This is a genomic window from Gemmatimonadaceae bacterium (assembly GCA_019637445.1).
Lineage (GTDB): Bacteria > Gemmatimonadota > Gemmatimonadetes > Gemmatimonadales > Gemmatimonadaceae > Pseudogemmatithrix.
This window is the reverse complement of record JAHBVS010000001.1, coordinates 173,014-634,386: the sequence shown is the minus strand read 5'-3', so window position 1 is coordinate 634,386 and position 461,373 is coordinate 173,014. Positions and strand designations below refer to the sequence as shown.

At 68.5% G+C, this 461,373-nt stretch carries 426 protein-coding genes, 16 tRNA genes and 2 pseudogenes (2 of these 444 cut by a window edge); 330 read left to right on the top strand and 114 right to left on the bottom strand.

The window, feature by feature from the left end:
* The 4 genes in view from KF709_03035 to KF709_03020 are tightly spaced (each overlapping or abutting the next) and all read left to right on the top strand, a layout consistent with a single transcriptional unit that may run on beyond the window.
* Positions 1-1,973, top strand: partial view of a 5'-nucleotidase C-terminal domain-containing protein gene (locus KF709_03035; protein ID MBX3173355.1) — the 3' portion only. It extends 1,129 nt beyond the left edge of the window; 1,973 of the gene's 3,102 nt are visible here — the last part of the coding sequence; its start codon lies off the left edge, out of view; it ends in the stop codon at positions 1,971-1,973.
* Entirely contained in the window at positions 1,970-2,203 is a 234-nt protein-coding gene (locus KF709_03030; GenBank protein ID MBX3173354.1) for a hypothetical protein, read from the top strand. The genes KF709_03035 and KF709_03030 overlap by 4 nt, the downstream gene beginning before the upstream one ends.
* On the top strand, positions 2,204-3,247 hold the full coding sequence (gene add / locus KF709_03025; protein ID MBX3173353.1) for an adenosine deaminase: 1,044 nt from the start codon (positions 2,204-2,206) through the stop codon (positions 3,245-3,247). It begins immediately after the preceding gene.
* Complete coding sequence (locus tag KF709_03020; GenBank protein MBX3173352.1) at positions 3,244-4,083, top strand: purine-nucleoside phosphorylase; 840 nt, start codon at positions 3,244-3,246, stop codon at positions 4,081-4,083. Before add ends, KF709_03020 begins: the two co-directional genes overlap by 4 nt.
* Positions 4,084-4,130: 47 nt before the next feature.
* Here the strand turns inward: KF709_03020 and KF709_03015 are convergent, their stop codons facing one another.
* Entirely contained in the window at positions 4,131-4,925 is a 795-nt protein-coding gene (locus KF709_03015) for a M48 family metalloprotease (GenBank protein ID MBX3173351.1), read from the bottom strand.
* Between the two features lie 28 nt (positions 4,926-4,953).
* Here KF709_03015 and KF709_03010 point away from each other — a divergent pair, with 28 nt between their 5' ends.
* The 3 genes from KF709_03010 to KF709_03000 are packed head-to-tail and all read left to right on the top strand — an operon-like array spanning position 4,954 to position 7,850.
* Entirely contained in the window at positions 4,954-5,694 is a 741-nt protein-coding gene (locus KF709_03010) for an RNA methyltransferase (protein MBX3173350.1), read from the top strand.
* A gap of 19 nt (positions 5,695-5,713) precedes the next feature.
* Positions 5,714-6,553, top strand: a complete 840-nt coding sequence (locus KF709_03005; protein MBX3173349.1) for a prepilin peptidase — start codon at positions 5,714-5,716, stop codon at positions 6,551-6,553.
* A 19-nt stretch (positions 6,554-6,572) separates the two neighbouring features.
* Positions 6,573-7,850 carry a hypothetical protein gene (locus tag KF709_03000; protein MBX3173348.1) on the top strand — a complete coding sequence of 426 codons (1,278 nt, stop codon included), beginning with the start codon at positions 6,573-6,575 and terminating at the stop codon, positions 7,848-7,850.
* Positions 7,851-7,876: 26 nt separating this feature from the next.
* On the opposite strand, the gene KF709_02995 is transcribed toward KF709_03000, so the two are convergent.
* Together KF709_02995 and KF709_02990 are read right to left on the bottom strand one after the other, a co-directional pair.
* Positions 7,877-8,986: a DUF445 family protein gene (locus tag KF709_02995; GenBank protein ID MBX3173347.1), complete on the bottom strand. Its 1,110-nt coding sequence runs from the start codon at positions 8,984-8,986 to the stop codon at positions 7,877-7,879.
* 4 nt (positions 8,987-8,990) lie between these two features.
* The gene (locus KF709_02990; protein MBX3173346.1) at positions 8,991-9,548 is read right to left on the bottom strand and encodes an SET domain-containing protein-lysine N-methyltransferase; all 558 of its coding nucleotides are present in this window, start codon (positions 9,546-9,548) and stop codon (positions 8,991-8,993) included.
* Between the two features lie 65 nt (positions 9,549-9,613).
* Between KF709_02990 and KF709_02985 the strand changes: the two genes are divergently transcribed.
* Complete coding sequence (locus KF709_02985; GenBank protein MBX3173345.1) at positions 9,614-10,246, top strand: sigma-70 family RNA polymerase sigma factor; 633 nt, start codon at positions 9,614-9,616, stop codon at positions 10,244-10,246.
* A gap of 217 nt (positions 10,247-10,463) precedes the next feature.
* Here KF709_02985 and lon read toward each other — a convergent pair whose 3' ends face one another.
* On the bottom strand, positions 10,464-12,938 hold the full coding sequence (lon, locus tag KF709_02980; protein MBX3173344.1) for an endopeptidase La: 2,475 nt from the start codon (positions 12,936-12,938) through the stop codon (positions 10,464-10,466).
* A gap of 295 nt (positions 12,939-13,233) precedes the next feature.
* On the opposite strand from lon, the gene KF709_02975 reads away from it, so the two are divergent.
* From KF709_02975 to rimM, 7 genes are all read left to right on the top strand, one after another.
* Positions 13,234-14,469, top strand: coding sequence for a porin (locus KF709_02975; protein ID MBX3173343.1), 1,236 nt, complete (start codon positions 13,234-13,236; stop codon positions 14,467-14,469).
* Between the two features lie 54 nt (positions 14,470-14,523).
* Positions 14,524-14,967, top strand: coding sequence for a hypothetical protein (locus KF709_02970; protein MBX3173342.1), 444 nt, complete (start codon positions 14,524-14,526; stop codon positions 14,965-14,967).
* A gap of 82 nt (positions 14,968-15,049) precedes the next feature.
* A complete protein-coding gene (locus KF709_02965; protein MBX3173341.1) occupies positions 15,050-15,484 on the top strand; it encodes a hypothetical protein in 435 nt (144 codons plus the stop codon).
* A 35-nt stretch (positions 15,485-15,519) separates the two neighbouring features.
* A complete protein-coding gene (locus KF709_02960; protein MBX3173340.1) occupies positions 15,520-15,948 on the top strand; it encodes a hypothetical protein in 429 nt (142 codons plus the stop codon).
* A gap of 52 nt (positions 15,949-16,000) precedes the next feature.
* On the top strand, positions 16,001-17,302 hold the full coding sequence (ffh, locus tag KF709_02955; protein ID MBX3173339.1) for a signal recognition particle protein: 1,302 nt from the start codon (positions 16,001-16,003) through the stop codon (positions 17,300-17,302).
* Between the two features lie 170 nt (positions 17,303-17,472).
* Positions 17,473-17,784 carry a 30S ribosomal protein S16 gene (gene rpsP, locus KF709_02950; GenBank protein ID MBX3173338.1) on the top strand — a complete coding sequence of 104 codons (312 nt, stop codon included), beginning with the start codon at positions 17,473-17,475 and terminating at the stop codon, positions 17,782-17,784.
* 4 nt (positions 17,785-17,788) lie between these two features.
* Positions 17,789-18,340 (top strand): 16S rRNA processing protein RimM, encoded by a 552-nt coding sequence (gene rimM / locus KF709_02945; GenBank protein ID MBX3173337.1) that lies wholly within the window; start codon positions 17,789-17,791, stop codon positions 18,338-18,340.
* 8 nt (positions 18,341-18,348) lie between these two features.
* Here rimM and KF709_02940 read toward each other — a convergent pair whose 3' ends face one another.
* Positions 18,349-19,272, bottom strand: coding sequence for an SDR family NAD(P)-dependent oxidoreductase (locus KF709_02940; protein MBX3173336.1), 924 nt, complete (start codon positions 19,270-19,272; stop codon positions 18,349-18,351).
* A gap of 60 nt (positions 19,273-19,332) precedes the next feature.
* On the opposite strand from KF709_02940, the gene trmD reads away from it, so the two are divergent.
* From trmD to KF709_02890, 10 genes are all read left to right on the top strand, one after another.
* Positions 19,333-20,019, top strand: a complete 687-nt coding sequence (trmD, locus tag KF709_02935; GenBank protein ID MBX3173335.1) for a tRNA (guanosine(37)-N1)-methyltransferase TrmD — start codon at positions 19,333-19,335, stop codon at positions 20,017-20,019.
* A 57-nt stretch (positions 20,020-20,076) separates the two neighbouring features.
* A complete protein-coding gene (gene rplS, locus KF709_02930; protein MBX3173334.1) occupies positions 20,077-20,457 on the top strand; it encodes a 50S ribosomal protein L19 in 381 nt (126 codons plus the stop codon).
* 9 nt (positions 20,458-20,466) lie between these two features.
* On the top strand, positions 20,467-21,093 hold the full coding sequence (locus tag KF709_02925) for a ribonuclease HII (GenBank protein MBX3173333.1): 627 nt from the start codon (positions 20,467-20,469) through the stop codon (positions 21,091-21,093).
* Positions 21,094-21,182: 89 nt separating this feature from the next.
* A complete protein-coding gene (locus KF709_02920; protein ID MBX3173332.1) occupies positions 21,183-22,673 on the top strand; it encodes a hypothetical protein in 1,491 nt (496 codons plus the stop codon).
* 7 nt (positions 22,674-22,680) lie between these two features.
* Positions 22,681-23,529, top strand: coding sequence for an N-formylglutamate amidohydrolase (locus KF709_02915; GenBank protein MBX3173331.1), 849 nt, complete (start codon positions 22,681-22,683; stop codon positions 23,527-23,529).
* Positions 23,526-25,052, top strand: coding sequence for an AbgT family transporter (locus KF709_02910; GenBank protein MBX3173330.1), 1,527 nt, complete (start codon positions 23,526-23,528; stop codon positions 25,050-25,052). Before KF709_02915 ends, KF709_02910 begins: the two co-directional genes overlap by 4 nt.
* A gap of 12 nt (positions 25,053-25,064) precedes the next feature.
* On the top strand, positions 25,065-25,505 hold the full coding sequence (locus tag KF709_02905; GenBank protein MBX3173329.1) for a nuclear transport factor 2 family protein: 441 nt from the start codon (positions 25,065-25,067) through the stop codon (positions 25,503-25,505).
* Between the two features lie 341 nt (positions 25,506-25,846).
* Entirely contained in the window at positions 25,847-26,152 is a 306-nt protein-coding gene (locus tag KF709_02900; protein ID MBX3173328.1) for a type II toxin-antitoxin system RelE/ParE family toxin, read from the top strand.
* A 13-nt stretch (positions 26,153-26,165) separates the two neighbouring features.
* Positions 26,166-27,290 (top strand): helix-turn-helix domain-containing protein, encoded by a 1,125-nt coding sequence (locus KF709_02895; protein ID MBX3173327.1) that lies wholly within the window; start codon positions 26,166-26,168, stop codon positions 27,288-27,290.
* Between the two features lie 18 nt (positions 27,291-27,308).
* On the top strand, positions 27,309-27,872 hold the full coding sequence (locus tag KF709_02890; GenBank protein ID MBX3173326.1) for a hypothetical protein: 564 nt from the start codon (positions 27,309-27,311) through the stop codon (positions 27,870-27,872).
* Here KF709_02890 and KF709_02885 read toward each other — a convergent pair whose 3' ends face one another.
* A complete protein-coding gene (locus KF709_02885) occupies positions 27,873-30,404 on the bottom strand; it encodes an Eco57I restriction-modification methylase domain-containing protein (GenBank protein ID MBX3173325.1) in 2,532 nt (843 codons plus the stop codon).
* A 654-nt stretch (positions 30,405-31,058) separates the two neighbouring features.
* Here KF709_02885 and KF709_02880 point away from each other — a divergent pair.
* The 5 genes from KF709_02880 (at position 31,059) to KF709_02860 (ending at position 35,005) form a co-directional block, all read left to right on the top strand.
* A complete protein-coding gene (locus KF709_02880; protein ID MBX3173324.1) occupies positions 31,059-31,451 on the top strand; it encodes a DUF3631 domain-containing protein in 393 nt (130 codons plus the stop codon).
* Between the two features lie 60 nt (positions 31,452-31,511).
* Positions 31,512-31,584, top strand: a tRNA-Lys gene (locus tag KF709_02875).
* Positions 31,585-31,586: 2 nt separating this feature from the next.
* Entirely contained in the window at positions 31,587-32,561 is a 975-nt protein-coding gene (locus KF709_02870; GenBank protein ID MBX3173323.1) for a hypothetical protein, read from the top strand.
* A 34-nt stretch (positions 32,562-32,595) separates the two neighbouring features.
* Positions 32,596-33,042: a hypothetical protein gene (locus KF709_02865; GenBank protein ID MBX3173322.1), complete on the top strand. Its 447-nt coding sequence runs from the start codon at positions 32,596-32,598 to the stop codon at positions 33,040-33,042.
* Positions 33,043-33,157: 115 nt separating this feature from the next.
* On the top strand, positions 33,158-35,005 hold the full coding sequence (locus KF709_02860) for a hypothetical protein (GenBank protein ID MBX3173321.1): 1,848 nt from the start codon (positions 33,158-33,160) through the stop codon (positions 35,003-35,005).
* Here KF709_02860 and KF709_02855 read toward each other — a convergent pair.
* Positions 35,002-36,117: an asparaginase gene (locus KF709_02855; GenBank protein ID MBX3173320.1), complete on the bottom strand. Its 1,116-nt coding sequence runs from the start codon at positions 36,115-36,117 to the stop codon at positions 35,002-35,004. The two genes, KF709_02860 and KF709_02855, sit on opposite strands and share 4 nt — an antisense overlap.
* A gap of 133 nt (positions 36,118-36,250) precedes the next feature.
* Here KF709_02855 and KF709_02850 point away from each other — a divergent pair, with 133 nt between their 5' ends.
* Both KF709_02850 and KF709_02845 read left to right on the top strand, forming a co-directional pair.
* Entirely contained in the window at positions 36,251-36,910 is a 660-nt protein-coding gene (locus tag KF709_02850) for a response regulator transcription factor (GenBank protein ID MBX3173319.1), read from the top strand.
* A 61-nt stretch (positions 36,911-36,971) separates the two neighbouring features.
* Positions 36,972-38,813 (top strand): PAS domain S-box protein, encoded by a 1,842-nt coding sequence (locus KF709_02845; protein MBX3173318.1) that lies wholly within the window; start codon positions 36,972-36,974, stop codon positions 38,811-38,813.
* Here KF709_02845 and KF709_02840 read toward each other — a convergent pair.
* Positions 38,794-39,954, bottom strand: coding sequence for a glycosyltransferase family 1 protein (locus KF709_02840; protein ID MBX3173317.1), 1,161 nt, complete (start codon positions 39,952-39,954; stop codon positions 38,794-38,796). The genes KF709_02845 and KF709_02840 overlap by 20 nt on opposite strands.
* 203 nt (positions 39,955-40,157) lie before the next feature.
* Between KF709_02840 and KF709_02835 the strand changes: the two genes are divergently transcribed.
* The 4 genes from KF709_02835 (at position 40,158) to KF709_02820 (ending at position 44,403) form a co-directional block, all read left to right on the top strand.
* On the top strand, positions 40,158-41,006 hold the full coding sequence (locus tag KF709_02835; protein MBX3173316.1) for an alkaline phosphatase family protein: 849 nt from the start codon (positions 40,158-40,160) through the stop codon (positions 41,004-41,006).
* Positions 41,007-41,090: 84 nt separating this feature from the next.
* A complete protein-coding gene (locus KF709_02830; GenBank protein ID MBX3173315.1) occupies positions 41,091-41,606 on the top strand; it encodes a phosphatase PAP2 family protein in 516 nt (171 codons plus the stop codon).
* Positions 41,606-42,787 (top strand): glycosyltransferase family 1 protein, encoded by a 1,182-nt coding sequence (locus KF709_02825; GenBank protein MBX3173314.1) that lies wholly within the window; start codon positions 41,606-41,608, stop codon positions 42,785-42,787. The genes KF709_02830 and KF709_02825 overlap by 1 nt, the downstream gene beginning before the upstream one ends.
* A 206-nt stretch (positions 42,788-42,993) precedes the next feature.
* On the top strand, positions 42,994-44,403 hold the full coding sequence (locus KF709_02820; GenBank protein ID MBX3173313.1) for a transglycosylase SLT domain-containing protein: 1,410 nt from the start codon (positions 42,994-42,996) through the stop codon (positions 44,401-44,403).
* Positions 44,404-44,407: 4 nt separating this feature from the next.
* On the opposite strand, the gene moaC is transcribed toward KF709_02820, so the two are convergent.
* Positions 44,408-44,872: a cyclic pyranopterin monophosphate synthase MoaC gene (moaC, locus tag KF709_02815; GenBank protein ID MBX3173312.1), complete on the bottom strand. Its 465-nt coding sequence runs from the start codon at positions 44,870-44,872 to the stop codon at positions 44,408-44,410.
* Complete coding sequence (locus KF709_02810) at positions 44,872-45,930, bottom strand: hypothetical protein (GenBank protein MBX3173311.1); 1,059 nt, start codon at positions 45,928-45,930, stop codon at positions 44,872-44,874. Before KF709_02810 ends, moaC begins: the two co-directional genes overlap by 1 nt.
* Positions 45,931-45,947: 17 nt before the next feature.
* On the opposite strand from KF709_02810, the gene KF709_02805 reads away from it, so the two are divergent.
* Positions 45,948-47,180: a P1 family peptidase gene (locus KF709_02805; GenBank protein ID MBX3173310.1), complete on the top strand. Its 1,233-nt coding sequence runs from the start codon at positions 45,948-45,950 to the stop codon at positions 47,178-47,180.
* A 129-nt stretch (positions 47,181-47,309) separates the two neighbouring features.
* Here KF709_02805 and KF709_02800 read toward each other — a convergent pair whose 3' ends face one another.
* The 3 genes from KF709_02800 to purE form a co-directional block, all read right to left on the bottom strand.
* Positions 47,310-47,762 (bottom strand): pyridoxamine 5'-phosphate oxidase family protein, encoded by a 453-nt coding sequence (locus KF709_02800; GenBank protein MBX3173309.1) that lies wholly within the window; start codon positions 47,760-47,762, stop codon positions 47,310-47,312.
* A 63-nt stretch (positions 47,763-47,825) separates the two neighbouring features.
* Positions 47,826-48,893, bottom strand: coding sequence for a 5-(carboxyamino)imidazole ribonucleotide synthase (gene purK, locus KF709_02795; GenBank protein ID MBX3173308.1), 1,068 nt, complete (start codon positions 48,891-48,893; stop codon positions 47,826-47,828).
* A 71-nt stretch (positions 48,894-48,964) separates the two neighbouring features.
* Positions 48,965-49,459, bottom strand: a complete 495-nt coding sequence (purE, locus tag KF709_02790) for a 5-(carboxyamino)imidazole ribonucleotide mutase (GenBank protein ID MBX3173307.1) — start codon at positions 49,457-49,459, stop codon at positions 48,965-48,967.
* 64 nt (positions 49,460-49,523) lie between these two features.
* Between purE and KF709_02785 the strand changes: the two genes are divergently transcribed.
* Positions 49,524-50,285: a DUF1295 domain-containing protein gene (locus KF709_02785; protein MBX3173306.1), complete on the top strand. Its 762-nt coding sequence runs from the start codon at positions 49,524-49,526 to the stop codon at positions 50,283-50,285.
* A 42-nt stretch (positions 50,286-50,327) separates the two neighbouring features.
* Here the strand turns inward: KF709_02785 and KF709_02780 are convergent, their stop codons facing one another.
* Positions 50,328-50,843 carry a DUF1697 domain-containing protein gene (locus KF709_02780; GenBank protein ID MBX3173305.1) on the bottom strand — a complete coding sequence of 172 codons (516 nt, stop codon included), beginning with the start codon at positions 50,841-50,843 and terminating at the stop codon, positions 50,328-50,330.
* Between the two features lie 297 nt (positions 50,844-51,140).
* On the opposite strand from KF709_02780, the gene KF709_02775 reads away from it, so the two are divergent.
* From KF709_02775 to KF709_02555, 45 genes are all read left to right on the top strand, one after another.
* Positions 51,141-51,530: a hypothetical protein gene (locus KF709_02775; protein MBX3173304.1), complete on the top strand. Its 390-nt coding sequence runs from the start codon at positions 51,141-51,143 to the stop codon at positions 51,528-51,530.
* A complete protein-coding gene (locus tag KF709_02770) occupies positions 51,530-51,778 on the top strand; it encodes a hypothetical protein (protein MBX3173303.1) in 249 nt (82 codons plus the stop codon). The genes KF709_02775 and KF709_02770 overlap by 1 nt, the downstream gene beginning before the upstream one ends.
* Positions 51,775-52,056, top strand: coding sequence for a hypothetical protein (locus KF709_02765; protein ID MBX3173302.1), 282 nt, complete (start codon positions 51,775-51,777; stop codon positions 52,054-52,056). The genes KF709_02770 and KF709_02765 overlap by 4 nt, the downstream gene beginning before the upstream one ends.
* Positions 52,053-52,406: a hypothetical protein gene (locus KF709_02760; protein ID MBX3173301.1), complete on the top strand. Its 354-nt coding sequence runs from the start codon at positions 52,053-52,055 to the stop codon at positions 52,404-52,406. Before KF709_02765 ends, KF709_02760 begins: the two co-directional genes overlap by 4 nt.
* Entirely contained in the window at positions 52,403-52,798 is a 396-nt protein-coding gene (locus KF709_02755; protein MBX3173300.1) for a hypothetical protein, read from the top strand. Before KF709_02760 ends, KF709_02755 begins: the two co-directional genes overlap by 4 nt.
* Before the next feature lie 414 nt (positions 52,799-53,212).
* Positions 53,213-53,737 (top strand): hypothetical protein, encoded by a 525-nt coding sequence (locus KF709_02750; protein ID MBX3173299.1) that lies wholly within the window; start codon positions 53,213-53,215, stop codon positions 53,735-53,737.
* Entirely contained in the window at positions 53,734-53,979 is a 246-nt protein-coding gene (locus KF709_02745; protein ID MBX3173298.1) for a hypothetical protein, read from the top strand. The genes KF709_02750 and KF709_02745 overlap by 4 nt, the downstream gene beginning before the upstream one ends.
* The gene (locus tag KF709_02740) at positions 53,979-54,494 is read left to right on the top strand and encodes a hypothetical protein (GenBank protein ID MBX3173297.1); all 516 of its coding nucleotides are present in this window, start codon (positions 53,979-53,981) and stop codon (positions 54,492-54,494) included. The genes KF709_02745 and KF709_02740 overlap by 1 nt, the downstream gene beginning before the upstream one ends.
* Positions 54,487-55,086: a hypothetical protein gene (locus KF709_02735; protein ID MBX3173296.1), complete on the top strand. Its 600-nt coding sequence runs from the start codon at positions 54,487-54,489 to the stop codon at positions 55,084-55,086. Before KF709_02740 ends, KF709_02735 begins: the two co-directional genes overlap by 8 nt.
* A complete protein-coding gene (locus KF709_02730) occupies positions 55,083-55,322 on the top strand; it encodes a hypothetical protein (protein ID MBX3173295.1) in 240 nt (79 codons plus the stop codon). The genes KF709_02735 and KF709_02730 overlap by 4 nt, the downstream gene beginning before the upstream one ends.
* Positions 55,315-56,112: a hypothetical protein gene (locus KF709_02725; GenBank protein ID MBX3173294.1), complete on the top strand. Its 798-nt coding sequence runs from the start codon at positions 55,315-55,317 to the stop codon at positions 56,110-56,112. Before KF709_02730 ends, KF709_02725 begins: the two co-directional genes overlap by 8 nt.
* The gene (locus tag KF709_02720) at positions 56,109-56,420 is read left to right on the top strand and encodes a hypothetical protein (protein ID MBX3173293.1); all 312 of its coding nucleotides are present in this window, start codon (positions 56,109-56,111) and stop codon (positions 56,418-56,420) included. The genes KF709_02725 and KF709_02720 overlap by 4 nt, the downstream gene beginning before the upstream one ends.
* A complete protein-coding gene (locus KF709_02715; GenBank protein ID MBX3173292.1) occupies positions 56,420-57,565 on the top strand; it encodes a hypothetical protein in 1,146 nt (381 codons plus the stop codon). Before KF709_02720 ends, KF709_02715 begins: the two co-directional genes overlap by 1 nt.
* A 55-nt stretch (positions 57,566-57,620) precedes the next feature.
* Positions 57,621-57,953 (top strand): hypothetical protein, encoded by a 333-nt coding sequence (locus KF709_02710; protein ID MBX3173291.1) that lies wholly within the window; start codon positions 57,621-57,623, stop codon positions 57,951-57,953.
* A complete protein-coding gene (locus tag KF709_02705) occupies positions 57,950-59,398 on the top strand; it encodes a hypothetical protein (GenBank protein MBX3173290.1) in 1,449 nt (482 codons plus the stop codon). Before KF709_02710 ends, KF709_02705 begins: the two co-directional genes overlap by 4 nt.
* A complete protein-coding gene (locus tag KF709_02700; GenBank protein MBX3173289.1) occupies positions 59,395-59,667 on the top strand; it encodes a hypothetical protein in 273 nt (90 codons plus the stop codon). The genes KF709_02705 and KF709_02700 overlap by 4 nt, the downstream gene beginning before the upstream one ends.
* A gap of 340 nt (positions 59,668-60,007) precedes the next feature.
* Positions 60,008-60,466, top strand: coding sequence for a hypothetical protein (locus tag KF709_02695; GenBank protein MBX3173288.1), 459 nt, complete (start codon positions 60,008-60,010; stop codon positions 60,464-60,466).
* Positions 60,466-61,251, top strand: coding sequence for a hypothetical protein (locus KF709_02690; GenBank protein ID MBX3173287.1), 786 nt, complete (start codon positions 60,466-60,468; stop codon positions 61,249-61,251). Before KF709_02695 ends, KF709_02690 begins: the two co-directional genes overlap by 1 nt.
* Before the next feature lie 207 nt (positions 61,252-61,458).
* The gene (locus KF709_02685) at positions 61,459-61,611 is read left to right on the top strand and encodes a hypothetical protein (protein MBX3173286.1); all 153 of its coding nucleotides are present in this window, start codon (positions 61,459-61,461) and stop codon (positions 61,609-61,611) included.
* Positions 61,612-61,768: 157 nt separating this feature from the next.
* Positions 61,769-62,512 (top strand): hypothetical protein, encoded by a 744-nt coding sequence (locus KF709_02680; protein ID MBX3173285.1) that lies wholly within the window; start codon positions 61,769-61,771, stop codon positions 62,510-62,512.
* On the top strand, positions 62,490-64,463 hold the full coding sequence (locus KF709_02675) for a phage terminase large subunit family protein (GenBank protein ID MBX3173284.1): 1,974 nt from the start codon (positions 62,490-62,492) through the stop codon (positions 64,461-64,463). The genes KF709_02680 and KF709_02675 overlap by 23 nt, the downstream gene beginning before the upstream one ends.
* Complete coding sequence (locus tag KF709_02670; protein ID MBX3173283.1) at positions 64,460-64,798, top strand: hypothetical protein; 339 nt, start codon at positions 64,460-64,462, stop codon at positions 64,796-64,798. Before KF709_02675 ends, KF709_02670 begins: the two co-directional genes overlap by 4 nt.
* 154 nt (positions 64,799-64,952) lie before the next feature.
* The gene (locus tag KF709_02665; GenBank protein ID MBX3173282.1) at positions 64,953-65,168 is read left to right on the top strand and encodes a hypothetical protein; all 216 of its coding nucleotides are present in this window, start codon (positions 64,953-64,955) and stop codon (positions 65,166-65,168) included.
* On the top strand, positions 65,165-66,880 hold the full coding sequence (locus KF709_02660) for a phage portal protein (protein MBX3173281.1): 1,716 nt from the start codon (positions 65,165-65,167) through the stop codon (positions 66,878-66,880). The genes KF709_02665 and KF709_02660 overlap by 4 nt, the downstream gene beginning before the upstream one ends.
* The gene (locus tag KF709_02655; protein MBX3173280.1) at positions 66,877-68,454 is read left to right on the top strand and encodes a S49 family peptidase; all 1,578 of its coding nucleotides are present in this window, start codon (positions 66,877-66,879) and stop codon (positions 68,452-68,454) included. The genes KF709_02660 and KF709_02655 overlap by 4 nt, the downstream gene beginning before the upstream one ends.
* A 56-nt stretch (positions 68,455-68,510) precedes the next feature.
* Complete coding sequence (locus KF709_02650; GenBank protein ID MBX3173279.1) at positions 68,511-69,158, top strand: head decoration protein; 648 nt, start codon at positions 68,511-68,513, stop codon at positions 69,156-69,158.
* A gap of 60 nt (positions 69,159-69,218) precedes the next feature.
* The gene (locus tag KF709_02645) at positions 69,219-70,265 is read left to right on the top strand and encodes a major capsid protein (protein MBX3173278.1); all 1,047 of its coding nucleotides are present in this window, start codon (positions 69,219-69,221) and stop codon (positions 70,263-70,265) included.
* Between the two features lie 83 nt (positions 70,266-70,348).
* Positions 70,349-70,726 (top strand): hypothetical protein, encoded by a 378-nt coding sequence (locus KF709_02640; GenBank protein ID MBX3173277.1) that lies wholly within the window; start codon positions 70,349-70,351, stop codon positions 70,724-70,726.
* Complete coding sequence (locus KF709_02635; GenBank protein ID MBX3173276.1) at positions 70,723-71,046, top strand: hypothetical protein; 324 nt, start codon at positions 70,723-70,725, stop codon at positions 71,044-71,046. Before KF709_02640 ends, KF709_02635 begins: the two co-directional genes overlap by 4 nt.
* Positions 71,043-71,627 (top strand): hypothetical protein, encoded by a 585-nt coding sequence (locus KF709_02630; protein MBX3173275.1) that lies wholly within the window; start codon positions 71,043-71,045, stop codon positions 71,625-71,627. Before KF709_02635 ends, KF709_02630 begins: the two co-directional genes overlap by 4 nt.
* A gap of 25 nt (positions 71,628-71,652) precedes the next feature.
* Complete coding sequence (locus KF709_02625) at positions 71,653-71,898, top strand: hypothetical protein (protein MBX3173274.1); 246 nt, start codon at positions 71,653-71,655, stop codon at positions 71,896-71,898.
* Between the two features lie 3 nt (positions 71,899-71,901).
* On the top strand, positions 71,902-73,350 hold the full coding sequence (locus KF709_02620; protein MBX3173273.1) for a hypothetical protein: 1,449 nt from the start codon (positions 71,902-71,904) through the stop codon (positions 73,348-73,350).
* 9 nt (positions 73,351-73,359) lie between these two features.
* Entirely contained in the window at positions 73,360-74,211 is an 852-nt protein-coding gene (locus KF709_02615) for a hypothetical protein (GenBank protein MBX3173272.1), read from the top strand.
* Positions 74,208-77,006, top strand: a complete 2,799-nt coding sequence (locus tag KF709_02610) for a hypothetical protein (GenBank protein MBX3173271.1) — start codon at positions 74,208-74,210, stop codon at positions 77,004-77,006. The genes KF709_02615 and KF709_02610 overlap by 4 nt, the downstream gene beginning before the upstream one ends.
* Positions 77,003-77,860, top strand: coding sequence for a hypothetical protein (locus tag KF709_02605; protein MBX3173270.1), 858 nt, complete (start codon positions 77,003-77,005; stop codon positions 77,858-77,860). The genes KF709_02610 and KF709_02605 overlap by 4 nt, the downstream gene beginning before the upstream one ends.
* Positions 77,857-79,149, top strand: coding sequence for a hypothetical protein (locus KF709_02600; protein MBX3173269.1), 1,293 nt, complete (start codon positions 77,857-77,859; stop codon positions 79,147-79,149). Before KF709_02605 ends, KF709_02600 begins: the two co-directional genes overlap by 4 nt.
* Positions 79,149-82,331 (top strand): hypothetical protein, encoded by a 3,183-nt coding sequence (locus KF709_02595; protein MBX3173268.1) that lies wholly within the window; start codon positions 79,149-79,151, stop codon positions 82,329-82,331. Before KF709_02600 ends, KF709_02595 begins: the two co-directional genes overlap by 1 nt.
* An 11-nt stretch (positions 82,332-82,342) precedes the next feature.
* Positions 82,343-82,747 carry a hypothetical protein gene (locus tag KF709_02590; protein ID MBX3173267.1) on the top strand — a complete coding sequence of 135 codons (405 nt, stop codon included), beginning with the start codon at positions 82,343-82,345 and terminating at the stop codon, positions 82,745-82,747.
* Positions 82,744-83,115: a hypothetical protein gene (locus KF709_02585; GenBank protein MBX3173266.1), complete on the top strand. Its 372-nt coding sequence runs from the start codon at positions 82,744-82,746 to the stop codon at positions 83,113-83,115. Before KF709_02590 ends, KF709_02585 begins: the two co-directional genes overlap by 4 nt.
* Positions 83,112-83,588 carry a CHAP domain-containing protein gene (locus KF709_02580; protein MBX3173265.1) on the top strand — a complete coding sequence of 159 codons (477 nt, stop codon included), beginning with the start codon at positions 83,112-83,114 and terminating at the stop codon, positions 83,586-83,588. The genes KF709_02585 and KF709_02580 overlap by 4 nt, the downstream gene beginning before the upstream one ends.
* Positions 83,585-84,415, top strand: a complete 831-nt coding sequence (locus KF709_02575; GenBank protein ID MBX3173264.1) for a hypothetical protein — start codon at positions 83,585-83,587, stop codon at positions 84,413-84,415. The genes KF709_02580 and KF709_02575 overlap by 4 nt, the downstream gene beginning before the upstream one ends.
* A gap of 3 nt (positions 84,416-84,418) precedes the next feature.
* The gene (locus KF709_02570; protein ID MBX3173263.1) at positions 84,419-85,120 is read left to right on the top strand and encodes a hypothetical protein; all 702 of its coding nucleotides are present in this window, start codon (positions 84,419-84,421) and stop codon (positions 85,118-85,120) included.
* Between the two features lie 2 nt (positions 85,121-85,122).
* Positions 85,123-86,490: a hypothetical protein gene (locus tag KF709_02565; protein ID MBX3173262.1), complete on the top strand. Its 1,368-nt coding sequence runs from the start codon at positions 85,123-85,125 to the stop codon at positions 86,488-86,490.
* A 125-nt stretch (positions 86,491-86,615) separates the two neighbouring features.
* Complete coding sequence (locus KF709_02560; GenBank protein ID MBX3173261.1) at positions 86,616-86,957, top strand: hypothetical protein; 342 nt, start codon at positions 86,616-86,618, stop codon at positions 86,955-86,957.
* Positions 86,954-87,613 (top strand): hypothetical protein, encoded by a 660-nt coding sequence (locus KF709_02555; protein ID MBX3173260.1) that lies wholly within the window; start codon positions 86,954-86,956, stop codon positions 87,611-87,613. Before KF709_02560 ends, KF709_02555 begins: the two co-directional genes overlap by 4 nt.
* Position 87,614: 1 nt before the next feature.
* Here KF709_02555 and KF709_02550 read toward each other — a convergent pair whose 3' ends face one another.
* The 4 genes from KF709_02550 to KF709_02535 form a co-directional block, all read right to left on the bottom strand.
* Complete coding sequence (locus KF709_02550) at positions 87,615-87,965, bottom strand: hypothetical protein (GenBank protein ID MBX3173259.1); 351 nt, start codon at positions 87,963-87,965, stop codon at positions 87,615-87,617.
* Complete coding sequence (locus tag KF709_02545) at positions 87,965-88,258, bottom strand: hypothetical protein (GenBank protein MBX3173258.1); 294 nt, start codon at positions 88,256-88,258, stop codon at positions 87,965-87,967. The genes KF709_02550 and KF709_02545 overlap by 1 nt, the downstream gene beginning before the upstream one ends.
* An 85-nt stretch (positions 88,259-88,343) precedes the next feature.
* Positions 88,344-88,811 (bottom strand): DUF2283 domain-containing protein, encoded by a 468-nt coding sequence (locus KF709_02540; GenBank protein ID MBX3173257.1) that lies wholly within the window; start codon positions 88,809-88,811, stop codon positions 88,344-88,346.
* A 92-nt stretch (positions 88,812-88,903) separates the two neighbouring features.
* The gene (locus KF709_02535; protein MBX3173256.1) at positions 88,904-89,164 is read right to left on the bottom strand and encodes a DUF4258 domain-containing protein; all 261 of its coding nucleotides are present in this window, start codon (positions 89,162-89,164) and stop codon (positions 88,904-88,906) included.
* A gap of 169 nt (positions 89,165-89,333) precedes the next feature.
* Here KF709_02535 and KF709_02530 point away from each other — a divergent pair, with 169 nt between their 5' ends.
* A complete protein-coding gene (locus KF709_02530; GenBank protein MBX3173255.1) occupies positions 89,334-90,080 on the top strand; it encodes a phage Gp37/Gp68 family protein in 747 nt (248 codons plus the stop codon).
* On the opposite strand, the gene tcmP is transcribed toward KF709_02530, so the two are convergent.
* From tcmP to KF709_02505, 5 genes are all read right to left on the bottom strand, one after another.
* Complete coding sequence (gene tcmP, locus KF709_02525) at positions 90,077-91,210, bottom strand: three-Cys-motif partner protein TcmP (GenBank protein ID MBX3173254.1); 1,134 nt, start codon at positions 91,208-91,210, stop codon at positions 90,077-90,079. The genes KF709_02530 and tcmP overlap by 4 nt on opposite strands.
* Entirely contained in the window at positions 91,207-91,425 is a 219-nt protein-coding gene (locus KF709_02520; GenBank protein ID MBX3173253.1) for a hypothetical protein, read from the bottom strand. Before KF709_02520 ends, tcmP begins: the two co-directional genes overlap by 4 nt.
* Complete coding sequence (locus tag KF709_02515; GenBank protein ID MBX3173252.1) at positions 91,422-92,480, bottom strand: 3'-5' exonuclease; 1,059 nt, start codon at positions 92,478-92,480, stop codon at positions 91,422-91,424. Before KF709_02515 ends, KF709_02520 begins: the two co-directional genes overlap by 4 nt.
* 4 nt (positions 92,481-92,484) lie before the next feature.
* Entirely contained in the window at positions 92,485-93,123 is a 639-nt protein-coding gene (locus KF709_02510) for a hypothetical protein (protein MBX3173251.1), read from the bottom strand.
* Between the two features lie 345 nt (positions 93,124-93,468).
* On the bottom strand, positions 93,469-93,942 hold the full coding sequence (locus tag KF709_02505; protein ID MBX3173250.1) for a hypothetical protein: 474 nt from the start codon (positions 93,940-93,942) through the stop codon (positions 93,469-93,471).
* Between the two features lie 100 nt (positions 93,943-94,042).
* Here KF709_02505 and KF709_02500 point away from each other — a divergent pair, with 100 nt between their 5' ends.
* The 12 genes and pseudogenes from KF709_02500 (at position 94,043) to KF709_02445 (ending at position 100,856) form a co-directional block, all read left to right on the top strand.
* A complete protein-coding gene (locus tag KF709_02500; protein MBX3173249.1) occupies positions 94,043-94,246 on the top strand; it encodes a hypothetical protein in 204 nt (67 codons plus the stop codon).
* Between the two features lie 76 nt (positions 94,247-94,322).
* Entirely contained in the window at positions 94,323-94,856 is a 534-nt protein-coding gene (locus KF709_02495) for a hypothetical protein (GenBank protein MBX3173248.1), read from the top strand.
* Positions 94,853-95,191: a hypothetical protein gene (locus KF709_02490; protein MBX3173247.1), complete on the top strand. Its 339-nt coding sequence runs from the start codon at positions 94,853-94,855 to the stop codon at positions 95,189-95,191. Before KF709_02495 ends, KF709_02490 begins: the two co-directional genes overlap by 4 nt.
* Positions 95,188-95,715, top strand: a complete 528-nt coding sequence (locus KF709_02485; protein ID MBX3173246.1) for a hypothetical protein — start codon at positions 95,188-95,190, stop codon at positions 95,713-95,715. Before KF709_02490 ends, KF709_02485 begins: the two co-directional genes overlap by 4 nt.
* Positions 95,705-96,181 carry a hypothetical protein gene (locus KF709_02480; protein ID MBX3173245.1) on the top strand — a complete coding sequence of 159 codons (477 nt, stop codon included), beginning with the start codon at positions 95,705-95,707 and terminating at the stop codon, positions 96,179-96,181. Before KF709_02485 ends, KF709_02480 begins: the two co-directional genes overlap by 11 nt.
* Positions 96,178-96,456: a hypothetical protein gene (locus KF709_02475; GenBank protein ID MBX3173244.1), complete on the top strand. Its 279-nt coding sequence runs from the start codon at positions 96,178-96,180 to the stop codon at positions 96,454-96,456. Before KF709_02480 ends, KF709_02475 begins: the two co-directional genes overlap by 4 nt.
* Positions 96,453-96,998 (top strand): hypothetical protein, encoded by a 546-nt coding sequence (locus tag KF709_02470; protein MBX3173243.1) that lies wholly within the window; start codon positions 96,453-96,455, stop codon positions 96,996-96,998. Before KF709_02475 ends, KF709_02470 begins: the two co-directional genes overlap by 4 nt.
* Complete coding sequence (locus KF709_02465) at positions 96,995-98,848, top strand: ParB/RepB/Spo0J family partition protein (protein ID MBX3173242.1); 1,854 nt, start codon at positions 96,995-96,997, stop codon at positions 98,846-98,848. Before KF709_02470 ends, KF709_02465 begins: the two co-directional genes overlap by 4 nt.
* A 1-nt stretch (position 98,849) precedes the next feature.
* Entirely contained in the window at positions 98,850-99,164 is a 315-nt protein-coding gene (locus KF709_02460; GenBank protein ID MBX3173241.1) for a hypothetical protein, read from the top strand.
* Entirely contained in the window at positions 99,161-99,406 is a 246-nt protein-coding gene (locus KF709_02455; protein MBX3173240.1) for a hypothetical protein, read from the top strand. Before KF709_02460 ends, KF709_02455 begins: the two co-directional genes overlap by 4 nt.
* Entirely contained in the window at positions 99,403-100,536 is a 1,134-nt protein-coding gene (locus tag KF709_02450) for a site-specific integrase (GenBank protein MBX3173239.1), read from the top strand. The genes KF709_02455 and KF709_02450 overlap by 4 nt, the downstream gene beginning before the upstream one ends.
* A gap of 209 nt (positions 100,537-100,745) precedes the next feature.
* Positions 100,746-100,856, top strand: a pseudogene (locus KF709_02445) (HNH endonuclease).
* A gap of 179 nt (positions 100,857-101,035) precedes the next feature.
* Here the strand turns inward: KF709_02445 and KF709_02440 are convergent.
* Positions 101,036-101,108: transfer RNA gene (locus KF709_02440), tRNA-Asn, on the bottom strand.
* 91 nt (positions 101,109-101,199) lie between these two features.
* On the opposite strand from KF709_02440, the gene KF709_02435 reads away from it, so the two are divergent.
* The gene (locus KF709_02435) at positions 101,200-102,420 is read left to right on the top strand and encodes an ABC transporter permease (protein MBX3173238.1); all 1,221 of its coding nucleotides are present in this window, start codon (positions 101,200-101,202) and stop codon (positions 102,418-102,420) included.
* A 13-nt stretch (positions 102,421-102,433) separates the two neighbouring features.
* On the opposite strand, the gene KF709_02430 is transcribed toward KF709_02435, so the two are convergent.
* The gene (locus KF709_02430; GenBank protein ID MBX3173237.1) at positions 102,434-102,724 is read right to left on the bottom strand and encodes a hypothetical protein; all 291 of its coding nucleotides are present in this window, start codon (positions 102,722-102,724) and stop codon (positions 102,434-102,436) included.
* A 56-nt stretch (positions 102,725-102,780) separates the two neighbouring features.
* Entirely contained in the window at positions 102,781-105,591 is a 2,811-nt protein-coding gene (uvrA, locus tag KF709_02425; protein ID MBX3173236.1) for an excinuclease ABC subunit UvrA, read from the bottom strand.
* A 243-nt stretch (positions 105,592-105,834) separates the two neighbouring features.
* Between uvrA and KF709_02420 the strand changes: the two genes are divergently transcribed.
* From KF709_02420 to KF709_02410, 3 genes are read left to right on the top strand one after another with little or no spacing between them, the layout of a single operon-like run.
* The gene (locus KF709_02420) at positions 105,835-107,355 is read left to right on the top strand and encodes an FHA domain-containing protein (GenBank protein ID MBX3173235.1); all 1,521 of its coding nucleotides are present in this window, start codon (positions 105,835-105,837) and stop codon (positions 107,353-107,355) included.
* A gap of 4 nt (positions 107,356-107,359) precedes the next feature.
* Positions 107,360-108,103 (top strand): Stp1/IreP family PP2C-type Ser/Thr phosphatase, encoded by a 744-nt coding sequence (locus KF709_02415; protein MBX3173234.1) that lies wholly within the window; start codon positions 107,360-107,362, stop codon positions 108,101-108,103.
* Complete coding sequence (locus tag KF709_02410) at positions 108,096-108,317, top strand: hypothetical protein (GenBank protein ID MBX3173233.1); 222 nt, start codon at positions 108,096-108,098, stop codon at positions 108,315-108,317. The genes KF709_02415 and KF709_02410 overlap by 8 nt, the downstream gene beginning before the upstream one ends.
* A gap of 144 nt (positions 108,318-108,461) precedes the next feature.
* On the opposite strand, the gene KF709_02405 is transcribed toward KF709_02410, so the two are convergent.
* The 3 genes from KF709_02405 to KF709_02395 all read right to left on the bottom strand — a co-directional run bounded on the left by KF709_02405 (position 108,462) and on the right by KF709_02395 (position 113,741).
* Positions 108,462-109,694: an HD domain-containing protein gene (locus tag KF709_02405; GenBank protein MBX3173232.1), complete on the bottom strand. Its 1,233-nt coding sequence runs from the start codon at positions 109,692-109,694 to the stop codon at positions 108,462-108,464.
* A gap of 153 nt (positions 109,695-109,847) precedes the next feature.
* Positions 109,848-111,461, bottom strand: a complete 1,614-nt coding sequence (pckA, locus tag KF709_02400) for a phosphoenolpyruvate carboxykinase (ATP) (GenBank protein ID MBX3173231.1) — start codon at positions 111,459-111,461, stop codon at positions 109,848-109,850.
* An 18-nt stretch (positions 111,462-111,479) separates the two neighbouring features.
* Positions 111,480-113,741: an NADP-dependent malic enzyme gene (locus KF709_02395; protein MBX3173230.1), complete on the bottom strand. Its 2,262-nt coding sequence runs from the start codon at positions 113,739-113,741 to the stop codon at positions 111,480-111,482.
* A 127-nt stretch (positions 113,742-113,868) separates the two neighbouring features.
* Between KF709_02395 and KF709_02390 the strand changes: the two genes are divergently transcribed.
* From KF709_02390 to KF709_02380, 3 genes are all read left to right on the top strand, one after another.
* Positions 113,869-114,255 (top strand): hypothetical protein, encoded by a 387-nt coding sequence (locus tag KF709_02390; protein ID MBX3173229.1) that lies wholly within the window; start codon positions 113,869-113,871, stop codon positions 114,253-114,255.
* Between the two features lie 87 nt (positions 114,256-114,342).
* Positions 114,343-116,610 (top strand): TonB-dependent receptor, encoded by a 2,268-nt coding sequence (locus tag KF709_02385; GenBank protein MBX3173228.1) that lies wholly within the window; start codon positions 114,343-114,345, stop codon positions 116,608-116,610.
* Between the two features lie 37 nt (positions 116,611-116,647).
* Positions 116,648-117,112: a hypothetical protein gene (locus KF709_02380; GenBank protein MBX3173227.1), complete on the top strand. Its 465-nt coding sequence runs from the start codon at positions 116,648-116,650 to the stop codon at positions 117,110-117,112.
* Here KF709_02380 and KF709_02375 read toward each other — a convergent pair.
* Genes KF709_02375 through KF709_02335 form a run of 9 tightly spaced genes read right to left on the bottom strand, consistent with a single transcriptional unit; the run spans position 117,109 to position 124,773 of the window.
* The gene (locus tag KF709_02375) at positions 117,109-118,368 is read right to left on the bottom strand and encodes a peptidoglycan DD-metalloendopeptidase family protein (protein ID MBX3173226.1); all 1,260 of its coding nucleotides are present in this window, start codon (positions 118,366-118,368) and stop codon (positions 117,109-117,111) included. The genes KF709_02380 and KF709_02375 overlap by 4 nt on opposite strands.
* On the bottom strand, positions 118,368-119,216 hold the full coding sequence (locus KF709_02370; protein MBX3173225.1) for an ABC transporter permease: 849 nt from the start codon (positions 119,214-119,216) through the stop codon (positions 118,368-118,370). Before KF709_02370 ends, KF709_02375 begins: the two co-directional genes overlap by 1 nt.
* On the bottom strand, positions 119,213-119,899 hold the full coding sequence (ftsE, locus tag KF709_02365; GenBank protein ID MBX3173224.1) for a cell division ATP-binding protein FtsE: 687 nt from the start codon (positions 119,897-119,899) through the stop codon (positions 119,213-119,215). Before ftsE ends, KF709_02370 begins: the two co-directional genes overlap by 4 nt.
* Before the next feature lie 4 nt (positions 119,900-119,903).
* Positions 119,904-121,061: a PLP-dependent transferase gene (locus tag KF709_02360; GenBank protein ID MBX3173223.1), complete on the bottom strand. Its 1,158-nt coding sequence runs from the start codon at positions 121,059-121,061 to the stop codon at positions 119,904-119,906.
* Positions 121,062-121,066: 5 nt separating this feature from the next.
* Positions 121,067-121,345, bottom strand: coding sequence for a hypothetical protein (locus tag KF709_02355; GenBank protein MBX3173222.1), 279 nt, complete (start codon positions 121,343-121,345; stop codon positions 121,067-121,069).
* Positions 121,346-121,374: 29 nt separating this feature from the next.
* Positions 121,375-121,929, bottom strand: a complete 555-nt coding sequence (locus KF709_02350; protein MBX3173221.1) for a hypothetical protein — start codon at positions 121,927-121,929, stop codon at positions 121,375-121,377.
* Positions 121,926-122,819 carry an ATP-binding protein gene (locus KF709_02345; GenBank protein ID MBX3173220.1) on the bottom strand — a complete coding sequence of 298 codons (894 nt, stop codon included), beginning with the start codon at positions 122,817-122,819 and terminating at the stop codon, positions 121,926-121,928. Before KF709_02345 ends, KF709_02350 begins: the two co-directional genes overlap by 4 nt.
* On the bottom strand, positions 122,816-123,769 hold the full coding sequence (locus KF709_02340; GenBank protein ID MBX3173219.1) for a carbohydrate kinase family protein: 954 nt from the start codon (positions 123,767-123,769) through the stop codon (positions 122,816-122,818). Before KF709_02340 ends, KF709_02345 begins: the two co-directional genes overlap by 4 nt.
* The gene (locus KF709_02335; protein MBX3173218.1) at positions 123,766-124,773 is read right to left on the bottom strand and encodes an ROK family protein; all 1,008 of its coding nucleotides are present in this window, start codon (positions 124,771-124,773) and stop codon (positions 123,766-123,768) included. The genes KF709_02340 and KF709_02335 overlap by 4 nt, the downstream gene beginning before the upstream one ends.
* Positions 124,774-124,860: 87 nt before the next feature.
* Here KF709_02335 and nhaC point away from each other — a divergent pair, with 87 nt between their 5' ends.
* From nhaC to KF709_02315, 4 genes are read left to right on the top strand one after another with little or no spacing between them, the layout of a single operon-like run.
* Positions 124,861-126,360, top strand: a complete 1,500-nt coding sequence (gene nhaC, locus KF709_02330) for a Na+/H+ antiporter NhaC (GenBank protein ID MBX3173217.1) — start codon at positions 124,861-124,863, stop codon at positions 126,358-126,360.
* Positions 126,357-127,181: a glycosyltransferase gene (locus KF709_02325; protein ID MBX3173216.1), complete on the top strand. Its 825-nt coding sequence runs from the start codon at positions 126,357-126,359 to the stop codon at positions 127,179-127,181. The genes nhaC and KF709_02325 overlap by 4 nt, the downstream gene beginning before the upstream one ends.
* Position 127,182: 1 nt before the next feature.
* On the top strand, positions 127,183-128,052 hold the full coding sequence (locus KF709_02320; protein ID MBX3173215.1) for a DUF4105 domain-containing protein: 870 nt from the start codon (positions 127,183-127,185) through the stop codon (positions 128,050-128,052).
* 49 nt (positions 128,053-128,101) lie between these two features.
* Positions 128,102-129,247 carry a hypothetical protein gene (locus KF709_02315; GenBank protein ID MBX3173214.1) on the top strand — a complete coding sequence of 382 codons (1,146 nt, stop codon included), beginning with the start codon at positions 128,102-128,104 and terminating at the stop codon, positions 129,245-129,247.
* 77 nt (positions 129,248-129,324) lie between these two features.
* On the opposite strand, the gene lepA is transcribed toward KF709_02315, so the two are convergent.
* Positions 129,325-131,124 carry a translation elongation factor 4 gene (lepA, locus tag KF709_02310; GenBank protein MBX3173213.1) on the bottom strand — a complete coding sequence of 600 codons (1,800 nt, stop codon included), beginning with the start codon at positions 131,122-131,124 and terminating at the stop codon, positions 129,325-129,327.
* An 80-nt stretch (positions 131,125-131,204) separates the two neighbouring features.
* Complete coding sequence (locus KF709_02305; GenBank protein ID MBX3173212.1) at positions 131,205-132,425, bottom strand: hypothetical protein; 1,221 nt, start codon at positions 132,423-132,425, stop codon at positions 131,205-131,207.
* A 28-nt stretch (positions 132,426-132,453) separates the two neighbouring features.
* Between KF709_02305 and KF709_02300 the strand changes: the two genes are divergently transcribed.
* Genes KF709_02300 through pdxA form a run of 6 tightly spaced genes read left to right on the top strand, consistent with a single transcriptional unit; the run spans position 132,454 to position 142,205 of the window.
* A complete protein-coding gene (locus tag KF709_02300; protein ID MBX3173211.1) occupies positions 132,454-133,374 on the top strand; it encodes a DUF58 domain-containing protein in 921 nt (306 codons plus the stop codon).
* Positions 133,371-135,176, top strand: a complete 1,806-nt coding sequence (locus KF709_02295; protein ID MBX3173210.1) for a BatA domain-containing protein — start codon at positions 133,371-133,373, stop codon at positions 135,174-135,176. Before KF709_02300 ends, KF709_02295 begins: the two co-directional genes overlap by 4 nt.
* Positions 135,176-138,484: a transcription-repair coupling factor gene (gene mfd / locus KF709_02290; GenBank protein MBX3173209.1), complete on the top strand. Its 3,309-nt coding sequence runs from the start codon at positions 135,176-135,178 to the stop codon at positions 138,482-138,484. Before KF709_02295 ends, mfd begins: the two co-directional genes overlap by 1 nt.
* A 26-nt stretch (positions 138,485-138,510) precedes the next feature.
* Entirely contained in the window at positions 138,511-139,959 is a 1,449-nt protein-coding gene (locus KF709_02285) for a peptidylprolyl isomerase (GenBank protein MBX3173208.1), read from the top strand.
* 3 nt (positions 139,960-139,962) lie between these two features.
* Positions 139,963-141,273: a peptidylprolyl isomerase gene (locus tag KF709_02280; protein ID MBX3173207.1), complete on the top strand. Its 1,311-nt coding sequence runs from the start codon at positions 139,963-139,965 to the stop codon at positions 141,271-141,273.
* Positions 141,270-142,205 carry a 4-hydroxythreonine-4-phosphate dehydrogenase PdxA gene (gene pdxA / locus KF709_02275; GenBank protein ID MBX3173206.1) on the top strand — a complete coding sequence of 312 codons (936 nt, stop codon included), beginning with the start codon at positions 141,270-141,272 and terminating at the stop codon, positions 142,203-142,205. Before KF709_02280 ends, pdxA begins: the two co-directional genes overlap by 4 nt.
* Here pdxA and KF709_02270 read toward each other — a convergent pair.
* Positions 142,171-143,484 (bottom strand): HlyC/CorC family transporter, encoded by a 1,314-nt coding sequence (locus tag KF709_02270; GenBank protein ID MBX3173205.1) that lies wholly within the window; start codon positions 143,482-143,484, stop codon positions 142,171-142,173. The two genes, pdxA and KF709_02270, sit on opposite strands and share 35 nt — an antisense overlap.
* Here KF709_02270 and KF709_02265 point away from each other — a divergent pair.
* The 4 genes from KF709_02265 to KF709_02250 all read left to right on the top strand — a co-directional run bounded on the left by KF709_02265 (position 143,465) and on the right by KF709_02250 (position 148,423).
* Positions 143,465-144,520, top strand: a complete 1,056-nt coding sequence (locus tag KF709_02265; GenBank protein MBX3173204.1) for a cation transporter — start codon at positions 143,465-143,467, stop codon at positions 144,518-144,520. The genes KF709_02270 and KF709_02265 overlap by 20 nt on opposite strands.
* 338 nt (positions 144,521-144,858) lie before the next feature.
* Positions 144,859-146,112 (top strand): type IV pilus twitching motility protein PilT, encoded by a 1,254-nt coding sequence (locus tag KF709_02260; GenBank protein MBX3173203.1) that lies wholly within the window; start codon positions 144,859-144,861, stop codon positions 146,110-146,112.
* A 145-nt stretch (positions 146,113-146,257) separates the two neighbouring features.
* Positions 146,258-148,093, top strand: coding sequence for a translational GTPase TypA (typA, locus tag KF709_02255; GenBank protein MBX3173202.1), 1,836 nt, complete (start codon positions 146,258-146,260; stop codon positions 148,091-148,093).
* 36 nt (positions 148,094-148,129) lie between these two features.
* The gene (locus KF709_02250) at positions 148,130-148,423 is read left to right on the top strand and encodes a hypothetical protein (protein MBX3173201.1); all 294 of its coding nucleotides are present in this window, start codon (positions 148,130-148,132) and stop codon (positions 148,421-148,423) included.
* Positions 148,424-148,487: 64 nt separating this feature from the next.
* Here KF709_02250 and pap read toward each other — a convergent pair whose 3' ends face one another.
* A complete protein-coding gene (gene pap / locus KF709_02245; GenBank protein MBX3173200.1) occupies positions 148,488-149,975 on the bottom strand; it encodes a polyphosphate:AMP phosphotransferase in 1,488 nt (495 codons plus the stop codon).
* A 118-nt stretch (positions 149,976-150,093) separates the two neighbouring features.
* On the opposite strand from pap, the gene KF709_02240 reads away from it, so the two are divergent.
* The 3 genes from KF709_02240 to KF709_02230 all read left to right on the top strand — a co-directional run bounded on the left by KF709_02240 (position 150,094) and on the right by KF709_02230 (position 152,744).
* Positions 150,094-150,167: transfer RNA gene (locus KF709_02240), tRNA-Ile, on the top strand.
* Positions 150,168-150,310: 143 nt separating this feature from the next.
* Positions 150,311-151,141: a sterol desaturase family protein gene (locus KF709_02235; protein ID MBX3173199.1), complete on the top strand. Its 831-nt coding sequence runs from the start codon at positions 150,311-150,313 to the stop codon at positions 151,139-151,141.
* Positions 151,142-151,187: 46 nt separating this feature from the next.
* Positions 151,188-152,744: a hypothetical protein gene (locus KF709_02230; GenBank protein ID MBX3173198.1), complete on the top strand. Its 1,557-nt coding sequence runs from the start codon at positions 151,188-151,190 to the stop codon at positions 152,742-152,744.
* Here the strand turns inward: KF709_02230 and KF709_02225 are convergent.
* Positions 152,695-153,444, bottom strand: a complete 750-nt coding sequence (locus KF709_02225; protein MBX3173197.1) for a TonB family protein — start codon at positions 153,442-153,444, stop codon at positions 152,695-152,697. The genes KF709_02230 and KF709_02225 overlap by 50 nt on opposite strands.
* A 15-nt stretch (positions 153,445-153,459) precedes the next feature.
* The gene (locus KF709_02220; protein ID MBX3173196.1) at positions 153,460-154,155 is read right to left on the bottom strand and encodes a class I SAM-dependent methyltransferase; all 696 of its coding nucleotides are present in this window, start codon (positions 154,153-154,155) and stop codon (positions 153,460-153,462) included.
* 87 nt (positions 154,156-154,242) lie between these two features.
* Between KF709_02220 and KF709_02215 the strand changes: the two genes are divergently transcribed.
* Genes KF709_02215 through KF709_02205 form a run of 3 tightly spaced genes read left to right on the top strand, consistent with a single transcriptional unit; the run spans position 154,243 to position 157,049 of the window.
* Positions 154,243-155,562, top strand: a complete 1,320-nt coding sequence (locus KF709_02215; protein ID MBX3173195.1) for a YfcC family protein — start codon at positions 154,243-154,245, stop codon at positions 155,560-155,562.
* Positions 155,563-155,607: 45 nt separating this feature from the next.
* Positions 155,608-156,783: an NTP transferase domain-containing protein gene (locus KF709_02210; protein ID MBX3173194.1), complete on the top strand. Its 1,176-nt coding sequence runs from the start codon at positions 155,608-155,610 to the stop codon at positions 156,781-156,783.
* Entirely contained in the window at positions 156,780-157,049 is a 270-nt protein-coding gene (locus tag KF709_02205; protein MBX3173193.1) for a hypothetical protein, read from the top strand. Before KF709_02210 ends, KF709_02205 begins: the two co-directional genes overlap by 4 nt.
* Before the next feature lie 39 nt (positions 157,050-157,088).
* Here KF709_02205 and KF709_02200 read toward each other — a convergent pair whose 3' ends face one another.
* Positions 157,089-157,661, bottom strand: coding sequence for a hypothetical protein (locus tag KF709_02200; protein ID MBX3173192.1), 573 nt, complete (start codon positions 157,659-157,661; stop codon positions 157,089-157,091).
* Between the two features lie 178 nt (positions 157,662-157,839).
* Here KF709_02200 and KF709_02195 point away from each other — a divergent pair, with 178 nt between their 5' ends.
* A complete protein-coding gene (locus tag KF709_02195) occupies positions 157,840-160,287 on the top strand; it encodes an Ig-like domain-containing protein (protein MBX3173191.1) in 2,448 nt (815 codons plus the stop codon).
* Positions 160,288-160,291: 4 nt separating this feature from the next.
* Here the strand turns inward: KF709_02195 and KF709_02190 are convergent, their stop codons facing one another.
* Both KF709_02190 and KF709_02185 read right to left on the bottom strand, forming a co-directional pair.
* Positions 160,292-162,844 carry an ABC transporter permease gene (locus tag KF709_02190; protein ID MBX3173190.1) on the bottom strand — a complete coding sequence of 851 codons (2,553 nt, stop codon included), beginning with the start codon at positions 162,842-162,844 and terminating at the stop codon, positions 160,292-160,294.
* Positions 162,841-163,641: an ABC transporter ATP-binding protein gene (locus KF709_02185; protein ID MBX3173189.1), complete on the bottom strand. Its 801-nt coding sequence runs from the start codon at positions 163,639-163,641 to the stop codon at positions 162,841-162,843. The genes KF709_02190 and KF709_02185 overlap by 4 nt, the downstream gene beginning before the upstream one ends.
* Between KF709_02185 and KF709_02180 the strand changes: the two genes are divergently transcribed.
* The 10 genes from KF709_02180 (at position 163,607) to KF709_02135 (ending at position 169,417) form a co-directional block, all read left to right on the top strand.
* Complete coding sequence (locus KF709_02180; GenBank protein ID MBX3173188.1) at positions 163,607-164,314, top strand: arylesterase; 708 nt, start codon at positions 163,607-163,609, stop codon at positions 164,312-164,314. The two genes, KF709_02185 and KF709_02180, sit on opposite strands and share 35 nt — an antisense overlap.
* 4 nt (positions 164,315-164,318) lie before the next feature.
* Positions 164,319-167,603 (top strand): PD40 domain-containing protein, encoded by a 3,285-nt coding sequence (locus tag KF709_02175; GenBank protein MBX3173187.1) that lies wholly within the window; start codon positions 164,319-164,321, stop codon positions 167,601-167,603.
* A gap of 171 nt (positions 167,604-167,774) precedes the next feature.
* Complete coding sequence (gene efp, locus KF709_02170) at positions 167,775-168,341, top strand: elongation factor P (GenBank protein ID MBX3173186.1); 567 nt, start codon at positions 167,775-167,777, stop codon at positions 168,339-168,341.
* Positions 168,342-168,477: 136 nt separating this feature from the next.
* A tRNA-His gene (locus KF709_02165) sits at positions 168,478-168,551 on the top strand.
* Between the two features lie 57 nt (positions 168,552-168,608).
* Positions 168,609-168,681, top strand: a tRNA-Trp gene (locus tag KF709_02160).
* 125 nt (positions 168,682-168,806) lie between these two features.
* Positions 168,807-168,879 (top strand) — tRNA-Glu (locus tag KF709_02155).
* A gap of 14 nt (positions 168,880-168,893) precedes the next feature.
* Positions 168,894-168,965 (top strand) — tRNA-Glu (locus KF709_02150).
* A gap of 98 nt (positions 168,966-169,063) precedes the next feature.
* Positions 169,064-169,138, top strand: a tRNA-Asp gene (locus tag KF709_02145).
* A gap of 91 nt (positions 169,139-169,229) precedes the next feature.
* A tRNA-Leu gene (locus KF709_02140) sits at positions 169,230-169,311 on the top strand.
* 34 nt (positions 169,312-169,345) lie between these two features.
* Positions 169,346-169,417: transfer RNA gene (locus KF709_02135), tRNA-Thr, on the top strand.
* Between the two features lie 125 nt (positions 169,418-169,542).
* On the opposite strand, the gene KF709_02130 is transcribed toward KF709_02135, so the two are convergent.
* From KF709_02130 to KF709_02095, 8 genes are all read right to left on the bottom strand, one after another.
* Positions 169,543-170,892 (bottom strand): TonB family protein, encoded by a 1,350-nt coding sequence (locus KF709_02130; protein ID MBX3173185.1) that lies wholly within the window; start codon positions 170,890-170,892, stop codon positions 169,543-169,545.
* Positions 170,892-171,227: a BlaI/MecI/CopY family transcriptional regulator gene (locus KF709_02125; protein ID MBX3173184.1), complete on the bottom strand. Its 336-nt coding sequence runs from the start codon at positions 171,225-171,227 to the stop codon at positions 170,892-170,894. Before KF709_02125 ends, KF709_02130 begins: the two co-directional genes overlap by 1 nt.
* 127 nt (positions 171,228-171,354) lie before the next feature.
* A complete protein-coding gene (locus tag KF709_02120; GenBank protein MBX3173183.1) occupies positions 171,355-172,467 on the bottom strand; it encodes a hypothetical protein in 1,113 nt (370 codons plus the stop codon).
* Positions 172,464-173,477, bottom strand: a complete 1,014-nt coding sequence (locus tag KF709_02115) for a hypothetical protein (protein MBX3173182.1) — start codon at positions 173,475-173,477, stop codon at positions 172,464-172,466. Before KF709_02115 ends, KF709_02120 begins: the two co-directional genes overlap by 4 nt.
* On the bottom strand, positions 173,470-174,123 hold the full coding sequence (locus tag KF709_02110; protein ID MBX3173181.1) for a hypothetical protein: 654 nt from the start codon (positions 174,121-174,123) through the stop codon (positions 173,470-173,472). Before KF709_02110 ends, KF709_02115 begins: the two co-directional genes overlap by 8 nt.
* Positions 174,120-175,025 carry an ABC transporter ATP-binding protein gene (locus tag KF709_02105; protein MBX3173180.1) on the bottom strand — a complete coding sequence of 302 codons (906 nt, stop codon included), beginning with the start codon at positions 175,023-175,025 and terminating at the stop codon, positions 174,120-174,122. The genes KF709_02110 and KF709_02105 overlap by 4 nt, the downstream gene beginning before the upstream one ends.
* A complete protein-coding gene (locus KF709_02100) occupies positions 175,022-175,399 on the bottom strand; it encodes a GntR family transcriptional regulator (GenBank protein ID MBX3173179.1) in 378 nt (125 codons plus the stop codon). The genes KF709_02105 and KF709_02100 overlap by 4 nt, the downstream gene beginning before the upstream one ends.
* A gap of 87 nt (positions 175,400-175,486) precedes the next feature.
* Positions 175,487-176,593, bottom strand: a complete 1,107-nt coding sequence (locus KF709_02095; protein ID MBX3173178.1) for a protein kinase — start codon at positions 176,591-176,593, stop codon at positions 175,487-175,489.
* A gap of 430 nt (positions 176,594-177,023) precedes the next feature.
* Here KF709_02095 and KF709_02090 point away from each other — a divergent pair, with 430 nt between their 5' ends.
* On the top strand, positions 177,024-178,976 hold the full coding sequence (locus KF709_02090; protein ID MBX3173177.1) for a hypothetical protein: 1,953 nt from the start codon (positions 177,024-177,026) through the stop codon (positions 178,974-178,976).
* A 32-nt stretch (positions 178,977-179,008) separates the two neighbouring features.
* Here the strand turns inward: KF709_02090 and KF709_02085 are convergent, their stop codons facing one another.
* On the bottom strand, positions 179,009-180,295 hold the full coding sequence (locus KF709_02085; protein MBX3173176.1) for an acetyl-CoA hydrolase/transferase family protein: 1,287 nt from the start codon (positions 180,293-180,295) through the stop codon (positions 179,009-179,011).
* Between the two features lie 121 nt (positions 180,296-180,416).
* Here KF709_02085 and KF709_02080 point away from each other — a divergent pair.
* Positions 180,417-180,489, top strand: a tRNA-Gly gene (locus tag KF709_02080).
* A 61-nt stretch (positions 180,490-180,550) separates the two neighbouring features.
* Here the strand turns inward: KF709_02080 and KF709_02075 are convergent.
* The 5 genes from KF709_02075 to KF709_02055 form a co-directional block, all read right to left on the bottom strand.
* The gene (locus KF709_02075; protein ID MBX3173175.1) at positions 180,551-181,144 is read right to left on the bottom strand and encodes a hypothetical protein; all 594 of its coding nucleotides are present in this window, start codon (positions 181,142-181,144) and stop codon (positions 180,551-180,553) included.
* A gap of 139 nt (positions 181,145-181,283) precedes the next feature.
* Positions 181,284-182,042, bottom strand: a complete 759-nt coding sequence (locus KF709_02070) for a DUF4159 domain-containing protein (GenBank protein ID MBX3173174.1) — start codon at positions 182,040-182,042, stop codon at positions 181,284-181,286.
* 137 nt (positions 182,043-182,179) lie between these two features.
* On the bottom strand, positions 182,180-184,720 hold the full coding sequence (locus tag KF709_02065; protein ID MBX3173173.1) for a M56 family metallopeptidase: 2,541 nt from the start codon (positions 184,718-184,720) through the stop codon (positions 182,180-182,182).
* The gene (locus tag KF709_02060) at positions 184,717-185,100 is read right to left on the bottom strand and encodes a BlaI/MecI/CopY family transcriptional regulator (protein MBX3173172.1); all 384 of its coding nucleotides are present in this window, start codon (positions 185,098-185,100) and stop codon (positions 184,717-184,719) included. The genes KF709_02065 and KF709_02060 overlap by 4 nt, the downstream gene beginning before the upstream one ends.
* A gap of 172 nt (positions 185,101-185,272) precedes the next feature.
* A complete protein-coding gene (locus KF709_02055) occupies positions 185,273-186,322 on the bottom strand; it encodes a hypothetical protein (protein ID MBX3173171.1) in 1,050 nt (349 codons plus the stop codon).
* 76 nt (positions 186,323-186,398) lie between these two features.
* Here KF709_02055 and KF709_02050 point away from each other — a divergent pair.
* The 4 genes from KF709_02050 (at position 186,399) to KF709_02035 (ending at position 191,705) form a co-directional block, all read left to right on the top strand.
* Positions 186,399-186,472, top strand: a tRNA-Pro gene (locus tag KF709_02050).
* 184 nt (positions 186,473-186,656) lie between these two features.
* Positions 186,657-188,402 (top strand): M28 family peptidase, encoded by a 1,746-nt coding sequence (locus KF709_02045; GenBank protein MBX3173170.1) that lies wholly within the window; start codon positions 186,657-186,659, stop codon positions 188,400-188,402.
* Positions 188,402-189,439 (top strand): hypothetical protein, encoded by a 1,038-nt coding sequence (locus KF709_02040; protein ID MBX3173169.1) that lies wholly within the window; start codon positions 188,402-188,404, stop codon positions 189,437-189,439. Before KF709_02045 ends, KF709_02040 begins: the two co-directional genes overlap by 1 nt.
* 106 nt (positions 189,440-189,545) lie before the next feature.
* On the top strand, positions 189,546-191,705 hold the full coding sequence (locus tag KF709_02035) for an Ig-like domain-containing protein (protein ID MBX3173168.1): 2,160 nt from the start codon (positions 189,546-189,548) through the stop codon (positions 191,703-191,705).
* Here the strand turns inward: KF709_02035 and KF709_02030 are convergent.
* The 4 genes from KF709_02030 to KF709_02015 all read right to left on the bottom strand — a co-directional run bounded on the left by KF709_02030 (position 191,702) and on the right by KF709_02015 (position 197,021).
* Positions 191,702-193,183 (bottom strand): aminotransferase class V-fold PLP-dependent enzyme, encoded by a 1,482-nt coding sequence (locus KF709_02030; protein ID MBX3173167.1) that lies wholly within the window; start codon positions 193,181-193,183, stop codon positions 191,702-191,704. The genes KF709_02035 and KF709_02030 overlap by 4 nt on opposite strands.
* 70 nt (positions 193,184-193,253) lie before the next feature.
* On the bottom strand, positions 193,254-194,357 hold the full coding sequence (locus KF709_02025) for a hypothetical protein (GenBank protein ID MBX3173166.1): 1,104 nt from the start codon (positions 194,355-194,357) through the stop codon (positions 193,254-193,256).
* Positions 194,354-195,784 (bottom strand): hypothetical protein, encoded by a 1,431-nt coding sequence (locus KF709_02020; protein MBX3173165.1) that lies wholly within the window; start codon positions 195,782-195,784, stop codon positions 194,354-194,356. The genes KF709_02025 and KF709_02020 overlap by 4 nt, the downstream gene beginning before the upstream one ends.
* A 73-nt stretch (positions 195,785-195,857) precedes the next feature.
* The gene (locus KF709_02015; GenBank protein ID MBX3173164.1) at positions 195,858-197,021 is read right to left on the bottom strand and encodes a DUF819 family protein; all 1,164 of its coding nucleotides are present in this window, start codon (positions 197,019-197,021) and stop codon (positions 195,858-195,860) included.
* Positions 197,022-197,133: 112 nt separating this feature from the next.
* Here KF709_02015 and KF709_02010 point away from each other — a divergent pair, with 112 nt between their 5' ends.
* Positions 197,134-198,330 (top strand): isoaspartyl peptidase/L-asparaginase, encoded by a 1,197-nt coding sequence (locus KF709_02010; GenBank protein ID MBX3173163.1) that lies wholly within the window; start codon positions 197,134-197,136, stop codon positions 198,328-198,330.
* A gap of 18 nt (positions 198,331-198,348) precedes the next feature.
* Here the strand turns inward: KF709_02010 and arsB are convergent, their stop codons facing one another.
* The 4 genes from arsB to KF709_01990 all read right to left on the bottom strand — a co-directional run bounded on the left by arsB (position 198,349) and on the right by KF709_01990 (position 201,236).
* Positions 198,349-199,329, bottom strand: coding sequence for an ACR3 family arsenite efflux transporter (arsB, locus tag KF709_02005; GenBank protein ID MBX3173162.1), 981 nt, complete (start codon positions 199,327-199,329; stop codon positions 198,349-198,351).
* Positions 199,330-199,447: 118 nt separating this feature from the next.
* On the bottom strand, positions 199,448-199,975 hold the full coding sequence (locus tag KF709_02000; protein MBX3173161.1) for an arsenate reductase ArsC: 528 nt from the start codon (positions 199,973-199,975) through the stop codon (positions 199,448-199,450).
* A complete protein-coding gene (locus KF709_01995; GenBank protein MBX3173160.1) occupies positions 199,972-200,856 on the bottom strand; it encodes an arsenite methyltransferase in 885 nt (294 codons plus the stop codon). The genes KF709_02000 and KF709_01995 overlap by 4 nt, the downstream gene beginning before the upstream one ends.
* A 47-nt stretch (positions 200,857-200,903) precedes the next feature.
* Positions 200,904-201,236, bottom strand: coding sequence for a metalloregulator ArsR/SmtB family transcription factor (locus KF709_01990; GenBank protein MBX3173159.1), 333 nt, complete (start codon positions 201,234-201,236; stop codon positions 200,904-200,906).
* A 77-nt stretch (positions 201,237-201,313) separates the two neighbouring features.
* Here KF709_01990 and KF709_01985 point away from each other — a divergent pair, with 77 nt between their 5' ends.
* From KF709_01985 to KF709_01970, 4 genes are all read left to right on the top strand, one after another.
* Positions 201,314-202,945, top strand: a complete 1,632-nt coding sequence (locus tag KF709_01985; GenBank protein MBX3173158.1) for a GMC family oxidoreductase — start codon at positions 201,314-201,316, stop codon at positions 202,943-202,945.
* Positions 202,945-203,334 carry a DUF423 domain-containing protein gene (locus KF709_01980; GenBank protein MBX3173157.1) on the top strand — a complete coding sequence of 130 codons (390 nt, stop codon included), beginning with the start codon at positions 202,945-202,947 and terminating at the stop codon, positions 203,332-203,334. Before KF709_01985 ends, KF709_01980 begins: the two co-directional genes overlap by 1 nt.
* A gap of 67 nt (positions 203,335-203,401) precedes the next feature.
* Positions 203,402-203,686, top strand: a complete 285-nt coding sequence (locus tag KF709_01975) for a rhodanese-like domain-containing protein (GenBank protein MBX3173156.1) — start codon at positions 203,402-203,404, stop codon at positions 203,684-203,686.
* Between the two features lie 232 nt (positions 203,687-203,918).
* Complete coding sequence (locus tag KF709_01970; protein MBX3173155.1) at positions 203,919-204,383, top strand: hypothetical protein; 465 nt, start codon at positions 203,919-203,921, stop codon at positions 204,381-204,383.
* 9 nt (positions 204,384-204,392) lie between these two features.
* On the opposite strand, the gene KF709_01965 is transcribed toward KF709_01970, so the two are convergent.
* Positions 204,393-205,361: a hypothetical protein gene (locus KF709_01965; GenBank protein ID MBX3173154.1), complete on the bottom strand. Its 969-nt coding sequence runs from the start codon at positions 205,359-205,361 to the stop codon at positions 204,393-204,395.
* Between the two features lie 43 nt (positions 205,362-205,404).
* A complete protein-coding gene (locus KF709_01960) occupies positions 205,405-207,162 on the bottom strand; it encodes a hypothetical protein (GenBank protein MBX3173153.1) in 1,758 nt (585 codons plus the stop codon).
* A 46-nt stretch (positions 207,163-207,208) separates the two neighbouring features.
* Here KF709_01960 and dut point away from each other — a divergent pair, with 46 nt between their 5' ends.
* The 4 genes from dut to KF709_01940 all read left to right on the top strand — a co-directional run bounded on the left by dut (position 207,209) and on the right by KF709_01940 (position 212,810).
* Positions 207,209-207,712, top strand: a complete 504-nt coding sequence (gene dut / locus KF709_01955; GenBank protein MBX3173152.1) for a dUTP diphosphatase — start codon at positions 207,209-207,211, stop codon at positions 207,710-207,712.
* Positions 207,713-207,729: 17 nt separating this feature from the next.
* The gene (locus KF709_01950) at positions 207,730-209,070 is read left to right on the top strand and encodes an insulinase family protein (protein MBX3173151.1); all 1,341 of its coding nucleotides are present in this window, start codon (positions 207,730-207,732) and stop codon (positions 209,068-209,070) included.
* Position 209,071: 1 nt separating this feature from the next.
* On the top strand, positions 209,072-211,171 hold the full coding sequence (locus KF709_01945; GenBank protein MBX3173150.1) for an insulinase family protein: 2,100 nt from the start codon (positions 209,072-209,074) through the stop codon (positions 211,169-211,171).
* A 130-nt stretch (positions 211,172-211,301) separates the two neighbouring features.
* The gene (locus KF709_01940; GenBank protein ID MBX3173149.1) at positions 211,302-212,810 is read left to right on the top strand and encodes a DUF885 domain-containing protein; all 1,509 of its coding nucleotides are present in this window, start codon (positions 211,302-211,304) and stop codon (positions 212,808-212,810) included.
* Here KF709_01940 and KF709_01935 read toward each other — a convergent pair.
* Complete coding sequence (locus KF709_01935; GenBank protein ID MBX3173148.1) at positions 212,773-214,371, bottom strand: PLP-dependent aminotransferase family protein; 1,599 nt, start codon at positions 214,369-214,371, stop codon at positions 212,773-212,775. The two genes, KF709_01940 and KF709_01935, sit on opposite strands and share 38 nt — an antisense overlap.
* A gap of 29 nt (positions 214,372-214,400) precedes the next feature.
* Here KF709_01935 and KF709_01930 point away from each other — a divergent pair, with 29 nt between their 5' ends.
* The 4 genes from KF709_01930 to KF709_01915 all read left to right on the top strand — a co-directional run bounded on the left by KF709_01930 (position 214,401) and on the right by KF709_01915 (position 218,665).
* Positions 214,401-214,847, top strand: coding sequence for a nuclear transport factor 2 family protein (locus KF709_01930; protein MBX3173147.1), 447 nt, complete (start codon positions 214,401-214,403; stop codon positions 214,845-214,847).
* A 145-nt stretch (positions 214,848-214,992) separates the two neighbouring features.
* Positions 214,993-216,312 (top strand): hypothetical protein, encoded by a 1,320-nt coding sequence (locus tag KF709_01925; GenBank protein MBX3173146.1) that lies wholly within the window; start codon positions 214,993-214,995, stop codon positions 216,310-216,312.
* A 173-nt stretch (positions 216,313-216,485) separates the two neighbouring features.
* The gene (locus tag KF709_01920) at positions 216,486-217,418 is read left to right on the top strand and encodes a sulfurtransferase (GenBank protein ID MBX3173145.1); all 933 of its coding nucleotides are present in this window, start codon (positions 216,486-216,488) and stop codon (positions 217,416-217,418) included.
* Positions 217,415-218,665 (top strand): beta-lactamase family protein, encoded by a 1,251-nt coding sequence (locus KF709_01915; GenBank protein MBX3173144.1) that lies wholly within the window; start codon positions 217,415-217,417, stop codon positions 218,663-218,665. Before KF709_01920 ends, KF709_01915 begins: the two co-directional genes overlap by 4 nt.
* Here the strand turns inward: KF709_01915 and KF709_01910 are convergent.
* Complete coding sequence (locus KF709_01910) at positions 218,651-221,227, bottom strand: zinc-dependent metalloprotease (GenBank protein MBX3173143.1); 2,577 nt, start codon at positions 221,225-221,227, stop codon at positions 218,651-218,653. The two genes, KF709_01915 and KF709_01910, sit on opposite strands and share 15 nt — an antisense overlap.
* A 45-nt stretch (positions 221,228-221,272) precedes the next feature.
* On the bottom strand, positions 221,273-222,502 hold the full coding sequence (locus tag KF709_01905; protein ID MBX3173142.1) for a DNA polymerase IV: 1,230 nt from the start codon (positions 222,500-222,502) through the stop codon (positions 221,273-221,275).
* A gap of 49 nt (positions 222,503-222,551) precedes the next feature.
* Here KF709_01905 and KF709_01900 point away from each other — a divergent pair, with 49 nt between their 5' ends.
* The 3 genes from KF709_01900 (at position 222,552) to KF709_01890 (ending at position 227,123) form a co-directional block, all read left to right on the top strand.
* Complete coding sequence (locus tag KF709_01900; protein MBX3173141.1) at positions 222,552-224,606, top strand: acetoacetate--CoA ligase; 2,055 nt, start codon at positions 222,552-222,554, stop codon at positions 224,604-224,606.
* A gap of 208 nt (positions 224,607-224,814) precedes the next feature.
* Positions 224,815-225,939: a 4-hydroxyphenylpyruvate dioxygenase gene (hppD, locus tag KF709_01895; GenBank protein MBX3173140.1), complete on the top strand. Its 1,125-nt coding sequence runs from the start codon at positions 224,815-224,817 to the stop codon at positions 225,937-225,939.
* Positions 225,939-227,123: a homogentisate 1,2-dioxygenase gene (locus tag KF709_01890; protein MBX3173139.1), complete on the top strand. Its 1,185-nt coding sequence runs from the start codon at positions 225,939-225,941 to the stop codon at positions 227,121-227,123. Before hppD ends, KF709_01890 begins: the two co-directional genes overlap by 1 nt.
* A gap of 10 nt (positions 227,124-227,133) precedes the next feature.
* Here the strand turns inward: KF709_01890 and KF709_01885 are convergent, their stop codons facing one another.
* The gene (locus tag KF709_01885; protein MBX3173138.1) at positions 227,134-227,706 is read right to left on the bottom strand and encodes a hypothetical protein; all 573 of its coding nucleotides are present in this window, start codon (positions 227,704-227,706) and stop codon (positions 227,134-227,136) included.
* Positions 227,707-227,767: 61 nt separating this feature from the next.
* Here KF709_01885 and KF709_01880 point away from each other — a divergent pair, with 61 nt between their 5' ends.
* From KF709_01880 to KF709_01845, 8 genes are all read left to right on the top strand, one after another.
* Positions 227,768-228,391 (top strand): flavin reductase family protein, encoded by a 624-nt coding sequence (locus KF709_01880; GenBank protein ID MBX3173137.1) that lies wholly within the window; start codon positions 227,768-227,770, stop codon positions 228,389-228,391.
* Positions 228,392-228,404: 13 nt separating this feature from the next.
* Positions 228,405-228,785: a hypothetical protein gene (locus KF709_01875; protein ID MBX3173136.1), complete on the top strand. Its 381-nt coding sequence runs from the start codon at positions 228,405-228,407 to the stop codon at positions 228,783-228,785.
* An 18-nt stretch (positions 228,786-228,803) separates the two neighbouring features.
* On the top strand, positions 228,804-230,723 hold the full coding sequence (locus tag KF709_01870) for a tetratricopeptide repeat protein (protein MBX3173135.1): 1,920 nt from the start codon (positions 228,804-228,806) through the stop codon (positions 230,721-230,723).
* Between the two features lie 65 nt (positions 230,724-230,788).
* Positions 230,789-231,742 (top strand): alpha/beta fold hydrolase, encoded by a 954-nt coding sequence (locus KF709_01865; GenBank protein ID MBX3173134.1) that lies wholly within the window; start codon positions 230,789-230,791, stop codon positions 231,740-231,742.
* Between the two features lie 115 nt (positions 231,743-231,857).
* Positions 231,858-235,238, top strand: coding sequence for a hypothetical protein (locus KF709_01860; protein MBX3173133.1), 3,381 nt, complete (start codon positions 231,858-231,860; stop codon positions 235,236-235,238).
* A gap of 51 nt (positions 235,239-235,289) precedes the next feature.
* Complete coding sequence (locus KF709_01855; GenBank protein MBX3173132.1) at positions 235,290-235,805, top strand: hypothetical protein; 516 nt, start codon at positions 235,290-235,292, stop codon at positions 235,803-235,805.
* A gap of 78 nt (positions 235,806-235,883) precedes the next feature.
* Positions 235,884-237,065 carry an aminotransferase class I/II-fold pyridoxal phosphate-dependent enzyme gene (locus tag KF709_01850; GenBank protein ID MBX3173131.1) on the top strand — a complete coding sequence of 394 codons (1,182 nt, stop codon included), beginning with the start codon at positions 235,884-235,886 and terminating at the stop codon, positions 237,063-237,065.
* A 119-nt stretch (positions 237,066-237,184) separates the two neighbouring features.
* Positions 237,185-239,323: a S9 family peptidase gene (locus tag KF709_01845; GenBank protein ID MBX3173130.1), complete on the top strand. Its 2,139-nt coding sequence runs from the start codon at positions 237,185-237,187 to the stop codon at positions 239,321-239,323.
* Positions 239,324-239,441: 118 nt separating this feature from the next.
* Here KF709_01845 and KF709_01840 read toward each other — a convergent pair whose 3' ends face one another.
* The 3 genes from KF709_01840 to KF709_01830 form a co-directional block, all read right to left on the bottom strand.
* Positions 239,442-240,848 carry a sodium:alanine symporter family protein gene (locus KF709_01840; GenBank protein MBX3173129.1) on the bottom strand — a complete coding sequence of 469 codons (1,407 nt, stop codon included), beginning with the start codon at positions 240,846-240,848 and terminating at the stop codon, positions 239,442-239,444.
* Between the two features lie 46 nt (positions 240,849-240,894).
* A complete protein-coding gene (locus tag KF709_01835; GenBank protein MBX3173128.1) occupies positions 240,895-242,265 on the bottom strand; it encodes a sodium-dependent transporter in 1,371 nt (456 codons plus the stop codon).
* 197 nt (positions 242,266-242,462) lie between these two features.
* Positions 242,463-243,035 carry a DUF502 domain-containing protein gene (locus tag KF709_01830; protein MBX3173127.1) on the bottom strand — a complete coding sequence of 191 codons (573 nt, stop codon included), beginning with the start codon at positions 243,033-243,035 and terminating at the stop codon, positions 242,463-242,465.
* 74 nt (positions 243,036-243,109) lie between these two features.
* Between KF709_01830 and KF709_01825 the strand changes: the two genes are divergently transcribed.
* A complete protein-coding gene (locus KF709_01825; protein ID MBX3173126.1) occupies positions 243,110-246,007 on the top strand; it encodes a S9 family peptidase in 2,898 nt (965 codons plus the stop codon).
* A gap of 240 nt (positions 246,008-246,247) precedes the next feature.
* Here KF709_01825 and KF709_01820 read toward each other — a convergent pair whose 3' ends face one another.
* Positions 246,248-247,147 (bottom strand): c-type cytochrome, encoded by a 900-nt coding sequence (locus KF709_01820; protein MBX3173125.1) that lies wholly within the window; start codon positions 247,145-247,147, stop codon positions 246,248-246,250.
* Between the two features lie 138 nt (positions 247,148-247,285).
* Here KF709_01820 and speA point away from each other — a divergent pair, with 138 nt between their 5' ends.
* Both speA and KF709_01810 read left to right on the top strand, forming a co-directional pair.
* Complete coding sequence (gene speA / locus KF709_01815; GenBank protein ID MBX3173124.1) at positions 247,286-249,268, top strand: biosynthetic arginine decarboxylase; 1,983 nt, start codon at positions 247,286-247,288, stop codon at positions 249,266-249,268.
* A 114-nt stretch (positions 249,269-249,382) separates the two neighbouring features.
* The gene (locus KF709_01810) at positions 249,383-250,669 is read left to right on the top strand and encodes a cation:proton antiporter (GenBank protein ID MBX3173123.1); all 1,287 of its coding nucleotides are present in this window, start codon (positions 249,383-249,385) and stop codon (positions 250,667-250,669) included.
* A gap of 146 nt (positions 250,670-250,815) precedes the next feature.
* Here KF709_01810 and KF709_01805 read toward each other — a convergent pair whose 3' ends face one another.
* Both KF709_01805 and KF709_01800 read right to left on the bottom strand, forming a co-directional pair.
* Complete coding sequence (locus KF709_01805) at positions 250,816-251,424, bottom strand: superoxide dismutase (protein MBX3173122.1); 609 nt, start codon at positions 251,422-251,424, stop codon at positions 250,816-250,818.
* Positions 251,424-252,092, bottom strand: coding sequence for a VTT domain-containing protein (locus KF709_01800; protein ID MBX3173121.1), 669 nt, complete (start codon positions 252,090-252,092; stop codon positions 251,424-251,426). The genes KF709_01805 and KF709_01800 overlap by 1 nt, the downstream gene beginning before the upstream one ends.
* A gap of 100 nt (positions 252,093-252,192) precedes the next feature.
* Here KF709_01800 and KF709_01795 point away from each other — a divergent pair, with 100 nt between their 5' ends.
* The 7 genes from KF709_01795 (at position 252,193) to KF709_01765 (ending at position 260,868) form a co-directional block, all read left to right on the top strand.
* Positions 252,193-252,945, top strand: a complete 753-nt coding sequence (locus tag KF709_01795) for a hypothetical protein (GenBank protein ID MBX3173120.1) — start codon at positions 252,193-252,195, stop codon at positions 252,943-252,945.
* 141 nt (positions 252,946-253,086) lie between these two features.
* Positions 253,087-253,809 (top strand): cytochrome c3 family protein, encoded by a 723-nt coding sequence (locus tag KF709_01790; protein ID MBX3173119.1) that lies wholly within the window; start codon positions 253,087-253,089, stop codon positions 253,807-253,809.
* Positions 253,810-253,816: 7 nt separating this feature from the next.
* A complete protein-coding gene (locus tag KF709_01785; GenBank protein MBX3173118.1) occupies positions 253,817-256,879 on the top strand; it encodes a 4Fe-4S dicluster domain-containing protein in 3,063 nt (1,020 codons plus the stop codon).
* Positions 256,880-256,893: 14 nt separating this feature from the next.
* Positions 256,894-258,297, top strand: a complete 1,404-nt coding sequence (gene nrfD / locus KF709_01780) for a polysulfide reductase NrfD (GenBank protein ID MBX3173117.1) — start codon at positions 256,894-256,896, stop codon at positions 258,295-258,297.
* A 1-nt stretch (position 258,298) separates the two neighbouring features.
* Entirely contained in the window at positions 258,299-258,802 is a 504-nt protein-coding gene (locus KF709_01775; GenBank protein ID MBX3173116.1) for a DUF3341 domain-containing protein, read from the top strand.
* Complete coding sequence (locus KF709_01770) at positions 258,792-259,523, top strand: cytochrome c (protein ID MBX3173115.1); 732 nt, start codon at positions 258,792-258,794, stop codon at positions 259,521-259,523. The genes KF709_01775 and KF709_01770 overlap by 11 nt, the downstream gene beginning before the upstream one ends.
* Position 259,524: 1 nt before the next feature.
* A complete protein-coding gene (locus KF709_01765; GenBank protein ID MBX3173114.1) occupies positions 259,525-260,868 on the top strand; it encodes a hypothetical protein in 1,344 nt (447 codons plus the stop codon).
* A 109-nt stretch (positions 260,869-260,977) separates the two neighbouring features.
* Here KF709_01765 and trxA read toward each other — a convergent pair whose 3' ends face one another.
* Positions 260,978-261,430: a thioredoxin gene (gene trxA, locus KF709_01760; protein MBX3173113.1), complete on the bottom strand. Its 453-nt coding sequence runs from the start codon at positions 261,428-261,430 to the stop codon at positions 260,978-260,980.
* A gap of 113 nt (positions 261,431-261,543) precedes the next feature.
* Between trxA and KF709_01755 the strand changes: the two genes are divergently transcribed.
* Positions 261,544-261,616 (top strand) — tRNA-Ala (locus tag KF709_01755).
* 87 nt (positions 261,617-261,703) lie between these two features.
* Positions 261,704-262,180 (top strand): redoxin domain-containing protein, encoded by a 477-nt coding sequence (locus KF709_01750; GenBank protein MBX3173112.1) that lies wholly within the window; start codon positions 261,704-261,706, stop codon positions 262,178-262,180.
* A 142-nt stretch (positions 262,181-262,322) separates the two neighbouring features.
* Here the strand turns inward: KF709_01750 and KF709_01745 are convergent, their stop codons facing one another.
* Positions 262,323-262,751 (bottom strand): Hsp20/alpha crystallin family protein, encoded by a 429-nt coding sequence (locus KF709_01745; protein MBX3173111.1) that lies wholly within the window; start codon positions 262,749-262,751, stop codon positions 262,323-262,325.
* 231 nt (positions 262,752-262,982) lie between these two features.
* Between KF709_01745 and KF709_01740 the strand changes: the two genes are divergently transcribed.
* From KF709_01740 to KF709_01695, 10 genes are all read left to right on the top strand, one after another.
* Positions 262,983-264,536, top strand: coding sequence for a PAS domain-containing protein (locus KF709_01740; GenBank protein MBX3173110.1), 1,554 nt, complete (start codon positions 262,983-262,985; stop codon positions 264,534-264,536).
* Positions 264,533-265,201, top strand: coding sequence for a response regulator transcription factor (locus KF709_01735; GenBank protein MBX3173109.1), 669 nt, complete (start codon positions 264,533-264,535; stop codon positions 265,199-265,201). Before KF709_01740 ends, KF709_01735 begins: the two co-directional genes overlap by 4 nt.
* Positions 265,202-265,207: 6 nt before the next feature.
* The gene (locus KF709_01730; protein ID MBX3173108.1) at positions 265,208-266,656 is read left to right on the top strand and encodes a HAMP domain-containing histidine kinase; all 1,449 of its coding nucleotides are present in this window, start codon (positions 265,208-265,210) and stop codon (positions 266,654-266,656) included.
* A gap of 150 nt (positions 266,657-266,806) precedes the next feature.
* Positions 266,807-267,520, top strand: a complete 714-nt coding sequence (locus KF709_01725; protein ID MBX3173107.1) for a TonB family protein — start codon at positions 266,807-266,809, stop codon at positions 267,518-267,520.
* Positions 267,521-267,560: 40 nt separating this feature from the next.
* Complete coding sequence (locus KF709_01720) at positions 267,561-268,301, top strand: MotA/TolQ/ExbB proton channel family protein (GenBank protein ID MBX3173106.1); 741 nt, start codon at positions 267,561-267,563, stop codon at positions 268,299-268,301.
* 28 nt (positions 268,302-268,329) lie between these two features.
* The gene (locus KF709_01715; protein MBX3173105.1) at positions 268,330-268,800 is read left to right on the top strand and encodes a biopolymer transporter ExbD; all 471 of its coding nucleotides are present in this window, start codon (positions 268,330-268,332) and stop codon (positions 268,798-268,800) included.
* Between the two features lie 18 nt (positions 268,801-268,818).
* The gene (locus KF709_01710; GenBank protein ID MBX3173104.1) at positions 268,819-269,229 is read left to right on the top strand and encodes a biopolymer transporter ExbD; all 411 of its coding nucleotides are present in this window, start codon (positions 268,819-268,821) and stop codon (positions 269,227-269,229) included.
* 220 nt (positions 269,230-269,449) lie between these two features.
* On the top strand, positions 269,450-270,184 hold the full coding sequence (locus KF709_01705; protein MBX3173103.1) for a hypothetical protein: 735 nt from the start codon (positions 269,450-269,452) through the stop codon (positions 270,182-270,184).
* 50 nt (positions 270,185-270,234) lie between these two features.
* On the top strand, positions 270,235-271,677 hold the full coding sequence (locus tag KF709_01700; protein ID MBX3173102.1) for an amino acid permease: 1,443 nt from the start codon (positions 270,235-270,237) through the stop codon (positions 271,675-271,677).
* Positions 271,678-273,006, top strand: coding sequence for a dicarboxylate/amino acid:cation symporter (locus KF709_01695; GenBank protein MBX3173101.1), 1,329 nt, complete (start codon positions 271,678-271,680; stop codon positions 273,004-273,006).
* Between the two features lie 252 nt (positions 273,007-273,258).
* On the opposite strand, the gene KF709_01690 is transcribed toward KF709_01695, so the two are convergent.
* The 4 genes from KF709_01690 to KF709_01675 all read right to left on the bottom strand — a co-directional run bounded on the left by KF709_01690 (position 273,259) and on the right by KF709_01675 (position 279,256).
* A complete protein-coding gene (locus KF709_01690; protein MBX3173100.1) occupies positions 273,259-274,182 on the bottom strand; it encodes a hypothetical protein in 924 nt (307 codons plus the stop codon).
* Between the two features lie 23 nt (positions 274,183-274,205).
* Positions 274,206-275,723, bottom strand: a complete 1,518-nt coding sequence (locus KF709_01685; protein ID MBX3173099.1) for a sodium:solute symporter — start codon at positions 275,721-275,723, stop codon at positions 274,206-274,208.
* A 74-nt stretch (positions 275,724-275,797) separates the two neighbouring features.
* Positions 275,798-276,127: an iron-sulfur cluster assembly accessory protein gene (locus tag KF709_01680; protein ID MBX3173098.1), complete on the bottom strand. Its 330-nt coding sequence runs from the start codon at positions 276,125-276,127 to the stop codon at positions 275,798-275,800.
* Between the two features lie 123 nt (positions 276,128-276,250).
* Positions 276,251-279,256, bottom strand: coding sequence for a serine hydrolase (locus KF709_01675; protein ID MBX3173097.1), 3,006 nt, complete (start codon positions 279,254-279,256; stop codon positions 276,251-276,253).
* Here KF709_01675 and KF709_01670 point away from each other — a divergent pair.
* The 16 genes from KF709_01670 (at position 279,245) to KF709_01595 (ending at position 291,037) form a co-directional block, all read left to right on the top strand.
* A complete protein-coding gene (locus tag KF709_01670) occupies positions 279,245-280,549 on the top strand; it encodes a DUF1343 domain-containing protein (protein ID MBX3173096.1) in 1,305 nt (434 codons plus the stop codon). The two genes, KF709_01675 and KF709_01670, sit on opposite strands and share 12 nt — an antisense overlap.
* A gap of 3 nt (positions 280,550-280,552) precedes the next feature.
* Positions 280,553-281,185, top strand: coding sequence for a CDP-alcohol phosphatidyltransferase family protein (locus tag KF709_01665; protein MBX3173095.1), 633 nt, complete (start codon positions 280,553-280,555; stop codon positions 281,183-281,185).
* Positions 281,186-281,277: 92 nt separating this feature from the next.
* Entirely contained in the window at positions 281,278-281,751 is a 474-nt protein-coding gene (locus tag KF709_01660; protein MBX3173094.1) for a hypothetical protein, read from the top strand.
* Between the two features lie 17 nt (positions 281,752-281,768).
* On the top strand, positions 281,769-282,080 hold the full coding sequence (locus KF709_01655; GenBank protein ID MBX3173093.1) for a hypothetical protein: 312 nt from the start codon (positions 281,769-281,771) through the stop codon (positions 282,078-282,080).
* 2 nt (positions 282,081-282,082) lie between these two features.
* On the top strand, positions 282,083-282,364 hold the full coding sequence (locus KF709_01650; protein MBX3173092.1) for a hypothetical protein: 282 nt from the start codon (positions 282,083-282,085) through the stop codon (positions 282,362-282,364).
* 14 nt (positions 282,365-282,378) lie between these two features.
* Positions 282,379-283,722, top strand: a complete 1,344-nt coding sequence (locus KF709_01645; protein MBX3173091.1) for a 2-oxo acid dehydrogenase subunit E2 — start codon at positions 282,379-282,381, stop codon at positions 283,720-283,722.
* Positions 283,722-283,982, top strand: coding sequence for a hypothetical protein (locus tag KF709_01640; GenBank protein ID MBX3173090.1), 261 nt, complete (start codon positions 283,722-283,724; stop codon positions 283,980-283,982). The genes KF709_01645 and KF709_01640 overlap by 1 nt, the downstream gene beginning before the upstream one ends.
* A complete protein-coding gene (locus tag KF709_01635) occupies positions 283,982-284,248 on the top strand; it encodes a hypothetical protein (protein ID MBX3173089.1) in 267 nt (88 codons plus the stop codon). The genes KF709_01640 and KF709_01635 overlap by 1 nt, the downstream gene beginning before the upstream one ends.
* Positions 284,245-285,105, top strand: coding sequence for a PHP domain-containing protein (locus KF709_01630; GenBank protein ID MBX3173088.1), 861 nt, complete (start codon positions 284,245-284,247; stop codon positions 285,103-285,105). The genes KF709_01635 and KF709_01630 overlap by 4 nt, the downstream gene beginning before the upstream one ends.
* Positions 285,102-285,827: an SDR family oxidoreductase gene (locus KF709_01625; protein ID MBX3173087.1), complete on the top strand. Its 726-nt coding sequence runs from the start codon at positions 285,102-285,104 to the stop codon at positions 285,825-285,827. Before KF709_01630 ends, KF709_01625 begins: the two co-directional genes overlap by 4 nt.
* A 206-nt stretch (positions 285,828-286,033) precedes the next feature.
* Positions 286,034-287,026 carry a thioredoxin-disulfide reductase gene (gene trxB / locus KF709_01620; protein ID MBX3173086.1) on the top strand — a complete coding sequence of 331 codons (993 nt, stop codon included), beginning with the start codon at positions 286,034-286,036 and terminating at the stop codon, positions 287,024-287,026.
* Complete coding sequence (locus KF709_01615; GenBank protein ID MBX3173085.1) at positions 287,023-287,667, top strand: MBL fold metallo-hydrolase; 645 nt, start codon at positions 287,023-287,025, stop codon at positions 287,665-287,667. Before trxB ends, KF709_01615 begins: the two co-directional genes overlap by 4 nt.
* Before the next feature lie 90 nt (positions 287,668-287,757).
* The gene (locus KF709_01610) at positions 287,758-288,558 is read left to right on the top strand and encodes a hypothetical protein (GenBank protein ID MBX3173084.1); all 801 of its coding nucleotides are present in this window, start codon (positions 287,758-287,760) and stop codon (positions 288,556-288,558) included.
* The gene (locus KF709_01605) at positions 288,555-289,964 is read left to right on the top strand and encodes an aspartate ammonia-lyase (GenBank protein MBX3173083.1); all 1,410 of its coding nucleotides are present in this window, start codon (positions 288,555-288,557) and stop codon (positions 289,962-289,964) included. Before KF709_01610 ends, KF709_01605 begins: the two co-directional genes overlap by 4 nt.
* A 45-nt stretch (positions 289,965-290,009) precedes the next feature.
* Entirely contained in the window at positions 290,010-290,465 is a 456-nt protein-coding gene (locus tag KF709_01600) for an Rrf2 family transcriptional regulator (GenBank protein ID MBX3173082.1), read from the top strand.
* Between the two features lie 8 nt (positions 290,466-290,473).
* Positions 290,474-291,037, top strand: a complete 564-nt coding sequence (locus KF709_01595; protein ID MBX3173081.1) for a hypothetical protein — start codon at positions 290,474-290,476, stop codon at positions 291,035-291,037.
* A gap of 75 nt (positions 291,038-291,112) precedes the next feature.
* Here the strand turns inward: KF709_01595 and KF709_01590 are convergent.
* Positions 291,113-291,196 (bottom strand) — tRNA-Leu (locus tag KF709_01590).
* A 62-nt stretch (positions 291,197-291,258) separates the two neighbouring features.
* Between KF709_01590 and smpB the strand changes: the two genes are divergently transcribed.
* The 49 genes and pseudogenes from smpB to KF709_01345 all read left to right on the top strand — a co-directional run bounded on the left by smpB (position 291,259) and on the right by KF709_01345 (position 343,389).
* Positions 291,259-291,735, top strand: coding sequence for an SsrA-binding protein SmpB (gene smpB, locus KF709_01585; GenBank protein ID MBX3173080.1), 477 nt, complete (start codon positions 291,259-291,261; stop codon positions 291,733-291,735).
* Positions 291,732-292,985, top strand: coding sequence for an N-acetylmuramoyl-L-alanine amidase (locus tag KF709_01580; protein MBX3173079.1), 1,254 nt, complete (start codon positions 291,732-291,734; stop codon positions 292,983-292,985). The genes smpB and KF709_01580 overlap by 4 nt, the downstream gene beginning before the upstream one ends.
* Positions 292,985-293,914: a dihydroorotate dehydrogenase gene (locus KF709_01575; protein ID MBX3173078.1), complete on the top strand. Its 930-nt coding sequence runs from the start codon at positions 292,985-292,987 to the stop codon at positions 293,912-293,914. The genes KF709_01580 and KF709_01575 overlap by 1 nt, the downstream gene beginning before the upstream one ends.
* 46 nt (positions 293,915-293,960) lie before the next feature.
* Positions 293,961-294,653 (top strand): orotidine-5'-phosphate decarboxylase, encoded by a 693-nt coding sequence (gene pyrF, locus KF709_01570; GenBank protein ID MBX3173077.1) that lies wholly within the window; start codon positions 293,961-293,963, stop codon positions 294,651-294,653.
* A gap of 269 nt (positions 294,654-294,922) precedes the next feature.
* Positions 294,923-295,039: a 50S ribosomal protein L36 gene (gene rpmJ, locus KF709_01565; protein ID MBX3173076.1), complete on the top strand. Its 117-nt coding sequence runs from the start codon at positions 294,923-294,925 to the stop codon at positions 295,037-295,039.
* A gap of 6 nt (positions 295,040-295,045) precedes the next feature.
* The gene (gene rpsM / locus KF709_01560) at positions 295,046-295,423 is read left to right on the top strand and encodes a 30S ribosomal protein S13 (protein MBX3173075.1); all 378 of its coding nucleotides are present in this window, start codon (positions 295,046-295,048) and stop codon (positions 295,421-295,423) included.
* Positions 295,423-295,800, top strand: coding sequence for a 30S ribosomal protein S11 (rpsK, locus tag KF709_01555; GenBank protein MBX3173074.1), 378 nt, complete (start codon positions 295,423-295,425; stop codon positions 295,798-295,800). The genes rpsM and rpsK overlap by 1 nt, the downstream gene beginning before the upstream one ends.
* Before the next feature lie 3 nt (positions 295,801-295,803).
* A complete protein-coding gene (rpsD, locus tag KF709_01550; GenBank protein ID MBX3173073.1) occupies positions 295,804-296,436 on the top strand; it encodes a 30S ribosomal protein S4 in 633 nt (210 codons plus the stop codon).
* Positions 296,437-296,636: 200 nt separating this feature from the next.
* Entirely contained in the window at positions 296,637-297,710 is a 1,074-nt protein-coding gene (locus tag KF709_01545) for a DNA-directed RNA polymerase subunit alpha (protein MBX3173072.1), read from the top strand.
* 6 nt (positions 297,711-297,716) lie between these two features.
* A complete protein-coding gene (gene rplQ / locus KF709_01540; protein MBX3173071.1) occupies positions 297,717-298,073 on the top strand; it encodes a 50S ribosomal protein L17 in 357 nt (118 codons plus the stop codon).
* A gap of 3 nt (positions 298,074-298,076) precedes the next feature.
* Positions 298,077-298,298 carry a 50S ribosomal protein L28 gene (rpmB, locus tag KF709_01535; protein ID MBX3173070.1) on the top strand — a complete coding sequence of 74 codons (222 nt, stop codon included), beginning with the start codon at positions 298,077-298,079 and terminating at the stop codon, positions 298,296-298,298.
* Between the two features lie 85 nt (positions 298,299-298,383).
* Complete coding sequence (gmd, locus tag KF709_01530) at positions 298,384-299,361, top strand: GDP-mannose 4,6-dehydratase (protein ID MBX3173069.1); 978 nt, start codon at positions 298,384-298,386, stop codon at positions 299,359-299,361.
* Between the two features lies 1 nt (position 299,362).
* The gene (locus KF709_01525) at positions 299,363-300,328 is read left to right on the top strand and encodes a GDP-mannose 4,6-dehydratase (protein ID MBX3173068.1); all 966 of its coding nucleotides are present in this window, start codon (positions 299,363-299,365) and stop codon (positions 300,326-300,328) included.
* Entirely contained in the window at positions 300,315-303,542 is a 3,228-nt protein-coding gene (gene carB / locus KF709_01520; GenBank protein MBX3173067.1) for a carbamoyl-phosphate synthase large subunit, read from the top strand. Before KF709_01525 ends, carB begins: the two co-directional genes overlap by 14 nt.
* A 26-nt stretch (positions 303,543-303,568) precedes the next feature.
* Positions 303,569-304,129 (top strand): annotated as a pseudogene (locus tag KF709_01515) (N-acetyltransferase).
* Positions 304,126-305,166, top strand: coding sequence for a Gfo/Idh/MocA family oxidoreductase (locus KF709_01510; GenBank protein MBX3173066.1), 1,041 nt, complete (start codon positions 304,126-304,128; stop codon positions 305,164-305,166). Before KF709_01515 ends, KF709_01510 begins: the two are co-directional and overlap by 4 nt.
* A gap of 102 nt (positions 305,167-305,268) precedes the next feature.
* A complete protein-coding gene (locus KF709_01505; protein ID MBX3173065.1) occupies positions 305,269-306,381 on the top strand; it encodes a DegT/DnrJ/EryC1/StrS family aminotransferase in 1,113 nt (370 codons plus the stop codon).
* A 21-nt stretch (positions 306,382-306,402) separates the two neighbouring features.
* On the top strand, positions 306,403-307,743 hold the full coding sequence (locus tag KF709_01500) for a nucleotide sugar dehydrogenase (GenBank protein ID MBX3173064.1): 1,341 nt from the start codon (positions 306,403-306,405) through the stop codon (positions 307,741-307,743).
* Positions 307,744-307,758: 15 nt separating this feature from the next.
* Positions 307,759-309,066, top strand: a complete 1,308-nt coding sequence (locus tag KF709_01495; GenBank protein MBX3173063.1) for a UDP-glucose/GDP-mannose dehydrogenase family protein — start codon at positions 307,759-307,761, stop codon at positions 309,064-309,066.
* The gene (locus KF709_01490) at positions 309,063-310,019 is read left to right on the top strand and encodes an SDR family oxidoreductase (GenBank protein ID MBX3173062.1); all 957 of its coding nucleotides are present in this window, start codon (positions 309,063-309,065) and stop codon (positions 310,017-310,019) included. Before KF709_01495 ends, KF709_01490 begins: the two co-directional genes overlap by 4 nt.
* Positions 310,019-310,795, top strand: a complete 777-nt coding sequence (bamD, locus tag KF709_01485; protein ID MBX3173061.1) for an outer membrane protein assembly factor BamD — start codon at positions 310,019-310,021, stop codon at positions 310,793-310,795. Before KF709_01490 ends, bamD begins: the two co-directional genes overlap by 1 nt.
* Before the next feature lie 9 nt (positions 310,796-310,804).
* Complete coding sequence (nadD, locus tag KF709_01480) at positions 310,805-311,389, top strand: nicotinate-nucleotide adenylyltransferase (GenBank protein ID MBX3173060.1); 585 nt, start codon at positions 310,805-310,807, stop codon at positions 311,387-311,389.
* Positions 311,390-311,401: 12 nt separating this feature from the next.
* Positions 311,402-314,629, top strand: a complete 3,228-nt coding sequence (gene secA, locus KF709_01475; protein ID MBX3173059.1) for a preprotein translocase subunit SecA — start codon at positions 311,402-311,404, stop codon at positions 314,627-314,629.
* Positions 314,630-314,755: 126 nt separating this feature from the next.
* Entirely contained in the window at positions 314,756-315,433 is a 678-nt protein-coding gene (gene radC / locus KF709_01470) for a DNA repair protein RadC (GenBank protein MBX3173058.1), read from the top strand.
* A 96-nt stretch (positions 315,434-315,529) separates the two neighbouring features.
* Positions 315,530-317,719, top strand: a complete 2,190-nt coding sequence (locus KF709_01465; GenBank protein ID MBX3173057.1) for a bifunctional (p)ppGpp synthetase/guanosine-3',5'-bis(diphosphate) 3'-pyrophosphohydrolase — start codon at positions 315,530-315,532, stop codon at positions 317,717-317,719.
* Positions 317,720-317,855: 136 nt separating this feature from the next.
* Positions 317,856-318,299 (top strand): hypothetical protein, encoded by a 444-nt coding sequence (locus KF709_01460; protein ID MBX3173056.1) that lies wholly within the window; start codon positions 317,856-317,858, stop codon positions 318,297-318,299.
* A 16-nt stretch (positions 318,300-318,315) separates the two neighbouring features.
* Positions 318,316-320,367, top strand: a complete 2,052-nt coding sequence (gene uvrB, locus KF709_01455) for an excinuclease ABC subunit UvrB (GenBank protein ID MBX3173055.1) — start codon at positions 318,316-318,318, stop codon at positions 320,365-320,367.
* A 17-nt stretch (positions 320,368-320,384) separates the two neighbouring features.
* Entirely contained in the window at positions 320,385-320,804 is a 420-nt protein-coding gene (tsaE, locus tag KF709_01450) for a tRNA (adenosine(37)-N6)-threonylcarbamoyltransferase complex ATPase subunit type 1 TsaE (protein MBX3173054.1), read from the top strand.
* Entirely contained in the window at positions 320,792-321,454 is a 663-nt protein-coding gene (gene tsaB / locus KF709_01445; GenBank protein ID MBX3173053.1) for a tRNA (adenosine(37)-N6)-threonylcarbamoyltransferase complex dimerization subunit type 1 TsaB, read from the top strand. The genes tsaE and tsaB overlap by 13 nt, the downstream gene beginning before the upstream one ends.
* On the top strand, positions 321,451-321,912 hold the full coding sequence (gene rimI, locus KF709_01440; protein ID MBX3173052.1) for a ribosomal protein S18-alanine N-acetyltransferase: 462 nt from the start codon (positions 321,451-321,453) through the stop codon (positions 321,910-321,912). Before tsaB ends, rimI begins: the two co-directional genes overlap by 4 nt.
* Before the next feature lie 115 nt (positions 321,913-322,027).
* On the top strand, positions 322,028-322,501 hold the full coding sequence (locus KF709_01435) for a single-stranded DNA-binding protein (GenBank protein MBX3173051.1): 474 nt from the start codon (positions 322,028-322,030) through the stop codon (positions 322,499-322,501).
* Positions 322,502-322,730: 229 nt separating this feature from the next.
* Entirely contained in the window at positions 322,731-323,852 is a 1,122-nt protein-coding gene (locus KF709_01430) for a LysM peptidoglycan-binding domain-containing protein (GenBank protein ID MBX3173050.1), read from the top strand.
* Positions 323,853-323,892: 40 nt separating this feature from the next.
* A complete protein-coding gene (locus KF709_01425) occupies positions 323,893-324,843 on the top strand; it encodes an NAD-dependent epimerase/dehydratase family protein (GenBank protein MBX3173049.1) in 951 nt (316 codons plus the stop codon).
* Positions 324,840-325,550 (top strand): MotA/TolQ/ExbB proton channel family protein, encoded by a 711-nt coding sequence (locus KF709_01420; protein ID MBX3173048.1) that lies wholly within the window; start codon positions 324,840-324,842, stop codon positions 325,548-325,550. Before KF709_01425 ends, KF709_01420 begins: the two co-directional genes overlap by 4 nt.
* A gap of 1 nt (position 325,551) precedes the next feature.
* Positions 325,552-325,968: a biopolymer transporter ExbD gene (locus KF709_01415; GenBank protein MBX3173047.1), complete on the top strand. Its 417-nt coding sequence runs from the start codon at positions 325,552-325,554 to the stop codon at positions 325,966-325,968.
* Complete coding sequence (locus KF709_01410) at positions 325,965-326,675, top strand: TonB C-terminal domain-containing protein (protein MBX3173046.1); 711 nt, start codon at positions 325,965-325,967, stop codon at positions 326,673-326,675. Before KF709_01415 ends, KF709_01410 begins: the two co-directional genes overlap by 4 nt.
* Entirely contained in the window at positions 326,672-327,964 is a 1,293-nt protein-coding gene (locus KF709_01405) for a PD40 domain-containing protein (GenBank protein MBX3173045.1), read from the top strand. Before KF709_01410 ends, KF709_01405 begins: the two co-directional genes overlap by 4 nt.
* 60 nt (positions 327,965-328,024) lie before the next feature.
* Positions 328,025-328,648: an OmpA family protein gene (locus KF709_01400; GenBank protein MBX3173044.1), complete on the top strand. Its 624-nt coding sequence runs from the start codon at positions 328,025-328,027 to the stop codon at positions 328,646-328,648.
* Positions 328,645-329,469 (top strand): tetratricopeptide repeat protein, encoded by an 825-nt coding sequence (locus KF709_01395; protein ID MBX3173043.1) that lies wholly within the window; start codon positions 328,645-328,647, stop codon positions 329,467-329,469. The genes KF709_01400 and KF709_01395 overlap by 4 nt, the downstream gene beginning before the upstream one ends.
* 35 nt (positions 329,470-329,504) lie before the next feature.
* The gene (tatC, locus tag KF709_01390) at positions 329,505-330,287 is read left to right on the top strand and encodes a twin-arginine translocase subunit TatC (protein ID MBX3173042.1); all 783 of its coding nucleotides are present in this window, start codon (positions 329,505-329,507) and stop codon (positions 330,285-330,287) included.
* Positions 330,284-333,340 carry an LPS-assembly protein LptD gene (locus tag KF709_01385; GenBank protein ID MBX3173041.1) on the top strand — a complete coding sequence of 1,019 codons (3,057 nt, stop codon included), beginning with the start codon at positions 330,284-330,286 and terminating at the stop codon, positions 333,338-333,340. Before tatC ends, KF709_01385 begins: the two co-directional genes overlap by 4 nt.
* A gap of 9 nt (positions 333,341-333,349) precedes the next feature.
* Positions 333,350-334,852 carry a histidine ammonia-lyase gene (hutH, locus tag KF709_01380; protein ID MBX3173040.1) on the top strand — a complete coding sequence of 501 codons (1,503 nt, stop codon included), beginning with the start codon at positions 333,350-333,352 and terminating at the stop codon, positions 334,850-334,852.
* A 101-nt stretch (positions 334,853-334,953) separates the two neighbouring features.
* Entirely contained in the window at positions 334,954-336,633 is a 1,680-nt protein-coding gene (hutU, locus tag KF709_01375; protein ID MBX3173039.1) for a urocanate hydratase, read from the top strand.
* Positions 336,634-336,640: 7 nt separating this feature from the next.
* Positions 336,641-337,615: a radical SAM protein gene (locus KF709_01370; protein MBX3173038.1), complete on the top strand. Its 975-nt coding sequence runs from the start codon at positions 336,641-336,643 to the stop codon at positions 337,613-337,615.
* Positions 337,612-338,892 carry an imidazolonepropionase gene (hutI, locus tag KF709_01365; protein ID MBX3173037.1) on the top strand — a complete coding sequence of 427 codons (1,281 nt, stop codon included), beginning with the start codon at positions 337,612-337,614 and terminating at the stop codon, positions 338,890-338,892. The genes KF709_01370 and hutI overlap by 4 nt, the downstream gene beginning before the upstream one ends.
* 94 nt (positions 338,893-338,986) lie before the next feature.
* The gene (locus KF709_01360; GenBank protein MBX3173036.1) at positions 338,987-341,845 is read left to right on the top strand and encodes a tetratricopeptide repeat protein; all 2,859 of its coding nucleotides are present in this window, start codon (positions 338,987-338,989) and stop codon (positions 341,843-341,845) included.
* A 2-nt stretch (positions 341,846-341,847) separates the two neighbouring features.
* Positions 341,848-342,846, top strand: coding sequence for a polyprenyl synthetase family protein (locus KF709_01355; GenBank protein ID MBX3173035.1), 999 nt, complete (start codon positions 341,848-341,850; stop codon positions 342,844-342,846).
* Positions 342,846-343,127: a DUF4321 domain-containing protein gene (locus KF709_01350; GenBank protein ID MBX3173034.1), complete on the top strand. Its 282-nt coding sequence runs from the start codon at positions 342,846-342,848 to the stop codon at positions 343,125-343,127. Before KF709_01355 ends, KF709_01350 begins: the two co-directional genes overlap by 1 nt.
* 10 nt (positions 343,128-343,137) lie before the next feature.
* The gene (locus KF709_01345) at positions 343,138-343,389 is read left to right on the top strand and encodes a twin-arginine translocase TatA/TatE family subunit (GenBank protein MBX3173033.1); all 252 of its coding nucleotides are present in this window, start codon (positions 343,138-343,140) and stop codon (positions 343,387-343,389) included.
* Positions 343,390-343,533: 144 nt separating this feature from the next.
* Here KF709_01345 and KF709_01340 read toward each other — a convergent pair whose 3' ends face one another.
* Positions 343,534-345,369, bottom strand: a complete 1,836-nt coding sequence (locus KF709_01340) for a SurA N-terminal domain-containing protein (GenBank protein MBX3173032.1) — start codon at positions 345,367-345,369, stop codon at positions 343,534-343,536.
* A gap of 193 nt (positions 345,370-345,562) precedes the next feature.
* Between KF709_01340 and KF709_01335 the strand changes: the two genes are divergently transcribed.
* The 13 genes from KF709_01335 (at position 345,563) to recA (ending at position 361,773) form a co-directional block, all read left to right on the top strand.
* Entirely contained in the window at positions 345,563-348,049 is a 2,487-nt protein-coding gene (locus KF709_01335) for a tetratricopeptide repeat protein (protein ID MBX3173031.1), read from the top strand.
* Positions 348,046-348,495: a 3-dehydroquinate dehydratase gene (locus KF709_01330; GenBank protein MBX3173030.1), complete on the top strand. Its 450-nt coding sequence runs from the start codon at positions 348,046-348,048 to the stop codon at positions 348,493-348,495. Before KF709_01335 ends, KF709_01330 begins: the two co-directional genes overlap by 4 nt.
* 53 nt (positions 348,496-348,548) lie before the next feature.
* Positions 348,549-349,868: a replication-associated recombination protein A gene (locus KF709_01325; protein ID MBX3173029.1), complete on the top strand. Its 1,320-nt coding sequence runs from the start codon at positions 348,549-348,551 to the stop codon at positions 349,866-349,868.
* A 135-nt stretch (positions 349,869-350,003) separates the two neighbouring features.
* Positions 350,004-350,465: an LEA type 2 family protein gene (locus KF709_01320; protein ID MBX3173028.1), complete on the top strand. Its 462-nt coding sequence runs from the start codon at positions 350,004-350,006 to the stop codon at positions 350,463-350,465.
* A 152-nt stretch (positions 350,466-350,617) separates the two neighbouring features.
* The gene (hflX, locus tag KF709_01315; GenBank protein ID MBX3173027.1) at positions 350,618-351,898 is read left to right on the top strand and encodes a GTPase HflX; all 1,281 of its coding nucleotides are present in this window, start codon (positions 350,618-350,620) and stop codon (positions 351,896-351,898) included.
* Positions 351,895-352,992, top strand: coding sequence for an aminopeptidase P family protein (locus KF709_01310; GenBank protein MBX3173026.1), 1,098 nt, complete (start codon positions 351,895-351,897; stop codon positions 352,990-352,992). Before hflX ends, KF709_01310 begins: the two co-directional genes overlap by 4 nt.
* Positions 352,993-353,029: 37 nt before the next feature.
* Positions 353,030-353,521 (top strand): acetyl-CoA carboxylase biotin carboxyl carrier protein, encoded by a 492-nt coding sequence (locus tag KF709_01305; protein MBX3173025.1) that lies wholly within the window; start codon positions 353,030-353,032, stop codon positions 353,519-353,521.
* Positions 353,514-354,701, top strand: coding sequence for a PilT/PilU family type 4a pilus ATPase (locus tag KF709_01300; protein MBX3173024.1), 1,188 nt, complete (start codon positions 353,514-353,516; stop codon positions 354,699-354,701). Before KF709_01305 ends, KF709_01300 begins: the two co-directional genes overlap by 8 nt.
* A complete protein-coding gene (gene accC, locus KF709_01295) occupies positions 354,702-356,051 on the top strand; it encodes an acetyl-CoA carboxylase biotin carboxylase subunit (GenBank protein ID MBX3173023.1) in 1,350 nt (449 codons plus the stop codon).
* A 398-nt stretch (positions 356,052-356,449) separates the two neighbouring features.
* Positions 356,450-359,017, top strand: a complete 2,568-nt coding sequence (locus tag KF709_01290; GenBank protein MBX3173022.1) for a hypothetical protein — start codon at positions 356,450-356,452, stop codon at positions 359,015-359,017.
* 157 nt (positions 359,018-359,174) lie between these two features.
* Complete coding sequence (locus KF709_01285; protein ID MBX3173021.1) at positions 359,175-359,966, top strand: hypothetical protein; 792 nt, start codon at positions 359,175-359,177, stop codon at positions 359,964-359,966.
* Positions 359,967-360,021: 55 nt separating this feature from the next.
* Positions 360,022-360,423 (top strand): YraN family protein, encoded by a 402-nt coding sequence (locus tag KF709_01280; GenBank protein MBX3173020.1) that lies wholly within the window; start codon positions 360,022-360,024, stop codon positions 360,421-360,423.
* Positions 360,424-360,738: 315 nt separating this feature from the next.
* Positions 360,739-361,773: a recombinase RecA gene (recA, locus tag KF709_01275; GenBank protein ID MBX3173019.1), complete on the top strand. Its 1,035-nt coding sequence runs from the start codon at positions 360,739-360,741 to the stop codon at positions 361,771-361,773.
* A gap of 342 nt (positions 361,774-362,115) precedes the next feature.
* On the opposite strand, the gene KF709_01270 is transcribed toward recA, so the two are convergent.
* Complete coding sequence (locus tag KF709_01270) at positions 362,116-363,402, bottom strand: hypothetical protein (GenBank protein MBX3173018.1); 1,287 nt, start codon at positions 363,400-363,402, stop codon at positions 362,116-362,118.
* A 138-nt stretch (positions 363,403-363,540) separates the two neighbouring features.
* Between KF709_01270 and KF709_01265 the strand changes: the two genes are divergently transcribed.
* Positions 363,541-364,191 carry a regulatory protein RecX gene (locus KF709_01265; protein ID MBX3173017.1) on the top strand — a complete coding sequence of 217 codons (651 nt, stop codon included), beginning with the start codon at positions 363,541-363,543 and terminating at the stop codon, positions 364,189-364,191.
* Here the strand turns inward: KF709_01265 and KF709_01260 are convergent.
* Positions 364,188-366,311, bottom strand: coding sequence for a response regulator (locus tag KF709_01260; protein ID MBX3173016.1), 2,124 nt, complete (start codon positions 366,309-366,311; stop codon positions 364,188-364,190). The two genes, KF709_01265 and KF709_01260, sit on opposite strands and share 4 nt — an antisense overlap.
* 139 nt (positions 366,312-366,450) lie before the next feature.
* Here KF709_01260 and KF709_01255 point away from each other — a divergent pair, with 139 nt between their 5' ends.
* From KF709_01255 to KF709_01235, 5 genes are all read left to right on the top strand, one after another.
* On the top strand, positions 366,451-367,221 hold the full coding sequence (locus tag KF709_01255; GenBank protein MBX3173015.1) for an SDR family oxidoreductase: 771 nt from the start codon (positions 366,451-366,453) through the stop codon (positions 367,219-367,221).
* Positions 367,222-367,317: 96 nt separating this feature from the next.
* Positions 367,318-368,700, top strand: a complete 1,383-nt coding sequence (locus KF709_01250; protein MBX3173014.1) for a DUF1800 domain-containing protein — start codon at positions 367,318-367,320, stop codon at positions 368,698-368,700.
* A gap of 7 nt (positions 368,701-368,707) precedes the next feature.
* Positions 368,708-369,946, top strand: a complete 1,239-nt coding sequence (locus KF709_01245) for a DUF1501 domain-containing protein (protein MBX3173013.1) — start codon at positions 368,708-368,710, stop codon at positions 369,944-369,946.
* 65 nt (positions 369,947-370,011) lie between these two features.
* Positions 370,012-370,953 (top strand): NAD-dependent epimerase/dehydratase family protein, encoded by a 942-nt coding sequence (locus tag KF709_01240; GenBank protein ID MBX3173012.1) that lies wholly within the window; start codon positions 370,012-370,014, stop codon positions 370,951-370,953.
* Positions 370,950-371,936, top strand: coding sequence for a hypothetical protein (locus KF709_01235; protein MBX3173011.1), 987 nt, complete (start codon positions 370,950-370,952; stop codon positions 371,934-371,936). Before KF709_01240 ends, KF709_01235 begins: the two co-directional genes overlap by 4 nt.
* On the opposite strand, the gene KF709_01230 is transcribed toward KF709_01235, so the two are convergent.
* Positions 371,893-373,848 (bottom strand): polysaccharide biosynthesis protein, encoded by a 1,956-nt coding sequence (locus tag KF709_01230; protein ID MBX3173010.1) that lies wholly within the window; start codon positions 373,846-373,848, stop codon positions 371,893-371,895. The genes KF709_01235 and KF709_01230 overlap by 44 nt on opposite strands.
* Before the next feature lie 73 nt (positions 373,849-373,921).
* Here KF709_01230 and alaS point away from each other — a divergent pair, with 73 nt between their 5' ends.
* From alaS to KF709_01210, 4 genes are all read left to right on the top strand, one after another.
* Positions 373,922-376,639: an alanine--tRNA ligase gene (gene alaS / locus KF709_01225; GenBank protein ID MBX3173009.1), complete on the top strand. Its 2,718-nt coding sequence runs from the start codon at positions 373,922-373,924 to the stop codon at positions 376,637-376,639.
* Positions 376,636-376,950, top strand: a complete 315-nt coding sequence (locus KF709_01220; protein ID MBX3173008.1) for a hypothetical protein — start codon at positions 376,636-376,638, stop codon at positions 376,948-376,950. The genes alaS and KF709_01220 overlap by 4 nt, the downstream gene beginning before the upstream one ends.
* Positions 376,947-377,555, top strand: coding sequence for an SIS domain-containing protein (locus tag KF709_01215; protein ID MBX3173007.1), 609 nt, complete (start codon positions 376,947-376,949; stop codon positions 377,553-377,555). Before KF709_01220 ends, KF709_01215 begins: the two co-directional genes overlap by 4 nt.
* 198 nt (positions 377,556-377,753) lie before the next feature.
* Entirely contained in the window at positions 377,754-378,950 is a 1,197-nt protein-coding gene (locus KF709_01210) for a DUF839 domain-containing protein (protein MBX3173006.1), read from the top strand.
* Between the two features lie 454 nt (positions 378,951-379,404).
* Here the strand turns inward: KF709_01210 and KF709_01205 are convergent, their stop codons facing one another.
* From KF709_01205 to KF709_01185, 5 genes are all read right to left on the bottom strand, one after another.
* Positions 379,405-380,472: a hypothetical protein gene (locus KF709_01205; protein ID MBX3173005.1), complete on the bottom strand. Its 1,068-nt coding sequence runs from the start codon at positions 380,470-380,472 to the stop codon at positions 379,405-379,407.
* A complete protein-coding gene (locus KF709_01200) occupies positions 380,469-381,059 on the bottom strand; it encodes a hypothetical protein (GenBank protein MBX3173004.1) in 591 nt (196 codons plus the stop codon). The genes KF709_01205 and KF709_01200 overlap by 4 nt, the downstream gene beginning before the upstream one ends.
* Positions 381,056-382,285, bottom strand: coding sequence for a hypothetical protein (locus KF709_01195; protein MBX3173003.1), 1,230 nt, complete (start codon positions 382,283-382,285; stop codon positions 381,056-381,058). The genes KF709_01200 and KF709_01195 overlap by 4 nt, the downstream gene beginning before the upstream one ends.
* Complete coding sequence (locus KF709_01190) at positions 382,282-383,742, bottom strand: hypothetical protein (protein ID MBX3173002.1); 1,461 nt, start codon at positions 383,740-383,742, stop codon at positions 382,282-382,284. Before KF709_01190 ends, KF709_01195 begins: the two co-directional genes overlap by 4 nt.
* A 116-nt stretch (positions 383,743-383,858) precedes the next feature.
* The gene (locus tag KF709_01185; protein MBX3173001.1) at positions 383,859-385,019 is read right to left on the bottom strand and encodes a hypothetical protein; all 1,161 of its coding nucleotides are present in this window, start codon (positions 385,017-385,019) and stop codon (positions 383,859-383,861) included.
* A gap of 155 nt (positions 385,020-385,174) precedes the next feature.
* Between KF709_01185 and KF709_01180 the strand changes: the two genes are divergently transcribed.
* On the top strand, positions 385,175-385,894 hold the full coding sequence (locus KF709_01180) for a WecB/TagA/CpsF family glycosyltransferase (protein MBX3173000.1): 720 nt from the start codon (positions 385,175-385,177) through the stop codon (positions 385,892-385,894).
* A gap of 22 nt (positions 385,895-385,916) precedes the next feature.
* On the opposite strand, the gene KF709_01175 is transcribed toward KF709_01180, so the two are convergent.
* The gene (locus KF709_01175) at positions 385,917-388,361 is read right to left on the bottom strand and encodes an SLBB domain-containing protein (protein ID MBX3172999.1); all 2,445 of its coding nucleotides are present in this window, start codon (positions 388,359-388,361) and stop codon (positions 385,917-385,919) included.
* 139 nt (positions 388,362-388,500) lie between these two features.
* Positions 388,501-389,430, bottom strand: coding sequence for a sugar transferase (locus KF709_01170; GenBank protein MBX3172998.1), 930 nt, complete (start codon positions 389,428-389,430; stop codon positions 388,501-388,503).
* Positions 389,431-389,709: 279 nt separating this feature from the next.
* Here KF709_01170 and KF709_01165 point away from each other — a divergent pair, with 279 nt between their 5' ends.
* From KF709_01165 to KF709_01155, 3 genes are read left to right on the top strand one after another with little or no spacing between them, the layout of a single operon-like run.
* Positions 389,710-390,753: a glycosyltransferase gene (locus KF709_01165; protein ID MBX3172997.1), complete on the top strand. Its 1,044-nt coding sequence runs from the start codon at positions 389,710-389,712 to the stop codon at positions 390,751-390,753.
* On the top strand, positions 390,750-391,916 hold the full coding sequence (locus tag KF709_01160; protein ID MBX3172996.1) for a glycosyltransferase family 4 protein: 1,167 nt from the start codon (positions 390,750-390,752) through the stop codon (positions 391,914-391,916). The genes KF709_01165 and KF709_01160 overlap by 4 nt, the downstream gene beginning before the upstream one ends.
* Before the next feature lie 28 nt (positions 391,917-391,944).
* On the top strand, positions 391,945-392,550 hold the full coding sequence (locus KF709_01155) for a polysaccharide biosynthesis/export family protein (protein ID MBX3172995.1): 606 nt from the start codon (positions 391,945-391,947) through the stop codon (positions 392,548-392,550).
* Positions 392,551-392,559: 9 nt separating this feature from the next.
* Here KF709_01155 and KF709_01150 read toward each other — a convergent pair whose 3' ends face one another.
* Entirely contained in the window at positions 392,560-394,254 is a 1,695-nt protein-coding gene (locus tag KF709_01150) for a hypothetical protein (protein ID MBX3172994.1), read from the bottom strand.
* Between the two features lie 49 nt (positions 394,255-394,303).
* On the opposite strand from KF709_01150, the gene KF709_01145 reads away from it, so the two are divergent.
* A complete protein-coding gene (locus KF709_01145) occupies positions 394,304-395,935 on the top strand; it encodes a hypothetical protein (protein MBX3172993.1) in 1,632 nt (543 codons plus the stop codon).
* Positions 395,932-397,440 (top strand): hypothetical protein, encoded by a 1,509-nt coding sequence (locus KF709_01140; protein MBX3172992.1) that lies wholly within the window; start codon positions 395,932-395,934, stop codon positions 397,438-397,440. The genes KF709_01145 and KF709_01140 overlap by 4 nt, the downstream gene beginning before the upstream one ends.
* Positions 397,441-397,485: 45 nt before the next feature.
* Here KF709_01140 and KF709_01135 read toward each other — a convergent pair whose 3' ends face one another.
* Together KF709_01135 and KF709_01130 are read right to left on the bottom strand one after the other, a co-directional pair.
* On the bottom strand, positions 397,486-398,418 hold the full coding sequence (locus tag KF709_01135; protein MBX3172991.1) for a hypothetical protein: 933 nt from the start codon (positions 398,416-398,418) through the stop codon (positions 397,486-397,488).
* Positions 398,418-399,695, bottom strand: a complete 1,278-nt coding sequence (locus tag KF709_01130) for an O-antigen ligase family protein (GenBank protein MBX3172990.1) — start codon at positions 399,693-399,695, stop codon at positions 398,418-398,420. Before KF709_01130 ends, KF709_01135 begins: the two co-directional genes overlap by 1 nt.
* A gap of 85 nt (positions 399,696-399,780) precedes the next feature.
* Between KF709_01130 and KF709_01125 the strand changes: the two genes are divergently transcribed.
* A complete protein-coding gene (locus tag KF709_01125; protein ID MBX3172989.1) occupies positions 399,781-401,199 on the top strand; it encodes an oligosaccharide flippase family protein in 1,419 nt (472 codons plus the stop codon).
* The gene (locus KF709_01120; protein ID MBX3172988.1) at positions 401,196-402,101 is read left to right on the top strand and encodes a glycosyltransferase family 2 protein; all 906 of its coding nucleotides are present in this window, start codon (positions 401,196-401,198) and stop codon (positions 402,099-402,101) included. Before KF709_01125 ends, KF709_01120 begins: the two co-directional genes overlap by 4 nt.
* Before the next feature lie 37 nt (positions 402,102-402,138).
* On the opposite strand, the gene KF709_01115 is transcribed toward KF709_01120, so the two are convergent.
* Both KF709_01115 and KF709_01110 read right to left on the bottom strand, forming a co-directional pair.
* Positions 402,139-402,212 (bottom strand) — tRNA-Val (locus KF709_01115).
* Positions 402,213-402,356: 144 nt separating this feature from the next.
* A tRNA-Ile gene (locus KF709_01110) sits at positions 402,357-402,429 on the bottom strand.
* A gap of 264 nt (positions 402,430-402,693) precedes the next feature.
* On the opposite strand from KF709_01110, the gene KF709_01105 reads away from it, so the two are divergent.
* From KF709_01105 to KF709_01095, 3 genes are read left to right on the top strand one after another with little or no spacing between them, the layout of a single operon-like run.
* On the top strand, positions 402,694-403,488 hold the full coding sequence (locus tag KF709_01105; GenBank protein ID MBX3172987.1) for a hypothetical protein: 795 nt from the start codon (positions 402,694-402,696) through the stop codon (positions 403,486-403,488).
* Positions 403,489-403,497: 9 nt separating this feature from the next.
* Positions 403,498-404,028 carry a hypothetical protein gene (locus KF709_01100; protein MBX3172986.1) on the top strand — a complete coding sequence of 177 codons (531 nt, stop codon included), beginning with the start codon at positions 403,498-403,500 and terminating at the stop codon, positions 404,026-404,028.
* Complete coding sequence (locus KF709_01095) at positions 404,028-404,573, top strand: hypothetical protein (protein MBX3172985.1); 546 nt, start codon at positions 404,028-404,030, stop codon at positions 404,571-404,573. The genes KF709_01100 and KF709_01095 overlap by 1 nt, the downstream gene beginning before the upstream one ends.
* Before the next feature lie 162 nt (positions 404,574-404,735).
* Here KF709_01095 and KF709_01090 read toward each other — a convergent pair whose 3' ends face one another.
* Positions 404,736-405,326: an outer membrane beta-barrel protein gene (locus tag KF709_01090; protein MBX3172984.1), complete on the bottom strand. Its 591-nt coding sequence runs from the start codon at positions 405,324-405,326 to the stop codon at positions 404,736-404,738.
* Positions 405,316-406,308, bottom strand: a complete 993-nt coding sequence (locus KF709_01085; protein MBX3172983.1) for a D-glycero-beta-D-manno-heptose-7-phosphate kinase — start codon at positions 406,306-406,308, stop codon at positions 405,316-405,318. The genes KF709_01090 and KF709_01085 overlap by 11 nt, the downstream gene beginning before the upstream one ends.
* Before the next feature lie 129 nt (positions 406,309-406,437).
* On the opposite strand from KF709_01085, the gene KF709_01080 reads away from it, so the two are divergent.
* The 26 genes from KF709_01080 (at position 406,438) to rsmA (ending at position 433,184) form a co-directional block, all read left to right on the top strand.
* Positions 406,438-407,334 (top strand): DMT family transporter, encoded by an 897-nt coding sequence (locus KF709_01080; GenBank protein MBX3172982.1) that lies wholly within the window; start codon positions 406,438-406,440, stop codon positions 407,332-407,334.
* A 12-nt stretch (positions 407,335-407,346) separates the two neighbouring features.
* The gene (locus tag KF709_01075) at positions 407,347-408,663 is read left to right on the top strand and encodes a hypothetical protein (protein ID MBX3172981.1); all 1,317 of its coding nucleotides are present in this window, start codon (positions 407,347-407,349) and stop codon (positions 408,661-408,663) included.
* Positions 408,653-409,804, top strand: a complete 1,152-nt coding sequence (locus KF709_01070; GenBank protein ID MBX3172980.1) for a glycosyltransferase family 4 protein — start codon at positions 408,653-408,655, stop codon at positions 409,802-409,804. Before KF709_01075 ends, KF709_01070 begins: the two co-directional genes overlap by 11 nt.
* A gap of 12 nt (positions 409,805-409,816) precedes the next feature.
* Positions 409,817-410,812 (top strand): asparaginase, encoded by a 996-nt coding sequence (locus tag KF709_01065; protein ID MBX3172979.1) that lies wholly within the window; start codon positions 409,817-409,819, stop codon positions 410,810-410,812.
* Positions 410,809-411,447 carry a carboxymuconolactone decarboxylase family protein gene (locus KF709_01060; GenBank protein MBX3172978.1) on the top strand — a complete coding sequence of 213 codons (639 nt, stop codon included), beginning with the start codon at positions 410,809-410,811 and terminating at the stop codon, positions 411,445-411,447. Before KF709_01065 ends, KF709_01060 begins: the two co-directional genes overlap by 4 nt.
* A gap of 59 nt (positions 411,448-411,506) precedes the next feature.
* Positions 411,507-412,514 carry a GTPase ObgE gene (gene obgE, locus KF709_01055; GenBank protein MBX3172977.1) on the top strand — a complete coding sequence of 336 codons (1,008 nt, stop codon included), beginning with the start codon at positions 411,507-411,509 and terminating at the stop codon, positions 412,512-412,514.
* Positions 412,511-413,422: a DNA-processing protein DprA gene (gene dprA / locus KF709_01050; GenBank protein ID MBX3172976.1), complete on the top strand. Its 912-nt coding sequence runs from the start codon at positions 412,511-412,513 to the stop codon at positions 413,420-413,422. The genes obgE and dprA overlap by 4 nt, the downstream gene beginning before the upstream one ends.
* Before the next feature lie 277 nt (positions 413,423-413,699).
* Positions 413,700-414,875, top strand: coding sequence for a radical SAM family heme chaperone HemW (gene hemW, locus KF709_01045; GenBank protein ID MBX3172975.1), 1,176 nt, complete (start codon positions 413,700-413,702; stop codon positions 414,873-414,875).
* Between the two features lie 33 nt (positions 414,876-414,908).
* Complete coding sequence (gene hrcA / locus KF709_01040) at positions 414,909-415,952, top strand: heat-inducible transcription repressor HrcA (GenBank protein MBX3172974.1); 1,044 nt, start codon at positions 414,909-414,911, stop codon at positions 415,950-415,952.
* 368 nt (positions 415,953-416,320) lie between these two features.
* Complete coding sequence (gene dnaJ / locus KF709_01035) at positions 416,321-417,454, top strand: molecular chaperone DnaJ (protein MBX3172973.1); 1,134 nt, start codon at positions 416,321-416,323, stop codon at positions 417,452-417,454.
* Between the two features lie 192 nt (positions 417,455-417,646).
* Positions 417,647-418,462 (top strand): 50S ribosomal protein L11 methyltransferase, encoded by an 816-nt coding sequence (locus tag KF709_01030; protein ID MBX3172972.1) that lies wholly within the window; start codon positions 417,647-417,649, stop codon positions 418,460-418,462.
* A gap of 106 nt (positions 418,463-418,568) precedes the next feature.
* Entirely contained in the window at positions 418,569-419,309 is a 741-nt protein-coding gene (locus KF709_01025; GenBank protein MBX3172971.1) for an RsmE family RNA methyltransferase, read from the top strand.
* Between the two features lie 45 nt (positions 419,310-419,354).
* Positions 419,355-419,693, top strand: a complete 339-nt coding sequence (locus KF709_01020) for a histidine triad nucleotide-binding protein (GenBank protein MBX3172970.1) — start codon at positions 419,355-419,357, stop codon at positions 419,691-419,693.
* Positions 419,678-420,802, top strand: a complete 1,125-nt coding sequence (locus KF709_01015) for a glycosyltransferase (protein ID MBX3172969.1) — start codon at positions 419,678-419,680, stop codon at positions 420,800-420,802. Before KF709_01020 ends, KF709_01015 begins: the two co-directional genes overlap by 16 nt.
* Positions 420,803-421,088: 286 nt before the next feature.
* Entirely contained in the window at positions 421,089-421,277 is a 189-nt protein-coding gene (gene rpsU / locus KF709_01010) for a 30S ribosomal protein S21 (GenBank protein MBX3172968.1), read from the top strand.
* Positions 421,277-421,720, top strand: a complete 444-nt coding sequence (locus tag KF709_01005; GenBank protein ID MBX3172967.1) for a GatB/YqeY domain-containing protein — start codon at positions 421,277-421,279, stop codon at positions 421,718-421,720. Before rpsU ends, KF709_01005 begins: the two co-directional genes overlap by 1 nt.
* Entirely contained in the window at positions 421,717-424,305 is a 2,589-nt protein-coding gene (locus tag KF709_01000) for a Smr/MutS family protein (protein ID MBX3172966.1), read from the top strand. The genes KF709_01005 and KF709_01000 overlap by 4 nt, the downstream gene beginning before the upstream one ends.
* A 61-nt stretch (positions 424,306-424,366) precedes the next feature.
* Positions 424,367-426,286 carry a DNA primase gene (gene dnaG, locus KF709_00995; protein MBX3172965.1) on the top strand — a complete coding sequence of 640 codons (1,920 nt, stop codon included), beginning with the start codon at positions 424,367-424,369 and terminating at the stop codon, positions 426,284-426,286.
* Positions 426,287-426,350: 64 nt separating this feature from the next.
* Entirely contained in the window at positions 426,351-427,052 is a 702-nt protein-coding gene (locus KF709_00990) for a hypothetical protein (GenBank protein ID MBX3172964.1), read from the top strand.
* Complete coding sequence (locus tag KF709_00985) at positions 427,049-428,917, top strand: DHH family phosphoesterase (protein MBX3172963.1); 1,869 nt, start codon at positions 427,049-427,051, stop codon at positions 428,915-428,917. The genes KF709_00990 and KF709_00985 overlap by 4 nt, the downstream gene beginning before the upstream one ends.
* 38 nt (positions 428,918-428,955) lie before the next feature.
* Positions 428,956-429,513 carry a 16S rRNA (guanine(966)-N(2))-methyltransferase RsmD gene (gene rsmD, locus KF709_00980; GenBank protein MBX3172962.1) on the top strand — a complete coding sequence of 186 codons (558 nt, stop codon included), beginning with the start codon at positions 428,956-428,958 and terminating at the stop codon, positions 429,511-429,513.
* A gap of 2 nt (positions 429,514-429,515) precedes the next feature.
* Positions 429,516-430,034: a pantetheine-phosphate adenylyltransferase gene (coaD, locus tag KF709_00975; protein MBX3172961.1), complete on the top strand. Its 519-nt coding sequence runs from the start codon at positions 429,516-429,518 to the stop codon at positions 430,032-430,034.
* Positions 430,031-430,363: an STAS domain-containing protein gene (locus tag KF709_00970; GenBank protein ID MBX3172960.1), complete on the top strand. Its 333-nt coding sequence runs from the start codon at positions 430,031-430,033 to the stop codon at positions 430,361-430,363. Before coaD ends, KF709_00970 begins: the two co-directional genes overlap by 4 nt.
* The gene (locus tag KF709_00965) at positions 430,364-430,795 is read left to right on the top strand and encodes an ATP-binding protein (protein ID MBX3172959.1); all 432 of its coding nucleotides are present in this window, start codon (positions 430,364-430,366) and stop codon (positions 430,793-430,795) included.
* A complete protein-coding gene (locus KF709_00960; GenBank protein ID MBX3172958.1) occupies positions 430,792-432,393 on the top strand; it encodes a SpoIIE family protein phosphatase in 1,602 nt (533 codons plus the stop codon). The genes KF709_00965 and KF709_00960 overlap by 4 nt, the downstream gene beginning before the upstream one ends.
* The gene (gene rsmA / locus KF709_00955) at positions 432,390-433,184 is read left to right on the top strand and encodes a ribosomal RNA small subunit methyltransferase A (protein ID MBX3172957.1); all 795 of its coding nucleotides are present in this window, start codon (positions 432,390-432,392) and stop codon (positions 433,182-433,184) included. Before KF709_00960 ends, rsmA begins: the two co-directional genes overlap by 4 nt.
* Here rsmA and KF709_00950 read toward each other — a convergent pair.
* A complete protein-coding gene (locus KF709_00950; GenBank protein ID MBX3172956.1) occupies positions 433,164-433,799 on the bottom strand; it encodes a redox-sensing transcriptional repressor Rex in 636 nt (211 codons plus the stop codon). The two genes, rsmA and KF709_00950, sit on opposite strands and share 21 nt — an antisense overlap.
* A 179-nt stretch (positions 433,800-433,978) precedes the next feature.
* Between KF709_00950 and KF709_00945 the strand changes: the two genes are divergently transcribed.
* Positions 433,979-434,620: a 3'-5' exonuclease gene (locus tag KF709_00945; GenBank protein ID MBX3172955.1), complete on the top strand. Its 642-nt coding sequence runs from the start codon at positions 433,979-433,981 to the stop codon at positions 434,618-434,620.
* On the opposite strand, the gene KF709_00940 is transcribed toward KF709_00945, so the two are convergent.
* Positions 434,617-436,365, bottom strand: coding sequence for a cation:proton antiporter (locus KF709_00940; GenBank protein ID MBX3172954.1), 1,749 nt, complete (start codon positions 436,363-436,365; stop codon positions 434,617-434,619). The two genes, KF709_00945 and KF709_00940, sit on opposite strands and share 4 nt — an antisense overlap.
* Positions 436,366-436,416: 51 nt before the next feature.
* Between KF709_00940 and KF709_00935 the strand changes: the two genes are divergently transcribed.
* From KF709_00935 to KF709_00900, 8 genes are all read left to right on the top strand, one after another.
* Complete coding sequence (locus KF709_00935) at positions 436,417-437,295, top strand: MBL fold metallo-hydrolase (protein ID MBX3172953.1); 879 nt, start codon at positions 436,417-436,419, stop codon at positions 437,293-437,295.
* A 297-nt stretch (positions 437,296-437,592) separates the two neighbouring features.
* Positions 437,593-438,177 (top strand): translation initiation factor IF-3, encoded by a 585-nt coding sequence (gene infC, locus KF709_00930; protein MBX3172952.1) that lies wholly within the window; start codon positions 437,593-437,595, stop codon positions 438,175-438,177.
* A 13-nt stretch (positions 438,178-438,190) separates the two neighbouring features.
* Complete coding sequence (gene rpmI / locus KF709_00925) at positions 438,191-438,388, top strand: 50S ribosomal protein L35 (protein MBX3172951.1); 198 nt, start codon at positions 438,191-438,193, stop codon at positions 438,386-438,388.
* 12 nt (positions 438,389-438,400) lie between these two features.
* The gene (rplT, locus tag KF709_00920; GenBank protein ID MBX3172950.1) at positions 438,401-438,763 is read left to right on the top strand and encodes a 50S ribosomal protein L20; all 363 of its coding nucleotides are present in this window, start codon (positions 438,401-438,403) and stop codon (positions 438,761-438,763) included.
* 216 nt (positions 438,764-438,979) lie between these two features.
* A complete protein-coding gene (gene pheS / locus KF709_00915; GenBank protein ID MBX3172949.1) occupies positions 438,980-440,014 on the top strand; it encodes a phenylalanine--tRNA ligase subunit alpha in 1,035 nt (344 codons plus the stop codon).
* A 28-nt stretch (positions 440,015-440,042) separates the two neighbouring features.
* Positions 440,043-442,517, top strand: coding sequence for a phenylalanine--tRNA ligase subunit beta (gene pheT / locus KF709_00910; GenBank protein MBX3172948.1), 2,475 nt, complete (start codon positions 440,043-440,045; stop codon positions 442,515-442,517).
* The gene (locus tag KF709_00905; GenBank protein MBX3172947.1) at positions 442,495-442,797 is read left to right on the top strand and encodes a hypothetical protein; all 303 of its coding nucleotides are present in this window, start codon (positions 442,495-442,497) and stop codon (positions 442,795-442,797) included. The genes pheT and KF709_00905 overlap by 23 nt, the downstream gene beginning before the upstream one ends.
* Entirely contained in the window at positions 442,794-443,111 is a 318-nt protein-coding gene (locus KF709_00900) for a cell division protein ZapA (protein ID MBX3172946.1), read from the top strand. The genes KF709_00905 and KF709_00900 overlap by 4 nt, the downstream gene beginning before the upstream one ends.
* On the opposite strand, the gene KF709_00895 is transcribed toward KF709_00900, so the two are convergent.
* The gene (locus KF709_00895) at positions 443,095-443,511 is read right to left on the bottom strand and encodes a response regulator (GenBank protein ID MBX3172945.1); all 417 of its coding nucleotides are present in this window, start codon (positions 443,509-443,511) and stop codon (positions 443,095-443,097) included. The two genes, KF709_00900 and KF709_00895, sit on opposite strands and share 17 nt — an antisense overlap.
* A 435-nt stretch (positions 443,512-443,946) precedes the next feature.
* On the opposite strand from KF709_00895, the gene rny reads away from it, so the two are divergent.
* The 8 genes from rny (at position 443,947) to recN (ending at position 453,424) form a co-directional block, all read left to right on the top strand.
* Entirely contained in the window at positions 443,947-445,536 is a 1,590-nt protein-coding gene (gene rny / locus KF709_00890; protein ID MBX3172944.1) for a ribonuclease Y, read from the top strand.
* On the top strand, positions 445,526-446,425 hold the full coding sequence (gene folD / locus KF709_00885; protein MBX3172943.1) for a bifunctional methylenetetrahydrofolate dehydrogenase/methenyltetrahydrofolate cyclohydrolase FolD: 900 nt from the start codon (positions 445,526-445,528) through the stop codon (positions 446,423-446,425). Before rny ends, folD begins: the two co-directional genes overlap by 11 nt.
* Positions 446,422-447,705, top strand: coding sequence for an exodeoxyribonuclease VII large subunit (gene xseA / locus KF709_00880; protein MBX3172942.1), 1,284 nt, complete (start codon positions 446,422-446,424; stop codon positions 447,703-447,705). Before folD ends, xseA begins: the two co-directional genes overlap by 4 nt.
* The gene (gene xseB / locus KF709_00875; protein MBX3172941.1) at positions 447,702-447,905 is read left to right on the top strand and encodes an exodeoxyribonuclease VII small subunit; all 204 of its coding nucleotides are present in this window, start codon (positions 447,702-447,704) and stop codon (positions 447,903-447,905) included. Before xseA ends, xseB begins: the two co-directional genes overlap by 4 nt.
* Positions 447,902-448,804 carry a polyprenyl synthetase family protein gene (locus KF709_00870; GenBank protein MBX3172940.1) on the top strand — a complete coding sequence of 301 codons (903 nt, stop codon included), beginning with the start codon at positions 447,902-447,904 and terminating at the stop codon, positions 448,802-448,804. Before xseB ends, KF709_00870 begins: the two co-directional genes overlap by 4 nt.
* Positions 448,805-448,892: 88 nt before the next feature.
* Complete coding sequence (gene dxs, locus KF709_00865; GenBank protein ID MBX3172939.1) at positions 448,893-450,785, top strand: 1-deoxy-D-xylulose-5-phosphate synthase; 1,893 nt, start codon at positions 448,893-448,895, stop codon at positions 450,783-450,785.
* Entirely contained in the window at positions 450,782-451,648 is an 867-nt protein-coding gene (locus KF709_00860) for an NAD(+)/NADH kinase (protein ID MBX3172938.1), read from the top strand. The genes dxs and KF709_00860 overlap by 4 nt, the downstream gene beginning before the upstream one ends.
* A 75-nt stretch (positions 451,649-451,723) precedes the next feature.
* A complete protein-coding gene (gene recN, locus KF709_00855) occupies positions 451,724-453,424 on the top strand; it encodes a DNA repair protein RecN (GenBank protein ID MBX3172937.1) in 1,701 nt (566 codons plus the stop codon).
* Here the strand turns inward: recN and KF709_00850 are convergent.
* A complete protein-coding gene (locus tag KF709_00850; GenBank protein MBX3172936.1) occupies positions 453,400-455,067 on the bottom strand; it encodes a hypothetical protein in 1,668 nt (555 codons plus the stop codon). The two genes, recN and KF709_00850, sit on opposite strands and share 25 nt — an antisense overlap.
* Before the next feature lie 43 nt (positions 455,068-455,110).
* On the opposite strand from KF709_00850, the gene KF709_00845 reads away from it, so the two are divergent.
* Entirely contained in the window at positions 455,111-456,919 is a 1,809-nt protein-coding gene (locus KF709_00845) for a hypothetical protein (protein ID MBX3172935.1), read from the top strand.
* Here the strand turns inward: KF709_00845 and KF709_00840 are convergent.
* Together KF709_00840 and crcB are read right to left on the bottom strand one after the other, a co-directional pair.
* A complete protein-coding gene (locus KF709_00840; protein MBX3172934.1) occupies positions 456,909-458,003 on the bottom strand; it encodes an alanine--glyoxylate aminotransferase family protein in 1,095 nt (364 codons plus the stop codon). The two genes, KF709_00845 and KF709_00840, sit on opposite strands and share 11 nt — an antisense overlap.
* Positions 458,000-458,401, bottom strand: coding sequence for a fluoride efflux transporter CrcB (gene crcB, locus KF709_00835; protein MBX3172933.1), 402 nt, complete (start codon positions 458,399-458,401; stop codon positions 458,000-458,002). Before crcB ends, KF709_00840 begins: the two co-directional genes overlap by 4 nt.
* A 53-nt stretch (positions 458,402-458,454) precedes the next feature.
* Here crcB and KF709_00830 point away from each other — a divergent pair, with 53 nt between their 5' ends.
* Positions 458,455-458,766, top strand: coding sequence for a DUF1905 domain-containing protein (locus tag KF709_00830; protein MBX3172932.1), 312 nt, complete (start codon positions 458,455-458,457; stop codon positions 458,764-458,766).
* 8 nt (positions 458,767-458,774) lie between these two features.
* Here the strand turns inward: KF709_00830 and KF709_00825 are convergent, their stop codons facing one another.
* Both KF709_00825 and KF709_00820 read right to left on the bottom strand, forming a co-directional pair.
* Positions 458,775-459,230 carry a hypothetical protein gene (locus tag KF709_00825; protein MBX3172931.1) on the bottom strand — a complete coding sequence of 152 codons (456 nt, stop codon included), beginning with the start codon at positions 459,228-459,230 and terminating at the stop codon, positions 458,775-458,777.
* Positions 459,231-459,299: 69 nt separating this feature from the next.
* Positions 459,300-461,373, bottom strand: the 3' portion of a protein-coding gene (locus tag KF709_00820) for a protein kinase (GenBank protein ID MBX3172930.1). 299 nt of this gene lie beyond the right edge of the window; only the last 2,074 of its 2,373 coding nucleotides appear in the window; its start codon lies beyond the right edge, outside the window; its stop codon occupies positions 459,300-459,302.

The window sequence follows — 461,373 nt, the reverse complement described above, 5'->3', positions numbered from 1 at the left end:
CCTCGGCGTTCTCGCTCGAGGCCGGCTTCGCGCCGGGCCCGATCTCCGTCGAACGCCTCACGGTACTGTATCCGTACGAAAACACCCTGCGGGCACTGCGCCTCAGCGGCGCGCAGATCCGCGCCTTCCTCGAGCATAGTGCGCGCTACTGGACGGTCGGCGCCGACGCCAACGGATTGCGCATCAGGCCGGACCCGCGCATCCCGGGCTACAACTACGACATCCTGCAGGGGCTCGACTACACGATCGACCTCGCGCAGCCGATGGGGCATCGCGTGACGCAGTTGGCGCGGCGCGGCCGGCCCGTTGCCGACTCGGACAGCTTCACGGTCGCCATCAACTCGTACCGTGCGTCCGGAGGCGGCGGCTACGACATGCTGCGCGGGGCGCCGGTGGTCTACGAAGGCGGCCGCGAGATTCGCGAGCTCATCATCGAGTTTCTGAAGACGCGCGGCAGCATCCAACCCTCGGACGTGTACGAGGAGAACTACCGGCTGCTTCCACCGCGTCCGACGTTGCGCGTGATCGCGATGAACGACATGCACGGAGCCTTCCGGCCGCGGCCCGATGGCGCGAACGGCAATCGCGGCGGCTATGCGCAGATCGCCACGATGGTCCGCGAGGCCCGCGCTGAGTGTGCGCCTGCCTGCGCGACGCTGCTGCTCTCCGGCGGCGATCTGTTCACCGGAACGCCGGCGTCCGACCTCACCACCGGTGCGGCGACGCTGCCCGTCTACAACGCGATGGGCTTCACCGCCCACGCGCTCGGCAACCACGAGTTCGACTACGGCCAGGACACGCTGCGCGCCCGGATGCGTGGCCTCGACGCCGCCATCCTCGGCGCCAACGTCACCTACGCCGATGGCAGCGACGTGCCGTGGATCCGCGACGACACGCTGGTGGGCACGGCAGCCGGCCGCGTCGGCATCATCGGCATCGCCGATCCCGCCACGCCACGCACCACGATGCCGCGGCACGTGGCCGATCTGCGCTTCGCGCCGCCGGCGCCCGTCATCACCGCGCGCGCTGCCTCGCTGCGCGAGCGCGGGGCGCAGTGGGTTGTGGTCGTCGCGCACCTCGGCGGGTTCTGCACCATCAACGCGCCGGACGAATGTCGCGGCGAGATCATCGAGCTGGCCCGGACGCTGGCGCCCGGCACGGTCGACGCGATCGTGTCCGGTCACACGCATTCGGAAGTCGCCACCATCGTCAACGGGATCCCGATCGTGCAGGCGCGCTCGAGCACGCGCGCCCTGGGCATCGTGGACCTCGGGCCTGCACCGGGCTCGCCGCCGCAGCGACCCGTGGTGCGCGACGTCGTCTCCGATTCGATCGTGCCCGACCCGGCGGTCGAACGCATCGTGGCAGAGGCAGTGGCGCGAGTCGCCCCTCGCGTCGGCGAGGTCATTGCGACCGCCACCGAGCGCTTCCCGCGTGAAGGCAACCAGTACGCGCTCGGCAACCTGATCGCCGACGCCCAGCGCGCCGCCGGCAACGGCGACGTGGGCGTGATGAACAACGGCGGCATCAGGGCGGAGATTCGCCAAGGCAGGGTGACCTACGGCGACCTGCATGAAGTCTCGCCCTTCGCGAATCGGCTCGTGGCGATCACGGTGCGTGGCGCCGAGCTGCGCCGCTACTTCGAGCGCCTCGTGGGTGGCCGATCCATCAGCGTGCACATCAGCGGCGCCACGCTGCGCTACGATCCCGCGGCACCCAGCGGCAGCCGCCTGCGGCAGGTGACGATGGCCGATGGCCGTCGCCTGAACGACCGCCTCACGTATCGGGTCATCATGTCGGACTTCATGGCCAGCGGCGGCGATGGCGCCGGCCTGGGCGCGGGCAGCGCGCCGGAGGAAATCGGAGTGATCGATCTCGACGCGCTCATCGCGCAGCTGCGGAAGCTGCCCAACGGCACGCTGACCGCGACGCCTGCCCTCACCGCGCCGCGCATCCAGGCGGTGACGCCGTGAGCGAGGCGCTGCGGGTCTTTGTGAACGGCAAGGGCGTCTCGGTGTCGCCCGGCAGCAGCGTGCTCGACGCGGTGGCCGCGTCGGATGCCGCGGCGGCCGATGAGGTGCGCGCCGGCACCCGCGCCATCGTGGACAGCCGCGGACTGCCTGTCGCGGCCGACACGTCGGTGCACGGCGGCTACGTGATGCGCGTTGTCAGCGCGCGCGCCCTCCGCGATACCGAGGCCTGAGTGCCGCCGATCACGAGCGAGCTGCTCCGTCGCTTGCCCAAGGCGGAGTTGCACTGCCATCTCGATGGCTCCCTGCGACCCGCGACGATGCTCGAGTTGGCACGCGAGCAGCGCGTGGAAATGCCGGCCGACGATCCCGAGGCCCTGCGCGACTACATGCGCGTGGATGACGCGCGAAACCTCGAGGACTACCTCGCACGCTTTGGCCACACGCTGAGCGTGATGCAGACGGCGGAGTCGCTGGAGCGTGTGGCCTACGAGCTCGCGGAGGACTGCGCGCGGGAGGGCGTGCGTTACCTCGAGACGCGCTATGCCCCCGTGCTCAACATCGAGCGGGGACTCTCGCTCGCCGAGACGGTGGAGGCGCCGCTGCGCGGGCTTGCGCGGGCGGAACGCGAGTACGGCATCGTCGCGCGGGTCATCGTGTGTGCCATCCGCAGCATGTCGCCCGAGACCTCGCTGGGTCTCGCACGGCTGGCCGTCGACTACAAGGACCGAGGTGTCGTCGGCTTCGATCTCGCAGGCGGCGAGGCGGGGAACCCGGCCGCGCTCCACAGGGCGGCGTTTGCCCATGCCGTGGACAACGGCCTGCCCTGTACCTGCCACGCGGGTGAGGGCGCCGGCGCCGAATCGGTGGCCGAGGCGATGCACCAGTGCCAGGCGCACCGCATCGGACACGGCACGCGGCTGATCGAGGACCCCACCTTGCTCGCTGAGGCGAAGGCGCAGGGCGTCGCCATCGAGTGCTGCCTGACGAGCAACCTGCAGACGCACGCGGTCCGCGCCCTCGACGAGCATCCGCTGCGTCGCTACTTCGAGGCGGGCCTGCAGGTCTCCATCAACACCGACAATCGCCTGATGAGCGGGACGGACCTCGTGACGGAGTACGGCCTCGCGGCCCGGCACCTTGGATTCACGTTCGACGAGTTGCAGCGCGTGGCCCGCACGGGCTTCGTGAACGCGTTCCTGCCGGAGGCGGAGAAGCAGGCACTGCTCGCGCGCATCGACACGGAGTTCGCCACGCTTCGAGGGGTGCACGCGTGAGCACCTGCACATCGAACGAACACGGTGCCGCAGCGGCGCGCGCTGCAGCGGATGCCGTCCGCGAGCGTTTGCAGGTTCGGTCGCCCGCCGCGGCCATCGTGCTCGGCTCAGGCCTCGGCGCCCTCGCCGAGCGTGTTGCCGACGCGCGGCGCGTACCCTACGGCGAGATCCCGGGCTTCCACGCGCCGGGCGTCGAGGGTCACCGCGGCGAACTCATCGCCGGCACGCTGGGCGGGCGCGAGGTGCTGCTGCTCGCCGGCCGCTTCCATATGTACGAGGGGCACAGCGCACAGGTCGCGGCCTTCCCGGTGCGCGTGGTCCACGCCTTGGGCGCGCGTGTGCTCTTCGTGTCCAACGCGGCCGGCGGTATCAACCGCGCCTTCGTGCCGGGCACGTTGATGATGATCACCGACCACCTGAACCTACAGTTCCGCAATCCGCTGGAGGGGCGAGTGGAGCCCGGTGACACGCGCTTTCCCGACATGAGCGCCGCCTACGCGCCGCGCCTACAGGCCTTGCTGGAGTCAGCGGCCAAGGATGGCGGGTTCGCACTCGCGCGCGGCGTGTACGCCGGGCTGCTCGGGCCCACCTACGAGACGCCCGCCGAGGTGCGGATGCTCGCCGCGCTCGGCGCCGACGCGGTGGGGATGAGCACCGTGCCGGAGACCATCGTGGCGAACGCCATCGGCATGGAAGTCGCCGGCGTCTCCTGCATCACGAATCCGGCGGCGGGCATCGGAGCGGCGCCGCTGGATCACGCCGAGGTGATGGAAGAAGGCCGCAGGGCAGCGGACGCCTTCTGCGGCCTTGTGGAGCGCTGGGTCGCGCTGCTCTAGCTGTTTGTTCGCGCCGCGCCGCGCCGACACGGCACGGCGCTCGTGGATCAGCTGCCTGGCGGCGACGGCGGCAACGACTTTAGCCGCCGCTGGAAGGCCTGGAAGTTCGGCGAGTCCTTGGTGAGCCCGCGCAACTGGTCCGCCGAGTAGTTCTGGATCCGCGCGCGCGATGCCGAGATGCGTGACTCCTCCAGCGGGTGCGAACGGAACCAGGTCTCCAGACCCTCGGGCTTGGCCTGCCGTTCGTCGAGCAGGATCTGGAACATCTCGGGGATGCCCGTCGGGTCGATGCCGGCGCGCACCATGTAGCCCACCGCCACGCGGTCGGCGTCGTCCTCGTCCGAGCGGCTGAAGCTGGCCATCGCGACGTTGGCGCCGAGGCCCATCAGCTGGGTGCCGGCCTCGGTGTTGCACATGCTCGTGAAGATGCAGACGCCGAGCAGGCCGATGTTCGTGCCCTGCGCCTTCTGCATCTGCTTGATGGAGTGCCGCTGCGTCACGTGGCCGATCTCGTGACCCAGCACGCCGGCCACCTGCGCCATGTTCGTGGCGCGCTCCAGCAGGCCGCGGTTCATATAGATGAAGCCGCCCGGCACCGCGAAGGCATTCACGTCCGGGCTGTCCACGATGTGGAACTGCCAGTCGAGGTTGCGCGAGTCGGCAATGCGCGCGATGGAGTCCCCGAGTACGTTCAGGTACCGATTGAGCTCGGCGTCCTGCACGATGGGCAGCTGACGATTGATCTCGGCGGCGTAGCTTGCCCCCATCTCGACTTCCTGCTGGGTCGAGACGGCGCAGCCACCGGTGAGGGCCACGAGGGCCAAAACGGCAACGAATCGCATGAGAATCTTGACCCTAGCGAGGGACTTGGTGCGCCGCAAGGCGCGGGAACGCCAGGGAATGTTCGTCGCGGAGGGCGTCCGCACGGTCGAGGAGCTCTTGGCCTCCCCGTTGCCCGTCCGCGGCGTGCTGACCTGCGACCTGATTGACAGGACGCCGCGCGGGGCCGCGCTCGTAGCCCAGTGCCACGCCCGCGATGTCGAGGTCGTGCGAGTCAGCGAGCGCGAGTTCGTCAGCGCCAGCGACACCGACAATCCCCAGGGCATCCTCGCCATCGCCGAGATCCCCACGCGCTCGCTCGAGGCGCTCACGCGCCAGCCGCCCGCACGGCTGCTGGTGCTCGATGGGATCCAGGATCCGGGGAATGTCGGGACCTTGCTGCGCACGGCGTCGGCCTTGGGTTGCGGGGCGACCCTCGTGCTGCCGGGAACGGTGGATCCCTGGAACGCGAAGGTCGTGCGGAGTGCCGTCGGGATGCAGTTCACGCACTCCACCATCTCTTGTACGGAAGAGCAGTTCCAGCAGTTCCTCGGCGACGCGGGCGTCGTGGCCTGGGGGGCGGACGCGTCGGGTGTAATTCTCGGAGCCGAACCGGCGCTGCCGCGCCTTGCCATCGTCGTGGGCAACGAGGGTGCGGGCCTCAAGCCCAGTGTGCGTGACCTTTGCGCGGGGCTCGTCGCCATTCCGATGGCCGTCGGCGCGGAGTCCCTGAACGTCGCCGTCGCCGCGGGCATCCTGCTGCACGCCCTGCGCCCATCTTCCGCTTCCTGACCATCTCGCCAGAGCCTCGATGACAGCCGCTGCTATCGTCGTGTGGATCACCATCTTCTTCCTCGGCGCCAGCCTGGGCTCGTTCCTCAACGTGTGCATCGCGCGTTGGCCGGCCGAGGAGTCGGTGGTCCGGCCGCGCTCGCGCTGCCCGAAGTGCGGGCACGAGATCGCCTGGTACGACAACATCCCGATCATCTCGTGGCTGCTGCTGCGGGCGCGCTGCCGCGGTTGCGGCGCGCCGATCAGCGCGCAGTATCCAGCCATCGAACTTGTGGTCGGCCTGATGTGGGTGGCCGCCGCTTACTGGTTCGGACTCGGCTTCACGGCCGTCCGCGTCGCCATCGCCGCCACGATCCTGCTCGGCGTGGTGATGACCGACCTGAAGCACTACGTGATTCCCGATGGCTTCACGGTCACGGGCTTTCTCATCGCGGTGCTGGCGCCGCTGGTGGCCGCATTCATTGGAGAGCAGGGGCCCTTCGTCGGTCCCTGGGAGGCGGTGATCGGTGCCTGCACGGGTGCCGGCCTTATTGCCATCGTCGGCTGGTTGGGTGAGGTCGCGCTGGGCAAAGAGGCGATGGGCCAGGGCGACGTCACGTTGATGGCGATGATCGGTGCGATGGTCGGACCGGTTGGCAGTTTCCTCACCGTCTTCGTGGCCGCCGGGATCGGCAGCGCCGCGTTCCTTGCCATCGTCGCGCCGATCGGGGCCCTGCGCGCCAAGCGCCGCGGCGAGCCCTTTGAACTTCCCCTCGTGCCATTCGGGGTATTCCTCGCACCGGCCGGGCTCGTGACGCTGCTCTTCGGCGAGCCCATGATCGCGAAGTACCTTGTCTACATCGGCGCCGCGGCGTCCTGATTCGACCACTGCCTTCGTCATGCAAGCAATCACCACTGCACGACTGGGGGGCGCGCTTGCGCTCTCTCTCATCGCCATCACCGGCTGCGTCGGCGACAAGACCGGTTACGAAGGTCCGTTCCGCGCCGAGGTGCGTCGCGCCATCCCGCGCATCGAGGCCTCCTCGGGACTGACTTTCAAGGCCACGCCCAAGCTCGAACTGCGCGACCGCGACCAGGTGCGCGAGTTCCTCGAGCGGGCTTTCCAGGAACAGATCACGCCGCTGGAGCTGGCCGGTGTCGAGCGCGCCTACAAGCTGTTTGGGATGATTCCCGACTCGCTGGAGCTGCGCAGCTTCCTGCTCGACCTGCTCACGGAGCAGGTGGCCGGCTACTACGACCCGTCCACGAAGGTGCTGTACATCGTCGAAGGCGCGTCGCCGGAGATGACAGGCGTCACCATCGACCACGAGTTGGTGCATGCGCTGCAGGACCAGTACTTCCCGCTGGATTCGACGAAGGCGCTCAAGGGCGACAACGACCGACAGGTGGCCGCATCTGCCGTGATCGAAGGCCACGCGACCTACGAGCAGATGTCGCAGGCGCTGGGTGGCTCCGACTTCTCGATGCGCCTGCCGGGCGGCTGGGACGCCGTGCGCGAAATGATTCGCGAGGGCCAGGCCGGCATGCCCAAGTTCGCCGCCGCGCCCGTGCTGCTGCAGGAGACGCTGCTCTTTCCGTATCTCAGCGGCGCCGAGTACGCGCGGCAGTTCAAGCGACTGCGACCGGGCCAGTCACCGTTCGAGCCCCTCGCGCAGTCCACCGAGCAGATCCTGCATCCGGAGAAGTTGCTCGGCGACACGCCGGACCATCCGACGCGTGTCACGCTGGGCGCGCCACGCGGCGGCTCGCTCATTCACGAGGACAACCTCGGCGAGTTCGAGACGCGCCTCTTCCTGTACGAGCATTCCAAGGATGTCGGCGGCTCCGCTGCGGCGGCGGCGGGATGGGACGGCGACCGGTACCAGGTCGTGCAGACGTCGCAGGGGCCTGGCATCGCTTGGCTTTCGGTGTGGGATGACGCTGTCGAAGCCGCGGAGTTCCGCGACCGTATGGAACGGATGGTGGAGCGTCGGTACGGCGCCGCCCCGCGCAGCGGCGGCACAGGTGAGACTCGGCGTTGGCGCGCGCGCGGACGCAGCCTCGCCTTGCAGATGCTCTCGCTCAGCGGCCGCTCGGTGGTCGTGTGGGAGGATGTGCCGTCCGGCGCCGCGACGGGGCTCCTGAACCTTGCGGCTGTCACGCTGCAGGAGCCGTAGCCGCCGCCGCTCGCGGCCCGCGCGAATCAGCCGCCGACGAGGCGACGCCCGAAGAACGACAGCACGCCGATGATCGCGCCGAGCACGTAGCCAAGGTTTACGATCATCGTGAGCTCGCGCTGCGTGACGCCGCGGATGATCTCCTCGATGCGCGCCGTGCTGAAGCCCAACACCTTGCGCTCCACCATCGCCGGGATGTCGAGCTGCTCCACAAACTTCGGCAGTTCGCGTTCGAGCCAGTTCCAGAGCGCCGGGCCGGCGACCGTCCCAAGGCGCGCCGCCGTCTCTGGCGCGAAGAACCGCGCTGGTCGCCCAATCGGTCGGTCGAGCAGGCCGGTGGCGCCACTGGCCGCGCCCTCGGCCACCAACTGCTCGATACGCGGTGAGCGCGCGGAGTCGAGGACCCAGTGCACCACCGCGTCCTCGCCGATCATGTCGAGCACGTCAGACCAGGTGCGCGTGCCGGCGCGGCCCAAGGCCTCGACCACGGCCTGCTCGATGAACGCCTTCGTGCGGGTGTGTCCTGCGATGCGCAGGACGGCATCGCTGAGGCGTGCGGCCGCGGAGCGGTCCTCGGCGTCTCGGCTCTCTTCGATGAGCTGCGTGGCAAGGTTGGCGGCCTGCTGTGCCAGGTCGCGGCGTCGCGCGTCGGTCAGCACTTCGTTCACGGGCCGCGCGCCGAGTTCGCTGCGCAGGCGGGCCAAGGCCTCGCGGACCTTGACCTCGAAGGCTGGGGTGGCCGCCCAGTCCGCGACGCGCGTCCCGACCACGGGGCCGAGGCCCGCGAGCGCGCGCTCCACTTCGGGAAGCACCGCGGCGGGCAGCATCTCGCGCAAGGATCCGCGCTCGACTTCCAGCAGGTGTTGGATGAACTCGGCCAGCCGCGCGTCCAGCGTCTCGCGGAAGCCGGCGCGCTGCAGCTCGTCGATCAGGTCCTTGGGCGTCAGCAACTTCTCGCCCACCGTGCGGCCGATGCTCTTGGCCAGGCGCGCCTTGTTCTTCGGGATCGCCCCGTGGAAGCCGTAACGCCGCTCGTACGGGTGGAAGAGCATCCACACGGCGATGGCATTCGTCACGCCGCCGGCGATGGTGCCGATCGCGATGCTGAGCAGCAGTTCCTGCACGAAGGGCGACACGTGACTATGCCCGCGCGTCGCGTGCCGACGGCCCGTAGCGGCGGATGGCCGCACGGACCAGCGGATGCAGCGGCTGGTACTTGGGCTTCAGGATCGACCCACGGCAGCGGCGCGCGCCGCAGCGGCAGGGGAAGCGCCGCTTGCGTGCGGGCGTGTGCGGTTCGTCGAGCTCGATGGCGTAGTCATACGCCAGCTCCTCGCCGGGGCGGATGTCACGGATGGCCACGATCCACATATGGTCGCCATACGCAATCGGCTCGCAGTTGGGTTCACAGGAATGGTTGATGAACCGCGCGGCGTTGCCGCCCACGTTGGCGTCGATCACCCGCTGCTCGTCGAGGGTGAGCAGGTAGGTGTGCTCCGGCTCCTCCTCGCCACTCGGCAGGGTGGGGTACCGGCGCTCGCCCTCGGCCTCGGAGATCAACTCCCCCGTGTACTCGATGATGCGCGTGCCGGCGGGGATGCGCGCGGTGGCGTAGACGCCGCGGCCGTGGCGGGGGGAGCGACGGACAGCCCAGGGACGTTCTGAAGACGGTCGGCGCTTCTGGGTGGGGGATGGCACGCCGGAATCTACGCGCGGAACCGCGGCTCTTGCGTCCTTCCGTCCGATGCGGCGTCTTCTAGGGCGTGCCCCACGTCCACAGCCTACCTGCCGGCGACCTCGAACTTGCGGCGGACGCCCGCTGGACCGCGTTCGCGGCCGCCGTGCGTGCGTTCGTGCGCCGGCGCACGCCCCACAGCCTAGACCCCGAGGACATCGTCCAGGATGTATTTCTCCGGCTGACGCGACACCGCGACACGCTCCAGCGCGTGCAGGACCTCGAGGCGTGGGTCTTCCGCGCGGCCCGCTCGGCCTTGGCTGATGCCCTGCGCGCGCAGCGCCGTCGCGAAGCCCGCGGCAGCGACGTGGAGCCCGACTCGCTCACCGTTGAGCCGGAGGACGAGCGGCACGCGCTCTCCGAACTTGCTCCCTGCGTCCGCGCGTTTGTCCTCGCGCTGGAGGAGCCCTACGGTTCGGCGCTGCGCTGGACCGCCTTCGACGGCCTCACGCAGGAACAGGCCGCCGAGCGCGCCGGCATTTCGCTTTCCGGGATGAAATCGCGGGTGCAGCGCGCCCGCGCCAAGGTGCGGACGGAGATCGAGCACTGCTGCGGGGTGCATCTCGACAGGCACGGCATTCTCCGTCGGCAGGAGTCCGACGATGGCTCCAGCTGCGCCGCCCCTGCGTCCTTTCACCAGATCCAGCGTCTTCGGAAGTAGCGGCGGAATGGACCGCCGCGAGACCAAGGAGGCAGGATGAAGGACAGGTCAGGGTGTTGCGGTGGCATCGGCTGTGGCTGCGGCGGGAGCTGCGGCAGCGGCTGTTGCTAGGCGGCCGATTCAACGCGGCCGTTGCTTGAGCGGCAGGGCGTGAGCGGCAGGGTCTGAGGAGCTGCCCTACGCCGCCACGGTCGCGCAATGTTCGCGACCGCGACCGCTACTGCGCCGGTCCGGCCCCCGCTTCCGGCGGGCGGTCGGCCGTCGCACGCTCCACATCGTCGAACAGGGGCAAGCCCTCGGCGAAACCATTCGGTCGCGGCGGCAACAGCATCGCCTCCAGCACCTCGTCCATCGTCCCCACGCAGCGAAAGGTGAGCGCCTGTCGCACCTCGTTCGGGATGTCACGCAGATCCTTCTCATTGGCGGCCGGGAGGACGACACTGCGCAACCCGGCGCGGTAGGCCGCGAGCACTTTTTCCTTCACGCCACCGATCTCCAGCACCCTTCCGCGCAGAGTGACCTCACCGGTCACCGCCGCATCGCGGCGCACCGGGCGACGGCTCATCACACTGGCGATCGCCAGCGTCACTGCCACGCCCGCACTGGGCCCGTCCTTCGGCACGGAGCCGGCCGGAAAGTGCACGTGCAGATCGCTCGCGCGGAGCTCGGGGTCCGCGATGCGCAGCGCGTAGCCGCGCGAGCGCACATATGAGCAGGCCGCATCCACCGACTCGCGCATCACGTCGCCGAGTTGGCCGGTGACGGTGAGCTTGCCCGTGCCCGGCATCATCAGCGCTTCGATCGTCATCAACTCGCCGCCGTTGGCCGTCCAGGCGAGGCCCGTCACCGTGCCAACCTCGGGCTCCTGCTCGGCGGCTTCCGGCGCAAAGCGCGGCGGGCCAATCACGTCCTCGATGCGCGCCTGATCGACGATCCACGCGCCCTGCTCGCCCTCGGCCTTCTTGCGCGCGCGGCGCCGCATCAGCGCGGCGATGTGGCGCTCGAAGGCGCGCAGTCCTGCCTCTCGCGCGTAGCGATTGGCGATCAACGACAGCGCCTCGTCCGTGAACTGCAGGTCGAGGTCCGTGATGCCGTGCTCGTCAAAGAGCCGCGGCAGCAGGTAGCGCCAGGCGATCTCGACCTTTTCCTCGACCGTGTAGCCGGCGATGCGGATGACCTCGAGCCGGTCGCGCAGCGCGTGCGGGATGTCGAAGAGGTTGTTCGCCGTGCAGATGAAGAGCACGGACGATAGGTCGTAGGGCAGGTTGAGATAGTGGTCCGTGAATGTCGCGTTCTGCGACGGGTCGAGCACCTCGAGCATCGCCGCCGTGGGATCGCCGCTGGGTCCGCCCGCCGTCATCTTGTCGATCTCGTCAATCATCAGCACCGGGTCGCTGACCTGCACGCGCCGCAAGGACTGCAGCACGAGGCCCGGCAGGGACCCGACGTAGGTGCGCCGATGTCCGCGGATCTCGGCCTCGTCGCGCACGCCGCCCACCGAGATGCGATAGAACGCACGTCCGATGCTCGCGGCGATGGCCTCACCCAGCGAGGTCTTGCCCGTGCCCGGCGGGCCGACGAAGCAGAGGATCGGCCCGTGCGGGTCGCGGCCGCGGTCGCCGCGGAGGCGCCGCACCGCCAGGTACTCGAGGATGCGTTCCTTGGCCTCGTGCAGTCCGTAGTGTCGGTCGTCGAGTGCGGCTTCCACGCGCTCGAGCTCGATGGCGTCAGTCCCCGACCGCTGGCGCCAGGGCAGGGTCAGCGCCCACTCGATCCAGTTGCGCAGCACCTGGTGCTCGCTCGACGCGGCGCTCAAGGCCTTCAGGCGCTCGATCTCGCGCTTGGCCTCCGTGGCCACCTGCGGCGGCAGCCCCCCTTCCTCGACACGGCGCAACAGCTCGGCGGTTTCGCCGTCGGCGGCGTCGACCTCGCCCAGTTCGGCCTTGATGGCCTGCAACTGCTGCCGGAGGAAGAACTCCCGATGGTGGCGGTCCACGCGCCGTTCGGTCTCGTGGCGCACTTCCTCGTGCACGCGCGCGCGCGCCACCTCGCGCTCCCATCGGTCGGCGAGAAACTCCAGGCGCTCGATCGGGTCGAGACGCTGCACCACCGCGTCCTTCTCGGCCGGGCGGAGTTGCCCCTTCGCGGCCGCGAGGTCGGCGAATCGCGACGGGAACTCCGATTCGCGCCGCAGCAGCGCAGGCAACTCGGCTGGGAACCCCGGGTCAAGCTCGGCGCGGGTGTCCGAGGCCAGCGCGATGCGCTGCATCAGCGCGCGGGCAGCCGTCGGGTCCGGCGCGTCCTCCGGCGCCGCCGACGCGCGCACCGTCGGGTAGCCGGCGACCGGATCGCGGATGGCTGCGCCCAGCCTGACGCGGGCGATGCCCTGCAGCGTCACCTGGGCGACGCCGCCGGAGACGGGGCGGCGTCCCGTGAGGCGGGCCAGCACCCCAATGCGGCCGTCAAGCGCCGCGAGCGGTCGCTCGCCGTCCTCGGCGTCCACCACGCAGATCACACGCTCGCCTTCCTCAGGGTGCGCGAGCAGCAGCGCCAGGTTCTCCTCGGAGGAGACCTGCACGGCGATACGGCCGTGCGGGAAGACGATGGTGGACCGCAGCGCGAAGAGCGGCAGGTCTGCCGGGAGGTCCTCCAACGGGCCTCCGGCGAGGGGGCGGGCGGGGCGCTCGGTCACGGCGGGGAATCTATCTGTTTGCCTGCAACCGCGTACCACCGGAACCGCGGATGCCGTGGGTCGTCCCGCGCACTCGCCCGGTTCGACGGCTGTGACCGGGTTGTAGGCAGCCGTGACATTACCGAAGAGTTCGTGACACTGACCGGCCGGTCGTGACTGTGCCGTGATGACGAAGAGACGTCGAGGTGATGTTGTGACGTCGATGATACATCGCCGTTACAAGTGTCACCTACGTTTCGTCGTCCGGTCCCCAAGGTGGGTTGGGTCGGGCGCCTTTAACCGACTCTTACACGCGATGCAACGACTTCATCTCGCGCTTTTCGCGTCACTCTTGGCCGGGTTCACGGCAGCGGCGCCCGTTGCGAGCCAACAGGCAACGGGCGCCGATTCGGCGCGGGCAGGTACAAGCCAGCGGATCCCCGATGCGCCCGCCCCGTGGTACGAGCGGCTGTCCATCCGCGGCTACGCGCAGGTGCGCTACAACCGGCTGCTCGAGAGCAATGCCGACCTCAAGTGCGCGCAGTGCGACAAGTCCATTGGTGACAATGGTGGCTTCTTCCTCCGCCGCGGCCGCATCGTGCTCTTCGGGAACGTGCACCCGCGCGTCTACGTCTACGTGCAGTCGGACTTCGGCAGCGATGCTGCCGGCGGCCTCCACTACTTCCAGCTGCGGGATGCTTACTTCGACCTCTACGTGGACTCGGCGCGCACGCACCGCCTGCGTTTCGGCCAGAGCAAGATCCCGTTCGGCTTCGAGAACCTGCAGTCGTCGCAGAACCGCCTGCCTTTGGACCGCCACGATGGCCTAAACAGCGCCCTGCCCAACGAGCGGGACATCGGTGTGCTGTACTACGCCACCCCCGCCGCGGTCACGCGCCGGTTCCGCACCATCGCCTCGCGCGGCCTGAAGCATTCGGGCGACTACGGCATGTTTGGGTTCGGGCTGTTCAACGGACAGTCGGCGAACCGGCCGGAGGCGAACAACTCGCTGCACGCCGTGGCGCGGCTGACGTATCCGTGGGAACTGCCCAACGGGCAGTTCGTCGAGACGGGCATCCAGGCGTACAGCGGTCGATTCGTGCCGCTGTCGACCAGTGCCGGCGTAACCGCCGATGCGGAGTACCGCGACGAGCGCGCCGCGGCGACGCTGGTAGTGTACCCGCAGCCGTTCGGACTCGTGGCCGAGTACAACATCGGCCGGGGGCCGCAATACGTCCCCGGCAGCAATGCGATCGAGAGTCGGCGGGTCTACGGTGGGTTCGTCCAAGCGATGTACCGCTGGACCTCGGGCACGACCGTGGTGATTCCCTTCGTCCGCTACCACGAGTACTCGGGCGGCAAGAAGGCGGAGACCGATGCGCGGCACTACGACGTGAACGAGGTGGAGCTTGGCGTCGAGTGGAGCCCGTTCCCGGCCTTTGAACTGACGGCAATGTTCACGAACTCCGACCGGCTCTTCGAGGACGCGACCAGCGTCGGCAACCGGCAGAAGGGGCGATTCCTGCGGCTCCAGGCGCAGTTCAACTACTAGGCGAGGCCGGCGCGTCCCGGTGACGCGGCGGCTCGTGTCGGAGTAGGGTTCAGTATGAGACTCCACTTCGGGACGCTTCTAGGGACCGGCCTCGCAGTCCTAGCCACCGCCTGCAGCGCCGAGCCCACGCTGCCGCCGCCGGCGGACCTTGTCGATGGCCCGGCACCGGTCGTGATCACGCTTCCTACCGGAGTCGTTCGGGCCGGTCAGGTGCTGCGCATCACCCAGACGAACACGGGCACCGCCGCGTTGATGTACAACCACTGCAATCGCAAGGTGGACCGCGCCGTGGACACGGGTTGGGATCGGCTGCCGCCGGAACTGCGCCTCTGCACAGCCGACCTCCATACGCTGGCTCCCGGCGCGTCGGCCGAGGTATGGGTGGACGTGCCGGCGGACGCGAAGCCCGGCAACCACCGGTTCGCCCTCCAGTTCTGGCGCGAGTCGACGCGCGAGGTGCTCGAGGCGGTCTCACCAACGTTCCGCGTCGAGGACTGATCCCGCGGCACCGGGGCCCGCGTCTCTTGCGCGGAGCCCTGGTCGGTCTCATCGTGGGGCGTCCCCCCACGAGGGAGGCTTTGTGAAGCGACCCATCTCGGCTGCGATCTTGCTGCTCGGCCTAGTGGCCTGCGGCTCCTACGGCCCGGCGCCGACGGCAGTCCAGGAGTTTGAGTACCTGCCTGGCCTCCGGCCGACCGCCAGCGTGCTGGCCTACGGAGCCTCCGCGGGTGACTCCGTCAACGTGCAGTTCGAGAATCCGGGCGCGGTCCTGTATTCGTTCTCGCCCTGCCTGCGGAGACTCGAGCGGCTCAACGGCGGGATCTGGGTGGACCAGTTCGGCTCGGGCGTCGATTGCGCCCAGCAACTGGTCGTCGTCCCGGCCGGCGGTTCGACCCTTCGGCGCTTCGACATTCCGGCGACGGCGCCAGCGGGCCAGTATCGCTACCGGTTTCCTATGGCGGCCCCGACGGGCGCGGCGCTGAGCGTCGTGACTGGGCAGTTCGAGGTGCAGTAGCGGTGGGGCGCCGGGTGTCGACCTGTGTGGCCGTAATGAGCGTGCTCGCCACGGGCTGCTGGATCGATGAGCCGTTTCCGTCTGGACCACCGCCGTTCGAGCCGCCCGCATCCACGCTGTCCACGCGCGACCTGCGGTTCGAACTGATTGACGCACAGGCTGCCCCTGGCGGGAGCATTCGACTGCGGCAATTCAACGGCGGCACCCTGGCGCTGTATTACAACCACTGCAGCCGCGGCGTCGAGCGCCTGACATCCAGCGGCTGGTGGGAGCCGGGGCCTCCGGAACTACGGCTCTGCCCCCCCACGTCCCTGACCCTCGCGGCGGGGCAGACCGACGAAGTCGCCGTGGACGTTCCCACCGACGCCATGGCCGGCCGGTACCGCTTTGTGCTTCGGTTTTTTGGCCAGGACGGCGCATCGGCAGGGGCCGAACGGAGCCCCGAGTTCGAGGTGAGCCAGTAGCAGCATCGGACCCTTGGAGTCCGCCACCTAAGTGGTTATCCTTCAAGGCTCTATGTTCACTGAACTTTCCGAGAAACTGGAAGCCACGTTCGCGCGACTGCGCGGCCGTGGAGTCCTGACAGACGCCGACATCAAGGAGGGCCTGCGCGAAGTGCGCCGGGTTCTGCTCGAAGCCGACGTCTCGTTCCAGTTGACGGGAGAGTTCCTGGCGCGCGTCGAGAAGCGCGCCACCGGCGTCGCGCAGCTCAAGACCGTGCAGCCGGCGCAGCAGCTCGTGAAGATCGTCTACGACGAACTCACGCTGATGCTCGGCGAGCGCAAGGAGGGCCTCAAGCTCTCCTCCGTGCCGCCCACCATCGTGCTGATGGTCGGCCTGCAGGGCTCCGGCAAGACGACCACCGCCGCCAAGCTCGCCCGCAAGCTGAAGGCCGAGAGCAAGCCCGCGCGCCTCGTGGCCTGCGACGTGTATCGCCCGGCCGCCATCGATCAGTTGGAGACGCTGGGCCGCGACCTCGCCGTGCCTGTGTACGCCGATCGCAGCACCACTGACGTGGTGAAGATCGCCAAGGCCGGCATCGAGCAGGCCAAGCGCGAGCGCGACCGCGTGGTCATCGTGGACACCGCCGGCCGCCTGCAGATTGACGACGAGATGATGCAGGAGCTGCGTCGCCTGAAGGACGCGGTGCAGCCGGACGAAATCCTGCTCGTCGCCGACGGCATGACCGGCCAGGACGCCGTGCGCATCGCGCAGGGCTTCAACGACGCGCTGGGCGTGACGGGTGTGGTGCTCACCAAGATGGACGGCGACGCCCGCGGTGGCGCCGCGCTCTCCATCTACGGCGTCACCAAGAAGCCGATCAAGTTCATCGGTGTCGGCGAGAAGCCCGACGCGCTCGAGGAGTTCCATCCGGACCGCATGGCCGGACGCATCCTGCAGCAGGGTGACGTCCTCACGCTGGTGGAGAAGGCGCAGGCGACCTTCGACGCCGACGAGGCCAAGCGCATGGAGAAGAAGATCCGCAAGGAGGGCATGGACCTCCAGGACTTCCTCTCGGCGATGAAGCAGATGGAAAAGCTGGGCAGCATGCAGAACATCCTGAAGATGCTCCCCGGCGTGAACAGCAAGATGATGAAGCAGGCCAGCCAGGTGGACCCGAAGCGGATGAAGCATCTTGAGGCGATCGTGCTGTCGATGACCGCCGAGGAGCGCAAGAATCCGTCGTTGATAAACGGGTCGCGGCGGGCCCGCGTGGCCAAGGGTGCCGGTAGGCCCGTGAGCGACGTAAATCGCTTGCTGGATCAGTTCCGGGACATGCAGAAAATGATGAAGCGGATGGCAGCTGGAAAACGATGAAGGATGAAGCCGGAAAACGATGAAGGATGAAGGATGAAAGAGGCGAGGCCGTACGGCCTCGCCACCTCCATCTTCCATCTTTCATCCTGCTGGACCCTGGTGCGACCCGGAACCTCCGGTGATCGCGAAGAGCCAGGTGCAGGACAATCACCCGTAGTGAGGATCTCCCCATGGCAGTTCGTATTCGTCTCCGTCGTCAGGGCCGCAAGAAGGCGCCCCAGTACCGTATCGTCGTCGCCGATGGCCGCTCGCCGCGCGACGGCAAGTTCATCGAGATCCTCGGGCAGTATGCCCCGCGGACGGGTGAGCAGGCGCTGCAGCTCAACGTCGAGCGCGCCCTGTACTGGCTGGACAACGGCGCGCAGCCGTCCGACACCGTGCGCTCGCTGCTGCGCAAGGCGGGCGTGCTCAAGGCCCGCCACGAGGCGCGCCTCGCGACCAAGCTCGCGTCCAAGGCCGTGCCGGTGAAGGCCGAGGAGTAAGCGCGTGACGGTTCCCGACTGCGCGTCGGTGGGGCGGATCCGTCGCCCGCACGGCGTGCGCGGGGAACTTGTTGTGGAAGCATTGACCGACGAGCCGGACGCGATCTTCGCGCCCGGCCGTCGTGTTTTCCAGGGCACGCCGGAGGGCGCGCTGTGGCTTGATCCGCGCTCGAAACAGCCGCGCGAACTCGAGATCACAGGGCAGCGGCCGTTCAAGGAAGGCTGGTTGCTCACGCTCGACGCCGTGCAGGACAGGACGGAGGCCGAGAAGTGGAATGGGCGGCACCTGATGGTGCCGGTGCAGGAGCTCTCCGAGCCCGACGAGGGCGAGGTGTTCGCGCACGAGTTGGTCGGGATGCAGCTCGTTCACGCCGATACATCCCAGCCACTCGGCGAAGTCGTGGAGTTCTACGAGTTACCGCAGGGGCTATTGCTCGAGTTCAAGACGGCGCGTGGCCTGGCCAGCCTACCCTTCGTCGACGAGTTCGTCGACGAGGTGGATCGCGACGCGCGCGTCATTCGCGTACGACCACCGTCGGGACTGCTCGAGACCTGAGCTCGCCGCTATGCCGGCGTGACGCCCGCCGCGTCGAATGGGTCGAAGCGTGGAATCCGACGTCCATCGACGTCCGTAAATCCATACTCCGCCGCCAAGTCCGCCACGAAGTGAATGCGGCCCGACTTCTTGATGGCCTGCCTGTCCGCCGCGAGCGCGACCACGGCGCGCCCGATGTACTCCACGGATTCACTCAGGTCGTAGCGGAACTGCCGCTGCACCTCCTGCGAGGTCATCGAGCGCTGCACCCGCTCCGTCCGCATGAAGCCCGGCATCAGCGTCACCACCGCGATCTTCGACTTCTTGGCGTCGGCCGCCATCCCAAGCATGAGGCGGTTGATCGTGGCGTGGCTGAGGTCGTACAGCAGCATGCCACCGTACTCACCGCTCTCCTTGCCGGCCAACACCGCCTCAGGAGTGCCCTCGAGAAATCCGTCGGTGACGCCCACGATCAGCCCGCGCTTGTGCTTGGCCATCAGGCGGCCCGCGTGGAACGCGGTGAGATAGTACGCGTGCGGGCCGCCATCCATCATTCGCCGCCACTCGGTCGGGGATCGTTCCCAGAACGGCGTGCCCCAGCCCGCCAGCGCCTCGTCCGGCGAGGCCGTGCCGTCCGAGGCGCCCCAGACCGCGTTCGCGAGAATATCGAGTCCTGCCTGTTCCCGCTCGACGCGCGCGAATAGCTGCGCGACCTGCGTCTCGTCCGTGCAGTCCGTGCGCACCGGGATTCCTCTACCGCCACGCGCCGTCACCGCCTCGGCGGTGTCTTCGATCGTCCCGGGAGCCCCATCTGTCGGCGCCGGGCCGCCGCGCACCGAACGCCCTGCCACGTACACCGTTGCGCCGGCCTCGCCCAGCGCGAGGGCGATGCCCCGCCCAGCGCCCCGGCTGGCACCGGCCACCACCGCAACCTTTCCCTTGAGCGCCGCCATCTCCCTCTCCGGCTTTGGGTCCGTGGATTCTAACCCTGCGCCGTCGCGATAGCTTTCGGCGTGCTTCCCATCAACATCGTCTCGATCTTTCCCGACTTCTTCGCGGGACCGCTCGGCCTGAGCATTCCCAAGCGGGCCGCCGAGGCGGGGTTGGTGCGCTACAACCTGGTGGACCTGCGCGCCTTCGCGACGGACAAGCACAAGACGGTGGACGATGCCCCCTTTGGCGGCGGGCCAGGCATGGTGATGAAGCCCGCGCCGTTCTTTGATGCCGTGGAGTCACTCAAGGCGAGGGCCCCGATTGTCCTGCTTTCGCCTCGCGGGAAGGTGTTTTCGCACGCCGACGCCGAGCGCTTTGCCGCCGGTACGGAGCTGACCCTCCTCTGCGGCCACTACAAGGATGTGGACCAGCGCGTGGCCGACCACCTGGCCACCGAGGAGATCTCGCTGGGCGATTTCGTCCTGAGCGGCGGGGAGCCGGCGGCCTTGGCCGTGGTGGACGCCGTGGTCCGACTGCTGCCAGGGGCGATGAGCGACATCGAATCCGCCCGGACGGACTCCTTTTTTGACCGGGGACTCTCGGCCCCGAGCTACACCCGACCGGCCGACTACAAGGGCTTCAAGGTCCCCGATGTGCTGCTCTCTGGGAACCACGCCCAGATCGAGCGCTGGAGGCGGGAAGAGGGGGAGCGGCTGACCCAAAACAGGCGGGGGAGCCCCGTTGCACAACCCTCAGAGCCGCAGTAGCTTACAAGGCTCATCTCTGTCACCCCAGCGGGCCGAACACCGCGCCCGGAGTTGCATATGAATCCGTTCACCGAAACCCAGAAGGAATACCTGAAGCAGGTGCCCGCTTTCCGTGCCGGCGACACGCTCCGCGTGAACGTCCGCGTGAAGGAAGGCGACAAGGAGCGCCTCCAGGCGTTCGAAGGCGTCTGCATCGCCCGCAAGGGCGCCGGCGTCTCGGCGACCTTCACGGTGCGCAAGATCTCGAACGGCGTCGGCGTGGAGCGCATCTTCCCGCTGCACTCGCCGATGCTCGCCGAGATCAAGGTCGTGCGTCGTGGCCGCGTGCGTCGCGCCAAGCTCTTCTATCTCCGCAACGTGACCGGCAAGGCCGCGCGTATCGCCGAGAAGAAGGTGCGCGTGCAGGTGCCGGCCTCGGGCGAGGCCACCACGGCGTAAGCGGTTCACGTGGCCGGCGGCTGGAGCGCGATCGAGAAGGCGCGCCGCGCCGCCGGTGCAGTGCACATCGCCGGAGTCGATGAAGTCGGACGGGGCCCCCTGGCGGGCCCCGTTGTCGTTTGCGCCGTGATCATGCCGGCCGACCGGCGCGCCATCGCCGGGGTCACGGACTCCAAGCAGCTCAGCGCGGCCGATCGCGAACGGCTGGCCGAGAAGATCCTTGCCCACGCCTTGGCACTGCGCCTTGCCGCTTCGAGCGTCCGCGACATCGGACGCTACAACATCTACCAGGCGACGGTGCGGGCGATGGCGCGCGCCATCGAGCGACTGCCGTTGCGGCCGGACGCGGTGTTGGTGGACGGCAAGCCGATCCGGACACTGGGTATCGCACACGAGGCGATCGTCGGCGGCGATGCGCGCTGCTACTCGATTGCCTGCGCGAGCATCGTGGCCAAGGTCGTGCGCGACCGGCTGATGCAGCGGCTCGCGCGGCGATACCCGGCGTATGGCTGGGAGTCGAACGCGGGCTACGGCACGCCGGTGCACCTGACCGCGCTGCGAACGCACGGGCTCACGCCGCACCATCGGCTGGCGTTCTGCCGCACGGCGCTTGGGGGGCAGGAATCGCTGCTCTGAAGCACGTTCCCGGCGGGGGGAGCGCGCGGTGATTGGCGGCGCTGTATCTTCCCGCGCCCACCCCCTCCCGCGCCCCGCGCGCAGTCCCAGTGCACGACGCACTCGCCAGCACGTCCGACCCCGTCTCGCAGCTCCTGGTGGCGCTGCTGCTGACGACGGTGTTCGTCGTCCTCGCGCTGGAAGCGGCCCATCGCGTCTTGGTCGTGCTCGTCGCCGTCGCAGCGCTGTGGGGCATCACCTACCTCACGCCTTTCCGCCTGCTCCCGCTGGAGCATGCCGGCGACGCCATCGACCTCAACGTCCTCCTGCTGCTGGCGGGGATGATGGCGCTGGTTGGCGTGCTGAAATCCACCGGCGTGTTCGCCTGGGCGGTGGACCGTCTGCTCGCGCACCGACGGCACGATCCCGCCAGCGCCATCGCTGCGCTCTGGTGGTTCACGGCCATCGCGTCGGCGATCGTCGACAATGTCACCACGGTGATCTTCGTGACGCCGATGGCGCTCGCCGCCGGCCGCCGCATCGGCGCGCCACCGACCTTGGTGCTGCTGCCGCTGGTGATGGCGGCCAACATCGGCGGCACCGCGACGCTGATCGGCGACCCACCGAACATCATGATTGGCTCGGGCGCGGGCTTGAGCTTCCTCGACTTCCTCGGCGCGCTCGCCCTGCCGACGCTGGCCATGATGGGAGGGCTGCACGTCTGGGCGGCCCGGCGACTTCGCGCCGCGCTGGCGGCCCGTACCGCGGCCGAGCGACCGGCCGCCAGCGCCGACTCTGACCTCGCGGAGATCGCCGACCGCGGACTGCTGCGTTGGCTGACGGCCATCGGCGTGGGCGTGCTGGTCGGCTTCGTCTCGCACGGGGCGACGGGGATGCCCACGGCCGTGCCCGCGATTGTCGGCGCGGCCGTCGCGCTGCTGGTGCAGGACCTTCGCTACCTGCGGGCGTCACGACCTACGCACGCGGACCGGCAGCACGGCATCCTGCACGTGATCGAGCGCGAGATCGAGTGGCCGACGCTGACCTTTTTCGCGTTTCTGTTCGTGCTCGTGGGGGCGGCGGAGGCCACCGGGCTCACGACGACCCTCGCGCACTGGCTGCGCGATGGCATCATTGCGGGCCGCGACGCCTTTGCGCTTGACGATGCCGGCACGCTGCTCTTCGCAGCGCTGCTCGTGTGTTGGTGCGCCGCCGCGTTCTCGGCGTTGATGGACAACATTCCGTTTGTGGCGGTGAGCATCCCGGTCATCGCAGCGCTGGTGCCGGAGCTTCCCGGCGATGCGCGCGTGCTCTGGTGGGCGCTCGCCCTCGGCGCCTGCCTCGGCGGCAACGCGACGCCGATTGGCGCATCCGCCAACGTGACAACGTTGGGGCTCGTCGAGCGCGAGGGCGTGCGCATCAGCTTCGCGACGTTTGCGAGGACCGGCGTGCAGGTCACGCTGTTCACGCTGCTGGTGTCGAGTGCCTATCTCGCCGCGTACGTGTCACTCGGCGCGTTCCGCGCCGCGCTGGCGATGGCCGGCGTGGCGGCCGTGGCGATTGCGCCGACGCTATTCCGCTCGAGGCCTACCACGAGTTGATTGGGGGATGCCTTCCACGCCCCCGGTGCTGGTGCTGGCCCCGACGGTTCCACCGATCCCCCTCGTCGTCGACTCGCCGCACTCCGGGATGGAGTGGCCCGAGGACTTCGTGCCCGCCGCGTCACGCGAGGCGATCCACACCACCTGGGATGCCTTCGTCGACGAACTTTGGGGCGATGCACCTGCGGCTGGTGCCACGCTGGTCTGCGCGACCTTTCCGCGTGCCTACCTCGATGCGAACCGCGCCGAGGATGACATCGATCCAGAACTGCTGGCTGAGCCCTGGCCCACACCGCTGACGCCTACTGCTTACACCAAGCGTGGGATGGGACTCATTCGCCGCAACGCGCTGCCGGATGTCCCGATGTACGGGCAGCCGTTGACGGTGCGCGAGATTCAGGCCCGCATCAGCGGCTTCTATCGACCGTACCGCGACGCACTGCGCCGTGCACTCGACACCGCGTACGACAGGTTCGGGCGCGTCTGGCACGTCGACGCGCACTCGATGAAATCCCGCGGCAACCGGATGAACGTGGACAACGGTGCCCTGCGCCCGGACGTCGTGGTCAGCGACCGCCACGGGACCACGGCGGCGCAGGAGCACACGCAGTGGGCCGCCGAGTGGTTTCGGGGGCGTGGACTGCGCGTGCAGGTGAACGAGCCGTATCAGGGCGGGGACCTCGTGCGGAGCTTCGGCGCGCCGGCCGAGCGCCGGCACAGCATCCAAGTGGAGTTCAATCGCGCCCTCTATATGGACGAGGCGCGCTTCGAGCGCGGGCCGGGCTTCGCGGCGCTACGAGAGACCTGCGCGGCCTTCGCCGTGGCGGCTGGCGCACGCGCGCAGGAGCAGGGATGACCGAGGTCCAGTCGCGGTCCCGTCTGCTCCGGGCGCTCGATGCCGTCGAGCGCGTCGGCAACCTGCTGCCGCATCCGGCGTCATTGTTCGTCATCCTGTCGGCGATCGTGGTGCTGCTGTCGTGGCTGTTCAGCACCCTTGGGGTGACCGTGCAGCATCCGACCACGGGTGACGTGATCGGCGCGACGAACCTGGCGACGGTCGCCGGCCTGCAGCGCCTGGTAATGGGCCTGCTGCCGAACTTCATGAACTTCGGGCCCTTTGGCCCCGTGCTGGTCTGCCTGCTCGGGCTTTCGGTGGCCGAGCACAGCGGCTTTCTCGGTGCCGTGGTGCGCGTGATCATCGGCGCGACGCCGCCACGGCTGCTCACGCTGGTCATCGTATTCGTCGGCGCGACGTCGAGCACCGCTGGCGACGTGGGCTACGTGCTGCTGTTGCCGATGGCGGCGGCGCTGTTCCACGCAGTGGGCCGCAATCCGCTGGCCGGGCTGGCGGCGGCCTTCTCCGGCGTGTCCGGCGGCTTTGCCGCGAACCTCCTGCTTTCGCCGACCGACGTGATCCTTGCGGGACTCACGCAGGAAGCGGCGCGCATCATCGAGCCGGGCTACGTGGTCACGCCGATGGCGAGCTACTTCTTCCTCGCCTCGTCGGTCTTCCTGGTGACGATTACCGGCACGGTGATGACCGAGTGGATCGTCGAGCGCCGCTTGGGTGCCTACGGCGGCGCCGTGGTGCCCGAGAAGTCGGAGCCGCTGTCGCGCGCGGAGTGGCGCGGATTGGGATGGGCCTTCGCGAGTCTCGGCGTGCTCACTGCGCTCGTGCTCTGGGGCCTGCTGCCCGACAACGGCTTTCTGCAGGACAGTGAGCGCCCCGGCTTCATCGGCTCGTTCTTCCTCCGCGGACTCGTGTTCTGGATCTTCGTGTTCGGGCTCGTGCCGGGCGTCGTGTACGGGCTCGTGGCCGGCACCATCACCAGCGACAAGGACGTCTACAAGGGGATGGCGAAGAACATGGAGCTGGTGGCGGGCTACATCGTCATCGTGTTCTTCATCGCCCAGTTCGTGAACATCTTCAACTGGTCGAACCTCGGCGTGCTGATGGCGGTGCAGGGCGCGGCCTTCCTGCGCACGCTGGACCTCGGGCCGATCCCGCTGCTCATCATGCTGATCGCGCTCACGGGGACCATCAACATCTTCCTCGGCAGCGCATCGGCGAAGTGGGCGATGCTCGGCACGGTGATGGTGCCCATGCTGATGTTGCTTGGCTACTCGCCGGAGCTCACGCAGACGGCGTACCGGGTGGGCGATTCGCTCACCAACATCATCACGCCGCTGAGCTCGAACTTCCCGCTGGTGCTGATATTCTTCCAGAAGTACGATGCCAAGGCGGGGATCGGTACGCTCTCGGCGACGATGCTGCCGTACTCGGTGGCGAACTTCGTGGCCTGGAGCCTGATGCTGGTGTTGTGGGTGTGGCTGCGGTTGCCGACGGGGCCCGGGGCCCCGCTGTTCCTGACGCACTAGTAGGAGGTGCCGGTGCAAAGAGCTGTCCTGTGGTGCTTGCTGCTGTGTCTGTGTGCGGGGCCGCTGGCGGCGCAGGATGCTGCGCTCATGGCCCGCGACTCGGCGTGGAATCAGTTGCGCTTGAGTGGTGACGCGGCGGGCCTGGAAGCACTGCTGGCCGCAGACTGGGTGCTGACGCATTCCGACGGTCGGCAGCAGGATCGACGTGCGTACCTCGACGAGCTGAGGCGGGGAGCTGGAGGTGGTCGGGTGAATACCGTCATCCGCAATGAGGACGTCGTAGTACGGCAGCACGGGGACGTCGCGGTCATCACGGGTACGTCCGTGCAGGCCGGTACCGGCGCGGATGGGCAGCCGTTCAGCGGCCGATTCCGTTTCACGCGCACGTGGCTGCGCCACGAGGGCGCCTGGGTGATGCTGGCGTCACACTCCTCTCGCATCGCCGTCCCATAGCAGGGAAGTCCGCCAGGCCGGCCCCGAGATGAGGTCTATTATCTTTACCGGATTCCCGAGACCCGGTAGCTCAGCCGGTAGAGCAACGGACTCCTAATCCCCTCTGGCGATTGCGTATTTCCGTGTAAAACGTTGCAAGGTAGTAACTTAAGTCCTCTTGCGGACCTGCGCTGGCGTAGTCCGGGCCCCCGAATTCAATCAGATCCTGACACGACACACGACACTGCAAATCGCGAGCCCAAGCCGCTTTCGAGAAGCCCTTGCGCGCACGAGTCAGAAAGCAGATATTCACCCTAGGGGTGAATCGATGTATATATGACTCTCTTTTCTACGTGCGGTAGATGCTCGAAGTACACCACGACGATCCTGACTTGGCGCGGTTGGAGAAAGAGGCGGCCTTCACCGCCGGATTTGCGGTTCCCGTCGTGAAGGGCTTCCGGAAGGTCATGCAGCGGCTCCGCACCGTGTCGCGGAAGTCGAGTCTGTATCAGTTCGGCGGTCTTGGGCTTGAGCAGCTGAAGGGGCAACGGAAGCATGAGCATTCGATGCGCATCAACAAGAAGTGGCGACTTATCGTCGAGTTCGAAGGTGAAGAGCCGAACGAGCTCGTGAGAATCAAGGGGATTGAGAATCACTATGGGGACTAGAGAGGAGGACCGCGTGGCAACTTTCGTACCTGCGGAAGTGTTTCCTCCCGGCGAGTTCATCAAAGATGAGCTAGAGGCTCGCGGTTGGACGCAAGCAGATCTTGCGGAGGTCATGGAGCGCCCGGTTCAGGTGGTGAGCGAGATCATCCGCGGAAAGAAGCGGGTGACCGAGGAGACTGCTCGCGAGCTCGAAGCGGCCCTCGGGATTGAGGCAGAGTTCTGGACGCGTACTGAGGCGCTCTATCGTCTCAGGCACACGGAGCCCGCCTCGACTTCGATTGCTGAGCGCGCTTCGATCCGGCAACGAGTCCCGCTTCGCCAGATGATCTCCCGGGGTTGGGTGAAGCCATCGACGGACGTGCACGAGCTCCGGGCGAACGTGCTGAACTTTCTTGGCGTCGACAGCCTCCAAGAGCATGCACCGTTCGCGAAGGCGGCAAAGCAGAGAGAGTACGATCAGCCGAGCTCGCTTGTGCAGGAAGTGTGGCTACTGCGCGTTAAGCAGCTCGCGGAGTCGATGATCACTCCAGGCTATTCTCGCGAGAAACTGCTCAGCACGGTTGATCGAATGAAGGCACTACTCCGGGAACCAGAGCTTGTTGCGCAGGTGCCAAAGCTGCTGGACGCGGCTGGAGTTCGTTTTCTCATCGTCGAGCGACTGCCGGGGCTAAAAACTGACGGCGTCTGCTTCTGGGTTAATGAGAACTCTCAGCCTGTCATCGGAATGTCGATGACAGCAGATCGAATCGACAACTTCTGGTTCGTCCTCCGGCACGAAATTGAGCATGTGCTGAACGAGGACGGAAAGTCTGGAGCTATTGTTGACGACGATTTGGACGGGGATGGCGAGTCCGAGTCTCCGATAGAGGCTCGCGCTAACCATGCTGCTGCGGAGTTTTGCTTACCGCAGGCTGCGCTTCAGAGCTTCATCGACCGGAAGGGACCCTTGTTCACGGACCAGAACATTCGCCTGTTTGCACAGGTGCAAGGGCGCCATCCGGGAATCGTTGCTGGCCAACTCCGTAGGCGACTAAAGGCGTGGAACAAGTTCACCAAGCATCTCGCGAAGGTCCGTGAACACGTGACCGCGACGGCAATGGTCGATGGATTCGGAACAGTGGCTGGTGCGGGATCGTAGTTCTCACACGGAGGAGCGATGGCTTCGAGCTACACGAGGAAGCTGCAACAGATTGTCGATGATTATCGGAAAGCCGGAGGGCCATGGCCTGCGAAGAAGACGGAGATCGCGTTGTGGGCGATGGAGCACGGCAGATGGGAGATCCAAGCTGAAGCGAAGCTCAGGGTCTGCGCTGAGGACATCGCCGCAGCCATGCGAGAGTCTTCAATCATCGATGAGAAGGGACGGAGAGTCCGCGTGATGCACCCGGCCACGATCGTGCGAGATGGCGAGCAGGGTACGTTTTGGGATGACTTGCGGACCGCGGAGTTCGGCTTCGTCCGTACGATGGTCGCCCAGAAGCGGAACGCAATCGTTGCTGACTGTCACCAACTGAGCAACATCGTTCGGTACGTTAACGAGCACCGCGAGCAGCAGCTCAATCTCGTGCTCGACTTTACGGAGGATGTCCGGGAGCTCGAAGCGCAGCTAGAGTCCGGTGCTGAGCCGAAGGCTGAGCTCAACGTGGGGCAAGTCGAAGGAATGGCGTCGACACGCGACTTGCCCCTCCGTCGGCGTCGGCGTGAAGCCGCCACCAGGTGACTAGTAGGGACCGAGGAATCTCTCTCCGTTGAAGTGGAGCATGTGGCTGGGAGCTTCCGCGACCCAGACGTCAGTTTCCCACGCGATGTCCCTTAGGTACTTACTCAGGTCCTGTCTCGTCAGAAACGTGCTGACGAATACCAGACCTGCCCGCGATTTTCCGAAGAGTCGCTTCAACTCCTCCTGCCTCTTCGGATTTACGGGGCCGTGGCTCGTAACTGCTTCGATCAAGACGAGCCAGTCTTTGGCCGCAAAATGCACGACAACGTCCGGCATCTTGCCGTGATCGTCGAGAGGCGTGACGCCGAGAGCCCTCAGGCACTCGCGATCGTAGAACAGATCCTTCTGTTCCGTGTCTCCTAGGTAGACAACGTGCCCACCTGGGGTAAAGCGAGGCAGGAATTCGCGAACGATGAGCTTGACTAGCTCGTTCTGGCCCCCCGGCGACAGCGCCAGCTCACCGCCTTGTGGTAGCGTGATCGGAATCTTCTGCATTTCGCGCTCCGCTGCCCAGCGCATCTTGAGTTCGCCCAGCGCCGACTTGTGTGCCTCTAGCGCTTTCAGCCAAGCCTTCGTTCCGAAATGCCTGATGAGTGTGAGGGCTTCGGTTGTTAGCTGATAGCAATACTTTGGCGAGTTGACAGGCCGGTTCGGATCGTCGGGATTTGCCCGCACCAGCCCAGCCTCCACAAATTGATGCAGTGTGAAGCGCCTGAAAGTCTCGCGTGTGTTCGGAGCGTACTGCTTGCCATAGCGGTCGCGAGCGAAGTCCATGATGGGTGTGACGCCTATCATCGGCTGCGACGCAGCGAGCCAATGGCTGTCAGGATGCACATCCGCCAGCGCAAGCAGAGTTAGCGCCGACCGGTCGTTCAGCTGGTCGTTCGGCAATCCGAGCGCGCGAAGTATCTCTGTAGCTTCCAAAATCTTCTCGGCGCCAGCAGATGGCATCTCTGAATCCTGCGGTTTAAAGAGGTGTTCCTCGACGACTGTGTCGAGCTCGGGTTGAGGCAGCGCTGAATTGAGCACCAAGCGGCCAAGCTCCTGCAGCTGGGCCCTGCTTGGGTACGGTAGCGACTTTAGGTCGGAAGCATTGACCTGCGTATGGCCATTAAAGGTACGGAAGTAGTCATCCAACAGCGTCGAGTTCAGGTATGCGGCTAAGCCAAATGCGCATTCCTTGTTAAGAGGTGCACCCTGTGCGTGAAAATAGTTCAGGTGATTCTCGAAGCCGACCTGTTCGCACGCGACAGATGAGGGGTCAAATACAGCGGCAGTGACGCGCCGCCGCTCCTCCTTAGCGGAGAAGCGTTTGACCAACACGTAGTATCCAGCAGGGACCAACAGCGATTCAACATCAGCGTGAATCTGGAGCGCGTTCGGCTTCTTTGCGCCGGTCTTCGGCCATTCAACTCGACCGTTGAGAAAGTGCTGCGGATAGATCAGCGGTACCGTATCCGCGCTGGCATCACTTCTCAGCTGCTCACGGCATCTGAAATCCACGACTTTGCCCGTGGACACGCTGAGCCCAGTCTCCCGCAGCGTGGCCGGTAGCTGGCGGATGAACGACGCGGTGTACTCGCCTTCCTCGTCGGGAAGGTGAATGACTGACTCCCGGTCATCTGAAAGGACGACTCGGCCATACGGTAGCTGCCTTTGGCTCACATCGTGTTCGTGGCCGGCCTCGCTACTGCTGACCGTGACCGTCGAGCGCTGGTCCTCAGCGCGCGTCACCTTGAATATCAGCGTCTCCTGAAGCACTTCGTCGTCGGCGAAAGCAGTGTCTCTGCTCTCATAGACATGAAGCCAATCGAGACTGCTTTGCTCCAGTAGGTATTTCCGGAACGGGCGGAAGTACGGGCCATTGCAGAAGCTGCGCGGCGTAATCGCGACTAGTTCGCCGTCACGTGTGAGATGGCTAACCGCCAGCCAAACGAAAGCAGAGTAGAGGTTGCTCGTTTCGATGCCAGCGCGCCGGAGGGTCTCGCGCGCCTTCGAGTCGGAGCGAATCTTGTGATACGGCGGGTTCAGTATCGCCACGTCATATCGAGGCAGCGTCTGCGCGAACAACTCTGCCACGGCTGAAGCCGAGGCAGACTCGATGAAGTCCTCTCCGCGCACTTCCCAAGAGAGTCCGACTCCGGCGCCTGCCGCGACAGCAGCGGCCTTCGAGAACGTCGCCTCCAGGTACTCAGCAAGCAAAGGTTCGAGTTCGAAGGCCGTGACGTGAATGTGCTCGGGTGGCGATTCCCATTGCGCGGCCTGGGCGATCCAAGCGGCGCTTAGGCTGCCGACTCCGGCGCCCGCGTCAAGGAGTCTGATGCGGCCTCCTCGCGGCGTGAACTGCGAGGCCATGAACCGCGCAGTCTGGGCTGGCGTGAAGTACTGCCCCTTCGCGCCACGCTGCTTTTGGTTGAGCCGCGCCGATGCTGTTAAGCGAGCCTCCTCGACCGCGGCGAGAAGGTCCTCTGCGGCTCGACGGATCAGCCATCCAAGCGGCGGCGCGGCTGGAGGGGATTCGGTCGCGGACATTGAGGAAATATGGGCCGGAGCAGGGTTGCGGGCGAAGTGAATTCTTCCGAGAGTGGCGATTCTGTCCGGAACGGGGCCCGTCTTCAGGTAGAGATTAGAGGCGCGCCGAGTGGCTGTCTCCAAGACATCAATCCAAGAGACGGTTTATGAGTGCGGGGAGAGGAAGGAAGAGCAGCAAGGCAGGCAGATGGCAGGGGGAAGCCGCGGTGCCGCCGTGGGACCGTCCGGTCGACGGTTGGCCCTCCTAGACGACGTCGCGGAGACCGTGACGACTTACTGCTCTGCGGGATGGAGAAGCAACTGCGGTGGCGCTGTGGGTCGTGTCGAGTCACGTACACGATGAGTTCCGAACCTCGGGTATTCTTGCGGCCGTCTCGCCGGAGTAGCGCTGTGGTACGTCAACGTTCTTCTCGGTGCTTTCACAGCTAGTCCCGCGACATCTCCCGACATCGAATGTCACGCCAGCAGTGGTCTTCCGGGCCGATAGTTCGAGTCATCCAGCGCTGCTTTTGGATGAGATGGATACTTACCTCGAAGGGCGCGGGGAACTCGTGGGCATTCTGCCAAGCGGACACACACGTGAAGTGGCCACGGCGTCTCGGAGTAGGCCCACAGCCTCGACCCCAAGCACTTTTCGCTTGGAGCCCGACGATCTTGGCCAGGATTCGTACGCTCCCGCCGACCATTGAAGATCGATCCATCGTAATCTCACTTCGGCGAAAGCTGCCAACGGAAGGTACCGCGAAGCTTACGTCCCACGCAGTATCAGAACCGCGCATCCTCCATCGCAAGGTTGCGCGCTGGGAGGACGACATCAGACCCCGACTGTCCAAGGTGGAGCCCAAAGCGTCGTCAAACGTGATCGACAGGGCCGCCGACAACTGGTGGCCTCTATTTGCCGTTGCTCAGCTGGCGGGTCCTAGGTGGGCGACCGAGGCGCGCAGGTTCGCGGCCGTGAAAATTAACTGCCGAGGCGCCGGAGAAGCCGGGCCGATTCAGACTAGATTAAGTAGCATCTGCCACAGCTTCTGGCACAGATCGACTTAGCTCGGTTCTCAGGTGAAGAGCGCGTGCCGTTTGTTGTCGCTGGACATAAGCTTTTTTTCCGACCCGGTAGCTCAGCCGGTAGAGCAACGGACTTTTAATCCGCAGGTCGTGGGTTCGATCCCCACCCGGGTCACTATGAAGAACCGACTACAGGTCGCGCGGCGCGTCCTCGCCATCTCTATCCTCGTCGCGCCGCACTTGATCAGTGCCCAGCAGCGCGCCGACACGGCCTTCCGGCCCGTCGTTACCCCGCCGGCATACGCGGCCAGCTCCGGCCCGCGCCTCTGCCTCGACGAGGCCCACTACAACTTCCACACGCTCGACGGCCGCTTCCATAGCTTCGGCGCGCTTGCCACCCGCGACGGTTATCGCGTGCGGCCCTCGCGCGCTGCCTTCACCGCGGCTGTGCTCGCCGAGTGCGACCTGCTGGTCATCTCCAACGCGCAGCCAAACGACGAGCCGTGGACGACGTATCCGCAGCCGACGCCGTCGGCGTTCACGGATGCGGAGATCGCCGCGGTGCTGCGCTGGGTGCAGGGTGGCGGATCGCTGCTGCTGATTGCCGATCACATGCCGCTGGCGGGCGCGGCAAAGCGACTGGCCGCCGCGTTTGGAGCGGCGTTCACTGACGGCTTCGCCTACGCGCCCTGGGGCACGGACTCACCGCGCGATGCGCGCGCGCTCGCCGAGCGAAACCCAGCAGTGTTCGTGCGCGAGAATGGATCACTGCGCGGCCACGCAATCACCGACGGCGCCGGACAGCACCGCATCACGCAGGTGCGCACGTTCACGGGGCAGGCCTTCCGCTGGGACCGACCCGGCGTGGCACCGCTGCTCGTGCTGCCGCCCGACTTCGTCTCGCTCGAGCCCCGCATCGCCTGGCAGTTCGAGGACGACACGCCGATACGCCAAGTCGGCGGATGGCTGCAGGGTGCGGTGCGCCAGGAAGGGCGGGGGCGCGTGGCAATGTTCGGCGAGGCTGCCATGTTCAGCGCGCAGCGCGCGGGCCCCGGCGAGGGGCGGCCAATGGGAATGAACGCGCCGATGGCCGAGCAGAACGCGCAGTTTGCCCTGAATCTGCTGGCCTGGCTCGTGGACCGGACACCTTGACGCCAGATACCCTATGGGGGTATAGTCCACCGCTATGAACCGCGCTGTCCGCCGCCTCCGCGTGCGCCGTGCCATTCCTGCCCTGCTGGCCTGGGTGAGTTTGGTGCTGCTCCCGACGCGTGTCCTGGCGGATTGTCCCATGCTGAGCGCGGAGGCGACGCCGGCGCAGGCGCCGGCGCCGGTCGCGGAGTCGCACGATCACGCGGCACACGCGGCACACGCGGCACACGCCGAACAGACGCCAGCCGAGGTCGGCGGAGCCGGCGAGGCTGCAATCCCCAGCGCGCCGGATGGTAGCAGTCACCACGCACCGGTCCACGGCAGCTGTCCCGACATCGCGCACTGCGCCGTTGCCGCGCTTGCCGCGGCACCGCCGCGGCCCCTGAGCCCCGGCCTTGGCCCAATCAGCGACCTCCGCCTCGAGCCGACGGCGCCGGCGGCGCCCGCACTGGCGATCGACACACCGCCTCCGCGCGACTGAAGTCCTCCGGTTGCCGCGACTCGGCGACCTCATTGACAGCCGCGGTCCTGTCTCGCGTTCGCACACGACTGTGCTGGGCGCCCCGCGGTGGGACTTCATCAAAATCGCACAGCCAATGCACAAGTCAGTCATCCCCGCCTTCGCCGTGGCGTTCCTCGCGTCCACGGCATCGGCCCAGTCGGATTTCTACAACACGGACCGCGGCCGCCCGCTTGCGGTCGAGGACGCGGTGGTCGTGGAGCGCCGCGCCATCGAGCTGCAGGCCGTTCCACTGCGCGTCGAGCGCGTACTGCCCGGCTTCACCAGTTGGGGCATCGCGCCGGAGTTGGCCTTCGGCCTGCTGCCGCGGACCCAGTTGGAGATCGCCGTTCCGATGCTCTTCGCGGATGACGCCCTCAGCGGGCGCCGGCTCTCCGGCGCCGCGGGTGTCGAGGTCGAGCTGCTGCACCAGTTGAACACCGAGACGCAGTTCTGGCCATTCCTCGCGGTTGGCGCTGGTGTGCACGTGCCCGCCGGACCGTTTGCGCCGGCGCGCACGCTGACCTCGCTGCGCGCCTTGGCGACACGCACGCTGCCCTGGGGCCGCGTGCATCTCAACGCCAACTACACGCCGGGTGATGCGTTCACGGCGGGCGAGGAAGGCGCCGAGGAGCCGCGCTGGATGGCGGGCCTCGCGATGGACCGCACCTTCCCGCTACACCAGACGTTGATTGGCTTCGACGTGACCGCGCAGGAGTCGTTGCTCGATGACGGTGAGGTTGAATGGCGCGCCGGACTCGGATTGCGTCGGCAGGTGAGCTCTCGGCTCGCGGCGGACATCGGCGTGTTTCGCAGACTCTCCACGGGACTTCCCGGCTGGGGCCTGACCTTCGGTGGCGCCTACGCGTTTGCGCGGCCCATCAAGAGCGCGCCGCGACCTACGGGCGTGCAGGTGCGCCCCACGGGCTCGCAGTGGAGCACCGTCTATGAGCAGTTCTACCTCCAGGCGCCGCACAACTTCTACTTCCGCCGCCAATATCCCGCGGCCGACCGGCTGTTCAACGCCTTTGACTATGGCCACGCGATCCTCTACGAGATGCTGTGGACGCGTCCAGAGCAGGCTGTGCAGCTCCTCGAACAGGCCGAGTACGCGAACCTCACCGAGAAGATCCTGAACCGGCCGCCGCGACTCCCCGCCGTGGAGGACGCCATTGAGCCGATGTACACGCGCTTGGCGCCCGAGGCCAAGGCGATGTTCGAGTGGGCGCACCTGCTGCACCGCCAGGTCTACGACGTGCTCGCCGACGAGCGCCTGAGTCAGGAGGAGAAGGACGCCGAGATGGCACGGCTCGAGGCGTACTACTTCACGCGCCGCGACTTGGCCTACAGCCGGCATCCCAAAACGATGGCGCTGATGCAGGAGCAGCCGTACTCGCTGGCCTTCCGGCAGAACTTCCCGAAGTTCAACGGGCTGATCTGGGCCTACCACTGGCTGCAGGTGGGGCTCTACGAACCGTTGATGACGGGCACGAACGTCACCGAGCGGCAGATGGGCGTGGCGGCGACGGTCGCCCGCTTCCGCCAGATGATGGTGAACGGACCCGAGAACTATCCGCACGTGATGCCGATGACGGCGGCAGTGGCGCCGGAGTTTGCCAAGCGCTATCCGACCCTCGCCGTTGTCTTCGACAACCTGCACTCGATGCACGACGTCATCAGCGACATCCTCGCCAACCCGAACGTGCCGCGCGACGCCAAGCGCGCGGAGATCCTCAAGGCCGCCAGCGCATATCGCGATGACACGACCGAGATCATGAGTGTCGAGGGTTGGTTGCGCATGACCGCGATGATGGGCGTGCACAACATGGGTGGCCCGGCCGTCGGATTCCTACCGGCGCTTCCGACCCCGACCGTGCCGCGCGGCTTCGTGATGCGGCACGACAAGGACGGCAACATGATCGGCGAGCACGACCACCACGACTAGTACTCGCGGTAGTAGCGCTGGATCTCGCGTGGATCCCGCGTGCGGGTGAGCGCGAGCATCAACAGGATGCGGGCTTTCTGCGGCGTGAGGTGCTGGGCGCTCACCATTGGTGGTGCGGCCAGCTCTTCCGCCCGCAGGGAGTCCGCTTCCGTCTTTGCGGCGGCGAAGAGGGAATCGATGTTCATCGTGGTTGGGGCGCGCTGGCGCGTGCCGTTCACGTTGTCGCCGGAGGGGAACACCTCGACCACCACCACGCCGTCGCGGCGCAATCGGCGATAGGCCCGCGACTCGTCACGCGTAAACCCGGTGGTGGTGACCACCACGCCGGCCGGGGTCTGGTCGAAGGCCGGGCCGCGCCCGCCAGGATACGAGAATGTCAGCGCCACATCCGGAAGTGAGTCCATCTGGCGCAGGTCGAACTCGCTGCGCGCGCCGTGCCGACGCACCGGTGCGAAGAAGAACTGTGGTCCGTCTGAGGCGACGACGCCCAGCAGCCCCATATCGCCGCCCTCGAAGCCGCCGACGCGCTGGTAGTGCTTCCGCACCTCGCGAGCGGAGAGAATGCGGTCGTCCATCACGACCATCACGCCCTTGCCCACGGCGGCCGTGTCGGCGGCCGTGCGCACCGCTGCCAGCAGGTTGATCGGACCGTCCGGACTGATGCCCGTCGCCGGTCGCTGAGCGCCTACTACCACGACGGGTCGCTCGCTGCGCACCGACAGGTAGAGGAAGAACGCCGTCTCCTCGAGCCGGTCGGTGCCGTGGGTAACCACCACCCCTGCGAGCCGCGGATCCTCGACGAACGCCGCGTCGATGCGCTTCGACAACGCCACCCACTGTGCGGGCGTGATGAAGGGGCTGGCCACATTGGAGAACTGTTCGTACCGAACCTCGGCAAAGCGCTTCAGCTCGGGCACCGAGGCCACGACCTGTTCGGCCGTCAGCGTTCCCGCGCGGTAGCCGCCCAATGTGCCCGGGGCATCCTGCACGCCGGCAATTGTCCCACCGGTAGCCACCAGCAGCACCCGGGGCAGGGAATCAGACGCTTGCTGCGCCCGAACGGTCGAGAGGGCCAACACCTGTACGGCGAGCAGCCAGCGGAGAGTCTTCACGGGTCACGGCGTCTGATGTGGAGGGCTATCCAGCGCCTCCCAACCTAACCAAAATGGCCTGTAGGGGATTCCCCTAATGAAAATCCGACAGGGCCTTATGGTTGCTGCGGGTCCCCGAGGTGAGACTACGCCCATGAGCGACGACCTCATTCGCGTCATCCTTGCCGACGACCACAGCGTCGTCCGTGCCGGCCTCAAGGCTGTGCTCGGCGCCGCGAAGGACATGCACGTCGTGGGGGAGGCCAGCAGCGGCCCAGAGGCGGTCGCGATGGCAGAGCGCCTGAAGCCTCACGTGGTGATCATGGACCTCTCGATTGGCGAGGTGGACGGCGGGCAGGCCACCAAGATGCTGATCGAGAAGGGCATTCCTTCCAAGGTGCTCATTCTCACGATGCACCCAGAGGAGGAGTACCTGGTGCCGATGCTTGAGGTGGGCGCCAGTGGGTTCCTCCCCAAGACCGCGGCGGACAAGGAGCTCCTGGACGCGGTGCGCACGGTGGCCCGCGGCGAGGTGTACGTGCGCGCGGAGGCGGCGCGCATCCTGGCCAAGGGCTACCAGCGCAAGGACCCGATGCACGAGGACCGCGCGCGCTACGAGCGGCTGACGGAACGCGAGCGCGACGTCCTCCGGATGACCGCGCAGGGCTACAGCGCGCCGGAGATTGGCGAACGGCTGTTCATCTCGCCAAAGACGGTGGACACCTACAAGCAGCGGATCCAGGACAAGCTCGGGCTGAGCCATCGTCACGAGTACGTGCAGTTCGCGCTGCGGCTGGGCTTGCTGCACGCCTAGGCCCCGCGAATCACGGCGCCCGCCTCCCACGGAGGCGGGCGCCGTTTCATATTTTCGCGCGATGCTCTCCTCCGAAGCCAAGCTTCGTTACGTCGTCGGTGCCGGCGTGCTCGCCATCAGTGCCGTAGGCGCAGTGGCGGTACTTGCCACACGCTGGGCATTGGCCGGCCGCAGTGACAGTCCCGCGCTCAACCTCGCGCAGGCCCTCGTCACCATCCTGGTCATCCTCGCGCTGGTGCTCGCTTGGTTCGCGTATGCGAGCCTGCACGATGACCTGGAGCGGCGCGAGCGCGTGGAGGCCGCGCTGCGCGCCTCGGAGGCCAAGTTTGCGGGCATCCTCGAGATCGCGGCGGACGCCATCATCTCAGTGGATGAGCGCCAGCGGATCCTGCACTTCAACTCTGGCGCCGAGCGCATCTTCGGGTGGACGGCCGAGGAGGCCATCGGACGTGAGTTGTCCTTTCTGCTGCCGAAGCGGCACCGCGACAACCACGCGGAGCACGTGGCCGGATTTGGTCGCTCCGGCGACCGCTCGCGGCAGATGGGCGCGCGGCGCGCCATCTCGGGCGTACGACGCGATGGCTCGGAGTTTCCCGCCGAGGCCTCGATCTCCAAGCTCGTCGTAGCCGGCGGCGAGCACATCTACACGGTGTTGCTGCGCGACATCAGTGAGCGCCGCCTGCGCGACGAATCGCAGCGGCAGCTCACGCACGCGCTGGCGGTGCTGGGTGAGACGCTGGACGTCGCCGCCACGGAACGTTCAATCTGTGACCTGCCGCTCGGGTGGCTGGGTGACGGCGCCTTTCTCGACGTCATGACGGGCGGCGACGCGCTTCGCCGGGTTCCGGCGCGCCCCGGCGATCCGGCGCTGGCGGCCGCACTCGGGCGCGTCGCCGAGCGACCGCTGACGCTCGACTCGCCGTCGCGCGTGGTGGACGTGTTGCGCCACGGGCGCTCCGAGCTCGTGGGGAACGTGGACGCTGAATGGATCGAGGCGCATAGCGCGGACGCCGACGAACTCGAGCGGATGCAGGCCTTGGGCGCGCGCGCCCTGCTGATGCTGCCGCTCGTGGCGCGTGAGCACGTGCTGGGTGTGTTGACGATCTTTCGCTCCGTCCATCCGCGCGCCTTCACGGAGCAGGACGTGCTGATTGCCGAGGAACTCGCGTTGCGCGCGGCCTTTGCCCTCGACAACGCACGACTCTACGACACGGCGCAGCAGGCCACCATCGCCCGTGACCACGCGCTGGGCGTGGTCTCGCACGACCTCCGCAATCCCATCTCGGCCATCGGGATGTGCGCACGGGCGCTGCTCGCCAGCACCGATGCCGATGATGCCGAGCGCCGAGAGCTGGTGCGCACGATCATGGACTCCACCGAGCTCACACAGCGGATGATCCGCGATCTACTGGACGTTGCGAGCATCGAGGTCGGGCGACTGGCGGTTGAGCGGCGCCACGTCGCGCCGCGGGCGGTGCTGGACCGCGCCGACGAGATGTTCCGCCGCGATGCCGCCGACCGTGGTGTGGTGCTCGAGTTCTCCGCCGCCTCTGCCCTTCCCCCGATGATCGGGGACGAGGAACGCCTGGTGCAGGTCCTCGCGAACCTCTTGGGCAACGCGCTGAGATTCAGCGAGCGCGGGGGACGCGTGTCCGTGTTGGCGGAGAGGCACGGCGAGGAGATCGAGTTCGCGGTGCACGACAATGGGCCGGGCATTCCCGACGGCGAGCTCGGCCGGATCTTCGAGCGCTACTGGACGGTGCGTCGCAACGCACCCAAGGGCGGCACGGGACTCGGGTTGGCGATCGCCCGCGGCATTGTCGAAGCGCACGGAGGGCGGCTCTGGGCGGAGAGCACGCTCGGGAGCGGGAGCACCTTCCGCTTCACCGTCCCGACCGCGTGAGTACCTCGCGGTAGCTGGCGTCCAGCCGATCGAGTTCCTGTTCCCAGGTCCGGCGCTCGGCCGTGGCCCGTGCGCCTTCGCGCAGCTTCAGTAGCAGGGGCTGGTCTTGCACCAAGCGGCCCATCGCCGCAGCGCAGGCCGCTGCATCCAACGGCGGATAGGCGAGACCGTTCACTTCGTGTCGCAGATGGTCCGCAACGCCCCCAGCCGGTGCGGCGACGACTGGTGTCCCGGCCGCCATCGCCTCCAACACGACAAGGCCGAGCGTTTCCGTGGTGCTCGCAAAGATGAACGCGTCCGCCGAGGCATAGAGCGCCGGCAACTCCCGGTTGCGGTCGAGGTTGCCGAGAAAGGTCACCGACTTTGGCGCGCGCGCCTTGAGCCCCGGCAGGCTTGGCCCCGCACCGGCGACGACGAGACGCACGCGGTCCGAGCCGAGCTCGGCTTCCAGCTTGCCAAAGGCATCCAGTAGGATGTCGACGCCCTTCTCCGGCGCGAGTCGCCCCACGTGCAGGAAGGTGAAGGCGTCGCCGAGGCTGAGGCGCTGGCGAAGGGTGAGGGAGCGCTTCGAGGGATGGAACAGCACGTCATCGACGCCGCGACCCCAGACCTCAACGTCCTTCAGCCCGAGCGCGAGCAGGTCCTCGCGCGCCGGTGCCGAGGGCGTGAAGATGCGCGAAGCGTTGGCGTGGAAGCGTCGGATCCAGGCGGTGACCGGCTTCCGCAGGAATGGCAGGCCGTAGGAGGCCGTGTACTTGGCGAAGTCCGTGTGGTAGGACGTCGTCACGGGAATGCCGTCGCGCATCGCCGCGGACTGTCCGAGTCGGCCGATCATGAACTCCGTCGCCGAGTGGAGCAGGTCGGGCTTGAAGCGGGCGACGACGTCGCGGACCTTGCCGCGCTGCGGGGCCGCCAGCCGGATGTCGGGATACGTCGGCATTGGGACCGAGGCGATTTCCGTCACCGGCGCCTCGTTCATCCCGGACTCGAAGATGCGCGGCGCTTCCTCGGGGTAGCGGGGGGCGATGACTTCCACATTCCAGCCGCGGCGCATCAGGCCCGTGACCGAGAGGGCGGTGACGACGCTCACGCCGTTGACCTGCGGCGGATAGGTGTCGGAGCAAAAAAGGATGCGTGGCACGAGCGAAAGATGCGCGGAGAGGTCACTGAATGGTGACGGGGTGGTCACGAGTCTCCTACGGCGCCGCGCCCCGCGCGCCCTGGCCCGTGACGACACGCGAGTGGGAGCGTGACGCAGGCGGGACGCGGGCGTGATGGTGCCGTCGCCGCGGCGTGGGAGCTTGCTCGTCGAAGAGACGAATGCCTTCCACGTCCGAGGAACCAATGTTGCGAGAGACCCCAGTACGCCGCGTCATCGTGGTCGTCCTCGACGGCCTGCGGCCCGATGCCATCCCCCGCTTTGGCCTGCACCACATCGGCGGCTTGGTCCAGCGCGGTGCGGGCACGATGCTCGGGCGCACGGTGTCACCGAGCGTGACGGCCTGCGCGATGGCCTCGCTGTTCACGGGCGCGGCGCCCGAGCGCCACGGACTGCAGAGTGAGCGCTTTCACCTGCCGCGAGCCACGGGGCAGATCGATCCGCTGCCGCGGCTGCTCGCGGCGCACGGTTTGCCGACGCAGGCCTTCTTGCGTCGGATGCCGCTGCTCTTCGTTGGCATCGCGCATCAGATCGCCAAGCGCCTCGGGGTCACGAAGCCGACGTTCCGCGGCGAGACCTGCCAGGAGATCCTGGATCACGCGACGCCCGCCCTGCGCAGCCAGGCGGCGGGCCTTCTGCTGATGCATTGGCCTGACTGCGATCGCATCGGACACGAGCACGGCTGGATGTCGGAGCCGTACGCGGAGGCCGCGCGGCAGATGGACGCCGCGATGGGACGGCTGCTGGCCGCGCTGGATCTGCAGGACCCGGGCACCCTCTTGATTGCCCTCGCGGACCACGGCGGCGGCGGCGCGGTGAAGGACCACCACAATAGCGAGCACCCGCTGGACCGGACGATTCCCATTGTCCTCGCGGGCGGCGCGGTGCGTCGGGGCGACCTTCCGGCGGGCACCTCGTTGCTCGATGTGCCGGCGACCATTGCCTGGGCCTTGGGGCTGCCGATTCCCGACAGTTTCGCCGGTCGGCCGCTGAGGGCGGCATTGGAGGCCATGCCCCTCGTCGCGGCGGCCTAAAGCGCCGTTACACAAGCGTTTCCATACCGACGGTTCCCCCTTACAGGGCTCCCCGACCTTTCCTCCATGCTAATGCGAGCTCCCTTGCTCACCCGCCTCGACGCCCGAGACCGCGCGCTGTTCCTGCGCTGGGTCATCGGCGAGCAGACGCCCAAGCGCGTGACACGCGCCTGGCGCCTGCTCACGCACGTCGGTGGCGCTCGCATGACGATACTGGCGGTGCTGCTGCCGATGCTCTTCGCGCCGGCGGGGCTGCAACTGGTGGCCATCAAGGCGGCCTGGGCACTGACGCTCTCACACCTGATCGTCCAGGTGATCAAGCGCAACGTGCTGCGCGAGCGGCCTTCGGTGCGGGTGATCGGCAGCACCCACGTGGTGGTGCCGGACAAGTTCTCCTTCCCCAGCGGCCACTCCTGCTCGGTGATGAGCGTGGCCTTCGTGTACGCGGCGGCCTTCCCGGTGCTCTCGTGGCCACTGCTGCTGCTCTCGGCGCTCGTGGGTTGGTCACGCGTGCGGCTCGGCGTGCACTACCCTGGCGATGTGCTGGCGGGCCAGGCGATTGCCATCGCGACTGGCATCGCGGTCTTGCTGCTCTGGTGATGACCGGCGCTGCTGCGGGCCGGGACCTTAGCGGTCTCCGGCTCGCGCTCTTCACCGACACCTTCGCCCCCCAGCTCAACGGCGTCACACGGACGCTGGAGCGGCTGGTGCAGGCCATCGAGGCGCGGGGCGGGGCGGTGCAGGTACACACCGTCGCTGACCCAGGTGCGGTCGAGGAGCCGCAGGTTCGACGCTGGGAGAGCACGTCGTTCTGGGCCTATCCGCAACTGCGCATCGCTTTGCCTTCGCGGCGCCAGGTCTTGCAGGCCGTGGCCGAGTGGGAGCCGACGCTGATCCACGCGACCACGCCGTTTGGTGTGGGACTGGCGGGTCGGCACGCGGCGCGCACGCTGGGTGTCCCGCTCGTGACCTCGTACCACACGTCATTTGCGGACTATCTCCGGCACTACCACCTGCAGGCGCTCGACGCGGTGGCCTGGCCGTACCTGCGATGGTTCCACAACAGCGGGCAGCGCACCTTCGCGCCGTCGGGCGCGGTGGCCGACGAGCTGCGCGCGCATCGCTTCGAGAGCGTCCGCATCTGGGGCCGTGGTTTGGATCCGCTGCGGTTCCATCCGCGTTTCCGCACCGACGTGATGCGTGCGGCGATGGGTGCGGGCACGCGGGATCTCGTGGTCGCGTACGTCGGGCGTCTGGCCCCCGAGAAGGGCGTGCGCGTGGCGATGGCCGCGATGCAGCGGGTGATGCGGGATCGCCCACACGTGCGCTTCGCCGTGGCCGGTGATGGTCCCGATGAACTCACCTGCCGCAAACTCGCGCCGGCCGGGACTTGGTTCGCCGGCGCACTGCACGGTGAGGCACTCTCGAGCTTCTACGCCTCGGCGGACATCCTCGTGTTTCCCTCAACCACCGAGACCTTCGGCAATGTCGTGCTCGAGGCGATGGGCGCCGGCGTCCCGGTGGTCGCGCCGGACGCTGGCGCGACCCTCGAGCTCGCGTCGCGGGAATCCGGCGCGCTCTTCCGCGGTGGCGATTCCGGATCTCTGGCTAGCGCGGTCGAGTCATTGCTCGATGATCCCGCCCGCCGCCGTGCGATGTCCGATGCCGGCCTGCGGATCGCGGCCGCGCGCAGTTGGGACGCCATCTGGGATGGCCTGTTCGGGGAGTATCTCGCCTTGAGTGCATCCGGCGACGGCCGGGCCATGGCCCGCGTGGCGTAACCCAGGTCACCGGCGCCGCCGCCACGCACTGCGGCGCGCGGCGGCGTCCGTTTCGCGGCCACAGTCCCAATCGTCCAGCTTAAGCGCGCGAGTGCAAGCAAAAGGCCTGCACGGGGCTGGCATCGACGTTGCAGCCTTCTGATATTGCGCGTTCCGAATTTCGGCGACCCGTCAGGTCTGGGGCGTCGTGGGCCGACAATTTTCATATGCCGACACCGACTCGCCTTTCGCTGATTGCCGCCGTGCTGGCGCTGACCGCCTGCGGTCGCGCGGGCTTGCTGCCGCGCACCGTGCCGACGCCCGCCGCCATCGGCGACGAGATCGTGGCCGTGTCCGTGCAGGCGGAGGAAGGCCCGTCGCTCGAAGAAGAGTCGGGACCCTCCGACGACGCGCCGATGGAGCCGCCGGCTCCGATCGTCGAGGCGCCGCCGCCGGCCTGGGACATCGAGGTCGAGCCCTACGAATCACACGAGCGCGTCGAGCACTACGTGCAGCGCTTCAGTGGTCCGCTGCGCAGCACCTTTGAGGTCGCACTGGAGCGCCGGTCCCGCTACGCGCCGATGATCCACGCCAAGCTGCGCGCGGGCGGCCTTCCGGAAGACATGATCTACCTGGCGTTGATCGAGAGCTGGTACGACCCGCACGCGTACTCGGCGGCCGCTGCCGTCGGGATGTGGCAGTTCATGACGCGCACGGCGAAGAGCGTCGGCCTGCGCGTGGATTGGTGGGTGGATGAGCGCCGCGATCCCGTCGCGGCCACCGACGCCGCCATCCGCTACCTGAACCAGCTGCACGACAACTTCGGCTCCATCTACCTCGCCTCGGCGGCCTACAACGGCGGGCCGGGCCGTGTGTCGCGGGGCCTGCAGGCCAACGCCGAGGTGCTGGAAGGCGCGGCGGGCGATGACCTCTTCTTCGCGCTCTCGGACAACACCAAGGCCCTGCGGCCGGAGACGCGCGATTACGTGCCGAAGCTCATCGCGGCGGCCTTGGTCGGGAAGGACCCTACGCGCTATGGCGTGGAGGCGCGGGAGGTGCAGCCCTTCGCCTGGGATAGCGTAGCAGTAGCGGCGAATGTGCCGCTGGCAGCGGTGGCCAAGGCCATCGACGTGTCGGTGGACACGCTCAAGGACTACAACCCGCACATCCTGCGCGGGATGACACCGCCGACTGGCGCCGCCACGTGGCTTCGCGTGCCGGTGGGTCGCGCCGAGGGCTTCAGCGCGGCGTTTGAAGCACTGCCGGAGGTCGAGCGTGTCGCAACCAAGCGCGTGGTCACCCGCGAGGGCGACTACATCACGAAGATCGCCAAGGCCAACGGGCTGACGGCGAAGGAACTGAACTGGTACAACCCGCAGGCCACGCGGCTGCCGAACGGCAACCTGCACGCAGGCCAGCGCATCGTGGTGCCGCGGCGTGATGTGGCGGATGCCGCGCGCGACGTGCCGAATCCGTCGATTGAGCGCTATGGGGCGTCGAGCACCTACGTGGTGAAGCGCGGCGACAACCTCAGCGTGATCGCCCGCAAGCACGGCACCACGGTCGCGCAGCTGCGGCAGATCAACCGCCTGCGCGGCGACATCATCCGGCCGGGTCAGCGACTGCGCGTGCGCTGAGCTGTCAGGGCGCGCCCTTCCGCTTCTCCAGCAGTCGCACCGGTCCGATGACCATCCGTGAGTCCACGGCCTTGGCCATATCGTAGACCGTCAGCAGCGCGACCGACACGGCCGTCAGCGCCTCCATTTCCACGCCGGTCTGGCCCACGGTGCGCACTTCGCTCTCGCAGCGCACGCCGGGCAGCGCCTCGTCCATCGTCAGGCGGACCTGCACGTCGTGCAGCAGCAGCGGATGGCAGAGCGGAATCAGATCCGACGTGCGCTTGGCGGCCATCACGCCGGCGATGCGGGCGGTGCCAAGCACGTCGCCCTTGGGCAGCTGTGCATCGCGCACGGCGGCGAAGGCCTCGTCACTCATCGTGATGCTGCCAGCCGCGCGTGCGACGCGCGGCACGGCCGGCTTTTGGCTCACGTCCACCATCGACGCATCGCCGGCAACATTGATGTGCGAGAGTTTGCGATCGGACATCAAGGCACTCCGGCGATGGATTCGAGCAAGGTGGCAGTGACCAGCTGGGGGTTTGCGTTGCCGGCCGCGGCACGTTTGGCATCCTCGATGGCTGGCATCGCGCGTGCGGCGCGGCGCGCCTGGCGTTCATCGCCGCGCTCGGCGGCGTCGCGCAGGCGTTCGTGGACCAGCACACTCAAGGCCTCGAGCGTGTCGCTGAAGGCGCCGCGGGCCTTGGCCGAGCCGGCGGTGAAGGCGGCGCGCCAGCGTTGCTCCGGGCCCTGGTCCACGGCGTCGAGCAGCGCTCGCGCGCGGGTGATGGCGGCCTCGCGCTCTTCGCCGCCGAGCAACGAGCCCGGCGCGCCGCCGGCGAGCCGGAGCACACGTTCGGCGTTGCCCTTGGGCGCGACGTCCGCCACGGCCGGGTGCTCGAGGAACGCGCGGACAGCTGCATCAGGCAGCGGCGCCATTCGTACGCTCACCACGCGCGAGCGCACGGTGGGCAGCAGCGCGCCCGGCTCGCTCGAGGTGAGGATCAGCGTCGTATCCTCGGGCGGCTCTTCGAGCAGCTTGAGGAACGCGTTGGCCGCTTCCTGCGACGACGCCTGCGGCACCATCCGTTCGGCGTCGCCGACGATAAGGACTTTGCGGTGGGCGATTGCCGGCCGCCGCGCGGCGATCTGCACCAGCCAGCGCGTGACGTAGACGAACAAGCCCGCGCTGCCGTCGGGCCGCGGATACAGCCCATTGGCTGTGGCGCGCTCCTGCAGCGCCTCGGCGTACTCGTCGCGCACCTTGTCGAGTGCGATGTCCGACGAATTCGGGATCCGCGCGCGCGGAAACACCCAGTGGATGTCTGGATGCGTGAGGTTGAGCGCGAACTGGCAGGATTGGCACTCGCCGCAGGGCTTGGCGTCGCCGGTGCAGAGCAACCGCTGGGCGAGCCAGAGCGCCGTGCGTTGCTTCCCGATGCCCGCCGGCCCGTGCAGCAGCAGCGAGGCCGGAAGCGCGGCGCGATCCATCTGCGCCGCGAGGCGCTCGCGGACGTTCTCGTGGCCGAACAGCGGGACGATGGGCACGCCTGTAAGATAGTCCCATGCTGAATCGCCGCCGCCGCGCCATCCGCTGGCTTCACGCTGTGGGAGTGCTCGCCCTTCTCGCCTCGGCGACGCCACCTGTGGCCGACGACCTGGCGGCCCAAGCGCCTGCTCGGCCAGCGCCACAGAGAGCGGCCGGTGAAGCGGCAGTGCCCGGCCGCCAACGGGCCCGTGCGCTCGGCGTCGCACCGGGGGTGTTCGAACCCGGCGCGCTCAATGCCATCACGGACGTCGCCGGCGTTCGCGTGGGGCAGGTCACCCTGGTCGAGGGTGACCGCATCCGCACAGGCGTCACGGCCATCCTGCCGCACGGCGGCAACCTATACCGCGACCGCGTCCCCGCCGCGCTGCACGTCGGCAACGGCTTCGGCAAGCTGCTCGGCGCCACGCAACTGCGTGAGCTCGGCGAGCTCGAGACGCCAATCCTGCTGACCTGCACGCTCTGCGTCTGGCGCGCCGCCGATGCGATGGTCGAGTACCTGCTCGAGGCGCCGGACATGCAGCAGGTGCGATCCATCAACGCTGTGGTGGGTGAGACGAACGACGGCGGCCTGAACGACATCCGCTCGCGGCCCGTCACGGCACAGGTGGTGCGCGATGCACTGCGCACCGCGAACACGGGCGCCGTGCAGGAGGGCAGTGTCGGCGCGGGCGCCGGCACGGTCGCGTTCGGATGGAAAGGCGGTATCGGTACCAGCTCACGCGTGCTGCCCGAGCGCTACGGCGGCTACACGCTGGGCGTGCTGGTGCAGTCGAACTTTGGCGGCGTGCTGCAGGTGCTGGGTGCGCCGGTGGGCCGCGAGCTGGGTCAATACGCCTTCCAGCGACCCGGCGGCACGGGTGCGGACGACGGCGATGGTTCGATCATGATCGTGATCGCCACGGACGCGCCGCTCAGCGACCGCAACCTCGAGCGCCTCGCCGCCCGCGCGATGATGGGACTGGCCCGCACCGGAAGCTCGGCGTCAAACGGCAGCGGCGACTATGCGCTGGCATTTTCGACTGCGGAATCCGTGCGCCGAACTTTCGACGCGCCGCGCGTGACGAGCACGGAAGTGGCGAATGAGCAGATGTCCGCGCTGTTCCAAGCCGCGGTCGAGGCGGTGGAGGAGGCGATCTACAACTCGCTGTTCATGGCGACCACCGTGACGGGCAACGGGCGGACGGTCGAGGCGCTGCCGTTGGATCGGCTATCAGAGATCTTGGCGCGGTATGGGGCGGTGCGGCGTTAAGATCGCTGCGCCGAGGACCGCTGCCACAGAGACACAGAGACACAGAGGCCGCTGAGTGCACGCAACCCTCTGTGTCTCTGTGCCTCTGTGGCAATTGCACTGGACCGAGCGTCCACGCAGAAGCCTTCGTTACCGCCCCGAACTCGCCGACCGCCCCGACATCTCATCCACATGGATGCGGAAGAGAATCGCCCGCTCCGGCAACGGGTCCTTCGGCGTGAGCGCCTCGGGCACGATCCGGCGCACCAAGGCCACGCCCTTGTCGTAGATCTCCTGTTCGTGCTCGCTGCCGTCCTTGCGCAGGAGATAGAGGCCGCCCTTCACGACCACCGAGCGCCAGTCGAAGAGGCCGTCGATCTCATCCACCTCGAAGGCCACCCAGCGGTTGTGGCTGGCCACCTCGAGCTTCGTGCCCACCGCCGTGCGGCAGTACAGCCAGCCGTCGTCGTGGATGTAGTGGATCGGGATGATCTCCACGCGATCCTTGTGCGACAGCGCGAGGCGACCCACCACGTGCCGGTCGAGGAGCGCCACGCACTCCTTCGCGTCGAGGTCGCGGAAGCTTGGGGCTGCGGTCGCCATCGTCAGGTCCTCCTCAACGTGTGCCGCCCACTTGCGGCGTGAGCGGTCCAGCCCTTCATCGCCTCACTGTATCGCGGCGTAGGCCTTCAGCACGCGCTCCAGCGCCTGCTCCGGGGTGTCGCCATCGGCGGAGAGGTGTCCCATCTTGCGGCCCGGGCGCGCCTCGTGCTTGCCGTAGAGATGCACGCGGACGCCGGGAACCGCCAGCGCGCGCGTGAAGTCCGGGTCGCCACCGGACCAGAGGTCGCCGAGCAGGTTGTGGATCGCCGCCGGACGCACGATCTCCACGCTGCCCAAGGGCAGGTGGCAGATGGCACGCACCAGCTGCTCGAACTGGCTCGTGGGATGCGCGCGCTCCGAGTGGTGATACGTGTTGTGCGGGCGCGGAGCGAGCTCGTTCACGAGCAGGGTGCCGTCCTGCAGCACGAACATCTCCACCGCCAGCAAGCCAACAATGCCCAGCGCCGTCGCGATGTCGCTGGCCAGCAGCCGCGCTCGCTCGGCGAGGTCGTCGTTCACGCCCGACGGCGTCACCGCCCAGGTCAGCACGCCATCCGTGTGCAGGTTGCGCGATGGCGGATACGCGACGTGCGTGCCGTCCGCGCGACGCGCGACCAACACCGAGATCTCCACGGCGATGTCGAGGAAGGCCTCGACCACGCATACCGGCGCCTTGAGCTGCTCGAACGCAGCCCGGCCTTCGTCGGCGGTCTTCACGCGCAGCTGCCCGCGCCCGTCGTAGCCGCCCATCGCCGACTTCACGATGCTTGGGCCGAGCTTGGCGACGGCTGCTGACGTGGCATCGGCATCGGTGACGACAGCGAAGGCGCCGAGGGGAAAGTTGTGCCGCTCCAGCCACTGCTTTTGCCGCGCGCGCTCCTGCACCGTGTACACGGCCTCCACGCCGGGATGCAGCGGTGCGGTGCGAGCCACGGCCTCCAACGAGGGCCGCGGGATCTGTTCGATCTCCAGCGTCACGGCCGCGCAGCCCTCGGCCAACTCGGCCGCGGCCTTGGCATCGCTCCACGGCGCGGTGATCGTCACCGAGCTCACGCCGCGCGCCGGGCAACGTGCCTCAGGATCCAACACCTTCACGTCGTAACCGAGTGTGCGGGCCGCCATCGCCGTCATCCGACCCAGCTGGCCGCCACCGAGAAAGCCGATGGTCGCGCCCGGGGCGACGGGGCTGTGCGTCACGCCGCTCACGGCAGCGTCTGGCCGCGGACGTCGGCGGCGCGGCTCGCGCGCCAGGCGCGCAGCTTCTCGCGCACTTCCGGACGGTGCGTGCCGACAATCTCCGCCGCTAAGATCGCGGCGTTGGACGCGCCAGGCTTGCCGATCGCCAGCGTCCCCACCGGCACGCCGGCCGGCATCTGCACGATGCTCAGCAACGCGTCGAGCCCATTCAGCTGCGTGATCGGCACCGGCACGCCGAGCACCGGGATCAGTGTCTTCGACGCGACCATTCCAGGCAAGTGTGCCGCGCCACCTGCGCCGGCGATGATCACCATCAGGCCGCGCCGTTCGGCGCTCGCGGCGTAGTCGAACATCTCGTCCGGTGTGCGATGCGCCGAGACGACCTTGGCTTCGTAGGGGATGCCGAAGTGGGCGAGCAGCTCACAGGCTGGCGCGAGGGTCTCGTAGTCGGACTTCGAGCCCATGATCACGCCCACCAGGGGATTCGCGGAGGTGGCCATAGGGGAAATATGGCGGGGCGGGGAGGAGGACGCACCGGTGGCCGGTTGGCCGTAGATTCGCGCTGTGTACCGTGACCCGTCCCCACCCGTTTCATCGGGCGCCGCGCCTTCGTCTGGCACGCGCGACGACCTGGTGGCGCGCCTGTTCCGGCTGACGAACCACCTGAGCATCGACCTGCTCGGCGGGCCTCGGCCGTGGAAGCTGGCCTGGGTGGTGAACGCGCAGAAGGCGCTGATGCTGCCGTTCCTGCTCGCCTTGGCCTGGTGGGCGGGCGACAACTCGGCCCCCGCGTGGACCTACGTGGCGCTGCACGGCGGCTACGGGCTGGTGTGGCTGCTCAAGGATGTGGCGTTCCCGGATGCGCGCTGGCAGGTGCGCGTGACGATCCCCGCGGCCATTGCGACCTGGGCCGCCGTGCTCGGCTGGTACGCGCTGTTTGGCTGGTTGATGTTCGCCCTGCCGCCGCGTCGGTACCCGATTGTCGAGGCGCACTGGCTGGCGCTCTGCGCTGGGCTCTGCATCGTTGGCGTGGCGGTGATGATCGCGTCCGATGCGCAGAAGACGTTCACGCTGCGTGCAAAGCCTGGGCTCATCACCGATGGGATGTTCCGCTATGTGCGCCACCCGAACTACACGGGCGAGATGATGATCTACGCCAGCTTCGCGATGCTCATCCAGCATTGGCTGCCGTGGCTGGTGCTGGCGTGGGTGTGGGGGCTGGTGTTCCTGCCCAGCATGGCGATGAAGGAGCGCAGTCTCTCGCGGCATCCGGGCTGGGAGGCGTATCGGGCGCGAACGCGGTGGGTGCTGCCGGGGCTGCTCTAGCTTGAGGGTGGCAATCGGGTCTCATGCCTCGCTCGTCGCGGACTAGCCGTCCTCGCGCGCCATCGCGATCAGCTTGCGCACTGTGTTCAGGTTGCGACCGGTGCCGCTGTCCATCTGCGGCACGCGGAGCTTGGATTGGCCCATGCCGTTCGGAAAGTGGAGGAAGATCTCGCCGCCGGCGGCTACGACCTCTTCGCCGCCGGGCTTTGCGATGGCGTCGAGCGTTGCCTGCCGAACGCGATGGTCCAGGAATAGCACCAGTACGCGGGACGGCACGGCGTCTGGGAACGGGTTTGCGGCGAGCGTCTTGGCGAGGGCGGCCGCTGAGCGGACGAACACGCCAACCGGTTTCCCGACGAGTTTCTCCACCAGCGCGGCAAGTTCGCGCTGTACGGCAGTTGCCGACTTTGGCGAGTCCGCGAGCAGGTTTCCCGAGGCGATGTACGTACGCACCCGTTCGTAGCCGAGCTTGGACACTCGCCGCCGCAGCTCGTCCATCTTGAGCGTGCCGGTGCCGGTGACGTTCACGGCGCGAAGCAGGGCGATGTGGGTGGGCACGGGGGGAGCATAGCCTTGAGGTCTGCCCTGCGATATCCCAGGCTGGGTGGTCGCCGCGCGCCGCATTCCAAACGAGCAAGCGCCCGCACCGCCAAGGCGGTACGGGCGCTGCGTTGCATCAAGCTCCGGCGACAGGACTCGAACCTGTGACCCGGTGATTAACAGGCGAGTGGGCGCCCCTCGGCGCGCCACTCATCAGAGTCTCAGGGCGTCTCAGCTTGTCCCGAACCGCACCCGAATCGGGACACTCGCCGCTACGGAACTCGCTACGGGTTTCGGTCTCGGTGGAGGTCGCCCATGAACGGCGTCTCGGTTCGCAGCATCCCGCTGCCATGCGCTGAGGGGCCGCTCAAGCCAGCCGTCGACGGGCGCGGCCTCCAGATCCCGGACCAGATCGAGTCGCGCGAAGAGGCGCGGGCTGCCTACGCGCAGCTCGTGAGCACAGAGGCGATGCGCACGGAGTCGGGGCACCAGCTCACGCGCTGGGAGCGCGCCGCACTCAAGGCGCTTCGTCGTTACCGCGACGTGCGCACGCCGACCGCGCCGCACGAGTTCACGGCGATCGCGCGGAACCGGCTGCGCCAGCGCTCGAAGGCGGCGAAGCGCGCCCGCGCCGCGCAGCGCACGGTCGAAGGCCATCGCCGTAGCCTGGCCGCGCTCGCGGCGGTGGCGGGAGGGACGGACTGATGGACGACCTCCTCTGGGAACTCGGGCTCGTGCCGTGGTGGGCGTGGTGGGTGATCGTGGGGCTCGCCGGCAGCCTGTGGTACGCGCTGCAGCTGGTCGATGAGCTGCAGCACGAGCGGCGGTCCGTCACGCTGCTGGTCCGCGTCGCGGTACTCGTGCTCGCCGCGGTGCTCGGCTGGATGCTCCCGTTCTACTTCTGGGCCGTCGAGCGGATGGAGCGCAAGATCATCCACGGAGCGGACTCGTGACGGCCCGCGGCGTGGGGATCCGGCTGGCCATCGCGCTGGTGCTGGCCACGTTCGTGCTGCAGCGGACGCAGGGCGACTACCTCCTGCTCGGCGCCGGCGCATTGGCGGGCCTGCTCGTGCAGGAGCTGCTCAGCGCGGCGGCCGCGTGGCTCGAGGCGCACCAGACGCCAGCGACCAAGCGCGAGCGGCGCATCGCGGCCGATGTGCAGCGCGCGGTGGAGACGCGCCTCGAGGGCGACCGCCAGGCGGCGGCGCACGCGCGAGGGTCCGCGACATGAAGCCGCGCGTCATTCTCCCGAGCACCAAGCCGTGCCCGCGTTGCGGCACATGGCTCTCCATCACGCACGACGCGATCGGGCGGCCGCGCGAGCGGTGCCCGCAGTGCCAGGGCGTGAACCGCGAGCCGGAGGCGGCGGGCACGGTGGGCCATCTCCACCGGCAGACCGCGAAGGGTCCGCACGATCTCGGCTGGGACCGAGCGCTCGCCGTCGTGCCGGCGGCTGATCCTGTCGTCGCGCGGCGCTGCGATCGGTGTGCTGCGCCGTTGCCGGTGCAGATCACGGGCCGGCCGCGACTGCGCTGTGCGGACCGGCACGCATGCGACCAGCGCGCCCGGGGTGCGGCATGAGTTCCCGCTCGCGCGTGCTGAACGGGCCACAAGGCCAGAAGGTGGCGTCGGCGATCGAGCACATGGTCGCGGCGGCGAACCGTGCGACGATCCGGAAGGAGCACGCGCGCGAGTCGGCCACGCGCCGGCGCCCACGCCGCGACCTCGACGCCGCGATCCTCGGCGTCTGCGGCTACGGCCGCGCGGGCGCGCGCACGGTCAAGGGTGTCGTCGTCGCGCTTGGCGGGATGTGGTCGCTCTTCCACGTGCGGAAGACGCTGTGCGACCTCTGGCGCGCCGGCGAGCTCGAGCGCGGGGAGATCCCGCGGGAGCAGGGCGGCGCCGGCGGTCGCCCGAAGCACCTGTACTGGCGGCCGCATCCCGCGGGCGCCTCACCATCGACGGAGGGTTGACGGATGCCACGGGGCGTGAAGGGGAGCGGGAAGGCGAAAGGGAAGGGCACGCGGACACCACGCGCGCACGAGGATGACGTCGACGGCCTGGGCGCACCGGCGGATGCCGCGCGACGGGCGGCTGAGGACCAGGCATCGTGCCGGGTCTGCCGCGGCAAGCTCGGGACCGATGGGCGCTGCCTGTCGTGTGCGAAGCGCGCGGCGCACTTCAAGCCGCTGCTCGAGGCGGAGGCGAAGGCCTCAGCGTGCGAGATCTGCGAGGCGCCAGGCGCGAGCAAGCGAGGGGGGGGGGCACGCGTGTGCCCGCTCTGCCGAAAGCTGCTTAAGCGGGCGGCGCGGGCGAAGGCGGCGCTGCGTTGACGCGGTGCCTGGGACAACTGGACGAATCACACCACCACGGAGTTGGAGGCAGCAATGGCAGGCAGGACGAAGGGGAAGTCGCGCGCAAGGCGGCCCGCGGCGAAGAAGGCGGCGAAGAAGGCGGCGACGGCGACGAAGGCAGTGCCGGCGTCGATCGAGAGCCGGTTCGATGCGGCGCGGCGCGATCTCAAGGCCGCCCAGGTTGCGTTCGCGCGGGTGATGGCCGAGGCCGAGGGGCCCGGCGCCATCGTTGTCGTGTCGGAAGAGGCAGCTCTCCCCGTTGAGGGTCTCCTGCCTACGGATGCGGTTTCGGCGGGTCCTCCTGATGGCCTTACGCACCACGTCGCGCTCAAGAGCGCACCGGAACTGCGCTCGAAGCTCGACGATCCTGAGGTCGCCTGCGAGCTCATCTCGGCGCGCCACTCCGTGGCTCTCGCCTCGAGGAAAGTCTCCGAGGTCAGGGCGCAGCTTGCCGACGCGCTTGCTGGCGAGAACCACCGCGAGCTGCAGGTGCTCGATCGGTTCGGGGCGCTGCTGCAGCAGGCGCTCGACTTCGATCCGCAGGTGCGGGCGCGATGATCGAGGAAGCACGCGCTTCCGCCGACGTCGCCGAGCGTGAGGCGCACCGATTCCTTCGCACGGTCGAGCGGGCGGTCGGCGTGCCATTCGGGACCTGGGCGTCCACGCCGTTGGGCGCCACCGTCGACCTCCTGCGCACGCGGCCGGAGCCAGGACGCGCATACGCAGATCTCGTGGCGGAGCTCGCGCACGCGCCGCTCGGCACGCCGCAGCCGGCGCGCTTGCCTGGAGGAGCCAACTGATGGACGTCCTGCCTCTTCCAGGCAACGAGCACCAGGCGTATGGCGAGTGGATGCGTCAGGTGAATCTCGCGCGCATCGACATCGTCGAGGCCGTCAAGCTCTCGCTGCGACACGACCCGCCGATCGGCACGGGGTTGATGCTCAACAACGCCTGGTGTGCCTACGAGCGCCTCTTCCGCGAGGGTCCGGTGCCTGCGAGCGATGTTCGCCGCATCGCCGACGCGATGTTCGGCGAGAGCACGTGGCTGCCCGGACGCATGCAGACCGTCGACGATCTCGTCGCGTTCATCGCGGAGTGCAAGGCCCAGCGGAGCGCGGCCGCAGCTTCCCTCGCCGAGGCCCGTGCAGAGCTGCGGGCGGCGATCGTGCGGGTGCTAGACAACGTCGAGGACGAGATCGCCGCGTTCGAGGCCCTGGTGGCGCTGAGGCAGTCGCTGTGTCTGTCCGACGACGCCGGATTCGATGAGATCGCAGACGCCCTCGTGTCGAACGCGAAGGAGGCCGCACGTGGCTAGCGCGCCGGCCCTGCCTCCGAAGTGCGCGAGCTGCGGCAAGTCGCAGCTCAAGACGTTCAACCCGCGCAATCCCAGCGAGCAGTGGAGCGGCTGCACGTGCCCGCCGGCGGACTGGCGAGCGAAGTGTGCGCGCCGGCACCCGTGCGAGCAGTACTGCGGCAGCTGCTTGCCGCGCGAGGCGCACGAGTCGCGGTCGTGGCAGGTCGATGCGCTCATTCAGCAGTGGATGAAGGATGCGGTCGGCGCGGAGATCGACGCCGTCGGCAACGCCGCGCTTTGGCTGCGGCGCGCCGACTCGACCGAGGCAATCGACCGCGCGAGCGAGTCGTTGGCGCGCGCGATCTTCACGCTCGCGGAGAAGGCGCATGACGCCGGGCTCAGTCTCTCACAAGCGACTGCGCCCGCAGCGGACGCGCTGCAGGTGACGACGGAAGCCGACTTGCTGCAGGTCGCCGCACGCAGCGCAGACAGAAGGTTGAAGCACATCGGGCGCACCTACACGTCCTTCGAGATCTGCGTCGAAGGCGAGCACGCAACTCTTCCGGAAGCCCTTGCCGCTCTGTCGACGCAGGGGGAGGGCAGCCGAGAGTGAGCGCGCGTCTGACTCCCTGGCGCATGTTCACGGCGTACCTCGCACTGTGGATGCTCAAGGCGCGCATCCTCGACGTGGTGTTGTTCGTCGCCGGTCTTTGGGATGAGCGCCACCAGTGGTACTGGGTGTGGCACGAGCTGCGCGAGGCGTTCGCGCGCCCGTGGCGCTGGGCGCGCGCAATGGCCAGTACGATTCGCGCGGAGCAACTGACGAAGCGGGAGGCCTCCAATGCGTGAGCGCCCTATCCTGTTCTCGGGTCCGATGGTCCGCGCCATCCTCGAGGGCCGCAAGACGCAGACGCGGCGCGCGGTGAAGCTGCCGGCCCACATCCAGCGCGATGGCCTGCTGGCGATGACCTGGGAGGCCCGCGACGCGTCGCTTCGCGCGCAGGGCGTCTCCGACGATGCGCGGCCCTATCTGGTCGGGCCGCGATGGGAAGGCGAGCGGCTGTTTGGCAACCTGCGCGGCGACCTTGGCTTCGGGACCGTCGCGTGCCCCTACGGCGAGCCTGGCGATCGCCTGTGGGTGCGCGAGAAGTGGACGGCGGAGTTCGTGTGGCCGGATGAAGGCGGCGACGTGTTCCGCCCTCGACACGAGATGCCGGCCGCGTTTCGCTCGCCAGCGGCGTGCAAGTCAGTGCTGTATGCCGCCGATCTCGTCGAGTGCCATCCAGCTGTGAACGGGCTGGCCGGCATCCCCTTTGCCGAGCAGCCGAGTGCGGAAGATTGGGCCGACGTGCGCTGGGCGCCGTCGATTCATATGCCCCGCTGGGCCTCGCGGCTCACGCTCGAGTTGACCGGCGTCCGAGTCGAACGCGTGGAGGCGATCAGCCGCTCCGACGCGCTGGCCGAGGGCTTCGCGGGCGAGCCGTCGCACACCCTGGAGGGCGCCTGGCTGGAGACGCCGGAAGCCCAGTTCCTGCGGACGTTCTACGACCTGAACCAGCGTGCGCGCCGAGGGAGCAATCCCTGGGTGTGGGTCATCGAGTTCGCGCGGGTCGACGTGCCAGCGCAGGCGGCGGCATGACCGCCGTCCTCGGACCCGCCATCACGAAGCGCGCGTTGCGCCGGCGCGTGGAGCTCACGCTCCTGCAGCTGCTGGGCAGCACGCGCGAGGGTGCGCGGACGCCGCACGAGCTGGCAGCGCAGACCGATCACGCGTGGACGCCGCGCTACGTGGGCGAGGTCCTGCGGGCATGCTGGCGCCGCGGCGTGCTCGAGCGCGAGAGCGTGCCGCCGGTGCGTGGTGTGCCTGGCCGTCCCTCCTACCGCTACTGGCTGGCCCCTTCCGCACGCTTGGGCCGGCCGTCTTCACCATCGACTGAGACTCCCTGATGTACGCGAAGCTGTCATCGACGATCACCCGCTCGAGCATCTGGCGCGAGCCACCGGCCACCCGTGTGGTCTGGATCGCCCTTCTTGCCCTGGCGAACCGCGACGGGTTCGTGAAGGGCGTGGAGGCCTGGCTTGCGGCCGAGGCGAACGTCTCGCGCGACGAGTGCCGCGAGGCGCTCCGGACGTTCATGGAACCCGACCCGGAGAGTCAGGATCAGGACTACGGCGGGCGCCGCGTGGAAAAGGTTGAGGGTGGGTGGTTGGTGCTCAACTACCCGAAGTACCGCGAGATGCGGACGCACGAGCAGGTCTTGGCTGCGGAGCGTCAGAGCCGGAAGCGTAAGCGTGACAAGGGCTTGGGGGAATCAGCCGACGACAGCAGCGAGCAAGTCACGGACCGTCACGCCGCGTCACGCGGCGTCACGGCAATTGCTTCTGCTACTGCTTCTGCTTCTGAGCGTAGTGGCAGTTCCGCGCGCGCGAGCGACGCGTCCGAAAACGCGGACGCCACTGCCGATCCGGAACCGCAGGCCGATCCGCCACCGCCACCACCGGCCGTTGCACGTCCGCCGGCGTTGGAGCTCGCCGCGGCCGCGAATCGCGGGCTCGACGAGGCACTCGGTCGCGATCGCAACCCGCTGACCTCCGGCACCGCGGCGAACCTCGTCGAGGCGGTGCAGCAGCACGGGATCCCGCTCGCGTGGGCGGCGCAGGCCGTGTACGAGGCCGCGAAGCAATGCCCCAAGGCGCCACGCTCGCTGCACTACTTCACGCCCGGTGTGGTCGAGCGCTGGGAGCGGGAGCAGGCGAGGGCGGCGGCGGACGGCTTCACGCCAGGGCGCTCGCTCGACGCGGTGCCGATCGGCGACGAGAGCTTCGCGCGCCCCGCGCTCTGGGCGCTGCTCGTGCAGGGCGGGTTGACGGCGCCGATGCAGACCCGCGAGGTCCTGGAGGAGCGCTGCCGCGCGGTCGAGGCCGCGGGTGGCGTGCGCAGCGCGGATGCGTTGCTGGCGTTCGTGCTGCTCGCGAAGCCGTGGGAGCTGGCGGAGATCACGTTCGGGAAGGAGCGCGACGCCCGGCTGGCGGAGGCGGCGCGGCAGCATGCGCAGCGCGTATCGGGGTTCGTCACGCAGGGGGCGGCGTGATGCGATCGCGCCCGGAGTTTTGCGTTGCCGTGGAACCTAATGTTGACCGTGAAACATGAGGCAGCGCCGGAACGACGGGACCTGTTCCCGCTGCCAGGGGCCGCGCGATCGCGAGGGCCAGCGCTACTGCCGCGCGTGCCACGCCGCGTACATGCGCGCGAACCGGCCGAAGGACGCTGAGCTCTCCGACGAGGCGCGTCGCCGGGTTCGGGCGCGGCGGCATGCGGGGGTCGCGCTCGCCCGCGGCCAACTCCTGGAGCAGCCGTGCGAGACGCCAGGCTGTGAGCGCACCCCCGAGATGCACCACGACGACTACAACCAGCCGCTGCAGGTCCGCTGGCTCTGCCGGCCCTGCCACCAGGCGTTGCACGAGGCCCTCGACGCATGACCACGCAACCCATCACGTTCGAGATCGCACCCAAGGAGAAGCCCTTCCTCGTCAGCGACGACGCCGAGCGCGCGGTGCTGGCAGCCGTGCTCATGGCCGGCGCCGAGGACAAGCACCGCACGGGTACGGCGATCGCCACGGTACTGCAGCCGCAGATGTTCGGCCGCGGCAGCCATCGGCTCCTGTTCGAGGCGATGGAGCAGCTGCGCCACGCCGGCGTCGTGGTGGATCCACTCACGCTCGCGAACCAGCTGACGGCCAACGGCACGCTCGCCGCGGCCGGCGGCAAGGAGTACATCGGCCCGCTCTACGACGAGCTGCCCACGCACGAGCACGCGATGGCGCACGCCCGGATCGTGCGCGAGTACTACCGCCGGCGCGAGCTGCGGGCCATGGCCGTGCAGATGCAGCGCATGGCGCAGGACGAGACGGTCGCGATCGACGACCTGTTCGCCTGGGCGAGCCGCTCGCTGTCGCCGTTGGCGGCCGGCGAGGGTGAGCAGGGGTTCCGGCGCATCAAGGAGGGCCTCTGGGCGGCCATGGAGCGTGTCGAGCAGCGGCACAACGGCACGGCCGTCGCGTTGGTGGCCACGGGCCTGCCAGAGCTCGACGACAAGCTCAATGGCGGCCTTGAGCGCGGCGAGCTGGTCGTCGTGTCCGGCGTGCCCAGCTGCGGGAAGACCACGCTCGTGTGGAACCTGCTGCGCGACCTCACGCTGTCGGGCCTCGGCGCCGTCGGCTTCGTGTCGGCGGAGATGACCGAGGGGATGCTCCTCGAGAGTGCGCTGGCGGCCGAGGGCGAGGTGGCGCGGGCGCACCTCAAGAGCGGCAAGATCACGGCCGAGGAGATGGGCCGCCTGGCGGCCGCGGCAGGCCGGCTGCTCAACCAGGCGATTTACGTCGACGACACGGTGATGCCGGACATCGAGGACGTGGTGAACCGCTGCCGGCTGCTCAAGGCGCGGGAGCCCGGGCTCATCGCGATCGGCGTCGACTTCCTGCAGCTCCTGCAGTCGCGCGAGGCGGAGCGCGGGGAGCTGGGCGAGGCGAAGCTGCGGCGCATCGCCTACCGGCTCAAGGCGGTGGCGCTCGAGCTCAACGTCGTGGTGATCGCCCTGGCGCAGCCGAACGACAAGCAGATCGAGGACCGGCCGGACAAGCGGCCGCAGCTGCGCGACATCCAGGGCTCGTCGGGCATCCGGCAGGCGGCCGACCACACGTGGCTGCTCTACCGCGACATCATGTACAACCCGAGCGCACCGGACACGATCGAGATCAACCTGGCCAAGCAGAAGTCCGGCGCGGTCGGCACGGTCACGCTGGACTGGGACGGCCCGCGCCTTCGCGTGGTGTCGCCGCGGCTGAGGAAGCTCGCGATCGAGGCACAGCGGGAGCGGGACAAGCAGCCGGAGCTGCTGCCACCACCCAGCGGAGGTGCTGCGTGAGCCCGCGTCGACCGCCCAAGCCTTACCGACCAGTCAACGTAGCGCGCGCGAAAGCGCTTTACGCGGCTGGCTGGTCGACCACGCAGATCGGTGTGCGCCTCGGCAACGACCATTCGAGCATCGTGCGGGCGCTCCGACGGCACGGCGTTGTTCTCAGGGGCCGCGGCGCCAACCCCAGGCCTTCGCGCATCCCGGCTGCCCGCGCCGCCGAGACGCTGCGCGAGTACTGCGTCGAGATCGAGCGGCGGAACCCGCCGGGGGGTGTCTGATGGCGGCCTTTGCGATCTTTCACGCACCGGACCCGCGCGACCCCAGGGCGCGCGTGGAGATCACGTGCTCGGAGTGCGGCGCCAGCGTCGACGAGGACGAGTGCGAACGCTGCGGTGGCGAGGGCGTGGACGGCCACGACTGCGGCGAGGATTCGTGCTGCTGCCTCGACCCCGACGAGAACGTGACGTGCGACTCGTGTGAGGGCTATGGATTCCATCTGCGCTGCTCCGGCGGATGCGGCTACATCTCGCCGAGCCACCTGGTGGAACCGCCGTGTGCGCGTCAGACCGGGCGCCCTGCGCTCGGATTCCGACGCGGACCGCCATCCCGGGAGGCCACGTGACGACCGTCAACGGCATACAGGTCGGCCCGAACTCGCCGGCGATCGGCCTGCGCGGCTGTCGCTCGGAGGACGCCGAAGGGCGGCAGTGCGACGACTTCATCGCGCGCCTCGCCGGCGTCGAGGGCGTCGTTCAGTTCAGCCAGGCGCAGGCGGCGCAGCAGACGCGCGGGATCCCGGACCGCCGCTATCGCCTGCTGGGCTTCACCCTGTGGTACGAGGTAAAGGCGGAGGATGGGAAGCTGACGCCGAGCCAGCACAAGTTCCTGACGGCCGAGCTGCAGCACGGCGAGCTCGCGGCCTGCGGCACGCTCGAGGACCTGCAGGAGCTGGTGCATCTGCTCAACCGGCCGGCGGATGCCGTCATGCGCACGGCGCTGGCGCACTGCACGGCGCTCGTGGGGCGTTGGGCCGAGAAGGGCTACCGGCGGGAGAAACCCATGCGACGGAGGCGGTGATGCAGCTCGACATCCGCACCAACGTACAGGAGCTCATCAAGGACTTCGGCACGATGCAGCAGAAGCAGCTGCCCTATGCCGTGAAGTGGATGCTGCGGGCGCTGGAGAAGGACATCGCCCAGGCTACTGAGAACCGCATCCAGCAGAAGTTCAGTGCGTCGGCGCAGGGGCTGCGCTGGCTGCAGCGCCACGTGAAGATCCTGAACCCCGGATCTCGCCTAGGGCGGGCCACGCTGGGGCAGGGACGCACGGGGCACGAGCATGGCTTCGTGGCCATCATCCCACCGGGAGGCGCCAAGCTGGCGGGCTGGGACCGCTATCGCGGCTCGCTGGTCGCCATGATGGAGCAGGGCGGACCGACGCCGGGCCCGAAGCGCTTTGGTGGACGCGCGAGCGGACCGCTGAGCGACCTCGGGCGCTTTCCTGTCCCGGTGCGCCGGCCCGGCACGCCGTCGCCGTTCCCCAGGCGGCTGTACCCGATCAACCTCGGCCTCTCGGCGCGCACAGGCATCAGCACGCGCGTCGTGGGCGGAGGGCTGAAGGGCAAGCACCGGACCTTCCTCGTGCCCATCACGAACAGCCCGGGGCACTCGATGGTGCTGCAGCGATTCGGTCGGGCCAAGGACGACACGATGCCGCTCTTCTGGGTGCAGCGCGACACGCGGCTGCCGGCGCGACACTTCTTCTTCCCGACGGCGGACCTGGTCGTGCGCACGCGCCTCGTCTTGCACTTCGAGCGCGCGATGCAGCAGGCGCTCTTCGGTCGCGGGGCGTACAAAGCATGACGGCCACACGCGATATTGCCGAGGTCATTGGCTTGCGGCACACGACTCAGAGAGGAGGCGATAATGGGCAGGTCGGTGAAGCTGGTAAGTGTAGGGGACGGCGGGCCGGCAGGTGTCGATCCGTGCTGCGGAAACTGCAGGCACGGCACGGCTGCGTCGTTAGGGCGCATAAGCGACGCTCGAGGGGAGTTGTTCCCGTTGCGCTGCGTGCTCGCCGATCTGGTGGGCGAGTCAGAAGCCGAGAAGAGCCCGGGCGTCCTCGCTGGGCGAATGTGCGTGACCATCGACGGCAGCGACTTCTTCGGCGAGCTGTGGGTGCGGCCGGAGTTCGGCTGCATCAACTGGGAGCCGAAGATCTAGCTCGCTCCGGCCACTGTGCACATCCAACTCGGCAGGTCGTGCCGGTGTTGGGTCCTTTGACAGTGCCCTCGGACGCGGGGTCCGACGACCGCGACTTTCACGTGGGTGCGAAAATTTCTGACGGCCATTTCCGTTTCAGCAATCGGGGCGGAGGCGCGTGGCCCTTGAGCTGAGCGCGGCCGACTTTGCCGCCGCCATCGGCGTGAAGCCCGACGCGCTCCCCGCGCTCGAGCGCGCCGGCCTGCCGTTCGTCTCGAAGAAGAAGAGCCACGTGTACCCGCTGCAGAAGGCGATCACGTGGTTCGTCGAGTACCGCGTCACCACCAACGTGGGCGCGGTGCCGCCGCGGCTCAAGCAAAAGGAGCTGGCCGACTTGGTCGGCTACACGCCGCGGCAGATCTCAAACCTGAGCGACGAGGGCAAGCTCAACACGGTCGTCGAGGGCGGCCGCCGCTACTACGTAATGCCCGACTGCGTGCACCAGGTGATCGCGCACCGCGAGCAGCAGGCGCGACCCAAGAGCGGCGACAAGATGACGGCGCTCGAGGAGGCGACGCTGCGCGAGAAGCTGGCCAAGGCCGAGGCGGCGGAGTTCGACCTGCAGGAGCGCCGCGGCGAGCTGCTCGATCGCGTGCTCGTGGCGCGCGCGATCGCCGACCTGCTGCAGGCGCTGAAGGGCCAGCTCGTGCAATTCGCCCCGCGATACGAGGCCGACCTGGTCGGGCTCGACTCGCGCCTCAAGGTGCGCGAGATCCTGAAGCCGGCGGTCAACGCCGAGATCGTGCGCCTGCAGGCCGCGGCCGCGCAGGTCGCGCGCCGGATCCAGACGATAGAGGCGAGCGAGGATCCCGACGACGCCGAGGGCGAGGAGGAGGGCGATGGCCTTCGTCACGCATCCTGAGGCGCGGCGGAAGTTCGGGCTCGACCTCGAGGGCTCGGCCGCGCGGATCCTGCAGCCACCACCGGAGCTGAAGCTCAGCGAGTGGGCGGAGCAGAACCGGATCCTCGGCCCGAGCACGGGCTCGACGGAACAGGGCCCCTATCGACTCTCGCGCGTGCCGTACCTGCGCGAGATCCTCGAGGAGTTCTCGAATCCAGAGGTCCGCGAGATGGTGATCCTGAAGTCGGCGCGCCTGGGCGTGACCGACGGGCTCATCAACAACGCCGTGGGCTACTGCATCGACCTGGATCCGGGCAACATCCTCGCGCTGTGGCCGACGAAGGAGGACGCGCAGGAGTGGTCGAAGGAGACGCTGCCCGAGCTCTTCGAGCTGACGACGTGCCTCCGCGGGAAGGTCGCCGATACCGAGTCCCGGAACAGCGACAACACGATCCTGCACAAGCGCTTCGCGGGCGGCTGGCTCTCGGCGATCGGCTCCAACAGCCCGCGCGCGCTGCGCCGGCGCACGGCGCGCTACGTCTTCGTCGACGAGTACGACGCGCTCGACGAGAAGCAGTCGACGCAGGAGGGCGACGTCGGGCGGCGTGCGGCGCGCCGCGCCGATACCAACCCAAGCGCGAAGATCATCTTCACTGGCAGCCCGCGCGGCCGGAAGAGCCGGATCATCCGCGACTATCTGAGCTCGGACCAGCGCGAGTACTTCGTCCCCTGTCCGCACTGCCGGCACCTGCAGCCGCTCACGTGGGACCGGGTGCAGTGGGAGAAGGAGAAGGATCCGAAGACCGGCAAGACGGTGCGGCACTTTCCCGAGACCGCGCACTACCTCTGCCGCAGCTGCGAGCAGCCGATCCGCGAGGGCCGCGAGAAGCGCGACATGATCACGGCCGGCGAGTGGGTCGCGAAGAACCCGGGCGCCTCGGTGCGTGGCTGGAAGATCACGACCGTCTACTCGCTCTTCGTCACCTGGGGAGCGCTCGCCGAGCAGCGCATCAAGGCCAAGCGCGCGCTCGAGGGCGGCGACGCACAGCTGATGATCGAGTTCTACCAGCAGGTCCTCGCCGAGTACTACGAGGCCACGCTCGACAAGCCGGACACCGCGGCGCTCTCGGCCCGGCGCGAGACCTACGCGGCACCGGTGCCCGCCGGCGTCGGCGTGCTCACGGCCGCCGTCGACGTGCAGGACGACCGCCTCGAGCTGCTCGTCAAGGGTTGGGGTGTTGGCCAGGAGTCGTGGGACATCGCGCACCACCGCATCTACGGCGATCCCGAGCAGCCCGACGTCTGGAAGCGGCTCGATCTCCTGCTCTTCAAGCCCTTCGCGCATGAGCTCGGTGCCGAGCTGAGGGTGCGCTGCACGTTCGTCGACTCCGGCTTCAAGGCCGAGACCGTCTACGCCTACACGCGCCGGCGCCGCTCGCTCGGTGTGTGGCCGGTCAAGGGCGAGCCGTCGAAGAAGGGGCGCCCGCTGATCGCGATGTCGAAGGCGGCCGCGGTGAAAGAGCGGCTCTGGCTCGTCGACGAGTCACGCCTGAAGGCGACGGTGCTTCGCCGCCTGAAGATCGAGCTGCCGCCAGGCGCGGTCGGCGCGGCCGGCTACGTCCATTTCCCGGGACCGCAGGATGATGGGCTCGATGACGACTATCTCGCGCAGTTCGAGAATGAGGTCGTCGTGCCGAAGGAGCTGCCCAGTGGCACCACGGTGCTGCAGTGGAAGGTGCTCGGGCCCAACGAGGCGATCGACCTGCAGAAGTACGCGCTCGCGGCCCTGCACGCGCTCGGTGATGCCGTGGTCAACAACCTCTCGCACTGGGTGGAGCGCGCCGCGGCCCAGGGGCGCGCGCGCGGCGGCCGCGCCCAGGCGAAGCGCGACGGCGCGCAGCAGGCCACCGACGAGCACTCCACGGCCACGCCACGCCGGCGCAGCCGCGTGCGGCACCGGGGGATCGAGTGACCCTCGGCCATCCGCTGGTGGATGCCGCGATCGCGGACCTGCGGCTCACGCCAGTCGATCTCAATGTTTTCCGTGTGCTGTGGTGCCAGCTGGACTTCGAGCACTTCACCGAGAAAAAAGCCGACGTGCTGGCACTGGAAGTAGGCTGCGACCGCAGCTATGCGAACGCTTCGCTGCGAAAAATGGTCGAGATCGGCTACGTCGAGCTGGGTGAGCGCTCCGCGAAAGGCGTTGGCACGTATCGACTTCCGCGACATGCACCTGCACGTGGGGATACTTTCACACGGTCTGCGATTTCACGCCGAGCGCGGCGTCAAGTTCGCGACTCTCTATAGTGGTGATTGCACCGCTCATCGCCTGAAAACAGGCGGAAAAAATTGCTGGTGGGGATAGATTCACCACATCCGATAACCAGAACCGTAGCGCCCAAACTATCCGCGCTTGCACCCTGCGCCTCGTGAACGAGCCCACCGCTCCACGAGGCGCTTTGTGTCGCTAGAGACCAAGCAGGCACAGCTCGCGTCGGTCCGCTCCGCGATCACCACGATCGAGGGCGGCGCGCAGGCCATCACGGTCCTCGGCCGCAACTACACGCGCGCCACGCTCAAGGACCTCTACGTGCGCGAGCGCGAGCTCGAGCGCGACATCGAGCGCCTGGAACGCGGCGGCTCCCGCATGCGGCTCGGGGTGCCGACCTCGAAATGAGCCGCGTCGCCCGCGTCCCCGGCTTCGAGCCGACCTCATTGGCACCACGTCGCGTGGCGCCGGCGGTCGGCTTCCTACGCGTGGGTGGCGGCTATGACGGCGCGCGCAGCGATCGGCGCGCGCTGCAGGACTGGAACGTCCTCGACGGCGGCCCGAACACGGACTCCCTCGGCGACCTGCCAAACCTCCGCGCGCGCTCGCTCGACCTCGAGCGCAATGCGCCCCTGGCTGCCGGCGCCTTCAACACGCAGCTGCGCGATGTGCTCGGCGACGGCCTGGTGCCGAAGCCGCGGCTCGACCGCGAGTACCTGGACCTCACGGCCGAGGAGGCGACGGCCTGGTCGCGACAGGCGATGCGGATCTGGTGGCAGCACGCCGGCTCCACGCGGCTCGACGTCGCTGGCCGCCTCCACTTCTCGGAGCTGCAGCGCCAGGCGCTGTTCGCGTCGCTTTCGGGCGGCGATGCGTTCGCGCTCTTCCGCTACCGCGTCGACGCCGGCGACCTGCTCGGCACCAAGGTGCAGGTGCTGGAGGCGAACCGCTGCTCGCAGCCCGTCGCGAAGATGGAGACCGAGCTCTTCCGCGAGGGCGTCGAGGTCAACGCCGACGGCGTGGTGCAGCGCTTCTGGATCTCGAACCGCCACCCGAACGAGCAGTGGCTCTCGCCCGGCGGCGTGATCACGTGGGAAGGTCTGCCCGCGCGTGACGCGTCGGGCTTCCCGCTCGTGCTGCAGCTCATCGACCAGAAGCGGCCCGGGCAGCTGCGCGGGATCCCCTATCTCGCGCCCGTCATCGAGACGCTCAAGAACCTCACGCGCTTCAGCGAGGCCGAGCTGATGGCGGCCGTCGTGAGCTCGATGTTCACCGTCTTCGTGAAGGGCGGCTTCGCCCCGGGGCTCGGCGAGCTCGACGACGAGGACCCGTCGCCGAAGGGCCAGATCAAGCTGGGCACCGGCGCGATCATCGACCTCGGCGCCGACGAGGACGTCGAGTTCGCGAACCCGGCGCGGCCGAACGCGCAGTTCGATCCGTTCTTCCTCGCGATGTGCCGGCAGCTCGGCGCCGCGCTGGAGATCCCGTACGAGCAGCTCGTCAACGCCTTCCAGGCCTCCTACTCGGCGAGCCGTGCCGCGCTGCTGAACGCGTGGCGCGCCGTGCGCACGCGCCGCAACTGGTTCGTGAACCAGTTCTGCCAGCCGGTCTACGCGCGCGTGATCCGCGAGGCGGTGGCGCGCGGCCTGCTGCAGGCGCCCGGCTTCTTCGACGACCCGCTCGCGCAGGCCGCCTGGCTGGGCTGCGAGTGGACCGGCCCGTCGATGCCGGAGATCGATCCGGTCAAGGCCGTCGTCGCCGCCTCGATGCGCGTGAAGGAGGGCTTCAGCACGCGCGAGCGCGAGTCGGCCGAGCTCACGAGCACGGACTACGACGAGAACTTCGAGCAGCGCGTCGCCGAGGAGGAGCGCCGCCGCGCCGCCGGGCTCGATGTCGAGGACGTCGCCGAGCGTGTGCGCACCGAGCCCGTCACGCCGGAGGCGCCGGCAAAGGACGGCGACGGCGACGAGGGCGACGAGGAGCTGCCGAAGGCTGGGCGCGCGCGGGTCCGGCGCGCCGCGCGCGACCCGCTGGCCCGCATCCGGGAGCAGGCCGCCGCGCAGGTCGTGGCGCGCGCCGTCGCCGACGCCCCTGACTCTGACCTGGAGACCGTCTCGTGAGCCGACGTCCCGCCCTTCGGGCCCTGCAGCTGCTGACCAGCACGCGCTGGGCGATCACGCGCGAGGCGCTCGAGCGCATGATGGCGATCGCCGAGCGCGACACGGACCAGATCGTCGCGGCGATTGATCGGCAGGCCACGGCGCCGCGCGCCGGCGAGGACGACGGCGAGGGCATCGACCTGTCCGCGCTCGTGCCGGCGCGCCGCTGGGCCCTGCTCGCGACGCCGGCGGCCGCACACCCGCTGAGCGAACGCCTCGGCGTGCGCGACGGCGTGGCGATCGTCAGCGCCGTGGGCCCGCTCTGCCGCTACGCGTCGTTCTTCCAGGAGCTGTGCGGGATGTCTAGCTACCAGCTCCTGGCCGAGGACTTCCGCATCGCCGTCGACGACCCGGGCGTCCGCGCGATCCTCGTGCACCTCGACTCGCCGGGCGGCGAGACGAACGGCTGCGCGGAGCTCGCGGCGCTCATCCATGCGCACCGCGGCACGAAGCCGATCGTCGCGATGGTCTCAGACGGCGCCGCCAGCGCCGCCTATTGGATCGCGGCCGCCTGCGACGAGATCGTCGTCACGCCGTCGGCCTACGTCGGCAGCATCGGCGTCTACTTCGAGATCGTCGACTGGAGCGCCGCCGAGGCCGAGTACGGCATGAAGCGCTGGCGGATCGTGAGCACACAGTCGCCCAACAAGGTGCCGGATCCCGCGGACGCCGCCGGCAAGGCCGTGCTGCAGCGCGAGGTCGACGAGTTCGCCGACGCCTTCCTCGCCGCGGTGGCCACCTACCGCGGCACCACCGCCGAGGAGCTGATCGCCGCCGGCGACGGCGGCGCCGTGTTCATCGGCCGCCACGCCGTCGCGCGTGGCCTGGCCGACCGCATGGGCACCACCGAGGACATCCTGGCCGAGCTCGCGACGCGCGCGGCAACGCCTTCCACCACGACCGCCGCAGCTGCGGCGGCTGCACCCAAGGAGACCGTCATGCCCCCGACACCCCCCAAGGCCGCCGGCACCGCGCGCGCGACCGACGAGAACAAGGACGACGAGGAGGCGCGGAAGCGCGCCGAGGAAGAGGAGAAGGAGAAGCAGCAGCGCGCCGAGGGCGAGCAGCCCGACGAGGACGAGGATGACGCGGAGGCCTCCGAGGAGGAGGACGACGAGATGGCCGAGGAGGACGACGAGGAGCAGGCCCGCAAGGCCGAGCGCGCGTTCGTGACGGCCAACGCCACCATGGTCGCGCGGATCCGTCGCCGGGCCCGCCGCGGCGCGCGCAAGGCGGAACGCGAGCGCGTGAAGGCCGTCATCGCTCTCGCGCCGAAGGCGATCGCGCCGGCGCTGCGCACAGCGCTCGAGTCCGGCCAGGCGGAGGGCGAGGCCGCGAAGGCCTTCCTTGCCGCCAGCCAGCAGACGGGCGCGCAGGCGCTCGCCGCGATGGCCGGCGCCGAGGCGACGATCACCGCGCCCACGCAGGGCGACGGCACGCCGACCGCCGAGAAGGACGGTGCGCCGACGATTGCGCTCCTGCAGGAGCACAGCCCGACGCAGCGCCGCGGCGCTGCCGCCGCGCGCCGCAACTGACCACACGCAGCACCGACTGACCGACCACCCCGCACACCCCTTCAGCGAGACCACCCATGGACACGTCCTTCAGTTCCGCCACCAGTCCGGCGCCCGACCGGCTCCTCGCCGGCGACTCCGAGCGTCCGACCACGCCGATCACCCTCATCGCGACCGAGAACCGGACGCGCGGTGCCGTCCTCGGCTGCGAGACGATCGGTGCCCTCACGCCCGCCGTGGTCACGGGTGACGTGAACGGCGCGCTCGGCGCTTGGACGCCTGGCAGCCGCACGCAGGTGGGCGCGTATCGCCTCGTCTGCATCGCCGAGTCGGCCAACGCCGGCACCTTCGCCGTCTACGCGCCCGACGGCTCGCGCCTGGCGGACCTCACGGTCGCCGTCCCGTACGTGAGCGACCACATCAACGGCACCGTCGGCGACGGCTCCGAGGACGCGGACATCGGTGACGTCATCACCATCACCGTCGCCGCCGGGAGCGGGAAGTACAAGCTCTCCGCCGCCGCGGCCGTCGACGGTTCGCAGGTGCCCGTCGGCATCCTCGCGATCGACACCGACGCGACGAGCGCGGAGCAGAAGACCTCGCTCTACCGCACCGGTGAGTTCAACGAGGCCGCGCTCACGCTCGGCACCGGCCACACCCTCGCCACCATCCGCGCCGCCCTCGAGGCCCGCGGGATCTTCCTCAAGCCCACCATCGCGGCCTAGCCGCCACCACCCCGGGGTGCGGGCAATCCGCCCGCCCCCTTTCCCTCACGGAGCCGACCGATGGACCTCTTCAGTACGAACTATCTCGCGGGGGTGGTGAAGGACCTGCGCACCACGCCCCAGCACTTCCTCGACACGGAGTTCCGGACCGAGCTCCGCGACCCCAGCGAGGAGATCCACTTCGACCTCGACGAGCGCAAGCCGCGGCTGACGCCGTACGTCTCGCCGCTCATCGCCGGCAAGGTCGTCGAGGACCGCGGTTTCGTCACCAAGACGTTCAAGCCGCCCTACCTCAAGGACAAGCGCCGCTTCGACGCGTCGCGCCCCCTGAAGCGCGCCATCGGCGAGCGCATCGGCGGCGAGCTCTCGCCCGACCAGCGCCTGCAGCTGATGGTCGGCATGACGCTCGAGGACCAGGTCGAGATGCTGAAGTACCGCATGGAGGTGCAGGCCGCCGAGGCGCTGCGCCTGGGCCAGGTGACGGTCTCCGGCGAGGGCTTCAAGACGGCCGTCGTGAGCTTCGGCCGCCACACCGACCTGCGCGCCGTGAAGACGGGGACCGCGCGGTGGAGCCAGACGGAGTCCGATCCGCTCTCGCAGATCGAGACCATGGCCAACGCGATGATGGCCCAGGGCGGCGCCGTGCTGCGGCGCGTGACCTTCGCACCCGACGCCTACCAGGCGTTCCGCACACGGCTGCTCGCGCGCGACGAGTGGAAGCTGCTGGTCGACTACCGCCGCGCGTCGACGAGCTCGACCTTCGACCTCGCGCCGGGCAACGGTGAGAAGGCCCGCTACCTCGGGACCATCGGCACCGTGGACTACTACGTCTACGACGACCTCTACATCGACCCCGTCGATGCCACCGAGAAGCACCTGATGCCCTCCGGCGAGGTGGTGCTCACCGCGGACGAGGTCGAGGGCACGCGCTGCTTCGCCGCCATCCGCGACGAGGACGCCGGCTTCCAGGCGGTGCCGTACTTCCCGAAGAGCTGGAAGGAGCCGGATCCGGCGGTGCGCTGGATGCTGATGCAGTCCGCCGCGCTGATGGTGCCCTTCCGGCCCAACGCGTCGGCCTCGATGGAAGTGCTGAACGGCGGCAGCTGATCCGCCGGGACGCACTGAGCCGCTGACCGGTGCTGCCGGCCACACAGGGTGGCCGGCAGCACCACAGCCCCACCGAGGACCCCATGCAGCCGAAGACCACGGAATACCGCGCGCTCTGCCGCATCGACCGCGACGACAAGACGTACCGCACCGGCAGCCTCGTGGCGCTCCCGGCGGACACGGCCGAGCGCCTGCTCGCCATGGATCCGCCGGCGATCGAGCGCGTCGAGGCGCCGGAGCCCGCGAAGGCGAACGCCGCCGAGCGCCTGAACGCGAAGGCCACGATCGAGAAGGTGAAGGCCGCGACGAGCATCGAGCAGCTCCTGCAGATCCAGGAGGAGGAGCAGGCCAACGGCGCGCGCCCCACCGTGCTCGCCGCGATCGACGCCCGCCTCGAGGCACTCACCAAGGGCGACGGCGCTGACGACGAGGAAGACGACGAGGAGGAGTCCGCGTCGTGAGCCTCGCCGCGATGGTGGCCGACATGCTCAGCATCCCCGAGCTCACGCATCCCGTGACGCTCGGGGGTGCGGGCACGCGCGGCATCGTCGACGAGCAGGGCTCGATGATCCCGATCGCCGGCACCGAGGGCCAGCGCATCGGTCGCACGCTGTACGTCCAGAAGGATGCCGTCCCGGGCATCGCCCAGGGTGCAACCGTCGTCGTCGGTGCGCTGGGAGCCGCGAGCGCGGCCGATGGCCGCACCTATCTGCTCGGACCGGTCGAGCCCATCGACGACGGCCTGCTCCTCGCCTGCCAGCTCGGCGGTGGGCGCCCATGATCTACGAAGTCTGCGAGCTCCTCACGACGCACCTGCGCGACCCGCAGTACGGGGTCGCCGCCCTCTCGCCCTCCGTGCCGTTGCCCCCGGGCGACCCGGCCGTGGAAGAGGTGACGGTCGTCTCGGAGTTCGAGATCGACTACCTGCCCGGCATGCCGATCCCGCCGGCGGCCTACGAGAAGGGCCCGCTGGTGCTGGTGCGCCGCGGCGACGATGTCACCGAGTTCAGCGCACCGGGCAACCCCGAGATCGTCACGGCCGACGGCCGTGTGGGGTGCTCGGTGCTCGTGCTCTATCCGCGCCAGGCGATCTACACGCGCCAGATCGAGAACCGGCGGCTGTCTGCCACGCTGCGCGCCGTGCGTGCCTCGGTCGGCCTGTGGCTGGAGCGCATCCCGTACGAGGAGCGCTCGCTGCGCGGCGTGCAGGTCGTGAGCGCCGTCGCCGGGTCCAGCCTGCGCGTGCTGTCCACCGTCTTCGCCCTCAGCGAGGTCGACACCCTCTGCGGCGCCGTGATCCTGGAGCTGCAGGTGACCGACCGCTGGGCCGAGCTCGACCCGCTCGCCATCGCCACGCCCTGACCCATCGCCCTTCCCGGAGCCCCAGATGTCCGACACCGCCGCCACGCCGACGCCCGAGCCGACCGCCACCGTGCGGATGCTCGAGACCGTCGGCCCCACGCTCACCGACAAGCAGGTCTACGACTTCGATTCCGTCTGGAACGTGCCGCTCGTGCGGGCCCAGGAGCTCGAGGACGCCGGGCTCGCCGAGGTCATCAGCATCACCGATCCGCCGGCGCCGCCGGCTCCTGACGCGCCGGTGGTCGAGGCGCCCGACACCGACGAGGAGTAACCGATGCTCGTTCCCTTGCGAAACAAGATCGGCGACTTCGTCGCCAGCGTCATCGCGCTCCGCCCCAAGATCGGCGGCGGAGCGACCACGCTCACCGCGAACGCGGCCGCCGGCGCCGCAGCGTTCACCGTCGCGTCGACCACGGGCCTGAGCTCCTTCGACCCGCTGGCCGTCGGTAGCGAGGAGGACGCCGAGCTCGTCACCCAGGCGGGTTCCCCGGCGGGCTCGACGATCAACCTGCTCACCCCCACCCTCAAGCGCGCCCACGTCACCGGCGAGGCGGTGCGCGAGCTCGAAGCATGGGACCTCGGCAACTGCCTCAACGTGCGGCGCGCCGACAGCGCCGACGTCGCCGACAACGAGACCGACGTCGGTCGCAACCCGGACGGCCGCCGACTCGGCCACCTGATGCCCGCCGGCCAGTTCGACCTGCAGGGCTACAGCCCATGGCACTTCGCGCTGCTGACCGGCATGCCGCTCTCGCGCGTGCTCGGCGCGGCCTCGCAGGCGGATCCCACGCAGGTGCACACGGACGGCACGGACTTCTGCAGCGAGGAGACCTTCATCGTCCTCACGGGCCGCAAGAAGGACGGCACCTTCCTGCAGCACCGCTACGACGCCTGCAGCGCCGACTATACGCAGATCGTCGTGCCCTTCGGCCAGGGCCGCGAGCAGACGCTCGCCGGCCGTTTCGCCGCGGCGAACCACGGCCACGTCATCGAGGCCGTGCCGAACTTCCTGACCGGCTTCACGCAGCAGGTCCGGAACGCCCAGCGCATCGAGGCGCTGATCTCCGCCGGGTACTTCCGCGTGCTCTCGGGCGGGCTGTCGACCACGCTCACCGGGGCCACGGCGCTCGACGCGAACATCTTCGACCTCACGGCCGCCACTGGTGTCGCCGGCGGCAAGTACTACGTGGTGACGGGCGGCGGCCGCTCGCAGATCGTGCTGGCGCAGTCGCTCGCCTCGCTCGCGATGACGGTGCGCACGCGCGCCGCCTACGCCTTCCCTGCGGGCTCGACTGTGGTGGAGCTCGAGTACGTGCCCTTCGCCGGCCTGAAGGAAGGCACCACCGAGTTCCGCGTGGGCGGCTCGGTGCGCCAGCTCAAGTTCGACAACGCGCGCGTTGCCGCCGGCCACCTGGCGGGCTCGGCGCTCTTCACGATGCAGTTCCAGCCCACGGCGCTCACCCTCGAGAACCTGCGCCTCCAGCGCGGTCTCCCGACGGGCGCGATCTTCGGCGACCGGCTGACCGAGAGCGACCTGGCCGGTACGGATGCGCCGATCGGCTGGGGCGTCACGGCGCAGCGCAAGGACACCAAGACCGTGCACTTCATCGGCTCCGGGGTCGACAACGGGCTCGAGACGCTCGAGCTCATGCTCAGCAAGAACGACGTCTCGGGCATCCCGCTCACCTTCCGCAACCAGCTGCTCACGCAGCTGATGTGGTAAGGGGGTCCGGTGACGACGGGGGACGCCCCGGCGACTGGGCCCGCGCCAGGCCTTCCGCTGCCGCAGCTCCGGAACGCGACGGAACTGTTGCAGCGGGAGGTCCTGGCGCTGGGGCGCGCGGGCGAGGAGGAGCTGGAGGACCGGCGCCCGGCTGAGGACGCCGGCGCCGACGCGTGGTTCGCGCACGCGCTCTGGCTGGCCGAACGGAAGGGCAGTGCGCCGAAGGTCGCGGATGACCGCTCGATCGAGCAGCTGCTCCACGAGGCCCTCGCAGACCACGCACTGCCCGTGGAGCTCGCCAGCGGCGACACGGTGCACGTGCACCCGAAGAGCCTCGACACGCTCTTCCTGCTCGACGCGCTCGACCTCGAGCTGCAGCGGGTGCGCCGCGAGATGCACGCCGTGCAGGACCTGCTGGCGGAGGATGGCTCGCCCGAGGCAAGCGCCGTCGGCGTGCACATGGTGGGCGCGCTCCTCTCGGCGCGCTGCGTCCGCCTCTTCGCGTGGATTGTCACGCACCCCGGGCCCGGCACGCCGTTCGCCGAGACCGACGCGGATCCGCAGCCGCCCGAGTGGACGGCGAAGCTGCGGGGTGCCGATCTCGTGGCGTTGGTCGTGGCGCACCTGCAGGTGAACCGCCACGACCTCGACCTGCTCTCGCAGGCCTTCCCGGGCGACGAGCGACCCGGCAGCACGCGCCTGCCGCTGGCCGGCTTCGTCGGCAGCTACTCCAGCGAGAACGGCAAGTCGTCGCGGAAGCTCATGTGCAACGTCACCATTCGCAGCTTCCTCGCCGGCGCGCTGGCCCGCGCGCAGACCGTGCGCGAGGGCATGGCGGCCGCGCGCGGGAGCGACGCGTGAACCAGCAGCTTATCAAGTCCCTGCTCGTCGAGATCGACGCGTCGACGGAGAAGCTCCGGCGCGCGCTGCGCGAGGGTGGGGTGGAGCTGGAGAAGTTCGAGGGGAAGGCGCGCTCGAGCGGGCGGACGGCGGGCAGCGGGGCCGACGTGGTAGCGTCGAAGCAGGCGAACGCGATGCGCGCGATCGCCATGACGTCCGAGACGATGGCGCGCCAGGGCAAGATCAGCGGCGAGACCGCCAAGCAGGTCATCAACAACGTCTCCAGCATGGCCTTCGCCTTCGGCAAGAACGGGGCGATCGTGGGTGCCATCGGGATCTCGACGCTCGCGATCATCCAGATGTTCACGCGGATCCGCGAGGAGGCGGCGCGGACCGCGCGCGAGACCCGGGAAGAGTTCGCGCGCATGGAGCAGCTCGATCTCGCGGGCGCCGCGGACCGGGTCCGGGCTCTCGACACCGGCGACTATCGGCTGCGGCAGCGACTCGGTAGCGCCGATCCAGCCGAGCGGGCGGAGGCGGCCGCCGAGGCGCGCGACGACTTCGCCCGCCTCGGCATGCAGGGCATCGCCCAATACCGGGCGCAGGTGGCACAGCAACTCGTGCCGCTGCAGCAGATGTTCGAAGAGGCGCAGGCACAGGACCGCGCCGCGGTTACCTCGTTCCTCGCGAGTCAGACGGGCGAGATGTACACGCGGATGAAGGAGGACCTGGCTGCGATGGACCGGCTGGCGCCAGAGGTCGAGAAGCGCCGCAACCGTGCGCGGAACGTCTACGACGACCGCATCGCGCAGCAGGCGTTCAAGGCGGAGAACGAGTTGGCGCGTGCGCGCGAGGAGGCGGACGAGAAGGCCGGCAAGAAGGCCTCCGACGCGGCGCAGCGCGAGAAGGAGGAAGCCGACAAGCGGTTGGCCGACATCGACAAGCGCTTCAACGAGGCGATTACGGCGTGGAACGCCAGGCTCGAGCAGGCGCTCACTGAGGGCTTCACTGGCGCGTCCGACGAGATCCGGCGCTCCTTCATGGAGCTTGAGCAGTTCGCGCGTGAATCCGGGCGGGATGCTGACATCCCGCTGCTGCGCAACGCCAGGGACCAGGCACTCGAGCTCAATGATCTGCTGCGAGAGGCCGCCTCGGCCATGTCGTCTGGCGAGTTCGCACAGTTGTGGGACAGCATCGCGTCCACCGAGGAGCAGGGCCTCACGGGCACGCACGCCGGCACGATCGCGAGTCTTCGCGCCGTCCGCGACGAGGCGCTGGCCATCGCCAACGATGAGTCGCGGAGCGAGAAGGACCGCGAGAAGGCACTGGAGATGGCGAAGAAGGCCCATGCGCAGATCCTCGCGCTCCTGAAGGAGCAGGACGACGAGGTCAAGAAGGTCACGCGCTCCTTGTCCGATCAGGCGCGCGAGCTCGGGCAAGTCATCGACGGCGTGCTGCAGATGGCGGGCGCGTGGGGCGGCGTGAAGCGCGAAGTGGTCGACACGCTGCGCGCGGTCGCCCAGATGGGCACGAGCGCGCCCGGCATCCTTGAGGCCCTCGGGAACCTGCGGAAGGCGCGTGACGGCGGCGGCTCCTTCAAGGACGCCGCGGGCAACGTGATCACCACGGCTGCGGCTGGCCTCAGCGTCGGCAAGGCCGCCCTGCCGTTCATAGGCGCCCTTGCCACCATCGGCACCACGCTCTTCGGCGACAACCCTGCGGTGCGCGAGCGCAAGCGGATACAGCGCGAGAACACCGAGGCGATCCGTCGGCTCACCGACCGAATGGGACTCCTCGGGCTCGACGTCAGCGGCACGGGCGTCGGGGCCGCCTCGAGCGACGCGGGGCGCATCGCACGCGAATCCCGGCGGCGCCTCGGCCGCATGGACGTGAGCGGGCTCGACCTCGAGGGCCTCGCCAGCGACCTGGGCATCGACTGGGCCGAGCTCTCGCGCGTGGCGAAGGAGTTCGGGATCACGCTCGAGGGTGGGGGCATCCCCGCGCTCGAGGCCTTCGTGCAGCAACTCGAACAGAGCGGTGACAAGATCACGGAGTTCGGCGACTCGTACGGCGAGCGGCGCACGCTGCAGGACGCGCGCATCGCGGCGAAGGGGATCACGGACCCGATCGAGAAGCTGCTGATGCGCACGCAGCCGGCGCGCGACCTGTCGCCGGCGATCGAGCAACTGATGGCCGGCATCGACCTCTCGACCGAGGAGGGGCGCGAGGCCGTGCGTAAGGAGATCGAGCGGCTGATCGAGCTGATGGAGGCGGGTGGCGATCGCCTCAGCCGCGAACAGATGGGCGGCCTGAAGGGCCAAGAGTTCCTCGACCAGCTGCTGGAGATCCTCGGCGGCCTTGAGGAGATCGGCGGTGCCGTCGCGCGGCCGGGCTCCAGCCTCGGCGGCATCAGCGGATTCCGCGGGCTGACCGAGGCGGCGGGCGAGCGCATGGCCGACTACTTGCGTGCGATCGTGGGTTCGTCGCGCACGGCCGAGCTGCAGCGCCAGCAGATCCACGACACGCTGAAGGCGCAGCTGCTGTACCTGAGCGCACTGGCCGGCACGCCGCTCACGGTGCCAGCGGGCTTCGTGCCGGGCGCCCAGGGCGGCGCGCGCGCCGGCGGCGTCACGATGATCGTGAACTTCGACGCTGGCAGCATCGTGGTGCACGCTCCCGCCGGCGCGGATGCGCGCGAGGTCGGACTGTTCGCAGGGCAGGCCTTCCGCGATGCGGTCTCCGATGTCCTCTTCCAGGACGTCCTCCGCGCCAAGCGCGCCGCGGGCGACGTGTGGGCCACGCCGAGGATCCGGTGAGCCGGCGGCCCTCCTACTACCTGAACGGCGAGAGCCTCGGCGCCCTCGGCTTCCTGCCGGCGCCGGGGAGCTCCGGCCGCCGCAACGGCCTCGCCTTCGAGACGCGCGGCCTGCAGCTGCCGGGCGTGGCGGGCGAACTCGACGCCGGCGCGCCGCGGCAGGCGGCCGTGCGCACGATCGAGATCGTCGGCGAGGTGCGAGGCACCGGCCGCGCCGACGTGCTCGACAAGGTCGAGACCATCCTCGCGCTCTCGGGCCGCGGGCTTGTGGAACTGCGCGCGGTCGATGCAGCGGACCGCATGATCCTCGTGGAGCGCACGGGCGTCACGCAGGTCGACGTCGCGACGCCGTCGCTCGCCGAGCAGGATGGCGCGAGCAAGAGCGTGAGCCTCACGCTCCGATTTCGCGCGGCGGATCCCACCTGGCGCGACCGGGAGCCGCAGCTGCTGGCGATCGGGCAGGGCTCGACGCCGCTGCCGCTCGGCAAGCTGCTCCCGAGCCCCTGGACGCTGGAGATCCTCGGCTCCGAGCTCGGCACGGTGGTGGCGCCGCAGGTCCTGTACGAGGACGCTGGCGGCAACGTGCTCCGCACGCTCACGCTCTCGGCCACGCTGGACTGGTCGACGGACGCGACCGCACGCTACCGGATTTCCACCGAGGGCGTGGCGCCGCGGGTGGAGCGCATGATCGCCGGCGTGTGGACCGGTGCGGATGCCGAGTGCAACGGCGACTTCTTCCCGCTCTCGCCGCTCGACGGCTGGATCCCTGGCGGCGCGTATCCGCGCCTCCGGCTCTATGACGCAGGCGGCCGCGCCACCGGGCAGCTCCGCTATCGCCGACGGTACGAGCTATGACCATCATCCTCCAGGGCCCACGCGCGCGACTCGCCCGGGTGCCGCTGCTTTTCCGGGCGAGCGAGTGCCTTGACGAGTCGGGGCTCTACGCGCTGAGCTACGGCAAGCGCGTGGCCGGCACGTTCACGCGCGCGTCGCAGAAGACGGTTCGCGACCAGCGCGGTCGACTCGTGCGCGTTGCGTCGGGCATGCCCGCCTTCACGGTGCTCGGGGGGCAGGTGGCGCTCCTGCTTGAGCCGGCGCGCACGAATCTCACGCGGCGCAGCGAGGCGATCGACCACGCCGCGTGGAGCAAAAGCGGCTCGCCGACCATCACGGCGGACGCGGTTAGAGCTCCCGACGGCACGCTGACCGGCGACCTCATCACGGCGACACTGGATGCGACGTCGTGCTTCGTGTATCAGGCCGTTGCCTTTACCGGCGACGGCATCAAGATCACTGGCTACTGCGTACGGAAGGGGACTGCAGGTCGCTTCACCATCATGGTGCGCGACACGACGGCGAACGTGACGCGGCATCAGGTGTTGTTCACTTGGACTGGCGGAATCCCGGTCCCGGCGACTGTTACCGGAACCGGGCAGGCCTTCGTCTCAGAGCGCCTCGAGGAGGACTGGTACTTCTGCCACGTCTCCGCTGCCGGCGTGATCGCAGCGAACACGAATGAGACGCGGCTCTATGTCGACGCGCCGACGCTCGCGGACACCGGTGATTCGCTCTATGTCTGGGGCACCTCTGCTGAGGACGCGGCGACGCCCTCCTCGTATATGCGAACCGAGGGTTCCACCGTGACGCGCGCCGCTGACGCGCTCACGATTCCCTACGCCGTTCCGCCTCAGGCGATGTCCCTCTACCTGCGCGGCCGCAATGTGGGTGCCTTTGTCGACACGGGCGCCTCGCGCAACGTCCTGAACGTCGGCTCGGGCAGCCTCGGCGTCGACCCCCGCATCGGTTTCCAGGGTGCCGCGGCCTCCGCGGGTTTCCAGGCGTACTATGACGACGGTGCCACCGCGATCTTCGTCGGATCCGGCGTGCCCGCCTATCGCGACGTGTACGAAGCGCGGGGCGCGCTGTCGGTGGTGGATGCTGCAACGTGGCGTCTCACGCCAGAGCTCTCCATCAATGGCGCGGCGAGTACTCCCGGAACCAGCTCGACAAGTGGACCCGCAACAGCGTGGCCGGCGAACATCGTGCGCTTCACGCCGCAGGAGCCCAACGCCGTCATGCAGCTGTTGGTGGCGCTCGATGCACGAGACATGGACGCCCTGCGATCGCTCGCGGGGGTCGGCTGATGCCGCCGGTCCCATCGCCGGCGCATCGGCTTGAGCTCTGGAGCGCACCCGCGCCGGCGGGCGGCGCGCGCCAGGCGTTCCTGAGCGCCGGCGGCGGGGGCGTGGCGCGCCTCGAGCGCAGCCGCTACCTCGAGTCGGGGCGGTCGTCGCTCATCTTCACGCTGCCGGCGAGCCACCACGCGGCCGCCCTCGTCGTGCCGCAGCAGAGCGTCATCCGGCTCGTGCGCTTCGTGGCCACCGGACCCGATGCCTACGCGACCACGTGGGAGGAGTGGCGCGTGCTGCGGCGCCGGCGGCCGGTGCAGCGGACGGCCGCGGTGCTCGAGTTCGCGTGCGTCCCGATCGAGGACGACCTGCTCGACCAGCACCTGCACCGCGAGGTGAGCGGCGGCGGCCTCGCGCGCTGGGGATACTCCGCCACCGACCGCACGCCGGCGGATGTCCTCGGCGACGTCGCCGCAGGCCTCGCCGCGGCGGGCATCGCCTGGATCGACGTCGGGACCGTCACGCCGACCACGCCGGTGACCTTCGCGCTCGAGGGCGCGGTGGCGCCGCGCGCGATCGCCAGCGCGCTCGTCGACGCGTTGGCCACCGCCGGCGTGGCGTCCGAGTTCGCGCTCGTGCGCGCCGGCGATGACCTGAGCTACGAGCTCACGCTCGTCGAGCGCGTGGCCGGATCCCTGGCTCCGCTCATCGCCACCACCGACGCGGCGGCGATCGACGTCGCGGCGGACGACGACGCCACCGAGCAGGTGAACGTCATCGTGCCCTTCACGCCGGACCGCGTCGACCTGCGGGAGCTGCAGCTCGAGGTCACCGCGGTGGACGGAGGCACCGGCTGGGTGACGCTGGGCGCGATCGGCGGTGCTGCCTCGACGCCGGTGCTGGTCGACGGCCAGTGGACCGGCCGGCGGCTCTTCCGCGAGCTCACGGGCCGCAGCTTCGCGATCACCGACAGCTCGGCAAGCCCGGCGCGCGTGCGGTTGGCCACCACCGACCTGAGCTCCGGCCTCGCCGTCGGCGAGCGTGTGAGCCTGCGGCAGTCGGAGGACTACGCGGGCACGCGCCAGGCGTTCGGCACGCGCGCCGTGTGGTCGCCCTTCCTCGTGACCGGCACCGACACGGGCCCGCCGCGCATCGAGACGGAGGACCTGCAGGGCGGGGGTGCAACGGTCCACGCGACCAACCAGTACCGCGACTGGGAGGTGCAGCGCTCGACGCTGGTCTGCGCGCTGCCGTCGGGCACGTTCGACCACGTCGCCGGCACCTGGACCTTCGCGGGCGCGCCGAGCTCCACGCCGGCGGCGGGCGACTGGATCTGGTGCCCGCACGGCGCGGCCTTCGTGCCCGGCACGATCACCGACTGGAACGGCGGCACGAACGTGGCCACCGTGGTGCCGCGCGTCGGCGGCACGAGCTTCACGGCGAGCGCGAGCGGCATCACCACCGCGCGCTGCTATCGGCCTGCCGGCGATCCGATGTGGATCGTCGCCAGCGCCACGACGGACGGCACGCTCACCGTCGACGCCTTCTCGGGCGGCACGCCCGGCGCCGACGACGTGCTCGAGCCGATCCAGCGCCACCAGGGCGTGCGGCTGGTGGAGGTGCCGCACCCGGTCGCGATCGCGGCCACGCGCCGGCGCGTGAACCCGCTGCAGGTCGCCTGCACGGGCGCGACCAACCGCGTGGTGAACGGCAGCCTTGCCGCATGGGCGGGCGCCTCCGGGGATCCGCCGGACGGCTGGACGATCACGAGCATCGTGGGCACGGTGACGCGCGCGCGCGTGACCGATGCGCTGCTCACGCGCCACGGCGGCAAGGCCTGGCGCCTCGACTTCGCCGCCGGCGCCTCGGCGGAGATCCGCTCGCCGCTCGTGCCGGTGCACGCGGCGCCGGGCCTCATGCAGGTCGCCGCGGCGTTCGCGCTGCTCTTCCCGCTGTTCACGGGCAACGTGCCGATCGACGTGTCGATCGTCGCGGTGCACGCCTCCGGGACACGCACGGTGCTCGGCGAGCCGATCCACGTCTATCCGCCGGATACCACGACGGCGGTCGACGATGCGCAGCGCGCGGCGCTCGACACTTGGTACGATGCCGTCGCCACGAACCTGCCGCTCGAGGGCCTGGCCGACGAGCAGTTGCAGCTCGTGCTCGCCCGGCCCGCCGGCGGCTCGAACCCGGCGTGCAGCGTCGTGCTCGACGCCGTGATGCTGCTGCACCGCGAGGGCCTGCCGGAGGCCTCCGGCGGCGGCGTGCACTACGTGTTCGGCTCCGACGCGCTGCCGATGCTGCAGGCGGCGCAGGAGCTGCTCGCGGACCGCGCCTATCCACTGCTGCGCTTCGACGCGCGCCTGCTCGACCTGTACCGCCTGGACGGCGTGCGCTACGCGCCGTTCGAGCTCGTGCCTGGGCGCGACGTGGACCTGCGCGTGCCGGCGCTGGGCCTGCAGAAGACCGTGCGGCTGATGGGCCTCACGGAGGACGTGCTGGATCCACGCGCGCCGCAGGTGGTGCTGGACCGTGTACGGCCCGATGTCGGGCGGCTGCTCGCCAGTCGGTTCACGGCGCCGGCGTCGGATCCCACGGAGGAGGTCTCGCGGCCGCCCGTGAAGACGATCGCGCCGGTGATGCTGCGCGTGCGCCTCAACCTCACCGAGGACGAGGGCGAGATCTCGTGGTCGATCGGCGCGACCGACAGCGTGGTCATGGCGATCGACGACGGCGGCTTCGCCACGCCGCCCTCGTCGCCCATCACCGTGACGCGCGAGCCGAGCTCGGGCGGCAAGGACAAGAGCTACGTGTTCCGCGCCACCGGGCTCGCGCTCGACGAGAAGGAGGCGACGGTCCTCATCCCGGTGCGGCGGGCGATCGTGGCGGACGAGCCCCGGTTCACCTCCGCGAGCTTCACGGACGGCGACACCCCAGGAGACGGCGGCGGGTCGGTCGAGGTGAGCTGGGCCGTGGCCAACGCTCCGGGCGGCGCCACCTACACGATCGCGCTGGTGCGGACCGCCGGCGCGCCGACCACCGACGAGACTGGTGGCGGCTCCGGCTTCAGCAGCTCGCCGCAGGAGATCGTCATGGCGCTCGGCTCGGGCGCGGCGCTGCAGTGCACGATCACGATGTACGACGGCGCGACGCCCGTCGCGTCCACGACCTTCACCTCGGCCGTGCCGACCTAATGGAGCCCTCGATGACGCTGGCAATCGTGCTGCAGGCGGCCGCCGCGACGGCGCCCGGAATCCACCTCGAGTTCGCGACGATCGTGAAGTGGGCGGCCGGGGGCCTCGCCACCGCGCTCATGGGTGTGGCCAGCTTCTTCCTCCGCGAGCTCGTGACGAGCGTCCGGACGTTCCGCACCAACGTCGCCGCCGAGTTCAAGGCGGTGCGCGAGGACGTCGCCGAGCTCGACGGGAAGGTCGACGGCGTCGGCGAGGAGGTCCGCATCGTGAAGCAGGAGGTGCACGGCGCGGATGGGAAGAACGGGATGAAGGGCGACCTGCGACAGACGAAGGAGCTGCTGATCGACCACGATCGGTTCTTGGAGAGGCTTGCGGAGCGCGAGGGCATGAAGATCGAACGGCGGCGGTCCGAATGAGCCAGTCGCGCGAGACCAAGCGCCAGCAACTGCCGTGGCCGTGGTGGCGGCGGCCCATCCGGGAGTTCGTCTGGTCATTCGACTTGGACGACGGCACCGGCGACGGCTCGCCTTCGCTGACGAAGATCATGGCGCTTTCCTACGCGGTGGTGGGCGTGCTGTCCGTGCCGCTCGGCTGGACCATCACAGGGACGCAGCTCACCCTCGCCGTGATCGCCATCTCGGCCGCCTTCGGGCGCTCGATGTGGCGGCACTACTTGGCCCGCGCGACGTTCGCGCACGCGACCAGCGACACCACGGTACGCACGGCTTCGACGGCTGTCTCCGAGCGTCGCGATGTAGGCGCAGGAATGGAGCCCGCACCATGAGCCGCGGCCTCCAGGTCGACGCCTTGGTGACCGTCGCGCTCGCCAGCGAAGGGGCGACTGAGCACCCGCCGAACAGCAACGCGGGGCCGTACGTCGAGCGAGTGCTGAAGCGCACCGGGCTCGGCAAGGGCTACCCATGGTGTGCGGCCTGGATTGCCGATCTCGGGGCGATCGCCTTCGGTGCCGACTGGCCGCTGCCGCTGACGGCGAGCTGTGCCGAGCTTGGCCGCGCGGCCGAGCAGGCAGAGGTACTCAATGAGAAGCCGGCGCGCGGCGACGTCTTCCTGATCTGGTTCGAGAAGCTCGGGCGGTACGCGCACACCGGGCTCGTGCTCGAGGTGCACGCGGATGGCCGCTGCACGACGCTCGAGGGCAACACCAACGACGGCGGTTCCCGCGAGGGCTGGGGCGTGTTTCGGCGCACGCGCCAGTTCGCCGCCAAGGACCGCTTCATCCGCTGGGGCGCGATGTGAGCATCCACCTGCTGCGGGGCCGCGGGCGCCGCGACCTCGTCGTCCCGCAGTTCACGGCCGTCTTTCAGTCCGACTGGGCGGGGGCGGCCCTCGGCTCGTCGAACGCGTCCAAGAGCGATGGGAACAAGTGGAATGTCGTCGGCGGGAATGACGGCGCGGGGGTCGCCGTCGTCTCGGCGGCCGGCCTCGACATGCCCAGCGGGATGGCGAAGTGCCTGCTGGTCCCGTGGGACAACGGCGTGTTCAACTTCCTGCGGAAGACGGGCATGGCCGTCCCCGGCCTTGGCCAGTCGCGCGCCTACCGACTCTATCAGCGCCTCGTGCTGCCGGACGGGACGAGCGACACCAACACGCACCCGAACCAAGACGGCAACGCGATCAGCGGCAGCAACTGGGCGTGGAATGTCTTCAACGACATCGGCGGCGGGCAGTTCCGCTCCGGCGTCCAGTTCGTCGGCGACTCCTCTCCCAACAACAACTTCATCGGCCCGACGCTCGACAAGGGCGCGACATATCGGCTCGGGTTCCTGCTGACGCGCGATGCGGTGGACGCCGCGGCGTTCAAGTTCTCGGTCCAGATCTTCAACTCGAGCGAGGTGCAGGTCGCCGACGACAGCGACTTCGCGAACAGCTCGGCCGTCTCGCTGGCCACCTACTGCGCCTCGAACAACCTCGTGCTCAACAACGCCGCCAACCTCGACGGGTTCAACGCGGGGGCGAACGATGACGGCCCGGAGCCGGGGAACTGGGGCTACCAGGGCGGTATCGCAATCTGCGACGGCCAAGGGTTCATCGGCCGCTACGGCACCGTTTCCGGGGAGGGGTAACGCATGGCTCGCCCGACTCGCGGGACTCTTGCTTCATTGGCTACCAACGGAGGTGCGACCACCCCGCACCTGCTTTCCGTCACCTGCAGCGGTGCCAACCGTGGCCTGCTCACGTTCGTGCAGTTTCGGAAGACCGGGACTGAAGAAGTCACCGCCATTTCGCGCGACGGGCAGACCCCGACTCTCTTCGCCACGAATGGATCGTTCGACGGCTCCGGGTGGGCAACACGCGTGTACCGCCTCGACAACGCGAACGCTGGTGCCGCGGACCTGTCGGTCGCGCTGAACGCGAACCGGAACACCATCATCATCGCGATCCCGTACTCTGATCTGGACCTCGCGGGAACGCCGTGGGGCACTCCGGTGCGCGAGTCCGACATGTCCACGGAATACGGCGCGAGTGTCACGGCTGATCAGGAGCTGGTCTCCATCGTTGGTGCACTCCTCACCGCGAGCACGACGCAGTCCTTCTCGGCCACGGGCGCCGGGCACACGTTGCTGGCCAACGTCCACGCCTCCTTTCAGGACCAATACGCGGCCGCCGGCTATCAGCACGAACTGGGTGCCGTCACCGCCTCGTGGTCGTTCACGACCACGCCGGACGGGGCCAGCAACTGGCTCGTCGCGGCCAACGGGATTGCGTCCGGTCCGTCCCCCGCCGCGAAGCGGCGCTATCGCAGACTCCATCTCCTCACGGCGGCCTAACCATGCGCATCATCCCGAGCAACTCCAGCACCGCGGCGCTCCGCCGAATCCCCTTCACCCTGGTCGACGCCACCGACCTCGTGACCCCAGAGGACATCACGGTCACAGGCGTGAAGGTCACGCTCTCGGTCGATGGCGGCACCCCGGCCGCGTCGACGAACGACATCGTGAAGGTGAACGGGACGAACGGTGAGTACTACGTCGAGCTCACGCAGGCCGAGGCGAACCAGACCGCCGGCGCCATCGTGCGCGGCTACCTCAAGCCTTCCGGCTGCGCGCTGACGAAGCTCGAGGCGCAGATTGGTCCCGCGGACGTGTTCGCCGCAACGGTCGACGCCAATGTCGTCAGCATGGCCGCGAACGCTGTCACCGCGACCGCCATTGCCGACGGCGCGCTGACCGCCGCGAAGTTCGCCGCAGGTGCCTTCGACGCCGTTTGGTCCGTTGCAACTCGCAGCCTCACGACGGTCGGCACGCTCATCGCCGATATCTGGTCGCACGCCACTCGCGTGCTCACGGCCGGCACGAACATCGTGCTCGCGAAGGGCACGGGCGTCACCGGGTTCACCGACCTCTCCGCGGCGGACGTGCGCGGCGCGGTCGGCCTGGGCGCTGCCAACCTCGACACGCAGCTCGCCGCGATCGGCACGCTCGCCGGTGGCGCGGCGACGCCCGCGCAGGTGAAGAGCCAGGCCGACGCGGCACTCGCCGACATCCACCTCGACCACCTGCTCGCGGCGGACTACGACCCGGCGGCAAAGCCCGGCGTCGGGACCGCGTTGCTCAACGAGCTGGTGGAGAACGACGGCGGTGTCTCCCGGCTCACGGCGAACGCGCTCGAGCAGGCGCCCACCGGCGGATCCGCCCCGAGTGCCGCGGCGATCCGCGCGGAGATCGACGCCAACTCCACGCAGCTCGCGGCGATCCGCGAGGACACCGAGGACCTGCAGGCGCAGGTGGGCGTCGATGGTGCAGGCCTCACCGCGCTCGGTGATACGCGCCTGGCCGCTCTCGATGCCGCGGTCAGCACGCGTGCGACGCCCGGCGACGTGGCCAGCCTCATCACCGCCTACGACGGGGCGACGCCGGCGGACCTCGCGGCGGCGGTGGCCCCGCTCGCGACGGCCGCGGCGGTGGCCGCGCTCCCCACCGCCGTACAGAACGCCGACGCCCTGCTCGCTCGCAATCAGCAGGGTGGCTCCAACGACGCGCCCAGCGTGGCGGACGCGATCGCGGGCGGACTCATGGACCTTCGCATCGTCGACGGCGTGCTCACGGTCTACCACGGCGACGGCGCCACCGTCGCGCTGACCCGGCAGCTGACCCGCGAGAACCTGCAGGCCATCGCCACCTCCCTCCCCACGCCCTGATGCTCACGCTCTGGATGCTCCTCTTCGGTGCCGGCGTCGACGTGACGCCGGCCGAGCCCCTTCCCCTGCCCGCGCAGGCCTCGCTCGTGAAGGATGAGGCGCGGGCCCACCTGGTGAGGTGACCCGTGCCGGATGTCCTCTTTGTCGCTACCGACACGGCCGACCCGATCACGATGCAGCTCGGGACCACGCTCCACCCCCAGAACCTCACGGGGTGGAACTGCAAGATCATCCTCCGGGACATCGCGACGAACACCCGCATCGACGCGGGGGTGACAGTCGTGGAGGATGCGGAGCTCGGCCTCGTGAGTCGCGCGCTGCTCCCCGGCGAGCGCGTCGTCGGCAAGGAGTACTACGTGGAGTGCGAGGTCGACATCCCGGGCCGAGGCAAACGCACCTATCCCGGTGCTGGCCGGCCGCGGCTCACGATCCGGATGGATCCGCCTGCCACCGCGCCGGTGCCGTGAGCTCTCGCCTCGAGCGGCTGCTCTGGATTGTCTGCGCGGTCTTCGTGGCCGCGCTCGTGCTCGGTTGGCTGCTGCCCGATCGGAGCCGGCTGCGCGCGGAGGCGACGGCGGCCGGCGCGCGCGCGGACTCGCTCGAGCTCGTGCTGGCTGACGAGCGTGCCGTCATCCAGCAGCTGCAGGACTCGGCGCAGCGCGGATCCGTCGCACACGAGCAGGCGAAGCTCGCGGCGGATGCAGGCGGACGCGCGCTCGAGGCGGGGATCCAGCGCGCGCGCGCGGCCGCTGCGGATTCCTTGCTCGAGCTGGCCACCGCGCGCGTGGAGCTCGAGCGACTCGCCGCCCTGGCGGAGCGGTACCGTTGGCTCTCGCTTGGTGAACGGCGCGCGGCCGAGCTGCGGATCCTGCCGCTCGAGGCGATTGCCGCGCGGGTGGAGGTGACGTTCACGGCCGTTGAGGACCTCGCGGCCGCACGGCGCGACCAGGTCGAGGCCCTCGAAGGCCTCGACTCCCGGTGGCGCCGGCTACTTGGCGTGGCGTGCTACGGATCCGGCGCCGCCGGCGGCGCGGCTGTAGGGGCACAGCTCGGCGCGATCGGTGGCGCGGCGATTGGCGCGGGCGTCGGCGTGCTCCTCGCAGCCGTGAGCTGCGCGCGATAGCCTAGAGTCCGAGCTTTGGCTTTAGCCAGGGCCAGACGGCGTTCACGAACGTCCAGCTCATCACGAGTACGATGATGCCGCCGACGACCTGAAGTGTGTGCATCCACTTCCCGTGGCCCTTGATCTCGGACTCCACCCGCCCGATGGATCCGTCGAGCTTCTCAAGCGCTCGCTCGATCGCGTCGAGGCGCGCGTCCATCTTGCCCGACGACGACTCGAGACGGTTGACGGCCGTGAGTACCCAGCCGCTCAGGTCGGCGCCGACCGGCGGGGGAGGCGTCTGAGGAAAAGACGTGGGTGCCGTTGGCACCGACTGGGCAGGATGCTCGCCGCTCTTCGGTCGCCGGCCCACTACGCAGTCTCCCAGTGCGCCCTGATCCACTCCCAGAGGTTCGACGACTTCACACCGTAGTAGCCCGAGACGGAGACCACGAGGGCGCTGCCGACCGAGCCCTTGCGGATCACTCCCTCGGCGTTCTTCTCGATGATACCGATGCGCTCGCAGACATGCTGGGAGGTGCCGTCTGAGGACACGAGCCACTGTCCCCGGTCGAGCTCGAGCGAGTCGTCGGGAAACTTGGCGGTGATCGCTTGAGCGAGCTTCTCAGGATGCTCGGCGGCGAGGACAGCGAAGACGCTCTTCATCCGGGGGAAGTGTCGTCTCCGGGCGCCGCCTCCGCAAGCGGCTCTCGAGCCTTCCGCCGAAGCGACGCCGAAGGTGCGGGTCGGTTCAACGCGCCGCAGACTTGAGCGGCCGTCCCGCCGGCTTGAGCTGCTCGATGTAGTTGAGCAGCGCGTGCCGGGGCACGCGCCAGTCGCGGCCGTCCTTCTCGGCGCCGACGATCTTGCCGGCGGCGATCGCCTTGCGGATGGTCTGCGGCTCGCGCCTGGTCTCCGCTGCCGCCTCGAGGATGGTGAGCATGGCCCCCGCCGGTCCCATCGCCTGCAGGACCTGCAACGGCAGGATCGCTGAGGCGTCCAGGATCTCGAACGCGACGAGCTGCTCGCCCACGTAGTCGGCGCGGATGTGGGGCGCGAGCTCGCGCGTGACGGGGCGGCCGTGCGGCTTGGCCACGAAGACAATCGCGGCCGCGTCGACGGCGGGGTCGTAGGACATCCGCGGCGCCTTCGCGGTCTGGGCATTCTTGGGCGCGATGCTGCGCGTGCGCTTCCGCGCGGTCTGCTTGGTGTTGGCCATAGCGGTCGCTCCTGGTGCTGCAGATGGTGATCCTAACGTGAGTGCTGCTGCGACGTGCCTGAACGAGGCGAGCTCCCGGAGGAGCGGGTGACCTATTCGGTCACCCACTCCACCGTGATGATGTCGTACCGCGTGGGCCAGATAACGAAGACGACCTTTGCGGGATGACCTCGAAGGACCAACTGCCGAGCGTGTCGCCTCGGCCCCTTCGGCGGCTGGTACGAACTCACCGCAACGTCGCCGGTGAAGAGGATGCGCCGCACATCCTCGCTGGAGAACCCTCGCTCGACCATCCGCTCGGCTGCGTGCTCCGAGTAGAAGATCTGCTTGGGGTACAGCGGCCTTTCATTCAATGCTCACCTCGTTCAGGGTGTGCATTGATAATAATACCTCTAACGGTAAAATGCAAGGGGCGGGGGTGGCGGGTCGAGAAGCGCGGTGCCGGGGTAGGGAATTGCGGATTCGGCGTCTATTCGTCTACTTGATGGCCGAGCGGCCTTCCCCCGAACGCGAGTACGCGCGATGCCCACTGCCATCGAATGGACCGACGAAGTCTGGAACCCGATGACCGGGTGCACGAAGATTTCGGCGGGGTGCGACAACTGCTACGCCCACGTCGTCGCGCAGCGGCGCACGCGCCATCGTTATCTCGCGCACCCGCCGGTGAAGGACACCGAGGCAAATCGCAACGACCCCTTCGCGCCCCGGTTTTGGGAGGAGCGCCTAGTGGTGCCGTTCAAGTGGCGGGAGCCGCGCCGCGTCTTCGTGAACTCCATGAGCGACGTCTTCCACGCGCACTTCAGCCTTGAACAGATCCGCATGGTGTTCGAGGTCATGAATGCGTGCCCGCAGCACCAGTTCCAGGTGCTGACGAAGCGGCCGGAGCGGGCCGCGCGGCTCGGCGATGAACTCGACTGGACCCCGAACATCTGGATGGGCACGTCGATCGAGGACATGCGGGTCGCGCGGCGCGCGGATGCACTGCGTGATGTTCCGGCCGTCGTGAAGTTCATCAGCGCTGAGCCGCTGCTGGGCTCGCTGGCCGAGCTCGACGTCTCCGGCATCGACTGGGTGATTGGCGGCGGCGAGAGCGGCGCCGGCGCGCGGCCCGTCGATATCGCCTGGGCCCGGGAGCTGCGCGACATGTGCAAGCGCGCAGGTGTCGCCTTCTTCTGGAAGCAGTGGGGCGGCTTCACACCCAAGGCGGGTGGGCGTGAGCTCGACGGCCGCACCTGGGACGAGTATCCGCGCGAGCTCCTGCGGGCCTAGGCCGGCGTGACGGTCTCGCGGTCCTCGGGCTCTGCGCCCTCGAAGGGCCGGGCCTGGTGGCGCGACACGAGATGTCGTAGAGCCTGCACATGGTCCTTCTTCCGGAACTCCGGGCCGAAGACCGACGCGAGCATGGCGCGCAGCTCGATCCATGGGGCGCCGCCGGTGTGCCGGAGCTCCTCGAGCAGCAGCTCCTCGAGCTCGCGCATCGAGACGGTGCGCGGCGCCGGCAGCGGCCCGAAGAGGCTGCCCTGTCCCAGCGCGGCATCGCGCCGCTGCTCCGTGGTCGCATAGAGCTCGTCACGCAGCGCGCTCGCCACGTCGTTGAGGTAGGCGCAGCCATCGGGGCTGTCGGTCGCGTGCAGGATGAAGTAGCGCGGCGCGCCGGTGAACGTCGCCTTGATCGGCACGAGCTGCACCCAGCGGAAGCGCTCGTAGATCGGGACCAGGTAGCGCTCGAGCAAGGCCTGCTGCCGGTCCGCGCCGGTGAACTCGGCGGACTTCAACATCTCCGCGAACGCCGGGTCGACGTTGCACGCCTCCAGGTTGCGGCGGAAGGCGTCGAGCTCGCGCGCGTGGCGCTCGCTGGTCGGTCGCTCCTGCAGGCGCCCCCACCAGCGGCTGAGGATGCCGGGCGGCACCCGCACGATGAGCTCCTTGCGCGCGCTCTGGTTCTCCAGGATCGGTGTGAGGGCGTCGATGCTCACGTCCTTCATCCCGTACGGGTCGATGAAAAACAACGTCGGCCAGCGCTCCGTGACCTGCACGATCGACTCGAGGAAAAGCTGGAACGGGCCGTGAAGCGCATCCGCGAGCTGCGGCGACCGCTGGATCCACGGCCGCAATGCCGTGGCGAGCCGCGCGTAGTTCTCATCGTTCTGCTCGCAGGCGAAGACCATCACCCGCGCGTGATTGCCGCGGTCGGGCGCGTCGTTCAGGCGCGCCGCGATGATTGGGGACCCTGCCGTGTCGTCGTCGTAGTACCCGGACCCGGCGCACGAGTCGACGAAGGCGAGCGTCTTGTGCCGTGACCCGAGCTTGCGCACCCAGATAGTCAGGTACTTGGAGAGGATGCGGTGCTTGTAGTGGCCCCACTCCTTGACACCCTTGAAGAACGGATCGGGACTCACGCGCGCTCTCGCTCCGTCTCCACCACCCGCAGCCAGACCAGGCAGAGGCCGGTGCCGCTGGTGTCGTTGGGATCCCGTGCGAGCTCGTACTCGGCCACGTGGCCAGGGCGGTCCTTCAGCGGCACCCGGATGAGATCCCCCACCCGGGCGTGCCCCTCCACCTCGAGCAGGGATCCCGCGCCCTCGCCCCCGTAGGTCCGGATCCGGCGGATCACGGCGCGGCGGGTGCGCTGTTATCGCCCGGTGCCCAGCCGAGGTCCCGAAGAATGCTGCCAACCTCGGCGATGTTCTTCGACTCCTGGTGCGAGACGAACCCATCCTCGACGCATGTCATCAAGACCGCCGAGTAGAAGTCGGCATGCACCGACCGAATCTCGCCGGGAGTGAGCTCGAGTTCGCGCTGCAGTCGCTCGAGGGAGTGGAACTCTTCCGGCGTCATGATGGCATCCGCGAACGCGTCCACCAGTGCATGGGCATAGCCGCCGATGCGGAGCGCGCGCACGCGCCGGCGCACTCGATTCGAGTGCTCCGCTGCAGCGGCTTCTTGCACCGCTGCGACTGCATCGTGGTCGGGGTACGTGATCGGCGTGACGCGTGGCTTCGAGTGCAGTCGGCTCGCGGGGACCGCGACGTCCCCAAGGGCATCACCACGCAGCGGATCGAACTCCCAGCTCTCCATGAACTTGTAGTGCTTCCGCGCCGCGAGATCGCCGAACGTGCGGATGCCGCGCGCGCGCATGTGCTCTCGATAGACTTGCCACAGCAGTGCGCCGGCGAGCGCGTCGTGTGCGGCGCGATGGTCCGGCGCTGGGATGTCGTGGTGAGAGACGGCGTCGTGCAGCCCGCAGCGCGGCCCAATGCCGATGGCGGGGCGCATATACATCAGGCAGCCGTACGGCACCCGCAGCGGCGACTCCGATCGCTTGAGCGCGAAGGCCAGTTCGGAGTGGAGGAACGCCATGTCGAACGAGGCATTGAATGCGAGCACGACGCACCCGCGGAGCGCGGCTGCCAGCGGCTCGAGGACATCGACGAACGACGGAGCTCCGACAACGTCTTCGTCGAAGATGCCGTGAATGCTGGAGCAGGCAACGGGCCCGCCAGGATCCACCAGCGAGTCGTACACGACGTGGTGGCCACCATTGGGATTCACCCGGACCACCGCCACCTCAACCACTCTACACAGTGACTTGGGCGAGAGGCCCGTGGTTTCGAAGTCGATGATCGCGACGGGAGTCTCGTCGATTACGCGCTCCATGATGCCACTCATCGGATCACTCCTCTGGATGCAATCGGGCGGCGCCGAGTCGGCGCAGGCGCTCGCGCATCGTTCTGTAGGGGATCGTCCGATCGACGGCGGCGAGGTCATCGGCGGCATCGCCGGCATCGGCGAGCAACCCCAGGATGATCACGAAGTCCGCCGGCGACATCTCGACCTTGAAGTCGAGCTCGTCGTCGAAGTCAAAGAAGAACAGCACGACCGTCTCACTGCTGTCGGGCCTCACGTAGCGTGCAGCGCCAAAGGCTCGCTCGTGCACGTCGTCTACCGCGGGCTCACCGAGTCGAATCGGAACAACCCGTCCAGCCTTCGGGGCGCTCGCGACGAGAAAGCTGTCGATTGCGGACTCGAGCCACGGCGCGAAGTCGCCAAGTGGGACCTGCACCTCTACAAGCGTGTCGGCGTAGAGCGCGCGCAGAACGACTTGCGGCCAGCCGCCGCGGGTCCTTGCTCCGGCCGCTTGGAACGCGCGTCCACTCACGGCGTGGTAGCCCGCAATGCGTTCATCCGCGCCTCTACCACTGCTGCGGCCGCCGTTGTCGTAGCGGTCGAGCCACGAGCGCGCGTCCTGGCTCGTCGCCGAGTCGGCAGCCGCCGCTAGCGTGACTAGGAGCGCGATGCCACGGATTCGCATGAGCCCTCGAACAAGTGAAGGGTTTGGTGTGTATCTGCGCCAATGTGCTGCAGGTCACGTGCCGAAACCAGTCGCCCTAGGTCAGGTTGCGAGGCTCCCCACGGCAGCTACATTACCGAACGGATTCCGAAACAGGGGCGACAGGCGAGGATAGGGGCATGGCGGAGACGAGGCTGTGGCTGCGGGCGGTGGATGATGTGCCGGTGCTGAAGATTCGCGCCGAGGATCTCGTGCGCTGGGACCGAATGCCAGGCCATCCGCCGTTCGTGCAGTCGCGTCGACGTGACCTCGACTACGGCGCCATCCTGGTGGCCCTCAACACCGGCGCCCTCGAGCCGCTAGTCCTCACGCCCGCTTCTTCCCCTTCTTCTCAGCGGACTTCTGCAGAGACTGCAGTCGAGCAAGAAGTTCGGCGTCAGCTTCAGCACCTTCGACTTCTCGGCTGAGCTCCTCGTGGGTGCGCTGGCGTGGCCGTCGCTCATCCTCCGGTTCTCCTGAACGGAGTCGGTCCATGAAGGCTCCGATCTCCGCCTGCTGTGAGACGATGTACTGCATCATGCCCATCAGCGCTTCCTGCTTCCCGCGGTAGAAGTTCAGCTGATCAGCCCCGGGCTCGCGCGCGCCGTTGGCCCGCGCCCATGCCAACAGCTTCTCCCTCGACGATCCGTACGGGCTTCGCGTTGAGCCAGCGGCGATGAAGTCGGCCAGCGTCTGGTGCGAGATGCCGATCTCGGACGACACGCGCCGAAGGCTCGAACCGTCCACCGCCCTGCGCGCTGCCTGCCGCGCCTGCTCTACCAACATGTCCTGTGAGGTCAACCGAGCTCCTGGAATCGGGCAGGGCTTGACACCGTAAAGGTCCGGCCATATTCTTGGCCAGAGCTTGACGGTAGGTATTACCTCTGCACTCGTAGGGACAATGTCAGCCAACGTCACCCGTCGCAAGCGCAAGGGACTGGGCGCGATCCTCACCTTCCGCTACCCAGTGGATGAGGTCGAGGACCTCGACGCGGCCGCCAAGGCCAAGGGCCTCACGCGCAGCGCCTTCATGTACGCCGCGATCTCGCGCGACGTCGAGCGATTCAAGCGCAAGCAGAACACTCCCGCACTCCCCGCCGCCTAGCGGCGTGGTGGAGCGCGGGCATCGGATGGGCAGGGCAGGGCACAGGGCATACCGGACGATTGACCAGGAGGCGGGGATGGCGCGAGCAACGGAGGCGGGTGGCTTTGCAGGACGCCGCGCGATGCGCGAGGCGGTGCGGTTCGTGGGGGACTGCGACGCCGTGGTCCGGCGGGCCTACGCCGCGGTGATGAAGCGGGGCGCCGTGCGGCGCGCGCTGCACGCCGGCGGGCGGGACCACCAGCTGGACAAGGCGCACAGCAAGGCCTACGCGGGGCAGTCGGCGCTGGCGGTGGTGATGCACCAGATGGAGCGGCTCCGTCGGTCGGGGGCGAACCTCGCCGAGCTGCTGCGGTTCGCGGAGGTCCTGTACGAGACGGCTTTCGAGCTCGCGGGGGCGGTCCCGCGCTCCCTCGATGCCATCGACCTGGAGGAACAGCGCATGGACGCCGACGAGGACGTGCTGCAGATGCGCCGCCGCGTGAACGGCGCGACCACCGCCGGCCTCTACGAGGAAGCCGATCTCTGCGCACGCGTGGCCGCCACCATGTCTGAGCGGGCACGCGCGCTGCGCCTGCAGGCGATGGCGCTGCCGGTGAGGGCTACCGCATGAGCGCCGCGACGAAGAAGCGCCGCCGGCGCCCGGTCAGCTTCAACGTGAGCGCCGACGACAACGCGGTGATCGCCGCGATTGCGCGCCGAGCCGTCCGTGACGGGATCGTCGACCTAACGGCCGACACCGGGGCCGTGGATCCGCAGACGAGCCTGGAGATGGATCTCGCCGCCGTCATGGCGAACGATGCGCCCCTGGACCTCGAGCGCCTGATCACGCTGCCGGCGTTCGACTTCACGCACGACATCCTCGGCATCCAGAAGCACATCGACCGCACGACGGGCCGACTGCTCCTGCGCTTCGAGCCGCGGTGCGGCCGGAGGGTCTCCGCATGAGCGCGCCCGCGATCGACTACCTGACCAACGGCGCGCCGTCGGTCCTGCACATCGACCTCGCGCAGCTCGCGCTCGAGGCGGACCGCTCCGCGCGCGCGGTGATGCCGCCGATGCCGCACCCGGAAGACGCGATGGAGCGGCAGCTGCTGGACTCCGCGAAGGACTGCGCCGCCGGCAACGTGATTCCGCCGCGGCGCGAGCTCATCGCGGCCGCGCTGCGCGAGGCCGAGCGCCAGCAGTGGTGGCGCGACGTCGCCGAGGCGGAGAAGGCGGCGTTGCTAGAGAAGGTCGAGGCGAAGGAGCGCGCGTTCGCGACGAGCGACCACGAGCTCCGGACCCAGCGGCAGCGGCTGATCGGCGTGATCTCCGAGCTAATCGGGTGGGCTTCGGGTGTCCTCGGTTGTGCCCCGGAGGCCGACGAGGTCCTCAAGCGCGTGCGAGCCCAGGGGAGTGGTCTGCTCAGGCACGAACAGCCGACCGACGATATGCAGCGCGTGCGCCAGGAGATCGCCAATGGCCACTAGCCCCGATCGCGCGCGCCGGCAGCGTGTCGCAAAGGTCCTCGGCACAGGACTGATCCTGCTCGTGCTCGCCGGCATGCTGACGCCTCGCGGTTACATCGCGCCGCTGCCCGTCCAGCTCTACGGCGGCGAGCAGATCCCGTGGACGGACTCCATCCAGGCGGAGTGGCGCGACGTCATGCGCTGCGTCGGTCTCGACGAGAGCCCGGACACCACGCTGCGCCTCTGGCGCGTGCCGCCTGGCACTCCCGGCTGGCTCGAGTCCCACAGCGCGCTGCTCTGGATGGGCTTCTACTTCCGCGACGCGCACATGGTCGTCGTGCGGCCGAGCCTAGACGAGCACGCCGCGTGGCGGCACGAGTTCGTGCACGCGCGCCTGCAGGACGCCGGCAATCGGCATCCGTCCGTCTTCCATACGCACTGGGAGCGCTGCCGCTTCCTGGGCCCGCCGGTGGACGTCGACCTATGACGCCTCCGAATGAGCGGGACATCAGGATCCAAGAGCAGCAGGAGCTCGACGCCGGCGCCGCGTCCACGAAGCTCGCGCTCGCCTTCGATGCGATCGGCGACCAGCTCAACATCGCGATCACCCAGGCGCCGCGCGCGCCGCGCAACCATTCGCTGGAGTCGATCGCGCTCTTCATGGCGGTCCGGAAGCTCCAGCGGGTCGCGAAGATCTGCGAGCTCGGCGACACCGTGGACCATCGATTCGGCGAGCTGCTGCTCGAGCTGGAGGAGAAGTGACGGCACCCGCCACCGTGCGCAGCGAACGCCCCATCGAGCGGACGTTCCGGCTGTCGCTCGACGAGCCACTCGTGCTCGATGTCTCGTACTGCGACCTCGTGCACGCGCACGAGCCCAACGTCGGGCCCTTCGCGCTCCGCTTCCGCGGCACGCGGCAGCCGGATGCCCAGCTCGTGCGCGGCTTCGTGCCGCTGGTCGAGATCGAGGGCGGGCTGCTCACGAGCGGCGCGCTGGCGCGGCCTCTCGACACCTCCGGCCTGCCGCCTGGCGATCGCGGTTTTCTGGCGGTGCCGCTCGTCCACTTCGCGCTCACGCTGACGAAGCGGCGGAAGGGCAACGGCACGTGGATGGTCGAGGTCGGCGTGCGCCGCGGCGTAGCGACCGATCTCCAGCAGTACCTGCAACTGCTTAGCGCCGCGGCGGAGCACGCGGTGCCAGTTCTGACCAAGCACGGGCTCTACGCAGGGTCGGCGGAGGTGATCAGCATCGCGGGCCAGCTGTTCGCGGCCCGCACCAACCGAATGGAGGGCAGGGCAGGATGACGGCAACCATGGAACGACAGGACGCTCCGACCAACCGCGAGGCCTCGATGCGCGCGATGGAGCGCGCGGGCGAGGCGCGCGTCGAGGCGATCGGCCTCTCGCTGATCGACGAGAGCCCGGACAACCCACGCAAGCACTTCCCCGCGGCATGGATCGACGAGCTCGCGGCGTCGATGCTCGCCAGCGGCCAGCTGACGCACGCGCTGGTGCGCCCGAACCCGAAAGCGATCGGCCGCTACGAGCTCGCTGCCGGCGCCACCCGCCTCCGTGCCGCGCGCAAGGCGGGCCTCACGCACCTGCAGTGCGTCGTGCGGCCGCTCGGCGACGCCGAGTTCCTCGAGGCGCTGACGTTCGAGAACCTGAAGCGGCGCGACCTGCAGCCGATGGAGGAGGCGCGCGGCTATGCGCTCCTGCAGAAGCGCCTCGAGGGCTGGACCGTCGAGAAGATCGCCGAGCGCTCGGGCGTCTCGGTCGACTACGTGCGCGACCGCCTGCGGCTGCTGAAGCTCGACGAGAAGGCCGTGAGCCTCCTCGAGGACGGCCGCATCGAGCTGGGCCATGCGCTCGAGCTCGCGAAGATCGGGACCTCGGACCAGAAGCGCGCGATCAAGGAAGGCCTCTTTCAGCCAGAGGGCCACGCGCCGGACGAGCTCAAGCTGCTCGGCCCGGACAACGGCGGCCAGAAGGCGCGCACCGTGCGCGAGCTGAGGGCGTGGATCGACCGCAACGTGCGCGTCGACCTGGCGCACCCGGAGCTGGAGCACCTGCTGCCGGCGACGGCCGCGGCCATCGAGACGGCGACGGCGGCCAAGCGCCGGCAGGTCTTCATCGCGTTCGGGCACGTGGATCCCCGCGTGAAGGGCAGCGAGAAGGTGATCGGGCCCCTCTCCTGGAAGCGGGCGGAGAACGAGCAAGGGCAGCCGACGTGCGACTACGCGGTGCTGGGTATCGTGTTCGCCGGCGACGCCTCGCGCGGGCACGCGCTCCTGGTCTGCACCAACAAGGACCGCTGCAAGCGGCACTGGCCGCAGCACGTGAAGCGGCGCGAGGACCGCGAGAAGGCCCGGCGCGGCGAGCTCACGAGCAAGGCCGGCAAGAAGGTCAGCGAGGCCGAGGTCGCACGGAAGCAGCGTGAGCAGCAGGCCAAGGAGGACGCTGCGCGGAAGGCGCAGGCGGCGGCACTTACAGCCGCGACCCCGGAGCTCCTCGACGCGCTCTTCGCTGCGATCGCCAAAGCCAAGCCGTTGACGCTGCTGCAGGCGATCATCAAGGACTCGAGCGACATCCGGGAGCCGCTTGGGAAGTCTCGGCTAGCCAAGCTTCCCTCGCGCACAGTCGATGACCTGGTGCGCCGTCTCTTCGCGCAGCGCGCGTTCGGTGGCTACTTCCGCCTCGACGACAGCTGGACGTTCGAGCAGCGCCTCAAGCCGATGGCCAAGCAGTTCGGCATCGACGCTGGCGCGATCCTGAAGAAGCACACGCCGAAGGCAGAGGCGCCGAAGGCCGAGCAGCCGACAGCACCGCCGAAGGCCTCCGCGGCACCTAAGGCGGTGAAGGTGACCAAGGCGCCGAAGAAGAAGGTCGCCAAGCGACAGCCAGCCGCGCAGTTCATGCAGCCTGTGACGCCAGACGCCAAGCTCGCCGCCGTCGTCGGCACGAAGCCGATGCCGCGCACCGAGCTCATCAAGAAGCTGTGGGCGTACATCAGGAAGCACGGCCTGCAGGACAAGAAGAACCGCCGCATGATCAAGGCGGATGAGAAGCTGCGCCCGATCTTCGGCGGCAAGGACGCGATCTCGATGTTCGACATGACGAAGGCCGTCACCAAGCACCTGGTGAAGGCCAAGTAGCATGTCTGCGCGCGCGACCTTCGACGCACCGGTGCGCTTCACCGTGACGACGTGCCCAGGCTGTGGCACGCCGTTCGCGGTGGAGCAGCGGCTGTTCGACGTGACCGTCGCGACGCAGGGCACGCTCACGTGCCCCAGTGGACACCGCGCGCCGATCGGCATCGAGTCGCCGACCGAGCAGCTGATCGCGAGTCACCGTCGCGCGCTTGGCGAAGCCACGGAGACGCTCCGGCAACAGCGCGAGGAAATCGGACGCCTGCAGGCGACGATCGTGGACCGCATCGTCGGGCCCGAGACGGCCCAGGGAGAGGCATGAGTCTGGACTCGCTGCTGTCCGAACAGGAGCTGCGTGAGAAGCTCAAGCTCGCGGGCGCCTCGAAGCGTGCGGCATGGTACCGCGTGCGACCATTCTTCGCCTCGGCCGTCGTCACCGTTCCCAACGGGACGGTGCGCGGCCACCGACTCTACGATGCGACGCGCGTCGAGGAACTGCTCGAGGCTCGCTCGAACCGCAACTCCCCGCTCTCGCGCGTGCGCGCGCTCAAGAAGGTCGGATGACACCCTACCGCAAGAAGGACGAGCTCACCTGGACGCTGACGATCCCGACCGGGGATCCGGCGCGCCCGTATGCCCGCGTGAGCTCCGGCACTCGCGACAAGCCGACGGCCGACCAGATGCAGAAGATGCTCGACCTCCTGGGCGGGCGCGGCAAGCGCCTACTGTGGGTACGAGACGCCATCCTCGCGCGCCGGCTCCGCGTCGGTGCGGTCTACGACGCCTGGCTCGGCGGCACGCTCGACGAGCTGCAGGCCACGCTCGAGGACCTCAACCTCGCGGAGGCACTGGAGCCGTGGGTCGCGGCGCTCGAGGCGCGCGTGCGCGACGAGACGTTCTCGCGCGAGACGTTCCGCAAGTACCGCGCGCAGGTGCAGGCGCTCGTCGCCGGCGGGCTCTGGCGCTCGCAGCTGACGACGCCGGCGCTGCGCGCGCGACTCGACGCGTTGCCTGGCAGCGGGACCAACCGCCGCCGGCACGCGGCCGCGTGGATGCACTTCCTCGACTACTGCGTCGAGACGGGTCGGCTGCCGAGCAATCCGTTGCGCACACTCAAGCTGCCGCCGGCGAACCGCACGAAGGACCGCTACGCCGAGTGGCCGCACGTGGTGCGCCTGCTGCACGCGATGCCGGAGGGTGCGCATCGTGCGCTGGCGGCGATCCGGCACGGGGCCGGCCTCGAGATGCAGGCCGCGCTCGCGATGTGCCGGCGCGACGTGGACCTCGCGACGAAGGTCGTGTGGGCGCACGGCCGCAAGAATGCGAACCGCGACCGCCAGGCGATCGTGCTCGACGACGCGTGCTGGGATCTCTTCGCCTCGTACGTGCGGGGCGGGGGCTTCCTGCCCGATGCTCCGCTCTTTCCCGTCGCGCACGGCGCCCATGCGGATGCGCAGGCGGCCGCCTGCGAAGCGCTGCGGGCGCAGGGTGTGCCGATCCGCGAGGGCTACACGCTGCACGGCGCGCGGCACTCGTTCGGCGTGGAGATGGCCCGGCGCGGCTACGAGCTGAAGCTGATCTCGGCGAACCTCGGCCACGCGAACGAAGTGATGGCCATGAAGCTCTATGCGAAGTACCGGCCGCGGGCCGAGGATCTCATGCAGGCGGCGAAGCGTCGCGGAGCGCAGCAGTGACGACGCGCGCGTGCCTCAAGTGCGGGACCACGAAGCTGGCCGGTGGTTGGGTGCTGCCCGACGGCCAGGTCGTCTGCGCACGGCACCGCTTCATCGCCACGCCAGGCGCGTTGCCGGTCCGCGGCTCCCGTCACGTCGATCACCGCGGTTACGTGCGGGTGCCGAGCGGCTCGAGGGCGATCCTCTACGAGCACCGCGTCGTCGCGGAGATGGTGCTCGGCCGGCTACTGCGCGCCGATGAGTGCGTGCACCACCTGAACGACGACAAGCAGGACAACCGCCCCGAGAACCTTGCCGTGATGAAGCGGCGCGACCACATCGCCATGCACAACGCCTTGGAGCCGAAACGCTCTGCTACGGTTTCCGCTACGGGTGAGTGGCGACGCGCCGGCAGAACGCAGCGGGCACTGGTGCTGCGCTACGCACCAGTGCCCGGTAACCCTCAGCCCGCACAGGAGATACGCGCCTTCCGCATGACACTCCTCGCAGACCTTCTCAGCTCCGGCGCTCGGACTCGAACCGAGGACCCGGTGATTAACAGTCACCTGCTCTACCAACTGAGCTACGCCGGAATAGACTCGTAGTATAATCGGGGCAGACCCCTCCATTCAAGCGTCGGCCACCAGCCGCGAAACGCCCAGCGCGCCCCTCCGTAGTCCCGCCATGGCCCGCAATCTCTCCGTCGGTTTCGAAGCTCTCCGCGCCAACCCGCTGCGCACCGTCCTCTCCACCCTCGGCGTGGTGATGGGCGTCGCCGCGATGGTCTCCGTCCTCGCCATGGGCGACGGCGTCGAGAAGTTCGCCCGCGAGCAGATCGAACGCACGACGGACTTCCTCAGCGTCGGCGTCACCCCGGTGACGGGTGTGCGCGTGGACGGCCAGTTCCTGCGTCGCGACTCGATCCCCGTGCTCACGCGCGAGGATGCCCGTACGCTGGCCGCGTTGCTGCCGCAGGCCCAGCACGTGACCCTGCGGGCCGGCGGCGGCGCGTTGGTGGCGACGGAGCCCACGGGGCGCCTGCGCGGCTACATCCTCCAGGCGGTGCAGGCGGAGCCCGTGCCGCAGAACCGGCCAGCGGTGGCGCTCGGCCGTTGGCTGCGAGATGCCGACACGGCCGCCGTCGTGCTCTCCGACGCAGCCGCTGCCGCGCTGCTCGCCGACTCCACGTCCTCGCGCGAACCTGTGCTCGGACGGCGCCTGACGTTCGGTGGCAATCCGCACACCGTCGTCGGCATCGCCGCCCCCGACACCACGCTGCTGGGCCTCGTGGCCTGGATCCCCGTCGAGGACGCCGCACGCGCGCTCGGCCCGCGCGTCACGCCCTCGCTGGCCATCACAGCGCGGCGAATCGAGGACGTGGACACGATTCGCGTGCTCGCCGAGGGTTGGGCGGCGCAGCGATTTGGCGCGAAGTGGAAGGAGGAAGTCGAGGTCGTGAATCGCCGTGCGCGTGCGGAGCAGACCGCGACGGCGATGCGGATCTTCAAGCTGTTGATGGCCTCCATCACCGGCGTGTCGCTGCTGGTGGGCGGCGTGGGCATCATGAACGTACTGCTCGCGTCGGTGGCCGAGCGCACGCGTGAGATCGGCATCCGTAAGGCGACGGGTGCGCGGCGCGGTGACATCCTGGTGCAGTTCCTCGCCGAGTCCGTGGCCATCACCGGGCTCGGGGCCGCGGTGGGCGTCGTGACGGGGCTCGGCATCGCCTTCCTGGCCGCGGCGATCATGCGCGCGCAGACCAACGCGCCGGTGCAGCCCGCGATCACGTTGCCGACGGTGGGCTTCGCCGTCGTGGTAAGCATCGTGATCGGGCTGCTCTTCGGACTCTATCCGGCGCTGCGGGCGGCGCGTCTCTCACCGATCGACGCGATCCGCCACGAGTAGTTGCTGCGAGTCGCTACTTCTTGCGGCGGCGTGCCGCGACGGTAGCAGCGGCAGCAGCGCCGGCAATCGCGACGGCCGCGGCCGCGCGCTGCACGCGCTTGTCCTTCGCAGCCTTCGCGACCTTGGCACCCGCGCGCTTGGCAGCGGCGCGGGCCTTCGTGGCCGCGGCACCCGCCTTCTTCAGGGCCGCCTTGCCAGCCTTCACCGCGGCGCGCGTCTTCTTCGCGACCTTCGTGCGCGTCTTCGAGGCGGCCTTCACCGCGTTGCGCGCCTTCTTGCGCACGGTACGCTTCGTAATCGCCATATGCGTCTCCGGTTGGAGGTTTTCTAGAATCGCCTTAGTCTATGCAATATAATCACTTACGCCTTCAAATGCGACTGCAGGAAGCGGCCAGTATGCGACCCTGATGCCTTCGCGATCTCCTCCGGCGTTCCCATCGCCACGATGCGTCCGCCGCCGTCGCCGCCGTCGGGTCCGAGGTCCACGATCCAGTCGGCGCGCTTGATCACATCGAGGTCGTGCTCGATCACGACGACCGTGTGCCCGTTGTCCACGAGGCGATCCAGCACGCCGCAGAGCACTTCCACGTCGCGCGGATGCAGGCCAGTGGTTGGCTCATCGAGGATGTACAGCTTGCGACCGCCCTTCTTCGCCGCGAACGCCAACTCGCGCGCGACCTTCAAGCGCTGCGACTCGCCACCGGAGAGCGTGGTCGCCGCCTGGCCGAGTCGCAGGTAGCCGAGCCCGACCTGTTGGATCTGCCACAGTGCCTGCCCGAGCTTCTCCTCGCGCGGGAAGAAGCGGATGGCTTCGTCCACCGTCATCTCCAACACGTCGGTAATGCGCTTGCCGAAGTAGGTCACCTCGAGGACCTCTGGCTTGTAGCGCGAGCCGCCGCAGGTCTCGCAGGGCACGAACACGTCGGCCATGAAGACCATCTCCACCTCGAGCGCGCCGGCTCCCTCGCAGGTCTCGCAGCGACCGCCCTTCACATTGAATGAGAACGTGCTCGCCGTGTAGCGCCGCTGCCGCGCCAACGGCGTCTCGGCGAAGATGCGGCGGATCTCGTCAAAAGCCTTCACATAGGTGACGGGGTTCGAGCGCGGTGACTTGCCGATGGGCTCCTGATCCACGAGCACGACTTCGTCGAGCGATTGATAGCCATCGATGGCGTCGAACGCGCCGACGCGTTCGCCCAGGTGCTGCCGCGCCGTATGTTCGCCGGTGAGCTGGCGCTCGAGCGCGCGGAAGAGCACGTCGTGCACCAGCGTGCTCTTGCCGCTGCCGCTCACGCCGGTCACGCAGGTCAGCGTGCGCAGTGGGATCTTCACCGACACATCGCGCAGGTTGTGCTCGCGTGCTCCGCTCAGCGTGAGCCACTGCGGGCCGGCGCGGCGCCGCTTCTCCGGCAGCGCGATCGTACGCGCGCCCGTGAGGAACTGTCCGGTGAGCGGACTCTCGTCGGCCTTCGACGTCGGGCCGGAGAAGACGACCTGGCCGCCCTTTTCGCCGCTGGCGGGGCCGAGTTCCAGCATCCAGTCGCTGATGCGAATGGCCTCGAGGTCGTGCTCCACCATCAGCACCGTGTTGCCGCCGTCGCGCAGGCGCTCGAGCAGCGCGAGCAATCGCGAGATGTCGCGTGGATGCAGGCCAATGCTGGGTTCGTCGAGCACGTAGAGCGTGTCCACCAGCCGCGCGCCCAGCGAGTTGGCGAGGCCGATGCGCTGCGCCTCGCCACCCGAGAGCGAGCGCGTGGCGCGGTCGAGGGAGAGATACGTGAGCCCGACCTCGGCGAGGAACGTGATGCGGTCGCGCGCCTCACGCAGGATGTGCGCCGCAATGGCCGCCTCCTGCTCGGAGAGCTCGAGTGAATCCGCCCAGCTGCGCAGCAGGTCCACCGGCAGCGCCGAGACCTCCGCGATGCTGCGCCCGCCGATCTTGACGTGCAGCGCCTCGGGCTTGAGCCGGGCGCCGCCACAGCTGCCGCAGGTCTGCGCGGTCTGGTACTGACGCAGGAAGACGCGGATGTACTGCTTGTAGCGCTTGGGCTCGAGCGCGCGCAGGAACGGGAAGATGCCGATGTAGCCCTTGGCCTTTCCACGCAGCAGCCGCTCGCGCTGGTCAGGGGAGAGGTCGCGCCACGCCACGTCGGTGGGGATGCCTTCCTTCTTGGCGAACTCCGAGAGCGCGCGCCGCTTGTTTTCGTAGCGCGGCTTGGTCCACGGATCCAGCGCGCCCTCGCGCAGCGAACGTTCGGCGTAGGGGACGATCAACTGCTCGTCGTACTCCAGCGTGGCGCCGAAACCGTTGCAGGTCTCGCAGGCGCCGCGCGGGTTGTTGAACGAGAACAGTTGCGGCGTGGGCGCCGGTGCGACGTGGCCGTCGTCGGGGCAGCGGAAGGCAGTGGTGAAGCGCAGCGCGGCTGCCTCGTCTGGCGCGGCATCGGCGCCGAGCGGAAGAACGAACGCGTCGCCATCGCCCTCGCGGAAGGCGGTCTCGAGTGCGTCGCTGAGCCGTGTGCGCGCCTCCGCAGCCACGGCGAGTCGATCGGCTACAATCGACAGCGACTTCACCTTGGCGAGATTCGGCTTCGTCCCCGTGATCTCGTCGAGATGGAGCACCGCGCCGTCGGCCATCACGCGTACGAAGCCCTTCGCGCGCAGGTGCTCGATGATCCGGGCGTGGGTCAGCTTGCTCGAGCGCGCAAAGGGAAATGCGACGTAGATCCTCGTGCCCACGGCCAGGCGCAGCACCGCATCCGTCGCCGACTCCGCGGAGTCGGGCTTGAGCACGCGCCCGCAGACGGGACACTCGGTACGCCCCACGCGCGCCCACAGCAGCCGCAGGTAGTCGTGGATCTCCGTCGCCGTGCCCACCGTGGACCGCGATGTCCGCGTCGGATTCTTCTGCTCGATCGCCACGCTTGGCGACAGCCCGTCGATGCTGTCCACGTCCGGCTTGGGCATCCGTTCGAGGAACTGCCGCGCGTAGGCCGAGAGCGACTCCACGTAGCGCCGTTGGCCCTCGGCGTAAATGGTGTCGAAGGCCAGCGAGGACTTCCCCGAGCCCGAGGGCCCGGTCACGACGGTGATGGCCCGGCGGGGGAACTCGACCGAGACGTCACGCAGATTGTGCTGGCGCGCGCCGCGGACGACGATGCGGTACTTCATCCCAGGCGCGCGCCCAGGGCGATACACGGGGTCAGGCGGTGGCGTCACGAACGGCGGCTCGGGTCGGGTCGGCGTCGCAAGGAAACTACGGGATGAACCGATAGTTGTGGTATGTGGTTCGCGGCGGCCGCCGGCGCCCTGTACGCGCGCGGTGGTTCGCGCAAGAGGGTCTCCGCACGAATGTCGTGACAGCGTGACAGTCGCCTTGCCGACCCCCCAGACGCCCGGTAGTTTCCCCTCGGAATGCCCTATTTGCAGCTCAACGACCAGCAATTCCCGCTCCCGGATGGGGATGCGACCGTCGGCGCCTTTGAAGGCGCCGACGTGCGCTTACCGGGTGACGGCGGCGCGTCGCGGGCCGTGGTGTCGGTGGGCCCCAAGGGCGTCGTGATCCGGCGCGGCGGCGAGGCGTCCGTGGTGCTGGTCAACGGCGTGCAGCTGGGGAACGAGCCGAGCCCGCTGCTGCACGGTGACCGCGTCGAACTCGACGGCTTCGAACTACGGCTGGCCGACGACCAGAAGGTCGGCAGCACGATGTTCGTGAACGCCGCCGACGTTGCGGCGATGGTCGCGGCCGGCAAGCCGTCCGCGGCGCCCAAGAAGCCGACCACCGCCACCGGTGGGCGGCTTGTGTCGTTGGTGGACGGCCGCGAGTACACCGTGGCCGACGCGGGCATCAGCTTCGGGCGCGAGGTTGGCAACGACATCGTGCTCTCCGGGGGTGAAGTGTCCCGCAAGCACGCGACCCTCGCGCCCGCTGCGAACGGATACGTGCTCACGGATGCCAGCACGAACGGCATCTGGGTGAACGGCGCGCGGGTGCAGGGCAGCCAGCTGCTCGGTCGTGGCGATGTCATCAAGATGGGCAACGAGGAGTTCCGCTTCTACGCGGACGTGGCGAAGGCGGCTCCGAGTGCCGCGCCGGCCGCTGATGCCGCGGCGAGCACGGCGGCGGCCGCTGCTGCTGCCGCAGCGACGGTCGAGGCGGTTCCTGCCCCCGCGAAGCCCGCTCCCCCGTCACCTCCCCCAGTTGCACCGCCCGCGCCCGCCGTCACGCCCGCGGCGGCGACTCCTGCATCGGCGCCGCCCGCGGCTGCCCCGGCTGCGCCACCGGCTCCCGCTGCTGCAGCGCCAGCCCCACCTGCGGCTCCGCCGGCACCTCCGGCGCCGCAGCCCGTCGCCGCCGCCGAGCCGTCCAGCGCTCCCGAGCCCTCGTCAGGACCCTCGCGCGCCCCGCGGCAACCGCTGGCCTCGCTCGAGATCCGCAACGAAGGCCCGCTCAAGGGCGTGAAGTTCGATCTCCACGCCGCGCTCACGAACATCGGCCGCGGCGAGCATAACGACATCGCCATTCGCGACGAGTCCGTCTCTGACTCGCACGCGAAGCTGCAGAAACGCGCCGATGGCTGGTGGGTGGTGGACCAGGGGTCCACCAACGGCACCTACGTCGGTGGACGCCGCGTCACCGGGGAACAGCGCCTCGAGGGCGCCCCCGACCTGCGATTCGGCGGCATCAAGATGACCTTCCGGCCGGCTGCGGTGGATCCCGCAGCGGGCGGTTCGACCCGTGCGATCGCGGCAGTGGACATCGAGTCCCTGCGCCGCAGCCAGCAGCCTGCCAAGACTCCAGCCCTCGCGAAGCAGCCTGCGACGCCAGCGCCGGAACCGAAGAAGTCGGGCTGTGGTGCGGTGATCGCGATCTTCGTTACGCTGGTGGGGAGTGGCGTCGGTCTCCTCGCGCTCCTTCTCACCACCCTCCGGTGAACGAATGCAGATAGCGGTTGGCGCCAGTTCCGACGTCGGGATGATCCGTGCCGGCAACGAGGACAACTTCTTCGCCGAGGCGGACGAGAAGCGCGGCGTGTTCGTGGTGGCCGACGGTATGGGCGGCCACGCCGCCGGCGAGGTCGCCAGCGAGATGGCGGTGCAGATCATCTCGCGGCACCTGCTCGCCCTCAATTGCGTGAAGGATGCCGGCTCTGCCGACCTCGTGCGTAAGGCGATGCAGGACGCGAACCGCGCCATCTTCGAGCGGATGCTGGCCGAGACGGACAAGCAGGGGATGGGCACCACGGCCTCGGTGATGGTCCTCTGCGACCACGGCTACCTCATCGGCCAGATCGGCGACTCGCGCGTGTACCTGCTGCGCGATGGGGCGCTGACCCAGATCACGAAGGACCACTCCTACGTGCAGGAGCAGGTGGATGCCGGCCTGCTGACGCCGGAACAGGCCCGCTACCACCCCTACAGCAACGTGATCACGCGCTGCGTGGGCGCCAGCGAGGAAGTCGAGGCGGACATCTACACGGGCGAGGTCAAGGTCGGCGACGTCTTCCTGCTCGCCTCCGACGGCCTGACGGGCATGGTGGATGACCGCCGCCTGCAGCAGCTGCTGCTCGCGCGGACGGGTCCCGGCCGCATCGTCGACTCGCTGATCGCCGAGGCCAACGGGCGCGGCGGGCTCGACAACATCACGTCGATCGTGATCCAGGTCGTCGAACTCAATGCCTGACGCGGAGCAGCCCCAGGCGGCCGCTGGCGACAGCGCGCAGCCTGAGTCGGTCGCCGGCCTCGCCGAGCTCTACCTCGGCAACATCCTCTACGCCCTGGAACGCTGCGCCCTCTCGATGGCCGAGGAGGGCCGCGGTGCCGACGCAAAGTTCTATCGCGGCATCGGGCGATTGCTGGCCGAGGCGCATGGGAAGTCGAAGCAGGAGTCGCACTGACTCTTGTGTGCTGAGTAACTGCTTTGCCACAGAGGCACAGAGAACGGCGATTAATTGAAAGGGGGCTCTCGGGCAGATTCTTGCACCGAGAGCCCCCTCAATCATTCGGTTGCCGTCCTCTGTGTCTCTGTGCCTCTGTGGCCATCAGTTGCTGTTGATCAGCGCGCCGAGCACGACATCACGGGACAGCTCAATCCGCCGAGCGGTGAACACCCGCAGCCAACGCGCGCTCTGATAGAGCTCCTCGCCGAGGATCGGCAGGTTGATCGTCCCGACGATGCCCTGGTCCGTCAGGTGGCGCACCGAGCCGTCACGGGCCAGCAGCGGGAGGTCCAGGCCCAGCATCCGCTCCTTGCGCGGGAAGTCGAGCAGGAGTTCGCCCGGCGCGAGGCCAGCCGTGCGCGCCAAGGCATCCTCGGCGCGGCGCGTGCGGGCGCGGTCGTCCGAGAGCCAGTCGAGCCGCTCCTGCGCGAGTTCGACCGCCGGCACCTCCAGCGCGCGCTTGTAGAGTCGGCGCTCGCGCATCGCGGCCAACAGCGTGCGCGCCGGGCCGGACTCCAGGGCGTGCAGCAAGCCTTCGTCGGTGAAGCGCGCGAGGGACTCGACGCGCAGGGTGCCCTCGGCGAGCGCGTCCTCGACCATCCGCTTGTACATCGCCGTCGCGCTGCGCACCGCGTGGTGCCAGTACACGTTGCGGTACATCTGGTACTTCGCGAAGAGCAACGACTCGAGGGCCGAGAGCCCCTTCTCACGCATGCCCACGGAGACGCGACCGCTGCTCGGGTCCTCCACCAGCACCAAGGCGTGGCGCAGGCGGTCCACGTCGATTTCGCCGTAGGCGACGCCGCACATCATCGCGTCGCGCTTGAGGTAGTCGATCTTGTCGAGGTCGATACTGCCGGAGATCAGGCCCTGCAGCGGGGAGTCGCTGGCGCCGCGGATCAGCGCATAGACCTGCGCCGGCGCATCCGGCGCGAACTCCTCACGCAGGATCCGCCCGATCTCACCCTCGTGCAACAGCGGCTCGGCCACGGCCTCGTGGTGCGGGATGCCGAGTTCCTCGAGCGCGTGCGAGAACGGGTAGTGCCCGATATCGTGCAGCAGCGCCGCGGCCACGACGATACGGCCCTCGGCGTCGTCAAAGGGGCCGCCGCCAGCGCCGTCGGCGTCCCGCAGCACCCGCACCGTCTCGCGCGCCAGATGATACGCCCCCAGCGCGTGCTCGAACCGCGAATGCGTGGCCCCCGGATACACGAGGTGCGCGAGCCCCAGCTGCCGCACGTAGCGCAGCCGCTGGAACGGCGCCGCGTCGAGCAGCCGCAGGTACGGGCCCTCGATGCGGATGTTGTTCCACAAAGGGTCGCGCAGGGTCGGCATCTTGCTACGGACGGAAGACGGAGGACGGAGGACGGAAGAATACTACGTGCGCGCGTGTGCTTTCGCGCACTCGAATCCACGCCCGCGGCACGAAAAAGGCGAGGCCGTACGGCCTCGCCCCCTTCGTCCTCCGTCCTTCGTCAGAGGTTCAACTCACCCCTGCGGCCCCGCGCCGAGAATATCCGCCGACACCGCCGCCCCGAACTTCTTGATGTTCTCGCGGAACATGCCGGCCAGCTTCTTGGCCTGCTCGTCGTAGGCCTTGGAGTCCTTCCAGGTGTTGCGGGGGTTGAGCACGTCGTTCGGCACGCCGTCGATGTGCACCGGCAGGTGCAGGCCGAAGATGGGATCCGTCACCGTCCCCACGTGGTCGAGCTTGCCCGCCAGCGCCGCGCGCACCATCGCACGCGTGTAGGGCAGCTTCATCCGCGAGCCGACGCCATACGGACCACCGCTCCAGCCGGTGTTCACCAGCCAGACCTGCGAGTTGTGCTTGCGCAGCAGCTCGCCCAGCATCTCGGCGTACTTGGTCGGGTGCCAGACGAGGAATACGGCGCCGAAGCAGGCCGAGAACGTCGCCTGCGGCTCCGTCACGCCGCGCTCGGTGCCGGCCAGCTTGGCCGTGTAGCCCGAGAGGAAGTAGTACATCGCCTGCTCGGCGGTGAGCTTGGCGATCGGCGGCAGCACGCCGAAGGCGTCGGCCGTGAGGAACACCACGTGCTGCGGGTGGTTGCCGCGGCCGCTGGGCACGTGGTTCCGGATGTAGTGCAGCGGGTACGAGGCGCGGGTGTTCTCGGTGATGGCCTGCGAGGCGAAGTCCACCTTCTTGCTGCCCGGCTCCAGCACCACGTTCTCGAGGATGGTGCCGAACATCTCCGTCGTGGCGAAGATGTCGGGCTCCTGCTCGCGCGAGAGGTTGATGACCTTGGCGTAGCAGCCACCCTCGAAGTTGAACACGCCGTGCTCGCTCCAGCCGTGCTCGTCGTCGCCGATCAGCCCGCGCTCGGGGTCCGCGGACAGCGTGGTCTTGCCGGTGCCGGAGAGGCCGAAGAACAGCGCCGTGTCGCCGTCCGTGCCGATATTGGCCGAGCAGTGCATCGATAGCACGCCCTGCTTGGGCAGCAGGTAGTTCATCACCGTGAACATCGACTTCTTGAGCTCGCCGGCGTAGCGCGTGCCGCCGATGAGGATCATCCGCTTGCTCAGCGAGAGCACGATAAACGTGCCGGTGCGCGTGCCGTGCTTGGCGGGGTCCGCCTGGAACTCCGGCGCGTGCAGGATGCTGAAGTTCGGCGCGAAGCTCGCGAGCTCGCTGACGTCCGGGCGGATGAACATGTTCCGCACGAAGTTCGCGTGCCAGGCGTTCGGCGTGACGTAGCGGCAGGAGAGACGGTACGCCGTGTCGGCGCCGCAGTAGAGGTCCTCGATGAACAGGTCGTCGAGTCCGTTCAGGTAGCCACGCACGTCGGCCAGCAGCGCCTCGAAGTGCGCCTCGCTGATCGGCTGGTTCACCTTGCCCCAGTCCACGTCGTTCTCGCAGGCGGGCTCGCGCACCACGAACTTGTCGTTCGGCGAGCGGCCCGTGTGCGGCTTCGTCACGGCGACAAAGGGCCCCATGTGGGCGAGCTCGCCCTCGCGGCGCTGGATCGCGGCCTGCACGAGGTCGGGCGCCTCGAGGTTCCAGTGGAGCGTGCCCTTGGGCGTCAGGCCCTGGGCGTCGAGTCCAGTGCTGCTTTCGCGCACGGGCGCGGCGGTCGTAGAGGACATTGCGGGAATTGGATCGAGTTAGGAGTCTGCGCCGCGCACGCGCGTCTGGGCATCAATGACGGCGACGGCGGCCATGTTCACGATTTCCTGGACGTCGGCGTTCTGCTCCAGGATATGCACGGGGTGCTGCATGCCGACGAGGATGGGGCCGATGGCCGTGGCCCCACCCAGCTGGGTGAGCAACTTGTACGCGATGTTGCCCGAGCTGAGGTTCGGGAAGATCAACACGCTCGCGGCGTCCTTGAGCGCCGAAAACGGATAGCGCGAGGCCAAGACCTCGGGGCTGAACGCCGTATCGGCCTGCATCTCGCCGTCCACCACGATGCTGGGGTCGCGCTCGCGCAGCATCCGCACGGCGTCGGCGACCTTCTGCGCCTCGGCGTGCCGCACGCTGCCGAAGTTCGAGAAGGACAGCATCGCCACGCGCGGCGCGATGCCAAACGTCCGGGCCACGGCCGCCGCCGACCAGCCGATCTGCGCCAGCTGCTCCGCGCTCGGCGTGATGTTCACGGTGGTATCGCCGAAGAACACGATGTGCTTCTCGAACACCAGCATGTAGAGGCCGCTGACCAGGCCGTGGCGACGGTCGGCGCCAATTACCTCGAGCGCCGGCTTGATCGTCTCGGGATAGTGCTTGCCGAGGCCGCCGAGCACCGCGTCGGCATCGCCGAGCGCGACCATCACGCAGCCGAAGGTCGTGGCGCGGGCGATGCGCTGGTTGGCTTCCACCAGGGACATGCCCTTGCGCTGCCGGCGCTGCCAGAGGAACTGCGCATAGCGGTCGCGATGCCCGCTGCTCGCCGGCTCCTCGACCGCGATGTCGTCGAGCGCGATGCCCAGCTCCTCGGCAGTGGCCCGGATGCGGTCGCGGCGGCCGAGCAAGATTGGGTGTGCGATTCCCTCGTCGGCCATCTGCTGCGCGGCGCGGATGATCTTGGGATCCTCACCCTCGGGCAGCACCACGCGCTTGGGCGCGTTGCTGGCCCGCGCGGCCAAGCCACGCATCACGCCGCGGGCGCGGCCGAGCCGCGACTCCAGCTGGTCGCGGTAGGTCTCGAGCTCGATGAACTCGCGCGCCACGCCGCTCGCCACGGCCGCCCAGGCCACCGCCGGCGCCACGCGCAGCAGCACGCGCGGGTCGAAGGGGAAGGGGATCAGGTACTCGGGGCCGAACTTCACGTTTGTGAGGCCGTAGAGCGCGCTCACGCTCTCCGGCACGTCTTCCTTGGCCAGCGACGCCAGCGCCCGCGTGGCCGCCATCTTCATTTCCTCGTTGATCGTCGTCGCGCGGGCGTCCAGCGCGCCGCGGAAGATGAACGGGAAGCCAAGGACGTTGTTGACCTGGTTCGGATAGTCGGAGCGGCCGGTGGCGATGATGGCATCGTCGCGCACGGCCCGGACCTCGTCCGGCAGGATTTCCGGGACCGGGTTCGCCAGCGAGAAGATGATGGGGCGCTCGGCCATCCCGGCGATCATCTCGCCAGAGACGGCACCCGCCACCGACAGGCCCACGAACACGTCGGCGCCCTTCAGCGCCTCGGCGATCGTGCGCTGCTTCGTCTTGTGGGCGAAGCGCTCCTTGTACGGGTCCATGTCGTCCTTGCGGCCGGCATAGATCACGCCGTGGCGGTCGCACATCGTGATGTGCTCGCGCTGGACGCCCAGCCGTACATAGTGCTCGGCCGTGGAGATGGCGGCCGCACCGGCGCCCGAGAAGACCACGCGCACCGCGGCAATGTCCTTGCCCGTGATCTCCAGCGCGTTGAGCAGCGCGGCGCCCGAGATGATGGCCGTGCCGTGCTGGTCGTCGTGGAAGACCGGGATGTTCAGCGTCTTGCGGAGCGTCTCCTCGATGTAGAAGCAGTCCGGCGCCTTGATGTCCTCAAGGTTGATGCCGCCGACACTGGGCTCGAGGAGCTGGCAGAACTTGACGACGTCGTCGGGGACCTCGGAGCCGACCTCAAGGTCGAACACGTCGAGGTCCGCGAACTGCTTGAAGAGGTTGCCCTTGCCTTCCATCACGGGCTTGCCGGCCAGCGCCCCGATATTGCCGAGGCCGAGCACGGCGGTGCCATTCGTCACCACGGCGACAAGGTTGCCCTTGGCCGTGTACTTGTAGGCGTCCTCGGGATTGGCCTTGATCTCAAGGCAGGGCTCGGCCACGCCGGGCGAATAGGCCAACGCGAGGTCGCGTTGGTTGGCCAGCGGCTTGGTGGGTACGACCGCGATCTTGCCTGGGCGGCCGCGGGCGTGGTACTCGAGGGCGTCCTCTCGCTTCATCCCTCGAAATCTAGCGGGTCAGCGGTCCGGATGGGGGCTGGCAGGACCGCCTAAGCCGTTGGCAGGGAACCCGTTGCCTACGGGAGGGGTTGAGGGGCGGGCCGACCCCGCATACATATTCGTTGCCGTGACTCCTACTCGCCGACTGCAGACCGCCCGTTCGCCCCAGCGCGTTTCCCCGCGTACGGGGATTCGTGCGGTCGGTGCCCTGGCCATGCTGCTGCAGCTGTTCGTGCTGGTGGCCGCACCGGTGCTGGATGCGCAGTTGGAGCACGCCTCGGAGGTCGCCCTCCATATCGAGGACGCGCAGGACCCGGGTTGCCCGCAGGCGCACCTGGCCGACGACTGTGGCCTGTGTCAGTTGCAGGCCATCGCACGGCTCCTGGTCGCGAAGGATCTTGGCGCGACGGCACCGGTACTGCGCCGTGCGCAGACGCCGCAGGCACCGGTCGTGGTGGCCGTCGCCGCAACGCGCGCCGCCGAACACGGATCTCGGGCGCCACCTCAGGGCTGATGCCGCCGCGGTTGCGGCGGCCCTGATTGGTCTTGCTCGCGCTCCCTTCTGGAGCGCTCGAGCGCCCGCCATACAACCGTACTGACAATGTCCCGAGCAGTCCTGGCCTCGCGCCTGGCCCTCACGGCCGCGCTGGCCATCGCTTCCATACCACTGCAGGCCCAATCCGTCACCGTCCGCGGGCGCGTCACGGCCGTGGCCACCGGCGAACCCTTGCCTGCGGCAATCGTCCGGCTCGTGGACCTGCATCGCGAGGTTCGAACCCACGAGGACGGCAGCTTCTCCTTCGGCCTCGTCGCGCCGGGTCGCTACCAAGTCACCGTGCAGCGCATTGGCTACGAGTCGCTGACGCGGGAGCTCATCGTCAGCGCCGGGATGGATTCCGTGTCATTGGCGATGCGAGCGTCCCCATTGCAGCTCGCCGCCACCGTCGTGACCGGACAGGTGGCGGAGCGGGGGGCCGCCGACGCCATCAGCAGCAGCAACGTCCTGAGTGACGCCAAGCTGGACGTCCGACTCGACGGCACGCTCGGCTCCACTGTCGCCGGCACCCCGGGCGTGTCGATGGTCTCGATGGGTCCAGCCACCGCGCGGCCGGTCGTTCGCGGGCTCGGCGGCGACCGCGTGCTGATCCTCGAGGACGGCATGCGCAGCGGAGACCTCTCCAATAGCTCGAACGATCACGCGGTGGCCATCGATCCGGTCACGGCGCAGAAGGTCGAGGTCGTGCGCGGGCCGATGTCCCTGTTGTATGGATCGAGCGCGCTGGGCGGCGTGGTGAACGTCATTCGCCAGGAGATCCCCACCGTACGCTTCGAGCACCGGCACGGCGCGCTCAGCACGCAGGCGAGTTCAGTCAACGATGGCGCGTCGATCGGCGCCTTCGCCGAGTTTCCGCTGGCTGGGTTCTCCGTGCGCACTGAAGGCAGCTTGCGCCGCTCTGGTGACCTGCGGACGCCGATTGGCCGGCTGGAGAACACCCAGGTCGGGGCCAGCGGCGCATCCATCGGTGTCTCGAAGGTGAATGGATGGGGGCACACGGGCCTGTCGTATCGCTACTTCGCCAACGACTACGGGCTCCCCGGCGGTTTCGTCGGCGCGCACGACGGCGGCGTGGACATCGCGATGCAGCGGCACATGCTCCGCAGCGAGACTGAGTGGCACCCGGTGGATGGCGCCTTCGAGAACGTGCGGCTCAACCTGTCCTTCTCGGACTACCGGCACCAGGAGCTCGCGAAGTCCGGCGCGGTCGGCACGCGCTTTCAGCAGCTGATGACCGTCGGTGAGCTTGTGGCGCGGCACTCGGGCATCGCGGGGGGCGCGGGTGGTGCCATCGGCCTGCGTGCGCAGTACCGCGACATCACGCCGAGCGGCCCGATCCGGGCCACGCCGACGGTGGACTGGACGCTTGCCGCCTTCGCAATCGAGGAGTTCGGCACGGGTCCGCTGCGTGCGCAGGCGGGGCTGCGCTACGACTTCGCGCGATTCATCCCGTTGGTGCGACGCGAGATCGTGGTCGGCAGCGATACGCTGCCCACGCTTCCGCGCGACTTCGGTGCGGTCTCGGCGTCCGTCGGCGCATTGTACGCGCTCGAGAATGGCGTTCGCGTCGGGGCCAGCCTGAGCCGCTCCTACCGCACGCCGGACTTCAACGAGCTCTACTCCGACGGCCCGCACCTGGCGGCGTACTCATATGACGTAGGCGATCCGCGCAACGACCAGGAGACCGGCTACGGCGTCGACGTCTTCGCGCGCATCGAGCGCCAGCGCGTCCGCGGCGAGGTGGCGGCCTTCGCGAACCGCTTGCAGGGATATCTCTTCCCCCGCAACACCGGCGAGCCCGGCCGCCAGGCGCAGCGCTGGAAGTTCCAGTACACCAACGAGGACGCGACGCTGGTGGGCGCCGAGGGTGACATCGAGATCACGCTGCGGGAACACGTGGTGCTCGAGGCCACGGCGAGCTACGTGCGTGGAGTGATTGCCGGCGACCGCGACACCATTCCCGGCATCGGAGGCGCACCGGACGTGGTCGAGTCCGCCTACCTGCCGCTGATGCCGCCGTTGAACGGGCGCGTGGGCCTACGGCACGAGACGCCGCGTTGGTCATTCGGTGGCCACGTCCGCTGGGCAGCGCGCCAGACCCTGCTCGGGGACTTCGAGACCGAGACGCCGGGCTACGCGACGCTGAACCTGCACGCCGGCTGGCGCTTCGTCTCCGGCGACCGCCTCCACGCGTTCACGCTGCGACTGGACAACCTGTTGGACACGGAGGTGCGGGAGCACCTCTCGCGCACGAAGGACATCATCCCGGACGCGGGGCGCAACGTGACGTTGCTCTACCGCGTGCAGTTCTGACGAACGTCGTACACATCCATCACTGAGGCCACACACGATGACACGCTGCATTGTTCGGTCCCGGCAGTTGCGCACGATGCTCGCCATGACGGCACTGGCCGTCTTCGCCTCGGCGTGCAAGGAGACGGTCGATGACCACCCGGAAGTCGATGCCATGCGGATCACCTTGACGGGCCAGGCGCCGGTCCTGGTCAACTCCTCCGGCGTGGCGTCCGCGTCGTTGGCGCTGACGCAGGGCGTCACGACCGGCCTGACAGTCGAGTTTCTCGACGCGACGCTGCAGGATGCGCTCGTGGGCCACGCCGACGAGTTCCAGGTCAATGTGACGCCCGACGCGGGGATCACGTTCGCGCGGACTGGCCCGTTCGCCGGCACGCTCACCGCCACGGCGACGGGTGACATCGTCGTGAACGTGGCGATGTTCCACATCGAGGACGGCGAGGAGGAGTTCGGGCCGTTCCCGGTGACGATCACGGTGAACCCGCCGCCGACGCTGCGCTAGCGCTGGCGGCGCAGGTAGTCGAGCGGGTCCACGGGCCGCTGGCCCTCGGGCCGGATCTCGAAGTGCAAGCGGGGCGGTATGTCGGGATCGGATTGCCCCACGGTCCCGATGATATCGCCCTTCTTCACTTTCGTGCCGCGTGGCGCGCGGATCTCGGCCAGCGAGCCGTACAGCGAATACGCGCCCGCGCCGTGCTGCACGATCACCATGAAGCCGTAGGTCCCGAGCTGCTCGGCCGTCACCACCTCGCCATCGGCGATGACCTTCACCGGCGTGCCGATCGGTGCGCCGATGCCCATCCCGTTCCAGGTAAAGGACGTGTTGTTCGGATTCCGCACGCGGCCGAAGCGATACACGATGTCGCCCTCGACCGGCCAGTCGAGGCGTCCGAGGTCGGCCGTGGTCAGCCCGCGTCCGGTGGTCGGTGCAGTCGCACCGCGCGCCGACGCCGCGGCCTCCGCGCGCCGCCGCGCCTCTTCCAGCGCGGCGATGACGTTGGTCAGCCGGCTTTCGTCGCGGGCGATCTCGTCCAGCCGCTCGCGCGCCCGCCGCTGCTGCTGCTCCAGTGAGGCCAGCGTGCGCCCGCGTTGCAGTTCCAACCGGCGCAGCCGCGACTCCTCGTCCGCCTTCTCGCGGCGGTTCTGCTCCACGTCGCCCTGCAGCCGCACCAACAGTGCCCGCTGTGCGACAATCTGCGCGTTCAGCGCCTCCACGCGATCCAGGAGCGAATGGTCACGCTTCGCCACGAGGTGCAGGTACTTGTAGCGCGCCACCAGCGAGGCGAAGCTCTCGGCGCTGAGTAGCGCCTCGAGCGTGTACAGCGGTCCGCGCTTGTAGATCTCGTTGACGCGGTGGCGCACCGTGGCGCGCTTCACCGCGAGCTCGTCCTGTGTGCGGACCAAGCCTTCGTTGACGGCGTTGAGCTGCTCGTAGAGAGTGCCGAGTTGCGCGTCGAGAGATCGCACTAGCCGCGCCGTGGCCAGCGCCTGGCGCTCCAGGTTCTGCCGCTCCGCCGCGACGTCGCGGGCGCTGGACTGCAGTTCCTGCATCCGGCGCTCGAGCGTGTTGCGCTCGTTGCGCAGGCGCTCAAGCTCGCGCTGCTCCTGCCGGATGCGCTCCGCGGCCTGCCTCGCGTTCTGGGGGATGTCGCTGCGCTGCGCCGCGATCGGTGCGGGGAGGAGGCAGGCCGCCGCGATCGCCAGCAGGGCGGCCCGCATCGACGCGAGTGCGAGTGAGCGGGGCGCGGGGCGCCGCATCACACCTTCTTCAGGTGGCGCCCAACGGACATCGCGCTGGCCAGCAGGCCAATCAGCGCGCCGGCCGCGACGCCGAGCAGCGCGATCGAGGGCTCGAAGTAGGTCACCTGCATCACGTAGCGCCCGGAGACTTCGAAGGCAATCCAGGTCAGCACCAAGGCGAGCACGCCGCCCATCAGGCCCTTCACCAGGCCTTCGATCAGAAACGGCGCCCGGATGAATCCATCGGTCGCCCCGACCAAGCGCATGATGGCGATCTCTCGCTCTCGGGCAAGCACCGCCATCCGAATTGTCGAGCCGATGATGATCATCGCCACGATGGCGAATGTGGCGCCAAGCGCGAGGCCGGCGCCGGTGGCGATATTGCGCAGCCGATAGAGATTCTCCACCCACTCCTGGCCGTAGCGTACGTCGTCGACGAAATCGTAGAGTTCGAGGCGCCTGGCCACGGCCTCGACGGTGGCCGGGTCACGCATGCCTGGCTTGATCCGTACCTCGACGCTGGCCGGCAGCAGCCCGGCCTCGAATACGTCCTCGAACTCGCGTAGCTCGCGGCGCGCGCGCTCCAGCGCCTGCGCCTCCGTCACGAGCCGGACACTCTCGACTTCGGGGAACAGGGCCACATCGCCGACCAGCGCGGCCGTGGCCTCCGGCGGCGTCCCCGCGGCGACGAAGCCGCGCACCTCGACGCGGTCCTCCACCTGCTGCAGGGCGTTGCGCAGGTTCAGCGCGACCAGCCCAAAGAGCCCGAAGGCGAACAGCGAGAAGGCGATCGTCGTCACCGACAGCGCGCTCAGCACCGGCGCGCGCTGGAAGGCCCGCATGGCCTCACGGATGGCCAGGCTCACTCGCCCTCCTCCGACTCGTCGGACGCGGAATCGAACACCAGCCGCCCCTTGTTCATTTCCAGCGTGCGGTAGCCCGCAGTGCGCACGAGGTCGAGGTCGTGCGTGGCCATCAGCACGGCCGTGCCCGACTGGTTGATCTCGCGCAACAGTTGGAAGATGCCGCGTGAGGCGCGTTCATCGAGATTGCCCGTGGGTTCGTCGGCCAGGAGCACGACGGGATCGTTCACCAGTGCCCGCGCAATCGCCACGCGTTGCTGCTCGCCGCCCGAGAGCTCGTGCGGCATCGCCTGCGCCTTCGATGCCAGGCCCACCTGCGTGAGCGCGCGCGCCACCTTCTGCGGAATCGCGTTCGCTGGCGTGCCCGTCACCTCGAGCGCGAAGGCCACGTTCTGCTCGGCCGTGCGGTCCTCGAGCAGGCGGAAGTTCTGGAAGATCACGCCCAGCCGCCGTCGTAGGCGCGGCACGTCGGCGCGGCTCAGCGCCACGGAGCTGCGGCCATCCACACGCACCTCACCCGAGGTCGGACGCTCCTCGACGAAGACCAGCTTGAGGATCGTGCTCTTGCCGGCACCGCTGGGTCCCGTGAGGAACGCGAACTCACCACGCCGCAGGTGAAAGGACACGTGCTCGAGCGCCGGCCCGCCGCGCTCATATTGCTTGGAGACCTTCGTAAAACGAATCATCGCGCTACTTGAGCGCCTGTTCGAGGTCGGCAATCAGGTCGTCGACCGCCTCGAGGCCAACGCTGACGCGCAGGAAGCCGTCCGGGATGCCCAGCTTGGCCCGTTCTGCCGACGACATCTTGGCGTGCGAGGTGTAGCGCGGCTCGCTGACCAAGGTGTCCACGCCGCCGAGGCTCGGGGCGTGGGTGACCAGCTTCAGCTTGCGCAGGAAGCGGTCGGCCGCCTTGCCGCCGCCCTTGAGCTCCAGCGCCAGCATTCCGCCGAAACCGTCAAGCGTGGACTTGGCCACGGCGTGGTCCGGGTGCGACGCCAAGCCGGGGTAATGCACGGCGGTGATGTCCTTGCGCTTCTCCGCCCACTGCGCGATCGCCATCGCCGACTCGTTGGCGCGCTGCACGCGCACGTCGAGCGTCTTGAGCCCGCGCTCCAGCAGCCACAGCGCGAAGGGATCCGGTGTCTGGCCCCAGAGCATCTCCTTCTGCAGCACTTCCTCGATGTAGGGCTCGGAGCCGCTGACAACACCGGCCAGCACGTCGTGGTGCCCGTTGAGATACTTGGTCGCCGAATGGATCACGACGTCCGCGCCGTGCTCGATGGGTCGGAAGTTCACCGGGCTGGCAAAGGTCGAGTCCACGACCAGCGCCACGCCCGAGTTCCGCGTCACCGTGGAGATCGGCTTGATGTCGAGCACGCGGCAGGTGGGGTTCACCGGCGACTCGACGAAGATCGCGCGCGTCTCCTTGCGCAGATGCCGGCGCCAGACGCGCTGCTCCCAGGGATCCACGAACTGCACCTCGATGCCCATCCGCGCGAACTCCTCGGTGAGCAGGCGATGCGTACCGCCGTAGATGTACTGCGAGCAAAGCAAGTGGTCGCCTGGGCGCAGCAGTGCGAGCAAGGCGCAGGCAGTGGCCGCCATCCCGCTGGAGAGAACCAGCGAGGCCTCGGCGCCATCAAGCAGTGCCAGCCGCTTCTGCAGGCGCTCGGCGTTTGGCGTGTTGCCGTAGCGCGTGTACTTGAGGTTGTCGGTGGTGCCGAAGGCCTGGACGTGATTCACGCTCTGGACCAGCGGCTCGACCACGGGCGTGCCCGGCTGGTGCGACTCGCGGGCGCCGTGGATGGCGAGGGTGGCGACGGAAGGTGACTTGGGCTTCGGCGTCATCGCGCTCAGGCGAGGTTGGTGGTCAGTACGGGTCGGTGATCGACGTCCATCTTCACCAACTTGACGATTTCGGAGACGGCAAGTCCCGCGAGGTCGCGCACCACGACGCCGCCCTTGGGCAGCGAGTCGTCGTAGGCCACGGGGGCGAGCTCGTGGCGGCGCGGGCCGTAGACCCAGACGAGCTCGCCGTCCTCGATGAGCCGGCTGATGGCATCGTCGGGACGCACGCGCACCAGCGGGCCCCGCTCGGCGTCGCTGCGCTTGCTGGCGATGAACCCCACCACCTGGAGGGGCTGAAACGCCCGTCCGCGGATCACGCCGCGGACCCGAGGGGCAGGTAGCGGTGCGCCTCACGCCGGAGCAGCCGGCGACGCGCGAGCCCGTCGAGCATACGCCCGCAGGCCTCACAGGGAATGCCCGTCTCCGCGGCCACGACGTCGGCATCTGCTTCGCCCTGCTGCATCACGAGATCCCAACAGCGGCGCTCTTCGTCCGTCACGGCACCGACCAGCCGCACGGCGCCATCGCCCGCCACCCGCACGACGAGCGCCAGGCTGTGGGCCTCGAGCACGGTCTCGATGATCTCCATATGGAGGTCGTTTACCCCGTGGATCATCACGTAGCCGTCGTGCGCCGGCCGCTCGCCGGTCAGCGAGAGCATCAGCTTGTTCAGGAACTCGTCCGCGCAGCTGCGGTCGAGGAGGCCGATGTGGGAGAAGTCGAGGTACATCACCGTACCGTCGGCGAGGCCAGCCAGCTGCCGCTCGACGGCGATGCGCACCTTCGCCCCCGTGTCGCGGGTGACGAGGTTGCGGAACTCCGACTGGGTGGAGTCGCGCAGCACGGAGCCGAGGTCGACGTGCGTCACGGCGTGGCCACCCGCTCGGGGATGATCATCTGCAGCTGCGAACCGACGAAGGGCGTGAGGCTCTCCTCGCGCGCCGGCGTGCTGTCCCAACTGGGCAGCAGGTTGATGCGCGCCGATCCGCTGCGAATGCTCAGCTTTCCGTCGTGTCGGTGGACGTAGCCCTTGATGCCCTTGAGACCTTGGCCGCGGCCGGCCTCAGGATGCCGGCTGTGTCCCTGCGTAAGCGCCGCCTCCAGGGCCTCGGCGTCATTCCAACGGTCACCGGCGATGGCGCGGGCGCGCGAGGTCTCGAGTGAACGCTTGAAACCCTGGCCCGCGTCGGCCACGGCGATGAGCACCACCCAGCGGCCGACGCGGCGCTTGCCCCAGTCGTAGGCCTGCACGGCCACCCAACCACCGCGTTGTGCGTGCTCGACGATGTTCTGGCAGGCCTCGGACAGCGAGAGCGCGAAGCCCATCGTCGAACGCGCCTCGAGGTGCAGCTTGGTCGTGAGGATGTGCGTGGCGCGGTCCTTCACGCGCTCCACCACGGCGTGCACGTCCTCGCTCTTGGCGATGGGCGTGATCTCCAGCACCGTGTCGCTGTCCTGCTGCACGCGCTGCTTCATCACCGCGCCGCGCATCGTGAACAGCTCCTCGGCGTAGCGAAAGAACGAGGAGCGGGACCAGTACGACTGCACCTTTTCGTCCGTGGGCGGTGCGAAGTCCGGCTTCTCGGCGCGCGACTGCGCGAGGCAGAGCAGGCCGGTGAGGCCGTAGGGGGTGGCGAAGCGGCAGTGACGGGCGTCGACCAGGACCTTGGCGTCGGGGGCGAGCGGGGCCAGCTGCTCGAGCACTTGCTCGAAGCTTTGCTCGTCGAGGGACGCGGGCACGGTGATGACGGCGGTCACAGCGGGTGCAGCTCTCCCCTGAGGTGGTGGGCAAGGCCGGTGGCCCCGCGATGTTCGACGTTCCGTGCGGCGGCATCGCAGGCGCGCCGCGAAGCCTCGGACAATCTATCACCTGCGACGAAGCGCGAGAAATAGGTCGCACCCCACACGTCGCCGCAGCCCGTGGGATCGCCCGGCCCCGACACGCGGGCGACGGTCGCCGGCACCAAGGCGGTGCGCAGCGGTCGCCCCGGGCCGGCGTCCTCGAAATAGACGACGCCACGCTTGCCCAAGGTCACGAACAGGGTGCGTACGCCCGCGTGCAGCGCCGTCGCGGCCAGCGCCATCGGGTCGGCGGCGAGCATCGCGACCTCGTCTTCGTTTACCTGTAGGTAGTCAAAGCAGGCGCACCAGGCGGCGACCTCCGGCAGCGGCCGCCAAGTGCGCAGGCCAGAGGGTTCGAGCCCCAGCGTCAGCGAATGCAGGTCGCAGTAGATGGGGCCCTTGAAGTGCTGCCGGATGAGCTGCGCGGTGGCGAGATCGAGCTCGAAGCCGCTTATGAGATTGATGTACAGCGCGTCGATGTCACGCAGCAGCGGCTGCAATCCGGCCCAGGTCCATCCTGGAACGCCACCGCTGAGCACCTCGCTGCGCCGTTCGTCGCTGTGGTAGCGCAGCTCCACGCGGTTGTTGCGGTACGGCACCTCGATAGGGTGCGCGTCGGGTGCGAGCCGGCGCAGCGTGCGCAGGAATCGCCGAGCCTCGCTCGCCAGGTCCTCGCCCACCTTGACCAGCGGCACCAACTCCCAGTCGTCCGCGAGCGCGGCGTCGGCGGCGCTTAAGGCGTAGGTGATGCCACCCCACTCCTGGATGGGCGACTCTCGCACATCGCGGCCGTGGATGACATCCCACACGAAGGTCCCGATGACGCCAAGGCGCTGGCGCCGCGTGTCGCCGCCCGCGCTGCTCACATCAGGCCTTCGGCCTGGAGAAAGGTCGCCACCGCGCCGACGACGCCGGCGTGGGCCAGTGTGCCGGCCACGATGCGGCAGGGCTCGACGGCCGACTTGAACGCGCGGCGCCGCACTTCCGCGCGCAGCGGCTCGAACAGCGCATCGCCGGCCTGCGTCACGCCGCCGGCGAGCACGACTACCTGAGGATTGAAGATGTTGAGCAGGTTCGCGACGCCGATGCCGAGGAAGCGCGCGGTCTCGCGCACGACCTCACGGGCGACCGCATCGCCCTCACTCGCCGCCTCGAACAGGGTCGCGGCGGTGATGCGCGAGAGCTCGCCTTCGACCATCGCCAACAGCCGGCTGGATTCGCCGCCGGCCAAGGCCTCCCGCGCACGCTCGGCGATGGCCGGTCCGGAGGCGTAGGCCTCCACGCAGCCGTAGTTGCCGCAACCGCAGCGGCGCCCCGTGGAGTCGATGGTCGTGTGGCCGAGCTCGCCCGCGACGTCGCTGGATCCGTGGTACAGGCGGCCGTCGAGAATGAGGCCTCCACCGATGCCGGTCCCCAGGGTGAGCCCGACCACCTGCTGCGCGCCGCGGGCGGCGCCGAGCCACCACTCGCCCAACGTGGCGCAGTTGGCGTCGTTGTCGAGCGTGGCCTTGAGTCCCACGCCCGCGGCAACACGGTCGCGAAGCGGGAAGTCGCGCCAGCCAAGGTTCGGCGTCTCGAGGACCACGCCGGTCTGTCGATTCAACGGCCCGGGCGAGCCGATGCCGACGCCGAGGATTTGGCTGCGACTCGCTCCGGTGGCGGCTAGCACCTCCGCCTCGGCGCGGCGTACTTGCGCCACGATCCGCGCGACGACGGCGTCGCCGCCTTCCTTCGCGGCGGTCGGCACGGACTGCATCCCGAACTCGCGCGACCCGTCGGCCGACATCGCGCCGACGACGAGATTAGTGCCGCCGAGATCGACGCCAATGACGTAGCGGTCGGACGGGGGCGGGGGGGTGGGGGCGGGCATCGGGGGAAATTACCACGCCTCGCAGGTCTTCGCGGCGCACATCCGCTTGCGTGCCGACGGCGGGCGCGAACACCTTTCGCCGCGACAATGCCAGCTACCGACAAGCGCGCGCCGAATCTCGGCCAGGCCCTCATCCCCGTCGTCGTCCTGGTCGCCCTCCTGGCGACCTCCGTATTCCTATACGGAGACGGATCCTCCACTGGCCCGAATCAGATTGCGCTGCTGCTGGCCGCCATGGTCGCCGCGGTGCTCGGCGCGCGCAACGGATACCAGTGGCGCGAGATGCAGGATGGCATCGTCCACGGCATCTCGCTGGCGATGGGGGCCTTGCTGATCCTCCTCGTCGTCGGCGCGCTCATCGGCACCTGGATCCTCGCCGGCACCGTGCCGTCGATGATCTACTACGGATTGGGCATCCTGAGTCCGCGCTGGTTCTATGCGGCCGCGGCCATCATCTGTGCCGTGGTCGCGCTCGCCACCGGCAGCTCGTGGACGACCGCCGGTACGATCGGTGTCGCGCTCATCGGTGTCGCCACGGCGCAGGGCCTGAACCTCGGTCTCGCGGCAGGTGCCATCATCTCCGGCGCGTACTTCGGCGACAAGATGTCGCCGCTCTCGGACACCACGAACCTCGCGCCAGCGATGGCCGGCAGCGACCTGTTCACGCACATCCGGCACATGGTCTGGACGACGGCGCCGAGCATCGTGCTGGCCGTGCTGATCTTCGCGGGCCTCGGCTTGATGGGCGGCCCGGCGGCCGATGCGCCCGAGATCGCAACCATCCGCGCGCAGATCGCGGCGCAGTTCAACGTCGGTCTGCTGCCGCTGCTGCCGCTCGTGTTGGTGATCGGGCTCGTCTTGCGCAAGGTGCCGGCGCTGCCGGCCCTGATGATCGGCGCGCTGACCGGCGGCGCGTTCGCCGTGCTCTTCCAGCAGACGGCGGTGCTGCGCTTTGCGGCAGCCGCCGAGCTGCCGACGGCTGTCGCCCTGCTCAAGGGCGCCTGGACCGCAATGTTCGACGGCTACGTCTCGCAGAGCGGGAACGCGGCACTCGACGAGCTCCTCACGCGCGGTGGGATGTCGTCGATGCTCAACACGATGTGGCTCATCATCACGGCGATGTCCTTTGGCGCCGTAATGGAGACCACGCAGATGCTGCAGCGGATCGCCGCCACGATCCTTGGCGCGGTGCGAGGTACCGGCTCGCTGATCCTCGCCACGCTCGGTACGAGCATCGGGATGAACGTGCTGGCCTCGGACCAGTACATCGCCATCGTGCTGCCGGGCCGGATGTTCCGCGCCGAGTTCCGACGCCGAGGGCTGCGGGCCGAGAATCTCTCGCGTTCGTTGGAGGACGCCGGCACGCTGACCTCACCGCTGGTCCCCTGGAACACCTGTGGCGCCTTCATGGCCACGACCCTTGGTGTGGCGACGATGGCCTATGCGCCCTACGCGTTCTTCAACCTGTTGAACCCGCTGGTGGCCGCTATCTACGGCTTCACGGGCTTCAGCATCCGGCAGATGTCCGAGGCGGAACGCGCCGAGGTGGCCGCCGAGGACGCCGCGGCGGCCAGCGCGACCGCGTGAAGCTCTCCGTCATCTTCAGCACCTACGAGCAGCCGGCGTGGTTGGAGAAGGTGCTGTGGGGGTTCGAGGCGCAGACGTACCGTGACTTCGAGGTCCTGATCGCGGACGACGGATCCTCGGCACCGACGCTGGACGTCATTGAGCGCGTGGCCCGGGCCGTACGGTATCCCATCACACACGTGCAGCAGCCGCACGACGGCTTCGGAAAGTGCCGGATCCTCAACAAGGCCATAGCGAAGGCGACGGGCGAGTACTGCTTCTTCACCGACGGCGATTGCATTCCGCGCTCGGACCTGCTGGCCGTACACGCGGCGAACGCGCGGCGTGGGCACTTCATCTCCGGCGGCTATCTCAAGCTGCCGATGGCGACGAGTCAGGCCATCACCAAGGATGACATCCTGGCGGGCCGCGCCACCGACTACGCCTGGTTGCGGGCCAACGGCACGCCCTGGTCCCGGCGTCTCGCGCGACTGCGCTGGGGGCCGCGGACGGCGGCGGCGCTCGACGCCATCACGCCGACGGGCGCAACCTTCAACGGCCACAACAGTTCGGCCTGGATGGATGATCTCGTCGCCGTGAACGGGTTTGACGAGCGCCTGCAGTGGGGCGGACTCGACCGCGAGATCGGCGAGCGGCTCGAGAATGCCGGGATCAGTGGGCGGCAGTTCAGGCATCGCGCGCTGGTCGTGCACCTCGACCATCCGCGCGGCTACAAGAACGCCGCGGGCATTGCGGCCAACCGCGCCATTCGCGATGAGGTCGCGGCCAAGAAGCTCACGCGTGCTGAGAAGGGACTGGACCAGTACCTGGGAGCGACCTGATATGTCGGACGACCGGCGAGGCAGCGAACGGCGCCTTGGGCGCGTGGCGCTGGTGACGGTGGCCGTGCTCGCCGTGGCCTGGCTCGCGTTGGTGCTGCTCGTCCGTCCGTCCAACGACCGCGACTGGTCCCCGGACATGGTGCGCCTGCCGGCCGCAGAGTTCCACGGCGACAGCGTCACCGTCACCAACGTCCGCAACAACCTCTACCGCAGCGTCGACGACTTCGACGTGCGCTGGGAGGATCGCCGCTACGACCTGCAGCGGCTGGAGAGCGTGTGGTTCGTGGTAGAGCCCTTCTCCGGTGTGCCGGGGCCGGCGCACACCTTCGTCACCTTCGGATTCGGCGATGGCGAGTTCGTGGGAATATCCGTCGAGTTGCGCCGCGAACGCGGCGAGCATTTCTCGCCGATCAAGGGCCTGCTGCGCCAGTACGAGCTGACGTACGTGGTCGCCGACGAGCGCGATCTCATCGGGCTGCGGGCCAACCATCGCCGCGACTCCGTCTACCTGTATCCGGTCCGCACGACGACGGAACGGATGCGCGCGCTGTTCACGGCGATGCTCACCAGGGCCAATGCGCTGGCGGCGCATCCGGAGTTCTACAACACGCTGACCAGTACCTGCACGACCAACATCGTCTCGCACATCAATGACATCGCGCCCCGGCGCGTGCCGCTGAGCTACAAGGTGTTGCTCCCGGCCTTCGCCGATGAACTCGCGTACGACATTGGCCTGCTGGACAGCGAGCTGCCCTTCGAGCAGATGCGCGCCGCGCACCGGATCAACCAGGCGGCAGCGGAGTTCGCGGACCGCCCGGACTTCTCCGTGGGGATCCGGCGCGGGTTGGCCGGCGGCAGCACCGGCGGGTAAGCTTGAGTCCGGGGGCAGCCTGCCCCCACCCCCACTCGGAGGCGTTGGCATGTACCACACGCATCGCAGCGTCCGGCTCGGACGACCGCCGTTCCTCATCGCCGCGCTGGCCGCTATCTGGGCGATGCCGCTCGCGGCCCAGCCCACGAACGCCCGCGCCGTCGAGCTCGGCCGCCGCGCCAGCGGCGTCATCCAGGTCAGCGATCCCCGCTGGGACGACCGCGGTGGCTTCCACTCGTATCGGCTCGAGGTGAAGGCCGGCGGACGCTACGACATCACGATGCGCTCCGACGATTTCGACGCCTACCTCTCGGTGGTGCAGTACGTCGGGGGGATGAGCGAGAAGCTCGTCACGGACGACGACAGCGGTGGCGACACCGACGCCAAGCTGCGCTTCCGCGCGCCGGCGGCCGGCACCTTTTACATCGTCGCGCAGTCGCTGGAGGCGGACGGGCTCGGCTCCTACAGCCTTGAGGTGGCCGAGGCGCCGCCCCCGGTGCCGGTCGTCGCGACGGAGCTGTCGATGGGCAAGGCGGTGGAAGGCAGCATCGGCAGCGGCAGCCCGATGCTCGAGGACGAGAACCCGCCGATTCCCTTTCAACTCTACACGTATCGCGGTTCGGGCGAGCGCGTGCGCATCTCGATGCGCTCGGGCGCCTTCGACACCTTCCTCCGCGTCACCCGCGTGACCGCCGATGGGGAGATCGAACTGGCGACCGACGATGACGGCGGCGGCGGCACGGATGCCTCGCTGGCGGTCGTCGCCGACGGCCGCATCAACATCTACGCGCGCCCCTTGGACGCCTCGGCCTCCGGCACCTTCTCGCTGTCGCTGGTCGACGCGCCGATGGCGAAGGTCATCACGCGCAGCATCACGGTGGGCCAGACGATCACGGGCGCGATCTCGCTCGACGACCCCGAGATGCCCGACGGCACGCACTTCCACGAGTACGCCATCTCCGGGACGGCCGGCCAGCGCATCCGGATCACGCTGCGCTCCGAGGACTTCGACGCCTTCCTGACCGGCTCGCGGCCCGGCACGACCTTCACCGCCGGCGACACGGACGACGATTCCGGCGGCGGCACGGACGCGCAGCTGGACCTCGCGATTCCCGAGAGCGGGACAATCCTCGTTCGCGCGCACACGCTGGGCACGGCGACTGGGAACTACACCTTGCAGGTCGTGGCGCGCTAGGCGCCGCATCTCGGAAGCAAGACGGGCGCGTCGCCACGGATTGTGGCGACGCGCCCGTTCGATTGTACGCTGCAGCGCTACTCGACCTGCAGTACCGCTAGGAAGGCTTCCTGCGGGATCTCCACGCTGCCGACCTGCTTCATCCGCTTCTTGCCTTCCTTCTGCTTCTCCAGGAGCTTGCGCTTGCGGCTAATGTCGCCGCCGTAGCACTTGGAGAGCACGTCCTTGCGCAGGGCCTTCACGGTGGAGCGCGCGATCACCTTCTGCCCGATCGCCGCTTGGATGGCCACCTCGAACAGCTGCCGCGGGATCAGGTCCTTGAGCTTGTCGGCGACCTTGCGGCCCCACTCATACGACTTGTCGCGGTGCACGATGACGCTGAAGGCGTCGATCGGATCGCCATTGATCAGCATGTCCAGCCGCACGAGGTCCGAGCGGCGGTAGCCGAGCATCTCATAGTCCAGCGAGGCGTAACCGCGGCTGATGGACTTGAGCTTGTCGAAGAAGTCGAGGATGATCTCGCCGAGCGGGAACTCCCAGTCGATCTCCACGCGGGTGGTGTCGATGTACGACATGCCCTTGTACTCGCCGCGGCGCTCGGTGCCCAGCGTCATGATCGGGCCGATGTAGTCGGTGGGGACCATGATGCGGGCCTTCACGTAGGGCTCCTCGACCCAGTCGATGACGCTGGGCGAGGGCATCAACGCCGGGTTCTCTACGAGCACCTTCTCGCCGTCCGTCTGGAAGACGTGGTACTCCACGCTCGGGACCGTCGTGACGAGGTCGAGGTCGAACTCGCGCTCGAGGCGTTCCTTGACGATCTCCATGTGCAGGAGGCCGAGGAAGCCGCAGCGGAAACCGAAGCCCAGCGCCGTCGAAGTCTCCGGCAGGTAGTTCAACGAGGCGTCGTTGAGCTGCAGCTTCTCGAGCGCGTCTCGCAGGTCTTCGTACTGCTGCGTGTCGGTCGGGAAAATGCCGGCGAACACGAAGGAGCGGACCGCCTGGTAGCCCGGGAGCGGCTCGCTGGCGGGATTGTCGGCGTCGAAGATCGTGTCGCCGGCACGGGTCTCCTTCACCGACTTCACGCTGGCCACGACGTAGCCGACCTCGCCCGAGGTGAGTTGCTTGGCGGGCACCTGGCGCAGCTGGTTGTAGCCGACCTCCAGCACTTCGTAGGTCTCGTCGGACACGCCGAAGGTGATGTTCATCCCCTTCTTGATGGCGCCATCCACCACGCGCACGGAGGGAATGGCTCCACGGTAGCGGTCGTAGTACGAGTCGTAGATGAGCGCGCGCAGTGGGCCGCTGGCGTTGCCCTTCGGCGGCGGCACCTTTGCTACGACGGCCTCGAGCAGTTCGGGGATGCCCAGGCCTTCCTTGGCGCTCACCAATAGCACGTCCTCGGGATCGCAGCCGATCAGGTCCACCACTTCCTGGCGCCGCCGCTCCGGCTCGGCGCCCGGCAGGTCGATCTTGTTGAGGATCGGGATGATCTCGAGTCCCGCGTCCATCGCCAGGAACAGATTCGAGAGCGTCTGCGCCTGGATGCCCTGTGACGCGTCCACGACGAGGATGGCGCCCTCGCAGGCGGCCAGCGAACGCGAGACTTCATAGGTGAAGTCCACGTGCCCCGGCGTGTCGATCAGGTTGAGCTCGTAGGTGACGCCGTCCTTGGCGTCGTAGGACATGCGGACGGCGTTGAGCTTGATCGTGATGCCGCGCTCGCGCTCGAGGTCCAGCGTGTCGAGCACCTGGGCCTTCATTTCCCGCTTCTGCAGCATGCCCGTGGCCTCGATGAGGCGATCGGCCAGGGTGGATTTCCCGTGGTCGATGTGGGCGACGATGCAGAAGTTGCGGATGAGGGACGGCGCGGTCACGGCGGGTGGAGCGGAGGTGGGGCCAACTGCGGCTAGCCTTGAAAGCTAGCGGAGCAGAGGGGCCGCTCCAACGGGGCGGGTTAGCGCTGCCGGATGGCGAACACCCGGATCAGCGGCCGCCCGTCCTCGTCCTCCAGCCGTACGGCGACGCGGTCGCGGCCCCAGGCGGCCCAGACGCCTTCGTTTGGCCAGTCGCGGCGCGAGAGTCTGACCGTGTCCTGCCAGCGTCCGTCGCGCGAGAACACGTCGAACTGCACGACCGACGTGTCAGCGGTCGGCACCTGCAGCCAGCGCCGGCCCATCTTGTCCACGGCGACGTTGGTATAGGCCGGCTGCTGGTCGGGAATGAGGCTCGCGTCGAAGGCCTTGCGATAGGTGGCCTCGTCGGGTCCGCCCTGCCGCCCATTGGCGAGCTGCCGCGCAATGCGGTCTTCCACGATCCGCTGCTTCTCGTTGCTCGCGACCGGTACTGGCGTGTAGCTACGCCCAAAGATGGCGACCGTGTCCCGGCCGTCCGTCGTCTCGCGCAGGCTGTACTCGCCGCTCCATCCGGTCAGCAGCGTCCCCGTGGGGTCCACCTCGTAGTACGCGCGCGGCTGCAGGGGGATCACCATCATCATCTGCAGGTCGCTCCCGGACCGGATTTCCCAGTACGGCTGCTCGGGCAGGTCCTTGCGCTCATAGGCGAAGACCGTGTCGATGACGTCGCGCGTCACGCCAACGCGAAAGAATCCCTGGCGATGCCGGAACGTCGTGTCCGGGGCCTGCGAGATGCTGCGGACCCAGGCGCGCCCCTCGGCGTCGACGCCAAACGAGGACCAATAGCAGCACCCGGTGCGCACGCTGTTGAGATAGCTGCCGCTGCGCCACAGCACCCGCGAGAGTCGCGCGACCTCAGGATCCTGCACCAGCAGTGTGTCGCCGCGCACGGCAATGAAGGCGACCTCGTACTCATTCGGCCCCTGTCCGCGACGGCCGATGCTGCGCTGAAAGCCACCGGTCGGTCCGAACACCTTGATGTGGCCCGCCCCGGACTCGCTCACCAGCACCGAGCCGTCGTCGGCCACGGCGAGTCCGCGCGGGTTCATCAGCTCGGTGGAGTCATCAACCGGCGGCTGAATGTCCAGCAGGTGCTCGAGCGTGACGCTGCCGGGTGCGGTGGGGGCCGAGCTCATCGTTCGGACCGCCCCGTTGGCCAGGGTGTCCACAGTGACCGCGGCAACCGTCGCATCGCGACCGCCGCAGGCGGCGGCCACCATCAACAGCAGTACGGTGACGAAGTTCGTAGATGCACGTGGCATCCCCCAACCTACTAGTTTTTCCCGACTGATGGCCGCACCACCAACGGACCGCCTCCGGCCCGACCTGATGGATCCCCAGACCCTCGCGGCGCTCGGACGCCTCGAGGTCATTTCCCGTTGGCTGGTCGACGGGATGCTCAACGGCCTGCATCGCTCGCCGCGCAAGGGATTCTCCGTGGAGTTCGCCGAGCATCGCCCCTACCAGCCGGGCGATGACCTGCGCTTCATGGACTGGAAGGTCGCGGCCCGCGCCGATCGCTGGCTGATCAAGCAGTTCGAGGAGGAGACCAACCTCCGCGCCACCATCGTGCTCGACGTCTCGCGCTCGATGGAATGGCGCTCGGCCGACAGCCTGCTCACCAAGCGCAAGTACGCCGAGCAACTCGTGGCGGCGTTCTCGCTGTTGCTGATCCGTCAGCGGGATGCGGTCGGCATCATCCGCTTCGACGACGAGATCCGCTCCGTGGTGAAGCCGGCCTCACGCACGGTCCAGTGGAAGCGCATCCTCGGCGCGATCGCCGAGCCCGGCGCGGGCCTGGGCTCCGACGCCGGTGGTGCGCTGCGGCAGGCGGCCACGCTCGTGAAGCGGCGCGGGATGGTCGTGTTGGTGTCCGACCTGCTAATGGAACCCGAGGAAGTGGATGCCGCCGTGCGTGTCTTGCGCGCGCAGGGGAACGACGTGACCGTGCTGCACATCATCGATCCGGCGGAGCGGCACTTCACGATGCCCGTTGGTGAGGCGCTGTTCGTGGATCCGGAGCAGGGCGCGTCGCTTGCCGCGACGCCGGCCGAGGTCCGGGAGGCCTACGCGGCCACGGTCGTTGAAGCGATGGACGAGTGGCGCGCATTGTTCGCCGCCTCCGGCGCGTTCTACGAACCGATCCAGACGGACCAGCCCTTCGGCGTGCCCTTGCGGCGCGCCTTCGCCAAGCGCCAGCGGCTGCCGTGAGTTTCCTCGCGCCTTGGGCGCTGCTGATGGCCGCCGCGGCGGCCGTGCCGCTGCTGCTGCATCTCCTACGCCGCCGCACGGGAACGCGCGTGGAGTTCCCCGCCGTGCGCTACCTGTTGCGCGCCGAGAAGGAGCACGCGCGCGAGGTGCGGCTTCGCAACTTCCTGCTGATGATGTTGCGCGTCGCCATCGTGCTCGCGGTGGCAATGGCAATGGCGCGACCGATCGGCGTCTTCCCGGGCGTCGGCCATCCGCCCACGGCCGTGGCGCTCGTCGTCGACAACTCGCTGTCGTCGGCGGCAGCGGGCGCCGACGGACCGGCGCTCACGAGGCTCATCGACGCGGCGCGCGCGGTGCTCGCCAGCGCGGGCTCGGCGGACGCGGTCACCTTGGTCACAGCGGACGGCGAGGCCTCCACGGGCGCGCCCGAAGAGTTGCAACGGATGCTCGATGCGCTGCGCCCTCTCGACGGAGCCGGTGATGTCGCCGCAGCCTTGGATCGCGCGCGCACAGTGCTCGCCGCCAGCGAGCAGCCGGAGCGACGGCTCGTGCTGCTGACCGACGCCCAGGCCAGCCAGTGGCGCGACATCCCGCTGGGCGACGCGACGGTGTTTGCGCTTCCCGCCAGCACAACGACGAACCGCGCCATCGCGCGTGTCGAGGTCGAGCCGCCCTTCTGGAATCCGCGCGGCACGGTGCGTGCCACCCTGCGCGGCGACTCCGCATCGTGGCGACTCGTGCTCGACGGCCGCTCGATGGCCCGAGGCACCGCCTCGCCGGCAGCCCCGATCGTCGCCCGCGTGCAGCCGGGTGGTCGTGGCTGGATGGCGGGGGCAATCGAGCTCGAACCCGACGAACTGCGGCTCGATGACGTGCGACACTTCGCCGTGCACGTCGGTGAGCCGCCCGCGCTGACGGTGGACGGCGCCAGCGGCGCTTTCGTGCGCGGCGCAATGGACGCGCTGGTCGATGCCGGTCGCGCGCGCCGCGGCAGCGGCATCTTCGTCGGCAGCGCCGAGCGCGCGCAGCGGCCGGGACTGCTCTTCGCGCCCAGCGACCCCCTGCGGGTCGCGGATGCGAACCGGGCGCTGGAACGCGCCGGAATCCCCTGGCGATTCGGTGCCCGACAGCAGGGCTCCGCCCCGCTGCGCGGCGCTGGCGTGGACGGCGCGTCGGCGCGCACCTGGTACGCATTGCAGCTGGCGACCGGGGCCGCGGCGGCGGAACGCGCCGACACCTTGGCGCGTACATCCGGCGCGGCCTGGGCAGTCGCCGGCAATGGGTACGTCCTGATTGCCTCGCCCGCCGATGATGCCGCCACCGACCTTCCTGTGCGCGCGGCCTTCGTCCCGTGGTTGGACGCGCTGATCGCCGAGCGGCTGTCGTCGGCGGCGGGAATCGTGACCGAGGTAGTGCCCGGACAGCGCGTAACCGTGCCCTCGGGCGTGGATGCACTGGAGGCGCCGGATGGCACGACGCGCGTGCTGCGCGCCGGCGCCTCGATCCGCGCGCCGTGGGCTGCGGGTGTGCACTTCTGGCGCCGGGGTGAGCAGCGTGCCGGCGCGCTGGTCGTGAATCCCGACGCGGCGGAGTCCGATCTCGCGACGCTCACGCCGGACTCGTTGGCGGCGAGTACAGGCGCCGCCCGCATCGTGGAACTGCCGGAGCGGCTCGCACAGGAGACGTTCTCTGCAGGCGGACGGCGCGCCTTGGCCACGCCGCTGCTGTTGCTGGCCCTCGGCCTGCTGGTCGCAGAGTCCTGGATTGCGCGCCGCGCGCGCACGAGCAGCGCGACGGCCTGATGGCGCTGCCGATCCTGATGGAGCGCATTGCGGCGCTCAGTGCATTCACGCGTCTCGCGTCGACGCTCCCCAAGAGCTCGGGCTTCCAAGCCGTCGGTGGCTTGGTCGGCTCCGCCGATGCCGTGTTGGTCGCGGCATTGGCCGAGCGCGAGGAGAACCGCCTGTTCGTGGTGGTGGCGGACCAACTGCCCGAGGCCGAGCGCTGGCACGCGGACCTGCAGTCGGTGTTTGGCAGCGACGGCGTGGCCCTGTATCCGCCGCGCGAAGGCTTCGGCGAGGTCGAACCGCACGCGGAAGTCGCGGGCGAGCGCGTGGAGACCATCGAGGCGTTGGCGAAGGGCAGCGTCCGCATCCTGCTCACCACGGCGCGCGCGGTGCAGGAACGTACGCGGCTGCCGCGTGCGCTGGCCGATGCACGCCTCGAGCTGGCCAAGGGCGACGAGCGACGCCTCGAGGACTTGATGGGCCATCTCGAGGACGTCGGCTTCGAGCGCGTCCCGCTGGTGGAGGATGTGGCGCAGTACTCGGTGCGCGGCGGCATCCTCGATGTGTACGGCTTCGGGATGCGCGAGCCTGTGCGCCTCGAGTTCTGGGGTGACGAGCTCGTCGAACTCCGTGGCTTCGACATCGCCACCCAACGCAGCACGGCGCCGATGGACCGCGCGGTCATCCTGCCCGTGGAAGTGCACGGCGACGACGCCGACGTGAAGTTCGCGCGCGCGACGATCGCCGAGCTGTTTCCGCCGGGCACTCTGGTGGTGCTGCCGCAGGGGACGCAGTTGCGCGAGGAGCTGGACCGCACTTGGAGCGAGGCGCAGCACCATCTCGAGCTGGCGCGCCGACGCGGCGAGGACGCCGCGCCACGGCAGGAGCTGTTCCAGGAACCGGGGACGGCCGAAGGACAACTGCGCGCGCTGCCGCGGCTGGAGATCATCGCCGCCGCGGACGACGATCCGCGCGCCGTCGTGTTCCCGATGCGGAAGCCGGAGCCGGTCGAGCGCGACATGGCGCGACTCGGCAGCATCGTGCGGGACGGCACGCCGACGCTGATTCTCTGCGACAACAGCGGGCAGGCCGAGCGTCTCGAGGAGTTGCTCGAAGGCGCCCGAGGCGGCGGCGACACGCGCGCGCTGCTCACGCTCGCCATCGGCGTGCTTGCCGGCGGCTTCCTACTGCCGCCGCGCGGCCGCGAAGGCCTTCGCGTCCTCACGGACCACGAGATCTTCCGTCGCGAGCGGCGCATCCGTCGCGCACGCCGCTATGCCACCGGTGCAGCCCTCGAACACGTCACCGCGCTCAAGCCCGGCGACTTCGTGGTGCACCTCGAGCATGGCGTCGGCATCTACCGCGGCATGACCACGGTGGAGCACGGCGAAGCCAAGCTCGAGGTCGCGGTCATCGAATACGAGGGCGGTGACCGGCTCAACGTGCCGCTGTACCGACTCGACCAGATCGAGCGCTATCGTGCCGCCGGTGACGAGTCCGACGACAACCCGCCGCCCAAGCTTCACAAGCTCGGTGCCAAGCGCTGGGCTGCCCAGCGCGACAAGACGCGCTCGGCGCTGCGCGAGATGACCGCCGAGCTCCTCGACCTCTACGCGCGCCGCACCATCACCAGCCGCGCCGCGCACCATCCCGACGGCGCCTGGCAGAGACAGTTGGAGAGCTCGTTCCTGTTCGAGGACACGCCCGACCAGCGGACGGCCACGGAGCAGGTGAAGGGCGATATGGAAGGCGCGAAGCCGATGGATCGCGTGCTCGTCGGCGACGTCGGCTACGGCAAGACGGAGATCGCCGTGCGTGCGGCGTTCAAGGCGGTGCAGAGCGGACGACAGGTCGCGGTGCTCGTCCCGACCACGGTGCTCGCCGAACAGCACGCGCGCACGTTCGGCGACCGCTTCGCCGACTTCCCGGTGCGTGTGGCCGTGATGAGCCGCTTCCAGACCGCCAAGGAGCAGGCAGCCGCGCTCAAGGAACTTGCCGAAGGCAAGGTTGATGTCGTGATCGGCACGCACCGGCTGCTCAGCGCGGACGTGGTGTTCAAGCAGCTGGGCCTGATCATCGTGGACGAGGAGCACCGCTTCGGGGTGAAGCACAAGGAGCGCCTCAAGCAGCTGCGGCTGGAAACCGACGTGCTCACGCTCACCGCGACGCCGATCCCTCGCACCTTGCACCAGTCGCTGGCCGGGCTCCGCGACCTCACGCTGATGCAGACGCCGCCGCGCGACCGCTCCCCGGTGCTCACCTTCCTCGAGCCCTGGGACGACGCGCTGATCGACGAGGGCATCAACCGCGAGCTGGACCGCGGCGGGCAGGTGTTCTTCGTGCACAACCGCATCGAGACCATCCTCGCGGTGGCCGACCACATCCAGCGCATCGTGCCGCGCGCCAAGGTGGCCGTGGGCCACGGGCAGATGAAGGAGCGCGAGCTCGAGGATGTGATGCGCCGCTTCGTGGCCGGCGAGATCGATGTGCTGGTCTCGACGCTGATCGTCGAGAGCGGCATCGACGTGCCGAACGCGAACACGATGTTCGTGGACCGCGCGGACCGCCTGGGCCTGGCGCAGCTCTACCAGCTGCGCGGCCGCGTGGGCCGCTCGCACCGTCGCGCCTACTGCTACCTGATGGTCCCCGACCATGTGGACGAGGACGCCGAGCGCCGGCTTCGCGTGCTGGAGCACCACACGGAGCTCGGAGCGGGCTACCGCGTGGCCCTCAAGGACATGGAGATGCGCGGGGCGGGGAACCTGCTCGGCCCTGAACAGTCGGGCTTCGTGCACACGGTGGGCTTCGACCTTTACCTCCGCATGCTGGACGAGACCGTGGCCCGGATGAAGCGGGGCGACGACGCCCCGCCGCCCCCGCCAGCCGACGTCACGCTGGACCAGCCGCACTACCTGCCCGACGACTACATCGAGAGCCAGGCCATCAAACTGGATCTCTACCGTCGCCTGGGCGCCGCCCGGGGCGCCGAGGACGTGGACCAGCTCCGCTCGGAGATCCGCGACCGCTTCGGCCCCCTCCCGGCGCCGGTGGAGGCCTACCTCACCGTGGCCAAGCTCCGGCTCCTCGGGGCCCCACTGGGGGTAGAGGCCATGCTGGTGCGTGGAGAGGAGGCTCGCATTAATTTCCGCGCTGACGCCGTCCCGCGGCTCAAGCCGCTCGCGGCCGCCTTCCGGGACGTGCAGTTCCAGGTGGACGTCCGCCGGGTGCAGCCGCTCTCGCTCAAACTGACGAGGCTCGGCGGGTCCCCATTGCTGGACGGAATCGTCCGGGCACTGCGCAGCATCGTTCCCGAATCCAAGTAGTTGCTTTCTTCCCCCTTCAGGTCCCCATGACTCGCCTTCGTACTTCGCTGCTCGCCACCCTCGTGCTCGCCATCGGGGCGTGCGGCGCCTTCAAGGACGCGATGACCGCGCACGTCGATGTTGTGGCGCGTGCTGGCAACCAGGAACTCTCGGTCTCCGAGCTGGCCCAGCTGATGGCCAACTCCGAGGTGCCGCTGCGCCCGGACGTCGCCCGCACCATCGCCCAGATCTGGACCAACTACCAGTTGCTCGGCCAGGCCGGCGCCGCCGGCGACACGCTGGGCACGGTCGCCCTCGCCGACATGGGTATGTGGTCCGCGATCGCGCAGCTGCGCACGCGCAAGTACTACGAGATGGTCTCCAAGGACTGGCCGCAGCCGGACTCGACCCAGTTCGAAGCGGCCTACAACGCCGGCGACGGACTCCTGGCCGCGGCGCACATCCTGCTCGCCAAGCAGCCGGAGGGCTTCGGTACGACGGCGAACGACTCCATCCGTCGCGAGGCCGAGCGCCTTGCCACGCAGGTGACCAGCGCCAACTTCGCGCGCCTTGCCCAGCAGCGTTCGCAGGACCCGGGCTCCAAGGACCGCGGCGGCGACTACGGCGTGTTCCCGCGCGGCCAGATGGTGCCGGAGTTCGACCAGGGCATCATGTCGGTGCAGCCCGGTGCGATCACCGGCGTCATCGAGACGCAGTACGGCTACCACATCATCCGCCGGCACACCTACGCCGAGGTGAAGGCCGACTTCGACGAGGCCTACGCCGGCAACATGGCGCAGCGCGCCGAGAGCACCTTCTTCGAGACGCTGGAGAAGGACGTGAATGTGCAGGTGCGCGAGAGCGCGCCGAAGCTGGTCAAGGCGATCGCCGAGGACGTGGACACCTACCGCGGCGACAAGAGCGTGGTCGCGACCTCGCGCCGCGGCAACCTGACCGCCGGCCGCGTGGCCCAGTGGATGGCGGCCTTCCCGCCGCAGTCGCAGATGCGTGGCCAGGTGCTCTCTGCCCCGGACACGATCATCCCGATCTTCGTGAAGAACCTGATGCGCAGCGAGCTGCTGCTGAAGGCGGCGGACTCGGTGAACATCACGCTGGACTCGACGGAGGCCGCGGACGTGCGCGCGGCGTTCTGGGGCGGCGTGATGCGCGTGATGACGGGCCTGCAGCTGGCTCCGTCGCAGCTGGCCGAGGCCGGAGAGGACCGCGCCGCGCGCGAGAAGCTTGCCGCCGAGCGCGTGAACACCTACCTCGGCAGCCTGCTGCGCAACGAGGGTGAGTATGTGGAAGTGCCGGAGCAGGTGGCGCTGGTGCTGCGCGACAAGTTTGAGAGCCGCGTGGTGACGGCAGGCCTCGACAAGGCTTTGGCCGAGGCAACGCGTCTGCGGTCGGTCGCGGACTCGACGGCACGCGCCGCCGAGCCCTCCTCGGCCGTTCCGGTGCCGGCACCGGCCGCGCCGCCGGCGGGTAACCCGTAAGTGATGCTGCGCACCCTGGTTGTTGCCGGTCTCCTGGCCGTTCTCGCCGCCCCCGTGGCGGCGCAGGACGGCCTGCGGCTTGTGGACGTGGATCGCGTGGTGGCCGTGGTGGCCAGCAAGCCCATCCTGATGAGCGAGGTGCTCGAGCGCGTGAACCTCGCGCGCGCGCAGGGCCTGCAGGTGCCGCGCGACTCGGCCGGCCAGATGGCGGTGGCGCGCCAGATCCTCGGCCAGTTGGTGGATGAGGAAGTCCTCATCGCCGTGGCGAACGAGTACAAGTTGACCGTGCCCGAGCAGGATGTGTCGGCACAGGTGGACCAGGGCGTGCAGCGCGTGCGGGCGCAGTTCGCGTCCGAGACGGAGTATCGCGAGGCCCTGCGTCGCGAGGGCTTCGGCACCCCCGAGGAGTATCGCCGCCGCAGCATTGAGCAGGCGCAGCGGGACCAGTTGCAGACCAAGGCCTTGGACACGCTGCGCGCGCTGGGGCGACTCGCCCCGGTGAACGTGACCGAGCGAGAGGTGCAAGAAGCCTTTGATCGCTTCAAGTCGCAGCTGGGCACCCGGCCGGCGATGGTGTCGTTCCGCCAGATCGTGACCACGGCGAAGCCCAGCGAGGCGAATCGCGAGCGGGCCCGGCAGTTGGCGGACTCCCTTCGCCAGGCGCTGAATGCCGGTGCGGACTTTGATTCCGTGGCACGCGCGTATTCTGCCGATGGCTCCGCTTCCATTGGAGGCGACCTGGGCTGGAAGCGGCGCGGCGACCTCGTGGTCGAGTTCGAGCAGATGATCTTCGCCCTGGTGCCGGGGCGCATCTCGCCGGTGGTCGAGACCGTGTATGGCTTCCACGTGATCCGCGTGGACCGGGTGCGCCCGGGCGAGGTGCGCTCGCGCCACGTGCTCATCACGCCGAAGATGGAGCCGGCCGACGGCGAAAAGGCCAAGGCCAGGGCCGACACGGTGCTCACGCTCTGGCGCTCGGGAACGCCCTACGACACGCTCGTCGCGCGCTACCACGACATGAACGAGGAGCGGGTGATCCCGGACGGCATCCCGGTCGACTCGTTGCCGGTCGAGTACCGCCTGGCGCTGCGGGACAAGCCGTCGGGGGCCTTCACCGAGGTGTTCGGCCTGCCGGACCCGGGCACGGGCCTGCGCAAGTTCGCGGTGGCGCAGGTGATGGAGGCCAAGCCGGCCGGTGAGTGGACGCTCGATGAGTATCAGGAGCGCGTGCGGCGACAGCTGAAGGAGGAGAAGTCCACGCGCCGCACGCTCGATATCCTGCGCCGCGAGTACTACGTGGACATTCGATTGTGACACGGCCACGGCTCGCGGTCACGCTGGGCGACCCGCGGGGCATCGGGCCGGAGATTGTACGTGCGGCGCTCGCCGACCCCGAGGTCGCGGGCGCCGCTGACTATGTGGTTGTGGGGCCGGGCGGCACGAGCTGCCCGGTGCAGAACGAGATCGGGAGTTGGGATGGCGGCCTGGGTCGAGGCGACCCAGCGGGCGCGGCGGCGGCGGGTGCTCTGGCCGGCAAGGCCATCGAGCGTGCCGTGACACTGGCGCAGCAAGGCGCGGTGCAGGGCATCGTCACCGCGCCGATCGACAAGTCAGCGCTGCACGCGGCTGGCTACGACGATCCCGGCCATACCGAGATGCTGGAGCGGCTGACCGGCTCGCCCACGGCAATGATGCTGGCCTCGCCGCGCCTTCGCGTCGTGCTCGCTACCACGCATCTGCCGCTCCGCGACGTGCCGCAGGCCTTGGACGCGGCGGCCATCACGCGGGCCGCGCAGCTCACTCACGATGGACTGCGCACGTGGTTCGGCATCGCCGCGCCGCGCCTCGCGCTCTGCGCGCTGAATCCGCACGCCGGCGACGGCGGCCGCTTCGGCGACGAGGACGAGCGCCTGCTCGCACCTGCCGCGCGCGCGGCGGGCATTGCCGGTCCGTTCCCCGCCGACACGGTGTTCGTGCGTGCCCTGCGCGGCGAGTTCGACGCAGTGATTGCGCCGTACCACGACGTGGGAATGACGGCCATCAAGGTGGCCAGCTTCGGCGAGGCGGTAAACGTCACGCTGGGGCTGCCGTTCCCGCGCACGTCACCGGATCACGGTACGGCGCTGGACATCGCCGGGACGGGTCGCGCGGACGCCGGCTCGATGCGTCACGCCCTCTTGATGGCCGCAGGCATCGCCCAGCGGCTGGCGCTCAGCCCTCCGACGGCGCCACCGGCTGCACGCTGAGCGCGCGGATGCGCCGGCCGTCCATCTCCAACACCGTGAACTGTGCGCCCGCCCCCGTGGCCTTGTCGCCCGAGACGGGCAGCCGGCCCAACAGCCCGAACACGTAGCCGCCGACGGTCGTGTAGTCCTCGTCGGGAATCGTCAGACCCAGCTCTTCGTTGATCTCGCCGATGTTCGCGTCGCCGCGAATGACGCGCGTGCCGTCAGCGGTCTGCGTCTTGAAGCTCGTCGTGAGCGGGTCGTCGTACTCGTCCAGGATCTCGCCGACGATCTCCTCCAGCAGGTCCTCCATCGTGACCATGCCGGCCGTGCCGCCGAACTCGTCGAGCACGATCGCGAGATGCTCCTTGCGGCGCTTGAAGTCGGAGAGCACTTCCTCGACCTCGCGTGAACCGGGCACCACGTGCACCGTGCGGACGATCTGCTGCAGCGTGAAGTCCGCCGGGGGCTTCCGGAGGATGCGCAGCAGGTCCTTGCTGTGCACCATCCCCACGATGTCGTCGAGCGTTTCGCGGTACACTGGATAGCGCGAGAAGCCCGCTTCGACCACCTCGGCGACGGCCTCGTCCAGCGTGGCCTCGAGCGGAATGGCCACGATCTTGGTCCGGGGCGTCATCACCTCGCGGGCGTTCTTCTCGGAGAACTGAAAGACACCACCCAGAATCTCGGCGTCCGAGACGGGCAGGGCGCCGCCCTCTGAGGCCCGCTCGACCAGCAGGCGGATCTCCTCGGGCGAGTGCGGCGCCTCCTCCTCGGACACCTCGTGCTGCCCGAAGGCGCGTAGCAGGAGGTTCGAGCTGCCGTTGAGCAGCCAGATGAAGGGCCAGGTGACCCAGGTGAACGCGAGGATGGGCGGCGCCAGCCACTTGGCGAAGTGCTCGGGATAGTTGAGCGACAGCGCGCGCGGCGCGAGCTCGCCGAACACCACGTGCAGGTAGGTCACGATGGTGATCGCGACCGCCGCGCCGATGCCGATGCGCACGGCCGGCTCCAGCGGCAGCGGCAGGCCCTCGAACCAACCCTCGAGGAAATGGCCCAGCGCCCCCTCTGCCACCCAGCCTAGGCCCAATGAGGCCAGCGTAATCCCCAACTGGCCAGCGGAGAGGACTCGGGTGAGATTACGACGGGAGGTCGCGGTCAGCGCGAAGCGGGCGAACTGGTCGCCACCGCGGACCATGGCCTCGAGGCGCGACCGCCGCGCCCGGACGAGGGCGAACTCCACCGCCACGAAAAAGGCATTGAGGGCCAGCAGGGCGACGATGGCTAGCAAGCGCGACATCACCGAAAGGTACGACGACTGCCAAATCAGTCGCCAGCCGGAGCCCCCGATTGGGGGCGCCGTCGCGCACGGCCATTCGCACGACCACGCCGAAGGGCCGGGGCACGACCACGCGGGGCACGACGCCCACGGCGGGCACCACGCGCACGTCCACACCCAGTCCACGCGGCGGCTGGCCTGGGCCTGCGGCATCACGGCGGCCTTCGTGGTGGCCGAGGTGGTGGGCGGCTGGATCTCGAACTCGGTGGCCCTGCTGGCCGATGCCGGCCATATGCTCACCGACGTCGGCGCGCTGGCCCTCTCGCTGTTCGTGGCCTGGTTCAGCCGGCAGCCGGCCACGCCGAAGCGCACCTATGGCTACCTCCGCTGGGAGATCCTCGCGGCGCTGATCAACGGCGCGGTGCTGTTGGTGCTCTCCTTCGGAATCCTCTGGGAGGCCTTCCGCCGGTTGGCCAACCCGGAGCCGGTGGAGAGTGGTCTGATGCTGGGCATCGCCGTCGGCGGCCTGCTCGTCAATGCGCTCAGCGCTTGGCTGCTGCACGCCAGCGCCGACGCCAGCCTCAACCTCCGCGGTGCCTATCTGCACGTCCTGTCGGACCTGTTGGGGTCCGTGGCCGTGATCATCGCCGCGCTGGCCGTGCGCTGGTTCGGCTGGCTGCAGGCGGATTCCGTGGCCTCAATCGTCGTGACGGTGTTGATCGTGCGTGGCGCCTGGCGGCTGGTGCGCGAGGCGGTGGACGTGCTGCTCGAGAGCACACCGGCCCACGTGGATGTGGAGGCGCTGCGCGGCGCCCTGCTCGATGTGCGCGGCGTGAAGACCGTGCACGACCTGCACGTGTGGACCCTGACCTCCGGTGTCGTGGCGATGAGTGCGCACGCCATCGCCCCCGACGGCGACCACCAGCGGGTGCTGGAGGAGCTGCACGGGGCCGTGGCCCGATTTGGCATCCAGCACACGACCATCCAGCTTGAAGGGGAGCCGCTCGCCGCCTGCTGCGAACCGCTCGCCAGTTCCCTCACCCCGGTGCACTCCTGATGGCGCAACTCGACCGCCTCCTCTCCGTGATGGTCTCCAACCGCGCCGACGAGCTGATCCTCGCCGAGGGCGCGGCTGCGGTGCTGATGGTCGACTCGCAGGAACGGCCGGTGACCAAGCCGCTCTCGGGCGCGCAGATCGTCGCCTTGCTCAAGGAGATCGCCCCGGCCGCGTCGGCGCAGGCGCTGGACGCCAAGCAGCCGACGAAGTTCCGCTACTCCAGCGAAGACAGCGTCTTCGCGGTGCGCGCGATGCTGCAGGGCGAGAAGCTCTCCGTGAACGTGCAGGTCGACGCGGAGGGTGAGTTCCAGCGCTCGACCGGGATGTTCACCCGCGTGATGGTGCCGGACGAACCGCCGGTGACGGCGGACCAGGTGCCGAACGTGAAGACGGCCGCAGCCGACCCGTCGTCGTCGAAGGAAGCGATGGAGAAGCTGCTGCGCCTGCTGGTGGAGCAGGGGGCCAGCGACCTGCACATGCGGGTGGGCGAGCCGCCGATCCTGCGGCGCAGCGGCGAGATGCAGCGTGTGGAGGGCCAGCCGAAGCTCGACCCTGAGACGATGCAGGCGCTGTTGCACGCCATTATGCCGGAGCGGAACTCGAAGGAGTTTGGCGAGACCAACGACACGGACTTCGCCTACGAGATCAGCGGCCTGGCGCGCTTTCGCGCGAACGTGCTGCGCGATCGCAAGGGCGTGGCGGCGGTCTTCCGTGTCATCCCCAGCACGATCGTCACGGCCGAGCAGCTGGGCATCTCACAGGAAGTGCAGAACCTCTGCTACCTGACCAAGGGATTGGTGCTGGTCACGGGCCCCACGGGCTCGGGCAAGTCCACGACGCTCTGCGGCCTGGTGGACCTCGTAAATCGCTCACGGTCGGACCACGTGATCACGATCGAGGACCCGATCGAGTTCGTGCACGAGAACAAGAACTGCATCATCACGCAGCGGCAGGTGGGGGTGCACACGGGCTCGTTCAAGAGCGCGTTGCGCGCGGCGCTGCGCGAGGACCCAGACATCATCCTGGTCGGTGAGCTGCGCGACTTGGAGACGGTCGCCATCGCCATCGAGACGGCCGAGACGGGACACCTGGTGTTCGGCACGCTGCACACGACCACGGCGGCCAGCACCATCGACCGGTTGATCGACCAGTTCCCGGCCGACCGGCAGGAGCAGGTGCGCACGATGCTCTCGGAGTCGCTCAAGGGTGTGGTCTCGCAGGTGCTCTGCAAGAAGATCGGCGGCGGGCGCGTGGCGGCGCGGGAGATTCTGCTTGTCACGCCGGCGATCTCCAACCTGATCCGCGAAGGCAAGACCTTCCAGATCCCGAGCATGATGCAGACGTCCAAGCGGCTCGGCATGATCACGATGAACGACACGCTGCTGGAGCTGGTGGAGAGCAAGCAGGTGGAGCCGAAGGAGGCCTACATGAAGTCGGTGGACAAGGGCTCCTTCGTGAATCAGCTCAAGGCCAAGGGTTTCGATACCAGCTTCGTGGAGGGGGATCCGACCAATGCGCCGGCGGGAGGTGCGGGAGGGGCGGCTGGGGCGGCCAAGCCCGGGATGGCGAAGCCGGGGGCGGGGCGGAGATAGGACGGAGGACGGAGGACGGAGGACGGCGGAGGGAGGAGGGAGGAGGGAGGAGGGAAGTGGTAAGTCGTGAGTTGTAAGTCATGAGTGAAAAACGGGGGGACCCCCCCCCACTTTGCGGAGCCTTGCTCCGCTATATTGCAGGGCTATGCAGATTCGCAACATCGCCATCATCGCGCACGTGGACCACGGGAAGACGACCCTCGTGGACCAGATGCTCCGGCAAGCCGGGGCCTTTCGCGCCAATCAGGTCGTCGCCGAGCGTGTGATGGACTCCAACCCGCTCGAGCGTGAGCGGGGCATCACGATCCTCGCCAAGAACACGTCCGTCCGCTGGGGCGAGACCAAGCTCAACATCGTCGACACGCCAGGCCACGCCGACTTCGGCGGCGAGGTCGAGCGCATCCTGCGCATGGTGGACGGCGTGCTGCTCGTGGTGGACGCCTTTGACGGGCCGATGCCGCAGACGCGCTTCGTGCTGCGGAAGGCACTAGCCTTGGGCCGCACCGTCATCGTGTGCATCAACAAGATCGACCGCCCCGGCGCCGATCCGATGCGCGTGCACGAGGAAGTGCTGGATCTCTTGATCGAGCTCGAGGCCAACGAGGCGCAGTTGGACGCGCCGGTGGTGTACGCGTCCGGACGCGACGGTACGTCCACCATGTCGATGGACACGCCGGCGGTGGACTTGAAGCCGCTGTTCGAGACCATCGTCAAGCACGTGCCGCAGCCGCCGACGGAAACCGCGGCGCCGTTCCAGATGCTGGTGTCGACCATCGACCACTCCAACTACCTCGGCCGCCTCGCCATCGGGCGCATCGAGCGCGGGACGGTGAACGTCGGTGATACGGTGACCCTGCTACCGGTAGACCACAGCACCAAGGGCGCGCCGGGCCGTGTGACCAAGCTGTTCGGCTACGAGGGACTCGAGAAGGTCGAGGTGCCTTCGGCGTCGGCGGGCGAGATCGTCGCGCTGGCGGGCTTCGAGCACGTCGAGATCGGCCTGACCATCACGGATCCTGAGCACCAGGACCGGCTGGAAGGCATCGCGGTGGAGGAGCCCACCATCTCGGTGGACTTCCTCATCAACAACTCCCCCTTCGCGGGCCAGGACGGCAAGTTCGTCACCTCGCGACAGGTGAAGGAGCGGCTGGAGCGTGAGCTCGAGCGCAATGTGGCGCTGCGCGTGGAGGAGACGGATTCCACGGACACCTGGACCGTCTCCGGTCGCGGCGAACTGCATCTCTCCATCCTGATGGAGACCATGCGCCGCGAGGGCTTCGAGTTCCAGGTCTCGCGGCCGCGCGTGATCACGCACATCGGCGAGAAGGGCGAGAAGCTCGAGCCCTACGAGGAACTGGCCATCGACGTGCCCGAGGAGTTCATGGGCACGGTCATCGAAAAGCTGGGGCCCCGCAAGGCGTCCATGATCGAAATGAAGAACCCTGGACAGGGTCTCGTGCGCCTGGTCTACAAGATTCCGGCGCGCGGATTGTTCGGGTACCGCTCGGAGTTCCTCACCGACACGCGTGGCACGGGCATCCTGCACCACCGGTTCCTGGAGTATGGGCCTTGGGCGGGCACGCTGGGCGGCCGCGACCGCGGCGTGCTGGTGTCGATGGAGCAGGGTACAATCATCGCCTTCGCCTTGGGCAACCTGCAGGAGCGGTCGACACTCTTCGTGAAGCCGGGTGACGAGGTCTACGAGGGCATGATCGTCGGCGAGAATTCACGCCCGGGCGATATGGACGTCAACCCGACGAAGGAAAAGAAGCTCACCAACATGCGCTCCAAGAGTGCGGACGACGCCATCCAGCTCGAGCCGCCGCGCCTGTTGACGTTGGAAGGTGCGCTGGAGTATATCGAGGACGACGAGCTGATCGAGGTCACGCCGTCGGCGATTCGCCTGCGCAAGCGGATGCTCAAGATGAGCGACCGCAAGCGCACGAACCGCGAAGCGAAGAAGGAACGGGCCGGCGTCTAGCCGGCCCGTAGGCATCTCACCGGGAGAATCAGGACAATGCGGGGCAGCGTGATGTCGCCATGGACACTCGAGGCGACGGACGACGAAGAAGACCTCGATGGCTTTGACGGCGACCTCGACGAGGACGACGAGGACGACGATCTGGACGACGACGATGACGACCTCGACGACGGGGACGACAGCGACGACGATTATGACGATGACGACGATTTCGACGACGACGATGACGATGACGACGACGATCTCGACGACGATTTGATCGACCTGGACGACGAGTACGACGACCAGGACGAGGACGACCGCCCGCATCCCGGGCGTTTCGACGAATAGCGCGCCGCGGCAGCCTGCCGCGATCAGCGATGCCATACGAAGGGGGCGCCTCGCGGCGCCCCCTTCAGCGTCTCAGCGCTTCCTCCAACCGTCCGACGATGGTCCGCAGGATGCTGATCCGCGCGTGGCGCTTGTCGTTCGCGGCCACGAGCGTCCACGGCGCCGATGGCGGCGAGCAGCGCGCGAGCATCTCCTCCACGGCTTCCAGGTAGGCCGGATACTTCTCGCGGTTCCGCCAATCCTCGTCCGTGATCTTGTGGCGCTTCCAGGCCACGCGTTGACGTTCGCGGAAGCGGCGCAGCTGTTCCTCGGGACTGACCTGCAGCCAGAACTTGGCCAGTGTCGCGCCGTGGCCGGTGAGCTGTGACTCGAAGTCGTTGATCTCCCCGTAGGAGCGGTCCCACTCGGGGACGGAGGCGAAGCCTTCCACGCGCTCGACCAGCACGCGGCCGTACCACGAGCGATCGAACAAGACCAGCGATCCGTCGCGAGGGACGTGTCGCCAGAAGCGCCAGAGATAGTGCTGCCGCCGCTCCTCGTCCGTCGGCGCGGCGATGCCGACCACGCGGTAGAGGCGCGGGTCCATGGCCTGCGTGACGCGGCGGATGGCGCTGCCCTTTCCTGCGGCGTCCCATCCCTCGAACACGAGCACCGTCGCGTGGCGGGCCTCGCGGGCCTGCCAGGCCAGCGTGCTCAAGCGGCCTTGCAGGTCTGCGAGCTCACGCTCATAGGTCGCCTTGGCCAGTTTGCGGGCGCCGTCCAGCGAGTCGAGTCGCGACGCAGCGGGGGTGTAGTCGCGGGTTGACGCCACCGCGGCCTTTCGCGTCTTCGCCGCCGCGGCCTTGCTGCTGCGCCTCGGACGGGAGGCCTGCAGTGCAGCGAGCAACGCCTTGCCGGCCGTGACCTCCCGGTAGCGTCGGTCGCGGGCGTCGAGCACCGTCCACGGCGCCTCCCGGCTGTGCGTGCGCTGCAGCGCGTGCTCGGAGACCTCGCGGAATCGCTTGTAGAGCTTGAAGTGCTTCCAGTCGTCCGGCCCCAGTCGGTCGGCGGCCTCCAACTCCTCCAGCCGCTTCTTCTGCTCGGCCTTGGCGAGGTGCAACCAGAGCTTCACCAGCCGCGTGCCGCCGTCCGTGAGCATGCGTTCGAAGCGCTGGATGCGCTCGAGCGCGGCCTCGAAGCTGCGGCGCTTGCGCTGCTTGTACACGCGCTCGATGATCGGCCGCGTGTACCAGGAGCCGAAGAGGATGCCCACCCGCCCGCGGCCCGGCATTGCCCGCCAGTAACGCCACATCTCGGGCCTGGCCCGCTCCTCGTCGGTGAGCTCCCAGAAGGCGTGGGTCTCCACGCCACGTGGGTCAAGCCACTCGTTCAGCTGGTGCACGAGGTCGCCCTTGCCGGCACCGTCCACGCCGGAGACGATGACGATCACCGACTCCTTCGACTCCCGGAGTCCGAAGTGCGCCGACAGGAGGGCGGAGCGCAGCGAGGGGACCAGCTCGTCGTAGCGCTCGTCGGGGATGCGGTGCTCGCGGCGTTCCGCGCTGGTGAACATCAGGAGGGGCCTCGGGGCTGTGGGGCTGGCCCGACGATACGACGTGGACCAACATCGGCAAGTCGGAGCCGTCCCGGTTGACCGGGACCCCCAAACCCGATTTATTTCAAGGCTCGCCGGGCCTGTAGCTCAGGTGGTTAGAGCGCACGCCTGATAAGCGTGAGGTCGGAGGTTCAACTCCTCCCAGGCCCACTCCCGGAATCTCTCGACGCCCCGCCGACATCCTCGGCGGGGCGTCGTCGTTTCCCTCGCGGCCGGCAGGCACCGCGGCCACCCGACCGGTTGCCGCCCGAGCGTTCCGCCCAGTACCCTTGGAGGTCCCGCGCCCAGGCCCCGTGACCGCCATCGCCGACTACTTCGCCACGATCCCGTCCTCGCACCGCGCGCTGATCCTCGCGGGCGGCATCGCCTTCTTCTGGATCTGGGAGAGCGCCCTGCCGCTCTTTCGTTTCGAGTACCGGAAGTGGTCGCACGCGCTGGTGAACTTCTTCTTCACCGCCACGACAATCGTCGTGAACTTCGCGCTGGCCTTCCTGCTGCTGAAGGCCTCGGAGTGGACCATCGCCCACGAGTTTGGCCTGCTGTTCTGGCTGCCCGCGATGCCGCTGTTGCTGCAGGCAACGATCGGCTTGCTGGTGCTCGACCTCGTCTCGGCCTGGTTGGCGCACTACGTGTCGCACCACACGCCGCCACTGTGGAAGCTGCACCTCATCCACCACAGCGACGTGCACGTGGACACCACCTCGGCGAATCGCCACCACCCCGGGGAAAGCGTTGTGCGCTTCGCCTTCACCGCGCTGGCTGTCGTGATCGTCGGCGCGCCGCTGTGGATGGTGTTCCTCTACCAGGCGATGAGTGTGGTGCTCAGCCAATTCAACCACGCCAACATCACGCTGCCGCCGGTGGTGGACCGTGCGCTCTCGTGGGTGATCGTCTCGCCGGGCATGCACAAGGTGCACCATCACTTCGAGCTGCCGTACACGGACTCGAACTTTGGCAACATCTTCTCGATCTGGGACCGCCTCTTCGGCACGTTCCAGTCGCGGCCTGAGCGCGACATCGTCTACGGCATTGACACGCATATGGATCCGGCGGAGCACAGCACGGTGGCTGCGCTGCTGACGATGCCGTTCCGGCCGAAGCCCGCCGAGCGCCGGAAGCGCTGAGCCGTAATCGGTGACGCCACCGCCGCGTCGGCGGGTACGGCTCTCGATGCCCCGCGCAACTCGTCTCACGGTCTTCGCGCTCCTTGTGGGCGCCGTCGCCACCGGCGCATTGGCCTGCCGCGATGCCGGCCTCGCGCCCCGCGCGGATGGCGTTCGCTACTGCGGATCACGCCCCATCACGCTCGAGGTCGGGCAGGCGGCGCAACCGTCCAGCGAGACCCAGACGCGCTGTGAGTTCGCCGCGGTCGCTGGGGCGGAGTATGTGGTGGCTTGGCTCGACGTGCGTTCGATCGAGGGCGCGCGCAGTGGGGCGGAGCCGAGCTTTGAGCCGTATCCACTGGGCATCTCCATCGCACCGGAGGCGGACCCCTTCGGGCCGGACGCAGTGGCGGATGCGCAGCTTCGGGCCGGGACCGAGTCGCGACACGCGCAGGACGTGATGCGCCCCGCGCAGGCCGGCGACGGCGTTCTGAACGCCCGCCCGCGCTACCGCGCGACGCCCTGGACACTCGACGAGGAGTTCCTGCTCGAGGACGACGCCAGCGGACTGGCGCGGCCCGCACGCATCGTGCGGCTCTACGACGGTTACGCCGCGGTGGCGCGCTGGACGGACGCTACGGAGGACGACGACGCCTTCCTCGCGCAGCTCGACACGGCCTACGCCCTCGTGGCCTCCGCGATGCCGGCCCTCTGGCAGGCGACCTTCGTGGACGCGCCGCTGCGCTCGAGCCAGGCCGGCCAGTATCTCATCGTCCTGCAACGCGAGACGCCGGTGCAGTTCCGTGGACTCAGCGACATTGGTGGCGACACCGTGTTCTCGTGGATGGAGCTGTACCCCTTCGTTGAGACGAGCGCGCTGCGCCTGGCCGGCATCCTGGCGCACGAGATGACGCACCACCACCAGCGGCAGTACATGCACGCCACGCGGCAGTCGCCGGAGCTGCCGTCGGTGGCTGGCGCCAGCTTCTGGGCGGTCGAAGGCGGCGCGAACCTGATGTCCTACGAGTTCGTCCGTCGGCGGGCGGGCGTTGCCCTCGACGCCAACCACCAGTGGCGCGGTCCGGCCGCGACGCCAGAGATGTCGTCGTTCCAACTGCGCGCGCAGCCGGCCAGCGGGACGCTGACGGCCGGCTTCGACAACGCGATGGGCTTCCTGCGCGATCTCATCCTGCGGCGAATGGGTAGTGGCGAGACTGTGGATGACGCGCTGCGGGCGGTGTCGCGCGGCGCCATCGAAGGCTGGTTCGGGCGCGACGGCATCTCGCAGCGGCGTGGCCTCAGCGCGCGCATGCAGGACGTGTTCGGGGCGCGATGGAACCCGGCGGATGCGGTGCTCGACTGGACCTTCTCACACGCCGGCGACGACCTGACGCCGAACCCGCGCTACCAGGACCGCGCCTCGCTGCGCGTGTGGGACCTCAGCGGACGCAGCTACGGCTGGTTCCCGGACGCCGTGCTCTCACCGTCGAATCAGTCCTACTTCCTCTTCAAGGAACACGGCAGCCCGGGCTGGTATCGCGTCGTGGGCGCCGATGCCGGCTTCACCGCGCAAGTTAGGGCCTACGAGGTCCCTGTGCGGTGGCGGGTACTCCGGATTCGCTGACCTTCGGCGGCGTCGGCTGGATCTGGAACGCGAACAGCTGTTCCGCGAGCTGGCGCACCGGCCGGTCGCCCAGGCGGGCGGGGGTGAAGCGCATGCCGGGCATCGCCGCCTTCACGGCGGCGGCGAACTCCGGATGCGTGGTCTGGAGCACGCGCACCGACGAGAGGTCGACCCGACCCATCGAATCCACCACGAAGCGCATCGCCGCGTAGCCCTCAATGCCGGCCTGCATCAACTCGCGCGGATAGGCCGGCGCAGCGCTCGAAGGATCGCGCTCGGCCGCCGATTCCACCTCGACGCTTGAGAACGCGTTCTCGTACGGATCGTCCGTCGGGACCGCGATCTGCTCGGGGGCGTCATCGGAACTGGCGCTGGCCACGGCGCTCTCGCCTGGGCCGGAACCGCGTACCCGCGCCCCAAGGCCATCGGTGGCGTCCGTGGGATCCGCGGTACCTTCCGCACCACCACCGGACTCAAACGTGATCTGCACTTGGCTGGCCGCCGAGTTCACGTCGGGCGGGGCGATGTAGAGCAGCCCCTGGGGTGTCTCCTCCCAGGTCTCGGCCGCGAGGTTGTCGCGCTGGGCGCGATCGTAGACAAACCCCACCACCAGTGCCGCGTGCACCAGGAGGCTCGTCAGCGTGCCGGGCGCCATCGAGAGCCGTCCGGCCGTCTTTGCCTTCGTGAGGTAGTCGAACATCGATGCTCCTTGCGCCTAGGCCAGGAGACGCCCTATCCCACGATAGAACGCCCACACGCGGCGGTGCAAGTCCAACGGGAGTTTCTGCTCCAGCTCACACCCGTGGCTGCCCAGCCATACCCCGCCAGCCACGCGATTGCCACGAAATGCCCGTCGATCCTGAAAAAGCGCTTGTTGCTTAAACCCCTGTGTGGCGCCGAGATACGCGCTGCGATTGGCATCGTGCAGCACGAGAACGCCCTCCGGACTTAGCAGCGACTTGGCGACCTCGATACAGGCGGCGCGGGCACGGCCATCAACCAGGATGAAGTCGTACGGCGCGCCCTCTTTTGCGGCCGCGAGGTAGCTCGCGAAGCTCGTGGCATCGCCGTCCCCCGTGAACTTGGGAACGTCCGGTGGGACGAATCGCACGGTCACCCCCGGGCGCCGCAACTGCCCGGCGAGGTTGGCCGCCCAGTCCTTGTCGTGCTCCACGCAGGTCCAGGTGGCGTCCGAAGGCAGTAGGTCAGGGAAGTTCAGCGTCGAGTAGCCGCCGCCCCACTCGAGGCAGCGTTTCGGCTGCAGGATGGTCAGGATGTCGAGGATGAGATCCTCCTCGTAGGGGCGCATCCAAGCCCCCGCACGCGGCAGGCCGAGTCGCTTCCGGAGCCGGGTGCGGTTGCGGCGCCAGAGTTGCGAGGCAACGGCGCCGGAGAGTGACGAGTGAGGCATCACGCCAAAACTATAGTGCCGTGGGGCCGGCCGGCGATCGGCTGCTGTGCTTGTCCGTTTCAGGGATGGGATGTACCGTTTCGCCGCGTGAAGCTCCGCCTGCCGCATCCCATGGTCCTCTTGCTGAGCGGCGTCGCGGTGGCGGCAGCGCTCACCTGGATCCTTCCCGCCGGTAGCTACCAGCGCGTCCACGACGCGGCGTCCGGCCTCAACCTGGTCGTGCCCGGCACCTTCGCCGCCGTGCCTTCCGCACCGGTCGGGCTGCTCGCCGCGCTGGTGGCCGTGCCGCGTGGCATCATCGCCGGTGCGGACGTCATCATCACCATTCTCTTCGTCGGCGGGGCGTATGCGCTGCTCGACGCGACCGGCGCGCTGCGCCGCGTCGTCGGCAGCCTCGTCGGCCGCACGCGCTACCCGCGCCTCGTCGTCGTGGCCGTGAGCCTGGTCTTCGCGACCTTCGGGGCGTTGGAGAACATGCACGAGGAGATCATCGCGATGGTCCCCGTGCTCGTGGTGCTGTCCCGAGGGCTCGGCTTCGGGGCCATCACGGCGCTGTCGATGAGCGTCGGCGCCGCCTGCGTCGGTGCGGCGTTCGGGCCCACGAATCCCTTCGCGGCGGGAATTGCCCTGCGCTACGCCGAACTCGGTCCGATGAGTGGCGTTGGCGTTCGGTTGGCCCTCTTGGTGCTCGCCAGCGCCCTGTGGATCGGCTGGACCCTACTCTCGCTCAAGCGGGACGACGTGCGCCCGGACCTCGCGGTGTTCACGGAGGAGCCTCCGAGTGCACGCGACCTGCTGGCCCTGTCGTTCGTGACGCTGCCGATCTTCTTCTATGTGTGGGGCGTGCTTCGACACGATTGGGGCATCAACGTGCTCTCGGCGCTGTTCCTTGTGGCCGGCTTTGCTGTCGGGCTCGTGCAGCGCCGGGGACTGGACGACACGACGCGCGGCTTTCTCGCCGGGATGGACTCGATGCTTTCGGCGGCGCTGTTCGTGGGCGTGGCGCGCGCGATCAGCGTGGTGCTCGAGGACGGTCGCGTGCTGGATACCATCGTCTATGGCCTTGTGTCGCCGCTGCAGCAGGTGCCGGCGGTGGCCGCCGCGGTGCTGATGGTGCCCGTGCAGGCGCTGCTGCACATCCCGGTGCCTTCGAACAGCGGGCAGGCCGTGTTGACGATGCCCATCATGGCGCCGATGGCGGACCTCCTCGGCTTCAGCCGCGACGCGGCCGTGATGGCCTACCAGGCAGGCGCCGCGACGACGGACGCGGTCAACCCGACCAACGGCGCGTTGTTGGCGATGCTGCTCAAGGCCGGCGTCCCCTACGGGCGCTGGCTGCGCTTTGCCGTGCCAGGGATGCTGCTGCTGTTTGCTGTCGGCGTCCTGGGCATCGTGCTCCTGCGCTAGGGCGCCCGTGGCAGGCGGCAGTGGTGCCGCCTAGTTTGCCATCCAATGACGTTTCGCGATCCGTTCCCGTCCAGCGAGCCGCCCTCCGTCTCAGGGGCCGGCACCCTGCCCGAGGAGCAGCCCATCGTCGCCGGCGAGCCGGAAACGGATGTGGCGCTCTGGGCAGTGGTCTTCGCGGGCGGCATCGGGTCGCGCTTCTGGCCGCTGTCCACGCCTGCACGACCGAAGCCGCTGCTCGCCCTGGTCTCCGAACAGACGTTGATCGAGGAAACCGTCGGCCGATTGCAGCCGACGATCCCGCCGGAGCGCGTGCTGATCCTGACCAGTCGCGACATTGCGCCGGCCATCCGTTCCGTCACGAAGGACGTGCCCGACGAGAACGTGTTGGTGGAACCGCGGCCGATCGGCACGGCGGCGGCGCTGGCCTGGGGCGCACAGGAGTTGGCGCGCCGCGCCGGTCCCAGCGCGATGTGCGTCGCCATCCACGCGGACCTCGCGGTCGATTTCCCCGAGGAGTTCCGGCGCACGCTGCGTCGTGCGGCGGGCTTCGCGGCCCGCGAACGGGCGCTGGTCTCGGTGGGCGTCCTGCCCTCGCGGCCAGAGACGGGTTTCGGGTACGTGCTACCCGGCCCGGCGCTTGATGCCGACCAGCCGCTCTCGCGCGGTGGCGTGGCCACGACGCGCGGCTACGTCGAGAAGCCCAGCGAGGCCGTGGCCGAGACGATGATGGAGGACGGCGCACGCTGGCACAGCGGCATCCTGGTCGGTGCCGCCGAGACGATCCTCAAGGAACTGCGTGCCGTCACGCCCGAGGTGCGCGATGGCCTCGACGCGCTCGCGGCCGGCAACATCCCCGGCTACATCGGGATGGTGCGGGCGACGTCGCTGGAGCGCGGCCTGCTCGAGCGCACGCAACGCCTGCTGGTGCTGCAGGGCGAGTTCGGCTGGGATGACGTCGGCACCTGGGCGTCGCTGCGGCGGGCCCGTGACCTCGACGACGACGGCAACGGCGCGATCGGTCAGGTGCACTTCGTGGAAGCCGAGTGCAACGTGGTGCACGCCGAGCGCGGCACGGTCGTTGTGTATGGGCTCTCGCGGATGCTGGTCGTCTCGCTCGACGGGCTCACCTTCGTGACCTCGCTGGACCGCGCCACCGACCTGCGGCCGTTGCTCGACGCGCTGCCGGGATCGATGCGCATCAACCCCACCAATTCCGTATGAAGCGAAGCACGATCATCACCCTGGCGCTGGTGTTTGGGTTTGCCGCGTTGCTGCTCTATTCGACGCTGTCCGCGCAGCGCGTGGAGTGCGAGGCCTGCGTCACCTTCAATGGGCGCACGAACTGCGCGACGGCCTCCGGTGCCGACGAGCGACAGGCCTTGGAGACGGCAGTGAACACCGCCTGTGGGACGATCGCGCAGGGGATGGACGAGACGATCCGCTGCGCCGGGATGCCGCCCGAGCGCCCGCGCTGCGTCACGCGCTAGGCATAGTCAATTCGGGCTGGCTGCTTCAGGCGCGCCGTTTCAGAGCGGCGTGTTTGGCTCGAAATCGCGCGGCGCTGGCTCCGTCTTCATCCACCACAGCAGGCGCAGGGCCAGCAGCGTCGAGGCCAGCGTGACCAGCCAGCCGACGAATCGCGTGAAGCTGGCAAGCCGCAGGTCGTAGCGCAGCCAGCCCGCGTGGCGCAGCAGGTACGCCCAGTCGTGGCCCGAGGCATCGGGAGAGAAGCTCACGAGGTCCAGCTCGCGGGCGCGGGCGTCGGCGATGTACCAGGAGAGGTCGCCCAGCGAGGCGGCGAGGAAGAGTCCGCAGATCGCCACGCCAAACCAGTCGCGGCTACGCGATACGGCGGCGGCCGCGCCGATGGGAATCAGCAGCTGCGTGATGCTGCCGCCGGCAATCGTCCACCATTCGCCGAAAAATGCGAACAACAGGTGGCCGAACTCGTGCGCACCGAAGGTGATGCCCGAGAAAATGTTGGTTCGCCCGTCGAAGTCGCGCAGGGGGCGGGTGGCCTGCACCAGCAGGAGCAGGAGCAACGGCAGCCGCCACTGCCACCATCGGCCGGCGGCCCAGGTCCGCATCGCATCGCGCATTCGGGGAAGGTACGGGTACTCCCGCTCGCCCGCGATTCCCGGCAACGGTATAGTTAGAAAGACGATGCGCCCCACCGCAGTACGTCCATCTCGATGGAGAGGCTGGCTTGGCCTCTCCGTCGCGAGTTGCCTCGGGTTCCTCGCGTGTGATACGCCCACGCCGCCCGTGGAGGGGGAAGTGCGGCACGTCGCGGTGGTCGTGCCCTCGCAGGTGCTGCGGCCGGGCCGCTCGATGATGGCGCTCGCGGCCGTGCTCGATATCAAAGGCACGGTGCTGGACGTTCCCGTCGCGTGGAGCACGAGCACCCCGGACTTGCTGACGGTTTCGGAGGCCGGCGAGGTGGTCGCGCTGCGGCCAGGACGCGGCATCCTGCGCGCGGTGGCCGGCAGCGTCCTCGGGCAGATCGAACTGCGGCTGGAGAATCCACCGGCGGCTGGGATAGAGCTTGATGCCGATACGCTGCGGCTGGCACTGCCGGGTGCGCCTACCCCGGTGCCCGCTCGCGCACTCGACGCGGACGGCGAGGTCCTGGTCGGTGCGCCGATTGCCTGGAGCGTCGACGCGACGCGGATCGCGACGGTGGATGCCGAGGGCCGGGTTACGCCCAAGGCGGCCGGCAAGGCGAGGGTCATCGCGACCGTGGATGGCGTCGTCGCAGCGCGACCGCTGCGCGTGGATGTCGGTGTGACCGCGACATCGCCCATCATTGATTCGGTGCGCGGCGCGACCATCGAGCCCGGGCTGCCCTTCACGCTGTACGGCTCACGTTTCGCGCCCACGGTGGGCGGCAACGAGATCCTGGTCGATGGCTTGCCGGCCACGGTGACCGCGGCCAGCGCGACGCAGGTGACGGCGTTGCTGCCGGCGACGACACGGTACTGCATCGCCAGCGGACCGATGCAGGTGCAGTTGCGCACGCCGGGCGGCGTGGGAGCGGCGGCGGCGCGCATGCGCGTCGCGCCGCAGCGGTCGCTGGTCCCGGGCGCGGCACTCGTGCTGACGACGCCGCAGGAGGCGAGCTGCCTTGAGTTGGTGGACGGCGCGGGGCGGTACTTGATCACGGTGCAGCACGCGGCGCGCGCGCTCGGGGCCGGCGCAGTAGGTCTCTCCTTGGTTGGCAAGGGCGGGGAGGGGCATACGGCGCCGACGCTTCGCGCTGCAGGCCAGACTTGGCGCGCCGCACTCGGCCGCGCGTCTGGCGTTCCGGCATTGCCCTCGCGTCGTGCAGCAGCAGCTTCGGCGCACCTGGCGCTGCTCGAGTCTTCGCGGGCCGCGGCGGCCGTCGGCGTTGCGATCCCACGTGAGGCGCGGGCGCCGTCACTCCAGTTGCCGGCCGTGAACAGTGTGGTGCCGGTCCGCGTGCCGAATCTCGAGGCACCAACGCCCTGCAGCGGCTATGCCTCCATCGGCGCGCGCCTCGTCTGGGAGGGCTCGCGCATTGCGATCCTCGAGGACACCGCGACGCTGAGCGGCGGTGCTCCGACGCTCGCCGGCCGGATGGATGCCGAACTCGTCACGCTGGCCCAGGCCGCGGATGCGGTGCTGTTCCCCATCGCCCAGCGCTTCGGCGATCCCTTGGTGATGGATTCCCGCCTCGACGCCAATGGCAAGATCGTCATTGTGGTCACCCCACGGATGAACCAGATGCGCAGCGGCGCCGTGCTCGGCGCCGTCGTCACCTGCGACTTCTTCTCGCGCTCGCAGTTCCAGGCCAGCAACCAAGGCGAGATGGTGTACCTGCAGGCACCGACCTCCGACGCTGCAGGGATGGACGTGGGCACCAAGGCCCGCTGGAGCTGGGAGATGCCAGGCACGCTGGCGCACGAGCTCAAGCACATCACGTCGTACGCCGAGCGCATCGTGCGCGGCCAGCCGCTGGAGGAACCGTGGCTGGAAGAGGCGTTGGCCCGCCACGCCGAGGAGTTGTACGCGCGGTTCCGGGTCCCCGTCGGACCCGACGCGGGCTACGACGTTCTGGCGTGTGAACTCGGAGCGCTCGCGCTCGATCCCGGCTGTGTGGGGTCGCCGCGCATCATGCTGCCGCACTTCGAAGGGTTGTGGGACCTGTTGGTCGATCCCGCGGCGGGATCGCCTCTGGGTCCGCGAGACGGCGGCGATGTCTCCTTCTACGGCAGTGCCTGGTCGTTGCTGCGATGGGCGATGGACCACGCCACGCTCGATGAAGCGACCTTCGTGCGCGACCTCGTGCGCAGCGGGCAGACGGGACTGGCGAACCTCGAGGCCCGCGCCGGCCGCGGTTGGGACGAGATGCTCGGACGTTGGTCACTGGCGATGGCCAGCGAGCTGCGCGGCGGCGCGGTGCCGGGGGACGCCACGCTGCGGCTCCCCTCGTGGAACCTCTCGGCTGTGTTCGACGGTCTCTGTGCGGCCAGCGGGCACTGCGCCGACTTGCCGACGCGATTCGGCCGACCCTCCCCGTTGCAGCCAACTCCGATTGCGCCGGCGGAGTTCACGCTCACTGCGCCCGCCGTGGTCCCCGGAGGATTTCTCGTCATCGAGCTGCAACCGCTGGTGTCCGGCAACACGCGGCTGATCGAGCTGCGCGGTCCAGGTGGGGCGAGCCTGCCGGCCACGGCGCGGCTCGCCATCCTGCGCATCGAGTAGCGGCCTAGCCCTCGCGCAGCGCGGCCATCGGCGTCTCGCGAAACACATCGCGGCCCGTCAGCAGGCCAATCGTCACCGCGAGCGTTGTCATCGCCGCGGCGATGCCCAACGCCGGCCACGGCGCCATCGCGAACGTGCCCTCGAACACGAACGTGACCAGGGCCCAGGCCCCACCAACGGCCAAGGCCATTCCCGTGAGTGAGCCGAGGAGCCCGAGCACCGCGTACTCCGCCAGCAGGATGCGCCCGATCTGCGTGCGCGTGGCGCCGAGCGTCTTGAGCAACACGCCCTCGCGCAGTCGGTCGCGACGCGTGGCGGCCACGGCGCTGAACAGCACCGGGATGCCCATCGCCAGCGAGAACAGGGCGAGGAAGCGCACGGTCAGCGTCACCTTGTCCACGATGCCATCGATCGTGCGCCGCACCAGCGTCAGGTCGATGCTCGACACGTTCGGGAAGCGGCGCACGGACTCGCGCTGCAGGCGACCGACGGTGGTGTCGGACTCCACCGAGGCGATGGTGACGAACTGCTTCGGCGCGCCCTGGATGGCGCTGGGCGAGAACACAGCGAAGAAGTTCGGTTCGAAGCGGCCCCAGTCCACCTCGCGGATGCTCGTCAGCAACACGCGCACGGTCACGCCCTGCACGTCCCAGGCGAGCGTGTCGCCGATCGCCACCTTGAGTTCATCGGCGATGTCACGTTCGAGCGAGACCTCGTGCACACCTGGCGGCAGCGCACGCGCGCCGAACCACTCGCCCTCGAGCAGCGTTTCCGTCGGCACGATGCTATCGCGATACGTGGAGCGGTACTCGCGGCGGATGGCCCAGCTGCGGGCGTTCATCGCCACGGAGGCGGCCCACGCGGTGGCATCGCGCCCGTTCGCGCCGGCGAATCGCATCGTCACGATCGGCGTTTCCGACACGATCTCCTGCTGCGACTCGCGGAGCAGGGCCGAGAGATCAGCGACCTGGTCCTCCTGCACATCGAAGAACACGAGGTTGCCGCGCGAGGCGGCGGCCGTGAGATCAAACGCCTTCAACAGGTTGGCCTGCACCAGGATGATCGTCGTGACGAGGAAGCTGCCGAAGCCCAGCGCCAACACCACCGCCTGCGTCTGCGAGTGCGGCCGGTGCAGGTTGGCGATGCCTTGGCGGAACACGTAGGGCCAGGAGCCCGAGACGAGGCGCCGCGTCAAGCGCGTCAGCAACGAGGCGCTGACCCAGAGCAGGGCAATGCTCGCCACGATGCCGATGAAATACATCATCCCCTGGAACGAGTCCTCGGCGCGGTCGATGGCCAGTGCGAGGACGCTGAGGATCAGCGCGAGATTCGTGAGCTGCGTGAGCGTGTCGCGGCGGCTCTCGGCGGAGAGCGCGGCATCGTCGCGGCGGATGGCCTGCAGCGGCGAGACACGGCGCAGCACGAGCAGCGGCCGTAGCGCGAACACCACGGCGACCCACACGCCGATGCCGAGCCCCAGCAGCACCGCGTTCGGCACCACGCTCACGCGCACGTCCACGGGCAGGAAGTCGCCCAGCATCTGTGGGAGTGCGAACTGGATGCCCACGCCGAGCGCCACGCCCACGGCGGCGCCGACAAAGCCCATCGCCGCGGCCTGCACGAGGTAGATGGTCATCACCTGGGCGCTGGAGGCACCAAGGCAGCGTAGTACGGCGACCGTGTCGATCTTCTTCTGCACGAAGGCGTTCACGCCCGACGCGACACCGATGCCACCGAGCAGCAGCGCGATCAACCCGACCACGCTGAGGAAGCGGGCGAGCTGTGCGATGGCGTCCGTCAGATCGCTCTCGTTCTCCTGCACCGTCCGGATGCGCACGTTGGCCGCCTGCAGCCGCGGACGCAGCGGTGCCACCCACAGCGGCGGACGCGCGTCCTCCGGGAGGCGCAGCACGGTCTCGTACTCCGCGCGGCTTCCCAGTGTGAGCAGGCCCGTCTCGCCGACGAACCGCTCGGGAATGAACACGCGTGGCCCGATCGTCGCGGCGATGCCTGGATCACCCGGGATGTTCGTCGCCGCCGCGATGATCTCAAAACGCGCGAAGCCGATGCTCATCGTGTCGCCGACCTCGGCGTCGAGGCCGATGAGCAGGGAGGGATCGACCACGGCGTAGCGACCCTGCTGCAGGCGCGACCAGGCGCCCTCGGGTGCCGTGAGCACCTCTCCATAGAACGGGAAGCCGTCGCCCACCGCGCGGATCTGCGCCAGGCGCGTCATGCCGGAGGGGTACGCCGTGCCCATCGACGCGAAGCTCGTCACCTTCGCCGACGGGACGCCGACGCCGCGCAGCGAATCGAGCAGTGTGTCCAGCGGCGGCGTCCAGCCCTGGCGTGCGCGCAGGTTGATGTCGCCGCCCAGCAGGGCGCGCGACTGCTCCTTGATGCTCGACTGCACGTTTGCGGCGAACGAGTCGATGGCCACGAGCGCGGCCACGCCGAGCGAGATGCTGCTCATGTAGAGCAGCAGGCGACGACGCGCGGTACGGCTCTCGCGCCAGGCGAGGCGGAAGAGCGTGCCGATGCTGGCGCGCTGGCTCACGCCTGCGCCTCGGACGATGCGCCGGTCGGCGTCGCGGCAGTTTCCGTCACCGCGCCGCCGCGCCCCTCCCGGTCCTCCACCACCTCGCCATCCCGCAGCCGGATCACGCGCTGCGCGTGCTCGGCCAGCGAGAGGTCGTGCGTGACGATCACGACCGTGGCACCCGACTCACGATTGAGCTGGTCCAGAAGCGCCACGATGCGCTGGCCGGTGGCGCCGTCGAGATTGCCCGTGGGTTCGTCGGCGAAGAGGATGCGCGGCTCGTTGGCGAAGGCGCGGGCGATCGCCACGCGCTGCTGCTCGCCGCCGGAGAGCTGGCTGGGAAAATGGTCGCGGCGATCGCCCAGTCCCACGCGGGTCAGCAGCTCCGTGGCCTTCTCCGCGGCATCCGCGCGTCCCCGTAGCTCGAGCGGAACCTGGACGTTCTCCTGCGCCGTCAGCGTGGGGATGAGTTGAAACGACTGGAAGATGAACCCAACTTTCTCCCCTCGTAGCTTCGCCCGGGCGTCTTCATCCAATCTCGTGATGTCGGCACCCGCCAGTTCGACCGATCCGCGGGACGGCAGGTCCAGTCCCGCCAACAGTCCGAGCAGCGTTGTCTTGCCGCTGCCAGAGGGACCGACGATGGCGACGAAGGCGCCGCTGGGAATGTCGAAGGACACGTCACGCAACACGGCCAGGGAGGACGTGCCACTGCGGTATTCCTTGGTAAGTCCGCGGGCAGCGAGCATGGGGCAGCGAATGGGGTCGAGGACGTCGGCGATGGCGTGGGGCGCGCTCGTCGGCGCGCTGGCCATCGGCGCCTGCGGCGGCTCCGACACCAAGCCGGCCGCGACGGCGCAGGTTCCGGTGGAATCAACAACGGCGACGCCCGCCGAGGCAACCGTTGCACCGCGGGTGCGAGTCCTGTTTGTGGGGACCAGTCTCACCGCGGGGCTGGGCCTGGATCCCGATTCGTCGTATCCCGCCGTCCTCCAGCGCATGGCCGACGCCAACAACCTGCGCGTGACCGTCGTGAACGCCGGTCTTTCGGGCGAGACCTCGGCCGGCGCGCTCCGTCGCATCGAGTGGCTGCTGCAGGAGCGCTCGGACGCCGTGGTGATCGAGACGGGCGCGAACGACGGACTGCGCGGGCTCAACCCGGACAGCACGAAGGCGAACATCGAGTCGATCATCCGAGCCGTGCGCGCGGCGAATCCCGACGCGCGTATTCTGCTGGCGCAGATGGAGGCGCCACCGAATCTGGGGCAACGCTACACGCGCGCCTTTCACGACGTGTTCCTCAACGTCGCGCGCGACGAGGGCGTGACGCTGATTCCGTTTTTTCTTGATGGCATCGCCGGCGTGCCAGCCATGAACCAGTCGGATGGCATCCACCCCACCGAGGAAGGCGCGCGCCTCGCGGCGCGCAACATGTGGAGAACGCTCGCGCCGGTGCTGCGCGAGATCCCTGGTGCACTCGCCCTCTGAGATCATGACTACGACACGCGATCGACTTCGGACCTGCCGCCACGCACTGGTGCTCGCGGTGGCCTTTGCAGCTGCTACTCTCGCGGCGCCCGGACTTTCTCTGGCGCAAGCGGCGCCGGCGGCGCCGGCGGCGGCCGCGCAGGCCCCCGCACGCGCCGCGCTCTACGCCGAGCCCGACCCCTCGCCTGACGGACGCGAGCTGGCCTTCGTCTCCGGCGGCGACATCTGGGTTGGGCCCGCTGATGGCGGCGAGGCGCGACTGCTCGTCGCGCACCCGGCCAACGACTTCCGGCCGCGCTGGTCGCCCGATGGGCGCAAACTGGCCTTCGTCTCCACGCGCACCGGCAACGGCGACGTGTACGTGCTCGACCTCGGCACCAACGTCCTGCGGCGGCTCACCTTCGACGAAGGCTCGGAGCAACTCGACGCCTGGTCGCCCGACGGCGAGTGGCTGTATGTGTCGAGCAACTCGCAGGACATCGCGGGGATGCAGGACGTGTTTCGGATTCGCGCGACCGGTGGCACGCCGGTGCGCGTCGCGGGCGACCGCTATGCCTCGGAGTATTGGGCAGCGCCCTCGCCCGACGGTCGCACGCTGGCCATCACCGCTCGCGGCGTGAACGCGGGCCAGTGGTGGCGCCGTGGCTCCTCGCACATCGACGAGGCGGAGATCTGGACGCTCACGCTCACGGGCGCGCCACGCTACACCCGCGTTTCGACGGGCGATCGCCCCGGCAAGGGGCGCGACGTGTGGCCGATGTGGGGACCACAGGGTCGCACGCTCTATTTCGTGAGCGATCGCGACGACGCCGAGAACCTCTACGCACAGCCCGCCGCAGGCGGCAACGCGCGCGCGCTGACGCAGTTCACCGATGGGCGCGTGCTCTGGCCGCGCATCAGCAAGGACGGTGGGCGCATCTACTTCGAGCGCGACTTCCGCATCTGGGTCTATCGGATGGCGGACAGCAGCGCGACGGCGCTGGGATTCACCTTGCGTGGCGCACCGACCACGCCGGTGGCCGAGCGGATGACGCTCACGTCCGGTGTGCAGGATCTCGCCCTCTCGCCCGACGGGAAGAAGATCGCGATGGTGATGCGCGGCGACGTGTTTGCCGCCGATGCGAAGGAAGGCGGTGACGCCGCACGGGTGACCTCTACTGTCGCGCCCGAGGACTCTCCGGCCTGGGCGCCGGACAGCCGGCGCCTCGTGTACTCCTCGTGGCGCGGTGGGACCGCGCGGCTCTATCTCTACGATTTCGCGACGCGCAGCGAGCGCGCCCTCACCGCCGGCGGCGATGACGTCCTGCCGACCTGGTCGCCGGACGGCAAGCTCGTCGCCTTCGTGCGCGGTGGACGAGAGCTGCGCACGGTGGACGCCGCCACCGGTTCCGAGCGCTTGGTCGTGAGCGGCGCGCAGTTGGGTCGCGTGCCCTTCCTGCCATCGGCCAACTTTGCGTTCTCGCCGAACGGGACGCACCTGGCGTATCTCGATATCGGCGAGCGTGGCTTCCTGCACGCCTACGTGGTGCCCGTCACCGGTGGCGTGGCGCAGCAGGTGAGCTTCCTCGCCAATGCATTCGGCGGCACCATCGCCTGGAGTCCGGACGCGAAGTCGCTCTACTTCGACAACGCGCAGCGCACGGAGGACGGCCAGATCATCCGCGTGGACCTCGTGCCGCGCGCGCCGGTCTTTGCGGAGTCGCGCTTCGACGCGCTCTTCCCGGGGGACAGCAGTGCGCCACGTGGAGGGAGCGGGTCCGCGCGCGCGTCGTCCAGCGGGTCGGGAAGCTCCTCGATTGAGGTGCGCATCGACACGGTGGGCCTACGTCGGCGCGCCAGCTCGCTGCCGCTCGGTGTGAACGCGGGCTCGCCGGTCGTGAGCCCTGACGGCAAGACGCTCGCCTTCCTCGGCGCCGCCGCGGGGCAGACCCAGGTCTGGACCTGGCCCATCGAGGAAGGGCGCGCGCAGGCGCCGCAGCTGCGGCAGGTGACGTCGTCGTCCGGCGGCAAGGGCGACCTGCAGTGGTCGGCCGACAGCAAGGAGCTCTGGTTTGTGAGCGGTGGCCGCGTGCAGGCCATCGGTGCGGAGAATCGCCAGCAGCGCAGCGTGGCCGTCACGGCGCGCGTCGACAGCGACTTCGCCGAGGAGCGCCCTGAGGTGTTCCGGCAGGTCTGGAGCTGGACGGCCGAGAACTTCTACGACGCGGAGATGCACGGCGTGGATTGGGACGCGGTGCGTTCGCGCTATGCGCCAATCGTGAATGCCGCGCGGACGCCGGATGAGATGCGGCGTGCGTTGGCGTTGATGATCGGCGAGCTCAACGCGTCGCACAGCGGCGTGGGCGGACCGTCGGGCAGCGCGCCCAGCGGCACGGGTCGGCTCGGCGTGGACTTCGACCGCGCCGAGTATGAGCGCTCGTCTCGTTTGCGGATCGCGGCAGTGCTTCCGTTCGGCCCCATCGCCCTCGCGGGTGGGGCGTCGGTGGGCGACTACCTCGTGTCAGTGGACGGGACCGCCATCACCGCCGCAACGAACCTCGATTCGCTGCTGCAGTTCACCGCCGGCCGCCGCGTGACGCTTGGCGTCTCCGCCAACGCCGACGGCCGCGCCCCGCGTGAGCTGCGCGTGCAGCCCGTGAGCACGGGCGCCGAGAAGCGACTGCGCTACGAGGCCTGGGTGGCCGAGCGGCGGGAGTACGTGGCCCGCGTGAGCCGCGGGCGGCTGGGCTATGTGCACATGGCCGACATGGGGGCCGGATCGCTGGAGCAGCTGATCATCGACCTCGACGCCGAGAACCACGCGCGTGATGGCGTGGTGATCGACATCCGCAACAACAATGGCGGGTTCGTCAACGCCTACGCGCTGGACATCTTCAATCGCCGGCCCTACCTGACGATGGAGCGTCGCGGCACGGGCGTGGAGGCGCCGGCGCGGCTGCAGCTTGGGCAGCGGGCCTACGAGAAGCCCACGGTGCTGGTCACCAATCAGCACTCGCTGAGCGACGCCGAGGACTTCACGGAAGGTTACCGGGCGCTGGGGCTGGGTCAGGTGGTGGGCGAGCCCACCTCCGGCTGGATCATCTACACGAGCAACGTGACGCTGTTTGACGGCACCTCGTTGCGCGTGCCCTTCATCCGGATCCGCGATGCGGCGGGAGAGGACATGGAGTTGGTGCCGCGTCCCGTGGACGTGCGGGTGGATCGTCCGATGGGGGAGAGCTACGGGGAGCGCGACACGCAGCTGGACCGGGCGGTACAGGTGCTGTTGGAGCGTCTGGGCCGCCGCTGAGGCTGGTCTCACCAACTTTCGGGTGCCCCGCCGCGGGCCTACCTGAAGGCGTGAGGCGCGCCGGATGAGCTGTAGAGCAGGCCGTTCGGTTGACCCGAGCGGCCTGCTCGCTTAAGCTTAAAGGCTGTCTACGTTTACGCCCGTTTTTCACCCGTCAGTTCGAGTCCTATCATGGCAGTTCCGGCCACACAGATCCGTCGTGGGATGGTCATCGTCTTTGAGGGCGATCCCTGCCGCGTCGTGGACTTCCGGCACCACACGCCCGGCAACCTCCGCGCGATGGTGCAGACCAAGATGAAGAACCTGCGCTCGGGGTCGAACTTCGAGCATCGCTTCCGCGCCGACGACGCCATCGAGAAGGCGTCGATGGAGACGCACGAGCTGCAGTTCCTGTACAAGAGTGGCGATACCTACCACTTCATGAACACGGAGAACTACGAGCAGCTGGAGATGGACGCCGAGGCCCTGGGCGACAACGCGCAGTGGATGCAGGACAACATGATCGTGATGGTCGAGTTCTACGACGGCAAGCCGATGTCGGTGCAGCTGCCGCAGTTCCTCGTGCTGACGATCACGGACACGGCGCCGGTGATGAAGACGGCGACGAAGACGGCGAGTTCCAAGCCTGCGCTGCTCGAGAACGGCGTGACGGTGAACGTGCCGGAGTTCATCGCGACGGGCGAGCGGGTGCGGGTGAATCCCAGCACCGGCGATTACATGGATCGCGCGAAGGAGTAAGGCCTCCATCGGCTCTCGGCAGGGCGATGAAGGATGAAGGATGAAGGGTGGAAGAAGGGGCAGGGCTTGGCAGTTGATTCGGCTTCCCTGCGCCCTTACTTTTACGATTCCCCGGAGGACCGCAGCCGGGATTCTGGTGGCTGTAGCTCAGTCGGTTAGAGCATCGGATTGTGGTTCCGAGGGTCGCGGGTTCGAATCCCGTCAGCCACCCTGAGCGGGTGCAGGCAGGTCGACCGGCAGGTGCAGGGCCCCGCGGAACCGCAGTGAAGGTCCGTAGCTCAATTGGTAGAGCACCGGTCTCCAAAACCGGCGGTTGGGGGTTCGATTCCCTCCGGGCCTGCTTCAGTGCTGGGATGGTTTGGTGGAGAAGGGCAGTCGTGAGTCATGAGTTATGAGTTGTAAGTGATGGGTATTCCGCATCGCAGTTCCTTACAACTCACCACTGACAACTCACAACTGTAGTTTGGCGGTATCGTCTAGAGGCCTAGGACACAGCCCTCTCAAGGCTGGAACACGGGTTCGAATCCCGTTACCGCTACTTGCAGGACAATCGGCCCCATCGTCTATCGGCTAGGACGGCACCCTTTCAAGGTGCAGAGACGGGTTCGATTCCCGTTGGGGCTACTCGGCCCTGACCTGATAGGTTGGGCAGGGATGGTAGGAAGACGTCGCAGCGCGCGGTCGGATCTCGGTCCCCAGCCTGTCGTACGATCTAGTGGTGTGGGGGCGTAGCTCAGTTTGGTTAGAGCACTCGACTGTCACTCGAGAGGTCGCGGGTTCGAGCCCCGTCGCTCCCGTCTTTAGGGTTAAAGGTGAAAGGTGGAAGGTGAACGGTTGCCCACTGCGGACTCCATTCGCCGTTCACCATTCACCGTTCTCCCTTGAGTCGCCCTGGTGGTGAAATTGGTAGACACGCCATCTTGAGGGGGTGGTGCCGCAAGGCGTCGCGGTTCGAGTCCGCGCCAGGGCATGTGCTTCGCTGGACCGGTGGGACCTCTCCCCACGCCACAGTAGCTCAGGGGTAGAGCACTCGATTCGTAATCGAGCGGTCGTGGGTTCAATTCCCACCTGTGGCTCTCAACATCGGCAACGACACGACGCCCCGCCCGCGCTTCGCGCGGGCGGGGCGTCTGCCGTTGGGAGCCGCCGCTGCTGCCGATCGTGCGGGGCGGCCGTGCCGGTGCCGTCCGCCGACCTCGCGTTAGCGCGCGAGCTGGAAGACGAACGGTTGCTGCACCAGCTGCGCGACGTGCTTCCCCTTGAGCGTCGCCGGCTCGAAGCGCATGCCCTCGAGCGCCGCGCGCACCGCGTGCTCGAAGCCCGCGTTCGTGGACTCCAGAACCTTGAAGCTCGGGACCACCACCTGGCCCAACGAGTCCACGATGAACTGCGCCATCACCCGGCCCTCGATGCCTTGGGCGCGCAGGTCGGCTGGGTACTGCGGGAACGAGCGCACGTCCGCGGGTCGCACCGGCGCCGTCACCTGGAAGTCGTAATAGACAACGTGTTCCGCGTAGTCCTCGGTCGCCGTGGTCGCCTTCGGCGGCTGCTTCGCGGCGGGCTCCGTGTGCAGTGGGACCTCGTGGATGTCGGCCGTGCTCGGCTGCGCCTTCGGTTCCGGCCCGGCCACTCGATTCAGTGTGCCGGAACAGGCCAGCGTCGCCGAGACGAGTGCAATGGCGGACGCCAGCGCGAGGCGCAGCCGACGGCGGGAGGGTGTGGCTGGGATGGTGGTCATGGCACGAATCCTCTGTTCGAGTTGTGAGGGAGCGGGCGCCAGAGCCGGGGCGCCGAGGCGCAACGGCGAACGCACGGCCGAGCGCAGGGCACTCAAGTCCAGCAAGAGCTGTCCGTAGTCCCGCGCGCGGATGCCGCGGGCGAGTACGCGACTGTCGCAATCCAACTCCACGGCGAGTCGCAGACGGGCGAAGGCCCACCAGAGCAACGGATTCCACGCCATCAGCGCCACGCAGGCGGCGGCGATGGCCAGCACGAGTGGATCGCGCGCCGCGATGTGCTCGCGTTCGTGTGCGATGACCAGACCCTGCTCGCTCGCCGGGCGTGCGAGCAACCAGTCGGGCACCACGATGACCGGATGATGCAATCCGAGGACGGCGGGCCCGAGGTCACGCGAGACGGCAACGGCTTCACCGTCGATCGCGCGGCGCGGGCCGCGCGCGGCAATCCGCAACTGCCGGCGATACGCCACGGCGAACAGCAGCAGCGTGCCGATCCCGCTCGCGATCCAGACCGCGGCAATCACCCGGTCGATACGGCGTGCGGCAGTCGAGTCCGCGCCGAGCGCGCTGCTGCCCATCGCAATGAGCGCGTCGCGACCGTCGAGCACGATGGCAGGCAGCGCCACCGGAAGCGCGACGCGCGTGTCGACACCGAGTGCGGTGAGCATCACGGCGGCTGCGCTCAGGACAAGCGCCGAGAGCCAGGCCAGGCGCGTCGGGGCGCGCGTCCCTCGCAGGATGACTTCGATCCCCGCGGCAGCGACCACGAGAACGACTGAGGCCAGCAGCCCCACAACAGCGAGATCGCGCATCAGGCACCTTCCTCGAGTCGCTTCGCCAGGAGCGCGCGCAGTCGCCGCAGTTCCTCAGGGCTCACGTCGCGATCCTCGAGCAGCTGCGCCACCAGCTTCTCGGCGGAACCCTGGAAGACGGCGTCGCGGATGCGCCGCAGCGACGTGCGGCCCACCGCCTCGGCCTTGAGGGCCGGGAAGTAGCGGTAGGCGCGGCCTTCGCGCTCGTGGCGCACGTAACCCTTCTCGGTGAGCGTCTGGAGGGCGGAGAGCACCGAGGTGTAGGCCAGTTCATCGTCGAGGTCCTCGCGGACCTCGGCGACGGTGGCGGATCCGCGGCGCCAGAGGGAGCTCATGACGGCGAGCTCCCGGGGGGGCAGGTAAGGCTGGGACATTATTACCTCTTGGTCAGTACTGCTTTTGCAGTATTAAACAACTTGGCGATCCTGTCAAGCGTCCTGTTCGGCCTCCCAGCGCTTGGGCCTAGCTCTGCCGCCTCGCGGACAGGCGCATGCCGGCCAGCGAGGCCCCCACGACCATCACGGCGCTGGCGAGCAACGGTAGGCCGGCGGGTAGCGGCCCTGGCCGACGGGGCTCGTACATCGTCATGAGGATCTCGTGGGCAAGCGCGCCGGCCGAACGGCCCTCCGCGACGCGCAGCGCTTCCACCGGTTCGTGCTCGCTGCGCCAGACACGCTCGAAGGCCGCGTCCCCGATGGCAAGCCGGATGCGGGCGAGGTTCGCGGCAGGATACCTTCGCCAGCTGCCCAGATCACTGAGGACCACGTGGGCGAGCGCGTCCCCCTCGAGCCGGGCGAATCGGGACGGGCTGGTACGGGCATCGACCAGGAAGTAGTAGCGCTCACAGGCGTCGAGTCTCCCGGCGGTGCAAGAGACCAGTGCAGCGGAGCGGACGTCGCGAAGGCGAGCCCGCCGGCGCAGCGTCCCCGGTCGATCGACGGGCGGGTCGATCGTCCCGGCCGCCGCGCCGTAGGTCCGCATCAGCCACGCGTGCATGCCGCTTCCAGGCGCTCCGAAGCGCGCGTAGAACGCGCAGGGGCCTAGGAGGTTCGAAATGCTGCTCGGCTGCACGCGCTCACTGAACTGCGGGCCAATGCCGAGGAGCACGATGCACGGTGCACCCGCAGTCGTGGGGAGCGAGTAGACGAGGCCCAAGCCCACCTGATCCGAGTCCGACGTCTTGCCGATGTGCACCCGCACCCGGGCGGCGGCGTCTTCGGGCATCGAATCGAGCACCCGCGTCACGGCCGCGACAAAGGCCGTGCGTGTTTCGCGCGGCAACCATGCATCGGCACTCACGCGGCGCCCGTCGCGCACGGCCAGCAGCTGCGCGACCCGTTGGGCTGCCTCGGTGCGCCGCAGCGCTCCCTGGAGCGCCCGCAGGGAGTCGCTGCGCGCGACCCACAAGTCACGCGCCGAGGAGGCATCCTCGCCGAACGTCATCAAGAAGTAGGTGTCGAATCCGCTGCGCTCATCGTCCCGCAGGGGCATCAGCATCCACCACGCCAGGACCATCGCGACGGGAACCGTGAGGCGCAGCGCCCAGCGTCGAGCTACGTGCCCGCGGGGAGTCATCGCGGCCTCCGTATGGCCACGACGGCCGCGAAGGCGACGCTCCACAGCAGTGAACTCAACAGGAGTCCGGCAGGGACCGACGTGGCGGCGATCCGCGCGGATTGCAGTCGGGAGAGCCACGACGTGAGCACGTCGTCCACCGGGCGCTGCAGGGCCGCGGCGATCAGCGGGACGGCGTCCAGCGATTCGGACTCACGGGCCTTCACGGCGCGGAGGAAGTCGCTGCCACCCTCCTCGATGGCGAAGGCGAGCGCGCTCACCCCGACGGCGGGCAGCACCGCCAGCGTCCGAATACGTGGGCGTTCCTCGGGATCCCACCAGCCGGCGTCGTCAGGACTCAGCAAGGCGGAGCAGGCCGCGGTCACGCCGGTGATGCAACGGCGGCTGACGGATGAGCGGCTGAGCGCAAGGCTGCGGGCCGCCGTGCGGTGCACGGCATCGTCCGTCGCAAGAATGGCCGCGTTGCCAACGAGCGCGCGCAGGCCGGGATGGAGATCGGCCAGACGCTGGCCGGCGCGATCGACGACCCACTCCCGCACGACCTTGGTGTCGACCGGCAGGCGGAGGGTACGGCCGCCGCGCGCGAATCGGTCGCGACCCGGCGCCAGGCGCAGTACATCCTCGCGCTGCGAGGCAAACTCGAAGCTCATCTTCGACGGCTGAATTCCCCAGGCATCGCCGGCCAGCAGGATCTCGGCGGCTCCCGGCAACTGGCGCTCCAGCGCCGCAACGCCCTGGGTGATCCCCTCGCGAATCCGCAGCATCGACTCGTCCGTGATGGAGGACCGGCCGAAGAGCAGCGTCACGCCCTCGTGGACGAGCGAGTCGTCATAGACGGTGGTGCCGCGGCGCACGCTGGTGATCCACCGTGTCCGCGCCGCGTCGACCGAGTCGCCCATCGTGGCGGTGGCGTGCCGAAGCGAATCGAGCGACATCGACTGCGCGGCGCCCTCCACCGAGGCAGTCAGCCACAGCAAGGCCGCGGCGGCCAGCATCCGCTGCCTAGACATCAATCAGCACCCACGGCTCGACGAACACCGCGAAGGGGCCTGGCCACTCAATCAGGCCTCGTTGGACCGCGTCGATCCAACTCGAGTGGCCGCTCACGACCGCGACTCCGCCCAGCAGCACCGCGCCAACCAGCACGCCGAGCAGGACGGCTGGGCCGCGTCGTCCGGCGAGGTACTGCAGCGCGAAGGTGGCGGAGTAGGCCACCAGCGAGGCAAGGAGGAAGCGCAGCGCCAACGCGCCAGGGTACGCGTGCAACACGTCGGGCAGCGTGACGCGCGAGAGCAGCAGCAGCGTACTGACGTACAGCGCCAGCGCAGGCAGGAGGAGGAAGACGGCGCCGGCCCCGTAGCGCAACGCCACGTACTCGCGCCAGGGGATGGGCAGCGACAGGGCGTACACGTGCTTGGCCTCGGCATCCGCGGCCCAGGGCAGCGCCGCGAGCACGAAGGGACCGATGATGGCCAACAGCGTCAGTGGCGTCTGCAGCGTCGTCTGCTCCACGATCGCGTTGAGCGTGCTCGAGATTCCGCCGAGGGTGTACAGCCGGATCAGGATGATCGGCAGCAGGAACGCCAAGGCCGTCACCGACAGCAGCGCGGTCCGCGTCCACGTCCACTGCGTCCGCAGGATCATGGCGAACTTCATCGCAGCTCCTGGTCCGGGCTGCGCGCGCCGCGCAGCAGTTCCACGAACGAATCCTCGAGGTCGAGGTCCTGCACGTCCCGCACCTCGGCGCCAACGCGCTGGAACCACTCGCGCATCTCCGGCTGCCAGCCGCGCACCACCCAGTCCTCGTAGTGCAGGGAGACCTCGTCGCGCGAGAGCACGGTGAACGGCGCGGCGTCGCGCGCGGGCGGCGCTTGGGCGACGCGCAGACGCTTGATGCCGCTGCGGAACTCCTGCATCGGCAGTTCGGCGACCAGCCGGCCACCGTCCATCACGCCGACCCAATCGCAGATGCGCTCCTGTTCGTGCACCAGGTGGCTGGAGATGAACACGGTGGCGCGCTTCTCCTCGACGTACTCGACCAGCGCGCTCAGCACCTCGCGGCGGATCACGGGATCGAGACCGTCCGTCGGCTCGTCGAGCACGAGCAACTCCGCGCCCTGGGCCAGCGCGAGCAGCATCATCAGCTTGCCCGACTCGCCCTTGGACAGTGCGCCGATGCGCTGGTCCTCGCGCAGGCCGAAGCGACGCCGCAGGCGCTCGGCCTCCTCATTGGAGAAGCCGGGAAAGAACGTGCGATGGTAGCGGATGGCGTCGTCCACCGTGAACCGCGTGTAGAGGTGTAGGCGCTCCGGCACGTAGCCCACTCCCGCCAGCGCACGGTGCGCGTAGCGCGGGATCGCGTGACCGAGCACTTCGATGACGCCGTGCAGCGGCGGCAACATGCCGAGCATCAGGCGGATGGTCGTGGTCTTGCCCGAGCCGTTGGGGCCGAGGAAGCCGTAAATGGCGCCGGTGGGCACCGTCATCGAGAGATCACGGATGGCAAAGCCCTTGCCCACCCGGTACGCCAGGTCCCGTACGCGAATCGCGTCGCTCACCGTGCCTCCGGAAGTTCGATGGCCAGCGCGGCCGAGACCTCGTCCACCCCGATCCCCAGTCGCGCCGCCTCCCCCAACATGTCCCGCACCAGGCGTCGGGCGGCGCGCTCGCGCTCGCGGGCCCTAGTCGCGCCGCCGACCTCGGACACGAAGGTGCCCGAGCCCTGCCGCAGCTCGACCAGCCCCTCGCGCTGCAGTTCGCGGTAGGCCTGCACGACCGTGGCGGGGTTCACGCGCAGCCGAGAGGCGAGACTGCGCACCGAGGGCAGGTCCTGTCCCGGCGCGAGCTCGCCCGCCGCCACCGCCACGCGGATGCGGTCGGCAATCTGCGCGTAGATCGGCGTCGGACTGCGCGGGTCAACGTGGCTGAACATACGGCCGTAGGCTGGGAGAGTGTATCACTGTACCAATACAGTGTAGCACCCTCCTGCTGCTGTCAAGCCCCCGGCAGATTCCGGCGGCTAGCCCAGTTCGAGCAGGGCCTCGCGCACGGCGGGTCCCGTTGGACGCGCGGCGGCCTCGTGCCGGAGCATCGCCATCACCAGCGCGGTGAGGCGCTCGGGCGCCTGCACGGCGGACGCGTTGAGTGGCGCCGGCCCGCGTTGGACGATCTGTGCCGCGAGGGCCACGGGCGAGGTGGCCTCGTAGGGCAGGCGCCCCGCGAGCATCTCGTACAGGACCACGCCCGTCGAGTAGTAGTCCGCCGGCGCCCCCACCGGATCGCCGAGCAGTTGTTCGGGCGCCATGTAGGCCGGCGTGCCGACGACCATGCCGGCTTCGGTCAGCTGTCCGCTGCTGCCCTCGGTGACGGCGATGCCGAAGTCGAGCACCTTGAGCGTTCCCGCCTGATCGAGCACGAGGTTCTGCGGCTTGATGTCGCGATGCACCACGCCGTTCGCGTGCGCGATGATCAGCGCCTCGACCAACTGCCGCGCAATCTCCACGACCTCGGCGGCCGGCAGCGCACCGCGGGCATCGATCTCCTGTCGTACGGTGCGGCCGGCGACGAACTCCATCGTCAGGAAGAGCCCGCCCTGCCATCGGCCGACATCGTGCGTGCGCACGACATTGGGATGCGAGATCTTGCGGGCCACGCGGATCTCGTTGATGAAGCGCCGCACCGCCGTCTCGTCGGCGCCGGCCACCGGCGGCAACACCTTGAGGGCGACGTCCTCGTCCAGCTCGAGGTCGCGCGCCAGGTACACGGCGCCCATCGCGCCGGCACCCAGCCGGCGCAGGATGCGGAAGCGGCTCTCGATGGTCTCGCCGCTCTCGAGGCGCGTCACGCGCTCGCCACCGATCGCGCTCGACGGCGATGGCGCGGCGCGGGCGATCCGCACCGACGGCTGGCTGTCGCTGCCATCCTCCTCGGCGATGCCCTCGCGCAGCATCTCGCGATAGGCCTGCGAGACCGCCGACGGATTGATGCGCAGCCGCGCCGCCAGGGCCTTCACCGAGGGGAGCGGTTCACCGGGCACCGATTCGCCCCGCGCGACCGAGCGCCGCACGCTCTCGACCAACTGCTGGTAGAGCGGAGTGGAGCTGCGGGGATCGATGTCGGTGAACATGGGGCCAATATGCTGCGACTGGGGCGGGTTCGCAGTTGCGAGGCGTCGCCGGCTCAAGCGACCTAGGCTTCTTGCTGGCTCCTAATCCGCGGGTATTATTCCGCCGCTCCATTGCGAGCCATTTTCTGGCCGTCCACACTTGCGTCCTGCCATGAAGAACACTGCCCTCGCCGCTCGGCGCCTCATGCTCACCGCAGCGCTCTTCTCCGGCGCCGCCTCCTGCGCATCTGAAGGGCCGACCGAAGTTGAGGAGCCAGAGCCGCCGCCGGCGCCCATTGTCCTCGTCATCGATTCCCCTCGGTCAGGCCTCGTGTCGAACGCCGATGTGGTCGAGTTCGTCGCAACCCTCCCCTCGGCAACACGACTCCGCATGTGGCTTTCCACGGAGACGGGAAGTGTCGCCGACAGTGTACACGGAGAAGTGCGGACTGTGGCTGGTGATCTGCCCCTCGCTTCGTTCGCCGTGGCGGGCTCGCAGGTCGCGTTTGGCGATGAGCAGCTGTTCCTCGAACCGCAGGAGGCGACGACGCCCGTTCGTATCCTGCTTCGCCGGCGCGCCGGCCAACCCTCGTTGCCGTATCGGCTTGCGATCTTCAACCCTGGCAGCGCACCCGAGCATGTTCCTGCGCTCTTGGCTTACGGAGACACGACCTCGGGCGAGTGGCTCGACAGCGCAGGCGAGTCGGATCGTTTTCAGTTTGCCGGGACGGAGGGAGACGAAGTCATCGTGTTTCTTCGCACCGACACCGATCGGCCTGGTGAGTCCGCCCAGATCGAGATTCGGAGTGTGAACGACACGGTACTGAATCGCACTGGCTTCAACGCGTCCACGCGCTCCTTCGAAGAGAAGTCGGCGACGGTCCGATTGAGCCAGACCGGCATGCAGTCCGTCACGGTGTCCAGGGCAGTTGGTGGGGCGCCTGGTGCACTGCCGGGCTACCGCGGCCCGTATAGCCTATGGGTGCACCGCATTGAACGTGCGCCCGAGACCGCGCCCGTGGCGCTGGCGCCCGGGGATACCGTCACGGAATCGCTCGACGTTGTTGGGGACATTGACGAGTTTGCGCTCACGGTCGAGGCAGGACAGGAACTGCACATCAACGTGGCCATCGGCACGGCGATGGCCAGCGGGTTGGAGGTTCGCCTTGACGGGCAGTCTATCATCCCGACGCATCTCACCGACCGCGTGGTCTCGACGTTGGACAGTGTCGGTACCGCCCTGTGGCGAGTCACTGCGCCAGGCGTTCATCAGATCAGGGTCTACGGTCCGACGCGCGTGCCGCCATCGCTTGGCACGACGGAATACCGCCTCGAGGTCTACCAAGTCGCCGCGGCGCCGGAAGTGGCCGCTGCCGCTATCGCCTTGGACGTCCCGGTCCTCGCGGAGCGCATCGACCGTCCCGGGGATCTTGACGTGTACTCGCTGTCGCTGTCCGCCGGGGACGTGTTCAACTACTTCCTCGCTGCACCCACGCTCGCGGCGGAGCAGGAGATCCACGCGTCCGTCATCACACCGGAGGGGGACACCCTCGGTGGGCTCGGCGTTTCTGGTGACGGAGGGCTCAGCACGTTCTACGGTGCGCTGACAGCGACGACCACGGGCAGCTACGAGCTGCACGTTCGCGGGTTGCGCGCCTTCGACACGCCGTACGAGCTACGCGTCCTCGGTTTGGATCCCGCGCCTGAGTCTGTACCTGCCGCGGTACCGCTCAACGTGTGGATCACCACGGAATCCCTCGACGAAGCGGGAGACCTCGACCGGTTCAATTTCACAGCCGACCCGTTCAGCGTGTACGACCTGCAGATTCGCGCCACCGAGCTGCGCCAACCGCTGTTCTCGCTCTACTCAAGCGTTCCTGGCGTTGGAACGAACTCGGAGGGCGGCTGGGCTCGCTTCGCGACGTCCGACAGGTACGGATTCGCGTATACCGTGGCGGAGCCCGGGCTGATAGATCTTCTCGTGCAGGCGTTTCCAAACTCCGTGGATATCCCCGAACCCGCGCGCTACGAGATGCTGATCTCGGCCTGGTCGTTCTGGCCTGAGACTGCCGACACCAGCTTGGTGCTTGGCGTGCCGACCTCGGAGTCGCTCGATGCACCTGTTGATTCCGATGAGTTCAGTGTCGCCGCCGTTCCCGATGCGAGCTACGAGTTCACACTGACGGTTCCTGCCGGTGCGTCGGCGACTCACGGCCTGCGCATGCAGGTTCGGCGCGAGGGCGAGACCTTTACGTGGGAAACCGTTGACGTTGTTGGCGAGGGCGTGGCGAGTGCCATCGTGCCGTCCCCGCCGGCCGGAGGCCGTCTCTACGCTAGGGTCTTCTCGACCTCGGTTGGCATCCCTCCGACGCCATACCAAATAGAGGTCATCGTGGTCCCCTAGGACGGGATCACCGCGAAGACTGTCGGGCGTGCTCAGCCTTGACGGCGCGCTGCCCGTGCCAACTCCACACGAAAATCCGGATGCGCAATCCCGATCAAGAGCTCCGCCCGCTCCCGCAACGTCCGCCCGTGCAGGTTCACGGCCCCGTACTCGGTGACCACCCAATGCACGTGCCCGCGCGTGGTGACCACACCGGCGCCTTCGTCCAGCACCGGCGCGATCCGTGAAACCGTCCCCCGCGCCGCCGTCGCCGGAAGGGCGATGATCGGCTTTCCACCGGCGGAACGCGCCGCCCCGCGGATGAAATCCATCTGCCCGCCAATCCCCGAGTAGATGCGCGTCCCGATGGAGTCCGCGCAGACCTGGCCGGTGAGGTCCACCTGCAGCGCGGAGTTGATGGCCGTGACCTTTGGATTCCGTGCGATGCGGCCGGTGTCGTTGGTGTAGTCGCAGCCCTCGAATTGCACGGCCGGGTTGTCGTCGACGAAGTCGAACACCTTCTGCGTACCCAGCACGAATGATGTGACGATGCGGCCGCGGCCGAAGGCCTTCGCCGCGTTGGTCACCGCACCGGTTTCGACAAGATCGACCAGGCGATCGGAGAACATCTCGGTGTGCACACCAAGATCGTGGCGGTCGTGCAGGCGGGCGAGCACCGCGTCGGGGATCGCGCCGATGCCCATCTGCAGGGTGGCCCCGTCCTCGACGAGCCCGGCCACCAACTCGCCGATGCGCGCCGTCTCAGGTGTCTCGTCGGGACTCGTGTGCGCCGGCAACGCACGGTCGCTGGCCGTGTAGGCGGTCAGACGGTCGAGCGGAACCGACGTGTTGCCGTGCGTCCGCGGCATCCGTCCATTGACCTCGGCGATCACCACCGCTGCGCTGTCCACGGCGGCCCGCGTCGCGTCAACGGAGGTGCCGAGCGAACAGAACCCGTGGCGGTCGGGTGGTGACAGCTGCACGATGGCCGCGTCGAGCGGCACCACGCCGTTGCGGAAGAGCCCCGGCACGTCGGAGAGGAAGATGGGCACGAAGTCCGCGCGGCCGTCATTCACCGGCGCGCGCAGCGCTGGCCCATTGAACAGCGAGACGCTGCGGATCCGGCCGGCGAAGGACGGGTCGGTCCACTTCGCCGGACCATCGGTGTGCAGATGGTACAGCGTGACATCCTCGAGGTCGGTTCGTGCGCAGAGTGCGTCGAGCAGCGCGTGCGGCGTGGCCGCGGCGCCGTGGACGAACACGCGCATCCCACTCTTGATGTGCGCGACGGCGGCGTCGGGCGAGACGGCGCGCGAGGTCCAGTCCGGGGCAGGGGGCATACGCGAAAGTTCGCGTGGTGACGCGGGCTCTGCCAATCACCGATTGGTAGTGCGCGTGGAGTCCCCATTGCCGTGCCTTTGGCTTGCTGGGGCCTCGTGAGCCGGGTATACTCCGAGGTACGCGGGCGTAATTCAGTTGGTAGAATGCCAGCTTCCCAAGCTGGACGTCGTGGGTTCGAGTCCCATCGCCCGCTCTGCTAATGCGAAGGCCCCGGCCAACTGGCCGGGGCCTTCGTCGTGTATCCCATCAGGCGGTCAGAAGCCCGAGACGCTCTCGTTGAACTCCCGGCCGCAGACCGTGCCGGACACGCTGACGTCGGAGATGCCGAGCGACATCGTGAGGTTGAACGCGCAGCGGCCCGAGTTGCCCTCGGACTCGATGAGCACCGCGCCCGTGAACGATCCGGTCATCGTGAAGTCTTCGCCGAGTTCGTCCAATAGCACCGTCATCTTCAGCCGGATATTCGGGTCCCCGTTGAATATCCACAGCCGGCCGGATTCCCCCTCGACCGCACAGACGAGGTGGCGCTGCCGCAGGTCGATCGTTGACGACGTCCCGCTGGCGTTGCTGCTGATGCTGCCGCTCAGGCGGACGGAACCGCCCGCGGGGCACGGCGTCGTCTCGCTCATCGATTGTGTGATCGACGCCGACCCCATGCTCGGCTCAACCTCCGAGCGGAGCTCGCTGTCCATGCCCAGGCCGCCCACGGACATCAGGGCGCCGAAGGCGTCCTCGATCTCGGCGTCGCTGAGGACGATCGCTGGAACGGTGGGACCGTCGCTGCAGGCAAACGTGACAACGACCGGCAACGCCCAGAGGGCGTGCCGCAGCTTGGTGGACAGGCGCATCTGAATCCTCGGGCGTTGGCGGTTCGGCGTCGGCGACGCCGGGTGGCTGCAACGAATCTATGCCTGCCTGACATTGCCAGCCACAGGAGGGCAACCGTCATGGGCCTAGGGCGGTCCACGGCCTTCAGCCGTCCGTGCCCTAGTGGGTCATCGCGTAGACGAGATAGTTCGTCGCGAACTTGTACGCATCGTTCGTGAAGTTGACGGGATACCAGCCCTGGCCCGACCACTCCATGTAGTCGCCGATGTCGTTGTTGTAGTTGATGATCACCAACAACCGCTTGCTCGGATCATTGTCCTCGAAGATGCCGAGGAACTCGGCCGCGTAGGCGCGGTTCTGCGGATGGTGCATCCCCTCGAGCGTCTGCAGGTCGAAGAACGAGTGAAAGACGGGATGCGAGACATCCAGGCGCTGGATGCGTCCCTCGGGCAGCACGCGCTGGATCGACGCCTCGAACTGCAGCCACTGGCGCCCGAAGAAATCATCGACAATCAGAAACCCACCCTTCTGGATCCAACGGCGCAGTCCCTCGGCCTCGTCCGGCGTCGGCGTCCAATAGCCCGGCTCGGAGAGATACGCGATGGGGAAGCGCGTGAGCTCGGGGTCGTTCATGTCGAGCACGTTGCTCTCCTTCACCCGCGGCCGCATGGTCGTCAGGTCGGCGAGCACCGTCATGAAGTTGCGCTCCATTGCGGGATAGTCGAAGGCCCATCCGGAGCGCCCCCATCCGCCGAGTCCGTCGTTGGCGCCGTAGCGCAGCCGTACGAAGGTGAACTGGCCCGTGTACGGCACGTTCGGTTCGAGCCCGCCGCCGAAGCCGCCGCCGCGGCGGCCGCGTTGGGCCAGCAGCGTCGTCGCCGAGAGGGCGAGCAGGAGGGCGGCCGTGAGGAGTCGCATGGCGTCGTTGATTCTACGCCAAAGGCCGCCGGGCTGTTGCCGAACACGGCAGGGGCCGGACCAAGCGGTCCAGCCCCTGCCGTTTCCCAAAGCCGCCGCCACCGGGCAGGCGGCGCGTCAGGCCATCGCGTCCGAGACTACAGCCGCCGGTCGCCCAGCGCCTGCAACGCCCGCTCCCGCTCGCTGCGGGACGTGATCGTCGCCGCCGAGTGTTCGTAGGCCGTGCGCAACGCCGCTGACGAGACCAGGCCTTTCCGCGCTGCCGTGACAAGAGTCTCCGCTTTCTCCGAACTCGACGAGATCGTCTCGACGGCGGTGAACACACGCGTGGTCGTCGCCGCATCTGGCTCCGCCTCCAGCACGCTGCGCAGCACGACGCCCTTGTTCGACGACGAGTTGATGCCATCGACCACGTTGAAGTAGTCGCTGCGCGTGCGATCACTGAGCCGGTGCTTCTCCAGCACCGCCTCAAGGACCTTGGTCTTCTCGCTGGACGAACTGATCTGACCCGCGACTTCCAGCACGCTGCTGAGGCTGGCGTCCGAAAGACGGTCGCGCTGCACGAGTGCCACGAGCACCCGACCCAGCGCGCTGCTCGACGAGATGCCCTTCGCCGCCTCGATGTAGGAGGCCGGCAGCGTGGCATTGCTGGGCAGCTTGGCGCCCACGGCAAGCAGCACCTCGCTGCGCGAGGACGCCGAGCTGATCTCGCTCGCCGAGCGCAGCACGCCGTCTGCCAACCGCGGCGAGAGCGGGCGGGACTCCACCGCGGTCACGAGCACCTTCGACCGGTTGCTGCTCGAATTGATCTTCGTCGTGGCGGCGATGACGGCCGCCTGTGCGTCCTCGTCGAGGCCGGGGTTCTCGAGCATCGCGATCAGCACAGCAGCCAGCGACGAGGAGGACGTGATGCGTTCTCCGGCGAGGTTGGCGATCTGCCGCACCTGCGCCGAACTCAACCGCTCGCGCTCGGCGAGGTACCGCAGGTAGCTCGACAGCGCGGAGCTCGAGTACATCTGGTTCACTTCGGCCAGCACGGCCTGCGTGCCGCCCCGCGCGTGGATGCGGATCACGCGCTCGCGCGCCTGGAAGCTGGTCCGGCGGAAGACCACCAGCATCGCCGAGCCGAACCACTCCTGCGCTGCGGCGTCGAAGGTGGCCTCGCGGCCGTTCACGTAGTAGCGGCGCACGATGCCCCCGTCACGCCGTTCGAACTCGGCGCGCCGACGCTCCGAACCACGCCCGCGCTCCTCGATCTCGAACCAGGCCTCGATGCCCAGCTCCTCGACGTCGCGTTCGTTGTCGCTGAAGCGGACCAGCCCGCGTGAGCGCAACGACATCTCGCAGTCGTTGAACTCCATGCGGATCGTGACCCGATCATCATTGATGTTGGAGTGCGAGGTGGAGCGCTCGCCGTCAGCGTCCCAGCGGCAGAGGGTGTTGGCCGCCACGGGTGCCGCCACGGTGCCAGGGATGGCGCCGTTGAGGATGGGTGCGAACGCGTCCATCGTGCGACGCGGCGACCTTGCGTCCAGTCCCACCGCTGCCGTCGGCGTGCTGGCCTCGATCTGCGTCGGCACATCCACCGTGTGTGCGTCGGCCGCAACCGCCGTGAGCCCCGCGATCGGCAACACCAGCGTCGCCGCTGCCGTTGCCGCGATTCCGGCGTAGGCCCGCGACACACCGCTGCGGCGACGCGTCGCGTCGAGCGCCGCCAGCAGTCGGCTCGCGAGCTGCGAGGGCCGTGCCATGGCGACCCCGGCCAGTGCCGTCGCCGGCGAGGCCCGCAGGTCCTTCGCGATCGCCAGCAAATGATGCGCGTACTCGGCGGGATTCGTGCCCTGCACGATCACGAGGTCATCGCAGGCCAGCTCGCGTTCCTCACGCATCCGCTTGGCCGCGTACCAGGCCAGCGGATGCCACCAGTAAGCGGCGCAGACGAGGCGCGCGCCGATCTGGCTGAGCCAGTCGTAGCGACGCACGTGTGCCAGTTCATGCAGCAGCACGTCGCGGCGACGCTCGGCGCTCCATTCGAGGGCCGCCGCGGGCAGCAGTACCGTGGGACGCCAGGCGCCCCAGGTCATTGGCATCAGCTGCTCGTCGGAGACCAGCAGGCGCACGGGGCGCGTGATGCCAAGGGCGGCGCGGCAGGCGTTCAACTCATGGGCAAGCTGGTCGCTTGCCGAGCGCGTGCCGCGTCGCGCCAAGCGCGTCGTGGCGACGATCGAGGCCAACACGAGCAGCGCAAAGAGCGCGGACCCCGAGGCCCATGCGACGAGCAGCCAGGGGAGACCTGTGGCCAGCGATGCGTCGAGTCCGGCGCGGCCAGCTTCGAGACGCGGTGCTTCGACGGCTGACGCGGGTCCCGGCTGCGCGGCATCGGCGTCCCCCGTGGCGGCGTTCGCCGTGACGGCTGGCACCGCCGACCCATCCGATACTGCCGCGGCGAAGGTCGAGTTCTGGGTGGCTGCGTTCGCGACCATCAGGTCCGCCGGCAGCACGGCCAACTCCATTCGCGGCGAGATGCCACTGAGGAAGGGCAGTGCCAGCGCGCCGGCCAGGGCCAGTCCCCAGACCAAGTGCCGCGCCGCGGCACGGCCTTCGCGCAGCGCGGCCGTGGCGAGCCCGGCGATGGAGAACACGATCGTCAGTTTCAGGGCGAGCATCAGCGTGGTCATCGGTCCTCCGCGCGGGCGCGATCAATCAGGGCTTCGAGGCGATCCAACTCATCGTCCGAGAGATTCGAGTCCTTCAGGTTGAGCAGGGCGGCAGCGGCCTGGGCCGCGGATCCGTCGAAGAAGGTCCGCACCATCTGCTTCAGGGCGTTGCGGCGGGCCTGTTCCCGCGAGACGACGGGTGCATACACATATCGGGTGCCGTCCTCCCGATGTTTCACGTGACCCTTCTCGACCAGCACGCGCAGGAGTGCACGCACGGCCGAGTAGCTCGGCGGATCGGGGAGGTGGTCGAGCACCTCCTGCGCGGTGGCTTCGCCTAGTCGATAGATCGCGTCCATGATCTGTCGCTCGCGTCGGGAGAGGGAACCGGGGTCTGCCATAACACCTCGTGCTGGATTTTTAGCAGTCTGGTGCTAAGATATTAGCATCACTCGGCGCGTCAAGCCCCCGGGCAAAGCTGTGACAGGTGAAGGGGCCCGGGTGAGGGGCGGGTGGCCTTCCCGACGGCCCGCGCTGTGCTGGCGTGCTGGGCGATTGCGCGGCGGTCCGCCGCTACCGCTGGACCGGTCCGACCACCTCAAATGTCCGCGGATCCTCGAGCCCCAGCAGCCACACCGAGTAACCACGCAACTCGTGTTGGCGCACCAGCTTGAGCTTCTCGCGAAACGCCCGCGCGTCCTCAAGCCATGCGTGCTCGAACACCCCGTGCGTCTCCCAGCTCGCCGTCCACGCCTTTTGCGCGTCGTCCCAGCGCGGCGTCGCGCCGGCCTCGTCGATGATGCGCATCAGCGGCACATAGCCGATGTCATCCCCGCGCGCGTGGGCGCGGCCGCTGCGCGGATCGTAGTGCGGATACCAGTAGTCCGAGTAGGCCGGGATGCCCAACGAGATCTTCGCAGGCGGCGCGCCCGTCGCGAGTAGGTAGTCCAGCGAGGCCAGCATCCAGGGGAATCCAGCGACCGGACCGGGCGTCGAGCCGCCCGTGTGCTGGGCGTACGTCATATAGGAGATGAAGTCCAACGTGTCCGCCAGGGCCTTGTAGTCGAAGGCACCGCGCCAGTAGTCGTACAGATAGTGATGGTAGGGAAGCTTGCCGCGCTCGTCATTCGGGCGCGGCACCACCGCCGCCGAGAGCTCGCAGCCCGCGCGGTGCACCGAGTCCACGGACTCTGCGGCCAGCGCCGTGAAGGCGTCGCGGTCGTCGAAGTGCAGGTTCTCGAAGTCCAGCTGGATGCCGTGTGGGTTCTCTCGTCGACACAGCTCGGCGAGGCTGCGCGCCGTGGCGGTGCGGGCCACCGGGTCGGTGGAGATGTGGTGCAGGATGCCGAGGTCGAAGCCGGGGTTCATCACCAGGGGCACCAGCTTGACGCCGTTGGCGCGGGCGATCTCGACGATGCGCGGGTGCGTGCCGCCGCGGATGTTGCCGGCGCTATCTATGGAATAGACCTGCGGGGCGATGACGCTGATGCGCTGGGCATTGGCTTCGAAGCTGGCGATGCCCGCGGAGTCGTTGCGGACGTACCAGATGGCTTCGAGCGGCGACGGGGCGGGGCGGCAAGCCGCGGTGACCGCCAGGGCGAGCGAAAGCAGGGAAAGTCGCATGGGGGAGAGGTAGACTGCTTTCTTTGGACCCGCTAGGTTTCGCAGTCTGTCCGCGGGCGTGGGTTGCTGCGGCGGACGGGACGTAGCGCAGCCCGGTAGCGCACCTGAATGGGGTTCAGGGGGTCGCGGGTTCGAATCCCGCCGTCCCGATGTTGGCATAGTGAATGAGCAGGGGTGCCGGATTCTTCCGGCGCCCCTGCTTTATTTCATGCAACGGCCACGGTAGCATCACGGGCCGGTCCGCTTGGGGTACGACGGCCGTACCAGCGCCGCCGCGAATCCCGCGCCGGCTAGGTTGCCGGAAGTCCGACACGAAGCATTCCTGGAGACAACGATGCAGTCACTGCCCACGGCCGGTCGCGCGCGCTCCTTCGCCGCGCGCATCCTCTGCGCCCTCGCGCTGACCCTGCCCGCCGCTACCGCGGCGCAGCAGCCAAGCCCACTCCCGCTCAAGTACGTCGGTCCGCCCACCGTGAGCGCCATCACTGCCGGCGATCTGATGACCCGCCTCTACCGGTATGCCGACGACTCCCTGATGGGCCGCCAGGTCGGCACGGAATGGAACGACCGCGCCACGAACCTGATCGAGCAGGAAGTGCGACGCATCGGCCTGCAGCCTGCCGGCAACAACGGCTTCTTCCAGGACGTCCCGGTGGGCGTTCGGGTCCTCGATGCCAGCTCCGTGATCCGCGTCGGCAACCGAGAGCTGAAGCCGTTCGACGACTTCGTGGCGGTGTCTGGCATCGGGGGCACGCGCACGATCCGCAGCGCCGAGGTCGTCTACGGCGGCATGTTGTACGACACGCTGAACGTCCCGACGGACGGCCGATGGTCGGGCAAGGTCGTCGTGTTCAGCGGCTTCGTGCCTCCGGCGGGCTTCAATGGCCGCGCCTTCACACGCAGCGAGGGCTTTCGGCGTTTCGGTGCGGCGCTGAGTGGGGCGCTTGCGGCCCCAGTCGCAGTCTCGGAAATCCCAGCGCAGGCCCGTCGTGCGGCGCAGGAGGGCGGCAATCCTACGTTGCTTCGCAACAGCGGTGACAGCCTGATCCAGATCAACGTCACGACGTCCGGCGCCGAGGCGCTGATGGGTCGCCCGCTCGCCGGTCTTGCGCCAGGTACGGCCGGCCCGCGGGCCAGCATGACAATCGTGTTCCAGGACAAGCTCCGTGGTGGCGCGCGCAACCTCGTGGCCATCCTTCCGGGCAGCGATCCCGTGCTCAAGAACGAGTTCGTGGCGATCGGCGCACACAACGACCACGTCGGCTTCACGCGCCAGCCGGTGGATCACGACTCCATCTACGCCTTCAACCACGTGGTGCGCGTCCAGGGCGCCGACTCGCCGAATCGCCAGGCGACCGCCGAGGAGCAGGCGCGCATTCGGTCGATGCTCGACTCGCTGCGCCGCATCCACACGCCTCGCGTGGATTCCATCCGCAACGGCGCCGACGACGACGGCTCGGGCTCGATGGGCCTGCTCGAGATCGCCGAGGCCTTCGCGGCCATGCCGGTGAAGCCGCGGCGCTCGATCCTCTTCGTCTGGCATACGGGCGAGGAGGCCGGCCTGTGGGGAGCCGACCACTTCACGGAACACCCGACGGTGCCGCGCGAGTCGATCGTGGCGCAGTTGAACATCGACATGATCGGTCGGGGTGGTCCCGAGGACATCACGGGCGAGGCCAAGAGCGGCGGCCTGCTGCACGGCGACGTCCGCTACCTGCAGGTGGTGGGCTCGCGCCGGCTTTCCACCGAGCTCGGCGATATCGTGGACGACGTGAACGGCACGCGGCCCTTCTCGTTCCGCCTGGACTACGCGATGGACGCGAATGGACACCCGCAGAACATCTACTGCCGCAGCGACCATTACATGTATGCGCGCTATGGCATCCCGGTGGTGTTCTTCACCACGGGCGGACACGCGGACTACCACCAGGTGACCGACGAGCCACAGCACATCCGCTACGAGCACTATGCGGAAGTGACGCGCTTCATCGCCGAGATCGGCCTGCGAGTGGCGGGCGCCGATGCGCGGCCGGTGGTGGACAAGCCGGTGCCTGACCGCAGCGCTGGCTGCCGTCAGTGATGCACGCGCCGGGCGGATGGCTGTACCCGCGGCCGCTTGCGCGTGCCGCCATCACGCTCGGCGTCGTCGTCGCTGTCTCTGGGTCGTGGGGGCAGGGGCTGGACGCTCAGTCGTCGGGCCCTGCCGCCGATTCGAATCCCTTCGCCTATGATGCCAGCCAGCCACTGGGCTGGCGCGACTCGATCATGGAGGTGATCGACGAGGTCGAGATGCGGTCGGTCCAGTTCCGGAGCCCGCAGGGCGGCATCGTGACTGGTCGGATCTTCGTGCCGCGTCGCGCGAGCGCGACTTCGCGGGTGGCGGGCATCGTGATCTCGCACGGCGCGCCGGGGAGCACGGCGCAGTTGCGTCGAATCGGCGTCTATTTCGCTCGACGCGGCGCCGTCGTCCTGGCCGTGGACGCCGCGTTCGCGCGCCGGGATCCCCAGGTCCCGATGCAGTTCACGCGCCAGGATTCCGTGGAGCAGGTACAGACGCTGGTGGACTTCCGGCGCGCGGTTGACGCATTGATTGCCCGTCCCGACGTCGATCCCGCACGCATCGGCTACGTGGGGATCAGCTACAGCGCCGCGGTCGGCGCGGCCCTGGCGGGCATCGAGCCGCGCATCGCTGCGTTTGCGCTCGCCGTCGGGGACCTCGGCATCGCCGATCATTTCCGCGAGGCTGATGGCTCCGTCGGCGGCCCGGCCCGACGCCTCGGACCAGCAGGCGCCGAGTCCTGGGCGCGGGCGCTGGACGCCGTGTCCGCGACGGCGCTGCTCCAACGCGCCGACGGAAGGAAGTTGCTACTGCAGAACAATCGGCAAGACCAGTTCGTCTCGCGCCACGCCGCGGAGGCGCTGCATCGCGCCGCGCCCGCGGGAGCGACCTTGCGCTGGTATCCGGGCGACCATCGCGTGACACCGGAGCATTTCGTGGAACAGTTGCAGTTCTTCCACGACCGTATCGGCACCGACGTCCCTACCGCGGAGGACGCCCTGGGGATGGCTGGCGTCGGGAACCGCGACGGCACCGCGCAGCCGATAGGCAGCCGTTAGTCAGGCGATAGCGCCGCAGGCCTCTGGTCCGGACTGGGCCGCTCGACATCGCGAGAGCCCGAGTCTTGGTGACAGGAGCGCGGTGTCCACGGGTAGCTAGCGCATCGTGCCCAGATTCCACTTCGCTCAGACGGCGCTTGTGGCCGCCGCCCTCTCGTTGGTTGGCTGCTCGGACAACGGCCCGCTGTTCGAGGTCGACTCGATCCGTTTCCTCGACGGGCCGACAGTGACGCTGGAAGTGGGGCAGAGCCTCGAGCTCGGGGTGGAGTGCCTCGACCAACTTGGGCGCGTGATCAAGGGACATCGCGTGACGTGGGCTGTCCCCTACAGGTACGCATCGTCGCCTCCAGTGCCCGCGCACGGACGCGTGGTGCTGGACAGGCGGTCGAACCGCGCGAGGGTGCGCGCGATCGGCGCCGGCACACTGGAGCTCGCTGCCGCGTGTCTCTCGCAGCGCGAGTTCGACTCGATCTGGTGGGGCAGTTCGACGCCGGGAAGCGGGATCCACTACCCGGGGCTCTGGGGCATCTACCGCGTCACCGTCACGGATGAGGCGGATCCCGGCTGGGCGCTCGACGCGCCTACCGACACCCTTCGGCTGCGCGCCCCAACCGTCGAGGACTCGACCAGCGGCGTCACCGCACTGCTCACTGTTCGCGACAACGGACCGCTATTGCTCGCGCGAGATCCCGTCGACTTCGCGTGGAGCATCGATGACAACTCGGTCGCGACGGTGACGTCAGATGGACTCGTGCGCGCCGTTGGAGCCGGCGACGCGCTGCTTCGCGTCCAGTCGGGATCGCAGCAGGTCGAGTTGCCGATCCGCGTGGCCGCCGAGCTGGGCGCGGGCTGGGACATCGGCATCGTCGACGCACACTGGACCCAAGGCGCGCAGGACGCGCAGCAGCGTGTGCCGATGGTCTCCAATGGCCGCGCGGCGGCTGTGAACGTCTTGGCGTTCGCGACGCCCGGGGCAGCACCTTCGGACGTGGTGCTGGAAGTGTGGGATGCGCAGTCGAACCGAATCTGGACTGACCGCGTGGCACTCAACCCTGATACGGCTGCCGCGCCGACCTTCGCCACCCCAAGCGCGCAGTTCCTGGTGCCTCGGACCGTGCTTCGCTCGGCGACAAGGTGGCGCGTCGTCCGCGACAGTAGCGGAGGCCCTGATGCGCTTGCGGCGAACGATGCCTGGCCACGCAGCGGCTCACGCGCGCTGAGCAGCTTCACGGCGCCACCGCTGGATCTGCGGCTGGTGCCGCTGCGGTTGGCAGGCAACGACAACGCCATCACGCCGCTCACGGACGCGGACCGCGTCTGGTACGACTCCATCGCCAGGATTCGCCTGCCGCTGGGCGAGGTCAACGTGCGCATCGAAGCTCCGCTCACGGTGCAGCGCGCGATGTCGACGCGAGACCAGCGCAGCGCCAGCCCGGGCATCGATGCCGGGCTCTTCGAAGAGTACCTCGACGCGGTTGATGCCCGGCGGCTGGCAAGCGGCAGCAGCGGGCGCGAGGCCTACTGGCTCGGCGTGATCCCGAGATTCTCGCCTGACGCCGGGACGCCGTGGGGTGGGATGGCCTACATTCCGTCCTCAGCCAGCGAGACGGGGCCGATGGCGCGCTCGATGGTCGCGCTCTCGCACGAGTGGTACACGTCGCCCGTTTCTGCCGGGGGCACGGTCTCGCACGAACTCGGACACGCCATGGGACTGCGTCACGCCCCGTGCGGGTCGGCCGCGTGGCCGGACCCCGCGTATCCAGTGCCCGATGGCGCCGTGGGCAATTGGGTGCACTGGGTAAGCGCCTGGGAGCACGGCACGCAGACCAGCGCGCCAACCATCGCGCCGACCACCGGCGACTTCATGGGCTACTGCGGCAGCGGCTTCGTCGGTCCGTATCATATGCGCGCCTTGATCGAGTGGCGCGCGATGTCGGGAGCGGCTCTCCAGCTCCCGTCGATGCCGCAGCGCGTCGCTGTCGTGAGGGGCATGCAACACGGGGACCGCATCGAGATCTATCCCATCACCAGCCGCGATGCGGATCCTGCGGAAGGCAGCGGGGCAGGGCCCTTGGTTGAGCTCCTCGCGCCAGACGGCCGAGTACTGCGGCGCGTCCGCGCACGCTCGGGTCAACTCTCCGATGGCAGCGGCGTGCCTTTTGTTGCCTACCTGCCAATCGACCTGGATGCCGCCGAGCCGGATCTGCGCATCCGCGTGAGCGACGGCGCGCTCAGCGCCGAGTCGCCGCTGCCAACCGGACGCTAGCCCAGCGCCCCCGCGTACCAGTCCGCGACCGTCTCCCGCAGCCCCGCCGTCGCCGTGCGATGCACGAACTCGTTCGTGCGCGGCGAATACTCGTAGTCCGCCGCCCAGGCCGCCCCGTTGCGCGCGATCTGCTCCACCGCGTCCAGCGTGTACCGCACATCGTCCATCAGCGTCGTCGGATGGAACGAGATGCGCACCCAGCCCGGCTTCTCGGAGAGATCGCCTTGGTCGATGCGATCGGTGATCGCCTTCGACCGCGTGGGATCCACGTGCAGCAGGTAGTGCCCATACGTGCCGGCGCAGGAACAGCCTCCGCGTGCCTGCACGCCAAAGCGATCGTTGAGCAGCCGCACCACGAGGTTGTAGTGCAGCTCCTCGATATAGAACGAGAAGATGGCCAACCGATGCCGCACGCTCGGCGCCAACACGTGCACGCCCGGCATCGCCGTCAGGCGGTCCATCGCGTAGTCGACGATCTCCCGCTCGCGCTGCTGCATCGCCTCGACCGTCATCGCGTCCTTGAGCTGCACTGCCAACGCCGCGCGGATGGCTTGCAGGAACCCAGGCGTACCGGCATCCTCGCGGGCCTCGATGTCCTCCAGGAACGCGTACTGCCCCCATGGATTGGTCCACGCGACCGTGCCACCGCCGGCCTCGTCGGGCACGGTGTTGTGGTACAGCGACTTGTTGAACACCAGCACGCCCGAAGAGCCAGGCCCACCAAGGAACTTGTGAGGCGAGAACACGATGGCGTCGAGCGTCGCCTCCGGGTCACCAGCCGGATGCATATCGATGCCCACATACGGCGCCGAGGCGGCGAAGTCCACCACCACGATGCCGCCCGCGCGATGCACGCGCCGCGCCATCTCGTGATACGGCGTCATCGCGCCCGTGACGTTCGAGCAGGCACTGAATGCGCCGATCTTGAGCGGGCGGTCCTGGTACCGCGCCAGCGCCTCGTCGAGCGCTGCCAGATCCACCAGTCCTTCGGCGTCCGGCGGCAGCACCACCACCTCGGCGATGGTCTCGTACCACGAGGTCTGGTTGGAGTGGTGTTCAAGATGCGTGACGAACACCACCGGGCGCTCCTCGACCTTCAGCGTGACGAATCGCCGCAGGCCCTCGGGCGCCTTGAGCCCCAGCATGCGCTGCAGCTTGTTCACCGCGCCGGTCATCCCGGCGCCGTGCGTGAGCACGAGATCGTCGGGGCCGGCGTTCACGTGTCGCTTGATCCGCGCGTGCGCCTCGTGGTACGCCAGCGTCATCGCGGTGCCCGTCACGGACGACTCGCTGTGCGTGTTCCCCACGTAGGGCCCGAAGCGCTCGGCCACCGCCGTCTCGATCGGGCGATACAGCCGGCCGCTGGCAGTCCAGTCGGCGTACACCAGCCGCTGCTCGCCGTAGGGCGTGGTGAAGCTCGTGTCGTTGCCGACGGTCTGGGCGCGGAAGGGCGCGAAGTGGCGCTCGAGGTCGTTCATATCCATAGAAAACTGGCGAATTCCGGCCCGCCGAGGGAGTGCGTCGCGCGTATTGGCCCGCAGCCCGCCCCTAGCGCCGTCGCAGCAACAGGCTGGCCTGCCAGCCTGAGAAGTCGGCCTGCGAGGCGTCGCTGGTGGAGTGCAGCGTGCCGCTAGTCGCGCTGTAGCTCGGCACGAGCATCGTCTGCCGTCCCACCGGAATGCCGATGGCGATGCCGTAGCTGCGCAGCTCGCCGGCGAGGTCGCCGTCGATTTGCCAGCGGCGCGAGTCCATCGTCGGACGGATCATCCAGCGTCGCAGCGGCAACGTCACAGCCGCGGAGAGATTGCGGATGTTCTCCGGCGGCGCCGGCCCGCCGAACTGCTGGCCTGACTCGCGCGAGAGATTCCACAGCCCCAAATCGACGCTGGCCTTCCAGACGGGCAGCGACCAGCCGAGCGTGGTCAGCGTGCGGTCACCGGTGGAGTAGGTCGTGGCGTTCGCGGTCTCCTCACCGAACGACATAAACGTCATTGCCACCGATGCCGTGCCCAGCCACAGCCGACGCTCGGCGCTGACGCGCAGGCGCGTCTCGTCACCGGGCTGGTAGACGATTTCCTCGCTGCCGGAGCCGTAGGGCACGAACTCCATCGACTTCCTCAGGCTTCCGCCCACGCCGAGGTTGATGCCGAGCAGGCGCACGGCCGCCGCGACGCCCGCTGTCCCGGCGGGTCCGTTGCCCATCGAGGAGATGGGCACGCTGAGGAAGTCGTTGCCGATGGTGCTGGCCGCCTCGACCTGCGTCGAGTCGATGTAGTACTGGCCGGATGGCGCGTTCACGCCGAGGGTCAGCATCAGGTGGTCCATCAGGATGCGGATGTTCGCGCGCAGCTGCGTGTCGGTACCGCCGTAGATCTCGCTGTGGGTGGAGTCGCCGTGCACGATGCGCGTGTACGCGGCGGCGGTGGTGAGGTCGACCGAGAAGCGGCGATGGAACGGAAAGACCATCGCGAGCGGGATTGACGCTTGCTCCAGGCGACGCGACGTCGCGCCCTCGCCGAAGGTCAGCGTCATCCCTGTCGGTTGGAACAGCACGGTGGTGCCCGTGCTGTCCTGCGCCGTGAGCGGTGAAGCGAAGGCCAGCACGGTGGTCGCCAGCGCGATGACGCGCGACTGCACGCGTGCGCGCCTCACGGGAGCACCCGCACGAAGACGAGGATGCTTGATACGATCCGGAGTCGGTCCTGGCCACTCACGTTGCTCGGCAAGTCGAAGATCGGCGTCGGCGGCGATCCTGGTGCCGCCGCAAAGGTGACGGGCGAGACCGAGGGCGGGTTCACGCCGAGCGATGTCGCCGCGAGCGTCGCGCCGAGTGGGCCGGCCGGTGCCGCCGGGAGCCTCGGAATTCCGGGTAGCCCGGGAATCAGCGCGGGCGGCGCAGGCGGTAGCACGACGCCCTGCACGGCCGTGGAGACGACGTTGCGCTCGCTCACGGGCATCGCCGATTCCAGCGTGGTCGCATTCACGGCGGCGCCCACCATCGCCGCCTGCGCCAGGCCGGCGCGAGACGCGGCGGCTGCAAACGAGGGATCTGCCACGCGCGCTTGCTCGAACAGGCGCGCCGCGTCCTGGAAGCGACCGGCGTCCATCGCCACGAGGCCACTGCTGTAGAGCAGGAAGGCCTCGAAGTTCTGCGTGTGACGTACGCCGATGGCCGCCCGCTCTTCGTCCGTGAGCACGACGCCCAGTTGGTCGAAGATCTGGAAGACCAGATCCTTCTGGAGGTCGAAGAACTTGTCCATCCCGTCACTGACCCGCGCCGGCGACGAGATCTCGGACGTCCGCACGCTCACGATGCTCGACGTGAGCGTCAGCGTCTCGCCGCCGTGCACGATGTTGCCGTTGACGAGTCGGCCCGCCTGGATCAAGCGGCCCGCGCGCACGGCGGACGCGCTGTCCACAGCGCCCGACGCACCGAGTGCGATCTCGTCGGCCAGGGCCTGCATGCGGTCGCGCTCGACGACCACGAGCTGGCTCGACTTGCCCAGGTCGGTGATGACCAACTCGGCGAGGCCGCGCTCAAGCGGTGACAGCGCCGCGGCGTCGGGGCCCGAGTAACGCATCGGCGGCACCGCGATCGTGCGCGGGTCGCCACCACCCGGCGCGAGCGTGGCCTCGGCCGCGACCGCGGCCTTGGCCGCCGCCACGGATTCCAGATGCGCGATGGCCACGAGTCGATCTCGGACCTGTGCTGCGGCGCGCTTGGCCTTGAACGCGTACCAGGGCCGCTTCACGGCGAGATAGTCTGTGTACGCAGTGCGTGCGCTGGAGTAGTCGCCCAGCTGGTCTGCAGTCAGTCCTGCATAGAGCGCGGCGACCGGATCGGCGGCATCGAGCGACCGCGCTGCCTGAAGCGGCGCGGTCGCGTCGGCGTAACGCTCAGCCTTGAAATACGCGACACCCAGCGCACGTTGCGTGGAGAAGTCTTCGGGCTTTGCATCGCGCGCGGCCTCAAGTCGGGCCAGCGCCTCGGCGGACTGCGCGGCGAGCGGCTCGCGGGCGATGGCGAGCAGGGCGACAGCGAGCAGGGCGCGGACGAGCAGGCTACGGCAAAGGCGCATCAGGACTCCCGGCAGCGTTCGGACTTCCAAACGTGGCACACGCCGTCTTTGCCGAGCAAGTCCTGTGCCGCAATCAGCCCAAACGCGAGGCGACCCAGAATCCGAGGAAGTTGCCCAGGGCATTCCCGACCGATCCCACCAGCACCGCGGGGAGCACCAAGTCCTCGCGGCCCAGCGAGCGGGCGCAGGCCAGCGCGGAGGTGCCGCCGCCGACGTTTGCCTGCGAGGCAATGGCGGCGATCGTCGCATCCATCCGGAACAGCCGCGCGCTGCCGAAGATCACCACGCCGTGCATGCCGACCGTGATCAGCGCGAACAACAAGAGCGTGACGCCGAGCTCCCCGACGGAAACCAACGCGCGCAGGTCGCAGAAGGCCCCGATCACCGTGAGGAAGAGATACACGGCAAACAACCCGATCACGCGCGGCCCACGCAGCCGCGCGACGGCAGGAATCTGTGCCAGGAGCAGCGCGATCACCGTGAGCACCAGCATCGTCGGAACCCTGACCCCACGCCCGGACAACCACAGCGCCACAACCTCAGCGATCCACACCCCGCCCGCGCCAAGGCCAAGCACCACGGCCAGGTCCACCGGATGCAACGGCTCGGTATCCTCTTCGATGCCGAGCACGGGACCATCGCCGGCCGAGACCGTCGTGCCGATGCCGCGGAACATCGGGGCGAGCAGGCGCGGGAGCGTCAGCGTCGCCACCATCCAGATGGTCGTCACGATGTTGTCCGCCACGATGCTGGCGGTGTAGACCACGCCGTCGCGCACCACGTCGTACTCGAGCGCCACGGCGTTGAAGTTGATGCTGCCGCCGACATAGGTGCCGGTGAACATTCCCGCGACGCCGGCGAGCTGTCCGTGCAGGGCATCGCCGCCGCCGACGAGCTTGGCCGCGGCAAAGGCTCCCACCGCCGTGCCCCAGGCGCCGATCAGGAACAGCGCGAGCATCGGCACGCCCGCCTTGCGCACGGTGCGCAGGTTCACGCCGAGCAGCAACCAGAAGATGGCCAGCGGCGCGACGTAGGTGAAAATCCCGTCGTAGACCGGCACGGGCTCCGCCGTTGTGGAGCCCGCCGGAATCAGCCCGACGTTGGCCAGCACCGCCGCGAGCAGGATGCCGAGCAGTGCGGTGCCCGCGTGGCGCAGCACCGTGCGGCGCACCAGCCACTCGGAGGCGAGCACCACAAGTGCCAAGACGGCCAGCACGGCGAGCGGTGACGAGAGCATCGGTCGGGAATGTACGCGCGCCTGCGTGGTCCGCGAGGCCAGTCGGGGCTACACTACGGACGGCTGCCTCGGCGACCGCGCGAGGCCTGGTGCTCCCTGACCCCGATTCCCGATGACGAGTCGTCGCGATTTTCTCCGCACAAGTGCCGCAGCCGGTGTGGCCGGAATTCTTCCCACCCGTGCTGCGGACGCGTCACCAAGCCGCGCCGAGACAACGGCCGCCGCATCCGCACCGTCCATTCGGCGCGGCCGCGCCGTCAAGCCGATCGTCATCGCCGACTACTCGGGCTTCCAGTTCCGGAACGGCGGGGCGGAGAACGCCGTCGAACGTGCGTTCCGCGGCATCACGGCCGGCGAGGACGTTCTGGACGCGCTGATTGCCGGCGTCAACATCCCCGAACTCGATCCCACGGAGAACGGCATCGGCTACGGCGCGCTGCCCAACGCGGACGGCGTGGTGCAGCTCGACGCCTCGTGCATGCACGGGCCCAAGCGCCGCGCCGGGGCGGTGGCGAGCATCGAGGGAGTGCGCACGCCCTCGCTCGTGGCCAAGGCGGTGATGGACCTCACGGACCACCACTTGATCGCCGGCCGCGACGCGCGCGAGTTCGCGCGGCAGCTTGGCTTCGCCATCGAGGAAGATCTCAATACCGCCGACAGCCGGCGCCTGTGGATGGAGTGGCGTCGGCGCGTGGATCCGGAGCACTGGTTGGATCCGAACGGTACCGGCCGCCGCCGTCGCGATGACAACCGGCCCGCCCACGAGCGCGACCCGGACCTCGGCCTCGCCGCCGGCCTCTCGATGGTGCGCGACGGGTTGATCCGCGAGGGATCGTTCTGGGGCACCATCAACTGCAGCGGCATTACGCCCAGCGGCGACCTCGCCAGCGTGACGACGACGAGCGGCCTCGCGTGGAAGATCCCCGGACGTGTTGGCGACTCGCCGATTCTCGGGGCAGGGCTCTACGTCGACAACGATGTCGGCGCGGCGGGATCCACCGGTCGCGGCGAGGCCAATCTCTACAACCTCTCGTCGTACTTGATCGTCGAGAACCTGCGGCGCGGGATGTCGCCCAAGGACGCCGGAATGGACGCGCTGCGGCGCATCCAGAAGAACACGGTGGAGCGACGGCTGCTGAACGAGCGCGGGCTGCCGAACTTCAACGTGCGCTTCTTCGTGCTCGACAAGCAGGGCCGGCACGCCGGCGTGGCGATGTATCACGCCGGCGAGACGAAGTTCGCGCTGTGCACGGAGAACGGCGCGACCGCGCCCGATCTCGAGCCGTTGTTGCCGGGGTCGCCGAGCTAGGACGCGCGCAAGGTGGGGCTAGGCGGCGGAGAAGAACCGCCGCCTGGCCCACAGCGACACGTACACGAGACCCACCAGCGCCGGCACCTCGATCAACGGACCCACCACCGCCGCGAGGGCCTCGCCCGAGCCGATGCCGAATGTCGCCACGGCCACCGCGATGGCGAGCTCGAAGTTGTTGCCCGCCGCCGTGAAGCTCAGCGATATCGTCGTCTCGTAGTCAAAGCCGAGACGCAGGGCGAGCCAGAACGCCGCGCCGAACATCAGGCCAAAGTACGCCATCAGCGGCAGGCTGATCCGCAGCACGTCGAGCGGCAACTCCACAATGCGGTTCCCCTGCATCGCGAACATCAGCACGATGGTGTAGAGCAGGCCCAGCAGCGCGGTCGAACCGAAGCGCGGCGCGAACTCGTCGTCGTACCACTCCCGCCCCCGGCGCGCGACGAGCGTCCGCCGCGTCACGTAGCCCGCAAGCAACGGAATGCCAAGGAAGATCAGCACGCTCTTGGCGATCTCCCACATCGAGACATCGATCGCCGTGGACTCGGCGCCCATCCAACCCGGCATTACCGTAAGGAAGAGCCAACCCAGCACGCTATAGGTCAGGATTTGGAACACCGAGTTGAGCGCGACCAGGACCGCAGCCAGTTCCGCCGACCCGCAGGCCAGCGTGTTCCAGACGAGCACCATCGCGATACAGCGTGCGAGCCCGATGAGGATCAGTCCGTTGCGGTACTCCGGCAGATCGGCGAGGAAGACCCACGCGAGGCCGGCCATCAGCAGCGGGCCGATCACCCAGTTCAACAGCAGCGAGGTGCCCAGCACCTTGGTGTCGCCGATGCGCGCGCCAATCGTCTCGTATTTCACCTTGGCCAGCACGGGATACATCATCCACAGCAGCCCAATTGCGATCGGAACGGAAACGCCGGCGACCTGGACCCGATCGAGCGCCTGACCGAGGTTCGGGAACAGACGGCCGAGCAGCACGCCGGCAGCCATCGCGAGAAAAATCCAGGCGGGCAACCAGCGGTCGAGCGTGGAAAGGCGTCGGAGCACCGGCGCGGTAGCGGTGTCGGGCGAGCCAGCGGTGTCAGCGGTCACGGTGCGGGGGTGGGGGTCATTCGAAGCTTGGCTGCTGCCGCGCGTCGTGAATCGCCTGCGCTGCCTGTGTCAGGGCGGCGTCATCCAGCTCCTGCAGTGGCAGGGCCAGCAGCGCGTCCACACGCTCCGCGAGCGCGTCGAACGTGGCGGCGAAGGCGCGCCGCGCCGCAGTGGGCTCCGTGTGGTCCGCGGGATCGGGGAGTCCCCAGTGCACCTGCGCAAATGCACCGGGGAAGTACGGACAGGCCTCACGCGCGTTGTCGCAGACGGTGATGACGAGCCCAAAGCGCTGATCGGCGACGTCGTCGATCGACTTCGGCACGCGGCCCGCCCACCTGATTCCCTGTCGCGCCAGCTCCTCGAGGGCAAATGGATTCACGCGCGCCGCGGGTCGCGAGCCGGCGCTGTCGGCCTCCACGCGGCCGGCGACCCGTGATGCTCCCCGGGTCGCCAGCAGCGCCTCGGCGATCTGGCTGCGCGCCGAGTTGCCAGTGCAGAGCACCAGCACCCGGAAGGCACCTGGTACCTGCGGCAGCTGCATCATGCCGTCGCTGCGGCGCCGACAGCGTTGCGCGGCTTGGTGGCGCGCACGAAGCCGGACATGAAGCGTCCGTCGATGTCCGCGATGCTCGCGTCCACGTCGAGTCCCGCTTCCTCGAGAAACACCCGCGCGTCCTCGCTCTTGTAGACACGCGTGGGCTCGATGTCCACGTCCTCGAATCCGACGTCGCGCAACAGCGCCTTGAACTCGCTCTCCTCGAGCGCACCGGCCACGCAGCCCACCCAGAGCTCCATCGACCGCCGCACCGCCGCCGGGACCTCACCGCGCACAATCACGTCGCTCACCGCGAAGCGGCCGCCGGGCTTGAGCACGCGGAAGGCCTCACGTAGCACGGTGGGCTTGTCGGCCGAGAGGTTGATCACGCAGTTGGAGATGATCACGTCCACCGACGCGTCCGGCAGCGGGATGGCTTCAATGTTGCCCTTCATGAACTCGACGTTGGACACGCCGGCCTCGTCGGCGTTGCGGCGCGCCAGTTCGAGCATCTCATCGGTCATGTCGAGGCCGAAGGCCTTGCCCGTCGCTCCCACGCGCCGCGCGGAGAGCAGCACGTCGATGCCGCCGCCGGAGCCAAGGTCCAGCACAACCTCGCCGGGGTTCAGCGCCGCCAACGCCGTCGGGTTTCCACAGCCGAGCGAGGCGAGCACCGCAGCACTCGGCAGTTCCTGCGTCTCACCCGAGACGTACAGGTTCGAGGTGATGGGGTCGGTGCTGCCGTTGAAGGCCGCGCCGCCACAGCAGGAGTTCACCGGGCCACAGCAGGAGGCCTGCTCACCCGCGTCGAGCACGCGGCGCGCGGCCTCGCCGTACTTCTGCCGCACGATCTGGGTGACGTTCTCGGCGCTTCGTTGTTCGGTAGCCACGGCAAAACTCCTATCAAGAAATGTTGATGAGAAAGTCAAAAAAAAGATCAGCCGCAGCAGCGGCCGAAGACGCGGAGTTGACGGCCTGCGGGGCGCTCGGTGGCCAGCACGCGCAGGACGTCGTGGGCCTCGCCGAGAGTATCCGACGCCAACGTGTAGTAGGCCCACCGCCCCTCGCGCCGGTCGGTCACGATCCCGGCATCCTTCAGCACCTTGAGGTGAAACGAGAGGCGCGACTGCGCCGCGTCGAGTTCGGCCTGCAGGTCACAGACGCAGCGTTCGCCGTCGCGCAGCATCTCGACGATGCCGAGTCGGGTTTCGTCCGACAGCGCGTGGAACAGCTGACGGGCGCGGGCGAGGTTGATGGCTGCAACGGGCATAGGCCAATTATATCAACCATTTTTGATGTGTCAAGTGCTCACTTCGCTTCCTCTCGTCCAGCGCGCACATTCCTCCGGTGGCCCACGACTACGATTGGCTGATTGTCGGCTCTGGATTCGGCGGTAGCGTGGCCGCGCTTCGGCTCGCCGAGAAGGGCTATCGCGTAGCGGTGCTCGAGGCTGGCCGGCGCTACGCTGACCAGGACTACGCGAAGTCCAGTTGGGATCTGCGGCGCTTCCTGTGGTGGCCTGCGCTCGGCCTTCGGGGCATTACGCGGCTGCTCCCGCTCAAGGATGTCTTCATCGCCGCAGGCGCGGCCGTCGGCGGCGGGAGCACGGTCTACGCCAACACGCTCTACCGCGCCAAGTCCGCCTTCTATAGAAATGCGCAGTGGGCTGGCTTGGGCGACTGGGAGCGGGCGCTCGCGCCGCACTTCGTCACGGCCGAGCGGATGCTGGGGGTCACTGAGGTGCCGTTCGAGAGTACGGCGCAGTCGCTGCTGCGGGAGTTGGGGGAGCACCTTGAGGTCCCGGAGACATTCACGCGCACGCCGGTTGGCGTGTACTTCGGCGAACCAGGGCGGACGACGGACGATCCATACTTCGGCGGTGAGGGTCCGCGGCGCACGGGCTGCACGCGCTGCGGCGCCTGTATGGTGGGCTGTCGCGTCGGTGCCAAGAACACGCTGCTGAAGAACTACTTGTGGTTCGCCGAGCGTCGTGGCGCTTCGGTGCTCGCGGAATCCGAAGTGGAGTTCATTGAGCCGATTGGCGCTGCCGACGGCAGCGACGGCTATCGTGTGACACTGTGCCGTCCGGGTGCCTGGTTTGGCGCCGGGCGCCGAACGCTCACGACGCGCGGCGTGGTCGTCGCGGCAGGGGCGCTGGGCACGAATCGGCTGCTGCTGCGGAACAAGCAGGCGGGAACGCTGCCGCGCCTGTCCGACCGTGTCGGTGAGCTGGTCCGCACGAACAGCGAGAGCATCCTCGCCGTGACCTTGCCGGACGACGCCACAAAGCCCTGGCAGGACGTGGCCATCAGTGGCAGTGTACATCCCGACGAGGACACGCACATCGAGCTGTGTACGTATGGGCGTCACGGGGACTTCCTGATGACGTTGCTCGCGCCGCTCACGGGAAAGGGCACGCGACTGACGCGGCCGTTGATGCTGCTGGCGGCCATTGCCCGGCATCCCCTCCGTTTCCTGCGCTCGCGAATCCCCGTCGGCTGGAGCAAGCGCACCCTGGTCGTGTTGGTGATGCAGACGAACGACAACGCCATAGCCCTGCGGCTGCGTCGCGGCTTGCTCGGCGGCTGGGGACTGCGGACGTCGCAGCATCGCGAACGCCCGAACCCAACGTTCATCCCGGTGGCGAACGCGGCGGCGGAGTGGCTGGCGCAACGGACCGGCGGCTTCGCCCACAGCAGCGTGTTCGAGGCGGCGGCGAACATTCCCACAACGGCGCACCTGCTGGGCGGTGCCGTGATTGGCGCCGACGCTTCGCGCGGTGTGGTGGACCACCAGCTGCGCGCCTTCGGCTACGAGAACTTCATTATCTGTGACGGGTCGGCCATGCCGGCCAATCCCGGCGTGAACCCGTCACTCACGATTACGGCGCTGGCGGAGCACGCGATGTCGCAGCTGCCGCCGGCGTCGCGGTCCGCGGCGCCCCGGACCGTTCCCCCCAACGCAGCAGCGGAGACTTGATGCAGCGCCTCTTTCTCGTGATCGGCAGTCTTTCGGCGGCAATGGCCGTGGCGGCTGGCGCCTTCGGTGCCCACGCGCTCAAGGAGCGACTTGATCCGCGGTCGCTGGAGACCTTTGAGACGGCGGTGCGCTATCAGATGTACCACGCGTTGGCGATCATTGCCGTGGCGTTGTTTGTCGGACGGTCAGTTGCCGCGACGACCAGCGGCGCCGGCGGTCCAATACGAGTTGCCGGCTGGTTGTTCGTAGCAGGCACGCTGCTATTCAGCGGATCGCTGTATGCCCTGGCCCTGAGCGGGGCGCGTTGGCTGGGTCCGGTCACGCCGCTCGGAGGGGCCTGCTTGCTTGCGGGTTGGGTTGCCTTCGCGGTCGCGGCGGGAAGGGCTTGACGGAAGGTCCCAGCGCGTCTAAAATCAACGGAATAGTTATATAGTCACTTTCAATCGACAGGTCTGCATGCCCAAGTTCCAGAACCGTTCCGTTGACGTCGTCCTCGATGTGCGCAGTCGCCTCGAGTTCATGCTCGGCCGCCTCGACGGCGCCGAGAACATCCCGGTCGACCGGCTGCCGCAGGCGCTTGTGGATCGGACCGAGATCGGACGTGGCAGCCGAATTCTCGTGTACTGCGCGAGTGGCGCGCGCTCGGCGGCGGCCGCGGCGGCGCTCAAGGCCGCCGGGTTCAGCAACGTCGTCGACGGCGGTGGCTTGAACCAGGCCAGGGCCCAGTACCAGAACGCCTGATTCAAGCGGCGGCCACGCGGCGCGGGCGAAGGATGGTGCGGGCCTGGGACGGCACCATTGCCGCGCCGACGCCCGCACGATTCATTACGTAGCAATGCTGTGCGCCAACTGCGAACGCGAGAGCAATAACCAGCGGGTCTGCCCGTACTGCTTCACCCCGTATCCGCAGGCGGAGGCCGGGCCTGGCAAGCGCCCGACGCGCCGCACGACTGGGGTAAGCGGGATTTCGAGCGTGCCGACGCCTTCGAGCGTGCAGGCCGTGGCCCCGCCCGGGCTGGTCGGGCGGCTTCTCGGGTTCATCGGCCGCCAGTCGCCCATCGTCAAGTTCTCCTCGGCGGGCATCATTCTCGTCGTGGTGCTGTGGATCGCCACCTCCCCGGACGAGGGGGAACTGGTCGGGACGGGCACCGGCGGCGCACCGATCGAAGCGACCCCGATGCAGCGGCAGGAAGCGGAGGCGGTCATCCGGATGACCCGCTCGACCGCGCTGGTGGACGTGCAGCAGGACGAAGTGTTTGTGAGCTATCCCGCCGCCACGTTCCCCATCCGTGAGGACGGCCAGCTGGCACTGGCCCGGCAGTTCGCCGCGGCGGATGCGATTGTCGAAGGACGGCAGCGCCGGATCTTCTTCTACAATCCCAACGGGAAGCTCTTTGCGCAGTCCGATGCGACGCGCGGCCTGATCATGCTGCCGTAGCGCCTGGCGCTACTGGTACTGCACGTACAGCACCTTGGGGCGCAGCGCGAGGATCTGCTCGATCGTCGTGCGCGGATTGTCGTTGCGCTCCTTGTAGAACTGCTTCCAGCCCACGAACTGCACGGGCTCGGGGACGATGTGGTTCCGCCAGGTGTTCATCTTGAGCGTTGGCGACCCGAAGCCGTCCATATGCATCACGACCTGCACGTGCGGGTCGAGCCGGATGTCGCCGGCGTTGGTGACGCCGCGTCGCGTGAAGCGGTGCACGATGAGGACCTTGGGTGGCAGGTCGTGTCGCTTGGCGAGGTCGGCGAGGTAGCGGATGGCGACGTTCACGTCGCTGGCGTCCATCGTGCCCATGCGCTTGCCGGGGATGCCGCCGTTCTTCATCGAGAACTCGGGGTCGATGGCGGCGTGCACGTGCGGCAGACGGAAGAATCGCTCGTAGCGCGGCAGTTCCTGGCCAACGCTGGAGTATCCGACCTGGAAGTCGAGGAACACGATGGCCCCGCGCGTCTCGGCCCACTTGAGCACGCGCTCAACCAGCGTGTCGGCCATCCGGCCGCGATACATGCTGTCGGGACCTGGCAGTTCGCGGGCGACGACCGTGATGATCTGCAGCGCGGGCTGCACCGGCGTGTCGGGATCGGCGGCCTCCCAGGCCGCGACTTCGGCGTCCAGCATCGCCAGCATCTGGTCGGTTGGGTACTCGCCCAGCACGCCCATCCGGCGCGAGAGCGGGTTGCCGTAGAACGCGATGATGCGCTTGTGCGGCAGGATCGCGCCGGGAAGTGCGCGCGCGCTCGTGCCTGCAGACTTTGGCCGTCCGCGCAGGGAGTCCGGGGAGGCCTGGACGAGCGCCGGCGCGGGCGACTCAGCGGGCGAGACGGCAGCATTCGAAGTGACATTCGAAGCGGCGGTCACGCCGGCCAACGCAGCGACGACGACGAGGGCAGGAAGGAGATGGCGGTACGGCATTGCGACGGGAATCTAACGAGGGGCGCGAGGCGGCCCGACGGACTCAGGGTGCTACGACGACGAGTCGGCGGTCGGTGCGCAACACGAACTGGCCTTCGACGCCGATCTCCAGCTGCACGAGGTAGTCTCCCGGGCGGAGCGTCGAGATGTCGAGCTCGAGCGCTCGCGCCGTGAACGGAGCGCCGCGGGTGGAGACATCCTCCACCGACAGGCTCACGGGCGCCGACTCCTTGGCCAGGCGAAGGGCCTGCAGCCCACGACGGAAGAAGCCCGCTTCCTCGGTCTCCGGGACGATCGTCAATGAGACGCTCAGGCGCTCACCGGACGGGTTCGTGTTGTAGACCTCCCAGTACACGCCCAGCTTGCCGTCGGGCGGCACCCGCTGTGTGCTGAGTGCGTGGGGAATGGCTTGCTCGACGCTCGACGGCAGTTCCCCGTACGGCTTGTAGAACAGCAAGTCAGAGAGCGCGACGCGGGTACCGACGGCATACGGTGGCCGCACGCCGTAGCGGGCGCGGGCGAGGGCCGAACGCGCGGGTGCGGCAATCTCCGCGCTCATCAACAAGGGCCCCCAGGGCGCGCGCGCCGTGAGGCGTCCGGTTGCCGGCACATCGCGCGCAACCGTCTCGAATTCCCGCGGCTCGCCGCCCGGCGACAATGTGAGTGATCCCTCGAGCGCGGTGCCGGTGAATGCGGTCAAGTCGCCGACGTCGTAGGCGAGCACCACCAGTGCGGTGTCCCCGCGTCGGAACAGCGCCTGCTGGTGCTCCAGCATCACCAACTGCTTGGCGTAGGGCGGGTGGTAGCGCGCCACCACGGGCGGCAGCTGCACGGCCCAGTCGATCGAGTCGGAGACGATGGGCGAGGTGAGGACGTGGTGCGGCGGGATGTAGCGGTAGGCCGGCGTGGGCTCGCTGCCGACCACGTTCAGCTGTGCCGGTCCGCCGAGCCCCATCGGGGCGTCGGGCCCGCGGGACCAACTGTCGGGCCAGCCAAATCGCAGCACGAGCTCGCGTTCGTCCTCGTCAAAGCCGAAGGGATACGCCGACACAGCGCCGCGCAGGAACTCCACGTATGTGAGCCGCGCGAAGTGCTCCGTGCGGGAGTCGTTGCCCTGGATGCCGTAGCGCACACGCGAGAGCCACCAGGTGCGGCGTTCGAAGGCCTCGCGTTGCTCGCTGCCGCAGCTGCTTCGCTGGTATTGCCGGCGCGAGTCCTCGTCGAGGTACAGGGAGATGTCGGTCCAGCGACAGCGCTCTCCGACCGGGAGGGCCTCGAGCAGGCGGTCGAAGGCATGTTCGGCGTCGCGGTATCGGCCCAACCGATGCAGGGCGAAGCCCTGAAGGGCGTCGCACCACCAGCCGAACGCCTTGCAGGCACGTGCCGCGTCCAGTGCCCGTTCGCCCTTGCCGTCCTCGTCGAGGTACCGCACGAGCTGGCCGGTGAGCCAGGTGTCGGTCGGATTCAGCGCGACCAGCGAGTCGAGCACAACGAGCAGGCGCCCGCGCGCCTCCGCCGTCTGGGCAGGCTCCGGCACGGGCGCGGCGGTCTCGTCATACCAGTAGCAGAAGCGGCCCACCACCTCCTCGCAGCGGCTGCCGCTGGCGCCTCGACTGAACGGTAGGTGGGCGCGGCGAAACGACTCGAAGCGGGCCTGCTCGCGGACGCCGAAGCTGCGGGGATCGAGCGGCGGGGCGGCGCTGCTGTCAGTGGCGTGAGCCTGTGCGCCGGCCGCGCCGGGCACGAAGACCGCAAGGGCGAGCAGCAACAGTGGCGTGGCGAAGCGACGGTGGGTCGACACGGTCGAATGATACCCGAAGGTCCGCTCGGGGTTGTACCTTCCGCAGATGTCCATCATCACCTTCGAGGCCCTGCAGGCCGGGGTCGAGCCGCCGCGGCGCGCGACGGCCGCCAGTGCAGGCCACGATCTCGCGGCCTGCCTCGCGGCGGATACCGTGCGCGTGTTTCGGGATGGCCGGCCCGAGCTTCGGGCCGTCGCGACGGATGCCGAGGGGCGCTTCGTGGAGTTGGAGCCGATGGAGAAGGCGCTGATTCCCCTTGGATTTCGCGCGCAGTTGCCGGAGGGTTATGAGGCCCAGGTGCGTCCGCGCTCGGGGACCTCGCTCAAGACCGACTTGGTCATCGTGAACAGTCCGGGCACCATCGATGCCGACTTCCCCGACGAGTGGATGGTGCCCGTGAAGAACGGCGGCCTGATGGCGCTGCGCGTACGGCACGGCGAGCGCATTGCGCAGATGGTGCTGGCGCGCTTCGAGACCTTGGACTTCGTGAACGGCGCGGTGGCGGCGAGTACCGACCGCGTCGGTGGCTTTGGATCCACAGGACAATGACCCGAAGACCTTCCCCGTTGCGTCGCGCCCTGGTGGCCGCGACGTCTGCGCTGCTCCTCGGCGCGACCGTGGTGCCGGCGCAGGAACCGGCGCCCATCCGCGTCGAGACCTACGTCCTCACCAATGGGCTGCGCCTGTTCGTCGTGGAGGATCACACGTCGCAGGTCGCGGCCGTGAACCTCTGGTACGATGTCGGCTCGCGGGACGAGCGCCCCGGCCGCACCGGCTTCGCGCACCTGTTCGAGCACATGATGTTCCAGGGGTCGGAGCACGTGGCGAAGGCCGAGCATTTCCAGCTCATCGAACGCGCCGGAGGCAGCGTGAACGGCTCGACGCAGCCGGATCGCACCGACTACTGGAGCGTGGTGCCGTCCAACCGTGTGAACCTGGCGCTGTGGCTGGAAGCGGACCGCATGCGTTCGCTGGCGGTGTCGGCCGAGAATCTCGCGAACCAACGCGAGGCGGTGAAGGAGGAGCGTCGACTGCGCTTCGACAACCAGCCGTACAACGGGTTCATCATCGACTCCCTGCCGTCGATGTTCGACCGCGACGGTTGCTTTGCCTATGGGCATTCGATCGTCGGGTCGATGGATGACCTCAACGCGGCGACCGTGATGGACGTCCGCGAGTTCTTTCGGACGCACTATGCCCCCAACAATGCCACGATTGTCGTGGCGGGTGACGTGCGTCCCGCGCAGGTGCGGCAGCTGGTGCAGGAGTACTTCGGGGACATCCCCGCCGGGCCGCCCCGCGCGCCAGTCCGCTGCCGCGAGTCGTCCGGCGCAGGGGCGGTGACGAAGCGGATCACGGATCCCAACGCCACGCTGGCGGCGGTCCTCGTGGCCTACCGCACCGTGCCACCCAGCCATCCCGATCATCCGGCGCTTGGGCTGCTGTCCACGATCCTCGGCGAGGGCGAAAGCAGCCGGCTGAATCGCAGTCTGGTGCGGGACGCGAAGGTCGCGGCCCAGGTGCAGGTGCTGCATGATCCCTTCGGTGCCATGCGCGACGCGGGGGTCTTCGCGGCATTCGCGGTCGCCAACGTCGGCGTGTCCGCCGATTCCGTGCAGCGGGGCCTTGAGCGCGCACTGTTCGCCGCCGCGGACGGCATCACGACGGACGAACTGGAGAAGGCCAAGAACGCCTGGCGGGCGCGCACGATCTTCGCGCGCCAGCAGGCCCTGGCCGTGACCGAGGCCGTGCAGCACGCGGCGATGTTCCTCGGCAGCCCGATGGCGGTGAACGCCGAGGCGGCGCGGGTGAGTGCCGTCACCGTGGCGGATCTCCGTCGCGTGGCGCGCGCCTATATGCGACCAGGCAACTCGCTGACCCTGCTGCTCGAACCGGAGGGCAACTGACGTGCGCCCGTTGATGCGAGGGACACCACTCGTCGTGGCGCTGCTGGCGCAGCTGGCGTTGCCGCCACAGGCGTCGCTGGCCGCACAGCAGTTTCCGACGCGTCCGCCGGCGGCGTTGCCGCTCGAGGCTGCGCCGTTCCCTCCCTTCGTGGAGTTCGAGCTGGGCAACGGCCTGCGCGTCGTCCTCGTGCCGAGTGAGAAGCAGCCGGTGCTGTCGTTCCGCATCTCCGTGCTCGGCGGGTCGCTGTACGATCCAGCCGGCAAGTCGGGCGCGGCGGACCTCGTGGCCGGCTTGCTCACGAAGGGGACGGTTGCGCGGAACGCCGAGCAGTTCGCCGAGGCGATCGAGCGCGTGGGCGGGAGCATCAGCGCGTCGGCGGGCCCGGATTTCCTGTCGGTGAACGCCGCGGTGTTGGCGGCGGACCGGGAGCTGGCGTTCGACCTCGTGTCCGAGGCCCTGTTGCGGCCGACCTTCCCGACGTCGGAGATCGAGCTGTTGCGCACACAGACGCTCTCGGCGCTCGAGTTTGCCCGTTCGCAGCCGGGTGCCATCGCCGGCCGCATCTTTGCGCAGGCCGTGTATGGGGATCATCCCTACGGACGGCGCGCGGACGCGGCGAGCGTGCGCGCCATCACCCGCGACGACCTCCTCGAGTTCCACCGGCAGCGCGCGCGCCCCACGCAGGCGCTGCTGGTGATGGCGGGTGCGATCGACTCGACGGAGGCGCATCGGCTCGCCGAGCGGGCCTTCGGTGCCTGGAGTGGGCGTGGTCCGTCGCCGCCGCCGGCGCGGCCGGCGCCGCAGCGGGCGCGCACAGAGATCGTGCTGGTGCATCGGCCGGGGTCGGTGCAGTCGAACATCATCATCGGCAACACGACGTGGATGCCGACGGACATCCGCGGCTACGCACTCACCGTCGCCAACCAGGTGCTTGGTGCGGCTGCCGACTCGCGGTTGTTCCAGGACCTGCGTGAGGTGCGTGGCTGGACCTACGGCGCGTATTCCTCGGTGGCCCGCGCGCGCGGCATCGGGACGTTCACCGCGACGGCCGAGGTGCGCACCGAGGTGACGGACTCCGCCGTGGTGGAGATGCTCGCCCATCTGCGACGGATGGGGAACGAGCCGGTGCCACCGGAAGAGTTCTCGCGGCACCTGGAGACGCTGGTCGGGCAGTTCCCGCTCGAGGTCGAGACCGCGGCGCAGGTGGCGGGGCAGGTCGCGACGGCGCGGCTGTTGGGGCTGGCCACGGACTACGTGCAGACCTACCGGCAGCGGCTCGCCGCGGTGACGCGCGAGCAGTTGATGGCGACGGCGCGCGCCGGGATGCGCGCGGACGCCGCGCTTGTCGTCGTGGTCGGGGACGGAACGGAGTTACGCGCGCGCCTCGAGGCCATCGCGCCGGTCACGATGGTGGACGTCGACGGGCGCGCGTTGTCGACCGAGGCCGTGGCCGCGGCGTCCACGACCTTGCAGTTCGATGCGAGTCGTCTGGAGGCGCGCAGCGACTCGTTCACGGTCTTCGTGCAGGGACAGCCGTTCGGCTTCCAAGTGAGTGAGCTGCAGCGTACCGCGGACGGTTGGGAGTTCCGCGAGCAGTCGTCATTGGGGCCGGTGATCCAGCAGCGCACCACGGTGCGCTTTGATGCCGCACTGACGATGACGTCCACACGGCAGGAGGGCCGGTTCCAGGGCAACGACCTCTTCCTTGAGGTGCGCTACACGGACGGTCGCGCCAGTGGCGAAGGCGTGACGCCCGGCGCCGGGCAGATGCAGTCGGTGCAGTATCGCGATGTGGCCGTGCCGCCGGGGACGGTGGACGACAACCTGCTCGTCGCCCTGTTGCCCTTCGTGCCCTGGCAGCCGGATGCGTCCATCAGCGTGAGTGTGCTCGCGACCGGGAAGGGAACGGTGGAACGACGGACGTTCCGGGTGTTGGGCGAGGAAGTGGTCACGACGCCCCTTGGCGCGTTTGCCGCGTTCCGTGTGTCGTACGAAGGGGGCGAGGCGCCCGGCACGTACTGGATTGAATCGTCGGGCCAGCACCGAATCCTCAAGTTCGGCCCGACGGGCGTGCCGTTGGAGTTCGTGCGGGAGCGGTAGTGGGCGGTGGAGTTTGAAGCGGACCAGCGACCGCGGGTGAACTGGTACGGATGAACGTGCGGCCGCTGCGTAGTACGTGGAGCGCGCTGCACTTTCGCAGCGCCGAGCCCGCCGCACCTTCGAGGCCCCAATGACCGATCGCGCTGTCCGTCGCGTGCGTCTCCTGACGCGCGCTGTCGCACCGTCACTCGCCACGCTGGCGCTTGCCACGCAGGTGCTGTCCGGACAGGCAAGCTGCCGCGACGACGAGTGGCACGTGAGTCCACTGAGTGGGCCGCATCTCCAGATTGCGGGACAGTTGGGGGCCACGCCATCGGACGCGGCCGCGGCGGCCCGGAGTCTACAGAGCATGCGCGGCGTGCCACAGCGACTTGCGGCGCACCGCGCGCGTCTTGAGGTGGGACGCGTTGACGGCTTCACCGCGTCACGAGACAATGTGCTGCGCGTCCTGGATCAGCTCGAGGTGCTGGATGCGGAGCTCGACCCGTCCGCGACGCCTGCGCCGCTGACGTCAGTCGAAGGGCCGGTCGGGGACTCGCTGCGGCAATCGGTGCGGGGCGAAGTGCGCACGGCGCTCCGGGAGTACGCGGCGTACCTGCGCGAGACGTACATCGGCAGCGCGCGGGAGAACGGAGGCTTGGCGTCGTTGCCCGGCGGTGCCACCTGCTACCGCGAGCGGGTGTTGCAGATCTCCGGCTTGGACACCCCGCCGGAGTCGCTGGCGGCACTGGCCGCGCGCAAGGTTGCCGCGCTCGACGCAGAGTTGGCCCCGGTGGCGGCGCGACTGGTCGGGCCAATGCCGCTGGCCGATGCGAAGCGCGTGCTGCGTCGCGACCCACAGTTTCTCTTCACGAGCCGGGAGGAGATGCTGGAGTCGGCACGGGCGCTCGAGCGTGCGTTGACGCCGGCCGTGGCGCGCCTCTTCCACAACCCGCCGTCGGCGCCGTTGCTCATCGAGCCCACGCCGGCGGTGCGCGAACGCTCCGATCCGCCGGCGCGCTACGGTGCCCCCCGCGGCCCCGGTGAACCTGGCACGTTCTACCTCAACACCTGGCAGCCGGACTCGCAGCCGCGGTGGAACCTACCGGTCGCGGTCTCGCACGAGGGCGCGCCGGGGCATCACTTCGAGCGGACCTATCCGCGCTCGGTCGAGCTGCCGGCCTCGGCGCGCAGCCGCGGTATCGGCGCGTACATCGAGGGCTGGGGGATGTACGCGGAGGAGATCGCAGCGCGCGAATCGGGCGCGTTGGAGGACGACCTGTCACGCGCGGGCTTCCTCCTGCACTTCCTGGACGCGTGGAACGCGTTGGAGCTGGACGCGCGCATCCATCTGGATGGCTGGACGCGCGAGGAGGTCATTGCCCAGACAATGCACGTCACCGGAAAGTCGCGCACCGTGGCAGCGCTCTACGCCGATCGGCACACGGCGGCCCCCGGCCAGTTGGCCAGCTACATGACGGGTTACAACGCGATTCGCAGCATGCGCGACGAGGCCGAGCGTGAGCTCGGCTCGCGCTTCGATGTGCGCGACTTCCACGAGCGCGTGCTCGAGGCGGGTCCGCTGCCGTTGTCCACCGTGCAGGAGCGGGTGCGTGCCTGGATCAGCGCAACCCGCGCAGCGGGGCCAGGGCCCGCGTAAGCCGCTGCACGCCCTCGGCGATGTCGGCCACGTTGAGGCCGGCGTAGCCGAGGACGAGGCCGGGGTGGATGGGACCCTCGCCCATCCGGCTGAGTGGCATCACGTCGACCCCCTCGGCGGCCGCGAGCGCGGCCGCCTTCTCGTCCGACACGCCCGCCGGCAGCCAGCCGACGACAAACAGCCCCGCCTCGCCGGGCGTGAGCTCAAGCATCCCGCGCAGGTGTCGCTGGACGCCGTCGCGCAGCGCCTGCTGGCGCTCGAGGTACACGTGGCGCAGGCGGCGCACGTGGCGCTCGAAGTGTCCCTCGGTGATGAAGTCCGTCAGCACCATCTGTTCGAGCGTGGGCGAATGGACGTCGTGCATGTGGCGCATCGCCAGCGCCGCGGGCACGAGATCCGGTGGGACCACGAGGTAGCCGAGCCGCAGCGACGGGAACAGCACCTTGCTGAAGGTGCCGATGTGCAGGACGCAGCCGTGCGTGTCGCTGCCTTGGATGGCGGGCAGCGGCCGTGTGGCGAAGCGCAGGTCGGCGTCGTAGTCGTCCTCGACGATCCAGGCTTTGGCGCGCGCGGCCCAGGCCAGCAATGCCTCGCGGCGCGCGGCGGACATCGTCACGCCAAGCGGCAGCTGCCGGGAGGGGGTGACGAACGCAGCGCGTGCGTCGGCGGCATCGCGCAGGCCGTCTTCCACACGCATGCCTTCGGCGTCCACGGCGATGGGCACGGGCCGCGCGCCCGTGGCGAGGAGGGCGCCTCGCGCCCCGTGATAGCCGGGGTTCTCGATCCAGGCCCGATCGCCAGGGTCCAGGGCTAGGCGTGCCGCAATCGACAGGCCTGCCTGTGCGCCGCCGACGATGAAGACCTGGTCGGCGGTGCAGCGCACGCCGCGCGAGGCCGCGAGGTAGCTGGCGACGGCCTCCCGCAGCGGGAGGTAGCCCTGCGGGTTCGCATAGCCCAGGTCGCGCGCGGTGATGCGCTGCCAGCGTCGCGAGAGCAGGCGTCCCCAGAGCGCGTAGGGGAAGAGGTCGGTGGCGGGAACGCCAGCGCGGAAGGCGCGAGGCGGCTGTTCCAGCCGCGGCGTGACGCTGTCCCAGATGCCGGCCACGTTGCGCGCGAGCGTGGAGGCGCGCGCTGTGCTGCGCATCGTGCGCGGTGGCAATGCCGCCGGTTGCATCACGTGGTCGGGCAGGGTCGTGGCGACGCGCGTATCGCTGCCGCCGCGACCGACGGTGTAGCCCTCCGCTCGCAGCTGTTCGTAGGCCATCACCACGGTGTTGCGCGAGATGCGCAGGTCCGAGGCGAGGGCGCGGGTGGACGGGAGCCGCGTGCCGGGTTGCACCACGCCATCGCGAATGGCCTTTCGCACGCCGAGGTAGACCTGCCGATACATCGGGGTGTCGCTGGCTGGGTCGAGCGGCAGTGCGAGAATGCGCTCGCCGTGCACGCGCCGCAGCGGCATCGGGCGGTCCGCCGCGCGGGTTGTGGTCCTTGGCCCGTCCTCGCGGGCTGCGACATTCCCCGGTGTCGCCGTGGATCGATCGATCTGCTTGCGGTCTTTCACTCCCACCCCAGCCTCCTGTGCACACTTCAATGGAATCCAGCGTCGCCGAGCGCGAACTCGACGCGGTCCTGGCGACCCTCTACGGCGCCGTCTCCGGCCCCGCCGGCGCGGCCAGGGATTGGACGGCGCTGGCGTCGCTCTTTCATCCCTCAGCCAGACTGCTCTGCCTCGATGCGGGGGTCGACGGCTACGACGGTGCTGCGATGACGCTTGACGACTACCGACGCACGCGATCGCCCTTCTTTGACTCGACGGATTTTCACGAGACCGAGTTTCGTCGGGAGACGCATCTCCAGGGTCCGTTGGCGCTCGTGTATTCGTGGTACGCCGGCCGTCGCAGGCCCGGTGGGGAGGACCTCGTGCGCGGCGTGAATGCCATCCAGTTGTGCCGCCAGCGCGGGCGCTGGGTGATCCTGTCCGTTGCGTGGTATCGGGACCACGATGCGGTGGGGCCGCTCCCGCGCGCTCACGAATAGTCACGCGGCGCCGCGATCGCGCCCGGTCCACTTGTCCCGTGAGGAGCGGGCCGGTCGGACCGCCGGACGGCCGGAGGCGGTCCACTCCGACTGCCCGGCGGTAGGCCACTCGCGACGGGCGGGCGCCGGCGTGTAGCCTCTACGCATGCATCGTCATCGTAGAGCCATCCGCTGGCGCGTCGGCGCCGGAATCGTCGTTGTGGCGTCACTGCTCGCCGCGGCGGCCGGGCAGCAGCGCGCGACCGACCCGCCATCGCGCGCGTATCTCGCCCTCCTGCCGGATGGCGAGACAAAGCGCGGGTTCATCCGCGACTGCACGGGCTGCCACGTCTTCGATGCCCGCATCGCGTTTCCCGGCGGCGCGCCCCGGAGCATCGAGTCCTGGGAGGAGCGGATTGGGTCGATGCACGCACGATTCGGGCGGGGCTCGGGATTTCCCATCATCGCGGATCCTGCGGAGCCGAAGGCGCTCGCGCGCTGGCTGGCGTCGGCGCTGCGCCAGCCAGCGCGGCCCGTCGCCGAACCGGTCGTGGATTCGCGCGTCCGAGAGTACGAACTCCCCGTGGCCGGAGACCTGCCGCACGACCTGATGCGCGACGCGGACGGACGCATCGTCATCACCGGCATGTTCACGGCGCAGATGTATCTGCTTGATCCGCGCGATGGATCGGTGGAGACGGAAGCCATTCCCGTCCCCAACGCGAACCCGCGCGCGTTGCACATCGATCCCGATGGTGGCTGGTGGGTGCTGCTCGGCGGCCCCGGGATGCTCGCGTACCGCTCGCCCATCGGCACCTGGACCACGCACAACGTCGGGATGTACGCCCACAGCATCGCGCGCGACCGCAGCGGCGTGTGGGTGAACGGGCACTTTACGGGCCACCCGTCGCTCCTGGCGCACGTGGATGCCGCGACCGCCGCGATCCGGCGCGTGGAAGTGCCGAGTGCAACGGCCGAGGGCGTGTCGCCGATTCCGTACGAGCTGCGCACCGCGCCTGACGGCCGGATCTGGATGAGCGAACTCCACGGCAATCGCGTGCTGGTGACTGACCCGGCCACTGGGGAATCGCGGGCCTACGCGATGCCCGTGTCGCACGCTGGGCCGCGTCGCCTCGACGTCGCGGCAGACGGCCGGGTGTGGATTCCACTGTACACGGTTGGTGAGCTCATCGCGCTGGACCCCGCGTCAGGGAACATCGCGCGCTACCCGCTGCCTGATCGAGACGCCTTGCCGTACGTGGCCCGGGTGGATGACGCGCGCAACGCCGTGTGGGTTGGCACCGCTGCCAGCGACGCCCTCTATCGGCTCGACATCGCCAGCGGTGTGTTTGCGACGATTCCGCTGCCATCGCGCGGTGCACTGGTCCGACACCTCGACGTGGACAGCGCGACGGGCGAGGTCTGGGCGGCCTACGGGGCGTCGCCCGGTACGCTCTCGGCGCGCGTTGCGCGGATCCGGCCGTAGGGATCACTTCCGCGACTGTGGCGCGCGTGCGGGGCAGTGCTGCGCGCCTGGGGAGGCGGCTGCGAACGCGGCACCACTCCGGACGCCGGCCACCAACCAGCGAAGACCACGTGTCGTGGGTCCGTAGCATCCGTGAAGGCCACACGAACCCCAACGCGGAGCCGCTTGTGCGGATGCTCATTCCTCTCTTTGCCGTGTTCGCAGCGCTCGGCAGCGCTACCTCGGCGACGCGGCCGCCTGCGCCGCTGCCTGCGGCTGTGCAACCGTCCGTCCCCGCCGTTGTGGGAACGGACTGGTTGGCAGCACACATCACCGATCCGAACATCGTGGTGCTCACAGTCGTGCACGCGGAGGAGGAGTACCGCCGCGGCCACATCGCCGGCTCGCGTTCCGCGCGCTATGAGGACTTCGTGGTCGAGGAGTCCGGGCCGCTGTCGCTGTCGGCAGAGGTGCCATCGCTGGAGGTCGTGGAGGCCGCATTGGAACGCCTCGGCGTGACCGATCGCAGCCACGTCGTGGTCACGGGATCGGCGATGATGGCGGCGCGCGTGTTCTACACGCTGGAGTATGTCGGGCTGCCGCGAGTCTCGATGCTGGACGGCGGACTCACCAAATGGCGCGCCGAGGGCAGGGCAGTGGGCACCGAGGCGCCGACGACCGTCGCACGCGGTGGCGTCACACTGCGCGTGCGCCACGATGTTCACATCGAGGCCGACGAGCTGCGTTCGCTGCTTGGGCGCAAGGGAATCGCACTCTTCGACACTCGGTCACAGGGCGAGTACGACGGCACCGCGGATCGCCGCGGTTCGCCGAGCTTCGGGCACCTGCCGGGCGCGCGTCGCCTGGAATGGCAGGAGACGATGGCGAACCCACGGGAGTTCCACCTCAAGGACCGCGCGACGCTCGAACGGATGTGGGCCGAGCGGATGGCGCCAGGCGACACCGTGATTGCCTACTGTTGGGTGGGGATGCGAGCCAGCGTGACGTATGCAATCTCGCGCGCCCTCGGCTACCCGGTGCGGATGTATGATGGCTCGGATGAAGAGTGGCAGAAGCGAGGCCTGCCGATGACCAAGGACCCTGTGGCGCTGCGGAGCGTGCCGTGAGTCGAGCGATTGTCCTGGCGGCGGTCGCGCTGGCGTGCGGCATCGCAGCGGCGCCACTCGCGGCGCAACGCATTGACCGCGAGAGCGTCGCCTCGAGGCTCCGGGCCTACGTGGAGCACTCGCAGATCCCTGGCGCGTCACTCGCCATCGTGGACCGCGAGGGGCGTGTCACGTCGGTGACCGCGGGGTTCGCGGACACCACGGCGAGGCGTGCGATGCGTTCGCGTGACCGGCTGCTGATGGGCAGCGTCGGCAAGACATATGTGGCTGCGGTGGCGCTGCAACTCGTGCGTGATGGTCGCCTCGACCTCGACGCACGCGTCGCCAGCCTGCTCGGCGGCGAGGGTTGGTTCGACTCGCTGCCCAATGCGTCCACGATGACGCTACGCCAGGTGATGTCGCACAGCTCGGGACTCGTGCGTTACGAGTTCCAGCCGACCTTCCTCGCCGCGCTCACCGGCGACCCAATGCGTGTATGGGATCCCCGCGACCAACTACGCTTCCTGCACGGACGCGCCGCGCCCTTCGCGGCGGGGGCGGGATGGGACTACTCCGACTCGAACTATCTCCTAGTTGCGCTGGCCGTCGAGCGGATCACCGGCGAGCCGATCGACGTGACGATCCAACGGCGCGTGCTGCGGCCACTGCGACTGCGCGAGACGATGCCCTCCGACAGTCCGCGGCTCGCGGGCGTCGTGCAGGGCTACGCGGGGCCCGACAATCCCTTCGGCGGCAGCGACGTGATGCTGCGCAACGGTTCGATGGTCCTCAATCCGCAGTTCGAGGGCGCCGGCGGCGGCTACGCGGCCACCGCAGCGGACGCCGCGCGCTGGGGTGCCGCCTACTTCTCCGGCAGCTACCTCGGCGAGTCGTCGCTGCGCGCGGCAACCACGGGCGTTGCGGCGAGACAGCTCGGACCGGGCACGCGCTACGGCCTAGGAATGATCCTGCGCGACAGTTCGGTCGCCGGGCCTGTGCGCTTCCACTCGGGCTTCTTCCCCGGCTACCAGGCGGAACTGCGTCACTATCCGGAGTTGGGGCTGACCGTGGCCTTGTTGATCAACAGCTCCGTCGTGCGTCCGCGTCCGAGCCTCGGACTCTGGGTGGACTCGCTCGCGGAATCGCTCGGACGCCCGGTGCGCGCCGAGCGACTGGAGCGTTCGCGGGAGCGCGAACGCAGAACGGGGCGGCGCGACACCGTCGCCCCGCCCCGTCCCCTGCGTTTCGTCCGGCTACTTCGGATCTAGCATCTGCTGGATCTGCCAGCGGGCGTCGGCGAGATGCGCGCGCGTGGCGGTGTCGGCGGCTTTGCGCTCCGCCGCCGCCAGCGCGGCGTCGAGCGTCCGCATCTCAAGTCGTAGCAGGCCCTTCACATCCGTGGACGGCCGGGCCGGTGCCACGAACGCCTGACCGTTGGACGCCGTGAACGAGATGCGGGGGGCATTCGAGGGGTTGGCCGCCAGCTTCGCCGCCACCGCCTCGAGGTAGATGCGTTGCAGGCCGCGACGGTACGCATCCACGCGCACCGACCCGGCACCGAGCTCGGTCCAGATGCCGCTACGCATATCGGCGAGGAACTCCGAGAGCGCGTAGGGCCGCACGGTGCCCGGTAGGGCCTCGTACTCGACGAGCCGCGCCATGCGGTCGTCGTTCATCACGTAGCCGAGGATGCTGCGCTGTGCGCGGTTGATGCGCGACACCGCACCTTCCGGCTCGAGGCGCCGCAGGATGGCCGGGTCCAACAGCCAGGTCGGCGTCGCAAAGACGTTCTCCTGAAGGAACTGCACCGCCGCGCGCTGCCGCTCGCGCGGAATCGGCGTGAAGCGCGGGCCTGGCTGCGAGCCGTACTTCTCCTGGCCGTCCGCTCCACCGACGATGGCGGCCACGTGGCGCATCTCATTCAAGTACTGGCCGATGATGCGGTCGTAGCCTTCCTTGGTCTCCTGTACGTCGTCGAGCTGATGCGTCGTCGCGGGGACGAGCATCGGGACGAGCCGCTTGAGATTGCGCAGGCCGAGGCCCGAGCTCTTCACGGCATCGGCATCACCGACGGCCTCGGAGTAGGCGCTGTAGGGCACGGCGCCGAAGTCGTCCGGCACGCCGTAGCGGTGCCAGGGGATGGAATCCTGCGTGCGAGCCAATGCATCAAGCGCGGGACGCTCGTCATCGGCACTGGTCGTGCCGTTGACCTGCATGTAGCCCCACTTGATGGAGAAGTGGTCGTAGGGTCCAATGCCGGGAATCAGCGAGGCCAGCGGGAGGTTGTCCTCCGGCTGCGCCACATAGTTGAAGCGGGCGTAGTCCATGATGGTCGGCGAGTGTCCCATCCGCGCGACCCAGGTGCGCGAGCGCACGGAGTCGGCCGGGTACATCCCCGAGGCCAGCTGGTTGTGCGGCAGGCCGAGCGTGTGGCCGACTTCGTGTGCCACGACGAACTGCACCAGTCGGCCCTGCAGCGAGTCCGGCAACGGCAGGCGTGCAGCGCGCGGATCCAGCGGCCCGACCTGCGTCCAATACCACCAGGTCTGCAGCGTCATGATGTTGTGGTACATCTGGATGTCCGTCTCGAGGATCTCGCCCGAACGGGGATCCGCGATGTGCGGGCCCGAGGCGTTCTCGATCGTGGACGGCAGCCAGCGGATCACGGAGTAGCGCGCGTCCTCCGGCGCCCAGTCGGGATCCTGCTCCTTCGTGGGAGCATCCATCGCAATGATGGCGCGACGGAAGCCCGCGCTCTCGAAGGCCGGCCGCCAGTCCTCGACACCACGCTTGACCCAGGGCTTGAGCCAGTCCGGCGTCGCCGGGTCGATGTACATCACGATCGGCTTCACGGGCTCCGAGACGGCAGCGGAGGGATCCTTCTTCTCCAGGCGCCAGCGGGCGATGAAGGCGCGCTCCTGCGCGCGCTGCTCCGGCCGCGAGTAGTCGATCGTCGTGTAGTGGAAGTAGCCGACGCGCGAGTCGCGCAGGCGCGGCCGCATCGGTACGTCAGGGAGCTTCACCATCGACCAGTGCAGCACGAAGCTCTTGGTGCTCGTGGGCGTGCCCGGCGGCGGGTTCGACGCGGGGAAGCCCGGGAACGGCGAGCTGGGCGTCGGCGTCGCGTTGACCGTGAGCGTCGCTTCGACGTTCACGTTCTCGGGGAAGGTCATCACGCGCTCGAGGAAGCTGCGCGAGGCGTCCACCTGGCCGCGATAACGCCGAATCACGCTGATCTCGTTCGGCGGGCTCGTGTAGAGCCGCGACACGTCGATCACTGCCGCCGAGTCGGGGCCGTAGGCCTCGACGTTGAAGCTCTGCAGGATTGCCGAGTTGTTGGAGCGCGACACGGCGTCAGCGATCGGCGAGTCGGGATCGGCGATGACGTCATAGCTGATGCTGCGCAGCAGGACGCGGTTGCCGCGGCGTTCCCAGCGTACGACGCGCCGATCCAGCGCCTGGCCACCGTACCCGTCGCCTTCGTTGGTGCGGGCGATCTGCGTGACGAGCAGCAGGTCCTTGTCGAACTCGGAGGCGGGAATCTCGAACAGCAGGCGGTTCGCGCCAATCATGTGCGTCTTGAACAGGCCGCTCTTGGTCGTGACGTCTCCGCGCACGACTTGCGCATAGGGCCGCGGGTCGCCGTTCTGCTGGCCGCCCTGGCCACCAGGTGCGCCGCCTTGCGGTGCGCCGCCCTGTGCGGGCGTGGCGCCGGCCGGTCGCGTCGGCGTTGGGGTCGGCGTCGTCGTTGGGGTTGCGCCAGCGGTGGTACAGGACGCAACGCCGAACGCGAGCGCGGCCGAGAGCAGCATCGGTCGAGTGTGTCGCATCGGTCTCAGGGGTGTGGGTGATGGCGGGGGTGTAGGAAGCAGAACTTACGGCGCGCGCCGCATCGGCGTCGAGGCCGCGCGAATGGCGGCATCGCCGAAGCGTTCGCGCACCTTGTCGACCGCGCGGGCAAGCGCACGGTCCTCGACGCGCTCGATCGTGCCGGCGGCCGGCGCGAACAGACCCAGCTGCTCAGCGTCGCGGGCGGGGCCGAGTCCACCGAGCGCCACGCCAACCAGGCGCGAGGGGAAACGCCGGGCGCGGCGAAGGCGGGACAGCAGCGTGGCGGCGACATCACCAATCGCGCGGTCGCTCTCCAGCGGTTCGGGCAGCGTGCGACTGGCGAGCCGCGTGGTGAAGTCGGCATCGCGCAGCTTCACGGTGACGGTACGCGCAGCCAGCCGCTCCGCGCGGAGCTCGCTCGCGGCCTTGGTTGCCAGCGCGCGGAGGTGCGCCACCAACTGCACGTCATCCGACAGATCACGGGCAAAGGTGCTCTCGCGGCTGATCTGGCGATTGGCACCCCTGGGTTCGACCGGCGTCGTGTGGATGCCGCGCACCCGCGCCCACAGCCACTCGGCGGGGCGGCGCCCCAGCCAGCGCGCGAGCGTCGCGCGGTCGTGCGGCAACACGTCCTCCACGCGCATCAGCCCGACGCTGGCGAGCTTGGCCTGCAGCTTGGGCCCGATGCCCGGGATCTCCGCCAGCGCGAGCGTGCACATGAACGCGCCCTCGTCGCCCGCCGGGACGACCTTCACGCCCGTGGCGTCGGTCTTCTGGCGCGGTTTGGCGCGCTCGGCGGCGAGCTTGGCGATCAGCTTGGAACTGCCGCCGCCGATGGAGAGCCACATCCCCGTTTCGCGGTGCACAGTCTGACGGATGCGCGCTGCCGTTTCCTCCAGCGTTTCGTGCGCGTGCAGGGCCTCGGTTCCGGTGAGGTCCAGGTACCACTCATCGATGCTGGCGCGCTCGACCAGCGGCGTGAAGCGATCGAGCACCGCGGAAATCGCCTTGGAAGTGGTCCCGCAGGCGGCGCGGGGCACGGGCACGCAGAGCGCATCCGGACAGAGCCGCAGGGCCTGGCTGATTGGCATTGCCGAGCGCACGCCGAAGGCGCGCGTCTCGTAGGAGGCGGAGCAGACGACGCCGCGCCCGCCCGGTCGGCCGCCGACAATCAGCAGCGGCGCCCGTCCGGCGCCATCGGGATCTGCGGCCCGCGCGACTGCCACGAAGAAGGCATCGGCATCGGCGTGCAGGATCCGGCGGGGCGACGACATGCTGCAAAGCATAGAACGAAACGACGGGCGCGGCTACATTCCCCCCGCGATGACCGCCCTTGACAACGCGCCGCTGTGGGTTCCGCCCCCTGAACGCGCCCGCGACACTGCGATGTCGCGCGTGTTCGCGGAGTTTGCCGCGGCGCTTCCCGGCACGCCGGCAGCGGACGCGAGCTACGCCGCGTGGCAGGCGTGGAGCGTACGGGAGGCGCCCGCGTTCTGGGAGGCGTGGTGGCGCCACTGTGGGATTGTCGCCGATCCGCACCTGCCAGGCGCGACGCATCCCTGGCGCGAGGTGCTGCGCGACGGCGCGACGATGCGCCCACCGCAAGGGGAGGACGGGCCGCATTGGTTCACGGGCGCGCGCCTCAACTTCGCCGAGCACCTGCTGCGCACCCGCGGCGATGGACCCGCGATCATTGCCCGTGACGAGCGTGGGCGTCGGCGCGAACTCTCGTGGGACGCCCTCGACGACGCGGTGGCGCGCGCCTCACGTGCCTTGAGTGCGCTTGGCGTCGAGCCGGGCGACCGCGTGGCTGGGTTCCTACCGAACATTCCTGAGGCCGTCATCGCCGCGCTGGCCGCCAATAGCATCGGCGCCGTGTGGTCGTCGTGCTCTCCGGACTTCGGGGCGCAGGGCGTGCTGGATCGCTTCGGGCAGATCGAACCCACGGTGTTGGTCGCCGCTGACGGATATCACTACGCGGGCAAGTCACTGGACTGTCTTGAGCGTACGCGGGCCATCGCGGAGGCAATTCCCTCCATCCGCGCAGTGGTCGTCGTGCCGTTCCGCAACGAGGAGTTGGACGACGAGGATCTGGCGCAGCTGCTGCCGCCTGGGCGTGGCGAGACGGTTGCCTGGGAGTCGTTCCTGGAACGCGGCGGAGCCGGGGCGCCCGCGTTCCTGCGCCTGCCCTTCGACCATCCGCTCTACGTGATGTACAGCTCGGGCACAACGGGCCTGCCCAAGTGCATGGTGCACGGGCAGGGCGGTACGCTGCTGCAGCACCTCAAGGAGCACCGGCTGCATTGCGACCTGCAGCCGGGCGACCGCCTGTTCTACTTCACGACCTGCGGGTGGATGATGTGGAACTGGCTCGTCTCAGCGCTGGCCAGCGAGGTCACGATCGTCCTCTATGACGGCGCGCCGATGCCGAAAGACGACGACGACGCGCTCTGGGACCTGGTCGCGGCCGAACGTGTCACGCACTTCGGGACCAGCGCCAAGTTCCTGGCGATGTCGCAGAAGGCAGGGCACGCCCCTGCGCGCACCCACGATCTCGACTCGCTGCGCGCCGTGCTGTCGACGGGCAGCCCGCTGGCCGAACACAGCTATGACTTCGTGTACGGCGAGGTGAAGCGGGACCTGCACCTCGCGAGCATTTCGGGCGGCACGGACCTGATCTCCTGCTTCGCGCTCGGCAATCCGATGCTGCCCGTGTACCGCGGCGAGCTGCAGTGTTTTGGGCTGGGGATGGCCGTCGATGTGTGGGACGAGGACGGACAGCCGCTGCGCGGCGCGGCGGGCGAGCTGGTGTGCACACGGCCGTTCCCGAGCATGCCGGTGTCGTTCTGGAACGACGCCGATGGCAGCAAGTATCGCGCGGCGTACTTCGAGCATTTCCCGAACGTGTGGCGACACGGCGATTGGGCCGAGATGACGGCGCACGACGGCCTGGTGATCCACGGCCGTAGCGATGCGACGCTGAATCCCGGGGGCGTGCGCATCGGCACGGCGGAGATCTACCGCGAGGTGGAGCAGCTGCCCGAGGTGCTCGAGAGCGTAGTGGTGGGGCAGGACATCACGACCGATGGCGACAAGGACGTACGTATCGTGCTCTTCGTCCGCCTGCGCGAGGGCTTGACGCTCGACGACACGCTGCGCGATCGGATCAAACACGCCATCCGCGCGCGGACCAGCCCGCACCACGTGCCGAAGGTCGTGGTGCAGGTGGCTGATATCCCCCGCACGGTCAGTGGGAAGATCAGCGAGATCGCCGTGCGGCACGTGATCCACGGGCGGCCCGTGAAGAACACGGACGCGCTGGCGAACCCGGCGGCCTTGGACCTGTATCGCGACCTGCCCGCACTGCGGCTGTCGTAGGGCGGGGCGGCTTCGCGACGCTTGGCGCGACCCTTCTATATTGTAGGAGACCGGCAACCGGAGGCCGTGATGGCACTGTGTACCTGGGAATCGAGCAGCGCGTGGGGCCGTTGGTGGACCAGTGCCCGCACGGGCGCGCGCGGCGCGTGATGCCGACGAAGGCAGCCTCACTTCCGTCCTTCGTCCTTCCACCTTCGTCCTGACGACCATGACCACCGCCACAAAGCCGGCCCCCAGCGCCGCCCACGACACCTTCCCGATCAACGGCACCGATTACATCGAGTTCTGGGTCGGCAACGCCAAGCAGTCGCAGCTCTTCTACCGCGCCGCCTTCGGCTTCAAGCTGGTGGCCTACCGCGGCCCCGAGACGGGCGTGCGTGACCGCGCCAGTTACCTGCTCGAGCAGGATAAGATCCGGCTCATCCTCACGACGCCGATGGGTCCCGAGGGCGAGATTGCCGCACACATCGCCAAGCACGGTGACGGCGTGCGCGACCTGGCCTTCTGGGTGGACGACTGCCGCGACGCCTACGCCAAGGCCCTCGAGCGCGGCGCCAAGAGCGCACAGGAGCCGACGGTGCTCAAGGACGAGCACGGCGAGATTGTCATCGCCGGCATCCGCACCTACGGCGACACCATCCACAGCATCGTCGAGCGGCGGAACTACAAGGGCCTGTTCATGCCCGGCTTCGTCGCCGCGGAGTCGCCGTTCCAGCCGGAGTCAGTCGGACTCAAGTACGTGGACCACTGCGTCGGCAACGTCGAGCTCGGCAAGATGAACCACTGGGTGCAGTTCTACTCCGACGTGCTCGGCTTCTACAACCTGCTCTCCTTCGATGACAAGACCATCAGCACCGAGTACTCGGCCCTGATGTCGAAGGTGATGTCCAACGGGAACGGCCGCATCAAGTTCCCCATCAACGAGCCGGCGCAGGGCAAGAAGAAGTCGCAGATCGAGGAGTACCTGGACTTCTACCGAGGGCCCGGCGTGCAGCACATCGCTGTGGCGACGGACGACATCATCAAGACCGTGCGCGCACTCAAGTCCCGTGGCGTCGAGTTCCTGTCGATCCCGCGCACCTACTACGAGACGGTGCTCGACCGCGTCGGCAAGATCGACGAGGACATCGCGCCGCTGGCCGAGCTGGGCATCCTCGTGGACCGCGACGACGAAGGCTACCTGCTGCAGATCTTCACGAAGCCGGTGCAGGACCGCCCGACGCTGTTCTTCGAGATCATCCAGCGGAAGGGCGCCAAGAGCTTCGGGGCAGGGAACTTCAAGGCGTTGTTCGAGAGCATCGAGCGCGAACAGGAACGCCGGGGCAACCTGTAATGCCCTTCTACCACACGCTGGGCGAGATCCCGCGCAAGCGGCATATCGCGTTCCGCAAGCCGGACGGTGGGCTCTACAACGAGCAGCTCGTGGGCATCGAGGGCTTCACCGGGCCTGCGGCGCTGCTCTACCACCTGTATCCGCCGACCACGGTGAAGGCGGTGCGGCGCCTCCGCGAGACGCCGTACGTGGCGGACGAGGACAAGACGCTACGGCATCGGCACTTCAAGACGGCGCCGATCGCCCGCGGCGGCAGCCCGACGCTGGACCGCACGCCGATCCTGTTCAACGCGGACATCGCGATGCTGTACGCGGCGCCCGACCAGCAGGACGAACATTTCTATCGCAACGCGCAGGGCGACGAGGTGGTGTACGTCGCCGAAGGCGAAGGCACGCTGGAGACGCAGTACGGCGACCTGCCGATCAAGCCTGGTGACTACCTCGTCATCCATCGCCACATCCTGCATCGCTACCGCTTCACCAAGCCGGCCAAGCTGCTGGTGATGGAGAGCCGCGGCCATATCCGGCCGCCGTCGCGCTATCTCAACGCGGTGGGGCAGCACGTCGAGGGCGCGCCCTACAGCGAGCGCGACATCCGCGTGCCGCGCGAGCTCAAGACGCACGATGAAAAGGGCGACTTCAAGCTCATCATCAAGCAGTACGACGGGCTCAATGAATTCGTGCTCGACCACCATCCGTTGGATGTGATCGGCTGGGATGGCCAGTTCTATCCCTGGGCATTCAACATCCACGACTTCGAGCCCATCGTCGGCAAGGTCCACCAGCCGCCGCCGGTGCACCAGACCTTCCAGGGCGACGGCTTCGTGATCTGCTCGTTCTGTCCGCGGCCGTATGACTTCCACCCGGAAGCCATCCCCGCGCCGTACAACCACAGCAACGTGGATTCGGACGAGGTGCTCTTCTATGCCTCGAGCGAGTTCATGAGCCGCAAGGGCATCGAGTACGGGAGCATCACGCACCATCCGGACGGCATTCCCCACGGGCCGCATCCGGGGCGTTACGAGGCCAGCATCGGGCAGACGCACACGAACGAGCTCGCGGTGATGATGGATTCCTTCCGCCCGCTGCGCGTGGCGAAGGCAATCCTGCCCTACGAGGATCCGAAGTACCAGTACAGCTGGCTGGAGACCGGCGGCGAAGGGTTCTCCCCACCGACCTCGTAAGCCGCCTCGCCTAGAACAGCGTCAGGCGTCCGCCAAAGCCGATGTCGGTGCGGTTGATGGCCGTACCCTCGCCGACATCGGCGCCCCGCAGGAAGCGGAACTGAAAGCTGACCGCCAGCCGATCGGTGAAGTTCACGTGCGGGGCGACACCAAAGCCGAACTGCGGGCTGGCATCGGTGAACTCGGTGGTGCCGGTGGTGGCGTAGGTCACCTGGGAGTAGCCGGCGTGCCCGAGGATATCGACGCTGTAGCGCGACGGCCCCGCAGGCTGCCAGCGATAGCCGAGCGAGCCCACGAACGCGAGCCCGCTCTGCACGTTCTCGGCGTTGTCGCCGGAGAGGGAACCCGGGTTCAGGATGTCCAACTGCGCGCGTCCCACGAAGCGACCGCGCAGGGCGATGTCGCCCGCGACCGAGAACGCGCCGCCGGTCTGGCTGTTGCCGTCGTACTCGAGCGTCAGCGCATGCGTGTACAGCAGCATGCCGTGGCCTTCCGCCGTCATCTCGGTCTGGGCCGCTGCGGCCGTCGGCAGGAGCGCCGCCGCCAGGAGAACCATTGTCGTACGCAGCCATCGACGCTGCATCATCCACCTCGGGTTGGTGGGTGCGACGCGCCGCCTCGTGCCGCGCGTTAGTCTTGGCACTATGCACCGCGACCTCGCAGACCTCAAGCCGCACGAACGGCACGCGCTGCTCACGCCGCTGATTGCGCCGCGCCCGATCGCCTTCGTCAGCACGCTCAGCGCGGCCGGCCAGGGCAACCTCGCGCCATTCAGCTTCTTCGCGATGGGGGGGCAGAACCCGCAGGGCCTGGCCTTCTGCCCGACGGCAGACCGCGACGGAAACCCCAAGGACACGCTGCGCAACCTGCGGGAGCACGGGGAGTTCGTCGTCAACATCGTGTCGCGCGAGATGGCCGAGCGGGTGAACCAGGCCTCGGCACCGTATCCGCCGGATGTCGATGAATTCGACATCACGGGCTTCACGCGCCTGCCCTCGACGCGGGTGCGGCCACCGCGGGTAGCCGAGGCACCCGCCGCGCTGGAGTGCCGGGTCGTGCAGCTGGTGCCGCAGGGCAGCGGCCCCCTCCACGGCACTTGGGTGATCGCCGAGGTATTATTCGTGCATATCCGTGACGAGTATCTCGCGGAAGACGGGCGCCCCGACACCGCGCGCATCGAGCCTGCGGCTCGCCTGGGCCGCGATGAGTGGTCGTCCGTCACGTCCGATTCCATTTTCCGTCTCGTGCGGCCCACGCTCGAGCGCTAACGGAGCTTTCGACATGTCGCGTTTCCGCTCGATCGCCGTCCTTGCCGCATTTTCCATCGCGGCCGTTGCCGCCGGCGTCGCCACGCATGATCTCACGGGCCGCTGGACCCTCGCTGTGGTCACCGAGAATGGTACCGGCTACCCGACGGTGGACCTCACACAGACGGGCGACTCGGTGCACGGCACCTACACCTCGAATGCGATGGGCAGCCGGACGCTGCGCGGGACGGTGGAGCGCGATACCCTGCGCTTCGTCCTTTCGTCCTCGATGGGCGGGGAAGGCGTGGTGCTGACGTACATCGCCCGCATCGTCACGCCGGACAGCCTGAACGGCATCGTCGACTTTGGTGGGATGGGCAGCGCGCAGCTCACCGGCCAGCGGGTGCGGCGCTAGGCGCGTCGCGGAGGGTCGGTGACGGGCATCGCCGCCTTCGCGCGCGTCGGCATTGCCGCGGCGCTGGCCTGCGCCTCGGGCCTTGCTGCCCAGTCGCCGTCCCTTGACTCGCTGGAGACGTATCGTCGGCTGGTCGCCACGGCGACTCAGGCTCGCGACTCGGCGCGGCTGGCCGATGCGCACCGCGCGCTGGCCCTCGTGCATTGGCAGGACGACCGCTACGACAGCGCTCTGGTCCACCTGCTGCAGGCAGAGTCCATCCAGGAGGCGCGGCGGGACACGGTGCAGCTCGGCCGTATCTACAACACACTCGGTGCCACCCACTACCAGGCCGGCAACTACGAACCGGCGCTCGCCAACTTCCTGCGGTCGCTGAGCATCCGCCGAGCGATCGGCGACCGGCGCGGCGAGGCCGTGAACCTCACCAACATCGGCAAGACGTACCACGACTGGGGGCAGTATGAGCGTGCCCTGTCCGTGTTGCGTGAGGCAGTCGCGGCCGCGGAGCGCACCGATGATGGCATCGTGCGCGGCTACGGTCTGCACGCGCTCGGGGTCGTCTATCTGGATATGGGAAGTGCGGACAGCGCACGCGCACTGCTTCAGCGTTCGTGGCAGGCGTATCTGTCGCACCAACCGCGCCTGACGCCCGCTGACTCCTCCAGCGCGTGGTCCTTCGTCTCACTGCCGCTGGCGCGTCTGGATGTGCGGCAGGGCAACACCGAAGCCGCGCTCACGCGTCTCCGCGCCGTGCTCACGGCGGCCGAACGCGGTGGTACCTTCCGCGGCCGGATCGAGGCGCAGCTTGGGCTGGGCGCGGCCTACCTGGCCGCAGGCCGCGTGGCAGAGGCACGCAGCGCCTTCACGGCCGCCGCGCGCCTCGGTCGCGACATCAATCAGCGGCCACTCACCGTGGAGGCCCTCGCCGGACTCGCACAGTCGTATGAGGCCTCCGGTGACGCCCGCGCCGCGCTGCGCACGCTGCGGGAGCACAATGCGCTGCGCGATTCGATCTTCGACCGCCGCATTGCGCAGCGCATCGCGGGGATGGAACTGGAGGCGCAGGCGGAGCGCCAGCGCCGCGAGTACGGGGCACTGGTTGAACAGGACCGCACGCAGCGCGCGGTCATCGCGCGACAGCGCATCATTGTGGTGCTCGCGGCCGCCCTGGTGTTGCTCGGTGGCGTGCTCGCCCTGGTGCTGTGGCGGTTCAATCGACAGGGCGTGGAGCGCGAGCGCCTGCTGGCCGCGACGAACGGCGAATTGCGGCAGGCGAACCAGGACCTTACGGCGGCGATGGCCGAGGTGCGTACGCTGTCGGGGTTCATCCCGATCTGCGCGCACTGCAAGCGGGTGCGGGACGACCAAGGCTATTGGAACGCCGTCGAACACTACATCTCGAGCCACACGGAGGCGGTCTTCAGCCACGCCATCTGCTCCACCTGCGGTCCCGAGCTCTACGGTGCAGATTGGGAGCCGAGCGTTTCGGCTCCCGAACCCTCGGACCGGCCCGCATCCCAAACCTCGGAGACCCACGTGCAGGAGCGCGAATCGCGTCGCAGTGCAGGATTCACGATGGTCGAACTGTTGGTGGTCATCATCGTTCTTGGCGTGTTGGCGGCAATCGCGATCTCCAAATTCGCAGGCTCCAAGGAGCGCGCCTACGTCGTAACGATGCGCGGCGACCTGCGGAACCTCGTCACCGCTCAGACGGCGTATCAGTCGGATCAGGATCCGCCGATGTTCGCGGCATCGTTGGCAGATCTCGGAGCTGCCTTCCGCGGTTCCGCCGGTGTCACCCTGACGCTGGGCGACGCGGGAGATAGCACGTGGAGCGCCGTCGCCACACACGCCGGAACCACGCGTCGCTGCGCCATCTATGTGGGCCTCGATCCCGTCGCACCCGCGACCCTTCGGGGCCAGGTCGGTTGCGACTGACAGGTCGCGGCTACCTGCGCCGGGTCCTTCGCGGGCCCCGCGCCGCGGTTTCCGAGGCCCTCCTCGTGGCAGCATCGTGCGCGACCGTCGCGCAGCCTGTCGTCGCGCAGGGCCGTGCGGTGGCGGCCGACTTCCGTGTGGCCTCCCCGCTCGGCCACCAACTCGCCGTCGTCGTCGAGCGTCCGGCGCACATCACCCCAGCAGCGGTCGTCGTGCTCATCGCTGGCGCCGGACCGAACGATCGCGACGGCTACACGGCGCGCGGGCCGGGCGGAGACAACCACGCGTTTCGAGACATCGTCGCGCGGCTCACCGCGTCCGGCTTTGCGGTCGCGCGCTTCGACGAAGTCGGCACCGGTCGCTCCACGGGTGACTATGCCGTGCAAGCCACCACCGCCAGCTTGGCGACTGACGTCGCGGCAATTGTGGCGTCGATTGCCGCGCTCCCAGACTTTGCCGCGCGTCCAGTCATCCTGCTCGGACACAGCGAAGGCGGGGCCATCGCCGCCCGGGTGGCGGCGACCGAACCGCGCGTGGCCGGGGTTATTGCCCTGGCCGCGCCCGCATGGAACGGCCGACGCATCATGGGCTACCAGGTGCGCCTTGCCGCCGAGCGTGAACGACAGGCCGTCTCGTACACGAGCGCGGACCTGATCGAGGCGCGGATGCTGCGCGACCTGCGGGACCGGCTCGAGCACGAGGCCTGGTATCCGTTCTTCCTCGACTACGATCCGCTGCCGTCGTTCCGCGAGATCCGCGTGCCCGTGTTGCTGCTGCAGGGCGAGCGCGACGACGCCGTGCTCTTCGAGCAGTCGTACGAACTCGCGGAGGCGATGCGTGGTGCGGGGAACGCGGCGGTGACGCTGCAGCTGTTCCCGGGGCTCAGCCACGACTTCGCGGACCCGGCGGACGCGCGGCGTCGGCAAGGGACGGCGCCGATCGCCGAACCGGTGCTCGCGGCGATCGAGCGCTGGCTCGGCGGCCTGCGAGACGCGAGCGCTCCCCCAGCGACGCGATGAAGAAGCGCTGGCGGCGCTGACCGTCCCGCGCGGAGCACACAGCGGCTGACGCCCGTCGCGCGTACATTTGGCGCCCGACACCGCTTGGCTCACCCCTTAGGCTGGAGAACCCGCCGTGATTCGCACCGCCCTTGGTGGCGCCCTTGTCCTGGCCCTCGTCGCGCCCGGCGCGCTGGCGCAGGGACGCGCGGCGCCCGCCGATCCCTTCGATGCGTTGCACTTCCGCTCCATCGGCCCTGCCACGATGTCCGGCCGCATCGCCGACGTTGCGGTCTATGAGAAGGACCCGGCCATCTGGTTTGTCGCCACGGCTCACGGCGGCGTGTGGAAGACGACCTCGAATGGCGTGACCTGGACGCCGATGCTGCAGCACGAAGGCCTACTGTCCTTCGGCGATGTGACGGTCTCGCAGCAGGATCCAAACCTCGTCTGGGCGGGCGGCGGCGAGTCAAACAACCGGCAATCCACGAGCTGGGGCGGCGGCGTGTGGAAGTCCACCGACGGCGGTGCGACGTGGACGCATATGGGCCTGCGGGATTCGCGGCATATCCATCGCATCGTCATCGATCCGCGGGACAACAATGTCGTGCACGTGGCGGCCACCGGTGCGCTCTTCGGGCCGGGCGGCGAGCGCGGTGTCTACCGCACGACCGACGGTGGCGCGACCTGGTCGCGCGTGCTCGCTGGCGATGAGGACACGGGTGCGAACGACATCGTGCAGTCGCAACAGAATCCCGATGTGCTGTTCGCGTCGCTGTACCAGCGTCGGCGCTCGGCCTGCTGCATGAACGGAGGCGGCGAAGGCAGCGCGCTCTACAAGTCGGCGGATCGCGGCCTCACCTGGACCAAGGTCGGCGGTGGCTACCCGACGGGTCTGCTCGGCCGCATCGCAGTGGACGTCTCGCGCAGCGACGGCAACGTCGTGTACTCGTTGGTCGAGGGGCCCACGGTGGCACAGGGGCCCGGGCAGGCTGGGGCGCAGGCCGCGCAGGCGGCGGAGGAGGGCGAGGAGCGCGAGATGCAGGGCGCGGCGCGTGGACCGCAGGGCCTCTGGCGCTCGAACGACGCTGGCGCGACCTGGACCAAGGTCAACGGCGTCAACCCACGTCCGATGTACTTCTCCAAGGTGCTCGTGGATCCGACGACGCCGGAGACGGTCTACTACGGCGGCGTCGGCCTGCACATGACCGTGGATGGTGGCAAGTCGGTGGAGACCGACGCCGCACTGGCCACGCACGACGACATCCACGCGCTGTGGGTGAACCCGTCGAATCCGCGGCACGTGATCATCGGCAACGATGGCGGCCTTGCCGCCTCCTACGACCAGGCACGCAGTTGGCAGTTCATCCCCAACCTGCCCGTCGGCCTGTTCTACCACGTCAGCTTCGACATGAGCGTGCCGTTCAACGTCTGCGGCGGCATGCAGGACAACTACAACTGGTGCGGCCCCTCGCGCTCGCGCTTCACCCGCGGCATCCAGAACCACGACTGGTTCCAGATCCTCGGCGGCGACGGCTTCCACGCCATTCCCGACCGCAGCGACGCGCGGATCGTGTACACCGAGTCGCAGAACGGCAACATGATCCGGCGCAACGTCGTGACCGGTGAGTCGAAGAGCATCCGGCCGACGCCGCTCAACGTGACGCCGGCCCCGGATTCGGGCGAGTCCTTCCGCTTCCAGTGGGATGCGCCGATGATGCTCTCGTCGCACGACCCTGGGCTGTTGATTGTGGCGGCCAACCGCGTGTTCACCTCACGCGACCGCGGCGACTCCTGGGCGATGATCTCGCCCGACCTGACGACGAATGCGAGCCGCGACAGCATCCGCACCATGGGAGTGCTCGGCAAGGACATCGAGATCGCCCGGCACGACGGCGTGTCGATGTGGCCGGCCATCGTGACGCTGGGCGAGTCGCCGGCGCAGGCAGGCGTCCTCTGGACCGGCAGCGATGACGGCCTCGTGCAGGTCACGCGCGATGGCGGAAAGACCTGGACGAACGTCACGGGCAACATTCCCGGCTTGCCGGCGATGGCCTACATCGGTGATGTGGTGCCCTCGGCTGCGGCGGCCGGCCGGGCCTATGTGGTCGTGCCGAACTACCGGCAGAACGACTACCGCCCATACCTGTGGGTGACCGAGGACTTCGGCGCGACTTTCACGCGCCTGCAGGAGGGATTGAGCGGCCAGGTGCTGCGCACGCTGACCGAGGACCCCAAGAACCCGGACGTGCTGTACCTCGGGACGGAGACTGGGCTCTTCGTCTCACTCGACCGCGGCAAGCAGTGGAAGCGGCTGGGCAAGAACCTGCCCACGGTCCGGGTGGACGAGATTGCCGTGCACCCGCGCGACAATGCGATGCTGGTGGCTTCGCACGGCCGCGCCATCTGGGTTCTCGACGATCTGGCACCGATCCAGGAGTTTGCCGCGGCGCAGGCCGCGACGACCGTCGCCACGCTGTTCACGCCGGCGCCGGCGCTGGAGTGGAAGTACAAGGACGACCGCAACGATGAGTTCTGGGGCCACCAGTGGTTCTCCGGTGAGAATCCGCCGGCGGATGCGGTGCTGCAGTACCATCTGGGTGCCGACATCGACTCGCTCAGCCTGCGCATTCTGCAGGGCCGGCGAGTCGTCCGTGAGCTGAGCGTGCCCGCGTCCAAGCGTCGTGCGGGCATTCAGACCGTATGCTGGGACATGCGACTCGCGCCGGTCGCCGGTGGTGGCGGCGGTGGAGGGTTCGGCGGTGGCTTCGGAGGCGGACAAAACGCCGCGCGCCCCATTGACGGCGTACGCGCACCGATTCCCGACCCGGGCTACATGGCCCGCAACATCTGTGCGACGCAGGGGGGCGGTGGCGGCGGAGGTGGGTTCGGCGGCGGGGCGAACGCTGGCCCCTACGTCGCACCGGGGACCTACACCGTCGCGCTGGTCTCCAAGGGCAAGGTGATCGACAGCAAGCCACTCGTGATCGTGATGGATCCCGAGGTGCGACTCACCGGCAAGGAGCGGCAGGCGTACGACCGCCTGGCGTCGGACCTGCACGAGAAGCACGTGGCGGCCGCTGCCGTGGTGGCTCGCCTCAACACCCTACGGATGCAGATCGCGCAGGTGGATGCCAAGATCGACAGTGTCACGGGCGTCTCGCGCGGTGACCGCCAGCGCTATGACGCTGTGAAGCAGGACTACGAGTCGCTGCGCGCGAGCTTCGGACTCCCGATTCCCGGTGTCGCCGCAGGTGGCGGTGGCGGTGGTGGAGGCGGAGGCGGCGGAGGCTTCGGTGGTGGGTTTGGCAATCCCGCGAACGTCTACGCGCGGTTCACCGGGCTCAAGTCCGGCGTCGTGAATCTTTGGGAGACGCCCAGCGCTGCTACGGTGGCCCAGCTGCGCGCCGCCGAGCGGGCCTTGGACCGCGCGCTGCGCGATGCCAACGGGTTGTTGGACCGCGCCGTGCGGGCGGGGCGCGGACTGCGCGGGCAAGGGCTCACGTTGAATCCCTGACATCGGCGTGGGCTCGTGACGGTGGCGCGGGACGGCGGGTAGCTTGGAACAGTGCCCATCCGTCCCGCGTCCCGTTTGCTGCTTCCGCTGGTCGTGGCGTCCGTCGCCTGCGCGGATGCGGCCGTCGGCGTGCCCGGACGCGTGCGGCTTGAGACGAACTCCCCGGACTACCACGCCGAGCCCGGCGAGATCATCGGCGGGTCCCAGCAGTATGTCATCGAGATGGTCGTCGGCGTGACGAACGACACCGGGCGCCCGATCGAACTGCAGAGCTGCGCCGACGTGGGCAACACGCCGCGCCTCGCGGTCTCAATGGCCGCCATCGCCAACGACTGGGCGTCAGCCTACGAGAACATCTCCGGCTGCGAGAATCCCTCGCACCTGCCGCTGGCGGTGGGGGAGAGCCGCGTGGACCGCATCGAGCTGATCGGGCCGCGCACCTTCGACTCCTCCACCGGCGATCCGCTGGGCAACCTCGAGGGCTGGATGCGGTTGGCCTACTACGCCGACGGGCTGGTCATCTGGTCGAACGCGTTCGAGGTGAGGCTGCGGCCCGTGGGCGAGTAGGGCTGCGCGCCGCGTCAGAACGCTCGGCCGTGTAGCTTCAGGGGACTCGCTGCTTGCCCCTTCCTCCGCCCGAGACACGTGCGCACCACCGCCCGCTTCGACAGCCTCCCCGTCTATCTCCTCGCCACGATCCCGCAGAAGAAGCGCGACCTGATCGCGCGCGGCGTGGATGTCATCGACCTTGGCGCCGGCGATGCCGACCTGCCGGCCCCGCCCGCCGCCGTGGACGCTCTGGTGAAGGCCGTGCAGGACCCGGCGATGGGGCGCTATGGCTTTGGGCTTGGCCTTCTGCGTTATCGCGAGGCCATCAGCGCGTGGATGGAGAAGCGCTTCGGCCACACGTTCGACCCGCTGAAGGAGGTCGTGCCGCTCATCGGGTCCAAGGAAGGCATCGCCCACTTCTGCCTCGCGACGCTGCAGAAGGGCGATGTCGCCATCATCCCCGATCCCGGTTACCTGGCCTATCTGGGCGGCACGCTGCTCAGCGAGGCCGAGCCGTATCTCTATCCGATCACGCCGCGCACGAACTTCCTCGTGGAGCTCGACGACGTGCCGGCCGACGTGCTCAAGCGCACGAAGCTGCTCTTCCTGAACTATCCGAACAATCCCACGGCCGCCATCGCGCCGATGGAGTACCTGACGCGCACGGTGCAGCGCTGCCGCGAGCTCGGCATCACGCTGGTCTACGACAACGCCTACTCGGAGATGACCTTCGACGGCTACGTGGCGCCAAGCATCTTCGATGTGCCGGGCGCGCGCGAGGTCGCGATCGAGTTCCATTCGCTGTCGAAGACCTACAACATGACCGGCTGGCGCTGCGGCTGGGCCTGCGGCAATCCCACGTTGGTCGGCGCCCTGGCCAAGACCAAGAGCTTCCTCGACACGGGCCAGTTCATGGCGGTGCAGGCCGCGGGCGTGGCCGCGCTGGAGTCGCACGCAGACTGGGTGCCGGGCAACATCGAGGTCTTCCGTGAGCGTCGCGATGCCGCGGTCGAGGCTTTCCGCGCCAATGGGTTCCCGATCGCGGAGAGCCCAAAGGCGTCGATGTACCTCTGGGCACCGCTGCCCGGCGGAATTCCGTCGCTGGCCTTCCACGAGCGGCTGATGGAATCGGAGGGCGTGATCGTGCTTGCCGGCTCGTCGCTTGGCGCGGGCGGGGAGGGGTTCTTCCGCGTGTCGTTCATCACCAGTCCCGCGCGCATCGCGGAGGCGGCGGTGCGTGCGGGCCGCGTGCTGCGTGGCTTCCAGTCTTCAGGCTGAGCCAGCGAGCGGAATCCGAAACGCGTAGTTTGGCCGGTGCCGCCGCGAGGTGGCGCCGGCCTTTTTCGTGCTGAGCGGGTTTTCGTGCCCAGCGTCCTGAACTCCAGCCCTGAACTCCGATGCGTTCCTGCCGCGCCCTGATCGCCCTTCTCTTCGTCGCGCCGGCGCTGCTCCCCGCCCAGCGCGCCATGCAGCCCAACGACTGGCACCGCGTCACGACGGTGTCGCAGCCGGCGATGTCCCCCGATGGACGCCACGTCGCGATGACCGTGACGACGGTGAACGAGCGCGAGAACAAACGTCACTCGGAGATCTGGGTGGTGGCAACGGCCGGCGGTGATCCCGTGCGCTACACCGCGCCGGCGTTCGAGAGCAGCAACCCGCGCTTTTCGCCGGACGGCAAGTATCTCTTCTTCTCCTCGCAGCGGCCGGGCGGCAGCGGCAACACCTGGGCCATCCGGATGGACGCGCCCTCGGGCGAGGCGACGCAGGTGGCGGATTGGCCCAACGGGTCGTGGACACGCGACGGCAAGTTCGCGGTCTTCGTCGCCGTGGGCGCGGCGGACACGGCCGCCGCACCGGCGCGCGGTGACCGCGCGGCCGATCCCTACGCCCGGATGGAGTCGATGGCGCGCCCACCCTTCGACGCCATCACGAAGCCGGTCGATCCCGCGCGCTTCGATGGCCGGCATATCACCGCGATGCGCTACAAGGGCAACGGGATTGGCTTCATCCCAAGCCCGCGCGCGGAACCGCGGTCGCGGCCGGGACAGCTCTACACCCAGGCGCCGGGCGCCAAGCGCGTGCAGGTGACCAACACCGCCTACTCGCACCGTAGTCCCGTTGTGTCGCCGGACGGGCGATTCATCGCCTTCGTCGCGGACGCGGACCTGCGTGCGGACAGCGTGGTGGCCGCCCTCAACGATTCCCTGGCGCTGCTGCCGTATGACGCCGCGCGGGACGAGGCGCCGCGCAACGACGCCGACATCTATGTGATCCCCGTGGCCGGTGGGACGCCGCGCAAGGTCGCGACGCTGATGGGCACGGAGGGCGATCTCGCCTGGTCGCCGGACGGCCGGCAGCTGGCGTTCATCCATCGGGAAGCACGCACCTCGCAGGCGCGGCTCGCCGTGATCAATGTGTCGGGCGGCACGCCGACCACGCTCACACCCGACTGGCGCTACGAGCCGCAGGGCATCGAATGGCTGCCGGGCGGCGAGCTCGCGATGTGGGCGGACATCGGCGGCAGCAGCGCGATGTACCTGGTGAATCCGCGTTCGCGCCAGATGCGGGCGGTGATCGACGGGCGCCGCAAGGTGCGCAACTTCAGCTTCGACGCCCAGGGCCGGCAGGTGGCGTTCATCTCCACCAGCGTGAACAAGCCGACCGAACTGCACATCGCCGGCGCGGACGGCCGCGGCGAGCGCGTGCTGACCAAGTTCAACGAGCAGGTGAACCGCGAGGTCGCGTGGAGCGACGCCGAGCGCATCGTGTATCCGTCGGTGGGCGGACTGGAGATCGAGGGCTGGCTGATGAAGCCCTTCGGCTACGAGGCCGGCAGGAAGTACCCGCTGGTGCTCTACATCCACGGCGGTCCGCACAGCCAGTACGGCGAGCAGTGGTTCGACGAGACGCAGAATCTCGCCGCCGCCGGCTTCATGGTGCTGTACACGAATCCGCGCGGCTCAAGCGGGTACGGCGCCGACTTCACGTATAGCACGCGCGGTCGCTGGTTCGCCGAGGACTACGAGGACCTGATGCGCGGGGTGGATCTCGTGGCGCGCCGCGCCGACGTGGATTCCACCAAGATGGGCGTCACCGGTGGTTCCTACGGCGGCGTGATGACCGCCTGGGTCACGGTGAAGACGAACCGTTTCAAGGCCGCACAGGCAGATCGCATGATCTCCAATTGGTGGTCTTGGTACGGGACCTCCGACGTCCAGGGTCTGACCGAGTTCGAGTTCTTCGGCCGGCCCTGGGACAACCCGGCGATGTATGACTCGCTCTCGCCGATCCGCGAAGTGCGCAAGGTGACCACGCCGACGTTCATCCTGCAGAGCGAGGAGGACCACCGCACGCCGATGACGGACGCCGAGCAGTGGTTCATGGCGCTCAAGAAGCAGGGAACGCCTGCTGAGTTCGTGCGCTACCCGCGCAGTACGCACGACCTCTCGCGCACGGGCGAGCCCTGGCTGCTCGTGGACCGGCTCGGACGGCTGCGCGACTGGTTCGGCTACTGGTTGCAGGACAAGCGGTAAGACGCCGAGAGACCAAGCAAAGGCGGGGCCCGGAGAACTCCGGGCCCCGCCTTGCTTGTGTCACGTCCCGCGTCTGCAGTCACCTCGCGCCAATCGGCGCGGGCGAGACCGCCAGTAACTACACGTCCTTGACCACCATCTCCTTCCGTCCGGAGAAATAGTCCACCGTGAGCTTGGTGACCGTGCCAGACAGGAACGCCAGGCCAATCAGGTTCGGCAGCGCCATGAAGCCGTTGAGCAGCGTGCCCACCGCCCACACCAGCGGTACGGAGATCACCGAGCCCACCATTATCAGCGCGACGAAGATGCCGCGGTACAGCTTGATCAGCGACGAGCCGAACATGAACTCGAAGCACTTCTCGCCGTAGTAGCACCAGCCGATCAGCGTCGAGAAGCCGAAGAGGAAGCTCGACAGCGCCACGATGCCAGAGGCAAACGGGATGTGCGTGCCCAGCGCCGCGGCCGTGAGGTCGCCCGAGGCGGCCTGGTAGGCCGGGTCTGTCCACAGGCCCGACTCGAGGATCACGAAGGCCGTCATCGTGCAGACGAGGATCGTGTCGATGAAGACCTCGAACACGCCCACCGTGCCCTGTTCCACCGGGTGCTTCACGTTGGCCACGCCGTGCGCGATCGGCGCCGAGCCGAGACCGGCCTCGTTGGAGAGCACGCCGCGGCTCACGCCGGCCTGGATGCCCTGCGCCACCGTCGCACCGGCGAAGCCGCCGACCGCCGCCGTGGGATTGAACGCATCCTGCACGATCATCATCAGCACGCCCGGCAGGGCCGTGATGTTGAGCAGCACGAAGCCCAGCGCGGCGGCGAGGTACAGCACGATCATCGCCGGCACCAGCTTCTCCGTCGTCGCGGCGATGCGCTTGATGCCGCCCAGCAGCACGAGGCCGACGGCCACCGTGATGATCACGCCCGGTACCCACTGCGGCACGCTGAGCCCGACGATGGTATCCATCGCGCTCACGAAGGTGCGGGCCACCGTGTTCGACTGCGCCATGTTGCCGGTGCCGAACAGCGCGGCGCACATGCCGAAGAAGGCGAACATCATCGCCAGCGCCTTGCCGAGCCCGGGGTTCGAGACGCCACGCTGGATGTAGTACATCGGGCCCGAGGCCAACTCGCCCGTGGCCGTCCGCACCCGGAAGTGCACGCCCAGCACCGCCTCGGCGTACTTCGTCGCCATGCCCACCGTGGCGCACATCCACATCCAGAAGATCGCGCCCGGGCCACCGATCAGGATGGCCGTGGCCACGCCGCCGATGTTGCCGTTGCCGACCGTTGCCGCGAGCGCCGTCGCCAGCGCCTGGAAGGGCGTGATGGTGCCCTCCTTGCCCTCCGCCTTGCCGAACAGGCCGGCCAGCGACATCCGCACCGCCGTTCCGAAGCGGGCGATCTGCACGAAGCCGGTCTTGTACGTCAGCCAGCCGCCCACGATCAGCAGCACGACGGGCATCGCCAGCGGTTGCCAGACCCACGCGTCAATCGCCGTGATCTGGTTGGTCAGTTGTTCCATTGGGGTGCGGTCCGGGGGAAGGGGAGGAAGCGATACGACGGAACGATCAGCCGGCGAACATCCCGCGCGCCGTCATCACAATGACGAACAAGATCGCGAGGGGCGACACATACTTGATGAGGAATACCCAGGCAGCCGCGCCGGGGAACTTGGCGCCGTTCGAGGTCAGCTCCGCCAGCGCTTTGTCGGCGCCCCAGACCCAGCCGACGAAGATCGAGATCAGCAGGCCCCCGATCGGCAGCGCCCAGTTGTTCCAGACGGTCGCCATCAAGGTGAGGAAATCCATCTCCACCACCGGCAGCGAGCCGAGTGCAGGCACCGCACCCTGCGAGAGCACGGAGGGCACCGCCAGCAGCGTGATGAGCAGCGTCAGGCCGCCCACGGCCTTCTTGCGGTCCCAGCCGCGGTCCACCAGCGCCGCCGTCGGCACCTCGAGCAGCGAGATCGTGCTCGTGAGCGCGGCGAGCCCCAACAGCAGGAAGAAGGCCGCACCGAAGAGGTGGCCACCCGGCATCGTGGCAAACAGCTGCGGCAGCACGGCGAAGATCAGGCCGGGGCCGCTGGCGGAGGGATCAAAGCCGACGATCGAGAAGCCGGCCGGGAAGATGATGAAGCCGGCAAGCAGCGCGACGAGCGTATCGAGGCTCGCCACCCACGCCGCGGAAGTCACCGCGTTCTCCGTCTTCGCGAGGTAGCTGCCGTAGGTGATCATGCAGCCCATACCCAGCGACAACGAGAAGAAGGCCTGGCCCAGCGCCCCGTTGATCATTTGGATGTTGCCGAGCTGCGAGAGGTCCGGCTTGAGGTAGTACGCGATGCCCGCCTCGGCGCCCGGCAGCATGAACGCCCGGATGGCCAGCAGCACCAGCAGACCGAGCAGCGCCGGCATCATCACCTTGGAGGCGCGCTCGATGCCCTTCTGCACGCCGCCCAGCAGCACCACCGCTGTGAGCACCAGCACCGCCAGCGACATCGTCACGTTGATGCCGCCGCGTGCGACGTAGGAGCCGAAGAACTGACCGATCTCGCCCGGCGACACACCGACCGCGCCGGTCGCGGAGAAATAGATGTAGGAGATCGTCCAGCCGGCAATCACGGCATAGAACGACAGGATGCCGACGCCGGCCAGCACGCCCAGCGACCCGACGATCCACCACGGCGTCTTGGGCTTCGTGACCGCGAAGGCCTCGATCGGCGACTTGCCCGAGGAGCGGCCCAGCGCCAGCTCGGCGATCATGATCGGAAAGCAGATCAGGAACACGCAGGCCAGGTAGAGCAGCACGAAGATCGCGCCGCCACCGCGGCCGACCTGCATCGGGAAGCCCCAGATGTTGCCGAGGCCGACCGCCGAACCGGCGGCGGCGAGGATGAAGCCGAGGCGAGAGCCCCAGTTGCCACGGGTGCTGGAAACGCTCATTGGGAGGGCGCGATCCGTCGCACAGGGTCGAGAAGGGGGGCAGTCGCGCGCGGCGCGACCGTCATCACGCGGCGGACCCGATGCGCACGCGCGACCCGCGTATCCTAGAGGGCAGCGGCGTCAAGTCAAGTAAATGCTGGGTCGGATGGCTCGGATCTGCCGGTCCGGCCGCCTTGGGTGCGACCGGCCCCTGTGCCTCACGCCTGCTTGGCCGCCGGCACGTCCGTGACCCCGCCGGACACGATGAACGCCAGCACGTCCGAGCTCACCGCGTCCAGCCGCGTGACCCGACTGGCCGGTACCACCACCAACTGTCCCGCGAAGTTGTACGACTGCGGGAAGTACACGGCGACGTCCTGCTCCAGGCCGAGACGCGCGAGCGTCTGCTGCGTGATGAAGCCAAACGAGCGCACCGCGCCGTCCGCCGAGAGCTGCACCAACACGGGACTGTCGAAGCGGCGCTTCTCGCCCACGAAGGCGTCGAGCAGGTCCTTCGTCGAGTTGTAGAGGATGCGCACGAAGGGCAGGCGGTCCACCCAGCGCTCCAACTGCTCGATCAACGAGTTCCAGATCAGCGTCGAGCCTAGGAACCCAACCAGTGTGATGGCAGCGAGCGTGAGCACCAAGCCGGCGCCCGGCAGGGGCAGGCCGAGCCACCCGTCGATCGTGCGGAGGATGACCAGGCAGACCGCCACGGTGACGGCGAGCGGGACGGTCAGGACAAGTCCGCGCAGGAAATAAGTCGCGAGTCGGCTCATAGGGGTCGGCAACGGCTGCGGGGGGACGAGCGTACCTTCTGAGACGTTCCGCAGAAGATAACCCTGAACCCGACGTCCCGATGCCCGTGCGAATCCCTCGCCTCGCCCGCCGCCTCGCGTTGCTGCTGCTCGTCGCGCCGATCGCGCTCTCGGCGCAGGCGCGCAAGCCGCTGACGCAGGACACTTACGATCTCTGGCGCACGATCCTGCAGCCGACGCTCTCCGCTGATGGGCGCTGGGCCGTGTACACGCTGTCGCCGACAGTGGGCGATGGCGAACTGATTGCGCGTTCCACGTCCGGCAGCACGGAGTACCGCGTGCCCCGCGGCTCCACGGGGCGGCCGCTGCAGTCGGTTGCCGGATCCGCGTTCTCGCCGCAGGCCGCGCAGGTGACGGGCGATTCACGCCACGTGCTCTTCCTGCAGTATCCCGCGCAGGCTGCGTTGGACTCAGCCCGCGCGCGCCGTGCACGCGCGGCCGACCAGCCGCGGAACGGCCTTGCCATCCTCTCGCTGGCTGACGGCGACGTGACGCGCATTGAGCGCGTGCGGGGCTTCCAGGTCGCGCGCGATGGTGGACGCTTTGTCGCGTATCAGGTCGAGGCCGATTCGGCGGCAGGTGGAGCAGGTGGTGGAGCGGCCGGAGCAGGCGGCGCGGCCCGTGGGGCAGGGCGTGGCGCTGCCGCAGCCGGCGATTCCGCGCGTCCGCCCGCCCGGCGCAAGGACAGCGGCAGCACGCTGGTCATTCGCGACCTGGCCAGCGGCGCCGAGACACGCGTGGAGCACGTGAGCAACTACGAGCTGCACGACTCCGAGCGCTGGCTGGCCTACACCGTGGTCTCGAACGACAGCACCGTAAAGGACGGCGCCTACGTCCGTGAGCTCTCGACGGGCACCGTGACGGCACTCAAGGAAGGTACGGGCAACTATCGCAGTCTCGCGTTCGACGAGGCCGGCACGCAGCTCGCGTTCATCACGGATGCCGACCAGTGGGGGCAGGAGACGGTGCGCTTCGCGGCGTACCACGCCGCACTGACTGGCCCGCGTGGGCGCGGCGGTCCGCAGGCCGCTTCGCGCATCGTCGCGGCCAGCGATGTCCCCGACGGCATGCAACTCGCCGAGCGCGCACGCGTGGCGTTCGTGAAGGACGGCGGCGTGCTGCAGCTCGGCATCTCGAAGGTCCTGCCCGATTCGATCCCGCAGGACTCGTTGACCGACAAGGCCCTCGTGGACCTCTGGCACTGGCAGGACACGCGTCCGCAGCCGATGCAGCGCCTGCAGGCCGGGCAGGATCGCAATCGCCAGTACACGGCGGTCTACCACGTGGCGAGCAAGCGCTTCCGGCCGCTGGCCAATGAGGATATGCCGAACGTCACGCTGTCGGATGACGGGCGCAGCGCGGTGGCGACGACGAACGTGCCCTACGCACTGGAAGCCGCGTACGGCGAGGGCGGCAACGATGTCTATGTGATCAACACCACGACCGGCGAGGCGCGAAAGGTCGCGACGCGCATTCGCGGCGGTGGCCAGCTCTCGCCGGGTGGCCGCTACGTGGCTTGGTGGGAAAACGGGCAGTGGCAGGTGCACGACATCGCGGGCAACCGCACGCGCACGGTGACGGCAGGCATCCCCGACGTGAAGTTCGAGCGCGAGACGCACGACACGCCCTCCGAGCCGACGCCCTGGGGCATCGGCGGCTGGACGGGCAACGACCAGCACGTGCTGATCTACGATCGCTATGACGTGTGGGAGATCGATCCGGCCGGCACGCGCGTGGCACGCAACCTGACCGACGGCGTGGGGCGGCGCGAGAACCTCACCTTCCGGTTGATCGACCTCGAGCCCGAGGAGCGCGCCTACGACGCGTCCAAGCCGCTGACGCTGCGCACGTTCAACAACCGCACGAAGGAAGCTGGCGTGTACCGCGACCGGGTGGCGGCGGCCTCGCAGCCCGAGCGCGTGATGATGGCGCCGAAGTCCTGGCCGGTGCTGCGCAAGGCGCGCAATGCGGAGCAGTACCTCGCCACACGGGCGGACCATCGCGAATATCCGGATCTCTGGACCGGCCCGAGCTTCACGCAGCTCACGAAGATCTCCAACGCGATGCCCGAGCAGTCGCAGTACCTCTGGGGCAACGTGGAGCTGACGTACTGGCTCAACAGCGATGGCGTGCCGATGGAGGGCCTGCTGTACACGCCGGAGGGCTTCGACCGCACGAAGCAGTATCCGATGCTCGTCTACTTCTACGAGCAACTGTCGGACAACCTGCACAACTACACGCGGCCCGCCGGCCGCAACATCATCAACCCGACGGTCTACACCTCGCTGGGCTACGTGGTGTTCATGCCGAACATCCACTACACCGAGGGCTACCCGGGCCCGAGCTCGGTCAAGAGCATCGTCCCGGGTGTGCAGAGCCTCATCGCCAAGGGCTTCGTGGACCCGAAGCGCATTGGCATCGGCGGCCAGAGCTGGGGCGGCTACCAGACCGCCTACATCATCACGCAGACGAACCTCTTTGCCGCCGCGGTGCCGAACGCCACGGTGATCAACATGACCTCGGCCTACGGCGGCATCCGCTGGGGTTCGGGCGTGGAGCGCGCGATCGTGAACTACGAGCGCGGCCAGAGCCGCATCGGTGGGTCGCTGTGGGAATACCCGGAGCGCTACATCGAGAACTCGCCGCTGTTCTTCCTGGACCGCCAGACGACGCCGGTGCTCTTCATGGCCAACGACAACGACGGCGCGGTGCCGTGGTACCAGGGCATTGAGTACTGGGTCGCGATGCGCCGTCTGGGCAAGGAGGCGTACATGGTCAACTACATCGGCGACGAACACAACCCGCGGAAGTACGCCAACCAGAAGGACATCGACCGGCGCATGCAGGAGTTCTTCGCCAACAAGTTGCTCGGCGCGCCGGCGCCCGACTGGATGAAGTCGGGCATCCCGTTCCTCGAGCGGGGGCGGGATCAGTTGAACCGGTAGTCTTGCTGGGATTCGTGTGGCGGTTCGGGCGCAGTGGTTCGGACAGCTTGGTGTGGTTTGCCACAGAGGCACAGAGACAGAGAGGACTGCTACTGCAACGACAACGAAAAACTGAAGGGGGAGTGGCGGACGAATCTGTCCGTCACTCCCCCTTCAGTTTGTCGTGCTCCGTGTCTCTGTGTCTCTGTGTCTCTGTGGCAAAACCTCAGCGCACAGAACCGTCAGGACCGCTCCGACACTTCAGCGCACGCCGAACTCGGCCGGCGGCAGCGACTGCAAGTACTTCCATACAGCTGTCATTTCCACGGGCGTCATCAGCTTCGTGGCCTGCACCGGCATCATCGGATTGATGGCGGATCCGTCGGGGCGCACGCCGTCGGTGAGTGCCTTGGAAAAGGCCGCATAGTCGTACTTCGACAGGCCGGTCGGCGTCAGGTTTGCCGACGGCGGCCAGTCGGGCGGTGCACCCTGAATCTTGCCACCGCTGAAGTTCGGGCCGTGGCAGCCCGAGCAGCCACCCATCGCGAGGTAACGACCGTACTCGACCGTCGAGTCCACCGCGACCGCCGGGACCACGTCCGTCGTGTGTGTGACCTTGTCCGCCGGGAACCACGGCATCTGTCCCGCCGCGTACAGGGCCCGAGCCAGGGGGCCGGGTTGGATCGGGACCTCGTCGCGGTCCACCGGGGGGAGAGTCTTGATGTAGGCGATGATCACGCCCACGTCATCGTCCGACAACAGCGCGTACTCGTTCGACGGCATGATCAGCAGGCGCCGGCCGGTCTTCGTCGTGCCGTGCCGGATCGCCCGTTCGAAGTCCGCGTCGGTGAAGCCCGTGACGCGGCTGCCGCGGCCCGACGTGAGGTTCGGCGCGGCGATCGTGCCGATGGCAGGGTCCGCCACCATCACCAGGCCGCCGTAGTCCTGGCCGTGGCAGTCCGCGCACTTGGCGAGGGCCTTGGTGACGTGCTCGCCGCGGGCGACCGCCGAGTCACCGGTTGGGGCCGTGAACGCGTGGGTCCGGTCCGGGACCGTGGCCTTGAGTTCCTTGTTCGTCCAGACGTACAGACCAGCCACCGCGACAGCCACCAGCAACAGCAGCCCGCTGAGGGCAAAGCCGATGATGCGCAGGAAACGCATAGGGAAACCGTGCTCCAACGTTGTGGGTTGAGGGGGGTAGCGCGGTGCACTACGGTGCCGCTTCCCGGAAGTTGCGGCAAGGGAGGGAAGGAACGCGCCGAGTACCCTTGCCGCGCCGAATCCCGTATTCTTCCCGCCATGACGTCCACCTCTCGACCCGACCAAGCCGCCGCGCCGGCCAAGGCCGCGCCAGCCCCCGAGGAATCGCGGGCCTGGTCGATCGAGCAGGCCAAGGCCCTCTATAACATCGAGGGCTGGGGCGACGGATTCTTTGACGTCAACGCCAAGGGCCGCGTCGTCGTGCGTCCAGACCGCAGCCAGCCCGAGCGCACGCTCGACCTGTTCGAGCTTGCCCACGACCTCGAGGCCCAGGGCGTCGGCCTGCCGGTGCTCTTGCGCTTCAGCGAGATCCTCAAGGCGCGCATCGAGATGCTGCACGACCGCTTCGCGCGCGCCATCGAGGAGTTCCAGTACGAGGGGCGCTACACCACGGTCTATCCGATCAAGGTCAACCAGCAGCGCCACGTGGTGGAGGAGATCGTCGAGTTCGGTACCGCGACCGGCGTCGGCCTCGAGTGCGGCTCCAAGCCAGAGCTGCAGGCGGTGCTCGCGCTCAGCGACCGCACCGACCACTTGATCATCTGCAACGGCTACAAGGACGAGGAGTTCATGCGCCTCGCCTTGATGGGCCAGCGGCTGGGGCACACGGTCATCATCGTCATCGAGCAGGTCAGTGAGCTCGAGGTGCTGCTGCCAGTCGCCGAGGAGCTCAAGATCACGCCCACCATCGGCGTGCGCATCAAGCTCTCCAGCGAGGGCTCGGGCCGCTGGGCGCAGTCCGGCGGCGAGAAATCCAAGTTCGGGCTTACCTCGGCGCAGCTGATGCAGGTCATCGACCGGCTGAAGGCCACGGGCAACGAGTCCTGGCTCAAGCTGATCCACTTCCACTTGGGCTCGCAGATCACCGACATCCGGTTCATCAAGCGCGGCCTGCAGGAAGTGAGTCGCTTCTATGTGGAGCTGCGGCGACTTGGGCTGGACATCAAGTGGGTGGACGTCGGCGGCGGACTGGGTGTGGACTACGACGGCACGCAGTCCACCTCGCAGGCCTCGATGAACTACTCGGCGCAGGAGTACGCGAATGACATCGTGTATACCTTGGCCGAGACTTGTCGCGAGGAGTCGCTGCCGTTCCCGGACATCATCTCGGAGTCCGGGCGTGCCCTGACGGCCCACCACGCGCTGATGCTGCTCAGCGTGATCGACGTGGAGTCGGCCAACGATCCCTCGCCGCCCACGCTCACCGACGACGACCACGCGCTGTTGCACGAGATGAGCGAGGACCTGAAGACGGTCTCGCGCAAGAACGTCTCGATGCGGCGCATCCGCGAGATCTACCACGACGCCGTCTTCGACAAGGAGAAGGCGCAGCAGCTCTTTGCCTCGGGCGTGCTCTCGTTGCGCGAGCGGGCCCTGGCCGAGCAGTACTACCTCTGCACGCTGAATGCGGTCGCCAAGGTCGTGAACGGCAAGCGGGAGTCCTTCGACGACATCATCCGCGACCTCGATGCCGCCCTGGTGGACCGCTACTTCGCCAACTTCTCGCTGTTCCAGTCGCTGCCCGACAATTGGGCCATCGACCAGCTGTTCCCCATCATGCCCATCCACCGGTTGCACGAGGAGCCGACGCGGCGGGGCACGATCCAGGACGTCACCTGCGACTCCGACGGCAAGATCGACCGCTTCATCGGCGGGCGCGATGGCCAGCCCTCCCTGCCACTGCACGTCTTCCGCGACGGCGAGGCCTACATCCTCGGCATCTTCCTCACGGGCGCCTACCAGGAGATTCTCGGCGACTTGCACAATCTGTTCGGGGACACGAATGCCGTGCACATCCGTCTGCGAGGCGACGCCTACGAGGTGACACACCTCGTGCACGGTGATACCGTGACAGAAGTGTTGAACTACGTGCAGTTCCGTGCGTCCGACCTCTTGGCGACGTTCCGGCGCAAGGTGCAGTCGGCGCGCGGCCTCTCGCGCGACGAAGCCAACCTGTTCATCGCCGAGTACGTGGCGGGGTTGGAGGGCTACACGTATCTCGAGGGTGAGGCGGCGCGATAGGGTCGCCTCAACGTTTGCACCCCTTCACGGGTAAACCAGTGGTGACTGCGCGCGCGATCATCCGCGGCGCGCCGTGATCGTTCCTTTCAACCGACGTCACCGGTGATTCCTTCTGTGCCGTTCCTCCTCGCCGCGACTGGCGAGGCTGCTGGCTTCGAGCACCTGCTGCTCGTGCTCGTCGCGACGATCGCTGCGACAAAGCTGTTCGGCGAGATCGCGCAGCGCATTGGCCAGCCGGCCGTGCTCGGCGAGCTCATCGCCGGCGTTGTGCTTGGCGGCAGTGTGCTCGGGTTGTTCAACCCCGACGATGCGGTGCTGCACTCCCTGGGTGAACTGGGTGTGCTCATCCTGCTCTTCCAGATCGGCCTGCACACCGACCTGCGCTCGCTGGCCAAGGTGGGTTCCACGGCGCTGTTCGCCGGACTCGTCGGCGTGATCCTGCCCTTCATGGGTGGCGTGTTCGTGTCGCAGGCGATGGGCGTGGACCTGATGCCCAGCATCGTGATCGGGGCGGCGCTCACGGCCACATCCATCGGCATCTCGGCACGCGTGCTGTCGGACCTGGGTCAGCTCCGGACGCCCGAGGGCCAAGTGGTGCTCGGCGCCGCGGTCTTTGACGACGTGATCGGACTGATCATCCTCTCGATCGTCGCCAGCATGGTGGCCGGTGACGGCGTGACACTTGGCAGCATCGTGACGACCTCGGCCGTGGCCATCGGGTTCGTCGTGGTGGCGATTGCCGCCGGCAGCGTGGCCATTCCGCCGCTGTTCAAGCTGGTGGAGCGCATCCAGGTCACGGGCGCGCTGGGCACGATCGCCCTCGGCTTCGCGCTGCTGCTGGCCTGGCTGGCGGCGCAGTCGGGTTCGGCGATGATCATCGGCGCGTTTGCCGCGGGTCTCATCCTGCACCCGACGCCGCAGCGCAAGGACATCGAAAAGAGCGCGACGCAGTTCGGCTTCTTCTTCGTGCCCCTGTTCTTCGCGTCCGTCGGTGCCTCGGTGGATCTCGGGGCGTTGTTCACGCAGGAGGCGATGGTCATCGGCAGCCTGCTGATCATCGTCGGCGTGGTGGGCAAGGTGGTCGCTGGCTACGCGCCCTGGTGGTTCAAGGGCAACAAGCTGCTGGTGGGCGTGGCCCTGGTGCCGCGCGGTGAGGTGGGCCTGATCTTCGCCAAGCTTGGCCTCATGGCCGGCGTACTGACGAACGCGCGCTTCGGCGCCCTGATGCTGATGGTCGTGGTCACCACCTTCCTGACGCCGCCTATCCTCGGCGCCATCGCGGCCCGTCGTGAGCCGAACGTGCTCGACGCGGCGGACCAGAGCGGCATCGACGACCTCGTCGTCGGCAGCCATCGCCGGCAGTCCAAGACGCCTCCGCCGCCGATGCCGCCGTCGCACTAGCGTCGGGTTTCGTGCGCTGAGTTGTTTGCCACAGAGGCACAGAGACACAGAGGTGTCGGCTCGCGCAGACGCCCTCTGTGTCTCTGTGCCTCTGTGGCAATCAGTTCTGTCCGTCCCAGCACCGAACGCATCGGTGCCGCGCGAACTCAGCGCGACGCGTACCGCTTGGCCACCGCCGACCAGTCCACCACGTTCCACCAGGCGTCGATGTAGTCCGGCCGGCGGTTCTGGTACTTGAGATAGTAGGCGTGCTCCCAGACATCGAGGCCGAGCAGCGCGTGCTTGCCTTCCATCAGGGGATTGTTCTGGTTCGGCGTGCTCTCGACCGTCACGCTGCCATCCTTGGCCGCCACGAGCCAGGCCCAGCCCGAGCCGAAGCGACCCGTCGCCTGCGCCTTGAAGGCGTCGCGGAACTTGGCGAAGTCGCCAAACGCCGACTTGATCGCGCCGCCGAGGTCGCCGCCGGGCTCGCCGCCCGCCTTGGGGGCCATCGTCGCCCAGAACAGCGAGTGGTTCCAGTGGCCGCCGCCGTTGTTGCGCACCGCCGTGCGCACCGCCTCCGGCACGTTCGCGATGTCGGCGCAGATCTGGTCCAGCGACCAACCCGCAATCTCCGGCGCCTTCTCGATCGCCGCGTTCAGGTTGTTGACGTAGGCCTGGTGATGCTTGCCGTGATGGATCTCCATCGTCTGCGCGTCGATGTGCGGCTCGAGCGCGTTGGCGGCGTAGGGCAGGGCAGGAAGCGTGTGTGCCATCAGGACGTCCTCGGGGAATCAGGTGAAGGCATCGCCTTGCCGCGGTTGGACCGCGACTTCCACCAGCCGTAGATGCCGGGCGTGATGGACAGCAGGATGATGCCGATGATCAACTTCTCGACGTGGTGCTCGAGGCCTGGGACCAACTTCACCACGTAGTATCCGGTCAACAACATCGACCAGATCCAGAGCAGGCCGCCGATCACGTTGTAGAACACGAACGTGGGATAGTGCATCTTGGCGGCCCCGGCCACCACGGGGGCGAACGTTCGCGCGAAGGGCATGAAGCGCGCGAGGATGATCGTCTTGCCGCCGTGACGCTCGTAGAAATCATGCGCGGCGCGCAAATGTTCCTGCTTGAACCAGCGCGAGTCCGGCCGCGTGAACAGCGCCGCGCCGGAGCGCCGACCGATGGCATACGCGATCTGGTCGCCGATGATGGCGGCGCCACTGCAGAGCGCGCCGAGCGTCCAGACGTTGAGGTTCACCAGCGGGTCGTGCGCGGCGGCCACGAGGCCCGCGGTCACCAACAACGAATCGCCGGGCAGGAACGGGAAGAGCAGGCCCGTCTCGATGAAGATGATCGCGGTCACGCCCACATAGCCAGCGGTTGCGACCAGCGACTCGAGGTCGCGCAGCTGCGCCAGCAGGTCGGTCAGGAATTCCATGACCCTAAGCTAGCGGGGGGCCGGACGGTTTCCACACGGGCCCGCGGTGAAGCCCTTGGCTGTGCGACCGGGGGCGCGGGTCGCCACTACCTTTCCGCGCATGTCCCAGCTCTCGCGCGTCGCGATCATCCTCAACAAGCCGCAGGATCCCGTCAACATCGCCGCGGTCGTCCGCGTGATGAAGAACTTCGGCTTCGACGACCTGCGGCTGGTCGAGCCGGTGCCCTACGATCCTTGGCGCATTGAAGGCGTGGCGCACGGCACGCGCGACCTGGTCGAGAAGATCCGCCACTTCGATTCACTGGACGCCGCGCTCGAGGACTGTGTGTTCGTCGCGGCCTTTGGCGCCAAGCGCCGCGCACACCGATGGCCGGTCATCGAGCCGCGTGCGTTGGCGCCCGTCGTGCTCGAACGCGCCGAGGCGGGACCGGTCGCGCTGCTCTTCGGGCAGGAGGACCACGGCCTGCCTAACGAGGCCATCGATCGGGGCCAGGTCCTGGTGCGCATTCCCACGACGGAGCACGCATCACTCAACGTCGCACAGGCGGTGTTGGTCGCGGCCTACGAACTGCACCTCGCCGCCGGCGACGCCACGCGCCGCGTGGCCCGACACAAGCACGCCGCGCCACTGCCGACGCAGGCGGAGTGGGAACGCGCGCTGGGCGACATCGACCGCTCGCTCGCGGCGATTTCGTTCTACCGGACCCGCAATCCCGAGCACATCATGCGCAGCGTGCGCTCCCTGCTGAATCGTGCCGCGCCGGACAGCCGGGAGCTGACGCTCGTCCGAGCGATGGGAATCGAAGTCCTCCGTACCATCGACCGCGTGAAGCGGGGGCTTGAGCCCGAGTGAGTTCGCGGTCCATCTCCCGTCGTTACGCGCACTTGCGAGTCCCCTGCGTGCAGTCCATTTTTCGGCGTTCCAAAACGCTTGTGAAATCCTTCACAAGCCGAGTAGACCATTCGGATTTCCCTCACTCCGACTCTCTGGCTGATGACTGGTCGTAGCAAGTGGGTTCTGATTCCCGGCATCGCGACCATCGCGGTAGTCGTGACGATGCTCTCCGCCTATGCGGGCTCCCAGACGGCGGCCGACGCGGCCCAGCCCGCAGCGCAGGAGACGGCGACGCAGGCGGCGAATCGTGAAGCGGCCGGCAAGGCCAAGCCAGGTCCCTGGGCCTACAGCGGCGCCTCGGGCTACACCTTCTATGTAGGTGGCGGCATGGGCCGCTCGCCCGAGCAGCCGGTGAAGTTCCCGCACCCGGTGCACGTGAACTCGCTGCAGATGAACTGCGCGTTCTGCCACAACGCCGCGGGACAGTCGCCCGACCCGGGTCTCCCGGCGGTCGGCACCTGCATGGCCTGCCACACGCTGGTCGGTGGCGATCGCCCCGAGATCCAGAAGCTGCAGGCCTATTGGAACGCCCGTCAGCCCGTGCCCTGGGTGCGCGTGCACAAGGTGCCGGAGTACGTGCACTTCCCGCACATGCGCCACGTGAACGCCGGCGTGACCTGCCAGACCTGCCACGGGCAGGTGAACAACATGCAGCAGGTCTTCCAGGCCCAGTCGCTCAACATGGGCTGGTGCGTGCAGTGCCACGTGAACGGGTACTCGCCCGCCGAGGGCATGCGCGCCGCGGGTCAGGAACCCGACTCCGCCACGCTCGCGCTGCCGCGCAAGAAGGCGTCGTACGACTGCGCCACCTGCCACTACTAGGATCGCGATGACTCCCGATACCACGGAAGCCACCCAGGGAACCGCGGAGCGCGCGGCCGTCAAGCGCCGCGAGTTCCTCAAGGTCCTCGGCGTCTCCACCGCCGCCACCGCCGCCGTCGGCTGCGGCACGGGCGATGTCGAGAAGCTGATTCCTTATCTCGTCTCGCCGGACAACACCGTCCCCGGCGTCTCGAACTACTACGCGACCACCTGCCGCGAGTGTGCGGCCGGCTGTGGCCTCATCGTCGAGGTGCGCGACGGCCGGGCCATCAAGGCCGAGGGCAACCCGGCACACCCGGTCAACCGCGGTGCGCTCTGCGCCCGCGGCCAGTCGTCACTGCAGGGCCTGTACAATCCGGACCGCTACCGCGGCCCGATGAAGCGCGAGGGCGATCGCCTTGTGCCCACGACCTGGGACGACGCGATGGGCATCCTCGCGCAGCGTCTCGGCGAGGTGCGCAGCCGCAACGCCGGCTCGCGCGTCGCCTTCATCAACCAGCACGAGCAGGGCAGCTTCCCGGCCTTCCTCGACCAGGTGCTCGCGGGCTACGGCATCGCGCCGCACCTCAGCTATGACGCCGAGGCGCCGGTGGCCACGGCGCAGGCCAATCGCGCGGCCTACGGCAGCTCCTGGCCGCACCACGAGCTCAGCGCCGCCGACCTCATCGTCTCCTTCTCGGCGGACTTTCTCGACGGCTGGGGCGCGCCGGTGCCGCAGCAGCTCTCGTTTGCCGAGGCCCGGGGCAAGGTCGAGGGCGCCCCGCGCTTCATCTATGTGGGCGCTCGCCGCAGCCTGACGGGGTTGAACGCGGATTCCTGGATTCCCGCGCGTGCGGGCTCCGAGCTCGCCATCGTCAACGCGTTGATGGGTCGTGGCTCGCTGGCTGCCGCCGCTGAGGAGGCCGGCGTCGCCGTCGCCCTGCTCGAAGGACTTCGCAGCGAGATCCGCGGCGCGTCGGCGTCGGCGCTCATCGCCGGCGGCTACACGTCGAACAGCGGCGAGCTGGCTTCGGCGGTGGCGGAGCTGAACCGGCAGCTGGGCAACGTCGGCAGGACGATTCACCCGGACCGCAGCCTGACGGCGTTTGACGGCATCGCCTCGCACGCCGAGCTGCGCGGCCTGGTCGAGCGCATGAACAACCGCGGCGTGGATCTCATCATGGTCCGCAACGCCAACCCGGTGTTCACCACGCCGCCGTCGCTGGGCTTCAGCGCGGCCTTCGTGAACGTCGGCTTCAAGGTCTCCTTCTCGACCATCAAGGACGAGACCTCCGAGCTCTGCGACCTGGTCCTCCCCGACCACCACAGCCTCGAGAGCTGGGGCGACGCCGAGCCGGTGCGCGGCACGCTCTCGTTGCAGCAGCCGGTGATGGACCCGGTGTTCGATTCGCGCTCCACGGCGGACGTGTTGCTCTCGGTCGCCAAGGGCGACCCGTCGCTGGCCTCGCGCTTCCGCTACGACGACTATCGCGAGTGGATCGCCAGCCGCATCGGCGGCAACGCGAACCTGCGGACGGCGTTGCCGACGGCGCTGACGCGCGGCAACGCTGCGACGCGCAACGTGCCTGCCGCACGCACAAGCCCGGTCACGGGCAACGCGGGCGATGGCGAATATCAGCTCATCACCTATCTCTCGCCGACGCTCGGCGACGGCCGTGGCGCGAACAAGCCCTGGCTGCAGGAACTGCCGGACCCCGTCACCAAGATCTGCTGGCAGACCGTGGTCGAGATGCACGGCGAGACGGCCGCAAAGCTCGGCGTCGAGGACGGCGACATGGTCACCGTCACGACGGGCGCGGGCTCGCTGACGGCGCCGGCGTTGATCTACCTCGGCATCCGTCCCGATACGATTGCCGTGGCCCTGGGCCGCGGGCACTCGGACGCCGCCGGTCGCTACGCGACTGCCGGTGGCAACGCCTACGGCTTACTCGCTGCGGCAGAAGACGCGCGTAGCGGCGCGGCGGTCTACGGCGCCGGTCGTGCGAATGTCAGTCGGGCTTCAGGCAACGCCCGCTTGGTCACCACCGAAGGTTCGGGCCGCCAGCACGGCCGCAATATCGCGCAGGCGACGACGGTGGCGGCGATCCTCGCCGGCTCGAACTCCGTCGAGCACCACCACTTCGACGGCCAGGCCAGCACGGACTTCCTCCCCGGCCTACGGTCGCCGACCGCGAACGACGCGCAGGGCGAGTTCGGCGTGCCGGGCTCGAAGGACAAGGGCCAGTACGATCCCAATCACTGGTCGGGTGCCGCCAAGCGCCGCTGGGCGATGACCGTTGACCTCGCCAAGTGCACGGGCTGTTCGGCCTGCGTGACGGCCTGCTACGCCGAGAACAACATCCCGACGGTGGGCGCGGAGTGGCAGGGCGCGCAGATCATGCCCGACCGCACGGGCTTCGGCGCCAACATCACGCGCTCGCGCGAGATGGCCTGGATCCGCCTCGAGCGCTACTACGAGCTGGACCGTGAGCCGAAGGACGTGAAGTTCGACGATGCGCATCCGGACTTCGAGACGCGCTTCATCCCGATGATGTGCCAGCACTGCGGCAACGCGCCGTGTGAGCCCGTCTGCCCGGTGTACGCCACGTACCACGCGCCGAACGGCCTCAACGTGCAGGTCTACAACCGCTGCGTCGGCACGCGCTACTGCTCGAACAACTGCCCGTACAAGGTCCGCTACTACAACTGGTTCGGCTACGGCGATCCGAACCGCACGCAGTACGCGTTCCCGGAGCCGCTGCACTGGCAGCTCAACCCGGACGTGACCGTCCGCAACAAGGGCGTGATGGAGAAGTGCACGTTCTGCGTGCAGCGCATCAAGGAAGCGGAGAACCGCGCCGCGCTCGAGGGCCGCGACCTGCAGCCCGATGAGTTCACGGTGGCCTGCGCGCAGGCCTGCCCGTCGCGCGCGATCATCTTCGGCGATGCGGCCGATGAGAACTGGTCGGTGGCCAAGTGGGCGAAGGACCGGCGCGCCTACCACGTGTTCGAGGAGCTCAACACCTACACGGCGGTGGTCTACTTGCAGAAGGTCAACCATCCGGCGCCTGCGGCGTCGGCCAACGCGTAAGGGGGGCGGCGACCATGGCAACACTCGCGCAGCCCGTCGACGAACCGCGTCGGCCGAACATCGCGTCCGCCGATATCCAGCTGCCCGCAGTCAAGGACTACGAGCAGGTCGATACCGAGATCCTGTCGGTCCTGAAGCCGACGGGGGCCTGGTTGGTCGGCCTCCTCACGGCCGTCGGCTGCCTCGGACTCGGCATCTTCTCCTGGGGCTACCAGATCCACCAGGGACTCGGCGTCGCGGGCTACAACCCGCCGGTGATGTGGGGCGTCTACATCATCACCTTCGTGTTCTGGGTCGGTATCGGCCACGCCGGCACGCTGATCTCGGCGATCCTCTATCTCTTCCGCGCCGGCTTCCGCACCACGATCTACCGCGCCGCCGAGGCGATGACGGTGTTCGCGGTGATGACGGCGGGCCTGTTCCCGATCATCCACATCGGCCGGCCCTGGAAGTTCTTCTGGCTGATCCCGTATCCGAACTGGCGCCTGCTCTGGCCGAACTTCAAGTCGCCGCTGGTCTGGGACGTGTTCGCGATCACGACGTACCTGACGATCTCGACCACCTTCCTCTTCGTCGGCCTCATCCCCGACATCGCGGTGCTGCGTGACCGGGAGAAGAACCCGATCCGCAAGCAGATCCTGTCGGTGCTCTCGTTCGGGTGGCGCAACAGCGAGCGCGAGTGGCGCCACTTCGCCCGCGCCTACCTGTTCCTCGCCGCGTTCTCGACGCCGCTGGTGCTCTCCGTGCACTCGGTGGTGTCCTTCGACTTCGCGATGGGCATCGTGCCGGGCTGGCACACGACGATCTTCCCGCCCTACTTCGTCGCCGGCGCCATCTTCTCGGGCTTCGCGATGGTGTGGACCATCGTCATCCCGATGCGCCGCTGGTTCAACCTCAAGCACTACATCACGCTGAACCACCTCGACGCCTCGGCGAAGATGGTGCTGTTCACGTCGCTGGTGGTGGGCTGCGCCTACCTCGTCGAGTTCTTCATCGCCTGGTACGGCGGCGTGAAGTACGAGCAGGACTACTTCTGGAACCGCGTGTTCGGCCAGTGGTGGTGGGCCGCCTGGATCATGCTGACCTGCAACATGATCCTGCCGCTGTCGCTGTTCTCGCAGAAGCTGCGCCGCAACCCGATCTGGCTCTGGGTGCTCTCGATCTTCATCAACCTCGGCATGTGGTTCGAGCGCTTCGTGATCGTCGTGCCCTCGCTGTCGCACGACGTCGAGCCCTGGCAGTGGTCGAGCTACGTGCCCACCTGGGTGGACATGGGCCTGCTCATTGGCTCCTTCGGCTGGTTCTTCATGTGGTTCCTGCTGTTCGTGAAGCAGCTGCCGATCATGGCGCTGGCGGAGATCAAGGAGATCGTGCCGCCGCGGATGAAGAAGGCGCACTCGTCGCAGGGAGGGCACTGAGATGCATATCGGCATGATCGGGGTCTTCCACGAGCTGGACTCGACCGTCGAGGCCATCGAGGAGCTCAAGCACAAGGGGCTGGGCAAGCTGACGGCATACTCGCCGACGCCCCGCCACGAGCTGGAGCACGCCATCGACCCGCCGCAGAGCGGCGTGCGTAAGTTCACGCTCATCGGCGCGCTCTCGGGCGTCTGCTTCGGCTACTGGATCGCCATCTGGGGCTCGGAGTACTGGCCGCTGGTCGTGGGCGGCAAGGCCATCTCCACCTGGCTGCCGTACACGGTGTTCGGCTTCGAGGTGATGGTGATGGTCGGCGCGCTGTCGACCGTGTTTGGCATGTTCTTCCTGGCGGGCATCCCCCGCCTTGTCGATACCGTTGGCTATGATCCGCGCTTCAGCGCGGGCCACTACGGCGTCTGGTGCGAGTGCGCGCCCGACAAGCTGGCCGAGGTGGAACAGGTGATGCGCCGGCACGGCGCGGTGGAGGTGCGCGGTGAGCGCTAAGCTGACGTTTCGCAGCGCCGCTACGGCGCTGCTCCTGCCGCTGGCCCTGACGGCCTGCGACCCCAAGGACTGGATCACCGACTTCCAGCAGCAGCCGTCGGTGGGCACCTGGCAGAAGTTCTCGATGGACGCCGCCAAGGGCGATTCCATCGCCTTCCGCGGCATGCCCCAGGGCTCGGTGCCGACCACGGGTGTCGCGCTGGCCGAGTGGGAGGTGTCGTACACGCCGTCCTTCGCAGCCGTGGACTCGATGTCGCGCCTGGAGAACCCGGTGGCGGCCGACCCGCGCTCGATCGCCAACGGGCATCGCCTCTATCAGGTGAACTGCGCCGTCTGCCACGGCGATCTTGGCGATGGTCGTGGCAAGGTCGCCGAGGTGTCGGGCATTGCCTTCGTGCCGCCGATCAACGGCGCCGCGACCGCCGCCCGCAGCGATGGCTACATCTTCGGCATGCTCCGTAACGGGCGTGGCCTGATGGCCTCGTTCAACCGCATCCCGGAGCGCGAGCGCTGGGACGTCGTCAACTACATCCGCGGCCTGCAGGGCCGCTACCAGGTGCCGACGAACCGCACACTGTTCCCGGGGCAGGCGTCCTCGTTCAGCGCGATGAGCGCGGTTGCGCCGACGATGCCGGCCGCGGCCGTGAAGCCGAGCACCGAGGGCACGGTGGCCAAGCCGGAGAAGGCGGCCGCCGAGGGCGAGCACGGGGGAGACCACTAAGATGAGCCACCAGCACCATTACTCGCCCCCACGCGACCAGTTCATCGAGGTCCTGCGCGGCAAGACGATGCCGGCGCGGCTCAAGACGGTCTCGCTGGCGTTCGCCGCGCTGGGCTTTGCCCTCTTCGCGTTCGGCGCCTTCACCGGCGAGCAGCGCGCCTGGACGGCATTCCTCGTCAACTGGCTGTTCTTCACGACGATTGCCTCCGCCGGCGTGATGTTCGTCGCCGTGCAGCGCATCACCACCGCGCGCTGGTCGCGCGGCATCGTGCGGTTCATGGAGGGGTTTGTCGCCTTCCTGCCGTTCGCGGCCGTCGGCCTGCTGATCATCATCTTCGGCGGCAAGGACCACATCTACCCGTGGTGGAACGAGGTCGGCACCGGACGGCTGATCGCGGAGAAGGAGGCGTACTTCAACCACGGCTTCTTCTACCTGCGCTCGCTGGTGGTCTTCGGCGCCCTGCTGCTGCTGCAGGTCTGGTACGTCTGGACCTCGGTGCGCCTCGACGTGGGCATCACGCCGGAATACGGCGCCTCTTGGGCGGCCGGCCTGCGCGCCAAGATGCGCCAGGGCTTCGGCGAGGAGCGGCGTGAGCTGCACAGCACCCACTCGCTGCAGGGCAAGCTCGCCGTCATCATGGCGATGGTCTTCGGCTTCGGCTGGTGCGTGCTCGCCTGGGACCACTCGATGTCGCTGGACTACCACTTCTTCAGCACGATGTACGGCTGGCAGGTCTTCATGGGCGGCTGGCTGGTGTCGCTGATGATGCTGGCCGTGCTGGTGCGTTGGTGGAAGGGCCAGTTCCCGGAACTGCCGGAGCTCGTGACGGACAAGCACTATCACGACCTCGGCAAGCTCGGCTTCGCGTTCACCGCGTTCTGGGGCTACCTGACCTTCTCGCAGTTCCTGATCATCTGGTACGGCAACCTGGCGGAGGAGACGCACTTCTTCACCGTGCGCCTCAACCACACCTGGGGCACGACGACGATGGCGGCGGCGGTGCTGACCTTCGTGCTGCCGTTCTTCGGCCTGCTCTCGGTCAAGGCCAAGACCTTCTCGCCGACGATGATCTTCTTCGCGGCCTGCTCGTTTGTGGGCCTCTGGTTCTCGCGCTACACGGAGATCTATCCGTCAGTATTCGGCGCCCACGCCGAGCACGCGCCGCTGGGCCTCTGGGAGGTCGGCATCTTCGCCGGCTTCGCCGGCCTCTTTGCCTGGGCCTACGCGCAGTTCATGGACGCCTTCCCGAAGGCGCAGGTCTTCAAGATGACGTCGCCGTATCGCGACGAGGTGCAGGTGCCGGTGGATCCGAAGACGATGGAGCCGTTGCCGGCGCACGAGTAAGACGAAGGACGGAGGTAGTAGGACGGAGGCAAACAGCAATGCGGGGGTCGGCTTGGCGCCGATCCCCGCATTGTCTTGTCGTTCGCTGCTGTCCTCCGTCCTCCGTCTCTCAGCCCAACGCAAACCTCTCCATATCTCCCAAGCCCATCGCCCCCGACACCCGGCGCAGTTCCTTGCCGCCCTCGTAGAGAATCAGCGTCGGGATGCCGCGGATGTTGTGCAACTGGGCGATCGCCTGGGCGCGGTCGGTGTCGAGCTTGGCGACGAGGAACTTCCCGATGTGCTTGGCGGCGAACTCGTCGAACACCGGCGCCATCATCTTGCAGGGGCCGCACCAGTCGGCGTAGTAGTCCACCAAGACGGGCACGCTGCTCTCGCTGACCACGCGATGGAAGCTGTCGGCGTGGAGCATAAAGGGGCGGTCGAGCAGGATGGGCTTGCCGCAGTCCCCGCACTTGGGGCGGTCCGCGGCGCGCTCGGCGGACACGCGGTTCCAGCGCGCGCAGAAGGGGCAGGGCAGCGTGTAGTGCTGCGAGAGGGGCTCGGCAGTGGTCTCGTGCATGGAGCGGGCGGGTCGAGGGTTCGGTCTGCTGCCTAAGAAATCCTAGACGCCGTCGCGGAGTTCGCCTATCGGCGGACTGCCCTCACCGGCGTGGGGCATTATCTTACGGGTGCGGGGCGTTAGCTCAGCTGGGAGAGCACCTGCTTTGCAAGCAGGGGGTCGCCGGTTCGATCCCGGCACGCTCCATTCCACCTCGGGTCGTCGCGGCGCTGCGTCGCCGCGGCGGCCCGTTGTGCACCTGCCCGTGTCGCCACCCTTTCGCACAGCACTCCGATGACTTCCACTCAAGTGTCCGCCGTCCCCGCGGTCGGCTCCGTCGCCCCCGACTTCACGGTCGACACCACCAGTGGGGCGCAGGTCACGCTCTCCAGCTTCCGCGGCAAGTCGAACGTGCTGCTGGCGTTCTTTCCGCTGGCCTTCACCTCGACCTGCACGGCCGAGATGTGCGCGTTCACGGACGAGTACGCGGAGTTCGAGCGGCAGGACGTCGTCGTCATTCCCATCAGCGTGGATGCCGTGCCGTCGCTCAAGGCCTACAAGGCACAGTACAAGTTGGCGGTCGAGCTGGCCTCGGATTTCCGGCGCCAGGTCTCGCGGGCCTACGGCACCCTGCTGGAGCACACGTTCTTCTCGAACCGCGCCTACTTCCTAATCGACAAGCAAGGCGTCGTGCGCTGGTCCCACGTCGAGGCGACGCCAGGGCACCGGCGCGAGAACGCGGAGATCCTCGCGGAGATCGCGAAGCTCTAGGTCGTCGCAGATCGAGCGGCGCAGGCGGTGGCAGGGCACAGCTGCCAGCCCGCCACGATTCTTCACGCCGCACACGCGGATCCGAGCGCGCGGCGGACCCCCCGGCCGCCGGCCCCCGGACCCACGCGTCCCTGCGCGTCGCTCAGACCTTGATCTCGATCTTCTTGGGCTTGGGCAGCTCCGCCTTCGGCACCCGCACGGTCAGCAGGCCCTGCGCGAAGTCGGCCTCGATGCGGTCCTCGGCGACGTTCTGCGGCAGCTGGAAGCTGCGACGGAACGAGCCCGTCACGCGCTCCACGACGTGCCAGCGCGCCGACTCGGACTCACGGCGCTCGGACACTTTGTCTCCACGCACGGTGAGCACGCCGTTGTCGGCCGTGATCTCCACGCGCGCCGGATCCACACCCGGCAGCTCCAGCTCAAAGCGATAGCCCTGCTCGTCCTCCCGGACATCCACGGCCGGCACCCACTGGCTCGCGGACTCGCTGCCGCGGCCCACGACGTCGTCAAACAGGCGGTCCATCTCGCGGCGCAGCGTGAACAGCGGCGCCAAGGTCGTGCGGTACACCATTGGTTGGCTCCTCCACTTGGATCGGTTGGTGGTCTCGAGGCCTGTCGCGCCCCGTCGGCGACGAGATGCGCATCGGGCGTGCCACGCGGGACTTGCCGACACGGCGCACTGGGCTGCCTCCGCGACATCCGGACTGTCACTGCGGCAAGCAGGGGCGTCCATTCTCTTGTCGCCTTCGGGGCCCATCCATAGCTTCCCTCGCGACACCGCCAGGAACCTGTGACAAGCCCTTTGCCTCCCGACGCCGCCGACGCCCGCGCGGCACGCGCCCTCTCCGCGCTCGCCGGCATCAGCACGGAGCTGGCCGCGGCCCGCTCGGTTGAGAGCACGGTAGAGCGCGCCCTCGGCACCCTGCGGGCCTTCCTCGACGCTGCTGAGGTCTCGCTGTGGCTGCATACGCCGCAGGGGCTCTCGCGCGGATGGTGCGTGGGCACCGAGTCGACCATCGAGGATGACGTGCGCGGTGCGCTGCGGCTCGGCGATACCTTGGCCAGTGTCGCCGACCTCGACGTGGCGCCGATCGTCCTCGGCGACCGGCGCGTCGGGGCTCTCGCGGTGCGCACCACGCGCACCCTCGGCGATGAAGAGCGGATGGCCCTGATGACCTTGGCCAACCTGCTCGCCCCGGAGTTGGCCCACGCCGAGCGATCGCGGCAGCTGGAGGTCGAGGTCGCGGCACGCACGGCCGAGATCGAGCGCGGCCGCCGATTCACCGAGAAGATCATCGACTCGCTGCCACTCGGCCTGTACGTGATTGACCGCGAGTACAAGATCCAAAGCTGGAATCGCAAGCGCGAGACCGGCATGCAGGGCGTGTCCCGCGAGCAGGCCATCGGCAAGACCATCTTCCAGATTCTGCACCGCCAGCCGGCGGAGATGCTGCGCCGCGAGTTCGACGACGTGTTCTCGACTGGCCGTATGCAGGAATACCAGATGGAGTCCGTGGCCTCCGGCGAGGCGCGGACGTATCGCATCACCAAGATCCCGATGCGCCTGGGCGACGGGCCCGTCACCCACGTCATCACCATCGGCGAGGACGTCACCGACTGGAAGGAGGCGCAGGCGCGCTTCTCCCAGGCGGAGAAGCTCGCGGCCATCGGCCAGCTCGCGGCCGGCGTGATGCACGAGATCAACAACCCGCTGGCCACCATCGCGGCCTGCGCCGAGTCCCTGAGCTACCGCATCGAGGACTTGGTGAAGAGCGGCGTGACGATTGCGCCGGAGACGCACGACTTCGTCGGCATCATCGAGAACGAGGTCGTGCGCTGCAAGCAGATCGTGGACGGCCTGCTCGACTTCAGCCGACCCAAGCAGGCGCGCAAGGAGCGCGTGAACATCAATGAGGTGGTGGAGCGCACGCTGTTCCTGCTCAAGCACCACGTGCGCTTCAAGAAGCTGGGTGTGGTGACCGAACTGGACCCCACCATCGGGCGCGTGCCGCAGGCGAACTCCGAGCAACTCGTGCAGGTGTTGATGGCCCTGCTCATCAACGCGATGGACGCGATGGGCGAGCGCGGCACGGTGCAGATCGTGTCCAAGGCGGGCCCGGACGCCGAGCACGGGGCCATTCTTGAGGTGGTGGACCAGGGCCACGGCATCGCCCGCAGCGAGTTGGGCAAGATCTTCGAGCCGTTCTATACGACCAAGGAGCCTGGGCAGGGGACGGGGCTCGGCCTCTCCATCTGCTACGGCATCGTGCAGGAGCACGGAGGGACCATCGAAGTGGAGAGCACGCTCGGGCAGGGCACCACGTTCCGCGTCACGCTGCCGGTGGTGGCCGCGTGAAGATCCTGGTGATCGAGGACGACCCGACGGTCGGCCAATTTGTGAAGCGCGGGCTGGAGGAGGCGCGATGGTCGGTGGACCTGGTCGCCGATGGCGAACAAGGCGAGCAGCTGGCCAAGTCGCAGCCCTACGATCTCATCGTGCTGGACCTTCGGCTTCCGGGCCGCTCGGGCCAGGAGGTCCTGAAGAACCTGCGGGCGCGCGGGTTCGAGAAGCCGGTGCTGGTGCTCACGGCGCAGGACGCCGTGGACGCCAAGGTCGAGACGCTGCGCGCCGGCGCGGACGACTATGTGACCAAGCCCTTCGCCTTCGAGGAGTTGTTGGCGCGCGTGGAGGCGCTGGCGCGTCGGCCACGGGCCATCGTCTCGCCAAAGATCAGCGTGGCGGACCTCGACGTCGACCTCGACGCGCGGGAGGTGCGGCGTGCCGGTGCGGCCATCGAGCTGACGCCCAAGGAGTTCCTCGTGCTGGAGTATCTGGCGCGTCACGCCGGGCGGGTCCTCAGCCGCACCCTGATCACGGAGTATGCCTGGGGCTATCACTTCGACCCCGGCACGAACATCGTGGACGTTGTCATCAACCACCTGCGCAAGAAGATCGATGCGCCGCACGAGAAGAAGCTGATTCACACCGTGCGCGGCGTGGGCTACGTGCTCAAGGGCTAGGCGGCCGTGACGAGCATCCGGTCGCGGCTCACGCTGTCGTATGTGCTCGCCTTGGCGGGCACGTTGACGGTGTTCGCGATCGTCCTCTGGTCCGCGGCGCAGACGAACGACATGCGCACGCTGCAGCGCCGCGCCGACGTGGTCGCCGACATGGCAACCACAATCCTGCGCCAGACGAACGTTGGCATCGCCATGGTCGTGACGGAGGATGCGCTGGTCGGGCCGACGCAGGAGCCGGCCGCCCGCCGGTTGCTGGATGCGCTCCCCGGCTACCTGATCGTCGCCGACTCGGCAGGCGTCCTCTACACCAACGTCGCCGTGAACGGCCTCTTGGACGACGACCGTCGACGGCTCATCAACGCCGTCTTTCGGCGCACGGTCCAGCAACCCGCGTCCGTGGTCCTCATGGACTCGACGTCCAACGTCTTTATCGTCTCGCATTTCGAGTCGCTGTCGCGGGAGTTCCCCTCGATGCGCATCGTGGCGGGTGAGTCGGTCGATGCCATCGAGGACTCGCAGGGCAAGTTGCTCAGTCCGATCCTCATCACGGTGCCGCTGCTCCTGATCCTCTCGGCCCTGATCGCGTGGATCATGACCGGGAGCGCGCTGCAGCCCATGGAGCGCCTCATCTCCGACCTCGAGGCCATCCAGGACGGCCGTTCGCTGCACCGCAGGCTCCCCGTCGACTCCGACGAGAACGAGGTCGATCGGCTCTCGTCGAACATCAATGCGATGGTCGCGCGGCTGGAGAGTTCCTTCGCCGCCCTGCGGCGCTTCACCGCCGATGCCAGCCACGAGCTGAAGACGCCGCTGACCGTGCTGCGGGCCGACATCGAACGCGTGATGCAGGCCTCCAACCTGGCGGACGAGCACCTGCCGCCACTTGAGGAGGCGCTCGCCGAGACGACGCGCATGGCCGACTTGGTGGACTCGCTGCTGACCCTCGCGCGTGCGGACGAAGGGCGCTTCGACCTGCACCGCGAGCGGGTGGACCTCGTGCCGATCGTGCAGGAGGTGGTCGAGACCGCCCAGATCCTCGGTGAGGAGGCGCGTGTTGCAGTGACGCTGGATCGCGTCGATCCGGTGGAACTCGAGGGCGATCCGGTGCGGCTCCGGCAGCTCTTCCTGAACCTGGCGACCAACGCGGTGAAATACACGTCCGCCGAGGGCAGCGTCTCCATCGCGCTCGAGGACCGCGGGGACCACGCGGCATTCGTGGTGCAGGACAGTGGCGTGGGCATCGCGGCGGCGGACCTGCCGTTCATCTTCGACCGCTTCTGGCGCGCGGACCGGGTGCGGTCACGCGGCGAACGCGGCGGGGTCGGACTCGGGCTGTCGATTGCCCAGTGGATTGCCCACGCGCACGGGGGCTTCATCAGCGTGGGCTCGCGCCTTGGGCGCGGGAGCACCTTCACCGTCACGCTGCCCCTGCAGCGGCCCTCTGCGGAGCCCTGAGCGCATCGTTACGAAAGCTCACGGGCGATTAAGGGAATCTTAATGTTTTCCCGATTACGGGCCTAACCTAGGCTGGGTACGTTCTTACGCGAGTCCAGCATCGGCTGGGCTGCACGATTCACGCCTGGCTACGTCCAAGGGAGTGCTTGCGTGTTCAACAACCTGATCGAGTCCAAGCCGGTCAAGCAGAAGTCCTTCGGCGCCTCGATGTTCTCGACGTTCTTTCACGTCGCGATCATCGGAGCCTCCATCATCGCCACGGCCAACGCCACGGTGGAGAAGCAGGAGGAGGTCGTCCAGAAGATCGACTTCGTCGAGGTAAAGAAGGACGAACCGCCTCCGCCGAAGGAAGAGGCCCCGCCGCCGCCGCCCGATGCCGTCATCGCGCCGCCGCCGCCGAAGGGCTTCCAGGTGCTCGCCGCGCCGGTGAGCATCCCCGACGTCATCCCCGAGATCGACCTCTCGAAGGCCCTGACCAACGAAGCGGACTTCTCCGGCAAGGGTGTCGCCGGTGGTGTGGCCTCGGGCGTCGTGGGCGGCACGGGTCCGGTGAACACGGACCAGCCCTACTTCGACTTCCAGGTCGAGAAGCCCGTCGCCCCGCTGCCCGGCAGCCAGGGCCCGCGCTACCCGGACATCCTCCGCTCCGGCGGCGTGGAAGGCCAGGTGCTCGCGCAGTTCGTCGTCGACACGACGGGCCGCGTCGAGGTCGCCTCCTTCAAGGTGCTCCGCTCGGACCACGCGATGTTCGAGCAGGCCGTCCGCTCGTCCCTCACGCAGATGCGCTTCCTGCCCGCCGAGGTCGGCGGCCGGAAGGTGAAGCAGCTCGTGCAGCAGCCCTTCGTGTTCGCCTTGCAGCGCTAACGCAGTCCACCACAACCAGTTCGTCTAGGAGACAGCTGTTATGAACATGTCCATCGGTTTCATCTGGGAGCACAGCCCGCCGTTCGCCAAGGGCATCTGGGTCGTCCTCGCGATCATGTCGCTCTGGTCCCTCTCGGTGGCCTTCGGCAAGTGGTGGAACCTGCGCAAGGCGCAGAAGGAAACCCTCAAGTTCGCGCCCGAGTTCTCGCAGTTCCTCGAGGAGGACAACCTCACCGAGGCCATCAACCTGGCGCAGTCGTACAAGAAGTCGCACGTGGCCCGCGTCCTCGGCGGCGCGCTTGACGAAGTCAAGCCGCTGATCCTCGACGGCTCCGTCACCGTGTCCGACATCAACTCGGCCGAGCGTGCGGTCGAGCGCAACATGCTCGTCGAGATCGTGTCGCTGAAGCGCGGTCTGGCCATCCTGGCGACGGTGGGTTCGACCTCGCCGTTCGTCGGCCTCCTCGGCACCGTGTTCGGCATCATCAACGCCTTCGCCGGCATGGGCGCCGCCGGTTCGTCGGGCATCCAGGCCATCGCCGTCGGCATCGCCGAGGCGCTGATCGCCACGGGCTTCGGCCTCATGGTCGCCATCCCCGCGGTGTGGGCCTTCAACTACTTCCAGACCAAGATCGACAACCTCACCTCCGAGATGACCTACGTCTCGAAGGAGATGATCGATTACCTGATCAAGGGTGTCTCGGGTGAGTTCGGCCGCTCGCGCTTCACGCGTGAGTTCAACACGGCCGCCCAGAAGGGCGCGTCGCCGATCTCGCAGTAAGACCCGCGTCCCTTAGGAGGGCATCCAGATGGGCATGTCGGTAAGCACCGGGGGCGGCGTCAAGGCCGAGCCGAACGTCGTCCCCATGATCGACGTGATGCTGGTGCTCCTGATCATCTTCATGGTGGTGACGCCGGCCATTTCGGCCGGCTTCACCGCGACGCCGCCCAGCGGCATCAACCTGAAGGCGCATCCGGAGGTCGATGAGGACCAGGTCCTCGGCATCGACAAGTACGGCCAGTATTACCTGAACAAGCGGGCCATCCAGAACGAAGACCTGGGCGCGATGCTGCAGAACATCTATTCGCAGCGGACCATCGACCAGATCCTCTACATCAAGGCCGACAAGGACCTTGAGTACGGCCGCATCCTGGACGCGATGGACATCGCGTCGAAGAACGGGGTGCGCATGGTCGGCGCCATTTCGGACCAGCAGCCGGGGACGGTGTCCTCGGTGGCCGGCGACGAGGTGACGTCGGGCACCACCAAGACGCCTTAAGGAGAGCCGACGATGGGAATGAGCGTCGGAGGAAACAGCTCGGGGATGAACAGCGAGCCGAACGTGGTGCCGATGATCGACATCATGCTCGTGCTGCTCATCATCTTCATGATCATGCAGCCGATGATGCGGAAGGCCGTGGACCTGCAGCTGCCGGACCCCACGCCTGCCGTGGTCACCGCCAACCAGGCGTCGGACCAGATCGTGCTCGAAGTGCTCGCCGACGGCAGCTTTGCCGTCAACAAGGAGCCCCTGACCAAGGAGCGCCTGGCCGAGCGCCTCACGGAGATCTACGACCCGCGCCCGGACAAGATCATCTTCGTGAAGGGTGACCCGGCCGTGAAGTATCAGGACATCATCTTCGCGATGGACGTGGCCCGTGGCGCCGGGGTGAAGGTCATCGGCATCCCGCCCAAGGACACGAAGTAGTCCCTGTACCAGTTGGACCTGCGGCGGGCGAACCTTTTCAGGGTCGCCCGCCGTATAGTTTTGTGGAGACCCGCGGCCAGCGGTCGCGGGACCCGTTCCCCGTTCCCACGCTGTGCCTGTGCCCGATTCGCTGCCTCCGCCCCCAGACAAGCCCAAGCGCCCGCTCCGGCCCCTCCACGGGATCCCGGACCCCGCGCCCGGTGGTCGTACGGGCATGCTGGTGTCGACGCTCATCCACCTGCTCATCATTGTCGCCCTGCTGCTGCCCCCATTGGTGGCCAAGCAGCTGACGGCCCCGGACGCGACCGGCGCCGGCGGTCCGGGGCCCGCAGGTGGCGGAGGCGGCGGCACCCGCGGCAGTGGAGGCGAAGTGACGCCGGAGCGGCTCCGCTTCCTCCACGTGGCGCCCAGCGCCAGCGCACCTACGCCGCCGCCTGAGCAGAAGCCGGTGCCGACCCCCACGCCGGTGCCACCGCCTCCCCCGACCCCTGAGCCAGAGGTCACGACCAAGCCGGCGGAGCTTGAGCCAGCGAGCAGCTTGTTGGCCCCGACCATCCCGATGCCGGGGCTCGGTGGTGGAAGCGGAAACGACGGCAGCGGCGGGAATGGGCCCGGCAGCGGTGGCGGCGTGGGCAGCGGGGTGGGGACGGGGCGCGGCTCGGGCGTGGGGCCTGGGACAGGCGGTGGCGGGGACCAGATCTTCCCTCCGACGGTGACCAATCTCGCCATCCTGCCCATTCCGGTGCCCGCCCGCGTGCGGCCGTACAAGATGGTCGCCCAGTTCGATGTCGACGAGCGCGGCAACGCCAAGTTGATCGGCTTCAATCCCTCGCGGGACGCGGGCTACAACCGCAAGATCCGCGAGATGCTCTCCGAGGTGCGCTTCCGCCCAGCCACCCGTGCCGACGGCACCGCGGTCCGTGACACCGCGTATATCGTCGCCGAGGCGCCGTAACCGCTTCCAGCGACTGGTGGAGCCTCCGGGGCCGGCGTAGTTTCCGCCGAATGTCCTCCCCCGGATTCGTCAAGGCGATGACCCTGACCGACGCGACGATGCTCGTCGCGGGCACGATGATCGGTTCAGGCATCTTCATCGTCAGCGCCGACATGGCGCGCACGCTCGGCTCTCCCTTCTGGCTCCTGATGGCGTGGATCGTGACCGGGGCGATGACGCTCCTCGGCGCCCTCGCCTACGGCGAACTCGCGGCGATGTATCCCCGCGCCGGCGGCCAGTACACCTTCCTCCGAGAGGCGATGGGCCCGCTGATGGGCTTCCTCTACGGATGGACCCTCTTTGTCGTCATCCAGACGGGAACGATCGCGGCCGTGGGCGTTGCCTTCGGCCGCTTTCTCGGTGTGCTCTGGCCGGCCATCTCGCCGGATCGCTACGGCTGGTTCCCCCAGTTCGACGTGATGACGCCGGGCGGTGTGATCGAACTGGGCCTCACGCCACAGCGGCTGGTGGCCCTGATCTCCATCTGGATCCTCACCTGGATCAACCTGCGGGGCGTGCGCGAGGGCAAGCTCGTGCAGACCACGCTGACGGTCGTGAAGACGGGCGCCCTGCTCGCGCTCGTGGCTCTGGGCCTGACCATCGGCCGCAACGCGGACGCCATCGCCGCGAACTTCGGCGCGAACTTCTTCGGCGCCACGCCGGGCGGCAGCGCGCTCTCCAGCGGTTTCGCGCTCGCCTTCGGCGCGGCGCTCGTGGGCTCGCTGTTCTCCAGCGACTCCTGGCACGGCGTGACCTCGGCCGCCTCCGAGGTGCAGAACGCCGAGAAGAACTTGCCGCGCTCGCTGCTGTTGGGCACGGGGCTGGTCACACTGTTGTACGTCCTGGCGAACGTGTCGTATCTGAGCGTGCTGCCCTTCGAGGGCATCCAGAACGCGCCGCAGGACCGCGTGGGCACGGCGGTGGCCGAGGGCATCTTCGGCAGCAGCGGCGGCACCTTGATGGCGATCGCCATCCTCATCTCGACATTTGGCTGCAACAACGGCCTCATCCTCGCCGGCGCCCGCGTGTATTGGGCGATGGCCAAGGACGGGCTCTTCTTCCGCAAGGCCGGCACGTTGAGCGCGGCCGGCGTGCCCGCCTGGGCGCTGGTGGCGCAGGCCATCTGGACCAGCATCCTCTGCCTCACCGGTACGTATGGGCAGCTGCTCGACTATGTGATCTTTGCGGCGCTGGTGTTCTACGCGCTGACCACGGCGGGGCTGTTCGTGTTGCGGGCCAAGCGGCCGGACGAGCCCCGTCCGTACAAGGCCATCGGTTATCCCGTGCTGCCAGGCCTGTACATCGTCTCGGCCGCGGCCGTGGCCATCATCCTGCTGTTCGCGGACAAGACGCGCGCGCAGGCGCTCTCGGGGCTGGTCGTCGTGCTGCTCGGCGTGCCCGTCTATCTCCTGACCCAACGCCGGGGCGCCAGCGCCCGGCCCAGCGAGGACTAGATGTCGGAATCGATCGGCGGTAGCGGCAAGGGCATGAAGCTCCACACCAAGATCCTGCTGGCGCTCGTGCTGGGTGGCGTCGCCGGTGTGGTGGCGAACCTCACGCTGGGTGGCGACGACGGCCGGGTGGTCTGGGTCAACACGTATCTCGCGGGGCCGGTCGGCCAGATCTTCCTGCGGATGCTGTTCATGATCGTGATGCCGCTGGTGTTCTCGTCCATCGCGCTTGGCGTGGCGGGGCTCGGAGACCTGCGAAAGGTCGGCAAGGTGGGCGGCAAGGCCATCGGCTATTTCTTCGGCACGACGGCCGTTGCGGCGACCTTCGGCCTGCTGATGGTGAACATCATTGACCCTGGCTCGTCCGTGCCGGAGAACGTGAAGGTCGAGCTGATGGAGGTCTACGCCGACGACGCCTCGGCAAAGGTCGAGCAGAACGCAACAGGTGGCTTTGGCATCAACACCTTCGTGAACATCGTGACGCGCAACCCGGTGAAGTCGGCCGCGGACACGGACATGCTCGGCGTGATCTTCTTCGGCCTCATCTTCGGCGCGGCGCTCACGCAGCTCAAGCCGGAGCAGTCGGCCCCGATGATCAAGTTCCTCGAGTCGTTGTATGAAGTCGTCATCGTCATCGTAGGGATGGCGATGAGACTCGCGCCCTACGGTGTGGCCGGCCTGATCTTCGGCGTCACCTCGCGCTTCGGCTTCGCGTTGCTCAAACCGCTCGGCGGCTACGTCATCGTGGTGATGAGCGCGCTGCTGCTGCACATGTTCGTGAACCTTTCGCTCATCCTGAAGTTCATCATCGGCATCAGCCCGGTCACATACTTCTCGCGCATCAAGGGCGCGCTGGTGACGGCCTTCTCGACCAGCTCGAGCTCGGCCACCCTGCCCGCGGCGCTGCGCGCGTCGCAGGAGGGCCTGGGTGTGCCGCCCAAGATCGCCGGTTTCGTGCTGCCGTTGGGCTCCACGATGTGCATGAACGGTACGAGCATCTTCGAGGGCATCACGGTCATCTTCCTCTGCCAGGTCTTCGGCGTGGACCTCTCGCTGGGCGGGATGGTGGTAGTGATCATCATGAGCGTGATCACGGCCATCGGCGCGGCCGGCGTGCCCGGGGGCTCGATCCCGCTGCTGGTCGGCATCCTGGCGATGATGGGCGTGCCCGGCGAGGCGATCGCGATCGTGCTCGGCGTGGACCGCATCCTCGACATGACGCGCACCGTGGTGAACGTGGCCTCGGACATCTCGGCCACCACCTTCGTGGCGTCGTCCGAAAAGGTCTGGTCCGCGGCAAGCATCCCCGCCGAGGCGCCAACGACGGCGTAGGGCTGGGTTTGGTGCGCTGAGTTTGCCACAGAGGCACAGAGACACAGAGGGCGTCGGAGCAAGCCGACACCTCTGTGTCTTCTTCTTTGTTGGAACAGAAAGGGGCTCGGCGAACATAGCTGTCCGCCGAGCCCCCTAAGCAGTTGTTCTTGGACTAGGCACAGAGGCCAGCGCGCGTCCTGACACCTCTGTGTCTCTGTGCCTCTGTGGCAATCAAGAAGATCTAGCCAAGTCGCGACCCTCGAACGGCGCTCAGACCTTTGCCAGCGAAACAGCCAACTTGACCGCCCCACGCGCCGGCACGACCTCCTCGGCGTGCAGCTGTGACCCAGGCACGGCGGACTTGAGCCGATGCTCCACCAGGCGGCGCACGTAGGACCCGCGCGCCATCAGGCCGCCAGCCAAGGCCACCGGCACCGCGGCGCGCTCGTCCACGAAGAGTTGCCGCGCCAAAGTGCGGACGTGGAGCACAAGTTCCTCCGCCGCGACCGTGCAGATCGAGTTGGCCCGTAAGTCCTTGTCCGAGGCCAGCGTCATCACGTGCGCGGCCAAGCCCGCCAGGTCCTTCGGCGAGGCGTTCGCCGCCCAGGGAATCAGGTCCTCGAGCGTCTCGAGCTCAAGTGCCGTCATCAGCGCGCCCGTCAGTCGCGTCTCCGGCTCGCGGCCGTCCGACGACGACGTCACGACGCTCAGCGCACGACGTCCGATCCAGGCGCCGCTGCCCTCGTCGCCGATGTCCGGGCCCCAGCCACCGCAGCGACGGAACTCGCCGGCGGGGCCCCGGCCGAAGGCCACCGAGCCCGTGCCCGCCACCAGCAGCAGGCCCGCGCCGTCGCGACCAAACGCATCCGCCAGCGCGATCTCGGCGTCGGTGACCACCTCGATCTCGTCCGCCACCGTCTCGCCGCGCAGCGCGCGCAGCAGCGCCTTGCGCTCCTTCTCGCGGCCGGCGCCCGCCACGCCCACGACCACGAGGGCCGGACGATCCTCGATCTCCGCGGCCGCCAGCGCGTCGCGGACCAGGCTGCCGATGATCTCGGCCGAGGCCAGCGCCTCGCCGGGGCGCAGGGCGCTGCCGTCGCCGGTGATCGACGAGAGTTCCTTGCCCTTGGCGTTCGCCACGATCACCTGCGTCTTGCTGCCACCACCATCCACACCGACGACGATCTGTGCCATTGCGCGTCCAGCAAAGGGAAGGGTCAGGGCGCCGAGCGTGGCGCCGCGTGTGTGTACGACGAAACGATGCCCACCGTGAGTGTCACGGCCGTGCCAATCAACACGAACCACGGCCAGGCGATTCCAGTGACCGGTGCCAGCGGACCCGCGAGCTGCGGAAACGCCGCGACGAGCCGTCCCGCAAACACCACGATGCTCATCACAAAGATACCCACGGCCATCCCAGTCACGGCATCCCGCTGCGTGGCGCGGGGCCACAGCATGGCGAGAAAGAACCCGCCGAGCAGGCCGCCGTAGGTGAAGCTCGCGATGCTCAGCGCGATCACCACCACTGGCGTGCCCTCGGCGCGGTACAGCAGTGCGCCCCCGACCAGCACGACCGCCCACAGCAGCGTGAACACCCGCGAGAGCCGCAGCCCCTCGGCGCCCTCCGGTGCGCCACGCAGCGGCGCATAGAGGTCGTGCAGCGTCGACGCCGCGAGCGCGTTCAGCGAGCCCGACACCGTGCTCATCGCTGCCGCGAGGATGGCGGCGATCACGACGCCCGTCATCACCGGCGGCATCTCGGCGATGATGAAGGCCGGGAAGATGCGGTCCGGGGCAGGGAAGGCCTGCGCGTCGTAGAACGCCCAGAGCCCGATACCGATCAGCAGGAACAGCGCGAACTGGGCGATGACGATCACGCCGCTGCCGATGAGCGCGCGCCGGGCATCGCGCAGCGAGCCCGAGGCCAGCAGCCGCTGCACGATGATCTGGTCGGCGCCGTGGGAAGCCATCGCGAGGAAGCCGCCACCGAGCAGGCCTGCGAACACCGTGTGCGGACGATCGAAGCCTGTGTGGAAGTCCAGCATCTTGAGCTTGCCCGCCTCACCGGCGCGCGAAAGAATCTCGCCCCAGCCGCCGTCCACGCCGGCGCCGATCAGCCACAGCGCGCCAAGCCCGCCGAGCAGGTACACGCCCATCTGAAGTACGTCCGTCCAGACGACGGCGCGCATGCCGCCGTGATACGTGTAGATCACCGTCGCGATGCCCAGCACGAGGATGGCTAGTGGCGCGGCGAGCCTCGGCGCGAAGATGCCCGACAGGATCAGGGCGACTGGAATCGAGGTCGCGAACAATCGCACGGAATCGCCGAAGGCCCGCGTGACCATGAACGTCACCGAGGCGAAGCGTCGTGTCGCGAGCCCAAAACGCCGCTCCAACAGCGCGTACGCGGTGACCAGTTCGCCCTCTGCATAGCGAGGCAACAGCGTGTACGCGACGACCACGCGGCCGAGCAGGTAGCCTGTGGCAACCTGGAGGAAGCCGAGGTCTCCTAGGTACGCGAGCCCGGGGATCGAGATGAACGTGAGCGCGCTGGTCTCCGTGGCCACGACCGAGAAGAGCACCGCCCACCACGGGATCGTCCCGTCGGCCACGAAGTAATCGCGGGCATTCTTCTGGCCACGTCCGAGCCGGACGCCGAGCACGGTCGTGCCCACGAGGTAGAGCACGAGGACGACCCAGTCGAGCGAGGTGAAGGCGCTTCCGGAGTCAGGCATCGCGGAAATATCGCCGCAAAACACGACGGGCGCCCCTCATCGAGGGGCGCCCGTCAGGACCCGCGGAGGGACGTTTACGCCGAGAAGCTGGAGCCGCAGCCGCAGCCGCCGGTGGCGTTCGGGTTCTTGAACGTGAAGCCCGAGCCCTGCATCGAGCTCACGTAGTCGATCGTCACGCCACTCAGGTACTGCATCGAGAACGGATCCACGAACACCTGGAAGCCGTCCATCGGTAGCACCGTGTCGTCATCCGCTGGCTTGTCCTCGACCAGCAGCGTGTACTTGAAGCCCGAGCAGCCGCCGGGCTGCACGGCCACGCGGAGTCCACCAACGTCCGCAGGGACCTTGTCGGCCTGCATGAACCGCTGCACCTCGGCACCCGCCTGAGGCGTAATCGTTACCAGCACTTCCGGCGAATTCATCGTGCTCATCAGATCCCTCCCAGGTTCCTCAATCAACGTGGCAACCGCCGCGCGATATTGCTAATCCTGAATATAGGGTTCGGGGTTCCGGGGACAAGCTCCCCGCTACGGCGTGCCCCGGGCGGACGAGGCGGCGGAGCTGGACGCCGTGGCGGCGGCCCGGGCCGCAACGTCCGCGATCGTGGTCCGGACCGGCCCGATCCTTGAGTTCTCGCGGCTGGGGTTCACCCGGTTCGTCAGCAGGATGATGAACAGGTCGTTGGCCGGGTCGATCCAGATGGACGTACCCGTGAAGCCGGTGTGGCCAAAGGCCGGCGCCTTCATCACCCGGCCGGCGGAGTTGGTGCCGTTGGGCGTCTCCCAGCCCAGCGCGCGGTGCGAGAGCTTGGGGTCCTGCACCTTCGTGAACTCGGCGATGGTGGTCGGGCGCACGACGCGCACGCCGCCCAGCTCGCCGCCGTTCAGCAGCATCTGCGCGAAGCGGGCGAGGTCCGCCCCCGTGCTGAACAGTCCGGCGTGCGCGGAGATCCCGCCGAGTCGGAACGCGTTCTCGTCGTGGACCTCGCCGCGCAGGTGGCGGCCGCGCCACGGGTCCATCTCGGTGGGCGCGACGCGCTCGATGTCCGCCAACGCGGGGTGGTAGCGCGTGTCGACCATGCGCAGGGGCCCAAAGATCCGTTGCTGCAGGTACTGGTCGAGCGCTTCGCCGGTCACGCGCTCGATGATCATGCCCAGCAGGATCGCGCCAAGGTCGGAGTACACGTAGCGAACACCTGGCATCGTGTCGAGCGGGGTGGCCAGCACGAGCTGCTGCGCTTCCGGCGCGGTCTCCACCTCGCGGAAGAGTTCGCGGTGGGCGCGCAGGCCCGATGAATGGGTGAGCAGGTGCCGCACCGTCACCCGATCCTTCCACTGGCCTTGCCACTCGGGCAGGTAGGTCTGTACCGGCGCGTCGAGCAGCACGCGGCGTGTCTCCACCAACTGCATCATTGCCGTCGTCATGCCGACCACCTTGGTCAGCGAGGCGATGTCCCAGATCGTCTGTGCATCCGGCGCCGGGGCGGCGGAGTCGCGGTCGATGCGCCCGACCGCGATCTCGGCGACGATGTCCGTGCGGGTGCCGATGATTGCCACGCCACCCGGGAAGACCGAGTCGCGCTGCGCGCGCTCGAGCACGCGGCGCACCGAGTCGGTCACGGCAGCGGTCCACGCAGGCTTGGGCCGCTGGTAGGACTGGCCTTCGGCGAACAAGCCGGGCAGCGATGTCGGCACGGTCCCGCTGAACCGCGCCTTGCCGATGAGCGCGCGGGCCGCGGCGCGCTCCACCGCCTCCCCACGCCCGTAGGCCGCCACGTAGCCGCTGACGCGCGGCATCTCGCGCAGGACGTACGGGTTTGAGAAGGCCACGACGGTTATCGGCCGGGTGGCTGCCACTGAGTCGACCCAGCGCGCCACGTGCTCCGCCACCGCAAATCGCCCCTCGCCTTCGATGGTGCGCACGAAGCTGGCGAGCACGATGGGGTCGGGCGTCGAGCGCGCGATGGAGTCGAGCCGCGCACGGGGCGTCGACGGTGTAATGCGCGCGGTTCGGGAGCTGAGCAGCGCGCCGCGAACTTCCGACTGGAACCAGCGACCGGCCGTGATGTCGTTGTCGCTGGCGTAGGTGAGCACGAGCTGGGGCTGCGCCGTCGCCAGTGGGAGTTGCCGACGATCGTCGCGCAGCAGCGTGATGGCGTCCTGCGCGATGGCCTGTGCCCGCTCGCGATGCGCGCGCTGGCCGACGATCTCACGCAGGGAGTCCAGCGGGACCAGCGGACGCTGGATGGCGCCCGTGCGCAGCTTGAGTTCGAGGATGCGGCGGACCGAGGTCTCGATGCGTTCGCGCGAGATCGTGCCGCGCTCCACCGCCGCGACCACCGCCCCGATCGCCGTCGGAACGCTCGGCGGCATCAGCAACACATCCGCGCCGGCCTGCACCGCGAGCACGCTGCTCTCGGCCACGCCGTAGCCATTGGCGATGCCGCGCATGTCCATGGCGTCCGTGAGCACGAGGCCCTGGAAACCGAGCGTGTCACGCAGCAGGCCCGTGAGGATGCTCGGGGTGAGCGTGGCCGGCACCGAGTCACGCGTGATCCGCGGCAGGGCGATGTGGGCGCTCATCACCGCCGCGACACCGGCGTCGATGGCCGCCCGGAAGGGCACCAGTTCGATGGCGTCAAGGCGATCACGCGAGGCGCGGATCACCGGCAGCGCATTGTGCGAATCTACGTCTGTGTCGCCGTGGCCGGGGAAGTGCTTCAGCGTGGCGGCGACCCCGGCTTCCTGCACGCCTTCCACGAAGGCGGCGGTCATCGCGGCGACGAGCAACGGATCCTCGCCGAACGAGCGCACGTTGATGACCGGGTTCGACGGGTTGTTGTTCACGTCCGCCGTTGGCGCGAACGCCAGGTGGATGCCCACCGCCCGGGATTCCTCGCCGGTGATGTGGCCCGCGGCGCGCGCGTGCTCGAGTCGGCGCGTGGCACCGATCGCCATGTTGCTCGGCAGCACGGTGGCACTGCCCGCCAAGAGGCTGCCCGGCGCGAAGACGCCGCCTTCGAGCCGCCCGAGCCCGGGCTCGACGTCGGAGGCCACGAGCAGCGGCAGGGCCGCGGCGCGCTGCAGGGCGTTGACCTTCTCGGCCACCTCGATCGGCGACCCCAGCGACATGATCACGCCGCCGACCTTGTGGTCGCGGACGCCTTGCAGGGCGAGGATGTACGACGAGTCGCTCGTGCTGGTATAGTCCCCCAGGACCCAGATCATCACCATCTGTGCGACCTGGTCATGGAGCGGCATCGCCGCGATGGTTCGGTCGATCCACCGCTGCGCTGCGACGCTCAGCGGAGCGTTCAGGTCGGGCGGCACCTCGCGCAGCGTTGGGCGGGGCGGATGGCTTGGGGCGGTTGCGTCTGCCGGCGCGGGCTCCGTGAGCACACGCGGCGCGAGTACCGCCTCGGCGGTGGAGTCCGCGGGAAGGCCCGGTGCCGGGACCGCCGGTGGCGTCGTCTGGGTACAGGACGCGAACACGAGGCCCGAGAGGGCGAGGAGCGAGAGACGGTGGAGGTTCACAGCGCGGGACGTGGGGTGCGGATGGTGGTGGGCCTGGCCTTGGGCCTGCTTGGCTGCGCGACGACGCCGGCGGCCCAGGGCCGTCGCGAGGCGCCGCCAGCGGTGCGGCCGGGCATCACGGTTCTTTTGGAGGACTCGCTCACCCTGATTGCTGGCAAGCGCGTTGCCTTGGTGACGAACCAGACCGGGGTGGACGCAACGGGCGCGAGTGATGCCGACTTGCTGACGAGGGATGCACGCGTGCGGCGTGCCAACGTCAGGCTGGTCCGGTTGTTCTCCCCGGAGCACGGCATCCGCGGCACCGCCGACGTGGCGAATCTCCCCAATGAAGTCGACGCCGCGACCGGGCTTGTGGTGCACTCGCTGTACCGCAGCGAGACCGTGCCGCCGCCCGACAGCCTGCTGCGGGACCTCGACGCGCTGATCTTCGACCTGCAGGACATCGGTACGCGCACGTGGACGTATGTGGGGTTGCTGGTCTATGCAATGCGCGCCGCGGCGCGCGCGGACATTGCGTTCATCGTGCTGGATCGCCCCAACCCGCTGTCCGGGCGTGTGGAGGGACCGCTGCTGCAGGCCTCCTTGGCGAACGCCGAGGATCCGGCGCCCGGGCGTCGCGGGCTGGCTTACGCATTATACCCGCTGCCCCTGCGGCACGGGATGACGATGGGTGAGATGGCTCGGTTCTACGCGGCGGCGTTGGATATTCCCGTGCGCCTGCACGTGATGCCGATGGATGGCTGGCGGCGCTCGATGTATTGGGAGGACACCAAGCTGCCGTGGGTCGTGCCCTCGCCGGCGATGGTGTCGACTTCGAGCGCACTGCTCTATCCGGCACTGGTGGCCTTCGAGCGGGCCAATGTGTCCGTGGGGCGTGGCACCGACCGGCCGTTCCAGCGCTTCGGCGCGCCGTGGATGGATGCGGACTCGGTGGCCGCGCTTCTTCAGGACCGGCGACTCTCGGGCGTGCACTTCGAGGTCGAACGGGTGACGCCGCAGCGCCCGACGGACGGGAAGTTCGGTGGCCAGGCGATTCCCTCCGTGCGAATGGTCATCGATGACCCAGCGCGGGTGCAGGTGGCGCGGGTCGGCGCTGCGATTCTCTGGGCGCTGGGGCGCGTGCACGGCGACTCCCTGCGCATCACCGAGCGCGGATTCGACGAGCGGCTGGGCGATGCCGCGGTGCGGCAAGCGCTGCTGCGGGGCGAGGATCCAGACGAGGTGGTGGATCGCTTCCTGCCGTCGGTCGTCGCCTTCGAGCAGGCCACGCGGCGATTCCAGCTGTATCGCTGAACCGTGGCCTCGGCCCCGTTCCCACTCTCGCTCTGGCACGGCATCCGTGCGGGCTACCTGCGCCTCATCGAGCCCCTGATCGACTGGTGCGTGGCGCATCGCGTGTCGCCCAACGCGCTCACGGTGCTGGGGACGCTGGCCTGCGCCGCGGCCGGCACGATGTTCGCCACTGGATGGATTCGCGCGGGTGGCTGGACGCTCGGCCTGACCGCCTTCTTTGATGTCATCGACGGCGCCGTGGCGCGCCGCAGTGGCCGGGCCAGCACCTTCGGTGGCTTCTTCGACTCCACGCTCGATCGAGTGGCCGACGCGCTGCTGTTCGGCGGGCTGGCGTGGTTCTTCGCCGCCGATGGTCCGCATCGCAGCCTGCCGATGCTCGGCGTGGCGCTGGTCGCGCTGTCGGCCGTGCAGATCACGTCGTACACGAGGGCGAAGGCGGACGCGCTCGGGGTCGACCTCAAGGGCGTCGGGGCACTGGAGCGACCGGAGCGCATCACGCTGCTGGCGGCCCCACAGGCCTTCTTCGGACTGATGGCGGATGGCTGGATCCTGCGCGCGGTCGTAATCCTGCTCGCGACGACTGCAGTGTGGACGGTCGTGCAGCGCACCCGCGCCGTTGCGCGCGGCATCGGCTGACGCTGCGTCGAGGCGGTCGGAACTCTCGCGAAGGGCGTCGCGCGGCTATCTTTCGCCCACTGGAAGCGCCCAGTCCCACGGGAGTCCCTACAATGTCCGCTCGCCCATCCCCCCGATTGTACGCCCTGTTGCTCGCGGCCGGCATTGTTGGTGCCGCCAGCTGCGGGCCGCCGCCTGACGCCGGTGTGCTGCGCGCCTGGACGGACGATTTCGAGTTCCGCATCGTCGCCGACGTCACGCCGCCGCGCGCGCTGGAGCGCATCACGTACACCATCACCGTGCTCGAGAAGGAGTCGCGCGCACCCGTGGTGAACGGCGAAGGCCAGATCTTCGCGACCAATGCTGACCGCAAGACTGTCTACAACGGTTTCACGTACGGTCCCGAGGCGGGGACCTATCGCGCGACCCTGACCTTCGTGACGGCGGGCGATTGGGCGATGGGACTCCGCTTCCGCCGCGACTCCACGCAGGTCCTGCAACGCACGCTCGATTGGCGCCAGGCGGTGCGCAACGAGGCCCCGCCGGGCGAAGATGGTGCCGTCATCACGCCGCCGTCCGTTCCCTGACCCCACTTCAGACTCCAATGCGTCATTTCCATCGCACGCAGCTGCATCCTGATGCCGTCCTCGCCACCGCCGACGCGTTCTTCCCCACGATTGGGATGATGCCGGCCGGGCAGGGCCCGCGCTCGCGCACGTTCAAGGGCTCGGTGGGCACGCCGGAAGTGCCCTCGACACTGACCCTCAGCGTGAAGATGGAGGGCGGCCACTACGTGTTCGTCGAGGCCCACACGGACCTGATGGGTGAGAGCCGCCTCGACCGCAACGTCAAGAAGTTCTTCGTGCAGCTCCACACGCAGGTGGACCCGAAGCACACGTTCGCGCCCGCGTACTGACGATGCCGTCCGACGCGGCGCCGGCGTCCCTTGCCCGGACGGCCGGCATCGGCTGTTTCATGGCCGTCATCGGCTTTTTCTCCGGCGGGATGATCGGCGTGTTGGTCTCGAAGGCCGTCGCGTTTTTCACGCGGGCGCCGAAGTGCGACGGCATCCCGACCTGCGACTGGTACATTTATATGCTCGCCGGGGGCGCCATCGGCGCCCTCTCGCTGTCCTGGCTCGTGGTGTCGGCCCTGCGGAGCGCGCCTCCCTCCGCCGACGCCCCTGACAAGAAGACCTGACCGAGGTTGCTGGAATGGCTCGTGTAGACGTCATCATGCCGCAGATGGGCGAATCCATCGCCGAGGGCACGCTCTCGCGCTGGCTCAAGAAGGTCGGCGACGAAGTGAAGCGCGACGAACCGATCTTCGAGATCTCCACCGACAAGGTGGATGCGGAGATCCCCGCGCCCAGCGCCGGCGTGCTGGCCGAGATCATCGTGAAGGAGGGCACGACGGTGCCCGTGAACGAGGTCGTGGCCCGCATCGAGACGGAGAAGGGCGCGTCGATCGCGCCGGCCGCCGAGACGCCCGCCCCCGCGGCGGCACCCGCCGCTCCGGCCGCCGCCAGCAAGCCGGCCGCCGCTGCACCGGTCGCCGCTGCTGGCGCCAGCGCCGCGCGTCCCGCAACCGCTCGTCCCGCGGGCAACGGCAACAGCTTCGAGGATCGCGTGCGCACCAAGTCCTCGCCCCTCGTGCGCCGCATGGCTGCCGACGCGGGCGTGGACATCGCCGGGCTCGAGGGGAGTGGGGTCGCGGGTCGCGTCACCAAGAAGGACCTGGTTGCCTACCTCGAGAGCGGCGCCGTCACCGCCGTGCCGAGCAGCTTGCCCGGCGGCCTCGCAGGCAGCGTCAGCGTGCCCGTCGCCCACGGCAACGATCCGGTCTTCCACGCCTGGCCCGGCGATGTCGTCGAGCCGATGTCGAAGATCCGCCGCCTCACGGCCGACCATATGCGGCAGGCCAAGCAGGTGGCCGCGCACGTCACGACGTTCTTCGAGATCGACCTGACGCGCATCGCGCGGCTGCGCGCGGAACGCCGCGCCGAGTTCGAGAAGGAGACGGGCCAGAAGCTCACCTACCTGCCGTTCATCATCCGCAGCGTGATCGAGTGCCTGCGTCGCCACCCGGTGATCAACGCCACGGTGAGCGGCACGGACGTGATCCTGCGCAAGCGCTACAACGTCGGCATCGCCGTCGCGTTGGAACCCACGGGTTTGATCGTGCCGGTGCTGAAGGACGCCGACGGCCTCAACCTCACGGGCATCACGCGCGGCACGAACGACCTCGCCGCCCGCGCGCGCAGCAAGAAGCTGAGCCCGATGGACGTGCAGGACGCCACGTTCACGATCACCAACCCGGGAACCTTCGGCTCGCTCACCGGCACGCCGATCATCCCCGTCGGCACCACGGCGATCCTCTGCCTCGGCGCCATCGAGAAGCGACCCAAGGTCATCACGGGCCCGGACGGCGAGGACACCATTGCCATCCGCACCTGCGCGTACTTCTCGCTCTCGTTCGACCACCGCGTGGTGGACGGCGCCGATGCCGACCGCTTCATGGGTGACCTGAAGAAGACGCTGGAGACCGTCACCGGCTGATGTCGCGCGCCTTGACCATCCACCGCATCGTGATCCCGCCCGCCGAGCGCGCGAAGTACTTCGAGCGTCTCAAGCGGAAGGAGTCGCACTACGTGGGGCAGGGCTGCCGGTTCTGGGCTTTCGAGGAGCACGCGCTCCCGGGAGCCTTCGTCGAGTTCTGCGAGGCGGATTCCCCCGCCGCGCTGTCCGCCGCCCACGCGGCCGCGCCCGAGCCGGTGCGCGACCCCGGGCGCATCTACACACAAGTGGAGCTGTCCTGATGCCGACCCGTCGCATCACGATCGAAGGCAAGACCTGGCAAGTGTATCCCTCGGGCTATGTCACGCAGTACGATGCCGACGAGTTCGGCCTCATCTTCGTGCACGGCGTGGCCGACGAGCGTGTGGTGCGCCTCACGCGCTATTCCCCCACCGGCGCCAAGTCGCGCGAGCAGTCGCTCGGCGAGTTGAGCGATGCCGAGCTGTCGCGGCTCTTCGCGATGTCGCAGCCCAGCGTGCGCTCGCCCGAGGCCGGTTACGCCTCGTGAGTGAAGGGGCCGGCGCGACAGCCGGCGACGCCTTCGTGGACCTGCACGCGCATTCCACGGCCTCCGACGGCGCGCTGCCGCCTACCGAGGCCGTCGCGGCGGCGCACGCGGCTGGGTTGCGCGCGTTCGCGCTCACGGACCACGACACCCTCGCTGGAATCCCCGAGGCGCAGGCCAAGGCCGACGCGCTCGGGCTCGAGCTGATCGCGGGTGTGGAGCTCAGCGTACATCACGGCGAGGATGAGTTCCACCTCCTCGGCCTGCACGTGCGGGACGTCGAGCCCCTGCAGCAATCGCTCGAGACCATTCGCGGTCATCGCCGCACGCGGGCGGAGGAGATGGTGCTGCGCCTGCAGTCGGCGGGCATCGACGTCACGATGGAAGCCGTGCTCGCGCAGGCTGGGACGGGAGCCATCGGACGCCCGCATGTCGCACGCGCGATGGTCGCCGCCGGACACGTGCGCGACATCCGCGAGGCCTTCGATCGCTGGCTGGCCTATGGCAAGGCGGCGTACGTGGACAAGCAGCGTCTCGACGTAGCTGACGGGATCGCCATGGTGCACCGCACGGGTGGCATCGCGGTCATTGCGCACCTGGGCAGCGATGGCACGCGGGCGCTGGTCGAAGCGCTCGTGCCAGAAGGCCTGGACGGCATCGAGGTCCGGCATCCCAGCCATTCGCGTGAGGACGAGCAGCGGCTCACCGCATTGACCGAACATTTCGGCTTGGTGAAGAGCGGTGGTTCCGATTGGCACGGGGCGATGCACGGCGCGCGCGTGCTGGGCGCGATGAAGGTGCCCTACGCGTGGGTCGAGGCGCAGCGCCAGCGGGTCGAGCAGCGGCGGAGCGGGACGTGAGCGCCACTCGCGTCGCCCTCGTCACGGGGGCGGGACAGCGCGTCGGACGGGCCATTGCGAAGGAGCTCGCGGCGCACGGTTGGGCCATTGCGGTGCACTACCACGCATCCGCCGACGGTGCCAACTCGCTCGTGCGCGAGGTCGAGGCTGCCGGCGGAATCGCGCGAGCGTTCCAGGCGGATCTCAGCCAGCCGGCCGCCTGCGACCAGCTCGTCTCGGACGCCTACGATCATTTCCAGCGCCTCGACCTGCTCGTGAACTCGGCGGCGGGGATGGAACGCACGCGACTCGGTCACGTGCGCGCCGAGGAGTTCGACGCGATCATCGCGCTGAACCTGCGTGCGCCGTTTCTCCTTGCGCAGGCGGCCGCACGCGTGATGCCGGCGGGAAGCGCCATCGTCAACATCGCCGACCACATGGCCGAGGAGCCCTGGCCGGACTACAGCGTGCACGGCATCGCAAAGGCTGGGGTGATGGCGATGACGCGGCACCTAGCCGCCGCCCTGGCGCCGGACATCCGCGTGAGCGCGGTCGCGCCAGGATTTGTGCTCGCGCCGCCCGGCATGCCGCAGGCCGAGGTCGATGCCTTCGCGGCGGACACGCCGCTCGCACGGATTGGCGCGCCGGAGGACGTGGCGTCGGCGGTTCGATTCCTCGCCGACGCGGGATTCGTCACGGGCGAGACGCTGTTCGTGGACGGCGGGCGGCGCGTGCGTCGCTAGCGCGACGCGGCCGCGCAGGTGGATCGGCGCAGCGATCGGCAACGCATAGCAGGGAACGGCCGCGATCGGCGACAAGCTGCGGTAGTCCGGGCGTGCCCCGCGGAACCCGGCAGTGCCTCTCGCGGGTTGCTGGGATGCGGCCCGATGGCGTGGAATCACCCACTTCGGCCATCTAGATTTCGACGATTCATACGAGTGGAGCGATTGTGGCGGTACACGAGTTCGAGGTGATCATCATCGGGGCCGGTCCGGCGGGTATGTGCGCCGGGATGTACGCGGGTCGCTCGATGCTCAAGGGCGTGGTCCTGGAGCGCGGCTTCCCCGGCGGCGAGTTGCTCAACACCGAGGTGATCGAGGACTACATCGGCTTCGAGCACGTGCTGGGCCACGAGCTCGCCACCAAGTTTCAGTCGCACGCCGAGAAGTTCGGGGCCGACATCCGCACGTCGACGCCCGTCGAGAGCATCCGCCGGGCCGACGATGGAATCTTTAACGTCACGGTCGAGAACGGCGACGTGTACCGCGCGCCAGCGGTGATTGTCACCGCTGGCGGTACGCCGATCAAGCTCGGCATCCCCGGTGAGTTGGAGTACGCCGGCAAGGGCGTCTCGTACTGCGCGATCTGCGACGGGGCCTTCTATCGCGGACACACCATCATGGTGGTCGGCGGCGGCGACGCCGCCTGCGAGGAGGCGGACTTCCTCACGCGCTACGCCGAGAAGGTCTACCTCGTGCACCGGCGCGACGAGTTCCGCGCCTCGAAGATCGTGCAGCAGCGCGTCTTCGAGAATCCGAAGATCGAGGTCATCTGGGATACGGTGGCGGAGGAAGTGCTCGGCAAGGACGGGCTCATGACCCACGCGCGTCTCAAGAACGTGAAGACCGGCGCCACCTCCGATCTCACGGCAACCGGCATCTTCATCTTCATCGGCTTCACGCCGAACACCGGCATCATCAAGGAGCATGTCGAGCACGACGCGACGGGTTACTTGATCACCGACTCGCACATGCAGACCTCGGTACCGGGTCTCTATGCCGCTGGTGACGTGCGGGCGCAGCTGACGCGGCAGGTCACGACCGCCGTCGGCGACGCCACGACCGCGGCGATCGCGGTCGAGAAGTTCCTGACCGCCCGCAAGAGCGGCCAGCCGGCCCCGCCGGCGACACCGATGCTCCTGCCGGCGGCGACCACGGGATGAACACCCACGCCCTGACCGTCGGGGCGTTTGCCGAGAACACCTGGTTTCTGCACGACGAGGATGCGCGCGAGGTGGTGCTCGTGGACCCCGGCGCCGAGCCGCGGCATCTGTGTGCGGAAATCGAGCGACTCGGCGCGCGCCTGCGGGCCATCTGGGTCACGCACGGGCACATTGACCACATCGGTGGCATCGCCGGTGTGCGGGAGGTCTGGCCCGAAGTCCCAATCCACGCGCATCCGCTGGATGCGCCGCTCTGGGAGTATGCGCCGCGCATCGCCGCGGGCTACGGATTGCCCTTCGATGCGCCGCCGGCGCCCACGCAGTCGCTCGCCGAAGGCGATGTGCTGCCCTTCGGTGGTGCCAACTTCGAGGTCTGGCACCTCCCGGGTCACGCGCCGGGGCACGTCGCGTTCGTCGGGGCGGGGCTCTGCCTGTCCGGCGACGTCCTGTTCGCGGGATCGGTGGGCCGCACGGACCTGCCGCTCTGCGATCCTTCCGCCCTGCAACGATCGATTGAACGCCTGGCTACGCTGCCCCGGGGGACCCGCGTCCTTCCGGGGCACGGGGAGGAAACCACCGTGGGACGGGAACTCATCGTGAATCCCTTCCTCAATGGTACCGCGCGCATCGCCCGCGGCTGAGCACTGCACGCATCGCCTGGCTCTTGGTAACGTTCCGTATCGTCGAGGGGTACTACCTTCGTTGAGGGTCCCTCTCCACTGCCGCCAACCATGTCCATTCCCAAGCTCGCTCTCGTCGTTGCCGTCGCCCTTTCGAGCACGGCCTGCATCAAGGGTCTCGAGACCACCAATGAACGGACCGCCTACGTCACCGCGGTGACCCACCAGGCGGCCGACTCGACCTACCACCTCAAGCTCACGGGCGCGTTCTACCGCACCGAGCAGGCGGCGTCGGCCATCGACACGCCGGACGTCTGCGGCATCTATGCGTACTCCGTGAACCCGCCGGGCGTCGCGTACCTGCCCACCCTGAACGCGGGCCAGTTCCTGTTCACCAACGTCGCGGGCCGCGTGGATACGTTGTTCCGGAGTTCGGCGTCAGGCCTGACGATCTACCAATTGGTCTCGACGCTGGGCATTCCCTTCAGCTCGGGCGACACGCTGCGGCTGACGGTGCCCGGCGACGTGGACGGCTTCCCGCCCGTGCAGGCCAGCGTGCGCCTGGCCGAGCGATTCAACTTCGATCCCGTGGGTGAGCCAGGGGACGGTGAGGCCCTGCCGCTCTCGTGGCAGGCCGCGGCGGTGCCCGGCTCCTTCGTGTTCTTCTCGCTGCGCTTCAACTCCACCGGCATCTCCAGCGAACCAAATGCGCAGCTGTTCTGCGTGTTCCAGGACGACGGCGCGGGCAGCATCGACGCCAATCTCGCGATTGCCTGGAAGTCGTCGGTGGTCGAGAGCCGCTCCGTGTTCGCGTCGCGCGTGCGCCGCAGCATCGTGACCATCGACGAGCGCACCCGACTCGTCCTGTTCTCGTACTTCGACGTTCCGACGCCCGCGCTGGCGGACCCGTGAGCCCGACGCTGCGCACCGAACGCGATCCGCTGGGCCCGGTCGAGGTACCAGCGGATGCGCTGTACGGAGCGCAGACGGTGCGCGCGGTCGCCAACTATCCAATCAGCGGCCTCCGGGCAGACCCGGCACTCATCGACGCCGTCGTGCGCATCAAGCGCGCGGCGGCGTCGGTGCATCGGCGCACCGGCCGCCTTGATGCCGCGCGGGCCGACGCCATCGTCGCGGCCGCCGACGAAGTCCTTGCGGGCGCGCACCGCGAGCAGTTCGTGGTCGATGTGTATCAGGCCGGCGCAGGCACCTCGCTGCACATGAACGTCAACGAGGTCCTCGCAAATCTCGCGACGCGGACGCTCGGCGGTGCGCTGGGGAGCTACGACCCCGTGCATCCCAACGATCACGTCAACATGGCGCAGTCCACCAACGACGTGATTCCCACCGCGATGCGTCTCGCGGCCCTCTCCCGGCTAGGCCCCGCACTGGATGCGATGACCGTGTTGGCCGCGTCATTGCGCGCCCGCGCCGACGAGTGGGACGAGTTGGTCAAGGCTGGCCGCACGCACCTGCAGGATGCGATGCCGATCCGGCTCGGTCAGGAGGTTGGCGGATGGGCCGGATCGATCGAGCGCGGGACGCGCCGCGTGCGCGAGTCGGCGGACTACCTGCTGGATCTCGGGATCGGGGGCACGGCCGTCGGAACAGGCATGAACGCCCAGGCGCAGTATCCGTCGCTGATGGTGGAGGAACTCCGGACCTTGACTGGACTGCCCCTGCGCGAGGGTGCGGATCGCGTGCAACTCATGCAGAGCATGGGCGACGTGGCTGGCCTGAGCGCCGCCTGGCGTACCCTCGCGCTGGATTTGGGCAAGATCGCCAGCGATCTGCGCCTGCTCGCCAGTGGCCCGCGGACTGGGCTGGATGAACTGCGCCTTCCTGCAGTACAGCCGGGTTCCAGCATCATGCCTGGCAAGGTCAACCCGAGCATCGCCGAGATGGTGAACCAGGTCGTGTTCCAGGTGATGGGTCACGACGCCACTGTGAGTGCCGCGGCGGAGCAGGGGCAGCTGGAGTTGAACGTGATGATGCCAGTGATCGCCCATAACCTGCTGGCGGGAATCCGCATCCTCGGGAACGCCGCCGCCGTGCTCGAGAAGCGCTGTGTACGCGGGATGACGCCCAACGAGCCGATGCTCCAGTACTGGGTGGAGCGCACGGCCGCGCTCGCGACGGCGCTGGCACCGCGGATCGGGTACGCCGCCGCGGCCTCCATCACCAAGCGCTCGATCGCGGAAGGCATCCCGATCCGCGAACTCGTGGTTCGTGAAGGGGTGCTCACGGCCGAGGAGGCCGAGCAGGTCTTGGACCTCCAGCGCCTCACGGACATTGGGGTTCCGGGCGCGGACGGGTAACCGACAACGCTTGTCCCGATAGCTGCGAGCGGGCATCTTTCGGCTATGCGGATCACAACCTGGGCCGAGTACGGAGTCATCTGCGCGCTGCACCTCGCGCGTCGCACGGACGAAGGCCCAATCACCGGACGTGATGTGGCGGCCCGCGAGCGCCTGCCCGGCGACTACGTGGAGCAGATCCTCCTGCGGCTGCGCCGCGCCGGCATCGTGCAGAGCACGCGAGGCGCGAAGGGAGGCTACGCGTTGGCCCGACCCGCCGAGCAGATCACGGTACGGGAGATCATCACCGCGGCTGAGCTGGTGACCTTTGACCTGCATTGCGAGGCGCATCCCCTAGGGTCGGAGCGCTGTTCGCAGTCCTGTGATTGTTCGATCCGCCCGGTCTGGGTGATGCTGCAGCAGCGCATCGACGAGGTGCTCGACTCGGTGTGCTTGGCCGACTTGATGGAAGCCGAGCCCGAAGTGCGGCAGCGCGTGGGCCTGCCGGTCCTGCAGGGCTGAGCTCGGCGATGGCACTGCCGTTCACGGCGGCCTGGCGAACCGAGCGCGACCGGCGCCGCCGCGCGGCTGCCGTGGTGTCGGCCCTGCGTGCGGAGCCCGACGGAGACGACGTCGTCTGGCTCTCCGACGCCGCCTCGAATGGCGACCAGGACCACGCACGCTGGGAACTGCGCTATGCGCGGGCAGCGCTGGGCCTGCTCGTCTCGCAGCGGGATGCGCTGGACGACCGCACGGCGGCCGAGATTGCCGCGGCGATCAGCGAGGCCTTCGAGCACGACGGAAGAATTGCGGACGACCGCCGGGAGCTGGCGGCGCGCCAGTTCAACGAGCGCCTGCTGGCGTATCGTGAGGCCCTGCAGCTGCGCGGTGGACCGGTGACCCCGGCCGATGCCGCGGGACGTTGCCTCCTGGCCTTCGCCAGCGATGGCGCGCGCACGGCCGGCACGCCGTTGGCGTACGCCATCGAGTTGATGGCGCGCTATTCCGACGAGGCCGGCGAACTGCTGCGCCGGATCTATGGCGAGGCGCGTCTGCCGGAAGATGTGCCGCCCTCGGTGCTGCGCAGCACGTGATCGCCTCCCGGAGTCGCGCAACGCAAACGGGGGCCCCTTGGGGCCCCCGTTGTTGCATTCGGTCTGTCGTGCTGATGCCGAAGGGGGGACTCGAACCCCCACGGGCTTACGCCCACTGCGCCCTGAACGCAGCGCGTCTACCAATTCCACCACTTCGGCGTGGACAGGGAACGTATCGGGGGCGGATACCCAAGTCAACGCTGAGTCGTCATCCTTCAGGCGTGACCGCTAAGCCTGCGCCCGACGACGCCATCGTCCCCATCGCCCGGAACAAGCGGGCCCGACACGACTACGAGATTCTCGAGACGTGGGAGGCCGGCATCGTGCTGACGGGGACCGAGGTGAAGTCGTTGCGCGACGGACGGGCGCAGATCACGGACGCCTATGGCATCCTGAAGGACGGCGAGGTGTGGCTGCTGAATGCACACATCGCACCGTACGCACAGGGCAACATCTGGAACCACGACCCGGTTCGGACGCGGAAGCTTCTGCTCAACGCCAAGGAGATCCGCCATCTGATCGGCGCCGTGGAACGCAAGGGACTGACGCTGGTGGCACTCGACCTCTACTTCAAGCACGGCCGCGCCAAGCTCAAGCTGGGGCTGGGACGCGGCAAGAAGCTGCACGACAAGCGCGCCGACCTGAAGGCCAAGGACGACGCGCGCGAGGTGCAGCGCGCGCTCCGGAGCGATAGATGATCGCCGCGCGACGGTCGGTCACCATTCTCACGCTCACGCTCGGCGTGCTCCTTGGCGCCGCGCCGATGGCAGACGACAGCGTACGCGTGCGCGGCGTGTCCGGCGACACCGCGGTCGCGCTGCAGCCCTCGGCCGCCGGTGGACTGCTGCGGCTAGATGTGATGGCGCGCCTGCTGGGTGGCTCCCTCGAGCCCGCCGCAGGCCACCGCTGGCGCCTCCGGCTCGGCGAATCGACGCTGGAGTTCCAGGCGGGGAGCCCATTCGCGGCGTACAACGGGTTCGCGCTGCCGCTGGTGGAGGAGGTCCGGGAAGTCGCCGGTACCGCGCAGGTGCCGCTGCAGGTCTTCAGTGAGATTATCCCGCGCTTCGGCGTCGGGGTGCGTTGGGACGCGGCGCGGCGCGAGGTGCAGTTGTTCCAGGGGATCGCGCGGCGCGAGGAGCCTGCCCCCGCACGGGACGTCGCGTCGAAGACCCCGGTGGCAACGGTCGCCAACAACGCGCCTCGTGGGCCAGCCGGCCTGTCGCGCCGCTACGTGATCGCGGTGGACGCGGGCCACGGCGGTCGGGACCCGGGCAATGGCGGCGTGGTGATCGGTGGGCGTCGCATCAACGAGTCCAAGTTGACCCTCGCCATGGCGCTGGCGGTGGAACTCGAACTCAAGAACCGCGGGCTCGACGTCGTGATGACGCGCCGACGGGACACGCTGATCAACCTGTACGATCGCGGCCCGCTCTCGAATGCGCGGAAGGCCGACCTCTTCGTGTCGCTGCACACCAACGCCTTCAATCCGAACTGGCGAAATGGCTCCTCGGTGCGCGGTGTCGAGACCTACTTCCTCTCCACCGCGCGCACCGAGGACGAGCGGCGCGTGGCGGCGATGGAGAACGACGTCGTGCGCTTCGAGACCGAGACCGTCGCCGAGAAGGGCGATCCGCTGTCGTTCATCCTGAACGACCTCGCGCAGAACGAGCATCTCCGTGAGTCGTTCGACCTGGCCACCCTGGTGCAGGGCAAGCTAGCGGCGAAGCATCCGGGTCCGGACCGTGGCGTGAAACAGTCGCCACTGGTCGTGCTCTCCACCGCGTACATGCCGGCGATCCTCGTGGAGGTCGGCTTCGGCACGAACCTCAGCGATGCCCGCTGGATGAACAGCGCCGAGGGCCAGCGCGATATCGCCGTGTCGGTCGCCGACGGCATCGTCGAGTATCTGCAGCACTACGAGCGGCGCACACGCGCCGCGCCGCGCTGATGCCGGCCACGCGACTCGAGGTCACGGTCGCCGGCATCACGTTCCAGAACCCCGTCCTGCTCGCCGCGGGAACCGCGGCGTACGGTCGTGAGCTCGCGGACGTGATGGATCTCGAGGCACTCGGCGGCTTCGTGACCAAGGCGGTCAGCCTCGAGGTCCGGAAGGGGGCACCGGCACCGCGCGTGGCGGATTTCGACGGGGGCATGATCAACGCCGTCGGACTGGCGAACCCGGGCGTCGACGCCGTGAAGGCGGAAGACCTGCCGTGGATCGCGCAGCACCTGCGGCGCCCTCGCGTACTGGTGAACGTCGTCGGCCGCGAGGCGCCCGACTTCGGCGCGGTGGTTGAACGGCTCGACGATGCGGCGGGCTTCGCCGGCTTTGAGCTCAACGTCTCCTGCCCGAACGTGAAGCAGGGTGGGATGGAGTTCGGGGCGGACCCCGCGGCACTCGATGCCGTTGTCCGTGGTGCGCGCGCGGCAACGAAGCGACCGCTGTTCGTGAAGCTCTCACCGACGCTGCCGCAGATCGGCGACGTGGCGCGCCGCGCGGTGGACGCCGGTGCCGACGGCATCACGGTCATCAACACGATTCCCGGCCTGGTGGTAGACGTTGAGCGCCGTCGCCCAATGATCGGATTTGGCTCCGGGGGCGTCAGTGGCCCTGGGCTCCTCGCGATTGGACTCTTGGCCACCTGGCGCGTGCGACAGGCGGTGTCCGTGCCGATCCTCGGTGCCGGCGGAGTGCAGTCCGCGACCGACGTGGTGCAGTTTCTGGTGGCCGGCGCGAGCGCGGTCGCCATCGGCACCGCGGCGCTGGCGGACCCCAAGCTGCCGGCGCGAATTGTCCGCGACCTCAAGCGTTGGTGCGAAGCCCACGGCGTGTCGAGTGTGGCCGACCTCGTCGGCACCCTCGAGTGGCCCCAGTAGCCGCGCGCTTCAACCTTCCCACCTCAGGCCGCGTTTGGACTTCCGGATGACTGAGCTTCGTGCCCAACCCATCATCGCACTCGACGTGCCGTCGCTCGCCGCCACGCGCGCGCTGGTGGAGCGTCTTGGTCCCGACGCCGACTACGTGAAGGTCGGCCTCGAGCTCTTCACGGCCGAGGGACCGCGCGTCGTCGAGTGGCTGCGCGGGGAGGGGAAGCGCGTCTTTCTCGATCTCAAGCTGCACGACATCCCGAACACGGTGCGCGGCGCGGCGCGCAGCGCCGCCGCGATGGGTGCCTCGCTGCTGACCGTGCATGGCTACGGCGGCGCGGCGATGGTCGAGGCGGCGGTGGAGGGCGCCGGCGCCGAGACGGGCATCCTTGTGGTCACGGTGCTCACGAGTTTCGATGCGCCGGGGCTCGGCGTGGCCCTCGGCCGCGAGACCCCGGAGATGGGCGAAGAGGTCGTGCGCCTGGCCAGGGTTGCCGAGAAGGCAGGCGCTCACGGGATCGTCTGTAGCGGTCACGAGGTGCGCGCCGTGCGCGCGACCTTCCCGCGCCTACGCCCGCTGGTCCCCGGCATCCGGTTGGCAGGCGGCGCCGCTCACGACCAGGCGCGCATCACGACCCCCGAGCGCGCCGCTGACGACGGAGCGGCCTATCTGGTTCTGGGACGGGCAGTTACCGAGTCCCCAGACCCCGCATCCACGCTGCGCCAGATCAGGCAAAGCCTGGCGTAGGCCAGCCGTGCGCGAGGGTTGGGCCGGCCGTGCCGGAGCCCGGCCACATCCTCGGAGTGCAAGGATGCGAGCCGACTCCGCATCCCGCCCCCCGCATCACCCCCGTTTCCCGCTTCGTCCGTGCCGCCCCGCATCCCGCAACGCTTTGTGTACACGTCAGTGTCCCCCTTGTGTCAAGGGGTGCGCGAGATTATCCTGCGTGTCTGCCCGAAAACGGGTAGTCGCAACGATTTCCGTGTTTTCGCAGCCGAAACCGAGTGGAGTGCAGAGTGAAAGTCCGTAGCAGCGTCAAGCCGATTTGCGAGCACTGCAAGGTGGTGAAGCGGGCAGGTGTGACGCGCATCATCTGCAAGCGCAATCCCAAGCACAAGCAGCGTCAGGGTTAATCACACATGGCTCGTATTTCCGGCGTGGATCTTCCGCGCGACAAGAAGGTCGAGATCGGCCTTACCTACATCTACGGCATCGGGCGCGTACTTGCGCGCCGCATTCTCGAGGCGACCGGGGTGAACCCCGAGCAGCGCGTCCGGGACCTGTCGGATGCCGACGTCAACAAGCTCCGTCAGGAGATTGAGCGGATGTACCGCGTCGAGGGCGCCCTGCGCACCGAGATCGCGATGAACATCAAGCGCCTCATGGACATCGGCTCGTACCGTGGCATCCGCCACCGCCGTGGCCTGCCCGTCCGTGGCCAGCGCACGCATACCAACGCCCGCACGAAGAAGGGGCCGCGCCGCGCGATCGCGGGCAAGAAGAAGGTGACCAAGTAATGGCCGTCGGGAAGAAGACGAAGAAGGTCGTGGACGCCGAGGGCGTCGCGCACGTCAATGCGACCTTCAACAACACGCTGATCACGATCACCGACGCGCACGGCAACGCCGTGGCGTGGGGCACCGCCGGCAAGGCGGGCTTCAAGGGGTCGAAGAAGTCCACGCCCTTCGCCGCGACCGTGGCCGCCGAGCAGTGCGCCCGCGAGGCGCTGGCGCTTGGCGTCCGCCGCGTGCACGTGCGCGTGCAGGGGCCCGGCTCGGGCCGTGAGTCCGCCATCCAGGCGCTCGCCGCCGCCGGCCTCACCGTCAAGTCCATCAAGGACGTGACGCCGATTCCGCATAACGGCTGCCGGCCGCCGAAGCGCCGGAGGGTCTAACCGATGCGTTACACAGGTCCAGTCTGCCGGCAGTGCCGGCGTGAAGGTACGAAGCTGTTCCTCAAGGGCACCAAGTGCTTCACCGAGAAGTGCCCGGTCGAGCGCCGTCCGTACGCCCCAGGCCAGCACGGCCAGAACACCGCGCGTCGCCGCAAGGTGAGTGAGTACGCCAAGCAGCTGCGTGAGAAGCAGAAGATCAAGCGCATCTACGGCGTGTCGGAGCGTCAGTTCCGCAACACGTTCGAGAAGGTCTCCACGCTTCCGGGCGTGACGGGCCACAATCTCTTGGCCGCGCTTGAGAGCCGCCTCGACAACATGGTGTACCGGATGGGCTTCGCCGCGAGCCGTGCGGCCGCGCGTCAGCTGATCCGCCACCGCCACATCGAAGTCGACGGCAAGTCGGTCGACATCCCCAGCTACCTCGTGCACCCGGGTCAGGAAATCCGGATGCGCCAGGCCTCGCGTGAGCTCGTCGCCGTGAAGGAGGCCCTCGAGGTCGCCGCCCGTGGCGCCGCGCCCACCTGGCTCGCCGTGGACAAGGACACGTTCAGCGGCCGGATGCTCGAGCGTCCGCAGCGCCAGGCGATCCCGATCGCCGCGCAGGAGCAGCTGGTGGTGGAGCTCTACTCGAAGTAACCGCAGAGGTGAGTCGTGAGTTATGAGTCGTAAGTGAAGAGCAACCGCCGTTCACTCACGACTCACAACTCACCACTGACAACTGCAGTTGGAAAAAGACTCCCTGACAGTCTTACGAGCGTACCGCGCGTCAGGGGCGGGGTACGGCGTCGGTGGCGCGTGAAGCCATCGTGATACTTCTCTCCCAAGGATCCTCTCCGATGTCCCAGTCGATCGATCTCCGCGGCCTCGTCCGTCCGCAGCTCGTTGAAATGACGAAGCGCGACGACAACGCCAATGTCGCGGAGTTCCGCTTGCAGCCCCTCGAGCGCGGCTTCGGCCACACGCTCGGCAACTCCATGCGCCGGATGCTCCTCTCGAGCCTCCGCGGCGCCGCCGTGTGGGGCTTCCGCATCGATGGCGTGCTCCACGAGCACCAGACCATCCCGGGCGTCGTGGAAGACGTCCACCAGATCATCGCCAACCTGAAGACGCTGGTCCTCGCGCTGGACGAGGACGTGGAGGACACGATCCTTCGCGTGCGCGTCACAAAGGGCGGCGCCATCACCGCCGGCCAGCTGGATCTGCCGGGCGGTGCCACGGTGATCAACCCCGCGCACCACATCCTCACGCTGCAGGACGACCGCGAGCTGACGGTCGAGCTGTACGTGAACAAGGGCCGCGGCTACGTCGAGGCGGAGCAGCATCCGTTCGACCGCTCGCTGCCGGTGGACCTGGTCCGCATCGACTCGATCTACTCGCCGGTCAAGCGCACAAACTTCGCCGTCGCCGAGACGCGCGTGGGCCAGCGCACGGACTATGACCGTCTTTCGCTGACGGTCGAGACCAACGGCACCATCTCGCCCGAGCAGGCGGTCAGCTACGCCGCCGCGCTGGCGCAGACGCACTTCCAGTACTTCGCCTCGTTCGGCACGCACGCGGCCGCCGCGGTGGCGGTGCCGGGGGCAGAGGGGAACTCGGATGCGGCCCAACTGGCCGAGCTGCTCCGGACCCCGATCGACGATCTCCAGCTGTCGGTCCGCTCGGTGAACTCGCTGAAGAACTCGAGCATCCGCTCGCTCGGCGATCTCGTCCGGCAGACCGAGGCGCAGATCCTGCAGGTCAAGAATTTCGGCAAGAAGTCCCTCCAGGAGATCGCCGACCTCCTCGAGAAGGAAGGACTCAATTTCGGGATGCGGTTCGAGGAGTCGCCGGATGGGGTGCGCGTGACCGATATGGGCACGCCGCCGAGCCGCGCCGCCGCCGCCGCGCCTGACGACGAAGAAGAGGAGTAGCACCCGATGCGTCACCGTAAGGCCGGGCGCAGCCTGCGCCGCACTTCCGAGCAGCGCCTCGCGCTGCTCCGTAACCTCGCCACCTCGCTCATCGAGCAGGGCGCGATCGAGACCACCGAGGCCAAGGCCAAGGAGCTCCGCCCCTTCGTCGAGAAGCTGATCACCAAGGCGCGCACCGGGACGCTGCATTCCCGTCGGCTCGCCGGTCGCCACGTGCAGAAGCGCGAGGCGGCGGACAAGCTGTTCCAGGAGATTGGCCCGAAGTTCGCCAAGCGCCCGGGCGGCTACACGCGCATCCTCAAGACCGGCTTCCGCAAGGGCGACGGGGCGGAGATGGCGCGAATCGAACTCGTGGAGAACTGAGCGATGGCCATCCAGCGCAATATCTGCTACACCTGCGGCAAGGGTGTCTCGCACGGCAACAACGTCTCGCACGCCAACAACAAGACGCGTCGCACCTGGAAGCCAAACCTCCAGGTCGCCCGCATCGTGCTGGACGGCAAGACGGTAAAGGTGAAGGTCTGCACCCGCTGCCTGAACGCCGGCAAGATCCAGCGCGCGCCGCGCAAGGCGCTGACCTCGGTCTGAGGGCGCGCTTCTTGCATTCCGTGACGGGGGGAGCGTGTGAGCGCTCTCCCCGTTTCTCTAGGTCCTCCGTCCTCCGTCACTCGAGATGAAAACCGCCCTCATCACCGGCATCACGGGCCAGGACGGCTCCTACCTCGCCGAGCTCCTGCTCGAGAAGGGGTATCGCGTCGTGGGCATCGTGCGCCGCTCGTCCACCACACCCTATGAGCGCATCGCGCACCTGGTGGACCGCATCGAGCTGATCTCGGCGGACCTGCTCGACCAGACCTCGTTGATGGACGCCATGCACGAGGTCCAGCCGGACGAGATCTACAACCTCGCGGCGCAGTCCTTCGTGGCCACCTCGTGGACGCAGCCCGTGCTCACCGGTGAGTTCACGGCCATCGGCGTGACGCGGCTGCTGGAGGCCATGCGGCGCACGGTGCCCAAGGCGCGCTTCTACCAGGCCTCGTCGTCGGAGATGTTCGGCAAGGTCGTGGAGACGCCGCAGAAGGAGAGCACGCCGTTCTATCCGCGCTCGCCCTACGGCGTGGCCAAGGTCTACGGGCACTGGATCACGGTCAACTACCGCGAGTCCTTCGGCCTCTACGCGGTGAGCGGCATCCTCTTCAACCACGAGAGCCCGCGGCGCGGCCTTGAGTTCGTGACGCGCAAGGTCACGGACGCGGTGGCGCGCATCAAGCTCGGGCTCACGGACGAACTCCTGCTCGGCACCTTGGACGCCCGCCGCGATTGGGGTTTCGCCGGCGACTACGTGGACGCGATGTGGCGGATGCTGCAGCCGGACACGCCGGCCGACTATGTGATCGGCACAGGCGAGACCTGGTCCGTGCGCCAACTCTGCGAGGAGGCCTTCGGCTACGTGGACCTCGACTGGCAGCGCTTCGTGAAGCAGGACGAGCGCTTCATGCGGCCGGCGGAGGTCGACCTGCTCGTGGCGGATCCCGGCAAGGCCAAGCGCGAACTGCAGTGGGAGCCGAGGGTGCGCTTCCGCGACCTCGTGCGGATGATGGTGGACGCCGACCTCGCGCGGCACCGCGCGACCCCGGCGGGACCGAGCTGAGATGCGCGCCCTCGTCACGGGAGCAGCGGGATTTGTCGGCCAGTGGCTGTGCCGGCAGTTGCTCCGTGATGGCTGGCAGGTGGCGGGCGTCACGGTCGGCACGCTCCCGAAAGACGCGCTGCTCGATCAATCGGAGATGGCCGCCATCCATTGGCGCGCCATTGACCTTGCGGTCGGTGCGCCGGAGCGCCGCTCGGTGCGCGCGCTGCTGGAAGCGCAGCCGCCCGATGCGGTCTTCCATCTCGCCGGCGTGGCGTACCAGCCAGCCGTGAGCGCCGACCAGTCGGCGGCATTCGCCATCAACGTGGGTGGCCTGGTCACGCTGCTTGACGGCCTGCGCGAGCCACGGGCGGCGGGCGTCATCGACCCGACCGTGCTCGTCATCGGCAGCGGCGAGCAGTACGGGCGCCACGACGCCAACTCGCTGCCGCTGCCGGAGACCGCCGAGTGCCGGCCAGCCACGTTTTACGGCGCCACGAAGCTGGCCCAGGAGTCGGTGGCGCTGGCCGCGCAGCGCAGCGAGGGGCTGCGTATCGTGGCGACGCGCTCGTTCAACCATTCCGGCCGGGGACAGTCGGCACCGTTCCTCCTGCCCTCACTGGTGGCCCGCGCGCTGACGGCCCGCGCCGGTGGACCGCCCGTCACGATCGGCAACACCGACGTGATCCGCGATTTTCTCCACGTCGAGGACGTGGTCTCCGCCTATATTTCACTGGTTTCGCGCGGCACGCCGGGCGAGGTCTACAACGTGTGCAGTGGGGAGGGCGTGGCCGTGGCGGACCTTGCCGCCGACGTCCTGGCCGCGACCGGCGTCCGAACGCCCCTCAGCGTCGATCCCGCGCTGCAGCGCGCGGTGGACGTCCCTGCGCTCGTCGGCGACCCCGCCAAGCTCCGTCGCGACACCGGTTGGACCCCCCGCCGCAGTCGCACCGACATCATTTCAGACCTCATCGATGCCGCGTCGTAACGATATCCATCGCGTTCTCCTCATCGGTTCCGGCCCCATCGTCATCGGGCAGGGCGCCGAGTTCGACTACTCCGGCACGCAGGCCGCCAAGGCGCTGAAGGAAGAGGGTTACGAGGTCATCCTCGTGAACTCGAATCCGGCGACCATCATGACGGACCCGGAGATCGCCGACCGCACGTACATCGAGCCGGTGACGCCGGAGTACGTGGAGCTGATCATCGAGCGCGAGAAGCCGGATGCGCTGCTGCCCACGATGGGCGGACAGACGGCGCTCAACGTGGCCATGGCCCTGCACGAGCGCGGCGTGCTCGAGAAGCACGGCGTGGAGCTGATCGGCGCGAATGCGCGCGCCATCGCGGTGGCCGAGGACCGCAAGCTCTTCGGCGAGGCGATGACGAAGATCGGGCTCAAGTGTCCCGAGGGCCGCATCGCCACGACCTGGGCGGAAGCGCTGGAGATCGCGGAGTGGACGGGATTCCCGGCCATCATCCGCCCCGCCTTCACGCTCGGCGGCTCCGGTGGCGGCGTGGCCTATAACCGCGAGGAATACGAGCGCATCGTCAAACGCGGGCTCGCCGAGTCGCCGATCTCGCAGGTGCTGATCGAGCGCTCGCTGCTCGGCTGGAAGGAGTACGAGCTCGAGGTGATGCGCGACTCGCAGGACAACGTGGTCATCATCTGCTCGATCGAGAACCTCGATCCGATGGGCATCCACACGGGTGACTCGATCACCTGCGCGCCGGCGATGACGCTGTCGGACCGCGAGTATCAGGTGATGCGCGATGCGTCGCTGGCGATCATCCGCGAGATCGGCGTCGCGGCCGGCGGCTGCAACATCCAGTTCGCGGTGAATCCGACGAACGGCGAGATGGTCGTCATCGAGATGAACCCGCGCGTGTCGCGCTCATCGGCCCTGGCGTCGAAGGCGACGGGATTCGCCATCGCGCGCATCGGCACCAAGTTGGCGGTGGGCTACGCGCTGGATGAGATCACCAACGACATCACGAAGACCACGCCGGCGAGCTTCGAGCCCGTGCTCGACTACGTGGTCGTGAAGGTGCCGCGCTTTGCGTTCGAGAAGTTCCCGGGCGCCGACCCGACGCTGACGACGCAGATGAAGTCCGTCGGTGAGTCGATGGCCATCGGCCGCACCTTCAAGGAGGCCTTCCAGAAGGGCCTGCGTGCGCTCGAGGCCGGACGTAGCGGTTGGGTCGTTGGCGAGCGCCCCTCCGATGACCGCGTCGCCGACGATTCGCTCGACGCCGTGAAGTCCGCGCTCATCACGCCGGTGCCGGAGCGCATGTTCCAGGTCAAGCGTGCGATGCTGCTCGGGATGACCGTTGAGGAAATCCAGAAGCGCACGGGCATGGATCCGTGGTTCCTGCGGCAGTTCGAGGAACTCATCGACGCCGAGAAGGCCTATGCCGCCGCAAAGGCGCCCGATGCGCGGATGATCCGCCGTATGAAGCGGATGGGCTTCTCCGACCGCCAGATGGCGCTGCTGCGTGGCGAGACGGAGAAGCAGGCCCGCGAGCGCCGCTGGGGCTTCGACATTCGTCCCGCGTACAAGATGGTGGACACCTGCGCCGGCGAGTTCCCCTCGAACACGCCGTATCTCTACTCGTCCTACGACGAGGAAAGCGAGATGCCGCGCACGGGCCGCAAGTCGGTCATCATCCTCGGCTCCGGCCCGAACCGCATCGGCCAGGGCGTGGAGTTCGACTACTGCTGCGTGCGGGCGGCCATCGCGCTGCGCGAGGCGGGCTACGAGACGATCATGGTCAACTCGAACCCCGAGACCGTCTCGACGGACTACGACACCTCAGACAAGCTGTACTTCGAGCCGCTGACCTTCGAGGACGTGCTGGAGATCATCCAGCGTGAGCAGCCCGAGGGCGTGATCGTGCAACTCGGCGGCCAGACGCCGCTCAAGCTGGTGAAGCCGTTGGAGGCCGCGGGCGTGAAGATCCTCGGCACCAGCCCCGAGGCGATTGACATCGCCGAGGACCGCAAGCGCTTCGAGCAGTTGGCGCGCGAGTTGGATGTGACGCAACCGCCCAACGGGACGGCGACCAGCGTGCCCGAGGCCGTGGCGATCGCCGACCGCATCGGCTACCCCGTGCTGCTGCGCCCGAGTTACGTCCTCGGCGGCCGCGCGATGGAGATCGTGTACAACGAGGCTTCGCTGCGCGACTACTTCGAGCGCGCCGTGCGCGTCAGCGAGGAGCGGCCGGTGCTCGTGGACGCCTTCCTCGAGGACGCCTACGAGGCCGACGTGGACGCGCTTTCCGACGGCGAGACGGTGGTCATCGGTGGCGTGATGCAGCACATCGAGGACGCCGGCATCCACTCCGGCGACTCGGCCTGCGTGCTGCCGCCGTACCTCATCCCGCAGGACAAGCAGGACGAGATGCGGGCGCACACCATCGCCTTCGCCAAGGCGCTGGGCGTGGTGGGCCTGATCAACGTGCAGTACGCGCTGAAGGACGGTGTGGTCTACGTGCTCGAGGTGAACCCGCGCGCGTCGCGTACCGTGCCGTTCGTCTCCAAGACCATCGGCAGGCCGCTGGCCTCGCTGGCCGCGCGCGTCATGATGGGCGAGAAGCTCGTCGACCTTGGCTACACCGAGGAGATCATCGCGCCCTACGTGAGCGTGAAGGAGGCGGTGTTCCCGTTCACCAAGTTCCGCGAGTTCGATCCGATCCTCGGCCCGGAGATGCGCAGCACCGGTGAGGTGATGGGCGTGGCGTCGACCTTCGGGACCGCCTTTGCCAAGGCGCAACTCTCGGCAGGCAACGGGTTGCCGCGGGAAGGGCGCGTGATGATCACCGTGAACGACCACGACAAGCCCTCGGCGGGTCCCTTGGCCAAGCGCTTCAAGTCGCTGGGCTTTGACCTCTCGGCCACGGGTGGCACGCAGCAACACCTCGAAGGGCTTGGGGTCTCCACCGACCGCGTGTTCAAGATCGGGGTGGGGCGGCCGAACGGGCTCGACCTCATGCTGAATGGCGAGCTGCAGCTGCTGATCAACACGCCGCTCGGCGAGCGGGCGCAGGAGGACGACTACACCTTGCGGCAGGCGGCCATCGCGAACCGGGTGCCCTACACGACCACGCTGTCGGCCGCCACGGCCGCCTGTGCGGCCATCGAGGCGATGAACACGGAGGCGCCCACCGTGCGCTCGTTGCAGGAGTGGCAGGAGGGCATCGCGTGAGCGATGCCAGCGGCCTCGACTACTACGTGCATCCCTCGGCCTGCGTCGATGAAGGGGCGACGGTCGGACGCGGCACGAAGATCTGGCACTTCTGCCACGTGATGCCCGGGGCCGTCATCGGCGAGGACTGTTCGTTGGGCCAGAACGTCTTCGTGATGAACGGCACGCGGCTCGGCCGCAACGTGAAGGTGCAGAACAACGTGTCCATCTACGAGGGCGTGGAGCTTGAGGACGACGTGTTCTGTGGTCCCTCGATGGTGTTCACCAACGTGGTGAATCCGCGCAGCCACGTGTCGCGGAGGCACGAGTTTCGCCGGACGCTGGTGAAGCGGGGCGCGAGCATCGGGGCCAACGCCACGCTGCTCTGCGGCATCACGCTGGGCGAGTACGCCTTCGTCGGGGCTGGCGCGGTGGTGACCAAGGATGTGCCCGCCTTCGCCCTGATGACCGGCGTCCCCGCGCGGCGCACGGGGTGGGTCTGCCGCTGCGGCGAGGTGCTGCCGGCGTCCGCGCCCCTGCGCTGCACGGCCTGTGGCAGTGCCTACGTCGAGCGCGACGGGGCCCTGGCGCTGCAGGCGGCCTCGTGACGGCTCCCATCCGCATTGCGCTGGTCGGCTGCGGCCGCATCAGCGCCAACCACTTTTCGGCCATCGCGAAGGTGGATGGGCTGGCGCTCAGCGCCGTCTGCGATGCCGACGCGGCGCGCGCAGAGGCGGCGGGCAAAGCCCAGGGCGTGCCCTGGTTCACCAACTACGAGCAGATGCTGGCCGAGGCGCCCTGCGAGGCCGTGGCGATTGCCACGCCAAGTGGCCTGCATCCGACGCAGGGTGTGCTGGCGGCGAAGGCGGGCAAGCACGTGATCAGTGAGAAGCCGATGGCGATCTCGCTGGCCGGTGCCGACGCCCTCGTGAACGCCTGCGACGCCGCCGGCGTGCGGCTTTTCGTCGTCAAGCAGAACCGACTCAACGCCACGGTACAGCTGGTGAAGCGTGCGCTCGAAAAGGGTCGGTTCGGGCGCATCTACCTGGCGAACACGACGGTGTTCTGGTCGCGGCCGCAGGAGTACTACGACCAGGCCCCCTGGCGCGGGACCTGGGAGTTTGACGGCGGCGCGTTCATGAATCAGGCGTCGCACTACGTGGACCTGATGCAGTGGATGGTCGGTCCGGTCGAGAGCGTGATCGCCAAGACGGCGACGATGGCGCGCCGGATCGAGTCCGAGGACACCGGGGCCGCCGTGCTGAAGTTCCGAAACGGCGCCCTCGGCGTGATCCAGGTGACCATGCTCACCTACCCGAAGAACCTTGAGGGCTCCTTCACGCTCATCGGGGAGAAGGGCACGGTGAAGATCGGCGGGACCGCCGTCAACGAGATCGAGCACTGGTCGTTCGCGGACTCGGACCCCGATGACGACTTGGTGGCAGGGGTGAACAGCAATCCGCCCTCGGTCTACGGATTCGGCCACGAGCCGTACTACCGGAACGTGCTGAAGGTGCTGCAGGGCCAGGCCGTGCCCGACACCGACGGCCGGATGGGCCGGAAATCGCTGGAGCTGATCCTGGGGATCTATGAGTCGGCGAAGACCGGCCGAGAGGTGCCGCTTCCGCTCCGGGCGACCCTCTGATTGGTGGGCCGGATTCGTTGACTATCCCCCTACAGGGGGCGAACTTACAAGGCTCGCACGGTTCCCGTGCGAGCCTTTTCTTGACCCCTCTGAGCGACTCAAATGGCAGTCCCCCTTCTTGACCTCAAGGCGCAGCACGCGACCATCCGCGATGAGGCCGTGCGTGCGATGATGCAGGTCGTCGACGATCAGGCGTTCATTCTCGGTTCGCCGGTGGCGAAGCTCGAGGCCGACGTCGCCGCTCTCTCCAACACGAAGTACGCGGTCGGCTGCGCGAACGGCACCGACGCCATCCTCATCGCGATGCGCGCGCTCGACATCGGCCGTGGCGATGAGGTCGTGACCACGCCGTTTACGTTCTTCGCCACGGCCGGCACGATCCACAATGTCGGCGCCAAGGCCGTGTTCGTCGACATTGACCCCAAGACGTTCAACATCCGGCCGGACCTGGCGGCTGCCGCCGTCACGCCGCAGACCAAGGCCGTGATCCCTGTGGACCTGTTCGGCCAGATGGCGGCGATCGAGGAGGTCCGGCGGTTGCTGCCGCAGATGCCGATCATCGAGGACGCCGCGCAGAGCATCGGCGCGCGCCGGAAGATCGACGGACAGTGGCGCATGGCCGGCGAGGCGGCGACCATCGGCACCTTCTCGTTCTTCCCGTCCAAGAACCTTGGCGGCTACGGCGACGGCGGGATGATCGTGACGCAGGATGATGCGCTCTTCAAGCGGCTGCAGCGCCTGCGCACGCACGGGTCGGTCACGACCTACTTCCACGAGGAAGTGGGCTACAACTCGAGGCTTGACGCGCTGCAGGCGGCCGTGCTCTCGGCGAAGCTGCCGCACCTGCCGGCTTGGAGCGCCAAGCGCCGCGCCAACGCGGAGTACTACAACGCGGCCTTTGCCGACGTCTCGGACATCGTGACGCCGTTCGTCGACCCCGCCAACGAGTCGATCTACAACCAGTACACGCTCCGGGTGCCCAAGCGCGACGCGCTCAAGGACCATCTGAAGGCCAAGGGCATCGGGCACTCCGTGTACTATCCGCTGCCGCTGCATCTCCAGCCCTGCTTCGCGTACCTCGGCTACAAGGAAGGGGCCTGCCCCGAGGCCGAGAAGGCGTCCAAGGAAGTCGTGTCGCTGCCGGTGTTCCCGGAACTGACGCGCGCCCAGCTGGACGAGGTCATCGCCGCCGTGCGCGGCTTCTTCGGCAAGTAAGCCCAACCTCTCGCCACTCGAATGACTGACCACAAGTCCGCCCTGCTGCAGAAGATCACGGACCGCAGCGCCACGACGTCGGTGATTGGCCTTGGCTACGTCGGCCTGCCGTTGGCGATGGAGCTCTGCGAAGCGGGCTTCCAGGTGATCGGCTACGACGTCAGCGAACGCGTCGTGGGCTTGCTGATGCGCGGCGAATCGCACATCCAGGACGTGCCGGCGTCGCAGGTGGCCAAGCAGGTCAAGGCGGGCAAGTTCGTCGCCACCACCGACGCCGCGCGCCTGCGCGAGGCGGACACGGTGTCGATTGCCGTGCCGACGCCGCTGGCCAAGACCCGCGACCCGGACATGTCGTACGTCGTCTCGGCGTCCGAGACGATCGCCGCACAGGCCCACCCCGGCATGCTGATCGTGCTCGAGAGCACGACGTACCCGGGCACGACGCGCGAACTGCTGCAGCCGCGCCTGGAGGGCAGGGGGCTGACCATCGGCAAGGACGTGTTCCTCGCCTTCAGTCCCGAGCGCGTGGACCCCGGCAACCCGACCTACCACACGAAGAACACGCCAAAGGTTGTGGGCGGCATCACGCCGGCCTGCAACGAGGTGGCCCGCGCGTTCTACTCGTCCACCATCGACACGGTGGTGCCGGTGTCGTCGCCCGAGGCGGCGGAGCTCGTGAAGCTGCTCGAGAACACCTTCCGCTCGGTGAACATCGGCCTGGTGAACGAGATGGCCATCGTCTGCGACCGCTTGGGCGTGGACATCTGGGAGGTCATCGAGGCCGCGGCGACGAAGCCCTTCGGCTTCATGAAGTTCACGCCCGGCCCCGGCATCGGCGGGCACTGCATTCCGCTGGACCCGCACTATCTCGCGTGGAAGATGCGCGCGCTGAACTACAAGACGCGCTTCATCGACCTGGCGTCCGAGGTGAACTCCTCGATGCCGGACTTCGTGGTCGAGAAGATCTCGCGGGCCCTGAACGATGACCGGAAGGCTGTGAACGGCAGCCGTGTCCTCGTGCTGGGCATCGCGTACAAGCGCGACATCGACGACATGCGCGAGAGCCCAGCGCTCGATGTCATGCGCCTGCTCGAGCAGCGCGGCGCGACGGTGGTCTACCACGATCCGCACGTGCCGACGTTCCGCGAGGACGGGCACGAGATGTCGAGCGTGCCGCTGACGGCCAAGGAACTCGAGGCCGCCGATGCCGTGGTGCTCATCACCGACCACAAGTCGGTGGACTACCAACTCGTGGCGGATCACACGCGCATCGTGGTGGACACCCGTCACGCAATGGCGGCGACGCGCGGGGCCAAGGCCCGCGTCATCCAACTGACCAGCAGCGCGCCCGCAGTGGCGTAAGGGAGCTCACGCACGATGAAGGTGACGGTGATCGGGACGGGCTACGTGGGCTTGGTGGTCGGCGCCTGTCTCGCGGAGACGGGCAACGACGTCGTCTGCGCAGACCTCGACCAGGCGAAGATCGATGGCTTGAAGCGCAACGTGCTGCCCATCTATGAGCCGGGACTGGAGGAGTTCGTCGAGCGGAACCAGCGCGCCGGCCGCCTGAGCTTCACGACCGACACGGCGTCGGCCATCGCGTCGGCGGAAGTCATCTTCATCGCGGTCGGCACGCCGCCTGACGAGGACGGCTCGGCCGATCTCAAGCACGTGCTGGCCGTGGCGGACCAGATTGGTCGGCACGCGGCGCGTGAGGTTGTGGTGGTGACCAAGTCCACCGTGCCCGTGGGTACCGCACAGAAGGTCGCCGAGGCCATCCGCCCGCAGGCCAAGGTCGCCTTCCACATGTGCTCCAATCCGGAGTTCCTCAAGGAAGGCGCCGCCGTCGACGACTTCATGAAGCCGGACCGTGTCGTGATCGGCGTCGACTCGACCTTTGCGCGCGAGCGGATGGGCGAGCTCTACGCGCCCTTCGTGCGGACGGGGAAGCCCATCATCTTCATGGACATCCCGTCCGCCGAGATGACGAAGTACGCGGCCAACGCCATGCTGGCGACGCGCATCTCGTTCATGAACGAAATCGCGAACCTCTGCGAGCGCGTGGGCGCGAACGTGGATCTCGTGCGCAAGGGCATTGGCTCGGACAGCCGCATCGGCCCGGCGTTCCTGTTCCCGGGCCCTGGCTACGGCGGTTCCTGCTTCCCCAAGGACGTGAAGGCCCTGATGCGCACCTCCGAGGAGCGTGGCGCCCCGATGGGTGTGCTGCGCGCCGTGGAGGACGCCAACGAGCGGCAGAAGCACCGCCTCTTCGAGAAGGTGCGCGAGGTCTTCGGCGGCGACCTGCGCGGCAAGCGCATTGCGCTCTGGGGCCTGGCGTTCAAGGCCAACACGGACGACATGCGGGAGTCGCCGGCGCTGGTGCTCATCGAGGAACTCCGCGCCGCCGGCGCCACCGTCGTGGCGCACGACCCGGCGGCGATGCACGAGACGGAGCGTCGCATCGGGAACGCCATCGAGTACGCCAAGACGGGCCACGAGGCCGCGACGGGTGCCGATGCCCTCGTCATCGTGACCGACTGGAACGAGTACCGCTTCCCGGACTTCGCCCGCATCAAGGCCGAGCTGCGCCAGCCGGTCGTGATCGATGGCCGCAACCTGTATGACCCCGAGAAGATGACGGGGCTTGGCTTCACCTACCGTTCCATCGGTCGGGCGGGCGCGTGAGGATCCTCATCACCGGCGCGGCCGGATTCCTCGGCTCCCACCTCTGTGACCGGTTCCTGCGGGACGGCCACGAGGTCGTCGGGCTCGACAACTTCCTCACCGGGCACCCCGAGAACATCGCGCACCTGATGGGGCACGATCGGTTCTCGTTCCTCAAGCACAACATCTCGACCTACACCTTCGTCCCCGGCGACCTCGACGGCGTGCTGCACTTCGCCTCGCCGGCGAGCCCGGTGGACTATCTCGAGATGCCGATCCAGACGCTCAAGGTCGGCTCGCTGGGCACGCACAACGCGCTGGGCATCGCCTTGGCGAAGAACGCGCGGTTCCTCCTCGCCTCGACCAGCGAGGTCTACGGCGATCCCCTCGTGCACCCGCAGCCCGAGTCGTACTGGGGCAACGTGAATCCCATCGGGCCACGGGGCTGCTACGACGAGGCCAAGCGCTTCGCCGAGGCGATGACCATGGCCTACCACCGCGCCAACGGGGTGGAGACGCGCATCGTCCGCATCTTCAACACCTACGGCCCCCGTATGCGTCCGCACGACGGGCGGGTCGTGTCGAACTTCATCGTGCAGGCCCTGGCCGGCGAGCCGCTCAGTGTCTACGGCGACGGCTCGCAGACCCGGTCGTTTTGCTATGTCGAGGACGAGGTTGAGGGCATCTACCGGCTCTTCAAGTCCGAGGAGCGCATGCCGGTCAATATCGGCAATCCCAACGAGTTCACGGTCCGGCAGCTGGCCGAACTCGTGATCGAGCTCACGGGTAGTAGCTCCCGCATCACGACCCACCCGCTGCCGGCCGACGACCCCAAGGTCCGGCAGCCGGACATCACCCGCGCCAAGGCGCTGTTGCAGTGGGAGCCGACGGTCCAGCTCCGCGACGGCCTGATCCGCACCATCGATTACTTCCGCGGCCTGTCCGGCTCGTCGCGGATGCAGCCTCCGACCTGATGCAATCCGTGAACCGCACGCTGCTGCTCCTCGCTCTCCTGTTCCTCGGCGCCTGCACGAAGTCGCTGAACATCCGGCGCCTGACGACCTCCACGGCGCTGTACGAGGCGGGCATGACCCGCTATCAGCAGGAAGACTGGGTCAACGCCATCACGGCCTTCGAGAAGCTGACCTTCGACCTGCCCACGCGGGACACCTTGCTGTCGCGCGCGCACTGGTACCTGGGACACGCGCGCCGCGAGAACAACGAGCGCCTGCTGGCCGCGCAGAGCTTCATTCGGCTCACCGAGCTCTTCCCGGACGATACGCTGGCGGACGACGCCCTCTATTGGTCGGGCCGCTCGTATCGCGAACTGTGGCGCAAGCCGCAGCTCGACCCCCAGTACGGCATCCTCTCGCAGGCCCAGTTCCGGCTGCTGCAGGGCATCTTCCCGGACTCGCCCTATGCCGATTCCGCGAAGGTCGAACTCGAGCGTCTCGACGAGTGGTTCGCGACCAAGGACTTCGAGTCGGGCATGTTCTACGTGAAGCGCCGCGCCTACGATTCCGCCATCATCTACTTCCAGGATGTGGTGACGAACTGGCCGAACACGGACCGGGCGCGCCAGGCGATGTTGCAGCTCGTGCAGATCTATCGCCTGCCGCAGATGAACTACACGGACGATGCGACCGAGGTCTGCGCGGCGTTGCGGGCGGGCTTCCCCCGCGACCGCGAGGTGCTCCAGGTCTGCAAGCTGCCCGTCGCGGACAGCACGTCCGTTGCCCCCGGGCGCTGATCGAGGGGAGTGGCCACGCGCATCGGCGTCTTTGGCGGCACCTTTGATCCGCCCCACACGGGCCACCTCGTCCTGGCTCTCGATGCTGCCGACGCCCTGCAGCTTGATCGCCTGCTGTTCGTGCCAGCGGCGCGGCAGCCCCTGAAGCAGGGCCTGCCAATGACCGCCCCCGAGCACCGGGTGGCGATGGTCCGGGCCCTCGCGGCGGCCGATCCGCGATTCGCCGTCGACACCTCGGAAGCGGACCGAGGGGGGTTATCTTTCACGGTTGACACGATGCGTGGGTTCCGGGCCGCTCAGCCGGATGCCGAGTTCTTCCTGCTGATGGGGGCGGACACGGCGGCGACGCTGCCGCAGTGGCGGGAGCCGACCGCGCTGGCCGAACTGGTCACCGTGGCGATTGCCGGACGCGGCGAGGCGGAGATGGCGGCCCCGGAAGGCTTTCGGGTCGTCTCGCTGCCACCCCGGCGCCTGGACCTCTCGGCCACGGAGATCCGCGCGCGTGTTCGGGACGGTCGCAGCGTCCGCGGGTTCGTCCCGGACGCCGTGGCCGAGTACATCGCATCCGCTGGGCTGTACCGCACTACCAACTAAGCGACTAACCGAATGTTGAAGAGCTTGATCGGGGCCGTCTTCGGCACCCGCCACGAACGCGAACGCAAGCGCATCCAGCCCATCCTCGACGAGATCGAGGTGCAGGGGCGCCGCGTGGCCGAGCTGCGCGATGACGAGCTGCGCGCGCAGACGGAGAAGTTCCGCGGCATCATCGCCGAACGCACGGCGGAACTGCGCGCGCAGATCGCGGACCTCAAGGCGCGGAAGCACGCCGCCGAGGACTCCGACGAGCGCGACCGTCTCGACGTCGAGCTGGCGGGCCCCGATGGCCAGGGTGGCGCCGAGAAGGCGTACCGCTCCACGATCGCCGAGGTGCTGGACGAGCTGTTGCCCGAGGCCTTTGCCACGGTGCGCGAGGCCGCGCGGCGTCTCGTGGGCTCCACGGTGAAGGTGACGGGACAGGACCTCACCTGGGACATGGTGCACTACGACGTGCAGCTGATTGGCGGTATCCAGCTGCACCTCGGACGCATCGCGGAAATGGCGACGGGCGAAGGCAAGACGCTGGTCGCCACGCTGCCACTGTACCTGAACGCGTTGCCGGGGCGCGGGGCGCACCTGGTGACGGTAAACTCCTACCTCGCGCGCCGCGACTCGCAGTGGATGGGCTACCTCTACCAGTGGCTGGGCCTGACGGTCGGCTGCCTCGACGACACCGAGCCCGGCTCGCCGGAGCGGCACGCTGCCTACGGCTGCGACATCACCTACGGCACGAACAACGAGTTCGGCTTCGACTACCTGCGCGACAACATGGTCGTCGCGCTGGACCAGCGGGTGCAGCGGGAGCACGTGTACGCCATCGTCGACGAAGTGGACTCGGTCCTGATCGACGAGGCCCGCACGCCGCTGATCATCTCGGGGCCCGTCGGCAAGGACGGCGACCTGCAGTACGCGCAGCACAACGCGGCCGTGTCGCGCCTCGTCCGTCGCCAGACCGAACTGGCCAACGACCTGGTCGCCCGCGGTGAGAAGGCCCTCGCCGCAGAGGACCGGGATGCCGCGGCGCTCGCGCTCTACAAGGCGCGGCTCGGCAGCCCGAAGAACAAGCGCCTGCTGAAGGCGCTGCAGGAGACGGGCGTGAAGCAGCTCGTCCTCAACATGGAGCTCGCGCACCTTGCCGACCGCAAGCTCTCCGCGGCCAAGCAGCAGTATCGTGATCTCGAGGATGACCTCCTCTTCGTGCTCGACGAGAAGGGCCATTCGGTGCACCTCACCGACAAGGGCGTCGACTTCCTCTCGCCCAACTCGCACGACGACTTCGTGCTGCCGGACATCTCCACCGAGATCGGCCGCATCGAGAAGGACCACGAGCTCGATGCCGCCGCCAAGCTGGAGGCGCGGCGCGCAATCGAGCGCCAGTACGCCGAACGCTCCGAGACGCTGAACATCGTCCACCAGCTGCTGCGCGCGCACGCCCTCTACGAGAAGGACGTGAACTACGTGGTGCAGGAAGGGCAGGTGCTCATCGTCGATGAGTTCACCGGCCGCACGATGCCGGGCCGCCGCTGGTCCGAGGGGCTGCACCAGGCAGTGGAGGCCAAGGAAGGCGTGCAGGTGAAGGGCGAGACACAGACCCTGGCCACCATCACGATCCAGAACTACTTCCGCCTCTTCGAGAAGCTGGCCGGCATGACCGGCACCGCCGAGACCGAGGAGACGGAGTTCTTCCAGATCTACGGCCTCGAAGTCTCGGTCATCCCGACGAACAAGCCGATCATCCGCGACGATCGCCAGGACCTCGTCTACAAGACGCGGCGCGAGAAGTACAACGGCATTGTCGAGGAGACGCGGCGCCTGCACGAACTGGGCTTCCCGGTGCTGGTCGGTACGACGAGCGTCGAGGCGTCGGAGACGCTCTCGCGCATGTTCCAGCGTGGCGGGCTCACGCACAACGTACTGAACGCCAAGTACCACCAGCGCGAGGCCGAGATCGTGGCGCTGGCGGGCCAGCCGGGCGCGATCACGATCGCGACGAACATGGCCGGCCGCGGAACCGACATCAAACTCGGCACCGGCGTGCGCGAGTCGAAGCCGAGCATGGTCAACGACGTGGACGGCAAGCCGCAGGCCGTGACGGAGATCGGCGGCCTGCACATCATCGGCTCCGAGCGCCACGAGTCGCGGCGCATCGACCGCCAGTTGCGCGGCCGTGCCGGCCGCCAGGGCGACCCCGGTTCGTCGCAGTTCTTCCTCTCGCTCGAGGACGACCTGATGCGGCTCTTCGGGTCGGACCGCATCGCCCGCCTGATGGACGGGCTCGGCGCGCAGGAAGGCGAGGTGCTCACGCACGCGCTCATCACGCGCTCTATCGAGCAGGCCCAGAAGCGCGTCGAGCTGCAGAACTTCCAGTCGCGCAAGCGACTGCTGGACTACGACGACGTGATGAACCAGCAGCGCGAGGTGATCTACTCGCTGCGGTCCTTTGCGTTGGAGGGCGGCGAGGAGCTCAAGGGCGAGGCCGAGAAGATGGTCTCCTCGGCGGTCTCGCGGCGCATCGAGACCTCGCTGGCCGAGTACGAGACGGTTGAGGACTGGGACGTCGAGCTCGTCCGCCAGGACCTGATGATGCAGTACCTGCTGCGCGTGCCTTGCTGGGAGCCGGACGGCATCCGGCCGGCCAGCGTGGCCGAGGCCCAGAAGGTCAGCGCCGACGCGGCCCTGGTCGCCTTCCACGAGAAGTACGCCTCGCTCACAGAGTACGCCTCGCGGCTGCTCTCGCTGGTGATGCTCAACGTGCTGGACGAGAAGTGGAAGGACCACCTCTACGACCTCGACCAGCTCCGCGCCGCCATCGGCTACCGCTCCTGGGGCCAGAAGGACCCGCTGGTGGAGTACAAGCAGGAAGCGTTCTCGATGTTCGAGGACCTGATGCGCGACATCCAGCACACCTTTGCGGAGCGTTTCCTCAAGGTGCAGTTGGTGTTCGAGCCGCCGCCGCGTCCGCAGCCCCCGGCGAACACGCAGACGAATGCTGGCCAGTTCGACTCGATGGGGATGGCGCCTGGCGCCCTGCCGCCGGCCGAGGACCCGAAGGTCGTGGGCGCGGGGCGCGGGGTGCGCTCGCTGGAGCCGAATGCGCCGCCAGCGGTCGGCGGGGCGGGCACGCCAACGGACAACGGCAATCGCGGCCGGCCGCCGTCCGAGTACGCCAACGTGGGGCGCAACGATCCCTGTCCCTGCGGCAGCGGCAAGAAGTTCAAGAAGTGCCACGGCGCCTAGGGGCGCTGCGGGATGTAGGACTCGAGGACGGGCGGGCCGCTGACGCGGCCCGCCCGTCTGCTTTTTGAGCCGTGAGGCAACCGAACGGTGGCGGCCGATTCGCTGCCGAGGCGTAGCCTGTCGCGCATGCCATCCGTCCTCGAACTCCCGCCCTCCGAGCGGCCACGAGAGCGCCTCCGCGCCCTGGGCGCCGCCTCCCTGACCACCGTCGAACTCCTGGCGTTGCTGCTCGGCGCCGGCGCGGGGGGGCGTTCATCGCTGGACACCGCCCAACGCCTGCTGCTCCGGGGCGGGGGCTCGCTGCGCCGGCTGGGCCAACTGCCGGTGGCCACCTTGGTGGCGTTGCACGGCCTCGGTGAGGCGCGCGCGCTGGCGATCCACGCCGCCCTCGAGCTGGGGCGGCGCCTCGCGTCGGAGGATGCGGATGGCGAACCCCTGCGTGGCCCACGCGATGTGTGGCGCTACTACGCGCCGCGGATGGAGGGCCTCACCGTGGAGGAGTTCCACGTGGCGGTGCTGGACGCGCAGCATCGGCTCGAGCGGGATGTGCTCGTCTCGCGCGGGATCCTGAACTCGAGTCTGGTGCACCCGCGGGAGGTGTTCCGGGAGGCGATCGCGGAGCGGGCAGCCTCGGTGGTGCTGGTCCACAACCATCCGTCGGGCGACCCCACACCCTCGGCGGACGACCGGGCCATTACTGCGCAGCTGGTCGCGGCCGGAAGGCTGCTGGACATCCCGATCCAGGATCATCTGGTGATCGGGCGGGGGCGCTATCTGTCATTCGCGGAGTCGGGATTGCTCTGACCGCCGCGGCGGGGCGGCGGCGGGGCGGCGGTGGGGAGCTTGAATCTCCTCCCTCCATCCGGCATATACCGAGTGAGCCCTCTCCACTCGCCTGCCGTGACTGCCCCCGTACTCGCCGACATCATCCCCAACTGGGACCTCGCGGACCCCGGCGTTGCCGGGCGTCTCGACGTGGACCTGTTGGCGCGCGCGTACCGGTTTTCCGAGAAGGCGCATAGCGGGCAGACGCGGCGGAACGGGGACCCCTACGTCACCCACTGCGTCGAGGTCGCGAAGATCCTCGCCGACCTGCAACTCGACTCCACCACCGTGGCCAGCGGGCTGATCCACGATGTCGTCGAGGACACGGCGTACTCGGTCGAGGACGTGGAGCGCGAGTTCGGGCGCGAGATCGCGCAGATCGTCGATGGGCTGACCAAGATCGGGCACCTGCCGATGCTCTCGCGCGAGGAGCGGCAGGTGGAGAGCTATCGCAAGCTGCTGCTCTCCGTGGCCAAGGATGTGCGCGTGATCCTCGTGAAGTTGGCGGACCGCCTGCACAACATGCGCACGCTGGAGTGGATGCCGGAGGACAAGCGCGCGCGCATCGCGCTGGAGACGCGCGACCTCTACGCGCCGATGGCGCATCGCTTCGGCCTCGCCTCGATGAAGGCCGAGCTCGAGGACCTGGCCTTCAAGTGGCTGGAGACGGACGACTACCGTGCGTTGGCCAAGATGGTCGCCCAGACGCGGGCCGATCGTGACGCGCTGACCACCGAGCTGGCCGAACCCCTCGAACGCCGCCTGCGCGAGGCGGACGTGAAGCTGCTGGAAGTCAGCGGCCGCCCGAAGCATCTGTGGTCCATCCACAAGAAGATGGAGAAGCGCGTCAAGCCGTACGAGGAGATCTACGACCTCTACGCCATCCGCGTGCTCGTCGAGAACGTCCCGGAGTGCTACCACGCGCTGGGCGTCATCCACGGGGCCTGGACGCCGCTGCAGGAGCGCATCAAGGACTACATCGCCAGCCCCAAGTCCAACGGCTACCAGTCGCTGCACACGACGGTCTTTGGACCGCGCGGCACGCTGTTCGAGATCCAGATCCGCACGCGCGAGATGCACCGCACGGCAGAGTACGGCATCGCGGCGCATTGGCTGTACAAGGAGGGCGAGAAGGGCGGCAAGCGCGACCTCGACCGACATCTGGCTTGGTTCCGCCAGGTGCTGGAACTGCAGCTGGACGCCGAGACGCCGGACCAGTTCCTCGAGTTCCTCAAGCTGGACCTGTACCAAGACGAGATCTTCGTCTTCACGCCGAACGGCGACGTGATCCAGCTGCCCAAGGGGGCGACGCCGCTCGACTTCGCCTTCGCAGTGCACACGCAGGTGGGTCTGCACACGCAGGGCGCGCGGGTGAACGGGCGCATCGTCCCGCTGTCGCGCGAGCTGCGGAACTCGGAGACGGTCGAGATCATCCGGTCGCCGAACGCGCGGCCAAGCCGCGACTGGCTCTCCCATGTGCGCACGGGCCGGGCGCGACATCGTATCCGCCAGTGGCTGCGCTCGGAGGAACAGAAGACCTTTGTCACGGTCGGGCAGGAGATCCTCGACCGCGAGCTGCGCCGCCGCAAGCACGCGAAGCTCACCGACGCGGAACTGGCGCGTGGCGCCAGTGAGCTAAAGCTGGCGAACGCCGAGCATATCTACGCGAGCATCGGCCAGGGTGACATCACCGTCACGCAGTTGCTCAAGGCCATCTACCCGGACCTCGACGAGAGCGAGGCCGCGGTCCTCAAGCCGAGTCCGCTTGAGCGGCTTATCGATCGCATGCGGCGCCCGGGGACCTCGCGCGGCCTCAAGATCCAGGGCGCCGACGGCCTGCTCGTGCGCTACGCGCAGTGCTGCCAGCCGGTGCCGGGCGACAAGGTCGTGGGCTACGTGACGCGTGGGCGCGGCGTGAGCATCCATCGTCAGGACTGCCCGAACCTGCTGCACCTCGGCCACGAGCCCGAGCGGCGGCTGGAGATCGACTGGCAGGAGACGGCCGGCGAGCGCTTCGTGATCCGGCTCTCGATCGAGGGCACGGACCGACGCGGGCTCTACGCAGACCTCGCCGCCGCGGTGAGCGGCACGGGGACGGACATCCGCTCGCTCGAACTCAAGACCATCGACGGCCGCGTGTCCGGTTCCGCGCTGGTCGAGGTCGAAAACCTCGCGCACTTGGAGCGCATCATCAAGACGGCGCGCCGGGTGAAGGGCGTGAGTGAGGTGGCTCGACGCGAGCGGCTGGGGGCGGAGGAGGGCTAGGCGCGGGCGCCGGGCCCGCTTGGCGGGCACACGGCGGCAACTGCGAGGCCGGGTGGCAGCGAGCAGGGAATCCTATGCGGGCTCCCACGCATCGTATCTTCCGAGTTCGCCCGTCCCTCCACTTCTCCGGTCCGCCATGCACGCCGCCATCCTCCACTCGCACAACCTGGTTCGCTGGATCGTCCTCGCGCTCGGCGTGCTCGCCGTGCTGCGCGCGTTCCAGGGACTCTCGGGCGACCGCCCCTACGCCGCCACACGGAAGTTCACGGCGATGTTCATGGGCGCGCTCCACCTGCAGCTGCTGCTCGGGCTCCTGCTCTTCCTCTTCAGCCCGACCGTCAAGGCGGCGATGCGTGACATGGCCGCCGTGATGGCCGATGCCGCGACGCGAAAGGTCGTCATCGAGCACCCGACGGTGATGGTGATCGCTGCCATCCTGATGACGGTGGGGAGCCTCGTCGCCAAGAACGCCGCGACAGACGCGGCGCGGCACCGCCTGGCGCTGATCTTCTCGGGCATCACGATGGCGCTGGTGCTCTGGGGCATTCCCTGGCAGCGCGCCCTGTTCCCCGGGATGTAGCGCCCACGCGCGGCCCGTGACCTACTCGCTCCAGGCGCCCTTCCAGCCGGCGGGCGACCAACCGCGCGCCATCGGCGAGTTGGTCGCCGGCCTCGCGCGCGGTGACCGCTTCCAGACGCTGCTGGGCGTCACCGGCTCCGGCAAGACGATGACGATGGCCAATGTCATCCAGCAGTTCGGCAAGCCGGCGTTGGTGCTGTCGCACAACAAGACGTTGGCGGCGCAGCTCTACGGCGAGCTCAAGGGCTTCTTCCCGAACAACGCCGTCGAGTACTTCATCTCGTACTACGACTACTACCAGCCCGAGGCCTACGTCCCCAGCTCGGACACGTACATCGAGAAGGACGCGTCGATCAACGAGGATATCGATCGGCTGCGGTTGCGTGCGACGTCGTCGCTGATGGAGCGCGATGACGTCATCATCGTCGCCACGGTGTCGGCGATCTACGGCCTCGGCGATCCGGAGACCTATCGCGCCTCGATGGTCCAGCTCCACGTCGGCCAGCAGATCCCGCGCGACAAGATCCTCAAGGCGCTGGTGGCCATCCAATACGGCCGCAACGATGCCTCGTTCGAGCGCGGCACCTTCCGCGTGCGCGGCGACACGGTGGAGATCCTGCCGGCCTACGAGGAGCAGGCCGTGCGCATCGAGATGTTCGGCGACGAGATCGAGCGCATCAGCAAGATCGATCCGCTGACCGGCCAGACCATCACGCCGCTGCAGCGCACGGCGGTGTATCCGGCCAAGCACTTCGTGACCACGCGCCCGACGATCGAGCGCGCAGTGAAGGAGATTCGCGCCGAGTTGGTGGAGCGGCTGGCGGCGCTGAAGGAGGCCGGCAAGCTGCTCGAGGCGCAGCGGCTGGAGAGCCGCACGAATTTCGACATCGAGATGCTCCTGGAGATCGGCACCTGTCCCGGCATCGAGAACTATTCGCGCATCATCGCCGGCCGCGAGCCTGGCGCGCGGCCGGCCGTGCTCTTTGACTACTTCCCCGACGACTTCCTCGTCATCGTGGACGAGTCGCACGTGACGCTGCCGCAGATCGGTGGGATGTTCAATGGCGACCGCGCCCGCAAGACGACGCTGGTCGAGTATGGCTTCCGCCTGCCCAGCGCGCTGGACAACCGCCCGCTGATGTTCGACGAGTTTCTCGCCCTCACGCCGCGCGCGGTGATGGTCAGCGCCACGCCGGGCGAGCTGGAGCTCAAGCTCTCCGAGGGCGTGGTCGTCGAGCAGGTGATTCGCCCTACGGGCCTGCTGGATCCGGTGATCGAGATCCGACCGGTGAAGGGACAGGTGGACGACCTGCTGCACGAGATTCGGCTGCGCGAACGAAAGGGCGAGCGAGTATTGGTCACCACGCTGACCAAGCGCATGGCCGAGGATCTGACGGACTATCTCGCGCAGGTCGGGGTGCGGGTGCGCTACATGCACGCCGACATCGATGCCATCGAGCGGATGGAGATCGTCCGCGGCCTGCGCCTCGGCGAGTTCGACGTGCTCATCGGCATCAACCTGCTGCGAGAGGGACTGGATCTCCCCGAAGTCTCGTTGGTGGCCATCCTCGACGCGGACCAAGAGGGCTTCCTCCGCTCCGACCGTTCGCTGATCCAGACCGTGGGCCGCGCGGCGCGGCACGTCGAGGGCAGGGCGATCTTCTACGCCGACAAGGTCACGGGCTCGATGCAGCGCTGCCTCGACGAGACCTCGCGGCGCCGCGCGGTGCAGGAGGAGCACAACAAGGCGCACGGCATCGTCCCGGCCGGCGTGCGCAAGTCGCATGACCAAGTACGCTTCAGCACGCGCGTGGCCGATGCGCGCGAGGGCACGGAGGAGCGCGAGAGCGACCGCCGCCGTGGCAAGAAGCAGAAGAAGGTGGCGGAGGCCCAGCGCGCCTACGGCACGGACGACCTGCCCGGCCTTGTGCAGCGGCTGGAGGAGGAGATGCGCACGGCGGCCAAGAATCTCGACTTCGAGACGGCGGCGCGTCTGCGTGACGAGCTCTTCGATCTGAAGGCGGCGATGGGGGACAGCTCGCCGCGGGCCGCGCGTGCGAAGCGCTGATCGCCTCGGGGCGCGGCGTGCCACGCGCTGAGCTGGACGAATCGGCGCTGCGTGCCTGGGGCGAGGCCTACGGTGCCATGCTGCGCGCGCCGGCGGTCGTGGCGCTCTCCGGCGACCTCGGGGCGGGCAAGACGACGCTGACGCAAGCCATCGCGGCTGGCCTCGGTGTCACCGAGGACGTCACGAGCCCGACCTATGCGCTGGTGCACGAGTACGGCTCGGCGCGGGGGACGGTCTGGCATCTCGATCTCTACCGGCTCCGCGACGCGGGCCAGCTCGCCCAACTGGGCTGGGATGACATCCTCGCGTCGGGTGACGTTGTCCTCATCGAGTGGCCGGAACGCGCGGCAGATGCGCTGCCCGCCGACGCACGCGCGCTGAGGCTCGAGCATGTCCAGGGGCGCGTTGACGTCAGGAGTCTCTCGTGGACGGACTGAGCCTCGCGCTGGACGCCGCCGTTGGAGAGGGAACGATTGCGGTCATCCGTGACGGCGCCCTGCTCGCCGAACGTCGCGTGACGATGCGCAGCGAGCGCGAGGAGCGTTTCCTGCCGGCGGTCATCGCGGCGCTCGCTGACGCGGGCGTCGAACCGGCAGCGCTCACACGCATCGTGTGCGGCGCCGGACCCGGCAGCTTCACGTCGTTGCGTGTCGTCGGAGCCGCCGCGAAGGGGTTCGCGCAGGGGCTCGATCGCCCGCTGTTCGCCGTGCCATCCTTGGCGCTCATCGTCGCGGCGGACCCGCGGACGGCGCAGGGCGGGCGATGGCTCGCCACGCTCGACGCCATGCGCGGCGACCGGTACCTCGCCTTGGTCACGGTGGCGGGGGATGGGCAGCTTGAGCGCGTGGAATCCCTCGGGCTCGCGCCGGCCGGCGAAGTCGCGGCCAGGGCTGAAGCGCTTGTCGCCTCGCCGATAGGACCCGACGCCGAACTGCAGGCTGCACCGCACGCGCGGGGACTACTGCGTGCTGGTGCGCTTACGCTCGCGGCCGGGCCGGTGGATCTGGCCGCTTGGGAACCTGTGTATGGCCGCTTGGCCGAGGCGCAGGTGAAATGGGAAGCGGCGCACGGGCGCCTGCTGCTGTGACCCGCGAATCGGCTTCCGCACCGCAGCTGCGCGATGCCACGGCGGCGGATGTCCCGGCCCTCGTCGCGCTCGAGCGCGCGAGCTTCTCGGATCCCTGGAGCGCGGAGAGCTTCCGAGAGGTCCTGCGCTCGACCACGGCTCGGCTCCGTGTCGCCGTGGTCGATGGTGCCGTGCAGGGGTACAGCGTGTCCTGGCACGTCGCTGACGAAGCCGAGTTGGCGAACCTCGCGGTCGCGACCGCCTTCAGGCGACAACGCATCGCCGCGGCGTTGCTCGACGACCTGCTGGCGTTCGCCCAGGCCCACGCGACGCTCGCGATCTATCTCGAGGTGCGAGCCAGCAATGAGGCGGCGCAGGCCCTGTACCGGTCGCGCGGATTCGACGTCGTCGGTCGGCGGCGGGCCTACTACCAGCATCCCACCGAGGATGCGGTGCTGATGCGTCGGAGCCTCCAGTAACCCGCTGACCGCGCTGGCCGCAGGGATTAGCTTTGGAGTGGAACACCACGATACCAGCGCTCGGTCGCGCCGCCCCTAGACTGCCGGCGCGGACTGACCCATACCAGGAGGCCTTGTGAGCCGCAGCTTGAACAAAGTCACCCTCATCGGAAACCTCGGCGCCGACCCCGAGATCCGGACCACGCCAAACGGCAGCAAGGTCGCGCAGTTCTCGCTGGCCACCAGCCGGCAGTGGAACTCGCAGGCGGGGGAGAAGCAGGAGAAGACGGAGTGGCACAAGTGCGTGGCGTGGAACGCCGGCTCGCGCGGCACCGGCTTGGCGGACATCATCGAGCGCTACGTGAAGAAGGGCGACAAGCTCTACGTCGAGGGGCGCATCGAGTACCGGCAGTACGAGGACAAGGACAAGCAGACTCGCTACGTGACCGAGATCAACGTGCGGGAGATCCTCCTCCTCGGTGGCCGGGGCGGCGGCGAGGGCTTCGATGCCCCGCGTCCGTCCAAGGCGGCCGCCGGTGGCAAGGGCGGGGACGCCGGCTTCTCGGACTTCCCCGAGGCGATGGACGGGGACGACGACCTGCCGTTCTGAGCCCGCGACTCACTATCTCGGCGGTTTGGGCGGCCCCATCCGGGGCCGCCCTTTCCGTCTGGGGCGGTTCGACTCAGTATTTGAAGGACGAGCCCCGCGGGGGCGGTCGGCCTGGGGTGGCCCTCGGGCCGTGTTGCACCACCGCCGGTCCGGTCGTCCACCCCTGAGACCGCCCCAGCGCGCCCCCGCGCCGGGGGCGCTGCCGTATCCCACACCCGAGAGTAGTCCGATGCGTGCCCTCCGACCGACCCTCGCGACCGTCCTGCTCGGCCTGGCCCTCTCGCCTCTGGCGATCGAGGCACAGGGCACGGGCCGGACGCATACCGTGAAGCCCGGCGATACCCTCTGGGACCTCGCGCAGACCTATCTTGGCGACCCGTTCAAGTGGCCCGAGATCTACCGCCGCAACACGGGCACGGTCGCCGATCCGCACTGGATCTATCCGGACCAGGTGCTGGTGGTCGATGGCGATGTGATGCCGACGCCGGGGACCCCGCCGGATGAAGCCGCGCCGGTGGCCCAGATGCCTGACACCACGGCCCCTATGCCGACCCCTATGCCGGATGCCGAGCCGCCGGCGATGACGATCTTCAATCCTGAGCGCTATCGCGTCGTGCGCGGGGAGCGCACGTCGCTGCTGTTACGCTCAGCACCCGCGGCCGTTCGGAGCGGCGACTTCATGCAGGCGCCGTTCTTGTGGGATGCCAACGGGGTCCAGGGCGCGGGTCGGATCGAGACCTCGAGCGAGGCGGCGGGCGTGCGCGTCGACTTGACGGAACGACCCATCCAGCTCTTCGAGACCGTGATTGTCCGGCCTCCTCAGGGCGCACAAGGCCTCAAGGACGAACGGTATCTCGTCTTCCGCTACGGCCCCACGATTGAGAACGAAGGACGCGTCGTGGTCCCCACCGGCATCGTACGGTTGAGCGCCGACGCCGCCGATGGAGTCGCTCGGGGCGTGCTGCTCAACAAGTTCGAGGATGTCTTCGAGACGCACGGCCTGATGCCCCTGGACACGCTGGTCATTGCCGAGGGCGCGACGCCGCAGCACGTCGAGTTCGGCCTCGAGACTCGCGTCGCCTACGTCTACAGCGACCCCGTCCTACCGCCGGTCGGCCATCAGCTGATTCTCGCCGCGGGGGCCAGCGACGGCTTGGTGCCGGGCGACCAACTCACCCTGCTGCGGCCGCGGGCTGCCCGGGAGACCGGTGCGTCACTGGCGCCGCAGCGTATCGCGGTGGCGCAGGTGGTCCGTGTCACGCAGTGGGGGGCCAGCGCCATCATCATCAGCCAGTCCGATGGTGGTGTCGGTGCGGGGACGACGGCGGTCGTCACCGGGAAGATGCCCTGACGGAGTAGGAAGCGGCCGCGCCACCGGATATCTTCGAGGGATGACTCCCAAACACGCCCTCGTCACCGGTGGTGCTGGATTCATTGGCTCGCACGTCACGGACGCGTTGCTCGCGGCCGGCTGGTCGGTGACCGTGCTCGACAACCTCTCGAGCGGTAAGCAGGACCAGGTTCCCGCCGGCGCACGCTTCGTCTGGGCCGACATCCGCTCCGAAGAGGCCGCCGAGCTCATCCGTGACGGCAACTTCGACCTCGTCTGCCACCTCGCGGCGCAGATCGACGTGCGCAAGTCCGTGGCCGATCCCGGCTTCGACGTCGACGTCAACATCCGGGGCACGCTGAATCTCGTCGAGGCCATCCGTCAGTCGGGTCGCGCGACGCGGTTCGTCTTCGCGTCCACCGGCGGCGCCGTCTACGGCGACTTCGTGGAGCCGCCAAACGTCGAGACGTATCCCAAGGATCCCGAGAGCCCCTACGGGATCGCCAAGTTCTCGACCGAGCTCTACCTCTCGTACTACGCGCGGATCCACGGGCTCGACTACATCGCGCTGCGCTTCGCGAACGTGTTCGGGCCGCGGCAGGACCCGCACGGCGAGGCCGGCGTGGTTGCCATCTTCTGCCAGCGCATCATCGACGGCACCGACCTCAAGGTGTTCGGCGACGGCAAGCAGACCCGCGACTACGTCTACGTGGGCGATGTCGCCCAGGCGCACGTGCTGGCGGCCGCGCTGCCGACCATCCCGGCGGGCCGCGTCGATGACCGTGCCTTCAACATCGGGACCGGACGCGAGACCTCGGTGGTCGAGCTGGCCGAGTCGCTGATGCGGGCGTCGGGCAAGAAGGTCGGGCTCGAACACGCGCCCGCGCGACCCGGGGAACAGCAGCGCTCGGTCGTGAGTATCGCGAAGGCCGCGAGCGGCCTCGGCTGGACGCCGAAGGTGCCGCTCGAGGACGGCCTCGCCCAGACCTATTCCTGGTTCGCATCCCGGTGATCTTCCTCCTGCAGGTCCGCTCCGCCATCCCGTCCACGCGTTTGGACCTTGTCCTGAACGCGTCCGACGAGACCAAGGTCGTCCTCGTCGTGCTCCTCGTGCTGTCGCTGCTCTCGTGGTCGGTGATGCTGGCCAAGTGGCTGGCCTTCCGGCGCGCGGAGAAGTCGGCCGCGGACTTCATGAAGGAGTTCCACAAGGGATCGCGCCTCGAGTCGGTGGCGACGCTGGCCAAGCGCTCCAAGCCAAGCGCGCACACGCGCGTCCTCCAGCGCGCGCTGCAGTTCCTCACCGAGACGGGAATGGTGAAGGGGCAGGACGGGGCGCCGGCGCAGCTCAGCGCCTCGCAGGTGCAGGCATTGCGCCTCGTGCTCGACGCCGAGACGAACACGGAACGTGATCGCCTCGGCACCTACATCCCGACTTTGGCGATGATCGGGTCCGTGAGCCCGCTGCTCGGCCTGCTCGGCACCGTGTTGGGCATCATCGAGGCGTTCCTCGGCGTGGCCCGCGGCGGCTCGGGAAACCTTGCGGCCATTGCGCCGGGTGTCGCCGAGGCGCTCATCGCCACGGCGACGGCGCTGGCGGTCGCGATCCCGGCCTACTTCGGCTACAACATCTTCGCGGCGCGACTCAACCGCTTTGACGGCGACCTCGACGGCTTCGGCTCCGAGGTCATCGCGCTGATGGCACGCGAAGGACGGCTCTAGCATGCGTCGCCGCGGGCGCGGGGAGCGCACGCCCCTGCAGGCAGAGATCAACGTCGTCTCGCTGATCGACGTGATGATGCTGCTGATGATCATCTTCATGATCACGGCGCCGATGATGCAGGGCGGGGTGGACGTGTCGCTGCCGCGGGCCGAGGCGCGTCCGCTGAACGCACGTAGCGCGCTGGTGGTCTCGGTGACCCGCGACGGGCGCATCTTCGCCGACGACGTGCAGCTTTCCCTCAGCGAATTCCGCGGGACGTTCCGGACGCTGGCCAACCAGGCCGGGCGCGAGGGTGTCTATCTCCGGGCGGACCAAGGCGTCCCGTACGGACGCGTCGTGGAGGTGCTGGCGATCATGCGCGGGGCGGGCGTGGGGAATATCGGTCTCGTCGCCGAGCCGGAGGACGTCGCACGGTGAGTGCCGCCGTGCGCCCGCGTTCGGGGCTCGGCGGTGCCTTTGCCCTGTCGCTGCTGCTGCACGCAGCGGTCGCCGTGCCGTTCGTGATCTACAAGGCTGCGCCGGCGCCGGCGCTGCCTCCGATGTATCGCGTGGATCTGGTCGCGGCCCCTCCGGGCCCTCGTCAGTCGGGTGTGGTACGAGAGACGCCACCCGCCGCCGAGCCCACCGCGAAGGCGCCGCCGAAGGCAGAGGCGCCGGATCCGGTAAAGGCTGCGCCCATCAAGCCGCCGACGCGTGCCGCGCGACCGACCACCCGCGCCACGCCGAACATCTCGCAGAAGAGCACAGAGCGCGTGGACGCCACGAAGGCACCGACGGCCGGTGGCGGCGAGATGGGGAGCACCGGGACTGACGTGGCGACGGTGCGCACGGAAGGCATCGAATTCCCGTTCCCTGGGTACTTACAGAACATCGTCCGCCAGGTGGCGCAGAACTTCAACCCACGCAACCCGGGTGCGCTCAAGGCCGAGGTGTTCTTCTTCATCCGCCGCGACGGTTCGATGACCGGTTTCCGGTTCATCACGCCAAGCGGCAATTTTGCATTTGATCTCGAGGCGCAGGGGGCCGTGGAGGCCGCCGCGCGCGCATTTGGCCCGTTGCCGACGGGTTTCTCCGACGACATCCTGCCCGTGACCTTCGCGTTCGACCCGGCGCGCCTGCGATGACCCATCGCCTCGCCGCCCGACATCTTGTTACGGCCGTCGTGCTCGCTGCCGGCGCGCTCGCACCCATCGTCACCGACGCGCAAGAAGGTGTGCGCATTGGGCTGACCTACGCTGCCGGGACGCGCCCGGGGCTCTACGTCCTGCCGATGACCGGTGGGCTCGCGGACTCGATCCGCACCATCATCTCCCGCGACCTCGACTTCGGCGACCGCATCTCGGTGATCGTGCCCGACTCCGGCGTGAGACAGCCCGGTGCGCTGAACTATCCGCTGTATGCGCAACTGGGAGCGGCGGCCGTCCTCGAGCTGTCGGAGAAGATGGGCGGTGTCCTGTCGGTCACCGTGCACGAAGTGGGCGCCGCACGGGTGATGCAGCAGAAGGATTTCGTACTCGACGGCGCGCCGCTGTCCGCCGAGTGGCGGCTGGCGCTACACGCCGTGAGCGACGAGGTCGAACGCTGGGTGACCGGTGTACCGGGCGTCGCGGCCACGCGTGTGTTGTTCAACCGCGCGGGCACGTTGTGGATGGTCGACTCGGATGGCGCCAATGCGCGGCCCGTCCCTGGCGTGGGCAATGCCAACTACCCGGCCTGGCATCCCAGCGGGCGGATGATTGCCTACATGGAGCAGGCCGACGATGGCTCGCACATCCTGCTGCGTGACCTCGAGGCCAACACGGCGCGCCGCGTGTCGTTCAGCGATGGCATGAACGCGACGCCCGCGTTCTCGCCGGACGGGCGCAGCCTCGTCTTCTCGCACGGCACGGACGGCACCGATCTCTGGGCCGTGCAGGTGCAGGGCGGTGATGGGCCCCGCCGTGTGACCGTGGGTCGGGGCACCGACAACATCTCGCCGAGTTTCTCACCCGATGGGCGGCGTATCGCCTTCGCAAGTGGTCGCCTCGGCCGTCCCGAGATATATATTACTGATGCTGACGGGGCGAACCCGCAGTGGCTGACCACGACGGGCTTCGGCGACCAGTCGTACCGCTCGGATCCGTCGTGGGCACCCGATGGACGCTACGTGGCATTCCAGACGCAGATTGAAGGACGCTTCCAGGTCGCGACGATCAACCTGCGCGACCGGAGCGTGAAGCAGCACACGATCGAAGGCATCAATGAACAACCGACGTGGGCACCCGATGCACGACATCTGGTCTTCACGTCCAATCGCTCGGGGAGCCGGCAGTTGTGGGTCCTCGACACCGAGTCCGGTCGGATGCGGCAGCTGACCTTCGGCGCGATGGCGCGCCAGGGTTCGTGGTCACCGCGTCTGGCCGTGCCGAAGTAGTCCCTCCGCTCGTCCTTAGCAGGATACCCTCCCTCACCAGCACTCCTTTCGAGGACACCCATGAACGCTCGTATCTCCGTAGTCGCCGCCCTGGCCGTTGCGGCCGTTGTGTCGGCCGCTTGCCGCCAGCCTGAGCCGCCGCCGCCGCCGGCGCCGGTCATCAACCAGGATTCCATCGACGCCGCGCGTCGTGCCGCCGAGGAGCGCGCCCGCGCCGAGGCCGAGGCCCGTGCCCGCGCCGAGCGTGAGGCCGCTGAGCGTGCCCGCCGCGAGGCCGAGGAGCGTGCCGCCCGTGAGCGCGCTGCCGCCATCGCCGCCGCCCGCACCGCTTTCGCGACGGTGATCTACTTCGGCTACGACCAGTCGTCGCTGAGCACGGATGCGCGTGCCGTGCTGGACGCCAAGCTGCCGCTGCTCCGCGCGAACATGAACGTCCGCATCCGCATCGCCGGCCACACCGACGACCGCGGGTCCGACGCCTACAACATGGCCCTCGGCCAGCGTCGCGCCGCCGCCGCCAAGCAGTACCTGGTGGACCAGGGCATCGCCGCCGACCGCATCGAGACCGTCTCGTTCGGCGAGGATCGCCCGGCGATGATGGGCATGGGTGAGGACAACTGGTCGCGCAATCGTCGTGACGAGTTCGAGATCATCGTGGGTGGGGAGACGCTTCGCCTCCCGTGATCGGTCGCACTTTCCGTCCGTGGCTCGCGCCGGTCGTCATCCTGACGGCCGGCGCGTGCTTCGCGACCCGCAATGATGTCCGGATCCTCCAGCAGGACCTGCAGGTCATCCGGGCCGAGCGCGCGGCCGGCGATTCCGCCCTTCGCGCGCAGATGGAGAAGGACCTCGCCCGCGTGACGGCGCTGTTGGCCGAGCTCGCGGACACCGCGCACCAGGCCAATGTCCAGCTGAACCGCCTGCGCGGTGACCTCGGCGAGGAAATGCGCTCGGTGCGGCAGCAGTTGATCATGATTCAGGAGCTCACCGGCCAGAGCCAGCGGCGCATCATGGATCTGCGCTCGGAGCTCGAGGCGCGGGCGGCCGAGTTGGCGGCGCCGCCGCCGCCGGATACGACGCGCGGTGCGCGGCCCGACTCCACGATGGCCACGCGTCCGAGCGCGCCTCCGGGACCGGCCCAACTGTACCAGATGGGGCAGGACCAGCTGCGACGCGGTTCGAGTTCGTCGGCGCGCGCGGCCTTCCTGCAGCTCCTGACGGCGCATCCGACCTCCGACCTTGCCCCTCCCGCGCTCTATGGCGTGGCCGAGACCTGGGCGGACGAGGGGAACGGCGTCGCTGCGGACTCGGTATACGCGTTGGTGGTGCAGCGGTATCCGCGGTCGGATCAGGCGCCCAACGCCCTCTACAAGCGCGCGACGGCGTACCGGAGCATCGGGCAGAATGACCAGGCCGAGTCGTTGTATCGCCAGATCGTGGACCAGTATCCGCGGTCCGATGCCGCGCTCCTCGCGCAGGAGTTCCTCCGGTCCCGTAGACCGTAGGAGGGAGGGCGGCCCGGCCGCCCCATAGCCGACGGATGAGCAAGAAGACACCGGCCGAGATGCCATTTCTGGACCACCTGGAAGAGCTGCGCGTGCGGCTCTTCTGGGCGCTTGGCGCGCTGGTGCTGTGCATGCTCACGGCCTTCGCCATCGTCTGGCAGTACGATGTGATTGGCCTGTTGGCGCAGCCGATCCTGCCCTTTCTGCCGAGCGGCAAGCTGGTCTACACGCATCCGATGGACCCGATGGCCATCGTGCTCAAGGTGTCGTTCGGGCTCGGCCTCGTCGCGGCGTCGCCGGTGATCGTGTACCACGTGTGGGCCTTCCTCTCGCCGGCGCTGCATCCGCACGAGAAAAAGGTCGTGGTGCCGGTCCTGATGGGCTCCACGCTGCTCTTCGTCGCAGGCGTGTATCTCTGCGTGCAGTTCGTGCTGCCGGCGATGTTCGGGGTGTTGCTCTCGTTCCAGAGCAACACGTTGGAGCAGATGATCTCGGCGGCGGACTACTTCGGCTTTGCCGTGACGCTGTGCCTGGCCTTTGGTGGGTCGTTCCAGCTGCCGATCGTGATCCTCGCGCTGAGCGCGCTCGGGCTCGTGAATCCGCGTCTGCTGGCGAAGTTTCGGCGGCACGCCTTGGTGGGGAGCTTCCTGCTGGGCGCCATCATCACGCCGGGCGACCTCATCATCGTGACGCTGATGCTGGGCGTGCCGCTGTATGGGCTGTACGAGGTCAGCATCGTGCTGAGTTGGTTCGTGGAGCGCTCGCGGAAGAAGCGCGAGCGGTTGGCGCAGAACAGCATCGGCGGAGAGACGGCGTGAGGAACCTGCCGTGGCGCCCCGCCGCGGCGGGCGCGCTGGATGCGGGGTGGGCGGCTACACTCACGCAGACGCTGACTGTCGTCCTTGCGTTGTCGCTGCTCGGGCCGGCGCTGTTGGGAGCGCAGCAACCGGGGCAGCCGCGCCGGCCGCCGCCCTCGGAGCGCGTCGTGACGCCGCCCCCACCAACGCCGCGGCAGCAGGCCGACACCAGCAAGCGCGCGCAGGGCCGCGACAGCAGCGGCGTCCGCGAGCGTGCCCCGCTGGTGAATTGGATCCCCGACGACTCCGTGATGACCGCGTTGCTGCAACGTGCCGGCTACGGCGTGGTGCGCTACCAGGGCGACACCGTGGGATTCGAGGCGGCCACGCGCACGATGTCGCTGGTCGGCGATAGCGCGCGCGCCGCCGTCAAGCGCGACTCGACGATGCTGGTGGCGAAAACCATCCAGTACAACGACAGCACCAAGATGATTGCCGCGCGGGGCGACACCATCACCATGCGCGACCCCGAGCGCGGCGATGACATTGTCGGGCTCAAGGAGATGACCTACGACCTCGTGAACCGCGAGGGGCGCACCCAGGACTTCTCGACGACGGCCAACTCGGGCGAGGACTGGAAGGTGCAGGCGCATCGCGCGGCCTTCGCCTCCGACTCCGCCAGCGACCGCAGCACGGTCTACGGGCGTGACGGCTTGATCACCAGCTGTCTGGACTCGGTCCCGCACTACCACTTTCTCGCCAAGGAACTGAAGCGGGTCAGCAACAGCGTGATCGTGGCGCGGCCGGCGATCCTCTACATCGGCGACGTGCCGGTGGCCTGGTTGCCGTTCATCTTCCAGGACATCCGCACGGGACGGCGCTCCGGCCTGCTCACGCCGCGGGCGGGCTTCTCGGAAGTCGTGCGCAACTCGCCGACCTACCGCCGCACGATCGAGAACCTCGGCTACTACTTCGCGCTCAGCGACTACGTGGACGCGCAGGTCTCGATGGATTGGCGCTCGGCGGCCCGCGCCACCGCGCAGGATCCGGGCTGGGTACGGTTGAATGGAGAGCTGCGCTATCGCTGGCTCGATCGCTTCCTCAGCGGCGGGATCGCGGTCTCGCGCAACTCGATCTCGTCGGGCTCGCGCAACCTCGCCCTGAGTTGGTCGCACCAGCAGGAGTTCTCGTCGAGGACGCGCTTCACGACGAACATGAACTACATGACCAACACGCAGGTGGGCCGGCAGACGACCATCAATCCGATGATGGCGCTGGCGACCATCTCGTCGCAGGCCAACCTGTCCCGGCAGCAGGGACCCTTCGCCATCAACGTCGGTGGGACGCAGCGGCAATACCTGGGGCGCGACCAGATCGATCGCGACTTCCCCTCGGTGAACGTCGCCTCGAAGCCGCTGACACTTGGCGAGAACTTCGTGGTCACGCCGTCGCTCGCCTTTTCCACCTCCGAACGGTTGAAGCTGGATGCGGTCGGTGACTTCACCTGGGCGTATCAGAACACGCCGGCTGGTCTCGACTCGACGCGGCTGCGCCGCGACTCGCGCACCACGACCCTGCAGATGGGCCTGCCGTTCAAGGTCTGGGACTTCCAGGTACAGGCGGATTTCCGGCTCAACGACCAAGCCAACGAGTTCCCCGAGATCAAGACCGTGCCCGATCCGCTGGATCCCACGCGGTCGATTGATCGCGTCTATGCGCGCACGTTCAAGTCCACCGCGGACTACAACCTGAGTGTCGGCCTGCCGCAGTTTCTGAAGGGCACCTGGAACTTCGCGCCGCTGGTCGCCCTCTCGAACGTGGACCCCTCGGGCACCTTCGTGCGCTCGGAGCGCACCAACGGGGCCTGGGTCACGCAGTCCAAGCGCGTCAGCTACGGCGCCGGCGTATCCCCGACGCTCTACCGGCTGTTGCCCGGCATCGGGCCGGTCGAGCGGATTCGCCACGCGATCTCGCCGACCCTTTCCTGGAGCTACTCGCCGGAGGCGGAGGTGAACCCGGAGTACCTCGAGGCGCTGGGCAAGTCCACCGTGGGCTACTTGGGCGGACTGGCGCAGAACCGACTCACGCTTGGGTTCAACACGAATTTCGAAGCGAAGATGCGCAACGCGGACACCACGAAGGCGTCGCAGAAGATTCGCCTCGCCTCGCTGCAGTTCACGCCCCTGGTCTACGACTTCGAGCTGCAGCGACAGACCGGACGTACGGGCTTCGCCACCGACCGCGCCGGCTACACCTTCCGCTCCGACCTGTTGCCAGGCTTCGACCTCGGCGTGGACTACTCGCTGTTCCAGGGCAGCGTGCTCAGCGATACGGCCGTCTTCAAGCCGTATCGCGAGGCGGTGCGCTTCGGCTTCAACCTCAACCGCAACTCGGCGATCGTGCGCGGCGTGGCCAAGCTGTTTGGGGCGGATCTGACGCCGGGTGCCGTCGCGTCCACGAACGATCAGAGCGGCCCCGACGCCATGGGTGGCGGAATGGTCTCGGGCCTGAATCCGAACCAGATGGGCCGTGGCGGCATCACGGGAACGCGCGGGCGCGGCGCGGTGCAGCAGATCCAGACGGGGCAGGGCTTCCAGGCGAACTTTTCCGTGAGCCAGCAGCGGCAGCGCCCGCCCGTCGGTGGACGCGTGGTCACCTTCGATCCCCGCGCCGAGTGCGCTGATCTGATTGGGCTGCCGACCTACGAGTTCTGCCTGGCGCAGGCGGAGCGGCAACGTCCGACGGATCTTGACCAGAGCCAAGGCACTGGCGGCGGCACGTTCTATCGCGTGCCCGCCACGACATCGGTGGGAATGCGCACGAGCTTCAACCTCACGCCCAAGTGGGCGGCGTCGTGGAACACGACGTACGACGTGGAGCGCAGCCAGTTCGCGGCGCAGGTGGTGACGCTGCAGCGCGACCTGCACGACTGGCGTGCGATCTTCGGATTCACGCAGGCGCCGAACGGCAACTTCGCGTTTACCTTCTTCATCTCGCTGAAGGCGCAGCCGGAGATCAAGCTCGACTACGATCGCCAGACCTACCGGCAGCCCACCTCGCTTCCCAATCGCTGAGCATCGTACGTGGCGGACACTCTTGAACTGACGGGGCAGGGCCTGCGCATCGCCGACGTGGCCGATGTGGCGGATGGTCGGCGGACGGTGCGGCTGTCCGAGTCCGCGCGCGCGCGGATGGGCGGCACGCGTCAGATTGTCGAGCGCCTCGCGGCCGAGGGTGCCGCCGTCTACGGCGTGACCACGGGATTCGGCAAACTCTCAGACGTGGCCATTCCGGCGGACCAGCTGGTGCAGCTGCAGGTGAACCTCGTGCGTTCGCACGCGGCGGGTGTGGGGCCGCGGCTGCCCGAGCGCGAGGTGCGCGCGATGATGCTGCTGCGCGCGAATGTCCTGGCCAAGGGCTTCAGTGGTGCACGACCGGAGCTGGCCGAACTGCTGTGTGCGATGCTCAACGCCGGCTTGTGGCCGGAGGTGCCGGAGCAGGGCTCGGTCGGAGCCAGTGGGGACCTCGCACCGCTGGCGCATCTCGCCCTGTCGTTGATCGGGGAAGGGCGGCTGCAGCACGCCAAGGGTAGTGGTGTGGCGGCGGAGGTGCTCAAGGCGCACGGTCTGTCGCCAGTGACCCTGGGGCCGAAGGAAGGCTTGGCGCTGATCAACGGCACGCAGGCGCACACGGCGGTGGCGTCGCTGGCGCTGGTCGAGGCGCGGCGCTGTTGGGATGCCGCGCACGTCGCGGGCGCGATGACGCTCGAGGCCCTGCTCGGGACCCCGACCGCGTTCGACGCGCGGATCCACGCCGCACGTGGCCAGCCGGGCCAGCAGGCTTCGGCGGCGCGCTTTCTCGAACTGCTCGCCAACAGCGAGATCCGCGAGTCGCATCGCAGCAACGATCCGCGCGTGCAGGACGCCTACGCGCTTCGCTGCATGCCGCAGGTGCACGGCCCGGTGCTGCAGGCGCTGGAGTTCGCCGAATCGTTGGTGACGCCGGAGCTGAATGCGGCGACCGACAACCCGCTGGTCTTCGACGACGGCACGATGCTTTCGGGCGGCAACTTCCACGGTCAGGCTGCCGCGATGGCGCTGGATGTCCTTGCCATCGCGATGACCAACCTCGCCGTGATGAGCGAGCGGCGCTCGGATCGCCTGGTGCATCCCGACCTCAACGAGGGCCTGCCGCCGTTCCTCACGGCCACGGCCGGCGTGAGTTCCGGATTCATGATGGCGCAGGTGACCGCTGCGGCGATGACGAGCGAGTGCAAGGTGCTCGCGCATCCGGCGAGCGTGGATACGATCCCCACCGACGGCAGCAAGGAAGACGTCGTGCCGATGGCGATGGGTGCGGCCATCAAACTGCGACGCATCCTGCACAACCTGCGGCACGTGCTCGCCGTGGAGCTGATGTGCGCGGCGCAGGGCCTGGAGTCGCGGCGTCCGCTCAAGTCCGGCGCGGGTGTGGAGCGGGCGCACGCCGCCGTGCGCGCGCGTGTGGCGAAGCTCGAGGCGGATCGCGTGCTGGGGCCGGATATCGAGACGCTGGCCGAGGGGATCGCGCAGGGCGAGTTCGCCTAGCGCACCCGCGCACCCGCGCACCCGCGCAGCCGCGCAGCGCGTGCACGCGGACGAGCGCCAGCCGCCGCGACCGCACCGCCTGTCAGCCATCGGGCGAGTAGATTGCACGGATGGCCACGACCGCATCCCCCCGCACCGTTCGCGCGCCGCGCGGCACGACCATCTCCTGCAAGGGTTGGCAGCAGGAGGCCGCCCTGCGCATGCTGATGAACAACCTCGACCCCGAGGTCGCCGAGCGCCCTGACGACCTCGTGGTCTACGGCGGCACCGGCAAGGCAGCGCGCAGCTGGGAGGCCTTCGACGCCATCGTGGCCAGCCTGCGCGTGCTGGAGCACGACGAGACGCTGCTCGTGCAGAGCGGCAAGCCGGTGGCGGTGTTCCGCACCAGCGTGCACGCGCCGCGCGTGTTGATCGCGAACTCCAACCTCGTCGGCCGCTTCGCCACCTGGGAGCACTTTCGCGAACTCGAGCGCCAGGGCCTGATGATGTACGGCCAGATGACGGCGGGCTCGTGGATCTACATTGGCTCGCAGGGCATTGTGCAGGGCACCTATGAGACCTTTGGCGCCGTGGCGCGCAAGCACTTCGGCGGATCGCTCGCCGGCCGCTTCGTGCTCACCGCCGGGCTCGGCGGCATGGGTGGCGCACAGCCTTTGGCAGCGACGATGAACGACGCTGCCATCCTTGGCGTGGACGTGGATCCCACGCGCATCCAGAAGCGGCTCGACACGGGCTACTGCGACCGGATGACGGAGGATCTCGACGAGGCGATGACTTGGATCCGCGAGGCGCAACAGGCCAAGCGCGGGCTCTCCGTTGGCCTCGTCGGCAATGCGGCGGAGGTGCTGCCGCTGATGGTGGAGCGGGGCATCACACCGGACGTGGTCACCGACCAGACCTCGGCGCACGACATGCTGAACGGCTATGTGCCGCACGGCATGTCGTTGGAGGCCGCGGCGGCACTGCGTGAGAGCGATCCGAACGAGTATGTGAAGCGCTCGACGGCCAGCGCAGTGGCGCACGTGCGCGCTATGCGTGCGATGCAGCAGGCGGGCGCGATCGCCTTCGACTACGGCAACAACATCCGCACGGTGGCCTTTGACGCTGGCTTGAAGGACGCGTTCGAGATCCCCGGCTTCGTGCCGGCGTACATCCGGCCGCTGTTTTGCGAAGGCAAGGGCCCGTTCCGGTGGGCCGCCCTCTCCGGCGACCCGGCCGACATCGCGCGGACGGATGAACTGGTGCTGTCGATGTTCCCCCACGACGAACACCTCAAGCGCTGGATCACGATGGCGCGCGAACGCATCCACTTCCAGGGGCTGCCCGCGCGAATCTGCTGGCTGGGGCAGGGTGATCGCGCGAAGTTCGGCGTCGCGCTCAATGACCTCGTGGCCACGGGCGAGTTGAAGGCGCCAATCGCGATCGGGCGCGACCACCTCGACACGGGCTCCGTGGCCTCGCCCTTCCGCGAGACCGAGGGGATGAAGGATGGCACCGATGCCGTCGCCGATTGGGCCATCCTCAACGCCCTCGTGAACGTGGCGGGCGGTGCGAGCTGGGTGAGCTTCCACCACGGCGGCGGTGTGGGCATCGGCAATTCGCTGCACGCGGGGCAGGTGATCGTCGCGGACGGCACGGACGAGATGCGTCAGCGACTCGAGCGGGTGCTGACCAACGATCCCGGGATGGGCGTGGCACGTCACGCGGATGCGGGCTACGACATCGCCATCGAGACGGCGAGGCGTACGGGCCTCAAGCTGCCGATGCTGGGCACGGCCTGAGCGCGGCGTGCTGAGCACCCGCTTCAAGCCCTGGGACCTCGTTCCCTTCAGCTACAAGTACGCGAAGCTCCGCCTGCAGCGTCGGCCGGTGCTCGTGCACTTCGAGGTCACGATGCGCTGCAACGCGCGCTGCGGCTTCTGCGACTACTGGAAGACGCCGGCGGAGGAGAAGGCGCAGGAGTTGCGCTCGTTCGTGGATGCGGCGCGGCATTTCAATCCGATGCTCATCACCTGGACCGGCGGCGAGCCGCTGCTGCGCAGCGACCTCGAGGATCTGGTCTCCGCCGTGGACCGCGCGATTCGCACCAAGTACACGACGATCATCACGCACGGGGCGATGCTTTCGGTCGATCGCGCGCGCTCGCTGTGGGCGGCTGGCATCGGGCAGTTCAACATCTCGTTGGACTATCTCGATGGGCGCCACGATGCGGCGCGCGGAATTCCCGGCCTCACCAAGAAGATCCTCGCCGTCGCCCCGGCGATGCGCGCCGAAGGAATGACCGTGCGCTTCAACACGGTCATCAAGGACGACAACCTCGACGAGGTGATGCCGCTGGTGCGCGAGGCCGAGCGGATGCGTGTGGGTGTGAACCTCAGCGTGTACACGGACTTCAAGAACGGCAATCGCGAGCACCTGGTGCGTCCCGAGCAATTGGCGCGCGTGGACGAGCTGGTGCGCGAGCTGCTGGCCTTCAAGCGCGGGCGACGCGGCACGATCTCGAATTCGGACCACTACATCGGGCAGATCCCGCACTATCTCCGCGGCGAGCTCAATGAGCCCTGCCGCTCGGGGCAGGACACGATCCACATCAACCCGTTTGGGCAGGTGCGGCGCTGTCCGGACTTTCCCGCGGACGGGCACTGGTCCACGTACGACGGCTATGCACCGATCGACTGTGATCGCTGCTTCTACGCCTGTCGCGGCGAGGCGCAGGCGCCGCTGCGGTTGAATCGCTTTCAAGACCTGGTGGCATCCCCGTGAGTGTTTCCGCAACGCAGCTGTTTGTGAACGCCGCCGAGGTCCTGACCTGCGCGGGCCCCGGACGCGCGCGGCGTGGCCCCGAGATGCGGGACGCCGTGGTGCGAAAGGGGGTCGGGGTCGCGGTCGATGCCGGTGGCAAGGTTCTCGACGTGGCGGCGGATGCAGAGCTTCGTGCAACGCATCGTGGTGCACACGAGGTGGACTGCAGCGGCGGCGTGCTGGCGCCGGGATTCGTGGACTCGCACACGCACGCGATCTTTGGACGGCCGCGCTACGAGGAACAGGAGCTGCGCGCGGCGGGTGTGGGCTATCTCGAGATCGCCAAGCGCGGCGGCGGGATCCACAGCTCGGTGCGCGACCTGCGCCAGCGGAGCGAGGACGAACTCGTCGCCCTCGCGCGACCGCGGTTGATGCGCCTCGCGGCGCACGGCACCACGACCGTCGAGGTGAAGTCGGGCTACGGTCTCTCGCTCGACTCCGAGCTCACCACGCTGCGTGCGATCCGGCGCCTGCAACAGGAACTGCCGATCCGCCTCGTGCCCACGTTCCTTGGCGCACACGAGATCCCGTTGGAGTACCGCGAGGCGCCGCGCAGTCGCGAGGACTATTTGGGCCTGGTCATCAACGAGATGCTGCCGGCCGTGGCGCGCAAGGGTCTGGCGCGCTTCTGCGATGTGTTCTGCGAGCCCGGGGTCTACACGGCCGATGAAGCGCGGCGCCTGCTGACCGCGGCCCGCGGACATGGGCTGCTGCTCAAGCTGCACGCAGATGAGCTCGAACACGCGGCGGCCGCAGAACTCGCCGCCGAGCTCGGCGCGACCTCGGCTGACCACTTGGCGGCGATCTCGCCCGACGGCATCAAGGCTCTGGCGGCCGCCGACACGGTGGCGACTCTGCTGCCGGGCACGATGCTCTTTCTCGGCAGGCCGAAGCAGGCGCCTGCGCGGGCGCTGCTGGACGCAGGTTGCGCCGTGGCGCTCGCCTCGGATTTCAATCCGGGCACCAGCCCCTCCGGCAACCTGCCGCTCGTGCTCACGCTGGGCGTGAGCCAGTTGCGGCTGAGTGTGGCCGAGGCCTTCGTGGCCGCGACGGTGAATGGGGCCGCCGCGCTTGGGCTGGCCGGGGAGTTGGGTCAAATCGCTCCCGGGTACTGCGCCGACCTCGCCTTGTTCGACGTCCGCGACCATCGCGAAATCCCGTATTGGTACGGGGATAGGCACTGTGTCGCGACCTGGGTTGGCGGCAAGACGGCCGTGGGGCTCGCCGACAGGGCCTAACGCTTGTCACCGCACGGGTTTGGCGCGTAGTTTTACGGACTTGCGCCGTTGGCGCTTTATGGTGGCCGCCCCCGTCTCCCCGCTGTCTTCCCGAATGGCCGATATCGTCAAGCTCAAGAAGAAGGCGGCCGACCTCGAGGCCAAGAAGCAACTCGACAAGGCGCTCGACGTCTATCGCGAGATTATCGAGGCGTACGAGGCGGGCGACGAAGACCCCATCGATATCCCCCTGTACAACCGCGTGGGGGACATGATGCAGAAGTCCGGCAACTTGCCGGAGGCCGTCTCCATTTGGGAGCGGGCGGTCGACCACTACACGGACGGTGGCTTCTTCAACCCGGCAATCGCCCTCTGCAACAAGATTCTCCGGCAGTCGCCCGGGCGCACCCTGGTCTACTACAAGCTCGGGAAGATCCACGCGGAGAAGGGCTTCAAGGGCGACGCACGCCAGAACTTCCTGGAGTACGCGAGTCGCCAGCAGAAGGCCGGGAATCTCAATGATGCCTTCAAGGCCCTGAAGGAATTCGCCGAGTTGGTGCCGGACCAACACGACGTCCGCTTGATGCTCGCAGACCAGTTGGTCAAGGCCGACCGCAAGGATGAGGCGATCGAGCAGTTGCAGCTTGGGTTCACGCAGGCGACGGCGGACGGCCTCGAGGACGAGTCCGAGAAGTTTGCCTCGAAGATGAAGGAGATTGACCCGACGGTGGAGCCCAAGGCAGGCGATGCCTCGTCGGGGGGCGGTGGCGGCGGCTTGGTCTTCCTCGATGTCGACGAGCCGAAGCCCCGCAAGCAGTCAAAGCAGGAACTCCAGCGCGTCACCAAGGCGGTCGAGGGCCTGCAGTTGCTGACGCCGGAGACGCTCGCGCCTCCGCCGGCCGCTCGCGCCACGCCGACACCAGCCGCGCCGCAGCCGGCAGTCGAGCCGCCCGAGCCGGAACCGCCCGCCGCGGAGCCGCCCGTCGTGGAGCCTCCAGCGGCTGCTGCGCCGCCGGCTGACGAAGCGCCGGTGCTGGAGATCGAGCCCACGGTCAGCGAAGAGGATATCCCCGCGCCGCGCACCACGCGCTCGGATCTCCAGGCGACGAGCCTTGGCGAGGATGTGTCAGTCGAGGAAATCGAGGTGGAGTCGCTCGAGGTTGAGGCAACCTCCATCGGAGAAGTCGCTGATGATGTGGAGATCCCCGTTCTGGAGGTCGAGCCGACGGCACACGCTGAGTCGGCCGACGCCGCGGACGAGATCGAACTGATTGAGATCCAGGCGACGGCCGAGTCGCCGGTTCCGGTCGCCGAGCCCGAGGTGGGCGCCGCGGACGCCGATCAGGATGACGAGGGCGACGAGGACACGGAGCCGGTCGAGGAGCCGCCGACCGTTCCGTCGCGCGCGACCTTGGCGGCGCGGGCGATGGCCGAGCGGCTCTCCGCGCAGGTCTTGGCGGAGGATCTCGCCGAGGCCGAGGAAGCGGCAGAGGCCGAGAGCGAGGCCAACGCCAGCGCTGAACCGGCGGAGGCTGCGTCAACTGACGCAGGGCCCTCCGGTGATGAGGCGGTCGATGCTGAGCGCGAGGCCGACGCGGACACGGAGCAGCCCTCAGCGCCGGCGCAGGCCGCCGCCGATAACTCGATCCCGCTGATCGAGTCCGAATCGGAGATGGGCGAGCCAGGGAGTGGCCAGCTCGAGGTCGAACCGTCGGTGCCCTCGACGTCGTTCTTCTCCGATACCCCGGACGGCGTCGGTGGTGAGTACGAACTGCTCGACCAGTCGTCCGTCGAGCCGTTCTCGGCGGAGCCGCCGAGCGCGGAAGAACACACCGACGGCGACGCGCCTGAGGACGAGGCGCCCTCGGTCGAGGAGCCCAGCACCGCGGTGAGCTTGGTGGAACTGCGCGAGCGCGTCGTGCAGGAGCCGGAGAACTGGGGGGTGCGCCGACTGTACGCGGAGCTGCTGCTCGAGCAGGGGCCGCGCGCCGATGCGATCGAGGAGTTGGCGATCGCGATGGCCGGTTACGAGCAGGAGGGCGATCTCGACAGCGCCGGCGCGATTGCCGAGGAGATCGTGCGGCTCGAGCCGACGTCCATTCGCTACCACAAGATGCGCGTGGAGTACGCATTCCGCGCGAATCACCGCGAACGCCTCGCCGAGGCCTACGTGGAGTTGGCCGACGCACTGCTGGCGGACGGCCAGGCGCAAAAGGCGCGCTCGGTCTACCAGCGAGTGCTGGACATCAACCCCGACGACCTGCGGGCGCAGGCGGCCATCGAAGCCATCCCGGAGGAGGAGGCGACACCGCGCGCCTCGACGACCGTCTCGGCGCGGGCCTCCGGCACGAAGGACGAGCACCCCTCGGCACCAACTCCGTCGTCGGCACCCACACCGGCGTCGGCGGCCACGCCCAGTGCGGAGAGCGATGGCGCGGGCGGCGACGACTATATCTCGCTCGGAGACTGGCTGCGTGAGGACGACGCGCCGAAGAGCACCCGGATGGTCGTCGAGGAAAAGGAGCCCACCGGCGACGAGCAGGCCGACTTCGAGGACATGCTCAAGAAATTCAAGGAGGGCGTGTCGGCCAACGTCGAGGACGAGGACCACGAGGCCCACTACGACCTCGGCGTCGCGTACAAGGAGATGGGGCTGCTGGACGAGGCCATCGCGGAGTTCCAGAAGGCCTTGCGCGGCAGTGCGCATCGCGTGCGCACCTATGAGTCGCTGGGCCATTGCTTCGTGGAGAAGGGACAGCTGCCCGTGGCCGCGACGATCCTGCTACGCGCGCTGGCGGAAAAGGGCGTGGGCGACGAGTCGCTGGTTGGGGTGCTCTACCTGCTCGGCGCGATTGCCGAGGAGCAACAGAAGTTTGCCGACGCCAAGAAGTACTATGAGCGCGTGTTTGCGGTGGACATCCAGTTCCGTGACGTAGGCGAGCGCCTGAACGCGGTGGAGCAACAGATCTCGTGACGTTGGATTCCCATCTTCGGATGCCCGTCGCGGCGGCGCTGCTGGAGATCCAGGCGCCGATTCGCGAGCGCCTCGAGCAGGTGCCGGCGGAGATGTGGCGCATCATCCAGGCGGACCTCGCGATCATCGACGCGGCCAACCAGCACCTCAAAGGGATGCGTGGCAAGCTGTTCCGTCCGACGCTGCTGTTGCTGGCCTCGGGCATCGAAGGCAAGCCGGAGCCGCGCTCGGTGCCGCTGGCAGCGGTGGCGGAGTTGGTGCACCTCACCAGCGTCGTGCACGACGACTCCGTGGACCATTCGGTGTTGCGGCGTGGACAGCCGACCATCAACGCGATCTTCAGTCATCAGGTCGCCGTGCTGATGGGCGACTTCCTCTTCTCCAAGGCCATCGCTGAACTCGTGCGGCTCGGGGACCTGGAGCCGTTGCGCATCTTCACCGAAGCCTCGAACGAGATGACCGTCGGCGAACTGCGCCAACTGGCCAGCTTCGACGCGCTGAGCTTCGGGGAGGACGACTACACGCGCTTGATCCGCGCCAAGACGGCCTCGTTGGTGGGCGCGGCGTGTGAGATGGGGGCGCTGGCCGGCGCCCCACGGTTCCGCCAGCAGATGCGCACCTTCGGCGAGCGCCTCGGGATGGCCTTCCAGGTGGCGGACGACCTGATCGACTACACGGAGCAGGAGGCCGTGACGGGGAAGCCCACGGGCAACGACCTGAAGGAGCACAAGGTGACGCTGCCGCTGATCGCGGCGCTGCCTCGGATGTCGCGCAGCCAGCGCGCGCGTGTAGACGCGCTGTTCGCGGACCCGACGCCGGGTGACGCGGCGATCGCCGAGGTCGTCGGCATCGTGACGGAGTGCGGGGGACTGGACGTGGCCCGCGCGCAGGGCGAGCGCTATGCGGCGGAGGCGGAGGAAGCCTTGCGCGACCTTCCGAGCTCCGAGGTCAAGCGCTCGTTGTCGGATGCGCTGGCGTACGTGATCGACCGGCGGGCCTGATGGCGCTCCAAGGGTCTGCCAAGCATCGGCCGGGGTACCACGCCATTGTACTCGCCATCGGATTCGTGGTGGGGGGGTTCCTGACGCAGTTCGCGCGAATCTTCCTGCCGGCCGGCGCGGTGAAGGAGTTTTTGACGACGGGGGTGACGCCAAGCCTCGGCCCCTTGTCGGTGGATCTAGTAATCATCAAGTTCGGACTTGGACCCATCGCGCTCGACGTCTCGTTGCTGAGTCTGGTCGGGGTCCTCGCCGCCTATCTCGTAGCGCGTTCGCTGTTCTAAGGAGGTTGGGATGTTTGGGCTCGGACCGACCGAACTCTTTATCGGTCTCATCGTGGTACTGCTGCTCTTCGGGGCCAAGCGCATTCCGGAGATTGCCGGATCGTTCGGCAAGGGCATCAAGGAATTCAAGAAGAACATGAATGAGGTGCAGCGCGAGATCAGCGCGCCGGCGGATCAGGGGAGCCTGCCTCAGGGGGATCGGGGCGAGCGGACCGTGAAGCATGATGATTCGGTGGAGAAGGAGCCGAAGAGGCTGCTCTAACGGCAGTGGTGAGTTGTGAGTTGTAAGTGATGAGTGAACAATGGATGCGGGGGAGCCGGCTTGGTGCCAGCTCCCCCGCATCCGTTGTTCACTCATCACTCACGACTCACAACTCACAACTGCAGTTGTAAGTCCCGCATTCCGCTATTCAATCACCTGCTGCCTGAGCTGCGCATTGACCTCAATCCGCCGGTCGACGATCTCCGCATCCCGGCGCAGGTACTCCAGCCACTGGCGCAAGCGATCCTCGCGGGCATTCGCCATCAGCTGTCGGCGCAGGTCCGCCTTCTGTTCCTCGAAGGGGCCGCGCGCGGCCTCGCGACGCTCCACCACCTGCATCACGAAGATGGCGTCGACCGTCTTTACCAGGGCCACGTCACCGACCGGCAGGCCGAAGGCGGCGCCCACGGCCTGGTTCGAGAAGCCGAGGCCCTCGACGAAACTCGCGCGGTTGAAGGCGCGCGTGGTGTCGAGCTCGAAGCTGGACTTGCGGGCGGCGTCGGCCAGCGAGGTCGCGCGCGCCTCGGCCAGGAAGGCCTCGGCCTGCGCCTGCAGGCCCTCGACCGACTTGCGCTCCTTGAGTGCCTGGATGATGTCGGCCCGCACCGCCTCGAAGGGCTGGTCGCCGCCGCGGGTGAGCGAGTCGAGGCGCACGAGGTAGTAGCCGCTCTCGTCGTCGATCAGGTCGCTGATCTCGCCAACGCGGGAGCCCGAGAAGGCCCAGCCGCTGATTCCCCGCACGCCGCGGGCCTGGTAGGCCGCTGTCTGGCCTTCCTGCAACGGCACCTGCGTCACGAGCAGGTTGAGCTCCTGCGCGGCCTGGTCAAACTTGGCGGGGTCGCTGGCGCCGGCCGCGATAGCCGCGAGGCGGTCCGCCGCGCGGTCCGACATCGTCGCCGTCGAGTCACCCTGCGCCACGCGAAGCAGGATATGCCGCACCGCGAGCGTGTCGCCCTTCCGCTCGGTGGGCTGGATGAGGTGGTAGCCAAACTCCGTGAGCACCGGCTGCGAGACTTCGTTCAGCCGCAGGTTGAACGCCGCGTTCTCGAACGAGGCCACGAAGCGCCCGCGCGGGCCACGGCCCAGCGAGCCACCGTCGGCTGCCGAGACGGAGTCCTCCGACTCACGGCGCGCGACGTCGGCGAAGCTCGCGGCCCCGCTCACGATCTCCTGGCGCAGCGCCCGCGCCCGGGCGAGTACGCGCGCCGAGTCGGAGGCGGCCGGGATGCGGGTCACGCTGATCACCGAGGCCAGCGCGCGGCCGGGGCGGTTCCAGCGACCCTTGTATTGTTCGTAGTAGCGCCGCGCCTCGGCGTCGCTGACCTGTGCGGCCTCGACCTGCGCCGGCGACGGGCGGAAGGACACGTAGGCCACGCGCGCGGTGTCGCGCTCGTCGCGGTAGACCTGGAAGAGGGCGTCGTCGGAGATCCAGGTCTCCGCCGCCAGCTGCGAGAACAGCTTGGCGCGCGGGATCTCGGAGCGGTAGTACGCCTCGAGCTGCGCGAGCAGGCCCTGTTGGCGGGCCACCGGCGAGTTCAGGAAGCGCTGGTACTTGTCGGGGTCGAAACGGCCCTCGGTCAGCAGTTCCGGCGCCTGAAGGAACTGCGGCGGCGGCGCGTTGCGCGCCGCCGTGACGATCTCTGCGTCCGTGACGTGGATGCCCCGCCTCTCGTATTCCTGACGGAGGAGGATCTCCGTCACGAGTTGGTCGAATGCCTGCTGCTCCAGCTGCAGGCGCTCGTCCATCGTCGTGGCGCGTCCCGTCTGCTGCTCCTGCTGCTGCACCAGCTGCCGGGTGAGGTTCTCCCAGGTCAGGTAGGGAATTTCCTCGCCGTTCACCTTGGCAACCACGGTGTTCGGCGTGACGCCGGTCATCCCGACAAGGCCGGACATGTCGGCGAGCAGGAAGCCGCCGACGAAGGCGACGAAGAGCACGACCCAGATGTACTTCGCAACACCACCACGCATCTGTTGCAGCACGACGGACGATCCTTGCGCGAACGGTAGAAAAGTGGGCCCGGAGAGGGGCAGGGAATAGCCTCGAAACGTACCCGCCGAGTAGGCCTAAAATCAAGCGACACGCAGACTTCTGATTGACTGGGGCTCCGCGCGCGTGGTATCTTCGCGCTGCGGCCGCACCCCGCCGTTTTCCCTCGTATCCCGACCCCTCCGGATGGCTGACAACGCGCGCATCGAGGACCTCCGAAAGCGCTACCACGAGAACCCCCGCCGGTTCTTCGCGCCGCTCGCCAATGAGTACCGCAAGGCGGGCTTCTTGGATCGCGCCATCCTGCTGTGCGAAAAGCACTTGGGGGAGCAGCCGGGCAACCTGAACGGTCTCGTGGTCTACGGACAGACGCTCTATGAGGGCGGCCGCGCGGCGGACGCGCGCGATCCATTCGAGCGGGCCCTCGAACTCGACCCCGAGAACCTGATCGCCCTGCGCCACCTTGGCGACGTGGCGCGGCTGCTCGGCGAGCGAGACGAGGCCAGAAAGTGGTACGAGCGCGTGCTCGAGCTCGACCGCCGCAATGACGAAGTCATCGCGTTGGTTGCGGAGCTCGGTAGCGCGCCAACTCCCGAGGGCCAGCCGCCCGCCGCGTCCGCCGCCGACACTCTCGGCGCGGATGTGACCTTGATGGATATCGGCGATGTGGAGCCTCCGCCGGCCCTGCCCGAGGCGTCCTCGATCCTGTCGGTCACCAACAGTGTGCGCGTGACGCGCGGCGATGCTTCGGTCGACGTGCGAATGCTTGACGCCGATCTCCCGACTGCACCGCCGCCGAAGAAGACGGCGGCCGGCCCGGGCAAGACCGCGGTCATCGATGCGCAGTCCCTGGCGGACCGCGACCGCGCGGAAGCAGAGGCTGACGCCGGCGCGGCGGACTCGCCGGGCGCGGGTTCGCTTATCGATGTCGAGTTCGCGTTTGATGATCCGGGCACCGGCACCGACGACGACGTCAATCTGCTGGCCGCGACGGCGACGCCGATGGCCGAACCGAAGGCCGGGCCCGCACCCGATGCGATGACCTCGGCCGACGCCGCCGGCAGCGATGACGACCTTCTGGACATCAGCGACCTTGACGTGTCGGGTGCCCCAGACGTGTCTGATGCCCCAACGGTGGAGTCGGTTCCGTCAGCTCCCTCAAACGATGCGGCAGGCGCGTTGATAGTTGAGTCAACGGGGGCGGGCGAGTCGCTGTCAGAGCCTTCCGGCGAGATGGACGGGCTCGAGCTGGCGGAGTTCAGCTCCGACGCGGCTCCGCTGGCGGGCCTTGAGTCGACGGAGTTTGTCGACGGCGCATCCGAGCCGCTTGCCGGTCTCGAACTGCCAATGGAAGTGGATGCACCGGCAGCCACGAGCGAAGCGGAGCCAGCTGCAGTGGACGACATCCCGCCGATCGCGGACCTCGCGCCGGAACCGGTCGTGGAGCCCGAGGCCGCTCGTGAGCTGGAGCCGGCGATCGAGCCTGAGCCCCCGACCGCCCCAGCCGCGTCAGCGGAGTCTGAGCCCCCTACCACGCCGGCCGCGTCAGTCGACTCTGATCCACCGACCGCTCTGGCCGCGTCAGCGGAGCCCGAGACGCCGGTTGTGCTGGACGAGCTTCCGCCAGAAGAGGAGCCCCCGTCGCTCTCCGAGCGAGGCTCCGCGCCGCGGCCACGCATGACGAAGGCGTCGATGGCGTCGCTGCCGCTGCTGGCGGACTATGGCCTTGAGGATGGCCCCGACGAGTCGGCCGCCGCGACGCCGATCCCGACCCCGACCCCGACTGAGACGCCCGCCTCGCGGGAGTCGAAGCGCACGCCGAGCATCGCGACCGAGACGATGGCCACGCTGTACCTGCAGCAGGGGCACCGGCAGCAGGCCATCGACGTGTATCGCCAACTGTTGGAGCAGAGTCCGGACGACGCGGAGCTGCGCGCCAAGCTGAGCGCGCTCGAGGCGCAGGAGATGCCGGACTTCGAGGCGCCCTCCGCCGACGAGCCGCCGCCCGAACCGGCTCCGGCCAACGCCGTGCTCGCCGATGTGCACTTCGGCGAGGTTGGCCTGCGCACCCCGACGCCGGCCAAGGGCGTGCAGCTTCCGGCGGCGGTTGGGCCGAGTGCGCGCGAGTTCTTCGGGATGTTCGCGCGTCGCGGAGCGGCGGCTGCCGCAGCACCTGCGCCGATTGTCGTTGAGCCGCCGCCAGCGGCGGCGATTGTGGAAGCTGGCGCCGAGCCGCAACCAGAGATTGCTGCGGCGGAGCCCGCTGCCGATCCCGAGGTCGCGCCGGCACCTGCAGCTGCGAGTGCCGAGGCCGCGCCGGCGTCAAGCTCCGCCGCCGACACCGGCTGGCCGTTCGACGCCCTGCTCGGCGAGCCCGGCGACCCGGCCGACGAATCCGCCGGCCAGGTGCTCGCCAGCGTCGCGACCTTCGAGGGCCCGTCCGGCGGGACCGGACTGGATGCCTTGTTCGATGGTGCCGGAGCCGCGACCGACCCGGTCGCCGAGCCGCCGAGTGCGCCGCGCAAGTCGGTGCCGCGCATCTCCCAGTCGCTCAAGTTCGACCAGTTCTTCTCGCCCACCGCACCCACCGGCGACGCCGCGGCGCCGCAGGAACCGCCGGGCGACGACGACCTCGGCCAGTTCCAGGACTGGCTGCACGGGCTCAAGCCGTGAGGATTGCGGTCCTGAACGGGCCGAACCTCAACCTGCTCGGCATTCGTGAGCCGGAGATCTACGGCACGACGACGCTGGAACAGATCGAGGCGCACCTCGAACGCGTAGGGCAGGAGCTGGGTGTGACGCTGCTCTTCTCGCAGTTCAACGAGGAAGGGCGGCTGCTGGAAGCGATCCACAACTGCCGCGGCGTGGTGGCCGGCGCGCTGGTGAACGCCGGAGCCTGGACGCACACGTCGCTGGCGCTGCGCGACGCGCTGGTCGGCGTGCAGCTGCCATACGTCGAGGTGCATCTCTCGAACATCTACGCGCGCGAGCCCGAACGTCGCATCTCGCACCTGGCGCCGGGTGCGCTGGCTGTGGTCGCAGGCTTCGGCCCCGATAGCTACGAGCTGGGCCTTCGCGGACTCGTGCGGGCCCTTGGCGGGGGCGACGCCGCCGTCTAGCGGTAGATTGGGGCGTGCCCACCTCGCCGAGCCCTAGCCTCTTCGAACGACCCCTGCAGGCGCCACTCGCCGCTCGATTGCGGCCACGCGATCTCGACGAAGTCGCCGGGCAGGAGCACCTGCTCGGTCCCGGGCGACCACTGCGCGTCGCCATCGAGCGCGGCGACACGGGATCGATCTTGCTGTGGGGCCCGCCGGGCACGGGCAAGACGACCATCGCGCGCTTGGTCGCGCGGCACGTCGACGCCGAGTTCGTGCCCTTCAGCGCGGTCACCGACGGTGTGCCTCGCCTGCGTGAGGTCGTGGCTGACGCAGAGAAGCGCCGCGCCCTCGGGCGCCGCACGGTGCTGTTCGTGGATGAGATCCATCGTTTCAACCGCGCGCAGCAGGATGCGCTGCTGCCGCACGTGGAGAGCGGCCTGCTCACGCTGATCGGCGCGACGACGGAGAATCCCAGCTTCGAGTTGAACGGTGCATTGCTCTCGCGCCTCCGCGTGTTCGTGCTCGAGGCGCTGTCCGAGGATGCGTTGGCGGCCGTGCTGCGTCGCGCACTGACGGATGCCGACCGCGGACTCGGCGCGCGCGGGCTGTCGTTGGCGGCGGACGCCGAGGCCCTGCTGCTGCGCGAGTCCGATGGCGACGCACGACGTGCGCTGACGGTGCTTGAGGCGGCCACCGTGCTGCTCGGAGAGGGCGCGGCGAACATCGAGATCGGCGCTGCCGTGCTGGCCGAGGCGCTGCAGACGCGCGTGGCGCACTACGACAAGTCAGGCGAACAGCACTTCAATCTCATCTCGGCCTATCACAAGTCGCTGCGCGGGTCGGATCCGCAGGCCTCGCTGTATTGGCTGGCGCGCATGATCGAGGGCGGCGAGGACCCGCTGTACATCGCGCGGCGCACGGTGCGCTTTGCGACGGAGGACATCGGGCTCGCCGATCCCCGGGCGCTGGAACTCGCCATCGCCGCGCGGGATGCCTATCACTTCCTCGGCTCGCCGGAGGGGCATCTCGCGCTGGCCGAGGCGGCGCTGTACTGCGCGACGGCGCCCAAGAGCAATCGCGTGTATCTGGCGTGGAAGGCGGCGCAGGCGGCCGCGCAGGAGACGCCCGCTGCTGGCGTCCCGCTGCACATCCGCAATGCACCGACGGCCCTAATGAAGGAACTGGGCTATGGCGATGGGTACCAGTACGCGCACGATGCGCCCGAGGCGTACGTGCCGCAGGACTATCTTCCCGACGAGGTCCGGGCCCGCGTGTTCTACGAGCCGTCGGCGTTCGGAACGGAGAAGGAGATTGCCAAGCGGCTCGCGTGGTGGCAGGAGTTGCGGGACCGTGTGCGCGAGTCTGATTCCGGTTCTCGGCCAGATCGGTAACTGCGGCCACAGAGACACAGAGGCACAGAGGGTTCGGCTGACGGAGAGGCTCCAGCGAACCTGAGTGATGCATTCTCCGTGTCTCTGTGCCTCTGTGGCAAAGACAAGAAACTCACCAACCAGCGAAAGCATCCAATGCGCACGAAGACCATCGCCGCCCTGAGCGCGGCACTGTTGATGACCGCTGGCTGCGCCACGCTGGCGCGCCAGGCCTTCACCGCGCCGACGGTCGAGGTGCGCGATGTGAAGGTCCGCAATATCGGCCTTGCGGGCGGCACGCTCGACGTCACGCTCGACATCCAGAATCCGAACGAGTATCGGATCGACGCGCGCAAGATCACCTACGAGTTCTTCGTGGACACCACGCGGGTCGTGACCGGCGAGATCGATCGCCTCGTGACATTGGAGGAGCGCGGCGTCGCGACGCTCGTCGTCCCCGTGAACTTCGGCTTCAACGAGCTCAACATCGCGATGCGCGAGTACACGAAGAAGGGCGCGCTCGACTACCGCGTCATCGGGCAGTTCACGCTGGTGACGCCGTTTGGCAGCGTGACGCGGCCGTACTCGGGGAGGGGGAGGGTGGAAGGGATGCCCTGAGGGAGCGGCCGTTCCCCGCTGTACCACCAGAGCCAACGTTAGATTCAAGGGCCAACCGCCTCGCGCAGTTGGCCCTTTGCTTTCGTCCTGCGTCCTCCGACCTTCGTCCTATCCGCGACCTCATCGACCTCCAACCGCCCCAGGAACGCGCCGTGCTCGTCGGTGCGCCCGTGAAGCGGTCCAATGCGCGGCACCACGTCAACGAGCACCTCGAGGAACTCGCGAGGCTCACGGACACCGCGGGCGCCGTGGTTGTCGGCGTGCTCACGCAGCAGCTCGACCGCCCGGATCCGGCCACGTACATCGGCCGCGGCAAGGTCGAGGAACTGAAGACGCTCATTGGCGAGAAGGAAGCGACGCTGGTCATCTTCGACGACGAGCTATCGCCGGCCCAGGGCAAGAATCTCGAGGGCGAGTTGGGCAAGCGGGTGATCGACCGCGCCGAGCTCATCCTCGACATCTTCGCCGTGCGCGCGCGTTCGGCGGAGGCGCGGATGCAGGTGGAGCTGGCGCAGCTCGAGTACTCGCTGCCGCGGCTCATCCGGATGTGGACGCACCTGGAGAAGTTCCGCGGCGGCATCGGCGTGCGTGGTCCAGGTGAGACGCAGCTGGAGACCGACCGGCGACTCGTTGGCCATCGCATTCGCCTGCTCAAGGAACGGCTCGCCGACGTGGCCAAGGCACGCGAGGTGCAGCGCGCGGGTCGCGTGGGCAGCTTCCGCGCCGCACTCGTGGGCTACACGAATGCGGGCAAGAGCTCGATCCTGCGCGCAATCAGCCGCGCGGGGGAGGTCTTCGTCGAGGACCGACTCTTCGCCACGCTGGATCCGCTCACGCGCGAGGTCGTACTCGACGACCACGAGTCCGTGCTGCTCACGGACACGGTCGGGTTCATCCGCAAGCTGCCCCACCATCTCGTGGCGAGCTTTCGCGCCACCCTGGAAGAAGTGCGCGAGGCCGACCTGCTGCTGCACGTAATCGACGCGAGCCATCCCTCGTGGGAGGAACAGCGACTCGTCGTGGACGATGTGCTGGCCGACCTGGGCGTGGCCGAGACGCCGATGCGGTACGTGTTCAACAAGATGGATGCGCTGCCGGAGGAGCAGCGGCAGGCGCTGCGCGAGCGCATCGAGAATCTGGCGCCGGGCTCGATCTTCGTCTCGGCGCGCGAGGAGGAATCGGGTTCGGCGTCGGGCCTCGAACCGATGCGCGATCTGCTGCGCGAGGCGCTGCGCGACCGCCGCCCGGAAGTTGAGCTCGCCATCCCCATGACCCAGGGCAAGCTGCTCGCCGACGCGCATCGCCTCGGCGACGCCGTGACCGCAGTCGCCGACGCCGACGCTGGCGTGATGCGCGTACGCGGCCGCTTCGAACCTGGCGCGCTGGCGCGCCTCGAGCGCGACGGGGCCCAGCGCGCCCCCTCCGCCCCGTGAGCGCACACGCCGGCCGCCTGGAGCGGCTCCGCGCCTCGCTCGCGGCCAGTGAACTCGATGCCATGCTCGTCTCGGCGCTGCCAAACGTCCGCTACCTGACGGGCTTCAGCGGCTCCAATGGGCTGGTGGTCGTCACGCACACGGATGCGCTGCTGCTGACGGATTTCCGTTACGCCGCACAGGTGAAGCACGAGGTGTCCGAGGCCGTGCGCGTGGTGATTGAGTCGAGCTCGCTGTGGACGCGCTGCTGGACCGAGATGCAGGCGATGGCCGGCGTCGAGGTCGTGGCCTTCGAGAGCGCGCACCTCACGCACCAGGATGCCGCGCGATTGGTCGGTGAGGGCTCCGCGGCCACGCGCTGGCGTTGGCGTCCCGCGCTCAACCTCGTCGAGATCCTGCGCGAGTCGAAGGACCAGGGCGAGATCGCCCACATCCGTGACGCCGTGGCCATCGCCGAGCAGGCCCTGGGGGCCACGCTGCCGCAGGTGCGCAGCGGGATGACGGAGCTCGCCGTCGCGGGCATTCTCGAGCACGAACTGCGGAACGCGGGGAGCGAGGGCTTTCCCTTCGAGACCATCATCGCCAGCGGCGCCCGCTCGGCGCTGCCACACGCGCGGGCCAGCGCGGCCGTGATCAAGAAGGGCGAGCTGTTGCTCTTCGATTTTGGTGCCATCAGCGCGGGCTACTGCTCGGACATCACGCGCACCTTCGTGGTGGGGCGGGCCGCCGATGGTCGCCAGCAGGAAGTTCACGACGTGGTTCGGGAAGCCAACGGGAGCGCTTCGGCCGGTGTTCGGGCCGGAATGCGCGGACGGGATGCCGATGCGCTCGCTCGGCAGTACATTGACCGCCGCGGTTACGGGGACGCGTTTGGCCACTCGCTGGGGCACGGGATCGGCTTGGAGATCCACGAGGCGCCACGATTGGCCAAGTCGGCGGAGTCCCCGCTGCCGCCGGGTGCGGTGGTGACCATCGAACCTGGGATCTACCTGGAAGGTTGGGGAGGCGTCCGCATCGAGGATGACGTGGTGCTCACGACCGAGGGTCCGGAGCTGCTGACGTCGTTCGAGCGCGCGCTGATCCAGTTGGGCTGACGGTTGGACCGCCGGTTCACCACTTACATCGCCATAGATGATTGACCTTCGCTACGTGAAGAAGCTGCTGGAGATGCTCGACGAGTCCACCGTGGACTCGCTGGAGATCTCGTCGGACAAGGGCATGCGCATCCGGCTCAACAAGACGCCGGTGGCGCGCGGCACGATGCAGGTGGCCGCGCCGATGGCGGCGCCCGCCCCGGCGATGGCCGCGGCGCCCGCTGCCGCTCCGGCCGCGCCGGCAGCGGCCGCACCCGCGGCGGCTGCCCCGGCCGCCGCGAGCAACACCGTGGACGTGAAGTCGCCGATGGTGGGCACGTTCTACGGCGCGCCCGAGCCCGGCGCCAAGGCCTATGTGAGCGTGGGCCAGTCGGTGAAGAAGGGCCAGGTGCTCTGCATCATCGAGGCGATGAAGATCATGAACGAGATCGAGTCCGAGGTCTCGGGCAAGATCGTCGAGGTGCTGGCCTCGGACGCACATCCGGTGGAGTTCGGCCAGGTGCTGTTCCGCGTGGACCCCAATGGCTGAGCCGAAGGCGGCCCCGGCGGCAGCTGCGGCGGCCCCCAAGGCCGCTGCGCCTGCGGCACCGCCGTACAACTTTAAGGCCGTGCTGCAGAACATGGTGCAGGGCGGCGGCTCCGACCTGCACCTCAAGATCGGTCGGCCGCCCACCATGCGCCTGAACGGCGAACTCGTGCCGATGGAACTGCCGGCGCTCAAGCCGGAGGACCTGCGCTCCATCGGCGAGCAGATCATCCCGCCCAAGCAGCGGCGTGAGTTCGACGAATCCAAGGACGCCGACTTCGCCATCGGCGTGCCGGGCATCGGCCGCTTCCGCGTGAACGTGTACCAACAGCGCGGCTCGCTGGCCTACGCCTTCCGCGCCATCGCCTTCCAGGCGATGACCATGGAAGAGCTCAACCTGCCGACCAAGCTCAAGGAGATCGCGCTCAAGCCGCGCGGCCTCGTGCTGGTCACCGGCATCACGGGCTCCGGCAAGTCGACGGCGCTGGCCTCGATGATCCACTACGTCAACGAGAACCGGCACGCGAACATCATCTCGATCGAGGACCCGATCGAGTTCCTGCACCGCGACATCAACTGCCACATCAACCAGCGCGAGGTGGGGACGGACACGACGTCGTTCTCGCAGGCGCTGCGTCGCGTGCTGCGTCAGGACCCGGACATCATCATGATCGGTGAGATCCGCGACATCGAGACGCTGGAGATCGCGCTCAAGGCCGCGGACACGGGCCACATGGTGTTCTCCACGCTGCACACGATGGACGCGGCGCAGACGATCAACCGCGTGCTGTCGTTCTATCCGCCCAACGAGCAGGCGGACATCCGCTTCCAGCTCTCGACGGCCCTGCAGGCGGTGGTCTCGCTGCGCCTCGTGCCGCGCGCCGACCGCCCGGGCCGTATCCCGGCCTGCGAGGTCCTCGTGAACTCCGCGGCCGTCGCCGACAACATCCGCGACGCGAGCAAGGCGCTCAACATCCCCGACCTGATCCGTGAGGGCACGGTGCAGTACGGGATGCAGTCGTTCGACCAATCCCTGATGAACTGGTACCAGAAGGGCGTCATCTCCTACGAGGCGGCGATGTTCGCCTCGACGAGTCCCTCCGAGTTCGCGCTCAAGGTGCAGGGCGTGGCCGGCACCTCCGACGGCGGCGACTGGAACTCCCTGCAGCAGGACGCCACCTAAGTGTTCAAGCGCGTCCTGATTGCCAACCGGGGCGAGATTGCCCTGCGCATCATCCGCGCCTGCCGTGAGCTGGGCGTGGAGACGGTCGCGGTGTACTCCGAGGCCGACCGCGAGTCGCTGCACGTGCGCTTCGCCGATGACGACGTCTGCATCGGCCCCGCGCCGGCGCGCGAGTCGTATCTCAAGATCCCGCGCCTGATTGCCGCCGCCGAGATCACCGGCGCCGACGCCATCCATCCGGGCTACGGCTTCCTCGCCGAGAACGCCGAGTTCGCCGAGACCTGCGCGGCCAGCGGCATCGCGTTCATCGGGCCGACGCCGCAGCAGATCCGCACGATGGGCGACAAGGCCGCGGCCCGTGCGGCGATGATCGCCAATGACGTGCCGGTGGTGCCCGGCTCACCGGGCCCGGTGGAGGACGTCGACGAGGCATTGGCCATCGCCGAGAAGATGGGCTTCCCGGTGATCATCAAGGCCGCCGCCGGCGGGGGCGGGAAGGGTATGCGCGTGGCGAAGGACTCAGACGACTTCGCGCGCTCGTTCCAGCTCGCCCGCTCAGAGGCCCTCTCCGCCTTCGGCAACGGCAGCGTGTACGTCGAGAAGTATCTCACGCGCCCGCGCCACGTCGAGTTCCAGATCTTCGGTGACAAGCACGGCAACGTGATCCACCTCGGCGAGCGCGACTGTTCGGTGCAGCGCCGCCACCAAAAGCTGGTGGAAGAGGCCCCCTGCCCGGTGATGACCACCGAACTCCGCGCCAAGATGGGCTCGGCGGCGGTCAAGGGTGCCAAGGCGATCGACTACGTCGGTGCCGGCACGATCGAGATGCTGCTCGACGAGGACGGCTCGTACTACTTCATGGAGATGAACACGCGCATCCAGGTGGAGCATCCGGTGACGGAGATGCTCACGGGCGTGGACCTCGTGAAGGAACAGATCCGCGTGGCCGCGGGCCTGCCGCTCTCGGTGCGCGGCACGCCGACGCTGAACGGGCACGTGATCGAGTGCCGCGTGAACGCCGAGGACCCGAAGCGTAACTTCCAGCCGAGCCCGGGCAAGGTGGAGGTGTTCCACATGCCGGGCGGGAACGGCGTGCGCGTGGATACGCACACATATGCGGGCTACACGGTGCCGCCGTTCTACGACTCGATGATCGCCAAGTTGATCGTGCACGGGCGCGATCGGCCCGAGGCGATTGCCAAGATGAAGCTTGCGTTGGAGACCTTCGTGGTCGAGGGCGTGACGACGACGATTCCGTTCCTTGGCACGTTGATGAATCATCCGAAGTTCGTGGAAGGCGATGTGCACACGAAGTTTCTGGAGCAGGAAGGGGCGGACCTCTTTTCCTGAGTGTCCTGCTGGTCTTGGAGTGTTCTGATTGAGATTGGGCTGGTTTGAGATTGGGCCCGCGGACGGGGGTGGCTTCCAACCCCCGGCTGCGGGCCCTCTGCCTTACACGCTGCGAGCCTCATCGCGTTGCGATGAGTCTCTTGCTACGGCAGTAGGGCCCTTCGCTCGGGGGTTGGGAGCCACCCCCTCCCCGTATCCCGCATCCCGCATCCGCCCCGCATCCACCCCCGCATCCTCTCCCGCATCAGGTCCCGAGCCCCGCATCATCCCGCATTCCGTTCCCGCTGCCCTCTGCGCCGTTGGCCCGCATCGTAGTTCGCATCCCGCATCGCCTTCCGGGACGTTTCCCGAAAGGCTCCCGAATCGTCTCATAGTTGTCCCCCGACCCCTCGAGACGAATGCCCCGAAAGCCGGCCCTCGAAGACCTCCCCCCTGCCGACTCCCCGCTGGCCCCCCAGCCGCGGCGGTCCCGTATCCGTAAGGCCGCCGAGGAGCCGACCCCGACAAAGGGCGCCAAGGGCATCGCAAACGAGGCCGAGCACGAGCAACAGGCCATCGCCCGCGACGCCCGCAAGCGCTTCGTGCTGCGCGAGACCTCCGGCATCGCCCTCCTGCTCGGCGCGTTGTTCATCGCCGGGGCCTTGGTCTTCGGCCGCACGCCCGACTACACCGAGTCCTGTGCGGCTGCCGGTGGAGCGTTCGGACCCGTGGGCGGCTGCATCCGCTGGTCCGTGCTGGGGCTCGTCGGCGCGATCGCTGCCGCGGTGGTGCCGCTAATCCCGGCGGTCCACGGCCTGCGCCTGCTCGGCCGCCTCGAGCAGAGCGATGACCAACGCTTCCTCGTGTTCACCATCGGCCTGGCGGGTGTCATCCCCGTGGCCGCCGGCCTCGCGCGGCTCGGCACCATCCCGGCCGGCACGCCCGACGTGCTCGCCGGCCTCTGGGGTTCCTTTGCCGCCTTCTACATCCAGAGCGTGCTCGGCACCGCCGGCGCCTGGATCGCCATCGCCATCGCCTTCTCGGCGCTGGCCGCCGTCACGCTCGGCTGGAATCCGGTGCGGGCGCTGCTCAACATCGGGCGACGCGCGCCGAAGGTTGCCGCCGCGGGCGACACGGTCACCAAGGCCGAGGAGTTGGAGCCCGACGCGGACGAGATGCCCTCGGCGGACTACTCGCTGATGGGGCTGGCCGCGAAGAAGGACGAACGACGGAGGACGGAGGACGAAAGCGACAGCAGTGCTGGCGACAAGGCGCCGTTCATCACGCTGGTGGACGAGACGCCGGAGAACCCGCAGCTCGCCCTGAAGGGAAAGGGAAAGAAGGGAAAGAAGGAGAAGGCCGAGCCGGACGACGAAGGCCACCAGCCTCCGTCCTCTGTTCTCCGTTCTTCGTCCAAGGAAGAAGAGCACGCCCTCCCAGCCCCCGACCTCCTCACGCCGGCCCCGCCGACAAACGAGGAAGCCAATCGCGCGCAACTGGACGCGATGGGCGCCAAGCTCATCGAGTCACTGAAGACCTTCAAGGTCGACGGCACGCTGAGTGGCCGCACCAGCGGGCCGACGGTGACGCAGTTCGAGATCGAGCCCGCGCCGGGCGTGAAGGTGCGCCAGTTCGCGAATCTCTCGAACGACCTGGCGCTGGCGATGCGCGCGCCGAGCATCCGCGTGGTGGCGCCGATCCCGGGCAAGGGCGCGGTGGGCATCGAGGTGCCCAACCCCTCGCCGGAGATGGTGGCCTTCCGCGACATGATCGAAAGCCGCGAGTACCAGAACAAGCCGATGGCGCTGCCCATCGGCCTGGGCCGCGACCTTGAGGGCAAGCCGGTCATCGCCGACCTGGCGAAGATGCCGCACCTGCTGATCGCCGGCGCGACGGGCTCGGGCAAGTCGGTCTGCGTGAACACCATCATCACGTCGTTGATCTACCGGCACACGCCGAAGACGCTGCGCTTCCTGATGGTGGACCCGAAGATGGTCGAGCTCTCGGTCTACAACGTGCTGCCGCACCTGCGGCACAAGGTGGTGACGGACAACCGCGACGCTGCCTCCGTGCTCAAGTGGGCGGTGCTGGAGATGCAGGATCGCTACGCGCTGCTGGCGGAGAATGGCGCGCGCAACATCCAGGACTTCAACACGAAGGTGCGTGACGGGGCCGAGCTCAAGAAGCCGAAGGACCCGAACGTAGGCTTCGAGGACCGCACGTACACGGGCGGCGTGTTGCCGTACATCGTGGTGGTGATCGACGAGCTGGCGGACCTGATGATGACGGTGGCCGCCGAGGTCGAGACGCCACTGGCGATGCTGGCGCAGAAGGCGCGCGCGATCGGCATCCACCTGATCCTGGCGACGCAGCGGCCGTCGGTGAACGTCATCACGGGCCTGATCAAGGCGAACTTCCCGAGCCGCATCGCGTTCCGGGTGGCCTCGCAGATCGACAGCCGCACGATCATCGACGGCATGGGTGCCGAGTCCCTGCTCGGCAACGGCGACATGCTGTTCATCCCGCCGGGCAAGAGTGAACCGAACCGGCTGCAGGGTGCGTTCCTGTCGAACGAGGACACGGAGCGCCTGATGGGCTGGTACACGGACCGCAAGGAAGCCCGCAAGCAGGCGATGGAAGCCGAGGGGCTGATTGCGACGGACGAGTTCGCCAGCGAGGGGGACATCCTCGAGCGCGTGAAGGCGCTGGAGGCTGCGGAGGCTGGGGGCGGGGAGGAGAGCGCCGAGGAGATTGGCGACCGCGACAAGCTGTTCCGCGAGGCGGCCGAGGTGTGCATCCAGCACCAGGGTGGGTCGACGTCGTTGCTGCAGCGCCGGCTCAAGATCGGGTACGGGCGGGCGGCGCGGATCATCGACCAGCTGCACCTGGCCGGGGTACTGGGACCGCCGGATGGGTCCAAGCCGCGTGATGTCCTGGTTGGCCTCGAGGATCTGGACCGGATTGCCGGAGAGCGCAGCGCGGCGTGACGCATCGGCCCTCGGCTCGGTAAGGTCAACAGCTTTAAACCACGGAGACACGGAGACACGGAGAACAGCACCAGCATTGCCGTTCTCCGTGTCTCCGTGTCTCCGTGGCAAATGCTGTTTCATACTTTCAATAACACGACGCTAGGTTCTGTTCACGATGACCAGATTCTCTCTGCCGTTGCTGATATTGGCTGCCGCCCTATCCGGCTGCCTGAAGCGAAAGCCGCCGGAGACCATCCCCGACGCCACGTTGCCGGATGGGACGCCCGTCGTGCAGGCCGACAGCGGGCCGCGGCCGCAGGTCATCGTGCCGACTAGTGCGGAGAATGAGAGCCCGTACTTCGTGCAGGCGTTGGTGAGCAGCCACATCACGACCAACAGCATCAGGGGGTCCGGGTTCTTCGAGACGCCCACCTACAAGGGAGCGATGGTTGGCGTCGAGGGCAGCATCCAACCGCTGCATGGTCGCGGGCTCGGCGTCGGCGGGCGCGTGATCTCGGCGGGGCAGTCCACGCCGGCCTACAGCGACATCGAGCTGCTCTTGGGGCAGCGCGAGCTGGCCGTGGGGCTCGGACTCGGCTACCGCCAGGGACTGGATCTCACGAACCACCGGGCCTACGACTCGACCTTCGCGTTCTTCAGTCCGTCCATCCGCTCGCGCGTGAACCTCGGCGATGGCGGGTTCTCGCTCGCGTCGCGCCTCGTGCGCTACTTCGGACTGCCGGAGTCGCGGACTCCAAAGCCGCAGCTCTGGGGCTGGCACATCGAGGAGTCGCTGGCGTGGACGGCGTCGCGCTTGCCAATCACGGCGATGGTTGGGTTCCGGCACGAGCAGTTTCGTGTGTACCGCGAGAAACACACGCTGAACTCGCTGGTCATCGGCGGGGGCATCATCTTCGGCCGGAAGCCCGGGGCGCTCGTGAGCGTGGATACCGTCAGGAATCGGTAGCACCCGCAATGCCGCGATGACATCGCGGCCGCCGGCAGCCGTAGGTTCGCTGCCGATGACTGCGCCCACTGCCTCCACAACGCCTGAGCGGAAGCCGACGCACAACCAGCGTCTCGGTGCGCTTGGTGAGCGCATCGCGGAGCGCTGGTTGCTCAAGCAGGGCTACCGCATCCTGGCGCGCCGATTCCGGAATGGACGGCGCGATATCGACCTCGTCGCGGCCCGTGAGGACTGCATCGCGTTCGTCGAGGTGAAGGCGCGGATTGGTGCGGACTTCGGTGATCCGGTCGAGGCAGTGAACCATCGAAAGCAGCGTGAACTCGCGCGTAGCGCGCGCGTTTGGATCGACCGACACGGGCGGTCCGGCGAGACGTATCAGTTCGATGTCGTCGGCATCCTTTTCGGTGACAATCGGGTTCTGGTGAAGCACGTGAAGAATGCCTTCGAAGTCCGCTAGCCGGCTGTGGAAAAGTGTGGAAAACTTGTGTCAGTCAACAGATTTTCCTCAGATAATCCACGCCTCCAATACCACTTAAAACATTACAGAGCATAGCGATATCAAAAATCTACATAGTGCTGTTCAGAAAGTATCCGGCAGCTGTTGAGACTGCGAAACTGAGCAAAATTGGGCCTTGCGGACCGCGTGGCGATTCGCCATTTGTTCGGTGTCCGGGAGACACCCGGAAAGTTCGACGTTCTTTCGGGGGTAGCCCCTCGCCCCCCAGCAGGTAGATTCCCTTTCACCTCCCCGAGGTACACGATGGCTACGACCGTGGCAGCGCAGGACGATCGCAAGAAGGCATTGGGCCTTGCGGTGTCGCAGATCGAGAAGTCGTTCGGGAAGGGCGCCATCATGCAGATGGGGAAGGATGGCGCGAAGGTGAAGGTGGACGCGATTCCGACGGGAGCGATCAACCTCGATGCCGCGATTGGCGTCGGCGGATTCCCGCGGGGCCGCATCACCGAGATCTACGGACCGGAAAGCAGCGGCAAGACGACGGTCTGTCTGCACGTCGTGGCCAATGCGCAGAAGTTGGGCGGCACCGCGGCGTTCATTGACGCGGAGCACGCGCTGGATACGGACTACGCTGCGAAGTTGGGCGTTGACGTCGAGAAGCTGCTGGTGTCGCAGCCGGACACCGGCGAACAGGCGCTCGAGATCTGCGAGATCCTGGTACGGAGTGGGGCGGTTGATGTGATCGTGGTGGACTCGGTGGCGGCGCTGGTGCCGAAGGCCGAGATCGAGGGGGAGATGGGCGACTCGCACGTGGGCCTGCAGGCCCGCCTGATGAGCCAGGCGCTCCGGAAGCTGACCGGTGCGATTGCCCGTTCGAACTGCTCGGTGGTGTTCATCAACCAGCTGCGTGAGAAGATCGGGGTGATGTTCGGCAGTCCCGAGACGACCACCGGCGGCAAGGCCCTGAAGTTCTACGCGTCGCTGCGGCTCGACATCCGCCGCATCGGCCCGGTGAAGGACAAGGAGGACGTGGTGGGTTCGCACGTCCGGGTGAAGGTGGTGAAGAACAAGGTGGCACCGCCGTTCCGTCAGGCGGAGTTCGACATCATGTACGCGGAAGGGATCTCGCACGTGTCCTTGCTGGTGGATATCGGCGCGGACTCGGGGATCATCGAGAAGTCGGGGGCCTGGTACAGCTACGGGTCGCAGCGGATCGGGCAGGGCCGCGAGAATGCGAAGCTGTTCCTGAAGGACAACCCGGCCGTGATGGCGGAGATCGAGGAGAAGGTCAAGGCGGTGCTCGGCATCAACAAGCAGGTGGTCGCCGAGGACGCGGAGGACGAGAAGTAGGCGGGACGAGAGGTAGGTTGTCGAGGGCGTGATTTGCGGTGAGTCGATGGGGCCCGGAATCCCCAGCGTTCCACTGTGGGTCCGCCCTCGACTGCTTTCCTGGCCTTTGTTTGGGCCTTCTGGCTCTGTCGTTGGGCTGAGTCGGCTGGGTTTACCACGGAGACACGGAGACACGGAGTCTGTCGGGACGCGCGGAGGCATCGCTGCTCGACTCGGGGGCAAGTACTGAGGGGGCTCGGCGGACAGATCTGTCCGCCGAGCCCCCTTCAGATAACCCCTAGAGCAGGCACGGAGTACATCAGGCGGGCTGTAGTTCTCCGTGTCTCCGTGTCTCCGTGGTAATCAGTTGGTTCCGTCCGAACCGCGAGGCTTGCCGATGTGCCACCGCAGCCCAAGCGACACGACCAGATCCGTGTTCTGTAGCGAAACGTCCGTGTCCGTGGCCTGGGACCGCAGCCAGCGCGTCGAGCGCCCGAGCAGGACACCGCCGTCGAAGCTCCAGGAGTCGTAGTACCAGCTCTGGCCGATGGTGGCGCCGTAGGCGCTGACCTGCTTGTCGTCGAAGGAGACGAAGCTGGTGCGGCGGACGAAGGCGCCGAGTCGGATGGCGGACTTGCGGTCGTAGTTCGTGAAGTCCCGCTCCCAGCCAACGTGGACGCCCGTGGCATCGCCGACGCCCGTGCGGGTCGGGATGTCGGAGCCGTCCGCGTCGGAGGTGAGGTCCATGGCGGCCCAGGGCGCCAAGTGGACATCCGCGCTCAACACGGACTTCGTGCCCATCTTCCGCGCCACGCCCACGTTCAGTTGTAGAGGTGCCTGCCGCGTCGCGGCAATCTCTCCGGTGGAGTCCACCCGGGTGAACTGCCGGTCGTGGGGAAGCGTCGCGTGAACGCCGATACGCAGGCGCTCGGTGGCCTGGAACATCGCGCCGACGTCGAGGGCCAGACCGGAGATGTCGCGATCGATGAGCGTCCTTCGCACCCGCCGCGTGGCCTCGGAACCGCTGAATGCGATGGGCCCGTCGACCACGTACTTCTCCTCGCCGCCGAGCAGGTTCGCGGTCACGCCGAGGCGCAGGCGGTCGCTGAGGGCGACGGCCACCGTGGGCGAGATCGCCCGCAGGCCCTCCTCGACGAAATACCGCGTGGTGCTGAAATAGCGTCCGTTGCTCTCGAGGCGGTTCACCTTGAACGCGCCCACTCGCGGGGTCTCGGCGAAGCGCCGGTAGGCGACCCCGACGGCCACGGTTCGGCCAGCCAGTTGGAAGGGCACGGCAATGCCAGCAAACTCGAGCGCGTCCAAGGTGCCCGCGAGTTCACCGTCACCGGTGAAGCGCGGGAAACCGCTGGGCGTGACTCGGTTCGTGGTCGCGGTGACACCTGTGGCCATCACCATCACACGGCTGACGAAGCCGTACTCCGGGCGCTCGAGGAACGTCAGGCCGGCGGGGTTCCAGCCAATCGCCGTGATGTCATCGACGACGGCCGTGACGGCCTGGGCCATCCCGAGGGCTCTGGGGCCGTTGCCAATGGCCGAGGGATCAGGCCGCTCTTGGGCGGCGGCGGGGGCGGCGAGGGCACAGCACAGGCTGGACGCGAGCGCCGTATGGCGCAGGGTCAGGCGGGACATCAAGCTCGAGATTCTCCGACACTGGTGGCGGCGCGATGGTGATGCACCGCGCTGGGAAGCCTGCGAGATAGATACCGGAACGCGACGGGTCAAGCCGCGTCATTGCTCACGCTTACGGACGTCATACAGATTCCGCTGATGGCTGGTATCGGACGTGTCACGGCGCTGCGCGAACACCCGCGGAGGGCGGGGCGCTATGTCGTAGAAGTTGACGGTGAGGCCGTCGGGGCGGTGTCGGTGGATCGGCTCGCCGACCTAGGGCTGCGCGTTGGCTCGGCGGTGGACGACGCGCTCCGCGCTCGCTTGGAGGAGGCGGCCCGCGCGGTCGCCTGCTACGATCGCGCCACGGATGGGTTGGCGCGCCGCGCCCGCTCGCGCGTCGAGCTGTCGCGCTGGCTGAAACAGCGGGAGTTCTCCGCGGTGGAGATCGAACCGACGCTCGACAAGCTCGAGGCCCTCGGCTTGCTCAACGATCGGGAGTACGCACACGGGTTTGCGCGCTCGCGGCTCGCGGTGGGACGGGGACAAGGGCCGCGCCGCGTCGCGGCCGAGCTTGCTCGGCGAGGGGTCGCACGTGAGCTGGTGGATGAGGTACTCGCCGAACTGCGCGACGAGGGACTGGCCGACGAGGCGACCTCGATCGCGGCGGTGGCGCAGCGGAAGTGGCGGACGCTTGCGGAGCTGGAGCCGCAGGTCGCACGGCGGCGGCTGATTGGATTCCTTTCGCGGCGCGGGTTCAGCACCTCTGCGATTGCCGCAGAACTGCGCCGGCTCGGCGGCCAGGCCTAGGCCGCCGTTCGCGGTGTCATCGAGTCGCCGACTGCGGCGAGCAGCTCGTCCATGCCGTAGGGCTTTGGGAGGAATCGCCAAGGGCCGGGTGTCAGTCCGAACTGCTGTGTGATCGAGTCCTCCGCGTAGCCGGACGTGAACAGGATCCGCAGTCCTGGCCTTGACAGACCGAGCTGCGCCGCGAGTTCCGGCCCCGTCACGCCTGGCATCACGAGGTCCGTCAGGAGGAGGTCGAGCGATTCGCCGCAGGATTCGGCCACCCGGAGCGCCTCGACGCCGTCCGCGGCCGCGATGACGTGGAAGCCGTGATGGGTAAGGACGCGCGTGGCGACGGTACGGATCGAGTCCTCGTCATCCACCAGCAGGACGGTGCCGCGGCCACCGGAGTGAGCTGGCGTCGGCGCGCGCGATGCAGCCGCGCGCCGGTGCGGTGCGGCGACGGTCGGAAAGATGATCTTGAAGGTTGTGCCGCTCCCTAGAGTGGAGGACACGGCGATGCTGCCGCCCGCTTCCCGCACGAGGCTGGCCACCGTGGACAGTCCGAGGCCAGTGCCCTTGTCCGCCGTCTTCGTGGTAAAGAACGGTTCGAAGACCCTTGATTGCGTGGCTTCGTCCATGCCGTGGCCGGTATCGGAGACCTCGAGAAGCACGGGCGCACCGACCCCGTCGCCGGACCCGTTCTCGTTCGCGGACCCGAGTCGCGTCCGGATGGTGAGCCGTCCTCCGCCTGGCATCGCATCGCGTGCATTGACCGCGAGGTTCATCACGACCTGCTCGAAGTGACCCGCGTCCATTCGGACGTGCGCGGTCGCCGCGTGCCCCTCACGGTCCACCTGCACGTCCTCCCCAAGGATGCGCGTCAGGAGCTCGAGGATATTGGTGAGCTCCGCATTGATCTCGATGGTCCCTGCTTGCGCGGCTTTCGGACGCGCGAAGGAGAGCAGCTGGCGTGTCAGGCGCGTCGCGCGCCCGGCGGTGCGACGCAACTCCAGCAGGTCTTGGCGGGTGCGATCGGTGAGGGCGGGTTCGAGCAGGCTGAGGTCGACCACGCCGTTGATGACCGTGAGCAGGTTGTTCAGGTCGTGCGCGACGCCACTGGTGAGCCGCGCGACGCCTTCCATCTTCTGCGCGTGGCGAAACTGCTGCTCGAGCGTGACGGACTCCGTGACGTCAAGCAGCACGCCCTGCGCGAACAGCGGCTCGCCGTTCTCGTCAAGGACGCGGTGGGCCGCGTGCTCGACGACTCGTGGGCTCCCGTCGGCGGCCAGCAGCCGATACCGCAGTCGTGTTGGCTGGGCCTTGGCGTTGTTCTCGCTCAGGGTGGCGCGCACCGACTCACGGTCGTCCGGATGGACGGTCTCCAGCCAGGCCCAGGGAGCGCGGGCCCACTGCTCCGGGGTAACGCCAAAACGACTCACGGCCGGACTGACGTACGTGTAGTGGCCGGCGTCCGCGTCCTCGGCACGATACACGACGCCCGGCAAGTCCTCGGCCAGTGCACGGAAGCTTGCCTCACGCTCGATGAGGGTGCGCGTCTGGCGATCTCGGCGCTCGCGACGCCGGAGCAGGAGGCCCAGCGCGAGGGTGCCGCCGGCGTTGGCCAGCACCAGGACCGGCAGCAAGATCCAGCGCAGCGTCGTGTCAATGTTGCGCAGCAGCCAGAACGCGAGGGCCCATTGGATGGCGCCAACGGCGGCACCGAGTGTCGCAAACTGCACCGCCGAGATATCGCTCGAGCGCCGCGCGCGATGCCGGTGCGCGACGAGACCGACGGCGGCGGCTGCTGCGACATAGATGGCGCCAATCGCTGCCGCCGGTCCGCCGATCACGAAGACACGGACTCCGATTCCCACGACCGCCGCAACCAATGTCGGGATGGCGCCCAGGCAGAGCCCTGCGACGGCGAGGACGATTCCTCGCGAGTCCAGCACCAGGCCAGGTTCAACACGCAGCGGTTGGAGCATCGTGACGGCGACGACCCCACCGAGCACGAGGCCGAGCACGAGTTGGGTACGAACGCGCCGGTCGTCACGCCGCGAGGGCCGCAGGTCGGCCAGGACCGCCAGCGCGAGAAGCCAGCCGAAGTTCGATATGATCGGTGGGACCAGCTCCGGAAGCATCGCGTGCCAATGCCTCGAGGCAAAGGACACCCGCTGGCGCGCCCTACCGTCCTGAGCCCGCCCTAGGGCAGATTAGTACCAATTGGTCCTGACTTTGTCAGGTTGGTACCGGAATACTCGGGTTGAGCCGACTCAAACAATGACCTACGTCACAAATTTTGAACTCGAAGGACGACGCGCGGTGGTCACTGGCGGCAGCCGTGGCATCGGTGCCGCCGTCTCACGGATGCTGCACGCGCTTGGCGCGTCGGTGTGTATCGGCTACCGCTCGCGGAAGGCGGACGCGGACGCCTTGGTGGGGGAGCTCTCCACGAACGGCCGCAAGGCGATTGCCCACGCGGCAGACCTAGCTGACGCCTCCGGCGCCGATTCGCTTATTCGGGCCGCCACTGATGCCTTCGGCGGCGTGGACATCCTGGTCCACAACGCCGGCATCTGGCCGAGCGAGGACCTAGCCGTGGACGCGATGGACGACGCGCGGTGGCGGCGTACGATGCGCGAGAACGTGGACGCCATGTTCTATGTGTCCCGGGCCGCGGCGCGGGTGATGGGTGATGGCGGCCGCATCGTCCACGTGGCGTCCACGGCCGGTCAGCGCGGCGAGGCCTTCCACGCGGACTACGGGGCCAGCAAGGGCGCGATGATCTCGTTCGTGAAGTCGCAGGCCATTGAGTTGGCGCCCAGGGGGATTACGGTGAACTCAGTGGCGCCGGGCTGGGTGGATACGGAGATGTGTGCGGATGCGTTCGCCGAAGGGGGCCGGGCGCGGATCGAGGCGGGGATTCCGGTGGGGCGGGTGGCGAGTCCGGCGGATATCGCCTTCGCGGTCGTGGCGCTGTGTATGCCGGGGGCGCGGCATATCGTGGGGGAGATTGTGAATGTGAATGGAGGGAGTGTGTTGGCGGGGTAGCGATACGCTCTCTCCGCCAGGCAACTGCGGAGCCGGCAGTTCCCGCACCTCAGCTCAGGCCTTAACGCTGCTAGTGGCGCCACGTAGGCTACACATATGTCCGCCCACGCCGCCCTCAACCGCTTCGGACTCGGCGCCCGCCCGGGTGAGGCCGCCCGCCACCGCGACCCCCGCGGCTGGCTCCTGGCCCAGCTCGAAGGCCCGCCGCCGGCCCGCCCCACACCACAAGGCGCCTCGAACGACGAGATCGCCGCCGCCCTGCGCGCCTTCCGGCAGGCGGCACGCGGCCAGGAGCAGGCCCGCGCGGAGGCGCGTCGCCGGCTTGTCGCGGTGGTAGGCCGCGAGACCGGCAGTGCGATGGCGCTACGCAGCGCGAGCGAGCGTCCGTTCGTCGAGCGCCTCATCGCCTTCTGGAACGACCACCTCTGCGTGAGCATCGGCGCCAAGGTGATCGTCGGCCCGCTGGCTGGGAGCTATGAGCGCAGCGTGGCCCGCGCGCACGTACTCGGCCGCTTCGATGAGATGGTATTGGCCAGCGCGCGGCATCCCGCAATGCTGGCCTATCTCGACAACGCGCAGAGCATCGGGCCCAAGTCGCCGGTGGTGCAGCGCGCGCAGCTGGCGCGTTCGCGCGGCCGTGGTGGACAGGGTGTGCAGCGCGCGGCGCAGGCCGGGCTCAACGAGAACTATGCCCGCGAACTGCTCGAGCTGCACACCCTTGGCGTCGATGGTGGCTACTCGCAGCAGGACGTCACCGAGCTGGCCCGGCTGCTTACCGGCTGGACCTCCGATGGGCTCGATGGTGCGCGCGTGCCGGAGTTCCGCTTCGCCGCCGAACGCCACGAGCAGGGCCGCAAGACCGTACTGGGCGCGCGGTACGCAGAGGGAGAGGCCGAGGGCGTGAAGGCGATCCGCGCGCTCTGCCGGCACCCCAGCACGGCGCGGTTCATCGCCGGCAAGCTGGTGCGGCACTTCGTGAGCGATGAGCCGCCGGCCTCGGCGGTGGATCGCGTGGCCAAGGTGTTCGGCGATACCGAGGGCGACCTGCGGGCCGTGTCGCGGGCGCTGGTCGAGCTGCCGGAGGCCTGGGAGCCGAGTGCGCGCAAGTTCCGCACGCCGCAGGACTGGGTGACGGCGCTTTCGCGGGCGATGGCATTGCCGCCAGCCGCGGGCGAGGCGTTGGTGTTGCCGCTGCGGCAGCTGCGGCAGCCGCTGTGGGCGCCGAGCAGTCCGAAGGGCTACGGCGACCTGCAGCGCGACTGGGCCGATCCCGACTCGCTGCTCAACCGAGCGGAGTTCGCGCGGTCACTGGCGCGGCGTCCGTTCGCACGGGCGGCGGATCCGTCCGTGCTCGGCTCCACCGTGCCCGGCGAGGGGGAGGACGCGCGCGCGCTGGCCGCATTGCTCGATGACAGCGACATCCCGCGCGCGGAGCGCGTCGCGCTGGCGCTGGCGAGTCCCAACTTCCAATGGCGGTGAGGCGGCGATGACCGGACATCTCGAGGCGGTACTCGGCGCGGACGCGGCGCTGCGCGCGGGGCGGGGCGTGGACATCGCCGCGATGGACCGCCGTGCGTTCCTTGGCACGATGTGCGCGGGTGGCATCGCCACCTTCGGGATGCCGGTGGTGCGCTTCGCCCACCTGCGGCAGCAGGGCCGCCTGGTGTTCGTGCTGCTGCGGGGCGGGGTGGACGGCCTGGCGGCCTTGGTGCCCTTCGGCGATCCCGCCTATCGCGCGCTGCGCGGCGCGATGGCGTTCGACTCCGACACCCTCACACCCCTCGACGGTACCTTCGGCCTCGCGCCGGGCCTCGGTGCGCTACACGAGTTCTGGGAGCGCAACGAACTCGTCGCCCTGCACGCGATGGCGATTCCCTACCGCACGCGCAGCCACTTCGACGGACAGGCGGTGCTGGAGACGGGCCTCGACCGCCCGGTTGGCAGCGCCGAGGGCTGGCTGAACCGCCTGCTGCAGGTGATGCCTGGCGAGCGCAGCGGCATCGCCGTGGCCAGTGGGATGCCGCGATCGCTGAGCGGTCCGTTCGAGGTGCGGACCTGGTCACCCGCGCAGCTCGGGGCGGTGGACGACGCGTATCTCGAGCGGCTGGCATCGCTCTATCGCCGGGACCGCGCGCTCTCGGGGCGCTTCGAGGCGGCCATCCAGCAACAGGCCTCCGTGGGCGAGGAGGCGATGGCAGGTGGCGGGGCACAGCGGGGTGGCATCACTCCACTGTTTCAGGCCACGGCGCGGCTGATGCGTGCCCCCGATGGGCCGAACGTCGCGGCCGTGGAGTTTTCCGGTTGGGACACCCACGCCAATCAAGGCCTGGCAGGCGGGGCGCTGGATCGGTTGCTCGGGCAGCTCGGCGACGGGCTGGCGGGCTTCCGCGTGGCGATGGATCGCGACTGGGCCGACACCACCGTGGTGGTCATGACGGAGTTCGGGCGGACGGCGCGGCCGAATGGGACCCGCGGGACCGACCACGGGACTGGCGGGGCGGGGTTCGTGATTGGGCCGAAGGTGGGGCGGTCGCGGGTGGTGACCGACTGGCCTGGGCTGGGGGCTCGGGAGCTGTTTGAGGGGAGGGACGTGGCGGGGACGCTGGATACGCGCGCGGTGCTGGCGGGGGTGGTCGGGCCTGTGTTTGACCTGACGGCGGGGCAGGTGGAGCGGGTGTTGCCGGGGAGTACGGGGCTACTCGGCCTGACGCTGCTCAGTGGCTAGGCAAGGCTACGCGCTGGCCAACTCGGGCAGGTGACAGCGCGCGCGTCTGGGGATATCTGTATGCGATGCGAATCGCCATCACCGGAGCGACAGGGTTTGTCGGGTCACGCGTTGTCGCGACACTGACGGCCGCGGGCCATCAGGTTGTTGGCCTCTCACGCGGGGCGCACCCAGACGCAGACGCAGTCTCCTGGCGCACGGTCCCTGCCTACTCTGACGCATCCGCCATGGCGCGCGTGCTGACCGACGTCGATGCAGTGGTCCACCTTGCCGCCCGCGTCCACGTCATGCGCGAGATCTCCAGCGACCCGCTCGCCGAGTTCCGCCGCGCCAACGTCGAGTCCACGCGGGCAATTGCGGACGCATTGGTCGCCCGCGGTGGCGGCAAGCTGGTGCTCTTCTCGAGCATCAAGGTGCACGGCGAGGGCGGGGCAGGTCCCATCTCCGAGACGTCCTCGCTGGCGCCGGAAGACCCGTACGGACAGAGCAAGGTCGAGGCTGAGCACGTGCTGTCCGAGGCCAATGCGTCGTTGCAGTGGACCGTGATACGGTCCCCGCTGGTCTACGGCCCCGGTGTTGGCGGCAATTTCCGCAGGCTGCTCGGACTCGCAAGGCTCTCGCGGCGCCTGCCCATCCCGTTGGGTGGACTGCGCAATGTCCGATCCATGGTCTACGTGGACAACCTCGCGCACTTGGTGGACACCGTGCTCACCGATGCGCGTGCGTCGCGTCGCGTGTACTTGGGAACCGACGGGAGCGACTTCACCACCAGCGATCTGATTCGGCGGCTCGCCGCCGCGATGGGAGGGCGCGCGCTGCTTGTGCCGATGCCGCCATCGCTGCTCAGACTCGGGTTCGGGATGCTTGGGCGCGGCGCCGAGGCCTCGAGACTGCTCGAGGAGTACCGAGTGATGCCGAGTGCCGCAATGTCGGAGCTGGGTTGGCGTCCACCGCACACGATCGACGACGGACTCGCGGCCACGGTGCGTCATTGGGAGGCCGCGTGAACCGGTCTACCTGGTTCTTGGTGGCCGCAGCGTCGTCGTTTCTCGCCGTGCTCGCTGTCCGCCGCTATGTACTCGCAAAGGGTGTACTCGACACGCCGAATGCGCGAAGCTCGCACACGGTCCCGACACCCCGTGGCGGGGGGCTGGGATTGATGCCGGTGCTGCTCGTTCTGCTCTCGATCACAGTTGGGGCCGCGAGCGGGGCGCGGGTAGCCGGCTTCCTGGGCTTCGCCGTTCTGCTGACCGCGATCGTCGGATGGCTCGACGACTCCATGGGCGGCATCCGCCCGCGCACACGATTCGCGGCGCACTTGGTTGCCGGTGCGACCATCGCGATGATCGCCCCTAGTCTCGGCCTCGCTGGTTGGCTGGCGTTCGCGTGGTGGACGTTTTGGACGGCGGCGAGCATCAACGTCGTGAACTTCATTGACGGCATCGATGGCATTATCGGCGTGCAAGCGCTGGTGTTCGCCGCGCACGTCCTGCTGCTAGTACCGCAATCCGTGTTCGCAAATGCGGCTGCGGTGCTAGCGGGGGCGGCCGTTGGTTTCCTGCTGCTCAACTGGGCGCCCGCAAGAATCTTCCTCGGCGACGCGGGTTCTGGAGGTCTGGGCGTCGTGTTCGTCGGCCTCGGCGCGCTAGTCATTCGCGAGGGCGCCGTGGGCCTCCTCGCGACCTTCCTGCCGCTGGCGCCAATCTTCCTCGACGCCAGCGTGACGCTGGTCCGCCGTGCCGCGCGAGGAGAGCGCCTGAGTGAGGCCCACCGGAGCCATGTGTATCAACTGCTGGCGAACGGGCGCTTCGGGCATGCACCGGTGACGCTGCTCTACGGGTTGGCGAGCATTGCCGGGCTCCTGCTCGCCCTGTGGGTTCCGAACGCGGGCTGGTCGCCGCTGGCAGCCTACCTCGCCGGGCTCACCTTATGCGGCTGGGTCCTTCTCAGGATGAACCGAGCCCGTGGTCCCCTGACCGTCGTCGGATAGGCAGGACATCTGGGGCACGCACGCTGGCCACGAAGTCCGGGACGAGGGCGATCAGTGCGGCCCGCAGCTTGGCGTCGTCGGTAGGCACGGACTGCGCCATGCGGATCAAATCGGCGATGCGCGACTCGAGTCCCGGATCCGGCTCGTCTGCAAGCACGCGGATGACCTTTGGGTGAGAGGTCTCTCCAACGTCTTCGTCGCCGAAGAGCACCTCTTCGTACAACTTCTCGCCGGGTCGCATGCCGGTGTACTTGATCTCGACATCGACGCCCTCCTCAAGGCCTGAAAGGCGGATGAGGTCGCGGGCGAGGTCGGCAATCTTCACGGGCTCACCCATGTCAAGCACGAACAACTCGCCGCCGGCTCCGAGAGCACCGGCTTGCAGCACAAGTTGCACGGCCTCAGGAATCGTCATGAAATAGCGACGCATTTCCGGATGCGTGACCGTGACGGGGCCGCCTGCCTGAATTTGGCGCAGAAACGTCGGCACCACGGAACCTCGGGAACCCAGCACGTTGCCGAATCGCACGGCTACGAAGTGGCGTTCCTCCTTCGCGGCGGCGAGGCGCACAACGATCTCCGCTATTCGCTTGGTCGCGCCCATAATAGACGTCGGGCGCACCGCCTTGTCCGTCGAGATGAGGACGAAGTGCTGGACACCAGTGTCGATGGCCGCGTCCACGACGTTGCGCGTTCCGAGAACATTGTTCGTGATGGCTTCCACGATGTTCTCTTCCATGAGGGGAACGTGCTTGTGAGCCGCAGCGTGGAATACAGCGAATGGTCGATAGCGCTCAAAGACCTGACGGACGCGGGCGGCATCGCGGATGTCCGCGATCACCGGTGCCAGCCGGCGCGTTGGGTGCAGCACGCGGAGCTCACCCTCAATCTCAAACACTTGGTTCTCTGAATGGTCCAGTAGTACCAGCAACTCTGGTTCGAGCGCTGCTATCTGCCGGCAAAGCTCCGACCCGATGGATCCGCCTGCTCCCGTCACCATCACCGTCCTGCTGGCAGAGAGCGTTCCGACCGCGTTCAAGTCCGTGATTATCGGTGCGCGACGCAGCAAGTCTTGAATCTCGACGGGGCGAAGCGAGGCCATCTCCACTCGTCCGGAGACGATATCCGAGAGAGATGGCACGATGCGAGCGGAAGCTCCCGCCAAGGCGACCATCTCCACAATTCGACGGATCAGCGGCCCGCGCGCGGACGGCATCGCGATGATGACGTCCTTGGCCCCAAGGTCGCGAATCAGTCGGGGAAGGTCATCAATCCGTCCTTCGACGCGAACGCCACTGAGAAACTGCCCAAGCTTGCTATCGTCGTCGTCGACGTACGCGACGACCTGATGCATCGCGCGATCCGAGGTCATCGATTCCCGCGCGATGAGCTGACCGGCGGCTCCCGCCCCGACAACAATCGTCCGGCGCCCATCGCGGCTCCTCCGGCGGCTCGCGGTGGCGAATCGCACGGCGAAGCGAGGTGCAGCCAAAACAGCGATTGAGAGGAGTGCATCCAACACCAGCGCGGACGCCGGCATCCGGAATGGCGCAATTCCTCCCCACTGGAGCAATCCGAAACCGACGAGAAAATTGAGGCCTGCAATCTTGACCCCCGCCCCCAGGACGCGCTCGAGCTCGACAACACTCGCATGCTGCCAGAGCGTTCGGTACATCCCCTGTTGCCATGCGATCCAGACGCGAGCGGGAAGCGTCAGAGCCGCATAAATGAGCATGGTCTGCGCATAGCCTGGTGGCCAATCCAGGCGCTCAAAGCGCAAAAGAAGTACCACGGCTGGGACGACAGCCAATCCCAGGATGTCTAGGATCAGAAAGTGTCGATTGCGCATTGCGGACTGGGTCGGGGAGGCGGCCATCGGAGAGACGATCAGGTAACGAAATGGTGATTTCACGGGAGCCGTCAGCTGCACGACACCCGCAACGGCCGCTGGTCGAAGGCCTCGCAAGCTCTTATTTTACAATCATATGCACGCCGCCGAAATCCGCCGTCGGTTCCTCGACTACTTCGCCCGCCAGAATCATGCCGTCCGATCCAGCTCCTCGCTGGTCCCGGGCGACGACCCGACCCTGCTGTTCACCAACGCAGGCATGGTCCAGTTCAAGAAGGTCTTCCTGGGCCAGGAGGCGCCGCCTGAGGGCAATCGGCGCGCCACGACCTCGCAGAAGTGCGTGCGCGCCGGCGGCAAGCACAACGACCTCGAACAGGTCGGCCACACCGCGCGCCATCACACGTTCTTCGAGATGCTGGGGAACTTCTCCTTCGGCGACTACTTCAAGCGCGACGCCATCCGCTTCGCCTGGGAGTTCGTCACCGAGGAGTTGAAGATCCCGAGGGAGCACCTGCGCGTCACGGTCTACAAGGACGATGACGAGGCGCGACAGCTCTGGCAGGAGGTCACGGGCATCGCAGCGAACCGCGTCTACGGGCTGGGTGAGCGCGACAACTTCTGGCAGATGGCCGACACCGGCCCCTGCGGTCCCTGCAGCGAGATCTACGTGGACCTCGCGCAGCTGACCAAGGACTTCGAGTTCCCGGTCGGCGCCAGCGGCGAGTGGACGCAGCGCGACCTCAAGGACTACTCCCTCGACGCCTTTGTGGAAGGCGCTGAGGCCGGGCGGTTCCTCGAGATCTGGAACCTCGTGTTCATGCAGTTCGACCGGCAGCCCGACGGCAAGTTGGAGCCGCTGCCGCGGCCCAGCGTGGACACCGGTGCCGGCCTCGAGCGTATTGCGGCCGTGCTGCAGGGTGTCTCGAACAACTACCACACCGACCTCTTCACGCCGCTGCTCGACCAGGTGGCCGCGGTCACGGGCAAGCCCTACGCGTACGCCAACGAGAATTCGGCGAGTTATCGCGTGCTCGCCGACCACGCGCGCGCGGTGGCCTTCCTGCTGGCTGATGGCGTGTTCCCCAGCAACGAGGGGCGCGGCTACGTGCTGCGGCGCATCCTGCGTCGCGCGGTGCGCCACGCCTGGCTGCTCGGCCGTCGCGAACCGACGCTGGTGCACATCGTCGAGCGCGTGATCGCGATGATGGGCGAGCAGTTCCCCGAGCTGAGTTCCCGCAAGTCGCACATCCTCGAGACCACACGCGCCGAGGAGGAGCGTTTCCTCGCGACGATCGAAGGCGGCATGACGCGCTTCGAGGAGCTGGCGCCTGCCGGGTCCACGCAGGGGTCGACAGCGCTTCGTGGGACGATCTCAGGTGAGGATGTCTTCAAGCTCTACGACACCTTCGGCTTCCCGGTGGACCTCACGGAACTGATGGCGATCGAACGCGGCTACCGCGTGGACATCGCCGGCTTCGAGCGTGCGCTCGAGGCGCAGCGCAAGCAGAGCCAGGAGGATCGCAAGTCGCGGCGCATCTCCGTTGTGGCCGACGATCTCGCGGATATGGCGAGTTGGACCACCGAGCATCCCATCGCCGAGTCAGGGTTCGTGGGCTACGACCGCATCGAGGTGTCGACCGCCGTGACGGCCGTGAAGCACCTGGACGACGGGCAGGTGGCGGTGATGCTGCGTGAGAGTCCGTTCTACGCGGAGTCCGGCGGCCAGGTCAGCGACACGGGCGAGATTCGCGGCGAGGGCTGGCACGTCGACGTGACCGAGGTCAAGAAGGTGGACGGCAAGGTGGCCGCCATCGGCAAGCCGCACGGCAAGGTGCGCTTCGGCCTCGCGACCGCCGAGGTGCCGGGCGACCGGCGTCGCGACACGGAGCGCAACCACACGGCTACGCACCTGCTGCACGCGGCCCTGCGCCACGTGCTCGGCGAGCACGTGCACCAGGCGGGTTCGCTGGTGGCGCCGGATCGTCTGCGCTTCGACTTCACGCATCACGGGCCGATGACGCCCGAGCAGGTGGAGCGCGTGGAGCGGATGGTAAACGAGGGCGTGTGGGCCAACGCGGATGTGCGCACGACGGAAAAACCGTATCAGGAGGCGATTGCCGGTGGCGCGATGGCGCTGTTCGGCGAGAAGTACGGTGACGTGGTGCGCGTGGTGGAGATCTCGGGTGGCATCAGCACCGAGCTCTGCGGCGGCACGCACGTGCGGAATACGGGGCAGATCGGGCTCTTCAGGATCCTGAGCGAGGCCGGTGTGGCCGCGGGTGTGCGGCGCGTCGAGGCGGTGACAGGTCGGCGGGCGTACGAACTGCTTCGTGAGCGCGAGTCGGCGTTGGCGACGGTCACGACGCGATTGAAGGTCAATGCGCCGGATGCCGAGCTGATCGGCAAGCGCCTTGATGCGCTGCTGGCCGAAAAGCGGCAGCTCGAGAAGCGACTTGAGGACGCAATGAAGGGCGGGGGTGCGCAGGCGGACCTGCTCGGCGACGCGGAGTCGGTGGGTGCGTCGAAGCTCGCCGTGAAGACCGTGAAGGTGCCGACCATGAAGGAGCTGCAGGCGCTCGGCGACGTGTTGCGCGAAGGGCTCGGCTCCGGTGTGGGTGCGATGCTCGGCGAGTTCGAGGACGGGAAGTCCGGGCTCGTCGTGGTGGTGAGTGATGACCTGCGCTCGAAGGGGTTGAACGCGGGGGCGTTGGTGAAGTCCTTGTCGGCGAAGACCGGGATCAAGGGCGGCGGGAAGGACCATATGGCGCAGGCTGGTGTGCCGACGGAGCAGGCGGGCGCGGTGCTGACGGCGGCGCGAGAGGCGTTGCGCGGGGCGCTGGCGGGGGTGTCGTGAGCCACGTGGCGTGGATCAAGGCGCACGCGACGGAGGCGCCTCCTGCGCTCGTCGAGCGGGTGGCAAGGGTCTTCGTCGAGTCTGCCGATCTCGCGCAGTTGGATACAGCTGCGGCGCTGGCCGCCGCTGGTGAGCGGCTGCTGCAGTCCGTCGTGCGCGCTGACGACGCGGCGGGACGCGTAGTCGCGCTCGACTTGCTGGCGGCGGATGCGTGCGTGACCTGGGCGTTTGAGGCCGCAGCTGGCTTGCCGGACTCGCTGGCGGCGCGAGCCGCCGCCGCCATGCAGCACTACGCGGCGGCGGCATCGTGAGCCAGCCCGCCCGCAGCGCCACGGAGCATCTCAGCGAGCTTGCGGAGATCGCGTTGCAGGCCGCCGAGGCCCTCGGACCTGCTATCGAACAGGCCACAACTCTTGTCAGCGAGACGCTTTCTCAGGGTGGTACGCTCTTCTTCTGTGGCAATGGCGGCTCTGCTGCCGACGCGCAGCACATCGCCACAGAGTACACGGTGCGCTACCTCAGGAGGCGCATGCCCCTTCGCGCCATTGCCCTGACGACGGACACCTCAACGCTGACGGCTACGGCGAACGATTTCTCGTTCGAAGAGGTGTTCAGTCGCCAGGTAGAGGCGTTGGGCCGGCCCGGGGACCTCCTGATTGTCCACTCGACCAGCGGCAACTCCCCGAACTGCATTCGGGCATTGCAGGCTGCCGCCGCGCGTGGCATGCGTTCAATGGCCCTAACCGCAGGGGATGGTGGGCGAGTGCGATTGTTGGCCGATCTGACGCTCGTCGTGCCGACGTCGCGAACGGATCGGGCGCAAGAGCTGCACTTGGCGATCCAACACGCCATATGTGATTTCATTGACGCCTCCGAGCAATCGGCTGTCGATCGGAGGCAGGGCGCAACGCATTAGGAATCGTTCTTTCTTCTCGGAGGACTCACCGTGAGCAATTCCTCTCGTCGAGAGTTTCTCTGGCACGCGGCCGTCGGCGGGACTGCGCTGGCCGGACTTGCCGCCTGTGCAGACGCAGGAACCGGCCCCGGGCGCCCAACAATTGACCCGAGCGGATACGGTCCTCTCGCGCCCTTTGGAGGGTACCCTGTTCTCTCGGTGCCAACGGGCTTTCGGGTTGCGCTGCTCAGTACGTCCGGAGGCCCGATGTCCGACGGCAATATCGTGCCCCAAGGGATGGATGGTATGGCTGCGTTTCCGGCGGCAAACGGCAGGATCCGGTTGCTTCGGAATCACGAGATCCGCAATACGGCCACCGACAGTCGGCGCACGACCATGTCTCCGACGCAGCTCTACGATGCACTCGGCCCAGGCGGCGTCACGACGCTCGAAGTCGACTTCAACCCTGACGGAAGCCCCTATCTCGTGCGTGAGTGGGTGTCACTCGCGGGGACTTTCGCGAACTGTGCCGGCGGGCCGACGCCATGGGGATCGTGGATCTCCTGCGAGGAGAGCGTCTCGGGAACCGCCTCGGGGTGGGAGAAGAACCACGGGTACAATTTTGAAGTTTCCGCGGCAAGCGATGGGCAGGTTGTTCCTGTGCCGCTGAAAGCGATGGGGCGCTTCACCCACGAGGCCGTGGCCGTTGATCCGGACAGCGGCATCGTGTACCAGACGGAAGACCGCAATCCCAGCGGGCTCTACCGATTCATCCCTGCGACACCTGGGACCCTTCAGAACGGAGGCCGTCTGGAGATGCTCGCGGTTGTCGGTGCTCCGCAGGCCGATCTTCGTGTCGGGCAGACCGTGGGGTCAACCCTCACGTGCGAGTGGGTAGAGATTCCCGTTCCAGACTCTGACTTGGGGAGTCTCTCCTCGGGATTTGTGTTCAATCAAGGCCACACGCTCGGTGGGGCGTGGTTCGCTCGACTCGAGGGGTGTTGGTATGGAAATGGGAGCGTGTACGTCAACGCAACTAGCGGCGGCGATGCAGCGTGCGGTCAGGTATTTCGGCTCACGCCGCTCTCAGCGACGCAGTCGTTGCTTACGCTGATGTTCGAGTCGCCGGGAGTCGAGGTGCTCGATGCACCCGACAACTTGTGCGTGAGTCCGCGGGGTGGACTGGTGTTGTGCGAGGACGGCGACAGCAACTGCTATGTCCGGGGCTTGTCTCGGGACGGCGTTCTCTTTGACTTGGTGCGGAACAACGAGTCCGATGCCGAGTGGGCGGGGGCTTGTTTCAGCCCCGACGGACGCGTGTTGTTTGTAAACAGCCAGGGGTCGACGAACGTCGCGGGTGCATTGCCGTCGCGAACGTGGGCCATATGGGGGCCATGGGATCGCGGCCCTCTTTGATCGCAGACGTGATGGATTCCTCACGACCGTAACGCAGGGGCGGGCTATGGCAACGCTGGTGATCGAAGGTGAGGGGGCCTCCGTCGAGGCAGAACTCTTTGAACGAGACGCACCTCTTGGCGTCGAGTGGATCGGTGGCCTAGTAGCCAGCGGTGCACGCTTTTGGTTGAGCGGTCCGACTGAGGACGGAATCTACGACCTGTTGATTCGCGCGGACTCAGACCAGCTGCTAAACCGCCCGGAACCCGAACTACGCGGCAACCGTCGGCGCGCGCGCGTGGGCTCCATTCTCATGGTGCCCGCCGCAACGCCAGATGCTCCGGCACTGCGACTAGTCGCTAACGATAGCGCAGCCGAGACGCTTTCCGGACTAGGCGCCGTGGTTGGTCACATCGCGGACTTCACGGCGACGTCACTCCCGACCGGCGCTTGCCGGGTGGAGTTCTTCTGCTGACTACGGCGCCCTTCGACGGAGTGATTCCAGTGCGGCCTTGAGGCGCTGACGTTCGGCCGGGCTGTCTTCGAGTAGCCCGCTGAAGAACGCGCCCGCGAGCACCAGAAACGATCCAACGACGCCGCCAACGGTGGCCGACAGTGCCACGAGCAGGACCAACGGCAGGCCGTCTGGCCTGACGGGCGTCGAGGGTCGCTCGACGATAGTTAAGACGGGTGTGTCCCGAATCTCCGCCAGACGCGCCTGATCCCACGCGGTGTGCAGGTTCGTATACAGAACCTGGCGCATCGAGACCTCGCGCTGCAGACGGTCCCGTTCCGCCTGCAGTTCCGGAGAGTTCGCAATCACGCGATTCGACTCGAGAAACTCGGCGAGTGCTTGCTCGGCGCGCCGCAACTGAGTCTCGCTGTCCGCGACGCGAGATTCGACGAAGGCGCGCTCGTCGGCCGCACTCTGTTGCCGGGACTCGAGGTTGAAGCGATTCAAGCTCTCAAGTACGGCCGCCAGCACCTGCGCTGACAGGTCCGGGACGGCAGTGGTTGCCGTGACCGCAATCACGCCTGTTTCGCGGAAGACTCGGGCCCGCAGGACGCGTTCCGCCATCCACTTCAGTCCTTCGTCCACCAGAAGCTCCGGCGTGTCTCCGCTCACACCGCTCAGCTCGAGCAAGGTGCTGCCGGGGCCGCGCTGAGCGTCTGACCCGGATGCGACCTCGAACGTGTCACGAAGCACGGGGAGGAGGACCTCACGTGAGAGCAGGAGGTCCGCGTAGAAAGCCGGTGGAGCTCCAGTGGCCCCTGGGACGGCAATTCCAAACTGGCCGGCGAGGGCAGAAAGTTGGGATGCAGAGCCGCTCTCGGCGGAGCGGGCGGTGAAGCGCGCTTCGCTGGTGAACCGTGCCGGAAGTACAACCCGGAGGACCAGTGCTAACGCTACGGCGGCCGCCACGGTGCCCGCCACAAGTCGCCATCGCTCGATGACGAGGGCCAGCAGGGACACGAGCGATGGGTTGCCGCCGGAAACGCGTGCGCTGACGCTGCTACCTTCGCCGAGATGTTCTGGTGTCATGATCGAGGTGATGAATGCAGGCGCGCGGTTGCTTCTTCCTTGAAGTACCGAGAGAGTTCGCTGGCGGAATCAGAAGTCGTGATCCATCGAGTCGCGATCTCCGGGGCCTCGGCGAGCCGCCGTCGGAGCGCACGCCCCTCGCGGACTCGCCAGAGAAGTATGTCCCAGACGAGTAGTGGAAGCGAGGCCGCACGCTTGAGCGTGGCGACTCGTGGCCGCGCGGTCCGCGCCGCCGGCGCCAGCGTGTCCTCGCGGAACAGCAGCCGGCGCAGGGGACGCCGGACGAGGCCGCGGTACGCGCAAAGGATTGGCGGTGGATCGAGGACGATGGCGTGGGTCGCGCGCCCCAGCAATATCCGCTCGGCGAGCGGGTCGCGGCCGGAAACAATCCAGCGACTGTCTCCGATCGTCCGTTCAACCGCAGAGTGATAGGCGGCGGCATCGGTTCCACCGTGTCCCCACGCTCCCAAGTCGTCGAGGTCGACTCTCGGGATGCCGAGTTGCGTCGAGAGCAGTTGTGCGAGCGTGGTCTTCCCGGCTCCGCTGTTGCCGAAGATCACGACTCTAAAATTCGTCTCGGCGCTCATGTCTGTCCTGCCGTGGCGCGGCGGGCCAGCGCGGTGACAACCAGGGCCCTAGCGAGCCCAGTTCCGGCTAGGACGTAGGCAATGCCGAGTGGACCCGTATGGCTGGCCACGAGCGCACTGCCCGCTAGGCGCGCGGAAGCGAACACCGCTTCCAGGACGGCCACCGGGCGCACGGTTCCCATCCGGCGCAGTGTGAGCGTCAGCAGCGAGGTGCCGGTCTCGCTGGCCTGCGCGATGGCGAGTGGGAGCAACAACACGACGTACGGAGTGAACTCGACGCCCAAGACTGCGCGCAGCAGAGTCTCGCCCCCAGCGACCACGGCAGCTAGATAGGCGACACAGACTGCGACGAGGAACAGCGAGCGATTGCGGGCGACCTTCCAAACTGCCGTTGGATCGGTCTCCGCGAGTTCAGGCAATGCCGTGAGGTGCAGGCCACGTGCAAGGACGCCCAGCGGCCCGAACAGGGTCATCACCCCCCGAAGCCCTCCGGCGGCGGCTGAGCCGGCTAGGCTGGCCGCGATTGGGAGCGTCAGTTGCGTCCCAGCGGTAAGCATGCCGCGAGCAGATGCGAACCAGACGCCATTCGCGGCCGCGTCGCGCAGCCACTGCGCGGCCTCCCGGGTCCCCGCATTCCACAGTCGCAGGCGCCACGCCGCATACAAGCCTCCCGTCAGCGCGCCTACGGCCCAGGCGGAGACGGCGAGGGGTGCTGTGAGGAGTCCAAGTCCAGCCAGACCACCTAGTACCGCCAGCTGCGTTACCGCCCAGATGCCATCGCTCACCACTGCGACTGGCGCCTGTCGCTGCGCGAAGGCGACCACGCGGGCCTGGTCCTGCAAGAGCAGGATGGGGAGCCACGCGCAGAGCGACAGCAGGGTTCGCCGGGTGACGGGATCCGCGACGACGGTCGCCGCGGCGACGGCCACGGCAAGTGCTCCCGCCAATGCGAACAGGAGCGTGGCGACAAACGCGCGCGCCGCAGCCCGCGCGCCATCGGTTGCTGAAAGCGATGCCGACTGCAGGACAAATGGTTCGCCGATAACCGAACGGGATAGGATCCACGCCGTGGTGTAGATGCCCAGTGCGACTGAGAACGCACCGAAGTCGTCCGGACCCAGAACTCTCGCTGCGACCACCGCCGCCGCGAAATTGGTGCCTGCATACAGCGCTTGGTCTACGAAGCCTGCGCCCAAGAACGCGAGTCGCCGACGTCTCGTCGTCATGCTGACCCGGCAGACTCGCCGTACTCCGTCGCATTCTCGGGCATTGACCCCCGCCACCGGTGCCACCGTTCTCGCGTCACAACGGCGGACCAGACCGCTCGGTGCGACGCCTTGACGGTTTCGTCGATTGAGCCCGACGTATCGACGTCCACGACCAGTGTTGGCGCGGGAAAATCCGGCAGTGCTTCGGCGTGGCGCGCCCGTATCGTCCCCTCGGCATCGATGCGCCCCTTGTCCTGAAGGCGCGCGGCGTTCCGGCGAACCGCTTCCTCCTCGTCGATGGTCAGCCGAACGACGACGTCGGGCGGAGCGATGGATGCAAAAAGGCGCTCCTCCAGCCGCGCGGCCAGACGCATCCAGCTGCTGCTCCCTTTATCGAGTGCCCAAACGTCGAGTCGTTTCCCATCGATGGCGCCCACCGGATATCTATCGGTAATGACCACGATGCCGCCGCTGGCCAACCGTCGACACCGCCGCACGGCCGCGCGCTTCTCGACCGCGAGCAGCAGTGCCTGCGTGGCAAACGCCAAGCGCGTAAGAAACCCGTCTCGAAGAAGCTGCTCCTTTGGGAGAGCCGTCAGAGCTCGCTTGCGTCCCCTCGGCAGAAGCGCCGACATGATGAATCGCAACGGATGCCGAAACCACGTTAGGGCGGTTGCACGCGGCCTGCCGAGGTGAACCGTTTCGACACGGTAAAAGCGCCCAAGCAGCCGACGAGAAGCACGTATCAGAGTGCTCTTTCCAACGGCCTTCGGCCCGACGAAAGCGATGATAGGCGTCGGCGCCTGGGTGCTCCACCCCTGGCCCGTGCCGCGAGCGCGGGCCCAGAGCTTTCGCCCGAGCTCCATGGATCGAAGCGCACCGAGGCGAGGCTGACGCACAACGCGAAAGGCCTCGAAGTGCTTGCCCAAACGCCGGCCTGCCAAGAGGAGCCTCAGCGCGGATCCGGTGCGCAGACAGTCCACAAACTCGACGAAGGACCCACGATTACCTGTTGGTGCAAGCTGAAGTGCCAAGTCGATAGCCTGCTCCAAGGTCTCAGGCGAGTCGGCGAGCTCATTGACCTCGCGAACTGTGTCCTCGCGAGACCGGATAGCGAGGAGAAACTCTAAAAGCGACAGCGTTTCGAGAGCGCGCCGGACGACGAGCACTGCGAGTTCGACATGCCTCGCCGCAATCGGGATGCCGTTGATGGAACTTCCGTGGTCGCGCAGCGCGTCGTCGAACGGCAACCGGTGGCTCTTCCACAGATGGCCGCCGGTCACCACCGCGTCGACGACGTCGAAGTGCACGAGCGCGGCATCGTCAGCGCGGAGTCCGACGAAGTAGCGCGCGGCACGCTGTGCCAATCCGTCGCGTGTTCTAGCCTCGACAAAGCCTGCGGCGAGAGCGGCGGCCTCGAGCTTCGGCCAGTCGCCCGGTGCGATAAGGAGGTCGAGGTCGGTGTCGCCCCGCATTGCCCTGTGCAGCGACGACGAACTCTTCCATTGGACGAACGGAACCCCGGACTCTCGGAGCGCGGCCAGCAGGGGAGTAAACGCGTGTGATGCGTGCTGGGTGTCGGAAGGCTCCATCACGCCCCGCCCGATGGCATGGCGCCGAGGTGAAGCGGCGGTGAGACCGCAAGGGTGGAAATCGCCAACAGCACACCGAGCATTGGATGTGTCAACAGGGAGAATGTCATGAGCATGGCACCAGCAACGACCATGATGCCCGGCCAGGGCGTGAGCAACACGCGCTGCCGCAGTCCCTTCAGAAACGCGATGACCGCGAAGGCGAGGGCCGCAAGCCAGAGGCCGAGGCCAGGAATCCCAAACTCCACGAGCACATCTACGTAGGTATTGTGCGAGTAGCGACCCCAGAGGAGCTGCTGCGCACCCCGGGGGCCGAGTCCGATGACGAGGTCGGTGGGGGACACGTGATCTGCGATCACTTGCAAGCGGCCCACTCGGGTCTGCGCTCCGGACTCAAATCGAGATTGCACGAGTGTCCGAAGCGTGCTGGATGCCGCCGCGATTCCGGCGAGTACCGAGACAAGCAGAAGGGCGGACATGCCGAGTCGGGCGAGTGCCCTGCGGCGCAGTCGTACCGGTTCGTTGCTGAAGACTGCGTACGAAAGCACGCTGACCGCCAGCGCAACCGGAACGGCGACAAGTACCGTTCGCGAGAGAGCGAGGAGGATCATGGTCGAGATGACCGCGAGGCCCGCGATCCTCGAGAATCCCGATGCGACTCGCCCGGACATTCCAATGAGCAACCCGGGCGCGAGCCAGAGGGAGAAGAAGTTGGGGTCATGTGCGAGGCCGAGTGCTCGTGGCGCTCCGAGGTGCCGGAAGACACCGATGCGAACGTCCCGGAAAGGTCCGAGGCTCACGGTCGTCGTTCCCGTGGCGAGCGACCACAGATAGAGTGCCAGGGCAACGACCGCTACTCCCACAGTTGCGCGCCAGAGACCGCGGCTGATGCTGAGGAGCGGATCATCCTCCGTCGAGGCGAACGCAAGCACCGCAACGTACACGAGGAAGAATCGGAGCTGCGTGAAGAGGAACTCGACGGCGGTTGCGGAGGAAGACCAGAGCAATGCAGCGAGGGTCCATAGGGTGAATGCGCCAACAACCGCGACCATCGCGCTGGCGGGACCGTACAGAACCGAGGGGCGCAGGCGTCGTGTCAGGGCGAAGATCACCACTGCCAGCGACGCAAAGTCGTGCGGCGCGACCTCGGCGCCTGCCACCGGAATGCGGAACGAATTAAGTTGAGTCGCGATGAACAATGCTCCAACCACACGCGCTGTATCCCCGGGGGCTGGGGGGCGGCGAAGCAAGCTCGCCTTCAACGGTTGTACGCCTGCGGGCGCCTCCGGCGAGCACAATCATTCGTGCGGCCCCCATGCGTAGCGGTGCACTCGTGCAGTTGCTGCGAACGACTCCGACTGATCCCCGTCCGGCAATCGCCCGCGGCGAGCTCAACTTCACGTTCTTTTACATCGGACCCGAGAGCTACCTTGCCGCCCGCCGCGATGTCGCGCTGTATGCGGGCGCTGACTACATCGCGAGCGATGGGATTCTGTTTGCTGCGTGCCTCAAGCTCCTGGGGCGCAAGCGCCGAACGCACCTCACGTTTGACTACACCTCGTTGGCTCCGTCCGTCTTTGACGCGATCGCGCAACGGCGAGGCGCGGTGGCACTGGTTGGAGGTACGACAGAGGAGGCCCGTCGGGCGGCGGAGTACATGGAGGGCCGTCACGAGGGTCTCCGCTGTGTCCTTGCCGAGTCGGGGTTCTTCGACTGGGAGACCGAGCGATCGGCCCTTCTGGCGCGAATCATTGCCGCGAAGCCCGCGGCGGTGGTACTCGGCAACGGGTTCCCTCGGCAGAACCGCTTGGCCCTCGCTCTGCGAGCCGAAGGCTTCGAGGGCTCGATCTTTACTTGCGGAGCATTCATTCACCAGACGGCGCGGCGCGGCCAGTACTTCCCGACGTGGATTAATCGCCTGCATCTGCGCGCCTTTTACCGGATCGTGAAGGAACCATATGTCCTTCGCCGCGTGCTGATCGCATATCCGCGTGGCGTCTTCTGGTTTCTCGTGGACTTCGCCGCCGGTCGGTAGCGCACGCGCGAGGACGCACCGCCTAGCGAAGCAACGCAACGACTGCCGCGATGCTTGCCAGGGTTTGCGCAATGACGCCCACGGTCGCGATGCGTTCGCTCGCCGGCGCACGCTCCGCACGCAACGGCACGACCACGGTCGAGCCGGCCAGGGGCGTGGGGTCGAACGGAATGAGCCAGAGCAAGTGCCTCCTCGACTCAATCTTCCCACTCGGCTGGATGACGTACGCGTGTCTGGCATCTCCCTCTCTCGATGCTCCTCCCGCGCTGCGGATATAGAATCCTAGGTTGCGACCCGGCGACACCGTCATGGCGTTTGCCGAGTTGACGTATCCGCGGATTTCGACGGTATAGAGTCGCTCCGGGACGTGTAGCTCGTCGCCGTCAAGCGCCAGGATGTTGTCGGGTCCGCTGGGACGCCGCAGTGCCTCGGCGAGATCGATGCCGATGCGGGCTCTCTCGTCGAGCTCCGCGCGTTGGGATGAGAATGCGCTTGCCGCTCGGAGGCGCGTCAGGACTGCTGCCTCCGTACTCGCCTCGGGCGTCAGGCCGCCTGCCCGAGCCACGACATCCGCCAGGCGCTCGTCCTTCCGGTTGAGCGTGTACCGTCCCGGAAAGCGGACCTCGCCCGTAAGAAGCACCGTCCGTGGCAGAGACCAGTCAGGCTCACGAAGGATCAACACGTGGTCGAAGGGAGCGAGCACCGGTGAAGAATCCGCCGTGGCCCGAACCGGCACCGGGCCAGCACCTGCGGCCTCGGTTCCACTCACGAGATAGGACGAGTCGAGTGCGAAGCGAAGCGTGATCGCCGATCGATCCGGTGATGGAGGGATTGGCCGTCGAGCGATCTCTGCGGATGCCAGGTATGCACCGTCAGCCAGGCCCCCGGCCAGCAGCACAAGGTCACGCACGGTGGCTCCGTCGCGGTATGGGTACCGGCCCGGTTGCTTGACCGCTCCGCCGATCGCCAAGTACCGCTCGGGCACGAATCCGCTCACCGTGTAGACGACCACGGAGTCGTCTTCCGCAAGCTCGAGGTCGTTAATGACGCTCCCGCTCGAGTCGGCGAGCGTGGCACGCAGAAGCACCTGGGATTCGTCTGCTCGGCGTCGAACTACGTGGGCAGTGCCCAGATAGGCATCCGGACGAAGCCCTCCGGCGCTCCGAAGTGCGTCACTCAGTCGCATGCCGGCAGTCAGAGCCTGCCGTCCCGACGTCCAGACCTCACCCGTCACAGTGATGCTCTGCCGCACGCGAGCGGGAAGGGAGAACACGACAATCTCGTCGCCGGGCTCAACGGGAAGTTCCGGGACGGCCTCTGCGCTGACTCCGGGGTTGTCGACGTCGATGACGACCCTCGCCATGCTCGGTCCGCGCCGCTCCCTCGGCGGGACGACGCGGGAGATCTGGATGCGATTGGTAAGGGCGTCTTCTGAAAAGCCGCCCGCGGCGGCGACGGCATCGCGAAGGTTCTCGTCGACGAGCATCTCGAAGCGCGAGGGGCGAATGACCGCTCCTCGGACGGTGACGAGCGGGCCCCGTCTCCGGACGAAGACCACGTCGCCATTCTCCAGCCGAAGGTCGCCAGCCTGGCTGCCTCGCAACACATACTGGTAGACGTCCAGTCGGCCCACGAGGCTGTCACCGCGGCGAATCACCACCTCGCGGAGAGAGCCCTGCTCGGTCGGCCCCCCCGCGGCGTAGAGTGCGGTGAGCGCCGTCGACGCGCTGGAGATACGGTAGCTGCCGGGCCTTGCGACCTCACCCGTGACATAGACTTGAATGGCCCGCAGACGCGTCACCGTGACGCTGAACTTGGTCGTCGCGTTGGCGCTTCGGCTGATGCCCGAATAGCTCCGGGCCAGACGGCTGTACAGCAGGTCCTCAAGCTGGGACAAGGTCAGGTTGGCGACACCCAGCTGGCCGACCTGGGGAATCACGACGAATCCTTCCCGCGTGACCTCTAGTGTGTGGGCGAGCTCGACGGCGCCCGTAAGGAGCAAGACCAGCTGGTCTCCTGGACCCAGCCGATACGAGGGATCAACCGGACCGTCGAAGACTGGCAGGAACTCGCTCGACGTACCAGCGAAGAGGGACCTGCCGTAGACCGGAAGTTCACGCGAACCACTCGAGTCCGAAGTCAGCGGCATCGGGGCCCGCGGGATGTCCCCACCCATCATCGTCCGCAGCAACTGCGTCTCATCCGCCGGTACGATTCCGAGGCGTTGAACCGCCGAGAGCACGTCCTCCCCTATCATCCCCGGCGATGTCGTCGACCCCGGCAGATACGCATCTAGCAGGTTTTCCGGATACCCCTCCGCCCGCAGCCGCGCCCGCACTTGCTCGGCCGTCATGCCACTCGTCACGATCCGCTGCCGCAGCTGCTGCACCAGCTCTGGTCGCGCTTGCAGCAGTGCCTGCGCCTCGGCCGCCGAGGGCCGCGCCTGAGCGGTCGCGGCGGACGTCAACGTCACAAGAGTAAGGCCGGCAAACAGAGCCAAGACAAAGGTTCGCATCGTTGCTTGTCGCGTCGCAGAAAAGGTCCAGAAACAAAGCGAGCGCGGTCCCGAGACCGCGCCCGAAACCTAACTCCCACCAAGGGTTACGTCACGCCAACCGGTCGTTCGTCTGGACGTCGCTGCCCGGGTCCATCACAGCGCTCACGGTGCCCAATAGGATTCCCATGTCCCGCCGCACGGTCCAATGCCGTACGTAACGCAGTTCAAGCTCCGCACGGGCAGGGTACCCCACGTGGTGCCGGCCATTGACCGCCCACTCGCCAGTCATTCCTGGACGCACGGACAGCAGCAGCCGCTCGGAGCCGCGGTAGTGCTCAAGCTCTTCCTCGATCACTGGCCGTGGGCCGACCAGCGACATGTCGCCGACCAGCACGTTGAAGAGCTGCGGGAGTTCGTCCAGTGACGTCTTGCGCAGGAACCGCCCGAACCGTGTAACGCGTGGGTCCAGGTCGTCTGGCAGCTTGTAATGGTTCTCGCGATACAAACGCCGCAGGTCTGCGTTTGTGCGCAGCACATCCTCGGCGTCAGCCCGCATAGTGCGGAACTTGAGGCAGTGGAAGCTCCTGCCGCCGCGCCCAACGCGCCAATGCCGGAACAACATAGGGCCGCGCGACTCGAGGCGAATCAGCAGCGCCACCAGCAGCATTACGGGTGCGAGAAGCACGAGACCAAGCGCGGCGCCGACAAAATCAACAGCGCGTTTGATGGCTGCCTGAGTCACCGAGCGATTATGTGCCGCGAGTTGGACCAGAGGGCTCTCACCCTCCCAGACAATCAATGGCTCGTGGCCGCTGACGACCTCACTGGGCATCACGGCGAGCAGTCGGCAGCCGTGCAGCAGTGATACGTCGGACACTGCACGCATGGTCTCAGGCCCCAACGGCCCAGCCACCATCACGACGCTGGCGTGATGCTCGAGAATGAGAGAGTGAAGCTGCTCAGCGTGCGTCCGAACATCCGCGTCATCCTCCGACACGGTGACCACACCGGCCACTTCGAACCCGGCCCCGGCCGACATCGCAGGGTGCTCCAGCGCCCTCGGAACATCAGGCGCGAGCCCGACCACGATCGCCCGACCGCGGCCCCGCCATTCCCCCTGCTGCTGTGCCTCCCGCCGTACCGCTGGCGCGGCACTGACTCTGGCCTGCTGCTCAGGCGTCATCGGGGCAAGTGAGGGGTGGGACTGCCTATGGGTGAGGGAGAACCTACCGCCGGGACCACGTTCCGACAATGTGCAACGCGCGGTTATTAATGTGATGTGGCCCACAGCAATCGTGGCCGACCAATTCGACTACAAGTGTCCGAGCCGATCACAGTCTCCGTCATCATCGACACCTTCGAGCAGGGTCCGTTCGTGGCGGCCGCCGTGGCCTCCGCGCTGGCCCAGCGGGCGGTCCGGGAGGGGCAGGGGGAGGTCATCGTCGTGGACGATGGGTCGACCGATCGCACCCCTGAGATACTCGCCGGATTTGCCAGCGCTATCCAGGTCATCCGACAGCCGAACGGCGGGCAGGCTGCGGCCCTGAATCGGGGGATTGCCGGGGCTCGAGGCACCTGGCTGGCATTCCTCGACGGCGATGACGAGTGGGGGCCTGAGTACCTCGATGCGGCCCTGTCGGCGCTAGAGTCGAGCCCCGACTGCGACGCCGGCTTCTCGGGCGTGCTGACGGTGGACGCTGCTGGCAGGCCCCTGGGGCAGGATCCGAGCCCTCTTGATTGGACTATGCTCGAAGCCCTGCTGAGGGAGTCGGACGCGCTTGGAGCAGGGCGTGTGTCGTGGATGCCGCCCACTTCAGGTCTCTGCGTTCGCCGATCTCTTCTCGCAGTCCTCGTAGAGGGCGAGACGGCGGGCCCGGTCCCCGCGCAGTACCGCATTGCCGCCGATGGCTGGCTGCAGCTCTGCATCGCCTCCCACGCGCGTCGGGTGGTGCCGGTGGGTGGGCGCCACGTAAGGCTGCGGGTCCACGGCGCTAACCGCTGGACGGGGGCTGACGAGTTTTCGGCGCCCATCGCGCAGGCGCGCGCCTCTCTCTATGCAGAGCTTGGCCGGAGCGCCGAGTCCTTGGCCTCCAAAGCTTTGCGTGATATCAGCGGACTGCGGCGCGCACTGCGCGCGAACGCCGGCGAATTCGGAGTTTGGGCCGCGATCCTGGCTGGCCAACGCGTGCGTGCCCTAGGCCTGGCACTCGTGTGGCGGCCGGCACCGTGGGTGACGTCAACGCTGCACCGGGCGTTTCGCAGGCTTCAGTTGGTCCTGGCAACAGTGGTCCCTGTCGGGGTCTATCGCCACCTACGCGCGCTATGGCGCGGCCGCCACGCCGATGCGGGGACGCCCCCGTGAGGATCGCGCTCTTCCATCACCTGCCGTCCGGCGGCGCTCTGGCGCTGGTCGCGCAAAGCGCGCGCATCCTTGCGGATGCCGGCCACGAGGTCGGGCTATTCACCTTCGGCTCGGCGGAACAGGCGTTCGCTCCCTGGCCACTTGAGGGCCACCGCGAAGTGCTGCCGCTCGACCTCGAGGGAAATGGGGCACTGCGACGCTACGACGCTGCGACACACGAGATGGCGCGGCGCATCGAGGCCTGGGCGCCAGACGCCGTGTGGGTGGAGAAGTGCCGGCTGTTTGGCCACCCGCCGATCCTCACGATGCTGACCCGCCCGACGGTGCTGCACACGCACGAGCCGCTGCGGGTGCGGGCGCTGGAACAGCTCGCGCCTGTGGCGTCGTTCGACTGGCCAGCGGTCGAGCCGGGCGCCTCGTTCGCACCTTTGCGAAAGTTGCTGCGGCTGCCGCGGCACCTGCGCATTCGCCGCGGCGATGCCGCGGCAGTGCGTGCCGCGGGGCGCGTCGTGACGAGTTCCGCCTTCACCGCTGAATGGCTGCGCCGCGCCTATGGCGTGTCTGCCACCGTTCTGGCGCCGGGTATCGACACCCGTCGCTTCTCTCCCGCGTCGGTCGCGGCCCGCAGCGCCAGTGTGCTGTCCGTGGGCCGCCTCTCTCCGCTCAAGGGGCACGATCTCGCCATTCGCGCGCTGGGTCGGCTGCCGGCATCGCAGCGCCCAGCGCTCGACATCGCCTGCGACGAGGCGCACCACGCGGACCGGGTTCGCCTCGAGACCCTGGCGGCGGAGCAGGGTGTGTCACTTCGGATTCATCACCGTGTGTCGTCTGACGACTTGGTCGCGCTGTATCGCCAGTCGCGCGCGGTGCTCTGTGCGGCGTACCGCGAGCCCTTCGGCCTCTCGGCGCCGGAAGCGATGGCCTGCGGAACGCCGGTGATCGCCGTGCGGGAGGGCGGCTTCGCCGAGACGGTAGTCGATGGCGAAACGGGCTTTCTGCTGCCGCGCGAGGTAGACGCCTGGCAACAGCCGCTGTCTGCCCTGATGTCCGACAACGCGCTGGTCGATCGCCTTGGGCGCGCCGGTATCGCGCGCGTCGCGAACGGCTGGTCGCTCGAGGGATGGCGTGCTCGCGCGGCAGCCGCCAGCGGCCTCCCCCTCTGACGCGGTCGAACGCTATCTTCCGCGCGTGATGCGTCGCTTGCTACTCCTCGCCCTGTTCGCCATTGGGCCGGCACTCCCGGCCCAGGCGGCCGCGTCGCCGGAGTTCGCGCTGCGGCCGGGCGATGTGTTGCAGCTCTTCCATTGGCGGGACTCGCTGCTACGCGGCGACTTTCCCATCGAGGTCGACGGATCCGTCGTCCTGCCGCTGCTTGGCCGGCGCAGCGTGACCGGTCGTCCCTGGTCGAGCGTGCGCGATTCGCTCGGCGCCGCCTACGCGCGCGAGCTACGCGCCCCGGACCTGCGCATCACCCCGCTGCGCCGCGTGTTCGTGCTCGGTTTCGTGCGCCAGCCGGGCATCCTGCTGGCGGATCCGAACACCACAATCGCCGGTGCCATCGCGATGGCGGGCGGCGCCTCAGCCGACGGCGACTTGCGCCGCGTGCGCGTGCGTCGTGACGGGGCAGTGCTCGCCGAGCGCGTGTCGGTGGAGTCGGACCTCGTGCGCGCGGACGTGCGCAGCGGGGACGAGGTCTTCGTGGACCGGCGCGGATGGTTCGACCGGAACTCCGCGTTCATGGTCTCGGCGATCGTCGGGCTCGCCGGCATCGTGGTGACCTTGATCGTCGCCCGCTAGCCGACGTCGCTACCAGCCGCGCCAGCGCAGCTGCGCGTTCAGGTTGAACACATCGTGGCCCGGCACCAGCAGGTGGTTCAGCGTCCAGCTGGGTCCGAGCTGCAGCGACCAGTCGGCGTCGCCGCGGAATCGCAGTAGTTCTGCACGCGCACCGTAACGCACCTCAGGCTGTGGGACACCGCCGATCGGGCCGAGTGTCTGGCTCCAGTCGCCGATCAGGAAGCGCTCGAGTGCGATGGTGAGACGCCCGTTCGCGGTGTAGCGGTCGTAAGCCAAGGTCGCCCCGGCACCGCCGTACGCCGCCGCGGCGCCAAGGATCTGCCCGCGATTGGTCATTCCCTGTCGCGTGCGGACGTGCCAGTACAGCGGGATGGGCTGGTTCAGCGTGCGCCCAAGGCGCTCGTGGTGTCCGATCTCCGCCGTCACCAGCTCGGCGCGCAACGTATGCAGGTTGCCATCATCCGAACGGAAGGCGTGCGCCACGCCGAGCGTGAGGCCCCCGAGGTCGTCGGGCTGCATCGCGAGCCAGCGCCAGTTGCCGCTGAAGTCCTCGCGCGCCCACTCGGCGTAGGCCTCGAAGCCCGAGGCGCGTGGCGAGAAGCGCAGGAACAGCGAGGCGAACTGGTTTTCGTCGTTCTTGTTGATGTCGCCGATCTGGTCGTTGATGACACCCTGGAACGGACGCGTGAGTTGCGAGAGACTCGGGGTGCCCTCATGCCAGCGCACGTTCATCACGCGCATCCCACCGACCTCTAGTCCGGGCACGAAGCTCGGCGCGAAGCTCGCGACGAAGCCGACGTGGAAGCGGTGCAGGGGGCCGGTTTGGATGGGCGACCAGTCGCTCTGTTCCATCCGGCCGGCGATGTGCCGGACGTGCAGCGTCCCGATGCCGACGTTCACGGGTGCCGCGGTGCCGATGAAGATGTGCGGGAATCCGCCGGCGTTCACGCTCTGCACCAACGGGTATTCGCGGGCCGGGCCCCAGCTCAGGCGCGCCGTGCTGAACCCGGCGGCGACGCCGAAGGCCTCGACGTCAATGAAACTGTCGCCGAGGTCGACGCGCGTGTACGGGTCGCTGCCGAAACGCTGGGGGAGGTCGATCTGCGTGGGTCGGCGCGGATCGCGGAAAAGCCAAGGATCCGCTTGACCGTTGGGCAGCAGGTCGAAGTCAGCGTTGGCGGCGCGGAAGATGATGGGGGCGAGCTGAAGGCGTACGCGCCCCCATTGCGCGCGGACGCCGGCTTGCGCGGCAATCGTGCTGCCGCGGCCCGCCCAGAGCACGCCGTCGTTGGCGCCGACGGGAAGTGCACTGTTGTGGATGGCGAGGACGTCGGGGCGGAGGAGTTGGATCGTCGCGCTGCTCCCCGTGAACCGGCCTGCCCAAGGACTCGTGGTCCCATCACCTGCCGGCGCGGCGAGTCGACGCTCGAGCGCCGCCGTGAAGGGTTGGATGCTCCACGGGATTTCTCGCGTGGAATCGAGCAGTGCGAGGGTCCGCAGGTACGAGGCCTGGTCTCCGGCGGCGAGGATGGCACCGCCCAACTCGAGGCGCGCCGGCTCCTGCTGCGCTGCGCCCGCCGACTCGCGTGCCTGCTGCTGCGCCGTGGCCGAGACGACCGGAACGGAGATCGCGAGCACGGCCAACAGCGCGCGCGGCGCTGCGCGTGCAATCGCTCCCCGACCGCTTGATTCACCTCGCGCCATGCGCGTAAGGTTACCCACCGTGCGATCTCCCCGGCCACCCCATTGGCTTGTGTGTGCCGCTGCGGCGTGGACCGTCGCTGTCGCCGGTGCTGCGCCGCTGCGCGCACAAACGCAGGCGCAGACGCGAGACTCGACCTCGCGCGGCCTACTCGGCGTCTCCGCGCTCCCGCTGCCGGGCTCGGAGACCGAAACGACGCTTCGCCTGCGCGAGCTGCTTGGACTCGACGACGACGCGGGCACCCTGCTCCGCAGCGTCGGCACGCGGATGACTGATCGGCTCGGAGAGCGAGACGGCATCGCCGCCTTCACGCCCGAGTTGATGGTCGGCTACAACTCCGCGCACGCCTGGGGCTTCAATGATGGCCCGCTGCGCGCCGGACGCGGCCGCAACATGCTGGCGAGTGCGGGCGTGGCCCTGCGGCGCGGGCGCGTGACGGCGGTGCTGGTGCCTCAGCTGGTCTACGAGGCCAACCTGGCGTTCCAGACCATCCCGTATCCGCAGCCAAGCCCGCCTGTTCGGAACGTGTGGGCGAATCCGTTCTATCCGCTGCCGACATCAATGGATTATCCCCAGCGATTCGGCGACGAGGCGCGTGGGGCGCTCACGTTCCAGGGACGCGTGGCCGTGGATGTCGGCGCGGGTGTGCGCGTGGGAGTGGGGCACGAGAACCGCTGGTGGGGTCCGGGTGTCCGCAACGCGATGTTGCTCTCCTCGAACGCACCGGCCTTCGCGCAGATCTTCGTGGAGTCCGCGCGCCCGTTCGAGACCCGCATCGGGGCCTTTGAATACCAGTGGATCCTCGGGCGGCTCGAGGAGTCCGAGTTCTTCGACTTCGATTCGCGCAACGACGCGCGCTCGCTCAACGCGCTCGGTGTCACCTGGCGCCCCGTGTGGGAAGGCCCCTGGCCGACTCTCGGGGCGACCCGCGGCGTGATGGCGCGCCGCGCCCCCGGCCTCGCGACGATGCTCGACGTCTGGCGCGACGTGGGGCGCCCCTGGTCGCGCAGCGCCGACTCGGCGAAGGCGCGCGACCAGATCTTCGCGATGTTCTCGCGCTGGCGCTTTCCGGAGCAGGGCGTCGAGGCCTACGTCGAATGGGCGCGCTTCGAACAAGTCGCCAGCCTGCGCGACTTTCTCGAGCAGCCGGGGCACATGCAGGGCTACGCGGTCGGCGCGCAGTGGGCCCAGCCGCGTTGGGGCGGGATGCTGCACTTCCAAACGGAGTTCAGCTACCTGGAGCCCAGCCCCAGCACGCGCGTTCGACCCATCGGCACCAGCTTCAGCAGTCCGGCCGTTCCCCACGGCTGGACGCACCAAGGGCAGACGCTCGGCCCCAGCATTGGGCCCGCGGCGTCGAGCCAGTACTTCGCGGCGGACTATCGCGCGCCCGACTGGCGCGCCGGTCTCTCGCTGGGCCGCTGGCGCCGCGATGCGAACTACCGCTTCCTCAACCCGTTGCCGCCCAAGCGCGAGGACCTGCAGCTCTGGGCCTCGCTGCGTGGCGGGATGGCCATCGGGACCTGGGAGGCGCTGGTCGAGTTCACGGAAGGCGTTCGCCTCAACCATCTTTATCAGGCCTACGAGTTCGGTACGCCCGACGGCCGCACCGAAGGCGTTGATCTCTTGAACCGGAGCCTGACCCTGACGCTCACGCCTCGACTTCCACGCGTCCAGCGATGAGACGGTACCTCGCACCCCTCGCGATGGGCGGGGCACTGTTCGCCCTCGTGCTCGCCTGGACCCTGATGGTCACGCCGCGCTATCGCAGCGAGGCGCTGCTGCAGGTGGAGTCGAACCGCGGGATGTCCGGGCTCGCCGACGCTGTCGCCTCGATGCCCGGGGCACCGCTGCTCGGACTCGGCGACGACGAACTCGAGACGCAGATCGGTGTGCTGCGCAGCCGTCGCGTGGTGGACGCCGTGATCGATTCGCTGGGCCTGACGGTGCGCGTGGAGGAGCCGCGCGTGGCGCGCTCGCTCGTGTTCACTGCCAGCGTCGTCGATGGCAGTAGCGCAGGGGATGTGGAGGGCAGCGTTCGCCTGCGCGCGGACGGCAGCTCGTGGGCGCTCACGGGAGAGGATCTTTCCGACGGCCTGACGCTGCCGGCGCAGGTTGCCGGCGGCGGCAACTTGGAGCTCGGCTTCACTCGCGTGCAGCTGGCGACACCGGGCGCGGCGGGTCTGCCTGACGACATCGAGTTGGACGTCGTGCCGCGTTTCGTCGCGCGGCGGGAGCTCCTGGAACGGCTGGCGGTCCGTCGGCAGAGCGCGGGCGCCCAGCTGATCACGCTCAGCTACGAGGATCCGGACCCTGAGCTCGCCGCGCGCGTGTTGGAACGGATCCTCGCCGAGTACCTGAGCTTCACGCGTCGCGAAGCGAGTGGGGATGCCGGCACGACGGCCGCCGAGCTGCGACGCCAGGTCGAGGACCAGCGCGTTCGGCTGGCCCAGGCCGAGGAAGCGCAGCGCCGCTATCAGGAATCCTCCGGGCTGGTGGCCCCGAGCGAGCAGGGCGCAGCGGAGGTACAGCGCTACGCTGCGCTGCGCGGCACGCTCGACGCGCTTGAGGTGGAACGCGCGGCCCTGGCGCGCTTGTTGGCGCTGGTGGAGGGCAGGGCGGGGACCACTCGCTCCGAGGCGTATCGGCAGCTCGCGACCTTTCCGTCACTGATCACCAACCGCGCGATCCAAGACCTGCTGCTCACGCTGACGACGCTGGAGAACGACCGCAGCGAGCTGCGCCTCGTGCGCAGCGACGACAACGCGGATGTGCGGCAGCTCTCGGCGCGCATCGAGGAGCTCGAGCGCCAACTGCAGCGCCTCGGCCGGCAGTATCTCGAAAGCCTCGACGAGCAGATTGCGCCCACGACGGCGGCCATTGCCGCGATCGACGCGCGCCTAGCGGAGTTCCCCGAGACGGAGATGCGCTACCTGCGGCTCGCTCGCGAGGTGCGCGTGCTCAACGAGGGATACCTGTTGCTGCAGAAGCAGCTGCGCCAGACCGAACTGCAGGATGCGCTGCGGCTCGACGAGGTGCGCATCGTGGACGCACCGACGGTGCCGCATCGCGATGACCCGTACTTTCCGCGCCCGCTGGTGAACCTCGTGCTCGGCTTGGTGCTGGCGATGGCAGGTGGCGGCGCTGTGGCCGCGGCGCAGGCGGCGCGGAGACTCTCCGCGAGCTGAGGCGCGCTACTGGGGCGCGCCACTGGGGCGCGTTACTGGGGCGCGTTACTGACGCGTGGCGCGGAGCGTGGGCGTCAACGTGGCGGCGTTCGTGAGGCCGAGCCCGTCGACGAAGCCGACGTTGCGCACGAAGTCGACCGTGTAGCCGGCGATGCCGCTCGCGTAGACGCCCCAGTTGCCGCAGGGCACGTCGGTGAAGCTCGTGCGGCCGTCGGCACCCGTGCTCTCTGTGGCCATCTCGCCGCCGCCGTGGTAGAGCGTCACGGGCATCCCGACGACCGGCAGGTTGTCCTGATCGAGCACCTGCGGGCGAATCGTCCCGAGACAGCGCTGGACGACGAGGCGCGGCGTCGCAGGGACGTCCGCATCCACGGCGAGCCCATCGCGCACCACGGCGGGCGCGCCCGGCACGCCAAGGCTGCTCGGTGGCACGACCAGGACCCCGTACTGGCCAAAGGGAACGTCGGTGAATCGCGCCAAGCCCGCGAGGTCGGTTGCGATGTTCGCGAGCACGCCGCTGCTTCGATACAGCGTGACCGTAACGCCGGCGATTGGGACGTCGAGCTGGTCCACCACCGTTGCCTCGACGATTCCATTGCCGCGCCGCGCGAACACGAAGCGCAGCGTCGTATCGGATCCTGCGTCGACGTTGAGGCCATCCACCCGATTTCCAGGTGGGCCGCCAAGGAGCTCTGAGACCAACGCGTACTCGGGAGGGAGCCCCATCACCACGCCGTACTGGGCGCGCGGAACACGAGAGAACACCGCGTGACCCGCCGCATCCGTGATGGCGTAGCCCATCGGTCGGAAGCTGGTGTACAGCTCGACGCGCACGCCGGGCAGCGCCGCGCCGCTGCGCGAGACTGCCTCGACCCGCACCGTGCCGTAGAGGATTGGACGCGTCAGCAACTGCTCGCAGCCGAGGCTGCCGAGGCCGCCGAGCAGCAGGACGCCCAACGCGAGTCCCCTGACGCGCATCATACGGACGGCGCCCCAGCGGTCGTGGGTGCTTGTGCGGCGAGCTGCTGCGACGCGTCGCGTGGCGGCACGAGCAGCTGCGGCGCCAACCACGCGAGCGCGAGCATCACCCAAAAGAGCGGCTCACCCAACCCATTGTAGAAGCCGTTGTAGAGCGCGAGCCCGAGGAGCACGCCGCGCAGCGGACCCGCGCGGCGCAGGGGCAGGAGCACCAAGGCCAAGGCGACCAAGGCGGCGAAAATGCCGCTCTCCACCCACAGCGTGAGCCAGGTGGAGTGGAAGTTGCCGTACGGGTTGCCCGCGAAGAAGTCGGCGAGCACACGGAAGCTGGTGCCGACGCCGATACCCAGCAGCGTGGTCGTGACATCGCTGGTCGCAACGCTGACCGCGCGAGAAAAGAGGAACGCGTGCGCTTGCGACGAGCCTTCCTGCAGGCTGAAGCGCGCCGCCAGCGGCGCCGCCGACTCCGCGACGCTCTCGCGGATGTTCGGCTGCAACAAGACCGCCGCGAAGACGGCGACCGCCGCGAGCACGACTGCCGCGGCGCGTGGCCAGGCCGCGCGCGAGCGCTGCTCCATGAAGCGCGGAAGCAGCAAGACCACCGGGGCGGCCGCCAGGTAGACCGAGCGCGACAGCGAACCAAGCGCGAGGAAGAGGCCCAGCAGCACCCAGGCCAACTGCCCGCGCTTGGCCGGACGATCCAGCGCCACGAGCACGGCGTGCAGCAATGCCATCAATCCGCCGCGGTTCATGTCGCTCGCCGCGCCGCTGAGTCGCGGAATGACGCCGTACATCGATGGCTCGGCATTCACTGATGCCGCGCCGAAAACGAACTCGCCCGGCGCGGCGCCCAGCAGGGACAGCAACGCCAATGCATTGAAGACGACGGCGACCACCAGGCCCCATCGAGCGCCGCGGGCGAGGATGGCGAGCATATCGCTGCGGTCCGCCATTCCCCACACGGCCAGCGGAACTCCCACGGCCGTCGCGCCGAGCAGCGCGGCGCGGCCGAGCGACACGGCAACGTCGGCACTGCGCAGCACGCTCAGCGCCATCAACGCAAGCAGGCCGAGCACGAGGGCGATGAACGTCCACGCCTCGGCGCTGATCGCCGGCCATCGTCCGCCGCGAAGGCGCCGCCGCCACTCCGTGAACACCACGAGCGCGGTGAGCACCTGGAAGGGCAGCAGCAGGATCGGACCGCGACCGCCGAGCAGGTCAAGGCGGTCGGCGCCCAGTGAGGCGACCCAGAGCAGGATCAGCAGCGAGGACGACATCGCCTCAAGGATACCGTCGTGGGCGACTGCATCGCACCCCCGGCCCCACTTGTTCCGCTCCACACCCCCCGTTCTCTTTCGGCCGATGCCCACCCTACGACAGGCCGCGATGCGCGGCGGCGCCTACGTCGCCGCCCGCCAGGCCGCGACCCTGCTGATTGGCCTCGGCGGCACCATTGCGCTGACGCGGCTGCTGGGGCCAGGCGGGTACGGGCGATTCGCAGCGGCGCTGGCGCTGTTCGTGTACCTCTCGGGCGTCGCGCAGATGGGCATCAACGCCTGGCTCGTCCGGCGCAGCGGCGACGACATCCTGAGCGTGCACGCTACTGCGCGCGGCCTGTTGGGGATGGCGGGAGTCGGCGGATTCGGACTCGGGCTGTTACTCCTGCCGTTCGTCGAGCGATGGTTGGGCGGGGCAGGCGTGCGAGAGCTGGCCTTGGGCCTGTTGGCCGGCCTGCCGCTGCACTTGATGGCGATGGTTCCGTTGGCGGCGCTCGAGCGCGAACTGCGATATCGCGAGGTGGCGACGATCGAGCTGACGGGCATGCTCCTGATGTATGCCGTGAGCGTGCTGCTCGCCTGGCGCGGGGTGGGGCCGAAGGCGGTGGTCATCGGCTGGTGGTGCCAACAGGCCTGGATGCTGTGGCGCCTCCAGGCGCGCAGCCTGCTGCGCTTCGCGTTTGCCTTTGACCGCACGGTCGCGCGCGAGGCGCTCGGGTACGGGCTCAGCTATGCCTCGAGCATCTGGACCTGGCAGCTCAAGGATCTCGTGAATCCGCTCGTCGTAGGCCGCTGGCTCGGCGTGGACGGCGTGGCCATCGTGGCGCTGGCGATTCGCTTGGTTGAGGCGGCGAGCTTCGTGAAGGCTGCCGTGTGGCGGCTCGCCTTGCCGGGCTTGGCGAAGCTGCAGCACGACCGACAGCGGTTGGCCCTTGCCGTTCGCGATGGCATGCGGCTGCAGATCCTGCTGCTCGGTCCGACCCTGCTCGCACTCGCACTTGTCGGTCCTCGCGTGGTGGGTTGGCTCTTCGGACCGGAGTGGCTCGCGACCGGGCCCATTCTTCCGCTGGTGGCCGCGGGAGTGCTGGCGAACGCGATGTTCAACCTGCACTCGTCGGCGCTGTACGCCTTGGCGCTGAATATCCGCGTCACGGCCTTCCACGTGGCCTTTGTGGCGTTGTTCGCGAGCGTCGCGGTCGTGCTGGTGCCGCTCATTGGCGTGGCGGGCTACGGCCTCGCGGAGCTCGTCGCATTGCCGGCGTATCTCGTGGTCTGGCTCGGATTCCGCCACGCGATTCGCGCGGAGGCCGGAGCCACCGGCGCGCCACAGGGCGTCGAGATCATGTTCGGCTCGCTGATGGTGGTCGCGGTTGCAGGGAGTGCCTGGTCCGCGTGGTTCGCCGGCGTTGCGCTGCTGCCCCTGCTCATTGCGCCCGTGCGTCGCGGCCTTGCCCTCAGCATTGATCAGGCGCGCCAGGCGCTGCTGGCTCGGACGCCCGCGTGAACGCCCCGCGATCCACAGTCGCCATCGTCCTCAACTACTGCCGCGAGGACCTCACCGCCGAGTGCATCATCTCGCTCGAGCGCAGCACAGCCCGTCCGCGCGTGCTCATCGTGGACAACGCCTCCCCAGACGGCAGCGGCGAGCGGCTCCGCCAGCGATTCCCGGATCACGACTTCCTCCAAACCGGCGAGAACCTCGGCTACGCCGGTGGCAACGCCCGCGGCATCACGTGGGCACTGGAGCAAGGCGCCGAGCGCGTCTTCGTCGTGAACGACGACGCCGAGCTCAGCGCGCATTGTCTCGCCTTCCTGCACGACGCCCTGGACCGCGATGCGCAGGCCGCTGCCGCGTCTCCCACGATGCTGCACGCGACACCCGCGGGGCGCGTCTGGTGGGCGGGCGGCCGCTTCTCGCCAATGCGCGCCCTAGCGGTGCACGAACACGCCGGCGAGCAGATCGAGTCCGCGCCTTGGCGTGAGGATCCACCGCGCGCCGTGACCAGCCTCTGCGGTTGCGCGATGCTCATTCGCGGCGACGTGATCCGTGAAAGTGGAGGCTTCCGCGAGGACTTCTGGGCCTACGCCGAGGACGTGGAACTGTCGCTGCGCTATGTGCGGGCGGGATGGCGCCTGCTGCACGTGCCGCAGGCGCGGCTCGTGCACAAGGTGCCGGACCCTGAGCCGCCTCCGGCGGGCTGGAAGATCGCGTACCGCGACCGGAACCGGCGCCGCATCGCGGCACTGCATCTGCGCGGTTCGGAGCGCCTGGCGTTCTGGGCTTTCTTCCTGCCGTCGCGGCTGCTGCTGCTGGCGAAGTACGTGTTGACCTTCGATTTCGGTCGCGCCGCAGGAATCTGGCGGGGACTTACAGCAGGTCCCGGAACGCGAATCGGCGGACCCTAGGGCCCGCCGACGTCGGGTGCAGCACGCAAAAATGTGATGGGCGCGGAGGGACTCGAACCCCCGACCTCTGCTGTGTGAAAGCAGCGCTCTAACCAGCTGAGCTACGCGCCCGGGGAACGGGAAGGATAATCGGGTCGGGCGGGGAAGCGAAGGGCCGTCCTAGGACGGAGGCGATAGGACGAAGGTGAGATGGCACGCGTACCCACCTTCGCCACGAGTCCACCGACCTTCGTCCTTCAACCTCCGTCCTCAAAATGGGCCTAGCAGGATTCGAACCTGCGCACTTCGGATTATGAGTCCGCCGCTCTAACCGCTGAGCTATAGGCCCCGAGCTTAGGACGAAGGTAAGAGGTCGGAGGACAAAAGCGACTGCCGGGAGTCGGCTGTGACCTAGGCCACGCGGGGCACCTTGGCCTCCCACCTTCGACCTCCGTCTTCCGTCAGCGGCCCCGTCACCGAAAGGTGACCTGCTTCTCTTGACAGTCGTGTTGCCGAGGGGGACATTTCCCCTCAATCCCCGCCCTCGGTCCGCTGAGGTCGGGAGACGTGTATCCGCGCCTCTATTGCTGACCCCTCCAGTCGGAGATTCCCGATGCGTCATCGTCTGTCCGTTTCCCTCGTTGCGCTCGTCGCATCGCTGGCGCTGTCGGCTTCGGCCGAGGCCCAGGGCCGTGACGTGTATCTCCTGCCGGAGATCGCCGAGTCCCCGATGATGTCGATGGGGCGCGCCCAGCCGGGCGTCGCGGCCTCGTCGCCGGTCGGCTACGGCCCGAACAAGGGCGATGTGTTCGCCGGCTTGGGCTTCCAGAACTCCACCGCCTCGGGCGGTGACTCCGACGGCTCGCTGTCCATCGGCGCGGGCTTCATGAACTCGCAGGAACTGCTCGGCATCGAGGCCGTGCTGACCTCGCTCTCGACGGTGCGCTCGGGCTTCGGCTCGCGCATGGTCGGCAGCCTGAAGGCGCACAAGGCGATCAACAACTGGGGCCTTGGCCTCGGCGTCGAGGGCATCTACCTCAACGGCAACGAGTTCGACACGGACCCGTCCATCTACTTCGCCGCGACGACGGTGCGTCCGGTCCGCGAGGCCGAGACCTTCAACCAGGCCACGCTGAACTTCGGCCTCGGCACGGGTCGCTTCCAGTCGGCCGAGTCCTTCGCCGACGGCAAGTCGGGCGTCGGCGTCTTCGCCTCGGCGGCCATCCGCGTGAACTACTTCTCCTCGGCGATCCTCGACTACACGGGCGCGCAGCTCAACGCCGCGATGTCGTTCTCGCCTTTCGCGACGATGCCGATCGTGATCACGCCGTCGATCAACGACCTGACCGGTGCCGCAGGCAACGCTGGCCGTCTGGCCCTCGGTGCTGGCATCTCCTGGAAGTTCTAACTTGAGGCAATGACTATGACTTCCATCAAGAAGATCCTGGGCGCCGTGGCGCTCGTGGCCGTCAGCTCGACGGCCGTGCTGGCGCAGTCTGACTTTGGCTCGCCGATGGGTGCGGGTGCGGGGCTGGGTGGTTCGATTTCGCCGTATCTGCCGCTCCGCGGCGCCTCTGGCGGGGCGATTGCGACCACACCCGCCGTCAGCGCGCTGGCGAACGCGGGTTCGGGCGGCGCGACCGTTGAGAACCCGGCGGGTGGCACAGTGAACGTGCCCCAGGCAGTCGCGCAGGGTATCGCTGCGATGCTGGCCGGAGACGCGACTCCCGCACAGGTGGCTTCGGTGCAGGGTGCGCTTGGCGTCACGGGTCCTGCGGCGAGCAGCCTGATCAGTATGTTGCAGGGGATGGGTTCGGGCCGCAGCGGGGTAGCGCTGATTCGCGCCACGGCCGCGTACAACGCTGCCATCATGGCCGGATCCGGCACGCCAACGCCGGCGATGCTGGCCATCCGCTCGGCACTGGCCTCGATGGCCGGGTCCCGCTGATGCTGCGCCACGGGCTTCGCTCGCTGGCGCTCGGCGCCGCCGTGTTGGCGGCGCCGGCGCTGGTCCCGGCGCAGTCCGACTTCGGCTCGCCGACGGGCGCTGGTGGTGGCGTGACGGCTGCGCTGGCACCCTACGTGCCCTCGACCGGCCGTGGAAACGCCCTGAGCCCTTCGGGGTCGCAGGCCCTGGGCGGGGCGATTGTCAGCTTCGCCGGTGCCCCATCGGACGGCGTCTCGATCATCAACCCGGCTGGTGGTGTGCTCAACTTGCCGCAGTCGGCCGCGCAGGCGTTGGGCGCGGTGCTCGGCGGGCAGCCGACGGCCGCGCAGTCGGCCGCGCTGAACAGCGCACTGGGACCGGTACCCGCGGCGCAGGCCACGGCGCTCTCGAGCGCGCTCGCCGCCCTTGGCGGCGGCCCGAACGTGAGCACCGCCCGTGCTGCGGTCGCCGCGTACAACGCGGCGGTGCGGGGCCTTCCGGCGGGCGCCAATCCGCCGCCGGCTTTGCTGGCAGCGCGGTTCGCGATCGCGCAAGCAATCCGCTAGCAGCCACGGGTTCAGCACGTGAAGCGGGCGCGGCCAACTGGCCGCGCCCGCTTTGCCTTCATCGTTGGTCCCAAAGAAAGAAGACACAGAGGCACCGAGGTCGAGGCACCTATCGCGAACCCCTCTGTGTCTCTGTGCCTCTGTGGCAATCAGTTCGAGTTCTCAAGGCGATCCCGAAACCCTCCGCCGCACCCCAATCGAGAACGCCACCAAGTCACGCCCCTGCGCCGCCGTGACATTGGTGAGGTACCGCGCCTCGACCGTGACATCGCTGGTGAGAAACGCCATCCAGCGATACCCAACGCCCACGCCGAACCCAGTGAGATACGACTCCTGCGTATCGCAGAGCACGCGGCCATTGGAATCGAAGCGGCCCGACGAGCCACAAGCCGAGCGGAACGAGGCGATCGGCCCAAAGGTCGAGTGCAGCCCCGTGAGCGCCCCGTTTCTCACCTCCAGCCGCCCCATCAGCGCGAACTCGAAGCCGTTCTCCGACACCTGGAAGCGCACCGAGTCGTCGCGCTGGAACTGCATCTGGTTGTAGCCAAAATCCGCGCGCAGGCCGAAAAGCTCGTTCAGGTCACGGTCGTAGGTGACGCGCGCCTCGTAGCCGCGGCGGTCGCCCGACTGGGGAATCGCGGGGTCGCTCTTCGCCGAACGAACGCCGAGCGCCCAGCCGAGCTGAGCGCTGGCGGACGCAGGAAGGAGCAGCGCGCCGGCGAGCGCGCAGAGCAGGGATCCCCTAGTGACCATCGTAGGCAGCAAGGACTTCCTCCGGCGCCACGGTCGCAGCGCCGGCCTTGCCGACCTCCACGCCCGCGGCATAGTTGGCGATGATGGCGGCCTCGAGCGGCGAGGCGCCGACAGCAAGCATAGTCGCGAGATACGCGGTGACCGTGTCCCCGGCGCCGACCACGTCAAAGACCTCGCGCGCCGTCGTGGGAATGCGCTCCAGGGAGCCATCGCGCCCGAGCAGGGCCATGCCCTGTTCGCTCAAGGTGAGCAGCAGGTGTTGGGTGTCGAGGCGCTCGAGCACGTTGGGCAGCGCGGCGAGGTCGCCGAGCTCGACGGCCGCACCGAGTGCCGACTCCAACTCGCGGCGGTTCGGCTTGAAGATCGTCGAGCCCGCAAAGGCGAAGAAGTTGCGGAACTTGGGATCCACGACGATTGGCAGGTCACGCTCGCGCGCGGCGTCCATCGCGGCGCGGATGACGGACGGCACGAGCACGCCCTTGTTGTAGTCCTCGAGGACCAGCGCGTCCGCAGCCTCGAGCGCGCGCCGCACGGCGTCGAGCACGCGCGTGATTTCGTCACCCGAGAGATCGGCGTCCACTTCTTCGTCGAGGCGCACGACCTGCTGGCTGCGTGCGACGACGCGCGTCTTGGTGGTCGTGGGGCGGTCGCCATCGACAAGGCCACGCGACTCCGCGCCGCGCTCCGTGAGCATCTCGCGCAGCTGCGCACCGGCGCTGTCGCGGCCGACCACCGAGACCAACTCGCAGCGCGCGCCGATGGCCAAGACGTTCTGCGCCACGTTGGCGGCGCCGCCCAACGCGTACTTGCGGTCGCGCACGCGGACGATCGGCACCGGCGCCTCGGGGCTGATGCGCTCGACGTCGCCCCGCAGGTAGAGGTCGAGCATCGCGTCGCCGAGCACGGCGATGCGCGGGCGGCGGGTCTCGACGAGGTCGAGCAACTGCTGGAGGCGTTCGCGCGCGAGCTTGGCCTTGGGCATCGGGGAAAGGTGGCCAGTGTGCCGCGTTGCAGGGAAGGGGCACAGCGCCTGCAGGCCCGCGCCGCGCAGCGGCTGCTCGCCCACACGTCGGTCGTCCGCATTGTCGTGGCCGCGCCGTAGCTTTCCCGCGTGACTTCGCGCCCGCGCATCCTGCCCGCCGTGCTGCTCGCGGCCATCCTCGGCATCAGCATCTCGGGACCGCTGGCGCGATTGGCGCAGGCGGAGCCCCTGGCGATCGCCGTGTGGCGGCTGGCCCTGGCGCTCGCGGTGATCGCCATCGCCTTGCTCGTGACCGGCGAATGGCGCGAGTGGCGGCAGCTGTCGCGCCGCGACCTCGCCGTGGCCGCCGGCGCCGGCGTGCTGCTCGCGTTGCACTTCTGGAGCTGGATCGCCTCGCTGGGGATGACCAGCGTGGCGGCCAGCGTGTTGTTGGTGAACCTGCATCCGGTCGTGATTGTCGCCGGTTCGGCGCTCTGGCTGCGCGAGCGGCCGACCCGCGTGCAGGTGCTGGGTCTTGGGCTCAGCCTCGCCGGCGCGGCCGTCATCGGCCTTGGCGATGCAATGAGGGGCAGTGCAGGTGGGCCTGCCGGCTCGGCTGCATTGGGCAACGCGCTGGCCCTGCTGGGAGCGATCACCGTGGGGCTGTACTACCTCGCCGGCCGTTCGCTGCGGCAGCGGCTCTCGCTGTGGCCGTATGTCGGGCTCGTCTATGGGACCTGTCTCCTCGCGCTGCTGGTCTTCGCGGCGGCGACCGGAACACATCTCTGGCCCTTCGCGCAGCGCGAGTGGCTGCTGTTCGCTGGCATCGCACTGGGGCCGATGCTGCTGGGACACACCGGCTTCAACTGGAGTCTGCGCCACGTCCCGGCCTATGTGGTGAGTCTCGCGGTGCTGGCCGAGCCCGTGGGCGCGGCGCTGCTGGCGTATCTGCTGCCCGGCATTGGCGAGACCCCCGCCGCGCACGTGCTGGCGGGCGGCGCGGTGGTCCTGGCTGGCCTCGTGCTCGGCGTGCGCGGCGAAGGCTAGATTCCGCTCGCGATGACCCGATTGCAGCCCCCCGAGAGCGTGAAGGAGATCACCCGCACGCTGGAACGTGCCGGCCACGAGGCCTGGTGCGTGGGTGGTGCCGTGCGCGACGCGCTGCTCGGCATCGAAACGCTGGACTGGGACCTCGCCACCAGTGCGCGGCCGGAGCAGGTGCAGAAGCTCTTCCGTCGCACGATTCCGGTCGGCCTCCTGTTCGGCACCGTCGGTGTGCTCGACCGCGAGGGCGTGCTGCACGAGGTGACCACGTTCCGGCACGACGTCGAGACGGACGGTCGCCACGCCGTGGTGAAGTTCGGCGCCTCGCTGGACGAGGACTTGGCGCGCCGGGACTTCACGATCAACGCGATCGCGGTGCACGCCGAGCGCTTGGAGATCCGCGATCCGTTTGATGGGCGCGCGGACCTGGGCGCCAAGCTGTTGCGCTGCGTGGGCGAGCCCGCCGAGCGCATGCGCGAGGATCGGCTGCGCGCACTGCGGGCGTTGCGGTTCGCCGGCCGCTTCGACTTCGCGATCGAGCCCGCGACCTGGGCGGCGATCGAAGGGAGCGCGCCGCATCTCGGCCGGCTGTCGATGGAGCGCGTGAAGCAGGAGCTCGAGAAGGTGATGGACCAGGTGGCGCGCCCCGCGGCGACGATGGAGCGCTATCGCGACGCGGGCATCCTGCGCGCGCTCGTGCCGTTGATTGCCGACGCGCCGCGGGCGCGTTTCGCGGCGCTGGATCACCTGGCACGGCCGGGGTTGACGCGACGTCCCGATCGGCGGATGCTGCGGTTGGCCGCGCTCTTCGTGGAGCCCGGCGCCGCGCCCGCGCACGAGCTGGAGCGCACGCTGAAGGCGCTCAAGTTCTCGAACGTGGAACTGCGCGCGACGCTGACGCTGGCGGAGGCGGCAGGCGCCGTCACGTTCGAGTCGCTGCGGCGTCTGGCGCGTGCGGCAACTGTCGATCTTCCCAACGCCACCGCAACGCAGCCCGAGGCCGTCGAACTGCGACGCCTGATTTCGCGCGTCGGGCGCCTGATGGTGCCCGGGCTCACGCGCCTGCTCTGGGCGCGGGCCAAGGCGGAGGGCGTCACGGCCGCCGAGGGGGCGGCGGGCGTCGCCCTGTATCGCCGCGCACTGCGCTCGGCGTTCCGCGACCCGTTGACGATCGGCGACCTCGCCGTTGACGGCGACGACCTGCGCAGCGCTGGTGTCGCGCCTGGCCCCGCGATGGGCAAGGCGTTGGCGCGACTCCTCGACTTCGTGCTTGCGGATCCGTCGCGCAACACGCGCGAGGCGCTGTTGGCCGAGGTCGCGCGTGGCGGCTGAGCGCGAAGCGCCCGACCCGCGCGCGCTGCTGGTCGACTCCCGCGCTCCGTTCGGCTCGGGGCTCGGTCGCTACATGCGCGAGTTGGTGCGCGCCCTGCTCGATCGCGACGACTTCCGTGAAATCGTGCTTGCCGGCGACGCCGAGGCCTTGGAGCCATTCCTCGCCACGCTTAAGCGAAGGCCGCGCGTGGTCCCGCTCCCGCACGCGCGCTACGCTTGGCAGGTGCCGCTGCAATGGGACGCGGTGCGTCAGGCCGTTGGCGTGCCGCACGTCACTTGGTTCCCGCACTGGGACGGCGCGTGGTCCGCTACACCCTGCGCGACCACGCTGCACGACCTCATCGCGTTTGAAGGGCAGGGACCAAAGGCCGCGGCACGTCGCGCCGTGGCGCGCACGTGGATGGGGCGAATGATCGCCGCGAGCGGCGCGCTGCTCACGGGCTCCGAAGGCTCCGCCGCACGCATTCGCGAGGAGTTCACGGATGCCGCGGCGAAGCTGCACGTCGTGCCGCACGGCGTCGCCGAGGTATTCTTGGCGCGCGGACACCGTGGTGGGCCGATGCGCGCGATTCCCGAGGCGCGCACGGCGTTGGCCCTGCCTGCCGGCGCCCGCTACTTGCTCACGGTCGCGAACAAGAAGCCACACAAACGACTGGAAACCGCGATTCAGGCATTCGCATCGCTCGCGGCACAGGATCCGCAACTGCACCTGGTGATGGTCGGCGAGCGTTTCCCTCACCTGAAGACGCTGCGCGCGCTGGCCCTGCTGCTTGGCGTGGCGGACCGCGTGCACGACGTTGCCGGCGTGACCGACGAGGCCTTGGCGGACATCTACGCCGGCGCCGAGGCGCTGCTGATCGGGAGTCGCGAGGAAGGCTTTGGGATGGTTGCACTCGAGGCGATGGCCTGCGGCACGCCGGTGGTGACGGTGGACAGCGCGCCACTGCCCGAGGTTGTCGGTGACGCCGGCATCGTGGTGCCATTCGACGACGCCCGGGCGATGGAGAACGCTGTCGCCTCGCTAACCAACGACACGGGCGCGCGCGCCGTGCGCGTGCGGCGGGGCCTCGAGCGCGCTGCGACCTTCACCTGGGCCAACGCCGCGGCGCGCACGGCGGCATTGCTGCGCGCGCTGCGCTAGCTTCCCCAGCGTATGCACGCCCTCAGTCTCGACGTCGAAGTCACGCGCGGCGATGTCGTCGAATCGCGGCATCGCGTACACGCCGCCGTCATCGGCGCGGACGATGTGCTCATCGCCGCCGCGCGCGATTCCGCGGTCGTTACGATGTGGCGCTCCTGCGCCAAGCCCTTCCAGGTGCTGCCGTTCCTCGCCGACGGTGGCTTCGACAAGTGCGGCTGGGACTCCGAGGCCTTGGCGCTCTCGTGCGCGTCGCACGGCGGGGAACCGGAGCACGTCGCGGTGGCGCAGCGGATGCTGTCGTCACTCGGGCTCGAGGAGGGCGATCTGGCCTGCGGCCCGCACGAGCCGTTGTCGCCGCGCGGGTCGCGGCTGTTGCGCGAATCCGGTGCGCCGCCCACACGACTGCACAACAACTGCTCCGGCAAGCACTCCGCGATGCTCGCCCGCGCCAAGCACGCCGGCTGGGCGACGAAAGGCTACGAGCACGTCGATCATCCCGTGCAGCGCGGCTGCCTCGGCGAGGTCTCGGCCTGGTCCGGCGTCCCGCTCGATGACATGCCGGTCGCGGTGGATGGCTGCGGCGTCACCGTGATGGCGTTGCCGCTGGACCGGATGGCGCTCGCCTACGCACGCTGGGGACGCGCCGTGCACTCGGGCGATGAGCTGCCCGCGCGCACGGCGGCGGCCATTCGTCAGCATCCCGTGCTCTTCGGCGGCACGGACCGCTTCGACACCGTGCTGATAGAGGAGACGGAGGGCGCGGTGCTGGCCAAGGTGGGCGCCGAAGGCGTGCACTGCGTGGCGGTGCCGGCGCTCGGCGTGGGCTTGGCCATCAAGGTCGAGGATGGGGCGATCCGTGCGCAGCACGTCGCGGTACTGCACGCGCTGCAACAGCTGAGCGTACTGCCCGCCGAGCTGCCGCCGCGGCTCGCGGAGTTCGTCGCGCGCCCGCTGCGCAACACGCGTGGGGAGCAGGTGGGCGAAGTGCGTGGGGCGCTGAGCGCGTGAGCGGCGGCCAGGCTGGCGCAGCCTCGCCGCTGACGGCCGAAGTCGTCGCGCTGACGCGGCTCTCGGCGCGCATCGCCGCAGGCTCGGAGGCGGACGTGCGCGCGGCCTGCCAGGACGCGCTGGACGCTGCCACGCCGACCCCTTGGGTGGAGGAGGCCATCCTCCAGGCCTATCTGTTCGCGGGCTTCCCGCGCGCGCTCAACGCGTCACGCGAATGGCGAAAGGTCAGCGGCATCGCTGCGCCGGCCCACGAGGACCTGCCGGCGCCCGACCTGCATCGCTGGCGCCTGCAGGGCGAGCAGACCTGCGAGACGGTCTACGGAAAGTTCTATACGAAGCTGCGCGAGAACATCCGGCACCTGCACCCGGCGCTGGACGAGTGGATGATCGTCGAGGGCTACGGCAAGATCCTCTCCCGTCCGGGCTTGGAGCTGCGCCTGCGCGAGCTCTGTATCGTGGCGGCCTGCGTGGCGACCGGGCAGGACCGGCAGCTGCACTCGCACCTGCACGGCGCGCTCAACGCCGGAGCGGCGGCGGCCGAGGTGACGGCGACGCTGGATGCCTTGGAGGGCGTGGTTGAGGGTGAGGCGCTGCAGCGCGCGCGACTGCTGCTGGCGCGGGTGCTCGGGAAGTAACGGCTGACGCCGGCAAGACGCGGATGGGGCCCAACCCCCTGAGCCATTAGATTCCGCGCGTGTTCATCGACCTCGTCACCGTTCGCGTCACCGCCGGCATCGGCGGCTCTGGCTGCACCTCCTTCCGCCGCGAGAAGTTTGCCCCCATGGGTGGCCCCGACGGGGGCGATGGCGGCAAGGGCGGTGACGTCATCGTCCGGGGGGATGCCAACCTCTCCACGCTGCTCGACTTCACCTACCGCGACCACTGGGAAGCGGAGCGCGGCGAGCACGGGATGGGCTCGAACAAGACCGGCCGCTCGGGACAGGACGTGATCCTTCCGGTGCCGCCGGGCACCGTCATTCGCGACCGTGACACCGGCCAGCGGCTCGGAGAGATCCTCGAGCACGGGCAGGAGTTCGTCGTGGCCAAGGGCGGCCGGGGCGGGAAGGGGAACTCCTTCTTCGCCACCGCCACGCACCAGGCCCCGCGCGAGTGGCAGCCGGGCGAGGAAGGCGAGATCCGCACGCTGGAGCTCGAGCTCAAGCTGATTGCGGACATCGGCCTCGTGGGCCAGCCGAACGCGGGGAAGTCGACGCTGCTCTCGGTGATTTCCGCAGCGCGGCCCAAGATCGCGGACTATCCGTTCACGACCCTCGCCCCGAACCTGGGCGTGGTGCAGATGTCCGGCTCGCGGACCTTCGTGGTTGCTGACATCCCGGGCATCATCGAAGGCGCGCACACCGGCAAGGGGCTGGGCCTGCAGTTCCTACGGCACATTGAGCGCACGCGGATGCTGGCCTTCCTGATCCCGATTGACGCCATGGATTGGCAGGCAGAGTACGACCAGCTGCGTCGCGAGGTCGAGAGCCACTCCGCGGAGCTGGCCGCCAAGCCCCACTGCGTGGTCTTCACCAAGCTCGACCTGCTGGGCGAGGACTTCGTGCCCGACATCGAGGCACCGGGAGCCTTCGGCCTCTACTCCATCTCGGCGCCGGGCCGCATGGGTCTGGACCCGCTCAAGTCGGCCTGGTGGAGCAAGCTGCTGGAGCTCCGCAAGGCGGCCGGCGAGGTCCCCACGGGATGACTGGGCCGGCGGGCGTCGAGCGGAGCCCGCTCCGCCTGCCGCGCGAGGCGCTGCCCAGCTGCCTCCGTGACACTCGGCAGCCCCCCAACGGGCTCTGGCTGCTGGGCGACAGGACGGTCCTGGACGCGGCGGCGGCGGACTGCGTGGCCATTGTCGGGACCCGCGAGGCCTCGGCCTACGGCATTCGGACGGCCCGTCGACTCGCCGCCGCCGCCGCACGTGCCGGCCTCGTGGTGGTCAGTGGCATGGCCCGGGGAGTCGATGCCGCCGCACACGAGGCCTGTATGGAGGCCGGTGGACGGACCATTGCCGTGTTGGGCACTGGCGTGGACGTGCCCTATCCGGTGGGGCACCGGACGCTGCACCGGGCCATCCAAGACGCCGGAGCCGTGATCTCAGAACAGGAACCGGGAACCCGTGCCTTTCCGGGCTGCTTCCCGCGCCGGAATCGGCTCATTGCTTCCTTGGCTTCGACTACCATCGTCGTGGAGGCTGGCTTCAAGTCCGGCGCAATCAATACGGCCTCTCAGGCCAACGAACTGTCAAAAAATGTCGCAGCCGTTCCTGGACCTATAGACGATCCGCGCTCCGCGGGTGCGAACCATCTAATCCGCGATGGAGCGCATATCGTGGCCAGCGTGGAGGACATGTTGGCGCTGTGTGGAAAAGCTGGACTTGCCAACATTGAGCGTGGAATCCACGAGGCGCCGGATCACCATCCAGTCGAGGCAGACGGTTCAATCGACCGCTCCCTGCTCGGTATGCTCGGCTCGCTTCCCATGGCTGCGGACGATCTCGCCTTCAGCGTTGGGCTGCCATTAAAGCAGGTTGCCAATTCCCTGGTGAGACTAGAGCTCAGCGGCCTGGCCCGGTTTGACGGGGCAGGGTACTCGATTGCCTCGGGCTAGGAGTCGATCGGCATGATTGTCCTCGCACTGTCGCTATTTGCGGCATCAACGGTGCAGGCGAGCGCGACCGCAGGCCAAACACGCTCGGCTAATGCTGCCGGATTCGCTAGAAATCGACAAGCTGCAGCTCTCCACATGGAACTTCAAGCGTAACAGTATCTAAGCATCATAAACTTAAGCAAATAGATACTTTGAGAATTTACTTTAAGTCATTCTCAGTCTGTGGGGTCGGCTGTCTTTGGCTGGTGGAGCCGGCATCTTGTCACCTGGCTCTCGGATGAGCGGCACTGTCGCTTCAAGCACCGGCTCAGATGCTGATCCGCGGCACGTCTACATCCACGTGCCGTTCTGCGGTCGCCGGTGCTCGTACTGCGATTTCTCGATCGCCGTGCGGCGAGAGGTACCGGTCAACCGGTTCATTGACGCCATTATGGCGGAGATGGTAACACGCTCCATAGGGCCGCTCGGCGCAGCGCCTCTGAGCATCTACCTGGGTGGCGGAACGCCCTCGAAGCTCGGCGGGGACGGCGTGGCGCGCCTCCTTGACTCTGTTTCACGCCGGCTTGGTGTGGCTAAGTTATCCACATTCAACGAAGACATCGAAGTCACGGTCGAGGCGAATCCGGAGGACCTGACCGCAATAGTCGCACACGCTTGGGCCGAAGCTGGCGTGAACCGGGTATCGCTTGGTGTCCAGTCTTTTGACGCTTCCGTGCTGGAATGGATGCACCGGGAACACAGTCCTGACCAGGCGGCTGTGGCGGTAGAGGCGCTCCGAGGTGCAGGGATCCAGAACATTTCCCTCGATCTCATCTATGCGCTTCCCAAGACTTTGAACCGAGACTGGCAGCGCGACCTGGACTCGGCGCTGGCCCTGGAGCCCAGCCATCTCTCGGTCTACGGACTCACGATCGAACCCCAGACTCCGCTGGGTCGCTGGGCTTCCGCGGGCGAGGTTCGGGAATCCCCGGAGGAGTCCTATGAGGAGGAGTTCCTCCTCGCCGACCGCAGGCTTGGAGAGGCGGGATTCGAGCACTACGAGGTCTCCAACTACGCCAAGCTCGGCCGGCGCTCACGCCACAACTCCTCCTATTGGACGGGTGTCCCCTACCTGGGGCTCGGGCCCTCCGCGCACGGCTTCGATGGTCGAACCCGTCGTTGGAACGTGGCGGCGTACGCCAAGTGGCTCGAGCTGGTGGAGCAGGGCGCCGACCCCTTCGCCGGCTCCGAAGATCCCGGCGACGACGGCCGCAGGGCGGAGGAGGTTTATCTCGGGCTTCGAGCCTCTGGAGGGCTGAGTATCCATCATTCTGAGGTTGAGATGGTTACTCGGTGGGTGCGGGAGGGGTGGGGCCGGTTGGACAAGCAGCGCCGGCTCCGACTGAGCCCCTCCGGATGGCTACGGATGGATGCGCTGGCCACCGAACTGATCGCCGCGCGAGAGCGCGCTTGACTTCGCTCCGAAGTCGTTCATAATCAGACACTTATGGCGCATCAGGAGCTCTCCGACCGCGAACGGCAGGTGCTTGAGGCAGTCATCCGTTCGTATGTGGAGACCGCGGAGCCGGCGGGTTCGCGCACAATCAGCCGGCGGTTCGGGCTTGGAGTCTCGCCTGCCACCATTCGCAATACGATGGCGGACCTCGAAGAGAAGGGCTTTCTCTTCCACCCGCACACGTCGGCCGGGCGCATCCCCACCGAGAAGGCCTACCGGGTCTATGTCGATGGCCTGATGCGCCTCGAGCCCCTGGCCCTTCCCGAGCGTGAGCGGCTGGCGGAGCAGCTCGGCGAGCGCGGCTCGGCGATCGAGACCATCCTGCGGCGGGCAGCCCAGTCGCTGGGAGTGCTGACGCAGGAACTGGGCGTGGCCTTGGGTCCCCGCCTCGACCAGACGATCCTGAGCCGCCTTGAACTCGTGCGGATGAACAGCGAGCGGCTGATCCTGGTCCTGACGCTCCGCGGTGGCGCGGTCCGCACGATCTTCATTGAAGTCGCAGGCGAGATCGCGGACGACGCCATCGCCGAGGTGGAGCGGGTGCTGAACGAGCGTCTCGGCGGGCTCTCGCTCGCGGAGATCCGGGCAAACCTCGGGGCGCGCCTGCGCGACGCCGTAACGGGCGGCCGCGCGACCGAACTGCTCAACATCTTCGTGCAGGAAGGCGAGCAACTGTTCGACGTCTCCGGCCCAGAGGCAGAGGAGTCGGTGCTCCTCGGCCAGGCCTCGGTGCTGGCCGACAAGCCGGAGTTCTCGAGCGGAGAGCGGATGAAGCAGCTGATTGCGCTCACCGACACACGCACACAGCTCGCCGAGTTGCTGCGCAAGCGCGCGCACACGCCTGGCGTGTCGATCACGATCGGCGACGAGCACGGCTCTCAGCTGCTCGGTGGCCTGACGCTCGTGACGGCCGAGTATCGCTCCGGCAGCCTGAGCGGCGTGATCGGCGTCATCGGGCCGACGCGGATGCCGTATGAAAAGGTCATCGCGCTTGTCACGCACACCTCTTCTCTGGTCACTGATCTCCTGGCGTGAACTGCTTTGCCACAGAGGCACGGAGACACAGAGGACTGCGGATGCGGGCTGAACGGCGAATGCGGGACCACTTCGAACTGCGATGCAGGGACTGAAACAGAAACCGCAGGTTGAAGGGGGCCCTCGGGTAGATCAGTGAGACGCGCAGCCCGTAGCAAGCAGTTGCTGTTTCCGAATCGCCTCTCGCCGTTGTCCCGCATCCGCCGTTGCTCCCGCATGCGTGGTTCTCTGTGCCTCCGTGCCTCTGTGGCAAAACCTCGCCAGGCAGATCCAGAACGGCACCGAGCTTGCCACTCTAGGCATTAGCTTCACGAGAACCCGCCACAGTGGCAGGGACGCGGCCGCGTCCCGCACATCACAGCACCGAAATGGCTGATTTCTACGACACGCTCGGCGTCCCGCGCACGGCGAGCGACGACGATATCAAGAAGGCGTATCGCAAGTTGGCGATGCAGTACCACCCCGACCGCAACGGGGGCGCCAAGGACGCCGAGGAGAAGTTCAAGGCGATCACCGAGGCCTACGACGTGCTGCGCGACCCGCAGAAGCGCGCGGCCTTCGATCGCTATGGCGAGGCCGGTTTGCGCGGCGGCGGGGCCGCCGGGTTCCATCACGTGGACCTCTCCGAGGCGCTGAACATCTTCATGCGCGACTTCGGGCTCGGCGACCTCTTCGGCGGCGCCGGGGGTGGAGGTCGGCAGTCCCAGGGGCCGCGCAGCGGCGCGGATGTCAAGGTCGACCTCGAGCTGACGATGGCCGAGGTCGCGACGGGCGTCACCAAGTCCGTGAAGCTCAAGCTGCTCGATCCCTGCGAGCGCTGCAGTGGGTCGGGCGCCGAGGCGGGGACGAAGCCGCAGCGTTGCACGACCTGCGCGGGGCAGGGCGAGGTGCGGCGGGCGCAGCAGAGCTTCTTTGGACAATTCGTGAGCGTGGCGCCCTGTCCGACCTGCCGCGGTGAAGGCACGATGATCGCTTCGCCCTGCAAGGAGTGCCGCGGTGAGGGCCGGCAGCGGGGCGAGCACACGATTGACCTCAAGGTCCCGGCCGGCGTGGCGACGGGGCAGTACATGCACCTGCGTGGCGTGGGGAATGCGGGAGTGCGCGGTGGGCCGCGTGGCGATGTGATTGTCGTCTTTGAGGTGATCGAGGACGAGCGCTTCGAGCGCGACGGGGAGGATCTCTACTGCGAGGTGCTGATCACGTATCCGCAGGCGGTGCTCGGGGCGGATATCGATGTGCCCGGGGTGGCGGGGCCGCTCTCTTTGCGCGTGCCGCCGGGGACGCAGAGTGGGCAGGTGTTTGTGCTGCGGGGGCGGGGGTTGCCTCGGGTGAATGCCAGCGGGACGGGGGACTTGCACGTGCGGACGCAGGTGTGGACGCCGGCTAAGCTCTCCAAGGATGAGGAGAAGCTGATTGAGCAGCTGCACGAGGTGCAGGCGAAGCCGCCGGAGAAGCGGGAGAAAGGGTTCTGGGCAAAAATGAAAGAGGCGCTGAATGGGTGATGCGGGATGCGAACGGCGATGCGGGTTGGAACTACGCAGAGGGAAGCGGGAACGGAATGCGGGATGATGCGGGGCTCGGGACTTGATGCGGGGGTGGATGCGGGACGGGATGCGGGACGGGATGCGGGACGGGATGCGGGACGGGATGCGGGACGGGATGCGGGAGAGCCGTTGACGAGTGCTTGGACTCGAGTGGAACTGCGGCCGTCGACCGAGACGCTGCGGGATGCGGTGGCGGCGGCGATGTTCGAGGCGGGCGCAGAGGGGATTCAGGACCTCGGCGCCTCGTTTGTGACGCATCTCTCTGCGGGGGTGGATGCGGAGGGGTTTGTCGCACGCGTGCGGGCGGCGGATGCGGGGCTGAGTGCGGACATTGCGCCGCTCGATGACACGGATTGGGCGGAGAAATGGAAGGAGCGGATCACGGCGCACGCGCTGGGTTCGCTCACGGTCACGCCGCCGTGGCTTGCCGCGGGCCGCGACCCGGCGACCACCATCGTCATCGAGCCGGCGATGGCCTTTGGTACTGGAGAGCATCCGACCACGCGTGGCGTGGTGCGCCTGATGCAGGGCGTCGTGCGCGCGGGGGATAGCGTGGCGGATCTCGGCGCAGGTTCGGCGGTGCTGGCGATTGCCGCGGCGAAGCTTGGCGCCGCGCGGGCGTATGCAATCGAGATCGATCCGGACGCGATCTCGAATGCGGAAGAGAACGTCGTGCGCAACGGCGTCTCTGAGCGCGTCGCGGTGTTGGAGGGCGATGCGGCGGTGCTGCTGCCGCTGGTCGCACCCGTGCGCGTGATCCTCGCGAACATCATCTCGTCGGTGCTGGTCGAACTGTTGCCGCTGCTGGCGCTGACGCTGGCCGAGGATGGCGTGATCATCCTCAGTGGGATCCTGCTCGAGGAGCGCGAACGGATGCTCGCGGCGCTTGGGAGCGCCGGCTGGGACGTGGAGGCCGAGGACCGCGAGGAGCAGTGGTGGAGCGTGCGCGCGCGACTGGCGGGCTGAGCGCCCCGGCCGCTCCGCGCGCAGCGCGCGCAGCGAGGGTCGCGAGACGCGGATATCTCGTCGCACTGACTCGCGCCTCGCGTCGTCCGACGCGAGATTGTCCCGCGTGAGCCTGCCCACCTTCGTTACCGACGAACCCTTCAGCGCGCCCGCGACAGTCACGCTGGGCGAGGACGAATCCCATCACCTGCGCGTGCGCCGTTTGGAGACGGGTGCGCGGGTGCGCCTTCTGGACGGCCAGGGCACGCGCGGCGAGGGCGTGCTGACCTCGCTCGCGAAGCGGCACGCCACGGTGAGCATCGAGCAATCGGAGTCGGTGGAGCCGGTGTCGCCCATCCATCTCCTCGTGCCCGTGGCGGACAAGGACCGGATGCTCTGGCTGGCGGAGAAGGCGACCGAGCTTGGTGCCGCGAGTTGGCGTCCGGTGATGTACCGGCGCTCCAAGCACGTGAACCCGCGCGGCGAAGGCACGACGTTCCAACAGAAGGTGGCCGCGCGGATGCGGGGAGCCCTGGGGCAGAGTGGTGGTGCCTGGTTGCCGATGGCGTACCCGGAGGCCACGGTGGAGTCGGCCATTGCCGCGAGACCGGACGGGGTGGCCGTGGTGCTCGACGCGGGCGGCGCGCCCTTGCTGGCGCATCTGCTCGAGCAGCGTCAAGCGCTCAGCGGCCTCGGTGGCGTCACGATCGCGGTGGGGCCCGAAGGCGGCTTCGAGGACAGCGAGCTCGAACTGTTTCGCGCCGGGGGCTTCCATCCGGTGGCCCTCGGTGCGAGCGTCCTCCGGTTCGAGACGGCAGCCGTCGCCGGGATGGCGGCGGTGCGCGCGGCACTCGACGCGTTCGTCTGATCGTCCCCACAGCCCCGGTCTCCGCCAGGCATTAGGTTTCGCGCGATGAGCGACTGCCTCTTCTGCAAGATTGTCAAAGGTGAGATTCCCGCCGACGTGGTCGGCGAGAGCGACTACTGCATCGCGTTCAAGGACATCGCGCCGCAGGCGCCGGTGCACGTGCTGGTGGTGCCGAAGAAGCACTACACGTCGATGACTGAGATGCCGGATGGCAGCGTGCTGGGTGCAATGGCGATGCTGGCGCGCTCCGTCGCCAAGGAGCTCGGCCTGGCCGAGTCGGGCTATCGCGCGGTGATCAACACGGGCGAGAACGGCGGCCAGACGGTGCCGCACATCCATATGCACATCCTGGGTGGTCGCCAGATGACGTGGCCGCCGGGCTGAGGGTCGCGATCGTCCACGAGTGGCTCCTCACGCACGGTGGGTCGGAGGAGATCACGGGACAGCTTTGCCGCCTCTATCCGCAGGCGGATCTCTTCACGCTGATTGCCGACCCGGTCCCCTCGCTGCGCGAGCTGATCGGCGATCGGCGCGTTATCACGTCGTTCCTGCAGCGGATTCCGACGGCGAAGCGCTCACATCGGCGGTTGCTGCCGTTGATGCCGCGGGCGATTGAGTCCCTTGACGTTTCGGGCTATGACCTGGTGATCAGTGTGTCGCACGCGGTGGCGAAAGGCGTGCGCACGGCGCCGGGGCAGCCGCACCTGAGCATCGTGTGTTCGCCGATGCGGTATGCGTGGGACCTGCAGGAGCAGTATCTGGTGGAGTCGGGGCTGTCGTCGGGCCTGAAGGGGTTTCTCGCGCGGCGCTTGCTCGCTCGGATGCGGGCGTGGGATGCGCGAACGGCGTCGCGGCCGACGGAGATCATCGCCATCTCGCAGTTCATTGCGGAGCGGATTCGGCGGGTCTGGGGGCGGGATTCGACGGTCGTGTATCCGCCGGTGGATACGGGGTTCTTCACGCCGTCTGCTACCGTGGTCCGCGAGGCGGATCTGTATGTCACGGCGTCGCGGATGGTGCCGTACAAGCGGATGCCGTTGATCGTGGAGGCGTTCGCAGCCATGCCCACGCGGCGGTTGGTGGTGATTGGGGAGGGGCCAGATCTGGCGCGGGCGCAGGCTGTGGGGGCACCGAATGTCACGTTCCTCGGACGGGTTGGGCGGGAGGGGATGCGGGACTGGTTTCGGCGGGCGGCAGCGTTTGTGTTCGCGGCCGAGGAGGACTTTGGCATCGTGCCGGTGGAGGCCATGGCCTGCGGGACGCCGGTGATCGGCTACGGTCGGGGTGGGGTGCGGGAGACGGTTCCGGACGGCGACTGTGGCGTGCTGTTTGAGTCGCAGACCGTGGAGGGGATCCGGGATGCGGTGATGCGGTTCGAGGCGGATGCTTCGATGCGGGGTGCGGACGCCGCCTGCCGCGCCCAGGCGGAGCGGTTCTCCGAGGCAGAATTTCTGGCGGGCGTGGAGCGGGTGGTAGCGGGGATGCGGGGGTGATGCCGGATGCCGGATGCGGCTAGTGGATGCGAACGGCGATGCGGGTTGGACCTGCGCAGAGGGAAGCGGGAACGGGATGCGGGATGATGCGGGGTGAGGGACTTGATGCGGGGGAGGATGCGGGGGAGGATGCGGGGGCGAGGCCGAACGGCCTCGCCTCTTTTGTCCTCCGTCCTCCCTCTGCAGTCCCACCATTGCCCAAATGCCCAACCGGGCCTAACTTACAAGGCTAACCCAACCAGAACCCCAGCCGGCGCAGACACGCCACTCAAGGGGGGAAGTCAGTTTGTCGGAAGTCGTCATCCACGAGGACGAGAACTTCGAGCGTGCGCTCAAGCGCTTCAAGAAGAAGTGCGAGAAGGCCGGAATCCTCGCCGATCTGCGCAAGCATCGTCACTACGAGAAGCCCAGCGAGAAGCGGAAGCGCAAGCTTAACGCGGCGCAGCGGAAGAATCGCCGTACGCGGACACACTGATGTCGGAGTTGGCGGCACGGCTGCAGGGTGAGCTGAACGCTGCCCGGAAGGCGCAGGACAAGCCCCAGGTCCTGCTCCTCGGCACCGTGCTGGCCGACATCCGCAACCACGAGATTGCCGTGAAGCGCAGCATCACCGACGACGATGTCGTCGAGGTGCTGCGCAAGGCGATCAAGCGGCGGCGGGAGTCGGTGGAGATGTACGAGCAAGGCGGCCGCGCGGAACAGGCGGCCGCGGAGCGGCGGGAGGCCGAGGCCCTCGAGGTCTACCTCCCGGCCGCACCCTCGGACGACGAGGTACGCGCAGCGGTCCGCGCGGCCGTCGCCGCGGGCGCGTCGAAGATCGGCGCGGTGATGGGCAAGGTGATGCCCCAGTTCAAGGGTCGCCTCGACGGCAGCGTGCTGAATCGCATCGCGCGCGAGGAGCTCGGGCCCCAGGCGTGAGCGACGCGTCGGAGGCGGCCAGCACCCTGGGCCAGCACGACGCGGTCCATACTCAGGCGCTCGGCGGCACCAACCAGCGCGCGTCGATCCAGACGCACGCCCTGGACGTCCTCGAATTCGCGCGACTGCTCGACTTCGTCGCCCGTCACGCGTCCTCCAGTCCGGGTGCCGCACGCATTCGCGCGCTGCGCCCGCTTCGTGTCGGCGGGACGCACCTCGACCGAGGCGACGCGCTCGATGCCCTGCACGCGGAGCACGCCCGCGTGGCGGCGATGCGCCTGCTCATTGGCGGCGAGAACCCGTATCGCTCCGAGGCCATCCCGGAGCTTGAGCAGCCGCTGCAGCGACTGCGCGTCATCGGCACGATCTGGAGTGGCCCTGAACTCCGCAGCGTGGTCACGCTGCTGCGCTCGGCGCGGCTCACGCAGGCCGCGTTGCGCGACGAGGCGCGGCATCCGGCGGCGCGCGCCCCTTTGGCCGCGCTTGCCGATCGATTGATTGCGCGGCCGCAGATTGAGCAGCAGCTCGAGCGTGTGTTGACCGACGAAGGCGAGCTTAGGGACGACGCCTCGCCTGCGCTGCGGCGCATCCGCAAGGAGCTGCGCGGCGCGGAGGGTGAGATTGTCCGGCTGCTCGAGCGCCTGATGGCCAAGCTGGAGCCGCACCATCGCGTCGACGATGCCTCGGTGACACTGCGCAACGGGCGTTGGGTCATTCCAGTGCGCCGCGAAGGGAAGGGCGCGGTCGGTGGGATCGTGCACGACAGCTCGCAGACAGGGCAGACACTGTACGTGGAGCCGCCGGCCGCGGTGGAGGCGGGAAATCGCCTGCGTGAGCTCGAGGCGGAGGAGCGCGCGGAGATCGAACGGATCCTGCGTGAGTTGACGGACCTGATTCGCCCCGAGCGCGAGGCGCTCGCGGATGCCTGGGACGCGCTGGTGGAGTTGGACTCGCTGTACGGCAGGGCGCGGTATGCGCTGGCCGCCAAGTGCACGGATGCGACGCTTGTCGCGGCACGCGGTGTCGGCGCGGACGATGCGCGTGACGCTGCGAACGCGGCGCTGCCGGCGTCAGGTTGGCACATCCACGACGGTCGCCACCCGCTGCTGCTCGCGCAGGGCGTCGCCGTCGTGCCGTTCGACCTCGCGATGTCGACGGAGGAGCGCACGCTGCTCGTCTCTGGCCCCAACACCGGCGGCAAGACCGTCTTGCTCAAGGCGCTCGCGCTAATCGCGCTGATGGCGCAGAGCGGCATTCCCGCACCAGTAGGCGCGGAGTCGAGCATCCCCTGCTTTGACGACGTCTTCGCCGACATCGGCGACGAGCAGTCGCTCGAGGCCTCGCTCTCGACCTTTTCGGCGCACCTCAAGCACCTCAAGGAAATCGTGGACCACGCCGGCGCCGACTCGCTGGTACTGATTGACGAGTTGGGCTCGGGCACGGATCCGCTCGAAGGCGCGGCGCTGGGCGGCGCGATTCTCGAGTCGCTGACCGGTCGCGGTACGACGACCATCGCGACCACACACCTCGGCGCGCTCAAGGAGCTGGCGGGTGAGGTCGCTGGTGTGGTGAATGCCTCGTTGCAATTCGACGCCGAGCGCCTGGCCCCGACCTATCGCCTGATCAAGGGCGTGCCGGGGCGTTCGTACGGCTTGGCCATCGCGCGGCGGCTCTCGATGAGCGAGGCGGTGCTCGCGCGCGCCGAGGAGCGCGTGCCGCAGATGGAGCGCAATCTGAGTGCGTTGCTCGCGGACGTTGAGGCGCGCGCCGAGTCCTTGGCGGCGCGGGAGCGCGAAGTCGCGGCGCAGCAGGAGGATCTGCAGTCGCGCGCGTCGCGCATCGCTGAGCGCGAGCAGGCGGTGCGCACGCAGGAGCGTGAGCTGGAGCGGGAGGCGCGGAAGGGCTCGCGGCGCTACTTGCTGGAGGCGCGGCAGGAGGTTGAGGCGACGATCAAGGCGCTGAAGGAGGCGGGTGCGGCGAGCATTGACCAGACGGCTGCGGCCGCCCGTCGCGCGCTCGAACAGCGCGCGGCGGAGGAGCGAGAGGTGCTCGAGGCGCTCGACGTCGCCGAGAAGGTGGCGCAGGAGGCGGCCTGGAAGGCGAAGCAGGGCGCGGAGCCCACGCGCGACAAGCGCGGCGTTGTGCTCGAACTTGGCGACGCCGTCGAGGTCGCGACGCTGGGCGGGAAAACCGGCAAGCTGCTTGAGCGCCGCGGCGACGACGCGGTGGTGAGCGTCGGGGCACTGAAGCTCACGGTGCCCTTCGCCTCGCTGCGTCGCGTGTCGCAGCGGCATCTGCGCGAGGCCTCGGTGCCGGTGGCGATTGTCGACGTGCCGGAGATCCACGCGAAGACCGAGGTGGACCTGCGCGGCATGCGCGTGCACGAGCTCGACGACGCGCTGCTGCAGGCGCTGGACGCGGCGATCCGTGCGGATTTGCACCAACTGCGTATCATCCACGGCAAGGGCACCGGCGCACTGCGCGAACGCGTGACCCAGCTGCTCAAGGGGGATGCGCGGGTGAAGGGCTTCCGGCTGGGCGCGTGGAACGAGGGCGGCGCGGGCGTGACCGTGGCGGAGCTGTGAGCGCGGCAGGCGCCGTGCAGGTGCCTTGCGTCAGGCTGCGTGGCCCATCGCGGAGGCAGTTGTGATCCCCGACGAAGTCGTCGCGCAGGTCTCCGACCAGGCGGACATCGTTGCAGTGATCAGCGAGCACGTGAAGCTCAAGAAGACCGGCTCGGTGTGGCGTGGGCCCTGCCCGTTCCACGGAGGCACCGGACCCAACTTCTCCGTGGTCCCCGGTCGCGGCTACACCTGCTTTGTCTGCCATGAGAAAGGTTCGGTGTTCACCTTCGTGCAGAAGCGGCTGGGGATGAGCTTCCCCGAAGCGGTGAAGTACGTGGGCGCCAAGGCGGGCATCGAGGTCGTGGAAGTGCAGCGGCGCCACGAGGGGCCGGACCCGCGCGAGCCGATGTGGGAGCTGCACGGCATCGTGGCCGAGTTCTTCACCAAGGCTCTCTGGGATTCGCCGGCCGGGGCGCAGGCGCGCGACTACCTCTCCGAGCGTGCGGTGTCGCGCGAGACGGCGGACCGCTTTGGGCTGGGCTATGCGCCGCGTGATCCGCAGGCGCTTCGTTCGCACTTCAGCGGTCTCGGGGTGGAAGACGCGCGCGCGCTCGCCGCAGGCCTGCTCGTGCAGCGCGAGGGCTACGACGAGCCGCGTCCCCGCTTTCGCGACCGGCTGATGTTTCCAATTCTCGATCCGAGCGGACACACCGTCGGTTTCGGCGGGCGCTTGCTCGGTCCAGGCGAGCCGAAGTACCTCAACTCCGCCGAGTCGGAGATCTTCTCCAAGGGTCGGCTGCTCTACAACCTCGGGAGCGCACGGCACGCGATCCGCCGCGAGGAGCGCGTGATCATCGTCGAGGGCTACTTCGACGCCCTGCGCTTGGTGGACGCGGGCATCGAGAACGTCGTGGCCCCGATGGGCACTGCGCTGACGGAGTCACAGGCGGAACTGCTCGGCCGATACACGAAGCAGGTCGTGTTGCTCTATGACTCGGACGGACCCGGCCAGAAGGCCACCTTCCGCGCGGCCGATGTGCTGTTGGCGAAGGGGCTCGAGGTGCGTGTCGTGACGCTGCCGGAAGGCGAGGATCCGGACACCTTTACGCGGGCCAAAGGACGTGCCGGCGTGGAACCGCTGATCCTCGATGCGATGGACGTGTTCGATCGCAAGGTGCAATTGCTCCAACGTGCCGGCTGGTTCGCGGACCTACAGCACAAGCGGCGGGCCTTGGATCGTCTGTTGCCGACGATTCGTGCGGCCAGCGATCCCATCACTCGGGACCTGTACCTGGCGCGGGCCGCGGAGGCCGCCGGCATCGCGCGCGAGGTGTTGTTGCAGGAACTGCACGCGGTGCGCCGCGGGCGGACGCCGGCGCGCGGCGGTCCCGCGGTACGGCCGATGCGCGCGGATCCCGACGGCGAGTACCGCGATGCGGACGCGCCGCCGCCGGGCGAGGAGGCCGCGCCATACGTGCCGCGCGGGCCGTATCGCTCGACGGTGGAGCAGGGGAACGCCGAGCAGTCGCTCATCCGCGTGCTGCTCACGCACCCGGCGCATCAGGACCTCATCGTCGAGGAACTGGGCAAGCTAGAGGCCGAGGAATCGCCGGGCGATGGCGAGGCCGACGCGCTTGCGGACGAGATGGCGGGCGTGCTCCGCGACCCCGTGTTCGCCGCGATCTACGAGGCGGCCAAGCAGGTGGGGGCCGAGGCGGACGCTGAGAGCTTCGCGTCGTATCTCGATCCGCTGGCGATTCACGTCTATGAAACGCTGCGCGGCGAGGCCGACGCCGTGCTGAATGCCCCGCGGACGGTCAGCGACGCCATCCGCCAGTTGCGCGGGCGGTCGCTGGACGCCCGCGTGGCAGAGCTGAAGTCGCTGCTGCCCCTGGCCGACGATGCTGACAAGGACCGCCTGAACCTGCGCATCCGGCAGCTCACGGCCGAGCGCAATGCCTTGGGCGCCGGAAAGTGGGGCGCCGTGCGTAGTAGGACCTGAGGCCGCATTTCCGACGCAAACCGTTTACCGTTCAGTCACTCCCTCGCCACCTTCCGCTCCGCCAATGTCCGATATCACGCCACTGCTCGCCCTGCAGGCCGACGACCTCGCGATCCACGAGATCGAGACCAAGCTCGACGCGCTGGAACCCCGAATTGCGGAACTGGACGCGCGGCGACGACGCCTGGCCGACGCGGTGGAGCGACAGGAAGGGCTGGTGGCCGCAGAGGAGAAGAAGCAGGCCTTCCTGCGCGACAAGATCGCCGAGCATCGCGAGCTGATCGATCGGAACCAGGCCCAGTTGGACGCCGTGAAGACAATGCGGCAGGCCACCGCGGCGGCGGCACAGATGGAGCAGGCCAAGCGCATCGTGGCGGGCGAGGAGAGCGACCTGCTGGCGCTGAACCGACGGTTGGAGGAGATGCGCGGCGCGATGAACGGCGCCAAGGCCGACCTGGCCGCCCTCGAAGAGGAGCAGGCGTCGGCACGCGGCGAGGTGGAGGAGCAGCGCGCCTCGTTGACCGCCGAGCTCAAGGCGGCGGAGGCCAAGCGTGAGCAGGCCGCGAAGGGCGTCGAGGACTCGCTGCGCCAGCGCTATGACCGCATCCGGAACAAGAAGCGCGTGCACGTGGTGGTCGCGCTCAACGGCCTCTCTTGCGGCGCCTGCGACACGGCGATCCCGATGCAGCGTCGGCACGCGATGGTGAATACCAACGCCATCGAGCTCTGCGAGGTCTGCGGCGTCCTGATGTACCACGAGGCGTGAGCCGCATCCGTCCGCCGGCACGCTGGCGCACGGCGCCGGCCGTGCCGGCGGACATTGTACGCGCGCTGTCCGACTCGCTTGCCCCGCGTGGCGAGCACGCACACAAATCGCCGCTGCCGGAGAGCCTGTTGGCTCTCCTTGCCGTGCGCGGCGTGCACGATCCGGAGGTCGCGAAGGGCTTCCTGCGGCCCTCGCTGGGCGACCTGACGCCCCCCGAAGCGCTCGGGGACCTCCGTCGCGCCGCGGAGAGAATTGCCACTTCAATCCGCGCCGGCGAGCGCATCGTGGTGCACGGCGACTACGACGTGGATGGCATCTGCTCGACCGCGCTGCTGACGCGGGTGCTGCGCGGTGTCGGGGGCGACGTCGTGCCGTTCATTCCGGATCGCAAGACGGATGGCTATGACCTTGGGCCGGCAGGCGTGCGCGCGGCGGTGGAAGCCGGGGCCAAGCTGGTCGTCACCTGCGATTGCGGGACGACCGCAGTGGAACCAGCGCGAGCGCTCGAGGCCGCAGGCATCGCGCTGATCATCACGGACCATCACCAGCCGGGGGCGGAACTGCCGCCCTGCGTTGCCTTGGTGAATCCGCAGCGGGATCTGACCCGGTTGGCGGAGGGCACGAGCGGGCGTGGCGTGACCGTGGGCTCGAACGGTGCGGCGATGTCGAGCGCGAGCGCGACTACTTCGACTCGCGCCGACCAGCACCTCGCCGCCGTCGGCGTCGCGTGGAAGCTCGCCTCCGTGGTGAGCGAGCTCTGTGGTGGTGATCCGCAGGTGGTCGACGACCAACTCGAGCTGGTCGCACTTGCCACGGTGGCGGACGTTGCGCCGCTGACGGGCGACAACCGCATCCTCGTGGCCGAGGGGCTCAAGCGCATGACGACGCCCCGTAGCCCGACGCAGCCGGCGCCGCGGAACCTTGGCCTGCGCGCATTGCTCCGCTCGGCGGGCCTCGATGAGAAGCGCCTGACCGCCGGTCGACTCGGGTTTGTCGTGGCGCCGCGTCTCAATGCGTTGGGCCGCATCCGGCAGGCCCTGCTCGGCGTGGACCTGCTGCTCGCCGAGGACGAGACGACAGCGATGGACCTCGCCGCCAAGTGCAACGAGGCGAACGCCGAGCGGCAGGAGTTGGACCGGCGCATCCTCGAGGAGGCGCAGCGGCGACTGGACGACATCGATCTCGACGCGGCGCGCGGTTTGGTGCTCGCTGGAGACGGCTGGGAGCCCGGCGTGATCGGGATCGTCGCGTCGCGGGTGGTGGAGCTCACGCATCGCCCGACATTCATGATTGCCGTCGCGGAGGACGGCGGGCAGCGCATCGGGAAGGGCAGTGGGCGTTCCGTGTCGGGATTCGACCTGCACGCGGCGCTGGTGGCCTGTGGTGACCTGCTCATCAAGTACGGGGGACACCGCGCGGCGGCGGGGCTGACCATCGATGCCGCGCGCATCGACGAGTTCACCGAACGCTTTGACGCGGAGGCGCGCTCGCGGCTCAGTGACGAGCAGTTGGTCCCCGAACTGCGGCCAGACCTCGAGTTGCCGATCGGGTCGGCCAACGAGCGGCTGCTTGCGGCCATTCGCTATCTCGAGCCCTTCGGTGTGGGCAATCCCGGCCCGGTGTTGGTCTCACGCGGCGTCTCGGTGGTCGGCGGGCCGCGCAAGGTGGGTAGCGACGGTCTCAAGCTGCAGCTGGATGCCGGTGACGGTCCGCGCGAGGCCGTGGGTTGGGGGATGGCGGCGCGGGCCGCGGAGGTGGGGCGCGATGCGCGGTTGGATCTCGTGTACCGCCTCGACGTGAACGAGTATCGCGGCGCGCGAACCCTGCAGGCGACGATCCTCGACCTTCGGAAGAGCGATGCCTGAGTCAGGCAGCATCGTGCCTACAGGCACGCGGCGGTGCGATGGCTGAACTCCGCATCGTGGCCGGCGCCTGGCGCGGGCGCCGCATCAAGGTACCGCCCAAGGGTGTGCGGCCCACCGCAGACCGCGTGCGCGAGGCCTGGATGAGCATCGTGCAGCGCGACATCCCGGACGCCGCGGTGGTCGACCTTTGCGCCGGGTCGGGCGCCCTGGGCCTTGAGGCCCTGTCGCGCGGCGCGGTCTCCTGCGACTTCGTCGAGAAGGACGCGCGGACCCTCCAGGTCCTGGACGCCAACATCGCTGCGCTCGGCGCTGGCGAAACCGCACGGGTCCACCGCGCCGAGGCGCTGCGATTCCTCGAGAGCGCATCGCTGCAGGTGGGTGACGCGCCCACCTGGCAGCTGGCGTTCGCCGACCCGCCGTACCGCGAGGGAATCGCCGAGGCACTGGCTGCCCGCTGGCTCGCGGCGCCGTTCGCGGCAATCTTTGGGGTGGAGCACGAGGCCACGCTGACCTTGCCCGAGGCCAGCGGCAGCGCGGGCAGCGAACGCCGAGTCTACGGAGACACTGCGTTGACCCTTTACCGGACCACCGACTGACGATGCCGAAGATCGCCCTGTACGCCGGCAGCTTCGATCCGATCACGAACGGCCACGCCGACCTGATCCGGCGCTCGTTGACGTTCGTCGACCGACTGGTCGTGGGCGTGGCGGTCAACGTGTCCAAGCAGCCGTTGTTCACCGAGGACGAGCGGGTCGCGTTGATCCGCGCCGCGGTCGAGGACGATCCCCGTGTCGAGGTGCGCGCCTTCCGCGGGCTGGTCGTGAACTTCGCCAAGGAGGCCGGCGCCAAGGTCATCCTGCGTGGCCTGCGCGCCGTGGCCGACTTCGAGTACGAGTACCAGATGGCCCTGATGAATCGCCATCTCGCCCCGCAGCTGGAAACGATGTTCATGGTGCCGTCGCTGGAGGTCAGTTACCTGAGCTCCTCCCTGGTGCGCGAGGTGGCTCGCTTCAACGGTGACATCGACAAGCTCGTGCATCCCGCGGTGGCCGAGGCGTTGCGGAAGAAGTTCCCGGCATCATCTTTCCCTGCGAACCCCCCTACGGATCGCCAATGAGCCTGCATCTCTCCCATTCGGGTGACGTCGTCGTCGTGGAAGTCGAGGGCCAACTGATCGTCAGCAACCGCCAGGAGTTGAAGCAGCGGGTGTTGGACGAGGCCGAGGGAGGCGCGCGCAAGATCCTCGTCGACTTCGCGAAGACGGGCTACATCGACTCGGCGGGCCTCGGCGTGTTGGTCTCGCTGGCCAAGCGGATGCGCGAGTTGGGTGGCGACCTGCGCCTGGCCAACCTGAACGACGACCTGCGCACCCTGTTCGAGCTCACAAAGCTCGACACGCTGTTCCAGATCGCCGACAGCCGCGAGCAGGCACTCGCCGCCTTCTGAATGGCCGGGATTGGCGCGCTGGACCTGCGCATCCCGAGCGACGTCCGGCAGATCGAGGCAGTGGTGGCGCAGGTGGTGCATCGCTGCGCCGCCCACGCCTGGGACGCGCGGCAGCTCTCGCTAAACATCCCCGTCGCGCTGACGGAGGCCTTGAGCAATGCAATCCTCCGCGGCAATGGTGAGGACGCCGCCAAGACGGTGCGCGTGCGCGTGGAGTTCTCGGAACGCGAGATCGTCGTCGAGGTGGAGGACGAGGGGACGGGTTTCGACCTTGAGGCCTGCACCGAGGACCCGACGACGCCAGAAAACCTTGAACGCGAGGACGGCCGCGGGCTGTTCCTGATGCAGGCCTTGGTGGACCGCGTGGAGCGGTACCGCGCGGACGGCAACGTGGTGCGGCTGACGCTGCGCCGAAAGGGCCACGCCGCGTGAGCGACCTCGGCGGCGCGCTCGACGCCTTCTCCGGAGCCTACGGCTGCGGGGCGGTGGTGTGGACGCAGGCCGCGCCCGGCGCGCCGCTCGATGTCGCGGCGACGTCCGGCGGCGATGTGACGCCACCCGATGGCTTCGCGCGGCTCGAGGTCGGTGAGATCGTGACGCGCGAGACCGCGCTCGGCGCACAGTTGGTGGTCCGACTGCCCGGCCGCACGCGCGCCTGGCTGGCCTTGGGGCCCGTGCGCGACGACGATCCCGAGCCGCGCCGCTGGCTCGGCGTGCTCACGCCGATTGTCGGCGAGGTGCTGCAGAGCCGCTGGGAAGCCTCCCACGCGGCGGACGAGCTGATGGAGCGCTACGAGGAGATCAATCTCCTCTACTCGATCAGCGAGATCCTCGGCCGCACGGTGACGCTGGAGGAAGCGGCGCGCACGATCCTGCTTGAGGTCGCAGACACCGTGGGCTCGGACTACGGCGCTCTGTTGGTGCACGATCCGGCGGCCGGCCTGCTGCGGCCCGTGACGTCACTGCGCGCGGCGTCGGCGCCGCCGGCGACGCCGATCCCGATCGACGACCCGGTGAGCGTGGCCGCTCGCGTGTTCCGCACGCGGCACGCGCTGCTGGTGAACGCCGGCGTGCTGGAGAGCGGCTACGAGCAGCCCTTCCGTAGCGGCGCGATGCTCTGCGTGCCCATCACCTGGACGACGCCCGAGGGTGGCGTGCCGCTGGGTGTGGTCTGTCTGTCGGGCCGGCGCAGCGGCGAGAACTTCACGGCGGGCGATGAAAAGCTCGTCGCTGCCGTGGGTTCGCAGATCGGCACGGCGATCCAGAACGCGCGCCTCGTGCGCGCCAGTCTCGATCAGGAACGGTTGGCCAGCGAGATGCGCCTCGCGCACGAACTGCAGATGAAGCTGCTGCCCAGTGGCGAGGTCGTGCTGCCGGAAGCGGCCTGTGCGGTGCGCGTGGAACCGGCGGAAGGCGTGGGCGGTGACTTCTACAACCTGTTCCGACTCGGTGATGGGCGCACCGGCGTATTGGTCGGCGATGTGTCGAGCCACGGCTATCGTGCCGCGCTCATCATGGCCCTCGTGATGAGCGCGACGGCGATCCACGCGCAGACGACGGCGGATCCGGCGGAGACCGTGACCGCGCTCTTGGCCACGCTTGAGGAAGAACTGCGCGAAACCGAGATGTTTCTCTCGCTCTGCTACGCGGTGGTGGACCGTGAGCGCCGGCAGCTGCGCTGGACCAACACCGGGCACCCGCACGCGTTCGTGATCGGCGCCGACGGCGTGGCCGCGCGGCTCGAGGCGACGGACCCGCCGCTCGGCTTGGGTGGCGAGACGCTGCACGTGTCGTCACGGCCTTGGGACCCGGCCAACGACCTGCTGGTGTTGTTCACCGACGGCGTCAGCGACGCGCGCAACGCGCGCGGCGAGGCGCTCGGCGAGGCAGCGGTCGTGGACGTGCTCGTCGCGCGCCGCAACGAGGTACCCTCGCGCATCGTCGACGGGGTGTTCGCGCTGGTCGAGGGCCATCTCGGCCGCGCGCTGCCGCACGACGACCAGGCGGTGGTGGTCCTGAGGAACGCGTGACCGAGCGCCTGCCGCGCCCGAAGAAGCGGCTCGGCCAGCACTTCCTCACCGACCCCAAGCTGCTCGGCCGCATCGCCGACGCGCTGGAGGCCACGCGCGCTGACACGGTGATCGAGATTGGCCCGGGCAGGGGAGCGCTCACCGAGCATCTGCTGCAGCGGGCCGGCCGGGTGATCGCCATCGAGTTGGATCGCGAGTTGGCGCCGCTGCTCGCCGAGCGGTGGCGCGACGAACCGCGCTTCACGATGGTCGAGGGCGATGTGCTGGAGCAGGACCTCGGGGCGCTGGCCGGCGGCCCCTACCTGCTCGCCGGCAACGTGCCGTACAACATCACCACGCCGATCCTCTTCCACGCGATGCAACGGCCGCGGCCGACGCGCGCCATCTACCTCGTGCAGAAGGAAGTGGCCGAGCGCGTGGTGGCTGCGCCAGGCAGCGAGGACTACGGCGCGCTGAGCGTGAACGTGCAGGCACTGGCGACGGCGAAGCTGCTGTTCACGGTCGGGGCGCGCGCGTTCACGCCACCGCCAAAGGTCGAGAGCGCAGTGTTGCGCATTGTGCCGCGGGCGGAGCCGCTGCTCACGCCTGATGAGGAAGAGCCGTTCAGGCTCCTGGTGCAGGGCGCGTTCGGTCTTCGTCGGAAACAGATGCGCCGCGTGCTGCGCACACTCTGGGCGCTCGACGCCGCGCGGGCGGATGCGCTTTTGGAAGCGGCGGCGATCAGCGCCGAGGCGCGACCGGAAACCTTGGCGCCGGCGGACTTCCTGCGGCTACTTCGAGTGCGTCAGTGAGTACGCGAGTATCTCGAGTTCCGTAGCCATGTTCACGGCGCGCAGCGTCACGTCGGACGGCGCGTGGAGCGGCGCGGGCGCGAAGCTGAGGATTGCCTTGATGCCGGCCGCGACGACCCGATCCACGATCGGCTGCGCGGCTTCCGCGGGGACGCAGAGCACGACGATGCGCGGCTTGTGGGTTGCGATGCCGCGCTCGAGTTCGGTGTCGAGCTGCACCTTGAGCGGACCAAGCGCGGTGCCGACCTTCTCCGGGTCACGATCGTAGACGCCGACGACGTGGAACCCGCGCGAGGTGAAGCCGCGATACTGCGCCAGGGCCGCGCCGATCTTGCCCGCGCCGACAATCACCACGGGCCAAGGATTGTCCAAGCCGAGAATCTCGCGAATGGACGTGATGAGGTCCTTCACGCTGTAGCCGAGCCCGCGCTTGCCGAAGGAGCCGAAGAACGAGAGGTCCTTGCGCACCTGCGCCGACGTGGTGCCACCAAAGCGGGCGAGGTCGCCCGACGAGACGGTGGAGTGCCCACGCTGCTCGAAGTCCTCCAGGAAGCGGAGGTAGAGCGAGAGGCGTCGGACGGTGGATTCGGCGATCGGCTTGGTCTGGTTCGTCATATGCTTGTGAAATCGTTCACAAGCTAGCCAAGCTTGGCGCTTCGCTCAATAGGGCGGGGCCTGACGTCTTCAAGCGTGAGTTCGAAGGGCGGGGCTCTACGCCTATGCGGGTGTGTGCAACGGGCGGGGCCCTCGGTCCTCGCGAGTGTATCCGCGACCCAATCGGATAGATTGGCCAGATGGACCTGCACACGCTCCCGTATGTGGTGGTGGACGTCGAGACGACCGGCGGGCAGGCGTTTGGCAGCGACCGTGTGACCGAGGTGGCCGCGGTGCACGTCGAAGGGGACCGCAGCGAGCTGGCCTTCCACTCGCTGGTCAATCCGGGCCGGCCGATTCCCTGGCATATCACGCGGCTGACGGGCATCGACGACGCGATGGTGCGTGGGGCGCCGCGCTTTGCGGACATCGCGGGTGAGTTCGCGGCCGCGCTGGTGGGTCGCGTATTCGTGGCGCACAACGCCCGCTTCGACTTCGGCTTCCTCGACGCGGAGTTTTCGCGTGTCGCACCGACGCCGCTGGGCGCGATCATCGCGGGGCAGCTCTGCACCGTGCGCTTGGCACGGCGGCTGCTCGCGCACCTGCCGCGGCGGAATCTCGACGCGGTGTCCGCGCACTACGGCGTGTCCATCGAGGACCGGCACCGGGCCAGTGGCGATGCGCTGGCTACGGCGGAGGTGCTGCGCGGACTCCTGCGCGATGCGTCGCGACAGGGCGTGCACACCTGGGGCGATCTCGACGCGCTGCTGGCGCGGCGCACGGCGCGGGCGAAGAAGCGGACCTCGCTGCCGACTTGGACGGACGGGCGCGAAGGGGTTTAGTCCTCGGCCCGCAGGTCCATCACCGCGATATCCGCCTCGTCGCTGCTGTGACCCATCGCTTGGATGGAGTAGTGCGCCAGCCCGTACGCCAGTTCGCGTTCGCCCATCACCGCGCGCCCCACGCGCTCGTCGGCCTTGAGGCGCGTGAACTCCGCCTCCGAGTGCGTACGTACGGCGAGGTGGATGTCCGGCTTGATCTTGTACGCCTCGCGCACGATGTGCCGCGCCTGGAAGGGGTCGGGGGTCGAGATGATCAACAGCCGCGCGTGCTGCGCGAAGGCGCGTTCACGCACGGCGGCGCGCGTGGCGTCGCCGAAGATCGCGAGGATGCCTTGTTCGCGGAGCGCCTCCACCGTGCTGCGGTCCTGATCGATGACCACGTAGGGGATGCCCGCCTCGCGCAGCGCCTGGGCCACGGTACGCCCGACGCGGCCGTGTCCGATCAGCACGGCGTGGCCCTCAAGCGGCGTCCCGCCGGGTACGGGCAGCTCGCGTAGGGGATCGCCGGGGTCGGCGCGTTCCAGCGCATCGATCAGCTTGGGCCGGGCGCGCACCCAGCGTTCGAGCGGAATCATCATCCGCACCATCAGCGGGTTCACGGTGATGCTGAACAGTGCGGCGGCGAGCATCAGCGTCTGGCCTTCGCGCGGCAGCACACCGAGCGAGATGGCCAGCGCCGCGAGGATAAACGAGAACTCACCGATCTGCGCCAGTCCGCCGGCCACGAGGAAGGCGCGTCGCGCGGGGTGTCCAAACGCGAACATCAGGCCGCTCACGATCATCAGGCGCACCGGGACCACGAGCAACAGCACGATGACGAGCTTGAGCGGCTCCGTCCACAGGATGCGCGGCTCGAACAGCATGCCCACCGAGAAGAAGAACAGCACCGCGAATGCATCCTGCAGTGGCAGCGCGTCGGCGGCCGCCTGGTGGCTCAGGTCCGACTCGCTAATCACCACACCCGCGAAAAAGGCGCCGAGCGCAAAGGAGACGCCGAAGATGGCGGCGGCGCCGATCGCCACGCCGATGGCGATCGCCAGCGTGGCCAGCGTGAAGAGCTCGCGCGAGCCCTGGCGCGCGACCTCGGCCAACAGCCAGGGCACGAAGCGTCGCCCCGCGATGAGCATCACGGCGAGGAACAGCGCGACCTTGCCGAGCGTGACGAGAACGGCAATCCAGACGTCGCCATCGGCAAGGGCGACGAGCAGCGGCGCCTCGGTGAGCGGTGCGGCCAGCGCGGGCAGCAGCACCAGCGCCAACACCATCGCGATGTCCTCGACGATCAGCCAGCCGACCGCGATGCGTCCTTCGGCGGAGGCGACGGCGCCTTCCTCGTCGAGGATGCGTAGCAGCACCACCGTGCTCGCCACCGACAGCGTGAGCCCGAACACCGCACCGGCCATCGGGCCCCAGCCCCACCACATCCCGAGGAAGGTGCCGAGCGTCGTCACGATCGCGATGCGCGCCAGTGCGCCGGGAACGGCGACCCAACGCACCGCCATGAGCTGCGCGAAGGAGAAGTGGATGCCGACGCCGAACATCAGCAGGATCACGCCGACCTCGGCCAGCTGCTGCACGAGGCTGAGGTCGGCCTCAGGTCCGAGGGCGAAGGGACCCGACACGATGCCTGCTGCGAGGTATCCCACCAACGGCGGAATCCGCAGCCGCTGCGCCAGGAATCCCAGCGCGAAGGCGAGGATGAACCCGGTGGCGATGGTACCGATGAGTGCCGTGTCGTGGCCCATTCGCCGAAGCTAACGCCGGTGCACTCGCGGGGGAGATGTAGATTCCCCGACATGGCGGCTCCGACTCCCTTGCATCAGGCGCGCACGCTCGGGGCGTGGCGCATCCACGCCCTCCAGGCCGGTGGGCAGCAACTCGATGGCGGCGCAATGTTCGGCGTGGTGCCCAAGACGCTGTGGGAGCGGCGCATTCCGGCGGACGCGAGGAATCGGATCCCGATGGGAATGCGCTGCCTGCTGGTGGAGCATCCCGAGGGGCTGGTGCTCATTGATACGGGCGTCGGCAACAAGGAGGACGCCAAGTTCACGGATATCTACGGCATCGAGGCGTCGGTGCCCGGGCACCGGACGATGCTGGAGGCGGCGCTGGCGGCCGCGGGCTTCACCGCCGCCGACGTGAAGGTGGTGATCAACACGCACCTGCACTTTGACCACGCGGGCGGGAACACGGCAATCGATGAGGCGGGGCAGGTGGTCCCCAGCTTTCCGAACGCCCGCTACCTGATGCACGGTCGCGAGCTGGACTACGCCACCCACACCAATGAGCGTACCGCCGCGAGCTACTTCCCTCGCAACTGGGATGCACTGCGGCAGACGGGGCAGATGGAGTTGGTGGACGGTTCCGGGGAACTCCTCTCAGGCATCCGGATGCACCACACGCCCGGCCACACGCCCTGGCACCAGAGCATCGTGCTCGAGAGCGGTGGCGAGACCGCGATCTTCCTCGGGGATGTCTGCCCGACCGCCCATCACGTGCCGCTGCCGTGGATCATGGGCTACGACGTGGAGCCGCTGGTGTCGCTGGAGACCAAGCGGCGGCTGTGGAAGGAGGTCGTGGAGGGGGAGTGGCTGGTCGTGTTTGAGCACGACGCGAGTAACGCTTGGGGGCGGATAGTGGAGGGGAAGAAAGGGGTGGAGTTTCAGGCCGGTTGATTGAACAGCAGTCGTGAGTTGTGAGTTGTGAGTCGTGAGTGCTTGGGATGCGGGCCGCGGGGACCGCAACCCGCATCCATCCTCTCACAACTCACCACTCATGACTCACAACTGCCGTTGCCCCTCCCGCATCCGCCGTCCCCCTTGTCCTAAGCCCGCATCCCCAATAGCTTTATCCGAAGTTCAGCAAGCGACCGGGCGGGCGCCCGGTCCACCCTCTGGCCTCCGTCCCCGTGACGGTTGTGCTGCAGGAGTCCCGACAGGCCACCCCACACTGCGCGCGCGGTGTGGTGTCGTGTGTTTGACGCGGATTCCGAATGCGGGGTCCGCGTTCTGTTTTTCCCTCGTCACAGGAGTTGTCGTATCCAGGATACCACGAAGAGAGGCCCCCGCATCAACCGTCAGATCCGTCTGAGCCCGGTTCGTGTCATTGGCGCCGATGGCGCGCAGTTGGGGGTGCTTGAGGTGGATGTCGCGTTGCGCATGGCCGACGAAGCGGGGCTCGACCTCGTGGAAGTCGCGGCCGCGGCCCGTCCCCCGGTCGTCCGCATCATGGACTACGGGAAGTACAAGTTCGAAATGGCCAAGCAGCAGCGGCAGGCGAGGAAGAACCAGCACGTCATTCAGCTGAAGGAAGTGAAGTACCGTCCCGGCATCGAGAAGCACGACTTCGACACGAAGACCAACAAGGCTCGTGGGTTCATCGAAGACGGCAACAAGGTGAAGGTGACGTTGATGTTCCGCGGCCGACAGATCGCCCATCCGGAGATCGGTATGGCCGTCGTAGACCGGGTCGCCCAGGCGTTGGCGGATGTCGCGAAAGTCGAGACTGCCGCCAAGCTCGAAGGAAAGGCCCTCACCATGATCCTCACGCCGAAGTGAGAAAGGCGGACTAATGCCGAAGATGAAGACCCATAAGGGCGCCAAGAAGCGCTTCTCCGTCACGGGGAAGGGCAAGGTGCGCCGGCTCAAGGCGTTCAAGAGCCACATCCTGACCAAGAAGACATCCAAGCGGAAGCGCAACCTCCGTCGCCCGACGACCGTCGCGACGAACGGCGAGGCCAAGAACCTCAAGCGCCTGCTGCAGGCCTAAGGAGATCCGACCATGCCACGCGTCAAGTCGAATCCGGTGCGCCTCAAGCGCAAGAAGCAGATCCTCAAGCACGCCAAGGGCGCCTTCGGTGGCCGCTCCAAGCTCTGGAAGGCCGCGAAGGAGACGGTCGAGAAGGGCTGGGTATACGCCTACCGGGACCGCAAGGCCAAGAAGCGCGATTTCCGCAAGCTCTGGATCATCCGCATCAACGCCGCCGCGCGTCTGAATGGGATGTCCTACTCCACCTTCATCAGCGGTGTGCAGGCGGCCGGGATCGAAGTGGACCGCAAGATCATGGCGGACCTCGCCGTGCACGATGCGGCGGCGTTTAGCCAGCTCGCCGAGAAGGCGCGGGCGGCGCTCGCGAAGAGCTGATTCAGGACGAAGGTTGAGGGACGAAGGCGGCGGGCGGAGAGTTCTCTTCGCCCGCCGCTTTTCTTTGCGGCCACGGCGACTCCGGTCCATGTGCCGGCGGCCTGCTCCCCCGCGCCGGCACCAGCATCCCGCAGCCCTCGCCTCGCCGTTAGCTTTCGTCCTTCGAGACCTGGCTGGGCCTCCGTCCTCCGTCCTCCGTCTTTCGTCCTCGCAAGAATGGACCTCCGCACCTACCTCGAAAAACTCGCCCACATCGAGCAGGGCGCGCCCGCCAAGATCGCCGGCGCCGCCACGCTTGAGGACTGGACCGCCGTCCGCAACGCCCTCATCGGCCGGCAGGCCGGCGAGGTCACGGGCCTGATGTCCAAGCTCGGTGAGCTGGCCAAGGAGGACCGGCGCGACGGTGGGGCGCGTGCAAACCAGGTGAAGGTCGGCATCGAGGAAGCGCTCGAGGTGCGACAGGCGCAGCTGCTCAAGGCCGCCGCCGAGTCCGGCCCCAAGCTCGACCCGACGATGCCCGCCCGCGAGCGCTGGAAGGGCACCGTGCATCCCGTCTCGATGGTCATCGACGAGGTCGTCGAGATCTTCCGCGAGCTGGGCTTCACCATCGCCCTCGGGCCCGAGGCCGAGCACGCCTGGTACAACTTCGGCGCGCTCAACTTCCCGGCCGACCATCCGGCCATGGACCTGCACGACACGCTCTACCTCGGCGCCGAGCAGGTGCTGCGCACGCACACCTCACCCGTGCAGGTGCGCACGCTGCAGCAGTATCCGCCGCCGGTGCGCATCCTCGCGCCGGGCAACGTGTATCGCCGCGACTTCTTCGATCCCTCGCACGCGCCGATGTTCGCGCAGATCGAGGGCCTCGTGGTGGACGAGCACACGAGCTTCGCCGATCTCAAGGCGACGCTGAGCCATTTCGCGCGCCGTTACTTCGGCGCGCGCACGAAGACGCGCTTCCGCCCCAGCTACTTCCCGTTCACGGAGCCCAGCGCCGAGATGGACGTGCAGTGCGGCGTCTGCGGCGGCGACGGCTGCGCGGTGTGCAAGCAGTCGGGTTGGGTGGAGATCCTCGGCTCCGGCATGGTGCATCCGGCCGTGCTCGAGGCCGCGGGGCTCGACAGCGAGCGCTACACCGGCTGGGCCTTCGGCATGGGACCGGCGCGCACCGCCATCTCGCGCCACGGCATCCCCGACATTCGCATCCTCTACGACTCCGACGTGCGCTTCCTGGAGCAGTTCGGCCGATGACCGACCGCGCGATCCCGGGGGCTCCCCGATGAATCTCTCCCACGAGTGGTTGGCCCGCTTCGTCCCGCACGGCAAGGATCCGGAGGCGGTGCGCGACCTGCTCACCGCGCACGTCGCGACGGTGGAGGGCTTCGAGCGCCTGCGCGCCGACCTCGCGCCGTTCGTCGTGGCGACGGTGCTGGAGAGCGAGAAGATCCCCGACACCAAGCTCTCGTTCAATAAGGTGGATGACGGCTCGGGGGAGATCCTCGAGGTCGTCTGTGGCGCGCCGAACGTGACGGTGGGTGCGAAGTATCCCTTCGCGCGCACGGGCACCGTGATGCCTGCCGGCCTGACGATCGCCAAGAGGAAGATTCGCGGCTTCACCTCCAACGGCATGCTCTGCTCGGCCAAGGAACTGGGCTTGGGCGAGGACCACGACGGTATCCTCGCGCTGGAGACGGATGCCGCGAATGGCACCGCGCTGCTCGATGTTCTGCCGCTGGGTGACGTGCGCCTGGTCCTCGACGTGCTACCCAACCGTCCGGACCTGCTCTCGCATCTCGGCGTGGCGCGCGAGCTCTCGGCGCTGACTGGCGTGAAGTTGGCCGGGCCGTCGGAATTGGCGAACCTGCCGCCCGTGCCGGAGAAAGCGGCGCAGGGCGCCAAGGAGGCCAGCGGCGGCGGACTCAGCGTGCACATCGACGATACAGCCGACTGCCCGCGCTATACCGCCGCAGTGATTTCCGGTGTGACCGTCTGCCCCAGCCCCGACTGGTTGCGGCAGGCGATCGAGGCCGTAGGTGGCCGTTCGATCAACAACATCGTCGACGCCACGAACTACATGCTCCACGGTTTCGGCCAGCCGATGCACGCCTTCGACAAGGCGAAGCTGGCGGGTCCGGGCATCATCGTGCGTCGCGCCAAGGCCGGCGAGAAGCTCGTCACGCTCGATGGCGTGGAGCGCGCGCTGGACCCCGAGATGCTGGTCATCGCCGACACCGAACACGCGACGGCGCTTGCCGGCGTGATGGGCGGGAAGGCAAGCGAGGTGACGGACACGACGACGGACATCGTGCTGGAGGTCGCCAGCTTCCACCCGCAGCGCGTGCGGGCCACACGTCGGCGTGTGGGGCTCTCCACGGATGCCAGCTATCGTTTTGAGCGCGGCATCGACGATGCGATGGTCGTGCAGGCCCTGCAGCTCGGTGCCGCGCTGATCGCGCAGGTCAGCGGCGGGCACGTGGACGCACTGCTTGAGGTGGGGCGTGCGCCCAAGCCTCGCGCGGCCGTCTCGCTCAAGGTGCCGCGCGTCGCACGCGTGCTCGGCGAGCCCGTGCCCGCCGCCGACTGTGCCAAGCTGCTGGCAAGTGTTGGCTTCGCCATCACGGTGGACGGCGAGCTCATCCGCGCGGTGCCGCCCAGCTGGCGACACGATGTGTTGCGCGACGTCGACTTGATCGAGGAAATCGCGCGGCTTCGTGGTTTCGATCGACTCCCTGACACGCTGGCGGCGGTGCGTCCGGGCACGGTGCCCGACCATCCGCTCTGGACGGCGTACCTACGTGTGCGCCAGGCACTCGTGGCCGCTGGCCTGCACGAGGTGCGCCCCCTGCCGTTCACGTCGGGTCGCGGCGCGCGCGAGTCGCGCGTCAACCTGGTGCGGGTGCAGAACCCGTTGGCCGAGGACGAGCCGTTCCTGCGGACGAGCATCCTCGACACGCTGGCGCGGCGCGCCGAGTACAACCTGAACCGCATGCAGGGCAATGTCCGGCTGTTCGAGGTCGGTAGCGTGTTCAGCGCCCGCGCCGGCGGCACGCCATTGGAGGAAGTACACGCCGCGTTGGTCGTGATGGGACAGCGCCGGCCGCCGCACTTCACCGAACCGCAGCCACCCGTCTTCGACGCCTGGGATGCGAAGGCCCTCGCGCTCTCGCTGGCCGAGGTCTCCCTACCCGGCAAGAAGATCGAGCTTGAGGCGGGCGATGGCGGCGCCGTGCTCTGGCACTTGGTGGCGGGCACGGCGCGCGTGGGCCGCGTGTTGAAGCTCTCGCTCGACGCACCGGTGTGGGCCAGCGCGGCCTTCGGCGTCGAGCTCACGCTCGGCGAGATGAACAGCAACGCCGTCGCGCCCAAGGGCCAGCACGCGCACGGCGCCAAGCGACGCGACAGCGGCGTGCTCAAGGGCGTGGAGAAGGAGACGCGGCGCAGCCCGCAGCGCTTCAAGCCGATTCCCACGCAGCCGGCGGCGGAGTTCGACCTCGCGCTGCTGGTGCCGGAGTCGACGCCGGCGGGCGACGTCGAGGCGCTGCTCAAGAAGACGGGTGGTGACTTGCTCGAACGCTGCGTCCTGTTCGACGAGTTCCGTGGTGCCGGCGTGCCGGACGGCACGCGATCGCTGGCCTGGCGCTTGACGTTCCGGCATCCGGAGCGCACGCTCCGCGACAAGGAACTCGAGGGCCGCCGCAACCAACTGCTGAAGGCGCTCGAAGGAGAACTTGGTGTCCGACCCCGCACGGCCTGACGTCGCTGCGCTCGCCTTCGCCGAACTGGAGGCGCACGTGCGGCACCTTGGCGAGGAGCTCGCCAGCTTCCGCAAGCGCGCGCAGGCGGCCGAGTCGCGGCTGAAGGCGCTGGGTGCGAACGCCCCGGGCGACGCCACGGCGGAGGAACGCGTGTCGGCGCTCGAAGAGGAGAACGCCAGGCTGCGCGAGCGGCTCGAGGAGGCGGCGACCAAGACCCGCGGGATGCTCGATCGCGCGCGCTTCCTGCGACAGCAACACGTGCTCGGAGGTGAACCGTGAGCGTGCACTCCACGCGCGTGAAGATCGTGGGCGAGGAGTACACGATTCGCTCCGACGTCCCGCCGGAACACACGCAGGCCATCGCCGCACACGTGGACGCGGCCATCCGGAAGGTGCTGGAGAACCCGGCCATCACGGACCCGGGCAAGGCCGCCATCCTCGCGGCCATGAGCATCACCGCGGAGTTGTTTGACGAGCGCGGCCGCGGCGAGGCCGTGGGGGAGCAGATGCGGTCGCTGTCGGCCGAACTGCGGCGCTGGCTGCCGCCGGCGCGCCGTGCCAGCGCCGCGCAGGCGCTTACGCCGGAGCGCTAGGGTCGATGACGTCGTGCAGGGCCGTCGCGACCTCGTCGGTCGTGAACGGCTTCTGCAGGAATCGCGTGGCGGCCAGCGTCCGGAGCGACGGATTCAACTCCTCGGCGGAATAGCCGGAGTACAGGACGGCGGGCAGGGCAGGATTGCGCGCGCGGATCTTCTCCAGCGCGGCGTCGCCGGCCAAGCGGGGCATCGTGAGGTCGAGCATCACCGCGGCGAAGCGCACCGGCTCGGCCTCGACCATCGCCAGGGCCTCGGCTCCATCGGCACACTCGACGACTTGGAACCCCGCGCGCTCGATGGCGCGGCGCGCGACGCGGCGCACGTAGGCCTCGTCGTCAGCCAGCAGAATCTCGCCCGATCCGCGCCATCCTTGGGTGGCGGCCGTGGTTGTCGCCATTCGCGGAGGCTGCCGATTGTCGGGACGAGGGACCACGGGAACCTCCGGGCTCAGGCCGGCTGCAACGGAAGCGTGCGCGATGGGCGCGGAACACCACGCTAGCAGTATCGGCAGGGATGCGCCAGAACCTCTGCGTCACAGTGTGGCCTGGCGCCGCTGGGACCTTGTTCACGTCCGCGCAGAGGTGGCAACCCTGCCGCGGAGGGCGGCCGTCGCGCGTTGCCTTTTGGAACCCCGCTCCCTAGCTTCCGACTTGAGCAGGTGCGACGGCCCGTAGGTGCAAGCGCTTCCGGCAGTTAGCCCGTCCCGACCCGCGCCCTTCGTCGGCGCCAGTCCGGCCGGCCAGCCCCCGGACAGAGGCGGCCCCGAGCGGTCCGTGGTGCCTTCCCAATGGACGCGGTCGCTGCCTGGCCGCCTTGCGTATACGAGAGACAAATGACCGTGCCACTGTACGTGGCGATCGCCCTCGGCGTGGTGGCTGCCGTCGGACTGCCGATCGCCTGGGTGTTCGGGAAGAAGTCGGGGCGCGCCACAGAGGACGCTGCCCGCCGCGCCGCCGGGGAGGCGGCCGACCAAATCGCCAAGAAGATCGTTGCCGAGGCCGAGCGTGACGCCGATGCGTCGCGCAAGCAGGCCGTGCTTTCGGGCAAGGAAGAGGTGATGAAGGTCCGCGAGGCCTGGGAGCAGGAGGCCCGCAAGCGCCGCGAGGAAGTCGAGCGCGAGGAGAAGCGCGTCGTCGAGCGCGAGCAGCAGGTGGACCGCAAGTTCGAGATGGTGGACGGCAAGGAGAAGGACGTCGCCCGCCGTGCCTCGGAACTGGGCCGCCGCGAGAAGCAGCTCGAGGAGCGCCAGGGCGAACTCGACCAGCTTGTGCAGGATGAGCGCCGTCGATTGGAACAGCTCGCCGGCCTCAGCGCCACCGAGGCCAAGGCCGAACTCGTGCGCCGGATGGAAGAGGAGGCGCAGGCCGACGCCGGCAATCGCATCCGCGAGATCCGCGAGAGCGCCAAGCGCAACGCCGACCGCGAAGCCAAGAAGATTGTCGCGCTCGCGGTGCAGCGCATCGCCGCCGAGCACACGGCGGAGATCACAGCCTCGGCCGTCGCGCTGCCCAAGGACGACATGAAGGGCCGCATCATCGGCCGCGAGGGGCGCAACATCCGCGCCTTCGAGCTGGCCACGGGCGTGGACGTGATCATCGACGACACGCCGGACACGGTGGTGGTGAGCTGCTTCGACCCCGTGCGACGCGAAGTCGCGCGCCTGGCGCTCGAGAAGCTCGTCGCCGACGGTCGCATCCATCCGGGGCGCATCGAGGAAGTGGTCGAGAAGTCCAAGAAGGAAGTGGACGCCGGCATCGTCGAGACCGGCGAGCGCGCTGCCTACGAGGTGGGCGTGCACGGCCTGCACCCGGAGCTGATCAAGCTCATCGGCCGCATGAAGTGGCGCACGAGCTACGGCCAGAACATCCTGGCGCACAGCAAGGAAGTCGCGTACCTCGCGGGCATGATGGCGGCCGAGCTGGGGCTGGACGTGGCGATGGCCAAGCGCGGCGCGCTGCTGCACGACGTGGGCAAGGTGCTGACGCACGAGCACGAGGGCACGCACGTGCAGCTGGGCGTGGAGGTGGCGACCAAGTACGGGGAGAACCCGATGGTCATCAACTGCATCGCCGCGCACCACGACGACGTACCGCACGAGAGCGAGGTCTCGGTGTTGGTGCAGGCCGCCGATGCCATCAGCGGCTCGCGCCCCGGCGCCCGTCGCGAGGCCTTCGAGACCTATGTGAAGCGGCTTGAGGGCTTGGAGAAGATCGCCTCGAGCTATCGTGGCGTGGACCGCGTGTTCGCCATCCAGGCGGGCCGCGAGGTCCGCGTGATTGTTGACCCCGACAACATCGACGACAACCGGATGCAGTCGCTGACGGAGGAGATCGCGCGTCGGGTCGAATCCGAGCTGCAGTATCCGGGGCAGATCAAGGTCGTCGCCATCCGAGAGAAGAGGGCCACTGACATTGCCCGCTGAGAGAATCGACGGCGTCGCCATCGCCGCCAAGGTCCGCGCGAAGGTCGCCGAGGACGCCGCTGCATTGAAGGCCAAGGGCCTCGTACCCGGGCTCACCGTCGTGCTGGTGGGCGACGACCCGGCCTCCGCCTTCTATGTGGGCGCCAAGGAGAAGGCCTGCAAGGAAGCCGGCATGAACGGCGAGACCATCCGCATGCCGGCGTCGACGCCGGAAGCCGATCTGCTCGCCGTCATCGACCGCCTCAACGCGGACCCCGCGGTGCACGGCATCCTCGTGCAGATGCCGGTGCCGAAGCACATGGACCCGCAGAAGGTCATCCGCCGCATCGACCCGATGAAGGACGTGGACGGCTTCCATCCGGTGAACGCCGGCAAGGTGCTGATCGGCGACGCCGACGGTTTCGCGCCCTGCACGCCGGCCGGCGTGCAGGTGATGCTGCAGGAGTCCGGTGTGGAGACCAGCGGCAAGGACGCCGTGATCCTCGGGCGCTCGACAATTGTCGGAAAGCCGATGGCCGCGCTGCTCATCCAGGCGGGGAAGGACGCCAACTGCACGGTGACTATCTGCCATTCGCGCACCAAGGACCTCGCCGCGCACACGCGCCGCGCGGACATCCTGATTGCCGCCATTGGCAAGCCGGAGATGGTGACCGCCGACATGGTGAAGCCCGGCGCCGTGGTGATCGACGTCGGCATCAATCGTGTGGACGACCCCAGCGCCAAGAAGGGCTATCGGATCGTCGGCGACGTGAAGTACGACGAGGTCGCCAAGGTGGCGTCGAAGATCACGCCGGTTCCCGGTGGCGTGGGCCCGATGACCATCGCGATGCTGCTCGCCAACACCGTGCGCGCGGCGAAGCTTTCGCTCGAGGCCACAGCCACGGCGTGACGCACCCGGGCGCCACCGCCGCCGAGGCGCTGTCGGTCAAGGAGCTGACCAGCGCCGCGAAGGACGTGCTCGAGGGCGCGTTCCCCAAGCTGTGGATCCGCGGTGAGGTCTCGGGCTTCAAGGCGTATCCCAGCGGGCACTGGTACTTCAACCTGAAGGACGCCGAGGCGCAGGTCGCCGCCGTCGTCTGGAAGGGTGCGACCTTCAAGATTCCCGCGAAGCCCGACGAAGGCTCGATGGTCTTCGCCTACGGGCAACTCACCGTGTGGCCGGCCAACGGCAAGATGCAGTTCAGCATCTCGCAGCTGCAGGGCGACGGCGAGGGGCTGTGGCAGAAGCAATTCGACGAGCTCAAGGCCAAGCTGCTCGCCGAAGGGCTGCTCGATGCCTCGCGCAAGCGCGAGCTGCCGCGCGTTCCGCGTACGGTCGCGGTCATCACAAGCTCAGAGGGTGCCGCGCTGCGCGACATCCAGGCGGTGATCAGGCGTCGCAACCCGAACACGAACGTCGTGCTGATTCCGGCACTGGTCCAGGGCGAGTCCTCGCCGGACTCCATCTACCGCGCGCTTGACACGCTGGGTCGCTGGGTGCGCGGGGAAGGGCGATTCGCCGGCGAGCCACTGGACGCACCTGAGGTTCTGATCATCGGACGCGGTGGTGGCTCGCGCGAGGATCTGTGGTCGTTCAACAACGAGCGCGTGGCGCGTGCCATCGCCGCCTGTCCGATTCCGACCATCTCCGCCGTCGGCCACGAGACCGATGTGACAATCGCCGACCTGGTGGCCGATCTTCGCGCCGCCACGCCGAGTGTCGCCGCCGAGCACGCGGTGCCCGTCCGGTCTGAGCTTCGCGAACTCGTGCAGCAGCTGGCTGGCGTGATGGCCGATGGGCTGGAGGATCGCATTGCTTCCGGCTCGCGTGATCTGAAGCAGCGCGCCGACGCGCTCTCGCAGCGGGCGCGCTTGGTCACGGAGCGTCGGCGCAATCGCGCGGCGCGCGTGGCGGATCGCCTCGCCCAACTGGCACCCCGCGGCCTGGAGCGCCGCAAGACGCGACTGGCCGCGCTCGGCGCCGGCCTCGAGGCCCGATCGCCGCTGGCAGTGTTCCAGCGAGGCTTTGTCGTGGCGCGCAGCCCTGATGGGGCACCATTGACCGGTCGCGCGGCGTTCAAGGCTGGTACAGCTTTCAACTTGTTGCTGCGGGACGGGCTGGTGCAGGCCACCACGGACTCCGTCAGCGACAAGGCACCCCATCTGCCGCAAGGAACGTCCAAGGCATGACCTTCGAACAATCGCTCGCCCGCTTGGAGCAGATCGCCGCTGCCCTGGACCGCGACGACGTGCCGCTCGAGGAAGCGCTGAAGCTTTTCGAGGAGGGCATCGCACGCCTGCGCGAGGCCAGCGCCGCATTGCAGGACGCCGAGGGCAAGGTGCGCACCCTGCTCGAACAGGCGGAGGGCGTGTTCGAGGTGAAGGAATGAGCGGGACGGACGTCTCGTCGATCGACTTCGCCGCCGACCGTGCTGCCGCGGGGCGCGCCCTTGAGGCGCTCGTCGACCGCTACCTCGGCGACCGCGACGACCAGGTCACGCAGGCCATTCGCTACGCGTTGGCGGGGGAGGGCAAGCGCCTGCGCGCCATTCTCGTAATGGCGTCGCATCGTGCTGCGGGTGGCACGAGCGACGTCTCCGGCATCGCGGCCGCCGTCGAGGTCGTGCACGCGTACTCGCTGGTGCACGACGACCTGCCGTGCATGGACGACGACGATATGCGCCGCGGGCGACCCACGGTGCACAAGGTGTATGGCGTCCCGACAGCTACCGCGGCAGGAATGGCAATGGTGCCGCTCGCCGCGCGCGCGGCCTGCGATGCCGCGCTTGAGCTCGGGGTCGAGCCCGCGGTCGCCGGCGAGATCGTCCGCGTACTGATGCGGGCGTCGGGCGCTACCGGAATGATCGGCGGGCAGTTGCTCGATCTCGAGGGCGAAGGCACGGAGCTCGACCTCGCGCAGCTCGAGCGCATCCACCGCGCCAAGACCGGCGCGCTGATCGAGGCCTCGATGCGGCTCGGCGGCCTCGCCGCCGGCGCCGGAGCCGAGCAGCTCGACGCCCTCGCCCACTATGGCGCCTCGGTCGGCCTCGCGTTCCAGATTGCCGACGACGTGCTCGACATCACCGCCACCACCGACCAGCTGGGCAAGACGGCTGGGAAGGACTTGGCCTTTCGGAAGAGCACCTATCCGGCCCTGCTCGGCGTTGCCGGCGCCAAGGCACGCGCGGAGGCCTTGGTGCGGGAGGCCTGCGCGGGTCTCGCGGCGCAGGGATCCCTGACGGCCGAGCTGGAGTCGCTGGCGCAGTTCGTCGTCTCGCGCCGCTCGTGAAGCCAAGCCCGGATTCCTTCCCGTTCGCACTGGCGCCGGACGCCCGTCCCACGCAACCTACGATGTCCTTTCCCCGTTTCCATCTGTTATGAGCCTTCTCGACCGCGTGCAGGACCCCGCCGAACTTCGGCGGATGACGCCTGCCGAACTCGACGCCCTTGCGCAGGAGGTCCGCGAGTTCCTCATCGCGACCTGCTCCGTAACCGGTGGTCATATCGGGGCAGGGCTGGGGGTTGTGGAACTCACCATCGCCCTGCACGCGGCCTTCGACACGCCGCGTGATCGGCTGGTCTGGGACGTCGGGCACCAGGGCTATCCGCACAAGGTGCTCACCGGCCGCAAGGACCGGATGCACACCCTGCGGCAGGAGGGCGGGCTCTCCGGCTTCCTCAAGCGCACGGAGAGCGAGTACGACACCTTTGGCGCCGGCCACGCGGCCACGTCCATCTCCGCGGCCCTCGGGATGGCGGCCGCCCGCGACCTCAAGGGTGAGGACCACAAGGTCGTCGCCATCATCGGCGACGGCTCGTTGGGCTCCGGCCTGGCCTATGAGGCACTGAACAACGCCGGCCACAGCGACCGCGATGTCATCGTGGTGCTGAATGACAACGAGATGAGCATCGCGCCCAACGTCGGCGCGATGCACAAGTATCTCACGCAGGTGCAGCGCAATCCGATCTACAATCGCTTGCGCAGCGCCATCGGTGACTGGGCCGACCACGCCAAGGGCGTGTTCAAGGACGCCGGTGCGTTGGTGCGGCGCTGGGAAGAGTCGGTGAAGGCGTTCCTCACGCCCGGCGTGCTCTTCGAGGAGCTTGGCTTCCGCTACTTCGGCCCGATCAACGGGCACGATATCCCGCAGATGCTCGAGACCTTCAAGGCGGTGCGCGCGTTCAAGGGGCCGCGCCTCGTCCACGTCATCACGACCAAGGGCAAGGGCTTCCCGGCCGGCGAGCACGGCGAGAAATGGCACGCGCTCCCTCCGGGCCACGACCCGAAGACGGGCAAGCAGCTCAAGGCATCGACGGCCAACCCGAACTACACGGCCGTTTTCGGCAAGGCGCTCGCCGAGCTGATGCAAGACTTCCCGAACGCCATCGCCATCACCGCGGCGATGCCGTCAGGCACAGGCGTCGGCGCGGTGGCCAAGGCGCATCCCGCACGCTTCTTCGACGTGGGGATCGCCGAGGGCCACGCGATCACCTTCGCGGCGGGCATGGCGGCCGAGGGCGTGAAGCCGGTGGCGGCGATCTACTCGACGTTCCTGCAACGCGCTTACGACAACATCATCCACGACGTCGCCATCCAGAACCTGCCGGTGGTGTTCTGCCTGGACCGTGCGGGGCTGGTCGGCGAGGACGGCGAGACGCACGCCGGACTCTATGACATTGCCTATATGCTGGCCGTGCCGAACATGACGGTGACGGCGCCCAAGGACGGCGCCGAACTCGTGGGCCTGCTGCGCAACGGCCTCGCGATGGAGAGCGGTCCGTTCTGCGTGCGTTATCCGCGCGACGTGGCGCCGGATCTGGTACCGGCCGCCAAGGACGTGCCCGCGATCCCCGAGGCGAGCTGGGAAGTGCTGCGCAAGGGTGAGGAGATTGCCATCCTCGCCGTAGGCACGATGGTGGGGCAGTCGATCAAGGCGGCGGAGGTGCTGCAGGCCGAGGGACTGTCGGTGACGGTGGTGAACTGCCGCTACCTCAAGCCGCACGACGCCGGCACCCTCGCCACGCTGCTCGCCACGCACCAGCAACTGCTGGTGGTCGAGGAGGGCACGGTGGTCAACGGCTTCGGTGCGTACATGGCGGCAGTGGTCGGCGCGATGGACAGCCCGGTGCGCGTGCACGCGCACGGCGTGCCGGACCGCATCGTGTATGCGGCCTCGCGCGCCAAGCAGCTGGCGCAGGTGGGACTCGACGCGGCCGGCATTGCCGACCGCGTCCGGGCCCTGCGGGAGACCGAGGCGCTGGCCGGGTGACGATGCGTCTCGGGGTTGTCGGGCACGTGGACTACGACGGACTCGACTTCATCCTCGAGTTCCTCGCCAAGGCGTCCGACAAGCACGGCTTTTCGCTGGCCTTCGAGCCGGACTTCGCCGCGTACGCGCGTGGCGCGCCAACGCTTGGGCACCCCAGCCAGATCGACGCGCTCATCACGCTCGGCGGCGATGGCACCCTTATCCGCGGCGCACGCTTCCTCGGCGATGCCAACGTACCGATCTTCGGCGTCAACCTTGGCAAGCTGGGCTTCCTCACCACCTGTCAGGCCGACGAGTTTCCCGAGGCCTTCGCACGCTTTCTCGCGGGCGAACACCGTGTGCAGCCGCGCATGACGATCGAGGCGCGGACCATTGGTCCCGACGGCGAGCTCGGCGTGCAGGTGCGCGCGCTCAACGACGTCGTGGTGCACAAGGGCGGCTACGCCCGCGTCCTGCGGATGCGGATCCTCGCGGGTGAGGAGCCCATTGCGCGGCTGGCGTCCGACGGCGTCGTGATCGCGACGCCGACCGGCTCCACGGCGTACTCGCTCTCCGCCGGTGGCCCGATCGTCGTGCCGACGGTGGATTCGATCCTCGTCACGCCCGTCGCGGCGCACACGCTGGCCATCCGGCCGACCATCCTGCCGCCGGACACGGTGGTGCGCATCGAGATCGACGATGCCGCCGAGGAGGTGTTGCTGACGGCGGATGGGCAGGTCGGCATCGCGATCGCGCCGGGCCACTCGCTGACCGTGACGCGCAGCCGGCATCCCATCGGGTTGGTGCGCTTCCCAGACGTCACGTTCTTCACGCGGCTGCGCAACAAGTTTGGGTGGGGTGGCCCGCCCGCGCGCGACGGCTGATGCGTCGGCATTCCCGCGCTTGCGTCGGCCCTGCCGCGCTTGCGCCGTCCCCGACGCCGCGTACAGCGTGAACCCGTGCTGACTTCGCTGCGCATCAAGCAACTGGCCATCATCGATGACGTGACGCTGCCGCTCGCGCCGGGCTTCAACGTGCTCAGCGGCGAGACCGGGGCGGGCAAGAGCATCATCGTCGGTGCGCTCGGGTTGCTCATTGGCGAGCGCGCGTCCAGCGACCTCGTGCGCACGGGCGCCGACAAGGCCAGCGTCGAGGGCGTGTTCGACCTCAACGGGCGCTCTGATGTGCTCTCGATGCTTGATGCCCGCGGCATCGAGTGCGACGAAGGGCTGCTGGTGCTGAAGCGCGAAGTTGCAGCCGGTGGTCGTGCGCGCGCCTGGGTGAATGGGTCACCGGTCACGGCAGGTGTGTTGGCCGAGGTCGGCCGCGCCCTGGTCAACGTGCACGGCCAGCACGAGGCGCAGGCCTTGCTGGAGCCAGAGGCGCAGCGCCGGATCCTCGATGCGTTCGGCGAGGCGGAGCGCGAGGTGGCGGCGGTGTCTGCCGCCTGGGACGCCGCCAGCGCCGCCCGTGAGGCCGTCGCCAGCCTGCAGGCGCGCCGCGACGAGGCCAGCAAGCGCGCGGATTACCTCGCCCACGTAGCCAAGGAGATCGCCGAGGCCAAGTTGCGAGAAGGTGAGGAATCGCGGCTCGACGACGAGGCGCGCCGCCTGTCGCACGCCGAGGAACTGCAGCAGTTGATTGGCGATCTCACCTCCACGCTGGATCAGGGCGACGGCTCGCCGATGCAGGCGCTCGGCCACCTGCAGAAGCCGCTCGCCGCGCTGCAGAAGATCGATCCCAGCACGGCGCGCCTGCAGGAGCTCTACGACAACGCCTGGTATGCGCTCGAGGAGCTGGCGCGCGAAGCCGTGTCCTACGCCGAGGGCGTGGAGCACGATCCGGCGCGCCTGGACGAGGTCGAACGGCGCCGCGACCTGCTGTTCCGCCTGCAGAAGAAGTACGGTGGCTCGCTCGAGGCGGTGCTGCGGACCGGGCGCGAGGCGCAGGCCGAGCTCGACCTGCTCGACACCGCGTCGCTGGACCTGCGTGGGTTGGAGGCGCGAGTGCGCGAGACCGGCGAGGCGCTCACGCAGGCGGCCGCCGCGCTCAGCAAGCGCCGCGTCGCTGCGGCCCGCGCACTGGCCAAGGCCGTCGAAGCGCGGCTGCCGGACCTCGGGATGCCGGATGGCCGCTTCCTCGTCGAGCTTCGCGAACGCGCCGAGGTCGGCGCGGTGGGTGCGGAGGATGTGGAGTTCCGCGTCGCGCTCAATGTCGGGCACGAGGCGCGTGCATTGGCGCGGGTGGCCTCGGGCGGCGAGCTCGCGCGCGTGATGCTCGCGCTGAAGACCATTCTCGCGCAGCTGGACCAGGTGCCCACGCTGATCTTCGACGAGGTCGACGCGGGCATCGGTGGTCGCACCGGCCTGATGGTCGGCGATGCGATGCGCGACGTCGCCGCGCACCATCAGGTCTTCGCCATCACCCACCTGCCGCAGATCGCGGCGCGCGCGCACCATCACATCGTCGTGCAGAAGGCGGCAAAGGGTGGGGTCACCACGTCAGATGTCGGCGTAGTGGATGCCGAGGATCGCGTGGACGAGATTGCGCGGATGCTGGGTGGCGACGCCGAGAGCGCGACGAGTCGCGAACACGCGCGGGAGCTGTTGGACGTGGCGGCGCGGGGCGCGCGCGGTCAGCGCCCGAAGAGACGCGTGTAAAAACGCAGCTGCACGCGGTCCTCCCAGCGTCGCGGGACGATGCCGCTGCTGCTGGACAGGCTCTGCTCGTGCGTGTAGCCGATCTCCATTGGAAGCCTCGCCTTGCCCTGCGAGAATGCCTGCAAGGTCGAGTAGCTCAGGTGCCAGGCAAAGCGCTGTTCGCTGAATCCACTTTGTGCGTCGAGCGCCGCCGGCGTGAGCAGTCGCGCCGTGCCGGTGCTGTCCGTGACGTTGGTCGTCGACAGTTCGTGCCGATCCTCGGCGCGCTGCCGCCAGCGCCAATCGACACCCAGCTGTAGGTAGTCGTTCAACACCCAGCGCGGCGTGAGACGTAGGTCGAGCACGTTGCCTGGCGTGACGCGCACACTGGTCTGCCGCCAACTCTCGAGCCATTCCACGCCCGGAAAGTCCGGCACGCGCATCACTTGGTCGAAGGCCTCGGCGCGCGCCCAGCCCAGTGTCACCGTGCCCCAGAAGCGCTCGTTAAACACGAGATCCGTGTACGAGCGCAGCCCGATCGCGTTCGATCCGCTGCCGGTGCCAAGGTCGATGAAATCGTCGGGCAATCCGGTGAACGTCCCCCCAATGCGATAGGTGAGCCCCACCGTCTGCCGCAGGCCGAAGCGATTCGCGGCGCGACGCGTCGAATCGCCGGCAAAGCTGTCAAAGAGCCGGACGCGGAGACCAACATCCACATCGCCAAGATCCTGACGTGTCTGCCGCGACAGATCCTTCGCACCGAACCCCGTTCGCGGATCGGCCACCAGCGCCGCCAGCTGTTCCGCGCTCAGCGGCGCCTGCGCGCCGAGCGGCAACAGGGCGCCACCACCGAGATCCACCACGCCGTAGCGCTCGAAGGCGATGCGCATCGAGTCGGCGCGGAAGCGCAGCGCCTGCTCACCGGGGGACCCAGCCATCGGCACGAAGGGCAGGCCCGCGGAAAGCCCGTTCGCGCCATAGGTGCTGGCCAGTCCATTTCCGAATGCCGTGGCGCTGGTGGAGAGCAGGTCCACCAGCGCGGTCTCGGCGAGGATGTCGGCGCACTCGGGGTGCGCCGCGGCGTTGCCTTGGCAGTCGGCGCGCCGTGCCAGGAGCGCCGTGCTCGCGGAGAGATAGCGGTCCACCACCGCGCGGTTCGACGCCGCCACGCCGCTGCCGATGCCCATCGGATTCACACCGGCCGTGGCGATTCCGCTATCGCCGCGCAGCCGCAGCTGCGCCTCCGCGCGCGCGCGCACGAACGGGGCATTCACGCTCAACGTGAGCCAATCGGTGACGCCGACCTCCAGCCCCAACTGCGACACCGCAAGGCGCTGCCGCAGGTCCACGTCGATCTCACCCAACGAGGCACTGAGCCCGTTCACGCCGAGCCCCGTCGCCGCGTTGTCCAGCGCCTCAAGCCAACTGCTGTACGGCGCCGCCAGCCCACCGATGCTCAGGCCCGCGCCGAGGTCCTCGGCCTGGCCGTCGTTCCAGCGACCGCGGTGGATCACGTTCTCGACGCGGATTGTCGTTCGCAGCACCCCGCGCGGGATCGTCACGGCCTCGGGGCCGGGTCCGAGCACGCGTTGCGCCGCGGCCTCCACGGGGAGGAGCGCGGCGCAGGCGACGGCGAGGAGGGGAAGCGAGAGAGGGCGAATCACAGAGCGGTCGGCTAGTTTACCCGCGAACCTTGAACAAAGTAATGTGACGTCGACCGCGCCTCAGCCCGAGCCCACTGCCGCCCCGCTGCCCGCGGTCTCGTGGCAGATCACCGGCAACCACTGGTTCGCCCTGCCGTGTATCCACCCTCACGACGGGGCGGTGCACGCCGTGGGCCTGTTGCACCGCGGCGCGCGCTCGGCGGTAGAGTTCGCTGGCGGCGAGGGATTCGTGGACGGCCAGGCGCCGGCGCTGGCCAAGCCCGTGATCCGCGTGAATGGCGAAGTTGTGGAGCTTGCCCGCGCCGGCATCGCCTGGGAGCGTGCCCTGTCGTGGTTGCCGACCTTCACGTCCACCGTGGGCGAACTGGTCGTGCGCGGCACGATCTTCGCGCCGTTTGGGCAAGACGCGGACATCGCCGGCGCGGTGTACACGCTGGCCTTTGAGAACCGCTCGAAGCGGCCGATGGAGATCAGCGTCGGGCTTGAGGGCACGCTGGGGCATCGCCAACTGCGCGTGCGCACGCCGCGTGCCGCCGAGGACGCGCATCGCATCCGCGAAGCGGGGCAGGGCGTCGTGATCCTCGATGGCGTGGCGGTGCCTGGCATTTGCGCGCTGGCGTTGGCCGCCGATGGTGAGGCAAGCGTGCAGGTCGCTCAGGGCAGCGCGCCGACCTACGCCATCACGCGCGACATCAGCATCCCGGCTGGTGGGCGCACGGACTCCGCGTTCTACATCGCGGCGGGCCCCGAGCGCGACGGCGCCGTCGCCACCGTGGGCGTGATGCGCCGCCGCGGCTGGCGCTCGCTGCTCACCGTGACCCGCGACTCGCTGCGCGCGGTGGAGCAGTCCACCGGACTCGACTCGCTGGATGCGCTGATCAACCGCAACCTGCTCTTCGCGTACTTCTACGGCGTGGGCCGCGCGCTGGATGACGCGCACTTCTATCTCGTGCGCAGCCGTGCGCCTTGGTGCGCCTGGGGCGTGACCGTCCGCGATTGGGAAGCGCTGGCCTGGACGGTGCCCGCCGTGCAGTTGGCCGATCCCCCGTTGGCGCGCGAGCTCATCCTGCGGGCCTGCGAGCTGCACGGCTACTCGCCCGGTCGGGGGGTGCACTATCTCGATGGCACCCTCTTCGAGCCCGGCTTCACGCTCGAAGGCTGCGCCTCGTACGCCGTGGCCACGGAGCGCTACATCCGCGAGACCGGCGACGACCAGATCGTCGAGGAGCTGATCCTCGCGGACACGCTCTACGCGACCAGCGACGAACTCGCCGCGCGGCGTGACGAACAGCACCCGCTCTTCGATTCCGAGGTGACGCTGGACGGTCGCCCCGTGGCGCATCCGTTCCCGTTGCACGGCAACGCCGTCGTGGCCTACGCGCTCGACGCGCTCAGCCGTACGCTCGACGAAGAGGCGGCGCGCGAGATCCAGGATCACAGCGCCGTGCGCGCGGCGCTGCGCCGGCATTTCGCCACGGGTGGCGAGTCCAAGTCCACGCTGGCCGCGGCGACGGACCTCTCGGGGCACCACGATCTCGCCGACGATTCGGTAGGATCGGCGCTGTGGTTGCCGATGTGGGAGGCCATCGACCGCACCGATTCGCTGTATCGGCGCACGGCCAAGCGCATTACCGGTCGCGAACATCTCGTGGTGCAGGTGGCACGCCTGTTCGGGCCGGATGCCAGCGAGGTGCTGGAGTGGCTGCGGCGCGCACCGCTGCACGATGGGTTCGCCGCCGAGTTGGTGGACGAGGATGGCCGGGCGCGCTCGCATGGCGGTGACGCGGCGCTGAGCGGCCTGCTCGCCTACACGGCCTGGTACACCGTGCACGCCTTCGGTATCAGGCCGTAAGCGCCCCGAGCGTCTCGTCGAGTGCGGCGAGGCAGCCGCGCAGGCCGGCGACTGTGTGGTCGCCCATGTGTCCGATGCGGATCGTCGAGTCCTTTCGCTGGCCGTATCCGCGGGCGATGGTGTAGCCGCGCTCCGACATCCCGGACACGACGGCCTTCGCGCTCAGTTCGCCGGGCAGCGCGAGGCAGGACACGGACGGAGAGCGCTCGCCGGGTCGCGCGAGGAAGGTGAGTGCGCGCCCGCGGTCGCGCTGCGCGTCCACGAAGGTCTCCACCTCGGCGAGCATCATCCCGTGGCGGGCCCATCGGGTCTCGATGCCTTCCTTGGCGATGTCCGCGAGCTGCGCTTGTGCCGCGTACAGCAATGGCAGGGCAGGCGTGGTCGGCGTGCCGTCGTCCAAGCCCGCCTCCTCGTACTCGACCGGGTCGAAGTATCGCCCGCGATCCGGCACCGACGCCGCCTGCAGGATGTAGGCCTCGCTGGCCACGGCGAACGCGAGCCCGGGCGGCAACGCCAGCGATTTCTGCGAGGCCGTGAGCACGAAGTCGAGGCCCCAGGCCTCTGTCTCGACAGGCAACGCGGCAACTCCTGTCACGGAGTCCACGAGACACATCACGCCGTAGCGATGGGCCAGCTCGGTCAGCGCGCGGACGTCCGCAAGAGCGCCGGTGCTAGTCTCCGACTGCACCACGGTCATCGCGACGAAGCTCTCGGCGGCCAGATGTTGCTCCACCATCTCCAGTGGATGCGTGTCGCCCCAGGGCACCGTGAGCACACGCGTGCGCCGACCGCAGACCTGCGCGATCCGCGCGAAGCGTTCGGCGAAGCTGCCGTTCACCAGCGAGAGGATGGGGCCCTCTGGGCAGCCGCGGATCGCCATCTCCATCAGGCCCGTCGCGGAACTCGACGCCACGTAGACGGGCCGATGCGTGCGAAACACCATCTGCAGCCCCTGCACGATCTGCCGGTGCATCGCGGCGAACTGCTCGGTGCGATGCCCGATCATCGGCTGCAACATCGCCTTGAGGATCTTGGGCCGCACCTCGGTGGGGCCCGGCAGGAAGAAGCGGCCGAAGTCGCTCACGCGGCGCCCCGCAGCATCGCCCAGCCCAGTGCGGCGGCGGCGACGGAGAGCAGTACACTGGCCAGCGCGTACCCCGCAGCGCGCATTGGCTGGCCTGCCTGCAGCATCGTGAGGCCTTCCACCGCGAAGGTCGAGAAGGTGGTGTAGCCGCCAAGCACCCCGATCATCACGAAGGCACGCAGTTGCGGGCTCGCGGCTGCCGGCTGTCCGAACAGCCATCCCGCCACCGCGCCGAGTGCCAAGGCGCCCGTGACGTTCACGCCGAGCGTCGCCCACGGGTAGCCCGCAAGCGATGGCGCGCGACGCACGAGCTCGGCCACGCCGTAGCGCAGCACGGAGCCCACGGCGCCGCCTGCAGCCACCCAGATCCAGGTGCCGGAAGGGAAGGTCGGGTTCACAGGCCCAAATATGGGAACTGGCGCAGGTCGCGCCATCGTGGCGAGCTTCCGACATGGCTACTCGTCTGAAGGCAGCGAGCGTCTCGCCGGGACCCAGCTACGGTGGAAGCTTCACCGCCACACTGTTTCGCTACGAGGGGCCCGGCGGTTGGCACTTCGCGCCGGTGCCCGAGCGGCTCGCGCCGCCGGTCACGCACGGATGGGGTCGCACACCGGTGACCGCCACCGTGGACGGCCAGACCTGGGAGACCAGCGTGTGGCGCGGCAAGGACGGGCGCACGCTACTCGCCGTGCCCAAACACGTGCGCAAGCAGAAAGGCGATGGCGACCGTGTGCGGGTCACCATCGCCTTCAAGTCCCTCTGACTGGCTGGCTACCGCCTACGCACCGAGGGATCCGGCGGCGGTTCGACCGTCACCACATATCGCCCGAGCTCGCCTTCGTCGAACGTCGTCGCGGCGATGTAGTACGTGCCCGGCGACAGCTTCACGCGGATCCAGGCGTCGGTGCCACCCAGTGAGTCGTCGTCATCCGTGATGAACTGATCGTCCTCGTCGTAGAGTTCGAGGTAGGCGTCCACGTCGCTCGACTCCATCAAGATGTCGATGGTCTGCGTGGCGAAGATTCGCAGCTCGTACCAGTCCACGTAGGCGCCGTAGGACGGGTCGACGCAGTCCAGCTCGCTGAGCTTCGACGGAATGCTCTCGTTGACGTTGATCAGCCGCGTGACACAGCCCGGATCCTCCTCCAGCCCGACCGTTTCGGTACAGGCGGCGAGGGGCAGGGCGAAGGCGGCGAGTGCAAGGCGAAGCTGGCGGGAGGCGGACATATCCACTCTCGGGTCAGGGGGTCTCTGCGCCCGATACCCGTGCTCTGGGCCGAGGTTCGCCGGGTTCCGTCAGTTCCCGCCGGCTGACGCGTTCCGCCACGCGGAGGCGGGCAGGCCGAGCGCGCTGGCGAACTCTGCGAAGCGTGGGTCCGCGCGGACGCCGTCGTACCACCACACGCGTAGTGGGAGCAGCAGCGCGAAGGGGTCCCGTGCGGCAGCCGCTCGCTGTAGGCCCGGGAACACCGCGTCGCCATTGCCGCCAGTCAACTGACCGACGGACAATGCGAAATCGATGGCGGGCGAGTCCCCGCTGGCCCGCAGCGCCGACTCGCGCTGCACCGCCTCGTTCGTTTCGCCGGCGAGTCGCAGGCCTCGGATCAACGCGCCCTCAAAGAACGGAATTGGCGCGCTGGCTGCGGCTCGCCTCAGATGCGTCACCGCGCCTGCGGCATCGCCACGCCGCTCGGCGAGCATCGCCGTGGAGAACGGCGTGAACGGCTCGGTGGCCTCGCGGCCGCTCGTGCGCGCGAGTACGCGGCTTGCACTGTCGAGCGCGTCGGTGAGCACCAGGCTCCACGCAAACTCGGCGAGGATCACGTCCACGGTAGGTTCGAGCAGTGTGGCCCGCTCGAAGGCCGCGCGGGAACCGGCGAAGTCACCGAGGATGAACTGCAGCTCGCCAAGCTGCTGATGCGACTCGGCGCTGGCCGAGTCGAGTTGCACTGCGGTGCGCAGGGCCGCGGCACTCTCCTGCCAACGTCCGAGCCCGCGTTCGACGAGACCGATCGCGACGTGCGCCGAAGCCACGGACGCGTCGAGCGCGAGCGCGCGGCGCGCCGTGGCCCGCACCGTATCGGCGATGTCGGTGACGGCCGTCGGTCCGTATAGCGGAAGCAGCGCCGCCGCCTCGGCGATGCCGGCGTGTGCGCGCGCGAAGCGCGGATCGAGCCGCGCCGCCTCGGAGAACTCGCGAATGGCTTCGCGCAGGCTGGCTTCGCCGCGCGTCTGCAGCGCGAAGCGCCCGCGCAAGAAGCGGTCGTAGGCCGCGGCGTCGGCCGCGTAGGCCTCACCGGCGCGCGGTCCGGTGCGCATCCCGAGTTCGGTGAGCAATGCGTTCGCGACTGCATCGCCGATCTCGCGTTGCGTGGCGAAGAGGTCGGAGAGTCCGCGCTCATAGCGCGCGGTCCAGACGGAGCTGCCGTCCTCGGTGCTGACGAGCCGCGCCGTGATGCGCAGGCGGTCGCCGGCGCGTTGCACGCTGCCTTCGACCAAGGCGGCCACGTCGGCCCGCGATCGGTAATCAGAGGGCGCCAAGCCGCCGGCGGCCATCGCCTGCACCGTGGAGCGCGAGAGCACGCGAAGGCCGGAGAGCTGGCTCAGGCCAGTGGTGACTTCATCGGTCATTCCGGCGGAGAGGTAGGCGTCCTCCGGAACGCCGATCAGCTCAAAAGGCAGCACGGCCACCACAGGCGCCGCGTTGCCAACCGTCGGGCGATTCAGGGCCCAGACGGCAAGCGCCGCCGAGACGACGAGCACCACGAGCGCCGGCACGGCCCAGCGCGGCTGGCGGCCCTGGATTTGGACCGACGATGGCGGGCGCTCGCCCGTGCGCAGCCGGGCGCGATCCATCATCCGCGCGAACTCTTCGGCGTCCGGGCGCGCCGTGGCCTCCTTGGCCAGGCCCTGCTCGACGGCCTGCACGAGCTCGTGCGGCGCATCCGGGACCAACGGTGCGAGCGCCGGCGGCGGCTGCACCACGTGCGCCGACATCTGCTGCGCCGGGCTGCCCTTGAACGGCGGCGCACCGGCCAGCATCTCGAAGGCCACCGCGGCCAGCGAGTACACGTCGGCGCGGCCATCGAGCGTCGGGTCGGCCGTCACCTGCTCTGGCGGCATATACGTGACCGTGCCCAGCGACATCCCGGCGGAGGTGAGGCCCGTGGCCCCATCGCTGCGCCGCACCTTTGCGATGCCGAAGTCGGCGAGCATGGGCTCGCCCTCGGAGAGCAGGATGTTGGCCGGCTTCACATCGCGGTGCACGATGCCTTGGCGATGCGCGTAGGCCAGCGCACGCGCGATCGGGGCCATCAGCCGCGCGACTTCGTCCGGTGCCAGCTTGCCCTCGCGCCGCAGCGTGGCATCC

Excerpts from the sequence above, each read along its gene's own strand:
- KF709_02570 (MBX3173263.1), top strand. The coding sequence starts at position 84,419 with ATGGCTCGCCCGACTCGCGGGACTCTTGCTTCATTGGCTACCAACGGA.
- rpsM (MBX3173075.1), top strand. The coding sequence starts at position 295,046 with ATGGCTCGTATTTCCGGCGTGGATCTTCCGCGCGACAAGAAGGTCGAG.
- KF709_02455 (MBX3173240.1), top strand. The coding sequence starts at position 99,161 with ATGAGTCTGGACTCGCTGCTGTCCGAACAGGAGCTGCGTGAGAAGCTC.
- KF709_02065 (MBX3173173.1), bottom strand. The coding sequence starts at position 184,720 with ATGACCACGCTGATGCTCGCCCTGAAACTGACGATCGTGTTCTCCATC.
- KF709_01940 (MBX3173149.1), top strand. The coding sequence starts at position 211,302 with ATGACCGATCGCGCTGTCCGTCGCGTGCGTCTCCTGACGCGCGCTGTC.
- KF709_01745 (MBX3173111.1), bottom strand. The coding sequence starts at position 262,751 with ATGGTGTACCGCACGACCTTGGCGCCGCTGTTCACGCTGCGCCGCGAG.
- KF709_02660 (MBX3173281.1), top strand. The coding sequence starts at position 65,165 with ATGAGCCGCGTCGCCCGCGTCCCCGGCTTCGAGCCGACCTCATTGGCA.
- KF709_02175 (MBX3173187.1), top strand. The coding sequence starts at position 164,319 with ATGACTACGACACGCGATCGACTTCGGACCTGCCGCCACGCACTGGTG.
- pheS (MBX3172949.1), top strand. The coding sequence starts at position 438,980 with ATGGACCTCCGCACCTACCTCGAAAAACTCGCCCACATCGAGCAGGGC.
- KF709_00945 (MBX3172955.1), top strand. The coding sequence starts at position 433,979 with ATGGACCTGCACACGCTCCCGTATGTGGTGGTGGACGTCGAGACGACC.
- KF709_00965 (MBX3172959.1), top strand. The coding sequence starts at position 430,364 with ATGGCCGGGATTGGCGCGCTGGACCTGCGCATCCCGAGCGACGTCCGG.
- KF709_02770 (MBX3173303.1), top strand. The coding sequence starts at position 51,530 with ATGGACGACCTCCTCTGGGAACTCGGGCTCGTGCCGTGGTGGGCGTGG.
- KF709_01265 (MBX3173017.1), top strand. The coding sequence starts at position 363,541 with ATGGCTGGTATCGGACGTGTCACGGCGCTGCGCGAACACCCGCGGAGG.
- KF709_02040 (MBX3173169.1), top strand. The coding sequence starts at position 188,402 with ATGCACGCGCCGGGCGGATGGCTGTACCCGCGGCCGCTTGCGCGTGCC.
- KF709_01880 (MBX3173137.1), top strand. The coding sequence starts at position 227,768 with ATGCACCGCGACCTCGCAGACCTCAAGCCGCACGAACGGCACGCGCTG.
- KF709_02300 (MBX3173211.1), top strand. The coding sequence starts at position 132,454 with ATGGCCGCACCACCAACGGACCGCCTCCGGCCCGACCTGATGGATCCC.
- KF709_02775 (MBX3173304.1), top strand. The coding sequence starts at position 51,141 with ATGAACGGCGTCTCGGTTCGCAGCATCCCGCTGCCATGCGCTGAGGGG.
- KF709_01290 (MBX3173022.1), top strand. The coding sequence starts at position 356,450 with ATGCCCCGAAAGCCGGCCCTCGAAGACCTCCCCCCTGCCGACTCCCCG.
- KF709_01835 (MBX3173128.1), bottom strand. The coding sequence starts at position 242,265 with ATGAGCGTTTCCAGCACCCGTGGCAACTGGGGCTCTCGCCTCGGCTTC.
- KF709_01100 (MBX3172986.1), top strand. The coding sequence starts at position 403,498 with ATGACTATGACTTCCATCAAGAAGATCCTGGGCGCCGTGGCGCTCGTG.
- KF709_02545 (MBX3173258.1), bottom strand. The coding sequence starts at position 88,258 with ATGAAGAGCGTCTTCGCTGTCCTCGCCGCCGAGCATCCTGAGAAGCTC.
- KF709_01250 (MBX3173014.1), top strand. The coding sequence starts at position 367,318 with ATGTCCGCCCACGCCGCCCTCAACCGCTTCGGACTCGGCGCCCGCCCG.
- KF709_01795 (MBX3173120.1), top strand. The coding sequence starts at position 252,193 with ATGTCCCAGCTCTCGCGCGTCGCGATCATCCTCAACAAGCCGCAGGAT.
- KF709_02495 (MBX3173248.1), top strand. The coding sequence starts at position 94,323 with ATGGCGCGAGCAACGGAGGCGGGTGGCTTTGCAGGACGCCGCGCGATG.
- KF709_01905 (MBX3173142.1), bottom strand. The coding sequence starts at position 222,502 with ATGTCGTCGCCCCGCCGGATCCTGCACGCCGATGCCGATGCCTTCTTC.
- KF709_00940 (MBX3172954.1), bottom strand. The coding sequence starts at position 436,365 with ATGGGCCACGACACGGCACTCATCGGTACCATCGCCACCGGGTTCATC.
- mfd (MBX3173209.1), top strand. The coding sequence starts at position 135,176 with ATGGCGCTGCCGATCCTGATGGAGCGCATTGCGGCGCTCAGTGCATTC.
- KF709_02755 (MBX3173300.1), top strand. The coding sequence starts at position 52,403 with ATGAGTTCCCGCTCGCGCGTGCTGAACGGGCCACAAGGCCAGAAGGTG.
- KF709_02285 (MBX3173208.1), top strand. The coding sequence starts at position 138,511 with ATGACTCGCCTTCGTACTTCGCTGCTCGCCACCCTCGTGCTCGCCATC.
- KF709_02375 (MBX3173226.1), bottom strand. The coding sequence starts at position 118,368 with ATGCGGCGCCCCGCGCCCCGCTCACTCGCACTCGCGTCGATGCGGGCC.
- KF709_03005 (MBX3173349.1), top strand. The coding sequence starts at position 5,714 with ATGACAGCCGCTGCTATCGTCGTGTGGATCACCATCTTCTTCCTCGGC.
- KF709_01965 (MBX3173154.1), bottom strand. The coding sequence starts at position 205,361 with ATGCCGTACCGCCATCTCCTTCCTGCCCTCGTCGTCGTCGCTGCGTTG.
- KF709_02585 (MBX3173266.1), top strand. The coding sequence starts at position 82,744 with ATGAGCCAGTCGCGCGAGACCAAGCGCCAGCAACTGCCGTGGCCGTGG.
- KF709_00970 (MBX3172960.1), top strand. The coding sequence starts at position 430,031 with ATGAGCCTGCATCTCTCCCATTCGGGTGACGTCGTCGTCGTGGAAGTC.
- dxs (MBX3172939.1), top strand. The coding sequence starts at position 448,893 with ATGAGCCTTCTCGACCGCGTGCAGGACCCCGCCGAACTTCGGCGGATG.
- rsmD (MBX3172962.1), top strand. The coding sequence starts at position 428,956 with ATGGCTGAACTCCGCATCGTGGCCGGCGCCTGGCGCGGGCGCCGCATC.
- hemW (MBX3172975.1), top strand. The coding sequence starts at position 413,700 with ATGAGCGGCACTGTCGCTTCAAGCACCGGCTCAGATGCTGATCCGCGG.
- hrcA (MBX3172974.1), top strand. The coding sequence starts at position 414,909 with ATGGCGCATCAGGAGCTCTCCGACCGCGAACGGCAGGTGCTTGAGGCA.
- KF709_01805 (MBX3173122.1), bottom strand. The coding sequence starts at position 251,424 with ATGGCACACACGCTTCCTGCCCTGCCCTACGCCGCCAACGCGCTCGAG.
- KF709_01655 (MBX3173093.1), top strand. The coding sequence starts at position 281,769 with ATGCGTCATTTCCATCGCACGCAGCTGCATCCTGATGCCGTCCTCGCC.
- KF709_01195 (MBX3173003.1), bottom strand. The coding sequence starts at position 382,285 with ATGACGACGAGACGTCGGCGACTCGCGTTCTTGGGCGCAGGCTTCGTA.
- KF709_02205 (MBX3173193.1), top strand. The coding sequence starts at position 156,780 with ATGAAGCGAAGCACGATCATCACCCTGGCGCTGGTGTTTGGGTTTGCC.
- KF709_01875 (MBX3173136.1), top strand. The coding sequence starts at position 228,405 with ATGTCGCGTTTCCGCTCGATCGCCGTCCTTGCCGCATTTTCCATCGCG.
- uvrA (MBX3173236.1), bottom strand. The coding sequence starts at position 105,591 with ATGAAGTACCGCATCGTCGTCCGCGGCGCGCGCCAGCACAATCTGCGT.
- bamD (MBX3173061.1), top strand. The coding sequence starts at position 310,019 with ATGCAATCCGTGAACCGCACGCTGCTGCTCCTCGCTCTCCTGTTCCTC.
- KF709_01170 (MBX3172998.1), bottom strand. The coding sequence starts at position 389,430 with ATGTCGGCCGGGGCCGGGTTCGAAGTGGCCGGTGTGGTCACCGTGTCG.
- KF709_01820 (MBX3173125.1), bottom strand. The coding sequence starts at position 247,147 with ATGCGTTTCCTGCGCATCATCGGCTTTGCCCTCAGCGGGCTGCTGTTG.
- KF709_02960 (MBX3173340.1), top strand. The coding sequence starts at position 15,520 with ATGAGCGTGCTCGCCACGGGCTGCTGGATCGATGAGCCGTTTCCGTCT.
- KF709_02705 (MBX3173290.1), top strand. The coding sequence starts at position 57,950 with ATGACCACGCAACCCATCACGTTCGAGATCGCACCCAAGGAGAAGCCC.
- KF709_00950 (MBX3172956.1), bottom strand. The coding sequence starts at position 433,799 with ATGACGAACCAGACCAAGCCGATCGCCGAATCCACCGTCCGACGCCTC.
- KF709_03000 (MBX3173348.1), top strand. The coding sequence starts at position 6,573 with ATGCAAGCAATCACCACTGCACGACTGGGGGGCGCGCTTGCGCTCTCT.
- KF709_02630 (MBX3173275.1), top strand. The coding sequence starts at position 71,043 with ATGATCTACGAAGTCTGCGAGCTCCTCACGACGCACCTGCGCGACCCG.
- KF709_01400 (MBX3173044.1), top strand. The coding sequence starts at position 328,025 with ATGAACGCTCGTATCTCCGTAGTCGCCGCCCTGGCCGTTGCGGCCGTT.
- rpmB (MBX3173070.1), top strand. The coding sequence starts at position 298,077 with ATGGCCATCCAGCGCAATATCTGCTACACCTGCGGCAAGGGTGTCTCG.
- KF709_02800 (MBX3173309.1), bottom strand. The coding sequence starts at position 47,762 with ATGGCGACCGCAGCCCCAAGCTTCCGCGACCTCGACGCGAAGGAGTGC.
- KF709_01920 (MBX3173145.1), top strand. The coding sequence starts at position 216,486 with ATGCTCATTCCTCTCTTTGCCGTGTTCGCAGCGCTCGGCAGCGCTACC.
- KF709_01545 (MBX3173072.1), top strand. The coding sequence starts at position 296,637 with ATGTCCCAGTCGATCGATCTCCGCGGCCTCGTCCGTCCGCAGCTCGTT.
- KF709_02250 (MBX3173201.1), top strand. The coding sequence starts at position 148,130 with ATGCGGGGCAGCGTGATGTCGCCATGGACACTCGAGGCGACGGACGAC.
- KF709_02405 (MBX3173232.1), bottom strand. The coding sequence starts at position 109,694 with ATGCCGACCCTGCGCGACCCTTTGTGGAACAACATCCGCATCGAGGGC.
- rpmI (MBX3172951.1), top strand. The coding sequence starts at position 438,191 with ATGCCGAAGATGAAGACCCATAAGGGCGCCAAGAAGCGCTTCTCCGTC.
- KF709_01700 (MBX3173102.1), top strand. The coding sequence starts at position 270,235 with ATGTCCTCCCCCGGATTCGTCAAGGCGATGACCCTGACCGACGCGACG.
- KF709_02860 (MBX3173321.1), top strand. The coding sequence starts at position 33,158 with ATGCACAAGTCAGTCATCCCCGCCTTCGCCGTGGCGTTCCTCGCGTCC.
- KF709_01360 (MBX3173036.1), top strand. The coding sequence starts at position 338,987 with ATGGCCGATATCGTCAAGCTCAAGAAGAAGGCGGCCGACCTCGAGGCC.
- KF709_02265 (MBX3173204.1), top strand. The coding sequence starts at position 143,465 with ATGGCTAGCAAGCGCGACATCACCGAAAGGTACGACGACTGCCAAATC.
- hppD (MBX3173140.1), top strand. The coding sequence starts at position 224,815 with ATGACCACCGCCACAAAGCCGGCCCCCAGCGCCGCCCACGACACCTTC.
- KF709_02825 (MBX3173314.1), top strand. The coding sequence starts at position 41,606 with ATGACCGGCGCTGCTGCGGGCCGGGACCTTAGCGGTCTCCGGCTCGCG.
- KF709_01140 (MBX3172992.1), top strand. The coding sequence starts at position 395,932 with ATGAGACGGTACCTCGCACCCCTCGCGATGGGCGGGGCACTGTTCGCC.
- KF709_00870 (MBX3172940.1), top strand. The coding sequence starts at position 447,902 with ATGAGCGGGACGGACGTCTCGTCGATCGACTTCGCCGCCGACCGTGCT.
- KF709_02475 (MBX3173244.1), top strand. The coding sequence starts at position 96,178 with ATGACGCCTCCGAATGAGCGGGACATCAGGATCCAAGAGCAGCAGGAG.
- KF709_02715 (MBX3173292.1), top strand. The coding sequence starts at position 56,420 with ATGTACGCGAAGCTGTCATCGACGATCACCCGCTCGAGCATCTGGCGC.
- KF709_01205 (MBX3173005.1), bottom strand. The coding sequence starts at position 380,472 with ATGACACCAGAACATCTCGGCGAAGGTAGCAGCGTCAGCGCACGCGTT.
- KF709_02280 (MBX3173207.1), top strand. The coding sequence starts at position 139,963 with ATGCTGCGCACCCTGGTTGTTGCCGGTCTCCTGGCCGTTCTCGCCGCC.
- trxA (MBX3173113.1), bottom strand. The coding sequence starts at position 261,430 with ATGCACGAGACCACTGCCGAGCCCCTCTCGCAGCACTACACGCTGCCC.
- rplT (MBX3172950.1), top strand. The coding sequence starts at position 438,401 with ATGCCACGCGTCAAGTCGAATCCGGTGCGCCTCAAGCGCAAGAAGCAG.
- KF709_01200 (MBX3173004.1), bottom strand. The coding sequence starts at position 381,059 with ATGAGCGCCGAGACGAATTTTAGAGTCGTGATCTTCGGCAACAGCGGA.
- purE (MBX3173307.1), bottom strand. The coding sequence starts at position 49,459 with ATGGCCACCTCCGCGAATCCCCTGGTGGGCGTGATCATGGGCTCGAAG.
- KF709_02415 (MBX3173234.1), top strand. The coding sequence starts at position 107,360 with ATGCAGATAGCGGTTGGCGCCAGTTCCGACGTCGGGATGATCCGTGCC.
- KF709_01595 (MBX3173081.1), top strand. The coding sequence starts at position 290,474 with ATGGCACTGCCGTTCACGGCGGCCTGGCGAACCGAGCGCGACCGGCGC.
- KF709_02745 (MBX3173298.1), top strand. The coding sequence starts at position 53,734 with ATGATCGAGGAAGCACGCGCTTCCGCCGACGTCGCCGAGCGTGAGGCG.
- KF709_01135 (MBX3172991.1), bottom strand. The coding sequence starts at position 398,418 with ATGCGCGTCAGGGGACTCGCGTTGGGCGTCCTGCTGCTCGGCGGCCTC.
- KF709_02260 (MBX3173203.1), top strand. The coding sequence starts at position 144,859 with ATGGTGCCGGACGAACCGCCGGTGACGGCGGACCAGGTGCCGAACGTG.
- KF709_01155 (MBX3172995.1), top strand. The coding sequence starts at position 391,945 with ATGCGTCGCTTGCTACTCCTCGCCCTGTTCGCCATTGGGCCGGCACTC.
- KF709_01710 (MBX3173104.1), top strand. The coding sequence starts at position 268,819 with ATGAGCGTCGGAGGAAACAGCTCGGGGATGAACAGCGAGCCGAACGTG.
- KF709_01890 (MBX3173139.1), top strand. The coding sequence starts at position 225,939 with ATGCCCTTCTACCACACGCTGGGCGAGATCCCGCGCAAGCGGCATATC.
- ffh (MBX3173339.1), top strand. The coding sequence starts at position 16,001 with ATGTTCACTGAACTTTCCGAGAAACTGGAAGCCACGTTCGCGCGACTG.
- KF709_01095 (MBX3172985.1), top strand. The coding sequence starts at position 404,028 with ATGCTGCGCCACGGGCTTCGCTCGCTGGCGCTCGGCGCCGCCGTGTTG.
- KF709_02085 (MBX3173176.1), bottom strand. The coding sequence starts at position 180,295 with ATGCCCCCTGCCCCGGACTGGACCTCGCGCGCCGTCTCGCCCGACGCC.
- KF709_02120 (MBX3173183.1), bottom strand. The coding sequence starts at position 172,467 with ATGACTCCCCGCGGGCACGTAGCTCGACGCTGGGCGCTGCGCCTCACG.
- KF709_02410 (MBX3173233.1), top strand. The coding sequence starts at position 108,096 with ATGCCTGACGCGGAGCAGCCCCAGGCGGCCGCTGGCGACAGCGCGCAG.
- gmd (MBX3173069.1), top strand. The coding sequence starts at position 298,384 with ATGAAAACCGCCCTCATCACCGGCATCACGGGCCAGGACGGCTCCTAC.
- KF709_01005 (MBX3172967.1), top strand. The coding sequence starts at position 421,277 with ATGTCGGAGTTGGCGGCACGGCTGCAGGGTGAGCTGAACGCTGCCCGG.
- KF709_02060 (MBX3173172.1), bottom strand. The coding sequence starts at position 185,100 with ATGGCAGACCCCGGTTCCCTCTCCCGACGCGAGCGACAGATCATGGAC.
- KF709_02710 (MBX3173291.1), top strand. The coding sequence starts at position 57,621 with ATGAGGCAGCGCCGGAACGACGGGACCTGTTCCCGCTGCCAGGGGCCG.
- KF709_01600 (MBX3173082.1), top strand. The coding sequence starts at position 290,010 with ATGCGGATCACAACCTGGGCCGAGTACGGAGTCATCTGCGCGCTGCAC.
- radC (MBX3173058.1), top strand. The coding sequence starts at position 314,756 with ATGCCATCCGTCCTCGAACTCCCGCCCTCCGAGCGGCCACGAGAGCGC.
- KF709_02590 (MBX3173267.1), top strand. The coding sequence starts at position 82,343 with ATGACGCTGGCAATCGTGCTGCAGGCGGCCGCCGCGACGGCGCCCGGA.
- KF709_02740 (MBX3173297.1), top strand. The coding sequence starts at position 53,979 with ATGGACGTCCTGCCTCTTCCAGGCAACGAGCACCAGGCGTATGGCGAG.
- KF709_01300 (MBX3173024.1), top strand. The coding sequence starts at position 353,514 with ATGGCTGAGCCGAAGGCGGCCCCGGCGGCAGCTGCGGCGGCCCCCAAG.
- KF709_02620 (MBX3173273.1), top strand. The coding sequence starts at position 71,902 with ATGCTCGTTCCCTTGCGAAACAAGATCGGCGACTTCGTCGCCAGCGTC.
- KF709_01840 (MBX3173129.1), bottom strand. The coding sequence starts at position 240,848 with ATGGAACAACTGACCAACCAGATCACGGCGATTGACGCGTGGGTCTGG.
- KF709_01075 (MBX3172981.1), top strand. The coding sequence starts at position 407,347 with ATGACCCGATTGCAGCCCCCCGAGAGCGTGAAGGAGATCACCCGCACG.
- alaS (MBX3173009.1), top strand. The coding sequence starts at position 373,922 with ATGCACGCCGCCGAAATCCGCCGTCGGTTCCTCGACTACTTCGCCCGC.
- KF709_02450 (MBX3173239.1), top strand. The coding sequence starts at position 99,403 with ATGACACCCTACCGCAAGAAGGACGAGCTCACCTGGACGCTGACGATC.
- KF709_01650 (MBX3173092.1), top strand. The coding sequence starts at position 282,083 with ATGCCGTCCGACGCGGCGCCGGCGTCCCTTGCCCGGACGGCCGGCATC.
- KF709_01415 (MBX3173047.1), top strand. The coding sequence starts at position 325,552 with ATGCGTCGCCGCGGGCGCGGGGAGCGCACGCCCCTGCAGGCAGAGATC.
- KF709_01685 (MBX3173099.1), bottom strand. The coding sequence starts at position 275,723 with ATGCCTGACTCCGGAAGCGCCTTCACCTCGCTCGACTGGGTCGTCCTC.
- KF709_01085 (MBX3172983.1), bottom strand. The coding sequence starts at position 406,308 with ATGCCCAAGGCCAAGCTCGCGCGCGAACGCCTCCAGCAGTTGCTCGAC.
- pap (MBX3173200.1), bottom strand. The coding sequence starts at position 149,975 with ATGTTCACCAGCGCGGAACGCCGCGAGCACCGCATCCCCGACGAGCGC.
- KF709_02305 (MBX3173212.1), bottom strand. The coding sequence starts at position 132,425 with ATGCCACGTGCATCTACGAACTTCGTCACCGTACTGCTGTTGATGGTG.
- KF709_02045 (MBX3173170.1), top strand. The coding sequence starts at position 186,657 with ATGCAGTCACTGCCCACGGCCGGTCGCGCGCGCTCCTTCGCCGCGCGC.
- rny (MBX3172944.1), top strand. The coding sequence starts at position 443,947 with ATGACCGTGCCACTGTACGTGGCGATCGCCCTCGGCGTGGTGGCTGCC.
- KF709_01635 (MBX3173089.1), top strand. The coding sequence starts at position 283,982 with ATGCCGACCCGTCGCATCACGATCGAAGGCAAGACCTGGCAAGTGTAT.
- KF709_01885 (MBX3173138.1), bottom strand. The coding sequence starts at position 227,706 with ATGCAGCGTCGATGGCTGCGTACGACAATGGTTCTCCTGGCGGCGGCG.
- KF709_02805 (MBX3173310.1), top strand. The coding sequence starts at position 45,948 with ATGCTGAATCGCCGCCGCCGCGCCATCCGCTGGCTTCACGCTGTGGGA.
- KF709_02865 (MBX3173322.1), top strand. The coding sequence starts at position 32,596 with ATGAACCGCGCTGTCCGCCGCCTCCGCGTGCGCCGTGCCATTCCTGCC.
- KF709_01660 (MBX3173094.1), top strand. The coding sequence starts at position 281,278 with ATGTCCGCTCGCCCATCCCCCCGATTGTACGCCCTGTTGCTCGCGGCC.
- KF709_02210 (MBX3173194.1), top strand. The coding sequence starts at position 155,608 with ATGACGTTTCGCGATCCGTTCCCGTCCAGCGAGCCGCCCTCCGTCTCA.
- dnaJ (MBX3172973.1), top strand. The coding sequence starts at position 416,321 with ATGGCTGATTTCTACGACACGCTCGGCGTCCCGCGCACGGCGAGCGAC.
- carB (MBX3173067.1), top strand. The coding sequence starts at position 300,315 with ATGCCGCGTCGTAACGATATCCATCGCGTTCTCCTCATCGGTTCCGGC.
- KF709_02900 (MBX3173328.1), top strand. The coding sequence starts at position 25,847 with ATGCTCGAAGTACACCACGACGATCCTGACTTGGCGCGGTTGGAGAAA.
- KF709_02690 (MBX3173287.1), top strand. The coding sequence starts at position 60,466 with ATGCAGCTCGACATCCGCACCAACGTACAGGAGCTCATCAAGGACTTC.
- KF709_01350 (MBX3173034.1), top strand. The coding sequence starts at position 342,846 with ATGGCGCTCCAAGGGTCTGCCAAGCATCGGCCGGGGTACCACGCCATT.
- moaC (MBX3173312.1), bottom strand. The coding sequence starts at position 44,872 with ATGTCCGATCGCAAACTCTCGCACATCAATGTTGCCGGCGATGCGTCG.
- KF709_01925 (MBX3173146.1), top strand. The coding sequence starts at position 214,993 with ATGCATCGTCATCGTAGAGCCATCCGCTGGCGCGTCGGCGCCGGAATC.
- KF709_02820 (MBX3173313.1), top strand. The coding sequence starts at position 42,994 with ATGCCGACACCGACTCGCCTTTCGCTGATTGCCGCCGTGCTGGCGCTG.
- KF709_02420 (MBX3173235.1), top strand. The coding sequence starts at position 105,835 with ATGCCCTATTTGCAGCTCAACGACCAGCAATTCCCGCTCCCGGATGGG.
- KF709_02315 (MBX3173214.1), top strand. The coding sequence starts at position 128,102 with ATGTACCACACGCATCGCAGCGTCCGGCTCGGACGACCGCCGTTCCTC.
- KF709_01285 (MBX3173021.1), top strand. The coding sequence starts at position 359,175 with ATGACCAGATTCTCTCTGCCGTTGCTGATATTGGCTGCCGCCCTATCC.
- KF709_01020 (MBX3172970.1), top strand. The coding sequence starts at position 419,355 with ATGAGCGACTGCCTCTTCTGCAAGATTGTCAAAGGTGAGATTCCCGCC.
- KF709_02075 (MBX3173175.1), bottom strand. The coding sequence starts at position 181,144 with ATGCGCCTGTCCACCAAGCTGCGGCACGCCCTCTGGGCGTTGCCGGTC.
- KF709_01975 (MBX3173156.1), top strand. The coding sequence starts at position 203,402 with ATGCCCAAGTTCCAGAACCGTTCCGTTGACGTCGTCCTCGATGTGCGC.
- KF709_02480 (MBX3173245.1), top strand. The coding sequence starts at position 95,705 with ATGGCCACTAGCCCCGATCGCGCGCGCCGGCAGCGTGTCGCAAAGGTC.
- KF709_02970 (MBX3173342.1), top strand. The coding sequence starts at position 14,524 with ATGAGACTCCACTTCGGGACGCTTCTAGGGACCGGCCTCGCAGTCCTA.
- KF709_01245 (MBX3173013.1), top strand. The coding sequence starts at position 368,708 with ATGACCGGACATCTCGAGGCGGTACTCGGCGCGGACGCGGCGCTGCGC.
- KF709_02185 (MBX3173189.1), bottom strand. The coding sequence starts at position 163,641 with ATGGCCAGCGCGCCGACGAGCGCGCCCCACGCCATCGCCGACGTCCTC.
- KF709_02910 (MBX3173330.1), top strand. The coding sequence starts at position 23,526 with ATGACCGAGGTCCAGTCGCGGTCCCGTCTGCTCCGGGCGCTCGATGCC.
- KF709_02870 (MBX3173323.1), top strand. The coding sequence starts at position 31,587 with ATGAAGAACCGACTACAGGTCGCGCGGCGCGTCCTCGCCATCTCTATC.
- KF709_01800 (MBX3173121.1), bottom strand. The coding sequence starts at position 252,092 with ATGGAATTCCTGACCGACCTGCTGGCGCAGCTGCGCGACCTCGAGTCG.
- KF709_02975 (MBX3173343.1), top strand. The coding sequence starts at position 13,234 with ATGCAACGACTTCATCTCGCGCTTTTCGCGTCACTCTTGGCCGGGTTC.
- KF709_01790 (MBX3173119.1), top strand. The coding sequence starts at position 253,087 with ATGACTGGTCGTAGCAAGTGGGTTCTGATTCCCGGCATCGCGACCATC.
- KF709_00895 (MBX3172945.1), bottom strand. The coding sequence starts at position 443,511 with ATGGCGACAACCACGGCCGCCACCCAAGGATGGCGCGGATCGGGCGAG.
- rpsD (MBX3173073.1), top strand. The coding sequence starts at position 295,804 with ATGCGTTACACAGGTCCAGTCTGCCGGCAGTGCCGGCGTGAAGGTACG.
- KF709_01990 (MBX3173159.1), bottom strand. The coding sequence starts at position 201,236 with ATGCCCGTTGCAGCCATCAACCTCGCCCGCGCCCGTCAGCTGTTCCAC.
- KF709_01405 (MBX3173045.1), top strand. The coding sequence starts at position 326,672 with ATGACCCATCGCCTCGCCGCCCGACATCTTGTTACGGCCGTCGTGCTC.
- KF709_02230 (MBX3173198.1), top strand. The coding sequence starts at position 151,188 with ATGCCCCGCGCAACTCGTCTCACGGTCTTCGCGCTCCTTGTGGGCGCC.
- KF709_02115 (MBX3173182.1), bottom strand. The coding sequence starts at position 173,477 with ATGTCTAGGCAGCGGATGCTGGCCGCCGCGGCCTTGCTGTGGCTGACT.
- KF709_02385 (MBX3173228.1), top strand. The coding sequence starts at position 114,343 with ATGTCCCGAGCAGTCCTGGCCTCGCGCCTGGCCCTCACGGCCGCGCTG.
- KF709_02015 (MBX3173164.1), bottom strand. The coding sequence starts at position 197,021 with ATGCTCTCGTCACCGCTCGCCGTGCTGGCCGTCTTGGCACTTGTGGTG.
- KF709_02220 (MBX3173196.1), bottom strand. The coding sequence starts at position 154,155 with ATGCCTCACTCGTCACTCTCCGGCGCCGTTGCCTCGCAACTCTGGCGC.
- KF709_01750 (MBX3173112.1), top strand. The coding sequence starts at position 261,704 with ATGACTTCCACTCAAGTGTCCGCCGTCCCCGCGGTCGGCTCCGTCGCC.
- KF709_01500 (MBX3173064.1), top strand. The coding sequence starts at position 306,403 with ATGACTGACCACAAGTCCGCCCTGCTGCAGAAGATCACGGACCGCAGC.
- KF709_01495 (MBX3173063.1), top strand. The coding sequence starts at position 307,759 with ATGAAGGTGACGGTGATCGGGACGGGCTACGTGGGCTTGGTGGTCGGC.
- KF709_02180 (MBX3173188.1), top strand. The coding sequence starts at position 163,607 with ATGGCGTGGGGCGCGCTCGTCGGCGCGCTGGCCATCGGCGCCTGCGGC.
- KF709_02510 (MBX3173251.1), bottom strand. The coding sequence starts at position 93,123 with ATGCGAATCCGTGGCATCGCGCTCCTAGTCACGCTAGCGGCGGCTGCC.
- KF709_02030 (MBX3173167.1), bottom strand. The coding sequence starts at position 193,183 with ATGAACGACCTCGAGCGCCACTTCGCGCCCTTCCGCGCCCAGACCGTC.
- nrfD (MBX3173117.1), top strand. The coding sequence starts at position 256,894 with ATGGCAACACTCGCGCAGCCCGTCGACGAACCGCGTCGGCCGAACATC.
- KF709_01130 (MBX3172990.1), bottom strand. The coding sequence starts at position 399,695 with ATGTCGTCCTCGCTGCTGATCCTGCTCTGGGTCGCCTCACTGGGCGCC.
- KF709_01180 (MBX3173000.1), top strand. The coding sequence starts at position 385,175 with ATGCGTAGCGGTGCACTCGTGCAGTTGCTGCGAACGACTCCGACTGAT.
- KF709_02010 (MBX3173163.1), top strand. The coding sequence starts at position 197,134 with ATGACGAGTCGTCGCGATTTTCTCCGCACAAGTGCCGCAGCCGGTGTG.
- KF709_02725 (MBX3173294.1), top strand. The coding sequence starts at position 55,315 with ATGCGTGAGCGCCCTATCCTGTTCTCGGGTCCGATGGTCCGCGCCATC.
- KF709_02380 (MBX3173227.1), top strand. The coding sequence starts at position 116,648 with ATGACACGCTGCATTGTTCGGTCCCGGCAGTTGCGCACGATGCTCGCC.
- KF709_02640 (MBX3173277.1), top strand. The coding sequence starts at position 70,349 with ATGCAGCCGAAGACCACGGAATACCGCGCGCTCTGCCGCATCGACCGC.
- KF709_01640 (MBX3173090.1), top strand. The coding sequence starts at position 283,722 with ATGTCGCGCGCCTTGACCATCCACCGCATCGTGATCCCGCCCGCCGAG.
- KF709_02760 (MBX3173301.1), top strand. The coding sequence starts at position 52,053 with ATGAAGCCGCGCGTCATTCTCCCGAGCACCAAGCCGTGCCCGCGTTGC.
- efp (MBX3173186.1), top strand. The coding sequence starts at position 167,775 with ATGGCAGTTCCGGCCACACAGATCCGTCGTGGGATGGTCATCGTCTTT.
- KF709_02490 (MBX3173247.1), top strand. The coding sequence starts at position 94,853 with ATGAGCGCCGCGACGAAGAAGCGCCGCCGGCGCCCGGTCAGCTTCAAC.
- KF709_02915 (MBX3173331.1), top strand. The coding sequence starts at position 22,681 with ATGCCTTCCACGCCCCCGGTGCTGGTGCTGGCCCCGACGGTTCCACCG.
- typA (MBX3173202.1), top strand. The coding sequence starts at position 146,258 with ATGCAGATTCGCAACATCGCCATCATCGCGCACGTGGACCACGGGAAG.
- KF709_02540 (MBX3173257.1), bottom strand. The coding sequence starts at position 88,811 with ATGGCCAACACCAAGCAGACCGCGCGGAAGCGCACGCGCAGCATCGCG.
- KF709_02675 (MBX3173284.1), top strand. The coding sequence starts at position 62,490 with ATGGCCTTCGTCACGCATCCTGAGGCGCGGCGGAAGTTCGGGCTCGAC.
- KF709_02515 (MBX3173252.1), bottom strand. The coding sequence starts at position 92,480 with ATGAGTGGCATCATGGAGCGCGTAATCGACGAGACTCCCGTCGCGATC.
- KF709_02850 (MBX3173319.1), top strand. The coding sequence starts at position 36,251 with ATGAGCGACGACCTCATTCGCGTCATCCTTGCCGACGACCACAGCGTC.
- KF709_02485 (MBX3173246.1), top strand. The coding sequence starts at position 95,188 with ATGAGCGCGCCCGCGATCGACTACCTGACCAACGGCGCGCCGTCGGTC.
- KF709_02600 (MBX3173269.1), top strand. The coding sequence starts at position 77,857 with ATGACCATCATCCTCCAGGGCCCACGCGCGCGACTCGCCCGGGTGCCG.
- ftsE (MBX3173224.1), bottom strand. The coding sequence starts at position 119,899 with ATGATTCGTTTTACGAAGGTCTCCAAGCAATATGAGCGCGGCGGGCCG.
- KF709_02270 (MBX3173205.1), bottom strand. The coding sequence starts at position 143,484 with ATGTCGCGCTTGCTAGCCATCGTCGCCCTGCTGGCCCTCAATGCCTTT.
- KF709_01260 (MBX3173016.1), bottom strand. The coding sequence starts at position 366,311 with ATGCTTCCGGAGCTGGTCCCACCGATCATATCGAACTTCGGCTGGCTT.
- KF709_02070 (MBX3173174.1), bottom strand. The coding sequence starts at position 182,042 with ATGCGACTCCTCACGGCCGCCCTCCTGCTCGCCCTCTCGGCGACGACG.
- KF709_01690 (MBX3173100.1), bottom strand. The coding sequence starts at position 274,182 with ATGGCACAGATCGTCGTCGGTGTGGATGGTGGTGGCAGCAAGACGCAG.
- KF709_01980 (MBX3173157.1), top strand. The coding sequence starts at position 202,945 with ATGCAGCGCCTCTTTCTCGTGATCGGCAGTCTTTCGGCGGCAATGGCC.
- KF709_01125 (MBX3172989.1), top strand. The coding sequence starts at position 399,781 with ATGCCCACCCTACGACAGGCCGCGATGCGCGGCGGCGCCTACGTCGCC.
- KF709_01505 (MBX3173065.1), top strand. The coding sequence starts at position 305,269 with ATGGCAGTCCCCCTTCTTGACCTCAAGGCGCAGCACGCGACCATCCGC.
- pyrF (MBX3173077.1), top strand. The coding sequence starts at position 293,961 with ATGACTGAGCTTCGTGCCCAACCCATCATCGCACTCGACGTGCCGTCG.
- rplQ (MBX3173071.1), top strand. The coding sequence starts at position 297,717 with ATGCGTCACCGTAAGGCCGGGCGCAGCCTGCGCCGCACTTCCGAGCAG.
- KF709_02460 (MBX3173241.1), top strand. The coding sequence starts at position 98,850 with ATGTCTGCGCGCGCGACCTTCGACGCACCGGTGCGCTTCACCGTGACG.
- KF709_01610 (MBX3173084.1), top strand. The coding sequence starts at position 287,758 with ATGTCCATTCCCAAGCTCGCTCTCGTCGTTGCCGTCGCCCTTTCGAGC.
- KF709_01305 (MBX3173025.1), top strand. The coding sequence starts at position 353,030 with ATGATTGACCTTCGCTACGTGAAGAAGCTGCTGGAGATGCTCGACGAG.
- KF709_01255 (MBX3173015.1), top strand. The coding sequence starts at position 366,451 with ATGACCTACGTCACAAATTTTGAACTCGAAGGACGACGCGCGGTGGTC.
- KF709_01720 (MBX3173106.1), top strand. The coding sequence starts at position 267,561 with ATGAACATGTCCATCGGTTTCATCTGGGAGCACAGCCCGCCGTTCGCC.
- KF709_02530 (MBX3173255.1), top strand. The coding sequence starts at position 89,334 with ATGCCCACTGCCATCGAATGGACCGACGAAGTCTGGAACCCGATGACC.
- KF709_02465 (MBX3173242.1), top strand. The coding sequence starts at position 96,995 with ATGACGGCAACCATGGAACGACAGGACGCTCCGACCAACCGCGAGGCC.
- KF709_02835 (MBX3173316.1), top strand. The coding sequence starts at position 40,158 with ATGTTGCGAGAGACCCCAGTACGCCGCGTCATCGTGGTCGTCCTCGAC.
- KF709_02055 (MBX3173171.1), bottom strand. The coding sequence starts at position 186,322 with ATGCGACTTTCCCTGCTTTCGCTCGCCCTGGCGGTCACCGCGGCTTGC.
- KF709_01090 (MBX3172984.1), bottom strand. The coding sequence starts at position 405,326 with ATGGTCACTAGGGGATCCCTGCTCTGCGCGCTCGCCGGCGCGCTGCTC.
- pckA (MBX3173231.1), bottom strand. The coding sequence starts at position 111,461 with ATGTCCTCTACGACCGCCGCGCCCGTGCGCGAAAGCAGCACTGGACTC.
- KF709_01615 (MBX3173085.1), top strand. The coding sequence starts at position 287,023 with ATGAACACCCACGCCCTGACCGTCGGGGCGTTTGCCGAGAACACCTGG.
- KF709_02335 (MBX3173218.1), bottom strand. The coding sequence starts at position 124,773 with ATGCCCGCCCCCACCCCCCCGCCCCCGTCCGACCGCTACGTCATTGGC.
- KF709_01105 (MBX3172987.1), top strand. The coding sequence starts at position 402,694 with ATGCGTCATCGTCTGTCCGTTTCCCTCGTTGCGCTCGTCGCATCGCTG.
- KF709_01460 (MBX3173056.1), top strand. The coding sequence starts at position 317,856 with ATGCACGCCGCCATCCTCCACTCGCACAACCTGGTTCGCTGGATCGTC.
- KF709_01525 (MBX3173068.1), top strand. The coding sequence starts at position 299,363 with ATGCGCGCCCTCGTCACGGGAGCAGCGGGATTTGTCGGCCAGTGGCTG.
- KF709_01430 (MBX3173050.1), top strand. The coding sequence starts at position 322,731 with ATGCGTGCCCTCCGACCGACCCTCGCGACCGTCCTGCTCGGCCTGGCC.
- KF709_02110 (MBX3173181.1), bottom strand. The coding sequence starts at position 174,123 with ATGAAGTTCGCCATGATCCTGCGGACGCAGTGGACGTGGACGCGGACC.
- KF709_01270 (MBX3173018.1), bottom strand. The coding sequence starts at position 363,402 with ATGTCCCGCCTGACCCTGCGCCATACGGCGCTCGCGTCCAGCCTGTGC.
- KF709_01065 (MBX3172979.1), top strand. The coding sequence starts at position 409,817 with ATGCACGCCCTCAGTCTCGACGTCGAAGTCACGCGCGGCGATGTCGTC.
- KF709_01280 (MBX3173020.1), top strand. The coding sequence starts at position 360,022 with ATGACTGCGCCCACTGCCTCCACAACGCCTGAGCGGAAGCCGACGCAC.
- tatC (MBX3173042.1), top strand. The coding sequence starts at position 329,505 with ATGAGCAAGAAGACACCGGCCGAGATGCCATTTCTGGACCACCTGGAA.
- arsB (MBX3173162.1), bottom strand. The coding sequence starts at position 199,329 with ATGGCTGCCGGCGTGCTGCTCGGCCGTCTGTTCCCGAACCTCGGTCAG.
- KF709_01335 (MBX3173031.1), top strand. The coding sequence starts at position 345,563 with ATGGCTGACAACGCGCGCATCGAGGACCTCCGAAAGCGCTACCACGAG.
- KF709_00935 (MBX3172953.1), top strand. The coding sequence starts at position 436,417 with ATGGCGGCTCCGACTCCCTTGCATCAGGCGCGCACGCTCGGGGCGTGG.
- KF709_02100 (MBX3173179.1), bottom strand. The coding sequence starts at position 175,399 with ATGTTCAGCCACGTTGACCCGCGCAGTCCGACGCCGATCTACGCGCAG.
- KF709_02360 (MBX3173223.1), bottom strand. The coding sequence starts at position 121,061 with ATGACGCCGAAGCCCAAGTCACCTTCCGTCGCCACCCTCGCCATCCAC.
- rplS (MBX3173334.1), top strand. The coding sequence starts at position 20,077 with ATGAATCCGTTCACCGAAACCCAGAAGGAATACCTGAAGCAGGTGCCC.
- KF709_03015 (MBX3173351.1), bottom strand. The coding sequence starts at position 4,925 with ATGCGATTCGTTGCCGTTTTGGCCCTCGTGGCCCTCACCGGTGGCTGC.
- rpsP (MBX3173338.1), top strand. The coding sequence starts at position 17,473 with ATGGCAGTTCGTATTCGTCTCCGTCGTCAGGGCCGCAAGAAGGCGCCC.
- KF709_02845 (MBX3173318.1), top strand. The coding sequence starts at position 36,972 with ATGCTCTCCTCCGAAGCCAAGCTTCGTTACGTCGTCGGTGCCGGCGTG.
- nhaC (MBX3173217.1), top strand. The coding sequence starts at position 124,861 with ATGCCAGCTACCGACAAGCGCGCGCCGAATCTCGGCCAGGCCCTCATC.
- KF709_02580 (MBX3173265.1), top strand. The coding sequence starts at position 83,112 with ATGAGCCGCGGCCTCCAGGTCGACGCCTTGGTGACCGTCGCGCTCGCC.
- KF709_01930 (MBX3173147.1), top strand. The coding sequence starts at position 214,401 with ATGGAATCCAGCGTCGCCGAGCGCGAACTCGACGCGGTCCTGGCGACC.
- secA (MBX3173059.1), top strand. The coding sequence starts at position 311,402 with ATGTTGAAGAGCTTGATCGGGGCCGTCTTCGGCACCCGCCACGAACGC.
- KF709_02890 (MBX3173326.1), top strand. The coding sequence starts at position 27,309 with ATGGCTTCGAGCTACACGAGGAAGCTGCAACAGATTGTCGATGATTAT.
- KF709_01785 (MBX3173118.1), top strand. The coding sequence starts at position 253,817 with ATGACTCCCGATACCACGGAAGCCACCCAGGGAACCGCGGAGCGCGCG.
- KF709_01190 (MBX3173002.1), bottom strand. The coding sequence starts at position 383,742 with ATGCGGGGCGACACCGACCTCGACCTCCTTATCGCACCGGGCGACTGG.
- KF709_01765 (MBX3173114.1), top strand. The coding sequence starts at position 259,525 with ATGAGCCACCAGCACCATTACTCGCCCCCACGCGACCAGTTCATCGAG.
- KF709_02595 (MBX3173268.1), top strand. The coding sequence starts at position 79,149 with ATGCCGCCGGTCCCATCGCCGGCGCATCGGCTTGAGCTCTGGAGCGCA.
- KF709_02645 (MBX3173278.1), top strand. The coding sequence starts at position 69,219 with ATGGACCTCTTCAGTACGAACTATCTCGCGGGGGTGGTGAAGGACCTG.
- KF709_01320 (MBX3173028.1), top strand. The coding sequence starts at position 350,004 with ATGCGCACGAAGACCATCGCCGCCCTGAGCGCGGCACTGTTGATGACC.
- KF709_01775 (MBX3173116.1), top strand. The coding sequence starts at position 258,299 with ATGCATATCGGCATGATCGGGGTCTTCCACGAGCTGGACTCGACCGTC.
- dprA (MBX3172976.1), top strand. The coding sequence starts at position 412,511 with ATGACTGGGCCGGCGGGCGTCGAGCGGAGCCCGCTCCGCCTGCCGCGC.
- coaD (MBX3172961.1), top strand. The coding sequence starts at position 429,516 with ATGCCGAAGATCGCCCTGTACGCCGGCAGCTTCGATCCGATCACGAAC.
- KF709_01645 (MBX3173091.1), top strand. The coding sequence starts at position 282,379 with ATGGCTCGTGTAGACGTCATCATGCCGCAGATGGGCGAATCCATCGCC.
- KF709_02750 (MBX3173299.1), top strand. The coding sequence starts at position 53,213 with ATGGCAGGCAGGACGAAGGGGAAGTCGCGCGCAAGGCGGCCCGCGGCG.
- KF709_01715 (MBX3173105.1), top strand. The coding sequence starts at position 268,330 with ATGGGCATGTCGGTAAGCACCGGGGGCGGCGTCAAGGCCGAGCCGAAC.
- KF709_01345 (MBX3173033.1), top strand. The coding sequence starts at position 343,138 with ATGTTTGGGCTCGGACCGACCGAACTCTTTATCGGTCTCATCGTGGTA.
- KF709_02200 (MBX3173192.1), bottom strand. The coding sequence starts at position 157,661 with ATGCGCGATGCGATGCGGACCTGGGCCGCCGGCCGATGGTGGCAGTGG.
- KF709_00825 (MBX3172931.1), bottom strand. The coding sequence starts at position 459,230 with ATGTCCGCCTCCCGCCAGCTTCGCCTTGCACTCGCCGCCTTCGCCCTG.
- KF709_01695 (MBX3173101.1), top strand. The coding sequence starts at position 271,678 with ATGTCGGAATCGATCGGCGGTAGCGGCAAGGGCATGAAGCTCCACACC.
- KF709_02565 (MBX3173262.1), top strand. The coding sequence starts at position 85,123 with ATGCGCATCATCCCGAGCAACTCCAGCACCGCGGCGCTCCGCCGAATC.
- KF709_02940 (MBX3173336.1), bottom strand. The coding sequence starts at position 19,272 with ATGGCGGCGCTCAAGGGAAAGGTTGCGGTGGTGGCCGGTGCCAGCCGG.
- dut (MBX3173152.1), top strand. The coding sequence starts at position 207,209 with ATGTCCATCATCACCTTCGAGGCCCTGCAGGCCGGGGTCGAGCCGCCG.
- speA (MBX3173124.1), top strand. The coding sequence starts at position 247,286 with ATGACGTCCACCTCTCGACCCGACCAAGCCGCCGCGCCGGCCAAGGCC.
- KF709_02720 (MBX3173293.1), top strand. The coding sequence starts at position 56,109 with ATGACCGCCGTCCTCGGACCCGCCATCACGAAGCGCGCGTTGCGCCGG.
- KF709_02625 (MBX3173274.1), top strand. The coding sequence starts at position 71,653 with ATGTCCGACACCGCCGCCACGCCGACGCCCGAGCCGACCGCCACCGTG.
- KF709_02125 (MBX3173184.1), bottom strand. The coding sequence starts at position 171,227 with ATGAGCTCCCTCTGGCGCCGCGGATCCGCCACCGTCGCCGAGGTCCGC.
- KF709_02020 (MBX3173165.1), bottom strand. The coding sequence starts at position 195,784 with ATGCGCCTTTGCCGTAGCCTGCTCGTCCGCGCCCTGCTCGCTGTCGCC.
- KF709_01580 (MBX3173079.1), top strand. The coding sequence starts at position 291,732 with ATGATCGCCGCGCGACGGTCGGTCACCATTCTCACGCTCACGCTCGGC.
- KF709_01845 (MBX3173130.1), top strand. The coding sequence starts at position 237,185 with ATGCGTTCCTGCCGCGCCCTGATCGCCCTTCTCTTCGTCGCGCCGGCG.
- KF709_02500 (MBX3173249.1), top strand. The coding sequence starts at position 94,043 with ATGTCAGCCAACGTCACCCGTCGCAAGCGCAAGGGACTGGGCGCGATC.
- KF709_02095 (MBX3173178.1), bottom strand. The coding sequence starts at position 176,593 with ATGTTCACCGACATCGATCCCCGCAGCTCCACTCCGCTCTACCAGCAG.
- KF709_02130 (MBX3173185.1), bottom strand. The coding sequence starts at position 170,892 with ATGCGCGATCTCGCTGTTGTGGGGCTGCTGGCCTCAGTCGTTCTCGTG.
- KF709_01425 (MBX3173049.1), top strand. The coding sequence starts at position 323,893 with ATGACTCCCAAACACGCCCTCGTCACCGGTGGTGCTGGATTCATTGGC.
- KF709_00990 (MBX3172964.1), top strand. The coding sequence starts at position 426,351 with ATGTCCGATATCACGCCACTGCTCGCCCTGCAGGCCGACGACCTCGCG.
- KF709_01575 (MBX3173078.1), top strand. The coding sequence starts at position 292,985 with ATGCCGGCCACGCGACTCGAGGTCACGGTCGCCGGCATCACGTTCCAG.
- KF709_01910 (MBX3173143.1), bottom strand. The coding sequence starts at position 221,227 with ATGCGACACACTCGACCGATGCTGCTCTCGGCCGCGCTCGCGTTCGGC.
- pheT (MBX3172948.1), top strand. The coding sequence starts at position 440,043 with ATGAATCTCTCCCACGAGTGGTTGGCCCGCTTCGTCCCGCACGGCAAG.
- KF709_01150 (MBX3172994.1), bottom strand. The coding sequence starts at position 394,254 with ATGGCGCGAGGTGAATCAAGCGGTCGGGGAGCGATTGCACGCGCAGCG.
- KF709_02225 (MBX3173197.1), bottom strand. The coding sequence starts at position 153,444 with ATGTTCGACTACCTCACGAAGGCAAAGACGGCCGGACGGCTCTCGATG.
- KF709_01240 (MBX3173012.1), top strand. The coding sequence starts at position 370,012 with ATGCGAATCGCCATCACCGGAGCGACAGGGTTTGTCGGGTCACGCGTT.
- KF709_02320 (MBX3173215.1), top strand. The coding sequence starts at position 127,183 with ATGTCGGACGACCGGCGAGGCAGCGAACGGCGCCTTGGGCGCGTGGCG.
- KF709_02435 (MBX3173238.1), top strand. The coding sequence starts at position 101,200 with ATGGCCCGCAATCTCTCCGTCGGTTTCGAAGCTCTCCGCGCCAACCCG.
- KF709_00830 (MBX3172932.1), top strand. The coding sequence starts at position 458,455 with ATGGCTACTCGTCTGAAGGCAGCGAGCGTCTCGCCGGGACCCAGCTAC.
- KF709_02430 (MBX3173237.1), bottom strand. The coding sequence starts at position 102,724 with ATGGCGATTACGAAGCGTACCGTGCGCAAGAAGGCGCGCAACGCGGTG.
- KF709_01900 (MBX3173141.1), top strand. The coding sequence starts at position 222,552 with ATGACCGCCCTTGACAACGCGCCGCTGTGGGTTCCGCCCCCTGAACGC.
- rpsK (MBX3173074.1), top strand. The coding sequence starts at position 295,423 with ATGGCCGTCGGGAAGAAGACGAAGAAGGTCGTGGACGCCGAGGGCGTC.
- xseB (MBX3172941.1), top strand. The coding sequence starts at position 447,702 with ATGACCTTCGAACAATCGCTCGCCCGCTTGGAGCAGATCGCCGCTGCC.
- KF709_02000 (MBX3173161.1), bottom strand. The coding sequence starts at position 199,975 with ATGATGCAGCTGCCGCAGGTACCAGGTGCCTTCCGGGTGCTGGTGCTC.
- KF709_02395 (MBX3173230.1), bottom strand. The coding sequence starts at position 113,741 with ATGAAGCGAGAGGACGCCCTCGAGTACCACGCCCGCGGCCGCCCAGGC.
- KF709_02885 (MBX3173325.1), bottom strand. The coding sequence starts at position 30,404 with ATGTCCGCGACCGAATCCCCTCCAGCCGCGCCGCCGCTTGGATGGCTG.
- KF709_02650 (MBX3173279.1), top strand. The coding sequence starts at position 68,511 with ATGGACACGTCCTTCAGTTCCGCCACCAGTCCGGCGCCCGACCGGCTC.
- purK (MBX3173308.1), bottom strand. The coding sequence starts at position 48,893 with ATGACGGCGATGGCGGCCCGCACACTCGGTTACGACGTGAAGGTGTTG.